Origin of the sequence: Bacillus sp. PS108, assembly GCF_037963335.1 — a bacterium.
Lineage (GTDB): Bacteria > Bacillota > Bacilli > Bacillales > Bacillaceae > Bacillus > Bacillus subtilis.
Genome location: NZ_CP150155.1, coordinates 2,566,963 through 3,028,335 on the forward strand (window position 1 = coordinate 2,566,963; position 461,373 = coordinate 3,028,335).

At 43.2% G+C, this 461,373-nt stretch carries 468 protein-coding genes, 1 tRNA gene, 1 other RNA gene, 13 pseudogenes, 2 riboswitches and 7 other annotated features (2 of these 492 cut by a window edge); of the genes and pseudogenes, 104 read left to right on the top strand and 379 right to left on the bottom strand.

Going from position 1 to position 461,373, the window contains the following annotated elements; translation table 11 throughout:
- The 11 genes and pseudogenes from NSQ16_RS13325 to bltR all read right to left on the bottom strand — a co-directional run.
- A protein-coding gene (locus NSQ16_RS13325; RefSeq protein WP_015714349.1) for a sulfurtransferase TusA family protein crosses the window boundary here: on the bottom strand, positions 1-9 show its beginning. Its footprint begins 219 nt before the window's first position; 9 of the gene's 228 nt are visible here — the first part of the coding sequence; it begins with the start codon at positions 7-9; the stop codon falls past the left edge of the window.
- Positions 10-42: 33 nt separating this feature from the next.
- Positions 43-1,177 (bottom strand): annotated as a pseudogene (locus tag NSQ16_RS13330) (MBL fold metallo-hydrolase).
- 29 nt (positions 1,178-1,206) lie between these two features.
- Positions 1,207-1,491 (bottom strand): annotated as a pseudogene (locus NSQ16_RS13335) (DsrE/DsrF/DrsH-like family protein).
- Positions 1,492-1,511: 20 nt separating this feature from the next.
- Positions 1,512-2,069, bottom strand: coding sequence for a sulfurtransferase TusA family protein (locus NSQ16_RS13340; RefSeq protein ID WP_041520477.1), 558 nt, complete (start codon positions 2,067-2,069; stop codon positions 1,512-1,514).
- A gap of 185 nt (positions 2,070-2,254) precedes the next feature.
- Positions 2,255-2,737, bottom strand: a complete 483-nt coding sequence (locus NSQ16_RS13345) for a DsrE/DsrF/DrsH-like family protein (RefSeq protein ID WP_015251635.1) — start codon at positions 2,735-2,737, stop codon at positions 2,255-2,257.
- Positions 2,738-2,881: 144 nt separating this feature from the next.
- Entirely contained in the window at positions 2,882-3,142 is a 261-nt protein-coding gene (locus NSQ16_RS13350) for a metal-sensitive transcriptional regulator (RefSeq protein ID WP_003237170.1), read from the bottom strand.
- Between the two features lie 21 nt (positions 3,143-3,163).
- Complete coding sequence (locus NSQ16_RS13355; RefSeq protein ID WP_080529585.1) at positions 3,164-3,481, bottom strand: sulfurtransferase; 318 nt, start codon at positions 3,479-3,481, stop codon at positions 3,164-3,166.
- A 383-nt stretch (positions 3,482-3,864) separates the two neighbouring features.
- Positions 3,865-4,425, bottom strand: coding sequence for a cupin domain-containing protein (locus NSQ16_RS13360; RefSeq protein ID WP_230488267.1), 561 nt, complete (start codon positions 4,423-4,425; stop codon positions 3,865-3,867).
- Positions 4,426-4,650: 225 nt separating this feature from the next.
- A pseudogene (locus NSQ16_RS13365) lies at positions 4,651-4,793 on the bottom strand (hypothetical protein).
- Positions 4,771-4,902: pseudogene (locus NSQ16_RS13370) on the bottom strand (hypothetical protein); the annotation flags it as partial. The pseudogenes NSQ16_RS13365 and NSQ16_RS13370, both read right to left, overlap by 23 nt.
- Before the next feature lie 63 nt (positions 4,903-4,965).
- Entirely contained in the window at positions 4,966-5,787 is an 822-nt protein-coding gene (gene bltR, locus NSQ16_RS13375) for a multidrug efflux transcriptional regulator BltR (protein WP_014480349.1), read from the bottom strand.
- A 116-nt stretch (positions 5,788-5,903) separates the two neighbouring features.
- Here bltR and blt point away from each other — a divergent pair, with 116 nt between their 5' ends.
- Complete coding sequence (gene blt / locus NSQ16_RS13380) at positions 5,904-7,106, top strand: multidrug efflux MFS transporter Blt (RefSeq protein WP_217024297.1); 1,203 nt, start codon at positions 5,904-5,906, stop codon at positions 7,104-7,106.
- A 168-nt stretch (positions 7,107-7,274) separates the two neighbouring features.
- Positions 7,275-7,733, top strand: coding sequence for a spermine/spermidine acetyltransferase (gene bltD, locus NSQ16_RS13385; protein ID WP_101172363.1), 459 nt, complete (start codon positions 7,275-7,277; stop codon positions 7,731-7,733).
- A gap of 148 nt (positions 7,734-7,881) precedes the next feature.
- Here bltD and NSQ16_RS13390 read toward each other — a convergent pair whose 3' ends face one another.
- The 3 genes from NSQ16_RS13390 to NSQ16_RS13400 form a co-directional block, all read right to left on the bottom strand.
- Positions 7,882-9,186 carry a hemolysin family protein gene (locus NSQ16_RS13390; RefSeq protein WP_230488268.1) on the bottom strand — a complete coding sequence of 435 codons (1,305 nt, stop codon included), beginning with the start codon at positions 9,184-9,186 and terminating at the stop codon, positions 7,882-7,884.
- Positions 9,187-9,467: 281 nt separating this feature from the next.
- Positions 9,468-9,611: a YrzO family protein gene (locus NSQ16_RS13395; protein ID WP_014477437.1), complete on the bottom strand. Its 144-nt coding sequence runs from the start codon at positions 9,609-9,611 to the stop codon at positions 9,468-9,470.
- Between the two features lie 17 nt (positions 9,612-9,628).
- Positions 9,629-10,594, bottom strand: coding sequence for a DMT family transporter (locus tag NSQ16_RS13400; RefSeq protein WP_230488269.1), 966 nt, complete (start codon positions 10,592-10,594; stop codon positions 9,629-9,631).
- A 125-nt stretch (positions 10,595-10,719) separates the two neighbouring features.
- On the opposite strand from NSQ16_RS13400, the gene czcR reads away from it, so the two are divergent.
- Complete coding sequence (gene czcR, locus NSQ16_RS13405) at positions 10,720-11,586, top strand: LysR family transcriptional regulator CzcR (protein ID WP_230488270.1); 867 nt, start codon at positions 10,720-10,722, stop codon at positions 11,584-11,586.
- 110 nt (positions 11,587-11,696) lie between these two features.
- On the opposite strand, the gene NSQ16_RS13410 is transcribed toward czcR, so the two are convergent.
- The 3 genes from NSQ16_RS13410 to NSQ16_RS13420 form a co-directional block, all read right to left on the bottom strand.
- Positions 11,697-12,734, bottom strand: a complete 1,038-nt coding sequence (locus NSQ16_RS13410; protein WP_174223065.1) for an NAD(P)/FAD-dependent oxidoreductase — start codon at positions 12,732-12,734, stop codon at positions 11,697-11,699.
- Positions 12,735-12,821: 87 nt separating this feature from the next.
- The gene (czcD, locus tag NSQ16_RS13415; protein ID WP_187001812.1) at positions 12,822-13,769 is read right to left on the bottom strand and encodes a CDF family zinc transporter CzcD; all 948 of its coding nucleotides are present in this window, start codon (positions 13,767-13,769) and stop codon (positions 12,822-12,824) included.
- A gap of 288 nt (positions 13,770-14,057) precedes the next feature.
- A complete protein-coding gene (locus tag NSQ16_RS13420; protein WP_004398711.1) occupies positions 14,058-14,447 on the bottom strand; it encodes a tautomerase family protein in 390 nt (129 codons plus the stop codon).
- Between the two features lie 332 nt (positions 14,448-14,779).
- Between NSQ16_RS13420 and gltR the strand changes: the two genes are divergently transcribed.
- Complete coding sequence (gene gltR / locus NSQ16_RS13425) at positions 14,780-15,667, top strand: glutamate biosynthesis transcriptional regulator GltR (protein ID WP_230488271.1); 888 nt, start codon at positions 14,780-14,782, stop codon at positions 15,665-15,667.
- A gap of 156 nt (positions 15,668-15,823) precedes the next feature.
- On the opposite strand, the gene NSQ16_RS13430 is transcribed toward gltR, so the two are convergent.
- From NSQ16_RS13430 to NSQ16_RS13480, 11 genes and pseudogenes are all read right to left on the bottom strand, one after another.
- Positions 15,824-16,084: a hypothetical protein gene (locus NSQ16_RS13430; RefSeq protein ID WP_230488345.1), complete on the bottom strand. Its 261-nt coding sequence runs from the start codon at positions 16,082-16,084 to the stop codon at positions 15,824-15,826.
- A 114-nt stretch (positions 16,085-16,198) separates the two neighbouring features.
- Positions 16,199-16,366: pseudogene (locus NSQ16_RS13435) on the bottom strand (molybdopterin-dependent oxidoreductase); the annotation flags it as partial.
- 190 nt (positions 16,367-16,556) lie between these two features.
- Positions 16,557-17,879: a branched-chain amino acid transport system II carrier protein gene (gene brnQ / locus NSQ16_RS13440; RefSeq protein ID WP_339232223.1), complete on the bottom strand. Its 1,323-nt coding sequence runs from the start codon at positions 17,877-17,879 to the stop codon at positions 16,557-16,559.
- Between the two features lie 164 nt (positions 17,880-18,043).
- A complete protein-coding gene (azlD, locus tag NSQ16_RS13445) occupies positions 18,044-18,376 on the bottom strand; it encodes a branched-chain amino acid transporter AzlD (RefSeq protein ID WP_230488272.1) in 333 nt (110 codons plus the stop codon).
- Entirely contained in the window at positions 18,373-19,137 is a 765-nt protein-coding gene (gene azlC, locus NSQ16_RS13450; RefSeq protein WP_230488273.1) for an azaleucine resistance protein AzlC, read from the bottom strand. The genes azlD and azlC overlap by 4 nt, the downstream gene beginning before the upstream one ends.
- Before the next feature lie 12 nt (positions 19,138-19,149).
- Positions 19,150-19,623, bottom strand: coding sequence for an azlBCD operon transcriptional regulator AzlB (gene azlB, locus NSQ16_RS13455; RefSeq protein ID WP_015251617.1), 474 nt, complete (start codon positions 19,621-19,623; stop codon positions 19,150-19,152).
- A 333-nt stretch (positions 19,624-19,956) separates the two neighbouring features.
- Positions 19,957-20,232 (bottom strand): barstar family protein, encoded by a 276-nt coding sequence (locus NSQ16_RS13460; protein WP_046381211.1) that lies wholly within the window; start codon positions 20,230-20,232, stop codon positions 19,957-19,959.
- 269 nt (positions 20,233-20,501) lie between these two features.
- On the bottom strand, positions 20,502-21,734 hold the full coding sequence (locus NSQ16_RS13465; protein ID WP_230488274.1) for a cytochrome P450: 1,233 nt from the start codon (positions 21,732-21,734) through the stop codon (positions 20,502-20,504).
- A 432-nt stretch (positions 21,735-22,166) separates the two neighbouring features.
- On the bottom strand, positions 22,167-22,316 hold the full coding sequence (locus NSQ16_RS13470; protein WP_003229864.1) for a hypothetical protein: 150 nt from the start codon (positions 22,314-22,316) through the stop codon (positions 22,167-22,169).
- Positions 22,317-22,414: 98 nt separating this feature from the next.
- Positions 22,415-22,978, bottom strand: a complete 564-nt coding sequence (locus NSQ16_RS13475; protein ID WP_015251614.1) for a cysteine hydrolase family protein — start codon at positions 22,976-22,978, stop codon at positions 22,415-22,417.
- A gap of 228 nt (positions 22,979-23,206) precedes the next feature.
- On the bottom strand, positions 23,207-23,578 hold the full coding sequence (locus NSQ16_RS13480) for a YrdB family protein (RefSeq protein ID WP_010886579.1): 372 nt from the start codon (positions 23,576-23,578) through the stop codon (positions 23,207-23,209).
- A 465-nt stretch (positions 23,579-24,043) separates the two neighbouring features.
- On the opposite strand from NSQ16_RS13480, the pseudogene NSQ16_RS13485 reads away from it, so the two are divergent.
- Positions 24,044-24,160: pseudogene (locus tag NSQ16_RS13485) on the top strand (TetR-like C-terminal domain-containing protein); the annotation flags it as partial.
- A 231-nt stretch (positions 24,161-24,391) separates the two neighbouring features.
- Here the strand turns inward: NSQ16_RS13485 and NSQ16_RS13490 are convergent.
- Both NSQ16_RS13490 and aadK read right to left on the bottom strand, forming a co-directional pair.
- Positions 24,392-24,895, bottom strand: coding sequence for a DinB family protein (locus NSQ16_RS13490; RefSeq protein WP_015251612.1), 504 nt, complete (start codon positions 24,893-24,895; stop codon positions 24,392-24,394).
- A gap of 226 nt (positions 24,896-25,121) precedes the next feature.
- A complete protein-coding gene (gene aadK / locus NSQ16_RS13495; RefSeq protein WP_015714371.1) occupies positions 25,122-25,976 on the bottom strand; it encodes an aminoglycoside 6-adenylyltransferase AadK in 855 nt (284 codons plus the stop codon).
- Positions 25,977-26,371: 395 nt separating this feature from the next.
- Between aadK and NSQ16_RS13500 the strand changes: the two genes are divergently transcribed.
- The 4 genes from NSQ16_RS13500 to NSQ16_RS13515 all read left to right on the top strand — a co-directional run bounded on the left by NSQ16_RS13500 (position 26,372) and on the right by NSQ16_RS13515 (position 30,386).
- Positions 26,372-27,415, top strand: a complete 1,044-nt coding sequence (locus NSQ16_RS13500; protein ID WP_230488276.1) for a nitronate monooxygenase — start codon at positions 26,372-26,374, stop codon at positions 27,413-27,415.
- 347 nt (positions 27,416-27,762) lie between these two features.
- Positions 27,763-28,560 carry a glutamate racemase gene (gene murI / locus NSQ16_RS13505; protein WP_230488277.1) on the top strand — a complete coding sequence of 266 codons (798 nt, stop codon included), beginning with the start codon at positions 27,763-27,765 and terminating at the stop codon, positions 28,558-28,560.
- Positions 28,561-29,018: 458 nt separating this feature from the next.
- Positions 29,019-29,726 (top strand): YrpD family protein, encoded by a 708-nt coding sequence (locus NSQ16_RS13510; protein WP_230488278.1) that lies wholly within the window; start codon positions 29,019-29,021, stop codon positions 29,724-29,726.
- 582 nt (positions 29,727-30,308) lie between these two features.
- Positions 30,309-30,386 carry a YjcZ family sporulation protein gene (locus tag NSQ16_RS13515; protein WP_072175780.1) on the top strand — a complete coding sequence of 26 codons (78 nt, stop codon included), beginning with the start codon at positions 30,309-30,311 and terminating at the stop codon, positions 30,384-30,386.
- Positions 30,387-30,673: 287 nt separating this feature from the next.
- Here NSQ16_RS13515 and NSQ16_RS13520 read toward each other — a convergent pair whose 3' ends face one another.
- The 3 genes from NSQ16_RS13520 to sigZ all read right to left on the bottom strand — a co-directional run bounded on the left by NSQ16_RS13520 (position 30,674) and on the right by sigZ (position 32,317).
- Complete coding sequence (locus NSQ16_RS13520; protein ID WP_230488279.1) at positions 30,674-30,835, bottom strand: hypothetical protein; 162 nt, start codon at positions 30,833-30,835, stop codon at positions 30,674-30,676.
- Positions 30,836-30,897: 62 nt separating this feature from the next.
- Entirely contained in the window at positions 30,898-31,653 is a 756-nt protein-coding gene (locus NSQ16_RS13525) for a metal-binding protein ZinT (RefSeq protein WP_230488280.1), read from the bottom strand.
- Positions 31,654-31,786: 133 nt separating this feature from the next.
- Entirely contained in the window at positions 31,787-32,317 is a 531-nt protein-coding gene (sigZ, locus tag NSQ16_RS13530) for an RNA polymerase sigma factor SigZ (protein WP_230488281.1), read from the bottom strand.
- Positions 32,318-32,451: 134 nt separating this feature from the next.
- On the opposite strand from sigZ, the gene NSQ16_RS13535 reads away from it, so the two are divergent.
- Entirely contained in the window at positions 32,452-33,432 is a 981-nt protein-coding gene (locus tag NSQ16_RS13535; protein WP_217018171.1) for an aldo/keto reductase, read from the top strand.
- Positions 33,433-33,707: 275 nt separating this feature from the next.
- On the opposite strand, the gene NSQ16_RS13540 is transcribed toward NSQ16_RS13535, so the two are convergent.
- Positions 33,708-35,024, bottom strand: a complete 1,317-nt coding sequence (locus tag NSQ16_RS13540; RefSeq protein WP_015251605.1) for a citrate:proton symporter — start codon at positions 35,022-35,024, stop codon at positions 33,708-33,710.
- Positions 35,025-35,138: 114 nt separating this feature from the next.
- Positions 35,139-36,008 carry a LysR family transcriptional regulator gene (locus NSQ16_RS13545; protein WP_015251604.1) on the bottom strand — a complete coding sequence of 290 codons (870 nt, stop codon included), beginning with the start codon at positions 36,006-36,008 and terminating at the stop codon, positions 35,139-35,141.
- 144 nt (positions 36,009-36,152) lie between these two features.
- Here NSQ16_RS13545 and NSQ16_RS13550 point away from each other — a divergent pair, with 144 nt between their 5' ends.
- Positions 36,153-37,256 (top strand): 2-methylaconitate cis-trans isomerase PrpF family protein, encoded by a 1,104-nt coding sequence (locus NSQ16_RS13550; protein ID WP_017696050.1) that lies wholly within the window; start codon positions 36,153-36,155, stop codon positions 37,254-37,256.
- 271 nt (positions 37,257-37,527) lie between these two features.
- Here the strand turns inward: NSQ16_RS13550 and csn are convergent, their stop codons facing one another.
- Positions 37,528-38,361, bottom strand: coding sequence for a chitosanase (csn, locus tag NSQ16_RS13555; protein WP_230488282.1), 834 nt, complete (start codon positions 38,359-38,361; stop codon positions 37,528-37,530).
- Positions 38,362-38,798: 437 nt separating this feature from the next.
- On the opposite strand from csn, the gene NSQ16_RS13560 reads away from it, so the two are divergent.
- Both NSQ16_RS13560 and NSQ16_RS13565 read left to right on the top strand, forming a co-directional pair.
- A complete protein-coding gene (locus NSQ16_RS13560) occupies positions 38,799-39,062 on the top strand; it encodes a CD3324 family protein (protein WP_230488283.1) in 264 nt (87 codons plus the stop codon).
- A gap of 136 nt (positions 39,063-39,198) precedes the next feature.
- Positions 39,199-40,014: pseudogene (locus tag NSQ16_RS13565) on the top strand (alpha/beta hydrolase).
- 401 nt (positions 40,015-40,415) lie between these two features.
- Here NSQ16_RS13565 and NSQ16_RS13570 read toward each other — a convergent pair.
- From NSQ16_RS13570 to NSQ16_RS13580, 3 genes are all read right to left on the bottom strand, one after another.
- Positions 40,416-40,772 (bottom strand): SH3 domain-containing protein, encoded by a 357-nt coding sequence (locus NSQ16_RS13570; RefSeq protein WP_004398671.1) that lies wholly within the window; start codon positions 40,770-40,772, stop codon positions 40,416-40,418.
- Between the two features lie 52 nt (positions 40,773-40,824).
- Entirely contained in the window at positions 40,825-41,184 is a 360-nt protein-coding gene (locus NSQ16_RS13575) for an SH3 domain-containing protein (protein WP_004399021.1), read from the bottom strand.
- A 384-nt stretch (positions 41,185-41,568) separates the two neighbouring features.
- The gene (locus NSQ16_RS13580; protein WP_230488284.1) at positions 41,569-41,955 is read right to left on the bottom strand and encodes a VOC family protein; all 387 of its coding nucleotides are present in this window, start codon (positions 41,953-41,955) and stop codon (positions 41,569-41,571) included.
- Positions 41,956-42,229: 274 nt separating this feature from the next.
- Here NSQ16_RS13580 and NSQ16_RS13585 point away from each other — a divergent pair, with 274 nt between their 5' ends.
- Genes NSQ16_RS13585 through NSQ16_RS13605 form a run of 5 tightly spaced genes read left to right on the top strand, consistent with a single transcriptional unit; the run spans position 42,230 to position 44,550 of the window.
- The gene (locus NSQ16_RS13585) at positions 42,230-42,475 is read left to right on the top strand and encodes a hypothetical protein (RefSeq protein WP_038429377.1); all 246 of its coding nucleotides are present in this window, start codon (positions 42,230-42,232) and stop codon (positions 42,473-42,475) included.
- A gap of 20 nt (positions 42,476-42,495) precedes the next feature.
- Positions 42,496-42,864, top strand: coding sequence for a spore coat protein (locus NSQ16_RS13590; RefSeq protein ID WP_009967868.1), 369 nt, complete (start codon positions 42,496-42,498; stop codon positions 42,862-42,864).
- Positions 42,865-42,882: 18 nt separating this feature from the next.
- Positions 42,883-44,019 carry a zinc-dependent alcohol dehydrogenase gene (locus NSQ16_RS13595; protein ID WP_003229843.1) on the top strand — a complete coding sequence of 379 codons (1,137 nt, stop codon included), beginning with the start codon at positions 42,883-42,885 and terminating at the stop codon, positions 44,017-44,019.
- Between the two features lie 18 nt (positions 44,020-44,037).
- A complete protein-coding gene (locus NSQ16_RS13600; RefSeq protein ID WP_014480384.1) occupies positions 44,038-44,235 on the top strand; it encodes a hypothetical protein in 198 nt (65 codons plus the stop codon).
- Positions 44,236-44,250: 15 nt separating this feature from the next.
- Positions 44,251-44,550 carry a spore coat protein gene (locus NSQ16_RS13605; protein ID WP_003246006.1) on the top strand — a complete coding sequence of 100 codons (300 nt, stop codon included), beginning with the start codon at positions 44,251-44,253 and terminating at the stop codon, positions 44,548-44,550.
- 262 nt (positions 44,551-44,812) lie between these two features.
- Here the strand turns inward: NSQ16_RS13605 and adhR are convergent, their stop codons facing one another.
- Positions 44,813-45,235, bottom strand: a complete 423-nt coding sequence (adhR, locus tag NSQ16_RS13610; RefSeq protein WP_230488285.1) for an aldehyde stress transcriptional regulator AdhR — start codon at positions 45,233-45,235, stop codon at positions 44,813-44,815.
- Positions 45,236-45,417: 182 nt separating this feature from the next.
- Between adhR and NSQ16_RS13615 the strand changes: the two are divergent.
- The 3 genes and pseudogenes from NSQ16_RS13615 to yraA all read left to right on the top strand — a co-directional run bounded on the left by NSQ16_RS13615 (position 45,418) and on the right by yraA (position 47,418).
- Positions 45,418-45,598: pseudogene (locus NSQ16_RS13615) on the top strand (carboxymuconolactone decarboxylase family protein).
- 130 nt (positions 45,599-45,728) lie between these two features.
- Positions 45,729-46,778, top strand: coding sequence for a formaldehyde dehydrogenase AdhA (gene adhA, locus NSQ16_RS13620; RefSeq protein ID WP_014480388.1), 1,050 nt, complete (start codon positions 45,729-45,731; stop codon positions 46,776-46,778).
- A 130-nt stretch (positions 46,779-46,908) separates the two neighbouring features.
- A complete protein-coding gene (yraA, locus tag NSQ16_RS13625) occupies positions 46,909-47,418 on the top strand; it encodes a cysteine protease YraA (RefSeq protein WP_003229836.1) in 510 nt (169 codons plus the stop codon).
- 43 nt (positions 47,419-47,461) lie between these two features.
- On the opposite strand, the gene sacC is transcribed toward yraA, so the two are convergent.
- The 7 genes from sacC to levR form a co-directional block, all read right to left on the bottom strand.
- Entirely contained in the window at positions 47,462-49,465 is a 2,004-nt protein-coding gene (sacC, locus tag NSQ16_RS13630; RefSeq protein ID WP_230488346.1) for a levanase, read from the bottom strand.
- Complete coding sequence (locus NSQ16_RS13635) at positions 49,404-49,535, bottom strand: hypothetical protein (RefSeq protein WP_223497671.1); 132 nt, start codon at positions 49,533-49,535, stop codon at positions 49,404-49,406. The genes sacC and NSQ16_RS13635 overlap by 62 nt, the downstream gene beginning before the upstream one ends.
- Before the next feature lie 116 nt (positions 49,536-49,651).
- On the bottom strand, positions 49,652-50,479 hold the full coding sequence (gene levG, locus NSQ16_RS13640; RefSeq protein ID WP_003229834.1) for a PTS fructose transporter subunit IID: 828 nt from the start codon (positions 50,477-50,479) through the stop codon (positions 49,652-49,654).
- 20 nt (positions 50,480-50,499) lie between these two features.
- A complete protein-coding gene (gene levF / locus NSQ16_RS13645) occupies positions 50,500-51,306 on the bottom strand; it encodes a PTS fructose transporter subunit IIC (RefSeq protein ID WP_014477476.1) in 807 nt (268 codons plus the stop codon).
- Between the two features lie 16 nt (positions 51,307-51,322).
- Positions 51,323-51,811 (bottom strand): PTS fructose transporter subunit IIB, encoded by a 489-nt coding sequence (gene levE, locus NSQ16_RS13650; RefSeq protein WP_069837928.1) that lies wholly within the window; start codon positions 51,809-51,811, stop codon positions 51,323-51,325.
- On the bottom strand, positions 51,811-52,251 hold the full coding sequence (levD, locus tag NSQ16_RS13655; protein ID WP_003246144.1) for a PTS fructose transporter subunit IIA: 441 nt from the start codon (positions 52,249-52,251) through the stop codon (positions 51,811-51,813). Before levD ends, levE begins: the two co-directional genes overlap by 1 nt.
- Before the next feature lie 198 nt (positions 52,252-52,449).
- Entirely contained in the window at positions 52,450-55,248 is a 2,799-nt protein-coding gene (levR, locus tag NSQ16_RS13660) for a transcriptional regulator LevR (protein WP_230488286.1), read from the bottom strand.
- 545 nt (positions 55,249-55,793) lie between these two features.
- Here levR and NSQ16_RS13665 point away from each other — a divergent pair.
- Both NSQ16_RS13665 and NSQ16_RS13670 read left to right on the top strand, forming a co-directional pair.
- Positions 55,794-55,933, top strand: a pseudogene (locus NSQ16_RS13665) (hypothetical protein).
- Between the two features lie 38 nt (positions 55,934-55,971).
- Positions 55,972-57,361: pseudogene (locus NSQ16_RS13670) on the top strand (amino acid permease).
- A 95-nt stretch (positions 57,362-57,456) separates the two neighbouring features.
- On the opposite strand, the gene NSQ16_RS13675 reads toward NSQ16_RS13670, so the two are convergent.
- Positions 57,457-58,089, bottom strand: coding sequence for a LysE family transporter (locus NSQ16_RS13675; RefSeq protein WP_003229828.1), 633 nt, complete (start codon positions 58,087-58,089; stop codon positions 57,457-57,459).
- A 154-nt stretch (positions 58,090-58,243) separates the two neighbouring features.
- Between NSQ16_RS13675 and NSQ16_RS13680 the strand changes: the two genes are divergently transcribed.
- The 5 genes from NSQ16_RS13680 to NSQ16_RS13700 all read left to right on the top strand — a co-directional run bounded on the left by NSQ16_RS13680 (position 58,244) and on the right by NSQ16_RS13700 (position 63,063).
- Positions 58,244-59,071, top strand: coding sequence for a TrmB family transcriptional regulator (locus NSQ16_RS13680; protein ID WP_227057789.1), 828 nt, complete (start codon positions 58,244-58,246; stop codon positions 59,069-59,071).
- Positions 59,072-59,266: 195 nt separating this feature from the next.
- Entirely contained in the window at positions 59,267-59,767 is a 501-nt protein-coding gene (gene sigV, locus NSQ16_RS13685; RefSeq protein ID WP_230488287.1) for an RNA polymerase sigma factor SigV, read from the top strand.
- Positions 59,767-60,624, top strand: a complete 858-nt coding sequence (gene rsiV / locus NSQ16_RS13690) for an anti-sigma-V factor RsiV (RefSeq protein WP_230488288.1) — start codon at positions 59,767-59,769, stop codon at positions 60,622-60,624. Before sigV ends, rsiV begins: the two co-directional genes overlap by 1 nt.
- Before the next feature lie 110 nt (positions 60,625-60,734).
- Positions 60,735-62,639 carry a peptidoglycan O-acetyltransferase OatA gene (gene oatA, locus NSQ16_RS13695; RefSeq protein WP_230488289.1) on the top strand — a complete coding sequence of 635 codons (1,905 nt, stop codon included), beginning with the start codon at positions 60,735-60,737 and terminating at the stop codon, positions 62,637-62,639.
- Positions 62,640-62,772: 133 nt separating this feature from the next.
- Positions 62,773-63,063, top strand: a complete 291-nt coding sequence (locus NSQ16_RS13700) for a YrhK family protein (protein WP_069703838.1) — start codon at positions 62,773-62,775, stop codon at positions 63,061-63,063.
- A gap of 243 nt (positions 63,064-63,306) precedes the next feature.
- On the opposite strand, the gene cypB is transcribed toward NSQ16_RS13700, so the two are convergent.
- The 7 genes from cypB to NSQ16_RS13735 all read right to left on the bottom strand — a co-directional run bounded on the left by cypB (position 63,307) and on the right by NSQ16_RS13735 (position 70,308).
- Entirely contained in the window at positions 63,307-66,471 is a 3,165-nt protein-coding gene (gene cypB / locus NSQ16_RS13705) for a bifunctional cytochrome P450/NADPH--P450 reductase CypB (protein ID WP_230488290.1), read from the bottom strand.
- Positions 66,472-66,486: 15 nt separating this feature from the next.
- The gene (gene fatR, locus NSQ16_RS13710; RefSeq protein ID WP_009967878.1) at positions 66,487-67,071 is read right to left on the bottom strand and encodes a transcriptional regulator FatR; all 585 of its coding nucleotides are present in this window, start codon (positions 67,069-67,071) and stop codon (positions 66,487-66,489) included.
- 222 nt (positions 67,072-67,293) lie between these two features.
- Positions 67,294-67,836, bottom strand: a complete 543-nt coding sequence (locus NSQ16_RS13715; RefSeq protein WP_230488291.1) for a class I SAM-dependent methyltransferase — start codon at positions 67,834-67,836, stop codon at positions 67,294-67,296.
- A 187-nt stretch (positions 67,837-68,023) separates the two neighbouring features.
- Complete coding sequence (locus NSQ16_RS13720) at positions 68,024-68,182, bottom strand: hypothetical protein (protein ID WP_014477487.1); 159 nt, start codon at positions 68,180-68,182, stop codon at positions 68,024-68,026.
- 156 nt (positions 68,183-68,338) lie between these two features.
- Complete coding sequence (locus tag NSQ16_RS13725) at positions 68,339-68,488, bottom strand: YrzI family small protein (RefSeq protein WP_004399102.1); 150 nt, start codon at positions 68,486-68,488, stop codon at positions 68,339-68,341.
- A 389-nt stretch (positions 68,489-68,877) separates the two neighbouring features.
- Positions 68,878-69,678 (bottom strand): formate/nitrite transporter family protein, encoded by an 801-nt coding sequence (locus NSQ16_RS13730; protein ID WP_003229815.1) that lies wholly within the window; start codon positions 69,676-69,678, stop codon positions 68,878-68,880.
- A 261-nt stretch (positions 69,679-69,939) separates the two neighbouring features.
- Positions 69,940-70,308, bottom strand: a complete 369-nt coding sequence (locus tag NSQ16_RS13735) for a DUF2294 domain-containing protein (RefSeq protein ID WP_230488292.1) — start codon at positions 70,306-70,308, stop codon at positions 69,940-69,942.
- A 315-nt stretch (positions 70,309-70,623) separates the two neighbouring features.
- Here NSQ16_RS13735 and fdhF point away from each other — a divergent pair, with 315 nt between their 5' ends.
- Both fdhF and NSQ16_RS13745 read left to right on the top strand, forming a co-directional pair.
- Positions 70,624-73,566, top strand: a complete 2,943-nt coding sequence (fdhF, locus tag NSQ16_RS13740; RefSeq protein WP_010886582.1) for a formate dehydrogenase subunit alpha — start codon at positions 70,624-70,626, stop codon at positions 73,564-73,566.
- Positions 73,567-73,584: 18 nt separating this feature from the next.
- A complete protein-coding gene (locus NSQ16_RS13745) occupies positions 73,585-74,067 on the top strand; it encodes a DUF1641 domain-containing protein (protein WP_029727145.1) in 483 nt (160 codons plus the stop codon).
- A 35-nt stretch (positions 74,068-74,102) separates the two neighbouring features.
- On the opposite strand, the gene NSQ16_RS13750 is transcribed toward NSQ16_RS13745, so the two are convergent.
- The 5 genes from NSQ16_RS13750 to NSQ16_RS13770 all read right to left on the bottom strand — a co-directional run bounded on the left by NSQ16_RS13750 (position 74,103) and on the right by NSQ16_RS13770 (position 77,902).
- Positions 74,103-74,333 carry a YrhC family protein gene (locus NSQ16_RS13750; RefSeq protein WP_003237358.1) on the bottom strand — a complete coding sequence of 77 codons (231 nt, stop codon included), beginning with the start codon at positions 74,331-74,333 and terminating at the stop codon, positions 74,103-74,105.
- Positions 74,334-74,415: 82 nt separating this feature from the next.
- Positions 74,416-75,555 carry a bifunctional cystathionine gamma-lyase/homocysteine desulfhydrase gene (locus NSQ16_RS13755; RefSeq protein WP_017696065.1) on the bottom strand — a complete coding sequence of 380 codons (1,140 nt, stop codon included), beginning with the start codon at positions 75,553-75,555 and terminating at the stop codon, positions 74,416-74,418.
- 1 nt (position 75,556) lies between these two features.
- On the bottom strand, positions 75,557-76,480 hold the full coding sequence (locus NSQ16_RS13760; protein ID WP_014477492.1) for an O-acetylserine dependent cystathionine beta-synthase: 924 nt from the start codon (positions 76,478-76,480) through the stop codon (positions 75,557-75,559).
- 64 nt (positions 76,481-76,544) lie between these two features.
- On the bottom strand, positions 76,545-77,240 hold the full coding sequence (gene mtnN, locus NSQ16_RS13765) for a 5'-methylthioadenosine/S-adenosylhomocysteine nucleosidase (protein WP_038429386.1): 696 nt from the start codon (positions 77,238-77,240) through the stop codon (positions 76,545-76,547).
- Between the two features lie 20 nt (positions 77,241-77,260).
- A complete protein-coding gene (locus tag NSQ16_RS13770; protein WP_080529611.1) occupies positions 77,261-77,902 on the bottom strand; it encodes a class I SAM-dependent methyltransferase in 642 nt (213 codons plus the stop codon).
- A 192-nt stretch (positions 77,903-78,094) separates the two neighbouring features.
- Between NSQ16_RS13770 and NSQ16_RS13775 the strand changes: the two genes are divergently transcribed.
- Positions 78,095-78,298 carry a YrzA family protein gene (locus NSQ16_RS13775; RefSeq protein ID WP_014477495.1) on the top strand — a complete coding sequence of 68 codons (204 nt, stop codon included), beginning with the start codon at positions 78,095-78,097 and terminating at the stop codon, positions 78,296-78,298.
- Positions 78,299-78,334: 36 nt separating this feature from the next.
- Here NSQ16_RS13775 and NSQ16_RS13780 read toward each other — a convergent pair whose 3' ends face one another.
- The 13 genes from NSQ16_RS13780 to NSQ16_RS13840 all read right to left on the bottom strand — a co-directional run bounded on the left by NSQ16_RS13780 (position 78,335) and on the right by NSQ16_RS13840 (position 91,617).
- Positions 78,335-79,036, bottom strand: coding sequence for a YrrS family protein (locus NSQ16_RS13780; RefSeq protein WP_038429387.1), 702 nt, complete (start codon positions 79,034-79,036; stop codon positions 78,335-78,337).
- Positions 79,037-79,100: 64 nt separating this feature from the next.
- Entirely contained in the window at positions 79,101-80,855 is a 1,755-nt protein-coding gene (locus NSQ16_RS13785; protein ID WP_230488293.1) for a penicillin-binding protein 2, read from the bottom strand.
- A 53-nt stretch (positions 80,856-80,908) separates the two neighbouring features.
- Positions 80,909-81,382 carry a transcription elongation factor GreA gene (gene greA, locus NSQ16_RS13790; RefSeq protein ID WP_004399078.1) on the bottom strand — a complete coding sequence of 158 codons (474 nt, stop codon included), beginning with the start codon at positions 81,380-81,382 and terminating at the stop codon, positions 80,909-80,911.
- A gap of 250 nt (positions 81,383-81,632) precedes the next feature.
- Complete coding sequence (udk, locus tag NSQ16_RS13795) at positions 81,633-82,268, bottom strand: uridine kinase (protein ID WP_003225916.1); 636 nt, start codon at positions 82,266-82,268, stop codon at positions 81,633-81,635.
- Between the two features lie 6 nt (positions 82,269-82,274).
- Positions 82,275-83,543 (bottom strand): U32 family peptidase, encoded by a 1,269-nt coding sequence (locus NSQ16_RS13800; protein ID WP_003229802.1) that lies wholly within the window; start codon positions 83,541-83,543, stop codon positions 82,275-82,277.
- A gap of 18 nt (positions 83,544-83,561) precedes the next feature.
- The gene (locus NSQ16_RS13805) at positions 83,562-84,491 is read right to left on the bottom strand and encodes a peptidase U32 family protein (protein ID WP_015714428.1); all 930 of its coding nucleotides are present in this window, start codon (positions 84,489-84,491) and stop codon (positions 83,562-83,564) included.
- 5 nt (positions 84,492-84,496) lie between these two features.
- Complete coding sequence (locus tag NSQ16_RS13810; RefSeq protein ID WP_015251578.1) at positions 84,497-85,150, bottom strand: O-methyltransferase; 654 nt, start codon at positions 85,148-85,150, stop codon at positions 84,497-84,499.
- 151 nt (positions 85,151-85,301) lie between these two features.
- Positions 85,302-86,384, bottom strand: a complete 1,083-nt coding sequence (gene mltG, locus NSQ16_RS13815) for an endolytic transglycosylase MltG (RefSeq protein WP_230488294.1) — start codon at positions 86,382-86,384, stop codon at positions 85,302-85,304.
- Positions 86,385-86,514: 130 nt separating this feature from the next.
- Positions 86,515-86,796 carry a DUF1292 domain-containing protein gene (locus NSQ16_RS13820; RefSeq protein ID WP_003246199.1) on the bottom strand — a complete coding sequence of 94 codons (282 nt, stop codon included), beginning with the start codon at positions 86,794-86,796 and terminating at the stop codon, positions 86,515-86,517.
- A 17-nt stretch (positions 86,797-86,813) separates the two neighbouring features.
- Positions 86,814-87,230, bottom strand: a complete 417-nt coding sequence (gene ruvX, locus NSQ16_RS13825; protein WP_003229795.1) for a Holliday junction resolvase RuvX — start codon at positions 87,228-87,230, stop codon at positions 86,814-86,816.
- Positions 87,231-87,237: 7 nt separating this feature from the next.
- Complete coding sequence (locus NSQ16_RS13830; RefSeq protein WP_003225903.1) at positions 87,238-87,504, bottom strand: IreB family regulatory phosphoprotein; 267 nt, start codon at positions 87,502-87,504, stop codon at positions 87,238-87,240.
- An 84-nt stretch (positions 87,505-87,588) separates the two neighbouring features.
- Positions 87,589-90,225, bottom strand: coding sequence for an alanine--tRNA ligase (gene alaS / locus NSQ16_RS13835; RefSeq protein WP_230488295.1), 2,637 nt, complete (start codon positions 90,223-90,225; stop codon positions 87,589-87,591).
- A gap of 330 nt (positions 90,226-90,555) precedes the next feature.
- Positions 90,556-91,617, bottom strand: coding sequence for an AI-2E family transporter (locus NSQ16_RS13840; RefSeq protein WP_009967889.1), 1,062 nt, complete (start codon positions 91,615-91,617; stop codon positions 90,556-90,558).
- 156 nt (positions 91,618-91,773) lie between these two features.
- Between NSQ16_RS13840 and NSQ16_RS13845 the strand changes: the two genes are divergently transcribed.
- From NSQ16_RS13845 to NSQ16_RS13860, 4 genes are read left to right on the top strand one after another with little or no spacing between them, the layout of a single operon-like run.
- Entirely contained in the window at positions 91,774-92,502 is a 729-nt protein-coding gene (locus tag NSQ16_RS13845; RefSeq protein WP_032722248.1) for an amino acid ABC transporter ATP-binding protein, read from the top strand.
- A 21-nt stretch (positions 92,503-92,523) separates the two neighbouring features.
- On the top strand, positions 92,524-93,345 hold the full coding sequence (gene glnH, locus NSQ16_RS13850; RefSeq protein ID WP_003245954.1) for a glutamine ABC transporter substrate-binding protein GlnH: 822 nt from the start codon (positions 92,524-92,526) through the stop codon (positions 93,343-93,345).
- Positions 93,346-93,405: 60 nt separating this feature from the next.
- Positions 93,406-94,056: an amino acid ABC transporter permease gene (locus NSQ16_RS13855; protein ID WP_230488296.1), complete on the top strand. Its 651-nt coding sequence runs from the start codon at positions 93,406-93,408 to the stop codon at positions 94,054-94,056.
- A 16-nt stretch (positions 94,057-94,072) separates the two neighbouring features.
- The gene (locus NSQ16_RS13860) at positions 94,073-94,729 is read left to right on the top strand and encodes an amino acid ABC transporter permease (protein ID WP_003229784.1); all 657 of its coding nucleotides are present in this window, start codon (positions 94,073-94,075) and stop codon (positions 94,727-94,729) included.
- A 34-nt stretch (positions 94,730-94,763) separates the two neighbouring features.
- On the opposite strand, the gene NSQ16_RS13865 is transcribed toward NSQ16_RS13860, so the two are convergent.
- The 8 genes from NSQ16_RS13865 to cymR all read right to left on the bottom strand — a co-directional run bounded on the left by NSQ16_RS13865 (position 94,764) and on the right by cymR (position 101,547).
- A complete protein-coding gene (locus tag NSQ16_RS13865; RefSeq protein ID WP_003229780.1) occupies positions 94,764-94,895 on the bottom strand; it encodes a YrzQ family protein in 132 nt (43 codons plus the stop codon).
- A gap of 21 nt (positions 94,896-94,916) precedes the next feature.
- A complete protein-coding gene (locus tag NSQ16_RS13870) occupies positions 94,917-95,108 on the bottom strand; it encodes a hypothetical protein (RefSeq protein WP_003225893.1) in 192 nt (63 codons plus the stop codon).
- Between the two features lie 11 nt (positions 95,109-95,119).
- Positions 95,120-95,644 carry a PRC-barrel domain-containing protein gene (locus tag NSQ16_RS13875; RefSeq protein ID WP_129138188.1) on the bottom strand — a complete coding sequence of 175 codons (525 nt, stop codon included), beginning with the start codon at positions 95,642-95,644 and terminating at the stop codon, positions 95,120-95,122.
- Between the two features lie 55 nt (positions 95,645-95,699).
- Positions 95,700-98,096, bottom strand: coding sequence for an ATP-dependent RecD-like DNA helicase (locus NSQ16_RS13880; protein WP_230488297.1), 2,397 nt, complete (start codon positions 98,094-98,096; stop codon positions 95,700-95,702).
- 24 nt (positions 98,097-98,120) lie between these two features.
- Positions 98,121-98,741 carry a tetratricopeptide repeat protein gene (locus NSQ16_RS13885; protein ID WP_230488347.1) on the bottom strand — a complete coding sequence of 207 codons (621 nt, stop codon included), beginning with the start codon at positions 98,739-98,741 and terminating at the stop codon, positions 98,121-98,123.
- A gap of 85 nt (positions 98,742-98,826) precedes the next feature.
- On the bottom strand, positions 98,827-99,942 hold the full coding sequence (mnmA, locus tag NSQ16_RS13890) for a tRNA 2-thiouridine(34) synthase MnmA (protein ID WP_004398509.1): 1,116 nt from the start codon (positions 99,940-99,942) through the stop codon (positions 98,827-98,829).
- A 27-nt stretch (positions 99,943-99,969) separates the two neighbouring features.
- Positions 99,970-101,112 (bottom strand): cysteine desulfurase family protein, encoded by a 1,143-nt coding sequence (locus tag NSQ16_RS13895; protein ID WP_014477512.1) that lies wholly within the window; start codon positions 101,110-101,112, stop codon positions 99,970-99,972.
- Between the two features lie 18 nt (positions 101,113-101,130).
- Entirely contained in the window at positions 101,131-101,547 is a 417-nt protein-coding gene (gene cymR, locus NSQ16_RS13900) for a cysteine metabolism transcriptional regulator CymR (RefSeq protein ID WP_003225879.1), read from the bottom strand.
- Positions 101,548-101,750: 203 nt separating this feature from the next.
- Here cymR and NSQ16_RS13905 point away from each other — a divergent pair, with 203 nt between their 5' ends.
- Positions 101,751-103,016, top strand: a complete 1,266-nt coding sequence (locus NSQ16_RS13905) for a replication-associated recombination protein A (protein WP_015714437.1) — start codon at positions 101,751-101,753, stop codon at positions 103,014-103,016.
- 39 nt (positions 103,017-103,055) lie between these two features.
- On the opposite strand, the gene NSQ16_RS13910 is transcribed toward NSQ16_RS13905, so the two are convergent.
- The 5 genes from NSQ16_RS13910 to NSQ16_RS13930 all read right to left on the bottom strand — a co-directional run bounded on the left by NSQ16_RS13910 (position 103,056) and on the right by NSQ16_RS13930 (position 107,774).
- Positions 103,056-103,820 carry a tRNA threonylcarbamoyladenosine dehydratase gene (locus NSQ16_RS13910; protein ID WP_070547595.1) on the bottom strand — a complete coding sequence of 255 codons (765 nt, stop codon included), beginning with the start codon at positions 103,818-103,820 and terminating at the stop codon, positions 103,056-103,058.
- Between the two features lie 82 nt (positions 103,821-103,902).
- A non-coding RNA gene (gene ssrS, locus NSQ16_RS13915) (6S RNA) lies at positions 103,903-104,095 on the bottom strand.
- A gap of 60 nt (positions 104,096-104,155) precedes the next feature.
- Complete coding sequence (gene aspS, locus NSQ16_RS13920; RefSeq protein WP_003229758.1) at positions 104,156-105,934, bottom strand: aspartate--tRNA ligase; 1,779 nt, start codon at positions 105,932-105,934, stop codon at positions 104,156-104,158.
- 13 nt (positions 105,935-105,947) lie between these two features.
- Positions 105,948-107,222: a histidine--tRNA ligase gene (hisS, locus tag NSQ16_RS13925; protein ID WP_003229755.1), complete on the bottom strand. Its 1,275-nt coding sequence runs from the start codon at positions 107,220-107,222 to the stop codon at positions 105,948-105,950.
- Positions 107,223-107,311: 89 nt separating this feature from the next.
- Positions 107,312-107,544: a binding site (T-box leader), on the bottom strand.
- A gap of 59 nt (positions 107,545-107,603) precedes the next feature.
- The gene (locus tag NSQ16_RS13930) at positions 107,604-107,774 is read right to left on the bottom strand and encodes a YrzK family protein (protein WP_004399157.1); all 171 of its coding nucleotides are present in this window, start codon (positions 107,772-107,774) and stop codon (positions 107,604-107,606) included.
- Positions 107,775-107,906: 132 nt separating this feature from the next.
- Here NSQ16_RS13930 and NSQ16_RS13935 point away from each other — a divergent pair, with 132 nt between their 5' ends.
- Positions 107,907-109,463, top strand: coding sequence for an SH3 domain-containing protein (locus NSQ16_RS13935; RefSeq protein WP_004399040.1), 1,557 nt, complete (start codon positions 107,907-107,909; stop codon positions 109,461-109,463).
- 26 nt (positions 109,464-109,489) lie between these two features.
- Here the strand turns inward: NSQ16_RS13935 and dtd are convergent, their stop codons facing one another.
- From dtd to comN, 8 genes are all read right to left on the bottom strand, one after another.
- On the bottom strand, positions 109,490-109,930 hold the full coding sequence (gene dtd, locus NSQ16_RS13940) for a D-aminoacyl-tRNA deacylase (RefSeq protein WP_004398689.1): 441 nt from the start codon (positions 109,928-109,930) through the stop codon (positions 109,490-109,492).
- A gap of 12 nt (positions 109,931-109,942) precedes the next feature.
- On the bottom strand, positions 109,943-112,147 hold the full coding sequence (relA, locus tag NSQ16_RS13945) for a GTP diphosphokinase (protein ID WP_003229747.1): 2,205 nt from the start codon (positions 112,145-112,147) through the stop codon (positions 109,943-109,945).
- A 167-nt stretch (positions 112,148-112,314) separates the two neighbouring features.
- Positions 112,315-112,827, bottom strand: a complete 513-nt coding sequence (locus tag NSQ16_RS13950; RefSeq protein ID WP_003229745.1) for an adenine phosphoribosyltransferase — start codon at positions 112,825-112,827, stop codon at positions 112,315-112,317.
- 5 nt (positions 112,828-112,832) lie between these two features.
- Positions 112,833-115,193, bottom strand: coding sequence for a single-stranded-DNA-specific exonuclease RecJ (gene recJ, locus NSQ16_RS13955; protein WP_230488299.1), 2,361 nt, complete (start codon positions 115,191-115,193; stop codon positions 112,833-112,835).
- Positions 115,194-115,259: 66 nt separating this feature from the next.
- Entirely contained in the window at positions 115,260-115,583 is a 324-nt protein-coding gene (locus tag NSQ16_RS13960) for a lipopolysaccharide assembly LapA domain-containing protein (protein WP_003229740.1), read from the bottom strand.
- A 75-nt stretch (positions 115,584-115,658) separates the two neighbouring features.
- Positions 115,659-116,156, bottom strand: coding sequence for a cation:proton antiporter regulatory subunit (locus tag NSQ16_RS13965; protein ID WP_003229739.1), 498 nt, complete (start codon positions 116,154-116,156; stop codon positions 115,659-115,661).
- 157 nt (positions 116,157-116,313) lie between these two features.
- Positions 116,314-118,527, bottom strand: a complete 2,214-nt coding sequence (gene secDF, locus NSQ16_RS13970) for a protein translocase subunit SecDF (RefSeq protein WP_230488300.1) — start codon at positions 118,525-118,527, stop codon at positions 116,314-116,316.
- 38 nt (positions 118,528-118,565) lie between these two features.
- On the bottom strand, positions 118,566-118,862 hold the full coding sequence (gene comN, locus NSQ16_RS13975) for a post-transcriptional regulator ComN (protein ID WP_003229735.1): 297 nt from the start codon (positions 118,860-118,862) through the stop codon (positions 118,566-118,568).
- A gap of 115 nt (positions 118,863-118,977) precedes the next feature.
- On the opposite strand from comN, the gene spoVB reads away from it, so the two are divergent.
- Positions 118,978-120,534 carry a stage V sporulation protein B gene (gene spoVB, locus NSQ16_RS13980; protein WP_029318178.1) on the top strand — a complete coding sequence of 519 codons (1,557 nt, stop codon included), beginning with the start codon at positions 118,978-118,980 and terminating at the stop codon, positions 120,532-120,534.
- Between the two features lie 3 nt (positions 120,535-120,537).
- On the opposite strand, the gene NSQ16_RS13985 is transcribed toward spoVB, so the two are convergent.
- Positions 120,538-121,194, bottom strand: coding sequence for a DUF421 domain-containing protein (locus tag NSQ16_RS13985; RefSeq protein ID WP_160221714.1), 657 nt, complete (start codon positions 121,192-121,194; stop codon positions 120,538-120,540).
- 197 nt (positions 121,195-121,391) lie between these two features.
- Between NSQ16_RS13985 and NSQ16_RS13990 the strand changes: the two genes are divergently transcribed.
- Positions 121,392-121,781, top strand: coding sequence for a TIGR04086 family membrane protein (locus NSQ16_RS13990; RefSeq protein WP_004398667.1), 390 nt, complete (start codon positions 121,392-121,394; stop codon positions 121,779-121,781).
- 56 nt (positions 121,782-121,837) lie between these two features.
- Here the strand turns inward: NSQ16_RS13990 and yajC are convergent, their stop codons facing one another.
- The 9 genes from yajC to iolG all read right to left on the bottom strand — a co-directional run bounded on the left by yajC (position 121,838) and on the right by iolG (position 129,286).
- A complete protein-coding gene (yajC, locus tag NSQ16_RS13995; RefSeq protein ID WP_004398708.1) occupies positions 121,838-122,104 on the bottom strand; it encodes a preprotein translocase subunit YajC in 267 nt (88 codons plus the stop codon).
- 36 nt (positions 122,105-122,140) lie between these two features.
- Positions 122,141-123,286 (bottom strand): tRNA guanosine(34) transglycosylase Tgt, encoded by a 1,146-nt coding sequence (tgt, locus tag NSQ16_RS14000; RefSeq protein WP_003229725.1) that lies wholly within the window; start codon positions 123,284-123,286, stop codon positions 122,141-122,143.
- Positions 123,287-123,312: 26 nt separating this feature from the next.
- Entirely contained in the window at positions 123,313-124,341 is a 1,029-nt protein-coding gene (gene queA, locus NSQ16_RS14005) for a tRNA preQ1(34) S-adenosylmethionine ribosyltransferase-isomerase QueA (RefSeq protein ID WP_003229723.1), read from the bottom strand.
- Positions 124,342-124,370: 29 nt separating this feature from the next.
- The gene (locus NSQ16_RS14010; RefSeq protein WP_003222669.1) at positions 124,371-124,571 is read right to left on the bottom strand and encodes a DUF2905 domain-containing protein; all 201 of its coding nucleotides are present in this window, start codon (positions 124,569-124,571) and stop codon (positions 124,371-124,373) included.
- Entirely contained in the window at positions 124,564-125,568 is a 1,005-nt protein-coding gene (gene ruvB / locus NSQ16_RS14015) for a Holliday junction branch migration DNA helicase RuvB (RefSeq protein WP_003229718.1), read from the bottom strand. The genes NSQ16_RS14010 and ruvB overlap by 8 nt, the downstream gene beginning before the upstream one ends.
- Positions 125,569-125,578: 10 nt before the next feature.
- Positions 125,579-126,184, bottom strand: a complete 606-nt coding sequence (gene ruvA, locus NSQ16_RS14020; protein ID WP_003229717.1) for a Holliday junction branch migration protein RuvA — start codon at positions 126,182-126,184, stop codon at positions 125,579-125,581.
- A 138-nt stretch (positions 126,185-126,322) separates the two neighbouring features.
- Positions 126,323-126,835, bottom strand: coding sequence for a sporulation cell-cell signaling protein BofC (bofC, locus tag NSQ16_RS14025; RefSeq protein ID WP_003229715.1), 513 nt, complete (start codon positions 126,833-126,835; stop codon positions 126,323-126,325).
- 47 nt (positions 126,836-126,882) lie between these two features.
- Positions 126,883-128,190, bottom strand: coding sequence for an MFS transporter (locus NSQ16_RS14030; protein WP_003246197.1), 1,308 nt, complete (start codon positions 128,188-128,190; stop codon positions 126,883-126,885).
- A 70-nt stretch (positions 128,191-128,260) separates the two neighbouring features.
- The gene (iolG, locus tag NSQ16_RS14035) at positions 128,261-129,286 is read right to left on the bottom strand and encodes an inositol 2-dehydrogenase (protein WP_029318179.1); all 1,026 of its coding nucleotides are present in this window, start codon (positions 129,284-129,286) and stop codon (positions 128,261-128,263) included.
- 237 nt (positions 129,287-129,523) lie between these two features.
- Between iolG and NSQ16_RS14040 the strand changes: the two genes are divergently transcribed.
- On the top strand, positions 129,524-130,171 hold the full coding sequence (locus NSQ16_RS14040; RefSeq protein ID WP_003246159.1) for a phosphotransferase: 648 nt from the start codon (positions 129,524-129,526) through the stop codon (positions 130,169-130,171).
- Positions 130,172-130,216: 45 nt separating this feature from the next.
- On the opposite strand, the gene NSQ16_RS14045 is transcribed toward NSQ16_RS14040, so the two are convergent.
- Positions 130,217-130,339 (bottom strand): hypothetical protein, encoded by a 123-nt coding sequence (locus tag NSQ16_RS14045; RefSeq protein WP_003229707.1) that lies wholly within the window; start codon positions 130,337-130,339, stop codon positions 130,217-130,219.
- Positions 130,340-130,501: 162 nt separating this feature from the next.
- Between NSQ16_RS14045 and NSQ16_RS14050 the strand changes: the two genes are divergently transcribed.
- The 3 genes from NSQ16_RS14050 (at position 130,502) to NSQ16_RS14060 (ending at position 132,635) form a co-directional block, all read left to right on the top strand.
- Positions 130,502-130,870, top strand: coding sequence for a DUF5412 family protein (locus NSQ16_RS14050; RefSeq protein WP_021480229.1), 369 nt, complete (start codon positions 130,502-130,504; stop codon positions 130,868-130,870).
- Between the two features lie 6 nt (positions 130,871-130,876).
- Positions 130,877-131,017, top strand: a complete 141-nt coding sequence (locus NSQ16_RS14055) for a hypothetical protein (RefSeq protein ID WP_029727127.1) — start codon at positions 130,877-130,879, stop codon at positions 131,015-131,017.
- Between the two features lie 163 nt (positions 131,018-131,180).
- Positions 131,181-132,635, top strand: a complete 1,455-nt coding sequence (locus tag NSQ16_RS14060) for an alanine/glycine:cation symporter family protein (protein WP_339232230.1) — start codon at positions 131,181-131,183, stop codon at positions 132,633-132,635.
- Positions 132,636-132,675: 40 nt separating this feature from the next.
- Here NSQ16_RS14060 and NSQ16_RS14065 read toward each other — a convergent pair whose 3' ends face one another.
- The 6 genes from NSQ16_RS14065 to nadB all read right to left on the bottom strand — a co-directional run bounded on the left by NSQ16_RS14065 (position 132,676) and on the right by nadB (position 139,036).
- Positions 132,676-133,398: a YebC/PmpR family DNA-binding transcriptional regulator gene (locus NSQ16_RS14065; RefSeq protein WP_088467675.1), complete on the bottom strand. Its 723-nt coding sequence runs from the start codon at positions 133,396-133,398 to the stop codon at positions 132,676-132,678.
- Between the two features lie 102 nt (positions 133,399-133,500).
- Positions 133,501-134,097, bottom strand: coding sequence for a spore germination protein SgpA (gene sgpA / locus NSQ16_RS14070; protein WP_003245996.1), 597 nt, complete (start codon positions 134,095-134,097; stop codon positions 133,501-133,503).
- Positions 134,098-134,244: 147 nt separating this feature from the next.
- Complete coding sequence (safA, locus tag NSQ16_RS14075; RefSeq protein ID WP_003229695.1) at positions 134,245-135,408, bottom strand: spore coat assembly protein SafA; 1,164 nt, start codon at positions 135,406-135,408, stop codon at positions 134,245-134,247.
- 116 nt (positions 135,409-135,524) lie between these two features.
- Complete coding sequence (gene nadA / locus NSQ16_RS14080; RefSeq protein ID WP_003229691.1) at positions 135,525-136,631, bottom strand: quinolinate synthase NadA; 1,107 nt, start codon at positions 136,629-136,631, stop codon at positions 135,525-135,527.
- Positions 136,618-137,487, bottom strand: a complete 870-nt coding sequence (gene nadC / locus NSQ16_RS14085) for a carboxylating nicotinate-nucleotide diphosphorylase (protein WP_217024308.1) — start codon at positions 137,485-137,487, stop codon at positions 136,618-136,620. Before nadC ends, nadA begins: the two co-directional genes overlap by 14 nt.
- A complete protein-coding gene (nadB, locus tag NSQ16_RS14090) occupies positions 137,441-139,036 on the bottom strand; it encodes an L-aspartate oxidase (RefSeq protein ID WP_116316472.1) in 1,596 nt (531 codons plus the stop codon). Before nadB ends, nadC begins: the two co-directional genes overlap by 47 nt.
- 102 nt (positions 139,037-139,138) lie before the next feature.
- Here nadB and nifS point away from each other — a divergent pair, with 102 nt between their 5' ends.
- Positions 139,139-140,326, top strand: coding sequence for a cysteine desulfurase NifS (gene nifS / locus NSQ16_RS14095; RefSeq protein WP_015714454.1), 1,188 nt, complete (start codon positions 139,139-139,141; stop codon positions 140,324-140,326).
- Positions 140,286-140,828: a transcription repressor NadR gene (locus NSQ16_RS14100; protein WP_004398582.1), complete on the top strand. Its 543-nt coding sequence runs from the start codon at positions 140,286-140,288 to the stop codon at positions 140,826-140,828. Before nifS ends, NSQ16_RS14100 begins: the two co-directional genes overlap by 41 nt.
- 23 nt (positions 140,829-140,851) lie before the next feature.
- Here the strand turns inward: NSQ16_RS14100 and pheA are convergent, their stop codons facing one another.
- From pheA to spo0B, 4 genes are read right to left on the bottom strand one after another with little or no spacing between them, the layout of a single operon-like run.
- Positions 140,852-141,709, bottom strand: coding sequence for a prephenate dehydratase (pheA, locus tag NSQ16_RS14105; RefSeq protein ID WP_003229680.1), 858 nt, complete (start codon positions 141,707-141,709; stop codon positions 140,852-140,854).
- A 16-nt stretch (positions 141,710-141,725) separates the two neighbouring features.
- The gene (gene thrR, locus NSQ16_RS14110) at positions 141,726-142,169 is read right to left on the bottom strand and encodes a transcriptional regulator ThrR (protein WP_003222630.1); all 444 of its coding nucleotides are present in this window, start codon (positions 142,167-142,169) and stop codon (positions 141,726-141,728) included.
- A 60-nt stretch (positions 142,170-142,229) separates the two neighbouring features.
- A complete protein-coding gene (obgE, locus tag NSQ16_RS14115) occupies positions 142,230-143,516 on the bottom strand; it encodes a GTPase ObgE (RefSeq protein WP_003229675.1) in 1,287 nt (428 codons plus the stop codon).
- 33 nt (positions 143,517-143,549) lie between these two features.
- Complete coding sequence (gene spo0B / locus NSQ16_RS14120; RefSeq protein WP_004399131.1) at positions 143,550-144,128, bottom strand: sporulation initiation phosphotransferase Sop0B; 579 nt, start codon at positions 144,126-144,128, stop codon at positions 143,550-143,552.
- A 77-nt stretch (positions 144,129-144,205) separates the two neighbouring features.
- Here spo0B and NSQ16_RS14125 point away from each other — a divergent pair, with 77 nt between their 5' ends.
- Positions 144,206-144,328 (top strand): hypothetical protein, encoded by a 123-nt coding sequence (locus NSQ16_RS14125; protein WP_003229671.1) that lies wholly within the window; start codon positions 144,206-144,208, stop codon positions 144,326-144,328.
- A 120-nt stretch (positions 144,329-144,448) separates the two neighbouring features.
- Here NSQ16_RS14125 and rpmA read toward each other — a convergent pair whose 3' ends face one another.
- The 16 genes from rpmA to valS form a co-directional block, all read right to left on the bottom strand.
- On the bottom strand, positions 144,449-144,733 hold the full coding sequence (rpmA, locus tag NSQ16_RS14130) for a 50S ribosomal protein L27 (protein WP_003222623.1): 285 nt from the start codon (positions 144,731-144,733) through the stop codon (positions 144,449-144,451).
- Positions 144,734-144,745: 12 nt separating this feature from the next.
- A complete protein-coding gene (locus NSQ16_RS14135) occupies positions 144,746-145,084 on the bottom strand; it encodes a ribosomal-processing cysteine protease Prp (protein WP_230488301.1) in 339 nt (112 codons plus the stop codon).
- Positions 145,085-145,086: 2 nt separating this feature from the next.
- Positions 145,087-145,395 carry a 50S ribosomal protein L21 gene (gene rplU / locus NSQ16_RS14140; protein WP_003229668.1) on the bottom strand — a complete coding sequence of 103 codons (309 nt, stop codon included), beginning with the start codon at positions 145,393-145,395 and terminating at the stop codon, positions 145,087-145,089.
- Positions 145,396-145,408: 13 nt separating this feature from the next.
- Positions 145,409-145,484: a sequence feature (ribosomal protein L21 leader region), on the bottom strand.
- Between the two features lie 57 nt (positions 145,485-145,541).
- Positions 145,542-146,408, bottom strand: a complete 867-nt coding sequence (gene spoIVFB, locus NSQ16_RS14145; protein ID WP_024572737.1) for a stage IV sporulation intramembrane metalloprotease SpoIVFB — start codon at positions 146,406-146,408, stop codon at positions 145,542-145,544.
- Complete coding sequence (spoIVFA, locus tag NSQ16_RS14150; protein ID WP_230488302.1) at positions 146,401-147,195, bottom strand: stage IV sporulation protein SpoIVFA; 795 nt, start codon at positions 147,193-147,195, stop codon at positions 146,401-146,403. Before spoIVFA ends, spoIVFB begins: the two co-directional genes overlap by 8 nt.
- A 148-nt stretch (positions 147,196-147,343) precedes the next feature.
- Positions 147,344-148,150 carry a septum site-determining protein MinD gene (gene minD / locus NSQ16_RS14155; RefSeq protein WP_014664846.1) on the bottom strand — a complete coding sequence of 269 codons (807 nt, stop codon included), beginning with the start codon at positions 148,148-148,150 and terminating at the stop codon, positions 147,344-147,346.
- Position 148,151: 1 nt separating this feature from the next.
- Positions 148,152-148,832, bottom strand: coding sequence for a septum site-determining protein MinC (gene minC / locus NSQ16_RS14160; protein ID WP_230488303.1), 681 nt, complete (start codon positions 148,830-148,832; stop codon positions 148,152-148,154).
- A gap of 52 nt (positions 148,833-148,884) precedes the next feature.
- Positions 148,885-149,403, bottom strand: coding sequence for a rod shape-determining protein MreD (mreD, locus tag NSQ16_RS14165; RefSeq protein ID WP_004398811.1), 519 nt, complete (start codon positions 149,401-149,403; stop codon positions 148,885-148,887).
- Positions 149,400-150,272 carry a rod shape-determining protein MreC gene (mreC, locus tag NSQ16_RS14170; RefSeq protein WP_003222609.1) on the bottom strand — a complete coding sequence of 291 codons (873 nt, stop codon included), beginning with the start codon at positions 150,270-150,272 and terminating at the stop codon, positions 149,400-149,402. The genes mreD and mreC overlap by 4 nt, the downstream gene beginning before the upstream one ends.
- Positions 150,273-150,302: 30 nt before the next feature.
- Positions 150,303-151,316: a cell shape-determining protein MreB gene (gene mreB, locus NSQ16_RS14175; RefSeq protein WP_003229650.1), complete on the bottom strand. Its 1,014-nt coding sequence runs from the start codon at positions 151,314-151,316 to the stop codon at positions 150,303-150,305.
- 91 nt (positions 151,317-151,407) lie between these two features.
- Positions 151,408-152,103, bottom strand: a complete 696-nt coding sequence (gene radC / locus NSQ16_RS14180) for a DNA repair protein RadC (RefSeq protein WP_003246034.1) — start codon at positions 152,101-152,103, stop codon at positions 151,408-151,410.
- A gap of 36 nt (positions 152,104-152,139) precedes the next feature.
- Positions 152,140-152,709 carry a Maf family nucleotide pyrophosphatase gene (locus NSQ16_RS14185; protein WP_004398496.1) on the bottom strand — a complete coding sequence of 190 codons (570 nt, stop codon included), beginning with the start codon at positions 152,707-152,709 and terminating at the stop codon, positions 152,140-152,142.
- 152 nt (positions 152,710-152,861) lie between these two features.
- On the bottom strand, positions 152,862-153,860 hold the full coding sequence (gene spoIIB / locus NSQ16_RS14190) for a stage II sporulation protein SpoIIB (protein ID WP_015714459.1): 999 nt from the start codon (positions 153,858-153,860) through the stop codon (positions 152,862-152,864).
- Between the two features lie 133 nt (positions 153,861-153,993).
- Positions 153,994-154,740, bottom strand: a complete 747-nt coding sequence (locus NSQ16_RS14195; protein WP_072592551.1) for an A24 family peptidase — start codon at positions 154,738-154,740, stop codon at positions 153,994-153,996.
- 139 nt (positions 154,741-154,879) lie between these two features.
- A complete protein-coding gene (locus NSQ16_RS14200; protein ID WP_015714460.1) occupies positions 154,880-156,172 on the bottom strand; it encodes a folylpolyglutamate synthase/dihydrofolate synthase family protein in 1,293 nt (430 codons plus the stop codon).
- A 59-nt stretch (positions 156,173-156,231) separates the two neighbouring features.
- Complete coding sequence (valS, locus tag NSQ16_RS14205; protein ID WP_015714461.1) at positions 156,232-158,874, bottom strand: valine--tRNA ligase; 2,643 nt, start codon at positions 158,872-158,874, stop codon at positions 156,232-156,234.
- Positions 158,875-158,933: 59 nt separating this feature from the next.
- Positions 158,934-159,156: a binding site (T-box leader), on the bottom strand.
- A 165-nt stretch (positions 159,157-159,321) separates the two neighbouring features.
- Between valS and NSQ16_RS14210 the strand changes: the two genes are divergently transcribed.
- Positions 159,322-159,513 carry a hypothetical protein gene (locus NSQ16_RS14210; protein ID WP_003222590.1) on the top strand — a complete coding sequence of 64 codons (192 nt, stop codon included), beginning with the start codon at positions 159,322-159,324 and terminating at the stop codon, positions 159,511-159,513.
- Between the two features lie 18 nt (positions 159,514-159,531).
- On the opposite strand, the gene cotN is transcribed toward NSQ16_RS14210, so the two are convergent.
- The 8 genes from cotN to hemA form a co-directional block, all read right to left on the bottom strand.
- Positions 159,532-160,557 carry a spore coat protein CotN gene (cotN, locus tag NSQ16_RS14215; RefSeq protein ID WP_014480462.1) on the bottom strand — a complete coding sequence of 342 codons (1,026 nt, stop codon included), beginning with the start codon at positions 160,555-160,557 and terminating at the stop codon, positions 159,532-159,534.
- 32 nt (positions 160,558-160,589) lie between these two features.
- A complete protein-coding gene (spoVID, locus tag NSQ16_RS14220) occupies positions 160,590-162,314 on the bottom strand; it encodes a spore coat morphogenetic protein SpoVID (RefSeq protein ID WP_015714462.1) in 1,725 nt (574 codons plus the stop codon).
- A 130-nt stretch (positions 162,315-162,444) separates the two neighbouring features.
- Positions 162,445-163,737: a glutamate-1-semialdehyde 2,1-aminomutase gene (gene hemL / locus NSQ16_RS14225; RefSeq protein ID WP_015384279.1), complete on the bottom strand. Its 1,293-nt coding sequence runs from the start codon at positions 163,735-163,737 to the stop codon at positions 162,445-162,447.
- A 29-nt stretch (positions 163,738-163,766) separates the two neighbouring features.
- Positions 163,767-164,741, bottom strand: coding sequence for a porphobilinogen synthase (gene hemB / locus NSQ16_RS14230; protein WP_015251538.1), 975 nt, complete (start codon positions 164,739-164,741; stop codon positions 163,767-163,769).
- Positions 164,738-165,526, bottom strand: coding sequence for a uroporphyrinogen-III synthase (gene hemD, locus NSQ16_RS14235; protein ID WP_123372959.1), 789 nt, complete (start codon positions 165,524-165,526; stop codon positions 164,738-164,740). Before hemD ends, hemB begins: the two co-directional genes overlap by 4 nt.
- The gene (gene hemC, locus NSQ16_RS14240) at positions 165,516-166,460 is read right to left on the bottom strand and encodes a hydroxymethylbilane synthase (protein ID WP_015251536.1); all 945 of its coding nucleotides are present in this window, start codon (positions 166,458-166,460) and stop codon (positions 165,516-165,518) included. Before hemC ends, hemD begins: the two co-directional genes overlap by 11 nt.
- Before the next feature lie 32 nt (positions 166,461-166,492).
- A complete protein-coding gene (locus NSQ16_RS14245; protein ID WP_003222575.1) occupies positions 166,493-167,323 on the bottom strand; it encodes a cytochrome c biogenesis protein in 831 nt (276 codons plus the stop codon).
- A gap of 7 nt (positions 167,324-167,330) precedes the next feature.
- Positions 167,331-168,698 carry a glutamyl-tRNA reductase gene (gene hemA, locus NSQ16_RS14250; RefSeq protein ID WP_004399038.1) on the bottom strand — a complete coding sequence of 456 codons (1,368 nt, stop codon included), beginning with the start codon at positions 168,696-168,698 and terminating at the stop codon, positions 167,331-167,333.
- Positions 168,699-168,926: 228 nt separating this feature from the next.
- Here hemA and NSQ16_RS14255 point away from each other — a divergent pair, with 228 nt between their 5' ends.
- Entirely contained in the window at positions 168,927-169,424 is a 498-nt protein-coding gene (locus tag NSQ16_RS14255; protein WP_230488308.1) for a hypothetical protein, read from the top strand.
- Positions 169,425-169,445: 21 nt separating this feature from the next.
- On the opposite strand, the gene yihA is transcribed toward NSQ16_RS14255, so the two are convergent.
- The 13 genes from yihA to ilvB all read right to left on the bottom strand — a co-directional run bounded on the left by yihA (position 169,446) and on the right by ilvB (position 186,536).
- Entirely contained in the window at positions 169,446-170,033 is a 588-nt protein-coding gene (yihA, locus tag NSQ16_RS14260; protein WP_003229621.1) for a ribosome biogenesis GTP-binding protein YihA/YsxC, read from the bottom strand.
- The gene (gene lon / locus NSQ16_RS14265; RefSeq protein WP_003229618.1) at positions 170,030-172,354 is read right to left on the bottom strand and encodes an endopeptidase La; all 2,325 of its coding nucleotides are present in this window, start codon (positions 172,352-172,354) and stop codon (positions 170,030-170,032) included. The genes yihA and lon overlap by 4 nt, the downstream gene beginning before the upstream one ends.
- A 180-nt stretch (positions 172,355-172,534) precedes the next feature.
- Positions 172,535-174,193: an ATP-dependent protease LonB gene (lonB, locus tag NSQ16_RS14270; protein WP_014477564.1), complete on the bottom strand. Its 1,659-nt coding sequence runs from the start codon at positions 174,191-174,193 to the stop codon at positions 172,535-172,537.
- 151 nt (positions 174,194-174,344) lie between these two features.
- Positions 174,345-175,607, bottom strand: coding sequence for an ATP-dependent protease ATP-binding subunit ClpX (clpX, locus tag NSQ16_RS14275; RefSeq protein WP_003229613.1), 1,263 nt, complete (start codon positions 175,605-175,607; stop codon positions 174,345-174,347).
- Between the two features lie 271 nt (positions 175,608-175,878).
- Complete coding sequence (gene tig, locus NSQ16_RS14280; RefSeq protein WP_003229611.1) at positions 175,879-177,153, bottom strand: trigger factor; 1,275 nt, start codon at positions 177,151-177,153, stop codon at positions 175,879-175,881.
- Positions 177,154-177,380: 227 nt separating this feature from the next.
- Positions 177,381-178,385, bottom strand: a complete 1,005-nt coding sequence (ddcA, locus tag NSQ16_RS14285) for a DNA damage checkpoint antagonist DdcA (protein ID WP_003229609.1) — start codon at positions 178,383-178,385, stop codon at positions 177,381-177,383.
- Between the two features lie 118 nt (positions 178,386-178,503).
- Positions 178,504-179,103 carry a 3-isopropylmalate dehydratase small subunit gene (gene leuD / locus NSQ16_RS14290; protein ID WP_015714467.1) on the bottom strand — a complete coding sequence of 200 codons (600 nt, stop codon included), beginning with the start codon at positions 179,101-179,103 and terminating at the stop codon, positions 178,504-178,506.
- A 12-nt stretch (positions 179,104-179,115) separates the two neighbouring features.
- Positions 179,116-180,534: a 3-isopropylmalate dehydratase large subunit gene (leuC, locus tag NSQ16_RS14295; protein ID WP_003229604.1), complete on the bottom strand. Its 1,419-nt coding sequence runs from the start codon at positions 180,532-180,534 to the stop codon at positions 179,116-179,118.
- A gap of 49 nt (positions 180,535-180,583) precedes the next feature.
- Positions 180,584-181,681: a 3-isopropylmalate dehydrogenase gene (leuB, locus tag NSQ16_RS14300; RefSeq protein ID WP_015714468.1), complete on the bottom strand. Its 1,098-nt coding sequence runs from the start codon at positions 181,679-181,681 to the stop codon at positions 180,584-180,586.
- A 20-nt stretch (positions 181,682-181,701) separates the two neighbouring features.
- Positions 181,702-183,258: a 2-isopropylmalate synthase gene (locus NSQ16_RS14305; protein WP_015714469.1), complete on the bottom strand. Its 1,557-nt coding sequence runs from the start codon at positions 183,256-183,258 to the stop codon at positions 181,702-181,704.
- Positions 183,245-184,273: a ketol-acid reductoisomerase gene (ilvC, locus tag NSQ16_RS14310; RefSeq protein ID WP_003222549.1), complete on the bottom strand. Its 1,029-nt coding sequence runs from the start codon at positions 184,271-184,273 to the stop codon at positions 183,245-183,247. The genes NSQ16_RS14305 and ilvC overlap by 14 nt, the downstream gene beginning before the upstream one ends.
- A gap of 23 nt (positions 184,274-184,296) precedes the next feature.
- Positions 184,297-184,815: an acetolactate synthase small subunit gene (gene ilvN / locus NSQ16_RS14315; protein ID WP_004399096.1), complete on the bottom strand. Its 519-nt coding sequence runs from the start codon at positions 184,813-184,815 to the stop codon at positions 184,297-184,299.
- The gene (gene ilvB / locus NSQ16_RS14320; RefSeq protein WP_004398643.1) at positions 184,812-186,536 is read right to left on the bottom strand and encodes an acetolactate synthase large subunit; all 1,725 of its coding nucleotides are present in this window, start codon (positions 186,534-186,536) and stop codon (positions 184,812-184,814) included. The genes ilvN and ilvB overlap by 4 nt, the downstream gene beginning before the upstream one ends.
- A 121-nt stretch (positions 186,537-186,657) precedes the next feature.
- Positions 186,658-186,904 (bottom strand) — a binding site (T-box leader).
- 436 nt (positions 186,905-187,340) lie between these two features.
- Here ilvB and cotQ point away from each other — a divergent pair.
- The 3 genes from cotQ to NSQ16_RS14335 all read left to right on the top strand — a co-directional run bounded on the left by cotQ (position 187,341) and on the right by NSQ16_RS14335 (position 189,305).
- On the top strand, positions 187,341-187,676 hold the full coding sequence (cotQ, locus tag NSQ16_RS14325) for an inner spore coat protein CotQ (RefSeq protein WP_015714470.1): 336 nt from the start codon (positions 187,341-187,343) through the stop codon (positions 187,674-187,676).
- Positions 187,677-187,844: 168 nt separating this feature from the next.
- Positions 187,845-188,300: a GNAT family N-acetyltransferase gene (locus NSQ16_RS14330; RefSeq protein WP_015714471.1), complete on the top strand. Its 456-nt coding sequence runs from the start codon at positions 187,845-187,847 to the stop codon at positions 188,298-188,300.
- Positions 188,301-188,483: 183 nt separating this feature from the next.
- Complete coding sequence (locus tag NSQ16_RS14335) at positions 188,484-189,305, top strand: YsnF/AvaK domain-containing protein (RefSeq protein WP_003229586.1); 822 nt, start codon at positions 188,484-188,486, stop codon at positions 189,303-189,305.
- A gap of 63 nt (positions 189,306-189,368) precedes the next feature.
- Here NSQ16_RS14335 and NSQ16_RS14340 read toward each other — a convergent pair.
- The 12 genes from NSQ16_RS14340 to sdhC form a co-directional block, all read right to left on the bottom strand.
- Positions 189,369-189,442: transfer RNA gene (locus NSQ16_RS14340), tRNA-Arg, on the bottom strand.
- A 128-nt stretch (positions 189,443-189,570) separates the two neighbouring features.
- Positions 189,571-190,080: a metallophosphoesterase gene (locus NSQ16_RS14345; RefSeq protein WP_015714472.1), complete on the bottom strand. Its 510-nt coding sequence runs from the start codon at positions 190,078-190,080 to the stop codon at positions 189,571-189,573.
- A 15-nt stretch (positions 190,081-190,095) separates the two neighbouring features.
- On the bottom strand, positions 190,096-190,692 hold the full coding sequence (locus NSQ16_RS14350) for an XTP/dITP diphosphatase (protein WP_015251523.1): 597 nt from the start codon (positions 190,690-190,692) through the stop codon (positions 190,096-190,098).
- Positions 190,693-190,704: 12 nt separating this feature from the next.
- Positions 190,705-191,442, bottom strand: coding sequence for a ribonuclease PH (rph, locus tag NSQ16_RS14355; RefSeq protein WP_003246039.1), 738 nt, complete (start codon positions 191,440-191,442; stop codon positions 190,705-190,707).
- A 110-nt stretch (positions 191,443-191,552) separates the two neighbouring features.
- Positions 191,553-192,653 (bottom strand): spore germination protein GerM, encoded by a 1,101-nt coding sequence (gene gerM, locus NSQ16_RS14360; protein WP_015251522.1) that lies wholly within the window; start codon positions 192,651-192,653, stop codon positions 191,553-191,555.
- Between the two features lie 114 nt (positions 192,654-192,767).
- Positions 192,768-193,586 carry a glutamate racemase gene (gene racE / locus NSQ16_RS14365; RefSeq protein ID WP_230488313.1) on the bottom strand — a complete coding sequence of 273 codons (819 nt, stop codon included), beginning with the start codon at positions 193,584-193,586 and terminating at the stop codon, positions 192,768-192,770.
- A gap of 7 nt (positions 193,587-193,593) precedes the next feature.
- Positions 193,594-194,034: a MarR family transcriptional regulator gene (locus tag NSQ16_RS14370; protein WP_003229573.1), complete on the bottom strand. Its 441-nt coding sequence runs from the start codon at positions 194,032-194,034 to the stop codon at positions 193,594-193,596.
- A 243-nt stretch (positions 194,035-194,277) separates the two neighbouring features.
- Positions 194,278-194,502 carry a spore germination transcription factor GerE gene (gerE, locus tag NSQ16_RS14375; RefSeq protein WP_003184172.1) on the bottom strand — a complete coding sequence of 75 codons (225 nt, stop codon included), beginning with the start codon at positions 194,500-194,502 and terminating at the stop codon, positions 194,278-194,280.
- A gap of 115 nt (positions 194,503-194,617) precedes the next feature.
- A complete protein-coding gene (locus NSQ16_RS14380; RefSeq protein WP_077671534.1) occupies positions 194,618-195,061 on the bottom strand; it encodes a thioesterase family protein in 444 nt (147 codons plus the stop codon).
- 60 nt (positions 195,062-195,121) lie between these two features.
- Positions 195,122-195,883, bottom strand: coding sequence for a succinate dehydrogenase iron-sulfur subunit (gene sdhB / locus NSQ16_RS14385; RefSeq protein ID WP_003229569.1), 762 nt, complete (start codon positions 195,881-195,883; stop codon positions 195,122-195,124).
- A 2-nt stretch (positions 195,884-195,885) separates the two neighbouring features.
- Entirely contained in the window at positions 195,886-197,646 is a 1,761-nt protein-coding gene (gene sdhA / locus NSQ16_RS14390) for a succinate dehydrogenase flavoprotein subunit (RefSeq protein ID WP_003229567.1), read from the bottom strand.
- Positions 197,647-197,679: 33 nt separating this feature from the next.
- Positions 197,680-198,288, bottom strand: a complete 609-nt coding sequence (sdhC, locus tag NSQ16_RS14395) for a succinate dehydrogenase cytochrome B558 (protein ID WP_003222512.1) — start codon at positions 198,286-198,288, stop codon at positions 197,680-197,682.
- Between the two features lie 292 nt (positions 198,289-198,580).
- Between sdhC and NSQ16_RS14400 the strand changes: the two genes are divergently transcribed.
- Positions 198,581-199,027, top strand: coding sequence for a YslB family protein (locus NSQ16_RS14400; protein WP_003222508.1), 447 nt, complete (start codon positions 198,581-198,583; stop codon positions 199,025-199,027).
- 43 nt (positions 199,028-199,070) lie between these two features.
- On the opposite strand, the gene NSQ16_RS14405 is transcribed toward NSQ16_RS14400, so the two are convergent.
- From NSQ16_RS14405 to zapA, 14 genes are all read right to left on the bottom strand, one after another.
- Positions 199,071-200,297, bottom strand: a complete 1,227-nt coding sequence (locus NSQ16_RS14405) for an aspartate kinase (RefSeq protein WP_230488314.1) — start codon at positions 200,295-200,297, stop codon at positions 199,071-199,073.
- A 125-nt stretch (positions 200,298-200,422) separates the two neighbouring features.
- Positions 200,423-200,602, bottom strand: a riboswitch (Lysine riboswitch).
- Positions 200,603-200,666: 64 nt separating this feature from the next.
- Positions 200,667-202,439 carry an excinuclease ABC subunit UvrC gene (uvrC, locus tag NSQ16_RS14410; RefSeq protein WP_014480497.1) on the bottom strand — a complete coding sequence of 591 codons (1,773 nt, stop codon included), beginning with the start codon at positions 202,437-202,439 and terminating at the stop codon, positions 200,667-200,669.
- A gap of 135 nt (positions 202,440-202,574) precedes the next feature.
- A complete protein-coding gene (gene trxA, locus NSQ16_RS14415; RefSeq protein WP_003222500.1) occupies positions 202,575-202,889 on the bottom strand; it encodes a thioredoxin in 315 nt (104 codons plus the stop codon).
- Between the two features lie 322 nt (positions 202,890-203,211).
- Positions 203,212-204,699, bottom strand: coding sequence for an alpha-N-arabinofuranosidase (gene abfB, locus NSQ16_RS14420; protein ID WP_230488315.1), 1,488 nt, complete (start codon positions 204,697-204,699; stop codon positions 203,212-203,214).
- Between the two features lie 217 nt (positions 204,700-204,916).
- Entirely contained in the window at positions 204,917-205,894 is a 978-nt protein-coding gene (etfA, locus tag NSQ16_RS14425; RefSeq protein ID WP_230488316.1) for an electron transfer flavoprotein subunit alpha, read from the bottom strand.
- 35 nt (positions 205,895-205,929) lie between these two features.
- The gene (etfB, locus tag NSQ16_RS14430; RefSeq protein WP_004398765.1) at positions 205,930-206,703 is read right to left on the bottom strand and encodes an electron transfer flavoprotein subunit beta; all 774 of its coding nucleotides are present in this window, start codon (positions 206,701-206,703) and stop codon (positions 205,930-205,932) included.
- Positions 206,704-206,717: 14 nt separating this feature from the next.
- Complete coding sequence (locus tag NSQ16_RS14435) at positions 206,718-207,494, bottom strand: enoyl-CoA hydratase (protein WP_003229549.1); 777 nt, start codon at positions 207,492-207,494, stop codon at positions 206,718-206,720.
- 14 nt (positions 207,495-207,508) lie between these two features.
- Entirely contained in the window at positions 207,509-208,093 is a 585-nt protein-coding gene (gene fadR, locus NSQ16_RS14440) for a fatty acid metabolism transcriptional regulator FadR (RefSeq protein WP_003229547.1), read from the bottom strand.
- A gap of 104 nt (positions 208,094-208,197) precedes the next feature.
- Positions 208,198-209,880: a long-chain-fatty-acid--CoA ligase LcfA gene (gene lcfA / locus NSQ16_RS14445; protein WP_069837670.1), complete on the bottom strand. Its 1,683-nt coding sequence runs from the start codon at positions 209,878-209,880 to the stop codon at positions 208,198-208,200.
- A gap of 188 nt (positions 209,881-210,068) precedes the next feature.
- Positions 210,069-210,473, bottom strand: a complete 405-nt coding sequence (locus NSQ16_RS14450; protein ID WP_003237674.1) for a DUF350 domain-containing protein — start codon at positions 210,471-210,473, stop codon at positions 210,069-210,071.
- A 14-nt stretch (positions 210,474-210,487) separates the two neighbouring features.
- A complete protein-coding gene (locus NSQ16_RS14455; RefSeq protein WP_230488317.1) occupies positions 210,488-212,845 on the bottom strand; it encodes an endonuclease MutS2 in 2,358 nt (785 codons plus the stop codon).
- 20 nt (positions 212,846-212,865) lie between these two features.
- Positions 212,866-214,578 carry a DNA polymerase/3'-5' exonuclease PolX gene (gene polX, locus NSQ16_RS14460; RefSeq protein WP_015384310.1) on the bottom strand — a complete coding sequence of 571 codons (1,713 nt, stop codon included), beginning with the start codon at positions 214,576-214,578 and terminating at the stop codon, positions 212,866-212,868.
- Between the two features lie 73 nt (positions 214,579-214,651).
- Positions 214,652-215,185 carry a CvpA family protein gene (locus tag NSQ16_RS14465; protein WP_041351337.1) on the bottom strand — a complete coding sequence of 178 codons (534 nt, stop codon included), beginning with the start codon at positions 215,183-215,185 and terminating at the stop codon, positions 214,652-214,654.
- Between the two features lie 6 nt (positions 215,186-215,191).
- Positions 215,192-215,449, bottom strand: a complete 258-nt coding sequence (gene zapA, locus NSQ16_RS14470) for a cell division protein ZapA (protein ID WP_003229534.1) — start codon at positions 215,447-215,449, stop codon at positions 215,192-215,194.
- 133 nt (positions 215,450-215,582) lie between these two features.
- Between zapA and rnhC the strand changes: the two genes are divergently transcribed.
- The gene (gene rnhC, locus NSQ16_RS14475) at positions 215,583-216,524 is read left to right on the top strand and encodes a ribonuclease HIII (protein ID WP_024571958.1); all 942 of its coding nucleotides are present in this window, start codon (positions 215,583-215,585) and stop codon (positions 216,522-216,524) included.
- Between the two features lie 192 nt (positions 216,525-216,716).
- On the opposite strand, the gene pheT is transcribed toward rnhC, so the two are convergent.
- Both pheT and pheS read right to left on the bottom strand, forming a co-directional pair.
- Positions 216,717-219,131 (bottom strand): phenylalanine--tRNA ligase subunit beta, encoded by a 2,415-nt coding sequence (gene pheT, locus NSQ16_RS14480; RefSeq protein ID WP_230488318.1) that lies wholly within the window; start codon positions 219,129-219,131, stop codon positions 216,717-216,719.
- 15 nt (positions 219,132-219,146) lie between these two features.
- Positions 219,147-220,181: a phenylalanine--tRNA ligase subunit alpha gene (pheS, locus tag NSQ16_RS14485; RefSeq protein WP_003229529.1), complete on the bottom strand. Its 1,035-nt coding sequence runs from the start codon at positions 220,179-220,181 to the stop codon at positions 219,147-219,149.
- 81 nt (positions 220,182-220,262) lie between these two features.
- On the opposite strand from pheS, the gene NSQ16_RS14490 reads away from it, so the two are divergent.
- Positions 220,263-220,469, top strand: coding sequence for a hypothetical protein (locus NSQ16_RS14490; RefSeq protein WP_128993261.1), 207 nt, complete (start codon positions 220,263-220,265; stop codon positions 220,467-220,469).
- A 66-nt stretch (positions 220,470-220,535) separates the two neighbouring features.
- On the opposite strand, the gene NSQ16_RS14495 is transcribed toward NSQ16_RS14490, so the two are convergent.
- Entirely contained in the window at positions 220,536-221,282 is a 747-nt protein-coding gene (locus NSQ16_RS14495; protein WP_015714484.1) for an RNA methyltransferase, read from the bottom strand.
- A 118-nt stretch (positions 221,283-221,400) separates the two neighbouring features.
- Between NSQ16_RS14495 and sspI the strand changes: the two genes are divergently transcribed.
- From sspI to NSQ16_RS14515, 4 genes are all read left to right on the top strand, one after another.
- Positions 221,401-221,616 (top strand): small acid-soluble spore protein SspI, encoded by a 216-nt coding sequence (sspI, locus tag NSQ16_RS14500; protein ID WP_021480275.1) that lies wholly within the window; start codon positions 221,401-221,403, stop codon positions 221,614-221,616.
- A 68-nt stretch (positions 221,617-221,684) separates the two neighbouring features.
- Positions 221,685-222,791, top strand: a complete 1,107-nt coding sequence (locus NSQ16_RS14505; protein WP_230488319.1) for a CdaR family transcriptional regulator — start codon at positions 221,685-221,687, stop codon at positions 222,789-222,791.
- A 102-nt stretch (positions 222,792-222,893) separates the two neighbouring features.
- Complete coding sequence (gene glcD / locus NSQ16_RS14510) at positions 222,894-224,306, top strand: glycolate oxidase subunit GlcD (RefSeq protein ID WP_144531090.1); 1,413 nt, start codon at positions 222,894-222,896, stop codon at positions 224,304-224,306.
- Positions 224,303-225,637 carry a (Fe-S)-binding protein gene (locus tag NSQ16_RS14515; RefSeq protein WP_230488320.1) on the top strand — a complete coding sequence of 445 codons (1,335 nt, stop codon included), beginning with the start codon at positions 224,303-224,305 and terminating at the stop codon, positions 225,635-225,637. Before glcD ends, NSQ16_RS14515 begins: the two co-directional genes overlap by 4 nt.
- 38 nt (positions 225,638-225,675) lie before the next feature.
- On the opposite strand, the gene NSQ16_RS14520 is transcribed toward NSQ16_RS14515, so the two are convergent.
- The 14 genes and pseudogenes from NSQ16_RS14520 to NSQ16_RS14585 all read right to left on the bottom strand — a co-directional run bounded on the left by NSQ16_RS14520 (position 225,676) and on the right by NSQ16_RS14585 (position 241,017).
- On the bottom strand, positions 225,676-226,044 hold the full coding sequence (locus NSQ16_RS14520; RefSeq protein WP_225722185.1) for a VOC family protein: 369 nt from the start codon (positions 226,042-226,044) through the stop codon (positions 225,676-225,678).
- A pseudogene (locus tag NSQ16_RS14525) lies at positions 225,959-226,148 on the bottom strand (hypothetical protein). The gene NSQ16_RS14520 and the pseudogene NSQ16_RS14525 overlap by 86 nt, the downstream one beginning before the upstream one ends.
- On the bottom strand, positions 226,091-227,887 hold the full coding sequence (gene cstA, locus NSQ16_RS14530) for a carbon starvation protein CstA (RefSeq protein ID WP_014477607.1): 1,797 nt from the start codon (positions 227,885-227,887) through the stop codon (positions 226,091-226,093). Before cstA ends, NSQ16_RS14525 begins: the two are co-directional and overlap by 58 nt.
- A 152-nt stretch (positions 227,888-228,039) precedes the next feature.
- A complete protein-coding gene (gene abfA, locus NSQ16_RS14535) occupies positions 228,040-229,542 on the bottom strand; it encodes an alpha-L-arabinofuranosidase AbfA (protein WP_069322806.1) in 1,503 nt (500 codons plus the stop codon).
- 18 nt (positions 229,543-229,560) lie between these two features.
- The gene (araQ, locus tag NSQ16_RS14540; protein WP_043857022.1) at positions 229,561-230,406 is read right to left on the bottom strand and encodes an arabinose ABC transporter permease AraQ; all 846 of its coding nucleotides are present in this window, start codon (positions 230,404-230,406) and stop codon (positions 229,561-229,563) included.
- Complete coding sequence (locus NSQ16_RS14545; RefSeq protein WP_014477609.1) at positions 230,407-231,348, bottom strand: sugar ABC transporter permease; 942 nt, start codon at positions 231,346-231,348, stop codon at positions 230,407-230,409.
- Between the two features lie 35 nt (positions 231,349-231,383).
- Positions 231,384-232,685: an ABC transporter substrate-binding protein gene (locus NSQ16_RS14550; protein ID WP_004399072.1), complete on the bottom strand. Its 1,302-nt coding sequence runs from the start codon at positions 232,683-232,685 to the stop codon at positions 231,384-231,386.
- Between the two features lie 30 nt (positions 232,686-232,715).
- Positions 232,716-233,900, bottom strand: coding sequence for a sn-glycerol-1-phosphate dehydrogenase (egsA, locus tag NSQ16_RS14555; protein ID WP_230488321.1), 1,185 nt, complete (start codon positions 233,898-233,900; stop codon positions 232,716-232,718).
- On the bottom strand, positions 233,897-234,715 hold the full coding sequence (gene araL, locus NSQ16_RS14560) for a sugar-phosphatase AraL (protein WP_161477150.1): 819 nt from the start codon (positions 234,713-234,715) through the stop codon (positions 233,897-233,899). Before araL ends, egsA begins: the two co-directional genes overlap by 4 nt.
- On the bottom strand, positions 234,693-235,382 hold the full coding sequence (araD, locus tag NSQ16_RS14565; RefSeq protein WP_230488322.1) for an L-ribulose-5-phosphate 4-epimerase: 690 nt from the start codon (positions 235,380-235,382) through the stop codon (positions 234,693-234,695). Before araD ends, araL begins: the two co-directional genes overlap by 23 nt.
- 16 nt (positions 235,383-235,398) lie before the next feature.
- On the bottom strand, positions 235,399-237,081 hold the full coding sequence (gene araB, locus NSQ16_RS14570; RefSeq protein ID WP_230488323.1) for a ribulokinase: 1,683 nt from the start codon (positions 237,079-237,081) through the stop codon (positions 235,399-235,401).
- Positions 237,082-237,094: 13 nt separating this feature from the next.
- Positions 237,095-238,585, bottom strand: a complete 1,491-nt coding sequence (gene araA, locus NSQ16_RS14575) for an L-arabinose isomerase (protein WP_230488324.1) — start codon at positions 238,583-238,585, stop codon at positions 237,095-237,097.
- Positions 238,586-238,762: 177 nt separating this feature from the next.
- Positions 238,763-239,734, bottom strand: a complete 972-nt coding sequence (gene abnA, locus NSQ16_RS14580) for an arabinan endo-1,5-alpha-L-arabinosidase AbnA (RefSeq protein ID WP_015251497.1) — start codon at positions 239,732-239,734, stop codon at positions 238,763-238,765.
- Positions 239,735-239,931: 197 nt separating this feature from the next.
- Entirely contained in the window at positions 239,932-241,017 is a 1,086-nt protein-coding gene (locus tag NSQ16_RS14585; RefSeq protein ID WP_048654952.1) for a M42 family metallopeptidase, read from the bottom strand.
- 183 nt (positions 241,018-241,200) lie between these two features.
- On the opposite strand from NSQ16_RS14585, the gene ysdB reads away from it, so the two are divergent.
- Positions 241,201-241,593 (top strand): sigma W pathway protein YsdB, encoded by a 393-nt coding sequence (gene ysdB / locus NSQ16_RS14590; protein ID WP_003229493.1) that lies wholly within the window; start codon positions 241,201-241,203, stop codon positions 241,591-241,593.
- 15 nt (positions 241,594-241,608) lie between these two features.
- On the opposite strand, the gene NSQ16_RS14595 is transcribed toward ysdB, so the two are convergent.
- From NSQ16_RS14595 to infC, 4 genes are read right to left on the bottom strand one after another with little or no spacing between them, the layout of a single operon-like run.
- On the bottom strand, positions 241,609-241,878 hold the full coding sequence (locus tag NSQ16_RS14595) for a DUF1294 domain-containing protein (protein WP_173614233.1): 270 nt from the start codon (positions 241,876-241,878) through the stop codon (positions 241,609-241,611).
- 56 nt (positions 241,879-241,934) lie between these two features.
- The gene (gene rplT / locus NSQ16_RS14600) at positions 241,935-242,294 is read right to left on the bottom strand and encodes a 50S ribosomal protein L20 (protein ID WP_003222420.1); all 360 of its coding nucleotides are present in this window, start codon (positions 242,292-242,294) and stop codon (positions 241,935-241,937) included.
- Between the two features lie 31 nt (positions 242,295-242,325).
- On the bottom strand, positions 242,326-242,526 hold the full coding sequence (gene rpmI / locus NSQ16_RS14605; RefSeq protein WP_003222418.1) for a 50S ribosomal protein L35: 201 nt from the start codon (positions 242,524-242,526) through the stop codon (positions 242,326-242,328).
- A gap of 12 nt (positions 242,527-242,538) precedes the next feature.
- Entirely contained in the window at positions 242,539-243,060 is a 522-nt protein-coding gene (gene infC, locus NSQ16_RS14610; RefSeq protein WP_010886591.1) for a translation initiation factor IF-3, read from the bottom strand.
- A 58-nt stretch (positions 243,061-243,118) separates the two neighbouring features.
- Positions 243,119-243,249: a sequence feature (ribosomal protein L20 leader region), on the bottom strand.
- 256 nt (positions 243,250-243,505) lie between these two features.
- Here infC and NSQ16_RS14615 point away from each other — a divergent pair.
- A complete protein-coding gene (locus NSQ16_RS14615; protein ID WP_198878576.1) occupies positions 243,506-244,168 on the top strand; it encodes a hypothetical protein in 663 nt (220 codons plus the stop codon).
- A 31-nt stretch (positions 244,169-244,199) separates the two neighbouring features.
- On the opposite strand, the gene lrgB is transcribed toward NSQ16_RS14615, so the two are convergent.
- The 4 genes from lrgB to lytS all read right to left on the bottom strand — a co-directional run bounded on the left by lrgB (position 244,200) and on the right by lytS (position 247,975).
- Positions 244,200-244,895 (bottom strand): antiholin-like protein LrgB, encoded by a 696-nt coding sequence (lrgB, locus tag NSQ16_RS14620; protein ID WP_003229482.1) that lies wholly within the window; start codon positions 244,893-244,895, stop codon positions 244,200-244,202.
- A 21-nt stretch (positions 244,896-244,916) separates the two neighbouring features.
- A complete protein-coding gene (gene lrgA / locus NSQ16_RS14625; RefSeq protein WP_014477620.1) occupies positions 244,917-245,357 on the bottom strand; it encodes an antiholin-like murein hydrolase modulator LrgA in 441 nt (146 codons plus the stop codon).
- A 133-nt stretch (positions 245,358-245,490) separates the two neighbouring features.
- Positions 245,491-246,216 carry a two-component system response regulator LytT gene (lytT, locus tag NSQ16_RS14630; protein WP_015251493.1) on the bottom strand — a complete coding sequence of 242 codons (726 nt, stop codon included), beginning with the start codon at positions 246,214-246,216 and terminating at the stop codon, positions 245,491-245,493.
- Positions 246,194-247,975 carry a two-component system sensor histidine kinase LytS gene (lytS, locus tag NSQ16_RS14635; protein WP_230488325.1) on the bottom strand — a complete coding sequence of 594 codons (1,782 nt, stop codon included), beginning with the start codon at positions 247,973-247,975 and terminating at the stop codon, positions 246,194-246,196. The genes lytT and lytS overlap by 23 nt, the downstream gene beginning before the upstream one ends.
- Before the next feature lie 166 nt (positions 247,976-248,141).
- Here lytS and NSQ16_RS14640 point away from each other — a divergent pair, with 166 nt between their 5' ends.
- Positions 248,142-248,924 (top strand): HAD family hydrolase, encoded by a 783-nt coding sequence (locus NSQ16_RS14640; RefSeq protein ID WP_161986258.1) that lies wholly within the window; start codon positions 248,142-248,144, stop codon positions 248,922-248,924.
- A 39-nt stretch (positions 248,925-248,963) separates the two neighbouring features.
- Here the strand turns inward: NSQ16_RS14640 and thrS are convergent, their stop codons facing one another.
- The 9 genes from thrS to NSQ16_RS14685 all read right to left on the bottom strand — a co-directional run bounded on the left by thrS (position 248,964) and on the right by NSQ16_RS14685 (position 258,347).
- The gene (gene thrS, locus NSQ16_RS14645; RefSeq protein WP_087614656.1) at positions 248,964-250,895 is read right to left on the bottom strand and encodes a threonine--tRNA ligase; all 1,932 of its coding nucleotides are present in this window, start codon (positions 250,893-250,895) and stop codon (positions 248,964-248,966) included.
- A 397-nt stretch (positions 250,896-251,292) separates the two neighbouring features.
- A complete protein-coding gene (ytxC, locus tag NSQ16_RS14650; protein WP_003229471.1) occupies positions 251,293-252,138 on the bottom strand; it encodes a putative sporulation protein YtxC in 846 nt (281 codons plus the stop codon).
- A gap of 78 nt (positions 252,139-252,216) precedes the next feature.
- Positions 252,217-252,858 (bottom strand): TVP38/TMEM64 family protein, encoded by a 642-nt coding sequence (locus NSQ16_RS14655; RefSeq protein ID WP_003229468.1) that lies wholly within the window; start codon positions 252,856-252,858, stop codon positions 252,217-252,219.
- A 33-nt stretch (positions 252,859-252,891) separates the two neighbouring features.
- Entirely contained in the window at positions 252,892-253,827 is a 936-nt protein-coding gene (dnaI, locus tag NSQ16_RS14660) for a primosomal protein DnaI (RefSeq protein WP_003229466.1), read from the bottom strand.
- 27 nt (positions 253,828-253,854) lie between these two features.
- The gene (gene dnaB / locus NSQ16_RS14665; RefSeq protein ID WP_003229464.1) at positions 253,855-255,273 is read right to left on the bottom strand and encodes a replication initiation membrane attachment protein DnaB; all 1,419 of its coding nucleotides are present in this window, start codon (positions 255,271-255,273) and stop codon (positions 253,855-253,857) included.
- 114 nt (positions 255,274-255,387) lie between these two features.
- Complete coding sequence (gene nrdR / locus NSQ16_RS14670) at positions 255,388-255,846, bottom strand: transcriptional regulator NrdR (protein ID WP_003223586.1); 459 nt, start codon at positions 255,844-255,846, stop codon at positions 255,388-255,390.
- A 273-nt stretch (positions 255,847-256,119) separates the two neighbouring features.
- Entirely contained in the window at positions 256,120-256,500 is a 381-nt protein-coding gene (gene speD / locus NSQ16_RS14675) for an adenosylmethionine decarboxylase (protein WP_003223584.1), read from the bottom strand.
- Positions 256,501-256,738: 238 nt separating this feature from the next.
- Positions 256,739-257,761, bottom strand: a complete 1,023-nt coding sequence (locus tag NSQ16_RS14680) for a glyceraldehyde-3-phosphate dehydrogenase (RefSeq protein WP_003229459.1) — start codon at positions 257,759-257,761, stop codon at positions 256,739-256,741.
- A 205-nt stretch (positions 257,762-257,966) separates the two neighbouring features.
- On the bottom strand, positions 257,967-258,347 hold the full coding sequence (locus NSQ16_RS14685; protein ID WP_003229458.1) for a winged helix-turn-helix transcriptional regulator: 381 nt from the start codon (positions 258,345-258,347) through the stop codon (positions 257,967-257,969).
- A gap of 183 nt (positions 258,348-258,530) precedes the next feature.
- On the opposite strand from NSQ16_RS14685, the gene NSQ16_RS14690 reads away from it, so the two are divergent.
- Together NSQ16_RS14690 and ytbE are read left to right on the top strand one after the other, a co-directional pair.
- Positions 258,531-259,721 (top strand): MFS transporter, encoded by a 1,191-nt coding sequence (locus NSQ16_RS14690; RefSeq protein WP_003229456.1) that lies wholly within the window; start codon positions 258,531-258,533, stop codon positions 259,719-259,721.
- Positions 259,722-259,744: 23 nt separating this feature from the next.
- Positions 259,745-260,587 (top strand): aldo/keto reductase YtbE, encoded by an 843-nt coding sequence (ytbE, locus tag NSQ16_RS14695; RefSeq protein ID WP_003229455.1) that lies wholly within the window; start codon positions 259,745-259,747, stop codon positions 260,585-260,587.
- A 41-nt stretch (positions 260,588-260,628) separates the two neighbouring features.
- On the opposite strand, the gene coaE is transcribed toward ytbE, so the two are convergent.
- The 10 genes and pseudogenes from coaE to NSQ16_RS14745 form a co-directional block, all read right to left on the bottom strand.
- On the bottom strand, positions 260,629-261,222 hold the full coding sequence (gene coaE, locus NSQ16_RS14700; protein WP_230488326.1) for a dephospho-CoA kinase: 594 nt from the start codon (positions 261,220-261,222) through the stop codon (positions 260,629-260,631).
- A 15-nt stretch (positions 261,223-261,237) separates the two neighbouring features.
- Positions 261,238-261,888, bottom strand: a pseudogene (gene ytaF, locus NSQ16_RS14705) (sporulation membrane protein YtaF); the annotation flags it as partial.
- 148 nt (positions 261,889-262,036) lie between these two features.
- Positions 262,037-262,867 (bottom strand): DNA-formamidopyrimidine glycosylase, encoded by an 831-nt coding sequence (gene mutM, locus NSQ16_RS14710; RefSeq protein ID WP_134818964.1) that lies wholly within the window; start codon positions 262,865-262,867, stop codon positions 262,037-262,039.
- A 22-nt stretch (positions 262,868-262,889) separates the two neighbouring features.
- On the bottom strand, positions 262,890-265,532 hold the full coding sequence (gene polA / locus NSQ16_RS14715; protein WP_339232239.1) for a DNA polymerase I: 2,643 nt from the start codon (positions 265,530-265,532) through the stop codon (positions 262,890-262,892).
- 243 nt (positions 265,533-265,775) lie between these two features.
- Positions 265,776-267,515: a sensory box histidine kinase PhoR gene (gene phoR, locus NSQ16_RS14720; RefSeq protein WP_019712901.1), complete on the bottom strand. Its 1,740-nt coding sequence runs from the start codon at positions 267,513-267,515 to the stop codon at positions 265,776-265,778.
- Complete coding sequence (gene phoP, locus NSQ16_RS14725) at positions 267,508-268,230, bottom strand: two-component system response regulator PhoP (RefSeq protein WP_003229442.1); 723 nt, start codon at positions 268,228-268,230, stop codon at positions 267,508-267,510. The genes phoR and phoP overlap by 8 nt, the downstream gene beginning before the upstream one ends.
- A gap of 211 nt (positions 268,231-268,441) precedes the next feature.
- The gene (gene mdh / locus NSQ16_RS14730) at positions 268,442-269,380 is read right to left on the bottom strand and encodes a malate dehydrogenase (protein WP_339232242.1); all 939 of its coding nucleotides are present in this window, start codon (positions 269,378-269,380) and stop codon (positions 268,442-268,444) included.
- A 43-nt stretch (positions 269,381-269,423) separates the two neighbouring features.
- Positions 269,424-270,695, bottom strand: a complete 1,272-nt coding sequence (gene icd / locus NSQ16_RS14735; protein WP_014477637.1) for an NADP-dependent isocitrate dehydrogenase — start codon at positions 270,693-270,695, stop codon at positions 269,424-269,426.
- A 164-nt stretch (positions 270,696-270,859) separates the two neighbouring features.
- On the bottom strand, positions 270,860-271,978 hold the full coding sequence (gene citZ, locus NSQ16_RS14740) for a citrate synthase (RefSeq protein WP_004398810.1): 1,119 nt from the start codon (positions 271,976-271,978) through the stop codon (positions 270,860-270,862).
- Positions 271,979-272,313: 335 nt separating this feature from the next.
- The gene (locus NSQ16_RS14745; RefSeq protein ID WP_015251478.1) at positions 272,314-272,778 is read right to left on the bottom strand and encodes a DUF441 domain-containing protein; all 465 of its coding nucleotides are present in this window, start codon (positions 272,776-272,778) and stop codon (positions 272,314-272,316) included.
- A 96-nt stretch (positions 272,779-272,874) separates the two neighbouring features.
- On the opposite strand from NSQ16_RS14745, the gene ytvI reads away from it, so the two are divergent.
- The gene (ytvI, locus tag NSQ16_RS14750; protein WP_004399115.1) at positions 272,875-273,990 is read left to right on the top strand and encodes a sporulation integral membrane protein YtvI; all 1,116 of its coding nucleotides are present in this window, start codon (positions 272,875-272,877) and stop codon (positions 273,988-273,990) included.
- 32 nt (positions 273,991-274,022) lie between these two features.
- Here the strand turns inward: ytvI and NSQ16_RS14755 are convergent, their stop codons facing one another.
- From NSQ16_RS14755 to dnaE, 7 genes are all read right to left on the bottom strand, one after another.
- Positions 274,023-274,406 carry an FxsA family protein gene (locus NSQ16_RS14755; RefSeq protein ID WP_015251477.1) on the bottom strand — a complete coding sequence of 128 codons (384 nt, stop codon included), beginning with the start codon at positions 274,404-274,406 and terminating at the stop codon, positions 274,023-274,025.
- A gap of 92 nt (positions 274,407-274,498) precedes the next feature.
- Positions 274,499-276,256, bottom strand: a complete 1,758-nt coding sequence (gene pyk / locus NSQ16_RS14760) for a pyruvate kinase (RefSeq protein WP_004398560.1) — start codon at positions 276,254-276,256, stop codon at positions 274,499-274,501.
- Between the two features lie 42 nt (positions 276,257-276,298).
- Complete coding sequence (gene pfkA, locus NSQ16_RS14765) at positions 276,299-277,258, bottom strand: 6-phosphofructokinase (RefSeq protein WP_003237788.1); 960 nt, start codon at positions 277,256-277,258, stop codon at positions 276,299-276,301.
- 183 nt (positions 277,259-277,441) lie between these two features.
- Positions 277,442-278,419: an acetyl-CoA carboxylase carboxyl transferase subunit alpha gene (accA, locus tag NSQ16_RS14770; protein ID WP_003229417.1), complete on the bottom strand. Its 978-nt coding sequence runs from the start codon at positions 278,417-278,419 to the stop codon at positions 277,442-277,444.
- Positions 278,404-279,276 (bottom strand): acetyl-CoA carboxylase, carboxyltransferase subunit beta, encoded by an 873-nt coding sequence (gene accD / locus NSQ16_RS14775; protein WP_024573337.1) that lies wholly within the window; start codon positions 279,274-279,276, stop codon positions 278,404-278,406. The genes accA and accD overlap by 16 nt, the downstream gene beginning before the upstream one ends.
- 334 nt (positions 279,277-279,610) lie before the next feature.
- A complete protein-coding gene (maeB, locus tag NSQ16_RS14780) occupies positions 279,611-280,843 on the bottom strand; it encodes an NADP-dependent malic enzyme (protein WP_014664951.1) in 1,233 nt (410 codons plus the stop codon).
- Between the two features lie 136 nt (positions 280,844-280,979).
- Positions 280,980-284,327, bottom strand: a complete 3,348-nt coding sequence (dnaE, locus tag NSQ16_RS14785) for a DNA polymerase III subunit alpha (RefSeq protein WP_014480547.1) — start codon at positions 284,325-284,327, stop codon at positions 280,980-280,982.
- Positions 284,328-284,466: 139 nt separating this feature from the next.
- Between dnaE and ytrH the strand changes: the two genes are divergently transcribed.
- The 3 genes from ytrH (at position 284,467) to NSQ16_RS14800 (ending at position 285,601) form a co-directional block, all read left to right on the top strand.
- Positions 284,467-284,808 carry a sporulation membrane protein YtrH gene (ytrH, locus tag NSQ16_RS14790; protein WP_003229410.1) on the top strand — a complete coding sequence of 114 codons (342 nt, stop codon included), beginning with the start codon at positions 284,467-284,469 and terminating at the stop codon, positions 284,806-284,808.
- Entirely contained in the window at positions 284,805-285,308 is a 504-nt protein-coding gene (gene ytrI, locus NSQ16_RS14795; RefSeq protein ID WP_003229408.1) for a sporulation membrane protein YtrI, read from the top strand. Before ytrH ends, ytrI begins: the two co-directional genes overlap by 4 nt.
- Before the next feature lie 101 nt (positions 285,309-285,409).
- Complete coding sequence (locus tag NSQ16_RS14800; RefSeq protein WP_003229407.1) at positions 285,410-285,601, top strand: hypothetical protein; 192 nt, start codon at positions 285,410-285,412, stop codon at positions 285,599-285,601.
- A gap of 17 nt (positions 285,602-285,618) precedes the next feature.
- On the opposite strand, the gene nrnA is transcribed toward NSQ16_RS14800, so the two are convergent.
- Entirely contained in the window at positions 285,619-286,560 is a 942-nt protein-coding gene (gene nrnA / locus NSQ16_RS14805) for a bifunctional oligoribonuclease/PAP phosphatase NrnA (RefSeq protein WP_004398971.1), read from the bottom strand.
- A 130-nt stretch (positions 286,561-286,690) separates the two neighbouring features.
- Here nrnA and NSQ16_RS14810 point away from each other — a divergent pair, with 130 nt between their 5' ends.
- Entirely contained in the window at positions 286,691-286,993 is a 303-nt protein-coding gene (locus tag NSQ16_RS14810) for a YtpI family protein (RefSeq protein ID WP_003229401.1), read from the top strand.
- Between the two features lie 18 nt (positions 286,994-287,011).
- Here NSQ16_RS14810 and NSQ16_RS14815 read toward each other — a convergent pair whose 3' ends face one another.
- The 13 genes from NSQ16_RS14815 to snaA form a co-directional block, all read right to left on the bottom strand.
- A complete protein-coding gene (locus NSQ16_RS14815) occupies positions 287,012-288,331 on the bottom strand; it encodes a CBS domain-containing protein (protein WP_106073659.1) in 1,320 nt (439 codons plus the stop codon).
- A gap of 175 nt (positions 288,332-288,506) precedes the next feature.
- On the bottom strand, positions 288,507-289,409 hold the full coding sequence (locus tag NSQ16_RS14820; protein WP_128474184.1) for a sulfite exporter TauE/SafE family protein: 903 nt from the start codon (positions 289,407-289,409) through the stop codon (positions 288,507-288,509).
- Positions 289,410-289,427: 18 nt separating this feature from the next.
- Entirely contained in the window at positions 289,428-290,678 is a 1,251-nt protein-coding gene (gene sndA, locus NSQ16_RS14825) for an S-alkyl-N-acetyl-metabolite deacetylase SndA (RefSeq protein WP_217024324.1), read from the bottom strand.
- A gap of 17 nt (positions 290,679-290,695) precedes the next feature.
- Positions 290,696-291,388, bottom strand: coding sequence for an RNA-binding riboflavin kinase RibR (ribR, locus tag NSQ16_RS14830; RefSeq protein ID WP_160221739.1), 693 nt, complete (start codon positions 291,386-291,388; stop codon positions 290,696-290,698).
- A 48-nt stretch (positions 291,389-291,436) separates the two neighbouring features.
- The gene (locus NSQ16_RS14835) at positions 291,437-292,765 is read right to left on the bottom strand and encodes an LLM class flavin-dependent oxidoreductase (protein ID WP_128474187.1); all 1,329 of its coding nucleotides are present in this window, start codon (positions 292,763-292,765) and stop codon (positions 291,437-291,439) included.
- Positions 292,762-293,043, bottom strand: coding sequence for a glutaredoxin family protein (locus NSQ16_RS14840; RefSeq protein WP_019712897.1), 282 nt, complete (start codon positions 293,041-293,043; stop codon positions 292,762-292,764). The genes NSQ16_RS14835 and NSQ16_RS14840 overlap by 4 nt, the downstream gene beginning before the upstream one ends.
- A gap of 14 nt (positions 293,044-293,057) precedes the next feature.
- Positions 293,058-294,062 (bottom strand): LLM class flavin-dependent oxidoreductase, encoded by a 1,005-nt coding sequence (locus tag NSQ16_RS14845; protein ID WP_128753642.1) that lies wholly within the window; start codon positions 294,060-294,062, stop codon positions 293,058-293,060.
- Positions 294,059-294,838, bottom strand: a complete 780-nt coding sequence (gene tcyN, locus NSQ16_RS14850; RefSeq protein WP_003229383.1) for a sulfur-containing amino-acid ABC transporter ATP-binding protein TcyN — start codon at positions 294,836-294,838, stop codon at positions 294,059-294,061. The genes NSQ16_RS14845 and tcyN overlap by 4 nt, the downstream gene beginning before the upstream one ends.
- Positions 294,835-295,542: a sulfur-containing amino acid ABC transporter permease TcyM gene (tcyM, locus tag NSQ16_RS14855; RefSeq protein WP_019712895.1), complete on the bottom strand. Its 708-nt coding sequence runs from the start codon at positions 295,540-295,542 to the stop codon at positions 294,835-294,837. Before tcyM ends, tcyN begins: the two co-directional genes overlap by 4 nt.
- Before the next feature lie 29 nt (positions 295,543-295,571).
- On the bottom strand, positions 295,572-296,291 hold the full coding sequence (tcyL, locus tag NSQ16_RS14860) for a sulfur-containing amino acid ABC transporter permease TcyL (RefSeq protein WP_128753643.1): 720 nt from the start codon (positions 296,289-296,291) through the stop codon (positions 295,572-295,574).
- A gap of 21 nt (positions 296,292-296,312) precedes the next feature.
- The gene (gene tcyK / locus NSQ16_RS14865) at positions 296,313-297,125 is read right to left on the bottom strand and encodes a sulfur-containing amino acid ABC transporter substrate-binding protein TcyK (protein WP_160221740.1); all 813 of its coding nucleotides are present in this window, start codon (positions 297,123-297,125) and stop codon (positions 296,313-296,315) included.
- A gap of 13 nt (positions 297,126-297,138) precedes the next feature.
- Positions 297,139-297,948: a sulfur-containing amino acid ABC transporter substrate-binding protein TcyJ gene (gene tcyJ, locus NSQ16_RS14870; RefSeq protein ID WP_015251465.1), complete on the bottom strand. Its 810-nt coding sequence runs from the start codon at positions 297,946-297,948 to the stop codon at positions 297,139-297,141.
- Positions 297,949-297,961: 13 nt separating this feature from the next.
- Positions 297,962-298,498, bottom strand: a complete 537-nt coding sequence (snaA, locus tag NSQ16_RS14875; protein ID WP_015251464.1) for an N-acetyltransferase SnaA — start codon at positions 298,496-298,498, stop codon at positions 297,962-297,964.
- Positions 298,499-298,650: 152 nt separating this feature from the next.
- Between snaA and ytlI the strand changes: the two genes are divergently transcribed.
- Positions 298,651-299,577, top strand: coding sequence for a LysR family transcriptional regulator YtlI (gene ytlI / locus NSQ16_RS14880; RefSeq protein ID WP_160221741.1), 927 nt, complete (start codon positions 298,651-298,653; stop codon positions 299,575-299,577).
- A gap of 50 nt (positions 299,578-299,627) precedes the next feature.
- On the opposite strand, the gene NSQ16_RS14885 is transcribed toward ytlI, so the two are convergent.
- The 14 genes from NSQ16_RS14885 to sppA form a co-directional block, all read right to left on the bottom strand.
- Positions 299,628-300,311, bottom strand: coding sequence for a metal-dependent hydrolase (locus NSQ16_RS14885; RefSeq protein ID WP_003245964.1), 684 nt, complete (start codon positions 300,309-300,311; stop codon positions 299,628-299,630).
- 62 nt (positions 300,312-300,373) lie between these two features.
- A complete protein-coding gene (locus NSQ16_RS14890) occupies positions 300,374-301,141 on the bottom strand; it encodes an SDR family oxidoreductase (RefSeq protein WP_004398521.1) in 768 nt (255 codons plus the stop codon).
- 126 nt (positions 301,142-301,267) lie between these two features.
- The gene (locus NSQ16_RS14895) at positions 301,268-301,399 is read right to left on the bottom strand and encodes a hypothetical protein (RefSeq protein ID WP_327839341.1); all 132 of its coding nucleotides are present in this window, start codon (positions 301,397-301,399) and stop codon (positions 301,268-301,270) included.
- 64 nt (positions 301,400-301,463) lie between these two features.
- Positions 301,464-302,849, bottom strand: a complete 1,386-nt coding sequence (gene argH, locus NSQ16_RS14900) for an argininosuccinate lyase (RefSeq protein ID WP_160221742.1) — start codon at positions 302,847-302,849, stop codon at positions 301,464-301,466.
- Positions 302,846-304,057 (bottom strand): argininosuccinate synthase, encoded by a 1,212-nt coding sequence (locus NSQ16_RS14905; protein WP_003229357.1) that lies wholly within the window; start codon positions 304,055-304,057, stop codon positions 302,846-302,848. The genes argH and NSQ16_RS14905 overlap by 4 nt, the downstream gene beginning before the upstream one ends.
- 169 nt (positions 304,058-304,226) lie before the next feature.
- Positions 304,227-304,739, bottom strand: coding sequence for a molybdenum cofactor biosynthesis protein B (locus NSQ16_RS14910; protein WP_021480306.1), 513 nt, complete (start codon positions 304,737-304,739; stop codon positions 304,227-304,229).
- A gap of 84 nt (positions 304,740-304,823) precedes the next feature.
- Positions 304,824-306,011: an acetate kinase gene (locus NSQ16_RS14915; RefSeq protein WP_003223511.1), complete on the bottom strand. Its 1,188-nt coding sequence runs from the start codon at positions 306,009-306,011 to the stop codon at positions 304,824-304,826.
- A 171-nt stretch (positions 306,012-306,182) separates the two neighbouring features.
- Positions 306,183-306,386 (bottom strand): hypothetical protein, encoded by a 204-nt coding sequence (locus NSQ16_RS14920; protein WP_173614242.1) that lies wholly within the window; start codon positions 306,384-306,386, stop codon positions 306,183-306,185.
- Positions 306,358-307,347: a class I SAM-dependent methyltransferase gene (locus tag NSQ16_RS14925; protein ID WP_042974972.1), complete on the bottom strand. Its 990-nt coding sequence runs from the start codon at positions 307,345-307,347 to the stop codon at positions 306,358-306,360. The genes NSQ16_RS14920 and NSQ16_RS14925 overlap by 29 nt, the downstream gene beginning before the upstream one ends.
- A gap of 60 nt (positions 307,348-307,407) precedes the next feature.
- The gene (gene tpx, locus NSQ16_RS14930; RefSeq protein ID WP_003223506.1) at positions 307,408-307,911 is read right to left on the bottom strand and encodes a thiol peroxidase; all 504 of its coding nucleotides are present in this window, start codon (positions 307,909-307,911) and stop codon (positions 307,408-307,410) included.
- Positions 307,912-308,020: 109 nt separating this feature from the next.
- Positions 308,021-308,476 (bottom strand): GerW family sporulation protein, encoded by a 456-nt coding sequence (gene ytfJ / locus NSQ16_RS14935; protein ID WP_003223504.1) that lies wholly within the window; start codon positions 308,474-308,476, stop codon positions 308,021-308,023.
- Positions 308,477-308,489: 13 nt separating this feature from the next.
- Positions 308,490-309,170 (bottom strand): DUF2953 domain-containing protein, encoded by a 681-nt coding sequence (locus NSQ16_RS14940; RefSeq protein WP_015483561.1) that lies wholly within the window; start codon positions 309,168-309,170, stop codon positions 308,490-308,492.
- Between the two features lie 74 nt (positions 309,171-309,244).
- Positions 309,245-309,739 carry an RDD family protein gene (locus NSQ16_RS14945; RefSeq protein WP_014477652.1) on the bottom strand — a complete coding sequence of 165 codons (495 nt, stop codon included), beginning with the start codon at positions 309,737-309,739 and terminating at the stop codon, positions 309,245-309,247.
- A 12-nt stretch (positions 309,740-309,751) separates the two neighbouring features.
- Entirely contained in the window at positions 309,752-310,759 is a 1,008-nt protein-coding gene (gene sppA, locus NSQ16_RS14950; protein ID WP_069703824.1) for a signal peptide peptidase SppA, read from the bottom strand.
- Between the two features lie 185 nt (positions 310,760-310,944).
- On the opposite strand from sppA, the gene NSQ16_RS14955 reads away from it, so the two are divergent.
- Positions 310,945-311,748 (top strand): NAD kinase, encoded by an 804-nt coding sequence (locus NSQ16_RS14955; RefSeq protein WP_004399091.1) that lies wholly within the window; start codon positions 310,945-310,947, stop codon positions 311,746-311,748.
- A 31-nt stretch (positions 311,749-311,779) separates the two neighbouring features.
- On the opposite strand, the gene NSQ16_RS14960 is transcribed toward NSQ16_RS14955, so the two are convergent.
- From NSQ16_RS14960 to NSQ16_RS14980, 5 genes are all read right to left on the bottom strand, one after another.
- Positions 311,780-313,369, bottom strand: a complete 1,590-nt coding sequence (locus NSQ16_RS14960; RefSeq protein ID WP_087962084.1) for an amidohydrolase — start codon at positions 313,367-313,369, stop codon at positions 311,780-311,782.
- A 19-nt stretch (positions 313,370-313,388) separates the two neighbouring features.
- Positions 313,389-314,978 (bottom strand): acyl--CoA ligase, encoded by a 1,590-nt coding sequence (locus NSQ16_RS14965; RefSeq protein ID WP_119899697.1) that lies wholly within the window; start codon positions 314,976-314,978, stop codon positions 313,389-313,391.
- A 178-nt stretch (positions 314,979-315,156) separates the two neighbouring features.
- Positions 315,157-315,366 (bottom strand): alpha type acid-soluble spore protein SspA, encoded by a 210-nt coding sequence (sspA, locus tag NSQ16_RS14970; RefSeq protein ID WP_003223491.1) that lies wholly within the window; start codon positions 315,364-315,366, stop codon positions 315,157-315,159.
- Positions 315,367-315,459: 93 nt separating this feature from the next.
- Positions 315,460-316,665 (bottom strand): tRNA uracil 4-sulfurtransferase ThiI, encoded by a 1,206-nt coding sequence (gene thiI / locus NSQ16_RS14975; RefSeq protein ID WP_160221745.1) that lies wholly within the window; start codon positions 316,663-316,665, stop codon positions 315,460-315,462.
- 3 nt (positions 316,666-316,668) lie between these two features.
- A complete protein-coding gene (locus NSQ16_RS14980; RefSeq protein WP_339232248.1) occupies positions 316,669-317,814 on the bottom strand; it encodes a cysteine desulfurase family protein in 1,146 nt (381 codons plus the stop codon).
- A 194-nt stretch (positions 317,815-318,008) separates the two neighbouring features.
- Here NSQ16_RS14980 and brnQ (NSQ16_RS14985) point away from each other — a divergent pair, with 194 nt between their 5' ends.
- On the top strand, positions 318,009-319,346 hold the full coding sequence (brnQ, locus tag NSQ16_RS14985) for a branched-chain amino acid transport system II carrier protein (protein ID WP_217024326.1): 1,338 nt from the start codon (positions 318,009-318,011) through the stop codon (positions 319,344-319,346).
- Between the two features lie 95 nt (positions 319,347-319,441).
- Here the strand turns inward: brnQ (NSQ16_RS14985) and ezrA are convergent, their stop codons facing one another.
- Complete coding sequence (gene ezrA, locus NSQ16_RS14990; RefSeq protein ID WP_029318251.1) at positions 319,442-321,130, bottom strand: septation ring formation regulator EzrA; 1,689 nt, start codon at positions 321,128-321,130, stop codon at positions 319,442-319,444.
- A 196-nt stretch (positions 321,131-321,326) separates the two neighbouring features.
- On the opposite strand from ezrA, the gene hisJ reads away from it, so the two are divergent.
- Complete coding sequence (gene hisJ, locus NSQ16_RS14995; protein ID WP_212059331.1) at positions 321,327-322,133, top strand: histidinol-phosphatase HisJ; 807 nt, start codon at positions 321,327-321,329, stop codon at positions 322,131-322,133.
- Here hisJ and refZ read toward each other — a convergent pair.
- On the bottom strand, positions 322,130-322,753 hold the full coding sequence (refZ, locus tag NSQ16_RS15000; RefSeq protein WP_014477663.1) for a transcriptional regulator RefZ: 624 nt from the start codon (positions 322,751-322,753) through the stop codon (positions 322,130-322,132). The two genes, hisJ and refZ, sit on opposite strands and share 4 nt — an antisense overlap.
- A 126-nt stretch (positions 322,754-322,879) precedes the next feature.
- On the opposite strand from refZ, the gene NSQ16_RS15005 reads away from it, so the two are divergent.
- Positions 322,880-323,371, top strand: a complete 492-nt coding sequence (locus NSQ16_RS15005; RefSeq protein WP_003229311.1) for a GAF domain-containing protein — start codon at positions 322,880-322,882, stop codon at positions 323,369-323,371.
- Between the two features lie 37 nt (positions 323,372-323,408).
- Here the strand turns inward: NSQ16_RS15005 and NSQ16_RS15010 are convergent, their stop codons facing one another.
- Positions 323,409-325,148: a diguanylate cyclase gene (locus NSQ16_RS15010; RefSeq protein ID WP_032722348.1), complete on the bottom strand. Its 1,740-nt coding sequence runs from the start codon at positions 325,146-325,148 to the stop codon at positions 323,409-323,411.
- A gap of 294 nt (positions 325,149-325,442) precedes the next feature.
- On the opposite strand from NSQ16_RS15010, the gene rpsD reads away from it, so the two are divergent.
- Together rpsD and NSQ16_RS15020 are read left to right on the top strand one after the other, a co-directional pair.
- Positions 325,443-326,045 (top strand): 30S ribosomal protein S4, encoded by a 603-nt coding sequence (gene rpsD / locus NSQ16_RS15015; protein ID WP_003229304.1) that lies wholly within the window; start codon positions 325,443-325,445, stop codon positions 326,043-326,045.
- Between the two features lie 209 nt (positions 326,046-326,254).
- Positions 326,255-326,407: a hypothetical protein gene (locus tag NSQ16_RS15020; protein ID WP_181280876.1), complete on the top strand. Its 153-nt coding sequence runs from the start codon at positions 326,255-326,257 to the stop codon at positions 326,405-326,407.
- Positions 326,408-326,587: 180 nt separating this feature from the next.
- On the opposite strand, the gene NSQ16_RS15025 is transcribed toward NSQ16_RS15020, so the two are convergent.
- The 3 genes from NSQ16_RS15025 to NSQ16_RS15035 form a co-directional block, all read right to left on the bottom strand.
- Positions 326,588-326,809 carry a hypothetical protein gene (locus NSQ16_RS15025; protein ID WP_106611004.1) on the bottom strand — a complete coding sequence of 74 codons (222 nt, stop codon included), beginning with the start codon at positions 326,807-326,809 and terminating at the stop codon, positions 326,588-326,590.
- A gap of 76 nt (positions 326,810-326,885) precedes the next feature.
- Complete coding sequence (locus NSQ16_RS15030; RefSeq protein ID WP_165882336.1) at positions 326,886-327,038, bottom strand: PhrK family phosphatase-inhibitory pheromone; 153 nt, start codon at positions 327,036-327,038, stop codon at positions 326,886-326,888.
- Entirely contained in the window at positions 327,035-328,150 is a 1,116-nt protein-coding gene (locus NSQ16_RS15035; protein ID WP_106611003.1) for a Rap family tetratricopeptide repeat protein, read from the bottom strand. Before NSQ16_RS15035 ends, NSQ16_RS15030 begins: the two co-directional genes overlap by 4 nt.
- A 338-nt stretch (positions 328,151-328,488) precedes the next feature.
- On the opposite strand from NSQ16_RS15035, the gene NSQ16_RS15040 reads away from it, so the two are divergent.
- Positions 328,489-330,108, top strand: coding sequence for a T7SS effector LXG polymorphic toxin (locus NSQ16_RS15040; RefSeq protein WP_106611002.1), 1,620 nt, complete (start codon positions 328,489-328,491; stop codon positions 330,106-330,108).
- An 11-nt stretch (positions 330,109-330,119) separates the two neighbouring features.
- Positions 330,120-330,536: an immunity 70 family protein gene (locus NSQ16_RS15045; RefSeq protein ID WP_106611001.1), complete on the top strand. Its 417-nt coding sequence runs from the start codon at positions 330,120-330,122 to the stop codon at positions 330,534-330,536.
- A 33-nt stretch (positions 330,537-330,569) separates the two neighbouring features.
- On the opposite strand, the gene NSQ16_RS15050 is transcribed toward NSQ16_RS15045, so the two are convergent.
- The 40 genes from NSQ16_RS15050 to NSQ16_RS15245 all read right to left on the bottom strand — a co-directional run bounded on the left by NSQ16_RS15050 (position 330,570) and on the right by NSQ16_RS15245 (position 362,696).
- On the bottom strand, positions 330,570-331,391 hold the full coding sequence (locus NSQ16_RS15050) for an N-acetylmuramoyl-L-alanine amidase (RefSeq protein ID WP_106611000.1): 822 nt from the start codon (positions 331,389-331,391) through the stop codon (positions 330,570-330,572).
- Between the two features lie 44 nt (positions 331,392-331,435).
- Entirely contained in the window at positions 331,436-331,858 is a 423-nt protein-coding gene (locus NSQ16_RS15055; RefSeq protein ID WP_042975109.1) for a holin family protein, read from the bottom strand.
- 53 nt (positions 331,859-331,911) lie between these two features.
- On the bottom strand, positions 331,912-332,082 hold the full coding sequence (locus tag NSQ16_RS15060; protein ID WP_106611105.1) for an XkdX family protein: 171 nt from the start codon (positions 332,080-332,082) through the stop codon (positions 331,912-331,914).
- Complete coding sequence (locus NSQ16_RS15065) at positions 332,079-332,378, bottom strand: hypothetical protein (RefSeq protein ID WP_186453389.1); 300 nt, start codon at positions 332,376-332,378, stop codon at positions 332,079-332,081. The genes NSQ16_RS15060 and NSQ16_RS15065 overlap by 4 nt, the downstream gene beginning before the upstream one ends.
- A gap of 15 nt (positions 332,379-332,393) precedes the next feature.
- A complete protein-coding gene (locus tag NSQ16_RS15070; RefSeq protein ID WP_186453390.1) occupies positions 332,394-333,515 on the bottom strand; it encodes a BppU family phage baseplate upper protein in 1,122 nt (373 codons plus the stop codon).
- A 35-nt stretch (positions 333,516-333,550) separates the two neighbouring features.
- Entirely contained in the window at positions 333,551-335,107 is a 1,557-nt protein-coding gene (locus NSQ16_RS15075) for a hypothetical protein (RefSeq protein ID WP_122060554.1), read from the bottom strand.
- Positions 335,108-335,158: 51 nt separating this feature from the next.
- A complete protein-coding gene (locus tag NSQ16_RS15080) occupies positions 335,159-336,862 on the bottom strand; it encodes a phage tail protein (RefSeq protein WP_106611082.1) in 1,704 nt (567 codons plus the stop codon).
- A gap of 14 nt (positions 336,863-336,876) precedes the next feature.
- On the bottom strand, positions 336,877-337,716 hold the full coding sequence (locus NSQ16_RS15085; protein ID WP_046160652.1) for a phage tail family protein: 840 nt from the start codon (positions 337,714-337,716) through the stop codon (positions 336,877-336,879).
- On the bottom strand, positions 337,710-342,197 hold the full coding sequence (locus NSQ16_RS15090; RefSeq protein WP_106611081.1) for a phage tail tape measure protein: 4,488 nt from the start codon (positions 342,195-342,197) through the stop codon (positions 337,710-337,712). The genes NSQ16_RS15085 and NSQ16_RS15090 overlap by 7 nt, the downstream gene beginning before the upstream one ends.
- A 199-nt stretch (positions 342,198-342,396) precedes the next feature.
- Positions 342,397-342,774, bottom strand: a complete 378-nt coding sequence (locus NSQ16_RS15095; RefSeq protein ID WP_072693021.1) for a hypothetical protein — start codon at positions 342,772-342,774, stop codon at positions 342,397-342,399.
- Between the two features lie 66 nt (positions 342,775-342,840).
- On the bottom strand, positions 342,841-343,452 hold the full coding sequence (locus NSQ16_RS15100; protein ID WP_106611080.1) for a major tail protein: 612 nt from the start codon (positions 343,450-343,452) through the stop codon (positions 342,841-342,843).
- A gap of 14 nt (positions 343,453-343,466) precedes the next feature.
- On the bottom strand, positions 343,467-343,859 hold the full coding sequence (locus tag NSQ16_RS15105; RefSeq protein WP_106611079.1) for a DUF3168 domain-containing protein: 393 nt from the start codon (positions 343,857-343,859) through the stop codon (positions 343,467-343,469).
- A complete protein-coding gene (locus NSQ16_RS15110; RefSeq protein WP_041057201.1) occupies positions 343,856-344,254 on the bottom strand; it encodes an HK97-gp10 family putative phage morphogenesis protein in 399 nt (132 codons plus the stop codon). Before NSQ16_RS15110 ends, NSQ16_RS15105 begins: the two co-directional genes overlap by 4 nt.
- Positions 344,254-344,568, bottom strand: coding sequence for a phage head closure protein (locus NSQ16_RS15115; protein WP_046160657.1), 315 nt, complete (start codon positions 344,566-344,568; stop codon positions 344,254-344,256). Before NSQ16_RS15115 ends, NSQ16_RS15110 begins: the two co-directional genes overlap by 1 nt.
- On the bottom strand, positions 344,558-344,860 hold the full coding sequence (locus NSQ16_RS15120; RefSeq protein ID WP_046160658.1) for a head-tail connector protein: 303 nt from the start codon (positions 344,858-344,860) through the stop codon (positions 344,558-344,560). Before NSQ16_RS15120 ends, NSQ16_RS15115 begins: the two co-directional genes overlap by 11 nt.
- Positions 344,861-344,877: 17 nt before the next feature.
- Positions 344,878-345,330: a collagen-like protein gene (locus NSQ16_RS15125; RefSeq protein ID WP_069837312.1), complete on the bottom strand. Its 453-nt coding sequence runs from the start codon at positions 345,328-345,330 to the stop codon at positions 344,878-344,880.
- Positions 345,331-345,356: 26 nt separating this feature from the next.
- Entirely contained in the window at positions 345,357-346,643 is a 1,287-nt protein-coding gene (locus tag NSQ16_RS15130) for a phage major capsid protein (RefSeq protein ID WP_069837311.1), read from the bottom strand.
- Positions 346,644-346,682: 39 nt separating this feature from the next.
- On the bottom strand, positions 346,683-347,420 hold the full coding sequence (locus tag NSQ16_RS15135; protein WP_069837310.1) for a head maturation protease, ClpP-related: 738 nt from the start codon (positions 347,418-347,420) through the stop codon (positions 346,683-346,685).
- Complete coding sequence (locus NSQ16_RS15140; protein WP_069837309.1) at positions 347,368-348,675, bottom strand: phage portal protein; 1,308 nt, start codon at positions 348,673-348,675, stop codon at positions 347,368-347,370. The genes NSQ16_RS15135 and NSQ16_RS15140 overlap by 53 nt, the downstream gene beginning before the upstream one ends.
- Entirely contained in the window at positions 348,676-348,867 is a 192-nt protein-coding gene (locus NSQ16_RS15145) for a DUF1056 family protein (RefSeq protein ID WP_041337954.1), read from the bottom strand.
- 12 nt (positions 348,868-348,879) lie between these two features.
- The gene (locus NSQ16_RS15150) at positions 348,880-350,589 is read right to left on the bottom strand and encodes a terminase TerL endonuclease subunit (RefSeq protein ID WP_186453391.1); all 1,710 of its coding nucleotides are present in this window, start codon (positions 350,587-350,589) and stop codon (positions 348,880-348,882) included.
- Positions 350,586-351,101 carry a phage terminase small subunit P27 family gene (locus NSQ16_RS15155; protein WP_029726445.1) on the bottom strand — a complete coding sequence of 172 codons (516 nt, stop codon included), beginning with the start codon at positions 351,099-351,101 and terminating at the stop codon, positions 350,586-350,588. Before NSQ16_RS15155 ends, NSQ16_RS15150 begins: the two co-directional genes overlap by 4 nt.
- Positions 351,102-351,326: 225 nt before the next feature.
- Positions 351,327-351,692: an HNH endonuclease gene (locus tag NSQ16_RS15160; RefSeq protein ID WP_106611077.1), complete on the bottom strand. Its 366-nt coding sequence runs from the start codon at positions 351,690-351,692 to the stop codon at positions 351,327-351,329.
- A complete protein-coding gene (locus tag NSQ16_RS15165) occupies positions 351,682-352,053 on the bottom strand; it encodes a hypothetical protein (protein WP_106611076.1) in 372 nt (123 codons plus the stop codon). The genes NSQ16_RS15160 and NSQ16_RS15165 overlap by 11 nt, the downstream gene beginning before the upstream one ends.
- A 98-nt stretch (positions 352,054-352,151) precedes the next feature.
- A complete protein-coding gene (locus tag NSQ16_RS15170; RefSeq protein ID WP_183128902.1) occupies positions 352,152-352,301 on the bottom strand; it encodes a hypothetical protein in 150 nt (49 codons plus the stop codon).
- Between the two features lie 12 nt (positions 352,302-352,313).
- On the bottom strand, positions 352,314-352,439 hold the full coding sequence (locus NSQ16_RS15175; RefSeq protein WP_282914542.1) for a hypothetical protein: 126 nt from the start codon (positions 352,437-352,439) through the stop codon (positions 352,314-352,316).
- A gap of 218 nt (positions 352,440-352,657) precedes the next feature.
- Positions 352,658-352,996: a hypothetical protein gene (locus NSQ16_RS15180; RefSeq protein ID WP_106611075.1), complete on the bottom strand. Its 339-nt coding sequence runs from the start codon at positions 352,994-352,996 to the stop codon at positions 352,658-352,660.
- Positions 352,997-353,134: 138 nt separating this feature from the next.
- A complete protein-coding gene (locus tag NSQ16_RS15185) occupies positions 353,135-353,692 on the bottom strand; it encodes a hypothetical protein (protein ID WP_106611074.1) in 558 nt (185 codons plus the stop codon).
- Between the two features lie 325 nt (positions 353,693-354,017).
- On the bottom strand, positions 354,018-354,749 hold the full coding sequence (locus NSQ16_RS15190) for a hypothetical protein (protein ID WP_106611073.1): 732 nt from the start codon (positions 354,747-354,749) through the stop codon (positions 354,018-354,020).
- Between the two features lie 69 nt (positions 354,750-354,818).
- Complete coding sequence (locus tag NSQ16_RS15195; RefSeq protein ID WP_181280878.1) at positions 354,819-354,968, bottom strand: hypothetical protein; 150 nt, start codon at positions 354,966-354,968, stop codon at positions 354,819-354,821.
- 182 nt (positions 354,969-355,150) lie between these two features.
- On the bottom strand, positions 355,151-355,978 hold the full coding sequence (locus NSQ16_RS15200; RefSeq protein ID WP_106611072.1) for a hypothetical protein: 828 nt from the start codon (positions 355,976-355,978) through the stop codon (positions 355,151-355,153).
- Positions 355,979-357,238: 1,260 nt separating this feature from the next.
- Positions 357,239-357,685: an ArpU family phage packaging/lysis transcriptional regulator gene (locus tag NSQ16_RS15205; protein ID WP_106611071.1), complete on the bottom strand. Its 447-nt coding sequence runs from the start codon at positions 357,683-357,685 to the stop codon at positions 357,239-357,241.
- Between the two features lie 98 nt (positions 357,686-357,783).
- Complete coding sequence (locus NSQ16_RS15210; RefSeq protein ID WP_014471604.1) at positions 357,784-357,984, bottom strand: XtrA/YqaO family protein; 201 nt, start codon at positions 357,982-357,984, stop codon at positions 357,784-357,786.
- Positions 357,981-358,193 carry a hypothetical protein gene (locus tag NSQ16_RS15215; RefSeq protein ID WP_106611070.1) on the bottom strand — a complete coding sequence of 71 codons (213 nt, stop codon included), beginning with the start codon at positions 358,191-358,193 and terminating at the stop codon, positions 357,981-357,983. The genes NSQ16_RS15210 and NSQ16_RS15215 overlap by 4 nt, the downstream gene beginning before the upstream one ends.
- Entirely contained in the window at positions 358,183-359,511 is a 1,329-nt protein-coding gene (dnaB, locus tag NSQ16_RS15220) for a replicative DNA helicase (RefSeq protein WP_106611069.1), read from the bottom strand. The genes NSQ16_RS15215 and dnaB (NSQ16_RS15220) overlap by 11 nt, the downstream gene beginning before the upstream one ends.
- Positions 359,512-359,868: a replicative helicase loader/inhibitor gene (locus NSQ16_RS15225; RefSeq protein WP_106611068.1), complete on the bottom strand. Its 357-nt coding sequence runs from the start codon at positions 359,866-359,868 to the stop codon at positions 359,512-359,514.
- On the bottom strand, positions 359,861-360,634 hold the full coding sequence (locus NSQ16_RS15230) for a Replication protein O (protein ID WP_106611067.1): 774 nt from the start codon (positions 360,632-360,634) through the stop codon (positions 359,861-359,863). The genes NSQ16_RS15225 and NSQ16_RS15230 overlap by 8 nt, the downstream gene beginning before the upstream one ends.
- 14 nt (positions 360,635-360,648) lie before the next feature.
- Positions 360,649-361,053 (bottom strand): hypothetical protein, encoded by a 405-nt coding sequence (locus NSQ16_RS15235; RefSeq protein ID WP_106611104.1) that lies wholly within the window; start codon positions 361,051-361,053, stop codon positions 360,649-360,651.
- Between the two features lie 128 nt (positions 361,054-361,181).
- Positions 361,182-362,030 (bottom strand): hypothetical protein, encoded by an 849-nt coding sequence (locus NSQ16_RS15240; RefSeq protein ID WP_106611055.1) that lies wholly within the window; start codon positions 362,028-362,030, stop codon positions 361,182-361,184.
- Positions 362,031-362,042: 12 nt separating this feature from the next.
- On the bottom strand, positions 362,043-362,696 hold the full coding sequence (locus tag NSQ16_RS15245) for a Rha family transcriptional regulator (RefSeq protein WP_106611054.1): 654 nt from the start codon (positions 362,694-362,696) through the stop codon (positions 362,043-362,045).
- A 55-nt stretch (positions 362,697-362,751) separates the two neighbouring features.
- On the opposite strand from NSQ16_RS15245, the gene NSQ16_RS15250 reads away from it, so the two are divergent.
- Positions 362,752-363,018 carry a hypothetical protein gene (locus NSQ16_RS15250; RefSeq protein ID WP_106611053.1) on the top strand — a complete coding sequence of 89 codons (267 nt, stop codon included), beginning with the start codon at positions 362,752-362,754 and terminating at the stop codon, positions 363,016-363,018.
- Here NSQ16_RS15250 and NSQ16_RS15255 read toward each other — a convergent pair.
- From NSQ16_RS15255 to NSQ16_RS15270, 4 genes are all read right to left on the bottom strand, one after another.
- Entirely contained in the window at positions 363,002-363,238 is a 237-nt protein-coding gene (locus tag NSQ16_RS15255) for a hypothetical protein (protein ID WP_106611052.1), read from the bottom strand. The two genes, NSQ16_RS15250 and NSQ16_RS15255, sit on opposite strands and share 17 nt — an antisense overlap.
- Positions 363,235-363,534, bottom strand: a complete 300-nt coding sequence (locus tag NSQ16_RS15260; protein ID WP_106611051.1) for a hypothetical protein — start codon at positions 363,532-363,534, stop codon at positions 363,235-363,237. Before NSQ16_RS15260 ends, NSQ16_RS15255 begins: the two co-directional genes overlap by 4 nt.
- Before the next feature lie 68 nt (positions 363,535-363,602).
- Positions 363,603-363,875: a hypothetical protein gene (locus NSQ16_RS15265; RefSeq protein ID WP_106611050.1), complete on the bottom strand. Its 273-nt coding sequence runs from the start codon at positions 363,873-363,875 to the stop codon at positions 363,603-363,605.
- 161 nt (positions 363,876-364,036) lie between these two features.
- Positions 364,037-364,273 carry a helix-turn-helix transcriptional regulator gene (locus tag NSQ16_RS15270; RefSeq protein WP_106611049.1) on the bottom strand — a complete coding sequence of 79 codons (237 nt, stop codon included), beginning with the start codon at positions 364,271-364,273 and terminating at the stop codon, positions 364,037-364,039.
- A gap of 97 nt (positions 364,274-364,370) precedes the next feature.
- Here NSQ16_RS15270 and NSQ16_RS15275 point away from each other — a divergent pair, with 97 nt between their 5' ends.
- The 3 genes from NSQ16_RS15275 to NSQ16_RS15285 all read left to right on the top strand — a co-directional run bounded on the left by NSQ16_RS15275 (position 364,371) and on the right by NSQ16_RS15285 (position 366,763).
- A complete protein-coding gene (locus tag NSQ16_RS15275) occupies positions 364,371-364,781 on the top strand; it encodes a helix-turn-helix transcriptional regulator (RefSeq protein WP_181280877.1) in 411 nt (136 codons plus the stop codon).
- Positions 364,781-365,554, top strand: a complete 774-nt coding sequence (locus tag NSQ16_RS15280; protein WP_106611047.1) for an ImmA/IrrE family metallo-endopeptidase — start codon at positions 364,781-364,783, stop codon at positions 365,552-365,554. The genes NSQ16_RS15275 and NSQ16_RS15280 overlap by 1 nt, the downstream gene beginning before the upstream one ends.
- A 63-nt stretch (positions 365,555-365,617) precedes the next feature.
- Positions 365,618-366,763: a tyrosine-type recombinase/integrase gene (locus NSQ16_RS15285; RefSeq protein WP_106611046.1), complete on the top strand. Its 1,146-nt coding sequence runs from the start codon at positions 365,618-365,620 to the stop codon at positions 366,761-366,763.
- Between the two features lie 117 nt (positions 366,764-366,880).
- Here the strand turns inward: NSQ16_RS15285 and NSQ16_RS15290 are convergent, their stop codons facing one another.
- From NSQ16_RS15290 to acsA, 3 genes are all read right to left on the bottom strand, one after another.
- Entirely contained in the window at positions 366,881-367,009 is a 129-nt protein-coding gene (locus tag NSQ16_RS15290) for a hypothetical protein (protein WP_032722349.1), read from the bottom strand.
- Positions 367,010-367,138: 129 nt separating this feature from the next.
- Positions 367,139-368,407: a tyrosine--tRNA ligase gene (gene tyrS, locus NSQ16_RS15295; RefSeq protein WP_076458264.1), complete on the bottom strand. Its 1,269-nt coding sequence runs from the start codon at positions 368,405-368,407 to the stop codon at positions 367,139-367,141.
- A gap of 50 nt (positions 368,408-368,457) precedes the next feature.
- Positions 368,458-368,694 (bottom strand) — a binding site (T-box leader).
- A gap of 54 nt (positions 368,695-368,748) precedes the next feature.
- Positions 368,749-370,467, bottom strand: coding sequence for an acetate--CoA ligase (acsA, locus tag NSQ16_RS15300; RefSeq protein ID WP_004399030.1), 1,719 nt, complete (start codon positions 370,465-370,467; stop codon positions 368,749-368,751).
- Between the two features lie 159 nt (positions 370,468-370,626).
- Here acsA and acuA point away from each other — a divergent pair, with 159 nt between their 5' ends.
- From acuA to NSQ16_RS15315, 3 genes are read left to right on the top strand one after another with little or no spacing between them, the layout of a single operon-like run.
- Positions 370,627-371,259: an acetoin utilization protein acetyltransferase AcuA gene (gene acuA / locus NSQ16_RS15305; protein ID WP_014477669.1), complete on the top strand. Its 633-nt coding sequence runs from the start codon at positions 370,627-370,629 to the stop codon at positions 371,257-371,259.
- A 26-nt stretch (positions 371,260-371,285) separates the two neighbouring features.
- Complete coding sequence (locus NSQ16_RS15310; RefSeq protein WP_003229294.1) at positions 371,286-371,930, top strand: acetoin utilization AcuB family protein; 645 nt, start codon at positions 371,286-371,288, stop codon at positions 371,928-371,930.
- A complete protein-coding gene (locus NSQ16_RS15315; RefSeq protein WP_230488329.1) occupies positions 371,927-373,090 on the top strand; it encodes an acetoin utilization protein AcuC in 1,164 nt (387 codons plus the stop codon). Before NSQ16_RS15310 ends, NSQ16_RS15315 begins: the two co-directional genes overlap by 4 nt.
- A gap of 10 nt (positions 373,091-373,100) precedes the next feature.
- Here NSQ16_RS15315 and motS read toward each other — a convergent pair whose 3' ends face one another.
- The 13 genes from motS to NSQ16_RS15380 all read right to left on the bottom strand — a co-directional run bounded on the left by motS (position 373,101) and on the right by NSQ16_RS15380 (position 385,189).
- Positions 373,101-373,829 carry a flagellar motor protein MotS gene (motS, locus tag NSQ16_RS15320; protein ID WP_003229290.1) on the bottom strand — a complete coding sequence of 243 codons (729 nt, stop codon included), beginning with the start codon at positions 373,827-373,829 and terminating at the stop codon, positions 373,101-373,103.
- Complete coding sequence (motP, locus tag NSQ16_RS15325) at positions 373,819-374,637, bottom strand: flagellar motor protein MotP (protein WP_014477672.1); 819 nt, start codon at positions 374,635-374,637, stop codon at positions 373,819-373,821. Before motP ends, motS begins: the two co-directional genes overlap by 11 nt.
- Before the next feature lie 62 nt (positions 374,638-374,699).
- Positions 374,700-375,704, bottom strand: coding sequence for a catabolite control protein A (gene ccpA / locus NSQ16_RS15330; RefSeq protein WP_003229285.1), 1,005 nt, complete (start codon positions 375,702-375,704; stop codon positions 374,700-374,702).
- 275 nt (positions 375,705-375,979) lie between these two features.
- On the bottom strand, positions 375,980-377,056 hold the full coding sequence (locus NSQ16_RS15335; RefSeq protein WP_003223454.1) for a bifunctional 3-deoxy-7-phosphoheptulonate synthase/chorismate mutase: 1,077 nt from the start codon (positions 377,054-377,056) through the stop codon (positions 375,980-375,982).
- A 235-nt stretch (positions 377,057-377,291) separates the two neighbouring features.
- On the bottom strand, positions 377,292-377,618 hold the full coding sequence (gene ytxJ, locus NSQ16_RS15340; protein WP_038429472.1) for a bacillithiol system redox-active protein YtxJ: 327 nt from the start codon (positions 377,616-377,618) through the stop codon (positions 377,292-377,294).
- A gap of 23 nt (positions 377,619-377,641) precedes the next feature.
- Positions 377,642-378,097, bottom strand: coding sequence for a YtxH domain-containing protein (locus tag NSQ16_RS15345; protein WP_004398549.1), 456 nt, complete (start codon positions 378,095-378,097; stop codon positions 377,642-377,644).
- A gap of 30 nt (positions 378,098-378,127) precedes the next feature.
- A complete protein-coding gene (locus NSQ16_RS15350; protein ID WP_003229276.1) occupies positions 378,128-378,550 on the bottom strand; it encodes a DUF948 domain-containing protein in 423 nt (140 codons plus the stop codon).
- 161 nt (positions 378,551-378,711) lie between these two features.
- The gene (murC, locus tag NSQ16_RS15355) at positions 378,712-380,010 is read right to left on the bottom strand and encodes a UDP-N-acetylmuramate--L-alanine ligase (RefSeq protein ID WP_003229274.1); all 1,299 of its coding nucleotides are present in this window, start codon (positions 380,008-380,010) and stop codon (positions 378,712-378,714) included.
- Between the two features lie 249 nt (positions 380,011-380,259).
- Entirely contained in the window at positions 380,260-383,106 is a 2,847-nt protein-coding gene (gene sftA, locus NSQ16_RS15360; protein ID WP_160221751.1) for a DNA translocase SftA, read from the bottom strand.
- Between the two features lie 159 nt (positions 383,107-383,265).
- A complete protein-coding gene (gene ytpR / locus NSQ16_RS15365; RefSeq protein WP_076458270.1) occupies positions 383,266-383,871 on the bottom strand; it encodes a YtpR family tRNA-binding protein in 606 nt (201 codons plus the stop codon).
- Positions 383,872-383,886: 15 nt separating this feature from the next.
- On the bottom strand, positions 383,887-384,696 hold the full coding sequence (locus tag NSQ16_RS15370) for a DUF1444 domain-containing protein (protein ID WP_009967991.1): 810 nt from the start codon (positions 384,694-384,696) through the stop codon (positions 383,887-383,889).
- A gap of 14 nt (positions 384,697-384,710) precedes the next feature.
- Positions 384,711-385,034, bottom strand: a complete 324-nt coding sequence (locus tag NSQ16_RS15375; RefSeq protein WP_024572891.1) for a thioredoxin family protein — start codon at positions 385,032-385,034, stop codon at positions 384,711-384,713.
- A gap of 38 nt (positions 385,035-385,072) precedes the next feature.
- Positions 385,073-385,189: a hypothetical protein gene (locus NSQ16_RS15380; RefSeq protein WP_004399150.1), complete on the bottom strand. Its 117-nt coding sequence runs from the start codon at positions 385,187-385,189 to the stop codon at positions 385,073-385,075.
- 79 nt (positions 385,190-385,268) lie between these two features.
- Here NSQ16_RS15380 and NSQ16_RS15385 point away from each other — a divergent pair, with 79 nt between their 5' ends.
- Positions 385,269-385,715 (top strand): YtoQ family protein, encoded by a 447-nt coding sequence (locus NSQ16_RS15385; protein WP_003229263.1) that lies wholly within the window; start codon positions 385,269-385,271, stop codon positions 385,713-385,715.
- A gap of 54 nt (positions 385,716-385,769) precedes the next feature.
- Here the strand turns inward: NSQ16_RS15385 and NSQ16_RS15390 are convergent, their stop codons facing one another.
- The gene (locus tag NSQ16_RS15390; protein WP_014480574.1) at positions 385,770-386,843 is read right to left on the bottom strand and encodes a M42 family metallopeptidase; all 1,074 of its coding nucleotides are present in this window, start codon (positions 386,841-386,843) and stop codon (positions 385,770-385,772) included.
- Between the two features lie 158 nt (positions 386,844-387,001).
- On the opposite strand from NSQ16_RS15390, the gene NSQ16_RS15395 reads away from it, so the two are divergent.
- On the top strand, positions 387,002-387,319 hold the full coding sequence (locus NSQ16_RS15395) for a PepSY domain-containing protein (RefSeq protein WP_160221752.1): 318 nt from the start codon (positions 387,002-387,004) through the stop codon (positions 387,317-387,319).
- A 52-nt stretch (positions 387,320-387,371) separates the two neighbouring features.
- On the opposite strand, the gene NSQ16_RS15400 is transcribed toward NSQ16_RS15395, so the two are convergent.
- From NSQ16_RS15400 to trmB, 3 genes are all read right to left on the bottom strand, one after another.
- Positions 387,372-389,072, bottom strand: a complete 1,701-nt coding sequence (locus NSQ16_RS15400) for an NAD-dependent malic enzyme (protein WP_168768960.1) — start codon at positions 389,070-389,072, stop codon at positions 387,372-387,374.
- 82 nt (positions 389,073-389,154) lie between these two features.
- Positions 389,155-390,000, bottom strand: a complete 846-nt coding sequence (locus NSQ16_RS15405) for an MBL fold metallo-hydrolase (RefSeq protein WP_168768961.1) — start codon at positions 389,998-390,000, stop codon at positions 389,155-389,157.
- A gap of 69 nt (positions 390,001-390,069) precedes the next feature.
- Positions 390,070-390,711, bottom strand: coding sequence for a tRNA (guanosine(46)-N7)-methyltransferase TrmB (gene trmB / locus NSQ16_RS15410; RefSeq protein WP_021480321.1), 642 nt, complete (start codon positions 390,709-390,711; stop codon positions 390,070-390,072).
- 206 nt (positions 390,712-390,917) lie between these two features.
- Between trmB and NSQ16_RS15415 the strand changes: the two genes are divergently transcribed.
- Positions 390,918-391,196, top strand: a complete 279-nt coding sequence (locus NSQ16_RS15415) for a YtzH-like family protein (protein WP_003237926.1) — start codon at positions 390,918-390,920, stop codon at positions 391,194-391,196.
- Here NSQ16_RS15415 and NSQ16_RS15420 read toward each other — a convergent pair whose 3' ends face one another.
- The 5 genes from NSQ16_RS15420 to thpR all read right to left on the bottom strand — a co-directional run bounded on the left by NSQ16_RS15420 (position 391,197) and on the right by thpR (position 396,825).
- Positions 391,197-391,994 (bottom strand): phosphotransferase family protein, encoded by a 798-nt coding sequence (locus tag NSQ16_RS15420; protein WP_009967993.1) that lies wholly within the window; start codon positions 391,992-391,994, stop codon positions 391,197-391,199. It abuts the gene before it with no gap.
- Between the two features lie 179 nt (positions 391,995-392,173).
- A complete protein-coding gene (gene pulA / locus NSQ16_RS15425; protein WP_327837389.1) occupies positions 392,174-394,330 on the bottom strand; it encodes a type I pullulanase in 2,157 nt (718 codons plus the stop codon).
- A gap of 25 nt (positions 394,331-394,355) precedes the next feature.
- Positions 394,356-395,285, bottom strand: coding sequence for a diacylglycerol kinase family lipid kinase (locus tag NSQ16_RS15430; protein WP_003229243.1), 930 nt, complete (start codon positions 395,283-395,285; stop codon positions 394,356-394,358).
- A gap of 48 nt (positions 395,286-395,333) precedes the next feature.
- Positions 395,334-396,248 (bottom strand): hypothetical protein, encoded by a 915-nt coding sequence (locus tag NSQ16_RS15435; RefSeq protein ID WP_029726421.1) that lies wholly within the window; start codon positions 396,246-396,248, stop codon positions 395,334-395,336.
- A 25-nt stretch (positions 396,249-396,273) separates the two neighbouring features.
- On the bottom strand, positions 396,274-396,825 hold the full coding sequence (gene thpR / locus NSQ16_RS15440) for an RNA 2',3'-cyclic phosphodiesterase (RefSeq protein ID WP_160245741.1): 552 nt from the start codon (positions 396,823-396,825) through the stop codon (positions 396,274-396,276).
- A gap of 148 nt (positions 396,826-396,973) precedes the next feature.
- Between thpR and cysK the strand changes: the two genes are divergently transcribed.
- A complete protein-coding gene (cysK, locus tag NSQ16_RS15445; protein ID WP_003229237.1) occupies positions 396,974-397,909 on the top strand; it encodes a cysteine synthase A in 936 nt (311 codons plus the stop codon).
- Between the two features lie 33 nt (positions 397,910-397,942).
- On the opposite strand, the gene pepV is transcribed toward cysK, so the two are convergent.
- On the bottom strand, positions 397,943-399,334 hold the full coding sequence (pepV, locus tag NSQ16_RS15450) for a dipeptidase PepV (RefSeq protein ID WP_004399126.1): 1,392 nt from the start codon (positions 399,332-399,334) through the stop codon (positions 397,943-397,945).
- A 96-nt stretch (positions 399,335-399,430) separates the two neighbouring features.
- On the opposite strand from pepV, the gene pbuO reads away from it, so the two are divergent.
- On the top strand, positions 399,431-400,729 hold the full coding sequence (gene pbuO / locus NSQ16_RS15455) for a hypoxanthine/guanine permease PbuO (protein WP_003229234.1): 1,299 nt from the start codon (positions 399,431-399,433) through the stop codon (positions 400,727-400,729).
- Positions 400,730-400,768: 39 nt separating this feature from the next.
- Here the strand turns inward: pbuO and NSQ16_RS15460 are convergent, their stop codons facing one another.
- The gene (locus NSQ16_RS15460) at positions 400,769-401,926 is read right to left on the bottom strand and encodes an ABC transporter permease (protein ID WP_003229232.1); all 1,158 of its coding nucleotides are present in this window, start codon (positions 401,924-401,926) and stop codon (positions 400,769-400,771) included.
- Positions 401,923-402,633: an ABC transporter ATP-binding protein gene (locus NSQ16_RS15465; RefSeq protein WP_003229230.1), complete on the bottom strand. Its 711-nt coding sequence runs from the start codon at positions 402,631-402,633 to the stop codon at positions 401,923-401,925. Before NSQ16_RS15465 ends, NSQ16_RS15460 begins: the two co-directional genes overlap by 4 nt.
- Before the next feature lie 290 nt (positions 402,634-402,923).
- Between NSQ16_RS15465 and NSQ16_RS15470 the strand changes: the two genes are divergently transcribed.
- On the top strand, positions 402,924-403,145 hold the full coding sequence (locus tag NSQ16_RS15470; protein ID WP_003152337.1) for a DeoR family transcriptional regulator: 222 nt from the start codon (positions 402,924-402,926) through the stop codon (positions 403,143-403,145).
- 120 nt (positions 403,146-403,265) lie between these two features.
- Here the strand turns inward: NSQ16_RS15470 and NSQ16_RS15475 are convergent, their stop codons facing one another.
- Positions 403,266-403,985 carry a pseudouridine synthase gene (locus NSQ16_RS15475; protein WP_003229226.1) on the bottom strand — a complete coding sequence of 240 codons (720 nt, stop codon included), beginning with the start codon at positions 403,983-403,985 and terminating at the stop codon, positions 403,266-403,268.
- Between the two features lie 68 nt (positions 403,986-404,053).
- Positions 404,054-405,688 (bottom strand): lipid II flippase MurJ, encoded by a 1,635-nt coding sequence (murJ, locus tag NSQ16_RS15480; RefSeq protein ID WP_110109462.1) that lies wholly within the window; start codon positions 405,686-405,688, stop codon positions 404,054-404,056.
- Positions 405,689-405,890: 202 nt separating this feature from the next.
- Here murJ and NSQ16_RS15485 point away from each other — a divergent pair, with 202 nt between their 5' ends.
- Together NSQ16_RS15485 and opuD are read left to right on the top strand one after the other, a co-directional pair.
- Entirely contained in the window at positions 405,891-407,153 is a 1,263-nt protein-coding gene (locus NSQ16_RS15485) for an NAD(P)/FAD-dependent oxidoreductase (protein WP_003229222.1), read from the top strand.
- Between the two features lie 188 nt (positions 407,154-407,341).
- Positions 407,342-408,880, top strand: a complete 1,539-nt coding sequence (opuD, locus tag NSQ16_RS15490; protein WP_015384403.1) for a glycine betaine transporter OpuD — start codon at positions 407,342-407,344, stop codon at positions 408,878-408,880.
- A 36-nt stretch (positions 408,881-408,916) separates the two neighbouring features.
- On the opposite strand, the gene NSQ16_RS15495 is transcribed toward opuD, so the two are convergent.
- The 6 genes from NSQ16_RS15495 to rmgP all read right to left on the bottom strand — a co-directional run bounded on the left by NSQ16_RS15495 (position 408,917) and on the right by rmgP (position 413,749).
- Positions 408,917-409,099 (bottom strand): sporulation protein Cse60, encoded by a 183-nt coding sequence (locus NSQ16_RS15495; RefSeq protein WP_003223398.1) that lies wholly within the window; start codon positions 409,097-409,099, stop codon positions 408,917-408,919.
- A gap of 67 nt (positions 409,100-409,166) precedes the next feature.
- Positions 409,167-409,835, bottom strand: a complete 669-nt coding sequence (locus tag NSQ16_RS15500; RefSeq protein WP_015251427.1) for a YesL family protein — start codon at positions 409,833-409,835, stop codon at positions 409,167-409,169.
- 21 nt (positions 409,836-409,856) lie between these two features.
- The gene (locus NSQ16_RS15505) at positions 409,857-411,143 is read right to left on the bottom strand and encodes a Gfo/Idh/MocA family oxidoreductase (RefSeq protein ID WP_015714542.1); all 1,287 of its coding nucleotides are present in this window, start codon (positions 411,141-411,143) and stop codon (positions 409,857-409,859) included.
- Between the two features lie 11 nt (positions 411,144-411,154).
- The gene (gene rmgS, locus NSQ16_RS15510; protein WP_074794659.1) at positions 411,155-411,658 is read right to left on the bottom strand and encodes a rhamnogalaturonan transport/degradation protein RmgS; all 504 of its coding nucleotides are present in this window, start codon (positions 411,656-411,658) and stop codon (positions 411,155-411,157) included.
- Entirely contained in the window at positions 411,655-412,776 is a 1,122-nt protein-coding gene (rmgQ, locus tag NSQ16_RS15515) for an unsaturated rhamnogalacturonyl hydrolase (RefSeq protein WP_133516487.1), read from the bottom strand. Before rmgQ ends, rmgS begins: the two co-directional genes overlap by 4 nt.
- A 7-nt stretch (positions 412,777-412,783) precedes the next feature.
- Positions 412,784-413,749 carry a polygalacturonan/rhamnogalacturonan ABC transporter permease gene (gene rmgP / locus NSQ16_RS15520; protein WP_015251423.1) on the bottom strand — a complete coding sequence of 322 codons (966 nt, stop codon included), beginning with the start codon at positions 413,747-413,749 and terminating at the stop codon, positions 412,784-412,786.
- Between the two features lie 209 nt (positions 413,750-413,958).
- Between rmgP and NSQ16_RS15525 the strand changes: the two genes are divergently transcribed.
- Entirely contained in the window at positions 413,959-416,283 is a 2,325-nt protein-coding gene (locus tag NSQ16_RS15525; RefSeq protein WP_339232272.1) for a helix-turn-helix domain-containing protein, read from the top strand.
- Positions 416,284-416,323: 40 nt separating this feature from the next.
- On the opposite strand, the gene NSQ16_RS15530 is transcribed toward NSQ16_RS15525, so the two are convergent.
- The 10 genes from NSQ16_RS15530 to NSQ16_RS15575 form a co-directional block, all read right to left on the bottom strand.
- A complete protein-coding gene (locus tag NSQ16_RS15530; protein ID WP_339232273.1) occupies positions 416,324-417,820 on the bottom strand; it encodes an extracellular solute-binding protein in 1,497 nt (498 codons plus the stop codon).
- 25 nt (positions 417,821-417,845) lie between these two features.
- Positions 417,846-418,706, bottom strand: a complete 861-nt coding sequence (locus NSQ16_RS15535) for a carbohydrate ABC transporter permease (RefSeq protein WP_010886597.1) — start codon at positions 418,704-418,706, stop codon at positions 417,846-417,848.
- A gap of 206 nt (positions 418,707-418,912) precedes the next feature.
- The gene (locus tag NSQ16_RS15540; protein WP_077671496.1) at positions 418,913-419,674 is read right to left on the bottom strand and encodes an NAD(P)-dependent oxidoreductase; all 762 of its coding nucleotides are present in this window, start codon (positions 419,672-419,674) and stop codon (positions 418,913-418,915) included.
- A gap of 76 nt (positions 419,675-419,750) precedes the next feature.
- Positions 419,751-420,938 (bottom strand): biotin biosynthesis cytochrome P450, encoded by a 1,188-nt coding sequence (gene bioI, locus NSQ16_RS15545; protein ID WP_230488333.1) that lies wholly within the window; start codon positions 420,936-420,938, stop codon positions 419,751-419,753.
- A gap of 68 nt (positions 420,939-421,006) precedes the next feature.
- On the bottom strand, positions 421,007-422,014 hold the full coding sequence (bioB, locus tag NSQ16_RS15550; protein ID WP_230488334.1) for a biotin synthase BioB: 1,008 nt from the start codon (positions 422,012-422,014) through the stop codon (positions 421,007-421,009).
- A 2-nt stretch (positions 422,015-422,016) separates the two neighbouring features.
- Complete coding sequence (bioD, locus tag NSQ16_RS15555) at positions 422,017-422,712, bottom strand: dethiobiotin synthase (RefSeq protein WP_339232274.1); 696 nt, start codon at positions 422,710-422,712, stop codon at positions 422,017-422,019.
- Positions 422,709-423,878, bottom strand: a complete 1,170-nt coding sequence (gene bioF / locus NSQ16_RS15560; RefSeq protein ID WP_339232277.1) for an 8-amino-7-oxononanoate synthase — start codon at positions 423,876-423,878, stop codon at positions 422,709-422,711. Before bioF ends, bioD begins: the two co-directional genes overlap by 4 nt.
- On the bottom strand, positions 423,868-425,214 hold the full coding sequence (gene bioA / locus NSQ16_RS15565; RefSeq protein ID WP_339232279.1) for an adenosylmethionine--8-amino-7-oxononanoate transaminase: 1,347 nt from the start codon (positions 425,212-425,214) through the stop codon (positions 423,868-423,870). The genes bioF and bioA overlap by 11 nt, the downstream gene beginning before the upstream one ends.
- Positions 425,204-425,980 (bottom strand): 6-carboxyhexanoate--CoA ligase, encoded by a 777-nt coding sequence (bioW, locus tag NSQ16_RS15570; RefSeq protein ID WP_273796606.1) that lies wholly within the window; start codon positions 425,978-425,980, stop codon positions 425,204-425,206. Before bioW ends, bioA begins: the two co-directional genes overlap by 11 nt.
- A gap of 209 nt (positions 425,981-426,189) precedes the next feature.
- Entirely contained in the window at positions 426,190-427,089 is a 900-nt protein-coding gene (locus NSQ16_RS15575) for a dienelactone hydrolase family protein (protein ID WP_339232282.1), read from the bottom strand.
- Between the two features lie 217 nt (positions 427,090-427,306).
- Between NSQ16_RS15575 and NSQ16_RS15580 the strand changes: the two genes are divergently transcribed.
- From NSQ16_RS15580 to melA, 5 genes are read left to right on the top strand one after another with little or no spacing between them, the layout of a single operon-like run.
- A complete protein-coding gene (locus tag NSQ16_RS15580) occupies positions 427,307-428,341 on the top strand; it encodes a LacI family DNA-binding transcriptional regulator (protein WP_033884841.1) in 1,035 nt (344 codons plus the stop codon).
- A 33-nt stretch (positions 428,342-428,374) separates the two neighbouring features.
- On the top strand, positions 428,375-429,655 hold the full coding sequence (locus tag NSQ16_RS15585; protein ID WP_339232283.1) for an ABC transporter substrate-binding protein: 1,281 nt from the start codon (positions 428,375-428,377) through the stop codon (positions 429,653-429,655).
- Complete coding sequence (locus NSQ16_RS15590; RefSeq protein WP_017695462.1) at positions 429,648-430,559, top strand: sugar ABC transporter permease; 912 nt, start codon at positions 429,648-429,650, stop codon at positions 430,557-430,559. The genes NSQ16_RS15585 and NSQ16_RS15590 overlap by 8 nt, the downstream gene beginning before the upstream one ends.
- Complete coding sequence (locus NSQ16_RS15595) at positions 430,556-431,386, top strand: carbohydrate ABC transporter permease (protein WP_014480612.1); 831 nt, start codon at positions 430,556-430,558, stop codon at positions 431,384-431,386. Before NSQ16_RS15590 ends, NSQ16_RS15595 begins: the two co-directional genes overlap by 4 nt.
- 19 nt (positions 431,387-431,405) lie before the next feature.
- Complete coding sequence (gene melA, locus NSQ16_RS15600) at positions 431,406-432,704, top strand: alpha-galactosidase MelA (RefSeq protein ID WP_339232285.1); 1,299 nt, start codon at positions 431,406-431,408, stop codon at positions 432,702-432,704.
- Positions 432,705-432,725: 21 nt separating this feature from the next.
- On the opposite strand, the gene NSQ16_RS15605 is transcribed toward melA, so the two are convergent.
- From NSQ16_RS15605 to NSQ16_RS15615, 3 genes are all read right to left on the bottom strand, one after another.
- Positions 432,726-433,037, bottom strand: coding sequence for a rhodanese-like domain-containing protein (locus tag NSQ16_RS15605; protein WP_004398993.1), 312 nt, complete (start codon positions 433,035-433,037; stop codon positions 432,726-432,728).
- 115 nt (positions 433,038-433,152) lie between these two features.
- A complete protein-coding gene (gene leuS, locus NSQ16_RS15610; RefSeq protein ID WP_017695459.1) occupies positions 433,153-435,567 on the bottom strand; it encodes a leucine--tRNA ligase in 2,415 nt (804 codons plus the stop codon).
- A gap of 107 nt (positions 435,568-435,674) precedes the next feature.
- Positions 435,675-435,889, bottom strand: a binding site (T-box leader).
- 102 nt (positions 435,890-435,991) lie between these two features.
- Positions 435,992-436,327 carry a DUF4257 domain-containing protein gene (locus NSQ16_RS15615; RefSeq protein ID WP_003246114.1) on the bottom strand — a complete coding sequence of 112 codons (336 nt, stop codon included), beginning with the start codon at positions 436,325-436,327 and terminating at the stop codon, positions 435,992-435,994.
- A 404-nt stretch (positions 436,328-436,731) separates the two neighbouring features.
- Here NSQ16_RS15615 and NSQ16_RS15620 point away from each other — a divergent pair.
- Positions 436,732-437,516 (top strand): annotated as a pseudogene (locus NSQ16_RS15620) (blue-light photoreceptor).
- Positions 437,517-437,752: 236 nt separating this feature from the next.
- On the opposite strand, the gene NSQ16_RS15625 reads toward NSQ16_RS15620, so the two are convergent.
- Positions 437,753-438,946, bottom strand: coding sequence for an MFS transporter (locus NSQ16_RS15625; protein WP_327837416.1), 1,194 nt, complete (start codon positions 438,944-438,946; stop codon positions 437,753-437,755).
- A 188-nt stretch (positions 438,947-439,134) separates the two neighbouring features.
- Here NSQ16_RS15625 and NSQ16_RS15630 point away from each other — a divergent pair, with 188 nt between their 5' ends.
- The gene (locus NSQ16_RS15630; protein WP_327837418.1) at positions 439,135-439,881 is read left to right on the top strand and encodes an LMBR1 domain-containing protein; all 747 of its coding nucleotides are present in this window, start codon (positions 439,135-439,137) and stop codon (positions 439,879-439,881) included.
- 36 nt (positions 439,882-439,917) lie between these two features.
- Here NSQ16_RS15630 and bceB read toward each other — a convergent pair whose 3' ends face one another.
- The 12 genes from bceB to NSQ16_RS15690 all read right to left on the bottom strand — a co-directional run bounded on the left by bceB (position 439,918) and on the right by NSQ16_RS15690 (position 450,358).
- Positions 439,918-441,858: a bacitracin ABC transporter permease BceB gene (bceB, locus tag NSQ16_RS15635; protein WP_327837420.1), complete on the bottom strand. Its 1,941-nt coding sequence runs from the start codon at positions 441,856-441,858 to the stop codon at positions 439,918-439,920.
- On the bottom strand, positions 441,848-442,609 hold the full coding sequence (gene bceA / locus NSQ16_RS15640) for a bacitracin ABC transporter ATP-binding protein BceA (RefSeq protein WP_327837422.1): 762 nt from the start codon (positions 442,607-442,609) through the stop codon (positions 441,848-441,850). Before bceA ends, bceB begins: the two co-directional genes overlap by 11 nt.
- 101 nt (positions 442,610-442,710) lie before the next feature.
- Positions 442,711-443,715, bottom strand: coding sequence for a two-component sensor histidine kinase BceS (gene bceS, locus NSQ16_RS15645; RefSeq protein WP_327837424.1), 1,005 nt, complete (start codon positions 443,713-443,715; stop codon positions 442,711-442,713).
- The gene (gene bceR / locus NSQ16_RS15650) at positions 443,708-444,403 is read right to left on the bottom strand and encodes a two-component response regulator BceR (RefSeq protein WP_048655237.1); all 696 of its coding nucleotides are present in this window, start codon (positions 444,401-444,403) and stop codon (positions 443,708-443,710) included. Before bceR ends, bceS begins: the two co-directional genes overlap by 8 nt.
- Before the next feature lie 96 nt (positions 444,404-444,499).
- Positions 444,500-445,810 (bottom strand): ABC transporter permease YtrF, encoded by a 1,311-nt coding sequence (ytrF, locus tag NSQ16_RS15655; RefSeq protein ID WP_015251399.1) that lies wholly within the window; start codon positions 445,808-445,810, stop codon positions 444,500-444,502.
- Entirely contained in the window at positions 445,800-446,495 is a 696-nt protein-coding gene (gene ytrE, locus NSQ16_RS15660; RefSeq protein ID WP_014477726.1) for an ABC transporter ATP-binding protein YtrE, read from the bottom strand. The genes ytrF and ytrE overlap by 11 nt, the downstream gene beginning before the upstream one ends.
- 14 nt (positions 446,496-446,509) lie before the next feature.
- The gene (gene ytrD / locus NSQ16_RS15665) at positions 446,510-447,487 is read right to left on the bottom strand and encodes an ABC transporter permease YtrD (protein ID WP_015714562.1); all 978 of its coding nucleotides are present in this window, start codon (positions 447,485-447,487) and stop codon (positions 446,510-446,512) included.
- 29 nt (positions 447,488-447,516) lie between these two features.
- Positions 447,517-448,503: an ABC transporter permease YtrC gene (gene ytrC, locus NSQ16_RS15670; RefSeq protein ID WP_327837429.1), complete on the bottom strand. Its 987-nt coding sequence runs from the start codon at positions 448,501-448,503 to the stop codon at positions 447,517-447,519.
- Positions 448,497-449,375 carry an ABC transporter ATP-binding protein YtrB gene (gene ytrB, locus NSQ16_RS15675; RefSeq protein WP_003229123.1) on the bottom strand — a complete coding sequence of 293 codons (879 nt, stop codon included), beginning with the start codon at positions 449,373-449,375 and terminating at the stop codon, positions 448,497-448,499. Before ytrB ends, ytrC begins: the two co-directional genes overlap by 7 nt.
- Positions 449,368-449,760, bottom strand: coding sequence for a GntR family transcriptional regulator YtrA (gene ytrA, locus NSQ16_RS15680; protein WP_003229121.1), 393 nt, complete (start codon positions 449,758-449,760; stop codon positions 449,368-449,370). Before ytrA ends, ytrB begins: the two co-directional genes overlap by 8 nt.
- A gap of 33 nt (positions 449,761-449,793) precedes the next feature.
- Positions 449,794-449,931 carry a hypothetical protein gene (locus NSQ16_RS15685; RefSeq protein ID WP_003229119.1) on the bottom strand — a complete coding sequence of 46 codons (138 nt, stop codon included), beginning with the start codon at positions 449,929-449,931 and terminating at the stop codon, positions 449,794-449,796.
- 154 nt (positions 449,932-450,085) lie between these two features.
- Entirely contained in the window at positions 450,086-450,358 is a 273-nt protein-coding gene (locus NSQ16_RS15690; protein WP_003229117.1) for a YtzC family protein, read from the bottom strand.
- Between the two features lie 161 nt (positions 450,359-450,519).
- Between NSQ16_RS15690 and NSQ16_RS15695 the strand changes: the two genes are divergently transcribed.
- Together NSQ16_RS15695 and NSQ16_RS15700 are read left to right on the top strand one after the other, a co-directional pair.
- Entirely contained in the window at positions 450,520-451,488 is a 969-nt protein-coding gene (locus NSQ16_RS15695; RefSeq protein WP_080529696.1) for a TIGR01212 family radical SAM protein, read from the top strand.
- The gene (locus NSQ16_RS15700; RefSeq protein ID WP_014480625.1) at positions 451,485-452,069 is read left to right on the top strand and encodes a class I SAM-dependent methyltransferase; all 585 of its coding nucleotides are present in this window, start codon (positions 451,485-451,487) and stop codon (positions 452,067-452,069) included. Before NSQ16_RS15695 ends, NSQ16_RS15700 begins: the two co-directional genes overlap by 4 nt.
- Here NSQ16_RS15700 and tbcS read toward each other — a convergent pair.
- Both tbcS and ytpA read right to left on the bottom strand, forming a co-directional pair.
- Positions 452,059-453,162, bottom strand: coding sequence for a tetraprenyl-beta-curcumene synthase (gene tbcS / locus NSQ16_RS15705; RefSeq protein WP_327837431.1), 1,104 nt, complete (start codon positions 453,160-453,162; stop codon positions 452,059-452,061). The genes NSQ16_RS15700 and tbcS overlap by 11 nt on opposite strands.
- 20 nt (positions 453,163-453,182) lie before the next feature.
- Positions 453,183-453,962 (bottom strand): phospholipase YtpA, encoded by a 780-nt coding sequence (gene ytpA / locus NSQ16_RS15710; RefSeq protein WP_327837433.1) that lies wholly within the window; start codon positions 453,960-453,962, stop codon positions 453,183-453,185.
- 48 nt (positions 453,963-454,010) lie between these two features.
- Here ytpA and NSQ16_RS15715 point away from each other — a divergent pair, with 48 nt between their 5' ends.
- Positions 454,011-454,526, top strand: coding sequence for a gamma carbonic anhydrase family protein (locus tag NSQ16_RS15715; RefSeq protein ID WP_014477735.1), 516 nt, complete (start codon positions 454,011-454,013; stop codon positions 454,524-454,526).
- 245 nt (positions 454,527-454,771) lie between these two features.
- Here NSQ16_RS15715 and alaP read toward each other — a convergent pair whose 3' ends face one another.
- From alaP to metK, 3 genes are all read right to left on the bottom strand, one after another.
- Positions 454,772-456,163 carry an alanine permease AlaP gene (gene alaP, locus NSQ16_RS15720; protein ID WP_003229105.1) on the bottom strand — a complete coding sequence of 464 codons (1,392 nt, stop codon included), beginning with the start codon at positions 456,161-456,163 and terminating at the stop codon, positions 454,772-454,774.
- A gap of 135 nt (positions 456,164-456,298) precedes the next feature.
- Positions 456,299-458,197: an asparagine synthase (glutamine-hydrolyzing) gene (gene asnB, locus NSQ16_RS15725; RefSeq protein WP_004398625.1), complete on the bottom strand. Its 1,899-nt coding sequence runs from the start codon at positions 458,195-458,197 to the stop codon at positions 456,299-456,301.
- Positions 458,198-458,346: 149 nt separating this feature from the next.
- On the bottom strand, positions 458,347-459,549 hold the full coding sequence (gene metK, locus NSQ16_RS15730; RefSeq protein WP_003223309.1) for a methionine adenosyltransferase: 1,203 nt from the start codon (positions 459,547-459,549) through the stop codon (positions 458,347-458,349).
- Between the two features lie 167 nt (positions 459,550-459,716).
- Positions 459,717-459,855, bottom strand: a riboswitch (SAM riboswitch).
- 196 nt (positions 459,856-460,051) lie between these two features.
- Between metK and pckA the strand changes: the two genes are divergently transcribed.
- A protein-coding gene (gene pckA / locus NSQ16_RS15735) for a phosphoenolpyruvate carboxykinase (ATP) (protein WP_014480627.1) crosses the window boundary here: on the top strand, positions 460,052-461,373 show its 5' portion. Its footprint extends 262 nt past the window's final position; the window shows 1,322 of its 1,584 coding nt (coding positions 1-1,322); its start codon is at positions 460,052-460,054; its stop codon lies off the right edge, out of view.

Consider the following 461,373-nt stretch of genomic DNA (forward strand, 5'->3'; position numbering starts at 1 on the left):
TGATTTCATGTTCATCTCTCCTCTTTTTAGCAGAAACTTGTGTTACCGTATTGCACAGCGGTTTGGGCCAATCTCCATTTCACGCTGTTTTTCTTCATCTGGGCTGATTTTCCCCATGTTTGTTTCTCGAATCTCTTGGTATGCATTTGGTTGCGGAGGCAAATGATCTGTTACTAGGTGTCTAAATTCTGTTTCATCCGCAATGTTCAAACCATGGTTCTCGCTAAATAATGTACTTAGTTTTTTACCAACACTTCCATCCTCATTTAGCTCGTCAATGATCATAAAGTGTGCCGGTAATACAATTAAATCCTTTGATAACGCTTTGTAACGGCTATAAAGCGTTTTTCTTAAATCTCCTACCCAATCTTCTGCCATACCGGCTAAGTCTGGTCTGCCGATTGAATCAATAAACAAAATATCACCTGAAAGAAGATACAGATCATCGACAATGAAAGAAGTGGACCCAATCGTGTGCCCCGGAGAATAAATCGGTTGAATTTTAATCGTTGTATTTCCAATGATCATGTCGTTTCCTTCTTCCAACGGCTGATAATCGAATACCACTTCTTCAGCATCTTTAGGCGGTAACCAGTAGGTTGCTTTTGTTTTTTCAGCAATGACTCTGCCGCCTGAAATATGGTCCGCGTGAAGATGTGTATCAAATACGTGAGTAATCGTTGCACCCTTCTCCTTCGCAAAATCCATAAAGAAATCTACCATACGTGTCGCATCAATAATTGCTGCTTCACCATTGGAAATGACCATGTATGACAGGCAGCCTTTACCGATTCGAACAAACTGATACATCTCACCGCCATCTTTTAAATCCCCGACTTTTACCGGCTCTAAATGTTCGCTCCATGCTTTCATTCCACCCTTAAGATAGGATACAGAATGACCTGCTTCAGATAGCATTTCGGATACCATGACGGATGAACCTTCTTTTGCACAAACGACCAGCACTTCTTTATCAGAAGGAATTTTCTCCAATATATCTTCTACGCCATCTAAAAGATCAAAATAAGGAACATTCAAATGGTCAAAGTCATGCCCTTCTATCTTCCAATCACTAAAATCATTTTCATTACGCACATCCAAAATAAATAAAGGTTCTTTGTTAAAGATTTTTTTTGTCACTTCTTTTGGGGTCATTGCCTTTACGGTCATGTTTCAATACCTCCTATATCAAATCTTTTAGCGGGACTAAAATGTTAAGGATACATCAGCATCTTTAGTAAAATCTAAAAAGGTAACAGCCCCGCCTACTTCGATTCCTTCCATAAAATCATCTTTTGTTAAACCCATAACGTCCATCGTTATTTGACAATCAAATCATGCAACTCCCATTTCAATCAGTTAAGAATAGAAGGCACATTTGCGTTCCTACAACCTTCTGCGACATGCTCTTTTCCTTGTCGCAATATTACAGACTTTATAAGCATCAAACAGACCGCCATTTGCCGCAATAATCGCTACTCTTGTACTCATCTGTTCATCATGCTTTTTATTTATTCGGTTTTACCTGTCCACTCCCGCATACCGGGGACAACATTAATAACTTTTTTAAAACCTTGTTTTTTCATGGTGTGGGCCGCCATTTCACTTCTTCTTCCCGAATGGCAGATAATATAAATTTCATCATTTTTGTTTAATTCATTAGAGCGCTTTTCCACTTCACCAAGAGGGATATGCACAACTCCAGGAATATGAGCTTTTTCATACTCCTCTATCTCTCGTACATCTAAAATGTTAAGAGACTCGTCACTATCCACTTTCTGTTTGAAAGCTTCTAATGAAATCTCAGGAATTGAAGATGCATTTTCTGATGAATGCTCTCCTCCTTTTCGAAGAAAATGACGAAGTATTTCTCCCTCTGCTTCAGTACCTAGATATTCATGGCCTGTACTTTTTGCCCATGCTTCCAGATCTGCTGTGGAACCTTTATCTGTTGCTTGAATTTCCAATACTTCACCAGCTTTTAAATCCTTCATTCTCTTCTTCGTTTTTACGATAGGCATTGGACACGCCAAACCTTTAGCGTCTAGTACAATAGTTGCTTTCATCATTTTTTTCCTCCTTTTCTCATATAGGGGTGGGGGTATATAAATATACAAAAAGTTTCTCACTAGAAGTTAATACCATGTATTCATGCCCCTTTTATATTTGTGATCTTTTTAAATACTTGTTTCTTCAATATTTTTACTTGCCTTTAAACTTCTCATTCCGCTTAGCAATGAGTAAATGAGTAGCATTAGATAAATAAGTTGACACTGCCTTCCTCAGCATCTGCCAAATAAGCTGCTACACCAGCATAGTCAATATCATCTAATAGTTCTTTTTCCTGTAAACCAAGAAGATCCATTGTCATCGTACAAGCTACGAGCTTTACCCCCTGTTCTTGAGCCATCTCAATCAACTGAGGCAAAGGAAGTGCATTATGCTTTTTCATCACATTTTTAATCATTTTAGGGCCCATACCTGCAAAGTTCATTTTAGATAAACCCATCTTATCAGCACCACGAGGCATCATCTTTCCAAACATTTTTTCAAGAAATCCTTTTTTCACTGGAATCAGCTCTTCTTTACGTAAAGCGTTTAATCCCCAAAAAGTATGGAAGATCGTCACTTCATGATCGTAGGCAGCTGCACCATTTGCAATAATATAGGCTGCCATTGCCTTATCATAATCCCCGCTAAATAAAACAATTGTTGTGCGTTTTGTTTGTTCTGTCATGTTTATTCTCCTAACCAATTACCCCAGTGGGTATATTAAAGTCAAAATTTTTTCGAAAGATCTGCTTTTATTCAACTCTTTAAATACCATAGGGGGTATAATATAACGCATATAAAAATTCGTCAACCTTAGGTTGATGAATTTTTATCGGCTCTTTACCAATAAGTCGACTGCTTCTTTTACTAAATTTTGTGTGTCTTCGCCTTTTTCTAAACTTTCACGAACACAATGTTCAAGGTTTGTGCTCACAATTAAACCCATCGCTCGATCGATAGCATTACGGGAAGCTGCTAATTGGGTCACAACCTCTCTACAATCTTTTCCTTGTTCCATCATAGTCAATACACCTTTAATTTGTCCTTCTATCCGTCGTAAACGGTTTTTAATCTTTTGATCATACTCCATATATCAATGAAATCCTTTCTTTCATTTATTTTTACATTTACATGCTGCCAGTTCATAACTGTTTACATGGATACCTTTGCGCTTTAGAAAACGCACTCCTAAATTTAATTCCACCCGATCACGAGCTATTATGTGTATTTTATCACGTGGAATCTCTAAATAAAAACGTTTTAGATACGCATATGGGATGTTTAAAATAATATTATCCGAAAAATTGGCTACATCGTTATAATGACGAATATCTAATATTGTGATGTCCATAGCCTCTAATTTATCTTTATGGATACAAGAGATTCCGGTTATAGGATAATACCGTCTATACGATGCAATGATAATCACAAAAATAAGCAGGAATGCAATAACTAAATAATTTATACTACTTACACCACCTTATTAACTCTTTGTTATTCACAAAACTATAATATACCCCCATAGGTATATAGTCAAGTGTGAAAGTTACTTTCTTTGAGCTGATAGATTCATTTCGATATCCGCGGATTGAAAAAATACTTACATTCGATAATGCCAATTCTGCTAAAAGGAACTCGAATAAAGCAATAAGCCGATTTAATTTTAAATCGGCTTTATTTATCAATTACTTAAAATTAGCACAAGACACGCTGCTTGGATATTAAATGGGGTTTCATTAGCATGGTACTGGTTCCCCATGTTTCATGCTGGATGTGACTTTAATTATTATAGAATTCTGCAGAATATCTGTGCTAATCTTCCGCAGCCACTGCATCTGCTTTGGTTTCATGAACTGTACCAAATGGATGGTTAGGAGGAGCATAAATGGAGTAAAGTTTTAATGGCGTATTTCCTGTATTAATTACGTTGTGCCAAGTGCCGGCAGGGACAACAATGGCAGAATCATCATAGACATTTCTTTGAAAGTTCAAATGATCTTTGCTCTTTCCCATTTTGACGATCCCACGCCCCTGCTCAATCCGTAAGAACTGGTCAACGTTAGGATGGATTTCCAAACCAATGTCTTCTCCAATACCAAGACTCATCAAAGTCACTTGAAAATGCTCTCCTGTCCATAAAGCAGTACGGAACGTATGGTTTTGTTTTGTGGCTCTATTGATATTTACAACAAATGGTTTTGGTCCATGATCCTTCAAAAGAAGGTTTCTATCTTCATATGAAGAGCGCAAATCGGCACCTCTGTGTACGTTCTCCATCTCATTTGGAATAGTCCAATAAACAGATCTTCCATCATTATACATCGGCACAGTCACATAATAATAACATTGAGGCGAAAAAGGGTTATAGTACATTTTTTGATCCCCGCAATTATAAATTTTTGTGATAGTATCCTATGCATTTATTAAGGGAGTGTGCTAAATCAAGAAAACTCATATTAAACACAAAAATGAATGTTCGATCACCGTTTGATTCATGGATGAATAATTTATCACCGACCTTGTAATCGTTTTCTAGATGTTGAATTTCACTAGCCTTTGTTAACAAGACATCGAATGACACCTTTATATGATGGATTATCAAAGGTCGACGATCCTAAATGGCTTTTGAACATTTACATAGCACAACAACAGAGTATACGGAATTCTGTTGTTTGTCCCCCTATCCCAGCTCTTTTAGATTTATCTCTTTGGATGCGCCTTGATGGCCAGCTTTTCAGCAGCGTAGAATTTATCGCCTCCTGAATCGTTATAGCATATTTCAACGCCGATAGACTTGCGGTTCCCAGTGCCGTTTGTACCGTCTCCTGTATGTGGGCTCGCTTTTAGTAAACCAGTTTATATTCTTTTTGGGCACACAACAGAAACAATTTTCCATATGAAAATCTCGTAATCTTACACCTCTTTAACTTGAAGGAGGATTTTTGCATATGTATTTTCATACCCGTCAACTACCATCTCATCCAGCATATATTCCTCATATGCATTTTCCCCTATTTGCATTCCATTTCTTTCAATGAACTCAATGATTCTCCGGTACGCCTCTTCAGTATTTCCGCCTATTTCATATCCAACTGCATACAGGCCTTTTGGCCGTACATGATAATTTATGTTCTCTGCCCCATCTTTTACTTTTATATAAAAGTAACTGTAATTGTAGAAGTCTTTTTCTAAGATTTGTTCCCGTGCAAAGATTCCGCCTATCGGATATCCTTCATCTAATTCATATTGCTGAACTTCATGAATGAGTTCTGAAATGGCTGCCACATATTTTCGTTCTGGTAAGTTTAATGTTTTTCGGCTTAACATGAATGTTTCTTCATTTAAATATTCAAAAGAAATTGAAGAAAAATCAGTCTCAAGTGCTTGTTCTGTAAGCGTCACTTTTGTTTGTAAGATCGTTTGCAACTGCTTAAGCTCATTTATTTTTTTATCAATCTCAATAGACTTTTCTTTTAGAACATGCAGGATCTTGTCTGGTGTTTTTCCTTTTATTAGACACTTTATTTCTTTTAATGGAACCCCAAGCTCTTTAAATAGACTGATGACTTGAAAAATCTCAAATTGATGATAGGAATAATATCTATACCCATTTTCTTTTTTTATTTCCGGCGAGAAAAGACCAATCTCATCATAATGAAATAAGGTTTGTTTTTTTACACGGCAGAGCTTCGAAAACTCCCCTGTTGTGAAATACTTCTTAACATCTTCGCTCATAAAAACCTCCTTGACTATACGGTAACCATATACCTTATGATTTGATTGTACTTGAAAAAAGCGTCAAGCGAAAAGGATAGGTAAAAAGGGTTCAATTGAGTAAAAGGGGAATTCAGATGAAAAAATCAATAAATGAGCAAAAAGCGATATTCATTATACTATTAAGCAACATCTTCGTAGCATTTCTTGGTATCGGTTTAATCATTCCAGTTATGCCTTCTTTTATGAAAATCATGCATTTATCCGGCAGCACAATGGGTTATCTTGTTGCGGCTTTTGCCATTTCTCAGTTAATTACTTCACCTTTTGCAGGTAGGTGGGTTGACCGTTTCGGGAGAAAAAAAATGATTATTCTCGGGTTGCTTATATTCAGTTTATCTGAGTTGATTTTCGGATTAGGGACCCATGTTTCAATATTTTATTTCTCGAGGATATTGGGTGGTGTAAGTGCGGCTTTTATCATGCCTGCGGTAACAGCATATGTAGCTGATATTACAACCCTAAAGGAAAGGTCAAAGGCTATGGGGTATGTTTCTGCTGCAATTAGCACCGGCTTTATTATTGGACCTGGTGCGGGAGGATTTATTGCCGGCTTTGGCATCCGCATGCCGTTTTTCTTCGCCTCCGCCATCGCGTTAATAGCAGCTGTCACTTCCGTTTTTATACTAAAAGAGTCATTGTCGATAGAAGAACGCCATCAACTCTCATCTCATACAAAGGAATCAAATTTCATTAAAGACTTGAAGAGATCCATTCATCCTGTTTATTTCATTGCATTTATTATCGTCTTTGTAATGGCTTTTGGTTTATCAGCTTATGAAACGGTATTCAGCTTGTTTTCTGATCATAAATTTGGCTTCACACCAAAAGATATTGCAGCCATTATTACGATTAGTTCCATTGTTGCGGTAGTTATTCAAGTTTTACTATTCGGGAAATTGGTCAACAAACTTGGAGAGAAAAGAATGATTCAGCTGTGCTTAATAACCGGTGCGATCTTGGCTTTCGTGTCTACTGTTATGTCAGGATTTTTAACTGTTTTGCTTGTAACTTGTTTTATTTTTCTGGCGTTCGATTTGCTACGTCCGGCCTTAACCGCTCATTTATCCAATATGGCCGGTAACCAGCAGGGTTTCGTAGCAGGCATGAACTCCACATACACCAGCCTGGGAAATATATTTGGACCTGCTTTAGGCGGTATACTATTTGATCTTAACATTCATTATCCTTTCCTTTTTGCAGGTTTCGTTATGATTGTCGGCCTTGGTCTTACAATGGTTTGGAAAGAAAAAAAGAATGATGCTGCAGCTTTGAATTAATTCAGCCTCTATAAAGTCAAGTCATTTGGATGCAGGGAATGCCTCTGGCTAGGCACAATAAGAAAAGGTACTTAATATGATAGGCTACATGTTGCTTGACGTGAATATAGTTTAAGCTGAGTTTTAGCAATATCAGGATACCGGGATAAGAAAAAAGGAGAATGTAGTATGAGTATAAACATAAAAGGAGTAACTGATGATAATCGTGCTGCAATTCTTGATCTACATGTCAGCCAGAATCAATTATCATATATTGAATCTACAAAAATATGTTTAGAGGATGCAAACGAATGTCACTATTATAAACCTGTCGGGCTTTACTATGAAGGAGATCTAGTCGGTTTTGCAATGTATGGATTGTTTCCCGAGTATGATGAAGATAATAAAAACGGACGAGTCTGGCTTGACCGATTTTTTATTGACGAACGCTATCAGGGAAAAGGATTAGGGAAGAAAATGCTTAAAGCCCTCATTCAGCACCTTGCTGAGCTATATAAATGCAAAAGAATTTATTTAAGTATATTTGAAAATAATATTCATGCTATACGCCTTTATCAAAGGTTTGGTTTTCAATTTAATGGTGAACTCGACTTTAATGGTGAGAAGGTAATGGTAAAAGAGCTATAGATATCCAAGCCTCCTTGTTTGCTGAGAAACGTTTGAACTTCGATAATGATTACCTACTTAAACTGCAAGTTAAAAAAGCCTGGATGAAAATTTCATCTCAGGCTTTAAGCATCTTATTAGTCAAAGTCTCATGTGTTTTATCCAGATGTTATTCTTTTTTCCGGACAATTTCTAAATAATTAATATGCCGGCCAACTGTTTTGTGCACTTTAAAAATATACCCATCGGCTTCTATAACGGACCCAACTGCAGCGTCTATTTGTTGAGTCATAAACCAGCCACCTATTGTATCCACTTCGTCACTTGCTAACGCCGTTCCCAATAAATCATTTACATCTTCAATGAGCACTTTCGAATCTAAGATATAGTGATTATCATTTACTTTTCTAATATTAGGCACTTCATCTTTATCAAATTCATCTCTGATTTCCCCGACAATTTCTTCAAGAATATCTTCAGCAGTGACTAAACCTGAAGTGCCGCCATATTCATCCACAAGAATAGCGATATGTGTTCGCTCTTTTTGCATTTTTACCAATAAATCATGAATTGGAACGGATTCAATAACATGGATAACAGGGTTGATATGATTTTCTAACTTGAAATCCTCTTTTATCTTCTGGTCTGTGTCAATATAAGCTGACAAAAATTCTTTAGCATTGATAAAACCAATGATTGAATCTTTATCTCCATTTAGGACTGGGTACCTTGTATAGCTCTCTGTCTTAATGGCCTTAACAATAGTTTCATAAGAATCCTCACTAGAAATCGCTACGATCTCTCTTCTCGGAATCATAATTTCTTTGGCAATTCTTTCATCAAATTCAAAAATATTATTTACATATTTCAACTCATTTTGATTGATTTCACCGCTCTTATAGCTTTCAGACAGTAAGATGCGCAGTTCTTCTTCAGAATGAGCAAGTTCATGTTCTGATGCAGGTTTCAAACCGAAGAGTCCTACTATAAACCGGGCTGAACCATTTAAAAACCATATAAAAGGGAACAGGATGCGGTAAAACCAAATAATTGGCTTTGCAGTCAAAAGAGTGATGGTTTCCGCTTTTTGGATAGCGAGTGTTTTAGGAGCAAGTTCTCCAACTACAACGTGCAAAAAAGTCGCCATCACAAAAGCAATCACTAAGATCAATACATGTGAGACTGTTTCACTTACATGAAAATGAGCAAATAAGGGGTGCAAAATCACTTCAAAAGTCGATTCTCCAACCCAGCCAATTCCCAACGCTGTAACCGTGATCCCTAATTGACAAGCTGACAAATACTCGTCCAAATGAGTAATGACCTTTTTGGCTGATACGGCACCTTTTTTTCCCTCTAATATGAGTTGGTCAATTTTTGATGACCTGATCTTTACTATCGCAAATTCAGTCGCAACAAAAAATGCTGTTAAGACAATTAAAATAGTAAAGATTATAAGGTTAATGGTTGTCAATGATTTGCCTTACCTAGTAAGGCGTACACCTCCGATGTAAATATTTATTTTTATAACCCATTTTTTCTGAATAAACAAAAAACAGTATATATAACATTATAAGTTCAAAAGAACCTAAAATCAACTCTGAATAATGTAAATAATCATCTTTTTCCGTATGGAGAGTGGTTCCCATAGTATTCAACTAGCGATTGGTGACGTTTTAAGACTTAAAATAGAAAGCAAAATAAAAACACACCTGAATTTTCTGGTGTGTTTCAATAATATCCAACCGTCTTGATTTATTTAATGTCTTTATTAAGGTTTTCTTTTAAAATTTGAATCAATTCCGCCTGTTGCTTTATATTTTTGCGGCCATTTCTATTAATTGCAGCAAGTTCACAGACAATTCCAGCTGAAATGAAAAACAATAAACCTTCAAACATTTTAAATCCCCCACCGTCTAAGTGATAGTCAAATGTGTTTTTTCTTTTTGCAATACCTGCTTATAATCTTCCTTACGCTGATATATGTTATTTAAAATGAGTCCAATAATGACAAACAGTGTTCCTACTATATCAAAAGCAGTTATGTTATATCCTTTGATCACCATGATTAACAATGTAGTAATGGGGACAAAGTTAATAAATAAAATCCCATTAATGGATGATAGGATTTTAATGCCATAGTTCCAACTAAGGAGGGCTATGATACCTGGTAAAGTAATCATAAATAAAAAATCATACTTAATTGCTGCAATCACTTTAATACTCGGTACCGACACGTAACCTTGCGCGGTAAGTATAGCTGTCATGATTCCTGTTATAGCTGTGCCGAATAAACATGTCAAAGTTGAATAACGAAGTGTGGACCACTCTCGGAATATCTGTCCCCCCATTGTGTAGACAACCCACCCTAAAACACCAATGAATATAAAGAGTATCGAGAATAGATGATCCCCTAATGAAAAAAAGAAACTTATATTACCTTTGGTTATGACCATCGAAGCCCCCAAAAAGGCAATCAATATACTGATCATTGTGTATTTTTTAGGTTTCACATGTTTATATCCCCATAGAATAACAATTGAAAGCATCGGCATGAGTGCCTCGGCAATGGACGCTGTCATAATTCCAGACTTCCCCATCAACCTTTGACCTAAAAAAATAAGAACATTGTATACAGTAAACGCCATCACTCCAAATAAAATGATCCATTTTGCTTTACCCTCTAAATGAAATGATTTTTTTCCTTCTCTCACTAATAATAAAATCACTAACATAATTGTTACCACACCGTAGCGAATAAATGAAAAATAAAACGGATCAATAAATTCTAATGCATGATCTGCAACTGGAAACATCGCGCCCCAAGACATACTTGCCACTAAACATGTAAGGGCACCAATGAATAATTGACTTTTTTTCATTGAATTCCCCTCCTTTTCTTAAAAATTACAATGAGAATTATAAAGAGAAGTAAGCATCAAGTAAAATGAACAAAAGTGATGAAAAACATCATTGATAATGATACTTTAATGAAGGGGGGATCTTCATGGAACTGCGAGACTTACAAATTTTCAAATGCGTAGCCCATCACAAGAGTATTACCGGTGCTGCAAAAGAGTTAAATTATGTACAATCTAATGTAACTGCGCGGATTAAGCAATTAGAGAATGAACTCAAAACACCTCTTTTCAATCGCCATAAAAAAGGGGTTTCACTAAGCCCAGAGGGCCGAAAAATGATTGAATACGTTAACAAAATTTTGAAAGATGTTGAAGAACTGGAGCAAGTCTTTCTAGATACTGATATACCGTCTGGAATATTAAGAATCGGTACAGTGGAAACAGTGAGGATACTGCCGACCATCATAGCTTCCTATTATAAAAAGTATCCTAATGTGGATTTATCATTGCAGGCTGGTCTAACAGAGGAACTTATTAAAAAGGTCATGAATCACGAATTAGACGGAGCTTTTATTTCAGGCCCTTTGAAACATTCTATTCTGGAACAGTATGATGTTTATACTGAAAAACTTACTCTAGTAACCAGTAACAAAACGTTTAATATAGAGGATTTTTCAACGACTCCGATTCTTGTTTTTAATCAGGGGTGCGGGTATCGGTCTAGGCTTGAACAATGGCTCAAAGATGAAGGTGTGCTCCCAAACAGAATGATGGAATTTAACATCCTGGAGACAATCTTAAATAGTGTTGCACTTGGACTCGGTATAACAGTGGTACCGGAATCTGCTGTTATGCATCTAGCTGCACAAGGTAAGGTTTATTGTCACCCATTACCCGAGAAAGACAGCTGTATCTCAACAATCTTTATACGCCATAAAGATGCGTACCTGACAAATTCAATGCGCAGCCTCCTTAAGACCATTGTTGAACATAAAAATATGAGTATGTCTTAAAGTGCTTTTTCTCTTTCTATGTTAAAAAAGAGAAAGCGCATCTCCACTTCGCTACCCTTATTCACGCAAAAAATAGAGCAGTAAACATGTGAGTTACTGCTCTGCTTCGTTTATTCACCGTTCATTTGTTTTACAATGTATTCAGCATCATTTCCTACACCTTGAAGCAACGCTGAACCTCGCTTATGCTGCCAAGGCAACCCTATAAAGTACAATCCTTCTACAGGTGAAACACCTCTATGATGTATGATTCGACCTTCTTTATCCAAAACACCTTTTATATTTATCCAACATAAGGGATTCCTGAAACCAGTAGCCCAAATAATATTGTTTACTTCTAATGTAGATGAATCTTTAAAAATGATTTCATTTTGCTTTGCGGCAATGACTCTTTTTTTTAAGATGATCTCCTTCTGTTTTATTGCATGTTTTAATTCATGCCCAAATACTGGATCACCTTTCTTTTGAATGAATTTGCCTACTACTGATGTATGACTTGCATGTAAAACTCCTAATTTATCAAACCACCAAAAGATGCTTCTTTTTCCGATCATTAAAGGGAAATAAACTAGTTTATTACTACAGGCTAAATATGTAACTCTTTCTTTGGATAATTCAACAGCTATTTGAGCACCACTATTCCCACCACCAACTACTAGTACATTTCCATATGCCAATTGTTTTGAATTCTTATATTGTGATGAGTGTAGTTGATTAATATTATCGGATAAATCCTTTGATATTGATGGAATATTAGGAGTATGAAAAGGCCCTGTAGCAATGACAAGATTCTTCGTTTGATATTCTTCCCGATTTGTTTTTATTAAGAAATAATTCTTTATTTTTAGGACACTTATTACTTCTGTCCGTAATTGGATTGGAATTTCAAATTTTTTAACATACTTCTTTAGATAAGCAACAATTTCATTTTTTGAAGGAAATCCATGTTTTTCTCCTTCAAGATGCATTCCAGGCAAAGAGCTATACATTCGAGAAGTAAATAAAACTAATGAGTCATACCGATCTTTCCAGCTCTCCCCCACCTCATGACTTTTATCCAAAATAATAAACTTTTGATCGGACTGCTTAAGATAATATCCTATCGAGATCCCTGCTTGACCAGCCCCGATTACTATAGTGTCGTACACATTATCACCCCGCCAATTTCAAATTGTCAGTAGACAGAATCTGCAAAATGCTAGTTGATCTCCTCACTATAAAGTTAGATAAAAAATTTAATGGTGATGGTGGTCACGTGGCTTCTCAATTTTGGCCTGACAAAGGATCGCATTATCGTGATTATTCGCTTCGGTTTCCATTTGAATGGTTACGTGCGTAATGCCTTTATGCTCAAGTTCATGTTCAATTTTGCGTAAAATATTTTCACTTTCTGAAATGGTCAGTTGATCGTCAACAACTGCGTGGCAAGAAAGAGCATTCAATCCGCTTGTGATAGACCATATGTGTAAATCATGAATGTTTTGAATTCCCTCTGTCCCTTCAATTGTACGAATGATATCAGAGACATCGATATTTTCTGGAGTTCCTTCCATTAAGATGTGAATGGAATCTTTAGTCACATTGTAACCGCTTCTTAGAACAAGAATAGCCACAATGATACTAGCCAATGGATCTGCCCAGCCCCATCCAAAGAAGATGATAAGTATGGCAGCTAAAATGGCACCTACAGAGCCGAGCATATCGCTTATTACATGTAAATAAGCTCCTCTTATATTCAGATTATTCTTTGTATCTCCGCCACTCATCATAATCCAAGCGACCAATAGATTCACAACTAACCCGATGATACTAATTGTAAGCATTCCAGTTGTTGCTACTTTTGGTGGATTAGAGAAGCGTTCGATTGCTTCATAAATGATATAAAGAGAAATAAGAATTAAGGCAGCACCGTTTATCACAGCTGCAAGAATCTCAAATCGTTTATAGCCGAATGTCTTATTGTGATTTGCCTTTTTTTCAGCTAATGTAAAAGCAATCAGGGCAACCATTAATGAAATTGAATCACTCAGCATATGGCCTGCATCAGATAAAAGCGCCAGACTATTTGTTAAAAATCCTCCTATAGCTTCTATTATCATATAACCTGTAATCATGATAAAAGAGATCAATAAAACCTTTTTATTTGCTCCTTCATTATGATTGTGACTATGATTGTGACCCATAAAAAACTCCTCCTTACCTAAAGTTTATTGATACATATGTATTTATTATTTCAAATCTGTTATGAAGCATTCTAACATAATGCAAACAATATTTATATATGAGCATGTGTTCATATATAAATATATCTGCTCTTTACTGAAATGTCAAAATATTTTTTATAGAAATCCACAATACCTCCTTAATTATTCTTTTATAAACATAAAAAAGCGGAGCAAACACATGGTTTGCTCCGCTACCCTAGTTTCTCTATCCTTTTCTTCAATCAAGCATTTGAGGGTAGTATTCAACTACAATTTACCTGTTAAAAATTGGGCCTCACCAAGTCCAAAACTCCAGTCAGCATTATCATTTTCAACAATAGATACAATTAAATCAGTTGATGCGATACCACACTCAGATTCCAGTCTTTCAGCTAACAGCCTGTAAAATTTTTGTTTCTTCTCTTCCGGTCGGGATTTACTTGTAACTGAAAGAACAACAAGATTTTTAGTTCGGTTAAATCCTAACCCAGTATCCTCAATAATCATATGATTTTCTGGATGTTCATGAACAATTTGATAACGGTCTTGTTGAGGCACATCAAAAGCCTCTACTACAACATTGTGAGCGACATCTAAAAGTTTTTTCAAACTTGATTGATCTCGCCCTTCTATTAAGTCAAAACGAAGTAATGGCATAAAATCCCCTCCTTCTACTACAACAGTCTTTTTAATTTCATTCGTTAATGTGTCAGCTATTTCCAAGCAGCTGCTACATTTAGAATAAAGTAATTTCCCAATAACCCCTTCATTCTGGTGTTAGTCAAGCCTATGTTATGATGTGTATTTCCATAGGCAATATACAGAATCAACTTCGAGTAAATTAACCATTTTTTGAAATAGCCTTATCACTTACTTTAGAAATCATTTATTCTTCTAAGCTTTAGTTTACATGAAGCTCTGCTATCATATATAATTCAAAATTAAGATGGAAGACATCTCAAAATCAGATATTAACTATGGAGGACTAGATGAATATTCAGTTGTTACAGGTTTTTCTCACTACTGCTCGTGAAGGCAGTATTTCCAAGGCTGCTCAGACTTTAAATTATGCACAATCGAACGTAACGAATAAGATACAACAACTAGAAAACGATTTACAGACAAAATTATTCTATCGCCATAGTCGAGGAATCACACTTACTCCCCCAGGGCAAATTCTTGTTTCTTACTCAGAGAAAATTCTACATACTATTGAAGAAGCTAGAGCAGCCATGGGCGAATCATCCGCGCCTTCTGGGCCACTGCGTATAGGATCAATGGAAACAACAGCTGCAGTTTGGCTTCCTCAACTCCTTGCACATTATAATAACCTCTATCCAAATGTTGATTTGAACCTAGTAACCGGCCCTACGGAACAACAAATACAAGCAGTTTTACATTATGAGTTAAACGGCGCTTTTATTTCAGGGCCTATTGAACACCCTGATTTAGTTCAAGAAAAGGTATTGGATGAAGAGATGGTTCTTGTTACAAGCGCTTCACACCCTGTGATTTCTTCCATTCAGGATGTTCAAACACAAACAATGCTTGTATTCCGTAAAGGATGCTCTTACAGAGCAAAGCTCAATCATATCCTCCAAGAAGAAGGTTTATTACCTATAAAATTAATGGAATTTGGCATACTTGAAGCGATCATTGGCTGTGTAAGCGCCGGCTTGGGGATTTCACTGCTGCCTCGTTCAATCATTGCTTCGCATGAAAAAGAAGGCCGCATTCGCAGCCACACTATCTCTGACAAATATTCTTTCGTATCAACCATGTTTATAAGGCGGAAAGACACTTTAATTACCCCTGCTTTATCTGCTTTTTTAACGCATATGAGGGATCATTTTCAGGTAAAGAGGCCAGATCAATAATAAATGGATGGAAGGCAGGCTTCGCCTCAAAATACCTCTGATCAGTTGTCTGATATAAAAATATAGGCGCATCTCATTGTTTGTATAGAGCAAAAAAGCAAACTTCGGTATGTAGTTTGCTTTTTCTTCGTGATTTTGCACTCTGAATTGTGAAACCTAGTCGATATTAGAATGTAGATTTTCCTCATTCAAAGAATTTTGAACGAAGATCATTGCCCTAGACACTTGGTTGCGTCTTGAAGTTAAAGGCTGACTATTTCCTAAAGAGTCAATCGCTCTCACAACTATTAAATATTCACCTACAGATTTCGGGTGCCGACGGAAAGAGAATTTCTGCCACTCAACACTCTTACGACCTTTAACTTGAGCTTCTTTCCAACTCTCTCCTCCATCAGTGGATACTTCAACTGTTACAATTGGATGTTCTGCCCATGTCCAACCGAAAATATCAATCTCTTCAAGTTCAACCAATTGTCCATCTACTACTTCTCGGTCAACGTAATATTTGGCAGTGAAAGCACTGTTGCTTCGGGAATCTGAAACAGTCAAATGAGTCAGCCATTTTTTAGAATTAGTTCCATAATAGCCGGAAACAACAAGCCGAACAGGACCACCCCTCTCTACAGTTAACGGCTCATTGTTAATTTCCAAAGCTATTAATACGTTTGGGTTTAACACCTTTGCTAGGGAGAGGTCTTTCTCGTACTCCGAATAGTATTCGTGGGTGAAACTCCTTGATCAATTACCGGATGTTCTTCCTACCTTACGAAGAGGCGAAACAAGAGGAAGGATGATTGTAAATTTGGTTGAACACATTTAATAAGCAATGCAACCGGCGAACAAGCACTTTGTCCTTCCTGCAGATCTGAGTGATATTGCTGTTGATTGATCAACTTGTTTTTGTTCGGAATATACTCAGTATATAGCCGCATATTCCCCCTGCAATAGCTGGAATGAGCCACCCCAGCCCTATGTTATACATAGGAAGAATCTGATTGAAAATATGATTCACAACTTCAATTTTTATTCCCGCCTCCTTCAAACCGTCAAATAAGCTGATGATGAATGCGAATAATAAACTGCCTTGATACACTTCTGTCTTCCCTTTAAATACAGAATGCAAAAACGTTAAAAATATTAAGGAAATCGCGATAGGATACATCGTCAGTAAGACAGGCATTGACACCTTAATGAGCTGGGTTAATCCTATATTTGCGACAAGTGTACTAAACACTGATAAAACGACAGCAATTTTTTTATAAGAAATGTTCGGAAATAATTCATGAAAAAAAGAAGAACACGCTGTGATCAGTCCGACACTTGTCGTCAGACACGCCACTGTAATCATTAAGCCCAATAAGATTGAACCATAAGATCCAAAATAATAGGATGAAACCTTAGCCAAGACCTCTGCTCCATTTTCTAAAATCCCCAGTTCTTCAACGCTGGAAGCCCCCATATAGGAAAGGGCTGTATACATAACTGCTAAGAGTACAGCTGCAATCGCGGCTGCTTTTGCACAAACACCCATCAGCTGTTTTTTGGTAGAAGCTCCTTGTTCTTTCAATGCATTCACGATGATAATTCCAAAAACAAATGCTACAAGGGCATCCAGAGTGAGGTATCCTTCCTGAAATCCTTTAAAAAACGCTTGTGATGTGTACCCTTTTGATGGTGCTTGAATGGTTCCAATTGGGCGAATAAGAGCTACCACTACAAGCAATCCGATAAATGTCAGCTTAATTGGCGTCAAAAATTTCCCAACTATATCAATGATTTTTGAAGGATTGAGTGATAACAAGCATGCCAATGCGAAAAATAATATTGTAAATAAGATTAATGAGACAGGGCGTGCATCATTTGATAAAAAAGGTTTTACCCCAATTTCAAACGATACGTTTCCTGATCTTGGAATAGCGAAAAAAGGCCCGATTGCCAAATAGAGAATCGTCGTAAATACAATGCCAAACACCGGGTGAACACGGCTGGCTAACGACTGTAAGTTTTGTTTACCCGAAAAAACAAATGCTGTTATAGCCAGTAATGGCAATCCAACTCCGGTCACTAAGAAACCTGCATTAGCGATCCATACATTTTTTCCAGCCATTTGACCAAGCATAGGCGGAAAAATGAGATTTCCTGCTCCAAAAAACAATGCAAATAGCATTAATCCTATAATGATGATATAGGAAGCAGACACTTTTTTTGACATTATATATCCTCCGATTAAAGTAGACACTTCTTGAATAGCCAGGAAACATTACAGATGCTATTTGCACTGGCGCAGTGTTTATTCCAAAATAAGTTTGTGTCAGTTTTATATATTTTTATCAAGTTCAACAAAAGCATGATCATTTTGATCGTTTCCGATATCGGTTAAAAAACCAATTGCACCAAAACCATATAAACAACGGTTCCCCCCGCTATGGAAAGAAGCATATTTTTCTTCCACAAGTGAAGCAGTACAACTACAGCTGTCCCAACCAATTCAGGAATGCCATGACTTCCAGAAAGCAGACTCACATCTTTTAAACAATAAATAACCAAAAGCCCGATTACCGCTGATGGCAGCACTTTACCAAGATACTGTACATATTTCGGTGTCGGTTTGCCAGACGGGAAAATCATGAATGGAAGGAACCGTGTCAGCATTGTTCCAAGCACGACCATTGCAATGGTGATCATTTGCTGCGTCATAGTCATCGTCATACGGAAACCTCAGCTTTCTCCAATGGTTTTCTCAGAACAGTCAGTACCCCTAAAATGGCGAGCATAGCAGGAATAATAAATTGGTTTCCGCCAAAAAGGATAAGACTGGCTACTGAAAGTACAAGTCCTGTGAGAGCACTGTAATGCTTTTTCTCTTTCATCCATTGTTCTATGAATATCACAATAAACAGAGCAGTCATCACAAAATCAAGCCCTTCGGTATTAAACTTCACGTACGACCCAAAAATACCTCCTATCGCTGCCCCCGCGACCCAATATAATTGATTAAGCAGTGTCACAAAAAACATAAACCAGCCCTTGTCAACATTCGCTGGAACATTAGCGGTATAATTGATAGAAAATGATTCATCGCACATTCCGAAAATCAGATAAAGCTTTTTCTTTCCAGTCCCCCTGTACTTATCCAACATGGAAATTCCATAAAACAAATGCCGGGCATTGACCATTAACGTCAAAAAAAGAGCATTCATAGGGTTGAACGCACCAAGTAAAAAATTCGCTGCAACAAACTCCATTGAGCCCGCAAATATCATAAAACTCATGATGATTGGATAGATTGCGCTAAATCCCAAAGAATGCATAAAGATTCCATAAGCTATCCCCAAAAACAAAAACCCCGCAAAAATCGGAATTGTATATGGGAATGCAGAACGAAATGCAGCCCATATTTGACTTCTCTTATTCATATGAGTGTTTATAGCAGGAGAGCTTAAATGTAACGATTCTTTATTTTTATTCAAATCAACAACCTCCTACATTTCATCAATTGGCACACTGACAGTTCTTTTTTCTGTACTCATGACTATGCTTGTGTCAACTCCACTAATAGCAGGGTTCTGCATTAATGAATCAATGATAAAATTCCGATAACTCTCCATGTCCTTCGCCACAATCTTAAGCATATAGTCATGGCTTCCTGTAAGTGTGTAGCATTCTTGAACCTGTGGGAATTTGTTTATATCCTCTAAAAATGAATGAATTGTCTCCCTATTTAAGGGTGATAAGTTGATGAGAGCTAGTGCTGTGACTTCGATTCCAAGTTTTTTCTCATCAACAATAGTCGTAAACTTTTTAATTATACCTGCTTCTACTAGGTTCTTTGTTCTTGCAAGGCAAGCTGATGGTGAAAGCCCAATTTTCTTAGATAAATTCAGATTTGATATTGAAGCATCTTCCTGCAATTCTCTTAAGATGGCCTTATCAGTTTCGTCAAGCATAATACCCATTTCACAACCCCCAATACCCTTAACAGAATTATATTTCATCCAATTTAAATAATAACGAATTTTCATTCGATAATCAAATATTTTTTTAAATTTAATTCCTTTTAAAATATTATTAACAGAATAAAATTATCCTCATGATTAACTCATAATGAAATTAACTTACATCAGAAAGAAGTCATGGGAGAGTTATGTACTTGTGTGACTTGATACCAACATCATAAGAAACTTATCAGAAGCCAAAAAGTTATTGCGGTCTCACCGAAATTTTAATTTGTGGTGCCCTATTGCCTTTTTCTACGAACGAAAATTGTTAAAATTCACAAAACAGAAAGTCTACTCTATTATTATTTTAAACTCGTCCTCTAATTCCTCTTGAGCCTCTAGTAAAACTTCTAATACATCATCAGCGTATGAACCTAAAAACTTTTTACTAAACTCAAAATTTATCAAGACTAAAGTGAGCGGCAAATCCACCCACCCTGTTAGGCAATCCCATAAAGCGTCTAAATTTCTCCCATAGTAGTTTGGGAAGTCTAATTTATCTTTTAAAACATCATGTAAAACTTCTATATTTTCAAAGTCTCTTCCATCTATTATTATTTTTCTCATTAGAAACAATGCCCTCCATTATTTTATCTTAACAAACGTTTACTATGTAACAGCTGTTTGTCCAAATGAGGCTGAAAACAAATAAAAAACACCGATAGGGGGAAACTATTGGTGTTTGCAAGACATTTTCATGCCCGGTAGGCATAAATAATGCTAAACTTTGTTTTTGAAAAGCTATCATATCAAATTTTTATGTTACAGCTTTACTATCGTTTAATCTAATTGAGGAGTAAAACGAGTATGTTTGAAAATCACATATCCCCAAAAAATTAAAAACTAAGCGGCAATTCTTCGAGTGCTCTCATCAGAAAATTCCCTTTCCATTTCATTTGTTCCTTTTCGCCTTTTAACTGTATATTTGGACAGCGGCGTAATAAGGTGGACATCGCAATCTTTGCTTCTAAGCGGGCTAGCTGTGCACCAAGGCAAAAATGATTGCCATGGCCAAAAGCAATATGGCGGTTGTTCTTTCTTTCAATATCAAATATGTCGGCATTTGGAAATATCTTCTCATCACGGTTTGCTGATGCTAAAGAAATGATGATCACATCTTTCCTTTTAATCTCCTGCCCATGCAGTATAAACGGTTCAGCCGTCCAGCGAATTGTCGTTAGTTCAACAGGGCTGTGAAACCGCAATGCTTCTTCTATGGCTGAATTCATCAAGTCCGGCTGCTGGCGGAGCTTTTCTAATTGATCTTGGTGACACATCAGAGCATATGTCAAATTGGTGATTAAGTTTACGGTTGTTTCATGACCTGCAACGATAAGCAGCATAATCATCGAGTACAATTCTTCTGTACTTAATTGTGTGCCTTCACTTTCCGCTTGAATTAATGCACTGATTAAATCTCCTGCAGGTTCTCTCCTTTTTTTGCGAACTAAGGATTCCAGATATTCAACAAATTCCCCTAACAAATGGTCATTCTCCTGAAGTCTTTCAGGGGCATCTGAAAAATCAATAATTGCTTGCGACCACACTCTGAATTTTTGACGATCTTCCAAGGGAATGCCGAGCATTTCACTTATCACGATAATCGGCAAAGGAAACGCAAAATCGTCTACTAGGTTCATGAGTTTGTTGGGCTGTACTTTATCCAATAAAGAATCTGCTATATGTTGGATTTTGTTTTCCAACTGCAAAATCATCCGATGCGTAAATGCTTTTTGAACAAGAGTTCGCAAGCGGTTGTGATCCGGGGGATCTGAATTAAGCATATGTTTTGTTAAAGACTCTTCATTCTTCAATAGAGCAGGACGTTTTTCTTTTGCGGTAAATACATTTTCATAGTTTTTCTTTAATTTTTCATTCTTTAATAAATGTATTGCATCATCATATCTCGATATGAGCCAGCCTTTCCCCAGAGATCCTAAAGATAATGGGTAGAGAGGCTGTGATTTTCGCAATTCTTTATAAAATTCATACGCTTCATCTTTAAATGCTCTCGAAGACAATTGACTTTCCGTCAAAATGGTTACACTCTTTTTTTCTTTTGAAGACATTCATTCGACCTCCATCTTTGAAAGGTTATGATAATCTTTAAATATAAAATCAGGACGATTTGTAAAATGATCCATTGAGATCAGTATTCATGATAAGGGCCAAAATGCCGTCCCCGCATTTTGAAATAAAAGATATGAGACAGTCATTAATCATTTTGCTGCCTAAACTCTTTCCCTGATAAAATGGCGAAACTCCTAATACTTCTATGCCGGCTCTTTTAAGGAATTGTAAGATTTTTTAGCCTCATTAGTCACCGTCAACATGTTCAATACTGAAAATCCCCCCATTTTGATTAATGTTATCCCCCCTGCTGCTATATAATCGATCAAGTTTAATGTCGGGTTTATCACGATGTTTTAATAGAGCGGCAACAACCATTTCACCATTCTGAATGCCAACAAAAAAGAAATGCTTTTTAAAATATGCTCTTGTCAGTACTTTATGCATTTCAAAAATAAATGAATGATCTTTTTTTCGCGTTTTACGAGTAAATCCATAAAAGGATATTGATTGAAAGATTGATGGAATAGCTTTGCCACTTTGCTTACTTCATCTGCTCTTGCTTGTCGATAAAGAAACATTGATGCACCTCCTCTGAGCAGTAAAGCAGGAAATCGAATTAAAGCGCCCTTCCTATTGGAAAGGCGCCTGCCGTTTTACTGTGCCAAAATGTTTTTCATCAGTGAGTTTTTATAAAATCATTTATTAATTGATCAGTTGTCAATATTGTGGCAAATTCATCATGCAATGTAGCTAGAGATATATTATGAATAGTCGCCGCATCATAATATGTATCATTTTGGTCTCTCATTCCGAAGGCTGCTGTTGCATCTGAAATCAGGTATGTATCAAACCCTAAATTACCACTCATTCTTGTGGTGGTTGATACACAGTGAGGCGTGGTTAAACCAGTTATGACTACAGTGGTTATTTCATTTAATTTTAAGAATTCTTCTAAATTCGTACCAATAAAGCTGCTATTTACTGTCTTGGTTATAATGACTTCTTCATCCATAGGCTTAACTATTTCCTTTATCGCAAACCCTTCATTCTTTGGATGGAATAAAGAATGAGGTTTATCAGAAGTGTGTTGTATGTATATGACTGTCCATCCTTTTTCTCTCCATAATTTTAGTATTTTACTAATGTTTTCTTCCGCCTTTACGTTATTCCGTTCCCCCCATTTTTTATCATCGAAGGCTTTTTGTACATCCACAATGATTAAAGCTTTCTTTTCTTCCACAAGATACCCTCCTACGTAGAATTTCTATTTATTACTACATTCTAAATACAAATTTTACTTTTGTACAATTGTTTAATGATGAATTTCAAATGAGCGCCTTCTTTATTGGAAAATGCGTTCTATACTGCAACTGTGCCCAAGCCGTTAACCTTCAAATCTAATCTGAGAATCACTGGCTCTACAGAGAATAATAAAAAACACTCTAATAACGAGTGCTGAAATGAAAAACTATTGATTTAGAAGCCATTTGATACGCTCAGCTGAAATGATGTAGTGGAGTATTATAAGACATAAAAAGACAATACTAACTGGTTTTAAATAACTAAAATAAAGCGCTGCAACAGCCATTGCAAAGATCAATAATTCAATAACTAACCTTGTTACTCCGTTTACAGCTATTACAGTTTGTCCGCTTCGACTAGGATCATGAGGTACTGCAAATACAGACCAGACAATCATAACTGCAATAGGTAAAACCAAAGTTAAAACATATTTAAAATAACCATTAAAGCTTATCCAAGCATACACCCCTAAGGAGATTAGTGCAGCAATTTCAAGGGTGAATCTTAAAAGTAAATTAGTCTGATTCAGTTTTTCCAACTCCTCTATAAAAAACACCCCCGCAGGAGATGCTCTTTCTCTGCTTTATTTCAGCGTATAAAAACTTTTCTGTTCTTCCTCTTTAGATTCTATTGTAGTTTTCGGCGAGATTACCTCTACTTTTGAAGAGATGATACCGACTGCTGCTGTTACCAATGCTCCGATAATAGAACGATGATAAGTATAATGAAATATGACAACTTTTCCCCTCCTATTCAGTTAATTATCCAAATAATCAGGAAGTTGTCTACAATTTGCAGAATTTGTCGAACGAAGTAAAGATTATACCTGGGAGGCTTTACTCATTGTATGAATTACAGTAAATAAATTGCCTTCCCTTTTGAGAAGACGTTCCAACTCAGCTAGACTCTTCCAATAGGCTTCCTTTTGGCGCAGCTGCTTTTATTCAAAAATTGAGCAACACCTGAATGTTTCATTGGAATTTCTGAACCATCGATCGCTGCTGAATTTGTTGCAAATGCATACGTAGGAGTAGTCGAATGGTGGTTGAAAAATGAAATGCCTTCCCCACCTCGAGTGATGGCAGAAAAAGCGGGGGTTTTGTTAGAGAGGAATCTATAGACATGTGTATCTAGAAGATTTGACAGCATTAAAAATTATACTTACATTGTTGGGAACAGGCCAACAATAAAGCGGAAGAACGTTGTCATTTGAAGTGGTTTGGAATAAAAATGATTCGAATATGTTCTTATCATTGGTAAACGAACAAAAAAAGAACATGTTTTGAAAAAAGATAGATCAAAACATCTTCTTATATGTTGTCATAGCGTAACTTTTTTATAAAAAGGTTGATTACATTTTCGGGGCTTCCAAACCAAATTTTGCCCATTCTTCTTTTGCTGGACCATAAATACCTGGAACAGTTAACCCTGCTTGTCTCATAAGAACAGTCATTTGTCCCCGATGGTGATTTTGATGTTGAATTAAAAACATCAAAAGTGAACCGTTAGGCAATTGTTGTCCGATAAAGTTGATACGTTCTTGAAGTGTATGGTCAGTCCATTGGGTTTTTAATGCCTGTACAAATGCATTACTGGCTTGATGATAGCTGTCAGCTATAAACTGAGCCGAAGTTGGAACAGGATAATCTTCAGCTGGGGCATGGAACGTTAAGTCTGTGTTTGAGGTAATGATGCGAATGGCAGCAACAGTATGCCAAGCAATACGGCCTAGAGTCCAATTTTGTGAAGTTATTTCTTGTTTAAGTGATTCATCAGTCAGACTATTTAATAGTTTCTGTGTAGCATCTGCTTCGAACTCCCAAGATTTCAAAAAATGGTCTAAGGTTTGGAACACAAAAATCCTCCTTTACATTCTATTATTTTTTTAATGTGCCTATAGGTTAATTATAATGCCTCGTTTCGTTAAAAAGAACAAAAATTTTGGACAAGAATAATCATAGTAAAATGCGTAGACATTCTTAAACATAACGATTTACGCATCTTTTTACAAACATGGTGACTCCTTGGTCTCCATTGTCAGCGAGAATCAAATATCATATGAAAACAATCCTATATTCTTATTACTTTACTGAGCAATAAATACCTTCCGTATACTTAGTGATGCCTTCATCGTAATCAGGATACTTATATGCAAGACTTTCTGATACAGCTTTTGAATACTTTCTAAATAATGCATAGCAAGTAAATAAAGACTTCCACATTTCCTGATACCCATTCACAGAATATGTAGACATGAGTTCCTCCCATTCTTTATTTGAAAGGTACCGTTTCATAAATTTATAGTTCTTCCCCATACTAAATGAATACCCTTTCTGAGATGCGATATGCCAGGCCATCATTCTCAATAAATTAGGACGTACAATTTCATTTAAATGGTCAATGGCAAAAAGGATTTCATTTCTTGCTAATCCTTTTACTACGTAAGTCGAAACCATCCAGAACTCATTACAGCAATCATCAAATTCCCTTGCAGTAGGCTTTTTCATCCAGTATTGGTGATCATTTGGGGTCACTTTATAGTTGATGAACGAATCCTTATCAAGCAATACCTTAACCAAACCATCGTTATTAGCAAAATAGTCTTCTGCTTCACGAATTGGAATAAGGGTTAGATCTAATTTGTTGCCATCCTCAAAAAGAATAATGTATGAAAACCAATTACCTAATTCGGGAGGAAAAAGCTCCATATCTTCTGGTTTTTGCATCATAATGCGCTTCCCAAAGATTTCGAGCCACTGATCATTTTCTTTAAAAGAATCTACATCAGTTACAAAATACGAGATGTCATAATCTTGGAAGTTGTCAGGAGGGATATTTCTGTTTGTACGCGACCCTTCCAAAGTGACCAATCGGATTCTCTCATCGTTCAAAGCAAAGTCCAAGAAAATGTCCATCATTTCCTGCTCACTTCGCATTACATGTTCCTCCGTTTCAACCTTAATATCTAACTGTAAAACCGAATATTGATCTGTACGTCTTATAGATTTTTTTACTCTTGAATGTGATGTATTCTTCTAAGCTTTATTTTACATGATGTTCTCCTATATATCATTCAATATTAAGATGCAAGACATCTCAAAATCAGATATCAACTATGAAGGACTACATGAATATTCAGTTTTTTGTAGAGCCGCCATGAGACGACACTATCTTTGACACACTTTAATCCTCCCTGTTTTATCGTCATGTTAACTGGTATGAGAGATTGACAAAAAGAAGGAAAACGATATATTTAAGCGAATACGAGTTTTTGAGTAAATTTTAAAATGACACTTTTTTCAAAAATCATGTCTTAACGGGGGGATTCGGTATGAATGAATTTATGAAAAAGTTTTCTTTAACAAAACCGATTATTCAAGCTCCAATGGCTGGCGGTATTACAAAGCCCCGACTTGCATCTGCAGTTTCGAATCAAGGTGCTCTTGGCAGCTTAGCATCGGGGTATCTTACGCCAGACCTCCTAGAACAACAAATAAAAGAAATGTTTGAGCTGACAGACGCTCCTTTTCAAATTAATGTGTTTGTTCCGCTAGGTCTAGAGATGCCACCAAAAGATCAGATTAAAAAGTGGAAAGAAAACATACCGTTAGCTAATCAAGTAAATCAATTCACATCTGTACAAGAAGAGTGGGATGACTTCTATCAAAAAATTGATCTAATTTTAAAATACAAGGTTAAGGCTTGCTCATTCACTTTTGATCTGCCGCCGAAAGACGCAGTCAAGGAGCTAAAAACCGCTGGATGCTGTTTAATAGGAACCGCTTCAACAGTAGAAGAAGCATTGTTAATGGAAGAACGGGGAATGGATATAGTAGTCCTTCAAGGAAGTGAAGCCGGTGGACATCGCGGAGCATTCTTACCTTCCAAAGGTGAATCTGCCGTAGGTTTAATGGCTCTGATTCCACAAGCAGCAGATGCACTGAGCGTACCTGTCATAGCTGCTGGGGGAATGATAGACCACAGAGGAGTAAAAGCAGCTTTAACCCTTGGAGCCCAAGGCGTTCAAATCGGTTCTGCCTTTTTAATTTGTCACGAGAGTAACGCACATCCAGTACATAAACAGAAAATACTAGAAGCAAACGAAGCAGATACAAAGCTTACGACATTATTTTCAGGTAAAGAGGCCAGAGGAATCGTAAATAAATGGATGGAAGAAAATGAACAGTTTGAGACACAAACCCTTCCGTACCCTTATCAAAATACACTAACGAAGGCAATGAGACAGAAGGCTTCACTTCAAAATAACCATGATCAGATGTCTTTATGGGCAGGTCAAGGGATACGGTCATTGACAAAGGAAATTTCGGTTAAGCAGCTTTTAAATCAGCTTTGCCAAGAGGATATAAAAATATAGGCGCACCTCATTGATAGAGCAAAAAGCAAACTTCGACAGGCAGTTTGCTTTTTTTTCGTAATTTCATCCCCTGACTCTGGAAATCTCAATACTCCTACATTTTCAAAGCTAATTGATTCGGGTTATCAATCATCCCATTGATACGATGCGATCTTAATGATTTCACCACAACCACAATACATCACCAACATTTCGATCTTATCTCCTCTTCTCAAGTTTTACTACCTATTCGAAAAATCGATAACTCCCATATTAAATTCGAATAGTAAAATGGTTCTTTTTCGTTTGATTCAGATGATTTAAAGTCATATGATAAAAAAAGAATGAGACAGAAAGCGTGAGAAGTGATGAAAATAGGATTTTTTGATTCTGGAATTGGTGGCATGACTGTATTGTATGAGGCCATAAAAGTTCTTCCTTATGAAGATTACATTTTTTATGCAGATACGTTAAACGTTCCATACGGTGAAAAATCAAAGGGTAAAGTTAAAGAATATATTTTCAATGCAGCTGAATTTCTGGCCAGTCAAAATATCAAAGCTCTGGTTATTGCGTGTAATACAGCTACTAGCATTGCGATAGAGGATCTTCGGAGAAACTTCGACTTTCCGATAATCGGAATCGAACCCGCTGTAAAGCCTGCTATAAATAAATGTACAGAGGAAAGAAAAAGAGTTCTGGTAGTTGCTACTAATTTGACGCTTAAAGAAGAGAAATTTCATAATCTAGTTAAAGAAATTGATCACCATGACCTTGTTGATTGCTTAGCTCTTCCAGGACTAGTTGAATTTGCTGAGAACTTTGATTTTAGTGAAGACAAAATCATTAAATATCTAAAGAACGAACTATCTTCTTTTGATCTGAAACAATATGGAACGATTGTGTTAGGATGCACTCATTTTCCGTTTTTCAAAAACAGTTTTGAAAAACTGTTTGGGATAAAAGTTGATATGATTTCAGGCAGTGTCGGTACTGCAAAACAGTTGAAAAAAGTTCTTGCAGATCGTAATCAGCTTGGTAAAGGATCGGGCTCAATCACCTTTTTCGATTCTGGCCACAAAATTGTGGACCAAGAAATCATATCAAAGTACAAAAGATTGTTTGAAATATTAGATGAAACTCAAAGGAGTCATGTTGGACGTTGAATGTAAGGGGCTCTGGTGATAAACAATTTTTCAGTAAATTTACAAAAGGGAGAAGTATGAATTCGGGTTTGTTATCCAATGTAAATGAAAAAGACAGTCTCCTGAAGGGAAACATGAACTAAGAAGCGGGCTGAAAAAGCCCACTTCTTTTCTAATAAACAATTGAGTTATGCACACATATCTGATTACAGTGTTTTCGCTCTTTCCCCTCTTATTTCTACCCCATCTCTATAGCTTTTCTATTACAATAAAGCACAAGTATCGATTGAAAAGTTATCGTAACATGTACACTTCACAGGACATTTTTCGAGATTGCGAATCGACCGTTTGCCAGATACACAAAGTCATAATGTGTAAATTCTGTGTCTATTTTCATGTTTATTATGGAATTATTTTCATAATGTTTTATAATACAAGATGATAACGCTTTCTAATTATAATGATAGGGGGAAATAATGATGATGAAAAAAGGACTGCTTGCGGGTGCGCTTACGGCAACTGTGCTTTTTGGCACATGTGCAGTAGATGTGCCGGGTATTATTAGCCCAAAAACCGCAGAAGCTGCATCACAGCTAACTGATGGAATCGGCGGGAGGGCTTACTTGAACAGCACTGGTGCCATTTTTGTTACGAAAATCCAGCTTCCTAGCTCCATTCAGGTTTCAAATGGGACAGCCTATATCTACTCTGGCTTTAGCGGAGGCACAGAATCCGATATCGGGTTTCAGTACAGTGATAAATATAACGTATGGAAACCATATATGAAAGTCGGTTCAAAAGGACAGGATCTGGTTCAGTACCTCGAAGGAGGAAGCCAATTCACGAATACGAAAGGCTTCCGTCCGGGCAGCACCGTACAACTTACCATCTACAAAAACCTTAACGGCAATACCCGCGCTACATACTGGGGCACGAACAATGCCGGATACAACGGCCGTCTCATTTCAGAAATCAGCAAAACAAATGTCGGCTCCATCTCCAAATGGAAAGCGCTTGCTACAGTTGCTACAACAGGTTCACGCCAATCTATCAAATCAAATTTTTCAACATCTTTTACAAACATCACCATCGACAACAAAGCAATAACACCTGTAATTGATACACAAGACTTCGCTAAAGTAACAGTCTCAGGCAACAGTGTCAGTTTATCCGTTGTGAAAAATTAAAACATGTTAAACATACAATGCGTTAGGCTATTGAGAAGCTCTCGATAGTCTTAAAGGGGGCTTAACATGCCCCTTTTTTCATTTCAATTTAACTTTCAGTTAGCTTCGGTGCATGCCGTCTATCCCCGTCTTTTATCTGGGTGAAGTAAGGAGCAGCTCGCCCCTTCTGAGCCTGTTCCATTTGCTCAACGCAAAAGGTGTGCATCACTGTCTTAAAGATGTTAAAACAAATAGCAGATGGTGCACTTTATTTTTAGATGAGGCATGCTTACGCTCGATATGCAAATCAAATGATTAAGGGTCTGCAAGAGAGAGAAGTTTTGGGTGTACTTTCATAAAAGAGGGATGGCTTCATATAGCTCGATTGCATCAGGAAGATTAGCCAGCGATTGGCCGAGAACAACACATCACTTTGAAACGGATTCATTCCAAAATCATAAGTATGATCTAATAACTAATAAAGATGAGTTAGCAGTCCAGCCTTAGGCTAAAAAATATTTTTACATCAATTAAACTAGCATCACTATCGAATAAGCTCGATCTGCATATCATGTACTATCCTCTTTTAAGGAAGGTGATGTTATGAGGTCATTTCCATTAATTGTAGTTCTATTCATCCTATTAATCATCGTTGGGACATCTTTCTTTGGTGGCTATTAAGAACACACCTTACCTCATATCCATCAGACGCCATAAGAAATCTTTATGGCGTCTGTTTTTTATTAGATTTAAACAAAACCATTAAAGTGGGGCCATGCAAACACACCTATGGAGATTACTGCCACGACTTCTTTGTGAGGGAAATATTCTTCCCTTTATGGACTATTGTGGATCAAAAGAGAAAGTTGAAATGCATTTTTATGGTGAGATGAATCGAGGCTTAGACATATAAAAAACCGCAAAGCTTTCTTGAAGAAGCTTTGCGGTTTTTGGGTCTCTTCTTTGCTTCATATTAGCCAATAGATTTCAAGCGTAATCCACTGCCATACATCCAATGATTTTTTATTTTGAAATAGGTTTCTTCTACTCTTCATGTGAGATGACTCAAGGTATGCCACGTCACAATAATGTGGCGGATCCTGAATGGTCTCAATCAGTTTTTTCCCCATTCTATCAATTCTCCACAGAAAAAATGGCTATGGCAGAACAACTTTCATAGAGTAATCATCATTTAATGAGCCATCATCTCATGGGCAATATCGTGTCCATCCATTTTTGACGGGTAGTAAGTAGGCCAGTTTTTGACTTCATCAAGTAAAGCTTCACGGTCGTCCCCCCAATAGAGATGGTAATGACTAGCTTTAGTCGGGTAAATACTATGATCACTAAACTGAATATACTGAGGCAGCCCTTCTGCTTTTTTAGCTAGTTTGAATATGTATCTTACCCCTCTATTGCCCGCATCATAGGTTAGAATTTCGTATCCGTCATACGTATACTTACCAGAATATTCTTTTCCATTTTTGAAGAACGTTACAGTATCTTTCTGGATTACAATACGGTCAACATCTGTTTGATAGCCTTTTTTATAATACTCTTTATATTCTTCAGCTGTCTTGCCGCCTTCGTGTTCTGATTTATATGAAAACACTTCGTCAAGAGTACCATCTTGCAGGTATGGATATACAGATTGCCAATCTCCTTCCCAATCAGAAAGTAAGCGATCCTTTACTTGGCTGTTTTTAAAATAGCCTTCATATATTTTTTCTGTTTCTTCATCATGCGCATGACTATGATCGTGAGAATGTTCGTGTGTATGACTGTCAGATGTTTGCTCTTGCGTTTTGGAAGAGTCTTCTTCAACTGCTGAGGATGATGTTGTTTGATTAGACTCACCTGCAGAAGAACCGGAAGTCTGACATCCTGCCAAAACTAGTAATGAACCAATCGTTAATATGCCTAGCGGCTTTGAAAATAAAATGTTCATTCCAACACTCCTTTTTTATTAAATCGAAAACGTTACGATTTATATTATACATACATCTTTTGCAAACATCAAAGGGAAAATGCTCTTCATGCGGATGGCCTATTTTAAAGGAATAACTGACTATGTTCATCAGTTATTCCTTTAAAATACGAAAGTCTACGATATTTCCATATCGATCCGCTTCAATATGACAGCACCCCTCAAGCAGCTGTTTTAATTTTCCCCGTCCGCGTTGTACCCTTGATTTTGCTCCGGAGTAAGAAATGCCGAGCTTTTCACTCAACTCTTTTTGTGATAACCCCTGGAATTCAGTTAACTCGAGCGCCTCTCGATACTTTTCAGGCAACCGTTTGATGGTCGATCGAATACACACAGTTGCTTCCTTGGTGAAATTTTCTTCCTCTGCACTGTCATTAAAATGTAGAACATCAGGCAATATTTCGCTTGTTTTTTTTGTACGGTAAAAATCAATAATCGTATTTCTAGTGATCCGAAAAATCCAGCTGTCGATCTTTTGTTCATCGATCAGATTTGGGAGATGCACTTGTATTTTCATAAATACGATTTGCAAGAGGTCATCAACGATAGATTGATCGTTTACCCTATGTGAAATATATGTTTTTAACGGCTGATGAAATTGATCCCATAGATCCTCTATATTCATTTGAAAAAACCTCCTATAATTTGCGTCTGCTTTACATTTGCTTCGTCTTTTTAATCGTATCAAAGAGCGAAACAATTGTTGAATCAATTGTATTGCAGCTGTTGCAAAAAATAATGATAAAGGAGAGGTTTGTTGTGGAGTATACCTATTTAGGGAGAACAGGATTGCGGGTGAGCCGTTTATGTTTAGGCACGATGAATTTTGGAGTTGATACAGACGAAAAGACTGCGTTCCGTATCATGGATGAAGCGCTTGATAACGGCATCCAATTTTTTGATACTGCCAATATTTACGGCTGGGGCAAAAACGCAGGATTGACAGAGAGCATCATTGGAAAATGGTTTGCACAAGGAGGACAGCGCCGCGAGAAAGTTGTTCTGGCGACAAAAGTATATGAACCGATTTCTGATCCGAATGACGGACCAAATGATATGAGGGGCTTGTCTCTATACAAAATCAGACGTCACCTGGAAGGATCACTGAAGCGGCTTCAGACAGATCATATCGAATTGTACCAAATGCATCATATCGATAGGCGGACACCGTGGGATGAGATATGGGAAGCTTTTGAGACTCAGGTTCGCTCCGGCAAAGTAGACTATATTGGATCCAGTAATTTTGCAGGCTGGCATTTAGTTAAAGCGCAAGCTGAAGCTGAAAAACGGCGATTCATGGGACTCGTCACTGAACAGCATAAGTATAGTTTATTAGAACGAACAGCTGAGATGGAAGTGCTGCCGGCTGCACGGGATCTTGGTTTAGGAGTAGTGGCGTGGAGTCCCCTTGCAGGAGGGCTTCTTGGCGGGAAGGCATTGAAAAGCAATGCCGGAACTCGTACAGCAAAAAGAGCAGATTTAATTGAAAAACATCGTTTGCAACTCGAGAAATTTTCAGATTTATGCAAAGAACTAGGAGAAAAAGAAGCAAATGTGGCTTTGGCATGGGTGCTGGCAAATCCAGTTTTAACTGCGCCGATCATCGGACCACGAACGGTTGAGCAGCTGCGTGATACAATAAAAGCCGTTGAAATCAGTCTGGATGAGGAGATTCTCTGCATGTTAAATGATATCTTTCCCGGACCTGGAGGAGAGACACCTGAGGCATACGCCTGGTGATACATTCATTACTCAATACTGACATTTTTCTTAAATATTTATACTGAACTATCATATTAAGAAAGACAAGAGTTTGTTTGTCTCTTGTCTTTTCCACATCATGCTGAAAATGCTGGCTAAACATCGACAAAAATGCTGCCGCTTCTAAAAAAGAACCCTAAACAATAGAGTAACTGGAGAGACAACTGGCTTGATCAGCTTGGGACCCCTTTCAGCTGTATTTAAATCAATCAAACTAATGATTCATTGGCAGTCTAAATATTATTATTGTTTCTTTACAAAATAGTAATAGCCCCTGTAATGATTGCTAACAACGTAATAACTAACGATGTAATTACAGCCCACTTAACGGCAAACCTTTGAAATGACCCCAAGTCCATTTTAAGCATGCTTACTAGCAATACTGTTGACGCAACCAATGGACTCATCAGATGAACCGGCTGCCCCATTATAGAAGCCCTTGCAATTTCTACTGGTTCTATACCATATGCTGAGGCAGCTTCTGCAAAGATAGGTACCATACCAAAGTAATATGCATCATTTGATAAAACAAAAGTAAACGGAATACTAGTGAGTGCTACAATAACGGGGAAAAACCCTCCCATTGATGAGGGAATAACGGATATTAATGATCCTGCTATGGCATCCACCATCTTTGTCCCGGATAATATACCAGCAAATACTCCTGCTGAAAATACCAATAATACTACAGTTATGGCATTACCAGAATGCTCGGCGATTCGCTCCTTCTGCATTTTTACATTCGGATAATTTATAGTAAGGGCAAGAACAAAACCAATTAAAAATAAAACTGACGGATGCTTAGTTCCAAGCACAATAAACACCATGATACTTATAACGAGGAATAAATTAAGATATATTAAGCGTGGCCTTTTCAATTGCTCGCTCTCCAAACTAGCAGCCATATAAGATTGAGAGCTGTCCTTTGTTATATGTCTAGGCTCTAATTGAACGATGCCTATTCGATTCCTCTCTTTCCTTCCCATTAGAAAAGCCAGAAATATCACACAAGCAATACCTCCAAGCATGGTCGGAAGTAATGGCACAAAAAAATCTGAAGGATCCAAACCCAGCACTGAAATCGCTCTTGTAGCTGGTCCGCCCCATGGAGTCATTCCGCTAACGATACTCAACGACAGCATTGCTAATGTCGCCATAACCATGGGATTCATACCAATTCTTTTATACAAAGGTAACATTGCTGAGACTGTTATCATATAGGTTGTTGTACCGTCCCCATCTAAAGCGATAAGCATTGCCAAGACGGCAGACCCTATCGCTATTTTCACAGGGTCTCCCTTTACTATAGATAAAATTTTTTCTATTAGCGGATCAAATAAACCTGCATCAATTAAAATTCCGAAAAAAAGAATAGCAAACAATAGCAATGCCGCTGAACTTGCAACTGTTTGAATTCCTTCTAAAATCATGTCGCCAATACCCTTACCAAAACCTCCAATAAGAGCAAAAACAATGGGAGTGATGGTCAAGGCAACAATAGGCGAGACTTTCTTTGTCATTATTAATATTGTAAAAACAGTTACCATCGAAAAACCTAAAATAGTAAGCATATTACACCTCCAAGAATGCGCTTTCAAATGACTTTTGATTAACATATCTTATACGGTGTAATAAGTTAAATAAATATTTTTTTACTGTGTTTCAAAAAAAATTCTATCATAACTTTAAATGGTTACCATTTGTTCACCCTTTAAAAAATCAATGAATGCTTTAACGAGTTTGATTCCTAATGATTTTTGATCGTACATTAGCCAAGTATCTCTCATTAGAGGCTTACCCTTAGCATTATACAGTTCCATTGTGTACAAATGATCAGATTCCTGCAGGCAAATTTCTGGTGCTATGGAGTAACCAAGACCATGCTTTACCATCTCTTTGCAAGTCTCTTGTCGATCCACTTCCATTGCAATAATGGGGGCTTGTTTTAGATTCGTATGCATCCAATCTTCTATAATCGTTTTTAAAGAAGCATCCGTTTTATATTTGATAAAAGGTAAAAAAGGAAGTTGCTCTATCGTTATTGGTTTTTTTGAGATGATATGTAATTTTTCCCGTGTCAGCCGTTCCTCCACCCCTTTCCAGCGATGGCTTCCTCTCAGTATACCGACTTGTACAATACCAGCATCTAATAATTTCATGACATCTGTGCTCCAGCCTGTTTGTACACTATATTGGACATTAGGATACATAGTGGAAAATTCCCTTAATAACTTAGGGAGCTTATATTGAGCGAAATTGCTTGATACCCCCAGCCTTAGATGTCCTTGCACCTCTTTGCTTAGATTAGAGATATGATCTTTGGTATCTTGAAGTTCCTGTAGCATTCTTCTTGCATAAGCAACCAAGTGTTCTCCTTCCGCAGTAAAGGTAATTCCTTTATGCCTTTTGGTGAATAATTCAATTCCGAAAATCTCCTCAATCTTATTCAACCGATAAGTGATGGAAGGCTGTGATGTAAATAATCGTTCTGCTGTTTTTGTTACACTTTGTTCTTCGTGAAGAATTTTCAATAAAATCCAATCTTTCTCATCCATTTTCATCTTCCTTTCTAGTCCTTCTTTCACAATTATAAAAGTTTTTTTATCGAATATTAAGAAAACTTATATTTTATTTTTATTTTTTTACCTTCTACACTAAAAAACATAAAAAATACTACCTTTAAGATGAGGATGATGACGATGGTCAAGACGAATGTAACAATCATGAGAGGCGGAACAAGCAAAGGCGTTTTTTTCCACGAATCAGCCATGCCTAACAATAAAAACGAATGGGAGCCCTTTTTGCTTGATGTCATGGGAAGTCCTGATAAAAGACAAATAGATGGTTTGGGTGGCGGTAATTCCCTTACTAGTAAAGTGGCAATAATAAAGAAAGCATATACTTCGGATATTGATGTTCACTATACTTTCGGTCAAGTCAGCATTTCAGAAGAAAAAGTGGACTTTAAAGGGAACTGCGGAAATATCTCCGCTGCTGTTGGTCCATTTGCTATCGAAGAAGGACTTGTAAAAGCGACAGAACCAATGACTGCGGTAAGGATCCTGAATACCAATACGAATAAAATGATCATTGCGGAAGTAGAAGTGGAAGACGGTCAGGTCAAATATGACGGAGATGTTACGATATCTGGAGTGCCTGGATCTGGATCTCCAATCTATTTAAACTTTCATGATGCCGCTGGTTCAGTTACCGGTCATTTATTGCCTACTGGAAATAGTTCGGAGTTTTTAGATACAAGTCAAGGCCAAATAGAGGTGTCTATTATCGACTATGCAAATCCATTAGTTTTTGTGGAAGCCAGCAGTATCGGCCTGGAGGGAACGGAACTTGCAGAAGAATTTACTGATTTACAGTTGGCTCAATTTGAAGAATTAAGATCCATTGCGGCAGAGAAATGCGGCTTTGCCAGTCGATTTTCAGCTACAAAGTTATCGCCGGCTGTCCCCAAACTGGCTATAGTAGCAAAACCAGAGAAATATAAAGATAGTACAGGTGCTTGGCATTCAAGCGTTGAGATGGACTTACACATCAGGATGATGTCCATGCAAAAGCCACATCAAGCACTGGCTGTCACTGGAGCGATATGTACAACAAGAGCCCTTTCAGTGGAAGGTGCAATCCCTGCAAGAATAGCAAAAAACCACTCTACAAAGGTTCGGCTAGCTCATTCTTCTGGTATTATTGAAACAATGGTGGAGCCCACTGGTATAAAGATCGTCCGTACCGCACGACGTATTATGGACGGAACAGTTTATACGCATGGAGACTATCAAATGATGTAGATGGACTGTGCAAAAAGCCTCCCCCTTTCCATCGTTAATAGATGGATTGAATGCGCCTTCTTGCACAGATCCATTGTAATCTTGCATGGCTTTAAAAAAGCCTCTATATTGTTTTTTATGAAATCGCCAAGGTCCTTTCATGTATCTGCCTCAAGCATGACATAATCATTATAGAGAAAATTGAATACTTTTTACTGCAAATAAAAAGATACCAACATCATTGGTATCTTTTAGATTGAGTTCATCTGCAGCGGTTTCTTTTCCTCACTGCTTATTTGATTACAAAATTACCGTACTCGTTTGAACGAACATGAATCGGTCCGTTTAGATTATAGTTGTTCTCCTTGGCGATAGAGCGAAGCACGTCCACACGGGCAACTGATTCTCTCCATTCGTCACGGGTGTCATGATTGGCCGGATTCATCAGATCGTCATAGCGTACGTCCAAGAATTTATTCAACCACTTCTTCTCGTCTATTCCGTCTTTAGGTGATCCGCCCGCTTTTTTGTTCGTACGTTTAATCAAGGCATAAAAAGAGTCAGGGTCATCACCATCGCCATGCTGAATAACCGTATCGTACATCACAGCTCTAGCCAATGCTGTTTTTAGTCCGGCATTATCCGATCGTTTCATGGCAGGCTGATAATACAAATGGTCATTTACTTTGTCTTGAGCGGCGCGAAATTCCTTATCATTTGCAAGCGACTTCCAGGCAGAAGCGAATCCCTTGAGATTGCTTGTATCATCGCTTTCTTTCTTGGCCAGACGGCGCAATTCAGGCAGATACTTTTTCAGTTTGTTATTCGGAACTGCCTTTGTGTATACTTCCACTACTTCCAATGCATCCCCGGTAGCCGTTGTAAAGCCTGCCCGTCCGCATGTATAGCCTCGCCCGTCATCCAATCGCTCTACATATCCATATTGGATCTCCGTTGTGCCGTTTTCAAAGATACTTGTCAGCTGTTCCGCCCGGCGCTTTTGATCTTTATTCAGTCCCGCCGCAAAAACCGTTTCGCTCATCATCAGGGTAAAAAACATGGTGAAAACAAGTAATGAGATCGCTGCTTTTTTCCAAAAATCTGCTTTTTGCATACTGATTTTCATTTTACTTCCCCTTTCTAAATATTGTAAATACAGACTCAGTATACATGAAGAAACTGCCCTATTGTTGAAAATACATCAATTTGTCAATATTTTGAATCTAAAGTAATATAGCTTGAATCTTACTCTTTTGATTGCCAATCAGCCTTAGACCCTCTCACTGGGAAGGTCCCTTTCTTACTGCCAACTTTAATTAACAAGATGCCATAAGGCTTTACTCTATTTTATAATGGAGATGATCATCGAAAATCGTTAGGGAGGTGATGTAAATGGCAAGCAAGATGAGAATGCCAGATTCCGCAACGTCCCATGCAAAGCCTATTATTGGGAAGGCGATACTTTGCATGGGGTAGACTTTCTAAAAGATCGCCCCAGTAAGCTTTTCTGATATAGTTGCTTTGCACCTTATTTGACATAAAAAAAATAAGGAGCTGGCAGAAATGGCATATGTAAAAGCTACCGCTATTTTACCTGAAAAGCTGATATCGGAAATTCAAAAGTATGTTCAAGAAAAAACAATATATATCCCTAAACCTGAATCCTCTCATCAAAAATGGGGTGCGTGTTCAGGAACAAGAAAGCTGATCGATGACAGAAACGCTTCTATTAAAAAAGCATTTAAAAACGGCAAAACCATTCATCAATTATCTGATGAATATCACCTCTCTATTGAAACAATAAAAAAAATTGTCTACTCTAAATAAACAAAACGGAAGCACTGATAAAAAATAATCAGTGCTTTTTATATGGCGAGTTTGTTTCTTAGTTATTTCCTGCATATGATACCATTGGCCAATTGTGTAAAGTTAAGGGAGATGAGAAGAAAGGAAGGTCCTACAAATGACGATAAACAATGGAACGTTGCAAGTACCCGGCGCGAACATCCACTATCAGGTGCGTGGCTCTGGTCCCATCATTCTTTTGGTCCACGGCGGAGGCGGTGATGCCGACAAGTTCCATCATGTTGCCAATCATCTGGCTAACTGGTACACGGTTGTTACTTACGATCGCCGCGGCCATTCCCGCAGCAACCTCGCCAATCAGATTGAGGATTACCGTGTGGAAACACACAGTGACGATGCTCACCGTCTTCTAGCCAAAATCACCAATAAACCGGCATACGTATTTGGAAGCAGCTCCGGGGCTGTTATCGGGCTTGATCTGTGCATACGCCATCCCGAACAAGTACATGTCATGATCTCACACGAACCAATCTTATTGCAGCTTCTGCATGGAAATGAGCTGAAACAAGCCGAGCAATTCATGGAAGACCTTAAGGAAAATCATCGAAGTGAAGTCATTAAGTTAATGTCAAGATTAGAGACAGGCGAACAATCAAAGGCTGTGCTGACAAAGCGGCTTCTCGGCAATTCAACGTATTTCACTGAGTATGAAATTCAAGGAATTCTCAGCTATACATTAGATTTCGAAGCATTAAAAACTGTGTTTACATCTTCACCGATGAAGATACTCCCAGCTGGCGGTAGTGCTTCTCGGGAGCTTTTTCCTTATCGTTGCGCGAACGCCCTAGCGGAACAATTGGAAACAGAATTGGTTGAATTCCCCGGAAATCATACGGGGTAGACAATGTACCATAAAGAATTTTCTGAGAGGTTACACGACATGTTAGAAAAAGAAAAGAAACATACGTGTTAAGGATTGATTAAAATTTTCAAAATAGGACAGGTAAAACTAACTATGGAATTGGAGAAGATTTCACGAAGCGTAAAAAGAACTTTTTACTAACGAGAACGCAATGTGAGATGTTTAACCAAAGTGATATTAGGGATTTCATCGAAAAATAGGTTTGTACATTACGTTCTCCTATTGATTATTTCCTATCTTAATTCCGTATTTTATACCATTAGATACAACTCTAAAGCGGCTCGTTATTTTGTCCTCAACAACAACCAGTGTCTAACATCATGAATCTCTTTTGAAAATCACCACAAATGCAGGTATGGAAGACTTCATCGCAACAAAAACCATACCAACTATTGTTGTTGGTATGGTTCGTCCTAGATAGGCCCAGAGATTCTATTGTACGGAGTATTTAGCTAATTGCATTTGTAACCGACAGGGCCGTCTGATCCTGTGTACACATATGTGTCAGACACATATCCAATATTCACGACACCCCGGGAATCTTTCCACTGGATTTGGTCCCAGATATTACTCGTTCCATACTTCCCTGTAACAGTCGTTCCATAAGCGTAACAATAATAAGGAACACGGGAGCCGCTCGGAATGGAAAGCATAATAGGATAATTTGTACCAGGACCGCTGCGCATATTGACAGGCGCACCGCTGCTTGTTGAGACAGTAAAGTACTGAACGGCAAGTGCCTGACTGGAAAAAATGAATAATGATGCAATCATAACGGTTAACATACTCAGCATTTTCAGTTTAGTCAATGTCATCCCTCTTTCTTCAATTCCTTCATTTTAAGAAAACGATAGAACAATGCTACCAGCTGCATTTAGGAACAACCGGACCGTCTGAGCCTGTATACATATATGTATCAGAGACAAATCCAGGAACGATCTCCCCGCTGGCAAGCGTTCGCTCTGTGTAATTCCAAATGTTACTCGTTCCATACTTTCCAGTTACAGTTGTACCGGTTTTGTAGCAATAGATCGGGATGCGGGTTCCGCTCGGAATGGTCGTTACAATTCCCCAACTTGTACCTGGGCCGCTGCGCATATTGACAGGCGCACCGCTGCTTGTTGAAACCGTATAATACTGAGCTGCAAGTGCATGACTAGAAAAAATGAACACAGATGCAATCATCACCGTTAGCATACTTAGCCTCTTTAGCTTATTCACCTTATACCCTCCCCTTATAAATGCCGTACGTTTGACTTTCTTACATCCAGTTAAGGATTTACTTTCAGATACCATGCCCCCTCCCCTCCCATATATTTATCAATGTACCATAAACTAGATCTTTCAAAAGTGGAATTATTCCTATGTTTTCGACAATTAAGGATACAAAATAAATGGTAGTCAGGCTTGATATTGATGGTGCGTTACATTTGGCCCTTAATCATTTGTCTAGTCATCAAAAAACGGACACCAAACAAATCAGCGTAAATGCTGCAAGTTCAGTGTCCGCAAGCTATTATGACTTTGCTTTCTTTTACCAGGGCGTATAAAAATGATTAGGTACGTTATCAAACGTTATATTCTATGATTTTGCGAGTCGAAAAATCATAACATTTTATATATTTCAATCAGATTATGATCTGGATCTCTGAAGTGAGCAACTCGGGCACTCCATTCCTTGCGATCATGCGGTTTATTCACACATTTAACTCCTTTTTCGTGTAAATCGTCATATGTTTTATCAACATCTTCTACCTTAAACTGAAGCAAAAATTTTAATTGAGCTTCTCCTTCCAACGATTTTTTTTCCTCTCCAACGATTTCAGCCATCGTTTCTCGAGATAAAAGCTCTATTTTCGTTTCCCCATTATCAAAGAGTGCATATTCCATTTCATTCTCTAACCAACTTATTGGAAGTCCTAATGAATCTTTGTAAAACTCGACGTTTTTCTTAAAATCATTCACCAACAGTCTAATTTGTAACAGCTTCATATCGAGTGCCTCCTATAAAACCATACTTTTTACTGGTCATCCAATTTAATGATACAAAAGGAAACCTGACAGCACTATGTCAAGTTTCCATAAATAAATTTCCATACTTCACCTTTATTTCAGATTTAAGTGCAGTTTATTCCATGTCATAAGAAATGTACGCTAACGAGCAAAAACAGCGATTCTTAAAACAAAAAATGATACCGAGTGTATTTTCTGTATGCTTCAACTTCATTTCGGGAAATGTAACGTTGATAAAGGAGGTTACATCAATATGGATCATCAAACATTGGCAGCTCACGAGGCTGTTGACTTACATGAAATCGTGAACTTTAAAACACTTTGTATAGCGAAATCAAAGTTAATGCAAGGACTTGTGTTTGACCAAGAACTGAAGGACTTGATGCAAAAAGATGTGCAGCAATCCATTCAAGACCTTACTAAATTACAAACGGTTTATGAGCGTGCCTCATTTCAGGCCCCTGTCCCTCAAAGCCGCCCAACGCCAATCATCAATTGAAGAAAGGAAGGTAAGCCTCTTTGAATAATGATCATTTAGACCCCATTAATTCGCTGAATGTACCTGAACTTGCAGACACTACATTCGCGATGGACTTTCTTATACGAGCTAAGGAAGGCGTAAGGAATACTGCTGTAGCTTTGACAGAAACCGCTTCACCAGATGTAAGAGCACTGCTGAGGAAACAGCTGATGCAAGGAATAGCGATGCACCAAGAGATTACGGAACTGATGATCAGCAAAAAATGGTTCCATCCATATGAGCTTAGTGAACAGTATAAGCTGGATCAGCTCTCTGCAAAAAACACGATCATGGTCGGCAATATGAACCTCTTTCCTGATGAAACAAATCGAAAAGGGATGTTTGACCGGACACCTGATGAACACTAACACTGGAGGTTGTACAGCATGAAGGCAGTAACGTATCAAGGCATTAAAAATGTTGTTGTCAAAGATGTCCCCGATCCAAAGATTGAAAAGTCCGATGACATGATTATCAAAGTCACCAGTACAGCCATTTGCGGATCAGATTTACATTTAATCCATGGATTCATTCCTAATATGCAAGAAGACTATGTCATCGGCCATGAACCGATGGGAATCGTCGAAGAAGTTGGTTCTGGTGTGACTAAACTAAAAAAGGGAGATCGGGTAATTATTCCCTTTAATATAGCATGCGGTGAATGCTTTTTTTGTAAAAACCAACTGGAAAGCCAATGTGATCAGTCTAATGACAATGGGGAAATGGGTGCTTATTTCGGCTATTCAGGGCAAACTGGCGGTTATCCAGGCGGGCAAGCTGAATATTTAAGAGTGCCATTTGCGAATTTTACCCATTTTAAAATCCCTGAATCTTGTGAGGAACCCGATGAGAAATTAAGCGTGATTGCCGATGCCATGACCACCGGCTTTTGGAGTGTGGATAATGCCGGCGTAAAAAAAGGCGATACAGTTATCGTTCTCGGCTGCGGACCAGTCGGCCTGTTTGCTCAAAAGTTTTGTTGGCTAAAAGGTGCAAAACGCGTCATAGCAGTTGACTATGTAAACTATCGCTTACAGCATGCGAAACGTACAAACAAAGTAGAAATCGTTAATTTTGAAGACCATGAGAATACAGGGAATTATTTAAAGGAAATCACGAAAGGCGGAGCGGATGTAGTCATTGACGCTGTTGGGATGGATGGTAAAATGAGCGATCTCGAGTTCCTTGCCAGCGGCTTAAAGCTTCATGGCGGAACGATGAGTGCATTGGTCATTGCTTCCCAAGCTGTTCGCAAAGGAGGAACCATACAAATTACAGGTGTGTATGGAGGCAGATATAACGGTTTTCCGTTAGGAGATATTATGCAGCGAAACGTCAATATACGCTCTGGACAGGCTCCAGTGATCCACTATATGCCGTACATGTTTGAACTAGTATCGACAGGCAAAATTGATCCGGGAGATGTTGTCAGCCATGTCTTGCCGCTTAGTGAAGCCAAGCATGGCTATGACATTTTTGATTCAAAAATGGATGATTGTATCAAAGTTGTGTTAAAGCCTTAAAAAACGGAGGTTACAGAAATGGAATACGCCTTACACGAAGTGCTTGAGGTTCAGGAAATGACTGCATTTAAGACACTTTGTTTGACGAAATCTAAAACAATGAAAGCACTGGTATCTGATCCGAAGCTGAAAGAAATCATGCAGCAAGATGTTGATATCACCACACGCCAGTTGCAGGAATTTGCCTCTATTTTATCTAATGCAAAGCACGAATGAGGAGATGAATAAATCATGAATCCTATCATAGAATATCTGACTGGCATGAATGTTCTAACAGACCAAATCATTGCTATGGACTTATTAATTTCAGCAAAGAACGGAGTCAGAAATTATGCGATGGCAGCCACTGAAGCCGGAACACCTGAAGTAAAAGAGGTCCTTATCCGCCATTTGGAAGAAGCACTCGATATGCACGAACAACTCTCAAGCTATATGATGGAAAAAGGCTGGTACCATCCTTGGAACCCTGACGAACAAGTCAAGCTGAATTTAAAAAATATTGATACAGCCATTCAATTGCCAACCCTTTAACATACAATGACTGATTTGCTGAGGAACAGTATTGATTGGCCACAACTGTTCCTCAGCTTCAAAATGAGCACTGTTTGTTCGGGTCCTATGACCGTAAATAGATTAACCGCTTTTCTCCATCTGATCTCCGATAATGTTTGCAAATTCTCCAATCCAAATAAGGAATCGTAACCACCTCTTTTTATGCGATCTCTTGATGGAGAAAACAGGCCAGAAACAAAATCCTTCGTTTTTGACCTGCCCTCTTCACACGCAAAGAATGCTACCTTCTTTGCTCCACTGATCCGTGAAGACTTTCCGTTTTAGGCCTGCTTTTGAATTTTGCCTCGTTTTCGCGCAATTTCCCATCATAATCTTTAATTTTTGTGTCTAATCTTTTAATTGTTTCATCAATTTCTTTCCGCTTCTCTATCAGCCGCTGTCGTTCGTCAGCCAGGATATTTTTTCGAGCTTCTACCGTACGGTCACCTTCGGTAAATAATGTTGTATATTCAATTAGCGCTTCTATCGATAGTCCCGCATTTCGCATGCATTTAATGAATTCAATCCATTTGATATCTTCTTCATCATAGTCGCGAATGCCGCTGTCTTTTCGTTTTACAGGCGGGATTAATCCTACACGTTCGTAATATCTGAGTGTTGCGGCTGTCAGGCCAAACTGCTTTGCCACCTGAGCAATATTCATGATCTTCACCTCTCTATCCTGCATGTTGTGAAGGTAACACTTAAAGTTAACTTTAAGTCAAGCTCAAGACAAGTGGTTAGCTGCTGAATCTGGGTTTATATATTCGGGACTTGCCTTAAAGCACACTTTAAGCTTTATACTTCACCATGCAATAAAAACAGTGTAGATGGAGGGATTGCTGAATGGCAAATAAACAAACTGCCGGAAGAGAACAAGCCAAAGTTTGCTGAACTTCATGATGATGTCCTATTCGGTGACATTTGGGCAAGAGAGGAAGAATTTTCCACCCGAGATCGCAGCATGATTACAGTTTCTGCGTTAATTACTGACTGTTTCTCAGCTTATAAATCAGGTTCATTTTAAATGGTTTTTTTAAAAAACCCTTGCCTTAAAGCAGACTTTAAGGTTTATCGTTATGTTGAAGACACCATAAAACATAAATAAGTGCATGTTTTTATTTACAACACTTATGATGAAGAAAGGATAGGTTCGTATGTGTAATCAACATCAAACCCGTGTATTAAGCGTGTCACATGCAAAAGCCAAATTTGAACAAACGACGATTGAGCGAAGAGGATTACGGCCGCACGATGTCTTAATCGATATTAAATTCAGCGGTATTTGCCATTCAGACATTCATAGTGCTTTTGATGAATGGGGCGGTGGCATCTTCCCAATGGTGCCTGGACATGAAATAGCCGGTGTCGTAACAGCCGTTGGAGCAGAAGTCACCAAGTTTGCTGTCGGAGACCGCGTTGGTGTCGGCTGTTTTGTTGACTCTTGCGGAGAATGCGAATACTGTCTCAACGGAGAGGAACAATTCTGCACGAAGGGTGTTGTTCAAACGTATAACTCAGTAGACTACGACGGAAACCCCACTTATGGCGGGTACAGCCAAAAAATCGTTGTCACTGACAGATTTGTTGTTCGCATACCAGATCGTTTGGAAATGGATGTTGCCAGTCCGCTGTTGTGTGCAGGTATCACCACGTATTCCCCGCTGAAACACTGGAATGTTGGCCCTGGTAAAAAAGTTGCGATTGTAGGCGTGGGTGGCCTTGGACATTTGGCGATTCAATTTGCACATGCGATGGGTGCAGAGGTAACCGTTCTGAGCCGTTCCATGAATAAGAAAGAGGAAGCTCTGGAACTCGGTGCAAATCATTACTTTGCAACAAGTGACCCAGCTACATTCACTGCATTGGCCGGGCGTTTTGACGTGATCTTAAATACGGTATCGGCAAATCTCGATGTAGATGCCTATTTATCAATGCTTCGTATAGACGGGACACTTGTAAACGTTGGAGCTCCTGCCAAGCCGGACACATACAGTGTGTTTTCCCTAATCATGGGGCGCCGCAGCATTGCAGGTTCTCTAGTCGGCGGAATTCAAGAAACTCAAGAGATGCTGGATTTCGCAGCTGAGCATGGCATCGAACCTAAAATCGAAGTCATCGGAGCTGACCAAGTGGACGAAGCATACGAACGTATCCTTCGAAGCGATGTCCGTTATCGATTTGTGATTGATATTTCCACATTGTAATAGGTTAGTCCTTATATGGCTGACCCGCTTTTATTGAAACACACGAAAAACGATCTCGTTAAGCAAATATTTTGAAGGCCGGTCAATCTTCCTGTTATTCTATGAATAGAGAGTTATTAGGAGGGTTTTTATGAGCAAAAAAATTGCAGTTCTTGTTACAGACCAATTCGAAGACATCGAATATACAAGTCCGGTAAAAGCATACGAAGAAGCTGGCTACAGTGTTGTGGCTATCGATTTGGAAGCCGGCAAAGAAGTTACCGGTAAGCATGGCGAGAAAGTAAAGATTGACAAAGCCATCTCTGATGTCGATGCAAGTGACTTTGATGCACTTTTAATTCCTGGGGGATTCTCTCCGGATTTGCTTCGTGCAGATGACCGTCCGGGTGAATTCGCAAAAGCATTTGTCGAAAACAAAAAACCTGTTTTCGCAATTTGCCACGGCCCGCAAGTACTGATTGATACGGATCTTCTAAAAGGCAAAGATATCACAGGCTACCGCAGCATCCGCAAAGATTTAATCAATGCCGGTGCAAACTACAAAGATGCAGAAGTAGTCGTCAGCCACAACATTGTCACAAGCAGAACACCTGATGATTTGGAAGCATTTAACCGCGAATCTTTAAACTTGTTAAAATAAAACGAGAAGGCACAGACTGTTCGGGTCTGTGCCTTTTTTAAAATTAAGACTCCTTCTTTACATTCTGAAAGACAGCAGTCGCGTCCCACACATTCAAGCCAAATTGGCCTTCTGAAAATGCGGAATCATTTGCATCAATCACAAGACGATCATTTAAATAGATTTTAAAGCGATCGCCCTCGGCCTCTGTTTTCAGATGATACTTTTTATTAACGTCTATCGGTGTTTTGTATTCAGCAATGACAGAAGCAGCACCGTTCTCAAATTTAAAGAATTTCACTAGATCATGCTTCGCATCCACATTGGCAAGGTAACCGTTTTTGGCATCTTTGTCAGAGCGAAACATAAGTGCTCCTGCCCCTCTTCCGTTTCCATCCTTAATGGTGATATCAGATTCATAAGTGAAGTCTGACCCGGATGCTGAAGACAAGATAAAGGAATCGCCGTCCGACCTCCCTTGTTTCCCCTCAATTGTGTCTGCCCATGTGCCATTTACAGTCGTCCAGCCAGTCAAATTGGACATAAAAGGTGACGTTCCCCATACCTTTTTCAAAGGGTGTATCGTTAAAGATTTTACCTTTACACCGCCCTTTGCAGCATATAATTCAAGCCCTTTGCTTGATCGGTCTGGGAGAATAATATCCGTTATGACCTGCTTTCCGTCATTCCCAAATACTTCAACCGAGGAGCGGTCAACAAAAATGCGCATCTTAACCTTCCCATTTACCGGCTTCAATGGGGCTGTTTCTTTTCCGGTGTTAAAGGCCGGATTAAAGGTATTGTTGCCCGACTCGCTCCGGTCAACGAACAATTTGGCGTTCCTTCGGTCATAACCGACCTTCGTAAATTGATTTTCACCTGTTCGGACCTTAAAACCAAATTCAGCAGCTGAACCAGAGCTTACTTTAAATTCTGCATTTATTTCATAGGCATCTCCAGATTGCCCCGCTAACACATTATGACTTGCAGGCGATATGGTCAGATTCTTCCACTTCTTAGAGGTTCCGCGAATGGTTTCCAGCTCTTTCACCGGTGTTTGGACCACTCTAACCCCTTCGGTAAACGCTTTCAATTTTAACTCTCTTGGAATGGACGTTGCACTTCTCCATGGGGATGTCGGAACATCATTCGCATATTGCCAATTGCTCATCCACCCTAACCATAGCCGGCGGCTGTCTGTGGATGGAATATCAGACCAGGATACAGCCGCATAAAAGTCTCTGCCGTAATCCGTCCAGAGAACTTTGTTTGGCGGGTTTTCATTTTTAAAATGAGTTCCATCAAAGTCCCCTACAAAATATTGCATGCCTGATCCTCCCGAGACCGCTCCGTTTCCGACACTGACCTGCATGACCCATTTCTTTTGATTCGGATTGCCGTCTACCGGAAGCTCAAATAAATCCGGGCATTCCCATACTCCCCCGTGGCTTCCTTGATCCTGTCCAAATTCACTTGCATACGTCCACTGCTTCAGATTTTTTGATGTATAAATGAGGATACGGTCACCGGCCGCAAGCACCATTACCCACTTTTTTTCTTTTTCATACCAAAAGACTTTTGGATCGCGAAAATCTTTTTTACCCGGGTTTGGAATGACAGGGTTGCCAGCGTATTTCGTCCATGTTCTTCCTTTGTCGTTGCTATAGGCAATACTTTGCACTTGATGGCCTTCCCGATCCTGTGTATAAATGGCCACAAGCGGCTTCTCTTTGCCTGTTTGAAAACCGCTTGTGTTATTTTTATCTACAACTGCGCTTCCAGAAAAGATCGTGCCTTTTTCATCCGGATACAGCGCAACAGGAAGGTGTTCCCATGTAACCAAATCTTTGCTGACGGCATGCCCCCAATGCATGGGCCCCCACTGAAGCCCGTATGGATGGTATTGATAGAACAAGTGATATTCCCCGGCATAATATACCATTCCGTTTGGGTCATTCATCCAGTTTGCCTCTGGTGTGAAGTGGTATTGAGGACGGTAATCCTCATCATAGTAGCTTGAATCGGCTGCATCTGCCGAAAATGCCATAGTCAACAGCAGGGTGAACATGATCATGACTTGAATAAGTCTCTTTTTCATTTGTTCCTTCGCTCCTCTCTTCATGTTTGAACACTTTCAAGAGAGACTGCTAAGCAAGCTGGTCCGTTTCTGGCAATTCTCCTCTGTTTCGCTGTTATCCGAATGATTTATATATGAAAAGACTGCTGCAGTTTCTCTCTTTTTCCTTCACACACCTTATGCTAAGAATCCAGCCCAATACCCGAGAATCCCGATGACAAAGATGCCGCAAATAATGAGAAGAGGATTCACCCCTTTGCGAAGCATCCATGCCACCAATAACGTTAATCCGAGAGGCAGCGCACCCGGCATAATGCTGTCTAACACGTTTTGTACCGTTTGAACATCTACTTTTCCGCTTTCATCCTTAATCCTGGATACAACGATTGGAATGTTGATGGTGGTCCATTTGGACACGAGAGCCCCCATAACAAATAATCCGAGAATCGAAGCGCCCTCTGTAAGCTTTTGAATGCGATTCCCCGCTAAATCCTGAAGAATCTCCATTCCTTTCACATAGCCATACTTTAATCCATAATATTTTGTGCTTAATCTTATGGCATTCAGCAAGAAAAAGAATAGCAAAGGGCCGGCAATGTTTCCTCCTAAAGCAAGGGAGGCTCCTAGCGCAGCTAAGACAGGACGAATCGTTCCCCAGAAAATTGGGTCGCCTACGCCCGCTATTGGTCCCATCAAACCAATTTTCATTCCGCTTATCGCTTTTCCGTCAATTCCTTTATTGTTCGCCATTTCTTCTTCCATGGCTGCCGTCACGCCAAATATAGGCGCTGTCAGCCACGGATGTGTATTAAACCATTCCAAATGCCGCTGTAAGGCTTCGTTTCTTTTCGCTCCGGGACCGTACAATTTTTTGATCGCCGGTATCATGACATAACAATATCCCATTGCCTGCACACGTTCGAAGTTAAAGGAACCGAGTAAAAAATTTGAACGAATAAACATGCTGAAAATTTCTTTCTTCGTTAATCGTTTTTCTTTCTCCATTTTTTCTTCCCCCTCATCGTTTAGGCATCAAGATCATCATCGTCATCATAAACAGCAACACTGCCACTGTCTGATGCGGCCGCGACTGCTCCGTGAGCGCTTTGTTTTTGCATCACCTGCTGGTATAAAAGCGCCAGACAGAGACCCAGGGCTCCAAATCCCACTAAGTTAAAATCGGTAAACGCCGCTAATAAGAAACCAATATAGAAAAATGGCTTTAAATAAGGAATATTCATCATATTGATCACCATGGCATACCCGACTACCACAATAATGCCTCCGCCTATTTGCAGTCCTTTTGTAATGACATCAGGAATATTTCCCAGGAACGCCTGAACAGCGCTGACACTAATTAAAGCAACAATCAATGTAGGAATCATGACGCGCAAAGCTTGAAACACCATCGCGGTAATATGCATAATTTCAATTCCTTTTATATTTCCCGCTTTTGCATATTGATCAGCGCGGTGGATGAAAAAGACAGTGATCGTCCGAACAAAAATCGTCAGCGCCTGACCCGCAGCTGCTAAAGCAACAGCGACAGCAATCCCTTCGCCAATTCCTTGATCAGCGGTAATAACTAAAATGGTTGAGATGACAGAGGCGATCGCTGTATCAGGTGCCATGGCAAGCCCGACGTTCATCCAGCCGAGCGCCATCAGCTCCAGTGTGCCTCCAAGAATAATTCCCGTTTTTAAGTCCCCGAGCACCAAGCCAACCAACGTACAGGCCACAAGCGGCCGGTGTGTCTGCCCTTCATCCAATACACTTGCGATTCCGGTGATTGCTGCAATGATTAACAACAAAATAATTTGTAATGAAGACATATTCTCATCCCCTTGATTATTTTGCTACGTTCCGTAAAATCTGTACAAAATCCTCACTGGCATCTGAAGGCAGCTGCCTCAATTCCAGTTTCACGCCCTTGTCACTTAATGTTTCAAATGCCTTTATATCTTGTTCTGTGACACTGACTGATTTTGTGATTTGCCTGCGATGATTTTCAAAACGCATTCCCCCGACGTTTACGGTTTTGATCGGTACACCTGCTTCTATAAGAGATACAATATCAGACGGATTTTCAAACAAGAGCATTGCCGTTACCCCTTCGTAGCGCGGACTATGAAATGCTTTTGCCATTTTAGAAACCGAGACGGCACTCGCCTTTACATTTGAAGGCGCAACAGAAAGGATCAGCGTTTTTCTCATTTCGTCCTGAGCAATATCGTCGGAGACAACGATGATTCGGTCGGCTGCATGGACTTTTATCCACCTTGTCAGGATTTGGCCGTGAATAAAGCGGTCATCAATTCTTGCTAACACAATGTTCATCATAATTCATCCTCTCTTGTATCTTGATTTGCTGTTTTTACTTTTTCTAAATGTTCACTGCACACTTGAAAGCTTTGCTGACTCATTGCTTTTAAGTTGTTCAGCAAATCTTTGAGAGCCAGATGTTCTCTCAGGCTTAATACCTCCAGCAGAATCGGCAGGTTTACGCCGGCTGCCATATCCATTCTTTGATCCTCAGCAATAAAGGAAGCTGCCGCGTTATATGGCGTCCCTCCAAAAATATCGACTAAAAAAAGCACTTCATGTTCTTCCGGGATATCCTTAAGCGCCTGATGATATTTTTCTTGCAGCGTTTGTATTCCTTCCCCTTTAAAAAACGGCACTGCAATCAGGTTATTTTCTTCACCGAATATCATCCCTGAAGACTCTTTTAATGCTATGGGAAAATCTCCATGACCGCTGATAATAACTGAAATCATATCTATTGCTCCTTTCCTGTTTTGTACATCCATATATAATGCAAGGATCGTGCCAACACAGTTGTGTTAAGCGTTTTCATTGTTATTTCAGCCAATAGCAATTTGTTGTTGAAACACTTAAAACGAAAAAAATAAACCTGTATTAAAATGATGTTCCATTTAATACAGGTTCATATGAAAAAACTGTTTTTAAAACAGCTAGCCATGCACTTCTTCAGCAAATATGGCGGCTATAAATAATTTTTCATCATCACTTATGCGAAGTCCGAGCTTTTCTTCATAAGGGGCTAATGTTCGCTCTGTCACGTACACCATTTCCTTCAGCTGATCATTGATCTCTTCTTCCTCTGAGAAAGCGATCGGATTCTGCTTAATTACCCTTTCAAAGGCGAAAGCCGTGTGCATAATGACTTTGATCAAAACAGCATTATTGAAAATGACCCCCAGCTCATCTTGAACGGTTTGCAGCCACTCCAATAACATTTCGATCACATGGTGGGGATTCAAGAAGACAAGGTATTTTTTCAGGCTATCCTCGCAAAGCTCCCTGACAATAATATTTGCTTCGTTCAATCCATTGCTCAAGGAGATGCTTCCTTTTGTAATCGCCTGTTGAATCAGCTTCTCTCCCTCCCCTTCAATTAACACTTCTAAAGATACATGCGGAGCATTGATTTTAGGGTCTTTCGTTCCGACTGTCGCAAGGATTTCATACTCTTTTTCGATTTCTTTTATGCTGTTTGCCAGCTTAATCGATGATACGGTCAATATGTGAATCGGGGTATCGGAGGCCTTGTTTACGATCGTGGTTAGAATGTCTTCCAGCTTTTTCGCCGTCCCGCTGCCCGTGGTGCAGATGGATACCAATGCCTTCTTTTTGCCGGGTGCCGCTGGCTGACGCTCCCACAACTCGATAAAATCCTTCGTGACCGATTGATAGATCGCATGCAAATTTAAATTCAAATAGTTGACCTTTCTGACAGCATCCAGCACCATTGAAGTCGTAACATTGCTGATCGTTTTAATGGAAATTCCTGTCTTTTCCTCCAGCCTGCTTTCCAGCATTGCAAGCGACCCCATGTCTACCAGCATTAAAACACCTTCACCTTCATCAACCTGTTTCATTTTTTCTGCTACGCATTCAAGAATGTCCGAAGGTGAAACAGAAAGCGGCATATCGACTGCTGCAATCGGCGTGCTCCCTAGCAGTTCTGTCGCGACTTCAACCATCGAACTCGCCGTGCTGTTTCCATGCGCAGCCACGATGATACCGACTCTTTTGTTCTCCTTTAACGATTTGATGGAATGGATTAACATCGTTAAGTAGATGACTTCTATTTCAGGAATAGCCACTTTAAAATATTCCTGAATTTTATCTTTAAAAATCATCGCCACCCGATATTCTTTCACATGGGTATCACGAATTTCATCCGTCTCCTGTGTATTCAAAACATCAATTTGCTTTCCTCGCTTTAAAAATGCGTCAATATGCATACTCAAGAAATAAATAAACTTACGGTCAAATGTGCAATCCAGCTCATGTTCAGCTATTTCTTTTAACTGTTTTGTCATTTGAATCACGTCATCTTCAACGAATGTCAGCAGGCTGTCTTTTTGAAAAGCTTGATGATGAAAAAAACTTCTGACATGCAAATGGACATCAGTCAAGATGTATTGGTTAATATCCTTTTTGGATAAACCTTCTTTCATAAGCGTTTTCACTTTTTCCTCAATCAAATGATATAAGTTAAATGAGAGGTCTTCGTCAATTTTTGTTGTTTCATCTTCTACAATCGGAGAGATAATCGTTGTAATATTGACATATTCAGAAATGGCTTTGCTTCTTTGCATGTTTTTGCTGCTGGACATCCATTCTTGCTTGATTTCATCAGGCAGATCGCGAACAGTCAGTTCAATAACTTCATTTCTGTCAAGGTTATGCAAAAATCCGTGTGCGCAAACTAACTGGACATTTGATTTCAGCTGTCCGACATTTCCAAATTTCGCAGAGTGAATAAGCGCATTATAGACATCGATATGCACACTCAGATTCTTCTTAATTCGCTCTGCTTCTTTCCCTAATAAAAACGTCGTCAGATCCACTCTTTCTTTAAGCGATCGTTCTTCAAGCGAAGGAATATGAATGGTCATTGGGATTCTTCGCAAAAACGTTTTCAATAGTGCAGAACTCGGATTTTCTGTAGTCGCACAAATAAACAATACGTTCGATGTTCGTTTATGTTCAGATTCTCCAAGCCTGTTATAAGAACCGCTGTCAATAAAATAAAACAGCATTTCTTGTCCCTCGGGAGGGAGACGGTGGATTTCATCCATAAAAAGAATGCCCCCATTGGCCTGTTCGACTAAACCCGCCTTATCCTCGGCAGCACCTGTAAATGAACCTTTTTTGTGTCCGAATAATTGAGAAAGCAATAATTGAGGGTTGTTGTAGTAGTCTGCACAGTTAAATGTAATAAATGGTGCGCCGGCCTTCAATATGTCAGAGTAAATGGCAAACTGGTAAATTCGGTTCGCAAAAAGGGATTTACCGGAACCAGTCGGCCCTAGGAGGAGCATATGCAGACCGTTCGGCGGATAAAAGACAGCTGCTTTTGCCTGGGAGATCGCTTTCTTCAAACTCCCTTTTGCCCCTATCATAAGCTCTAGGGGATTCGTGGAAATGTGTTGATGATTTTGCTTTGAATTTCCGGAAAACGCCTGAAGGTCTTTCACTTCCATCATCTCTGTATCCCATTTCTTGTTGAATAATTTTTCTGCTATCTCGACTGGGATGTATCTTACAGGAAATGTTTTAATTTTGATGACCTTTTTGGACCGGACGAGATTGTTCAATTCAAAGCTGACATTGGACCGCTCCATTTTCAGCTGCTCGGCAATCTCCTTTGCTGAATTCCCCTGTATTTTTAAAAGATGATCTAAGGTTGAATCATGAAAATTATGCATGAGCTGATGGTATATTTTATCTATTCTTCTCACGTATATCATCCTTTGTCCTTATTAGATAAGCCATTAACAAGAATATTTCGAAACTTTATAGTCCGCGTTGAGATTATCTGCTGATACACGTTTAAAAAGGTCTCTATAGCAGATTGACAAAGCTGGCTTTTATGCGTATATGTTTACATGTTGAATCATTTGCATCTCATATTAGTATGATAGATGCTCAGTTCTAGAGGGCCAGTCCCCTTCAAAAGTAATAATCAGTAAACAGTTTATCATTCTCGGGGAATGTAATGATGTCAAAATCATCAATGACAAAAAATGAATCTTATAGATCATGACAAATTACCCAAATATAACCCCTTAAGTTCGTTCACAACTAAAAAGACGAACACTCTATGTGACCGCCACAGTATTACAATTTGCAAAACTTCGTCATTTTTGCAAAGTTAAGGAATCTGTAAGCTTAAAAACTTTATCTCCGATTCTCTCGATTTGATCCCCCCTGTAGGCCTCAAACATAGTGGGTATGCAATTATACAAATCGTTACCGATTAAAACTAGCCTGTCAGATTGTCCAAATGACTTTCCTGTTTTACTCTGCTATTCAGGTAGAATCACGAGTGAAAATAGAGCCACAAGACATGTAACAGCACTTAAAATAGTTTTAAAATTTAAAAATAAAAGTATCTATTCTTTTAAATGTTATAATATCCGATAAAACTTTACTCATCTTTTTATTACTGGAGGAAAATAAAATTGATAGGCAATTCTAGCAAAGACAATTTTGGCCAGCAACAGAAATTGTCTAGAGGCCTTAAAAACAGGCATATACAATTAATGGCGATTGGAGGTGCAATCGGTACAGGTTTATTTTTAGGTTCAGGTAAATCCATCCATTTTGCAGGACCATCCATTTTATTTGCTTACTTGATCACCGGCGTATTTTGCTTTTTCATTATGCGTTCGCTCGGAGAACTGCTCTTATCAAATGCGGGATACCACTCTTTTGTTGATTTTGTAAGGGACTATTTAGGAAACATGGCAGCATTTATCACTGGGTGGACCTACTGGTTCTGTTGGATTTCCCTCGCGATGGCTGATTTAACGGCGGTCGGCATTTATACGCAATATTGGCTTCCCGATGTGCCTCAATGGCTGCCGGGTCTTCTTGCGCTTATTATCCTGCTGATCATGAACCTTGCCACCGTTAAACTTTTCGGAGAATTAGAATTTTGGTTTGCATTGATCAAAGTTATTGCCATACTGGCTCTGATCGTAACTGGTATTTTCCTGATTGCGAAAGGTTTTTCCGCAGCTTCCGGCCCTGCCAGCCTCACCAACCTTTGGAGCCACGGCGGCATGTTCCCAAATGGATGGCATGGGTTTATCCTATCGTTCCAAATGGTCGTCTTCGCTTTCGTGGGTATTGAACTTGTTGGACTGACAGCAGGTGAAACAGAAAATCCCCAAAAAGTGATCCCTAAAGCCATCAATCAAATCCCTGTCCGGATTTTACTTTTTTATGTTGGCGCACTTTTCGTGATTATGTGTATCTATCCTTGGAATGTGTTGAACCCAAACGAAAGCCCATTTGTTCAGGTCTTCTCTGCAGTAGGCATCGTTGTGGCTGCCAGTTTGATCAATTTTGTTGTATTAACATCAGCCGCCTCAGCTGCAAATAGCGCTTTATTCAGCACAAGCCGAATGGTCTATTCACTTGCAAAGGATCATCACGCACCTGGACTATTAAAGAAATTAACTTATTCTAACGTGCCAAGCAATGCGCTGTTCTTTTCATCCATCGCCATTCTGATTGGCGTTAGTCTGAATTATTTAATGCCCGAGCAAGTCTTCACACTGATTACAAGTGTTTCTACAATATGCTTCATTTTTATTTGGGGCATCACGGTGATTTGCCATTTGAAATATCGAAAAACAAGGCAGCATGAAGCGAAAGCAAACAAATTTAAAATGCCTTTTTACCCATTATCCAACTATTTAACACTTGCATTTCTCGCGTTCATTCTTGTCATATTGGCACTGGCGAATGATACACGTATTGCTTTGTTTGTCACCCCGGTCTGGTTTGTTTTATTGATTATTTTGTATAAGGTGCAAAACCCGCAGAGGACATAAGGTGAAATAAAAAAAAGACAAGGGATACTCACTCCCTTGTCTTTTTATATGTGTCAAACACTAAATTAAACTTTGGTTTCAAATTTCATTCACTTCATTTAAGTGTTAACTCAAACCAGTTTTGATGCCGAAACCTACTAATATTATTCCGGTAATTTTTTGAAACACTTTTTGGAACTTCGAGTTTTTCATCCATTTTTTTGCGTAATCAATAATATAAACAAGAAACAGGAACCACAACACCGCTAATAAGGTTAGGATTGAAGCTAAAATGATGAGCTGCTGGTTTATATTTCCGTTCAAATTGATAAATTGGGGCATGATTGTAACATACACCAAAACAGTTTTAGGATTGAGAATGTTACTGAGTGATCCTTGCATAAAGGAAGTTTTATAATAACGTTTCGGAGAACTTGCCATATTTTTTGCTTGGGATTGCATGTCATCTAACGAAAACATACTTTTAGCAAAAAAGCTTTTTACACCTAAATAAATTAAGTATGCCGCTCCCAAATATTTGATCGTTGTGAAAAGAATCACTGACTTTGCGATCACCACTGATAATCCTAAAATGGCAATCACCGTCCAAAAGGAAAGTCCTGTTGCCAATCCGAGAATGTTATAACGGCCGGCTTTCGGGCCATACCTAAGCGTATTTTTCATCACAAGCATCGTATCTGCCCCCGGTATGATAACCATCATGGCAGCGATCGGTATGTATGCGAGTAAGCTGTGCATTGTTCTCTCCCCCTTTAAAAAATCCCCTTAATCATATAGTGACTACAAAAGTAACTACTTATAAAAAGTGTATCAATGTGTTTGGAATAAATCAATATGGTTTGTTAAAATAGCGATTACTAAGGCAGCGATTGCTCTTTATATTGGAGGATATATGAAAGAAAATATGTTAGACATTTTAAAAAACCTCAATTTTACAGAATATGAATCGAAAGCGTATTTGGCATTATTGCAAGAATCACCTTTAACAGGCTATGCCGTTGCCAAAAAATCCGGAGTTCCCCGTTCTAAAATTTATGAAGTATTGGAAAGCCTTGTCATAAGGGGAGATGTTTTTGTCAGTCATGGAAATACGCCTCAGTATGTTCCAGTCCCCGCAAAAGAACTGATTAAAAACCGCCGGCTCAAAGCGGAAGAGCATTTTGATCAGGCTGAGAAATATTTTGAAAAGTTCGAGCAGACTGCTAATGACCGGGAAAACATCTGGAATATCACCGGCCGCAGTGAAATTCTTGAAAAGGTGAAGGCTTGTATTTTATCTGCCAAAAAAAGAATCCTCTTAGAAATATGGAAAGAGGATTTTGAGGAGATAGAATCAGAGCTCAAACAGGCGGCAGAACAAGGCGTTATTGTCACCATAATTGCGTACGGAGACATCGTATCTGATTTTGCCAATGTTTATCTTCATGATATGAGCAGTGAAATTACAGAAGAGTATGACGGACGGTGGCTTGTCTATAGCGGAGATGATTCAGAAGTCGTAGCGGGCATTGTCTCACTTGGCAACGACAGCCGTGCTGCATGGACGATGCATGTAGGGTTAGTCATGCCTATTACTGAAGTGATCATTCATGATCTGTACCTCATGGAAATTCTGAAAAAGCATAGAGAGCTTTTAGAAGAGAGCTTCGGGAAAAATCTCATCCAGTTGCGCCGTAAATTTTCTATCCATTCAGATTTCAAAAAACATTATTTGGAATAATGTTTGGATCTCTTACCCCAAAAACAAGGCTTGTACAAAACAAGCCTTGTTTTTTTATGCATAAACCCCCTATGCTGATTTACTTCTCTCTTTTAAAAAAATGTGATTCTGCGCAAACTATTTTTCAGCCTGCCGCGTCTATCCTAGGTAACAGCCTACGATATACGTATATTCAAAAAGGAGCCCTTTATTGCAATGAAGAAAAAACAAACAACAAAAGCGTTGCTTGTCACATGCATAACTGACCATAAGCAAGATTTCTACAGGTTGGCTTTCAGTTATGTGAAAAATCAAGATGACGCATTAGATATTGTTCAGGAATCTATAAAAAAAGCGCTGAGCTCAGTTGAAACGGTCAGGAACCTTGAGACGATAAAAAGCTGGTTTTATAAAATTTTAGTACGGACAGCCATTGACTTTTTGCGCAAACAAAAAAAGATAAGAGTGATGGACGACGAAACGATAGAATTTTTAAGCAAAGGAAAGGAAGACCATTACAAGGATACTGATCTCCATGAAGCGCTTGACGAATTGCCGTACCGCTATAAAACCATTATTATTTTACGTTTTTTTGAAGACCTCAAATTAGAAGAAATTGCGGAAATTACAGGAGAAAACACGAATACCGTCAAAACGCGCCTATACAGAGCATTGAAGCTGATGCGCATTCAGTTGACGAAGGAGGATCTTTCTTAATGGATAAGAGATTACAGCAATTAAGAGAAGAATATAAAAATGTTCAGATTCCTAAAGAATTGGATATCATTGTTGAAAAAGCCCTTCAGCAAGAACCAAAAAAGAAAAGAATCGTCATGTGGCCGACATCAGCAGCAATCGCTGCAGCTATTTTATTCACTGCGCTTGTTAATATCAACCCGGACGCCGCTCAGGCTATGTCCAAGGTCCCTGTCATCGGCAAAATCGTCAAAGCGATCACCTTTATTGAAATCAAAGAGGAAAAAGACCAATCAAGCATTGATGTCAAAACACCTGCTTTGTCCGGGCTTTCTAATAAAGAGCTGGAAAACAGCATTAACCAAAAATACTTGAAAGAAAGCCAGCAGCTGTATAAAGAGTTTATACAGTCCACATCCAAAAACAAAAAAGGGCATCTCAGCATCTACAGTGATTACGAGACGGTCACAGACACGCCAGATTTACTCTCTATCCGGCGCAATATTGAAACAACACAAGCATCTTCCTACACACAAAGCCGTTATATTACAATTGACAAAAAGAATGATATTTTACTTACATTAAAAAGCTTATTCAAAGATGAGCGGTATATTAAAGTCATCAGTCAAAATATTAGAGAGCAAATGAAACAGAAAATGAAGGAAGATCCAAATAAAATATATTGGCTCACTGACGAAGATGCAGAACCGTTCAAAACGATTCTTCCTGATCAGACGTTTTACATTACTGAAGACCATAAACTTGTGATCTCATTTGACGAATATGAAGTCGCCCCCGGCTATATGGGCGTTACAGAGTTTACAATTCCAACCGGCGTCATTTCAAACTTGCTCGTGGGAGAACGTTATATTCGATAAAATAAAAACATCCATCTAAGATTATGGATGTTTTCTCTCTTCTCTATTCGAGGTCGTAATCCCGCTATCAAAAACAACGAGAATATTTGCATACTATTGGAGGAATACCCATGTATCACAAGACACAGCATCATCGATACATTCCTGGACTTGATGGCCTTCGGGCTTTCGCCGTCCTGTCAGTTATCGCTTATCACCTGAGTTTCAATTGGGCTAACGGTGGTTTTATCGGAGTTGATATCTTTTTTGTTTTATCCGGATATTTGATTACATCTATTCTATTACCGGCATATGGAAATGATATCAATCTTGATTTTCGGGATTTTTGGGTGCGCCGCATTCGGCGGCTTATGCCAGCGGCTTACCTTATGATCTTTTCCACTGTTGTGTGGGTCGTATTGTTTGATCGAGAACTATTACACACTGTACGTGGAGGTGCGATCTCTTCTCTCTTTTATATGAGCAATTGGTGGTTTATTTTTCACAAGCTATCATATTTTGATAGTTTCGGTTCCCCATCTCCTCTAAAAAACCTTTGGTCGCTGGCGATTGAAGAACAATTTTATATCATATGGCCGATGTTCTTAGTTGTTGGAATGTACATAATGAAAAGCCGCGCCAGATTGGCTGCGGTGATATCATTGCTTGCGCTTTGTTCAGCCGTGATGATGAGCGTACTGTATGAACCTGGCGGAGATCCGAGCCGCGTTTACTATGGCACAGACACTCGTTCGTTTGAACTTCTCATCGGATGTGCCTTGGCTTTGGTATGGCCGATGAAAAGGCTGTCTTCCAACAGGCTGCCAAGCAAACTGAAGCACACTTTGCACGCCACTGAATTTTCGGCATTTTGTATATTAGTGTTGTGTGTCTATTTCACAGATGAATACGAGCCTTTTCTTTACAGAGGCGGAATGCTATTCATTAGCGTGACTGCCGCAATCCTTATTGCATGTGTTTGCCATCCGAGCAGCTTTTTAGGCAATCTGCTTTCATGGAGGCCGCTTCGGTGGCTTGGAACGAGGTCTTACGGAATTTATCTTTGGCACTACCCTGTTATTGTGTTAAGCACGCCAGTTCAAGAAATCGGAAACCCTGTTTTTTGGCATATCGTGCTAAAGGTCATTGTGACATGTATACTTGCCGAGCTCTCCTACCATTTTATTGAGAAGCCGATACGGACACAGGGATTTAGGTCATTTTCCCGCCGTGTTTTTATACATAGAATCAAGGAATGGAAAACGACATCTGTCATCAGCAAAATGTCAATTGGTTTCATTATTTTCGCTATACTTATTTTTGCAGGCGGGCTGTCAAGGCTAGCCGGCGAGCAAAAGCACCCTACCAAATGGACCTATAGCTCACAAGAAACAAATGCTGACACCAGCCAGGCTTCTGGGGATAAAAAGAACGCTGCAGCAGATAAAAAACACAATCCTGAACAAAAGACAACAGATTCCAATCAGGGTCAAAAGGAAAACAAAGATAGTGGGCAAGAGACTCATAAAAAGAAAGACACGCAATCCCAACAGCAGAAAAAACCAGCAGACACTGCGAAAGAAGTTTTAGCTATAGGAGATTCCGTCATGCTTGATATTTCTTCACACCTGCGTCAGTCATTTTCAAATGTGACGATTGATGGAAAGGTGGGGAGACAAATGTCTCAAGCTTTGGAACTCACAAGGGAATACAAGTCTTTTAATCAGCCGAACAAGGCTGTTATCATTGAGCTTGGAACCAATGGCTACTTTACAAACAGCCAAATCGAACAACTGCTTCAATCTTTCTCAAAAGCTCATATCTATCTTGTCAATACACGGGTTCCCCGCCAATGGGAAAGCAAGGTTAATGAGTCTTTACAGCGCCAGGCAAGCGCACATCAACATGTTACGTTAGTTGACTGGCATACAGAAGCTCTTCAGCATCCGGAATATTTTACCCCTGATGGTGTTCACTTGGTTCCTAAAGGGGCAAAAGCTTTGACTGCTCTTATTGTTCAGGCGATGAAATCGTAAAAAAGAGATCCTATGCGGATTACTTTTTCACTTTAGTTTCTGATCGTTGATTATGTCTCCTTTCAGCAAGGCAGCCCTTATGTTTACATGCCGTTTACGTAAGGGTAAGCCAAAATTGAATGGAGGGATGATAATGAAAGGAAATGAAGAACATGACATCCAAAAAGAGTTGAAACGATATGAGCTTTTTTTCAAAAAACGATATAAGGTTCTTTATACAGTAAACGATTTTATCATCGGTGCTATGTTTCTCGTTGGAAGTTTTTTCTTTTTCTATGACCGGTTAATGTCGGCAGGGATATGGTTGTTTGCGGTCGGAAGCTTGCTGCTGTTAATCAGGCCGACCATTCGGCTGATTCATGACCTTCATTACCGTAAACATGTGGAACGGCAATTCAAGCATCAATCTTCAACAGATGACTGATCTTAAGGAATAAGAAAGAACTAAATGCCAAAAGCCTGAGTTGAAAATCAAAAACAAGACTTTTAGACTATTTATTTTTAAAAATAAGGTAAAAAGAACTAAACTTTTGCCTCTGCATGCCGATATGAATAATAAGGCCGGCGCGATACTCCCTATAACATCCTTTTCAGTAGATTTCATTATCGTGCCGGTTTTCTCATATGCAAAGCAATCCCGCCAATCAGATTGGCGGGATTTTATATTTTACATTCCTGTCCAAACGTCTTTTACATAACGTTTTTGGTCTTGCAGCTTTTGCAGCCATTCAGCTGATTCTTCCTGGCTTGCTCCTTTTTCAGCTTCATACGCCAATCGCAAAGTTTTCTCTACATCAGGAGCCATTTGCGATCCATCACCGCATACGTAAATATAAGCCCCTTTTTCAATGAGTGTCATCAATTTCTGCGTATCTTGCTTGAGCAAGTGCTGGACATATTCTTTTGATTCGTTTTCGACGCGCGAGTAGCATCGGCGGATTGTGACCAAACCGTCCTGTTCCGCTTGATCCAGCTCTTCTCTGTAAAGGTCGTCATGGTCCGGGCGGCGGCAGCCGAAGTATAAAAGTGCTTCACCAAGGGTGCTTCCTTCCTTCTTCAAAACCGATCTTGCCTGAATAAAGCCCCTGAATGGCGCAATTCCTGTGCCCGGCCCGACCATAATCATAGGCGTTTCAGGCTCATCCGGCATCTGGAATCCGGACTGCGGCGTACGAATGAAGCAAGCTGCTGCATCACCTGTATTCAACTCTGCTAAATAATTAGAGGCGACACCCCGGTATTCACCTCGGCCGCTCCATGCTGAGGCTTTCACAACTCCTACCGTCATGCTCACGATATTTGCATGAACTTTCGGTGAGCTTGAAATGGAATAGTATCTCGGTTTTAGTGATGGCAAAAGTGCTAAAAACCGTTCAAACGGCATTTCGCAGGCAGGATAATCCTCTAAAAAATCAAGCATGGTAAGACGTTTTGCAAGTACCTGCTCTTTGTAAATGCCATCATCTGAAACGAGCTGTTCCAGCTCTTTTTGATGCGGCGGACAAACTGTATAAGAGGCCAGCTCCCGAAGCTGAAGCCTTGATGCCGGTTCCTGCAGCTCTACATAGGACGACAATAAATCCACTACTTTGATTGGCCGATCCATCGGCAGATGAGCCATATGAGCGCTTCCGCTTACTTTTATCACATGATTGGACTGCAAACCGAATCGGCTGAGAACCCGCTGAACAAGCTCCCTGCTGTTCTTTGGCAGGATTCCGATATGATCGCCTTCTTTATATGTTTTACCAGCCGGAATTTCCAATTCAATATGGCGGGTTGAACGCGTGCTGGCAGCTGTCTGGAGTTCTCGATTCTCTAACACAATCCCTTCAAACGCGCCATATGCTTTAGCAACCGGCGTTTCCGTCGCTTCACTGAGAAAAGTAATCGATAATGAAGGCCTGTCTTCTTTCTGGGCTATTTCGTTAATATCAAATGCGTCCATCGTTTCCTTCCAGAAGCGGTTTTCCCAAGACTCGCGGTGGCTTTCAAAATCATCGGCGGCGTCACCTTCCCCAATCGCTGTTAAACGCGATGCCCCCTTTGCTTTCATCATGTCATCAATCAGGCGGGGAATCCGCTGATACGTGCTGGCCCAGCTCCGGTTTCCGCAGCCGAATACCGCATAGGAAACACCTTTCAATTGGCCTTCCTCAAGCTCTTTCAGCCACTCTACAAATCCGGCAGCATTATCAGGCGGCGCCCCATTATAAGAAGCCGTTACAATGACGACTGCCCCTTCTTCAGGGAGCTTGCCGATATAATCATCAAGCGGAGCCGTTTCAGCTGTAAAGCCCATCTGGCGGCCTTGAGCAGCCAGTTCACCGGCTATTCCCTCAGCTGTCCCAAGATTTGAACCAAAAAGAACAAGTAAAGGTGTGCCGTGTTTAGGTTTGGTTTCTTTTGGCTTTGTTTCTGCTTTGATGTCTGCCTGTTCTTTTCTCTGTACATTGATTGCCGCTGTTTTTCGCGGTTTCACAGTAATTTTAAAATCATCCGGCTTGATCGTTAATGCTTCTTTGATTTTTAGTTCGTAGCCAGTATGGTTTATCAATTCAAAATGCTTTAATACAAGACCGAGAACCATTGTCGCTTCTTGAAGAGCAAACTGCATGCCAATACAAGCGCGCTGTCCGTTTCCAAACGGCTTATACGCATGGTGAGGGATACTTGAAGGATCCTCAAACCGTTCCGGACGGAAATCTTCCGCATCCGGTCCCCAAGCGTTTTGATCCCGGTGCAGTTTTGGAATTAAAACAGTGACTGGCTGCCCTTTGCTGATCGGATATTCCCCGCCTAGAACAGTATCCTCCTTCGCATATAGAGAAAAAGCCGGAGCTGTTGGATACAGTCTGAGGGTTTCATTTAAAACCATCCGAATGTATTTGAGCTGCTGGATTTGTTTATATTCAGGCGTGTCATCCGTTAACACGCGATCCGCTTCCTCCTGAGCTTTTTTCAGTTTTTCCGGATGTGTAAGCAGACAATAAATCGCAAAGGATAGCAACCCGCTTGTTGTCTCATGTCCAGCAATTAAAAATGTGATGATTTGGTATCGAATGTTTTCGTCATCCAGCGTTTCACCAGTTACTGGATCTTTGGCATAAAGCATGAGAGACAAGAGATCCTTAATGTTTTCATCCGGATTCGCCTTTCGCTCCGCTATCATTCTATCAACCAGGGAGTTCATGACTTCTATATCCTTTTGGAACTGCAGCTTCGTTTTCACCATCATTTTATCTTGCAGGCCCAGTCTTTTCGATTGATTCATCGCCTCTTTTAAGGCACGGAGCATACTGGTGATAAACGGATGCTGTGAATCACGGTAAAAGCTGTTGAATCGATAGTTAAACCCGCATAACCCAATCGTATCAAGCGTCAGACGTGTCATATCGTCCGCTACATCAATTTCTTCATTAGGGTTTAACCGGCTCCACTTTTGAATCAGCTGGGTTGCGATATCCAGCATCATAGAATGATAGCCTTTCATCGCTTTTTGACTAAAACTCGGCAGCAAAATGCGGTGGGCTTTTTGCCAGTTCGGTTCGTGCGTCCAGCTTGTAAATAAGCCATCTCCCCCGAACTCACGCACCTTTTGCAAGCCTTTGCCAAGGTTCTTGTCAAAGCGTTTTTCATCACACACTTCAGCCACAAGATTGTGGCCCGAGACAAAAACACTGGATACTCCCGGAAAATCAAAACGGAAAATCGGTCCCAATTCATCAGATATCCGCCATAAGGATTGAGAAAGCTGTTCTTTTTCCAGATGCGGAAGATTTTTTAAAGGTCCGTATGTTTTGGGCTGAGGTATTGCGCTTGCCTGTTTCATTAACATCTCCCTTTCCTATTTTTGTGATGAATGAAGCTTAATGGCGTCCCAGCAGCATTGTTCCAATTCAGTAATTAAATCAGTGTCCATCTCTATATCACCTGTTTGAACGAGCTGATATATCTTGAGAAACGCCCCTAATACAATCGCAATTAACACATTAGAGGGCAGGCTGCGAATCACGCCTTCCGCTTTTCCCTTATTAAAATAGTCATCAAGCATTTGAGTCAGATTTTCTATCATTTTTTTGCTTGTATGATTTAAGTAATGAGCGTCTTTTTTGGTTTCAAGAAAAAAAAGCGCATAGTCGCTCTCTTTCGTAAACTGAACGAGACAGCAAAATACGTGGTGAAAGCCTTCTCTGACAGGCAATTCTGAAACGTCTTGCTTCAGTTTTTCCGTAAATCGCTGGATGCTTTCTTGAAACAGTACGTTAACGAGTGTTTCTTTGCTGTCAAAATAACGATAGATCGTTCCTGTCCCTACATGAGCACGTTCAGCTATCATAGGAATAGTGGTAGCGTCAAAACCCCTTTCCGTAAAAAGTGAGACTGACGCTTTCATAATCATGTCGTATTTACTGCTGGATGCGGATATCATGTAATCTGACAACCTCCGATTCGTTTACGGAATGAATATTCATTCCTTTTGTTCACAAAGAATGTCTGCCCTGTCTGATATCACCTCTTTGTTCTTTCTTCTGTTATAAGTTTATATGAAAAAAACTTTTTTTAATATAAAGTATATGCAAAAAATAAAAAATTAAGAAAATATACCCAAATCCTAATGCGAGGATCTTGGATATATTTCCCGAGAAATTTTTTATTTAACAGCCACAATACATAGACAGGAATCACGCCTGATAACAGAAATATCCCTAAAATGCTGATCTTGCAGCAGTTGAATATACGTTTTCTCTTTTTCACCGGTATTTGTGTCAATACTGATATAAAACCGGCCGTCAATTTGAAGCACCCTGTAAATTTCTCTTAATGCAAGCCTAATATTGGTGCAGCTTTGAACCGTATGTAAAGAAAAGACTTTATTAAAAGTACGGTCATCAAAGGGAATGTCCTCTGGATAGCCATGAAAAACCTCCCCGTTCCCCATGTTCTTTCGATTCGCACGTGATATCTGTCTTACCTTTCGTTTTGAAGGATCAATGCTTTTTAGGCTACCCTTTTTTAGTTTCTTGGTTATGCTTTTAAAGACAGTGCCGTTTCCGATTCCAATTTCTAAAATTCTGTCATTTTCTTGTATATCTATAGAGTCAATCATCATATGCTCAATTGTTTTGGTTAGCTTATATTTCCGAGAAAATAATTTCCAAAAATCCGATCGTTTATAGAGTCTATTTTCTAGCATTTTAAACACCTGCTTTTGGTTTCCTATGTTTATTTATTATATTCAAAAAATAAACATCATCTTCATTCTAAAAGTGAAGGAAGGTACCAACTAGACGGCAATGTATTGAAAAATGTTTCAATAGAACTAAACTTTTTCATTTTTTTCCGCAAAAAAAGCAGAAAACAAAATGTTTTCTGCCCTCTTTCTAATGCCAATGATAAGGGAATGCAAACAGCCTTTGCTGCTGCATTGCCATCAGCCTCTGCTGTCGGAATGGATTTCCATAACCATGTTTGAAGGAATGCGGCATGGACGCATAACCATGGCCAATCGACGGCAGCCTTTTTTGATAGTCGTTCATCATGCCATCACCTGCCTCACAGTAACGTTGATTTATTGTATGCAGGCAGGCATTTTCTTGACAGTCGTATCGCTAAACTTGGTCCTTCTCCATTGTATAATGCATCAATAATTCCATTCTAAGCATATGCCATTCCCCCTTCAGTTTTTTTCGTTGCTTTTAGCGCCAGTTTGTTAAATAAAGATGCTTTAACTGAGACTCTTTCATTTCATCATAAATCTGCTCAATCTGCTGTTCTCGTTCGAATTCTTCCAGGCTTTTAAACCTTTTTTTTATCGTTAACGTTAAAAAGAATAGGTTAATCGTCATATCGCTCACCCCCTTTCAAAGTCCGCATCAAGCGAAATAACCCGCGGCACACCCCTTCTGCCGCGGGCAAATAAAAACCGCAGACAAAAGAAGACACCAATGCCTCTACTGCCTGCGGGGAGTTGCGTATGTCCGACTATTCCGAATTTAATGCGTGCGATAAGCATCGGTTAAGGAAGGACACGAACTCTTCCACAGGCTGAATAAACTATGAACTTTTACATGTGTATCACGTACAGGTTGACGTCGTTGTCTCATTGTCATTTTGGTTCAGCCTCCTTTGCTTTTTTCTTACTTTGTAAGTATATCCACCAAATTCCATTTTGTAAACGTCTTTTTCTAAAAATGGACGGAAATTGTGCAAATCATCGAATGGATTTGCCCGTTGGTCATGACACCTGCTTCATTTCTTTTCTGGAGCGGTCTTTCTTATGATATGCAATAAAATAAATGAGACCGACAAATACAGCTCCGCCGATGACATTGCCGATAAAAGCCGGAATGATGTTTCCGATGAACTGCCCCCACGTGAATGAGCCTGCAAAAATGGCAGCAGGAATCACAAACATGTTGGCGACAACGTGCTGAAATCCGATAGCCACAAAAGCCATGATTGGGAACCAGATGCCAAGGATTTTTCCTGCTGCGTCTTGGGCGCCGAAAGAAAGCCACACCGCAAGACATACAAGCCAGTTACAGCCGATGGCGGAAATGAGAACCTTGCCAAAGCTCATATCAAGCTTTCCTTGGGCAACGGCAATCGTTTTTTCTAAATAAGGACCTGTTTCAGTCAATCCAACCAAATGCCCGAAAAAGTACGCAACAAACAATGCGCCGATTAAGTTCATAATTGTGACGATTCCCCAGTTAATCGCTAACTCTTTTACTGATATTTTTCTCGAAAATAACGCCATCGCAACTGACATCATATTGCCTGTGATCAGTTCAGCGCCAGCGAGAACGACAAGGATCAGGCCGACTGGAAATACTGCTGCACCAATCAAACTGGACAGGCTCCCCCATTCTTTCGGAAGATCGCCGATTACCCTGATATCAAGCAAATACCCAAGCGCAATAAATGCACCGCCTAAAAACCCCAGCACAAGCAGTGACGGCAGCGGGAGCTTTATTTTTTTCATCCCTGCTTCAATTGCTGCTTCCGCTATTTCATCCGGTTTTCGAAAAGCCATAATTAAACGCCTCCATTACTTCTTCTTTTCTCACAGTTATGCAAGAAAGGCAATAAAAAAGGCAGCACTCAAATAACCTGTGTCAAACCAGGCGTTTGAATGCTGCCTAACTTGTATGCATACCCATACAACAATATCAAGCAGTATGAAGATATTGAAAGAGAATATATACAGTTCGTGCATACATTCCATTGCTTTAGCCTTCTATAACTGTAGCAACATCATATCAAATGTGACAAATTTGTGTCAACGACAAATATACTAGTTTTGCAGAACTTCTTTTTGCTCATCTATTTTTCGGTCAAAAACAAATACAGATACAGCGATGTTTTCCTCAATTTTAATATCAGAAAACAAATGGACTAGCTTAGCTCCCATGAGTTCCTCCATTCCTTCCGGTGTTTGTTTGGAATAAAGGTCTTGAATTAGGCTTGTCCGGGCCGCATGTACCATCTCTCTTCCTTCAGGCGTGCGGGCGATAAACTGCTCGCTTGCACTCAGATTTCCGTATAGTGTTGAAACTGCCATGTTTTCTACAAATACAGTATGAATTCTCTCAGGCCCTTTTCCGAACAATTCTTTGCGAAGTTTTCGAATGATATCATTGAATTCATGAATTTTTTTAGACATGCTGATTACCCCTTCCGATATTGCCTTATAAAGGCTTTTCCCGGTTCCCCTCAGGACATTTCACTTGGTTAAAATTTTCCTGCCATATTGTATTATAATAAATATCACATTATAATAAAAGCAGTGTTGATGGATTTGTAATAGGATCTTGTTATGAGTCTATCGTTTTATAAAAATCAAGGATTGGTCTGTTAGTAAGACTTGCTAGTGAACTATTCCGCCATGTGTGTTTACACCTTCTTAGAATTAAGGGCAGGTGTATCTATACATGGCTTTTTTTGACTTCTTGAAAGACAGATGGAGGGGAATATGAATATGATGGACGTTAAGTCGATCAGTGTCCGTGTAGACGGAACAGAAATTCAAGCACGAGCAGGGGCCACAATTTTAGATATTTTAAATGAAAACGGAATTGAGTACCCGCAGATTTGCCACGTACCAGAGGTTGACCCGATTCAAACTTGTGATACTTGCATAGTAGAGGCAAACGGCAAGCTGGTTCGTTCATGCGCGACGGTTGCAGAAAACGGGATGTCTATTGATCTATCAGGAAATCGAGTGAAAGAAGCGCAAACCGAAGCGATGGACCGCCTTCTTGAAAATCATTTGCTGTATTGTACAGTTTGCGATAACAACAATGGAAACTGTACGCTGCATAATACAGCGGAAATGATGGGGATCGAGCATCAAAAATACCCATACACGCCAAAAGAAGATCCTTCTTGCGCGGTTGATATGTCTCATCCTTTTTACCGCTATGATCCAAACCAATGTATTGCCTGCGGCCAGTGTGTTGAGGTCTGTCAAAACCTTCAGGTAAATGAAACACTCTCAATCGACTGGGAACGCGAACGCCCTCGCGTCATTTGGGATGAGGGAGTTCCGATCAATGAATCTTCCTGTGTCAGCTGCGGTCAGTGTGTAACAGTATGTCCATGTAATGCACTGATGGAAAAATCAATGCTCGGGCAGGCTGGCTTTATGACAGGCATTAAAGAGGACGTCATGGAACCGATGATTGATCTCGTGAAAAATGTTGAACCGGGGTATGGCAGCATTTTTGCCATTTCTGAAGTCGAAGCGGCAATGCGTGAAACGAGAACGAAAAAAACGAAAACTGTATGTACGTTCTGCGGTGTCGGGTGTTCATTTGAAGTATGGACAAAAGGACGGGATATTTTAAAGATCCAGCCTGTTTCTGATGCTCCGGTTAACGCAATTTCCACATGTGTCAAAGGGAAATTCGGCTGGGATTTTGTCAATTCAAAAGAACGGATCACAAAGCCTTTAATCCGTAAAAACGGAGCCTTTGTGGAATCTTCTTGGGAAGAAGCCCTCGATCTTGTCGCAAGCAGATTAGGATCAATCAAAGAGCAGTACGGTAAAGGCTCTGTCGGGTTTATTTCTTCTTCTAAAATTACGAATGAAGAAAACTATGTCATTCAAAAACTAGCGCGTCAGGTATTTGAAACAAACAACGTCGATAACTGCTCACGCTACTGCCAGTCTCCTGCTACAGACGGATTGTTCCGCACTGTCGGCATGGGCGGTGACGCCGGCACGATTAAAGATATTGCCAAAGCAGGCCTCGTCATCATTGTCGGTGCCAATCCGGCGGAAGGACACCCAGTGCTCGCAACACGCGTCAAACGGGCACACAAGCTCCACGGTCAAAAACTGATTGTTGCCGACCTGCGTAAAAATGAGATGGCTGAGCGATCTGATCTGTTCATCAGCCCTAAACAAGGCACAGACCAAGTTTGGCTGATGGCTGTTACAAAATATATGATCGACCAAGGCTGGCACGATCAGGCGTTTATTGATGAGAACGTCAATTACTTTGAAGATTATAAAGAAACCCTTAAAACGTATACGCTTGATTATGCAGAACGCATCACAGGCCTTTCAAAAGAAAACATCATTCAAATTGCTGAAATGATTCGTGATGCTGACGGCACTTGTGTCCTTTGGGGAATGGGTGTCACACAAAATACAGGCGGTTCTGATACATCAGCAGCCATTTCAAACCTGCTTCTCGCTACGGGCAACTATCGCCGTCCAGGTGCCGGCGCTTATCCTCTGCGCGGACACAATAACGTGCAAGGCGCATGTGATATGGGAACATTGCCTGGCTGGCTGCCGGGATATCAGCATATTACAGATGACAAAGCACGCGCTAAATTTGAAGAGGCATATGGTGTCGAGATTGATGGAAAGCCTGGTTTAGATAATATTCAAATGCTTCATGCCATTGAAGAAGGAAAAATGAAAGCTATGTATCTTGTCGGTGAGGATATGGCACTGGTCGATTCAAACGCGAACCATGTGCATGATATTTTATCAAGCCTTGATTTCTTCGTGGTACAGGACATCTTTCTGTCAAGAACAGCTCAATATGCTGATGTCGTCTTGCCGGCCACTCCTTCACTTGAAAAAGACGGAACATTTACCAACACAGAACGCCGTGTCCAGCGATTGTATCAGGCGCTTCCGACGCTTGGTGACGCAAAACCGGACTGGTGGATTATTCAAGAGGTGGCAAACCGTTTAGGAGCGAATTGGAATTACAGCCATCCAAGTGACATTTTCTCTGAAATGGCGAGTCTTTCTCCTCTGTTTGCCAAAGCAAGCTATGAGGTGCTTGAAGGCTGGAACAGCTTCCTATGGGGCAGCTTCACAGGTGAAAGCACACCGCTTCTGTATGAAGACGGATTTAATTTCCCTGACAAAAAAGCCCGCTTTGCCCTTTCTGATTGGACCGAGCCAGCGGCATTTCCGGAGGAATATGACCTTCATATCAATAACGGCCGGATGCTGGAGCATTTCCACGAAGGAAACATGACAAATAAATCGAAAGGCATCCAAGCGAAAGTGCCGAATGTATTCGTTGAGATCTCACCTGAGCTTGCACAAGAGCGAGGTGTTTGTGACGGTTCGCTTGTACGGCTCGTTTCTCCGTTCGGAGCAGTCAAATTGAACGCGCTGATCACAGACCGGGTACGGAAAAATGAACTCTATCTGCCAATGAACTCGACAGACAAGGAGTCAGCGATTAACTTCTTGACGGGCCCTGCAGCTGATAAACGGACGAACACGCCTGCTTATAAACAGACAAAGGTCCGCATGGAAGTGCTTGGCGGCTGTGAAACAGCGCCGCTTCCAAAAACAAATCCGCGCAACAAAAAACGGCATCCGCAAAACGGAGTCGAAGCAGAAAGAAAATGGAACCGCCCTGGCTATGTACATCTGACTGATTAAACGATAGGAGGAAAACGAATGGCCACTCCGATTACGACGATCAAAAAAGAAACAAAAACAGCTGAGCAAATGAAGCTTGAAAAAATAGAAGAACTGAAAGAGCTGCTGGCGGAAAATGAGGACGCCGTCTCTAAAACGATGACGTTAATGAATGAACTCAATGATCTTGGAATTTTTGATGCGGCAACAAGCATGCTCAGAGCGAAGGAAGACATTGCCAAGATTGCGCTTGGCCAAGTTTCCCGCGAGCCTGTCACCAACCTCATCAACACGATGATGGCCGCCGGAGGCGCATTGACAAAAGCCGATCCTGAGTTTACAGCAAAGCTTTTAGAAAGCGTAATGGCTGGGACTGAACAGGCACAAAGCTTTTTAAAAGAAGACAAGAAAGTCGGGATTCTCGACCTGTTAAAAGCAATGAACGATCCTGATATCAACAGAGCCGTCGGCTTCGGCCTTCAGTTTTTAAAAGGCATGGGAAAAGAACTTCGAGAACAATAACAGAAAAACAGCCATCGCTGATGATGGCTGTTTTTTTATTCGTCGGCTTCTTCCAAACGCTTCTTGTAAATAAGTGAACGGTCAGCGCAAAAGAAGGCACCGGCTAAAAATACGCAATCCGCTAAAAACATCGTCGATTTCTGGCCTAATGTTAAACCTTGATCAGGGAGAACTGCGCCTATATATAAAAAAGTGCTGACTGCAAGCAATGTAAAAGCAAAATGCTTGTAGTCTTCTTTTAAAGATTTCATTCTATTTTTGTTCAAAAGAATCACCTGCCAGATTCATAGTATACGACTATTATAATATAATCCGGCGGCTTACAGAGAAAGTAATTCTATCCATTTGTTATATATTTTCAAGCGCTTGGCCGATATCTTCCAACAAGTCTTCCGCATCTTCAATTCCTACAGAAATTCTGATCAAGCCGTCCGTAATGCCGAGCTCAAGCCGGCGTTCTCTCGGAATAGAGGCATGTGTCATTCTTGCAGGAACAGAAATTAAGCTTTCAACCGCCCCTAGGCTTTCAGCAATGGTAAACAGTTTCAGATTTCCTAAAAACGCATCAACCCGTTCTTCACTGCCAATATCAAAGGAGATCATGCCGCCGAAGCCCGATCCTTGCGTTTTTGCAAGCTCATGTCCGGGATGATTTGAAGAACCAGGGTAATATAACGTTTGGACAGCAGGGTGATTCTCAAGAAAGCTTGCGATTTTCCGCGCATTTTGATCGATCGCTTCCATTCTGAGTCCCAACGTTTTGATTCCTCTCATTAACAGCCAGGAATCTTGAGGGCCGAGCACGCCGCCTGTGGAGTTTTGCACAAAATGCAGCTCTTCTCCAAGCTCTTTCGAAGCTGTCACAACTAAACCTCCGACGACATCACTGTGTCCGCCAAGATATTTTGTCGCACTGTGCAGTACGATATCAGCGCCTAAAGTAAGCGGCTGTTGAAAATAAGGAGTATTAAAGGTATTGTCTACGATAAGCAGAACACCCGCTTTTTTTGCGATATCAGCCATGAGCGTCAGGTCGGTGATTTTGAGCAACGGGTTTGTCGGAGTTTCAATATAAATGGCTTTTGTATTAGGGCGAATCGCTTTTTCAACTTCTTCCCTGCTGCTCGTATCAACAAATGTTGATTCAATGCCAAGACGGTTAAGCACCTTTGTCATCACGCGATATGTTCCGCCGTACACATCATCAGTCAACACGACATGATCTCCGCTGTTAAACAGCATCATAACTGCTGTAATGGCAGCCATTCCTGAGCTGAACGCATAGCCTGCTTCCCCGCTTTCCAGTTCTGTCACAAGTGCTTCGAGAGCGGTTCGAGTCGGATTGGCCGTTCTTGAATACTCGTAGCCTGTATGCTGCCCTGCTTTCGGCTGCTTGTACGTGCTTACTTGATAAATCGGCACGGAAACTGCGCCTGTTTTCTCATCACCTGTGATTCCGCCATGTATCATCAATGTTTTTTTCTTCATATCAGATGCCTCCTTCGTATATTTGTTTGCTGATATATCGATCGCTGCTGTCAGGAAATACTGTGACAATATTAGTTCCAGCGGATGCTTTTTTCGCTTCCTCCAATGCCGCATAAAGCGCTGCACCTGAAGAGCTTCCGATCAGCAGGCCTTCTTTTTCTGCCGCTTCTTTCACAAGTCTAAACGCATTCTCATCTGTTACGGTGTAGATCTCGTCAAAATGGCTCTTATCCATATAATCGGGGATAAACTCCATGCCGATGCCCTCTGTTTTATGAGCGTGGGGCTCTCCTCCGTTTAAAATCGAGCCCTCCGGTTCAACAATCACCGTTTTGACTGCTGGATTTTTTTCTTTTAAGAAGGAAGCTGTCCCTGCGAATGTGCCCCCTGATCCTGCCCCTGCGACAAATGTATGAATATTCCCGTCAAGCGCTTCCCACATTTCAGGTCCAAGCGTCTTATAGTAAGTCGATGGATTTACTCGGTTTTTAAATTGCAAAACGCAATAAGAATTTTCAATTTCAGTCTCCAGCTGAATGGCTTTTTGAATGGCTCCCTGCATTCCGTCTTGACGCGGTGTATGAATGATTGATGCGCCAAGCGCTTGCATAATTTGCTGTTTCTCTCTGCTGAAATGTTCAGGGACACAGAAAATCGCTTTCAGCCCATATTTTCTGGCACTTAACGCAAGGCCGATCCCTGTATTGCCTGCCGTAGCTTCTATAATCACTCCGCCGGGTTTCACTTTGCCTGAATCGAGCGCGTCACGAATCAGCATATCTCCCAGTCTGTCTTTGATGCTTCCCCCTGGATTCATCATTTCAAGCTTGGCATACACCGCGACTCCTTCTGGAACATCAAAGTTCTTCAAGCGGAGAAGCGGTGTATTCCCAATCAGCTCGGTAATGTCCGTAATCACTGTCATATATGTCCTCCTCCTTAATAGAGGTTGTTTTTAGAGAAAAACGGAGGAGAACGTTCTCCCCGTTTTAATGAATTCGTTTGATCACCTTTAACACAAGCTCTGTTGAATGAACAGCCGCCTGCTCTAAAAATTGGTCAAATGAAACATGTGATTCTTTTCCTGCGATATCTGATAACGCTCTGATGACGACAAACGGCGTTTTAAATTGATGGCATACTTGAGCCACTGCCGCAGCCTCCATTTCAACCGCGTACAGATCAGAAAATCTCGCACGCACCTCTTCAACCCGCTTCGGATCGTTCATGAAAGAATCGCCTGTTGCAATCGTTCCTTTTGCAACCTGAATGCCGTCGAGTTCAGATACCGCTTCTTCAGTGATGCTGATCAGCTTTTCATCCGCCGCATAAGCAGCCGGAAGACCCGGCACTTGGCCGTATTCATAGTCAAAAGCCGTTACGTCTACATCATGGTGGCGAACGTCAGTGGAAATAACGACATCCCCTACATTCAATGTATGATGAAATCCGCCGGCTGAGCCTGTGTTAATGACATAATCAGGCTTGTAACGGTCAAGCAGAAGCGTCGTGCTGATCGCAGCATTTACTTTTCCAATTCCTGATTTTAAAAGAATCACTTCAGTTCCTTCATATTTGCCTGTTGTAAATTCACAGTGTGCGATCGTTTCTGTTTTTGCATTTTCAAGTTTGTTTCTTAAGATGGTAACTTCCTCTTCCATTGCTCCGATGACTGCTAGTCTCATCTATTCACATTCCCTTCACTTTACCGTTTGATCGCCTCCATTATCCACACGAAGTCGTTTTGCTGAGTGAATCGGACTGCAAAACCTTCAGCTGTAAACATTTCTTTCAACGCATCCAATGTAGGATAATGCTCTGTCTCTAAATCATTTGCAAGCTGATAAAAGCCTTGAGAACGGGCTTTATCGATAGCCTGTTGATACGCTTGCGCATCTTCAAAGACGGTATCGGCAAACACTATTTTATCATGCAAGTGAAGGTATTTGCCATATTGCTTTATGGCAGCCCGCTTTTCTTCGTCAGTCAAATGATGAAAAGCATATGAACTGACAATCGTATCAGCCTGAAATGGCGGCTCAGGGAATGTCAGGAAGTCTCCATCAACGATTTCCGTCCTGCCTGAGAGCTTGTCAGAAGCCAGTTTACGCATTGCTGGAGAAGGTTCGATTCCAAATACAGTTTTGCCTGCATCGAGCAGCTTAGCCGTCAAATTCCCTGTCCCCGGGCCAAATTCTAACACATGCGTTCCAGATTTGCTGACGATGGCATCAAGGATATGATCGTAGCCTCTGAACGCTTCTTTATACTGAATATCTAAACCTTTTACTGTTTGATCATAAGTTGCTGCCCAATCTTCAAAGAGAGGGATAAATTCACGTCCCATATTTGTCACACTCCATATTTAATAATTCCTATAAGCATACTATGAATTAATGATGGAACAGTTCCTATAATACCACATCTTCTGAAAAGCAGGTACTAAAACACTTTGTGTATTTTATGCCATCTCATATTGCGCATTGACCGCAAAAAAGCTTATACTTCATATGACTTGTGAAAGCTGGAGGGTCAAGACATGAATTTTCAATTAGATCTGATTAAAGACAAAGTGGAATTTTTTGAAGCGGCTTCATTGCAGGAGCTTGAAAAGAAAATCAATACACAAATTGAAAACAATAAAGCCATCATGCTCCGGGTGAAATCTGTTTCACACCAAACTGCTGTGGCAGAAGGAAGAATATTGTACAGCGCGGTGGTTCATTTCGCAGCTGAAGCCTAAAACAAAAGCAGCCGGTTGTAACCCGGCTGCTTTTGTTTATTTTAGCTTTTCTACTTTTGTCGGCTTCCAGCCTTTTTCATCGACCCATGTAATCGTGACTTGATATTTATTCCCAGTCGCCTTGTCCAAAATTTTGCCTTTGGCATCCTGAGGGCTGCCGTTATTTCCGAGCCAGAGCACCGTCATGTTATCTGTTGAGACACCAGTTGCGTACGAAATGGCTTTCAGCATCTCAGCCCAGTCTTGTGAGCTTGAATCATAAGTAGCGGCATGCTCGCCAGTCTGCTCAGTTCCGACTGCTTTCCAGTCAGGATTTTCATACGTTTTTTCCACATCGCTCGATGAGCCGCCTTCTGTTACTTTTGCATCTTTAAGCCCGTCACCGGCTGAATCTGAGCTTGAATCTGAATCAGAGTCATCTTTTTTAGAAGGAGAATCATCTTTTTTGGAATCAGAGTCAGAAGACTTCTCAGAATCCTTTTCACTGTCAGATGTATCTTTCTTGCTGTCTTTTATATCCTCATCCGATTTCTTTTCCGTCTTTCCTGAAGCCGGAGATTCCTGTTTTTGCGTCGTTTCAGAATCCTTGCTGACATCTTTGCTAGAAGGACTGTTAATGAAGAGATTCGCTGCTACTACGACAATTAGTATGGATACGATTGCGATTAAAATGTTAAGCACTAAATTGGCTTTTCTGCGTTTATCACGATTTTCATAACGAGATTGATTATTGCTCAATAATTCTGCACTCCTTTATCCCTCTTGGCTCAGCATATATTTTAACATGTGCTGAGAAGTTGTTCTATTTCTGATTGATTTCAATTTCGTGTACTTTTTTAACAATATCATAAAACACCGAATTTGTCAGAGCCTTATCTCCCGGTATATCCATGTGTAAAACAACCAGAGCGTATTTCGGCTTATCCGCGGGAAAATATCCGGCAAACCATTTTTCATAGAGCGTTTCCTTCTCTTTTGAAAGCTTGCCTGTCTGGGCTGTGCCCGACTTCCCTGCTACAGTATACGGAAGATCTTGAAACCTTCTGCCCGTTCCGGAAGGAGATTCTACTACCCGCCGCAGTATTTTTTGAAGCTGCTGTGACGTATATTTGTCTATCGTTTCCCCTTTGAGCTTCTGATCTTTAAACGTAACGAGCGTTGTGCCGTTCTTATACTCAATTTGTTCGGCAATTTTCACCTGCCGTTTTTCTCCGCCGCGGGCGATTGTCGCCATCATATTGGCTACCTCCAGCGGCGTTACCTTTACATTTTTCTGCCCGATTGCTGTTTGCGCAATGGCTTTTTTGACTGATTTGTCTTTTTCATCCCCCCAAATCACGCCGCTTTTTTCGTTATACAGCTGGCGGAAATCGGTTTCGTGGTACAGTTTTCCCTCCCAGCCTGCCCGATCAGTGAGAGCCAGCTTCTCGGACATATCTTCAATAACCGAGCTGTCTTTTTTCATTAATTGTTCTGCAAGACTCGTAAATGTGTAATTACAGCTTTGTGCAAAACTTTCATCAAAAGACAAGGTTCCTTTGTCGTCCCCTGGTTCCCCGTACAGGTTTAAATTGCAATTAAAGGTTTGACTAGGCTTCACCATATTATTTTCGATTGCAGCTGCGGCAATGACTGTTTTAAAAACTGATCCGGGATAGATTGGCGTCAGCATATAATTTTGAAGTGTGTTTTGTCGGGACACATCCGCATCTGGTTTGCTTACAATTCCCAGAACACTGCTATTTTCGATGTCCAGCAGCACAGCTCCTCCCTTTTTCAGCCCCTGTTCATCCAATACCTCCTCCATCGCTTTTTGAATGCTTTGATCGATCGTTGTTTTGATCTGGAGCGGATAAAATGTATTGGCTTCAGCTGTATATTTGACGTCCATGCCAAACAAAGGGTTTCCTTTTCCGTCCACATGATATAAAAGCTTTGTGTCTTGTTCCGGAAGCAAAAACTCGTCAAATGTCCGTTCTAAACCGGTTGTTCCGATTTCTGTTGTAATCGGAAGGCTCTCCTTGTCAGGATATTTCTTGCGAAGCAGCGCCGGATCTTGGTTCGTGCTCCCTATCGTATGTGAAGCAAGGCTGGGCTTGTCTTCATTCTCCATATATACGCCGTAAATGCCGGGATATTTCAAAGAATTAATTTTTGTGATAGATTGTTTTGAAAGTGTTTTGATTTTCTTTTGCTGCAAAATGACCGGTTTTTTTGCCTTACCTAGTGTCTGGCGCAAATCATCTTCAGACATGCCGAGGATGTCCGCAACTTTTTTGATCGGCCAATCCTGCGTCAGCAGAAAAGGGAACAAAACAACCGCAGGCTCGCTTTGTCCTGTCAGCGCCCGCCCGTTTCGATCTAAAAAAGAGCCTCTTCCATCTGAAATGAGCACTTCCTCCGTCCGCTGTTTCACACTTTCTTGAATCAAATTAATTTTCTTTTTAGAAAATGATTCTGTGAAAAACAGCTGGATTTCTGCAAGCCTCAGCAGAAGCAGAAAAAATACAATCAAAAAAACGATGACTGCCAGCTTCATTCGTTTCGATATCTTCATAAAAAAACACCTCACCCACATTGTGGACGAGGTGTTTCGCTGCTAAACAGATATTATGAAATTTTCACAATTTTCACGAGCATTTCTCCGCCCGGTGTTTGTACTGTGACTTCTTCATCTACTTTTTTGCCCAAGAGGCTTTTTGCGATCGGTGAATCGTTTGAGATTTTCCCTTCAAACGGGTCAGCTTCCGCGCTTCCGACGATCGTATATGATTCTTCATCACCGTCAGGCAGTTCGACGAAAGTGACGGTTTTACCCAAACCGACAACGTTAGAGCCGCCGTCATCTTCAATGATTTTCGCATTGCGAATCATATTTTCAAGAGTCGTCACGCGGCCCTCTACAAATGCCTGCTCTTCTTTCGCTGAATCGTATTCAGAGTTCTCGGAAAGGTCTCCGAAGCTTCTCGCAATTTTGATTCGCTCTACTACTTCTTTTCGTTTAACCGTTTTCAAATATTCTAATTCTTGTTCAAGTTTTTGTTTTCCTTCTGCAGTCATAGGAAAAACTTTCTCTTGTGCCATGTCCCTTCACTCCTTCTGGTTGTCCCTCAACATCTTCGATTATGTATGAGAGCATAAACTAAAAAATACAAGAATGAGAACACAGGGCAGTCCTCGTTCTTCTCTCCCATATAGGTACTGTTTATCTTAAACTGAATCGTGTCGTTCTGCAAATATTTCGCGTTTATAAACAGGGAAAGAAGGGAATTCGCACATTCCCTTCCTGCCTATACATAATATGGTCAGAGTTATTTATGTCTATGCTATGGTATTACAAAATCGCGTTTTGTTCAAGAATGGTTTGAATTTTTGTGACCATCAGATCAATTGCGACGTGATTCTGACCGCCTTCCGGGATAATAATATCAGCGTATCGTTTCGTCGGCTCGACGAATTGGTTATGCATCGGACGGACCACTGACACATATTGTTCAATGACAGAATCAATAGAGCGTCCGCGCTCATTAATATCTCTCATAATCCGTCTGATGATACGCAAGTCAGCGTCCGTATCAACATAAAGCTTGATATCCATCAGATCACGAAGCCTTTTGTCTTCAAGAACAAGAATGCCTTCAAGGATAATAACATCCTTTGGCTCTACGTGAACCGTTTCTTCTGAACGTGTGTGAAGCTTATAGTCATAAATCGGCTTTTCAATCGGGCGGTAATTCAATAGATCCTGAATATGCTCGATTAAATAGTCATTATCAAACGCAAGCGGATGATCATAGTTTGTGTTCAGCCTTTCTTCAAACGGAAGATGGCTTTGGTCTTTATAATAAAGGTCCTGCTGGATCATTAAAATTGAGTGTCCTTTAAATTGTTCATAAATGGACCGTGTGACACTCGTTTTTCCTGAACCGGAACCTCCTGCGATTCCAATGACTACTGGATTCTTACCCATGGGCTGTTACTTCCCCTTTCTCATCATGTTGCTCGGATAAATCTTTTTGTCTAGTTTGAATTTGACAATTTGCAGGGGATGGCGGGCAGCATCTAGCTCATTTCCGTCTTCGTCCCAAATGGTTTCAATCGTATGTGTAAAGTTTTCGATTTCTGGTCCGAAAAATTCCACTTCGTCGCCTTTTTTGAAGAAATTGCGCTGCTGAAGCGTGACCATTTGTGTATCTTCATCATAATTCAGCACTAAGCCGACAAAATCATATGTCGTTTTCTTGGCGTGTTCGCCGAACATTTGCTCTTCATAGCCTGGCGTTCCTTCAAAGAAAGCTGTCGCAGTGTCCCTGTTGGCGCACTTATCAAGCTCTTCAAGCCATTCTTTTTGAATCACAAAGTTCTCTGGATCAGCGCAATAAGCATCGATTACTTTGCGGTATACGCTGACAACAGTTGCTACATAGTGAATGGATTTCATGCGGCCTTCAATCTTTAAGCTGTCGATTCCCATTTCAATCATTTTCGGAATGGATTCAATCAGCTTCAAATCTTTCGGGCTCATCGCAAATGGTGCATCTTCTTCACCATACAAAGCAACGGCGTTGGCACCGTCTGTTTGATAGAGATCATAATCCCAGCGGCATGACTGGCAGCAGCCTCCGCGGTTGGAATCCCGCGCTGTCATGTGATTGCTCAGCACGCAGCGGCCGGAATATGCAATACACATTGCGCCATGAATGAAGGATTCGATTTCGATATCTACCTTTTCTTTCATTTCTCTGATTTCAAGAGCGCTAGTTTCACGTGCCAGCACGACGCGGTCGAGACCTTCTTCCTTCCAGAACTGGACAGCCTTCCAGTTTGAAAGAGACTGCTGTGTGCTCAAGTGAACCTCAACATTCGGCGCCACTCTGCGGCATGTTTCAATAATAAGCGGATCTGCAACAATAATACCGGCAACGTTGGCGTCTCCAAGCGCTTTTAAATAGTCTTCAAGCCCGTCCATGTTTTCATTATGAGCGAAAATATTCGTTGTTACGTAGATCTTCGCGCCATATTTCTTTGCGAATTCTACGCCTTCTGCAATTTCTTCGATCGTAAAGTTATCGGCATTCGAGCGAAGCCCGTATTCCTGTCCCCCGATAAAGACCGCGTCCGCTCCGTAATGAACAGCGATTTTCAGCTTTTCAAGATTACCCGCAGGTGCGAGAAGCTCCGGCTTTTTCGTAATCACACGCTTTCCATTAACGATTGTGGATATTTTATCATTTACGGCAGTCATAGCTTAACCTCCTTTTGATTAATAAACCGTTTCCTTGAAGAAGAATCCGGTATCAATTTTTCTGTTTACTGGCTGGATGCTTTCAATGCGTTCGATCCAGTCTTCTTTTTTCGCTTCGTATTCGTCACGGTTTTCCACGCACAAATCAATTGCTTCTCTGTACATTTTGGTGACTTCTATTAGGTATTCAGGCGTTTTCAAAACACCATCGATTTTGAAAGAATCAATTCCGGCATCTATCAATTCCTCGAGCTCATCAATGATGCACACATCGTTCGGGCTCATGATGTGAGTGCCGTTTTCATCTTCGAAAATCGGATATTTATTATCACGTTCTTTATCGTGTAAAAACATGCCTGATTCTTTTTTCTTTCTTTCAATGTCCATGACTTTGCCCTGATATTCAAAATAGTTTCCAATCAAAGAACGCTTCGATTGGAACATGCACGTCATTCCATGCACCTGGATTTCAATTTCGACTTCCGCATTTTCTTTAATCTCAACAATGCTGTCCATGTTTAATTCTCTGGCAAGCACAGAGCGCGCCGCACCCTTGCGTCCCCAGTAGTTGCATGTATAATAGTTGGTACCTGTCGTTTCTGTGCTCCAATGAAGCTTCAGATCAGGCGCAGATTCACGGGCAGCCATCAGCACGGCAGGATCGCCGAATACCGCTGCATCGACACCGGCTTCTGCTAAGAAAGCCAGATATTCGCCAAGCTCACCCACTTTATCATTATGGAAAATTGCATTTACAGCAACGTATACTTTTGCCCCTTCTTTGTGAGCAATCTCTACGGCTTTTGTTACATCTTCACGAGAAAATTCTCCGGCTAATCTCAAGCCGTATCTCTGTTCCCCAACTAAAAACGCAGTTGCCCCAGCCTGTATGAGCGGCAAAATGTCCGCTGTACTCGTCGGCGTCACTAAGAGCTCTGGTTTTTTCATGACGTTCACCTCTTCTTTTTACTAATCGCAAGTCCGTCCCCGACAGGAATAATCGCAGTTTGATAATCCGGATGATTCATCAGCCAATGATTATATTCATCAATTTTTGCTACAAGCCTGCGCCTTCTCTTCGGTTCTATTTTGCTGTAATCCTCTGCCACCAGACCTTTAAACAGCACGTTGTCTGTTATAACCACCCCGTCCGGTGAAAGCATCGGTTCATATAAATGAAAAAAGTTTTGATACTGACCTTTTGCAGCGTCAATAAAAATGACATCGTAAGGCGCGGTTACATGAACGGCGTCGGCTAATTCAAGCGCATCTCCGTAAAAAACATGAATCCGGTCATCAAGCTGAAATTCCTTGATATTGTTTACCGCTTCTTCATGCCGTTTCTCATTGCGTTCAATTGTATATATTTCAGCAGACGGCAGCTCCAGCGCCATTCGAATGGCTGAATAACCAATGGCCGTTCCGATTTCTAGTATTTTTTTCGGCTGTTTCACAGACAAAATTTGAAGCAGCACCTCCATGCCCGCTTTTTCCATAATCGGGACATGATGTTCTTCTGCATATGCTTCAAGCTTCTTCACGTTATCCGGCCGAGGCTTTAATAATGCTTCTATATAGTCATTTATTTGTTCATACCGGTCAGTCACTACAAACAGCCTCCCGTTCTAAAAAGGAGTGCCCCAGTCTTATGCGCAGGACACTCTCTGAATACATCATGATACATCGGTAAACAACCCGATATATTTTATCATAAAACCTTGCGGAAAGCGAACAAAAGGAGAGCTTTTTGCTCTCCTTTTATTTCTCATTTTTTGAGGAAATGTATTTTTCTTTTGCTTTATTATGCTCTTTTAGCGTTTTTGTAAATACGACCTCACCATTTGATTTGGCCAAGAAATACAGATAGTCCGTTTTATCCGGATGCAGCGCCGCTTCCCATGACGACATGCCGGCATTGGCAATCGGCCCTGGCGTCAGCCCTGTGTTTTTATACGTATTGTATGGTGAATCGATTTCCAGATCCTTATAAAGAACCCGATCTTTATGCTTGCCTGCCGCGTACAGGACGGTCGGATCTGTTTGGAGCGGCATTTTCTTTTTCAGGCGGTTATAAAAGACGCTCGCAATTTTATGGCGGTCGGATTTTTCAGTCGCTTCTTCTTCTATCAAAGAAGCCATTGTCAGCAGCTTATGCACAGAAACTTTGTTTTTCTTCATTTCTGATTTATATGTTTCCACATAAGAATTTGTCTGCTTAATCATTGCCTTGATAATGTCTTCAAGTGATGTGTCCGGATCGTTAAAAGGGTATGTAGCCGGGAATAGGTACCCTTCAAGCGGGTGCTTAATGTTTTTATTGAAAACATCATTTGTCACAGTGTCCGGGAATTCTTTCTTCAGCTGATTGATAAATGTTTCATCGTCCAGCTTCGCTATGACTTGTTTTTTAGAGTATTTTGTTTCATCAGCAATAGCAGCCGCGATTTGGGTCAGCTGTGCTCCCTCAGTCACTGTGATTTGAAAAGCGTAACCTGTAGCCCCGCTTGTCAGCTTCTGAATAATGGCATCTAAATCCATACCTTTATTCAGATGGTAGAATCCGGCCTGAAACCCGGAAGCACCTTTATATTTCACATAGTACTGAAACGCCTTCTCGCTTTTTATGACATCATTTTTCTTTAATATCGATGCGATGGCTGAAACAGACGAACCGCTCGGAATGTTAATATTAACTGTCGTTTTACTGTCTTTTTCAACAGGTTCAAGCAATGATTTCCCATATAAAAATGCCCCGCCAATGATGAGAAACAGCACAACAATGGAAGACAGTATAATTCTTTTTTTATTAAAAAACGATTTTTTTTGCTGATTGATATACATTAGGTCTCCTCCCATCAGCTCTTATACTACATGATTCATTGTATTTCGGCAATTTATTACAAAAAGAGGCCTGCATAAAGCAGAAAAAAGCCGGAGCAGTATAGCTCCGGCTTTGATTTGGCGCGATGTTTTACTCTTCGTCTTCGTCCGCTAAGAATGTGTTTAGTGTTTCTTCGATCATATCCCATTCTTCGTCAGTTTCAATCGGGAATAGCTCACCGTTTTCACCGTCTTCGTTTGGCGTGAAGCTGGAAGCAAGAATTTCTACTTCTTCGTCATCTTTTGATTCGATTGGATAGTACAAGACATAAGATTTGCCAAACTCTTCATTTTCAAATGTAAACAGCACTTCACAAAGCTGTTCATTTCCTTGATCGTCAACAATTGTAATATTTTTTTCGCCGTGTTCCATTTTCTTCACCTCTGGCTTTAATTTAAGCTGTCAAGATATCCTTGTAAAATCATAACAGCCGCCATTTTATCAATGACTTTTTTTCGTTTTTGCCTGCTGACGTCAGCTGCAATCAGCATTTTTTCAGCCGCCATTGTGGTAAGACGCTCGTCCCACAGCACAACAGGAACATTGTACGTTGTTTCAAGCACTTTCGCAAATGTTTGGCTGGCTTCGCCTCTCGGGCCGACTGTTCCGTTCATGTTCTTAGGAAAGCCGAGCACGATTTTATCTATAGTATAGTCCTTTATCAGTTCAGATAAACGGGATAAACCATAATCGCCTTCTGCTTCATTTATCTTTATGGTCTCAATGCCTTGAGCAGTCCAGCCCATTTCATCGCTCAGAGCTACACCGAGTGTTTTGGTTCCTAAATCGAGTCCTAATATTCTCATTCTTTATTTACGCCTCTTTATGCTGTTCTAAATAAGACTTTACCAATTCCTCGATTAATTCGTCTCTTTCAAGTTTGCGAATTAAATTGCGAGCGTCACGATGCCTAGGAATATAAGCGGGATCACCTGACAGCAAGTATCCGACAATCTGGTTGATTGGATTGTAGCCCTTTTCCTGAAGCGCGTCATACACTGTAATCAGCACCTCATTTACGTTAGTCTCAGCAGAATCATCGGAGAAATTAAATTTCATCGTTTTATCAAACGAGCTCACCGTTTTGCACCTCTTTCCCAAATTCGCAGGCAAAGTTCAGCCTGGGGTCCTAATCTTACCATCATTCTACACTACATGGGCGAATTATAAAACGGATTTCACCCAATCTTCTACAGAAGCCAAAGCTTCTTCTAATTTTTCCGGCTGTTTACCGCCTGCCTGCGCCATGTCCGGACGGCCTCCGCCGCCTCCGCCGCAAACTTCCGCAGCTTGTTTAACCAGCTTGCCGGCGTGAAGTCCTTTCTCAATGAGGTCCTTTGTGACTCCGGCAGAGATATTAACTTTATCGTTTTGTACCGCACCAAGCACGATCACCGCAGAGCCAAGCTTTGCTTTGAGTTCATCGACCATAGTGCGGAGATGATTCATGTCTTTTGCATTTACTTTTGCCGCAAGCACGTTTACGCCGTCAACTTCTTTTACTTTCGACAGGATTGCTCCTGCTTCCACGTTGCCTAGTTTTGCAAGAAGAGATTCATTTTCTCTTTGTGCATCCTTCAGTTCAGCCTGCAGAGCCGCGACCCGTTTCGGCACTTCTTTGATATTTGTTTTCAGCTCGTCAGCGGTCTGCTTCAATACAGAAATCTGGCTGTTCATTTCGACGTAAGCGCCTTGTCCCGTTACAGCTTCAATCCGTCTTGTGCCTGCTCCGATTCCGGATTCAGAAACGATTTTAAACAAGCCGATTTCTGCTGTATTTCTGACATGGCAGCCGCCGCACAGCTCTAAGCTGTAATTTCCAACTTGAACGACACGGACAATATCGCCATATTTTTCGCCGAACAGTGCCATCGCACCCATTTCTTTTGCTTCAGCGATCGGTTTCAAATCAATGCTGACCGGGATGCTCGCCCAGATCTTTTCGTTTACGATTCTTTCAATTTGTTCGAGCTCTTCTTTTGTCACTTGGCCAAAGTGCGAGAAGTCAAAACGAAGACGGTTTTCCGTTACAAGAGAGCCCGCCTGATTGACATGAGTTCCAAGAACATCTTTTAGAGCCTGATGCAATAAATGCGTTGCCGTGTGGTTTTTAATGACGCCGCTTCTCATATGGTCTTCAACTTCAGCCGTAACATGCAGGCCTTTTTGAACAGTACCGCTCTCCACAACACCTTCATGCACATGCTGGCCGTTCGGCGCTTTTTGAACATCTTTAATTCTTACAACTGCCTGCTCGTTTCGGAGATAGCCTTTATCGCCGATTTGGCCGCCGCTTTCTGCATAGAACGGTGTTTCATCAAGAATGATTTGAACGCTTTCTCCTTCATGAGCCTCTTCGATTAATTGGCCGTCCCGAAGAAGCACAATGATATTGGCATCAGCTTTGGTTTGAGAATAGCCGACAAATGTGCTTTCATCTGTCACGTCGCGCAGTGCGCCGCCCTGCACCTGCATGCTGCCTACATCCTGGCGGGCGTTTCTTGCCCGTTCACGCTGCTGGTTCATTTCCTCCTCAAAGCCCTCATGGTCAACCGTCATGTTCTCGTCTTCTGCGTATTCTTCAGTCAATTCAACCGGGAATCCATACGTATCATACAGTTTAAACACATCAGCACCTGAGATAACGCTGCTGCCCTTGTCTTTTTCTTTTTTGATCATTTCTGACAGGATCGCAAGCCCTTCATTAAGGGTCTCATGGAAGCGTTCTTCCTCGGTTTTAATGACTTTTGCGATGAAATCCGCTTTCTCTTTCACTTCAGGATAGAAATCAGCCATGATTTCTGCGACAACCGGCACTAAATCAAACATGAACGGACGATGGATGTTGATCGTTTTGGCATAACGCACGGCACGGCGTAATAAGCGTCTTAATACATAGCCGCGGCCTTCATTTGACGGCAGCGCACCGTCACTGACAGCAAAGGCAACCGTTCTGATATGGTCAGCAATCACTTTAAACGCAGTGTCTTTCACATTGTCTTTGCCATATGTTTCACCAGAAATCGATTCTGTTGCTTTAATGATCGGAACAAACAAATCGGTGTCAAAGTTTGTTGGAACATTCTGGATGACAGATACCATTCTTTCAAGACCCATGCCTGTATCAATGTTTTTCTTTGGAAGCGGTGTGTACGTGCCGTCAGGGTTATGGTTGAACTCTGAGAACACAAGGTTCCATACTTCCAGGTAACGGTCGTTTTCCCCGCCTGGGTAAAGCTCCGGATCTTCTGGATCATTACCGTATGCTTCACCGCGGTCGTAAAAGATTTCCGTATTCGGTCCGCTCGGCCCTTCACCGATATCCCAGAAGTTCCCTTCCAGACGGATAATTCTTTCTTCAGGAATACCGATTTTTTTCGCCCAAAACTCATATGCCTCTTCATCTTCAGGATGAACCGTAACAGAGAGAAGCTCTTTGTCGAAGCCAATCCACTTGTCGCTCGTTAAAAACTCCCAAGCCCATGTAATGGCTTCTTCTTTGAAATAATCGCCGATGGAAAAGTTTCCGAGCATTTCAAAGAAAGTGTGATGGCGCGCAGTTTTACCTACATTTTCTATATCGTTTGTTCTGATCGCTTTTTGAGCGTTTACGATTCTTGGATTTTCCGGCACGACACGGCCGTCAAAATATTTTTTCAGCGTCGCAACACCGCTGTTGATCCAAAGCAGTGAAGGATCCTCATGAGGCACTAATGACGCGCTTGGCTCTACCGCATGTCCTTTTTCTTTAAAGAAATCCAAAAACATTTGACGCACTTCCGCAGAAGTTAAGTGTTTCATTGTATTTCCTCCTCTATAAAAATCGAAATTCTCTTCAGTGACAGCAAAAAAGCCCTCCCCCTATGCAAACCAACGTTTACACAGGGACGAGAGCTGTCTCGCGGTACCACCCTGATTACGGGCATTCATGCGCCCGTCACCTTTAACCCTGTAACGCAGGATAAGCGGCAGTGATTAACTGCACTCAGGATTAGCTTCCTCCGATCTTCTGATAAAGCTCCTTTCAGCTTATGGAGCTTCTCTCTTTAACAGGGCTTCGGCGTACTCAGATCCGTCACTCGAGATTCGTATGTATTCTACGAGAAATTATAGACAAGCGGCACGCCGATGTCAATGCTCCGTCCTCATCCGCAAAAAATGGATCATCATTACTTTTAAAACAGCCGTCGCAGGAACAGCCAGAATCATCCCGACGATTCCCGCAAGCTCCCCTCCGGCAAGGAGTGCAAGCATGATAACGACCGGATGCATTTTAAGGCTTCTGCCGACAATGAACGGACTGAGGATATTTCCTTCCATAAACTGCAGAATAAACACCGTAATCACCACAACAAGAACCGCCTTGACTGAGATCGTCATCGCAATTAACAACGCAGGAACAGCTCCGATGAAAGGGCCAAAATACGGGATGACATTCGTTACTCCAGAGATAAGGCCAAGTATCAGCGGATATGGAAGCCCAAATACCCAGAACGAAATGCCTGCAATCACGCCAAGAATCAAGCAGACCAAAAGCTGGCCGCGGATATAATCGCCAAGCGAATCATCCACATCCCGCAAAAAGGCGCTGCCCCGCTTTCTCCACGACTTCGGAGTCAAGTACCATACTGTCTTTTTCATTAACTCAATGTCCTTCACCATATAAAACACGAGAAAAGGGATTGTTGCAGCAATTAAGAAGTAATCAAGCACATTGCGGATCCCGCTGATCGCACCCTCGATCGTTCCCGCAAAAAACGCCTCCGTCTGGCGGATCATTTTATCTATACGGTGATGCATACCATCAGGCCAGTCATCCGTATGGTTATGCACATGAAGAAGAAGCCCGTTATACGTTTCGGCAAACATGGGTATATTTTCTGACAAATCCGTCAGCTGCACGATTAAAACAGGCACCCCTTTATACAACGCCCAGCCAATCCCGCCAAAAAAAAGAACATAAATGACCAAGATGCTCAAAGTCCTAGGCAATCCTTTGCCATGCAGCCATTCTGTGACCGGAAGCAATAAATAAGATATAAAAATAGAAATGATCAAGGGAATAAAGATCGTTTTTATGACGAGCCAAAAGGGTGACCATAACATATCAAGCATAAAAAAGACATAGACTGTTAACAGAACCAGCAAACAAATAGCCACCCACAACAAAAGCTGCACCGGTTTTTGGAGCATCTGCTTTCACCTCACCTATATCTTTTGAGGTTTACACGGAATTATTCTTTATGTTTCTTTAGTCAGTCAGAAGTCATGGACATTTTTTCACTTTTAATTTTCAGAAAAGTTTGATCATTTACTTTTTTGGTCAAATTTTCTGATAGGAGGATTGCGATGATCACATTTCAAAATGTAAACAAGCATTACGGAGATTTTCACGTGTTAAAACAAATTAATCTTCAAATCGAAAAAGGTGAAGTCGTTGTTATCATCGGCCCATCCGGTTCCGGTAAAAGCACATTGCTCAGATGCATCAACAGACTTGAGTCGATCAATGAGGGAGTGCTTACAGTAAACGGCACCGCCATTAACGACAGAAAAACTGATATCAATCAAGTGCGGCAAAATATCGGGATGGTGTTTCAGCACTTTCATTTATATCCGCATAAAACAGTGCTGCAGAACATCATGCTGGCTCCGGTAAAAGTGCTTAGACAATCATCTGAACAAGCAAAGGAAACGGCGCGGTACTATCTTGAAAAAGTCGGCATCCCAGACAAGGCTGACGCCTATCCTTCCCAGCTTTCCGGCGGGCAGCAGCAGCGTGTTGCCATCGCAAGAGGACTGGCGATGAAGCCGGAGGTCATGCTGTTTGACGAGCCGACATCAGCACTTGATCCTGAAATGATCGGTGAGGTGCTAGATGTCATGAAAACACTCGCCAAAGAAGGCATGACAATGGTTGTCGTGACACACGAAATGGGGTTTGCCAAAGAAGTTGCCGACCGGATTGTCTTCATTGACGAAGGAAAGATTTTAGAAGAAGCAGTGCCGGCTGAGTTTTACGCGAACCCAAAGGAAGAACGGGCCCGTTTATTCTTAAGCCGTATTTTAAATCATTAAACCAGAAATGGGGGAGCTTGTATGAAAAAGATTTTTTCTTTAGCATTGATTTCTTTATTCGCTGTCATCTTGCTTGCCGCTTGCGGCAGCAAGGGATCAAACGGAGAAGCCTCAAAGGAGAGCAAAAAAGATACGCTAGCCGCCATTAAAGACAATGACAAAATTGTCTTCGGCGTAAAAACGGACACTCGACTGTTCGGTCTTAAAAATCCAAGCTCAGGTGAGATTGAGGGTTTTGATATTGATATTGCTAAACAAATCGCTAAAGACATTTTAGGTGATGAGAAAAAAGCTCAATTTAAAGAGGTCACCTCAAAAACAAGGATTCCTATGCTGCAAAACGGGGATATCGACGCCATTGTCGCCACAATGACGATCACTGAAGAACGAAAAAAGGAAGTTGACTTTTCTGATGTCTATTTCGAGGCCGGGCAATCGCTTCTCGTGAAAAAAGGCAGCAAAATCAAGAGTGTCGAGAATCTTGGCAAAGGCTCAAAAGTTCTTGCAGTAAAAGGCTCCACCTCCTCTCAAAACATTCGTGAAAAGGCGCCTGAAGCATCTGTTTTAGAATTTGAAAACTACGCAGAAGCCTTTACAGCCCTTAAATCGGGGCAAGGCGATGCCCTCACCACAGATAATGCGATTTTATATGGAATGGCTGATGAAAATAAAAATTATCAATTAACAGGAAAGCCTTTTACAGATGAGCCTTACGGGATCGCCGTGAAAAAAGGGCAATCTGCTCTCGCGAAAGAAATCAACGCTTCACTTAAAAAGATGAAGTCGGATGGCAGATACGATGAAATTTATAAAAAATGGATCAAAGAAGACCCAGCTGAATAACAACCATCCCGGGATGAGCAGGCGATGCTCATCCCAATTTGATAAGGAGTGAATAGGCAGATGAATGTGTCAATTCTTTTCGATAACTTCGGCATGTATATGGACGGTTTTTACCATACCTTGCTCGCAAGTGTTATCGCGCTGGCCGGCAGTTTTGTCCTCGGCGTTGCTGTAGCGGTTATGAGAATAACAGTCTTTAAGCCGCTGCAATGGTTCGGGACCGCATATGTAGAATTCATCCGCAACATCCCTCTTCTTTTAATTACCTTTGTTTTCTATTTCGGACTTCCAAACGCAGGCCTGAGGCTTGACGGTTTTCAAGCGGGAACGGTTGCTCTCACCATTTATACCTCTGGGTTTATCGCTGAAGCCATCAGAGCAGGCATCCAGTCTGTTTCAAAAGGGCAGATGGAAGCGGCACGCTCGTCAGGCTTTACCTACAGCCAGGCCATGCTCCATATCATTTTGCCGCAGGCAATCAAAATCGTCATTCCGCCTTTAGGCAATCAATTTTTAAACTTAGTCAAAAACTCTTCGATTCTTGGGGTTGTGGCCGGATTGGATCTTATGTACCAAGCCGATTTAGTTTCGTCGAGCACACTCGTTGTATTTGATGTTTATATTTTTGTGGCGCTTTTTTACTTAGTGCTGACGATTCCGCTTAGCATCGGTGTTAACTATCTGGAAAAACGGCTGGAAAAAAGCTATTGATAAGGAGTGAGTTACATTGGATTTCATCGGTGCTTATTCACAGGAGCATTTAGCGTTTTTATGGGATGGCTTTCTCGTCACCTTGTACGTTGCTTTCATCTCCATCATTCTGAGCTTTTTCTTCGGTTTAATCGCAGGCACCCTGCGTTATGCGAAAGTTCCCGTTCTTTCTCAATTGATTGCGGTTCTCGTTGAAACGATCAGAAACCTCCCCTTGCTGTTAATTATTTTCTTTACGTTTTTTGCCCTTCCGGAAATTGGGATTAAGCTTGAAATTACAGCTGCTGCAATTACAGCACTAACGATTTTTGAATCCGCTATGCTATCTGAAATTATCCGAAGCGGACTGAAATCAATTGACAAAGGACAAATTGAAGCGGCGCGCTCCTCCGGGCTGAGCTATACACAGACCCTGTTCTTTATCGTCATGCCGCAAGCGCTTCGCCGCATGGTTCCGCCCATCGTAAGCCAGTTTATTTCTTTATTAAAAGATACATCGCTCGCTGTTGTGATCGCCCTGCCTGAACTGATTCACAACGCGCAAATTATTAACGGCCAAAGCGCAGACGGCAGTTATTTTTTCCCGATCTTTTTACTTGCGGCCCTTATGTATTTCGCAGTCAACTACAGCCTTTCACTCGCAGCAAGACGCCTCGAGGTCCGGCAAACATAGAAAAGGATACTCTTTGGAGAGTATCCTTTTTACATTAAAACATTTTCGTAATTCTTCTTCTCATCCGCTTCATGCTTCGATTATTCAGCATGTCAGATTGAGTCGCCATTCGGTACACGAGAGCTCCGGCTCCCATTGCCAAAAGAGAAGTCATCGTCCGATTCATCCTGCGCATCTCCTTTCATGATTAAAAATTGATGCTGCGTTCATCCTCAGAAAACAAATCATCCAAGCTGCTTAACGTTCCGTCTTCTTCCACCTGATGAGTTGCAATCTTCCCTTTCGCCACTGTCAGTTCAATAAAACAGCCCCAGCAATAATATTGGTTCACGCCGATTTTGCCGATATCCTTACTTTTGCAATTCGGGCATATAAGCATACCTCACACCTCTATCCGTTCAGAACGATCTCGTCTTTCCGCACCTCGACAAGCGAATCCGCTCTTTGGATCTGGCGCTTGCTTCCCGCCAGGTCAGAAAAGAAACCGTCCGAAAGTTCATATGCTACGATTATGCCCCTGTCCAAACAAAAGTATACATCTTCCAGCATTCCCAATATATCGCCCTCTTGCGATTTCACAAGCTTCATCTTCATCTGCTCGTATGTGAAGCATAATTTCGGAAGAGGCAAAAGCTGTTCTGAACTGACCGAAGCCAATATGCGGTCATCAAGAATGGAAGAGATATCACACGCCCGTAATAGCGCATGATGATGATGCAAAAAGCGTTTTTGTGCAAGAATAAACCCAAGACAATCTCCTTTCAGAGAAAAACAAATATCGGAAATTGTCCCAAGATAACTAGAAGTTCGTTCTGAGTATACTGGGAATCCTTCTACTTCATGGCATGTTCTCAAAGTGTGATCAACCACCTTTTGTTGAACAGGCTTAGGTTTTGCTTTGCGCCTTAGACTCATACGATGAAATCAATTCCACTGCAAATGAAAAAACTCCCGCTTACACGGGAGCATTTTATTGCTGTTCTTCTTTCATAAAATCGAATGGTGTAATGCCTTCCATGCCAATGTTGGCGTCGTGTACGCTGAACGGGAGCTCTTTTTGCAAAGCCTCAAGCTCGGCATCCATTTCCTCAACCTGTACGGACAGCCTGTTTTTCAAGGAGGTCTGCCTGACAGTTGCATCATTATTTTTCACGCCCCACTCCAGCGCCTCCTCCTCACCGCATAAAATGAGAAATTTCTTCGCTCTTGTAATCGCGGTATAAAGAAGGTTTCTTCTGAGCATTCTATAATAGCCTTTCACAACAGGCAAAACCACAATCGGAAATTCACTTCCCTGCGATTTATGAATAGAACAGCAATACGCATGGGTAAATTGATTAAAATCTTTTTTCGTAAATGTCATTTCATTGCCGTCAAAAGAAACGACGGCCATGTCTTCTTTTTCTGTATTTTCCTTTGCATAAAATATCGACGTGATTTCGCCAATATCTCCGTTGAACACATTGTTTTCCGGCTGATTGACAAGCTGCAAAATTTTATCTCCGGTTCTGTAGACAACATCCCCGAACTTCAATTCTCTCCGTTTTTCTTTAGGAGGATTTAAAATGTCCTGCAGCATCACATTCAATTCATTAATGCCGGCTTTTCCTCTGTACATCGGAGCGAGGACCTGAATGTCCTTTGCTGTATAGCCTTTTTTCAATGCATTGGCGACAACCTTCTCAACTACTTCTTTGATTTGCGACCCGCCGCAGCGAATAAAGGAACGGTCCTTTGTCGGGGCAGTCAAATTGTTCGGCAGCAATCCATTTTTCATCTGGTGGGCAAGCTCGACGATTGATGACCCTTCTGCCTGGCGATAGATGTCTGTCAGTCTCACAGTCGGAATCACCTGGGATGCCAGCAGGTCTCTGAGCACTTGTCCCGGACCGACGGAAGGCAGCTGGTCTTCGTCTCCGACAATGATGATTTGTATATGATCAGGGATCGCCTTGAACAAATGATTCGCCAGCCATATATCAAGCATACTGGCTTCATCGATAATTAACAGCTTCCCTTCGATCGGCTGATCCTCTGTATGAGTAAAGCCTTCAGCACCGTTCCAGCCAAGCAGCCTGTGTATCGTAACTGCAGGAAGTCCCGTTGATTCACTCATCCGTTTTGCTGCTCTCCCTGTCGGAGCGGCCAAAACAATCGGAAAAGCTTCATCCTTTTTATAAGCTGACGGATCTAGTGACACACCGTGAAGCTCTCCGTAGAGCTCGACAATCCCTCTGATTACCGTCGTTTTCCCTGTTCCCGGACCGCCTGTTAAAAGAAGCATCGGCGAGGAAAGGGCTTTTTGAATCGCTTCCTTCTGGCTGGGGGCATACTGAACGTTCATCCGTTCTTCCAGTTCTCCCAACGCGAGCAAAAACTCTGATTCGGGAAACTGGTTCTCATATTCGGTTTGGCTAGCGATATGTTTCACACGCTTTGCAACGTTTTGTTCTGCGTAAAACAGCGATGGAAAATAACAGCGGCCATCTTCTATGACAATGTCTTTATTTTCTCCAAGGGCAATAATCGCGTTAGCGGCATCCATTTCTGTGATGCGCTGCCCTTCCCTTGCTGACTGGTTTAACAGAGATTGGGTGTCAATGATCAGCTGTTCTGTTTCTATGTACGTGTGCCCCTCTGACAGACAAGTCGCTTCAAGCGTGTACAAAATAGCAGCTTTTACCCGCTCAGGATGGTTACCCGAAAGACCCATTCTGCTGCCCAGCTCATCCGCTTTCCCAAACCCGATGCCTTCTACATCCTTCACAAGCTGATAAGGATTTTCCTGAATCTTTTCAAGCGTCTCGGATTCATAGGCTTGATAGATTTTCATAGACAGCTGCGGGCCAAAGCCAAACTGATTCAAGGAAATCATGATTTGCTCCAGTCCCTGATGCCGCTGCAATGCGCCAGCCAGCGTGTCTGCTTTCTTTTTTGAGAGTCTTGGAACATCATAAAGCACTGAAGCGTCAGCCAATATTTTATTAATGGCGCTGTCGCCCAGCTTTTTCACAATTTCTTCAGCAGTTTTTTTGCCGATTCCCTCGAATAAATCACTCGATAAATATTGAATGATGCCTTCCTTAGTCGTTGGAATCTCCTTTTTGAAATGCTCCGCCTGAAATTGGAGCCCGAATTTTGGATGGGTTACGATCTTTCCGTAAAACGTGTAGGTCTCTTCTTCTTGAAGCGCAGGGAAGTAGCCCGTCACGGATACGGCTTTATCTTCAATGGCTTCGGAGGTCTCTGTGACTTTCACTTTCAGAACCGTATATAAATTGGTGTCATTATGATAGATGACTGTGTTGACTGTCCCTTTTAAATAGGGCTCTTCCTCCAGTTTAAGCTGATCCGGATGCTGCTGCACGAGCTGTCCCTCCTCCTGTGCCTGTTATGATGGATCAATCAGTTTTTTAGCATGAAGCGCAAGCATATGATATGGCTGGATATCGATTGCCTTGTCCAGCATTTCCAGCGCTTTTTCTCGGTTTTCTTTATAAGCATAAGCGACACCGGCATTATAAAATGCATCAGCATGCCCCGGGTCTTGCTCTGTCACAACTGAGAATTGGCTGAGCGCTTCGTCCAGTATGCCCTCGTTGGCTAAGCACATCCCGAATTGAAAGCGCGCTTCCGTATCGTTTTCATTCAGTTCGACAGCTCTTTGTAAATATGGCAGTGCAAGCTTAGGCTGTTCGAGCTTGACAAGTACCGTTCCGAGCATGTAAAACAGGTCGCCGTTTTCCATCCCCGCACGTAGCGCTTTTTCAAACATGTCTTTCGCTTCTTTGTACATTTCTTTTACAACATAGACATTTCCTGCTCCATAATAAGCAGTGGCTGCGCTACTGTCTAATTCAAGCGCTTTATCATAAAACGCAAGCGCACGTTCCAGCTCGTTTACAGATGAAAGAAGGTTGGCAAAATTGATATACGGAATCGCGTCTTCTTTATTTTCTTCAATCGCTTTTGTAAATGCCTCTGCCGCTTTCTCGTAATCGCCTTCCTGCATCGCCTCTATACCGAGTTGATTATAATCCACCGATCATCTTCCTTTCATTAAAAAACCCCAACTCAGTGTTGAGGTTTTTCATCTTTTATACGTACCACAATTTTGTTCCGTCTTTGTACACATCATCAATTGTCCCGCCGCCAAGGCATTCTTCGCCGTCATAGAAGACAACGGCTTGTCCCGGCGTTACAGCGCGGACTTGTTCATCAAAGATGACTTCCGCTTCACCCTCGCCAGTCATGCGCACCGTTACTTTATGATCTTCTTGGCGGTAACGGAATTTAGCCGTGCAGGAAATCTCTTCGCCCTTCATGATATCCGATCGTACCCAGCTAATATTTGTTGCTGTGATTTTGTCAGAATATAAAAGCGGGTTATGGAACCCTTGATCCACGTAGAGGATGTTCTTTTCAAGATCTTTGCCAACCGCAAACCACGGCTCGCCGCTTCCGCCGATGCCAAGGCCGTGACGCTGTCCGATCGTATAGTACATCAACCCGTCGTGGCGGCCTTTTACTTCGCCGTCCATCGTCATCATATCGCCCGGCTGTGCAGGGAGATATTGGCTGAGAAACGTTTTGAAGTTGCGTTCGCCGATAAAGCAGATGCCTGTACTGTCTTTTTTCGTCGCTGTTGCAAGTTCTGCTTCTTTGGCAATTTCACGCACACGGCTTTTTTGAAGTTCGCCGATCGGGAACATGACTTTGCTCAGCGTATCTTCTGTCAGCTGATTCAGGAAGTACGTTTGATCCTTGTTTTCATCAATGCCGCGCAGCATTCTGACTTTTCCGCCGCTTCTGTCTACTCTTGCATAGTGGCCAGTCGCTAAATAGTCGGCGCCAAGTGACAATGCATGCTCCAAAAAGGCCTTGAATTTAATTTCTTTGTTGCACAGTACATCCGGGTTTGGTGTTCTGCCTGCTTTATATTCATCAAGGAAGTATTGAAATACCTTCTCATAATATTGCTTTTCAAAGTTTACGGCATAATACGGAATTCCGATTTGGTTGCAGACGCGGATCACATCTTCATAATCCTCTGTCGCCGTGCAAAAACCGTTTTCGTCCGTATCGTCCCAATTTTTCATAAAGATTCCGATTACATCATAGCCCTGTTCTTTTAACAGCAGGGCCGCCACAGATGAGTCTACTCCGCCGGACATGCCGACGACGACTCTTGTATCCTCCGGCCGTTTTTCCATTTCATTCACTCCAATTACTAAGCCGCCTTATTGTGTCAGCCGTTTGACAACGTCGGCCACATGTTTGGCAGCAGTTTTCACTTGCTCAGCCGTATTGCCGAGGCCGAAGCTGATTCGAATAGAGGACGTCAGCCGGTCACTCTCTTCTCCGAACATAGCAGTCAGAACATGTGACGGCAGGACTGAACCGGCCGTGCACGCTGAACCGCTGGAGACAGCGACACCCGCCATATCAAGATTAACCAGCAGCGCTTCCACTGACACACCGGGGAAATAAAGATTCAGAACATGCGGCAGACTATGCTCTTTGTCCCCGTTGATCTCGAATGCCACACCTGCATCTCTAAGCGTGTCGGCAAAGATTGCTTTAAACGATTGATACTTCTCGTTTTTTTCGTCCCGTTCTTCACTTGACAGCTTGATCGCTTCTTTCAGCCCGACAATGCCTGGAACATTTTCGGTTCCGGCACGGCGTTTTCTTTCTTGCTCTCCTCCGAATAAAAGCGGTGAAAGCTTCACATCTTTACTAGCATATAAAAAGCCTGTCCCTTTTGGCCCGTTGAGCTTGTGCCCGGAAACAGACAGAAGGTCAATATGGCTGTTTTTCACATCAATTGGCAGCAACCCGAATGCCTGAACAGCATCGGTATGAAAATAAGCTTTGTGTTCCTTTAACAGCTCACCGATTTCTTCGATCGGCTGCACTGTTCCAACTTCATTATTTCCATACATCACTGTCACAAGGATTGTATCATCACGCAGTGCTTCTTTCACCTGTTTTGCACTGACTCTTCCATTTTGGTCAACGTCCAGATACGTTATGTCAAATCCGTCTTCCTCAAGTTTTTCACATGTGTGAAGCACGGCGTGATGCTCAATTTTTGTTGTGATGATATGTCTGCCAAGATCTTTTCTTGCAAGTGCGGTTCCCATGATCGCCAAGTTATCAGCTTCCGTTCCCCCACTTGTAAAAATGATCTCCTGCTCTGCCGCTCCGATTTCTGCTGCGATCTGCGCTCTTGCTTCATCCACCCATTTTCGAGATTCTCTGCCAAATGAATGTATACTGGAGGGATTACCGAAACTGCCGGAGAAGTGCGGTATCATTTTTTCCAGCACGCGCTCATCCATCGGAGACGTTGCGGCATGATCTAAATAAATCCGTTCCATTATGTTTACACCCCTGATCTAAATATAGAACATATAAGCTTCTTGCTCTCCGTCTGTATAGCTGGCAAGATCCTCTAATGTTGTACTGTCTAAAACCTCTTTTACAGCATCCCGGATGCGAATCCAGAGCTCACGCTTGGCAGGCTCCTCATCTTCCAGCACTTCAACAGGGCTGATCGGCCCCTCAAGCACACGGATAATATCTCCCGCGGTAATGGCATCCGGCTCACTGCCTAATACATATCCGCCATATGCGCCTCTGATGCTTTTCACTAAACCGGCATTTCTGAGCGGCGATACCAGCTGCTCCAAATAATGCTCGGACAAATTATTCGTCTGTGCGATGCTTTTTAATGAAGTCGGGCCTTCACCGTGCTTTTTTGCAAGCTCGATCATAATGGTGAGCCCGTATCTTCCCTTAGTTGATATTTTCAACATGAACACCTCTGTTATTTCATGATTTTCCACATTTATAATGGTAATTTCTATATGTTTCGTCCGTTTATTATCTTATAGACCAACTGTTATTATAACATACCTTCAGCGAATTTTCATTGAGGCAGAAGGAAAGGGGGCCTTTCCCCTTTTCTAATGTACGGTTTTCCGTTACCCTGTAATTAAGTAAGGAGAGATGATAGATGAAGCCATTGGCATATCGGATGCGTCCGACAAAAATAGAGGATATTATCGGCCAGCAGCATCTGGTGGCTGAAGATAAAATTATTGGCAGAATGGTCCAGGCAAAACATTTGTCATCCATGATTTTGTACGGGCCGCCCGGAATTGGAAAAACATCAATCGCAACAGCAATCGCCGGTTCAACAAGTATTGCTTTTCGAAAGCTGAATGCTGTCATTAACAATAAAAAAGATATGGAAATCGTAGCTCAGGAAGCCAAGATGTCCGGCCAAGTGATTTTGATTCTGGATGAAGTCCACAGGCTGGATAAAGGAAAACAGGATTTTCTATTACCCTATTTAGAAAACGGGATGATCATTTTGATCGGAGCAACGACGGCTAACCCGTATCATGCCATTAATCCGGCGATCAGAAGCCGGACCCAGATTTTTGAGCTTGAACCGTTAACACCTGATCTGATTAAACAGGCACTGGAACGTGCGCTCCATGATGAACATCGGGGCCTTGGCACCTATTCAGTATCCATTGATGATCAGGCGATGGAGCATTTTGCCCACGGATGCGGAGGAGATGTCCGCTCCGCTTTAAATGCGCTTGAGCTTGCCGTGTTGTCAACGAAGGAGTCAGCAGACGGTGAAATTCACATTACATTAGAAACCGCTGAAGAATGCTTGCAGAAAAAAAGCTTTTCTCACGATAAAGATGGTGACGCGCATTATGATGTACTGTCCGCTTTTCAAAAATCGATCCGCGGCTCTGATGCCAACGCTGCTCTTCACTATTTGGCTAGATTAATTGAAGCCGGTGATCTGGAGAGCATCGCAAGACGATTGCTTGTTATCGCCTATGAAGATATCGGTTTAGCAAGCCCGCAAGCCGGCCCTAGAGTGCTGAACGCTATTCAGACCGCTGAGCGAGTCGGGTTTCCTGAAGCGCGAATCCCTCTGGCCAACGCAGTTATTGAGCTTTGCCTCTCACCGAAATCAAACTCTGCCATTCTGGCAATCGATGAGGCCTTGGCAGATATCAGAGCCGGAAAAATTGGGGATGTCCCAAAGCATTTAAAAGACGCGCATTATAAAGGAGCTCAGGAATTAGGAAGAGGAATCGACTATAAATACCCGCACAATTACGACAACGGTTGGGTCGAACAACAATACCTCCCTGATCCTCTGAAAAATAAGCAATACTATAAGCCGAAACAGACTGGAAAGTTCGAATCTGCCTTAAAGCAGGTGTACGATAAATTAATGAAAAGAAAATAAAACAAAAACAGCCTTGATCATCAAGGCTGTTTTTATGCATTATTTATCCTTCACACGTTTGATCTCAATGTCTTTCAAAAGATCCATGACAACATGGCCGCCCATAATCAAACCTGCAACTGACGGCACAAAAGCATTAGAGGAAGGCGGCATTTTTGCTTTACGGATTTTCGCTTCGTCATTTCCCACTTCTTTTCTGACATCTTCCCGAATGACAATCGGGCTTTCATCAGAGAAAATCACTTGGACGCCTTTTTTGATACCCTCTTTGCGTAATTTCGTACGGACGACCTTCGCAATTGGATCAGTGTGCGTTTTTGAGATATCAGCGATTTGGAAGCGTGTCGGATCCGTTTTATTTGCAGCACCCATGCTGGAGATGAGCGGAATATCCCGTTTTAGACATTCTTTCATTAAATGTATTTTATAACAAATGGTGTCTGACGCATCAATGACATAGTCAAGATCATAGTCAAAAAATTGCTCATACGTTTCTTCCGTATAGAACATTTTTAACGCGATCACTTCGCACTTCGGGTTAATGTCTGCGATCCGCGCCTTCATTAAATCAACTTTCGGCTGTCCGACAGTTGAAAGCAGCGCGTGAAGCTGACGGTTTACATTTGTAATGTCGACATCATCTTTGTCGACAAGCAGAATGCGGCCGACGCCTGACCGCGCGAGAGCTTCCGCCGCGAACGATCCGACTCCCCCGACTCCAAGCACAGCAACTGTGCTGTTTTTCAGCGTTTCAAGGCCTTCTTTTCCGATAGCTAATTCATTGCGTGAAAACTGGTGTAACAAGAACCTCACTCCACATTCGTATTCTGGTTTCATCTATAAAATGGCTGATCCATGAGCAGCCGTTTTTTCTGCGCACAAAAAATAAAGTCCCAATAGTGCCGTTGCAGCTTTCCTTTGTTTTGAACCCGCTCTCAGCAGGTGGGTGCCCTCTTTTAAATCTTGTAAGTCCTCTTTACCGAATGAAAAGAGGCATGTACGCCATTTAAAAATGCGGGCTCCCAAATCAAAAAAATGTTCGGTCAAAACTAGGTGTACAACTAACACATCAGGACTTTATTTAACTTGTCAAAATCATATCACAGACGATTTTGATTTTCAAGAATCGAACTGCAAATTCAGTTCTTAACTTTTTTCTTGATAGAAAGATGAAGCTCGTCAAGCTGGGCGTCGCTTACTTCGCCTGGCGCTTCTGTCATCAGGCAGCTTGCACTTGCCGTTTTCGGGAATGCAATCGTATCTCTCAGGTTCGTACGTCCAGCGAGAAGCATAACGAGACGGTCTAAGCCGAGTGCGATTCCGCCGTGCGGAGGAGCGCCGTATTCAAATGCTTCCAGCAGGAATCCGAACTGTTCAGCCGCTTCTTCTGGTGAGAAGCCGAGAAGCGCAAACATTTTTTCCTGAATATCCTTTTCGAAAATACGGATTGAACCGCCGCCAAGCTCATAGCCGTTTAAGACGAGGTCATAAGCTTGCGCTTTCATGTCTTCAGGCGCTGTTTCAATCAGCTCAAGGTCTTCTCGGACAGGCATTGTGAACGGATGGTGCGCTGCGTAAAAACGGCCTTCTTCCGGATCATGCTCTAATAGCGGCCAGTCGATGACCCATAAGAAATTGAACAATTTTTCGTCAATCAGTCCGCGTTCTTTCCCAAGCTTTAAGCGCAGGGCGCCGAGTGATGCGGCCACAACTTCGAATTGATCCGCTCCGAACAGCAGCAAATCACCTTCAGCAGCATCAAGTGCTTCAATCAGCTTAGACTGCTTTTCTTCATCAAAGAATTTAGCGATCGGGCCTTTCACTCCGTCTGCCTCAACCTTCACCCAGGCAAGCCCTTTTGCCCCGTAGTTTGCAGCAAAAGCGCCAAGAGCGTCGATGTCTTTTCTGGAGTAATCGCCGGCACCGCCTTTTACATTGATGGCTTTGACCACGCCGCCGTTTGCTACAGCTGATGAGAACACTTTAAATTCCGTATCCTTTACAATGTCAGACACATCCGTCAAAAGCATGTCAAAACGCGTATCCGGTTTATCAGACCCGTACTTGTTCATTGCTTCGTCATACGTCATTCGAGGAAGAGGAAGCTGAAGTTCCTCACCTTTTGTTTCACGCATAACCTTTGCCATCATCTCCTCAGCCAATGACATAATGTCTTCCTGGCTCATAAAGGACATTTCAATATCAATTTGCGTAAACTCAGGCTGACGGTCCGCACGCAAGTCTTCATCGCGGAAACAGCGGGCAATTTGATAATATCGTTCAATGCCTGATACCATCAGAAGCTGTTTAAATAGCTGCGGAGACTGCGGCAGCGCGTAGAACTCACCTTCGTGCACACGGCTCGGCACCAAGTAGTCACGTGCGCCTTCAGGCGTGCTTCCTGTTAAAATCGGCGTTTCAATATCAAGAAACCCATTTTCATCTAAAAAGCTGCGAACAGCTTTCGTCACGTTATGGCGCAGCTGCATCGTCTGGAACATAGCCGGTCTGCGCAAATCTAAGTAACGGTGTTTTAAACGAACGTCCTCTGACACTTCTTCAGCTTGATCAGAAATCGCAAATGGAGGTGTCTTTGCAGCATTTAATACGTTCACTCCATCAGCATGTATTTCGATCGCGCCTGTTTTCAAATTCGGATTAACTGTTCCCTCTTCACGCGCCACCACTTTTCCTTGAATATCAAGCACGTATTCATTTCTGATGCCTTCCGCAATAGCAAGCGCTTCTTTTGACACATCAGGGTTAAAAACGACTTGAACAATGCCCGTACGGTCACGCAAGTCAATAAAAATCAATCCGCCGAGGTCTCGTCTTTTTTGGACCCAGCCTTTCAGCGTTACAGATTCGCCAATTGCTTTTTCAGTTATATCACCGCAATAATATGTTCTTCCAAACAATGCGTTTCACTCCTTATCCCTTTTGGTTTGCCTTCATCACATGTATAAATTCATCAAGTGCCACTTCAATCTGTTCGCCCGTCTGTGCATCCTTTACATTGATTTTGTTTTGGGCAAGCTCATCTTCACCCAAAATCGCAATAAATCTGGCCTTTAAGCGATCAGCTGTTTTAAACTGGCCTTTCATTTTCTTATTTTCATAATCGATTTCACTGGAAATGCCTGCTTCTCTCAGTTTGTACACCAATGAAACAGAATAATCCTTTGCTTTTTCGCCGAGTGTGACGATATAGCAGTCGATTCCCTTATCAACAGGCAGCTCTCTTTTTTCAGCATCAATTGCGGCAAGCAAGCGTTCGATGCTCATCGCAAATCCGATGCCCGGTGCTTCAGGTCCGCCGATCTGTTCGACAAGCCCGTCGTAGCGTCCGCCGCCGGCAAGTGTCGTAATCGCTCCAAAGCCCTCCGCATTGCTCATAATTTCAAATGCGGTGTGGTTGTAATAATCCAGCCCTCTCACAAGGTTCGGATCGATTTCATACGAAATGCCAAGATCATTTAAGTATTGTTTCACTTTTTCAAAATAAGCGGCTGATTCTTCATTTAAATATGTCAAAATCGAAGGTGCCGATTTCATCAGCTCATGATCACGGTCTTTTTTGCAGTCCAAAATTCTAAGCGGGTTCGTGTGCAGCCGGGACTGGCAGTCTGAACAAAATTCTTCGATGCGAGGCTCGAAGTGTTTCACGAGCGCTTCTCTGTAGCTTTTGCGGCTATCTTGATCGCCGAGACTGTTTATGACAAGCTTAACGTTTTCTAAACCTGCTTTTTCATAAATACTCATCGCAAGCGCCATTACTTCAGCGTCGATTGCAGGGTCTTTCGAACCAATCGCTTCAATTCCAAACTGATAAAACTGGCGGTAACGGCCCGTCTGAGGACGTTCATAACGGAACATCGGCCCGACATAATAAAGCTTTGTCGGCTGTACAGGATTTGCGAACAGCTTGTTTTCATTAAAAGCGCGAACCGCAGCAGCTGTTCCCTCCGGACGAAGCGTCAGGCTTCTGCCTTTGCGGTCCTCGAAGGTATACATTTCTTTTTGTACGATATCCGTTGATTCTCCGACGCCTCTGGCAAACAGTTCTGTATGCTCAAAAATCGGTGTGCGGATTTCTTTATATTGATAAGTGCGGCAAGTGTCTCTCATAATTTGTTCAACAAACTGCCAGCGATCTGATTCTCCAGGCAGAATATCCTGTGTTCCTCTCGGAATGTTATATCCCATAGGTAGACCTCCTTATGTATTCCTTATAAAATATCCAATGATCGTTAATGATGAAAATGAAAAAAACTCCCGCCCCTACTATACATGATAGTAGGGACGAGAGTTATACCCGTGGTGCCACCCTAGTTGGAATACGTTCATATTCCCGCTCGATCCTTTAACGCAGGTTCACGTTCACTGCCTAATGGCGTTATTCACGCGTTCAGCAGGAAACCTCCGGAGTGTTGTTTCGAGAAAGACGCAATGGGATCCGCTTTCAGCCTGGGGCGGGTTCCTCTCTAATCATGCAATCTGACCTACTCTTCTCCATTATTGGTTCAAATCTTTCATCATTTGCTATGTACTCAATTTCTATTATAATAATGGGATTGGGGTTCTCTGTCAAGCTTTATTCCGGTTGTTTTTCCTCAGCGCTGCTTCTTTGGACATAAGACCAAATTCAGATGCTGTTTCCGTAAGATAACCAGTCGTATCGGGATCTGCGTGATCGCTGTAATGCAGATTCGCTTCACCGTCGTGAAATGCACGTCCCATTTTTGGATGATATTTCATGATTTGCACACCTTTTTGATTGTATTTACGCTTAGTATAAACAAATCATTTTATTTTTATTTAAAAATCAGAAAGGACTTTACGATATTAAACAAGAATGCTTTTTTAATGATCATCAGAAAGGAGGACACAATGAACAAGAAATACTTTGTCCTTATTGTATGTATTATTTTCACCTCAGCGCTATTCCCGACCTTTTCATCCGTTACAGCTGCTCAAGGAGAAGCGGTCATCGCAACAGATGAAATGAACGTCAGAAGCGGCCCAGGGCTTAGCTACGGCATTACAGCGGAAGTAAAAAAGGGAGAACGCTATCCAATTTTAAAGGAAGATGGAGACTGGGTGCAGATACAGCTTGGTTCTGGAGAAAAGGGCTGGGTAGTCTCCTGGCTTATTACAAAGGAAGACCAGGCCAGCACAAGCTCCTCAGGAAGCAGTGACACTGTGACATCAACAGACCCCGATCTGCGGATGAGAAGCGGCCCGGGCACTTCCTACGAAGTCATCGGCAAATTCCCGCAAGGCAGCCAAGCATCTGTCATTGATAAAGATTCGGGCTGGATCAAGATATCCTATCACAGTGCCACCGGATGGGTATCATCTGAATATGTCACATCAGGAGGCAGCAGTTCAGCGTCTGATGAGAGTGACCAAACCGAGGATTCCGGTGCGTCAACGACGGGCACAGTCGGTGTTTCTTCGCTAAATGTAAGAGCCTCCGCCTCACATGACGCGGCAATTATAACAAAACTTGATCGCGGAACGAAACTGACGGTTCTCAACGAGAAAAATGGCTGGGCTCACATTGAGGTGAACGGGCTAAAAGGCTGGGTTGCAAGCCATTACCTTTTGACTAGTTCTGTTCCAGCTGATGATTCAGCAAATGCCGGCAGTTCATCCTCCGCTAAAAAAGCCTATATCATGTACGGAGGAACGAATCTAAGAAGTGATGCGTCAACATCAGCTTCGATCGTTGAGCGCGCTGCCAAAGGAGATTCATACACCATTACCGGTTCAAAGGGAAGCTGGTATGAAATAAAGCTTGATAACGGGCAGACTGCTTATGTAGCCAATTGGGTGGTCCAAACGTCTAAAAGCGCAGAAGAAGCAGGTGAACCGCCAGTCTCTGATTCCCCGTCTGGAAACGGCTCTCTAAACAATAAAACGATTATTGTTGACCCGGGACATGGAGGAAAAGACAGCGGAACGATCGGGTATTCGGGGAAATTCGAGAAAAACCTGACGATCAAAACGGCAAAACTGCTCGCCAGCAAACTTAGATCGGCTGGAGCGGATGTATATGTGACACGCCAGGATGATACCTTTGTCAGCCTGCAGTCACGGGTCTCTACCTCTCACTACCGTAACGCTGACGCCTTTATCAGCATTCATTATGACAGCTATGCGGATACCTCTACAAGAGGCAGTACAGCATATTACTACAGTCCTGCCAAAGATCAGGAACTCGCATCAGATGTCCACTCAGAAGTGGTGAAGCGTTCTTCCATTCCAGACCGCGGCGTATTATTCGGAGATTATTATGTGCTCCGGGAAAACAGACAGCCCGCTATGCTGTACGAGCTGGGATATGTAAGCCATCCGCAGGAAGAAGCCATTGTACATAGCAATTCATACCAAGAAAAAGTAACAGATGGGATCGAAAGCGGATTAGAGAAATACTTCCAATAAAAAAAGCTGCCTTTTGGCAGCTTTTTTTATTTTGAATCCATAATGAGCGTGACCGGTCCGGAGTTTGTAAGCTGAACATCCATCATTGCTCCAAACGTTCCGGTCTCCACTTTGATTCCTTTTTCACGAAGCAGGTCATTCCATTTTTCATAAAGACCTAAAGCTTTATCAGGTTTGGCCGCGTTCATGTAGTTCGGCCGGCGCCCTTTTTTCGTATCTCCATAAAGCGTAAACTGTGAGACGGATAAAATCTCTCCTCCTATATCTACAAGAGACAGATTCATTTTCCCTTCACTGTCATCGAAAATACGGAGATTGACAACTTTATCGGCTAAATAAGCTGCATCATCTTCTGTATCATCGTGAGTGATGCCGACCAGCACCATAAGGCCTTGTCCAATTTGGCCGACGACCTCTTCGTCCACTGTAACGCTTGCTTCTGTTACTCGCTGAACAACTAATCTCATTTTCTAACCCCTTTAGTTCATGACGCGGCGCACAGAGTAGATATCTCTAATCTGTTTAATACGCTCGACGACTTTGTGCAAGTGATTGATATTCTGAATAAAAATCGCCATATGAATGGTTGCCACTTTATTGCGATCCGATTTGCCAGAGACAGATGAAATATTTGTTTTCGTTTCATTCACTGCCTGGAGCACCTCGTTCAGCAATCCGCGGCGGTCATACCCAAGAATCTCTATCTCAACATTGTATTCCTTGCGCTTTTGAACTTGTGACTCATGCTCCCACTCTACCGGGATCAGCCGCTCTTGGGCTTCATTCGTTTTGACATTCGGACAGTCTTCGCGATGGACCGAAACCCCTCTGCCTTTTGTGATAAAGCCGACAATATCATCACCTGGCACAGGATTGCAGCATTTTGATAAACGGACAAGGAGGTTGTCGATGCCCTTGACACGAACGCCAGCTTCCCGTTTTCTTCCTTGCGGGTACGGCTTAGGTTCCCCAGTAACTTCCTGAACGATCTTTTCCTGTTCTTCCTGGTCGCGCTGCTTTCTCTCTTTTTCTGTTAGGCGGTTCGCCACCTGCAGAGCCGTAATGCCGTTGTAACCGACCGCCGCGTACATATCCTCTTCATTTGAGAAATTAAATTTGTCAGCAACCTTTTGAATATTCTCCGGCGTTAAAACATCCTTCAATTCAAAATCCAGGTTTTTAATTTCTTTTTCGACCAACTCACGGCCTTTTTCGACATTTTCTTCACGCCGCTGTTTCTTAAAGAATTGACGGATTTTATGCTTCGCTTGGGATGTTTGGGCAAGCTTCACCCAATCCTGGCTCGGGCCGTAGGAATGCTTAGAAGTGAGAATTTCAACGATATCACCTGTCCGAAGCTTATGGTCAAGCGTAACCATTTTTCCGTTTACTTTGGCACCGATTGTTTTATTGCCGATTTCAGAGTGAATCCGGTAAGAAAAGTCAATCGGAACAGAACCGGACGGAAGCTCGATTACATCTCCTTTTGGCGTAAAGACATACACCATGTCAGAGAACAAATCAATTTTGAGCGATTCCATAAATTCTTCTGCATCTGTCGATTCATTTTGAAATTCTAAAATTTCACGGAACCAAGAAAGCTTTTTCTCAAAGGTTGCACCTTCATTGGCTGCTTTCCCTTCTTTATAAGCCCAGTGAGCCGCAACCCCGTATTCAGCTATTTCATGCATTTCAAAGGTGCGGATCTGCACTTCAAGCGGATCGCCTTTAGGCCCAATAACCGTTGTATGAAGCGATTGATACATATTCGGCTTCGGCATTGCGATATAATCTTTGAATCTGCCGGGCATCGGTTTCCAGCATGTATGAATGATGCCAAGCACCGCGTAGCAGTCCTTTATGCTATTCACAAGAATACGGACAGCCAACAAATCGTAAATTTCATTGAATTGCTTATTTTGCAGCACCATTTTTCGATAAATGCTGTAAATATGTTTCGGGCGTCCCGAGAAGTCAGCCTTGATATTTACTTCTTCGACACGTTTCTTCACTTCATTGACAACCTCATCAACATAAAGCTCACGTTCTGCGCGTTTCTTCTTCATGAGGTTGACAATTCTGTAATATTGCTGAGGGTTCAAATAACGGAGCGCCGTATCTTCCAATTCCCACTTAATTTTTGAAATCCCGAGACGATGCGCCAAAGGAGCAAAAATTTCCAGCGTTTCATTGGAGATTCTCCGCTGTTTTTCCTGAGGCAGATGTTTCAGTGTCCGCATATTGTGAAGACGATCCGCCAGCTTGATCAATATGACCCTGATATCTTGAGCCATAGCGACAAACATTTTGCGATGATTTTCCGCCTGCTGTTCCTCTTGAGATTTATATTTAATTTTGCCGAGTTTCGTTACGCCGTCTACAAGCATTGCCACTTCTTCGGAAAATGCTTCTTTCAGGTCATCGAGCGTCACATCTGTATCTTCCACGACATCGTGCAAAAATCCGCCCGCGATTGTGGAAGGGTCCATTTCAAGATCAACGAGTATCCCCGCAACCTGAATCGGATGAATAATATATGGCTCGCCCGATTTGCGGTATTGCTCGCGATGAGCATCTTCAGCGTACAGATATGCTTTTTCGACAAATGCGATATGCTCATCAGATAGATAGCTGCGCGCTTTATCTATAACTTGCTCGGCAGTCAATACTTGTTCGTTCGCCATGGAATCACCTTTTTTAAAATGTAAACTGTATTGTAGTTTATTATCAAGAAAAAAACGAAAGATGTAAAGAGCAGAAGTTCAAATAGCCAAATATTATATAAAATAAATGCAAAACAATAGGAAAAAAGCACCCTGACATGGAGTGCTTTTTCGTTATGCGGTTATCCTTAGTATTTCATCAATGTTAAGATGTCGTAATCTTCGAGCTTATTTCTGCCGTCAAGGTAAGAAAGCTCGATTAAGAAAGCGATACCAGCAACAACGCCGCCAAGTTCTTCAACAAGTTTGATTGTCGCTTCAATTGTGCCGCCTGTCGCAAGCAGGTCATCTGTAATAAGCACACGCTGACCAGGCTTAATCGCATCTTTGTGGATCGTTAATACGTCTTTTCCGTATTCCAAGCCATAATCCACTTTGATTACTTCACGAGGCAACTTGCCTTCTTTGCGGACCGGCGCAAAACCTACGCCAAGCGCGTAAGCAACGGGACAGCCGATAATAAAGCCGCGTGCTTCAGGGCCAACGACCAAATCAATTTGCTTTTCTTTCGCATATTCAACAATTTGATCTGTGGCATAGCGGTATACATCGCCTTTATCCATCAGTGTCGTAATATCTTTAAATTGCACGCCCTCTTTCGGGTAATCCGGTACAATTGTTACGTATTGTTTTAAATCCATCTGTTTTATGTCCTCCTCGTACTTTCATAAGCCTCTGAATCTTGTTTCATCAGCTTATTCAGCCATTCCTTCAGCTCTTCAGCAGAAGAATAATTCAGCTTTTGATCCAGTTCCATCAGCTGCTGTTTCGCCTGATATGTTTGTGAGTCTGTTAAGTCGCGTTTCTTTGCTCCGCTCACAACAGACAGCACACCATTCTCTATTTTAACAAAACCGAGATCAAAAAACACCTTTGTCATGAAATTGATTGTTTCAACGGACCAGCCTTTATGTTTTGCAAGCTCTGAACCGTGTTTTTTCACGTCAAAAGCGCCTCTTTTCAGCAAGAACGCATAATACCATTTAAAGTGGTCTCTTGCGGGAAAAGTTGATAAAAAGTGGTCCTCATGATTGAGAAAAATAAAATATATCCGCTCGGGCGCCTTTCCTTCCAGCAAACGTGCGAGCATGTCCAGCGAAGGCGGCGGATCCAGTAATACAATATATGCACCATCGAGGTCAAACGCCTTTGCTTGATCTTTAGAACTGATGACGTGCACTTCTCGGCGAAGGTCTTCAGTTTGAAGTAATGTTGTTGAGTCTTCTTTGAAAGAGACAATGGCCCGTTTAGCAGATGGAAGGGCGGAAACTGTGTCTTCCCACGTCCGTTTTCCCCTTAAATCAAACAGCTGCCATTCAGAAACAGCGGCATCCTTTATCATAAGCTGCGGCTTTTTTCGATTGTTCCATTCGTTGATTGACATTTCACCGACAATGGAAATTCTTGAACCCGGTACGATGCCTTCTTCAAGCTCGCCTTTATTAAAACCGACGCAATCAAGCTGGGACGACTCGTTTCTGATCGTCATTTTGACATGAGTTTTATTTGCCCCTATCTTGCGGACATCTTCCAGTACTGCGTTTTCTACGAGAACGTGCGGTTTCGGGTTCAGCATGCCAAAAGGAGACAGCATGTTCATTTCTGCGATGCTTTCAACTGTAATGTCTTCGACGCCGCAGACAAGGTCGACTTCCTGTACGGGAATAAAATCCTCTTCCGTAAGCGTATTGTCCGCTATTTCATTCAGCCTGCTTCGCAAATCCGGCACATCTTCGGCTTTCAGCGTCATCCCCGCAGCCATTGGATGGCCGCCGAAATGAGGAAGAATATCTCTGCATTCAGAAAGGCTCTCAAATAAATTAAATCCTCTGATGCTTCGGGCCGAACCTTTAGCGATTCCCTTTTCTTCATCAATGCCAAGAACAATGGCCGGTCGGTAGAAAAGGTCCACAAGCTTTGAAGCCACAATCCCGACGACTCCCGGGTTCCATCCGGCTTTGGCCACGACAATTGCAGTTTGATCGAGCCCTTGCTGTTCAACCATTTCAATCGCTTCATCCGTCATTTTGCTGACCATTTTTTGGCGCTCTTTGTTCAGCTGGTCAATTTCTGCGGCAAGCTCTTCCGCTTCAAACGAATCCTCTGACATAAGCAAATGAACAGCGGGATCCGCCTGTTCGATTCTTCCGACGGCATTCAGCCTTGGTGCGAGCTGAAATCCGACTGTTTCTTCGTTCGCTTCTCCGATGTCTCCGCCTGACAGCTTAATCAGCTCTTTTAAGCCGAGCCGATTTGTCCGTCGAAGCCTTTCAAGTCCTAGTGTTGCTATTAATCTGTTTTCGTCATGCAGCGGGACTAGATCGGCAATGGTGCCGATAGCCGCCAGGTCAAGCAGTTCATCAGGAAGTTCACCCAATAGAGCGTGGGCAAGCTTAAACGCGACTCCAACCCCGGCAAGCTCTTTAAACGGGTAAGTGCAGCCAGGCTGCTTCGGGTGGACGATCGCACGGACATCCGGAAGCTCCGGTCCCGGTTCATGATGATCGGTAATGATGACATCCAGTCCGAGTTCCTTTGCCACCTTCGCTTCATGCACAGCGGCAATTCCTGTATCAACCGTAATGATCAAAGAGAAGCCCCGTTCTTTAATCGAACGAAACGCCTGTTCATTAGGTCCATATCCTTCTTTAAAACGGTCAGGTATATAAAAATCAACTTGAGCCGACAGTTTTTGCAGCGTGTGAAGCATCACTGACGTACTTGTAACCCCATCGGCGTCATAATCGCCATATATCATAATCTTTTCTTGTTGTGAAATCGCCTGTTTTATTCGATATGCCGCTTCTTTCATGCCTTTCATTTCAAAAGGATCATAAAAATCGGCATCCTTTGTATGTAAAAACAGCCTAGCGCTTTCTGCCGTATCAAAGCCTCTTTTTACAAGCAGGGACGCAACAAGAGGTGTTATATGCAATTGTTCTGTGAGTGATTTGACCTTATCCTGATCTGGTCGCTGGATTTCCCATCGCATTTTTGACGCTAACATAAATTCACCCCTCAACCACCCTATTATACTAGAGCAGGCTGAGGGGTTTCAAATAATATTCGAAAACTAGTCTTTTTTCTCAATCATGGCTGATGCATCCTGTGTGTCAGTCTGATCAGCAAGATGAGTATCCTCTTGTTTATGTATTGCTGTTCTATTTTCTTTCCGCAAGGTTTTTATTTCCCGCTTCAATTTCATTACCTGAAAAATGCCGACAGAAAATACGATCAGCGCTCCCATTAAAACTGAGCCCAAAATAACAAGAATGAGCGGCCATTCTGATCTTCCAAACAGGTAATCAACTTCTACGGATCGAACATTAATGACTGCGAAAATGGCGACAATTAAGGTGAAAATAAGTGCGAAAATAATGGTCCATTGTTTATTCATTCTCTTTTCCCCCAAACTTCTTATTGAGGTAACTTTCCCCATCAAGACTGGTTTTAAACATGGCTTAACACTAGGTCAAGCTCCCTTTGCTGTTAATTTTTCCCGGATCAGCCTCTTCAGTCCGGTTCCCTCACCGGAAATCACAAGTGTATCGCCTTCGTCAATGACTGTTTCAGAGCTCGGATTCAGTTGTTTATCCTGATTCTTTTTAACAATTGCAATGACCGTCACATGATATTCCTGACCCACATTCAAATCACCAATCGTCTGATGAATGGCAGGCGCTCCCGCCTCTGCTTTACACCACTCTATAATCAAATCATCAAGGGCTGACTCGACCTGTTCTAATGCTTTCGGTTTATATGCCATTCCGCCAAGAATTGCAGACATTTGCCTTGCTTCAGCGTCATCAAACTGCACGGAGGCAACACATTCCTCATGGTCGTTTTCGTCAAAATAGTAAAGCTCTCTCCGTCCGTCATGATGAATGATAATTGAAATTTTATCACGGTTTCTAGTAATCATTTCAACTTTTTGTCCTATGCCCGGCAGCTCTGATTCGCGAACCCTCATATATAAACCCTCCTACATATCTGAAAACCAGCCATAAACACTTTTAACACCATATATATGTTTAAATGTAAGCGTATGTCATTATAGCAAATGTCTATTTTAAGTTCAATGAAACTTCAAAAAACAGGCTGCCCTGCAGAGGACAGCCTGATATTTTTTATTGTGCCGAATCTTTTTTCAGTTCTCTTCCTTTCCATGCAAGCCAAATTTGTGCGGCAATGTATAGAGAAGAATAAACGCCTGTTAACAGCCCGACCAATAAAGCAATTGAGAAGTTAGTAATAGAAGATGCTCCAAAGATCAGCAATGTCACAACAACAATCACAACAGTTAATACAGTGTTAATTGAACGTGTAAAGGTTTGCTGCAGGCTCAGGTTTACTATATGGTTCAGATCGGCAAATGTTTTCGGCTTACGCTTTTTCATATGCTCGCGGACCCTGTCAAATGTAACGATTGTATCGTTAATGGAATACCCGATTATCGTCAAGATGGCCGCGATGAACGTAACATCTACCTCAAGCCTTGTAATACTGAAGAACGTGACGATAAAGAATGCGTCATATAGCAATGAAGCGATGGCAGCAATCGCCATTTTGTATTCGAATCGGATTGAAACGTAAATAATGATGCCAATAGAAGCTATAGCAACTGCGTACAGCGCATTTCTTGCCAGCTCCTTACCGACTGTCGGTGAAACTGTGCTGACATTTGGCTCTGATCCGTATTTGTCTTTAAAATACGTTTTTACTTTTGCTATGGTTTCTTTATCTGGCACCCCGACAAAACGGGCAACACCGATATTGCTCTTTTCGCCTGACAGAACTACAGTATCAGGGTCCATACCCAGAGATTCAAAGTCCTTCTCAACTTGCTCTGTCATCAGCCTATGGTCGCTTTGCACTTCAATCCGTGCACCGCTTGCAAAGTCAATGCCAAGATTCAGCCTGAACACAAGCAGGATAATAATCCCGGCAACCGTGACCGCACTGGAGAAAATAAAGAAGTATTTGCGTTTGCTCGTGAAATCCCATTTTTGGAATGGCGTATGCGGCTCTGTATTTTCATCCGTATCCTGAATATCCATGATATGTTTCTTATTGACACCAAACCAGCCTTTTTTCCGATCAAGCCATCTGCTTTCCACAAGGAGAGCGAGGAGAAATCTCGATAAGAAAACGGCAGTGATAAAGCTTGTCAAAATCGATAGGATCAGCATTGTCGCAAACCCTTTAACAGAGCTTGTCCCAAAGATAAAGAGCACAACCGCTGCAATAATGGTTGTAATATTCGCGTCAAAAATCGTCGCAAATGACCGTCTGTTTCCTGAACGGAAGGCAGAGCGGACTGACTTTCCTAACTTGAGCTCTTCTTTAATCCGCTCATAGGTAATAATGTTGGCGTCAACAGCCATCCCGACACCTAAAATGAGAGCGGCAATTCCCGGAAGCGTGAGTACGGCATTCATCCAGTCAAAGATCTGGAGTGTAATGTAGATATAAACAGATAGCGTAATCACCGCGATTAATCCCGGCAGACGGTAATAGAAAAGCATAAATAAGAAAATAATTGCAATACCGACAATACCGGCAAACACCGTATCATGGAGAGCCTGCTGGCCGAATTGTGCGCCTACTGATGTCGAATACTTTTCAGTCAGTTTTACAGGAAGCGCACCGGCGTTTAAAATGCTGGCTAAATCTTTCGCTTCTTGAGCTGTGAAATGACCTTCAATTTTTACATCAGTTGTATTTAGTTCCTGACTTACATTTGGAGCGGATACAAATTTAGGATGCTCTTTTTGAACTTCTTTCTTAAAGGAATCACCTTTATCATAATCCAGCCAAATGACAAGCTGGTTGTTTGGCGCCATTTTCATGACCTTCTTGGTCACTTCACCAAATTTATCAGCGTCTTTCAGCTTAATCGTGACAATTGGCTCATTTGTTGTGCTATCATAAGTTTGTTTAGCGCCGTTTTCGACTAAATCAGCACCGTTTAACAGTTCCTTATCATTTGTATCTCTGAAAGAAAGCTGCGCTTCAGTCGCCAAAATTTCACGCGCTCTGTTTTGGTTTGTCACACCAGCGAGCTGAACGCGAATCCGGTTATTCCCTTCAATTTGGATGTTCGGTTCGCTGACACCGAGAACATTGGCCCGGCGGTTCAATGCCTCTACTGTGCTGACCAGAACATCTTTTGTGATTTTGTCACCTTTTTTTACAGGCTGTACATCATACAGCACCTCAAATCCGCCTTGCAAATCCAATCCTAACGTAATATTGTTAGCGGCAGGCTTCGTAAAGTAGCCCAAGCCCGTGCCAATCAATAGAACGAAAAGGAAAAACGCAATCAAGCGTCCTTTTTTCATTATGTATATCCTCCCTTAAACCTGTGCGAATCAACCTGCTATCTCAGCAGTTCTTCCAATGCTTCCTGGCCCTCTTCACTGCCCAGCCAATTAGACGTTTTAAATGACTCAACGGTTGCATAGTTCATAAATTCGCCAATTTTCACTGATAAAATATCACTCGCCAGTTCATAAATGTTCAGTTCCGTTTTCTTTTTCCACTTCTTATCTGTTAAGTATGACCACAAACTTTCGAGTTCAACATCATCATACCCGAGAATCTTAAACTCTTCCAGTTTGCTGTAAAGAAACGGCCTGACGTGGTCTTTATATAGATCGGCTGGATGCTTCTCCACGAATTCCACGCTCCTTTTTTATTGTTTTTCAAGAAGACTTGTCATGCTTGGACGATATATACGCATATCTTTATTGTATATGATTCCAGGTAGTTTGAGAAGGCAGGGGGTAAAAATGGCGAAACAGACGTTTTTAAAGGGCACTCTTATCCTTATCGCAGCAGGAATGGTTACAAGAATGCTCGGGTTTGTCAACCGGGTGGTTATCGCCCGTTTTATCGGTGAAGAAGGAGTCGGGCTTTACATGATGGCGGCGCCTACCTTCTTCTTGGCCACTACATTAACTCAATTCGGTCTGCCGGTCGCGATCAGCAAGCTAGTCGCTGAAGCCAGTGCGCGCGGAGATCATCAAAAAACGAAAAATATTTTAGTCATGTCTCTGACCATCACGGGAGTGCTCAGCCTCATCTTTACACCGCTGTTTCTGTTTTTCGCCCCGGTTATGGCTGAAACGATGCTGACAGATAAGCGAACACTGTATCCGCTCTTGGCCATTACGCCGGTTGTGCCGATTATTGCTATATCGAGTGTGCTGAGGGGATACTTTCAAGGAAAACAGAATATGAACCCGCTTGCTATGTCACAAGTCCTTGAACAGGTTGTCCGCATTTCACTCGTGGCTGTCTGCACAACGATTTTTCTCCCTTACGGAATTGAATATGCTGCAGCGGGGGCAATGCTATCCTCAGTGGCAGGGGAGCTGGCATCACTTCTTTATTTATTCGTTTGCTTTAAGTATAAAAAGACAATTAAAATCAGAAAGCATTTTTTCCAGTCAATTAAAAACGGAAAACAAACCTTTACCCAATTAATGAGCGTGTCCCTTCCAACAACCGGGAGCCGCTTTATCGGAAACCTCTCTTGGTTTTTCGAGCCAATCGTCGTCGCTCAAAGCCTTGCCATCGCCGGTGTGGCAACAGTTGCCGCAACAAAGCAATACGGGGAACTGACCGGCTTTGCCATGACGTTGCTGACTCTGCCTAGCTTTATTACATATTCTTTGTCGACCGCGCTTGTTCCTGCGATCAGTGAAGGAATGGAGCAGAAAAAATTGCAGGTGGTGGAATACCGCTTGGAACAGGCGATGCGTCTCTGTCTGCTCAGCGGAGGCATTTCAGTTGTTATTTTATTTGTTTTTGCGGATGAGCTGATGAGAGTGATGTACGGTTCCTCAGGCGCAGCTGTATTTATAAAAGTGATGGCCCCGTTTTTTCTGCTTTATTATTTCCAAGGCCCGCTTCAAGCTGTGCTGCAGGCGCTTAATTTGGCAGGAGCTGCGATGATGAACAGCTTAATCGGAGCGCTTGTCAAAACAGGCCTTATTTTTGTCCTTGCCACAAGGCCTTCTCTTGGCATTATGGGCGCGGCATTAGCCATTGTGACAGGCATGGTGCTCGTCACGCTATTGCACGCAGCAACCGTAAGCAAAGTGCTGCCGATCAGCATCAAAATCAAGGAGTACGCGCTCAGCTTCGCTGTTATTGTAATTTGCGGATTCATCAGCTCCGCCATCAAACAATATATAAGCTTTGGAGCATCTGAGGCTGTCAATCTAGCCGGATGGATTGCGGCGAGCGCCGCCATTTATATGATCCTCCTGCTCGTTTTCCGTTTAATTAAAAAAGATGAGCTTCGCCGCATTCCCATTATCGGACGTCTGATCATCCGATAATAGTCACGTGCGGTACCCATCTTTTTCGTCAATAAATAATTCTCCGTCTGTAAACGAGCAAAATGAAATATCTGAAGGGTTTGTGTATCCGTGTTTTTGCAAACTTTCAAGCAGCCATTTTCTATCTTTACTGATTCTGGACAGGTTTTCTGTTTGAATGAAGCCGTCTATAATGAGCGGCATTTCGAGCTGCCGATGCTCTCCGCTGTTTTCTTTCTTAACAATAGTCAGTTTGCCCGACGGCTCTAAAATAGCAAATGATACGTCAGCTACTCTGTCGATGCTATTTTCTCTGAGCTGAACCATTAAATCATCAAAATTATAACGCTGTGATTTCATGGCTTCTTCGTCAATTTTTCCATATTTGATAATTATGGTCGGCTTACCGTCAAGAAGCTGGCGGACTTTTCGGTTTTTTAAAGAAAAGTATGCCAAAGTCACTTGAATGATCATTAATACAAGCATTGGCAAAATGGTATGAAATAGATGATCGTCTACGTTTTCTATGGCTAAAACGGCAATTTCAGCCATCATGATAAAGACAACGAGATCTAAAATACTAAGCTCTCCGATCTCCCGTTTGCCCATGAAACGAAAAATGACCAATATCACAAAATACAATACGACTGTGCGAAACGCAATAGTGAGAAGCTCTTCCATTATGCACCTCCAACTCATTATAGGTTGCAACAAAATGATCAATTTATGTAAGAAAAACCGATTGCATTTCACAAAGCTTTTACGTCTAATTCATGGGATAAGGGAATACATTTTTACAAAGACGAGCCATCAGCATGTCTGACGGTTTTGAACAAAAAGAACAGAAGCCTTTTAATACAGGCAGAGAGGAGACAATCATGGAGGAAACGAAACAAGTTGGAAAAGGCATTCTTTACGGCTTAATCGCCATATTTTCAGCCATGCTCCTGACAAGTTTAGCGGTTTCACTTTTATTGACCGCAACCTCGCTGGAAGAATCATCATTTAACTGGCTGATCACCGCTATCTCATTTCTCTCTTTATTTATCGGCGGGTTCATTTCAGGCGGGAAAGGCAAGGAAAGAGGCTGGATGATTGGCGCATTGACCGCCTTAAGTTTTTCTCTGATTATCTTATTGTTTCAGTATTTAGGATTCGGAAAGACATTTACAGCAGAACAGCTGATCTTCCATCTGGGATTTTTAGGGGTGTGCATGCTGGGCGGGATTTTCGGCGTGAACATGAGGGGAAACAGGTCTTCCACATAAAAAAGAGCGGGCTCACTTGCCCGCTCTTTTTTGTTTGCTATGTATAGCTCCTGCTGTTATTCAGCAGCAGAAACTTCTCTGATCGCGCGGCGGTCGAACGTAAGACGTGTGTTATCACCAGTCTTAATTACGACTTTGCTTTCGTCGATAGAGTCAACAGTACCGTGCAATCCCCCGATTGTCACTACTGAATCGCCTTTTTTCAGTTCCTCTTGCATTTGGCGTACAGCCTTTTGCTGCTTTTGCTGAGGACGAATCAGCAAGAAGTAAAGGACCGCAAACATTAAAATAATAGGAACCAATGTACCTAAAGTGCCAGTCATCATTTTCACCCCTTTCTGTAAGCCTGTTATGTTTATTTAGAAGCTTTTCGCATTTGGCTTGTTATAGCCGTAACGCTCAAAGAACTCTTCTCTGAAATCACCCAGACGATCCTCGCGAATAGCCTGTCTTACCTGCTCCATTAAGTGTAACAGAAAATGAAGGTTATGGTAAGTTGTTAATCGAAGGCCGAATGTTTCATTGCAGCGAATCAAGTGCCTAATGTACGCGCGAGTGTAGTTTTTACATGTATAGCAATCACACTCTTCATCAATCGGACGGAAGTCTCTTTCAAATTTCGCATTTTTCATATTGAGTCGTCCTTCAGCAGTAAACACTGTGCCGTTTCTTGCAATCCGTGTAGGCAGCACACAGTCAAACATATCGACCCCGCGGATCGCTCCGTCGATCAGTGCGTCCGGAGAACCTACTCCCATCAGATATCTCGGTTTATCCTTCGGCAAGAGCGGTGTTGTGAATTCGAGTACACGGTTCATGACATCCTTCGGTTCACCTACAGACAATCCGCCTATAGCATATCCCGGAAAATCAAGCGAAATCAAGTCCTTCGCACTTTGTGTCCGCAGATCTTCATATTCTCCGCCTTGTACAATACCAAACAGCCCTTGTTCATCCTGACGATTGTGGGCATTCAGGCAGCGTTCCGCCCAGCGGCTTGTCCGTTCAACTGACCTCTTCATGTAGTCGTACTCCGCCGGGTATGGCGGGCATTCGTCAAACGCCATCATAATATCAGAGCCGAGTGCGTTTTGGATCTCCATCGCTTTTTCCGGAGATAAAAACAGCTTGTCTCCATTTAGATGATTGCGGAAATGGACACCCTCTTCCTCTATATTACGAAACTTGCTTAAAGAAAAGACCTGAAAACCGCCTGAATCTGTTAAAATTGCGCGGTCCCAGTTCATAAATTTATGGAGCCCGCCCGCTTCTTTGACAATGTCTTGGCCCGGACGAAGCCATAGATGATAAGTGTTGCTCAAAATGATGCCTGCATCCATTGCTTTCAGCTCTTCAGGCGACATTGTTTTGACTGTCGCCAGTGTGCCGACCGGCATAAAAACCGGCGTTTCGAAGGAGCCGTGAGGCGTATGCACTTTGCCCAGCCGCGCTCCTGTTTGTTTGCATTCTTTTATAAATTCATAGCGTATTGGTTGTTCAGCCACTTTTGATGAGGCCTCCTGTTCTCAAATTATATAATCAGCATCGCGTCTCCGAAGCTGAAGAAACGGTATTCCTCTTCCACTGCATGGTTATAGGCACGCAGAATGTTTTCTCTTCCAGCAAGCGCGCTGACCAGCATAATCAATGACGATTTCGGCAAATGGAAGTTTGTAATCATTCCGTCAATGGCTTTAAATTCATAGCCCGGATAAATAAAAATAGATGTCCAGCCGCTTGATGCTTTAAATTGCCCGTCATGTTCCCCGGCAATCGTCTCAAGCGTGCGTGTCGAGGTCGTGCCGACAGAAATGATCCGACCGCCATTTTCTCTTACTTTGTTTAAGGCTGCAGCCGTTTCTTCTGACATTTGATAAAACTCTGCATGCATATTATGCTCTTCCACTTCATCGGCACTCACAGGGCGAAACGTTCCAAGGCCTACGTGCAGTGTGATGAACTCAATTTGCACGCCTTTGTCTTTCAGCTGCTGTAAGATTTCTTCCGTGAAGTGAAGGCCAGCTGTAGGCGCAGCAGCAGAGCCGATTTCTTTTGAATACACTGTCTGGTAGCGCTCTTTGTCATCAAGCTGTTCTTTGATATATGGAGGGAGCGGCATCTCTCCAAGGGATTCAAGCACCTCGTAGAAAATACCGTCATATTGAAATTCCATCTTTCTGCCGCCGTGCTCAAGCTCTTCCGTGCAGATTGCCTTCAATCTTCCGTCTCCAAATGTGACAACAGTTCCTTTTTTCACCCGTTTCGCCGGTTTGGCAAGTGTTTCCCATTTATCACCGGTTTCCTGTTTCAACAAAAGAAGTTCCACTTTCGCGCCGGTATCCTCTTTTGTGCCGAATAACCGCGCAGGCAGTACCCGGGTATTGTTCAGGACTAGACAATCGCCTTCGTTAAAGAAGCTGATAATGTGTTTAAACGAGCTGTCAGTAAGCTCTCCTGTATGTTTATCGAGCACCATCAGCCTTGAAGCATCACGCTGCTCCAACGGTACTTGTGCAATTAAACGTTCTGGTAGTTCAAAATCAAATAAATCGACTTTCATGATGATTTCACCTTTATTCTAGTCTTTTGTTATTTCATTCTGCCAAAAAGATTAAGCAAAATTGATAATACCACACTTATAATAATACAAGTGACAACCGGGAAGAAAAACGTGACATTTCCTTTTTTTACAAAAATATCTCCCGGCATCTTGCCGACAAAATGCAAAACAGCTCCGATAATAAGCAAAACAGCACCAAGAATCATGATGATCTTAGGAAATTCAGTCATATCGGGGAGCCTCCATTTGGAAATGATGATAAACGGCCGGTGTCACGATCCTTCCACGCGGCGTTCTTTGTATAAATCCAATTTGCAGCAGATATGGTTCATATACGTCTTCAATCGTATGCGATTCCTCGCCGATGGTAGCTGAAATCGTATCAAGGCCTACTGGGCCGCCGTTGAATTTTTCGATCATGCCCATCAGCAGCTTATGATCAATATGATCCAAACCGAGGCGGTCAACCTGAAGCCGCTCCAGCGCATTCTGAGAAATGTCTTCCGTAATCCTGCTGTCACCCAGCACTTGGGCGAAATCGCGCACCCTTCTCAGCAGGCGGTTCGCCACGCGGGGCGTCCCTCTCGATCTTCTTGCAATTTCAAGAGCCGACGGTTTATCAATCTCAACCTCGAATACATCAGCGGTTCTTGTGACAATATCCGCCAGTTCTTCTTGTGTATAGTACTCAAGGCGAGACATTACGCCGAATCTGTCTCTTAAAGGAGCCGTCAAAAGCCCCACCCTCGTCGTGGCTCCCACCAGCGTAAAAGGCGGAAGGTCGAGGCGAACCGAGCGGGCAGATGGGCCTTTGCCAATCACAATGTCCAGGCAAAAGTCTTCCATTGCAGGATAAAGCACCTCTTCGATCGATCTGTGCAGCCTATGTATTTCATCAATAAATAATACATCTCCCGGTTCCAGCGCCGTTAATATAGCAGCCAAATCACCAGGCCTTTCAATCGCAGGCCCTGATGTCGTCCGCAATTCCACTCCCATTTCATTAGCAACAATCGAAGCAAGCGTTGTTTTTCCGAGTCCGGGCGGCCCGTACAGAAGAACATGATCCAGCGTCTCCTGTCTCATTTTCGCCGCATCTATAAACACGCGCAAATTTTCTTTTACCTTATGCTGCCCGATATACTGTGCCAGATTTTGCGGCCTCAGGCTTTGCTCTATCACTGATTCATGGTTGTCTGCTTCACTTGAGACGAGCCGTTCATCCATGAACATCACCTTACTTTAATAGTTTTTGTAATGCTTTTTTCACATATTGGTCTGTTGTCAGCCCAATTTCTTCTTTAAGGTGAGGAAGCACCTTTTTGATTTCTTTTTCAGCATATCCGAGAACCCTGAGGGCTTCAAGTGCTTCTTCAAGAGCCGTTTCCGCTGTTTGCTTTTCAAGCCTTTCTTCATGATTAAACAGATTTTCAATCATTTCAGGCACAACATCTGCCAGCTTTCCTTTTAAATCTAGAATAATCTGGCGTGCGGTTTTCTTTCCTACTCCAGGAAACTTGACCAAAAAAGCTTCATCTTCATTTTCAATTGCTTGGATGACCGCTCCGGGATCACCCGAGCCCAAGATGGCAAGTGCTCCTTTCGGGCCAATTCCGGTCACGTTTAACAGCTTTGTAAAGAGCGCCTTCTCCTCTCTTGTTGAAAAACCGTAAAGCGAAAAAGCATCCTCTCTGATATGATGGTATGTAAAAATCGTTTCCTGGCTTCTCTCCTTATATATAAACGGATTCGGCGTGAAAATCTGATAGCCGATGCCGCCGTTCTCTATGACAATATATTGGGGAGATACATAATCAATCGTCCCTTTAACAAATTCAATCACGCAAATTCACCTCTTTGACTGTTCTTCATTGTACCATAAAAACAGCCAAAGTCTTATAGAAAAGTTAACATATGTTCGCTTCTCTCTCATTCTTTCACGAAAAAAAAGACATGAATACATGTCTTCAATCAGCGGACGTTACCCGCTGTATGTCTTCATATGTTCGATGACATCCTCAAACTCCGCTTTTGTCCGAAATGGAATGCCTTTCAGCAGATTTTTTTGCATATGGCTTTCCAGCCTTTCTAAATCAATTTGAAAAAAAGACTGAATTGGTTCGGAAGCTGGCTCAGGCCGCCCATGAAAAGTAGAAATCACTCCATTATCCGATACACCGATATACCCGTTGACCTTGCTGAGCGGAGAAATATCGTCCATTTGCTTCCGGAAGAGCACATATCCCTTTTTTTGTTCCACAAGCGTCCATCCGGCATAAGCTGCCCAAAAATCATCCATAGAAAACACTTTTTCATGCTTATGCTCAATGCTGACATCGCCGTCCAAATACACCTTTTCAAGCTGCACATGCACCTGCAGCGGCTCATAGTGCTCCACTTCCGCGCCAAGTGCGCGGGAAGGAGCTCCTATTAAAAATACTGCCGCTGAGCAAAGAATGCCCAGCAAAAGATACGCCGTGCTGAATCGTTTCACCCTCTACACCTCTTTGCACACGTTTATGATTAGTTTGACCAAAGAGGCTACTGCTTAACCGTTTTATCAAAATTTGTCTGCACATTTTCCCTGACAAACCGTTCCTCCGTATACACATCTGTGCTTTGCTCAGAAATTGTCAAGAATCGCGTCAGAAAGGCACTGAAAAAATACAATGCCGCAAAGATCCAAATCACGCCGCCTGCACCGAGCGGCCCAATGAAAAGACTCACGATGCCCGGCGCGATAAACGCACATAAACCAGATCCCAAATTCAACACTGACATGGCAGCACCTTTATTATCAGGTGCAAGCGTCGGCAAAAGCGCGCTTAATGGAACGTACCCTGCTAAAGCCGCGCCGTAGCAGCAGGCGATAATCATGAGCACCCAATACTGATGCCCGATCAGCTGAGGCGTGTAATACAGCGCCAGCGTAAAAATACCGCATCCGACACCGCCAAACCACATGACCGTATTGCGCCAGCCAAGTTTATCTCCGACTGCACCGAAAATGATATTAAACACAATATTCACAAAAAACAGCGTCCCCCATATTTGCAGCCATTCCGAAACCGAATACCCGTATCGTGCTAAATAAGTAGGAAGAAAGATGGCAAATCCAAATTGTCCTATCGCATTAATCGTCTTGACCACTCCGCCGATGCCTACCTTAGGGTTTTCAAACATAATCGTAAATGCCTTCGACAGTTCTTTCCATTTCGGCTGATCTTGTTTTTGTATCGGAGTAAATTTATCTTTGTTAAAAAATAAGGCAAGAATTCCGCCTGCCGCCACAAACAGTAAAGCGCTCCAAAGCGTATTGATTTCTCCAAAGGCCGGAACTGCATAGCTGGAATAGAACGGGCCCAGCACGTTAAGGCCGCACGTAAACATAAACCAAAACCAGCCGACGGCTTTGCCGAGAATATTTTGAGAGGTGCTGTATGACACCCATACGAGAAAAGAGTATGCAAACAGCGGATATCCCAAGCCTCTAAGAGCATAGCTGCCCAAGAGAGCCGGATAATACATATGAGGAATCGCCCAGCCGATAAAAGCGGCCGAACCGAGGATAAATGCAAGCAATCCGACAGTCATCGTTTTTCTCGGCCCCCAAGTTTGGACAAACGTTCCTGAAAGCCAAGCTGAGATGGTGACAGCAATGCCGTACATGGTAAATAACGATGCGGATTGCTGCATACTGAGACCATGATCAACGAGAAAAGGAGACAGCCAGCCTTGTTCGAGGCCGTCTCCAACCATAAAGATGACAACGCCAATATAACCCCAAACCATGTGAGAAGGAATTCCGATTTTGTTCAAAACATTTCCTTTAGCATGTACTGTATTCATTTTCTCCACCGCCTACTTAAAGTATCAATGGAGTATATACCCAAGCTTGCTGAATTGTAATCCTGTTAGATTAAAAAGCGATTTTTTCAGTGTGCTCAATGCTGACAGGCATGCCAAAAGCAAGCGATTGCTGTGCTGCTCTGGCGATCCTTCCGGCCTGTAAACCGTCATTGCCGGTGCAGGGAGTCTCCTGGTTTGTGCCGATCGCTTCTGCAAAACGGAGAATCTCCTCCTCATATGAATCCTTATAGCGTTCAAGGAAAAAGAAATGCGGTTTATCCTTCATCACAAAATCAGCTGTTGACACCTCAACCGTTGTCGGCCTGCTATTGTCAGCCGCTGCAGAGCCTTTCGTCCCGAAAACCTCAACCCGCTGGTCATATCCGTACACAGCTTGGCGGCTGTTATCAATCACAGCCATGGCACCGTTTTCAAAAGTCAGTGTAATAACAGCTGTATCAATATCACCCAGTTCCGCAAAAGAAGGATTCACCAAAGCCGCCCCTTTGGCATACACTTCCGTCACTTCGCTCCCCAAAATATATCTGGCCATATCAAAATCATGGATCGACATATCCATAAACAACCCGCCTGACGTACGGACATAATCTATATTCGGGGGTTCTGGGTCCCGAGAAGTGATTTTTAATAAATGAGGCGTACCGATTTCACCATTTTCAACAATCGTTTTGATTTTCTTAAAATGAGGATCAAAGCGGCGGTTAAATCCGACTTGAAGTGTTACCCCGTGTTTCCGGACAGCCGCAAGCGCTTCACTCGTTTCGTCCAGAGAGAAACTAACGGGCTTCTCACAAAATATATGCTTTTTCGCCTCGGCTGCTTCTTTGATCATCTGTGCATGTACGGCTGTAGGAGAGCAAATAAAAATAGCATCAATATCAGGATCATGTAATAAATCACGATAATCAGAGGTTATGTATTCAATCTGATGACTGTCGGCCCAGCTTTTTATACGGCTTGCCTGAATGTCAGAGACTGCTTTTATTTTCATGTGAGGAATCCGGCTTATATTTTGAACATGAAGTTTGCCGATGCGGCCTGCACCGATAATCCCTGTCACAATCTGTTTTGTCATGGCTTCTTCCCCCTTGATCATTCACGAAAGCGCTTTATTTAAAATTAATACTATCCCATTTGTAAGCGCTTTTCAAGAATGGAAATTAAACGTTCTATGTCTCTTTTATCACAATTCATGCTTATAAGTAGCCTTCTTCTTCAAGACCAGATACACTAGAATTAGGCTCTTTTTCCTGAACAGTTTATGATTTTCCTATAAACAGCTGCATAAAATAGAGCAAAGAAGGTGAATGAAATGCTGACAAAAGCAGAGGCACTGGCCCATACCGTCATATACCGCAAGAACAGCAGATTTGATAAAGTCAAAGAGAAATCCGAGGAATTAACACTAATCGGCAAGGGAAGAAGCGCCTATGTGTTTGCCTTAACAGAAGGCGGTCGAAAAATGGCGCTGAAAGTATTTTTTCCGGAATATCAAGCGACAGCAGTCAAAGAAGCAGCGATCTATGAAAAATTAGCCGGGTCCGCATTCTATCCTGACATTTACGAAACTGGCGATTCATTTATTCTCATGGAATATATTAAAGGTGAAACCTTTTATAACTGTCTGAAGAAAGGCATTGCAATCAGTGATGACATGATTCAGCAGGTTGAAGAAGCGCTTTCTGACGCCCGGGCAGCCGGACTGAACCCGTCAGATATTCATTTGCGGAATCTGATATTGACAGAAACCGGGGCGGTGCGGGTGATTGATGTTGCGAGATTTGAGCAGACAAAAACATGCACGCAGTGGGACGACTTAAAATCCGCATATCATGCACTCTACAAAAAACCGATATTCCCCAAAAAGATTCCGGGTTTTTGGCTGGAGATCATCGCATTTTTATATAAGAAAGATTGGTTTCAAAAGCATTTCGCACAGCGGAAAAGAAAATATTCTTAAATCAAAAAGGCAGCCGCACAAGCGGCTGCCTTTATCATGTATTTTTTACTTTCTGACGGCAGAAATCAGTTTCATTTGTTCAGGCGACAGCTTAATTCGATAGCCTCTCACAGTTAAGTAGACCGCTTCTGGGTCCTTCTCGCCGGAATGACAATACGTTTTTTCCATTTCTGTCTCCCCTCACCCTTTATTGGCTTTATTTCATCTTATCATTGCTTTATTAAGGTAATTTTAAAGAAATGTAAAGATCATATGAATCCGATATATAGTAATATGAGAGAAAAAAAGGGAGAGAGTCACATTAAGACACGCAGCAACATCCCGCTTATTATGTTTGCCCTGCTGGTCTTCTTCGGCGGCGCCATCTATTGGATGTTATTTTCACTAAAAAACGTTCCGAAAGGCAATCTCGTCCAATCGGTTGAATCGCCGGACGGCAGCTATACGTTAAACACTTATGTATCCGAAAACACCCTGAGCTTAGATGCAGCCAGAGGTGAACTTGTAAATGAAAAAACACTTGTCAAGAGAACAATCTACTGGAATTACCCGGACAGCCGCCCAGCAGTGACGTGGGTCAATCACAATACAGTGAAAATCGGCAATCAGACTTTACATCTTGATACTGATGAAACATATGATTGGCGAAAAGATGATCATTGGATCCGTGAAGAACCGCCGCAGGCGTCAGTGAGGTGATGAAACATGAATAAGATGAACGGAACAAATGATGACAAGCATTTCAATCATTTTGTGATTGCTTTATCCTTTATATACGGTTTGACTGAACTAGGCTATTTGTTGCTGAAGGATTTTATAACAATTGCCATAAGTTTGCCTCTGTAGAAAAACGCAGCGTAGTCGATACGCCGCGTTTTTTCTTTTTCCCTTCCTCTTCTTATTGATAATTACAGGTCATATAATGTGACAAATCGATTGTAGAAATAGTTCGATTAGACCAAAATCCTTTTTATACATGTATTCGAATTTGAAGTGAGGGGGAAGCTTGATGGCAGATTTTGTTGCTAGTTTGAATGCGGTCTTATGGAGTACGCCCGTCATTTATATTTTATTGGGAATTGGATTCGCCTTTTCAATTATGACCCGTTTTTTACAAGTCCGACATTTAAAAGAAATGATTGTTCAGATGTTCAAAGGCAAGAGCTCTGAAGCCGGCGTTTCATCTTTCCAAGCGTTATCGATTGCGCTGTCCGGCCGTGTGGGCACTGGAAACATCGCGGGAGTGGCGACAGCAATTGCATTCGGCGGACCCGGTGCAGTGTTCTGGATGTGGGCAATTGCCTTTATCGGGGCGGCGAGTGCCTTTGTAGAATCAACGCTTGCTCAAATTTACAAAGTAAAACAAGACGGTCAATATCGGGGCGGCCCTGCTTATTATATAGAAAAAGGCTTAGGCATTAAGTGGTTTGCCGTCTTATTTGCCGCTGCTGCCCTTATTGCAATGGCCTTTCTAATGCCGGGCGTACAGTCCAACTCCATTGCGGCTGGGATCCAAAATGCATTCGGCATCTCTCCTTTCGTCACAGGGTGTGGTCTGGTTTTATTATTAGGGTTCATTATTTTTGGCGGCGTCAAACGAATTGCCAATGCGGCGCAAATGATTGTTCCATTTATGGCCATTGGATATATCCTGCTGTCTTTGATTATTATTGTCATGAATGTGTCTGAATTGCCTGCTGTGCTCTCATTAATATTCAAAAGCGCCTTTGCATTGGATTCCGCTTTTGGCGGCTTGATCGGCATGGCGATTTCCTGGGGCGTTAAACGTGGCATTTATTCAAACGAAGCCGGCCAGGGAACAGGCCCGCATCCGGCAGCTGCTGCAGAGGTTTCTCATCCGGTCAAGCAGGGACTGGTTCAGGCATTTTCTGTTTATATTGACACCTTGTTTGTATGTTCCGCTACAGCTTTCATGATCTTGTTTACCGGCATGTACAATACCACGGCTGCAGATGGTTCCTTTATCGTTCACCAGCTTAAAGGCGTAGAAGCAGGACCTGGTTTCACACAAGCGGCAATTGACAGTGTTCTGCCCGGATTCGGTGCAGGCTTTGTTGCCATCGCTTTATTCTTCTTCGCTTTTACAACAATTATGGCGTATTACTACATCGCAGAAACAAATATCGCCTATTTAGCACGAGGCAGAGAAAGCAAATGGGCGATGCTTGGCTTAAAACTGATTATTTTAGCCGCCACGTTCTATGGTACTGTGAAAACAGCTTCACTTGCTTGGGCATTAGGGGATGCAGGGCTTGGCATTATGGTATGGCTGAACGTCATTGCCATTGTGCTGCTTGCCAAGCCGGCGCTCCTTGCTTTAAAGGATTATGAGCGCCAAAAGAAGCAGGGCTTAGACCCGATCTTTGATCCAAAAGCGCTGGGTATCAAAAACGCTGATTTCTGGGAGAAAGAATACACTCATGAAAGTGAACGTGTCTCCTGAACATACTAAAACCGGCCCGATATGACCTCGTGCCGGTTTTTTATGAACGATAGTTTGTATACACTTCTTGAACATCATCGTCATCTTCAAGGACGTCTATTAATGTTTCCAGCTTCTCAACAGCCTGATCATCGGCTTCTGCATAGGTATTGGGAAGCATGGTCACCTCCGCCGAAGAAATTGGATATTTCGATTCGAGGGCTGTTTTCACCTCTTCAAAATGCTCAGGCTCTGTGAAAACCTCATATAGGTCTTCTTCAATTCGCAGCTCTTCTCCTCCTGCTTCAAGCACATCAAGCATGAGCTCATCTTCTTCTATTTGCCGTTCAGTACGGTCTATCGTAATGAACCCCTTTCGTTCAAATAAAAAGGCTACACATCCGCTTTCTCCCAGACTTCCGCCATTTTTATTAAAGGCTGTCCGCACATTTGACGCCGTTCGGTTTTTATTATCTGTTACGCATTCAACCATGACGGCAATCCCTGAAGGGCCGTAGCCTTCATAGGTGATTTCTTCATAGCTGCTTCCGTCTTGGCCTCCCGCAGCTTTTTTAATGGCCCGATCTATATTTTCATTCGGCATATTGGCGCCTTTTGCTTTTTCGATGACAAGACGCAATGCTGAATTTGCTTCTGGATCCGCTCCGCCTTCTTTCGCTGCCACATAGATTTCTTTTGCCAGCTTCATAAATATTTTCCCGCGCTTTGCATCCTGTGCATTTTTTCTTTTTTGAATGTTTTTCCACTTGGAATGGCCTGCCATGTTTTCACCTTCTTTTACATTTTCTATGTACACTTTAATGGGAAATGTTCGCTGATGCAAAGAAAAAGGCTGCCGAATATCACTTCCGGCAGCCCTTCCTTCCTAGCGGTTGTTCATTTTATGAAGTTTTCTGAACAGCCCTTTATCTGTTGATACTTGGACGTCACGGCCATTTGCATAGTTGCGCGCTGCTTTTACAACATTATCTCTGTCAGACTTTGTGAACTCTCTGTGGCTTTTGACTGCGATAACTACTCGGTCATCCGATACCATAACTTGTGTGTCATTGACGTTTTTCACTTGTTTCACACGGTTGGCAATTTTTGCAGCCAGTCTTCTGTTTTCTTGGTTGTCATACCCGTTGTTCGCTGCATTCCGATTCATGTTTCGGTTATTCGTGTTGTTATATGTTCCGTCAGTTGCCAAAGGAACACGATCGTCAGCAGTAACACGGTCACGGTTATTTACATTCGTGGTGTTTCGGTTACCGTCGTTCTGATCCTCCATTAATTCAGAAACAGGACCATCGTGGTCGATTCCGTCTCCCTGTCTATCGGCGTCATTTTCATTTGTATAATATCCGATTGGACGGGTATTGCCGTTATTGCGCGTATCATTCATAGCATTATCGTTTGCTCCGCATGCTGTTAAGCCGGCTGTCATTAGAATCAGGCTAGCGATCGTCATTTTTTTACCCAATGGAAAAACCCCCCGTGGACGAATTGAGCATGTTTGCTCGCTTTTATCATGTGCGTATGGGGGGCATGTTAAGCGTGTCAGTTCTCTCCATTTGGCAGTGATCTGCTTGAAAACAAAAAAAGGAACGATTTACATCGTTCCGAACGATCACTCATTTTCTTCTTCCGGACGGCCAAACATTTGGTTTACAGAAGGCTGGTTCGTCATTGGCATAGAAACTCCTGCCGAATATGGGTTTGGATTTGGGTTAGCTGTGCCATATGGCATATTAGGGCTTCCATAAGCTCCCATTCCCGAATGGCCAGGTGCAGAGAAATATGGCTGATGATCACCGTCACAGCCGCAGTCGTCATGATCTTTGTATGGCATGTAACCATGAGCCGCAGCAGGCTGGTATGCTCCCATTACTTGGGGAGTGCCGTAATAAGGGCCATACGGCATATGTCCATACGGAGATCCATAAGCCGGAGATGCGTATTGCGGCGCACCGTATGAACCGTAATGTCCGTGATGGCTGTTTTCATGATGCTGGTTTTCATAACCCGGGTCATACTGAGGCGATACAAAGCCTGGCTGGTATCCATGCATCGGATGCATTGGATAAGCTTGTGCCGGATAGTACGGATAGCATAATCCTGATCCTGGAAGAATTGGCGAAACAGGCACCGGACACGGTACGAAATGAGCCGGATAATGATAATAAGGCTGAACAGCCGGCATCGGCATATTCGGAACTGTGTGATGAACGTTTTCCTCTTCTATACCGCCTACCTCTGGCGCCTTTGGCATATTAGGCATATTCGGATAATTTGCATTTTCCATATTACTCATAGCCTCCTGTTGTGGAAATTGGTCTTGCATATGATACATATGATCCATATTTCCGTCATGATGTTTTTTCGGCTCCTCCGGTTTAGGAGGCGACCAAGGCTGGAAAAGCTGTTTCATATCATAATAATCGTTCACATCAGCTTCAGGGTACACATTTTCCTGCAAATTAGGCATCGGCGGGACATACGGCATGGACTTCTTTTCTTTCGGCTTTGTGTCTTCTACATCGACAACGGATTTAGGCTTCTCTTTCGCATATGGATGTTCTTGCTTCACACTCCCGGCCGCAGGACTTTTGCCCGCTTTTGGCTCTTTTCTGACCGGGACTCCTTCTGACGGCACTTTTATTTTCATTCCAGGCATGATTAAGTCTGGATTGCTAAGCTGTGTATTGAGTTTTTTCACTTCCTCAACATCGACTCCGTACTTTTCAGCTATTTTCCAGAGCGAATCGCCTTTTTGAACGATATGGATTTTCAACGTTTTCCCCTCCTATGCAAAACGTGAACAGTTCAGCTGTGATTACAATATGTTTCTTCACAACATATGCCTGAACAAAAGAAGTTATGAGTAAAGGAAGGGAAAATATTTCTGATCTACGTGATCGAAAGCATTCGATTCAGGGCAAGGAGTGCATCTTCCTGAATGGCTTTTGGCACCTTGATGACGCCTGAAGGTTCTCCTTTTTCAATTTGTTCCAGCGACCACAACAAATGCGGCAAATCAATTCGGTTCATTGTCAGGCAAGGGCACATGTCAGGGTTGAGTGATTCGATTTGTTTATCTGGATGCTCGTGAATGATCCGCTGAACAAGATTCATTTCTGTCCCGATTGCCCACTTGCTTCCCGCCGGAGCCTGGTTGATTGTGTCGATAATATATTTCGTTGATCCGTTATCATCGCTTAGTGTCACGACTTCGTGTGAACATTCCGGGTGCACAATGATCTGAATGTCGGGGTCTCGCTCTCTCATATCATGGATATTTTTAGTGGTGAATTTCTCGTGAACAGAGCAATGCCCTTTCCACAAAATCACTTTCACATTCGTATGCCCGGATTCAGCTACTAATTCATCTTTCATCGGATCCCACACAGCCATATCTTCAAGCGCAATGCCCAGATCATAAGCCGTATTTCTCCCTAAATGCTGATCAGGCAAAAATAAAATTCTTTTTTTCTGTGTAAACGCCCATTCAAGCACTTTTTTCGCATTCGAAGAAGTTACAGTTGCTCCGCCATGCTTTCCGACGAATGCCTTGATCTCCGCAGTGGAGTTCACATAAGTTAAAGGTATGATCGTATCTCCAAATATATGCTGAAGCTTCTTCCATGCCCTATTGGTCTGCTGCATGTCAGCCATGTCAGCCATAGAACATCCAGCTCTCATATCTGGCAGGACGACCGTTTGCTGCTCGCTTGTCAGCATATCGGCGGTTTCTGCCATAAAGTGAACGCCGCAAAATACGATATAATCCGCTTCTTTGTTTTTTTCCGCTACTTGGGCCAATTGCAGGGAGTCGCCTGTTTGGTCAGCAAATTGTATCACTTCATCCTTTTGATAATGATGGCCTGGTATAAAGAGCCTGCTGCCGAACTTTTTCTTAATGGCGGCAACGCGCGTTTCCATATCCTTTCTCGATAGTTCTTTATAACTTTCGGGCATCATATCATTCGATTGTTTGATCACATCAAGAATTGACATAACAGCATTCCTCCACAGATTCATTTGATAACGTAACATCCATGCTGATATCTAAACTTTTGACGGAATGAGTCAGAAATCCTAATGAAATATAATTCACACCCGTCCCTTTAAAAGCAGGCAAAAATTCTAACGTAATCCCGCCAGAGGCTTCAGTTTTTATATTAGCCGGTGTGAGCTTTGCAAAATGACGGACCGTATCAGGCGGACAGTTGTCAAACATAATAACATCCGCTCCAGCTGCAATTGCTTCCCGCAGCTGTTCCTCCGTTTCAATTTCCACCTCGATATTTACCATGTGCCCTGCGGCCTGACGGGCTTTTTTGCACGCCTCTAAAATAGAGCCGCATGCTGCGATATGATTATCTTTAATCATGATGCCGTCATACAAACCGAATCGATGATTATACCCGCCGCCGGCTCTGACAGCATATTTCTCCAGCATTCTGAGCCCCGGTGTTGTTTTTCTCGTGTCACAAATTTTAATCTGTTCATCATCCAGACACCGAACAGCCTCTCTTGTCATTGTCGCAATTCCTGACAGCCTCTGAATAAGATTTAATACGACCCGCTCTCCTGAAAGGAGCGCAGCTGCGGGACCGTGTAACTCGGCAATCACTTCACCTTTATGCAACATGTCCCCATCTTTTTTGTGTAAAATGCTTTGAACATTTTCGTCCAATAACGAAAAGCCTTCTTTTATGATCGCTGCTCCTGCAAAAATACCCTCTGACTTTGCAACAATCTCCGCTTCACAGCTCTGTTCTCCAAAAATAGACTGCGATGTAAGATCCCCTGTCCCAATATCCTCAAGAAAAAAGTGATTCAGTAATTTTTTCAGCTGTAAATGATTCATTGTTCCAAATCCCCTCGTTTTTTCTGATCTTCGTTCCTTTTTTTGTATGGACAATTTGTCTTCCTTGCCAGCTCACCTCAGCATGAGGAAAATCGGTGCGGAAGTGAGCCCCTCTGCTTTCCTCCCGCAAAAGCGCAGAAAACGTCATCAGCTTTGCAGTTTGCCATAGATGAGAAAGTTCCATCTGCCGAATTGTGATATCCTTCACATTTACTTCCTGAAAAGGCAGCGTATGAAGCCAGATGCTAAGCTCAATCAAACTGCTTTGTTCCCGCAGAATAGACATGTGGCTTGTCATTTTGCTTTGCAGTTCATGCCCCTCTATATCCGGCACCTCGTAGAAGACACTGGTTTCTAGCCCTGATTGATATTGCCTGTTATAAACCGGTTTTTGGATAATATGCTCTGCTGCCCTTTTTCCAAATACCAGCGCTTCCAATAAAGAATTGCTTGCAAGCCGGTTTGCTCCATGTAAACCGGAGCATGCTGTCTCGCCAATCGCATAAAGCCCCGGCACTGTCGTTTCTCCCCAGCGATTAACTGAAACACCTCCCATTAAGAAATGCATTCCCGGAGCAACAGGAATTTTTCCGCTGTGGATATCAATCCCTGCTTTTTCACAAATAGCGGTGATGGTAGGGAAACGCGTTTCAAAATCAGAAATCGCACTGAAGTCTATATAAACGCGATTTCCTTTTGCCATTTCTTCGTGAATAACCCGTGAGACAATATCTCTTGGAGCCAGGTCACCTAAAGGATGCCGTTCAGCCATAATCCTGCGGCCGTTTTCGTCTACTAAACATCCGCCTTCCCCTCTGACAGCTTCTGAAACAAGCCCGTAGGAAACACCATTTTTCACAAGCAGTGTCGGGTGAAACTGAGTAAACTCCAAATCCGTTAATTCCGCCCCGGCCCGGTAAGCCAGAGAAAGACCGTCACCTGTGACAGTGAGATCATTCGTATGGTGAAGAAACAGGTTTCCACAGCCGCCGGCAGCCAGCACAACTTCGTCTGCGTGCCTTACCTTGAGCCGCCCTTTGCTGTCTTTTGTCATGACGCCGATACATCGTCCGTCCTCTATAAGCAAATCTGCTGCCGTTTCATTCTCGATTAACTTGATTTTGCTGTTGATCCGTTTGAGCAAATAATCGATAAGCAACCTGCCTGTTGCGTCTCCGCCTGCATGAAATATGCGGTTGTATGAGTGGGCCCCTTCTCTTCCAAGACAAACACCGCCTCGTTCATTGCGGTCGAATGGAAATCCACGCTCCAATAGGCTTTGAACCATCATTTTTCCATCATGTAATACGTCTGCTGCAATAGCTAGATTATTATGGCCGCACCCTGCGTATAACGTATCCTCCAGATGGGCTTCAATCGAGTCATCTTTTGCATAGGCCGCAGCAATCCCGCCTTGTGCATAGACAGAATTGCTGTTTTTGACGCTTTTTTTTGTGATAACAGTCACTTCGTATGAGGGTGGGAAAGCTGCAGCTAAGGAAAGTGCCGCCGCCCCTGAACCGATGACTGCAATCGTCTTTTTAGACATATGCCACCCTCCTGTTGTTTACACCTGTCTTGACACCTATATTTACACAAGGATAAAATAAACTCAAGAGTTTTTTATGGAGAACGGATGGAGGAAGACCGGATGATTTATTTAGATTATGCAGCGACAACGCCTATTTGTGAGGAAGCCCTTACTGTATATCAGAAGCTTAGTATGGATATGTACGGAAATGCCAGCAGCCTGCATGATGCAGGAGGAAAAGCAAAGCACATACTGGAGTACTGCCGTGAAAAAATCGCCAACATCATTGGCGGAGAAGCAAGCGGCATCTATTTTACAAGCGGCGGCACTGAATCCAATTTTCTGGCCATTCAATCATTGCTAAACGGCCTGCCAAAAACGAAAAGACATTTTATTACGACTGCCATGGAGCATCAGTCCATTCATAATTGCGCTGCTTTTTTGGAACAGCAGGGATATGATGTAACAGTCATTGAACCGAATGAATACGGGCTTATTACCGAGGAAATATTACTAGCCCATATCCGGTCGGAAACAGGCCTTGTATCTATTCAGCATGCAAATTCTGAAACCGGGATCATTCAGCCCATTCACCGCCTGTCTTCATACCTGCACAATAAGGGCATTCTTCTTCATTGCGACGCTGTTCAAACGTTTGGAAAGATCCCGATCAATACAAAAAATCTGGGAGTAGATGCACTCTCAATGTCCAGCCATAAAATCCACGGTCCAAAAGGAGTAGGGGCGGTCTATATCCGTCCGGATGTCCCTTGGAAACCCGTTTATCCTCTGACTACTCACGAATACGGATTCAGAGCCGGCACCGTAAATGTTCCCGGGATCGGTGCCTTCACTGCCGCTGCAGAATTGATCGTAAGCGAAATGGAAAAACAGATATCCCGCAATGAGGCATTAAGAACTTACTTTCTAGACCAAATCCGTATTCGGTCTCTCCCTGTAACCCTTGCGGCAGACACTTCGCAAGCAGAATGTCTTCCGCATATTATAGGGTGTTTTTTTCACTCATTTGAAGGACAATATGTTATGTTAGAATGTAATCGGAGTAATATTTGCATTTCAACCGGCAGCGCTTGTTCTGCAGGTTACCACGGTCCGTCTGAAACAATGAAAGCATTAAGAAAAACCGAACAAGAAGCTCTGCAATTTATCCGCATCTCTTTTGGCAGGCATACAACAGCTGAACAGCTGGAACAGTTATTACATACGTTTACAGTGCTTTGGGAACAAAAGAAAGGAGAATTTGATATTGACCGAAGAATTAAAGCTAATGGGCGCCAACAGGCGTGACCAGCTTCTTCTGTGGCTGAAGGAATCTAAATCACCGCTGACAGGAGGAGAACTCGCAAAAAAAGCGAACGTTTCAAGACAGGTTATTGTACAGGATATATCGCTCTTGAAAGCGAAAAATGTACCGATTATCGCCACAAGCCAAGGATATGTATACATGGATGCAGCCGCTCAGCAGCACCAGCAGGCAGAAAGAATCATAGCATGTCTGCACGGTCCTGAACGGACAGAAGAGGAACTGCAGCTCATCGTCGACGAAGGCGTTACAGTAAAAGACGTAAAAATCGAGCATCCCGTATATGGAGATTTAACTGCAGCCATCCAAGTAGGCACCCGGAAGGAAGTTAGCCATTTCATTAAAAAAATCAATTCTACGAATGCTGCCTACTTATCACAGCTGACCGACGGCGTGCACCTGCATACACTGACAGCACCTGATGAACATCGCATCGATCAAGCTTGTCAAGCCCTCGAAGAAGCCGGCATTTTAATTAAAGACTAAAAAAAGCCCTCTAGAGGGCTTTTTTATAATTGGTAAGACTGGTATGCACCCAGGAGCTTCACTTTGCAGCCGAGTGCTTCAAGCTCCTGCATGGCCCCTGGAATCAATACATCATCAAACGCTTTTTCAATATCAATAATAAAGAAATAATGGCCTAACCCGGTTTTAGTCGGACGTGACTCAATTTTTGACAAGTTTAAATTCCTCCAAGAAAATGCAGACAGCACTCTATGCAGCGCCCCGGACTGATCATCCTGCGGCAGCATGACCATTAAGGTCGTTTTGGGCCTAGAACTCAATTTTGAATTCACTTCAAAAGATATGTTTTCATCAGGAGACAGGATAACAAATCTTGTATGATTGTCCCTATAATCCTGTATATCCCGTTTCACGATTTTTAATTCGTATGTAGAAGCTGCCATATCATTGGCAATGACCCCGATATTCAGCTCGGGATGGTCACTGACAAACTTTGCTGCCGCCCCGGTAGAATTGGCGTATTCATATGGAACGGAAGGAAAATGTCGATGAAGAAATTTATGGCATTGCGCAATCGCGTGTGAATGTGAGTAAATTTTGTCGAGCTCTTTCCATGCATTCTCTCTAGAGGGATGGACGAGCAAGTGCTGATGAATCGGCAACGTCATTTCACCCACGATTGGCAAGGGCTGTTCATGTATTAAATAGTCTATTGTTAGATTAACAGATCCTTCTAATGCATTTTCCAAAGGAACAAAAGCAAAATCAACTTTGCCTGCAACGGCTGCATCTATACACTCCGGAATGGTGCGGTAAGCAACATGTTCGGCGCCGTTTTGAAAACAAGAACTGACTGCTAGATGTGTAAATGTAGCTGCTGGACCTAAATAACCGACTTTCATGACGATTTTCTCTCCCTTATGCACCTGAACCTAATATTTCAACCTTTTCTACAAAATCAAACTTCCTGAGCTTATTCATTAATGTATGAATGTCTTCTTCCATTGCCGACGTACTGATAGACAGTGTCACATTTGCTCTGCCTTGAAGCGGAATGGTCTGGTGAATGGAAAGAACGTTGCTTCCAGAATCAGCTACCGCCTGAAGAAGCTGAGATAACGCACCTGACCTATCCTCCAAATGAAAGAAAAGTGTGATAATTTGTTCTTTTACCATGGTGTAGAATGGAAAAACAGCATCCCTGTATTTATAAAACGCACTTCTGCTTAAATCGACCTTTTGAACGGCATCTGCTACTGAATCTGCTTTTTTTCGATCAAGCAGCTTTTTGACTTCTAATGTTTTTCTCATTGCATCGGGCAATACATCTTCACGGACAAGATAAAATGTCTCCTCTTTCATTTGCATCCCCCCTTTAAAATAGAGAGCCTGGCACCAGGCTCTCTTTTCAGCCAACATTCATTAATCAATAAATTCAAATTCAAATTCCAGAAGCCTGATTATATCTCCATCCTTGGCTCCGCGTTCTCTGAGTGCTTCATCAACACCCATTCCGCGCATCTGTCTTGCAAACCGTTTAACCGATTCATCACGTGAGAAATCAGTCATCTTGAATAACCGCTCAAGGCTGTCTCCTGAAAGCACAAATACACCGTCTGGATCGCGTGTAATGTTAAATGGCACTTCTTCATTTTCCATCGTGTACATGACACGGTTTTGTGTAAGCTCTTCCTCGTCATACAGCGGGAATTCCGGTGTGTTCTCAAGCTGATTGGCAACCTCAAACAGAAGCTCACGCAGACCTTCTCTTGTCACCGCACTGATCGGGAATACCGGATAATCATCCGTCAGCTTTTCTTTAAAGGCTTCGAGATTTTCCGCAGCCTCCGGCATGTCCATTTTATTTGCAACGATAATTTGCGGACGCTCGGTGAGACGCAGATTGTACTCGCTCAGCTCCTGGTTAATCGTAAGATAATCCTCATACGGATCGCGGCCTTCTAAGCCTGACATGTCAATGACGTGAACAATAACCCTCGTCCGTTCAATATGGCGCAAAAACTGGTGGCCCAGTCCGACGCCTTGGTGTGCGCCTTCAATCAGCCCCGGCAAATCGGCCATGACAAAGCTGCGTCCGTCATCCGTTTCAACCATGCCGAGATTCGGGACAAGCGTTGTAAAGTGATAGTCCGCAATTTTCGGTTTTGCAGATGAGACAACAGACAGCAAAGTAGATTTTCCCACACTCGGGAACCCGACAAGTCCGACATCTGCAAGCACTTTTAATTCAAGAACAATGTAGCGTTCTTTTCCCGGCTCGCCGTTTTCTGAAAGCTGAGGCGCGGGATTAGCCGGTGTAGCAAAGCGGCTATTTCCTCTTCCGCCTCTTCCGCCTCTTGCAATGACAGCCCGCTGTCCGTGCTCTGTTAAATCAGCGATGACCTGTTTTGTATCATCGTCTGTCACAACGGTGCCCGGCGGAACTTTAATGACCATATCATCAGCATTTCGCCCGTGCTGGTTTTTGGACATGCCATGCTCGCCGCGAATCGCTTTAAAGTGTTTTTTGTATCTAAAATCCATCAGGGTGCGGAGACCTTCATCTACTTCAAAAACGACGTCTCCTCCCTTTCCTCCGTCACCGCCGGCAGGGCCGCCTTTCGGCACATATTTTTCACGGCGAAACGCAACCATACCGTTGCCGCCGTCGCCGCCTTTTACATATACTTTGACCTGATCTACAAACATAATGTCCTCCGTTCTAAACCGTTAAAAACTCCGCTAGTCCAACCCAATTTCAATCAGACATTCGTGGCTCGTGATTTCAAAACGCATGATATCAACGTCCTCATATCCATTCTGCCGAATATCATCAAAAGCAGATGGATCGGCAAAGGCGCCGTGAAAATCAAGGTACAGAATCAGCTGTCTGTCAGGATGATCCGTTTGAAGCGAAACCGTTAAATGATTTTCACTCTCTCTGCTGACTGCTTGATCAAACAGATGAAACAGCTTTCTCATCAGTTTCGCCAGCTTTTGATCATAAGCCGACAAATCCTTAATTTCTCCGAGAACTTCATATTCAAGCGTCATATAATGGGTTTTCCAATTAAACGTAAGAAAATCAAACGCCAAATGCGGTGTTTTCAGGTTTGAGAGCTTTGATTCGTGCTTTGCGTCTATAACCATTTCTTCAATCATTTCAAAGACACGGTCATACTTCTGTAAGCTTAAGTTTCCTTTAATCAGCTGCAGCTTATTCATCCAATCATGCCGGGAATGGCCAAGCAGATGAATCAGTTCGTTTGTTAATGCCGTGTCGCTTATATTTTCTTCTTGATTTTTTGAAACATCCTTCATTTTCGCACTCCCAATCATTTAATTTCTTATTTAGGAGTCTGTATAAGTGTGTATTATGAATTATAACAGAGAAGGCTTTGTTAGAAAAACAATTGTTTTTCCCAGAAATATCATGTTCCTTTTTTCTGGCTTTGGTTGATTTGCAGCCAGGCAGAACATTTTATGTATTACTGCTTGGGGAACATATCCAGTGGGTTTGAGATGTTTATTCTCATTCTTGGCGGGGTCTGCTCGCACATACTCTGCATTTCATTCTAGGTGTTTACTCCGCATATTGCAAAAAAAACTCCAGTCATCATCGACCGGAGTTTTTTGAATCATTATTGAGCTACAGGATATACGCTCACTTTTTTGCGGTCACGGCCGAAACGTTCGAATTTAACAGTTCCGTCGATTTTCGCAAATAGAGTGTCATCTCCGCCGCGGCCCACGTTTTCACCTGGGTAAATTTTTGTTCCGCGTTGACGGTAAAGGATAGAACCGCCTGTTACGAATTGACCGTCAGCACGTTTAGCACCTAAACGTTTAGCCTCAGAGTCACGTCCGTTCTTTGTAGAACCTACTCCTTTTTTAGAAGCGAAAAACTGAAGATCTAATCTAAGCATGTAGCTCACCTCCTATATTATGTTTGTGGTCACACGCAAGTTGTCTTTGTAATCCCGTTCGATTGTCTCCAGCGAAACAATCATGCCTTCAATCAGCAGCTGAGCTTTTCGGCGTGCCTCTGGATCAAGAGATTCAGGGAATTCAAAATAAAAATAACCCCCGTCCTCCCCTATATCAAGAAGCGGCTCGAAGCCCGCGAGCACAATGACCGCGTTAACGGCTCCAAACACAACGGCTGTCACTCCGGCACAAACAAGATCTTGTCCATGTTCAGCAAAATTCGCATGGCCCGTCATTTCAAAAGACAATATGCCTTTATCATGAGACCTCCTGATTGTTGCCTGAATCATGCTTACGCGTTGATTTTTTCGATCGTCACTTTAGTGTAAGGCTGACGATGACCTTGTTTTTTATGAACGTTTTTCTTTGGTTTGTATCTGAAAACAGTGATTTTTTTCGCGCGGCCTTGTTTTTCAACTTTAGCCGTTACTGTTGCGCCTTCAACTGTAGGGTTGCCGACTTTCACATTGTCTCCGCCAACAAACAAAACGTCTTCAAAAGTAACTGTTTCACCTGCTTCAGCAGCAAGTTTTTCGATGTAAACAGTTTGGCCTTCTTCAACTTTGATTTGTTTACCGCCTGTTTTAATGATTGCGTACATTCTCTGCACCTCCTATTAGACTAAGACTCGCCAGATACCAGGGGGCTGTAAAAGCTCTTAACACCTGTACTGAGCGGTTGTAGCAATGGTGCTACATCCATAACATTAAAAAATATACCAAAATACAAGGCGTTTGTCAATCAGTTTTAGTAGGGCAGAAGCAGTTCCTCCATGGAAGAATTCGTCCGCTTATCGGCAAAGTAAGCGTGCAGCACTTCATTCTCGTCAAGCTGGCTGAGCTTTTGGCCTGATTTTTCTATAATAATCGGATGCTTACAGCCACGTTTGAACTCGGCCATCACATGATAGACTTTATCCTCCGCCTTTACTGTCAGCGGCAGAAGTTTCTCAAGCTCCCTGTTTTTTCCGTAATACCTTTCGAGGAGAAATCTCACATGGGTATAGTGCCTTTGCCGATATTCCTCAAATAAGGAAACAGCCAGAAAGACAAACAAAACCCATGCGCTGATTTGCAGAGGAATCACGAATAAAACCCAGCACCCGAGCAACAGGCAGAAGCAGAGCGACGTTTTTAGATTAAGCCGGTGAGCCTTTTGGAAAGGCAGCTGTTTGGAAAACAACAAAAATAACAGTTTTCCTCCATCCAGCGGCCAGATCGGCAGTAAATTGACAAATAAGATAGAAAGATTATAAAAGGTGAAGAGTTCAAAGGTATGCTGATGAATCACTGAGACTTCTGCAAGCATCCAGGCGGCAAACTGAAGCCAGATGTGCTGAAGAGGGCCGGCAATAATGACCGCAAACTCTTCCTTTAACGGCCGATTCCCGTGCTCTTCCACTTCGACCGTTCCACCAAACGGCAGCAAAAAAACACGCTTGATTCTCCAAGAAAAAAACACAGCCAGAGCAGCATGCCCCAGCTCATGAATCAATACAATCAGGAGCAGACAAAATAATGCTTTCATATGGCCTGTGAGCAAGCCCAGCGCCGCGATAATCCAAAGAAAAGGATGCACATGGATCTTTAAGATAAGGTCGAGCCATTTATTCAAATGAAATCACCTGAATCGGATCAATAAATTTATCGCCGTCTTTCATGGCAAAATAATAGACCCCTTTATTATGATCATCAAGCTTAATCGAACCGAGCTTTTTGCCTTTATCCACAAAATCATATAAAGCAACATCCACATCTTTGAGCTCGCCATAGATACTATAGGTGTTGTCAGCATGCTGCACCTTAACCGTCAGTCCCGTCTGGCTGTCTTTGCTGACTTCAACCACATAGCCTTCTTTTACGCTATCAATCTTATCACTGCTTGTTTCGACTTTAATTCCTTCCCCATTGTCCTGAAAATCCTGCTGTACTTTCCCGGATGCAGGCGCGATCAGATCTTTGCCTACTTCAATCTGCTGTTCCTTATTTTTGTGTTCAGGAGCCAGGAAAGCAAGCGGATTTCCGAATTTGGTTTCGAACCAATGGCTTGCTGAAGCAAATTGAAATTCAGTTTCAAAGGTTTTGGCTACAGCGGGTTTAATCTGACTGACGGGTCCAATGTTTGTTTTATAGGCTATAGCTGAAACGAGAACAAGGCAGGCCGACAGAAGACATTTCAGGATAATTGAATCTGTTTTCACCAATGGGTGTTTTCCGTTGAATGTTGGCATGTTATCTTCATATACCGGGAGTGTTCCATGTTTTTCCTGATCCGTTACCATCACCCAGGACGGGGGTTTCTGCTTTTCAGAAACTGCCTGAGTAGAGAAACGCTTTGAGCTGGAAAGCTGCTTTCTTCTTTTCTCTAATCGTTTTCTGATTTCATCTGCTCTGTGACTCATTGCCATCATCCTTTGCATTCGTTGGGTTTGTACATCATATGTCTTGTCCATGGCAAATATTCGGTTTAGTCAAGAACAAAGCAGGCAAAAACAAAAAAACCTGACACAGCATATGCTTTGTCAGATTCTTCTCTTTGATTCTATCACATTAAGATCTTACTCCGAAAAATGACTTAATCTTAGCCATCATTCCTTTGTTTTGCTCTTCAAGCACCTGTAAAGGAACAGATTCACCTAAGATGCGGCGGGCGATATTGCGATATGCAATAGAAGCGCGGTTTTTCGGGTCCATTGCAATCGGTTCACCATGGTTGGAAGCTTTGATGACTTCATCATCATCAGCCACGATTCCGAGCAAATCGATCGACAGATGCTGTACGATTTCGTCGATATCCATCGTGTCACCGTTTTTCATCAGGTGATTTCTGATTCTGTTTACAACGAGCCGCGGCGATTCAACATTTTCCTCTTGCTCCAGCAGCCCTATAATACGGTCAGCATCACGAACAGCTGAGATTTCAGGCGTAGTGACCACAATCGCTTTATCAGCTCCGGAAACGGCATTTTTGTACCCTTGCTCGATTCCGGCAGGACAGTCTATGATGACATAGTCAAATTCCTGTTTGAGCTCTTGGACCATGTTTTTAATTTGTTCAGGAGCAACAGCTGTCTTATCGCTCGTTTGAGCAGCGGGCATTAAATAGAGCAGATCATCGAAACGTTTGTCTTTTACGAGCGCCTGATGCATTTTGCATCTGCCCTCTACAACGTCTACCAGATCGTAAATAATTCTATTTTCAAGACCCATTACAACATCAAGGTTGCGCAGTCCTATATCAGTATCTACTAAGCATACGCGCTTCCCTAAAATGGCTAAGGCGGTACCGAGGTTCGCAGATGTTGTTGTCTTACCTACTCCGCCTTTTCCCGAAGTTATTACGATAGCCTCACCCAATTCACATTCCTCCCTCAAGCCTTGTTAGATCAGGTCTTAAATGAGCCAAATGTTGAAGGCGTTCAATGACCATATTTCCGTCTGTATCTAAATAAGCACATTCCATTTCGTTCCCTTTTTGAATGTGGTCTGGGGAGCGATTTAACACATGATTGATTCTTAATTGTGTCGGAAGCAGTTCAGAGGCGGCGATGACCGCTTGATTATTTCCATTAAACCCGGCATGCGCGATTCCTTTCAGTGAGCCCAGAACAAAAATGTTCCCTCCGGCCTTGACTGTTCCGCCGGGATTCACGTCACCGATCAGGAGCAAGTCGCCTTTTACCTGCAGCACTTGGCCTGAACGGACAATTTTTGAAACAGAAATAATTTCGGCTTCCTCTCTTATCTGCTGTGCTTCTTTTTTAGTAATGACTTCACTGTCAATAGAATGAACAAACAAATCTTTCTTTGACGCAATCAATTCGGTTAGCTGTTCCTCTTGCTCCTTATATAAAAAGCGATTACCCAGCTTAACATGAACGCTGATTTTCTGGCCTTTTCCATCGGTATATTGTTCAATTGACAGCATATTCTGAAGACCATCGAGAAGCTCATCAAAAGAACACGCATCATCCAGATGCAATGTTAGTCCATTCTTTGTTCCTTTTATTGTTACATATTGCTGCTTTTTGGTCTTCACAATATTCACCTCAACAACATACTCATTTCGTCAAAAAAAGATAAAATCCTTTTTACTCATCTCTCAATTCTTTCTTTAGACTCATAAAAAACAATCTAAATGGCAGAACAAGAATAAGAGCTGCTGCAATATTTAATAAAATTGTCGGTATAAACCGGTCAAGCACAAATCCGTTAAACGTCATAATGTCTTTATGAATCAAAGACTGAATGCCGAATACGTAAAATTCGAGCAGACAGACAGCCAGAACTGCTATCAATATCACTACAAATGCGTTTGTATGCAACACTTTAAACGCTTTTGAAGCCAAATAGCATAGCCCTGCAAAACCAAACATGTAAACGCCTAATAGACTTGTATAGTTCATGTCATATAGAAAGCCAAAAATAAATCCGTAAATCATCGCGTGTTTTTGGTTGATAAAAGCCGACATGAATATCAATACAAGCATCAAAAAACGCGGGGCGAGCACTTGGTCATCTGTAACGAAAGGAAAATGCACCAAATCTGTAAAAATGCTTTCCGCAGAAAAAACAAGCATCATAACGAAAGGGAGAAGGAAACGTTTCACGATCCTTCCTCCTCTGTATCGACAGTCGGCACGTCACGGTTAACAACGATCACATTATTTAAATCTGTAAGGTCAGCCGCAGGTTTTACATAAGCAACCTTCGTTAATCCATAGGAATCTGACTCGATATCAGTCACTTCACCGATTGTCAGCCCTTCTGGGAAAACACCGCCTGTCCCTGATGTTTCAATAAGATCGCCTTTTTTCACGTCTTGTTTATCTTTACGCTCAATAATTGTCATCTTAAGACGTTTTTTCTCTTTGTCATATCCTTCGATCAAGCCGTAGCCTTTGCTGCCTTTTTTTCCGGAAATTTTTGTCGCGACTCTGTTATTGCGGTCAGTATCGCTTAAAAGCTGAACAGTAGACGTAAAATTGTTAAGTCCGGAGCTTTTGATCTTGCCGATTAATGCGCCTTTTTCGTTTGTAACGGCCATATCTTTCGCTACGTTTTGCTGAGTCCCCTTGTTAATGGTGACCTGTTTCGCCCAATTATCAGGGCTTCTGGCGATGACCGTTGCTAAAATCGGCTTGTAATCTTTAATCGATTTGACATGGCCAAGCTCGTCACGCAAGGATTTGTTTTCTTCTTCAAGCTCTTGAAGCTTGGCTTCATATTGTGTCTGTCCGTCAAGTTTTTCTCTTAGACGCTCGTTTTCTTTGTATGTGTTTTTTAAATCATTGATGTTCTCAAATATTCCTGCAAAAAATTCGGCAGGCGTATGAAAAATATTTTGAAATACTCCCGTCGTATCGCCGATCACTTTCTCAGGCCAGGTGGTATTGCGGCCGCCCTTCAGCGAAAATCCAATCATAGCCACCAATATGATAATACACAGAAGTAATAGCATTAACCGCTTATTCGGCATCGTGTTACACCTCTTCTATTGAACTCCCGATTATCTAGTTTTCCCTTTGAAAAGATGGATGTGCTCCAGTGCTTTCCCTGTTCCGATCGCTACACAATCAAGCGGGTCTTCGGCGATAAGGACCGGCATTTTTGTTTCTTCGCTGATGACTTTGTCCAAATTGCGCAAAAGCGCTCCGCCGCCGGTTAACACTATACCTCTGTCCATGATATCTGCTGCAAGCTCAGGCGGTGTTTTTTCGAGTGTGCTCTTCACTGCTTCGACAATTGTAGATACAGTGTCGCGTAGAGCGTTAGAAATCTCTTTTCCTGTAATTTCAATTGTTTTCGGCAGACCTGTGAGCAAATCGCGGCCGCGGATTTCCATGTTGTCGGATTCTTCAGGAGCTTCTGCAGATCCGATTTCCATTTTAATCGCTTCAGCAGTACGGTCACCGATCATCAGATTGTACGTTTTTCTGATGTAGTTGATAATCGCGTCATCCATCTCATCACCGGCTACACGGATTGACTGAGACGTTACGATGCCTCCGAGGGAAATTATCGCAACTTCTGTCGTACCGCCCCCGATATCAACAACCATGCTTCCAGTCGGTTCCCAAACTGGCAGATTGGCCCCGATTGCTGCGGCAAAAGGCTCTTCAATCGGATACGCGTCACGCGCTCCTGCCTGTCTTGTCGCATCGATAACAGCGCGTTCTTCAACAGCTGTAATTCCTGATGGGACACATACCATTACATATGGTTTTCTGGCAAACATGCCTTTATTTTTTATGGCCTGATTGATGTAATATTTCATCATCGTCGCCGTTGTTTCATAATCAGCGATAACGCCGTCTTTCATCGGGCGAAGAGCCACCACGTTGCCCGGTGTCCGTCCAATCATATTTTTCGCATCATTTCCGACAGCGACAATCGATTTCGTATCCGTCTGCAAAGCGACAACTGACGGCTCTCTCACAACAATTCCTTTTCCTTTTACAAAAACAAGCGTATTCGCAGTTCCAAGATCTATACCAAGGTCTCTAGCACCAATTCCAAACATATGTATGTATCTTCCTTTCTTAAAGCAAAAATACCCTAAAGGGAAAAACTCATAAACTCTATTATAGCTTAATTCGACGAAAAAAAAAGTGTTACAAATATCCTTTTTCCTTTAAACTCACAAATTTTTTATCCCCGATCACCAAATGGTCAAGCAGCTCGATGCCAATCAGGTTTCCGCATTCAAACAGCCGTCTTGTCACTTCAATATCTTCCCTGCTCGGCGTCGGATCTCCAGAAGGATGATTATGAACACAGATAAAGGAAGCGGCAGATCGTTTAAACGCTTCTTTAAACACCTCTCGCGGGTGGACAATAGATGAATTCAGGCTTCCGATAAATACGGTGCGTTTATGGATGACTTGATTTTTTGTATTTAAGTATAAACAGACAAAATGCTCCTGGGTTAAAAAGCGCATATCCTCCATGACAAGATTAGCGCCGTCTTCCGGGGAGCGAATAACGAAATGTTCTTCGTTGGCTAATTTATGAATCCGGCTTCCAAGCTCCACTGCTGCCAGTATTTGAATCGCTTTTACCATACCGATTCCCGGGATGCTTGACAGCTCTTCAACCGATGCTTCCTTGAGCAGGCGCAGCCCGTCAAATGAGCGCAGCAGCCGGTTTGACAGGTCCAAAACAGATTCGTGTTTAGTCCCTGTCCGCAATAATATAGCCAAAAGTTCATGATTCGCTAAGTTCTCGGCTCCGACTTTCAGGAGCCGTTCTCTTGGCTTTTCTTTCATTGGGAAATCTTTGAGTTTTAATGGCAGATCGTGTATGACCAAGCACTCCTTTTCTTTCCCTTCCCGTTTATAGAACCGTCATGCCCTTATATCAAAATGGCGAAGAGCTCTCATTGTTTTTGATATAGGAAGGCCCATGACTGAATAGTAATCTCCGTCTATTTTCTTTACAAAAAGCGCGCCTCTTCCTTGGATGCCGTATGCACCTGCTTTATCCATCGGCTCTTTTGTTTCAATATACGTCCAAATCTCTTCTTCACTGAGGGACCAAAACGCAACTTCTGTCTTATCATAAAAAGTCTCGCTGTGATTTTCAGCTTGAATGCTGACCGCGGTTATTACTGAGTGGCTTCGGCCTGAAAGCCTCCGCAGCATAGATGCAGCTTCTTCTTGATCCTGCGGTTTGCCAAGGCATTCGCCGTCAAGGCATACCATTGTATCAGCACCGATAACGATTGCATGCGGGTGGAGATCAGCTACAGCCTTAGCTTTTTGTTTTGCCAACCATTGGACGTTTTCTTCTGGTGAAAAGTTTCGATTTAATTTTTCTTCTACTTCACTGACAATAATGGAGTAGGGCAGCTGGAGAAGATCGAGGAGTTCTTTCCTGCGCGGAGATTGTGATGCAAGTATTAGCGGTTTTGTCATGTTCGTCATCCTTTCAGGGTTTGCTTAAGAAAAAAAGATACTCGTTTATCCTACCAAATCACGAGGCTTGTCACAATTTCAGAAAAATAACTTTTTCATGACAAAATAAAAAAAGCCTGTCACTAAAGGACGAAGGCTCAGGGCACTATCTCTTATTTTACGACGGCTAACAGCTCCTGCTGAGCCTTCCACCCGGCTTCAGCACTTGGATCTTCTAATTCCTTTAAAGCCTGCAAAATCGCTTTTTTCTCTCCTGTTTCTGACGCTTTTGTTTCACCAAGCGACTTTTCTATTTTCTCTACACTCGCTTTTGTAATGTCTTCGCCGAGAATCGCCTTTGCTGCAAGCTCCGCTGTTTCCTTAAAAGAATCTGTCATATCTGACTCTATTGATAAGGAAAGCTCCTTGCCTCCCCAGGCTTCAAAATCACTGTCGATTAAAACCTGTCCTAACTGCTGTGAGACATCCTTTTCACTTGCTAAGCCTGCAATAACATACGTATACCCGTCATCCTTTGACAGTGACACGGCGGAATATCCTTTTTCGGTCAATTGTTCTGTTAACGTTTCGGCACCCTTTTCATTTGAAAATTTTCCGGCTTGTACAGCGTATGTTTTATATGTACCTTCAGTTTGCGCCGCTTGTTTTTCTGTGCCTGAAGTTTGTTTATCAGTTGAAGTATCCCCTGCTTTTGCCGTTTGGCTGCCTAGAGAATCCTCTAAAGAGGCCGGTGCTGACGCTTCTTTATTCCCCGATATGCTTAACGCGAATAGCCCTAATCCAGTGCCAATGACAGCCGCGAAGGCAATCGTCGCAGCCACTCTTTTTACTGGTTTGGCAGTCCCGGTCTTTCCTTTTGCATAAGACTTTGTTTTTTTCTTTTGATAAGGAGGAACAACTTTAGGGTCCTCTTTAAACACCTTGTCTTCCTCTGAATCCCAATTGAATTCATCTTCATCAGGATGTTCCTGGGATGCCGCAACCTCTTGTTCTGCCTGTCTTTTTTCCTCCCAATTTGAAAATGTCATGCTTTTATCCGCCTCTGTCTCAGGCGTCTCTTGTTCGTAAACCGTCTCTTCTTTTCCATTAATCGTCACCTTGAGGGCTTTTTCTGCGGCTTTACTGTTTTTTTTATTCTTTCTTTTTTTCAATTCCGCTTCCTCCCTTCATTTGCTTGACCGTTCTTGTCGGCTTTTCATGCTACACACTTTAGCACAGGCAAAGAAAAAAAGAACAAGACTTTTGTCGCCTTGTCCAAAAAACGTTCGTCAAATTTTTCAGCAGTCAGCCCAATGCCATTTTGATATAAAAAGAAATGATAGAGTCACCGTATAAATAGGCTAAAATGCTCCCTGCGGCTATAGCGGGGGCAAAGGGAAGCGGCTGCCTTTTAGCGAGTCTACCAGTCAGAACGGCTGCCGCTCCATATAATGCACCTATCAAAACAGAAAAGAAAAAGGCAGCTGCCAGCATTTTCACACCAAGCACAAAGCCAATCACCGCAAATAATTTAATATCTCCTCCCCCTACTCCCCCATGGGTGATTGCGGCAATTACAGCCAGAAATAGAAATCCGGCTGCCGCACCTAACAGGCCTGCATACCAGGAATCAAGCGGAGAAATCAATCTCGCGGCCGCCAAAAAGGGAAGAAAGAAAATCAATATACGATTTGGAATCAGCATAAAATGAATATCTGTCACTGCAACAATAATGAGAAGAGAGATAAACACCACAGCGGGAAACAGTTCCAGCGACGTGCCAAAGCGTATTCCTGCGGCGGCAAATAAACACGCTGTCACAAGCTCTGCTGCGGGATACATAAAAGAAATCCTATGCCCGCAGCTTTTACATTTACCTTTTTGAAATAGGAATGACAGGATGGGAATTAATTCTGCAGGAGTTAATGTCCGCCGGCAAAACGGGCATGATGAACGGGGCGCAATAATAGATAGATGTAAGGGGATACGGCACCCGGCCGTATAGTAAAAAGAACCAAGGATAAGTCCGAAGATAAAAAGAATGGATAGCATAGACAACACACCTTTACTCATTGAGTTCTGGTATGGATTGTAGCAAAAGGGACATCCTGAGCTCCAATTGGGAATATTCAATTTTACACATGAAAAAAACGGCAGAATCTTTTTTTGATTCTGCCGGAGCCGGATGCTTTTATTTCAACCTTTTTCGAATGTCAGAAATAAAGTAAAGAGATCCGGTAATCAGCATAATTTCATTTGAGCCCTTTTTGCTTTCTATGAATTTGATCACATCGTCTGGATCTTCACTCCAGCTTTTATTGCTGATTTCACTTGCATCATAGAGATCTTTTGCAAGAGAAGCACGCGGGAAATCAAAAGAAGCAAAATGAATCGCATGAGCAATGGTTTCCAGTCTTTTAATCATGTTCTGATACGGTTTGTCCTTTAACGCGCTAAACACCACAGAAATGCGTGAATTGGCGAAACGCTGCTTCATCGTTTCCACCAGCTTTTCAACACCTTCTTCGTTATGCGCACCGTCTAAATATACCGGAGGATGTTCCTGAACAAGCTCTAACCGTCCCGGCCAAGCAGCCTTCACAAGCCCGCTCCTTAACGCTTCGTCACTGATATGGGCGATATTCTCCTTATTGAGCCACTCCGCAGCCAAAATGGACAAAGCAGCATTTTGTCTTTGATGGGTGCCAATCAGAGATGTCCGAATATCTTCATAGCATTTCTCTTCCGTTTTGAATGAAAACTGTTCTCCTGCAGGCAGAGCCTCTTCATTGAAAATAACACATGCATCATGCAATGACTGGAACGGCGCAGCATGCCGTTCGGCTTCATGGCGGATGACCTGTAAAGCTTCCGGCTGGGTAACTGCTGTAACGATTGGAATACCTTCTTTAATAATACCGGCCTTTTCTCCTGCAATTTCTTCAATGGTGTTTCCCAAAATGTTCATATGATCGTGTCCGATGCTTGTAATCACAGTTAAGAGCGGTTCAACCACATTAGTAGAATCGAATCTACCGCCCAGACCTGTTTCAAAAATAACAAAATCGACCTTATGAAACCCTGCAAAATATAAAAATGCACAAGCTGTCATAATTTCAAATTCTGTCGGCTGTCCGTATTCCGTTTGATCAAGGGCTTCAACGTGCGGTTTCATTTGATTGACGAGTGCTGTCCATTCCTCATCTGAAATCGGTATCCCGTTTACGCTGATCCGTTCATTAAACGTAATAATATAAGGCGATGTAAATGTTCCAACCGTATATCCGGCTTCCTGCAGCATAGAACGGATAAAAGCGACAGTTGATCCTTTACCGTTTGTTCCTGCAACGTGGAACGCTCGGATTTTTTTTTCAGGATGTCCTAACCGCGCCATCAGCTGTTTCATTCGGCCAAGTCCGGGCTTCACCCCGAATTTCAGCCTCCCGTGAATCCAGCTGCGCGCATCTTGATATGCAGTAAACAATGATAATCCCCTCTTTTATAAGACAAGGCGGTTTCTCTAGAAACCGCCCCGGCTTTTCATTAACCCTTCAGCTCAGCCATTCGTTTTTGAACAGCGTCACGCTTCGCCACATAATCTTTTTCTTTTTCACGTTCTTCATCAATTACGTGTGCAGGCGCTTTTTTCATAAATCCTTCATTTCCAAGTTTCTTTTGGACACGCTCAACTTCTTTTGTCAGTTTATCAAATTCTTTTTGCAGACGGGCAATTTCTTCATGGATATTGATTAAGCCTTCAAGCGGAAGAATAACCTCTGCTCCTGAGACAACGGCCGTCATCGCCTTATCAACAGCCTCAATATCGGTGCCGATTTTAAGCACGCTCGGATTCGTAAAGCGTTCAACATATGAACGGTTCGCTTCGAGGCGGGCTGCTATTTCGTCTGTGCTTGTTTTAATGTACAGTTCAACCTGCTTGCTCATTGGCGTATTGACTTCACTGCGGATATTGCGCACAGAACGGATCAGCTCAACAAGAAGCTTCATGTCAGCTGCCGCTTCAGTATCGGTATGCTCCGGCACTACTACAGGCCATTGACTTACTGTAATCGATTCCCCTTGGTGAGGAAGGTGCTGCCAAATTTCCTCCGTTAAGAATGGCATAAACGGATGGAGCAGACGCATCGTTTGATCAAGTACGTAAGCAAGGATGGAACGGGTAGTTTTCTTAGCCGCTTCGTCTTCCCCATAAAGCGGAAGCTTCGCCATTTCAATATACCAATCACAGAAATCGTCCCAAATAAAGTTATATAAATGGCGTCCTACTTCACCAAATTCATATCGGTCAGCAAGCTGGGTCACGTGCTCGATCGTTTCATTTAATCGCGTTAAAATCCACTTGTCAGCGACTGATTTTTCGCCTGACAGATCAAGCTCATCGTACGTCATGCCATCCATATTCATTAATGCAAAACGGGAGGCGTTCCAAATTTTATTGGCAAAATTCCAGGTCGATTCCACTTTTTCATAGCTGAAGCGCAGATCCTGGCCAGGAGAGCTTCCAGTCGCAAGGAAATAACGCAGAGAATCGGCTCCGTACTTGTCAATCACATCCATCGGGTCGACACCGTTGCCAAGAGATTTACTCATTTTCCGGCCTTGCTCGTCACGGATTAAGCCGTGGATTAAAACATCTTTGAACGGGCGCTCGCCTGTAAATTCAATGCCTTGGAAAATCATGCGTGATACCCAGAAGAAAATGATATCGTACCCTGTCACGAGAACATCTGTCGGATAGTAGCGTTTAAAGTCTTCAGCCGTTACATCAGGCCAGCCCATTGTGGAGAAAGGCCATAGCGCAGAACTGAACCATGTATCCAGTACGTCTGTATCCTGTTCCCAATTTTCGCTGTCTTCCGGCGCTTCAAGCCCGACATATAGCTCGCCTGTTTCTTTATGATACCAGGCAGGAATACGATGGCCCCACCACAATTGACGGGAGATACACCAGTCGCGGATGTTTTCCATCCAGTGTAAATACGTTTTTTCGAAACGGTCAGGCACAAAGTTGACCTTTTCTTCTTTCTTTTGCAGCTCAATCGCTGCATCAGCAAGCGGCTGCATGCGCACAAACCATTGTGTAGAAAGATAAGGCTCCACAACAGCCCCGCTTCGTTCACTATGGCCGACAGAGTGCATATGATCCTCGATCTTGAAGAGAACTCCCGCCTCCTGTAAATCTTTCACGAGCTTTTTGCGGCATTCAAAACGATCCATACCTTGATATTGGAGCGCATTTTCATTCATCGTGCCATCTTCATTCATGACAAGGATGCGTTCTAAATTGTGGCGGTTGCCAAGCTCGAAGTCGTTCGGATCATGAGCAGGCGTAATTTTCACGGCACCTGAACCAAATTCCATATCAACATAGTCATCACCGACAATCGGAATTTCACGATTTACAATCGGCAGGATCACCGTTTTTCCGATAAGGTGTTTATAGCGCTCGTCTTCAGGGTGAACGGCAACAGCTGTATCACCGAGCATTGTTTCAGGACGTGTCGTCGCAATTTCAATTGAGCCTGAACCGTCAGCAAGCGGATAGCTCATATGATAGAATGCGCCTTGAACATCCTTGTAAATCACCTCAATGTCGGATAGGGCTGTTTTTGTCGCTGGGTCCCAGTTAATAATATATTCGCCTCTGTAGATCAGGCCTTTTTCATAAAGCTTAACGAATACTTCCCTTACCGCTTTGCTCAAGCCTTCATCCAGCGTAAAACGTTCACGGGAATAATCTAGGCCAAGACCTAATTTCGCCCACTGGCTGCGAATAAAGTCAGCATATTCTTCCTTCCACTTCCACGTTTCTTCGAGGAATTTTTCACGGCCTAAATCGTAGCGGGGTTTGCCTTCTTCACGAAGTTTTGCCTCTACTTTAGCCTGTGTCGCGATGCCGGCGTGGTCCATGCCAGGAAGCCACAGCACATCATAGCCCTGCATGCGTTTCATTCTCGTTACAATGTCTTGCAGCGTTGTGTCCCATGCGTGGCCAAGGTGAAGTCTTCCTGTTACGTTTGGCGGCGGGATGACAACAGAGTATGGCTCTTTTGTCTGGTCACTGCCCGCTTCAAAAAATTTGCCTTTTAGCCAAAAATCATATCGGTCTTTTTCAACCGCTGCCGGATCATATTTCGTCGGCATTGTTTGTTCATTCGTTTCCATCATAACCCTCCAGCATGTTTAAAAATGGCTGAGAACGAAAAAAGAGCTCTTCATCCCTGTAAAAGGACGAAAAGCTCTTTCGCGGTACCACCTTTTTTCATGAACTCTATCAGTTCATGCACTTATAACGGATAACGGGTGTTTCCCGAATTTCTCTACTCTTCTTTCAAGAAATTATGCTCCCGGGCGACCTTCCAATCAGACAACATAAGAAGCCTTTCAGCAAACGGCTTCTCTCTCTGCATGCGCCTTTTTTGTACTCTTCCCGTTCTAAGCAGGTGTATTTATCAGCTCATTGTATACATTATTTATGTTCTTTATTATAGTAAAAGTGTTTTTGATTCGTCAATCATCTTTTCCAAAAACACCGCTTTCTATACAGATGGGCAGGCACCTATTGCCCAAGTTTACATATGATGCTTGTAAATGCGTAGAGGAGGATGCACCGTGAAGAAACGTTTCAGCTCTTATTCACTGCCGCCATGGGTAAGGCAAATTCGGCTTGTATCCGCACAAGTGATTATTCCCATTACGATTTTTCAAGGAATCAGAACCATTTTCTTTCCGACAACCTTTGATGTTTTGCTGCTCGCAATCCTAATCTTTTTAGCTTGCGCCCTTCATTTAGAATGGATATAAACAAACAAGTCCGCGCCATTAAGACGTGGACTCGTTTTCAGCCTGAAATTTTTTCTCTTGTTCAATCTGATGAATTTTCATCACAAACGGCTCTATGTTTTTCATTTGCCAATAAGCCTTTAATAATTGTGTACATTCCTCTTTTTCATGCTGTCTTTTCCCAGTTTGATAACCGTTCAGCACCTTGTACATGGCTGCCGGATATGCCATATAGCTGAGAAAAAGACTGACTTCCGCTTCACGCAAAGGGAATGATTTCGTATATCCATAAAACCATTCGACGCATTCCGGACAAGCTTTCGGAAAGCCTCTGAACATTTTTGTATAAAAGCCGAGCAGGTCGTTTTGCGGCGGACCGACAGATGCTCTTTCGAAGTTTGTAAAATATCCGGTCCCGGCATCATTATACAGAAAATGGTGTATAGACAGGCTGCCGTGGTTCATTACAACCCTTGAAACGTCCTTTTCCTTTGCGGACTCATACCAGTCCTCCAGCCGTTCCAGCGCAAAGTTCACCGCGGAAATGGTTTCAGAAAAATAGGTTATGGCCTGGAGTTCAAAGGGAGAAAGGTACCATTCCTTCTCCGCTCTATCCACAAACTGCTCATAGAAAATTTTATCTTGTTCCCACTTTTTTTTCGTTTGCCCGTAATAACGTTCAATCTCATCACGTCTAACCTTTAGTTCCTGTGCAGTTCTCTCGTGAAGACGGGCTGTTTCTCTAAATAAATAAGCATGTTTCTGATCCCGTTCTTCCTCTTGGTCAAATTGGAGCCAAGGCATTAAATAGTAGGTATCTCCGTATTGTATGCCTGCTGAGAAAAACTCACCGCTATTTGTTCTGTAAACGGGAACGAATGAACGAAAGCCTTTTTCCTCAATCGCCACCATATGATCTGTAAAATGCTTGCCGCGACCCTCTTTCAATTTTTTCAGGGCAAATATGCCGTAGTCTGTATACACTTTCCAAACAAGAGGACTGACAGGCTCAATAAATTGAGCAGTCAGTCCGTATTCCTGAAGAACCGATTGGGTATCTTCCATTTCATTCACCACATTTTCCGATCACTTACGGTTTACGCATGGCTATTTTTATATTGAGGAATATAGAGAATCTGTCCTGCTTTTAATTCATCATCCAAGGCTAAAGAATTCATCCTGATCAGCTGCTGGGATGTAATTTCATACCGTTCGCATAAACGCTCGATCGTATCTTCCTGCTGCACAATACAAATTTTCATTCTCGAAAACTCATCCGCTTCTTTTGTAAAGAGTTTTGTTAAATAAAGAGAATTATCACTTTCCTTTGTTTGAGGTTCCTTCGTTTCAGCAGCAGGAGCAACCCTAGGAACAGCATCCGTTTCCTTCCTTTCAGTCTCAGAAGATTCAGGCAGCTGGAAGGATTGAAAAGGTGTTTCTTCCTTAGGCTCTTCAGGTGATGGTGTTTTTCTCACTTCAATTTCGAAGCTCTCTTCCTCTTGTTCTTCCTCCTCCAGCAGCTTAGGCGCTGAATAAAAAGAATCCTCCTCTTCTTGTTCAGGCAGGAAGGTACGGTATGCCGGTTCAGGCAATTCTTCTTGAGATGCCTCCTCCGAGCTTGTTTTTTGATTGAAATGGAAATGTAAATCGGCTTTGTCATTCTCCACATATGCAGCTGAAGCTGTTTCTCTGCTATCTTCTATGGAGAGAGCAGCCTCTGATACACTCTCCAAAGCTTCATCCACTTCCGCCTCTTCTTGGCAAAGCGCAGGATCAGCCTGATCCGATTGAGCTGCTTCTTCATTTTGAGCCTCTTGGCGCAGCGCATATTCATGATTAGGAGACACTGTTGTTTCCTCTTTTTCCTTTGCAATCACAGTCTCTGAATGAAGCTCAGCTTCCAAAGCAGGCGATTCTTCTGCTCCAGCGTGTTCACGAGGCTCAGTCTCTGCTGAAGAGTCTGCTTCTTCACGAACATCCGCTATTGCAGCTGCCGGCTCAGCCGTTTCTTTTTTTGCTTTAACGATCTCTTGAATCTCTATTTCTGAAGGATCAGGTTCTGGCTCAGATTCTTCTGTTTCCGATTCAGCACGAACCTCCTTTTCCGCAGCAAGCTCTTCTGACTCTTCTTCCTCTTTCACATCTTCTCTGGCCTCTGGATCTGAAGCAACCGATTCAGGCGGCTCAGATTCTGCTTTTTCTGTCTCCAGTTCTTCACGGAGCCCCGCTTTCGAGATAAAAAGTTCTGGCGGTTCGGCTGGCGGTTCATGCTGAAGAACTGCTTCCTCTGCCGATGATGCACCCGGTTCTTCTACTACACTATGTGCCGGCGGCTCTGAAAGCTCTTCCTCCCTGAATGCCGCAGGAGCTTCATATAAAGGTATCTCCGGCTCTTTGTCTTGCGTATCGTCCAAAAGCCCTTCGATCGCTAAATCAGCTTGAATTGTTAAAATGCGCGAATCCGTCAATTGATAGTCAAATGCGTCAATAAAGACGAAGACATCCTGTAAATGGCTCACTTTATTTTTCGGAATGGTAATATCCACAGGAAAACAGTGAGTCAGTTCCGCACTTCCATCCTCTCTCTTTCTGACTTGTTCAACAAACCGCTTATCTGTATAAATCTCTTCGGTATGTTTGTTTTGATCTATGTTGTACTCACCTGTAAGTTCAAGCGATCCTATGATTGATACATAATCATTTACTTCCTGAACCCTAATATCAGGATCTAATGAAATAGAAAGCAGTTCAGAAACTTCCTGTCCTTTTTGGAAACAGATCGATTCTTCTACAGAAAATTGCAATCGATGATTTTGCGGCAAGTTCATATCCTCCTTTCATCTAATCCTTAAAATTAGATGTCACTAAAGGTGTATGTATGAACTGGAGAAAATATGAGTGGGAGAGCACGAAAAAACCGGCACAAGGAGTCCTTGATACCGGTTTTCACTCTTATCTGCGGCTGATCTCGGCAAATACTTTCTCAGCTGCCTGGATTGTGTTTTCAATATCTTCATCAGTATGGGCCGTTGAGAGGAAAAGACCTTCGAATTGTGATGGCGGAAGGAATACCCCTTCATTTGCCATCCCTTTATAATAGCTTGCGAACAGCTTCAAATCAGATGATTTCGCTGTTTCATAATTAATGACTGGTTCGTTTGTAAAGAAGAAACCGATCATCGAACCTGCACGGTTAAAGGTATGCGGAATGCCATGAGCCTCGGCGGCTTTTGAAATTCCTTCTTCCAGTCTGTCGCCTTTTTTGATGAAATTCTTGTAGGAATCAGGTGTCAGCTGTTTCAATGTCTCTAAGCCAGCCGTCATCGCAAGCGGGTTGCCTGACAATGTACCAGCTTGATAGATCGGGCCGCTTGGAGCGATCTGCTCCATGATTTCTGCCTTTCCGCCATAAGCGCCGACAGGAAGTCCGCCCCCGATTACTTTTCCTAAACAAGTCAGATCAGGCGTTACGCCGAAGTAGCCTTGAGCGCAGTTATAATCGACCCGGAAGCCAGTCATCACTTCATCAAAAATCAGCAGGGAGCCGTACTGCTCAGTGATATCACGCAGACCCTGCAGGAAACCTTCTTGCGGCGGAACAACACCCATATTTCCGGCAACTGGCTCTACAATGACTCCAGCAATGTCTTCACCGAATTGCTGGAAAGCAAGCTTTACACTTTCTAAATCATTGTACGGAACGGTGATGGTGTTTTTCGCAATGCCTTCAGGCACCCCCGGGCTGTCAGGCAGACCGAGAGTGGCAACACCTGAACCAGCTTTAATCAAGAGAGAATCGCCGTGTCCGTGGTAGCAGCCCTCAAATTTTAAAATCTTGTTGCGGCCCGTATAGCCCCTTGCCAAACGGAGGGCACTCATTGTAGCCTCTGTTCCGGAGCTTACCATTCGTACAATTTCTACAGATGGCACACGATCAATGACGAGCTTAGCCAGTTCATTTTCTACTTCAGTCGGAGCACCGAAGCTTGTCCCGTATTCAGCCACTTTTTTGAGGCTTTCTACGACGCGGTCATTTGTATGCCCTAAAATTAAAGGCCCCCATGACAAGACGTAGTCAATATATTCATTCCCGTCAATATCAAAGATTTTCGAGCCTTTTCCGCGCTCCATAAAAATCGGGTCCATGTCTACCGATTTAAATGCGCGAACGGGACTGTTCACACCGCCCGGCATGAGTTTTTGCGCTTCTTTAAAAGCCGTTTTTGATTTTTCATAGCTTCTCATCTGCCTCAACTCCTGTCAACTGAATAAAATTACTCCGCAAGCCATTTCGCTGCGTCTTTCGCATGATACGTAATAATCAGGTCGGCACCCGCGCGCTTCATGCTTGTCAAAATTTCCAACACAATTTCTTTTTCTTTGATCCAGCCGTTCTGCGCTGCAGCCTTCACCATTGAATACTCTCCGCTTACATTATAAGCGACGAGCGGCAAAGTAAACTCATTTTTTACGTCACGCATGATATCCATATAAGAAAGCGAAGGTTTGACAATCAAAAAGTCCGCGCCTTCCTCGACATCTGATTGTGCTTCGCGGAGTGCCTCCATACGGTTGGCAGGGTCCATCTGATATGTTTTGCGGTCTCCGAATTGCGGTGTGCTGTTTGCTGCATCACGGAACGGACCGTAAAACTCACTAGAATATTTCACAGCGTAAGACATGATGGGAATATTGACGAATCCTTCTTTATCAAGCGCTTCTCTGATCACTGTAACAAATCCGTCCATCATGTTTGATGGCGCAATGATATCCGCACCTGCTTTTGCTTGGCTGACAGCTGTCTGCGCCAAAAGCTCCAGCGATTCATCATTGAGGATGACCCCGTCTTTGACAAGTCCGCAATGGCCGTGGTCTGTATATTCGCACAGGCACGTGTCAGCGACAACAACCATTTCAGGGAAGTGTTTTTTAATTTCTGTGATGGCTTTTTGGACAATTCCGTGATCATGGTACGCTTGTGTTCCGCAATCATCTTTTTCTTCTGGGATGCCGAAGACGATAACAGATTGAATGCCCAGTTTGACCAGCTCCGCTACTTCATCCTTCAATAAATCTAATGATACATGGTAAACATCAGGCATTGACGGAACAGCTTTTTTGCCTTCCAGCCCTTCAACGACAAAAATCGGATAAATAAAATCTGATGGATGCAAACGTGTTTCCTTTACCATTTCTCTCATTGCTTTTGATGTCCGCAGGCGGCGGTGTCTATTAAATGATTGACTCATATTCTCTCTTCCTCTCTTGACATGCTGCACATTAACTCAAGCATGCCATCTATTGTAAATGTATCAGGCGTATGCGATGTGATGCCGTACGTCAGAAGGGCATCATTTGTTAAAGGTCCAATGCTGATACAGGCCGTCCCATTCGCCTTCCACTTTTTTAATTCTTCTCCCAAGACATGCATAAACGTATGTACGGTTGATGAACTCGTAAATGTTACATAGTCAAAGGAATATTGACCCGCAGCGTCTTTCAGTGCCTCAATGCCTTCTTCATCCGGAATCGTTTCGTAGAGAACCCATTCCTTTACTTCAAAACCGAGCGGGACAAGCTCTTGTTTTATCACATCACGTGACAAATTCCCTTTCATCACGGTAATGGGCTCCCCCGGTTCAGCATGCTGCTTAAGAGCGGCAGCCAATTGTTCAGCAATATACTCCTGTGGCATCACATCAACCGATACGTTATGCGTTTTTAAACGGCGGGCGGTTTTTTCACCGACGGCTGCAATTTTTTTATGCGCAGGGAGAATAAGCTGATTTTCCTTCAGATAAGAAAAAAAGAAGTCTGCCCCATTCACACTTGTAAAAACAAGCCAGCCTGGCGCGGCAAGATCCTCTCTTACCTGTTCCGCAACATCATTCGGCAAAGCGCGGCGAAACGTAATCAAAGAGGTTAAAACCGCTTTACCGCCAAGCGCCTCCACTTTTTGCTGAAATGATGTTGCCTGTGCCTTATTCCGGGTGACAAGCACTGTTTTTCCTTTCAACGGAAAATCATTTTCCATCCTCATCAAGCTCCCGTTTTACACGATCAATTAAATCTTTTGCTCCTTTGTCAGCCATAAGAGCGGCACAGCGCTTTCCTACTTCCTCAGGATCGTTTCCGGTGACGGTTTCTTTAAAAATGATTTTGCCGTCAGGTGAAGCGACAAGACCTGTCATTTCAATTTCATCCTGTCCATTTAACACGGAGTAGCCCGCGATCGGAACCTGGCAGCCGCCCTCCATCGCGTTTAAAAAAGCACGTTCCGCTAAGACAGTCCGTTTTGTATATTCATCTGTAAACTGAGAAAACAACGCCAACAGCTCTTCATCCGATTCTCGGCACTCAATCGCCAGTGCTCCCTGCCCCACAGCAGGCAAACAGCGCTCAGGCTCAAGGAATTCGGTTACGACATCTTGCTTCCACCCCATTCTAGAAAGTCCGGCAGCCGCTAAAATAATCGCGTCATAATCCTCTGTTTCCAGCTTTTGAAGTCTTGTATCTATATTACCTCTAATCCATTTAATTGTAAGGTCAGGGCGCTCAATCAAAAGCTGTGCGCTTCTTCTTAAACTGCTTGTGCCAATGACAGCACCTTCCTTCATTTCTGAAAGCTTTACGCGATTCTTTGAAATAAGGGCATCACGCGGGTCCTCCCGTTCAGGAATACAGCCGATCACAAGGCCTTCAGGCAAAACAGCAGGCATGTCCTTCATGCTGTGCACCGCCATATCAATCTCTTCGTTTAAAAGCGCCTGTTCAATTTCTTTGACAAAAAGCCCTTTTCCACCCACTTTTGAGAGTGTAACATCGACAATCCGGTCGCCCTTTGTCACGATCTCTTTAATTTCAAAAGCAAACGAAGGATTGATTTCCTTCAGTTTTTGAATAACCCATTTTGTTTGAGTCATAGCGAGTTTGCTTCGTCTGGAACCTACTTTAATCGTTCTCATCATTTCTTTCCTCCCGAATCTGCTTGGGACATCGTTTAACTGAACCAATGGAATTGCGACAGGCTTCCAAGCAGGAAATAATTGATCATCAGCACCAGAAAACAAGCCGTATTCCACAGTGCAGCGACCTTTCCTTGCAGCTCTTTAATCAGCCTGATATAAAGATAATAGCTGTACAGCAGCAGGACGACAAACGAACCAAGCACTTTGGCGTCAAACCAATACAGCGTTTCTAGTGAGACATATGCCCATATGACGCCGAGAATCAAACTCAGCAGCAGCATCGGAACCCCGATGACATTTAAAACATACGCCATATAATCAAGCTTAGATAAATCTTCTATTCTCAACAGCCATTTTCCCCACTTTTTCTTTTTCAGCAGATGATATTGAAACATATATAGCACAGAAAAAACGAAAGAAAGGGAAAAAGCGCCGTATGAAAGAATCGCCATTGTAATATGAATCACCAAAAGCTCGGATACAAGCTGCCCGGAAAAAGCAGCTGACTGCTGCTCTGTCGGTGAAAATGTGTGAATGGCGATCATAGAAAATCCTATAACATTTGTAAAAAACACGATAAAGTCAACACGTAAAAGCTTTGTCAGTACAAGTGACAGCGTGACAAGCACCCAGGCATAAAAATAAAGCGCCTCTGTCACATTTAATACCGGAAACCGCCCCGTCACCCACATAAAATAGGCCAAATACACGGTTTGCAGAGTCCAGACAATAGAAAGCAACCAGAAGGCCATTTTTCCAGCCTTCCGGTTGTGTTGAAGAAAATCTATAAAATAAAAGAGTACACTTAACGCGTAAATGACGATTGTCCCCTCATTAAGTCTTGCCATTGCAGTATCAATCATTCAGCTTTCACTCACTTACAAGTGGGCTAAAGCCCGCTTTTGATTCAGCCTTCTTAAAAGAGTGGACCTTTTGGCTGCTTTCAACGGTTTTCATCATTTGACGGCCCGCAGCTTCTTCAATATCAAAAATCTGCATAAACAACGCGAGCTTTTCTTCCGAATCAGCATCTGCCGCAAGCTCTTTCACCTTTAAAATCGGATCACGAAGCATTTGGTTAATAATACTTTTGGTGTGTTTGTTCAACAGTTTTTTCTCTCTTGTGCTTAAGTGAGGCAGCTTACGCTCAATGCTGTCCATCGTTTCTGACTGGATGGCAAGCGCCTTTTCGCGCAATGCAGAAATAACCGGCACAACACCAAGTGTATTCATCCATTGTTTAAATTCCACAATGGTTTCTTCAATTAACAGTTCAACTTTTTCAGCTGTTTCTCTCCGCTCTTTCATGTTCGCTTCTACAATGCCTTCCAGATCGTCGATATCATAAAGAAAAACACCTTCAAGATCATTCAGCGCCGGATCAAGATCTCTAGGCACGGCAATGTCGACCATAAACAGCGGACGTCCCTTGCGAAGCTTATTCGCGTTTTCCATCATCTCTTTGGACACGACAAATTCACTTGCACCGGTTGAACTGATTAAAATATCAGCCTCCGCAAGCGCACTTTCAAGCTGATTCAAGCTTCTCGCTTCACCTGAGAAACGGTCTGCAAGCTCCTTCGCTTTCAAGTATGTTCGGTTAATGACAGTGACCTTGCCGATTCCCTGTCCGTGCAGGTTTTCCGCAGCAAGCTCGCCCATTTTTCCCGCACCGAGAATCAATATGTGCTTGCTTGAAAGATTTCCGAAGATTTTTTTGGCAAGTTCAACTGCAGCATAGCTTACTGACACCGCATTTGAGCCAATGTCTGTTTCGGCGTGAGTCCGTTTGCCCACTGTAACCGCCTGCTTAAACAGCTCATTAAAAATAGTCCCGATCGTTTTTTCTTGCTGAGCTGTTTTAAAGCTGTCGCGTACCTGTCCGAGAATCTGCGTTTCGCCAATCACCATAGAGTCAAGTCCGCAGGCTACACGGAATAAATGCTCAACAGCGGCATCGCTCTCATAAAACGTTAAGAACGGTGACAGCTCTTCTTTGCTTAATTGAAACCAATCAGCTAAAAACTTTTTTATATAATAACGGCCGGTATGGAGCTGGTCGACTACCGCATAAATTTCAGTGCGGTTGCAGGTTGAGACAATGATGTTTTCAAGAATGCTTTTCTCTTCTTTCAGCTGCACCATTGCTTCTGCCAGCTCATTCGGCTGAAAACTTACTTTTTCACGTATCTCAATAGGGGCGGATTTATAATCTACTCCCACAACAAGTATATGCATCGCTCTAATTACACCCCCAACACCCAATCTTAATTTATAATCATTCTAACATAGAACTCATTATTTATAATAATTATAACATAGTTTCTTTCACAAAATGTGAACAGATTTTAAAATTCTTATGCTATATTAGAAAAAGCTTCAGGGAAAAGAAGCATTCCTATTGACAATACCAAAAACAGCAGAAATTTACTACACATCAGCTCTAAAAAACAAGAAGGTGATATCATGAAACAAAAATCAATTTTATTCCCTTGTCTGCTGCTTGCCGCTTCTGTATATGCATGGCTAGAAAGCGGCCAAGCCGAACTGTTTTCAGGGCAGGATCAATGGCCTGTTCTCCTCATGCTGTTAGGCGCAGCTTTTGTTTATCAAGGAAAAAAAGAAGCCGTCACACCCCATTTTTTTATTGGTTTGCTTCTCTTCGGGATCGGTTTACACTTTTTTGCCAAGCCGAAGTGGGTATGGTGGCCGGATGATTTTGAAATGCTCCTCTTTATGATCGGCTTCTCACTTCTCGTTTCAACCGTTCAAAAAAAAGAATATGTATATGAAGCTGTGTCGATGATTTGTTTTTCCCTGTTTTTGTACTTTTTCAAACAAATTATGGCATGGCTTGAGTCTGCGCATATTCCAACAGCGCTTCTGAAGGAGTATTGGCCGTTTGTCTTTATGGGAATCAGTTTATTGTTATTATTGATAAAACGAAAAAAATCTATACGATAAATAAAACCGGTAGAGAATCCTCTACCGGTTTATCATTTTTTTGATCGCTCCCCAAGCTTCGTCTTTTCCCTTTTTCGTTTCTGAGGAAAAGAGAATGAGCTCGTCTTCCGGATCAATATTTAATGTTTGTCGGACAACCTTTGCGTGTTTGTCCCATTTGCCTTTCGGGATCTTATCCGCCTTTGTAGCGATAACAATAACAGGAATGCCGTAATACTTTAAGAATTCATACATCTGTACATCATCATTAGATGGCGCATGCCGCAAATCAACGATCTGCACCACAGCTTTTAATTCTTCGCGTGTCGTGATATAGGTTTCAATCATTCTGCCCCATGCTTCACGCTCAGACTTTGACACTTTGGCAAAACCGTAGCCCGGCACATCCACAAAATGCAACTCATCATTGATAATGTAGAAATTAAGCGTTTGTGTTTTTCCCGGCTTTGATGACGTTCTCGCAAGATTTTTGCGATTGATTAATGAATTGATAAAAGACGATTTTCCTACGTTCGATCTTCCGGCCAATGCGATTTCCGGAAGCCCCCCTTCAGGGTACTGTTCCGGTTTTACTGCACTGATCACGATTTCTGACTTTGTGACTTTCATTTCTTCTCTCCTACTAAGGCATGTTCCAAAACCTCGTCTAAGTGGGACGCCAATATAAATGTCAGCCCCTCTCTGACGCTTTCCGGAATATCCTCTATATCTTTTTCATTATCTTTAGGCGCAATAATGGTCGTTAATCCCGCTCTATGTGCGCCAAGCGCTTTTTCCTTTAAGCCGCCGATCGGCAGCACGCGCCCGCGAAGCGTGATTTCCCCAGTCATGCCGACTTCACGCGAAACCGCCCGTCCCGTTAAAGCAGAAACAAGCGCTGTTGCCATCGTAATACCGGCTGACGGACCATCTTTTGGCACCGCACCCTCTGGTACATGTATATGAATATCATACTTCTCATGAAAGTCAGGTTCAATGCCAAGTTCTTCTGTTTTGGATCGCACATAGCTGAATGCAGCCTGAGCAGACTCTCTCATAACATCTCCGAGCTTTCCTGTCAGGATTAATTTCCCTTTCCCCGGAGAAAGCGATACTTCAATCGACAGCGTATCTCCGCCAACGGTTGTATAAGCAAGCCCTGTCACTACACCAACCTGATCCTCTGTCTCAGCTTGTCCATATCTGAAAATACGTTTTCCGATAAAGTCTTGAAGGTTCTTCTCAGTAACCGTAATCCGTTTTCGCTCTTCAGCAACAATGGCTTTTGCAGCTTTACGGCAAATCGCGGCAAGCTGGCGTTCAAGGCTTCTCACACCAGCTTCTCTCGTATAGTAGCGGATAATATCAAGAATCGCCTGATCACGCAGCTGCAGGTTGCTTTTCTTCAGCCCGTGTTCTTTGATTTGCTTTGGAAGCAAGTGATCCTTTACGATTTCAAGTTTTTCTATTTCTGTGTAGCCTGCGATATTAATAATTTCCATTCTGTCTCTGAGCGGACCCGGAATTGTGGCCAAATTGTTCGCCGTTGCGATAAACAGCACTTTGGATAAATCAAAGGTTTCTTCAATATAGTGATCACTGAAGCTGCTGTTTTGCTCTGGATCAAGCACTTCAAGCATAGCGGATGATGGGTCTCCTCTAAAATCAGATGACATTTTGTCAATTTCGTCTAATAAGAAGACCGGATTCAGCTTGCCCGCTTTTTTCATCCCTTGAATAATACGTCCAGGCATTGCTCCGACATAGGTCCGTCTGTGTCCGCGTATCTCTGATTCGTCCCGTACTCCTCCGAGTGAGATTCTGACGAATTTGCGTCCCAAGCTTTTTGCAATTGATTTGGCTAAAGACGTTTTTCCGACACCTGGAGGTCCTGCCAAACAGAGAATCGGGCCTTTCAAGGATTTGGTCAGCTTCTGGACAGCCAAATATTCTAAAATACGTTCTTTTACTTTTTCAAGCCCGTGGTGCTCTTCGTCCAAGAGACGTCCTGCTTCTTTCAAATCAAGCTTATCATCTGTTTCATCCGTCCACGGAAGAGCAACCAGCCAGTCGATATAGTTCCGGATCACGGAGCTTTCCGCAGAACTTGACGGAATTTTTTCATATCTGTTCAATTCTTTAAGCGCTGTTTCCTTCACATGATCAGGCATGCCTGCTTCTTCGATTTTTTCCGTCAGCGTCTGAACTTCGCCAGTTTTGCCTTCTTTATCGCCAAGCTCTTTTTGGATCGCCTTCATTTGTTCACGCAAGTAGTATTCCTTCTGCGTACGCTCCATCGAACGTTTGACGCGCTGGCCGATTTTTTTCTCAATCTCCAGCACCTCTTTTTCATTATTAATAAAATCAATGACCTTGTTTAGCCTGTCTTTGACATCAGCCGTTTCTAAAATATCCTGCTTATCCTTTAGTTTAAGGGGCAGATGAGAAGCAACGATGTCTGCCATTCTCCCCGGCTCTTCGATATCAGTAACCGCGGCGTACGTTTCGGCCGAGATTTTTTTAGAAATTTTTATGTACTGATCAAAGTGGTCTAGCAAAGTCCGCATCAATGCTTCGTCTTCTGTATCTTTTGAATCATCTTCATGAATAAGTTGAATGTCGACCGACGTGTAATCCTCGTGTTCATTGTATTTGACGATATGGGCGCGCTTGAGGCCCTCCACCAACACACGAATCGTACCGTTCGGAAGCTTCAGCATTTGCTTAATTTTTGTATAGGTGCCGACAGTGAAAATCTCGTCTTCACCAGGTTCGTCTATCGAAATATCCTGCTGAGTGGCTAAAAATATCATATGATCATGCATCATTGCCTGTTCAAGAGCCTGAACCGACTTGTCACGTCCTACATCTAAATGCAAAACCATCGTCGGGTACACTAATAAACCTCTTAAAGGGAGGAGCGGGATGCTGCGTTTTAATTCTTCTGCCATGTGACTGACACCTCCGTGACTTTAGTATGAACCATTATAATACAACTTTTTCATCCTTGTACAATAAACGGCATGGTTCCATTTTCTATAAAACAGTCTCCTCGTAGTATACCCTTTCTTTCTGATATGAAAAAGGAAAAGATGTCCTTCATGAAAAAAACCCTATTATCAAAATAGGGTTTAAACAGATTCTTTATTGATTTCAATATGAAACGGTTTTTGTTCCGTTGGCGGATTCACTAAAATTTCATCAAGCACTTCTTGGAACGTCTTCACTGCAATAATCTCGATCCCGTCAATCTGCTTTAAGATGGCCTGCTGATTTTCATATGGGATAATCACCTTTTTCGCACCGGACTGCTTGGCCGCTTTTATTTTCGGAATGACGCCTCCGATGGGTTTCACAAGACCGTTCAGGCTGATTTCGCCCGTCATCGCAACGGTATTGTCAATAGGAATTTTGTGTATCGCCGAGAAAATCCCCGCCGCCATCGCAATGCCTGCTGACGGCCCATCAATCGGAATCCCTCCTGGGAAATTGATGTGAATATCATAATCAGAAGGCTTCATTCCCATTGTCCGGAGCACGGTTAATACATTTTCAACCGAACCCTTCGCCATGCTTTTTCGCCTGATCGATTTTGATTGGCTGCCGATGCTTTCTTCTTCAGCTATTCCTGTGATGTTAATTGATCCTTTATCTTGAGCCGCGGTTACACTTACTTCGATTTCCAGAAGCGATCCGCTGTTAGGCCCATAGACTGCAAGCCCATTTACAATGCCAACCTGTGGTTCAACACCGATTTTTTGCTCGTGCTTCGGAGTAAGCTGACTGGAGTGAATGACCCATTCAATATCCTCAATCGTAATGTCTTTCCGATTCTCCGTTACAGCCATCCCCGCTGCGATTTGAATCATATTGACGGCTTCCCGCCCGTTCCGCGTGTAGCTGGTCAAAAGATCCAGTCCTTCTTCGGAGATATTTTTTTCAATTTTATCCGCTGCTGTTTTGGCAACCGTTTTCAGCTCGTCCTTTTCAAGCTCGCGGAAAAAAACCTCCAAACAGCGGGACCTGATAGCTGGCGGAATTTCGTTTGGCATTCTCGTGGTCGCGCCAATCAAGCGAAAATCAGCCGGCAGCCCATTTTGAAAAATATCATGAATATGATTCGGAATTTGTGTATTTTCCTCACTGTAATACGCACTGTCTAAAAAGACTTTTCTGTCCTCAAGCACCTTCAGCATTTTATTCATTTGAATAGGATGCAGCTCCCCTATTTCATCAATAAACAGCACACCGCCATGGGCATGGGTGACAGCTCCCTGCTTCGGCTGCGGAATCCCAGCCTGTCCCATCGCTCCGGCCCCTTGGTATATCGGGTCATGAACAGAGCCGATGAGCGGATCGGCAATTCCTCTTTCATCAAAACGGGCTGTTGTCGCATCGAGTTCCACAAAAACAGCCTGCTCTTTAAACGGTGATTGTTTATGTTTTTTTGCTTCTTCCAACACAAGCCGCGCAGCAGCCGTTTTCCCAACTCCCGGTGGCCCATAGACAATCACATGCTGAGGATTTGGCCCGCATAAAGCAGCCTTTAATGCTTTAATGCCGTCTTCCTGTCCGACGATATCTTGAAAGCTTTTGGGGCGGACCTTCTCAGATAATGGCTCGGACAAGCTAATAGCGCGCATTTTCCGAAGCTGCTCCATTTCCTTCTTTGATTCTTTATCTATCGTGACCTTTTGTGTCCTTTGATTTTTAAGCAAATTCCAAAAATACAAACCGATGATGATCCCAAAAAACAGCTGAATAAATAACGCGATCCCTGTCCAACTCATGGTGGTCCCTCCTGAAAAACAATTTATGTATCCAATTCATTCCTCTGATTGCTAGTATCTCCCATAGAAGACGGGAATAAACGTTTTTCCGGAAGAGTTGCATGCAAAAAAACCTCCTGAGTGTTACCACTCAGGAGGTTCGTGCTTATCTTTATGCAGATGTTTTATCTTGGCTTACCTCAGTGCCGTCTTTTAATAAGAGGCGAGGAGGCTCTCCGTGTGTCACAGTTGCCCCGGTAATTACACATTTTTCAATGTCATCACGAGAAGGCAGCTCAAACATCACATCAAGCATGATGCCTTCAATGATAGAACGGAGTCCGCGTGCTCCAGTCTTGCGTTCAATTGCTTTTTTAGCAATTTCAGAAAGCGCTTCTTCTTCAAACTCAAGCTCAACGTTATCAAGCTCAAGCATTTTCTTGAATTGCTTAACAAGAGCGTTTTTCGGTTTTGTTAAGATCGCAACCAATGCTTCTTCGTCAAGCTTTTCAAGGCTTGCAATAACCGGAAGACGTCCGATAAATTCAGGAATTAACCCGAAACGGAGCAAATCTTCAGGAAGCACTTTTGAAAGAAGATCTTCTTTCTCAAGATCAGCAGCTTTATTGTCGGCACCGAATCCAATCACTTTTTGGCCTAAACGGCGTTTGATGATTTGTTCGATACCATCGAAAGCTCCGCCGCAAATGAACAAAATATTTGTTGTGTCAATTTGAATGAATTCTTGATGAGGATGCTTACGTCCACCTTGAGGCGGCACGCTTGCCACTGTACCCTCAAGAATTTTAAGCAATGCCTGCTGTACACCCTCACCTGACACATCACGTGTGATAGACGGGTTTTCAGATTTTCTAGCCACTTTATCGATTTCATCAATATAGATAATGCCTTTTTCGGCTTTTTCCACATCATAATCAGCAGCTTGGATGAGCTTCAAGAGAATATTCTCTACATCTTCACCCACGTATCCAGCTTCAGTCAAAGATGTAGCGTCTGCAATCGCAAACGGCACATTTAAAATGCGAGCCAATGTTTGCGCCAGAAGGGTTTTACCGCTTCCCGTAGGGCCGATTAATGAAATATTACTTTTTGAAAGCTCAACATCATCAACTTTGCTGTTAGAGTTAATGCGCTTATAGTGGTTATACACAGCAACAGCAAGTGATTTCTTCGCTTGATCTTGGCCGATGACATATTCATTCAAAATTTCGCGAATTTCCTGAGGCTTTGGTACGTCTTTAAATTCTACTTCTTCTTCTGTTCCGAGTTCTTCCTCTACAATTTCAGTGCAGAGTTCGATACATTCGTCACATATATATACACCAGGTCCAGCTACAAGCTTACGAACCTGATCTTGTGTTTTTCCACAGAACGAGCATTTTAATTGTCCTTTTTCCTCGTTAAATTTAAACATTCTTTCACCCCTTAATCTTGTCTCACTTTTTCTTTTACCGGCAGAGCAAAAGAAAATGATTCTTGAAACGAACGAGTATGTATTGCATTTTACCATACTTTCCAAAAAGACGGTAACAATGTGTTTCTGACTTGCACATTCTATATGTATGACAAAAAACTGCCCTGCATTAACTATATTGCCCCAAGAAAAAGAGATAACTCATAATTGTACAAAACAAGGCACGAATGATTCGCGCCCTGTTTTATTAGTACTATTATTATGCACCATATTAACGGTTTTCTACAAGAAAATCAATTGCTTTGCGAACTTTTAAATCTTCTTTCATCGCGTCAGTAGAACCGATGGCTTGTTTAATATTTTCAACAGGCATGTTGTATGCTTCAGCCATTTTAGTAAGCTCAGCATCAACTTCCTCATCTGATACTTCAAGGTTTTCCGCTTTCGCAATCGCCTCAAGAGTCAGGTTAGATTTTACGCGTTTTTCAGCATCTTCTTTCATTTGCTCTTTAAGCGCAGCTTCATCTTGGCCTGAGAATTGAGTGTAAAGCTCAAGGTTCATGCCTTGCATTTGCAGACGCTGTTCGAATTCTTTCAGCATGCGGTCAAGCTCAGTGTCGACCATTGCTTGCGGAACATCGATTTCAGCATTTTCAGAAGCTTTCAGAACAAGCTCTTCACGCAATTTAGCGTCAGCTTCGTTTTCTTTCGCTTCTTCTAAACGTTTCTTAGTTTTTTCAGTTAATTCAGCGAGTGTTTCCACTTCTTCATCGATATCTTTTGCGAATTCATCGTCAAGCTCAGGAAGCTCTTTCGCTTTGATTTCGTGAATTTTCACTTTGAACACAGCTGGTTTGCCTGCAAGATCTTCAGCGTGGTACTCCTCAGGGAATGTCACTTCAACATCCTTCTCAGCACCTGCTTCAAGGCCAACTAATTGATCTTCGAAGCCAGGGATGAATGAGCCAGATCCTACTTCAAGAGAGTAGTTTTCAGCCTTTCCGCCTTCGAATGCTTCGCCGTCAACGAATCCTTCGAAATCCAGAACAACTGTGTTTCCTTCTTCAACGGCGCCTTCTTCTTTTACAACAAGCTCAGCTTGACGCTCTTGAAGGGCTTTTAGTTCGTTTTGAACATCTTCGTCAGTTACAGTTGTGTCGTCTTTTTCAATGCCCAGGCCTTTGTATTCGCCAAGCTTCACTTCAGGTTTTACTGTTACTTTCGCAGTGAAGATTAAGCTTTCGCCTTTTTCGATTTTTTCAACGTCGATTTCAGGACGGTCTACAGGCTCGATTCCAGCTTCTTCAACCGCTTTAGGGTATTCTACAGGAAGAAGAATATCCAAAGCATCTTGGTAAAGAGCTTCTACGCCAAAGCGCTGTTCGAATAATCCGCGAGGAATTTTACCTTTACGGAATCCAGGAATTGAAACTTGTTTTACTACTTTTTTAAATGCATCATCAAGTGCTGTTTTAAACGTTTCAGCATCAACTTCAACCGTTAAAACGCCTTCGTTGCCTTCTTGTTTTTCCCATTTTACAGACATGTGTTTCCCTCCAAAAATCTATTCAGGTTGTGTCGGTCTTCCATTCTAAAGCAATCATTCGGCTTCGTCCAACAAAAACAAAGCTGCCAAAGATCAGAATCATTATGTATAGATGTTAATAATGAACTGCAAAGCCTGTCCAACCGTATTTCTTATAACCCGTTATACACAAATACAACCACTATATTATAACATAACACATAGCGCTTTCAACTATATGGCGCGATTTACAAATAAGAAATTTCTTCAATATCTTTTAACATTGTGCAAGCTTCATCGAGTTCTCTGTCGGTAAATTCATACATCATATGAAGTTCTTCGCTTTCAATTTCAATCCCGTGCATCTCGTAACCGACTTTATGAAGGGCAGCCGCCCAAAGGTCAGCCGACAGCAATTTCGGCTGGAACGGATATAAAACGTACAAATGTCTTCTCCACAATTCTTCTACTGCTGCATATAAGGTTGGATTTTCATTTCCAAGTGTCTCATCCAGCACCCTGAGAACACGGTGCAGAATCGGGGCGGCATCAGGCGGAACAATCTCAGACGGTTCAATTGTCAACGACTCGCCAAATTTGCTAATGTGTACAGGTTTACTGTACTCATGCTCAGCCAACAGCATGACAATCATCGTTTTGATAATCGGATGGGCTGAGGGGTCTTGGAGGATTGTTTTGAGCAATCCTGTATACTTTGCTACGTTACGGTCTTTTAAGGAATGAATGAGATTCATTTGCTCCTCAGGGCTTGCCAGCACTTTCTCGGTGTCAATTGTATCCTCATATTCTTCGGCCCAAGCCTCGTCCTCACGATCCGGATCGGTCATTTTCCGGCTGAAATCCAGCAGCTTATAAAATTGCTCGGCGCTTTCTGCCGGCAGCTGATTTTCTTCCAAAACGGCTTCAATGGTGCTTTTGACTTCTTCGTACTTTTTGAGCTGAATTAAGATGGTCATGTACACCTGCAAAACCGTAAAATAATGGCCATAACCTTCTTTGAGCATCTTCTCGCACACGCTTTCTGCCTCTTCCAGCTCGCCCAGCTCTAAAAAGCAGATGGCCATCCCTAAGTGAAGATCGGATTCAGTATCATCATATTTCATCGCTTCTGAAAACAGTTCAAGCGCTTCTTGATACTTTTTTTCCTTGAGTGATGACATCCCTTTTTCCACAAGGCGGTCTTTCAGATGAGGAAAAGGAATAATTTTTGCGTTTTTCTTGTCATGCGTCATACCTATATTCCTTTCAGGCATTTATTTTGTTCAAGTGTATCAACACCTGTGAACAAACACAAGAAATGAAAGGTTTCACCAGGCAAAAAAAGCCGCCGGACAAATACCGGCCGCTTTTTCAGGCTTGAAGCCAAGAGCTTCTTTGTGATTCAAATTGCTTGATGTCATCCTCCAGCAGCAGCGTTAAGGAAATTTCATCATATCCGTTAATCAGCATCTCTTTCCAATGCGGATCAACTTCAAATGAAATTTGATTGCCTTCACTGTCATGAATCAGCTGCTTTTCAAGGTCAACAGTCATTTGCAATGACTTGTTTTCATACTGGCCGACAAGCTGTTTCCAATTGTCATATGGCATGCGGATCGGAAGCATGCCGTTTTTAAAGCAGTTCTGATGAAAAATATCAGCAAATGACGGCGCAATGATAATTTTAAACCCATAATCATCAAGTGCCCACGGAGCATGTTCACGCGATGACCCGCAGCCGAAGTTTTCTCCTGCTATTAAAATGGAAGCTCCTTGATAAACAGGCTGGTTTAATTCAAATTCAGGGTTCGGTTCACCATTCGCATCATATCTCCAGTCAAAGAATGCAAAACGCCCGTAGCCTGTTCTTTCAATCCTCTTCAAAAATTGCTTAGGAATAATCTGGTCTGTATCCACATTGATCCGATTTAATACGGCTGCTTTCCCCGTATGTGATTTCAAAGGTTCCATCTCGCGCACTCCTTACACAACTGTTTTTTCCTGATAAAACTTTCTGACATCAACGAAGTGTCCGTGAATGGCAGCCATCGCAGCCATTGCCGGGCTGACGAGATGTGTTCTTGCACCTTTTCCTTGTCTGCCCTCGAAGTTGCGGTTAGAGGTTGATGCACAGCGCTCTCCCTCAGGAACAACATCATTATTCATACTCAAACACATGCTGCAGCCTGACTCTCTCCATTCAAATCCAGCTTCCAAGAAAATTTGGTCAAGCCCTTCTTTTTCAGCCTGAAGCTTCACGCTTTGGGATCCGGGCACGACGATGGCCCTTACGCTGTCAGCTACCTTCTTCCCTTTGATCATGTCAGCAGCCTGTCGAAGGTCAGTCATGCGGGAATTTGTGCAGGAACCGATAAATACGTGCTCCACTTTAATGTCTTCAATTTTCTGATGAGGAGTCAGTCCCATATATTCATAAGCGCGAATCGCTTCTTTTTTATCATCTTCTGCAGAAAAGCTTTCCGGCGCAGGAACTTCAGAATCGACAGGAAGAACCATTCCCGGGTTAATGCCCCATGTCACCATAGGGGAAATTTTGTTGCCGTCAAGGACGATAGATTTATCATAAACAGCGCCCGGGTCTGTGCGCAGCGCCTTCCATTCCTCTACGGCCTTGTCAAATTCTTCGCCTTTTGGCGTGTACTTGCGATTTTTGCAATATTCAAACGTCACCTCGTCAGGTGCAATCAAACCTGCTCTTGCTCCTGCTTCAATTGACATGTTACAAACAGTCATTCGTTCATCCATCGTCATATTTCTGAATACTTCCCCAGTGTATTCAATGACGTAGCCTGTGCCGAATTTCACACCGTATTTGCCGATGACAGCAAGGATGACATCCTTTGCCGTTACCCCTTTTTGCAGCGTTCCATCTACGCGCACTTCAAGTGTTTTTGGACGCTGCTGCCAAAGTGTCTGTGTGGAAAGGACATGTTCAACTTCACTCGTCCCGATTCCAAATGCAAGAGCGCCGAAAGCGCCATGTGTTGATGTATGACTGTCACCGCACACAATCGTTTTCCCTGGAAGCGTTAAGCCCAGTTCAGGGCCGACGACATGGACAATCCCTTGATCCACACTGTGAAGATCGGCAAGGCGCACGCCAAATTCCTCACAGTTTCTTTCAAGCGCCGTTACCTGGCGTTTCGCAACTTCATCCTTTATCTCAAAACGATTGACAGTCGGGATGTTGTGGTCCATTGTCGCAAATGTATTTTGGGGTCTTCTGACCTTTCTTCCCTTTTGTCTCAAGCCTTCAAATGCCTGAGGAGACGTCACCTCATGAATGAGGTGCAAATCAATATATAGAAGATCCGGCTTTCCCTCACCATGTTTTACAATATGCTGATCCCAAATCTTTTCGATGATTGTTCGAGGCATCATCTTTTATTTCCTCCCTCTACCTAGAGCTAAGACCGCTTAACGTAAGCTGTCACACATTAGACATTGTATTTTCACTCATGATTGCTGCCTTAACTTCCTCTGTAATGGCCTGAGTGCTGCTGAACTCTTCACCCCGTGCCAAGTCTCTTGTTCTTTTTCCGGAAGCCAAGACTTTGTTTACCGCATCTTCTACAGCTTTCGCTTCCTCTTCAAGCCCGAAAGATGTCCTCAAAAGCATTGCCGCTGACAATATGGCTGCGAACGGATTTGCCATCCCTTTACCAGCAATATCAGGCGCGGAGCCATGAACAGGTTCAAACAGATGAAGACCAGAGCTTGATAGGCTGGCTGACGGGAGCATTCCGAGCGAGCCTGTAAGCATGGACGCTTCATCGCTTAAAATATCACCGAACATATTTTCAGTCACAACGACATCAAATTGATTCGGTGCATAGATTAGCTGCATGGCCGCGTTATCCACAAGCATGTGCTCAAGCTTCACATCAGGAAATTCTTTCGCAACGTCCTCAGCCACTTCACGCCACAGCCGGCTTGATTCAAGAACATTCGCTTTATCTACAGAGGTCACTTTGCCTTTTCTGGCTGCCGCCATTTTGAAGCCCTCTCTGATCACTCGTTCAATTTCCGTTCGCTTATAAAACAGTGTATCTACTGCTTCCTGCTCACCTTCAGTGTTTACATAGCGTTTGCTCGGCTGGCCGAAATACAAGCCGCCTGTGAGTTCACGAACGATAACGAAATCAACATTATCTATATATTCTTTTTTCAAAGGCGAAGCGTCAGAAAGGCTTTCAAATACCTTCACAGGCCGTAAATTCGCAAACAAATCAAGCTGTTTTCTGATGCTGAGCAGCCCTTTTTCCGGTCTCAGTTCCGAAGGATTTTGATCCCATTTCGGTCCGCCGACAGCGCCAAGCAATATCGCGTCTGCATTTTTACAAGCAGCAACGGTTTCCTCCGGGAGGGGGTTATGATGTTCATCAATAGCCGCCCCTCCAATCAGGCCATATTCAAATTCAAATTCATGGTTAAAGCGTTCGGCAACACTTTTCAGTACGTCTGTCGCTGATTCTAATACTTCAGGGCCGATCCCGTCTCCGGGCAATAGAGCAATACGTTTCTTCAAGTTAACCGTTCTCCTTTCTTTTATGATCCGACAGCTGTGTGGTTTTTCAATCCGCTCATATTCGACTGGAAAACCAATTGACGGTTGACTGCGTTCAAATAGGCTTTCGCTGATGCTTCTAATACGTCTTGCGCTATGCCCCGACCTGCTGATTCTTTTCCGTTCACCAAAACTCTTACATACACCTGGGCAAATGCATCTTCGCCTTTTCTGTTAGACTGAATGCGGTAGTCTAAGAGCTCCACGTCCTTATCGATGCAGCGCTCAAGCGTATTGTAGATTGCTTCCACACTTCCAGCTCCAGTTGCAGCTTCCTGAATAAGCTCTGCGTTTTCTTGATTTTTCAACGAAAGAGTAGCCGTAGGGACCTGACTTGTTCCGTAATGTACTTGCAGAGAAAGAAATTCATACCCAATCTTGCGATCTGTTACTTTTTCTTCTAAAATAAGAGAAACAAGATCCTCATCAGTGATTTCTTTTTTCTTCTCAGTCAACTCTTTGAACATCGTAAAGAATTTATTAATCTCTTCACTGTCAAATTGGAATCCTAAAGCAGTCAGCCGGTCTTTAAATGCGTGGCGTCCGGAATGTTTACCTAGGACAAGCGCATCTGCGGTTACGCCGACAAGCTCCGGTGAAATAATTTCATAAGTCGATTTTTCCTTTAAAAAGCCGTCCTGATGGATGCCTGATTCATGAGCAAATGCATTATCTCCAACAACCGCTTTGTTGCGCGGGACAGCCATGCCTGTCAGTTTGCTTACTAAATCACTTGTTCTCTTAATCTCGTTCAGTGTAATACCTGTTTCGACTTGGTAGAAATCTTTTCTGGTATGAAGGGCTACAGCAATTTCCTCTAATGCCGCGTTTCCGGCTCTTTCACCGATCCCGTTCACAGCGCATTCGATTTGATCAGCGCCATTTTCAATCGCAGCAAGAGAGTTTGCGACTGCCATTCCCAAATCATCATGACAGTGGGCTGAAAGCTTTGCTTTGTGAATGTTCGGAACGTTTTCTTTCATATATTTAAAGATATTTCCGTATTCCGCCGGGGCCAGGTAGCCGACAGTGTCCGGAAGATTGATAACACTGGCGCCTGCGTCAATCACTTTCTCGACGATTTCTGCTAGAAACGGCAGTTCAGTGCGGCAGGCATCTTCAGCTGACCATTGCACAATCGGAAAACGTTCTTTTGCGTATTTCACCATTCCAACTGCTCTTTCTATCACTTGCTCACGTGTCATTTTCAGCTTGTGCTTCAAATGAATGTCCGATGTGGCGATAAAAACATGAATTCTCGGGTGAGAACCTTCTTTTAACGCTTCCCAAGCAGCATCAATATCACCTTTTACACAACGGGCCAGACCAGTTACTGAACAATTTTTAATGGTTCTTGCGATTTCCTGAACAGCTAAAAAGTCACCTCGGGACGAAGCGGGAAATCCCGCTTCAATGATATCTGCCCCGAGTCTTTCGAGCTGCTTAGCTATGGCAAGTTTCTCCTGTGTATTCAAGTTCACTCCAGGGGACTGTTCACCATCACGAAGCGTCGTATCGAAAAAATTAATTTTGCGCAACGGAGACCACCGCTTCCTTCTTCTTGCCTTGTTTCACAAACGGCATCATTTCACGAAGCTTTCTTCCCACTACTTCGATTTGATGTTCGTTCTCGCTTGCATTGATAGCGTTGAAACGAGGACGGTTTACTTGGTTTTCGACGATCCACTCTTTTGCGAATGTACCGTTTTGGATATCTTTTAATACTTCTTTCATAGATTCTTTTACTTTAGCGTCCACAACGCGAGGACCTGATACGAAATCTCCCCACTGTGCTGTGTCAGAGATTGAATATCTCATTCCTGCAAGTCCTTCTTCGTACATAAGGTCTACGATTAATTTCAGCTCATGAAGGCACTCGAAGTATGCAAGTTCAGGCTGATAACCTGCTTCAGTTAATGTTTCAAATCCGGCTTTGACAAGCGCGCTTAATCCGCCGCAAAGAACTGCTTGCTCACCGAACAAATCTGTTTCTGTTTCTTCTTTAAATGTCGTTTCTAATACGCCAGCTCTTGCGCCGCCAATTCCTTTAGCATAAGCGAGGGCTTTGTCTCTTGCTTCTCCAGTCACATCTTGATAGATTGCGAACAATGCAGGTACGCCAGCTCCTTGCTCATATGTTCTTCTTACCAAGTGTCCCGGGCCTTTAGGGGCCACTAAGAATACATCTACATCCGCCGGAGGAACAATTTGATGGAAATGCACGTTAAATCCATGAGCAAATACTAATGATTTTCCTGCTGTCAATTCATCTTTGATTTCAGCTTCGTATACTTTTTGCTGCTGCTCATCCGGAAGCAGAACCATGATGATTTCGGCTTGGGCTGCCGCTTCTTTTACTGAAAATACTTTATGTCCGTCTTCTTGGGCTTGAGTGAAAGATTTTCCTTGTCTAACACCGACGATCACGTCTACTCCGCTTTCTTTAAGGTTCAGGGCATGTGCGTGGCCTTGCGAACCGTACCCGATAACCGCTACTGTTTTTCCAGCCAATACGTTCTCTTTGATATCACCGTTATAATATACTTTTACCATTTTAATCTCTCCCTTGTTATGTTTTATACAATAGATATTGTTTTATTGGATGACGCCTTTTGCTGGGTTCCCCTCGCAAAAGCCGTTGTACCTGTTCTCGCGATTTCTTTAATGCCATAAGGTTTTAATAATTCAATAAGCGCTTCAATTTTGTTAGATTCACCTGTCACCTGAACAACGATGCTGTCTCTGCTAACATCAACGACAGAGGCTCTAAACGGTTCTATGATTCCATTAATCTCTGTTCTTGTTGAAGGTGCGGAGACAACCTTGATTAAAGCCAGCTCCCTCTGGACAATCGATTGATTTGTGATGTCTGTGACTTTCAGCACATCAATCTGTTTGTTGAGCTGTTTCGTTAACTGTTCAACATCATTTTCTCCTTCAACGTGAACGACGAAGGTGATTCTGGAAACGCCGGCTGTTTCTGTGTGTCCAACTGTAATGCTTTCAATGTTGTAATGCCTTTTTGTGAATAGACCGGTGATCCGGTTTAACACCCCGGAGCGGTTCACCACAGTCAATGTGATAATTCTTTTCAAGGTTTCACCCCCACCATTTCATGCAGCCCTTTCCCCGGAGCCACCATCGGGAATACTTTTTCTTCGCTGGCAACCCGCACGTCAATGACAACAGGTTCTCTTGATGTTAATGCCTCTTCCAGCTTTTCCTTTGCTTCCGCTTCTGATGAAATTCTGATGCCTTTAATGCCGTATGCTTCGGACAATTTGACGAAGTCAGGCTGAGAAGCGAATTTAGATTCTGAATAACGTTCTTCATAGAAAATTTCCTGCCACTGTCTGACCATTCCGAGACAAGCGTTATTTAAAATCACTACCTTGACCGGAAGATTTAATTCGCGAATAACATCGAGTTCTTGAAGCGTCATTTGGAATCCGCCGTCTCCGACAACCGCGACAACAGTAGCATCTTTTTCGGCCAGCTGTGCGCCGATCGCCGCCGGAAGACCGAATCCCATCGTTCCAAGTCCGCCTGACGTGACCCATTTATCTGCTTTTTGGAACGGATAAAATTGCGCTGACCACATTTGATGCTGGCCTACATCCGTTGCGACAATGGCCTCTCCTTTTGTAAATTGATGAATATATTCAATCAATTTCTGAGGTTTAAAACCTTCTTCTTCATTATCTACATACCAGAGCGGATACTCTTCTTTCCATTCGGCGAGCTGTTTTTTCCATTCGCTTGAATCGCTTTGTTTGCCGTCTTGTTTGATCAGCTCCTGCAGGACAATTTTGCTGTCTCCGACTACAGGAATCTGTGTTTTCATGATTTTTCCGATTTCAGCTGGATCAATATCGATGTGGGCAATCTTTGCGTTTCTGGCAAAGTGTTTCAGGTTTCCTGTGACACGGTCATCAAAACGGGCGCCGATACTGATTAATAGATCACATTCATGAAGGGCCATATTGGCTGTATAAGTACCGTGCATTCCCGCCATCCCCAGGAAAAGCGGATGGTCAGCCGGGAAGCCTCCGAGCCCCAAAAGGGTGTGTGCCACAGGGATTTGCTGCTGTTCAGCATAATTTTTTAATTCTTCTGACGCTTTTCCGTGCAGTACGCCCGCACCCGCCAGGATCACCGGTTTTTTCGCACTGCTCACGGCTTCCACAAGCTTGCGGATCTGCAAATAATTCGGCTCTGTTGTCGGCTGGTATCCCGGGAGATTCATCTCATGATCGTAGCTGAATTCTCCTTCAATCGTTGCTACATCTTTCGGAATATCAATCAATACAGGTCCGGGTCTTCCAGTTGTTGCAATATGGAACGCTTCTTTAATGATGCGCGGCAGATCTTCCGGCTGGCGAACCTGGTAGCTGTGTTTTGTTACTGGCATCGTAATCCCTAAAATGTCTGCTTCCTGAAATGCATCGCTCCCGATTACAGAGGTTGCTACCTGCCCTGTAAAGACAACTAACGGCAATGAATCAATCATGGCATCAGCAAGACCTGTAACAAGGTTTGTCGCTCCCGGCCCTGACGTGGCAATGACGACACCCGGTTTTCCGGAGACCCTTGCGTATCCCTCCGCTGCATGAATTGCTCCTTGTTCGTGACGGGGAAGGATATGTACCAACCCTGAATTGTATAGCTTATCGTAAATCGGAAGCACAGCCCCGCCCGGATAACCGAAGATCATTTCTACTTTCTCTTTTTTTAATGATTCAATCAGCATTAATGCTCCGCTCATCGTCTGTGTACATTCGGCAGATGCTGAATCCACCTGTACATTAGTCCCCATTTTAGTTCCTCCTTTTGGATTTTCATCCTTTAAAGATCAATCTTTTATTAGCTTTATAGCTGATTATTCAATAAAAAAAGCCCTTCCGCCCACAATCAGCCGCGCAGTAACTGCGATAGCTAAAAGGGGCGAAAAGGCTTTTCTTTCCGCGGTACCACCCTTGTTTACGGCCTGTTAATCGGCCGTCTCATGGATATTTCTATCCGCTTTAGTAACGAGTGAATCAAGTTCACCCGGCCAAGTCCTACTGTCATTTCAGACTGGCACTCTGAGGCGAGTTCACCTTGTAAAGCTTCGCCGGTTCTCAGCTAACCCGGTTCTCTGTGGAAAACTTTATCAAGGCTACTTATCCTCATCTGCGCTTTTCATATTCAGCCTTCGGAACGGCTTTCCAGCTGTTCAAGAAGGTCGTTTGTTTTTCATTTTTTTAGAATCATACTGCGATGATTTTCGCTTGTGAAGCTTGCGTTTATCTTTTGTTGAACTCATATTACGCCGCTTTGGACGCAGTGTCAACAGCATTTTTTAAAATTATTAGACAATTTCGATTAATCAAACTATATTGTATACGCTTTCATTATTGGTACAAAAGGAATTGCAAATGTTAAAAGTTTTTATAATTTTTTTATTAATCTATCAAGAATAAACCAGAATTATTTAATTTTATATAAACATGTAAGATTTTATAACACACTATGGTTCGTATATGGATTGAGTCTGACAGATCATCTTGCAATTTCGGATAGGCACCCCTATTATTCCCCGGCATACATTAATGGTATCTTGCAAAGAAAAGGTGATACGATGAATAAATCATTTGCAGACATGCAAGGATTTCCTGCGGGCTTTCCAAGCTTCCCCAACTTTCCGCAGCAGTATTATCCTGCTACCCCTGCCTTCTACCAGCAAAGCCAGCAGCCATTTGGAGGCTACGGATACGGACAGCCGTTCAGTCAGGCATACAGCCCGTTAACCACTCCCTCTGGAATGTACTCCTCATTCCCATACGCTTCAGGATTTTACGGACAGCAATTTTCAGGTGCAGGCTTTAGCGGCCATGGCGGCAGCTTAAGTGCTCCAGCGATACATGCCGGCGGATTCAGCGGGGCGCCAGGCGTACACGGAGGCTTTAGATATTAAAGAATACCACAAGGGCCGAACATCTATTGCGGTCCTTTTATTGTTTTAAAACGACTTCACAAATACAGTCACATTTTCTGTCTTTATATTTGGAAACAGGATGGAATATGATTAAGATGAATTGAACGATATTCTGCACAACCCGTAAGTTTTCGAGGAGGAATAAAATTGCATATAAAAATAGACGATTTAACTGGACATCAGGTGGTTTCACTGGTGAATGAGCATTTACATAGCATGACGCTTATGTCCCCGCCGGAAAGCATCCATGCCTTAGGTTTAGAGAAACTAAGAGGGCCTGGAATAACATTTTGGAGTGCATGGGAAGGTGATGAACTAGCCGGTTGCGGAGCGCTAAAAGAACTGGACACCCGGCATGGAGAAATCAAATCAATGCGAACATCTGTATCACATTTAAGAAAAGGCGTTGCCAAACAAGTTCTCCAGCACATCATTGAAGAAGCTGAGAAGCGAGGCTATGAGCGGTTAAGCTTAGAAACAGGTTCAAAGGCTTCATTTGAGCCGGCAAGAAAATTGTATGAAAGCTTCGATTTTCAGTACTGTAAACCGTTTGCAGACTATGTTGAAGATCCAAACAGTGTGTTTATGACGAAGGAATTGTGAGACGGCTTTATAAGGATAGATAAGTGCAGGGGAAGGTCTGTCTTATCTATCTTTTTTTATATTCACACATTTTTCACCTTTATGATACACGCCAATGTTTTCAATTTTGTTTAATTCAAAGAACAGCGGGAATTACAAACGACATGAACGACATCATGCAAATTCATAAAGGAGGAGATTGATATGAAAAGTATAGTTGGTGTATATGAAACTCCGCAGGAAACCATTGCAGCGATTGAAGGCTTACTCACAAAAGGCTATGATTCTGATGACATTTCTGTTGTGACAAGCCGGCGAGATACAGATTATTTGGAGTCACGTACAGGAACAGAAGTCAATCAAGCTATCGATGCACATCAGGACGAATCTGAATCTTTTTTCGATAAACTGAAAGATTATTTCACAATGGATGATACTGCTACACACAGCAAAGCATTATCCGACTTGGATATTAAAACTGATGAAATAGACAAATATCAAGAAGATTTGGATGACGGAAAACTTCTGGTAGCTGTCGATACAGATGCAGATGTAATTGCTCCTATTGATAATGGCAATGCCCTTTCAGGCGGCTTTTCAAGCACAAATGAATTGGATTATACAACGAAAGAAGAAAAAACGATGCCGCTCCGGGAAGAACAGCTGAAGGTCGATAAGGAAGACGTTCAAACCGGCGAAGTAGAAATAGGAAAAGAAGTGAAAACAGAAAAAAGAGATATGGACATTCCTGTGAGACATGATGAAATTTATGTCGAACGCCGTCCAGTGGATGAAAATAAAACGGACGCTGCTCCCGTCAACGATTCGGAAGAGATTAGAGTTCCAATCGTTGAGGAAAAGCTTGAAGTGACTAAAAAACCGGTTGTAACTGATGAAGTGGTTGTCGGCAAACGCACTGTTGAAGAAAATGAACATATTTCTGAAACTGTGAAAAAAGAAGAACCTCGTCTGAATAAAGAAGGAAAAGTTGACGGCTTGGATGATGATCCGTTAAATAACAAATGAAAATCATAAGACGACAACAAAAAACCTCAAATCCTAAATGGATTTGAGGTTTTTCTTTTGGTACGTCCCAGGAGAGATTCGAACTCCCGACCGACGGCTTAGAAGGCCGTTGCTCTATCCAGCTGAGCTACTGGGACACGTTTTGTTTTTTGTTTTCGCTTTAACTATCAGCGACAAGATTTATTATATATGGGATGCAACAATAAGTCAACGGTTTTTTAGAATTTTTTTCATGAGGAAGAAAATTTTCTTCCTCATGACATTTTCATAGTGTGACTCGGTTTTGCAGATCCTCAATTTCATTGCCTGCTTGGTCGTAAAAACGGACTGTCGCAGCATCATTTTCTAATGTCAGTATAGCATAGCTTTCTGTCCTGCGCACCCTCGGAAGCCGGATGCTGCCTGGGTTAATCATCAGTTTTCCGCGCAGCACTTCGCTTCCCGCGATGTGCGAATGCCCGAAGCAGATAACATCCGCTCCGAGCTCCTCTGCACGATAGTATACGTTTAACAAGGTCTGTTTTATACCGTGAAGGTGGCCGTGTGTGACCAGTATTTTTCTTGAACCGGCAGTCAGTAGAAGCTCGTCCTTAAAATCGCCGGCAAAATCGCAATTGCCTTTTACAACCGCATAAGGCTCCAATGCAGGATGCTTCGTTTCAAGCTCAGAGTCCCCGCAATGAATCATGAGATCAACTTCTGCCTCATGCCGTTTCGCAATGGTTTGGAGTTCTTCTTCAAGCCCATGGCTGTCACTGATAATCAGCACGTTCATGTACAAGCTTCCTCCTTATGCCTCCAAAAGCTTAGACAGCTTTTTAAGCGCGTCAGCCCTATGGCTGATTTTATTTTTTTCATCACTTGTCAGTTCAGCCATTGTCTTATCTTTATCTTTCACGATAAAGATTGGGTCATAGCCAAAGCCATATTCTCCTCTCGGTTCTTCGGCAATATACCCTTCAACATGGCCTTCGACTGTTTTTGTTTCCTCTCCGGGAATACTCACGGCCAGTGCGCATCGGAAACGGGCGGTGCGCTGTTCTTTTTCGATACCTTTCAGCTCGCTGAGCACTTTTTCGATATTTGCCTGGTCGTCTTTCTGTTCCCCTGCATAGCGGGCTGAATAAACCCCGGGTCTGCCGCCAAGATTATCGATGGATAGACCGGAGTCGTCCGCAATCACCATTTTGTTCACTGCTTTGGCAACAGCTTCCGCTTTCAGAATGGCATTTTCTTCAAATGTATGGCCTGTTTCTTCAATTTCTTCTGTGAATCCAATTTCAGCTAAAGATTTGACATCATAGCCTCTTGGCTCAAGAATTTCTTTGAATTCCTTCACTTTTCCCGGATTATGTGTCGCAATAATTGCTTCTTTCATGATGATCAAGCCTTTCTGTCTTTATTTCAGTTCTGGCAGAGAATCACCCAGCACTTCTTTTTGCTTGTCAATCAGCTCTTGAATTCCTTTTTCCGCAAGACCCAGAAGACCGTTCAGATCCTCTCTTGAAAAAGTCGCCTCTTCCCCGGTTCCCTGCAGTTCCACAAAACGGCCGCTGCCTGTCATGATGACATTCATGTCAACTTCAGCCGAGGAATCTTCTTCATAATTTAAATCTAACAAAATTCCCTGTTCCTTATCAATTCCAACAGAGATTGCAGCAAGAAAATCAGTGATCGGATTTGTCTTGATTGTTCCTGCTTTGATCAGCTTGCCAATCGCAATCGCCATAGCAAGAAATGCGCCTGTAATGGAAGCTGTTCTAGTTCCTCCATCAGCTTGAATAACATCACAGTCAATCCAAATCGTCCGTTCACCGAGCTTTTCCAGATCTACAACAGCTCGAAGCGCGCGGCCGATCAGGCGTTGGATCTCCATTGTTCTGCCGGAAATTTTCCCCTTAGAAGATTCTCTGATTGTTCTTTGGTTTGTTGCCCGCGGCAGCATGCTGTACTCTGCTGTAATCCAGCCTTTCCCTCCGCCCCGCAAAAACGGCGGTACGCGGTCCTCAACAGACGCGTTGCAGATTACCTTTGTATTCCCTGCTGTTATTAGAACAGAACCTTCCGGATGGCTGATAAAATCCAAATCGAATGTGATTGGACGCAGCTCATCGTGTTGTCTTCCGTCATGTCTCATGTTTTACCTCCGATTGTATGTACATAAACCATTTTTGTCCCGGAATTGAATAAAGAAAGAGGCAGCCGGAACGCTAACCTCTTTCTTTCTAGTATATCAAAAATCCCAATTTAAAAACTACCCGTATTCACTTGAGATGGTCTGGAGACCGGTTCTGTGAGCTTTTCGCCTTTTTCATTTACCAGCTCTGATTTTCCGTTCACTTTAACAGACACGCCTTTTATATCCGGCTGCTCCGTTAACGTGAGCACAATGCTGTTCAGCACTTCTGAAGAAATCATTTTCGTCTTCTCATCGGCGCTGCCGAATATAGATTGATTGAAATCCAACGTCACGCGCCCGTCTTTGATTTTTGGTTTGCTGACCAGCTTTACATCTTCACTGAAGTCTGTTAACAGCCCGCTCACCTTGCTTGGACCTTTAGCCAATTCATTGATGGCTGCCGTAACGTCGTCTTTTTCCGAATTGTCGATTCGTTTGGTCACCGGCACGTAGTATTCACTGTCTTCATTTTCCGCCAAATAGTAGACTGTCAGCGGATGGGTAGCAGTGAGATCATTTACACCGGCTGTTTCCAAATTAATGCCGTCTTTGCGGCTTAAATCATCTGAGATCGGCGTCCCTCCTACAGGCATCTCCTTCAGTTCATGCCCGTTTATTCTCAGCTTCACTTTATCTATCGAACTAAATTGCGTCAGCGTCCACGTTACAGACTGAACGATTTTCTGTTCGTCTTCTTTCTTATAATTTTTGAACTCATTAGAGAAATCAGCTATCGCGGTTCCATCTTTTTTGATGTCAACGTTAACGGTGGTGTCAGCCGGCAATACAGCTCTGAAGCCATTCGGAAGAATTTCAGACACAGGCCCGCCCTGTACGAGGTATTCAAGCGCCTGCTTAGCTGTGCTCTCACTTTTAGGGAGAGGCAGCGTTTGCGCAACAACATACCCGTTTTTATCAATGAGATAAAGCTCCCTCATAACAGTAGATGAGGCTTGATCCGCTTTTGCGGTATCGCTTTTTTCACTTTCTGTTTTTTTGGCTGCTGTTGTATTTGAATTGGCACCCGCTTCATCGTTCACGAATGTAACGTCTTGAGGCGGATCAATTTCCTCGGCTGCCTTATCAGATTGAAACAAACCGCATCCGGATAAAAGCAAGGCAGAGGTGAGACAAGTGGCACCAATGACTGCAGGTCCTTTTTTCAGCATACTTTTCCCTCCTAAGGATGTTTGTACTATTATGTATACGAGCCTCTTTAGGAAATAGACCGAAGAATTCCGGCAAAACAGAAAAAAACCCGCAACATACCGTTGCGGGGAAAACTATCTTCTAATCGGTTCTTGCAGTGAGATGCATTCCACTTGGCCTACCTCATGCCCAAACCAATCGTCTGCGATTTTCGCAAACTGATCACGCGCTCCTGTTGTCAAGAACTGATGATCAGGGGCATTCGCAGACTGGTTCAGCAGCCCTTTATACGAGAGAATCGTGCTGACTTCCCGGGCTGTTTCATCGCCGGACGAAATAATGTTAACGTGTTCTCCCATATATCTTTGAATGGCTTCTTTCAAAATGGGATAGTGGGTGCAGCCTAAAATCAGCGAATCAATCGATGTATCTTTCAACGGATACAGCGAGGTTTTGACAATCTCGTCTGCTGTTTTGTCAAGAAACTTCCCGCTTTCCACAAAAGGCACAAGCAGCGGGCAGGCAAGGTTTTCAACCTTCAGATCAGGATTTAATGCCAAAAGCGCCTCTTCGTACGCATTGCTCTTAATCGTATTCTCTGTGCCGATGACACCGATATGCTGATTATCCGTCACTTTTATCGCTGCTCTCGCACCAGGCTGGATCACTCCGACCACCGGTATACCGACGCTTCGCTGGATGTCATCCAATGCGATCGCTGTTGCTGTATTACAGGCGATCACGAGCATTTTGATGTGGTGGTTTTCGAGTAAATAATTCGTCAGCTCCCACGTATATTGAAGCACCTCTTCTTCAGGGCGCGGCCCATAAGGACACCGTTTCGTATCCCCGACGTAGATAATATTTTCTTTAGGTAGCTGTCTCATGATTTCCTTCGCAACGGTTAAACCGCCAACCCCGGAATCAATGACTCCTATTGGTTGTTCCAACAAAATCGCCTCATTTTCTCTTCATTTCATGCTGCAGTTTCATCAAAGATTTTTCGAAGATGGCTATTTCTTCATCTGTAAACGATTCGAACATATCACGCAGATATTCCTGTCTTTTTGTAATGACCTCTTGGATAATCCGTTCTCCTTCAGGCAGCAGATGTATCCGGACAACACGTCTGTCCGCCGGGTCCTTGACCCGCTCAACAAGCTCATTTTTTTGCATGCGGTCGATTAAGTCCGTTGTCGTGCTGCATGCCAGATACATTTTGCCCGATAATTCACCGATTGTCATATCTCCTAATTCATAAAGCCATTGCAAGCCGACAAATTGCGGCGGCGTAATCGCATATTGATTAAGGATTTCTCGTCCTTTTTGCTTAATGATCGCGGCAATGTGGCGGAGTGACTTTTCAATATCCGCAACATGCTCCAAAGGTTTTGATGTCATTTGTCCATCCCTCACTCAAGGATCTCTTACGCACAAAAGCGTTCCGTGTCTATTTTCCTTCTTTTTTGAAGAAAATGCAAGACTCGCAGGAGAGAAATAGAGGACTTTAGTCAAACAACATCAAGAAATAAAATTTAATTTATGACTTGCCTACGTTTTGCACAGCATTCCAAATATGGTTTCGAATGTTCCAAACAAACAGCAATAACCGGCTCCTTCCAAAAGAAGGAATACCGGCAAGGATTAAAGCTCTAGCTCACCCATTCTAAGAAGCTCAACAACGGCTTGCGAACGCCCTTTCACACCCAATTTCTGCATGGCATTTGAAATATGGTTTCGAACGGTTTTCTCACTGATAAATAGCTCGCTTGCAATCTCCTTTGTTGTCTTATCTTGAACGAGCAATTCGAACACTTCTCTTTCTCTTTTCGTTAGCAGCGGCTTCGATTGAAATTCTTTCTCCTTCAAGTATTGTAACCCTCCTTGCTAAGGTGAGAGCGAATCAGAAACGAATGGGTTTTGATATAGTCGAGATATCATATGTAAGAAGGGCGCAGGAGGTGACGTTTACAAGATAATTAGTTTATCGTGTATGAAGAAGCGTTTCTTTCTCCTCATCCGTCCAGCTGACAGCCTTGCCGCTTTCCTTTGAAACTTGAACCATCACGACCGCCCCGGTGAAGCAGGGTTCGCCTTCGAGGTTCTCTCCGAGATAGTGCAAGGTAAGAGATGAACTGCCGACTGCGCTTGTTTTCACATAGATGCGCAACTCTTCATAAGGCATGACTTGGCGCAAATAATCGCATTGCTGGCTTGCCACGACTGTCATGGTCTGTTTGTTTTCACTCATCATATTCAGCTGTTTAAAATAAGAAATCCGCGCCTCCTCAAAATATATAAAAGGGGTTACATTATTCATATGCCCAAACATGTCTGTCTCGGAAAATCTTACGGATACCTCATTAAAAAAAGAAAAGGATGTTTTCCACTCTTGAAACGGCATATCAATATAAGCGGGAAGCTTCATCTTTTTTCATCTCCTTATTGTTTAAAAAAACCTCTCCCATGCGGAAGAGGTTTTTTCTTCTTATACTCTGTCGCTTCCGAAGAAATTGCGGAACGCTTGTAAGTTTGTATCTCTATTCAAAGCTGCAATCGAAGTGGTAAGCGGAATCCCCTTCGGACAGGATTGAACACAGTTTTGCGAGTTGCCGCAATCTGCAAGGCCGCCTTCATCCATTAATGCTTCTAATCGTTCAGATTTATTCATAGCGCCTGTCGGATGCGCGTTAAACAGGCGGACCTGCGACATCGGTGCAGGCCCCATGAACTTCGATTTGCTGTTCACATTCGGGCAAGCTTCGAGACAGACGCCGCATGTCATGCATTTTGATAATTCATATGCCCATTGACGGCGTTTTTCCGGCATTCTCGGCCCCGGTCCTAAATCGTACGTACCATCAATCGGTATCCATGCTTTAACTTTTTTCAATGAATCAAACATTCTGCTGCGATCAACCTGCAAATCACGAACAACTGGGAATGTTTTCATTGGTTTTAAACGGATCGGCTGTTCAAGCTGGTCGATAAGCGCCGTGCAAGACTGGCGGGGTTTTCCGTTTATGACCATTGAACATGCGCCGCATACTTCCTCAAGACAGTTCATATCCCATGTGACAGGGGTTGTCTTCTCACCTTTGACATTAACCGGATTCCGGCGGATTTCCATCAGAGCGGAAATGACGTTCAGATTCGGGCGGTATGGAATCTCAAATTCTTCATCGTAAGGCGTGCTGTCGGCTGTATCTTGACGTGTGATAATAAATCGTATGGTTTTTTGTTCACTCATGATTATTTCGCCACCTTCTTCTTCGAGTAATCCCGTTTCCGAGGCGTTATCAGTGATACATCGACATCCTGATACTCAAATTCCGGCGCTTCATACGGGCTTACATGTTTAGCCATTGTTGTTTTGAGCCATTCATCATCATTACGTTCAGGATAATCCGGTTTATAATGGGCGCCCCGGCTTTCATTACGGTTGTATGCGCCAAGGGTAATCACCCTCGCAAGCTGAAGCATGTTTGAGAACTGGCGTGTGAACATCGCTCCCTGGTTGCTCCATTTTGTCGTATCATTGATGTTGATCTTTTTGAAGCGCTCCATTAACTCCTGAATTTTGTCATCCGTTTTCAAAAGCTTGTCATTATGGCGGACAACCGTTACGTTCGCCGTCATCCACTCACCGAGCTCTTTGTGAAGAACATAGGCATTTTCGGTTCCGTCCATACTCATAATATCAGCCCATTTTTCTTCTTCTTTCTTAACGTGAGCGTCGAATAAAGATGAAGACATGTCTTCCGCTGAAGATTCTAAGCCGTTTACATATTTCACCGCATTAGGACCGGCCACCATGCCTCCGTAAATCGCAGACAGCAGGGAGTTCGCTCCCAAGCGGTTGCCGCCGTGCATAGAATAATCACATTCCCCAGCCGCAAACAGTCCAGGGATATTTGTCATTTGATCGTAATCCACCCATAAACCGCCCATAGAATAATGGACCGCCGGGAAGATTTTCATTGGGAGCTTACGCGGGTCGTCTCCCATGAATTTCTCATAAATCTCAATGATGCCGCCAAGCTTAATATCAAGCTCTTTCGGATCTTTATGAGACAGATCGAGATAGACCATGTTTTCACCGTTAATGCCGAGCTTCTGGTTCACACACACATCAAATATTTCGCGTGTCGCAATATCACGCGGCACCAGGTTTCCGTATGCCGGATATTTTTCCTCCAGGAAATACCACGGTTTGCCGTCTTTATAAGTCCACACGCGACCGCCTTCACCACGCGCTGATTCACTCATCAGTCTTAGTTTGTCATCGCCCGGTATGGCTGTCGGGTGGATTTGAATGAATTCTCCGTTTGCATAATACGCTCCCTGCTGATAAACGATTGATGCAGCAGATCCTGTATTAATCATGGAGTTCGTTGATTTTCCAAAGATGATTCCCGGTCCGCCCGTCGCCATAATGACAGCGTCTGAACGGAAGGATTCAATTTGCATGTTTGTCAGGTTTTGTGCAACAATTCCACGGCAGGTTCTGTCATCATCTAAAACAGCGCCAAGGAATTCCCAGCCTTCGTATTTTGTGACCAGACCCGCAACTTCGTATCTGCGCACTTGCTCGTCCAGTGCGTAAAGCAGCTGCTGTCCCGTCGTCGCACCAGCATAAGCAGTTCTGTGGTGCTGTGTACCCCCGAATCGGCGGAAATCAAGCAGGCCTTCAGGCGTCCGGTTAAACATGACGCCCATCCGGTCTAATAAGTGGATGATCGAAGGCGCCGCTTCACACATCGCCTTGACCGGCGGCTGGTTGGCAAGAAAGTCTCCCCCGTATACCGTGTCATCAAAATGTTCCCACGGAGAGTCACCTTCCCCTTTTGTATTGACCGCTCCGTTTATGCCGCCTTGCGCACAAACCGAATGAGAACGTTTGACAGGAACGATGGAAAACAACTTAACCGCCATTCCTGATTCCGCTGCTTTAATTGTCGCCATGAGGCCGGCAAGACCCCCGCCGACTACGATAATGCTTGATTGACTCATGATAGCCCCTCTCCCTCTAGTAATCTAGTACTCTTAAACAAATGCGAAAATCGCTTTTAAGCCTACGTATGACAGTGCAACAAAAATAATCAGCGTAACGTATGTCGAAATTCTTTGAGAACGAGGCGTTACCGTGATGCCCCATGTAACAGCGAAAGACCATAAACCGTTCGAGAAGTGGAAAATTGTTGATAAAACACCGACAATGTAAAAACCAAGCATAGCCGGAGAGCTCAAAATATTCGCCATCATGTCGAAATTGACCTCAGCACCCATTTGTGCGGCAATGCGGGTTTCCCACACGTGCCAGCTGACGAAAATGAGGGTGATGATACCGGTTACACGCTGCAGGACGAATAGCCAGTTTCTCATGTAGCTGTATTGGCCTGCGTTATTTTTCGCAGTAAACGCTATGTACACACCATAAACTGCATGATAAATTAATGGTAAGAAGATAATGAAAATTTCCAAGGCATACCTGAAAGGCAGGCTATCCATAAAATGAGCAGCGCTATTGAATGCTTCAGCGCCCCTTGCGGCAAACTGGTTGACGACTAAATGCTGAATAAGAAAGATGCCGACCGGTATGACGCCAAGCAAGGAATGCAATCTTCGAAAATAAAACTCTCTGTTCCCAGACATTACTTTACCCCCTGTTTGATAAGTGCGAAATGTGCTAAATCTCTTCCCCCACTTCTTTCAATTGTAAGCACTTTATTAAGATTTATTGACAATTTCATTTTACTCCTCCCTCAAAAGGGCGTCAAGAAAACGCGTACATAAATTATAATTTTCCGAATTGATTAGTTGATTGAAAAATTTTATTTTATCAATATATATTTCTTGCTTAATTTTTCATAAGAATTACAGGATCATTCTGTAATCCTCCCCCCTGTTTGAGCTATAATATACGCAGGAGAGAGGGGAGACAGATATGAAGTCTAAATTTGAAGCATCTATTGACAACCTAAAAGAAATTGAAATGAACGCCTATGCCTACGAACTAATACGAGAGATCGTTCTCCCAGATATGCTTGGCCAAGATTACTCTTCCATGATGTATTGGGCAGGAAAACATCTCGCCCGTAAGTTTCCTCTTGAATCATGGGAGGAATTTCCGGCCTTCTTTGAAGAAGCGGGCTGGGGAACCCTCACCAACGTAAGCGCTAAAAAACAGGAGCTTGAATTTGAACTTGAAGGGCCGATCATTTCCAACCGGCTTAAACATCAGAAAGAACCTTGCTTTCAGCTGGAGGCTGGTTTTATCGCTGAACAAATTCAATTGATGAATGATCAGATTGCCGAATCATATGAACAAGTGAAAAAGAGAGCCGATAAAGTGGTTCTGACTGTGAAATGGGATATGAAAGACCCAGTGTAATCAAAAAGGCGGTGACTGCATAGTCCCGCCTTTTTGATTGTCATTACACAGCTGAAGGGTGTTTTGAAAGCTCAAATGCATCGTGAAGCGACTCGACTGCTTTCACCATGTCATTTTCGCTTACGACTGTTGACACTTTGATTTCAGATGTGCTGACCATTTTGATTAAAATGTTTTTTTGCGCCAGTACAGCAAACATTTCAGCCGCTACACCGGGATTTGAGACCATGCCGGATCCAACAATAGATACTTTAGCCAATTTGCTTTCTGTCTCGATTTTCTCAAATTCCAGCGCGTCTTTGTACTCTTCAAGCACCGCAACGGTTTGGTCTGCATCTTCTGTTTTGACAGAGAAGGAAATTCCAGTCTTGTCCTCGGCCTGCGTTTGGATAATGATATCCACGTTTATGTTTCTTTTGGCAAGTGTCGTAAAAATAGTAGACAAAGTTGTCAGGCCGCTAGTCAGCCCGTAAATGGTTACTCTTGTGATTTGATCTTCAAATGCAATGCCTCTGACAATTAAATTCTGTTCCATGGATGATTCCTCCTCAATTAATGTTCCCGCTTCGGTTTCTGTACTTGAACGCACTTCTAACGGCACTTGGTAATTTTTCGCGAACTCAACTGCTCTCGGATGAAGAACACCGGCGCCTAAATTGGCAAGCTCAAGCATTTCATCGTATGAGATGCCCTCAAGTTTTCTCGCTGATTTCACATAGCGCGGATCGGTTGTAAACACGCCTGGCACGTCTGTGTATATGTCACATTTATCAGCTTTTAAAGCGGCAGCCAAAGCAACTGCTGTTGTATCTGAACCGCCCCGGCCCAATGTCGTAATTTCACAATCCTCTGTCATGCCTTGGAATCCTGCAACAATGACAATTTTTCCTTTTTCAAGCTGGTCTGCTAAAACCGAAGTGTCGATATCTGTAATTCTGGCGTTTCCGTGAATGGCCTCCGTACGGATTCTCGCCTGCCAGCCAGTATAAGACACAGCGTCATAGCCTTTTTCCTGCAATGCCATTGAAAGGAGTGAAATCGTGACCTGCTCGCCTGTCGCCAGCAGCATATCCATTTCGCGTTTGCTCGGCTGGTCAGAAATAGCTTTTGCAAGGCTGACCAATTCGTCAGTGGATTTTCCCATTGCTGAAACGACGACAACGACTTGATGGCCTTTCTGTTTTTCTGCAATTGCGCGGTTTGCCGCATTTTGAATTTTTTCGACTGAGCCGACGGAAGTGCCTCCGAATTTTTGTACAATAAGACCCATGTATTACCACCCTTTACATTTTGGTTCGTGCGGGTGAGGAGAAAGAGCGCTTTGTCCACAATAAAAAAAGCAATGAGAGGAATACTCTCATTGCTTATCAATTAATCATCATAAATGATTATGAACAACGAGATAGCCCTCCAAGAAAATGATTTCTTGACAGCCTTACATTTATTCAATGCACGGCCAGCAAATAATACCGATGGGGTTTTATTTGCTTCGGCGACGCTCCCCTTTCAGCCTTTTTCACAGAATCCATCTTTCTCCAAAGGCATACTCTTGAAGTTCGCACCTCTATCTTCACCATATAACACGATCTAACTATGAAATTAGTTCACATTTTATCAGATCTTATTTAAAAGGACAACATTATTTTTGCAATTTGTCGTAAAGGAGCTGAGCCGCCGCTGCGGGAACACCGGCTTTTTTGATGTCCTCAAGGCTTGCTTCCTTCATTTTTTTAACGGAACCGAAATGCTTTAACAGCATTTTCTTTCTTTTCTCTCCGATACCCGGGATGTCGTCCAAAACGGATTGAAACGCGCTTTTTCCGCGGATTTGCCTGTGAAAACTGATTGCAAAACGGTGCACCTCGTCCTGAATGCGCTGCAGGAGGTAAAATTCCTGGCTGTTTCGTTCCAGATACACCACCTCCAGCGGATCACCGATCAGTAAATTTGAGGTTCTGTGTTTTTCATCTTTCGCTAAACCGGCGATCGGGATATCCAAGCCGAGTTCATTTTCAATGACATCCCTTGCTGCGTTGATCTGCCCTTTTCCTCCGTCAATGATAATCAGATCAGGCAGCGGCAGATTCTCACGAAGCACTCTCGTATAGCGTCTTCTGACAACCTCTCTCATAGAACCGTAATCATCCGGCCCTGTAACGGTTTTGATTTTATATTTGCGGTATTCCTTTTTGTATGGTTTGCCATCGATAAACACAATCATCGCGGAAACCGGGTTTGTCCCCTGTATGTTTGAGTTATCAAACGCTTCAATTCTGTGCGGCGTATAAATATTTAATGCCTCACCTAGTTTCTGCACAGCCCCGATTGAACGCTCCTCGTCCCGTTCGATTAAAGAGAATTTTTCTTTCAATGCGATTTTCGCATTTTTATGGGCCAGCATGAGCAGTTCTTTTTTCGGGCCTTTCTTCGGCTGGTGAACGTTTGTTTCCAGCAGCTGCTCGATCATGGATTGATCTACGCTGTCCGGAACTAAAATCTCCTTCGGAAGGAAGTGGTTGTTTTTTGAATAGAACTGCCCGATGAACGTGAGGAACTCTTCATCTGCTTCCTGATAAAGCGGGAACATGCTGACATCGCGTTCAATGAGCTTCCCTTGGCGGATGAAAAAGACCTGCACGCACATCCAGCCCTTATCGTACGCATACGCGAATACATCACGGTCGACTAGATCGTTCATCGTCATTTTTTGTTTTTCCATCGTTGATTCAATATGGGCAATTTGGTCACGAAGCTCTTTTGCTCGTTCAAACTCAAGATTCTCAGCAGCTTCATGCATTTTCTCTTCAAGCTCTTTTTTGACCTCATTATAGCCGCCCCTTAAGAAACGTGTAATGCTTTCAACCAGCTCTCTGTTCGTCTCTTCGGAAATATCCTTTACGCACGGAGCGAGGCATTGGCCCAGATGATAGTAAAGGCACACTCTGTCCGGGAGCTTGGAGCATTTTCTGAGAGGATACAGACGGTCGAGCAGTTTTTTTGTTTCCCTTGCTGCCTGTACATTCGGATACGGCCCGAAATAGCGCCCTTTGTCTTTTTTGACATTGCGGGTGACAATCAGCCTTGGGTGGCGTTCATGGGTGAGTTTTATGAAAGGATAGGTTTTGTCGTCTTTGAGCATGACGTTGTATTTCGGATCATGCTTTTTGATCAGATTCATTTCTAAAATAAGCGCTTCAAGATTGGAGGACGTCACGATATATTCAAAATCCTCGATTTCCGTCACAAGCCTTTGGGTTTTCGCGTCGTGAGAACCGGTGAAGTAGGAGCGCACTCTGTTTTTCAGCACTTTTGCTTTCCCTACGTAGATCACAGTCTGCTGCCGGTCCTTCATGAGATAACAACCCGGTTGATCAGGAAGGAGGGCGAGTTTTTCTTTCAGTTGTTTGTTCATATGTTACCCTTCCTTATGTTTAATCCTTTATTTCCATTTTAACACGAACGTTTGTTTTTCTCTATGGTTCACAATTGGCGAATAAAAAAAGCGATCCCTCAATCGGAATCGCTCTGGCATGTAAGCAGCGGAAAATTAAAGATGTTTGTTTACAAGCTCTTGAAGCGCTTCTTTTGGTTTGAAGCCGACTGAAGTTTCAACTACTTCGCCGTCTTTTAACACAAGAAGAGTCGGGATGCTCATAACGCCGTATTTTCCGGCAGTTTCTTGGTTTTCGTCTACATCGATTTTTACGATTTTCAGTTTGTCTCCCATTTCTTGATCCAATTCTTCAAGAACAGGTGCAATCATTTTACAAGGTCCGCACCAAGGAGCCCAGAAGTCTGCCAGTACGACGCCTTCGCTTGTTTCAGCTGAGAAAGATTGATCAGTTGCTTTTACGATAGCCATTATTGAATTCCTCCAATGTGAAATGATGATTTTTAGTATAGCATCTCCCATTCGTTCACGCTATTTTAATGCTTACAAATTATTTTTTCCTGATCACAGCCGGTTTACTCATTTTTATATGGTTGAATGGGATATGCTCTTTTTTTAAAACACAAATCTGATAATGGCCCCGATCACTACAATTGCCCCAATAATCATTAAAATGGTACGAAGCATAAGATCACATCTCCTCTTCACTGTCATGTACTTTACCATGCCCTGCCGGAGCTGTTTTAAAACCTGAAAAAGAGCGCCGGCATGAAGCTCCGGCGCTCTTGCGCGATTAAGAATCAGCACGCAGCGTAAGTAAGACGACTGACATTGGCGGGAGTTTTACTTTCAGTTTGTTTTTGCTGAGCGTGTATTGCCTGAAGGATTCCGGTTTGACATGATGAGGATCGTCAAACGTGTTATGCGCATTCATTTTTTCTGCCGTAAGAATGACTCCGGAATGGTCCGCTGCCTTGTGTAGGCCCCTCAGCTCGATTTCCGCCTCCGCTTTGTTTTGGTGATCGATGTTGCAAATTGTGATATTGATATCGCCTTCAGCTTGTTTCGACGCTGAAATGCTGATTTGCGGAAGCGTTTCACCGTTCCATTCATAGTCGGCAGACATTGTCTCTGTGGCTAAAAGAGAAGCGTCCTGATGCACCTTAAACATATTGAATACATGGTACGTCGGTGTCAAAAGCATCCGCTCTCCCTCAGTCAAAATCATCGCTTGCAGAACGTTTACTGTTTGGGCGATGTTGGCCATTTGCACCCGGCAGCAATGCTGATGGAAAATGTGGAAATGAGAAGCCGCCACCAGTGCATCACGAATGGTGTTTTGCTGATATAAGAAACCGGGATTCGTGCCTGGCTCGGGATCAAACCACGTGCCCCATTCATCAATAATCAGCCCGACCCGCTGCTCCGGATCGTACCGGTCCATAATCGTGCCGTGTTTTTGAATCAATTCATCGATGTATTTGGCTTTTTTCATCGTAATAAACCATTCATCTTCCGTGAATTCTGTGGCTGATCCTTTGCCCTTCCAGAAATCCCCCGGAATCGTGTAATAATGAAGACTCAACCCGTCCATCAGGCCAGCGGCTTTTTTCATAAGCACGTCCGTCCAATTAAAATCATCCACATTTGCGCCGCCTGCAATTTTATAAATGTCATTCCCGCTGTAATTGCGGACATAAGTCTGAAAACGCCGGTACAGATCTGCGTAGTATTCGGGATGCATGTTGCCGCCGCAGCCCCAGTTTTCATTACCCACGCCGAAATATTTCAGATTCCAAGGCTCTTCTCTTCCATTTTGTTTTCTCCAGTCTGACATCGGCGTGCCTTCTTCAAATGTCATATACTCAATCCACTCCGCCATTTCCTGAACGGTTCCGCTTCCGACATTGCCGCAAATATATGGCTCACATTCAAGCAGCTCGCAAAGCATCATAAATTCATGCGTTCCGAATTCATTTGATTCAATTGTACCGCCCCAGTGAGTGTTCAGCATTGTCTTACGGTCACCGACACCGTTTGCCCAATGGTATTCGTCCGCAAAACACCCGCCCGGCCACCTGAGGACAGGAATGTGCAGCTGTTTGAGCGCCTCCAGCACGTCCTTTCGTATCCCGTTGATATTGGGGATGTCTGAGTCCGTTCCGACCCAGATCCCCTCATAAATCCCTCTTCCTAAATGCTCAGCAAAATGACCGTATATATTTTTGTTAATGGTTCCTTTTACGATATCTGTTTGAATCACTGCTTGATGTTCAGACATGCCTCTGATCATTCCTTTCATACGGATATGAAAAGCACCACAGTCAAATATGTGATCTGTCTTTTGCCTGAGGAGTCAGCATGAATGTAAGCGCTTTTAAAGTAACCATATTATATATGTTCGTACATGTCAACGGCATTTTCTATCGTTTTTATATTTGTACGTATGTATTTATAAATATGAAAAAATCCCGAACTTCTAAAGTCCGGGATTTCCTTTATGAGTGTATATTCAATTGTTTGAATTCCTCAGTTAATAACGGAACAACTTCAAATAAATCACCGACGATGCCGTAATCCGCTATTTTAAAGATATCGGCTTCGGGGTCTTTATTGATGGCGACGATCACTTTGCTGTTTGACATGCCGGCCAAATGCTGGATGGCGCCGGAAATGCCGCATGCAATGTACAAATCCGGAGTGACGACTTTCCCGGTCTGCCCGATTTGGAGAGCATAATCGCAATAATCAGCGTCACATGCCCCGCGAGAAGCCCCGACTGCGGCCCCTAGCACCTCTGCAAGCTCCTGCAGAGGCTGAAATCCCTCCTTGCTTTTGACTCCTCGGCCGCCCGCAACGATAATTTTTGCTTCGGAGAGATCAACGCCGTCAGCTGTTTTTTTCACGACCTCTTGGATAACAGTGCGGAGGTCAGTAAGAGAAACATCAATGCTTTCGATGCTCCCCGATCTGCTGGTGTCTTTTTCTGAAGCTTGAATGTTATTGGGGCGAATTGTTGCAAAGATCATCGGATCGGTTGAAATGACGCGTTCAAAAGCTTTCCCCGAGTAAATCGGCCGTGTGAACACAACATTCCCTCCGGTAACGCTTACATCTATAGCATCAGAAATTAAGCCTGTTTGCAGCCGGGCAGCAAGCTTCGGTGAAAGATCCTTGCCCATTGCCGTATGCCCGAAGATGACTGAATCAGGATTTTCTTGCTCGATAACACCTCTCATGACTTGGCTGTACCCGTCTGCCGTGTATGTTTTCAGCTTCGGGTCCTCAGCGGTAAGAACTTTATCTGCTCCGTTATGAATAAGCTCTTGTGCAATGCTTTGTACATTTTCACCGATGAGAACACCGATGACTTCCCCATCTCCTGAAATGGTTCTTCCTGCAGCTATTGCTTCAAAGGTGACATTCCGCAATTCCCCATCGCGTATTTCTCCAAGCACGATCACTTTTTTTCCCATTCTAACATCCCCCTGTTTCTTTGAATGTCCAAGCTTTAAATGACTTTAGCTTCGCTGCGGAGCAATGAAACAAGCTCTTTTGCCTGTTCAGCAGGCTCACCTTGGAGAAGCTTCCCGGCTTCTTTTTTCGGCGGCAGAAAACGTTCAATGGTTTTCAGCTTTGGTTCGGCATCCTCTTCGTCCAAGTCAAGATCATCAAGTTCAAGCTCTTCAAGCGGCTTTTTCTTAGCCTTCATAATTCCCGGAAGCGATGGATAGCGCGGCTCGTTTAAGCCCTGCTGAGCTGTGACAAGCAATGGGAGCGTCGTTTTGATTTTTTCAACATCCCCTTCGACGTCTCTTTCTGCTTCTGCATCAGTGCCGTTGATTTCGAGTTTGGTGATCGTAGTGATACACGGAATGTCCAGTAGCTCGGCAAGCCGAGGCGCCACTTGTCCTGATCCTCCGTCAATGGCAACATTTCCGCCGAGAATCAAATCAAACTCCTGATCCTTCATATAGTGGTATAAAACTTGAGAAATGGAATATTGGTCGGGTTCATCAAGATCATCTTCTATGTTGATTAAAACAGCTTGGTCACAACCCATGGCAAGCGCCGTACGCAATTCTTTCTCCGCTTCTTCACCGCCGACCGTGACAGCGGTGATCGTGCCGCCATGCTTTTCCTTCAGCTGGATGGCTTCTTCTATCGCGTACTCATCATATGGATTAATGATCCATTCCGCTCCGTCATCCTGAATCTTTCCTGTTTCAATGACGATTTTTTCTTCTGTGTCAAACGTCCGTTTCATCAGTACAAATAGATTCATGATCATATCCCCTTTTATTCGCCTTTGAACTGAGGCTTTCTTTTTTCGAGAAATGCCTGGATGCCTTCCTTGGCGTCCTCTGACTCAAATGCTTCCCCAAATCGCTTTGCTTCAAGCTTTAAGCTGCCTTCATAGGAATACACCTTGTTGGAATAAAGAAGTTCAAGCAAAGATGCCAGCGTTTGCGGGCTTTTCTCTGCAAACTTAGCGGCAAGTGCTTTTGCTTTTTCAATCACTTCTGCCTCATCTTTCGCTCCAATTGAGACAAGTCCGAGATCAAGCGCTTCTTTTCCGGATATCGGTTCTCCTGATCCGATGAGCTCCAGTGCTTTGGCTGTACCGACATATCTCGGAAGGCGCTGTGTCCCCGCAAAACCTGGAATGATACCGAGATTAAGCTCCGGGAGCCCCAGCTTAGCATCTTCTGCCGCGATTCTGATGTGACAGGCCATTGCAAGCTCCAGCCCGCCTCCGAGAGCAGCGCCGTGAATAGCTGCGATAATCGGTTTTGGAAAACTTTCGATTCTCTCCATTAACTGCTGGCCGCGCTCAGCGAGCAATGAGGAATCCTCATTGCCTTTAAGCGATGTAAATTCTTTAATATCAGCGCCGGCTGAGAAAAATCTTCCCTCGCCGTGAATGATAATGCTTCGTACGCCTGCATCTGTCTCACATTGATCAAGACAGGAAGACAGCTCTTCTAATATCCGGCTTGAAAGCGCGTTTGCCGGCGGATTGTGAATCGTCAAGACTGCCACAAATTGATCAACCGCAAGTGAAATTGCATTCATAGGACAGAACTCCTTTACTTATTGTGAATTCCGGATACCAATAATTCTAAAACGCTGTTTGAAAGCGCAACGAGATCGTACTTTTGGTCATTCATCACCCAAGTTGTCACAGTTTCGTCAATCGTTCCAAAAATCATCTGCCGGGCGAGGCGGACATCGAGGCCTTCTTTTATTTCGCCTGATTGTATACCTTCCGTCAAAATGCCATCCAAAATATTTAAGTAGCCTTTTAATATTTCGTTGATTTTTTGGCGCAGCTCCAAGTTGGATTGGCGGAGCTCAAGCTGCGTGACAATCGCGAGATTATGGTCACCCGCTAAAAGGGAAAAATGCTTTGAAATCACAAGCGCCAATTTCTCTTTCGCTGTTGCTTTTTCTTTAATGTCCTCTTCCATCCGCTCAATAAATTGACCCATTTTTTCTTTGAAAAGAGAAATTAAAATATCTTCTTTGTTTTTAAAATAGAGATAGATGGTGCCGTCCGCTACCCCGGCTTGTTTGGCAATTTTGGATACCTGTGACTGGTGGTAGCCGTTTTCTGCAATGACTTCTACTGCTGCATCAATAATCTGCATATACTTTGGCCGTTTTTGCTTCAATGTTCATCGTTCCTTCCTATAGAAATGAATGACTATTCATTCATAATTTCATGATAAGAAGGATTTTCAGGTTTGTCAAGTTTATTCATAGGCGTTCTCTTTTTTTATTTGATATGATGATTTTCGGTTTCTTCTTCAAGTAAACGCCTTCTTAAAATTTTTCCCACCGCCGTTTTCGGCAACTCCTTTCTGAAGTCATAGGCTTTGGGCACCTTATAGGGAGCTAGACGTGATCTCGCAAAAGCGTCCAGTTCTTCTGCATCGGCTTTTGCGCCTTTCTTTAATACGACAAATGCTTTTACTGTTTCTCCCCTGTAGGAATCGGGAACGCCTGCAACAACAATTTCCTGGATGGCTTCATGTTCATAAAGCGCTTCTTCTACCTCACGCGGGTAAATATTGTAACCGCCGGCAATGATGATATCCTTCTTCCTGTCAGCAATATAGAAAAAGCCTTCTTCATCCATATAGCCCATGTCCCCGGTGAACAGCCAGCCATCTCTCAGCACTGCGGCGGTTTCCTCTGGTTTATTCCAGTATCCTTTCATGACTTGCGGACCTTTTACAATGATTTCTCCATGCTCATACGGAGCGGCAAGCTCACCCGTCTCTTCAGAATAGATCGCAGCGTCCGTACTCGGCCAAGGACAGCCGATACTGCCCGGCTTGTTTTTTCCCCAGATAAAGTTGGCGTGCGTCACTGGGGATGCCTCAGACAAACCATAGCCTTCCACAAGCTTTCCGCCAGTCACCTTTTCAAATTTCTGCTTTACCTCCACGGGGAGCGCGGCTGATCCGCTAAGACAGCTTTTAATGGATGACAGATCATAATGCTGCAATTCGGGGTGATGCAAAAGGCCAATGTAAATTGTCGGTGCGCCAGGAAAGAGCGTCGGTTTGTGTTTGTCGATGATTTTCAGTGTTTCGAGCGGATCAAACTTAGGAAGAAGAATCATTTCGAAGCCTAGTTTAATCGAATAGTTCATGACTGCCGTCAGTCCGTAGACATGAAAAAATGGAACGATGCCCAGCACTTTTTCAGCGCCTTCTTTCACGTCATACATCCAAGCGGCGCACATTTCAGTATTTGCCAAAATATTTTGGTGCGTGAGCATGACCCCTTTTGGAGCTCCGGTTGTTCCTCCGGTATACTGGAGGACAGCGATATCATGCTCAGGATCGATCTTCGGGATTGTCAGGAGTTCAGTTTTTTCCTGCTTCATACTGGAAGCGAACGTGTGAATGTCAGCTGTTTTGTCAAAGTCGATATGCACTTTTTGTTTTTGCGTCAGCGGGTAAAGAATATTCTTCGGAAAAGGCAAATAGTCTTTTACGCTGGTTATCAAAATCTGGTCGACTATTGATAACGTTTTCATTTTTATTGCCTTCGGGAAAAGTAAATCTAAGGTGATGATCACACTTACCTGAGCATCTCTAAGCTGGTATTCAAGCTCATGCTCGGTATAAAGCGGATTCGTCTGCACCACGATGCCACCGGCAAACAAGACGCCATAATAAGAAATCACTGTTTGCGGGCAATTGGGCAGCATAACAGCCACTCTGTCTCCTTTTTGCAGGCCATTGCACTGCAAAAAAGCTGCAAGTTTAAGAGCATCCGTCAGAATGTCATGAAAGGTGAGTTTTTTTCCATAAAACGATATTGCGGTTTTATCAGGGAATCGTGCGGCGGAGTCTGTCAGGATGGATTGCAGGGTTTTATTCGGCAACGGAAGCTCATGCGGGATATCGTTGGGATACTCGGCAAGCCACGGCTTTTGAGACTGCATAAAACCTCCCCTTTCGATTTTAGAGATCCACCTTATCATTATAGCAGATGGACGGCAAAAAAAAGAAAAAGAAAGGTAAATCTTTCTTTTTCTCATAATATGAACAGATATATAAGACCAATTAACAAAAAGATTCCCGCTGCGGCGAGCAGTATTTTAGCAAGCTTTTCCATCTATTCTCCGTCCCCTTATATTCCGGCTGCCACCACAAAAGAAAGCCCGACAGAAATGACAAATGAAATAAAGCCGACAGCCCGGTTATCATTTTCGATTTCCTGATCAATTTTAAACCGCGGAGTCAAAAACTCAAAAATAAAGTAGCTGATCAGAAGCATAACAAACCCGTAAACGCCCCAGCCGATCATTTGCAGCAGCGAATTATGCTGGGAGATGGAATGCTGAAATACGTTTGCGATTCCCAAAATTTTTCCGCCGGTCGCCATTGCCACCGCAAGATTTCCTTTTTGAATCTCTTCCCAGTTTTTATAAGCCGTCACCAGCTCAAACACAGTCAAAAAGAGGACGAGGCAGAGAACCGCGACACTGTAATATGCCGCGATTTCCACAAGCTCGTTTTCCCAAAAATCACTCATGGCCATACTCCCTTTTATTTTAGTTCAACAACCGTAACGCCTGATCCTCCCTCACCTGCTTCACCGAAACGGGAACTTTTGACGCTGCGATGGTTTTTCAGAAGATCCTGTACGCCTTTTCTTAAAGCGCCGGTTCCTTTTCCGTGGATGATTGACACTCTTGGATATCCGGCTAACACCGCATCATCCAAGTATTTTTCAACCCGGCTTAGGGCATTTTCATAGCGTTCGCCGCGGAGATCAAGTTCAAGCGATACGTGATAGTCCTTTCCCTTGACCGCTGTAATGATTTTTTCTTTTTTTGGCTCCGGAGCTGATTTGATAAACTCCAGATCTTTTTCTTTTACTTTCATCTTTAAAATACCGATTTGAACATTCCATTCATTGCCGCCTGTTTTTTCGAGCAATGTTCCTTTTTGCCCGAAAGCGAGGACTTTCACCTCGTCGCCAGGCTTAAAGTCGCGTTTTTGCGTTTTCGGCTTTTCCGGTTTCTTGGACTTTTCAAAAGCAGGCATAGCGCCTTCTAACCGTTTCTTCGCGTTAATCAGCTCGTGATCCTTGAAGGATTTGTGTTCTTCTTTTATGGAGCGCAATTCATGAATAATGTCCTCGGCTTCTTTCATTGCCGCTTTTACTTTTTCAGCAGCCTGCTGTTCTGCCTCTTCAAGCATTTTGTCTTTTTTGCTGTTAAGCTCGATGATTTGCTGCTGCAGCTCTTTATGCAGTTTTTCCGCTTCTTTTCTGATTGATTCTGTCTCAGAAAGCTCTTCTTCCGCACGTTTTTTGCTTTGTTCCAGCGACGCAATCATCGTATCGACTTCGTTATGCTCGGCCGTCATTTCTGACTTCGCCTGCCCGATGATATGGTCCGGAAGCCCGAGGCGTTTTGAAATTTCGAAAGCATTGCTTCGACCCGGCACACCAATTAAAAGTTTATAGGTCGGTGACAGCGTTTCGATGTCAAATTCAACGCTGGCATTCATGACGCCTTCTCTGTTATAGCCGTACGCCTTCAATTCCGGATAATGCGTCGTAGCTAACACTCGTGCATTGGTGCGATGCACGTCATCCAAGATGCTCATGGCGAGGGCCGCCCCCTCCTGCGGATCTGTCCCTGCACCAAGTTCATCGAAAAGCACAAGGCTGTTTTCATTGACCTGTTCTAAAATGCCGACAATATTCACCATATGGGATGAGAACGTACTTAAACTTTGCTCAATCGACTGTTCATCACCGATATCAGCGAATACGTGCTCAAATACTGCCGCTTCTGACCCTTCATCTGCCGGGATATGAAGACCTGACTGCGCCATTAAGGTTAGCAGGCCTAACGTTTTAAGGGTGACTGTTTTCCCCCCGGTGTTTGGCCCTGTGATGACAATGGTTGAAAAATCGCGGCCAAGCTCGATATCATTGGCAACAACCTGATCAGGCGGAAGCAATGGATGGCGGGCTTTTTTCAAACGGATAAAGCCGGTGTCGTTCATAATCGGTTTTGTCGCTTTAACCGCTTTTGCATATCTAGCTTTTGCAAAAATAAAGTCAAGCGTCTGCAGCACTTGCAAATCTAGAAATAGCTCCTCTGTATGCTCTGCCGTTTTCTCTGTCAACACACGCAAAATCCGTTCAATTTCTTGCTTTTCTTTCACTTTCGCCTGCTGAAGGGAATTGTTCATATCTACAATCGCCTGCGGTTCAATGAATAGTGTCGCACCAGAGGATGAGGTGTCATGCACAATTCCTCCATAGCTGGATCTGTACTCCTGTTTGACCGGGATCACAAAGCGGTCATTCCGAATCGTAACAATCGTATCAGACAGCATTTTCGATGCGGAAGAGGAACGCAGCAACGACTCTAACCGGTCTCTGACTCTTGATTCGAGTGTTCTGAGCTGTGTGCGGATTCCTCTTAATGTTTCCGATGCATGATCAAGCACTTCTCCGTGATCATCGATGCAGGAATTAATGTCCCGCTCTAAATCGGACAGTGTGATAAGCTGTTCAGCATGCTGATGGATCAGCGGAATGTCGACACCGTCTTCAGCCATTTGGGTGATAAAATGTTTCATTTGTTTAACTGCATAAAGCAGGCCTGAGATTTCAGTGAATTCAGAAGGACTGAGAACACTGCCGATTTCCGCCCGTCTTAACGCTCCTCTGATATCTACAAGGCCGCCAAATGGCGCTTGGCCTCTCAGCCGGATAATGTCAGAAGCTTCGTCTACTTCATCCAGCTGTTTTTTGATTTCGTCTATAGAAGCAGAAGGCTTAAGCTCGAGAAGCATTTCTTTTCCGAGCGATGAAGCGGCATGCCCAATAACCTGTTCTTTCACTTTATGAAATTCAAGAGCTGATAATACTTTTTGCTGCACGATTGTGTGAGCCTCCTTACTTAATCGTTGCGCTTCAGAAATGCCTCTACGTCTTTAAGCGACCGGGCATTCAGAACGTTTTTCGTTTCCGTCCATCCTTTGCGCGCGGCAGTAACGCCAGTTTTCATATCGTCTAACATCTCAATATTATGGGCATCAGTATTAATCACCAATGTAACCCCTTGTTCGTTTGCTTTCATTAAATGCTCTGTGCGCAGATCAAGGCGCGCAGGGTTGGCGTTGAGTTCAAGCGCCGTATTTGTTTTCCTCGCAAGCTCAATCAGCTGATCAATATCGATTTCATAACCGGCCCGTCTGCCGATAAGGCGCCCGGTCGGGTGTGCGATAATGTCAACATGCTTGTTTGTCAGTGCCGTCTCAAGCCGTTTCATAATCACGTGTTCCGGCTGATTAAAACTGGAATGAATCGATGCAATAACGATATCCATTTCCGCAAGCACATCGTCATCATAATCGAGTGTACCGTCAGGCAGGATATCCATCTCAACGCCTTTCAAAATACGGAAGTTTTCAAACTCTGCATTCAGCGCATCAATTTCTTTTGCCTGCTGCTTAAGTCTTTCTGCAGTAAGCCCGTTGGCGACCTTTAAATATTGTGAGTGATCGGTGATCGCCATGTATTGATAGCCTTTTTTGATGCAGGCTTCAGCCATCTCTCTGATCGAAAATGCGCCATCGCTCCACGTTGAGTGCATGTGGAGATCACCTTTGATTTGCCCGGGTTCTATCAGTTCAATGCTGTCGCTGTAGGTTTCCACTTCCTGGCCGCTTTCACGAATTTCCGGCGGAATCAGCGGCAGGCCGAAGTGCGCATAAAATTCACGTTCACTCGGAAATGTTTTGATCTCTCCGGTTTCAACTGTCTCAACGCCGTATTCACTGATCCGCTCGCCGCGCTCTTTGGCGATTTGGCGCATCTTAATATTGTGATCCTTTGATCCCGTAAAATGATGGAGTGTTGTCGGAAACTGCTCTTCCGTCACAAGGCGGAAATCGACGCTTGTTTCATATTCAAAGGAAAGGATGACGGACACCTTCGTATCTCCGCTTGCGATCACGCTTTTGATGTTTGGCAGCTCAAGAAGCTGCTCTCTTACTTCAGCGGGATGATCTGTAGCAATGATATAATCCAGATCCTTCACCGTTTCCCGCGCTCTGCGGAGACTTCCGGCACGAGAAAATTTGATGATATGCGTAAATTGAGAAAGATGCTCCTCAATTTCCCGCGCGATCCGGAGGGCGTATCCGATCGGGAACCGTTCAGGCTGTTTTCCGGCTTCCCCGAGCGCCTGTAATATTTTCTCTTCTGATTTTTTGCCGAAGCCCGCAAGACCCTGGACCTTTTGCTGCTCACAGGCTTCCTTCAGAGATTCTGCATCGTGTACGCCGAGCTCTTTATACAGCTTTGCGATTTTTTTGCCGCCGAGCCCTGGCAGCTTCAATAAAGGCACGAGTCCTTCCGGCACTTCTTTCTGCAGCGATTCGAGCGTGCTTGACTTTCCTTCATCTATATACTCTTTAATGACGCTGTACGTTCCTTTTCCAATTCCGGACAGCGACATCATATCGTCCATTTCTGATAAGCTTCGGTCGTCCTGTTCCAAGGCTGCCGCCGCTTTTCGGAAGGCAGATACTTTAAACGGGTTGTCCCCTTTTAGTTCCATATAGACTGCAATGGTTTCAAGCAGCCGGATAATATCTTTTTTATGCATATCATAACCCCCAGACGTTCACATATGTTTCCATCATACTTGAAAAAAACTTCTCCGGACAAGAGAAGTTTTTTTATGACCCGTACTGTGTCCACAGCTCTTGTAGGAGCCCTGACAAGTATGGTGTATGGTTAATGATCACATTTGCGAGAGACGATTGCCCCATCATTTGCTGCAGTGCATCTATCGGAAGAACGGATGCGACATACAGCAGCACAAATGTAAATAAATAGACTTCTAGAAAACCGAGAACGGCGCCCAGCATCTGGTTGATTTGTTTAATCACCGGAATGCCGGCGACAATACTCAGGAACGAGCCGATGATTCTCAGTAAGATTTTAGCAATGATAAATAAAACGATAAACGCAATCGCATTATAGTACGCTGCTTCCAAATTCCCCGTAAAAAAAGAAAGAGCCGGCTGTCCCGCTGAAAAATCGGGTGCGGGAATCCAATGTAAATGCGGTGCCACGTTTTTATAGAATAAAGCCGCAAAGGCAATTGATAAAATAAAGCTCGTCAAGCGGATAAACTGCAGGATAAAACCGCGTTTTAACCCCAGTAAAGTCCCCATCAGGAGCAAGATTAAGATGATGATATCTAGCATAGTTGTTCAATCCTTTTCTTTAAGCTGACGCTCCAGTTTTTCACATTTCTCTTGTAATTTGACATAATCGTGCACCACATTTACCGCTGTCAGCACTGCAAGTTTATTTATATCAAGGTATGGATTTTTTTCATTGATTTCTCTCATTTTATCATCAACAATTCCGGCGACATACCTCATATGGGCTCTGCTTTCTTCACCGACAATCGTGAAGTGCTGGCCGTAAATGTCAACGGTTGTTTTTGTTTTTTTGCCGTCAGACAACGTTTCTCCTCCATTCCGCGAGAATCCTAGTTCTTATCATAACACGTTTATTAAATGAATGGAAAGACGAGCCTCCCGCTGTTATGATACACTGGTATATACAGTGAAAAGTGTAAAAAAAGGAGATTATTACGTGTCCCATTCAGTGATAAAAGTATCGTTGTCTGCTATTGACCAAATGAAAATGACGTACAGCGGTTCGCTTACAGCCTCTGTTCCGCAGGGAGCCGTTTTTCAGGCGAAACCGCCCGGCTGTACCATTACAGCATATAAATCAGGCAAGGTCTTGTTTCAAGGCAAAAACGCTGCGGCAGAATCCGCGCGCTGGGGAACAGCAGAGCCTCAGGAAAAGAAGAAAACGGCCAAAAAGCCGGCTGATCCCCGCTATGCCCCTCCGGCAGATATCGCCGGAATGTCTGTTATCGGTTCTGACGAAGTCGGAACCGGAGATTACTTTGGCCCAATGACGGTTGTATGTGCGTACGTCGACAAAACCATGCTTCCTTTAATGAAGGAACTCGGTGTTAAGGATTCTAAAGATTTAAAAGATCCGCAAATCATCGAGATTGCCCGAAACCTGATCAAAACCATTCCATATAGCCTGCTGGTTTTAAAAAATGAAAAGTATAACAGCATGCAGGAAAAAGGCATGAGCCAAGGGAAAATGAAAGCTTTGCTGCACAATCAGGCGATCACCCATTTATTAAGAAAATTGGATGGAGTAAAGCCTGAAGCCATTTTGATTGACCAATTCGCTGAGCCAGGCGTCTACTTCAATCATTTAAAGGGCAGAGACATTGTGAAGGAGCGGACCTATTTTAGCACAAAAGCTGAAGGCATTCACCTGGCTGTCGCCGCTGCTTCAATCATTGCAAGATATTCGTTTTTAATGGAAATGGATAAACTATCACGCGCGGCAGGAATGACGCTTCCAAAAGGCGCCGGTCCGCACGTCGATGAAGCGGCCGCCAAGCTAATCCTCAAAAAAGGGGCATCTGCACTCAGAACCTTTACAAAACTCCATTTCGCCAATACGCAAAAAGCGCAGCGCCTTGCTGATAAAAAACGTTCATAGAAAAAAGCTTGCAGATTTCTCTGCAAGCTTTTTTCATCTTTTCAGCGTGATTGAAAACCCTTGAAGTCGTAGGAAAGGCGAGCATTGGAGCACAGCGAATGTTCTAATGCGTGAGCACCAACGCGCAGACCTGACAACGAATGCGGGGGTTTGCCGACACGCTGAGCTTGCATTTCTCTGCAAGCTTTTTTATCAGCCTCTTAAAACAGCTTGATATGTGTCTTCCAACGCTTTCAGCACTTTGCTGTGCGCCTTTGTCACTTCTTCTTCAGTCAGTGTTTGTTCAGGATTGACATACTGGAGTGAGAAAGCGACTGACTTCTTGCCTTCCTCCATATGTTCGCCTTCGTATACGTCAAAGACGGTTACCTCTTTCAGAAGCTTGCCGCCAGCTTCTTTGATGACGCTCTCGAGCTGGCCGCTCGTGACGGTTTTATCTGTTACAAGAGCGATATCACGTGTCACAGACGGATATTTTGGAATCGCCGTGTAAACAAGCGGTGCTGTTTCTGCTGCGAGCAACGCATGAAGATCGAGCTCAAATACGTATGTTTCCTTTATATCCAGTTCTTTTTCCAATGAAGGGTGGACTTGGCCGATGAAGCCGATCAGAGAACCATTCAATAAAATGTTCGCTGTTCTGCCCGGATGCAGCTGTTTGAGTTCAGACTGTACAAATTCAATGCTGTCTAGGACGTTGAGTTTGTCTAACAGCCCTTCCACAATTCCTTTGACAACAAAGAAATCAACTGGTTTCTTTTCACCCTGCCATAGCTGCTTGCGCCATAATCCGGTAACAGCTCCTGCTACGCGCTCTGTTTCAACAGGTTTTGTGTCCTCTTCCTTCGTCAGGAAAACGGAGCCAACTTCGTACAGTGCAACTGAGTCAGTCTGCCTCGCAAGGTTGTAAGAAACAGAATCAAGCAGATTCGGAACAAGACTGTGTCTGAGAATGCTTCTTTCTTCACTCATTGGAAGCGCAAGCACAGTATTCAGTGATTTTTCAATCGCAAACGCTGCCGCTTTCTTCTCGTTTGTCAGTGAGTAAGTGATGGCTTGTGATAAGCCTGCGCCTTCAAGGAAGCGTCTGACTTTACGGCGTTTTGCCTGATATGGCGTTAATCCGCCTGTAGTCCCCGCTGTCTCAGGAAGTGTAGACGGAATGTTATCGTAGCCGTACAGTCTTGCCGCTTCTTCGATTAAATCCTCTTCTATTGTAATGTCGCCGCGGCGTGATGGGACAGTCACAACGAGAAGTTCATCCGCTTCACCGACCGTAAAACCGAGACGTTTATAAATGCTGATCAGCTCTTCTTTACTGATCGTCAGGCCTAGAACGCTGCTCACTTTGTCAGCAGATACGTGAATGTTATTTGCTTCGATTGTCAGGTGATCTTCCTCAACTGTTCCTGCAAGCACCTCACCGCCGGCATACAGATGGATCAGCTGCGCAGCCCGTTCTGCTGCAAGACGTACGCGCGCCGGATCAATTCCTTTTTCAAATCTTACGCTTGATTCACTTCTCAAACCAAGGTCTTTGGAAGCCTTGCGAACCGTCTGCCCGTTGAAATACGCAGCCTCAAGCAAAATCGTTTTCGTATCTTCCTGAACCTCTGACTCTGCTCCTCCCATGACACCCGCAACGGCCTGCGCTTTCATTCCGTTTGTAATGACAAGGTGATCGGCGGACAGCTTACGTTCTTGATCATCAAGAGTGACGATCATTTCATTCTCAGTTGCTTTTCTTACTACGACTTCCTTAGAGCCAAATCTGTCATAATCAAACGCATGAAGCGGCTGTCCGTATTCCAACAGGACAAAATTTGTGATGTCAACGACGTTGTTGTGCGGACGAATGCCTGCATTCATCAGCTTTGTCTGCATCCAAAGCGGTGACGGAGCAATCGTGACATTTTTAATGATTTTTGCAGTGTACAGCGGGTTCGCTTCTTGATCTTCAATTTTGACTGAAATGTAATCAGACGCTTGTTCTGAAGCAGCCGGGTAATCCGTTTGCGGAAGCTTTACTTCAGTATCTAAAATCGCGGCAACCTCGTAAGCAACACCAAGCATGTTCATGGCATCCGCGCGGTTTGGCGTTAAACCCAGCTCAAGAATCGCATCGTCAAGCTGTAAAGCCGCTAAGGCATCGCTTCCTGTTTCAACGTCATTCGGGAATACGAAAATGCCTTCTGCATACTCCTTCGCCACAAGTTTGCTTTCAATACCAAGCTCCTGTAAGGAACAGATCATGCCGTTTGATTCTTCACCGCGAAGCTTAGCTTTTTTGATTTTGAAATTGCCCGGCAGCACCGCTCCGACTGTTGCAACTGCGACTTTTTGTCCCTTATCCACATTCGGCGCACCGCAAATGATTTGTACAGGGGCTTCAGCTCCGATATCCACAAGGCACTTATTCAGTTTATCAGCATTCGGGTGCTGCTCGCGCTCCAGCACATGGCCGATGACAACGCCTTTGATGCCTTCTCCTTTGTATTCAATTCCTTCAACCTCAATACCGGCTCTTGTAATTTTTTCAGCAAGAACAGCCGGGTCCATGCCTTTTAAATCAACATAATCCTCTAACCATTTATAAGAAACAAACATCCTTGCATCCTCCTCTTACGCCTGTTTAAACTGCGAAATAAATCTGACATCGTTTGTATAGAAGTGGCGGATATCATCAATGCCGTATTTCAGCATCGCGATGCGCTCAACACCCATTCCGAATGCGAAGCCCTGATATTCCTTCGGATCAAAGCCAGCCATTTTAAGCACGTTCGGGTGAACCATTCCGGCACCGAGGATTTCAATCCAGCCTGTTCCTTTACATACTGAGCAGCCGTTCCCACCACATTTAAAGCATGTCACATCCACTTCTACTGAAGGCTCAGTAAACGGGAAGAAGCTTGGGCGGAGTCTGATTTCACGGTCTTGCCCGAACATTTTTTTCGCAACGAGTTCAAGCGTTCCTTTTAAATCACTCATGCTGATGTTTTTGTCAACGACAAGCCCTTCAATTTGCATAAATTGGTGAGAGTGCGTCGCATCATCGTTATCACGGCGATATACTTTACCCGGGCAAATGATTTTAACTGGACCTTTGCCTTTATGCTTTTCCATCGTCCGTGTTTGGACAGGAGAAGTTTGCGTTCTCATCAAAGTTTCCTCTGTGATGTAAAAGCTGTCCTGCATATCGCGCGCAGGGTGTTCTTTCGGAAGATTGAGCGATTCGAAGTTGTAGTAATCCGTTTCAACCTCTGGCCCTTCCTCGACTGTGTAGCCCATCCCGATAAATAAATCTTCAATTTCTTCAATGACAACAGTGAGCGGATGGCGGCCGCCGACTGCAACAGGGTTCCCCGGCAGCGTGACGTCAATTGTCTGTCCTGCAAGCTTCTGCTTCATTTCCTCTTCTTCAAGCTTCTCGTTTTTGTCAGCAATCGCATTGGCAATACGCTCCCTTACTTCGTTCGCGAGCGCCCCCATTTTTGGACGTTCCTCAGCAGAAAGCTTGCCCATTCCGCGCAGCACTTCTGTAATCGGCCCTTTTTTTCCGAGATATTGCACCCGAATATCATTGACAACCTTCAATGAGCTTGCCGCTTCTACTTGTTCTAAAGCTTCTTGTTCCAGCTGTTTTAGCTTTTCTTCCATTTTGCATCCTCCTTTTATGTAAACAAACCGTCATATGTCTTTGGAAAATAAAAAAAACCCGTCCCTTGTACAAGGGACGAGTTGTGGCCGCGGTACCACCCTTATTTCAGACAGACTGATGCTGTCGTCAGCTTCATTGACATAACGGAATCAGATTCCGGTTCACCTTTACGCGCAATGTACGCGGTCCCGGCGACAACTCAAGAGGTGAAGCCAATTTCCGGCTGCGTTAAAAATGCTCTCAGTCAGCGGCATTTTCTCCCTGGAAAGCAGTTGATCAGAAATTGAGGTCCTCTGTCACGGTTTTTGAAATATTATGTTCTATTATAGAGAAATCCAACGCTTGGCGCAACACTATCCTCGCAAGTGATACACGAGGATGGCAGCCGCAACCGCAACGTTTAGTGATTCAGCCTGTCCGTAAAGCGGCACGTACAGGTTCAAATCCGTTTTTTCCAGCAATGCAGCATCCACCCCTGCACCTTCATTTCCTACAATGAGCGCAAAGGATTCAGACTGAGGAATCTCCTGGTAAGGCGCTCCGTTTTGCAGCGCCGTGCCGTATACTTTTACGCCCTCTGCCTTCAATTCGTCCACATATGAAGGCAGGTTTCTTCTCACAACAGGAATATGGAAGTGAGATCCTTGAGCAGATCGCAGTGTTTTTCCGTTAAAGGCGTCCGCCGTGCCGTCACCGAGTACAACCGCATCCAAACCGGCCGCATCAGCCGTTCGAATCATTGTGCCAAGGTTTCCCGGATCTTGAACAGCGTCAATCAGCAGCACCTTGCGTGCCGTTGCCAGCTTTTCTTCAGGCATATGGCACACAGCGGCAATCTGCTGCGGCGTTTCGGTTTCAGTCACAGCTGAAAACGCATCTTCACTCAGCATATAGCACTGGATACCAGTCTCAAGATCTGAAGGAATCTTGGTTTCATCCTTTACAAGGATTTCTTTCACAATGCCCGGGCTTTTCAACGCCTCTTCAACGAGGTGTTCTCCCTCTATCAGAAATGTATTTGTTTTTGTTCGTTCTTTTTTTGTGTGAAGCTTTTTCCAATCCTTCACTTTTTGGTTTTTTGCCGATTCTATTTGTTTCACTGTCTATGTGGCGCTCCTTTTTTTAACATGATGTTATTATATCGCAAGAACAGCACATAATAAACCAGGTGCAGGGTTAGAATATACGTATTACATTTTAGAAAAAGGAGCGTTTTACATGGATCTTAATTTACGTCATGCCGTCATCTCCAATGTCACCGGCAATAATCAGGAGCAGCTTGAGCATACAATCGTAGATGCGATTCAAAGCGGTGAAGAAAAAATGCTTCCAGGGCTCGGCGTTTTATTCGAAGTCATTTGGCAGCACGCATCCGAAAGTGAGAAAAACGAAATGCTGAAAACGCTTGAAGGCGGATTAAAACCCGCCGAATAAGACATGAAACCGGGTGACAGCGCCCGGTTTTTTTCTTATATAATAAAAACATGATGAGGGGGAACGCCATGTTTTTACAGCCGTTATTAGCGAAAAAAATTATTGCTGAAGTTAAAAAAATGTACGAACGTGAAGTCATTATTGTAAACACGGACGGTCTTATTATGGCAGGCACAAACGATGAGCGTGTCGGACAATTTCATGAGGGAGCGCTTATCTGCGCAAAAGAAAGACGCAGCGTGATTATTACAAAAGAAGATGAAACAAGGTTAAAAGGAGTGAAAGCAGGCATAAACCTCCCTGTATTTTTTGACCATGATGTGATCGCCGTCTTCGGGCTGACAGGTGAGCCTGCAGAGATTCAGCCATTCGGAGAACTGCTTCGAAAAATGACAGAGCTGTTCATTAAGGAATCGCGGCACTTAGAGCAATCCCAGTGGCGTGAGAGAATGCTGGAGTCCTTTATGATCGATTGGCTGCAACTAAAGGAGTGGTCTCCCAGTTTTCTTGAGAAAGCTCAGCTTCTTGGTGTTGACCTTTCCTCCCGGCGCCAAATGATTCTTATTCAGGGGTATGAGTGGTCACGTCATGATATTGAACAAATGGCACGCAGCTGGAAATCCTTGTACCCTGCGGATTTGTTCATCAGGTGGGGAAATGAACGGATTTTGATTAATCATGAAGTGCCGCAGCATGAACAAAGGAATCGGCTTTTACGGAAAATCCTTCACATTTGTTCGTTTGCCAATATCGCAAGCAGCCAATATACAGCAGCTGGCGCCGGAAGGGCTGTCGCAAGCTCCAGCCTGACAGATTCATACGAGCAAGCAGAAAAAGCGCTGGCTGTCAGCCTTAAGCGAAAAACGCCCATATTTGAAGAGGATCTGAAGCTTGATATGTGTCTGACGGAGATCAGCCCGGGAACACGAAACGAATTTCCGCAAAGAGTATTAGGAAAGGCGCTAGAGCATCAGGAACTTATGAATACGATACGGACTTTCTTTCATCACGATTTGTCTTTGAAACAAACCGCTGAAGACATGCATATACACATCAATACATTGCGTTATCGTCTGGCTAAGGCTGAACAGCTGACGGGATTACGTTTTGACCGTACCGAGGACGTCGTCACGATGTACGTCGCACTCTATTTTTTAGATCAAGATACAAAATAGAGAGAGTTTCAGTTTCATTTTTTGTATGTTTCTCCATGGAAGGCTTTGCTTTTTTTCTTTTAAAATAGATTGAAAGCGTTTTTTGACAGGGGGATGGGTGAAATGATCACCAAGGATGTAAAGGAGCAGCTGATTCAGGTCTCCGGACCAGAAAACTTTGATGACTCGAATGCCGGCCGTCTCGTCTATTCATATGATGCGACGCCTCAGTATCAGTCTATGCCTGATGCCGTGATTGCTCCGAGGAATACTGATGAAATATCACGCATTTTAACAATTTGCAGCGAACATCGAGTGCCGATCGTTCCAAGAGGATCAGGGACAAACCTGTGCGGCGGCACGTGCCCGACTGAAGGCGGACTTGTGCTTCTCTTTAAGCACATGAACCAGATTCTTGAAATTGATGAAGAAAATTTAACTGCCACAGTTCAGCCGGGCGTCATTACGCTGGATATGATCCGCGCGGTTGAAAGCAAAGGCTTGTTTTATCCGCCTGACCCGAGTTCTATGAAAATATCAACCATGGGCGGAAACATCAATGAAAATTCCGGCGGGCTCCGCGGATTAAAATACGGCGTCACCCGCGACTATGTTATTGGACTGGAGGTTGTGCTCGCAAATGGTGACATCATCCGCACCGGCGGAAAACTCGCAAAGGATGTGGCCGGATACGATCTCACACGTCTTTTTGTCGGCTCAGAAGGAACACTCGGCATTGTGACAGAGGCAATCGTCAAGCTCGTTCCAAAGCCGGAAACAAAGAAGACGCTGCTTGCCCTTTATGAAAACATCGATGCCGCTGCTCAAACGGTATCGGACATTATTGCCGCAAAAATTATACCCGCTACGCTTGAATTTCTCGATCAGCCTACACTATTGGTGATTGAGGATTATGCCAAAATCGGACTTCCGACAAGCGCAAAAGCAGTTCTGTTAATTGAACAAGACGGGCCATTTGAAACTGTTGAACGGGATATGGAAAAGATTGAGGCGATCTGCAAAAAAGGCGACGCCGTTTCCGTTCAGACCGCACAAACAGAGGAGGAAGCGTTTGCCCTGACTGAAGCCCGGCGTTCTGCACTTTCTGCCCTAGCCCGCCTCAAACCGACGACGATTTTAGAGGATGCGACCGTTCCTCGCTCAGAAATCGCCAATATGGTTAAAGCGATTAATGATATTGCTGCTAAATATGATATTTCCATCTGCACCTTTGGTCATGCGGGAGACGGGAACCTTCACCCGACATGCACGACAGACATAAGAAATAAGGATGAAATGGAACGTGTCGAACAGGCTTTTGCCGAGATTTTTGAGAAAGCGATTGAACTTGGCGGGACGATAACCGGAGAGCACGGAGTCGGGGAAATGAAAGCGCCTTACTTGGAAATGAAGCTGAAAAAAGAAGGCATTGATGCGATGAAAGCGTTGAAAGCGGCATTTGACCCCCGGAACATATTAAATCCCGGCAAAATGTTTGCGAAAGATGCCAGAAAACGTGTGGTGGCGGAAAGATGACAACAGAAAAAGAAATGAAACAGATCCAAAATGAATTTAAAGAGCGTATGGATGAAGGAGAGTTATTAAATTGTATGCGCTGCGGCTTCTGTCTTCCTTCCTGTCCGACCTATATCGAATCGGGATTTCAGGAAACACACTCTCCGCGTGGGCGCATCGCCTTAATGAAAGCCGTAGCCGACGGTATGATTGAACCGGATGAAGATGTCGAACGGTCGCTGTCACTTTGCCTCGGCTGCCGCGCCTGTGAGCCTGTATGCCCGTCTGGCGTGAAATACGGGCAGCTGCTTGAGGAAGCCAGAGATATTATCCACCAAAATAAAAAACACTCTCTTGGTGAACGTGTCATGCGAAAGACGGCTTTTCACGAGCTGTTTCCGCATCAAAACCGCATGCGCTCAGCTGTAAGCCTTATCGGTTTGTATCAGCGTTCAGGACTGCAAACCGCTGTGCGAAAATCAGGCATGCTTCGGGTCCTGCCTGAGCATTTGCGGACGATGGAAGCTGTTCTTCCTGATGTTCCAAAAAGCAAAGACATGAAACATCGGCCGCGTTTCCTGCCTTCCATTGGCCCCATGAAAAAACGGGTCGCCTTTTTTTCGGGCTGCTTAATGGATACAATGTTTTTACCGACCAATAACGCTACATTGAAGCTTTTACAGCTGGCAGGCTGCGACATTGTCATTCCGCCTGAACAGGCTTGCTGCGGGGCGCTTCATGGACACAGCGGTGAAAAAAACACAGGGAAAGAGCTCGCGAAACAAAATATCACTGCTTTCGAAGCATTAGACGTGGATGCTGTCATTACAAACGCAGGAGGATGCGGAGCCTTTCTTACCGAATATGATCATTTGCTGAAGGATGACCCGGAATGGTCGGAGCGGGCCGCCGCTTTTGTTCAAAAGCTGAAGGATTTTTCTTCCGTTTTGGTTGAACTCGATTTCCATCAAATGGACTTAGCGCTCGAGACGCCTCAGGTCGTTACCTACCAAGATTCATGCCACCTAAGAAATGTAATGCATACGTCGCTTGAGCCCCGCCAGCTTCTTAAAAGCATCAAAGGGGCTGAATTCAAAGAAATGGAGAAAGCAGACAGCTGCTGCGGATCAGCGGGAATTTACAACATCGTCGAAGCTGAAATGTCTATGAGAATACTGGACAGTAAAATGGCTGCCGTCAAAGCAACCGAAGCAATCCTCATTGTAACAGCAAATCCTGGCTGCCTGCTGCAGATGAAGCTCGGCATTGAACGCGAAGGACTAAGCGGTAAAGTCAGAGCCGTTCACCTGGCTGATCTGCTATTGGAAGCAGCCGGGCACAAAACATCATGAGAAAGCCCAAAACAGACATTGTTTTGGGCTTTTGTGCGTTATTCCATCGGACTGCAAATTTCGATATAATGTCCATCCGGATCAGCGATATAGGCGACCGTCTGCCCCCATGGTTTCACTTTCGGCTCCCCGATAATCGATACGCCTTGTTCTCTCATCCTTTTGATGACCGCTTCTACATTTTCAGTAACAAACCCGATTTCAAATGTGTTTGAAGCAGATGTATCCGGAATGTCCAGCGCCGTGATGTCTCTGGCGCTTTCCCGGGTATTAAGCGCCAATATCGTAGACCCTGTTTCAAATTCGACATACGTGCCGTGTTCAGCACGAATCGGCAGTCCTAAAATATCCCGGTAAAAATGAATAGCCCGCTGGCTGTCCGATACGTATAGAATAAGATATTTCATTGATAGATTCATTGCCAACCCCCCTCAGCATTTTTCAATAGTCCTTCTAGCCCGGTATAGATGCTTCCATCCTTAAGCTCGGATCTTTCCACATCTGCGCCCATTTTTTCACAGCCGCCACGATAATGATGAAGCCTAACACCAGCATGATGATAGATAATACGCCATTCAATACACTATATCCTGCTGCTTCAGGATTGAGATACACATTGCGCACCATCCAATAGCCCGCATAATTGACAGTGACATATAAATAGGCAAGCGGGATAAGACAGGTCAGAATGTACCGGCGTTTATCGGCTATTTTCAGCACGATCGTCGCTCCGATAATCAGCCCCACTGAAGCCATCAGCTGATTAGAAACGCCGAACAGCGCCCAAATGGAACCGATATCTCCTGAATACAGCAAGTACCCCCACATCAAACAGGCAAGCGCGCTGGCAAATACAGAGCCCGGAATCCAGTCTGTTTTCTTCAGCGGCTTATACACCTCCCCGAAGAAGTCCTGGATCAAATAACGGGCGACGCGTGTGCCGGCGTCAATCGCTGTTAAAATAAAGACCGCTTCAAACATAATGACAAATTGGAAAAAGTATGAGGCCAAATGGCTGAAAAACGGCATTCCGGTAAAAATATAAGTCATCCCCACCGCAAGCGTGACGGCTCCCCCTGTTCTTCCTTCTAAGTCCAAACCGATTTCCCTGCTCAATTCAGGCAAATGTACGACATTCATGCCAAGCGTACGGAAAACCTCAGGCGTGCTGTTAATCGCAAAGTAATCAGCAGGCTGTAAAGCGGTCGCTGCAATCAGCGCCATGATGCCGACAAGACACTCAACAAGCATTGCGCCAAACGCAACCGGCTTCATATCACTCCATTTATTCAGCATTTTCGGTGTCGTTCCTGAGCCGACAAAGGCATGGAACCCAGAGATCGCCCCGCAGGCGATGGTTATTGAGATGAACGGCCAGACAGGCCCTGCCAGCACCGGCCCGCCGCCTTTTACGAATTCTGTAAACGCAGGGAACGGAATGGACGGATTGACGACAAACACACCAACAATCAAAGCGATAAAAACACCGATTTTCATAAAGCTGCTTAAATAATCACGCGGAGCAAGAAGCAGCCAAACGGGAAGCGCAGCAGCAAAAAACGCGTAAACAGGAAGCGCGATTGCAAGCGTTTTCGTATCTAGCGTTAAAAAGTCACCGAGCGCGGTAGTCTGTACCCATGGACCAATAAAGACTCCTGCCATTAAAAAGAGAAAGCCGACCGTTGAAGCGAGCTTTAAATTTCCCGTTTTCTTATAAAATAAGCCCACACCCATCGCAATCGGAATCGTAATCCCTACCGCAAATGTTCCCCATGGATTACGTTCAAGCGCATGCAAGACAACCATCGACAGGCCCGCCATTGTGATCGTGATGATAAACAGCATGGACAGTCCTGTACAAAATCCTGCAACAGGGCCAAGCTCATCCTTCGCCACTTCCGACAGCGATTTTCCGTTTTTGCGCATCGATGCAAACAACACCACAATATCATGGACGGCTCCCCCAATTACCGCCCCGATTAACAGCCACAATAATCCCGGCAAATAGCCAAACTGCGCCGCCAGAATTGGTCCGACCAGCGGCCCGGCCGCTGCGATCGCGGCAAAGTGGTGGCCGAACGAAACCCATTTATTTGTAGGCACATAGTCTTTCCCATCCTCAAGCGCATGAGCAGGTGTTGGCTTGTCATCATTCACTTTGAGCACCTTCACCATCATAAATGTTCCGTATAAACGATAGGCAATAGCCAAAATACACATTGATGCTATCACAATTGTAACCGCATTCATTTTCTCCCATCCCCTTTGCTGTTTTTCATAAATATATCATAATTTTATGGTGAAAAGCGGTCATTTTTTCCTATACAAAAAGCCGGCTTGAACGGGCCGGCTCGTGGCAGTTGAAAGACAAGCCGGAGATTTCTCTCCGGCTTTGCTTATTCTTATGACTGTTTTTTCAGGCGGATCACATTCCAGGAAAGCGGCGTGAAATGAGCAGTTAAGCCGTTTTCGCTGACAGACGATGATCCGTTGGAATGCGGAACGACATTTTTTCTGTTATACTGGTTTGTTGCTTTGATATCCTGATGCTCAAGTACGATGTGCTCTGCGATTTGGTAGGATTCAAAGCCTCTGAGCGAAATCTCCGTCTCCATCTGATCCTCAGCCTTGTTTACCGCAAAAATAGTGAGTGTTTCTTCCTCTTCAGAGTACACAACAGCAGCATCAACATATGGCACATCAGTGAAATCAGAACAATCGTACTTAGGAGAAGAAATAAGCGGTTTCAGTGACTCGCCCCTTCCGTAAACAGAAGCATGCATGTATGGATAGAAAATCGGCTGTCTCCATGCTTCTCCGCCTTTTTCCGTCATGATCGGCGCGATGACATTGACAAGCTGTGCAAGACACGCAATTTTCACACGGTCTGCGTGCTGCAGCATCGTAATGAGCAGAGAGCCGACTAATAAGGCATCTTCAAAATTGTAAATATCCTCTAAAATCGGACGCGCAGTGATCCACGGCTCGACTTTTTTATCAGCCTCATTTGAGTGGTACCAGACGTTCCATTCATCCAGAGAGAGATTGATAGTTTTCTTGCTGCGTGTTTTTGCTTTTACATAGTCACAGGTCGCAGCGACTGATTTGATAAAATGATCCAAATCCATAGAACGTGCCAAGTAGTTTGGCAGATTGTTATCCCGGTTTCCGTAGTAAGTGTGAAGAGAGATATAGTCGACATGCTCATACGTATGCTCAAGCACCTTCGCTTCCCAATCGATAAAGGTCGGCATGCCGCTGTTTGAGCTGCCGCAGGCAACGAGTTCAATTGATGGGTCAACCCACTTCATGACCTTTGCTGTCTCTGCAGCAAGCCGTCCGTATTCATCAGCTGTTTTGTGGCCGATCTGCCACGGTCCATCCATTTCGTTTCCTAAGCACCATGTTTTGATGCCATACGGCTGTTCATAGCCATGCGATCTTCTTAAATCACTCCAGTAAGAGCCTTTCGGATGGTTGCAATATTCAACGAGATTACGGGCGGCATCTATGCCTCTTGTGCCAAGGTTGACGGCCATATTGACCTCAGTGTTCACCTTTTTTGCCCAAGATAAAAATTCATTTGTTCCCACTTCATTGGTTTCTGTCGTTTGCCATGCCAAGTCAAGCCGTCTCGGGCGGTTTTCGACTGGTCCGACACCATCCTCCCAGTTGTATCCGGATAAAAAGTTTCCGCCCGGATAGCGGATGATGGGAACCTGTAATTCTTTGATCAGCGACTGGACATCTTTTCTAAATCCATCTTCATCCGCTTCAGGGTGATCAGGCTCGTATATGCCTTCATATACCGCACGACCCATATGTTCGATAAACGAGCCATAAATCCGTTTATCTACTTCACCGATTTTATATTCTTTGTCTACAATCATTCGCGCTTTTTTCATCACACGTTTCCTCCTTCATTAACCTTTGACTCCCCCTACCGTCAGGCCGGAGATAAAGTACTTTTGGAAAAACAAGAAAATGATAATCACCGGCAAAATCGCAAATACTGAGCCGGATATAAGCATGTCATAGTTGTTGCCATAAGGGCTCAGCAAGCTGGACAGCCCTATTGGAAGCGTAAACATTTCTTTCGACCGAAGCACAATCAGCGGCCATAAGAAGTTGTTCCAGCTGTTTAAGGACTGAAGGATAATCATCGCACCAAAAGCCGGTTTCATCAGCGGTGCCATAATCCTGAAAAAGATGCCGAATTCCGTACAGCCGTCCATCCTTGCAGAGTCCAGCAGATCTCTTGGAAGGCCAAGAGCATATTGCCTGAAAAAGAAAACGGCAACAGGTGAAACGATAAACGGCAATATGACACCTGTATATGAATCGATCAAGTGCAGTCCGACAGTAAGCTTAAACAAAGGAAGCATCATCACTTCCAGCGGAACCATCATGATAATCAGCACAAGAACAAAGATGATATTTCTGCCCTTAAAATCATAAACCGCAAGCCCGTACCCGATCATCGAAGAAAAAAACAGAGTGAGCACGGTCGTAAAAAGTCCGAGTACAAGACTGTTAAAAAACCATTTGAAATAAATGCTGCCGCCATTAAACAGAAATGTGTAGTTATCAAAACTCATCACTTTTGGATCAATTTCAAGATTCAGCCCCACACGCAAAAGCTCAGATGACGGCTTTAATGATCCTAAAAGCAAACAGAAAATCGGAAAAAGATACAATAGGCTCAGCATCATAAAAAACAGGGTTAGCGCAATTCTATAAACGCTAAACTGAGGACTGTGCCGCAACATTTATCCCTCCCCCTTAAACGAGCCTGACAGCTTTAATGAGATCAGGCTGACAACAAGGATCACAATCAAAAGCACAATGCCGATAGCCGCTCCATACCCCATTTCGTTGTAGGCAAGCCCCTGCTGATACAAATATCCGACAAGCGTCAGACCAATATTACCCGGGGAATTATTCTGCCAAAGGACGTAGCTTTCCTCAAACATCCTGAAGCCGCCGATGATGCTGATGGTCAGCACATATACGGTTACAGGCTTGAGAAACGGCAGCGTGATGTGCATAAATTTTTTCATTGTATTCGCGCCGTCTATATCAGCGGCTTCGTACAGCTCTTTCGGCACATTTTGCAAACCGGCTAAAAAGTAAAGGATGTTGATTCCCATCCATCTCCATGAAGCAAGCAGCACCATCAAAAACATGCCGGTATGTTCATTGTTCATCCAGTTCTGAGGTGAAAAGCCGAGTTTGAGTAGGATGGAATTGGCCAGAGACGTTTCCATTTCTCCGAAGATCAGCCGAAAAATGATCCCCGCGACAATGGTTGAGGTCAATGCCGGGATGAATAGTGCTGATTTAAATATATTTCTAAATTTGACCAGCTTTGAATTCAGGAATATGGCCAGAAGCAATGGGACAGGAATCAGCACGATCAGCGTCCAAAAGGTGTATTCCAGCGTATTCCAAAGGGCGGTATAGAACGTCGGGTTGTTTAGCGCTGTATAATTAGACAAACCGACAAAGGACACCTCTCCCGGCAATATTCTTTGAAAGCTCATGATGAAGACACTAATGATGGGGTATAGAAAAAATACGAGAAAGGATAAAACGAATGGCGCTGTAAACAGATAGGGCGCCGCTTTTTTCGAATAAAATAGATCTCGCCAGCCTGATTGTTTCGCAGCTGAAGGAACGGGATGAACCGTTCCTGTTTTCACAGGTTTCATGAGAACCTCCCCGCTTTCACTTTTTGAATGGGATTCTATTTCTGTTTCAGTTCACCTGCCGCTCTGTCCAAGGCTTGTTTAGGCGTTTTTTGCTGAGATTTAAGCGCGTCGAACAATACGCTTCTGTTGACAAGGTCTGAAGCCTTGGCAAAATCCTCATGTAAATAAATTGGATTGATTTCATCCTTGATATCGAGCAGCACAGAAAAAATGCCTGTTCCGTTTTGGAAGTAATCCGTGTATTTGTTTTTCTCTTTCAATTCCTTGGAGCTCCAAACATCCCAGCGAAGCGGGTCAAAGCCGAGTACGCTCCAGAGTTTTTTATTTCCTTCTTCAGAGCCCTTCGCAAAGGCCAAAAACTCTTTTGCTAACTCAACATGCTTGGATTGCTTCGGCACAACGGTTGCCGTACCGCCCAAGCCTGCCGAGCGGTCGCCCCCCTCTTTCCATGCCGGGAGCGGCCTGATGGCAATCTTCCCTTTCAGATCAGGCATATAATCGATAAATCTTCCCATATACCAAATCGGCATGAGGACTGAAGCAGCTCCTCCTTGGTTCATAAAGCCGTAGTATTCTTCACTGTGATGCCCGCCGCCCGGCGCAGGAATCATCGTTTTATCATTGATCATGTCTTTTAAATATTGAAGTGTTTTTACGTTGGTGTCATTATTGAGGATCAGCTTGCCGTTTTTATCAAAATAGCCTGAGTTTTGCTGTGAAATCATAGATAAGAACGTTGCGGAATCATTTGTTTCCACCGTTCCCATCGGCTTCCCGGTCACTTTGCGCACTTTCTGTCCGGCTTTATGGTAATCATCCCATGTTTTAATATCGTCAGGATTGACGCCGGCTTTTTTCATCACATCCATGTTATAAAACATGACCGTTGTCCCTACATGTGTATCGAGTCCGTAAAGCTTTCCGTTTTTGCTGTACAATGTCAGCCGCGCCTCAACGAATTTATCGCGATCCTTTTCAATCAGCGGAGTCAAGTCGGCAAGCGGTATGTCAGAGCCCTTCAAAAAGTTTGAAAAACGGGCCAATTCGACATCTGCAATATCAGGAACGCCTTCTCCCGCTATTAGGGAGATAGATAAGTTATCGTGCATTTGTCCATATGGATAAACGACCGTATTCAGCTTAATTTTGCGGTCAGGATATTTTTTGTTCCATTCCTTCACCATTTCCACATAGAACTGCTCATGAAGCCCGTTAAATGTCCAAAAGGTCAGCTCGGTTTCACCCGATTTGCCGGATGATTTTTCTGCTGAACACCCGGCAATGACTAATGTCAGCAGCATCATGAGCACAAGAAAACAGACAGTCATTTTTTTCATCTGCGTTACCCCTTCCATTCGAGGTGCGGGCTATTCATATAGACCATGGTTGATCAGCGTTTTGTTTTCATTAATGATTCTTAATCCGGTGCAGCGGTCTCTTAAGGTGTGCGCATGTCTGAAGGCATTCTTGACGGAATCCTGCCCGACACCGATTTCGTCAAAATACGCAGGGCCTCCGGCTGATCTCAGCCAATCAGCCAGCACTTCTCCTTCCGGGAGAGTTTGATAAGCCGATTGGATGGCTTGCCGCCGGCTCGGTGAAAATTCGTTCAGCCCGTCATCCTGAGCGAGCTTTCTGTATGTGTCAGTTAATAAAACAGCTGCACAGCCCACCTTTGCCCCATGAAGAATCTGTGGCCGTTTTTTCTCCATTAATTCCATCTCAATCCAATGTGAAATATGATGCTCTCCGCCTGATGCCGGGCGGGAATGATCTAATGCCAGCATGACAAGCCCCGATACAAGTAAAGACTCCATCAAAACCCGTATGCCTGTTTCCGTTTTCATCGCAATGTCTTCTGTGTGTTCAATGCAGGCAGCAAGCGCCTCCTGAACGATCTTAGCTCCTGCTGGCGAATAAGGCTCGCCGGCAAGATGCCGGGATATTTCCCAATCTGCTAAAGACGTTATTTTACCGAGCATGTCACCAAAGCCAGCTGCCACCATTGACTGCGGTGCCGCTTTTAATAGATCCAGATCAGCGAACAGCGCAGACGGGGCCTTCGTTTGAATGGTTGTTTTCGTGCCGTATAAAATAATCGGCGCCCCTGCTGATGTAAAACCGTCTACAGATGGAGCAGTCGGATAAGAAATAAACGGCAAATCTCTTTGAAACGCCGCAAAGCGGACGATATCATGAATCGTGCCCGAACCGACTGCGATCATGACATCCGTTGGTTGTTTCGTATGGATCAGCACATGAATGAGCGATCGTTCATCAGCTGTCACATCTCCGGCTTCATTTTCTGGGATGATCAGGCACTCGGCCTGAAATCCTGCTTGATTCAGCTGATTTTCCAGATCAATTCCTGCAATGCGGTGTGTATTCGCGTCGCAGACAAGGACAATATGTTTGTTGTTTTTTCTTTTTACATAATCCAAAAACGAATCAGCTGCTTGTTTACCGAGAACAATTTCTTCAACTTTTATAGGCGACGTCTTTTCTCCGGCGTGTTCAAAAGCACGCTGAACGTCAGCTGCGATACGATTCATATCAGAATCCCCTCCTCAGCCAATTTGGTTACATCCTTAATAGAATCCAGCACATAATCCGGCGTGTACAAACGCTGTTCACCCTGTTTCGCAGAACCAGTTAGCACTAAGGCGCTTTTCATGCCATAAAGCTTCCCCATCGCAATGTCAGATTCAATGCTGTCTCCTATAATCATGCATTCATGTGCGGACAGCCCCATTGCTGTACAGGCAGCCTCCGCCATCAGCCATGACGGCTTTCCGACAACAAGTTCAGTCTTCGCTTGTGCAGAAGTCTCAATTGCCCCAATCATTCCAGCCACATCAATGGCATTTCCGTCTTCGTTCGGAAAAGAGCGGTCTTTGTTTGTAGCGATAATACGAGCGCCGCCGGCAGCCGCTTGAAAGGCTTGATTTAAATCGTCGTACGTGAGCGTTTCATGAAGGGAGATCACGAGCCAATCCGCTTCCTTCGGTTCGTTCGCGTTCTGCACACCGGCCAGCCTCAGCTCGTCAACCAAGCCTTGTTCCCCAAGCACCCATACCTTTGAAAAACGATAATGTTTTTTCAGAAAAGCCGCTGTCACGCTTGATGACAGAACAATGTCGTTTACGTCCGTTTCTATCCCCGCGCCAAGAAGTTTTTTTCTGCACATGGCACGGGAGATATTCCCCCGGTTGCTTAAAAAGACGATTTTCTTTCCCATTCTCCTAAGCGTTTTGATCGCTTCTCTTGCTCCTTCGATCAACTCATTTCCTCTGAATACAGTACCGTCCAAGTCAATCAGAATGCCAGCCGGTGACACAGGCGTATCATGACTGGCCATAATACGCATTTGCTCCGTGTTTTCGATAAAAATGCTTTTCATGCAGGACTGTATTGATTGGGGTTACATCCTTGTTTAGCACAATGGAGTGATAGGCCATTTCGGCAACCGTTTCTAATACAACTGCGTTATGAATGGCATTTAAGGCGTCAGTGCCCCAGCAGAACGGTCCGTGATTATTCACGAGCACACCCGGCACCTGTTCGTAATTATGATGCTGAAAGGTTTCCGCTATGACTTTTCCTGTATTCAGTTCGTAGTCATGAATGATTTCTTCATCGTACATTTCACGAGTACATGGAATCGCACTGTCAAAATAATCAGCATGGGTCGTGCCTAACGGAGGGATGTCTCTCCCCGATTGTGCCCAGCTTGTCGCCCATTGAGAATGGGTATGGACAATTCCCCCGATATTCGGAAAGGCTTTATATAAATAAACATGGGTAGGTGTATCTGAAGAAGGCTTAAGCGAGCCTTCGACGACCTCTCCATCAAGGTTCAAAACAACCAAGTCATCTGCTGTAAGGTCGCTGTATTCGACTCCGCTAGGTTTGATGACAATTCTTCCTTTTTCACGGTCAATGCCGCTGACATTTCCCCACGTAAAGGTTACCAGCTGATGCTCTTGCAGCTTCAGGTTGGCAGCCAGCACTTCTTTTTTTAATGTTTCAAGCATGCTCCATCACCCTTTTTCAATTCTTTTTGGCGGCAGATGAAAATTGAAGATTTTTGATCGTTTTCAGACGCTTCATGACATGGTTTTCTTTTCCGAAATAATGAACCAGCTCTTTATATTCAGCGTACAATTTTTCATAAACCGCGGCGTTTTCGGCATTTGGCGTATAAGTTATATCTTTCAGTTTTCCCATGTTCGCCGCTGCCTCTTTGATGTCATCGTAGCCGCCTTTTTCTTTGCCTGCTGCAAGCGCGCCGAAAATGGCAGATCCTAAGGCTGGTGCTTGCGGTGAACCAGAGATTTTAATGTCCATGTTTGTCACATCCGCATAAATCTGCATGACAAACGGGTTTTTCTCAGCTATTCCGCCGGCTGCGAACAGTTCCTCAATCGGAACACCGCTTTCTTTGAATGTTTCGATAATCATCCGGGTTCCGTAAGCTGTCGCTTCAACTAACGCTCTATAAATCTCTTCAGGCTTCGTCAGCAGTGTCATGCCAAGCAGCATCCCTGTTAAATCTGCATCAACAAGAGTTGAACGGTTTCCATTCCACCAATCTAAAGCAAGCAAGCCGCTTTCACCAGGCGCTTGATGGTTTGCTTTCTCACTCAGCAGCTCATGAACGCCAATGTTTTTTTCCTTTGCTTCCTCTTGATAAGCTGGCGGGACACATGTTTTCACAAACCAGTCAAAATGATCGCCGACACAGGACTGCCCGGCTTCATATCCCGCATAGCCCGGGAGAATTCCGTTGTCCACAACGCCGCACATTCCTGGAACGATATGCACCTCTTCACCAAGTAGAACATGGCACGTCGAGGTTCCCATAATCATCAGCATTTTCCCTGGCTCTGTAATGCCGACCGCCGGTACGGAAACATGAGCGTCCACATTGGCAACCGCAACAGCCGTTCCCGGGAGAAGCCCTGTCAGCTTTGCCATTTTTTCAGTCAGACTGCCGGCTTTTTCTCCTACTGAATGAATAGAACCTGACAATTTGTCCTTTGTAATCGTTTTCATTGAAGGATTTAATTTCTCAAAGAAATCATCTGACGGATACCCCGCTTTTTCACTCCACATCGCTTTATACCCTGCGGTACAATTGCTTCGCTTGAGCGAGCCGCACAGCTGGTACACGATCCAGTCTGCAGCCTCGATGATCCGGTCAGCCGCTTCATAAATGTGAGGCGCTTCCTCGGCAATTTGCATGACCTTTGGAATCATCCATTCTGATGAAATTTTTCCTCCGTACCGCTGTAAAAAAGCCTCTCCTTCTTCTTCCGCGATTTGATTGAGCCGATCAGCATGTTTTTGGGCCGCATGATGCTTCCAGAGCTTCACATAGCTGTGCGGCTCCTCTTCATATTCAGGCAGCATGCATAACGGCTGCCCGCTGCTGTCAATAGGAAGGATCGTACATGCCGTGAAATCAATTCCAATCCCGATAATGTCTTTCGGTTCAACGCCCGTCTGTTCGAGTAAAGACGGAATGGTTGTTTCCAAGACTTCGAGGTAATCAGCAGGGTGCTGCAGCGCCCAGTCACGCGGCAGCTTTTGACCCGTTTTTGGAAGGACGGTATCAATGACAGCATGCCTGTATTCTTTTACAGCAGCCGCAAGTTCCTCCCCTGTTTGGACATGAACGAGCACCGCTCTTCCTGATAAAGTTCCAAAATCAACCCCTATTGTGTAAGCCATGTGACATCCCCCTCTACTTTTGAAGCCGGTAAAGCGCCTCGTTCCATTTTAACTCGTGTTTCAGTTTATGAATTGTCGTATCACGGGAAATGAGAACACTTTCGATCCCCGCCATTTCCGCCCAATCAAGCATTTGCTCCGCTGTCAGTTCATAAGACAGGCAGGTATGGTGTGCACCGCCGGCTAAAATCCATGCCTCCGCTGCTGTTTTCAATGACGGCTCCGGCTTCCAGAGAACACGGGCAACCGGTAAATTCGGCATGTCTTTTTCAATTTCCTGGCCGTTGACTTCATTCAGCACAAGGCGGAAACGCCCGCCAATATCAACAATGCTAGCTTGAATGGCAGAACCGCTGATGCCGTTAAATACAAAACGCGCAGGGTCCTCTTTGCCGCCAATCGAAAGCGGATGAACCTCGATTTTCGGCTGATCCAAAGCGACAGTCGGACACACTTCAAGCATGTGAGAGCCCAGAATCATTTCATTTCCCGGTTCAAAATGGTACGTGTAATCTTCCATGAAGGAAGTTCTTTTTCCTTTAGCCATGATTTTCATCATCCGTACAAGGGCCGCTGTCTTCCAATCTCCTTCACCGGCAAACCCATAGCCTTTCTCCATCAGGCGCTGAACGGCAAGTCCCGGCAGCTGTTTCATTCCGTGCAGCACTTCAAACGATGTCGTAAACGCTGTGTATCCGCCTTGCTCAAGAAAAGCGGTTAAGCCAAGTTCAATTTTCGCCTGTTCTTTAATGGACGCTACCTTTGCTTCGTCACGTTTTGTTTCCTCACTGATCACATATAGTCTGTCATACTCGGCATAAAGCGTGTCAACCTCGTCGTCCGTAATGCGATCCATCACTTCAACGAGATCCCCGATGCCATATCCGTCAACCTGCCAGCCAAATTGAATATGCGCTCCCACCTTGTCTCCGTCCGTTACCGCGACATGACGCATGTTATCTCCAAATCTGGCAACCTTAATATGTCTGCTTTCATTTAATGCAGCCGCCGTATCCATCCACTGGGACATTTCTTTTTTCACTTCTTCATCATCCCAATAGCCGGCAATGACTTTTCGGCTAAGCCCCATTCTCGAGTTGATGTAACCGTACTCTCGATCGCCATGCGCGGATTGGTTGCTGTTCATAAAATCCATGTCAATCGTACCCCACGGGATATCGCGATTATATTGGGTATGCAAATGCATAAGCGGTTTTTGATAAGAGGAAAGGCCTTCTATCCACATTTTTGCAGGGGAAAATGTGTGCATCCATGTAATGATGCCAGCACATGTCTCACTGTACTCCGCTTCTCTTAACAGCTCTCTAATGGTTTCCGGTGAAGTGACGACGGGCTTATGAGTGATTTTATATCTGGAAGAAACCCCGCCGAGCCCCTCACAAATGCTTTTAGCATGCTGATCTACGAGTTCCAGCGTCTCTTCCCCGTATAGGTGCTGGCTTCCTGTCACAAACCAGAATTCATAATCCTTTGTCTGAAGCATGTAAACTGCCCCTTTCTCATAAAATAAAACGCTTTCAAATACAAAAGATACGTACTAATGATAAAAAATAAACCTGTAAATAAATATTTGTACGAACAATTTTATTATAGTAATTGACTATTATACTGTCAATCTTTTCTTTTAAAAAAAGCCGGGGGCAGAGCCCGGCTTTTTGATTCAATAGGACGGCCAGCCCGAGCTCCAATTCAAATCATTGATGAGAAGCTTTGGAATGCCGTTGTCATTGGCATCATAGGCATGACGAACAAGAATGTTTCCGTTCACAATATCCTGGCCTCCAGGTCCTTTCCATTGGTCATTGCCCGAATCCAAAATGGTGCCTCCGCCTTCAAGCATGCTTTTTCCGCTTTTATCAAGATAAGGGCCTGTAATGTTTTTGGATCTTCCGTAAGCAATTTTGTACGTACTGTTTACCCCGTCACAGCATTTATCAAATGAAACCATTAAATAGTAATAGCCATTTTGATACGTAAGAGTAGGAGCTTCTAAGGCACCCCCATTATTCGGTCTAGCTGCAATCGAATAGAGCGAGCCTGTAGGCTTCATCGTACTCTTATCGAGCTTAGTCAGCTTAATGCCGCTCCAAAACGAGCCGAATGCAAGCCACGGATTGCCATCCTTGTCGAATGTCAGCTCCGGATCAATGGCGTTATAATTATTGGAGCTTGTCGAACGGATCACCAAGCCCTCGTCCTTCCAGCTCCCCGAACTGATGCTTGTTGAAGATGCCAGGCCAATGGCAGATGTATTGCTTCCAAAAGAAGAAACGGAATAATACAGCCAGTACTTGCCGTTATAGTATTGGATGTCCGGCGCCCACTGGTTTTGGCCATAATTCGGCACATAATTGGACCACCACGATAGCGGTGTAGTGAAAATGGATTTTTGTACGGTCCAATTTTTAGCGTCTGAAGACTTCAAAACCCGCAGTCCCCGTTCTTCAGTAAGCCCTGTTCCAAGCGCATACCATGAGCTCCCCTCTTTAATCATAGTCGGGTCATGAAGCAGCTCATTGGATGCACCCCAAAACGCTGCCTCTGCGGGAGCAGCAGAAGTGAATATCAAACCTGCAGCCAGAGCTGCACTCGAAAAGTGTAAGAAGCGTTTCCATGTTTTTTTCTTTTTCAATTTTGTTTAACCTCCTTTATATTAGAAAGCGCTTACAAATTAGATTGTTTATCCTCCCTTCCTGTCAAATCGAGCTGCGTATCGTATATCGTCATGTTCAGGAAATTTTCGGTATCCCCTTTATTGTAGTCACTATGCTGTAATTTGTACAGACAAAAAAATAGAATCCGCCTAAATAGGCGGATTCTTCCGTATCTTTATTGGTACGTAATTTCGTCAACCGTTTTTCGGTCTAACTTCTTAATGACTTCTGTAATTAACTTTACCGCATTTTCATAATCATCACGATGCAGCATGGCCGCGTGCGTATGAATGTAGCGGGTTGCAATGGTAATGGACAGCGCAGGAACGCCATTTGCCGTCAAATGGATGGCACCCGAATCAGTTCCGCCGCCGGCAATGGCATCAAATTGGTACGGAATGCCGGCTTCCTCCGCAGTGGCTACAACTGCATCGCGCAAACCTTTGTGAGAGACCATGGATGCATCGTAAACGATAATCTGCGGGCCTTTGCCCATTTTGCTCTGCGCTTCCTTCTCAGAAATGCCAGGCGTGTCTCCTGCTATTCCTACATCAACTCCAAACGCAATATCAGGCTGAATGGTGTGTGCAGCCGTTTTCGCTCCTCTCAGCCCGACTTCCTCCTGCACGGTTCCGACGCCATACACTATATTTGGATGGTCTGTGTTTTGTAAGTTTCTTAACACATCAATTGCAATCGCACAGCCGATGCGGTTGTCCCACGCCTTTGCGAGTAGGAATTTTTCATTGTTCATGACCGTAAATTCAAAATGCGGAACGATCATATCTCCCGGAAGTACACCCCACTCCAAGGCTTCTTCCCGGCTTGAAGCTCCAATATCAATAAACATATCTTTTATTTCCACAGATTTTTTTCTTGCTTCAGGAGACAAAATATGAGGCGGCTTAGAGCCGATAACCCCTGTGATTTCTCCTTTTTTTGTGACAACGGTGACGCGCTGGGCAAGCATAACCTGAGCCCACCAGCCGCCAACGGTTTGAAAACGGATAAAGCCTTTATCTGTGATTTGTGTCACCATAAAGCCGACTTCATCCAAATGTCCGGCGATCATAATTTTCGGGCCGTTTTCTGCACCAGTTTTTTTGGCAATTAAACTGCCCAGGCGATCTGTTGTCACCTCATCAGCAAATGGTTCTATGTATGATTTCATCACTTGCCTTACTTCTCTTTCATTGCCCGGTATGCCTTTTGCATCAGTTAAATCTTTCAGCATGGTCAATGTTTCATCTAATTTTGCCATGTTCCAAACCCTCCTTCATCAGTCCTGCATTCTTATTATACAAAACATGGCGCTAACCATACGACTATTTCACTTGAAAATCGGGTATATGTTTTTACAGCTTTCTTTTAGAAAAAGTGAAACCTTTTTCTATGCTTTTCGTATTACATCAGATCATCATCATAAGGGAGGTGCCTTCACACAATGTTTGTCATGGTTCTAAGGATTATTTTGCTTGCACTTTTTGCTTATTGTATTTATGCCGTGGTCAAATATGTCGCGAATCCTAAGAGAAGGCTTAAGCTGGCCCAATCAAAAGAACATTTTTATATTATTGATGAACAAAACAATACCCGGAAGAATTTTCAGCTGACGTATAAAGGCGTGCTTTTTGAGGGAGAAAAGCATATTCCTTCCAAGGATCATCCGCTGTTTATTCACACGATCTTTGTCTGGACAGAATCTCCTGAGAAGCTGAAACATTTCTCTGCAAAAGATTTTGAGAACATTGAAGAAAAAGTGCTGGAACGATATCCAAATTGTAAGATTGACTGGGACCAGCCCATTAAACTCGCAAAAAAAGCAGAAGAGCGTTAAACGCTTTTCTGCTTTTTATAAATCAAACGGGCTGTAGTAAATAGCGATGAGAATCGCTTCAATTACCAGAAGAAGCGGTACTCCATACTTAAAAGAAGTGTGTTTCGTTTTATGTCTGAAGGTTTGCATGCCAAGCCAGACACCGAGCGCTCCAAATACGATGGCTATCAGCCACAGCCGGTCTTCAGAAATTCTCCACTTGTGCTGCTGCGCTTTGCGTTTGTCAATGCCCATCACCCAAAAACCGCACAGATTAATCAACACCAAATAAGCTGCAATAATCATGTTGCCTCATCCTTTATATAGAAAAAGCCGCTCTGCTGGAGAGCGGCTCTATATGATTACTTGTTTAATTGAGCTTTAGCAGCATCAGCAAGCTGATTGAATGCAGTAAGATCGTTTACAGCAAGATCAGCAAGCATTTTACGGTTTACTTCGATACCAGAAAGCTTAAGACCGTGCATTAAACGGCTGTAAGAAAGGCCGTTCATGCGAGCAGCTGCGTTGATACGAGTGATCCAAAGTTTACGGAAATCACGTTTTTTCTGACGACGGTCACGGAAAGCATAGTTTCCAGATTTCATGACCTGCTGGTTAGCTACTTTGTATAATGTATGTTTTGAACCGAAATAACCTTTTGCTAATTTAAGAACCTTTTTACGACGCTTACGTGTAACAGTTCCGCCTTTTACTCTTGGCATTGAATTTCCCTCCTAATTGTTCCTTATCCGATTACTTGATGTTAGCAAGCATTTGTTTGATACGTTTGAAGTCTCCTGCGCTTACAACAGCACTCTTGCGAAGCTTACGCTTTTGCTTTTGAGATTTGTTGGCGAATAAGTGACTTGTGTACGCGTGAGAACGTTTTAACTTCCCAGAACCTGTCTTTTTAAAACGTTTAGCAGATCCGCGGTGAGTTTTCATTTTTGGCATGGGATTTCCTCCTTATTGCTTTTCGTTTTTCGGTGCGAGCATTAAGAACATGCTGCGGCCGTCCATTTTTGGTTTTGTTTCGACTGTCGCAACCTCAGCACATGCTTCGGAGAAACGGTCTAATACACGCTGACCGATTTCTTTATGAGTGATTGCGCGTCCTTTAAAGCGGATAGAAGCTTTCACTTTATCGCCTTTTTCAAGGAATTTAATCGCATTGCGCAATTTCGTGTTAAAGTCATGCTCATCGATTGTCGGACTTAACCGAACTTCTTTTAAGTTAATGATTTTTTGATTCTTGCGTGCTTCTTTTTCCTTTTTCTGCTGCTCAAATCGGAACTTACCGTAGTCCATGATTCGGCAGACAGGCGGTTTTGCATTCGCTGCAACTAACACAAGGTCAAGATTTGCGCGGCCGGCGATTTCAAGTGCTTCCTGACGGGACTTGATTCCAAGCTGGTCGCCATTTTGTCCGATTAAACGGACCTCACGTGCACGGATACCCTCATTAACCAATTGATCTTTGCTAATAATGAGCCACCTCCATAGTTTCTTCGAATTGATTCACAACTCATTTTGTATGCATTTTGCAGGCAAACAAAAAGTGTGGGCATTATAAAACACCCACACTACGAACATCTGTATCAATAAAAATGTACGGTCAACCTGCCAACTACATGCATGTGTCAATCAGGTGAGAAGCGGGTGCTTCTGCTTGTGATTTATATTCAATTCAATAACTATTCTACACAATACCGGATCTTTAGTCAAGGACGACTTATCCGGAACAACTTTTACATTGTAACATGGGTTTTCTATGAGCGCAAGAGAGAAAAAGAAAATCTTTCAGCCTCACCAAGATGTAAAGAACCAACAATTCCCCCCTTATTTCGCAATTTACAACAAAACCACTGACAGGAAGAAATGTAAAACAAAGTTAATCTCTGACCGATATAAGAAGCAGAAGGGAGCCTGACACATGAACAAACTGATACAGCTTGCTTTATTTTTCACATTGATATTAACCGGATGCTCAAATAGCAGCACATCTTCCGAATCAAAAGTCGAAACTGTTAAGACAACTGCAGCATTTCCTCAAAAGGGGCTGGAGAAAGAGCTAAAAAAACTAAAACCCGTTTCATTGGACATGAAGTTCGAGAGTCCACTTGCTACTGAGTTAGGAAAGCGGAAGGCAAAAGAAGAAGCTGAAAAGCAAAGACAAATCGCCGCAGAGAAAAAGCTTGAAAAAGAACGGGAGGCGAAACGAAAGAAACAGCAGGAGGAAAAAGCGGAGAGACAGCGATTAGCAGAGCAGCAGGCGGCGGAGAATCAGCGATTAGCGGAAGCAAAAAGACAAGCTGAACTTGAAAGACAGCGGCAGGCAGCAATCCAAAAAGAGCAGAAAGCGAACGCTGAGAAAAAGCGGCAATCACAGACACAACGGCAGCAGACCGAGGCACCCTCATCTAATAGTAAAAATCCACCATCTCCCTCGAGTCAGACAGATAAAACCATTCAACAGCCAGCTTCAGAGCTTCCTGATGACGATGGTTATGGTTATGAAGAACGAAAAAAGTGGCATGACGATCAAGTAGAATGGGGCATTAAACAAGGGTATATCGATCCCGAAGACGCACCATAAAATAAAAAAAGCCAAGGCATTCAGCCTTGGCTTATCCTCCGATCAGCTGCACGAACACAGGGATGACCAGAACCGTTACCACTCCTACTACGACAACAGCAATACTTGCCATCGCAGCTTCAACTTCTCCCATCTCAATCCCGACCGCTACACCAAGTGCATGTCCGGATGTTCCAAGAGCCAATCCTTTAGAAATCGGATTTTTCACTTTAAACACCTTCAAGAACAATGCTCCGAGCGCATATACGATGACAGCGTTAAAGATGACCGCAAAGGCTGTGATGTCGCTGATGCCCCCGATGCCTTTTGATAAAGGAAGCGCAATTGCCGTTGTAGCCGCCTGCGGAAGCATGCTTTTCATTACGGCCGAATCGAGATGAATGCCTTTAGCGAGCAGATAAACAATCGTGACAGAGCAGATAGAGCCGGCAATAATGGAGGCCATGATTTGCCACCAGTATTTTTTAAGCTTATCTCTTTGTTTGTACAAAGGAATTGCAAATGCGATCGTTGCCGGTTCAAGGAAAAACTTAATGATCTCTCCCCCGTTATTATAATCCGCGTAGGAAAAACCGCCGATTTTTAAAAATGCGATCCCCAGCACCATGGCAACAAACAAAGGAGTGAAAAGGAAGAAGCCTTTCGTTTTCTTAAATAAAAAGGTGCCGATGCCGAATGCAGCAAGTGATACGACAATCCCAAAATAAGGACTCATTGTGCTTTCCATGTGAAGAACCTCCTGTTTCCCTTAATGGTGAACGAGTTCGTTATTGTTCTGCGGGCTTTGCACTGTTTTTGTTTTCATGTCCGCTGCGGTTTTGCGTTTTCCGCTCAGCGACAGAATCAGCTGAGAAAACAATCCCGTAGCCCCCAGCAAAATAATCGTTGCGAGCAGAATGACAAGAACAATTTGCAGGCCGTATTGCTGCATCACACCAAGCGAATTCATAACAGATATACCTGACGGAACAAATAAAAATCCGATCAGAGAGGTTAAAGACGTTCCGAGCGTTTCCACTTGTTCCAGTTTAATGACTTTCAAACATAATAGGAGAAATAATAAGACCAACCCTACAACCGATGCCGGGATAGGTATTGGGACAATAGCGGCAATCATATTTGAAACCAGCATAATGACGGCAAAAATAAATGCTTGTGTTAAAAACCCGTACACTTTTTTAGCACTCATTTTCTTCACCTCTTTCTCTTTGGTACCCTCATTATAAATAAGAATCCCCTGTTATAAAGCGCTTACAAGATAACATGCCGTATAGCGGGTCTGAGTTGCAGAATCAAATGGCTGAAATGCAAAAAGCCGCCCATCAAATATGGAGCAGCTTTTTCAATTCCTTCGCATATGTCCGGCTGACCGGTATTTTCGATCCGTCTTTCATGATCAGATTATACGTTGAATTAAACCATGGCTGAATTTCTTTAATATATTCGGTATTCACGACAAAGCTCCGATGGACGCGGATAAAATCAGAATCCGGCAGCTTTTTCTCAATCACAACGAGTGTATCGCTGACCGTATAAGAATGATCGAAGGTTTTTACATTGACATGACCATCTTCTGTTCCGGCATAGATAATGTCCTTCGTATCCACAATCACAATCGATTCCCCCACAGATAGCGCGAGCTTGTGCTGGCCGGCATGGCTGTTTTGCTCTGTTTCTACAATATCCCGATTGACTTTTTTATATTTTTTCAGCGTTTGCTGAATTCTTTCTTCATCGAAAGGCTTGGTTAAATAATCAAGAGCGTCCACCTCAAACGCTTTGAGCGCATACTGGTCATACGCTGTCGCAAACACAACAGCAGGAGGATGCTTCATTTTCTTCAATCGCTTTGCGATATCAAAACCGTTTTCTCCGGATAAATCAACGTCTAAAAACAGCAAATCAGGTTTTTGATCCATCATTTGGTCAAAAGCGGATTCGATATTTTCCGCTTCATTGATTTCCATTTCCTCATTGGTCCGCTTAAGCAAGTAAGCCAGTTCATCCCTTGCCAGCATCTCATCATCAACTATTAACACCCTGAGCATGTTCTTCTCCCTCTTTCATCTGTTGCATTGGCACTTGAAAGGAAACCTCTGTCCCTTTATGAACCTCACTGCTGATATGCAGTGCAGCCTGCTGTCCGAATAAACCGATCAGCCGCTGATTTAGGTTATAAAGCGCTGTACCGGTTCCCTCCTTAGACGGAAACGGTTTCTTTCCCAGTTCCGGCAAGACGTCCGGCGGAATTCCGCGTCCGTTATCCGCCACCTTCATATAGACGGATGCATCATCAGATAAGACACAGACTGTAACCTTGCATATGTCTTGTTTTTTCGGAAACGCGTGCCGAAGCGCGTTCTCGACAAGCACCTGCAAAACAAACGGAGGGATTTCAATCTGCTCCAGTCTGCTGTCGATATTAAGCTCAATTTTATATTTCCCGGGAAAACGCGCCTGTTCTAATGACAAATAGGCGTTAAGATGGTTCAGCTCCTTTGAGAGCGGAATCAGCAGCTGTCTCGCTCCTTGAAGGTTTGAACGAAAATAAACACTGAGCTGCAATAGGAGCTTACGGGTTTTTTCAACATCTGTACGGCATAGCGCAGAAATCGTGTTGATCGCATTAAATAAAAAATGCGGATTCACCTGTGCTTGAAGCGCTTTAATTTCAGCATCCTTGAGAAGTTTGCTTTGCAGCTCTGCTTCCCCAAGCTCAAGCTGTGTCGAAAACAGCATGGCCAGCCCCTCGGCAAGTTCCTCCTCTACCTGACTCAGGCCTGCCGGGCTTTTAAAGTACATTTTTAAGGTGCCGATTGTATTGCCGTTCGATGTCAGCGGCAGGACAATTGCAGCGTGCAAAGGGCATTCAGCATGCGTGCATTCAATCTCTTCCTGCGAAATCGCCTTCATAATATGCCCTGTTTTAATCACCTTTTTGGACAGGCCGGTGATCAAACTTTTCGATGGGATGTGGTGATCCATTCCCGCACCGACATGCGCAAGGATCTTTTCTTTGTCAGTGAGAGACACCGCATCTGTTCCTGTCAGCTTATGGATAATAGCCGCTACACTTTTACAGGAGTTTTCATTTAATCCTTGGCGAAAAAATGGAAGTGTCTGATCAGCAATCGTCAGCACTCGATGCGTTTCGAGAGCCCTTGCCTGTTCTTCCTTGCGAATGATCGCTTGAATAATAGACAGAAAAATAAAACTGCCTGTTCCATTGATGAGTATCATCGGAATTCCGATCATGCTGACAAGCTCCCAAGCGTCACTGAACGGCTTTGCCATCAGCAAAATAATGATCATTTGCAGTGACTCCATGCCGATTCCCACAAGAGCGGCGATGCGCGGTGTCGGCATTCGATATCGCTTCGTAAAATACCTGCCGATCAAGCCTGCAAGAACACCCGCTAAAATAGATGATACGGCACAGCTTAAAGCCGTGCTGCCACCGAGTGAAAAACGATGCAGGCCCGCCAGTATGCCGATCCCGGCCCCTACAAACGGACCTCCGAGAAGGCCCCCGATTTCCACGCCCAAAATACGGGTATTCGCGATAGAGCCTGATGGATCTATCGTAAACACCCAGTCATTGTTTACAATCATATTTCTTTGAATTTCGATGCCTGTATAATTGCTGATGATGCTGAAAAGAAAAAAAATTGAAATTAAAATCGCTTTTCCTTTATAGCCGTCCTGATTCTGAAGAGCTTGTCTGAAAATTTTCGTATGGGCGAGAATGAACCCTAATATAACAATAATCCCCACTCTCTCCAGCATCATAATCATTAAATGAATCATTCATGTCACCTATTCTTTCCGTTTTCATTCTAGCATGTTTTCGTTTTACGGCTGACTGTTTTTTTAAAATCGTCTGAAAACATATTTCACAAGGCTTTTATCTATTGTAAAATAAAACATGAGCCTTTTGGCAGAAAGATTTGAATCTGAAGCAGAGGAGAAGATCATGAAAGCCGTATTTTTTGATTTAGATGATACACTACTTTGGGACGAAAAAAGCGTCAGAACAACATTTGCAGAAACTTGCTTACAAGCGGAGAAAAAATATGGCCTTGCCCCTGAGGAATTCGAAGCAGCTGTTCGCGAAGCAGCGAGAGAATTGTACATGTCATATGAGACGTATCCATATACAGTGATGATCGGCATTAACCCGTTTGAAGGACTGTGGTCCAATTTCTCAGAGCCAATCAGTGAAGGCTTTCAAAAGCTGAACAAGATTGTGCCGGAGTACAGAAGAAATGCATGGACAAACGGACTGAAAGCGCTTGGGATCGATGATCCTGCATATGGCGAATACTTGGGAGAGTTTTTTGCGGCAGAGCGCAGAAAACGCCCGTTTGTATATGATGAAACATTTGCTGTACTCGATCAATTAAAAGGCAAGTATGAATTATTGCTTTTGACAAATGGCGATCCGAGTCTGCAAAAGGAGAAGCTTGCCGGCGTACCTGAGCTCGCTCCTTACTTCAATGAAATCGTCATCTCGGGCGCATTCGGCAAGGGCAAACCGGATGTTACAATTTTTGAACACTGCCTTAAGCTGATGAATATTGAAAAAGACGATGCCATCATGGTCGGCGATAATTTGAATACTGATATTTTAGGCGCTTCAAGAGCCGGAATCAAAACCGTTTGGATCAACCGGACGGATAAGAAAAACGAAACTGACGTAACGCCTGATTACATCATCAGCAGCCTTCATGATTTGTTTCCTATATTAGAGAAATAAAAAAGCATGATCTCTTCAATGAGATCATGCTTTTTTATTTTATTTTTTCGCTTCAGCTACTGCCTTTTTCACAAACTCATCAAGAGAAATCGTTTCAGAGTTCTGTTCTCCGTATTTACGCACGTTTACCGCTCCGTTTTCTGCTTCTTGGTCACCGACCACCAGCATGTACGGGATTTTTTGCATTTGCGCTTCACGGATTTTGTAGCCGATTTTTTCATCGCGGCTGTCGACTTCAACACGCAGGCCTTCACGCTGCAGGCGTTCCTGCACTTTTTTCGCGTAGTCTAAATGCACAGCCGGAGAAACCGGGATGACTTGGAACTGAACCGGTGCAAGCCATGTCGGCAGGGCGCCTTTGTGTTCTTCGATTAAGAAGGCAACAAAGCGTTCCATTGTTGAAACGACACCTCTGTGAATGACAACCGGACGGTGCTGCTTGCCGTCCTCACCGATGTATGTCAGGTCGAAACGTTCCGGCAATAAGAAATCAAGCTGTACCGTAGACAGTGTTTCTTCTTTTCCGATCGCAGTTTTCACCTGAACATCAAGTTTAGGGCCGTAGAATGCCGCTTCACCTTCTGCTTCGTAATAGTCGTGGCCGATTTCGTCCATTGCCTCTTTCAGCATGGATTGCGCTTTGTTCCACATTTCATCGTCATCAAAATATTTCTCTGTATCTTCCGGATCGCGGTAAGACAGACGGAATGTGTAATCACTTAAACCGAAGTCTTCATAAACATCCTGGATTAAACGGACTGTACGGATAAACTCATCCTTAATTTGATCCGGGCGCACAAAGATGTGTGCATCATTTAACGTCATTCCGCGTACCCGTTGAAGTCCTGACAGCGCACCTGACATTTCATAGCGGTGCATCGTTCCAAGCTCTGCAATACGAATCGGAAGCTCGCGGTAACTGTGAATGTCTTGTTTGTAAATCATCATATGGTGCGGACAGTTCATCGGACGCAATACAAGTGTTTCATTGTCCATTTCCATCGGAGGGAACATGCCTTCCTGATAATGATCCCAGTGTCCTGATGTTTCATACAGCTCTTTGCTGCCTAGCACAGGTGTGTATACGTGCTCATAGCCGAGGCTGATTTCTTTATCGACAATGTAGCGCTCGATGACGCGGCGGATTGTTGCGCCTTTTGGCAGCCAAAGCGGCAGGCCTTGTCCGACTTTTTGAGAGTTCGCGAACAGCTTTAATTCTTTGCCAAGCTTTCTGTGGTCGCGTTCTTTCGCTTCTTCTAGCATACGAAGATGCTCTTCAAGATCAGCTTTTTTGAAGAAAGCTGTACCATATACGCGCTGAAGCATTTGGTTTTTGCTGTCACCGCGCCAGTATGCGCCTGCAAGGCTTAACAGCTTAAATTCTTTGATTTTTCCGGTTGAAGGAACATGGACGCCGCGGCACAGGTCAAAGAATTCGCCTTGCTCATAGATCGAAACGGTTTCTCCTTCAGGAATCGCATCCAATAGTTCAAGCTTCAGGTCGTCGCCGATTTCCGCAAAACGGGCTTTCGCTTCTTCACGGCTGACTTCTTTTCGAACGATCGGAAGGTTCGCATTAACGATTTTTTTCATTTCTTTCTCGATTTTCGGCAGATCCTCCGGTGTAATCGCTTCGTCCATTTCTACATCGTAGTAAAAACCGTTTTCGATAACCGGACCGACGCCGAATTTAACATCCTTGTAGATGCGTTTAATCGCTTGAGCCAGCAAGTGAGCCGCACTGTGGCGCATAATTTGAAGACCTTCTTCTGAGCCTTCTGTAATGATTTCCACTGTACCGTCTTCATTGATCGGCGTTCTCAAATCGATTTCTTTTCCGTTCAGTTTTCCGGCTAATGACTTTTTCTTTAATCCCGGACTGATGGATGCCGCGATATCTTCTGTTGTTGTTCCTTTCGCAAACTCCTTGACTGCTCCATCAGGAAATGTGATTTTTACCATATCTGACATCTTTGTCACTCCTTTTTTTGCATATAAAAACCCCGCCCCCTATGAAAGGGACGAGGTTGAATAAACGGAATCGTGGTTCCACCCTTTTTTCCGCAAAGCCAATACACGGCACCTGCGGCTCTAAGCTCTGTAACGGGAGTTCCCGTCAGCCATTACTGTTCCTTTTCAAGAGGTTCACAGCTGAAGTTCAAAGGCGGTAAAGCGAATGGTCCTTAGCTGGGAAGCTTGCAGCCAGGGCTTCCCTCTCTTTGAGCCGGTATCATTCCTTCGTGTCCTTATCAATACGTGTGTCTTTCTTAATCTCCTATGTATTATAAATTGTTCAATCCAAAAAATCAACACGATCGCGTTTCCTTTTTTTTAAACCGACAGCCTTAAATAGACAGGCTGCCGGCCCTCATCCTTCCGAGTGCTTCACCGGTATTTCTGCATCTGTAAAAGCATGCAGCGGGAGCATTTCCACTCTCTCTTGAAATACGTTTTGAATGGTCCTTGCCATCATGTGCTCGGGCTGGTCGGTATAAAGCACGACTTCATCAGGCGCAATGGAAATCAGCGGCGCGAGCAAATGAGAATCAATATACATAGGATGATCCCGGACAAATCTTCTGTCTATGTATTTCATTTTTTCCCGTTCCGGCACATAGCGCAGCTCCCATAATGTAAAGGAACCATCATGGACAATATGCACTTTTTTGATTCGCGGCTGTTTGGCGTCCACATAGTCTCTGAGTGTTTGAATAAAGTTTTGATATTCCTGTTCCATCTTATATTCATCAATCGCTGCTTCTGTAATATCTCTCAGCTGCTTATAGTATGATCCAAGTCGGAAGGTCTGAAAGGAGCGAATGTAAAATACTCCTTCCTCTAAACAGATCGTTTGGAGTTCATCCAAAATTGATTGTTTCCGTGAAAGCTTCAGCGGCTCAAACGGAAGATCGTCTGCTTCACCTTCAATAATACTGTGTGCGAGCTGAAGGATTTGCTGCTGTTCATCCTGGTCCGTGAAACAATACGTTTCCTCAATCAATGACAGCATATGCTCGTCTTCTTTGCATTCCAAAAAAAATTTGACCAGAATCGGCTCCATAAAACGCTGAATAGGAAAAGCCGGATTCGCTTTTTCAATCCCGATTTTTCGTATGCCTTCACGGACAATGATATTGTTCCGATCGTCCGAATGCTGAATGAGATGTAAAAAAGCGGCTGCATCATGGTCATCTTCAAAGATTATTTCAAGCATGTTTGTCCCCCCTTACGGCATCTGTTACAAGTATATGGGGGATGTTTTTAAAATAGACGTAAAGGTCATTGGCAAATCTTAATTTGATTCTTGAAACAAGTTTTGCATTTTCTTTCTGAAGATGAACGGCAATGAGATAAACACGATATACAAAGCGAGCACCATAAAGAAAGCGGGCAGATTGCCAGCCAAAAAGCTCGCACCCAGCACATTAAGCGCAATCGTCCCAGGGATGATTCCCACAGCCGTTGCGGCAAAATACGGCAGCGCTTTGACATTGGAAAGGCCTGCCGCATAGCTGACGAAATCAAAATTGATCGGCAGGATTCTCAAAAGAAAGATATAGAAAAATCCGTTATCCTCCATTTGCTTCTGTATGGCTTCAAGCCTTTCGTAATGCCCGTTCTTTTTCGCCGAAAACAAACCAGCCGCAAAAAACGAAACAGCTGAAGCGCACATCGAACCGAATAACGTATAAAGCGTGCCGAGAAGCGGGCCAAACGCAAGTCCGCCAGCTATTGAAATAACAGACACCGGAAATAAAACAAGTGGCCTGACGATGGATATCCCGATAAACATCAGAGGTGCAAAGACTCCGAACGACAATACCCATACCCTGATTTCTTTCGGCGATACATTCAAATACGTTTTATTTCCCCAATAGAGTAAACCAGCACCTGCAAGCACTGCCAGCCATTTGACAGCCGTTTTTCGTTTCATACCCTCAGTTCCTTCCCCTTTGAACCACAGCAATTATGGATGTCGGCGGTTTTCTCCGTCAAGGCGGATCGGAGCAGCCAAATATAATATCCGCTCCATTAATCTTGCAGCTTTTACTTCTTCTTTTTCTCCCCTCTGCGAATACGTAAAATGATGCTTCAGCTCGTCAGGTGAGAAATTAGAAGAAAAGAACGTTGGCAGCTGCTGGGACATTCTGTGCTGAAGCACCGTTCCGATGACCTCATCCCTTACCCAGCTTGTCATTGATTCTGCTCCGATGTCATCAAGCATTAATACGGGTGTGGTCTTTACCATATTGAGCTTCTCTTCCAATGTCTGGTCTTGCAGCGAATTCTTAAGCTCTCTCACAAATTCAGGCACATAAACAATCATGGAGGAATACTCTTTTTCCGCCAGCTCATTGGCAATTGCAGCGAGCATAAACGTTTTTCCTACCCCAAATTTCCCGTATAAATATAATCCTTTCCCTTTTCCCGTCTCATTATAGCTTTTCAGGAAGTCTGTAACATGCTGAAACATCGCGAGTCTGCTTGGGTCACTGATATCAACTTGCTGGAACGTCGCTCCAAGAAGATCCTGCTGGATATACATGCTTTTCATAAGAGACTGTTGTTTCTTCTGCTGGTCGAGCTTCCGTTTGACTGGACATTCGTAATACTCGATATCAATAGACCTCCCATTGACAACAAGCTTCGGATGGTAGCCCTCCAACAAATTGTTGCAGTTTTCATCTTCCGAACAATAGGAGCAATTCTTGCTTTGTTCGATATATTCATAAAGCTTATTTAAGCTCTTTTCGATCATTTTTTGGTCAATCACTTCTTCGTTTTCCTTCAAAAATGCTTGAACATCTTGATCTTTCATGACTTTTTCCTTCATTTGTTCAAGACGTTTTTGGAAATCCGGCCTGCCGGTTACGCCCTGCAGGGAACGGCCGATTGGTTCCATCTATTCCTTCACCCCGCATCTCTGTCTTTAATAGGCAGAGTATTTTTTCAGTTTTTGCATTTCTTCCATCATCTTTTTCTTCTGTTCTTCCAAATCCTGCGGATGCAGCTTCTGCTGTCCGGATTCTGAATCGGACGCTGTTTCCTTTTCTGTCATCCAATCAGGAAGCTTTTCTTCACGAATCACTTTTTGGTTTCGTTTCGAAGACTTTGTTTTTCCCTCAGCCCATTCAAGATACTGGCGGTTTTCTTCTATTGCGAGCTTCATCGCTTCCCTGACCGTTTTCACCTTTTTGCGTGCCCAATGCGAAGCGATTTTTTGGATATAGTTTTTCGACAGCTTCATGTCGGTTTTCAGCATGACATAATAAATTAACACATTTGTGACGCCTGGCTCGAGCTTCTGTTCGAACATAATTTCTTCTATGATCTTCAGATCAGCTTTTGACGGCTCTGTTCCGTCAGCAATGTCCTGCAGAAGCTTCTTCGGGGAAATCGCCTCCAGCAATGCAATCAGCTTCCCATCCAGAGAATCCTCTTCTGCCGGTTGTTCGCCTTCACGCAGATGCACCGGCTGTGTTTTTTCCACCAAATCGGGCAGCTGTCCGTTTCTTTCAATTTGATACCAGTCGCTCGCCGCTTTTCTTAATGCCTCCGTCGTAATGACGTCACGCTCATCAATTGCGCTCATCACAACATTTTGCATTTGCAAAGGGTCAATTCCGTACAGATAAGAAAGCTTTTTGATTGTGTCCCGCACCTGCTGGGTCATCGCTTTTCTCGGTATCATCGTCTCAGAAAGTCCCGCTAAAAACAAATCAAAATCAAACACATCCTCCGTTATGGTGTAGGACGGAGACTGTCCGACAGAAGTATACTCGGACCCCTCGGCAAGCCTTACCGTTTCCTCCATATCGGATGTGAGCTTCCATTCACTCGGCTGCAGCGATTCAAACGCATGATTAAACGGACGCGTAATGTCCTTCGCATCTTCTGAAATGGCCGGGTGCGTAAAAAATTGTTTTAATTGCTGATATTTCGTTTTTCCGACCCTATTATACAGAAAAACATTCAGCATTCCGTCTTCAAAAAATTCATTTGGTCTGAGCGGCGGAAGGAGTTCATATATAAAGAGGCGCTCCTGCCGCTCGGATTCTTTCATATATACTTTCAGCAATCCGATGCCCTCGAGCTTCCCCTGTTCCTGATGGATCGTTTTTAAGTTGGACTGTGTCATCCCCATCAGCTGTCTATGTGTGGACTCTCCGCCCCACAGACGGTTTTGTTCAAGCTCTCCCCACAATGTCATATAAAGAGAGAATGCAACAGGGCCGATTAAGGGCTGGTACAGTTGTGTAATAATTTGTCTGTCAATATCCTGCAGCATCGATCTGCTTTTAACCACATACGGGTCTACAGGCAGTACATCTTTCCAATAGTCAGCCATACATTCTCAAACCTTCCGAATTTGTTTCTACCTTTCATTTTACACCGTTTCTTATATCTATCAAATGCCAATTTTGCACATGAGAAAAGAGCTAGAAGAATCCTCTTAGCTCTTTTAACGCTCTTTCTTTATTAAGTCTTTTAATTCATCGATAAAGACGTTTATATCTTTAAACTGCCGATAGACGGACGCGAACCGCACATATGCGACTTCGTCAATCTTAGCCAGCCGGTCCATGACCATTTCTCCGACGAGCTCACTCTTCACCTCGGAGCAGCCTTGATTGCGAAGTTCTTTTTCAATATCAAAGCACATGTCTTCAAGCGTTTTGAGTGAAACAGGCCTTTTTTCACATGCTTTTATGAGGCCGCGCAGCATTTTTTCTCTGCTGAATTCCTCACGCACACCTTCTTTTTTCACAACGATGAGCGGGGTTTCCTCCACTTTCTCAAAGGTCGTAAACCGGTAGTGGCAGGATTCGCACTCGCGTCTTCGGCGAATCGACTTTCCGTCATCCACAGGCCGTGAATCAAGGACTCGTGTTCCGTTATGCTGGCATGAAGGACATTTCAATAAAATCAGCTCCCAACTATATCGTTCCCTGCAATGTATTTTCGGCAGCCTCCGCCTTTTAAAAATAGATGTGACAGCATCTGTCGGGAGAGCCGTTGTTAAATTTGTTTCTATAGCATTAGGTGGTTTGTGAAAATCTCCTTCTTATTTTACAAAAAAAATGAAAAAAGAAAAAGCTGACACTCTCGTTTCTTTATAAAAATAAAAGGAGCATAAGCTAAAAAGCGCATAATGGCTTTCTAGCTTCAGCTCCCTTTGTGTTCGCAATTTACTTTATAGTACTTTCGCTTGCGCCTGTTTAATTTGCACAGGCCCCATTCCTCTTGGTATTTCAATGTTTTCTCTTGTATCAGCATGTAATGCCTCTGCAATGTAATCAGCAGCGACATTAGGATCTAAGTCTCCACAAGTATAAACATCAATGCTCGCATATCCGTGCTCAGGAAAACTGTGAATCGTTAAGTGTGATTCAGAAATAATCACAACTCCGCTTACGCCTTGCGGTGCAAATTTGTGAAATGCAACCTCGCGCACCTCAGCACCTGATTTTAGAGCAGCATTTACAAACGTTTTTTCAATAAAATCCATGTCATTCAGCTTATCAAAATCGCATCCCCATAGCTCGGAGATAACGTGACGCCCCATTGTTTCCATAGTCATGGACCCCCCTTAACAAGAATTAAAAAGTGAAATTCCAACAACTGGGTCGGCCATTTACCACGGGGGAAAGTTAGTCCGGAGAGGTCCTAACCCTTTAAGTAATTCCGAAACAGTCTCAAGCAAGAAGTTCACGAAAAATAGTATACTGTGTTTAAGTCTAATTTGCAAGGTGCGTTTTTTCAGAAATATGCTGTTAAGGGTTTTTTCTTTAAAATGTGTCCATGACCTTATTTTATACAGCAGACGGATGTTTCATTCGTGCCGCTACATGGCGGATTAGATCAACAACTCTGCAGGAGTAGCCCCATTCGTTGTCATACCACGCCAGCACCTTTACTTTCCTGTCTTCCATTACCATTGTTGTAAGCCCGTCAATGACCGCTGAATGCGGATTCGTATTATAATCAGTCGAAACGAGCGGTTCATCTGAGTAATCAAGTACACCGTACATCGACGTTTTGGCAGCGCGTTTAAATGCCTCGTTTACTTCTTCAGCCGTAACATCCGTTTTCAGATCAACAACGAGATCAACCAATGAGACGTTCGGAACAGGGACACGCAAGGCGAGGCCGTGAAGTTTTCCTTTCAGATGCGGCAGCACAAGCGAAAGCGCCTTTGCCGCTCCTGTTGTTGTTGGAATGATGGATTCACCGCAAGCCCGCGCCCGGCGCAAATCTTTGTGCGGGTTATCAATATTTTTTTGGTCATTCGTATACGCATGAACTGTAGTCATCAGACCGCTCTCAATGCCAAACTCTTCATCCAGCACTTTTACAACAGGCGCAAGGCAATTTGTCGTGCATGACGCATTTGAAATAATGACATGGCGCTCAGCGTCGAATTGGTCCTCATTTACGCCCATCACAATGGTAACGTCTTCATTTTTTCCCGGAGCGGTCAAAATCACTTTTTTTGCACCTGCTTCTATATGGCCCATCGCTTTATCTTTAGCATTAAACTTCCCTGTTGCTTCGACGACTATGTCAATATCATATTCCCGCCAAGGCAGCTGTTTTGGATCACGGCTGTTTAACAAAAGCACTTTCTTTCCATTTACGATCAGGCTATCTTCACCAGCCACAACCTCTTTGTCGTATCTGCCGTGAATTGTGTCATACTTTATTAAATGAGCCAGCGTTTCTGCGGAATAGCTGGCGTTAATGGCCACTACTTGAATTTGATCGTCTAACATCGCTTTTCTAAAAACCATTCTTCCGATTCTTCCAAACCCGTTGATCGCTACTTTTACCTTCATGTTGGACACCCCTTATCAATTATGCCATCCTAATTTGTTACTATCTAAAATTAGTATAACACATTAAAACAAATTCGCCAGTACATATTGATAAAAATCAACGATTATAACGCTAATTTATGATGCATCTTATGTTTTCTTGCACAGAATATCAGGCGTAAGAACCAAAAAGCAGCCAGCGCTCCGCACTGACTGCCCTCATGCTTTATGATTCCTGTTTTAACTTATCATTGAGCACACTTTCTTCTAGCACAGAAAATGTATCCCCGTACACTCTGTTAATATGATTCGCTCCCCAAGCACACAGCATATCTAAAATCCCTTCTAAGCTGCGGCCGTATTCGCTGAGCTCGTATTCCACTTTGGGAGGAACTTGATTATATACGATTCGGTTAATGACACCGTCCGCTTCCAGCTCGCGCAGCTGCTGAGTCAGCATTTTTTGCGTGATATTGGGCATTAGGCGTTTTAATTCACTTGTGCGTTTTTTTCCGTGCGTCAGATGGCATAAAATGACGCATTTCCATTTCCCACCGATCACTTCAAGAGTCGCTTCAACAGAAATGTTATATTTTTTCTTCTCCATACAATCCATTCTCCTCACAGGCACCAAAAAGTGACTATAGCACTTCAAAGTACGTACTTTTATTTCTTAACGATATGTTTCATAATCACATTTGCCGGCTGATTTGAATCTGCTCTTTTTTATTTATATAGCTTACTCGGCAGAATTTCAATCATACAACACATCTTACAAAGGAGGAACATCATGACTTCAGCCAATAAAAGCAATATTCCTGCACTACTGGCTTTGGCCGTAAGTGCATTCGCAATAGGGACAACTGAATTTATCAGTGTCGGCCTTTTGCCGCTCATTGCTGATGACCTGGATATTCCCGTCACGACAGCAGGATTGACCGTTTCCCTTTATGCGCTCGGCGTTACATTTGGGGCACCTATATTAACTTCATTGACCTCAAGCATGTCACGTAAGACACTATTGCTTTGGATCATGTTTATTTTTATTGCCGGTAATACGATGGCAGCAACCGCTTCAAGCATCGGGATTTTACTAGCAGCACGTGTGATATCGGCATTTTCGCACGGTGTGTTTATGTCGATCGGTTCGACAATCGCAGCGGATATTGTCCCGGAGGATAAAAGGGCTAGCGCGATTTCAATTATGTTTACTGGCCTCACTGTGGCAACTGTAACCGGAGTTCCTTTTGGGACATTTATCGGCCAGCAGTTCGGCTGGCGTTTCGCCTTTATGGTCATTATCGCCGTCGGAATCATTGCTTTCATTACAAATGGCATTCTTGTACCGTCCAAATTACGAAAAGGGACGAAAACAACGATGCGGGATCAATTGAAGCTTGTGACAAACAGCCGGTTATTGCTTTTATTTGTCATTACAGCGCTTGGATACGGAGGAACATTCGTTGTGTTCACGTATCTGTCTCCCCTGCTTCAGGAAGTAACAGGCTTCAAAGCCGGGACTGTTGCAGTGATTCTGCTCGGATACGGAATAGCTATTGCTATCGGCAATATGATTGGCGGAAAGCTGTCAAACCGAAATCCGATTGCCGCTTTATTCTATATGTTTATCGTACAGGCAATCGTTCTATTCGTACTGACATTTACAGCCCCGTATCAAGCAGCAGGGCTCATTACCATTCTCTGTATGGGATTGCTGGCCTTTATGAACGTGCCCGGCCTTCAGGTGTATGTCGTCATGCTGGCTGAGCGTTTTGTCCCGAGTGCAGTTGACGTCGCATCCGCGATGAATATCGCTGCCTTTAATGCAGGGATCGCGCTTGGGTCATACCTTGGCGGTGTGATCACCGATTCAATCGGATTGATTCATACCGCTTGGATAGGCGGATTAATGGTGGTCGGTGCAGTCATTTTAACAGGCTGGAGCCGCTTGATGGAAAAACGAGATCGGCAGGAAGCCTGACAATTTTAAAGGAGGAAATAAACATGACAACACATTTACAAGCAAAAGCAACACTTCATAATGGGGTAGAAATGCCTTGGTTCGGCCTCGGCGTGTTCCAAGTGGAAGAAGGATCTGAACTGGTAAACGCAGTTAAAACTGCCATTGTTCACGGGTACCGCAGTATTGATACTGCAGCAATCTATGGAAATGAAGCTGGAGTCGGAGAAGGGATTCGGGAAGGCATTGAAGAAGCAGGCATTTCAAGAGAGGATCTGTTTATCACATCGAAAGTATGGAATGCGGATTTAGGCTACGAAGAAACACTCGCCGCGTTTGAAACAAGTCTGTCCAAACTCGGTCTGGATTATTTGGATCTATACCTCATCCACTGGCCTGTAGAAGGAAAGTATAAAGAAGCTTGGAGAGCGCTTGAAACGCTGTATAAAGAAGGCCGTATCAAAGCGATTGGCGTAAGCAACTTCCAAATTCACCATCTTGAAGATCTGATGACGGCAGCTGAAATTAAGCCTATGATTAACCAAGTGGAATTTCACCCGCGCCTCACACAAAAAGAGTTGATAAGATACTGCCAAAATCAGGGCATCCAGATGGAGGCTTGGTCACCTTTAATGCAGGGACAGCTGCTGGATCACCCTGTATTGGCTGACATCGCTCAAACATATAATAAATCTGTCGCACAAATTATTTTGCGCTGGGATCTGCAGCATGGCATCATTACGATTCCTAAATCAACGAAGGAACACCGCATTAAAGAAAATGCAAGCGTATTTGACTTTGAATTAACGCAGGATGACATGAACCGAATCGATGCACTGAATGAAAACTTGCGCGTCGGTCCTGATCCGGACAACTTTGATTTTTAATGGCAAAAAAACACCGTTCAATATGAACGGTGTTTTTTGTATTATGCCCAGCTGTTCATGATTTCATCAAGCTGCCTTTTGGTCTCTTCAAGCGTGCCGCTGTTATCGATGACTTGATCTGCTCTTGCTGTTTTTTCCTCTAAGGGCATTTGAGAGCGGATACGGCTGACTGCTTCTTCTTCCGTCAGCTGATTGCGCTTCATCAGACGTTCCAGTTGAAGCTCTTTTGTCACACTGACCACGATAATTTTATCAACCAATGATTCCAATTTGCTTTCGAACAATAGCGGGATATCCAATACAACAAATGCCTCCCGATTTGCAACGGCTTCATCACGGCGATTGAGCATTTCCTGCCTGACTGCGGGATGAACAATTGCATTTAAAGCGAGACGCTTTTGTTTATTTGTAAATACCAGCGCTCCAAGCTTTTTTCGATCTATATCGCCATTTGAGAGCAGTATGTCTTCACCGAATTCGTCAATGATTTGCCGGTAGGCCGGCATCCCTTTTTCTACCGCTTGTTTTGCAATGATATCTGCATCTATAACTGTTATTCCTTTTTCAATCAGCATATTGGCTACCGTGCTTTTGCCGCTAGCTATTCCTCCCGTTAAACCAATGACTAAGGTCAAGAGATCCACTCCTTTTTACAATTTCCAGAGCCCAATCGTGATTAATAGAAGCCCCGGCAAAAACGCCATTTTATCGATCCATTTCCACTTAGACAGAAAATGGCCGGCATTGATTCCAATTGATACAAACAGCGAGCTCATGATTGCCACGGCGATGCTCATCACAATCGGTGAAAAACCGAGAATGGCTGCGCCTATACCTGCTCCAAAGGCATCAATCGATAAGGCAAATCCCAATAAGACCGCCTCAATTCCATTGATCACACCCGATTTGTCGATATCCGCACTCATGGGTTTTCTCAAAATATGAATCACAATCCCTAATGACCGAACCTCTAAATTAAGCAGTGTTTTTTCATGCAAGAGGTATTCTTTATCTTTTGCCGGTTTGAAGAATTGGTACAGAACCCACGCACCGATTCCAACCAATATCAAACCGCCAAGCTTCTCCGTCACATATACAGGAAAAAACTTCGTGAGAAAGCTTCCGATCAGCATGGATATAAACATGACAGCACCGGAACAGCAGGCGATAACCAAAATCGCTTTAAACGGTATTTTCATTTTTCTCAATCCGTACGTAAATCCGACTGAAAAACTGTCCAAGCTGACAGCCAACGCCAGCAGCAGTATAGAAACCATTTGCATATCCGTTTCTTCCTTTCTGTTGGTGCTCTTGTATCAGATGTGAAATGCCCGGGATTCATCACAATCATATATATGGGAAAGTGAAAAATCCGTGTTTCGAAAATGGCATCCTCCATTACAGAGTTACTGATATATGCACCGACAGCTTGGACGATGAAGCATTATGCTACTTTTTTTTCTGGCACTTTGCGCAAAAATGCGTGCCTCTTCCTCCAACGACAATTTTCGAAATCATCGTTCCGCAATTTTTGCATGGCTCGTCTTTTTTTCCGTAGACAAAATGCTGCAGCTGGAACATTCCGATTTCCCCTTGGGAGTTGATATATGAACGGACTGTGCTTCCGCCCGCATCAATCGCCTCCTGCAGAGTGTTTTTGATTTCAGCGTGAAGGATTTTGATTGTTTTATCTGATAATTGATTTGCTTTTATCTCGGGATGAACACCCGCTCTGAAAAGAGCCTCATCCACATAAATGTTCCCTAGTCCAACTACCGTTTTTTGATCCAGTAGGGCTGTTTTGACAGCGCGGTTTGTTTTCGCAAGCCGGTCTTTTAAATACGCACTCGTAAATTCTTCTGCATCCGGCTCCGGACCTAACTGAGAAAGCGGGAGCTCGCCCGCTTCTTCTCCCGGTTTAAATAAGTGCATGGTTCCAAATTTCCGCACATCCCTGTACCGGAGCTGGGTTCCATCCGTCATCGTGAATATGACATGCACGTGTTTATCGTCAGGCTCCTCGGCTTGATGAAGACCGTATTTTCCTTCCATTCGAAGGTGAGAAACCATAACATAATGATCTAAATGAAACAGTAAAAACTTTCCCCGTCTTCCGATGGACTGTATCGTTTCTCCTGCTAGTTTTCGCGCAAATTCCTCCGGTTCGGCAGGCCGTTTGATGATATTCGGCCATCTGATCTCTACCGATTTGATTGTTTTTCCCTTTACAAGCCCGGTCAGAGTGCGCCGGACCGTCTCAACTTCTGGTAATTCCGGCACATCCATCACTTCCTATCTCTGTTTATTTCGCATCGTACCAAGATGGGCCTGATGCAAAGTCCACCTTTAACGGCACATCTAATGCAAGCGCATGCTCCATCACTTCAGGAACAAGCTTTTCAAGAATTTCAATTTCTTCCTTTGGCGCCTCAAAAATCAATTCATCGTGTACTTGAAGCAGAAGCCTTGCTTTCAACTTTTTTTCTTTCAGCTTGGCAGCCATGTCAATCATGGCTTTTTTGATAATATCAGCGGCGCTTCCTTGAATCGGCGTATTCATGGCCGTCCGCTCTGCAAAACTTCGGATATTAAAGTTCCGGCTCGTCAGCTCAGGGATGTAGCGGCGGCGATGCATAAGCGTTGTTACGTATCCTTTTTGCTTCGCTTCCTGTACTGAATCTTCCATGTACGCTTTTACGCCTTGGAAGCTTTCCAGATAGCGGTCGATAAATGCTCCCGCTTCCTTCCGGGTAATGCCGAGGTTCTGTGACAGACCGTAATCGCTGATTCCGTAAACAATGCCAAAGTTGACCGCTTTCGCCTGGCGTCTCATCGCAGATGTCACTTCATCCTTAGCGACATGGAACACATCCATTGCCGTTTTCGTGTGAATATCCATATCATTTGTAAAAGCTTCGATCAGATTTTCATCCTTTGAAATATGGGCAAGCACCCGCAGCTCGATTTGTGAATAATCGGCTGCAAAAATGAGCCAGTCTTTTTCAGACGGCACAAAAGCTTGGCGAATTTTCCGCCCTTCCTCAAGCCTGATCGGAATGTTTTGCAGGTTCGGATCAGTCGAGCTGAGACGGCCAGTTTGCGTTAAGGCCTGGTTAAATCGCGTGTGCACTTTATGCGAATCCGGTCTCGTCACCTTTAAAAGCCCTTCGATATATGTTGATTGAAGCTTGCCAATTTGTCTGTACTGTAAAATATAGTCGACAATATCATGCTTGTCAGCCAGCTTTTCAAGCACATCGGCAGACGTAGAATAGCCTGTTTTCGTTTTCTTTACGACAGGAAGGCCGATCTTTTCAAATAAGATGACGCCTAGCTGTTTCGGAGAATTGATGTTAAACGGCTCTCCCGCAATCTCATGGATTTTTTCTTCATATTCCTTCAGCTTCGCACCCAGTTCTTCACCCATCCGTTTTAAACGGTCAACATCGACCTTGACGCCAGTTGATTCCATTTCGCCAAGAATAAGCGCAAGAGGCATTTCCAGCTCTTCAAACAGTTCAAGCTGGTCGTTGTTTTCCAGCTCCTGAACGAGCTTTTCCCGAAGGCTTTGAATTGCTAACGCTTTTCGGCCAAGGTGCTCAGACAGTACGTCTTCTGACGGCACTGCCCGTTTTGCTCCTTTTCCATAAACTGATTCATCACTTGAAACGATATGCAGGCCGTAATCCTTAGCCACACTCGCAACGTCGTCATATGAATTGCCCGGGTTGATGATATAAGCCGCAAGGAGCGTATCAAACTCGGCTCCTTTCAGCTCAATGCCCTGCCAGCGCAAAGCGACAACAGCCCGCTTGCTGTCGAAGACCCATTTCTTCTGCTCGTCATTTTCCACCCATTCTTTAAACACCTCAGACTCAACGGCAATGTCTTTCGGAATGAAATAAGCTCCCGTTTCATTTACGATCGAAAATCCGAGGATCGGCTCTTCATGATAATTATCGCCAATCTGTTCAACGACAAATGCGGATGGAGAAACCAATATATCGCTTGTCACGTCTGTGACTGTTTTGACATTAATGTCTTCCAACGATTGATCCTGTTCTGCTTCTGCACTGTCTTCTCCAAGCCGTTCAAGAAGCGTGTTGAAGCCAAGATCTTTAAAGATGGCAATGACCTGTTCACGATTAAAGCCTTGATATTCCAGGCCGGAAACAGATACCTCAATCGGAGCATCCGTCATAATTGTCGCAAGCTCCTTGCTCATCAATGCCTGATCCTTAAACTCCTCAAGCTTTTCCTTCAATTTCTTTCCGCTCACCTCGTCAATGGACTCCAGCAGCTTTTCAACGGAATCAAATTGTTTTAAAAGCTTAATCGCAGTCTTTTCTCCGACGCCGGGCACACCCGGGATATTATCTGAGGAATCGCCCATCAGACCCTTCATGTCAATGATTTGTTCAGGCGTAAGCCCGTATTTCTCTTTGACATGCTCCGGTGTGTAAAATTCAACATCGGTAATTCCCTTTCTCGTAATGGCAACTGTCGTTTTGTCCGTTGCCAGCTGGGTTAAATCCTTATCCCCTGAGAAAACCTTTACTTCAAATCCGTCTTTTTCAGCCGATTTGGCCAGTGTGCCGATAATATCATCCGCTTCATATTGTTCCAGTTCATAGCGGCTGATCTGGTAGGCATCCAGCAGCTCGCGGATAAACGGCATTTGTTCGGAAAGCTCAGGCGGGGTTTTCTGTCTGCCGCCTTTATATTCTTTAAATGTGCCGTGACGAAATGTTGTTTTCCCGGCATCAAACGCAACCAGCATGTGCGTCGGTTTTTCATCCTCAAGCATTTTCATCAAAATCATCGCAAAGCCGTATACAGCATTTGTATGAACACCTTTATCATTGCTTAACAGCGGCAATGCAAAAAACGCCCGGTAAGCCAGACTGTTTCCGTCTACAAGCACTAATTTTTTTCGTTCCGTCATTCAATTTCCTCCTAAGAAGCCTCAGGCTTCCATTCATCTCTTACATAGTCATTAGCTCCTCTTATTTTAACAAAGTTCAATTTGAAAGGAAAATACGTGAACTATAAGAGAAGACACAAAAAAGGACGGGAACACAAATAGGTTCCCGCCGTCAAAATTGGCTCCTTGGATGAAGGGGTTCTACTACATCCTACCAGCATAGGTTTAACAGTGCATGAAGATATTGTTAAACCTTTGTAAACATTAGGCGGACTTTTCAGCGGCCCGTTTCAGCGTCACGGTAAAGACAGTTCCCCGTCCAGGCTCGCTTGTGACATCAATTTTCCCTTCATGAGCCTCTATTAAATGCTTGACAATCGCTAGGCCCAGCCCGGTTCCGCCCGAATTTCTGCTTCTGTCTTTATCTACGCGGTAAAAGCGTTCAAAGATGCGCGGAATTTCTTCTTTCTGAATTCCGATTCCAGAATCGGCAACCTCAATCTGAATGTCTTTTTCTCTGGGCTTTACATTGATAGCCACGGAGCCCCCCTCAGGCGTGTAGGTTAATGCATTGTTTACGAGATTAAGAAATACCTGTTTCAGCCTGTACGGGTCACCAGATACATATTGAGGGTCTTTCGGGACATTCAGTTGCAAGGAGATGCCTTTCTCATCCGCCTTATGCTTCAGAAGCGTTTCAATCTCACCAAGCATTTTGGCCGGCTCAAACGTTTCGATACTGAGCGTGAAATTTTGCTGCTCGATTTTTGAGAGATCGAGCAAATCCTGAACCAAAGACTGAAGCCTTTCGCTTTCCTTAAGAATAATAGAGAGAAATTCAGAAAGCGCCTCTTTGTCCTCCATCGCCCCATCCAATAACGTCTCCGTAAACCCTTTTATGGATGTAATCGGTGTTTTCAGCTCATGAGAAACATTGGCCACAAAATCCTTCCTCATCTGCTCTAATTTCTTTGTTTCCGTCATGTCATGGAAAACAAGCACAATTCCTTTCCATTCATCGTCCGGCCCCATAATCGGAACACCGTCCACTTCAAAATAACGCCGTTCTATTTTGATCGGCAGTCTTAACAGCTTGCATTTCTTTGTCTCCGTCATAAAAATGTCTTCGACAAGCTGGATCACTTCTTCATGTTCAAATGCATCGTGATAAAGACGGCGCAGCATATGATTCGGATTGATATGAAACTGCTTGGCGTAAGACCTGTTTACGAGATTAATAAAGCCTCTTCCGTCGATCATAATCAGCCCGGAGCCAATGTTTTCAATGACTGTCAGCAGCCGATCCCGCTGCATTTCCTGCGTTCGCGTCATTTCCATCAGATCAATGGCAAGGCTGTTCATCGCATGTCCTAGCTTATCAGAACGCCTAATATAGCCGCCGTACGTCCGTGCATCGTAGTTGCCCTTAGAGAGTTCTGTGGCTACATTTGTCGCTGACTCAATTGACCTTTTATAACGTGAGGTCATGCTGGAATAAAAATAAACAATGACGATAAATGCGGTACAAAGACTGGCCGTCAGCATCCCCCACAATTCGCCTTTTAAGCCGTCGCTTTTTTCAGAGGCGGAAAGCAGCACATATCCTGTTTTTTCACCTTCGCTTCTAAGTGAAAGTCCGTAATAAAGCTTGTTATCTGTTGTTGACAGAATACCCTCATGGCCAGAAACAAGCGCCTGCACCTTTTGGGAATCAGCCGATCTCCCGTTTGACCCATACAGCACCTTACCGTCTGTATCGATAACGGATGCGCTCACATCAAGCGCGCCGCCTGCATCTTTAATGATTTTCTCATTTGCTTGATTATTCAGATTGCCGGCATCAAGAAGCGAAGCCAAGTATTTTGCTTCTTTTTCAATGTGTTCCTCTGCTTTCCTTTGATCAGATGTTTCAAAAAGCTGCTGTAAAAACAGCCCGAGAACACAAAACACCAGAATCATACAGACAACGAATACAGAAAAAAGGCGCACACGGTATTTATTCATTCATTTTTGGCTCCTCCAGTTTATACCCCAATCCCCTAATCGTTTTAATGTAGATCGGTTTTTTGGTATTGTTTTCAATTTTGTCGCGAAGATGGCTGATGTGCACATCAACAATTCTCGTATCTCCGGCAAAATCATAATTCCAGACTGCGCTCAGCAGCAGGTCTCTTGTCAGAACTCTGCCTTTATGTCTGCCTAAATAGAGCAACAGTTCGAATTCTTTCGGTGTCAATTCAAGCTGACTTTCTTTAAAGTACGCTTCATAATGATCAGGCAGGATTTTCAGATCGCCGATTACGATCTGGCCTTCCATTTCATCGTTCTTCATCTCACTAGAGGGCGCAGCTATTTCCGAACGCCTTAAAATCGCTTTGACTCTCGCATTTACTTCCCTTGGACTGAACGGCTTGGTCATATAATCATCAGCACCGAGCTCCAGCCCTAATACTTTGTCGAATTCCTCATCCTTCGCTGTCAGCATTAAAATGGGAAACATCAGTTTTTGCTGTCTCAGCTGCTTGCATACTTCGATTCCGTCCAATTTTGGAAGCATCACATCAAGCACAATCAAATCAGGCTTCTCTGTTTCCGCTTTTTTGAGTGCTTCTTCCCCATCCGAGGCGGTAATGACATCATAGCCTGACCGTTCCAAATTGTACTGTAAAAGAGTAACAATAGATTCTTCATCATCCACAACTAAAATTTTCTTGTTCATGCTGTGCCTCCAGTATTATAATTCCCCGACATCCTATTTCTCTATTTTATGTCATCTTAACATGTTTCATGATTTTATTTTAGCGAAAGCAGGACATTCCGACAATTCGCCTTTTACATCATTTTTAAAAGAAATAAAGACGCTTATGATAACGCTTTCATTTATAGTAAAAAGAGAAAGGCTGTATTAAGCAAGCCTTTCTCTCTTTTTATTAAGATAATACTTTCATGACATTTTTGACAGATTCAACTGATTTATTCAGCTGCGCTCTTTCATAGTCTGTCAGTTCAAGTTCAATGATTTGCTCAAGACCGTTGCCGCCTACAATTGTAGGAACACCAAGGTAGATGCCTTCATAGCCGTATTCCCCTTCAAGATAAGCAATTGTAGGAAGGACGCGGCGCTGATCTTTCAAGATCGCTTCGACCATTTCTGTCAGAGAAGCCGCAGGCGCATAATACGCGCTTCCGTTTCCAAGAAGATTCACGATTTCGCCTCCGCCTTTTCTAGTGCGCTCCACAATTGCGTCAATCCGTTCTTTCGGAATAAGAGTTTCAAGCGGGATACCGCCAGCATAAGAATAACGCACAAGCGGAACCATATCGTCACCGTGTCCGCCGAGTACGAAACCAGTCACATCTTTCACTGACAGGTTTAATTCCTCTGCCACAAATGTTCTGAATCTTGCCGTATCAAGCACACCGGACTGGCCGATTACACGCTCTTTAGGGAAGCCTGATTCTTTGTACACCGCGTATGTCATTGCATCAACAGGATTTGTCAGCACCACAATAATAGATTCAGGAGAATATTTCACGATTTCTCGCGTAACGCTTCTCATAATCTTTTCGTTTGTAGAGACCAGATCATCTCTGCTCATACCAGGTTTTCTTGCGATACCGGCTGTAATGACAACAATGTCAGAGCCAGCTGTATCCTCGTAATTAGATGTTCCCGTAATTTTTGCGTCAAAGCCTTGAACTGGGCTTGCTTCAAGCATATCAAGCGCTTTTCCCTTTGTCGGGTTCTCCAATTGCGGAATGTCAACAAGAACAACGTCTGCCAGCTCTTTTTGAGCGATTAAAAATGCAGTTGTAGCTCCGGTAAAACCTGCTCCGATAACAGAAACTTTTTTACGAGTATTTCCCATGTCTCTCTTCTCCTTTATGGCTAGTTTTAGGCTTTTTCCTTGCTTAGTCCATGTTTTTGATCAGTTCTTCTCCAAACTCTGAACATTTCACTTCAGTCGCCCCGTCCATTAATCTGGCAAAATCGTAAGTTACGACTTTGGAAGCGATTGTTTTTTCCATAGATTTGATAACCAAATCAGCCGCTTCGTTCCATCCTAAATGCTCAAGAAGCAGAACGCCTGAAAGAATAACTGAAGATGGGTTTACTTTATCAAGGCCTGCATATTTAGGAGCCGTTCCGTGCGTCGCCTCGAAAATCGCATGTCCTGTTTCGTAGTTGATGTTCGCTCCAGGAGCAATGCCGATTCCGCCGACTTGCGCAGCAAGAGCATCAGAAATGTAATCTCCGTTCAAGTTCATTGTCGCAACGACATCAAACTCGTTTGGACGCGTTAAGATCTGCTGAAGGAAAATGTCAGCAATGCTGTCTTTGATAATGATTTTTCCTGCTGCTTCCGCTTCGCTTTGCGCTTTGTTGGCAGCGTCTTTTCCTTCTTCTTCAGCAATGCGGTCATATTGAGCCCATGTGAAGACTTTATCTCCGTATTCTTTTTCAGCAAGTTCATAGCCCCAGTTTTTGAAGGCGCCTTCTGTGAACTTCATGATGTTTCCTTTGTGAACAAGCGTTACAGATTTGCGGCCATGCTCGATCGCATAATCAATGGCAGCTCTGACCAAGCGGCTTGTTCCTTCTTCTGAAACAGGCTTAATGCCGATACCTGATGTCTCAGGGAAACGGATTTTGTTGACGTTTAACTCATTTTGAAGGAAGCTGATAAGCTTTTGCACTTCTTCAGAGCCTTTTGCATACTCGATGCCTGCGTAAATATCTTCTGTATTTTCACGGAAGATGACCATATCAGTATCTTCAGGGCGTTTTACCGGTGACGGCACTCCAGTAAAGTATCTTACAGGTCTTAAGCAGACGAATAGGTCAAGCTCTTGTCTGAGCGCTACGTTCAAAGAACGGATACCGCCGCCGACAGGTGTCGTTAACGGGCCTTTAATCGCGATGAAATATTCGCGGATCACATCTAATGTTTCAGCAGGGAGCCACTCACCTGTTTTATTATAAGCCTTTTCTCCGGCGTAAACTTCTTTCCATGTAATTTTCTTTTCGCCTTTGTATGCTTTTTCTACTGCTGCTTCCAAAACCTTCGAAGCCGCGTTCCAAATATCAGGACCGGTTCCGTCTCCTTCGATAAATGGGATAATCGGGTTGTTTGGTACGTTTAATACTCCGTTAGAGACTGTAATTTTTTCACCTTGTGCCACAATAAAAACCTCCCAGTATGTAATTCATATTTAGAAAACATTTTATTTTTCTTATATAGAAAATAAAATGATTTTTCCTAACATTCAATTTAAAGTGTAACCCAATTTTGATGTTCTGAACAAGAGGCTAACCTCATTGACGCAAGCCAGCCTCCAATGGTTCTTTAGGCTCTTTCTTCAATCGGAACGAATTTTTGTTTGTCAGGTCCTGTGTAATCTGCCCGCGGGCGGATCAGACGGTTGTTGTCATACTGCTCAAGAATATGAGCGAGCCAGCCGGACATTCTGCTTACAGCAAAAATCGGTGTAAACAAATCATGGTCAATACCGAGGCTGTGATATACAGAAGCCGAATAGAAATCAACGTTAGGCGGAAGCTTTTTCTCTGATGTGACGATGTCTTCTATACGAATCGACATCTCATACCATTTGCTTTCGCCTGTCAGGTTGGTCAGGCGCTTGCTCATTTCTTTCAGATGCTTCGCGCGCGGATCACCATGCTTATACACACGGTGGCCGAATCCCATGATTTTTTCTTTCTTTTCAAGTTTAGCGCGGATGTACGGCTCAGCGTTTTCCACTTCACCGATTTCTGTCAGCATTTTCATAACGCCTTCATTCGCTCCGCCGTGAAGAGGCCCTTTCAGCGCGCCGATTGCTGCAGTAATGCCTGAATAGATGTCAGAAAGTGTTGCGACGCAGACCCTCGCTGTGAACGTTGACGCGTTCAGCTCATGGTCAGCATGTAAAATCAATGCTTTGTTGAAGGCTTCAACTTCAATTGGTGAAGGCTCTTCACCGTTTAATGTGTAAAGAAAATTCTCCGCAATACCGTAATCTTCTCTCGGTTCAACAGGCTCAAGACCCTTGCGAATTCTGGAAAACGCTGCAACCAGGCCAGGCACCTTTGCCTGAAGGCGGATCGCCTTTCTGTAGTTGGCTTCCGGGTTCATGGTATCAGCCTCGCTGTCTAGCAGGCCTAGTAATGAAATTGCTGTCCGAAGAGCAGCCATGGGATGAACATTTTCGAGGGAATAAGATTTGAAGTGCTCAATAATTTCTTGCGGAACGGCAGCTTCCTTTGCAAGCTGCTGCTTTAACTCTTCAAGCTCTTTTTTGTTTGGCAGCCTTAGATGCCAAAGCAAGTAGATGATTTCTTCAAAACTTGCATTCTCTGTCAAATCATCGATATCATACCCCACATATGTAAGGGTATCATCAATAATAGAACTAACAGATGATGTTGTTGCTACAACCCCTTCAAGACCGCGTGTCGCTGTCATATATAACATCTCCTTTTCAATAAATTTCCCCTTTAAGAGTGTTGTAAAAACATGAGGCTTACTTAAAAAGCACGATGCAAGTATTTCTCTCCCCCAAAAAGAAAATGCTTACATTTTACTGGCTGCTGGAACTAAAACCCTTTGCTTATGAAAGAACATAACAAATTCTTATAAGCTTATTTAAGTTTAAGCCTATTCTCATTATAAACAATAATCAGACATTTGTTAAATGTTTACCTATAATTTTTTTTTTTCATTCTGTGATTTCCCCGAAAAAACGCCTTTATTTGCGGGTTTTTGCATACAAAAAAAAGCGGCTTTAAGGCCGCTTTTTGTTATGAAGTGAACAGTTTTACGATCTGCATGGCTAAATAAGCAATCCCCGCTCCGATCAGCGGCCCCACCGCAACTCCTCCAAAAAGCGCGACTGCAAGAATGGTCCCGATCACGAGAGCAGTTGTAATATGCGGATCATTTTCAAGCAGGGCCAGGCCGTTTTTTGCAATCAGCGCCACTGCGATCCCCGCTCCAAGGGCGATCCATGCGTAGGAAGACCGCATTGCTTCTCCAAGCTGCTTAAATCCGATTTCTCCCGTGGCAATCGGGACAAGAACGGCGATGGTAATAATGGTCACACCCCAGTTAATGCCTTTTGACTGGATGGTCGGAAATAATTTCTGATCAAGCCCAACGATTTTGATGATCAAAAGGACGGATACAGCAAAGAGCAATGATTGGTTTTTTGCGATAAGTGCGATAGCCAAGAGTAAAATTAAAAATAAATTCGCTTGTGTAAACACATGCCATCCCTCCTTTAAGATGAATGTATTCATATTCAGCCGCAGCGTGAATACATATAAAAAATAGGACATGCTGACGAGAGGAGGACCGTTTTCGTGAATCAATCTTATATCACTATTTTTTTCAGAACCCTCTTTGTCATATCAATGACCGCAGGGTCGATAGCTGCGGCCTATTATTCGTTTCCGTTAACTTATCCGTTCCTGATCGCCCTTATTCTTTCTTCAGTGATTCATCCTGTTGTCGATTATTTGGACAAAGTGACAGGATTCCCCCGAACGATAAATGTTCTGGGCGTTCTTGCTTTTTTTCTGCTCGCAGCCTTCGGCGTCCTCACCATTCTGGTAGCCGAAATCGTAACGGGAACAGCCTATCTAGCAAAAACGCTGCCTCCTCATATCAGCACGTTTATTTCATATTGCGAAAAATTGTTTACAACTCATATTCAGCCGCTCTATAACGAGTTAACTCTTTTGTTTCAAGAATTGGAAACGAACCAGCAGGCTTCCATCGTCACTCATATCCAGACACTCGGTGATTCTGCCGCTAAAAATGCCGGGCTCCTGCTGTCCCACATTCTAGAGATGATCCCGAGATTTTTCGCTCTTCTTCCCAATACGGCGGCGGTTCTGATTTTTTCTCTTCTGGCAACCTTTTTTATGACAAAGGATTGGCATAAGCTGAAAGCCATGCTTGTTTTAATTCTGCCGGATCGTGTGACAGCTAACAGCAAAGCAATCAGCAGCGAATTAAAAAAAGCAATGACTGGTTTTATCAAAGCACAAGCCGTCCTCGTTTTCATCACAATGGTGATTGTATTTATCGGCCTTTCTCTCTTAAAGGTTGAACACGCCGCAACAATTGCTTTTTTAATCGGGCTTGTAGATCTTCTCCCTTACTTAGGTGCCGGCTCCGTATTTGTGCCCTGGATTTTGTATTTATCGATTACGGGCCAGCTGCCCCAAGCAATCGGAATTGGTATCCTGTACCTCGTCGTTCTTATTCAGCGGCAGCTGACAGAGCCCAAGATACTAAGTAAATCTATCGGGATCGATCCGCTGGCAACACTCATCGCCCTGTTTGCCGGCTTTAAATTATTCGGGTTTTTAGGACTGATTGCGGGACCGGCTGTACTCGTCATCATCCAAGCTTTCATCACAACAGGCGCATTAAAAGAAATATGGTCCTATATCACCGTTCAGCAAAAATAAAACGGCAGCCGTTTTTTCATGGCTGCCGTTTTTTATTTGATGATGATCCGCTTATTCTTCGACATACCTCTCAGCCATTTGAACAGAATCGGCTTACACCAGCCGCGGGTAAACGGGATAAGAAGACAGGCGCCGGCCAAATCTGATAAAAAGCCCGGAAGCATCAGCAATAGACCGCCAATGAAAATGCACAGACCGTCAGCAATCGCTTCTCCCGGCATTTTGCCATATTGAAGATCACGCTGAACCTTATAATACACTTCGGTTCCTTGTTTTTTTGCAGCTGCTGCGCCGATAATGCCAGTCAGAATCATGAATAGAACTGTCGGTAAAATGCCAATCAGCTTGCCTAAAAATAGGAATATACCGATTTCTATTGCCGGAAACACAATAAAAAGCAAAAACAAAAATCTCATATCCAAGCCCCCCACACGTGTAACACGTTCTGTTCAACAAAAGGCATGATAAAGAGAAAAGGAAGGGATTCCCCTTCCATTTTCACCTGTAATTAAAGAACGCTCGCACGGCCTTGATAGACTGCACCTCTGGAAGCGTCAACTGTAATATCCTGGCCATCTGTCAAAATAGATGTCGCATTTTCCAGACCCACGATAACCGGGATGCCAAGGCTTAATCCGACTACCGCAGCATGGCTAGTCAAACCGCCTTCTTCTGTAATAAGAGCAGACGCTTTTTCAAGGGATGCAATCATATCACGGTCAGTGCTTTTGGTAACAAGTACCGCACCGTCAGTCATTTTTTGCTCAGCTTCTTTTGCATTTTGTGCAACGACAACCGGACCGTAAGCTGATTTGCGTCCAATGCCTTGGCCTTTAGCGATGATATCGCCGACAGTATGAACCTTCATTAAGTTCGTAGTGCCGGACTCACCGACAGTGCCTGCTGTAATAACGATAAGATCGCCGTGTTTTACAATTCCGCTGTTCAATGATTTTTGGACAGCATCCTCAAGCATCTCATCTGTTGAGCTCGCATTTTGGCCGCTTTCCGCGAATACGCCAGATACGAGGGCAAGCTTTCTGGAAATAGAGTCATTTACAGTAACCGCAACAATCGGAGCCTGCGGACGGTATTTTGCAATCATACGTGCTGTATGGCCGCTTTCTGTCGGCGTTACGATCGCAGCAGCATTCAGGTTAATCGCCGTATGTGCGACAGATTGTCCAATTGCGTCTGTAATTGTCATACCCACTTGATCTCTGCGTTTTGAGAGAATTTCTTTATAATTTAAAGCTTCTTCAGAACGGGACGCGATGTTATGCATTGTTTGAACTGCTTCAACCGGGTAACTTCCGGCAGCAGTTTCACCTGAAAGCATGATCGCATCTGTTCCGTCGAAGATCGCGTTTGCAACGTCACTTGCTTCCGCACGAGTCGGACGCGGGTTGCGCTGCATGCTGTCAAGCATTTGTGTTGCTGTAATAACAGGTTTGCCCAGCGCGTTGCATTTTTTGATCAGTTCTTTTTGCACAAGCGGCACTTCTTCAGCTGGAATTTCCACACCTAAGTCTCCGCGCGCAACCATTAAGCCGTCAGACACTTCGAGAATCGCATCGATGTTGTCAACGCCCTCTTGGTTTTCGATTTTAGGGATGATTTGAATATCCTGAGCGTTGTGCTCTTCAAGAAGCTCACGGATTTCGAGCACGTCCGTAGAACGTCGAATGAAAGATGGTGCTATGAAGTCTACTCCTTGCTCAATACCGAAAACGATGTCTCGCGCATCCTTTTCAGTAATCCCCGGAAGATTGACACTTACGCCCGGTACGTTAACACCTTTTTTATTTTTGAGTGTTCCGTTGTTTAATACTTTTGTTTTAATTTCGCGTTTAGCGGCATCTACATCAAGTACCTCAAGACCGATAAGGCCGTCATCTAACAGAATCGTTGAACCTTGTTCAACGTCATGGACTAAACCTTCATATGTCACTGAAATTTTATCTGTTGTTCCTACAACCTCGTCCATTGAAATAATGAGCTCTTTACCTGTTTCGAGCTCAATACCGCCGTTTTCCATTGTATGTGTGCGGATTTCAGGACCTTTTGTATCAAGCAGAATTCCAACGTTCTTGCCAAGTTTTTTGCTTGCTTCGCGGATATTTTTAATTCTTGCACCGTGCTCCTCAAAATCTCCGTGAGAAAAGTTTAATCGAGCCACGTTCATTCCTGACTCCATTAATTTCGTAAGCATTTCAATACTTTCACTTGCCGGACCGATGGTACAAACAATTTTAGTTTTTCTCATTTGGTTCACTTCCTTCTGAAATCTTCAGCCTTCAGCTGTACATTAGATAGACAGTTCTTTTGAAAGCTGATACATGTTTTGCTCAACTGTGTGTTTTGTCTCAAGTATTTCTATAATATCATGGTCTACAAGCTTATTGTTTTGTATACCTACACAGCGTCCGCCTTTTCCTTCAAGCAGCAGTTCAACTGCATATGCGCCGAGACGGCTTGCTAACACACGGTCAGCAGCACTCGGAGAACCTCCGCGCTGGATATGGCCCAATACAGATACCCTAGTTTCAAGATTTGTTTCTTCTTCAATGCGTTTCCCGAATTCAACACCGCTGCCTACACCTTCGGCAACAATAATAATACTGTGCTTCTTGCCGCGTTCGTGGCCGCGTTTTAAGCGGGCAATGATTTCGTGCATGTCATAGTCTGCCTCAGGGATTAAGATCGATTCCGCTCCCCCTGCAAGACCGGCCCACAATGCGATATCGCCGGCATGACGGCCCATTACTTCGATTACATATGTACGTTCATGAGAAGTCGCTGTATCGCGAATCTTATCAATTGCGTCAATTACTGTATTTAAAGCTGTATCGAAACCGATTGTAAAATCAGTGCCCGGAATGTCATTATCAATTGTACCCGGTACACCTACACATGGAAACCCGTGTTCCGTTAATTTTTTCGCACCCATATATGAACCGTCTCCGCCGATAACAACAAGGCCTTCAATACCAAGCTTCTTCAAGTTTTCTATCCCTTTTTCACGGCCTTCAACTGTTTTGAATTCAGGACATCTTGCCGTATAAAGCTTAGTCCCTCCACGATGTATAATATCGCCTACTGATCCGAGTTCAAGCTTTTCAATCTTTCCGCTGATCAATCCCGCGTATCCGTTGTAAATACCGTAAACTTCAACGTCATGATAGATTGCTTTTCTGACTACTGCGCGAACTGCTGCGTTCATTCCCGGGGAATCCCCGCCGCTCGTTAATACCCCTATACGTTTCATTCTCCATTCACCTCAGCAACATATATGATTAAACATAACATGATCATTGCCCTAAAAACAATGAAAAGGGATCTCCATCCTCCCTATGAAACCTTACCTATTATACAATTAAATAAATTGTTTTTAAATAAAATTTAAGGAATGTCACAAAAAATAAACGTGAGCCAAAGGCTTCACGTTTATTTAGTTTACCCCGATATATTGATCTTCAACCGAGACTTTGCCAATTGCTTTATATTTTTCATAGCGCTGCTGAACTAATTCTTCTTCGCTCAGCTTCAGCAAAGTTTTTAACGATTGTTTAAGGGTTTCGTCCATATAGCTTGCCTGCAGCTTCACATCATGGTGCGCTCCGCCTTTTACTTCTTTAATCATATGATCTATAATACCTAATTCTTTTAAATCCGGCGCAGTGATTTTCATTGTTTCTGCTGCTTTTTTAGCAAGACTGGAGTCCTTCCATAAAAGTGCCGCGGCACCTTCCGGAGAAATAACTGAATAAGTAGAGTTTTCCAGCATATGCAAGTGATTCCCTACACCCAGACCAAGGGCTCCGCCGCTTCCGCCTTCACCGATGACGATGCAGATAACAGGCACTCGAAGGCCGGCCATCTCAAACAGGTTTTTGGCAATAGCTTCACTTTGTCCTCTTTCTTCAGCTGCTCGTCCAGGGTATGCCCCCTTCGTATCAATAAAACAGATAATTGGTCTGTTAAATTTGTCAGCCTGTTTCATCAGACGAAGCGCTTTTCTGTAGCCTTCTGGATGCGGCATCCCAAAATTGCGGACTAGGTTTTCCTTCGTGTCTTTGCCGCGCTGATGCCCGATTACCGTTACAGGGAGGCCGTGGAACTTCGCAATCCCGCCGACAATGGCTTCATCGTCCCCGTACGCTCTGTCTCCGTGACATTCAAAAAAGTCGGTAAACAGGTGTTCGATATAATCAAGAGTTGTCGGACGGTCCGCCAGACGCGCGATTTGAACCCGGTCCCATGGCTTCAAATTTTTATAAATATCATCCTGAAGCTTAGCGAGACGGTCTTCGAGCCGTTCGATTTCCGCACTTAGATCCATATCGGAATCTTGGGTGAATTTTTTTAGTTCGGCAATTTTGGTTTGCAGTTCAATCACCGGTTTTTCAAATTCTAATCTTGGAGCCACTCAATGTCACCTCCTGTTTGATGCATATCCAGCAGATTTTCTAACGTTTTTTTCATATCGTCGCGATGAATAACCGCATCAAGCTGTCCATGTTTTAATAAAAATTCAGCCGTTTGGAAGTCCTCAGGCAGTTTTTCTCCTATTGTCTGTTCAATAATCCGTCTTCCGGCAAAACCGATCAGCGCGCCAGGCTCAGCGAAATTGTAATCGCCAAGGGATGCAAAGCTTGCTGATACGCCCCCGGTAGTCGGATGCGTCATTACTGAAATAATAAGACCCTGTTCTTCACTGAACAGTTTTAACGCAGAGCTTGTCTTAGCCATCTGCATCAAACTTAATACGCCTTCCTGCATTCTAGCGCCGCCTGAAGCCGTAAAAATAATAAACGGAACTTTATCAGCTTTTGCTTTTTCAATCGCAAGCGTGATTTTTTCACCGACGACTGAACCCATGCTGCCCATTCTGAATGAAGAGTCCATGACGGCGACTACAGCCGGGTGTCCGCCGATGGTGCCCTTGCCTGTCACAACAGCCTCGTTTAAGGATGTTTTCTCGCGATCTTTTTCAAGCTTTTCCAGATATCCCGGGAAACCAAGCGGATTTTCCGAGAGCATTCCCTGATTGAATTCCTCAAAAGATTTTTCATCCATCAAGCTTTCGATACGCTGTTTTGCGTTCATTGGGAAATGATAATCGCAGTTCATGCATACCCGCATATTTTTATCCAACTCTTTAGTGAGCATGATTTTTTTACACTTAGGACATTTTGTCATAATGCCTTCCGGAACATCGTGCTTCGCTTGATCAGATGGTACGGAAGCATACTTTTTCTTTTTCGTGAATATATCCTTTAACAAATGATTACCTCCCTTTTGTGAAGGGTCCTCTTCACCGCATGTCATCAAACAGATAGACTTGCTAATAACTTTACCGAAACTATTGTACTTTTTTTGTCAAACGCTGTCATCCTCAATTCGACAACTTTTTATTCGATGACGTGCTCGGAGCGGCTTGTATGAAATCAGATAAGGTGTTGAAACGACAAGGTTGACAGCGCATTCAAAAATAATGTTAAACCCGGCTGAAATTTTTTTAAGGCTAACCCCCTAAAAAAATTTCAGCCGTCAGTTTAACTTGAGAACAGCGCGCCGGTCTCCGCCAACGCGCTGCCATTTTTTGAATGAATTAAAATTATTCACCAATAATCGTAAGTTTTCTTGTTTTTTCTGCGACTTCCTCAGGGTCAACAGTGATTCTTGCAACACCTGTTTCCATCGCAGCTTTTGCCACAGCCTTCGCAACAGCAGGCGCAACACGTTTATCAAACGGTGCAGGGATGACATAGTCTGCGCTAAGCTCATCTTCTGAAACCAGTGAAGCAATGGCTTCAACCGCTGCGATTTTCATTTCCTCGTTAATATGAGTGGCACGCACATCAAGTGCTCCGCGGAAAATACCAGGGAATGCAAGAACATTGTTTACTTGGTTCGGGAAGTCAGAACGGCCAGTTCCGATAACGCTTGCTCCGGCTTCACGCGCATCTTCCGGCATGATTTCCGGATTTGGATTTGCCATTGCAAAGATAATCGGATCTTTTGCCATGCTTTGAACCATTTCTTTTGTTAACGCGCCTGCTACAGAGACACCGATAAATACGTCAGCATCAACGATGACATCTTTCAGAGAACCGTCTTTGCGATCTTGGTTCGTGAACTTCGCCACTTCATTTTTGACATCGTTCATGCCGTTCGGGCGCCCTTCATAAATGGCCCCTTTGGAATCGCACATCACAATGTCGCGAACGCCATAATGATGAAGAAGCTTGATAATCGCAATGCCAGCCGCACCCGCGCCGTTTGCGACAACTTTAATGGATGACATGGATTTTCCAGACAGTTTCAGCGCGTTCACAAGACCTGCTACGGTTACAATGGCAGTACCGTGCTGATCATCATGGAAAACCGGGATGTTTGTTTCTTTTTTGAGGCGCTCTTCAATGATAAAGCAGTTTGGCGCTGCAATATCTTCAAGGTTGACGCCGCCAAATGTTGGTTCCAGCAATTTTACAGTTTCAACGATTTTATCAACATCGTTTGTGTTTAAAGCAATCGGGAACGCATCTACGCCCGCAAAGCTTTTGAAAAGAACTGCTTTCCCTTCCATAACAGGAAGCGCCGCTTCAGGGCCGATGTTTCCAAGGCCAAGTACAGCTGTACCGTCAGTTACAACTGCTACCATGTTCCCCTTCATTGTATAATCATATACTTTGTTAATGTCTTCATGAATATCCTTACACGGTTCTGCAACACCCGGAGAATACGCGAGGCTTAGATCTTTCGCATTTCTGACCTCTACTTTTGATTTAGACTCCAGTTTCCCCTGGTTGACTTTATGCAGGTGTAATGCTTCTTCTCTTAATGACATTCTCCTAAACACTCCTTATGGATATTTTTTGATTCGTATACTGCTGCGTTGATTGCTGCATTCTGCGGAGTAAATCTATCTGAATATTTAAACAGGATCACATAATTGCTCCAATTGTATAACAAAAAGCGAATCGTTACCACTGTTTTAAAACGACGTTTTTTTGACCCAACAGCTCTTTTAAGCGATATAACACCTGGTGATCTGCATTGATATGGAACGACTCAGGTAGCTTAATCGTCTGTTTTTGCCTTTCATAATAGAGATAAACGCCTGTTTCCCCTTTATGCTCCAGCAAAATGCGCTTAATCTTTGCCAGGATCTCCTGGCTGTGCTGACTGCTTTCTATTTTTATATAAACCGATGGCGCTTTTTCTGCATCCATATTTTCTAATAATTCTGCCCGGGACATGATGAATTGGATCTTATCTTGTCTAACTTCACATTTCCCCGCTGTGAACAAAAGAGCGCCTTCTCTTAAAACGGGAGAAAGCTGTCTGAATTGTTCAGGGAAGACTACGGCTTCCATCTCGCCGGTTTCATCACTGAGCGTTAAAAACGCCATGTTTTGACCTGTTTTCGTCCGAATCGTTTTGATCTTCGACAGCAGAACGCCTAGTGAAAGCTGCCTTTTGACTGCCCGCTGAGCCTGCAGAATGGAGACTGCTCCTTGCGCAGTGAGCTGTTTTCGGAAGGCGGAGAGGGGATGATTTGAAAAATAAATGCCAAGCGTTTCCTTTTCAAACGCAAGTAAATCCACCAGAGGAAGCTCCTCCGTCTCCACATACTTCGGCTTAATTGAAAACGATTCATCTAAAAACAATCCCATTTGGTCATCGTCCGCGGCGAATAGCTCAGCATGTTCCAAAGCAACATCAATGGATGCGAGCAGCGTGGCCCGGTTTTGGCCGAATTCGTCCATCGCACCAGAAAAGATAAGTGCTTCAAGCATTTTGCGATTTACGCTTTTTGACGGCACGCGAAAGCAGAAATCGAAAAGATCTTCAAATGGTTTCTCTTTTCTTGCTTTATATATATCTTTGACTGCTGAGACGCCTACACTTTTTATCGCGCGGAGGCTGTATCTGACAGATCCGTTTTCAACTGTAAACGGAAAACTGCTTTTATTCACTGACGGAGGAAGGATACGAATCCCGCTCCCCTTTGCTTCGTAAAGATATTGAGAGATTTTATCCTCATTGCCAATGACGCTTGTCAGCAATCCGCACATAAAATATAACGGATAATGAGCTTTCAAATACGCAAGCTGGCACCCGATCATGCTGTATGCCACCGCATGGCTTCTGTTAAAGCCATAGTTTGCGAATTTGACGATTAAATCGTAGACCTCATTTGCAGTGTCTACAGAATACTCCTTTTTTAAGCACCCTTCAACAAAATGGCTTCGCTCTCTGTCCAGGATTTCTTTTTTCTTTTTGCTGACCGCCCTTCTCAATAGGTCCGCTTCGCCTAAAGAAAACCCCGCCATACGGGAAGCAATCATCATAATTTGTTCCTGATACACAATGACGCCATATGTATCTTCCAAAATGCTCCTTAAATCTTCATGAGGATAGTGAACAGGCGCCCGGCCGTGTTTACGGTCGATAAATAACGGAATATTTTCCATCGGACCCGGCCGGTACAGTGCATTGACCGCCACAATATCTTCTAGGCCCGAAGGTTTCAGCCGTTTCAAGACGCTTCTCATCCCTGCAGATTCAAGCTGGAAAATGCCTGTCGTATCCCCTTTTGACAGCAAGGAGAACGTTTTGTCATCGCTGTAGGAAATACTTGAAAGGTCTATTTTAATATTTTCTTCTTTTTCAATCATTGAAGTGATAGATTCAATAAGTGTCAGATTCCTCAAACCTAAGAAATCCATTTTTAAAAGGCCCAAGTCTTCAAGATGGTCCATCGCGTATTGCGTTAAATAGATCCCTTCATGCCCTTCTTGAAGCGGAACAACATCTGTTAACGGTTCTTCACTCAGGACAACGCCCGCTGCGTGGGTTGATGCATGCCTTGGCAGCCCTTCTATTTTCCGGGCAATTGAATAGACTTGCTGAAGCAGGCTTGACTCCCGAAGCCGCTTATCCAGCTGCGGTGACTGCTGTCTCGCTTCATCCAGCGTCATTCCCGGTCTTGAAGGAATGAGTTTTGCAAGCTGATCTGCCTCCTTCGGGCTGACGCCGAATACTCTGCCGACGTCCCGGAGCGCCGCCTTTGCCGCAAGTGTTCCAAAGGTGATAATCTGTGCGACGTGCATTGCACCGTATTTCTGCTGAACATATTGAATGACTTCATCCCTTCTAGTATCGGGAAAGTCAATATCAATATCCGGCATGCTGACGCGCTCGGGATTTAAAAATCTTTCAAACAGAAGGTGATGCTTAATCGGGTCAACATCTGTGATATACAGCACATATGCCACAAGAGAACCTGCCGCAGAACCCCTTCCCGGTCCTGTAACAATCCCTTTTTCATGGGCGTGCTTCATAAAATCCCACACGATCAGAAAGTAATCGCTGAACTTCATCCGCTTGATGACATCAAGCTCATATTGAAGACGGCGAAGGTATCGTTCATCAGGCTTGCCGAAACGGCTGCGGAGTCCCTCCATACAGATATCCGTTAAATAATCATCAGCGGACGTTCCGTCTGGGGTCGGAAAAGACGGTAGACGGGTCTGCCCGAGACTGACGTCAACCCGGCATTGTTCCGCGATCTCTACAGAAGCTTGCAGTGCCTCGGGATGCTCTCGATAAATGTTTTGCATTTCTTCGAGTGGTTTCAAATCGAGATCAGGCAAATCTTCAGCGGGTGCATCCGTCAGTTTTTCCCCCGCTTTAATCGCTTTCAGACAACGGTAGGCAGCCTTATCTTCCTTCCTTATGTAATGCACATCGCCTGTGGCCGTAACAGGGATACCCGTTTCTTCTGACAGCTTTAGAATCTGCTCAGACAAGACTTGATTCCCTTTAAAAGGCTGATAGGAGAAATAAAAAGCTCCCTTTCCGAATATAGACTGAAATTCCAGCGAGGCTTGAGCAGCCTGTTCGAACAGCCCTCCTTCAAGAAGCGTTTCAATATATCCTTTTTCGCCGGGCGTTATTGCGATAATCCCTTCTCGATAACTGTGAAGCCATTTCGGCTTCAGTCCGCCTTTTGATTTAGATTGCAGAACGCTGCTGATTTTCAGCAGGTTTTGATAGCCTGTATTTGATTTTGCCAGCAGGACGAGCGGGTATGCTTCAAGCTCGCTGTCATCCGTAAAAACAGAAGCCGTCAAACCGATTATTGGGTTGATCCCTCTCGCCTTGCAAGCTTTATAAAATTGAATAGCTCCGTACATGACATGATCATCTGTCAGCGCCAAAGACGCATATCCGAGCCTGTCAGCTTCACTGACGAGCTCTTCCACAGCCGCGGCGCTGTTTAGCAGGCTGTACCCGCTATGCACTTGCAGGTGAACAAAAGACATGCTATCACCTCTTTCTCATTACGATTCATTTCTTCCCTCATTATAAGGCCGGTTTCCAAAAGAAACAAATGTTCTTTTTTGACTCATCATCATACTTGTCCTGAAAGCTCAATATGATATAAAAGGTGAGGTGATAAAGATGGATCAGGAAGCAGGATTTATGGTGAATTTTATCAATAGCTACTTCATTGCGTTAGGGGTGCTGATCGGGGGCGCACTCATTGGAGGGCTCGGAGCATATTTGGCAGGCGAACCCCCGCTTACAGCCATTACAAAGCTTGCCAACCGGTTAAAAATATGGGCGCTTGTCGCAGCTATCGGAGGCACCTTTGATGCGGTATACAGCTTTGAACGCGGCATACTCGAAGGCAATACGAGAGATATCTTTAAACAGCTTCTTTTAATTATTTCGGCCATGGGAGGCGCGCAAAGCGGCTGGCTTATTATATCATGGCTGACCCAGGAGCATCTTTCTTCATGAGGGTCCCCCAGCATTACAAAAAACCGGGATGGCAGCGTTTTTTCGCGGGAATGATGTGCGGAGCCGTAATTAGCTGGTTCTTTTTCCTGTTTACTTACGGAACATTCCAAGAGGAGCAGGTCAGCCTCATCGAAAAGCAAAAAGAGCATGTAAAAGACTTGAACAATCAAATTTCGATCTATCAGGAAGATCTCCATAAACTGAATGAAGATAATAAAAGAAAACTGCTGATTCAAAGCGTCAGCGTCAAATTGCTGAATGGGGATAAATATAAAATATCACAGCCGGATAAAACGAAATTCGAGGAGCATGTAAAGGATGATATTTCAGAGGTGATTACAAAAGACATAGAGAGCGTCTATCAAACAAAGGATCTCTTGAAGCGGACAATTGAAAATAAAGTCTATATGATCAATGAAAAAAAATACGAGGCAACCGTCAGAGAATTGATTATTTATACGAGGCTGACAGTGGAACTTGAAATATCTTTCGCCACATAATTATGGATTTTTTTTAAATTCTCCAAACTTCTGTCGCTTTTTCCCATTCTTTTTTATAAACTATATGTGAGGCTTAATGGCGAAAGGAAGGAGGAAGGGAAATGGAGGTTTACAGTGACCGTCAGTTAGCAAAAGATCAAGCAGCCCGTCTCAGACAAGGTTTTTCTGCATATGCCGAAACAAACTCACTCGCTTCCCTCATCAAAAAAGAACTTCAATCACACAATCTCCAAGTCTACGAGGACCTTACTGATTTCGGCTGCTGGTTCATCCCCGTCACAGATGAACACTAAGAGAGAGGGTCTCCCCTCTACTCGTGTTCTTTACATAATGTTTCCAGATCAGCTAAAATCCGATCAGCTTCATCCCAGCTGTAAATAGAGGCGCCTGAAGCTAACGGATGCCCTCCGCCGTTATATTTCCGGGCAAGTCCGTTAATGACAGGCCCCTTCGAACGGAATCTGACTCTGATTTGATCGTCTTCTTCTACGAAAAACACCCAGGCGCGAATACCTGAGATATTGCCGAGCGTCCCGACAAGCTGCGACGCTTCAGAAGCCGTTGTGCCGAATTTTTCAAGCGTATCCTTTTTGATGAAAACAGAAGCCGCCCCGTTTTCGGACAAAGACACATTTTGAAAGATAAAGCCGTTAAGCTTCACCACATTCAGTTTTGTTTCATACAATTGATTAAATAACTCTGAGGAAGAGAATGGATACTGAATGAGCTCGCCTGCATATTTTAATGTTTTTTCCGTGGTATTCGGAAATAAAAAGCGTCCGGTATCTCCAACAATGCCGGCGTAGATCAGCTCTGCCGCTTTCGTATTCAGCTTCCAGCCGTGCTCTTTTCCTTCTAAATACAGCTCGTAAATCATTTCACTTACTGAGCTGGCGCTTGTATCGACCCAGAGAAGGTCACCGTATGGATCTTCGTTCGGATGGTGGTCGATTTTCATTAGTTTGGCGCCTGAAGGATAACGCTGATCGTCGATTCTTTCCTGATTTGCCGTATCGCAGACAATGACAAGTGCGCCTTCATATGTTTCATTGTCCACCTCATCAAGGGAATATAAGAAAGAGAGGGACGGTTCAGGCGTGCCGACCGCAAAAATATTTTTTTCAGGATATGTTTCACGCAGGATTTCCGTAAGCCCGCACTGTGATCCGTAGGCATCCGGATCAGGACGCACATGTCTATGTAAGATAATCGTGTCATATAATGATATGGTTCTGATCAATTCTGTTTTCATTTGATACTCCTTTATTGTTTTTATTCATTAAATCACATTCTCTGCCGACGGAAAAGAAAAATAACGTCAAAACCAAGCCCGTTTTTGTATAAAATGGGTTTGTAAACTTTTACGATGGAGGATTTCATTTATGCTGGTTCTTGTTTTTTTGATTGGGCTTTCAGCCTGCTTTTATGTGTACTATAAAGTAAAAGGCGTACGGGCAAAGCCATCTTTGGCAAAAGAAATATGTTCAGCAAAATCAAGCATGGCCTTAGGGTCACTAGTCCTGTTCTACGGGCTCAACCAAATGATATTATTCCATTCAGTATTAACGTTAGTAATCGGCGGTATCTTTATCGTCATAGGAGCAGGAAGCGCTTGGGCAGGTTATAAAGCCTTCAGGCATTACAATCCCCTTCACGCCAAAGAAGCTGAAAGAGATCACGCGTAAGGGGCGCCTGAACGTCCCTTAGCTTCTTTCCATCAGCTGAACCATCAGCATCGCTTTAGACACGATATGACCTTGGCTGTGCACTTCCACTTCCATTTTCCCGAACTTTCTGCCAGCCTCCAAGATGCGAGGTTTGACTTCGATGACTGATTCCATCTGCACAGGCTTCAAAAAGAAGATGGTGATGCTCTCTATGACGAGTTCGCCGCGCTTTTTCGAGCGCAAAAATCGGTTTGCCGCTTGCGTCAAAATGGTCGTAAATACGCCATAAGAAATGGTTCCAAGCTGATTTGTCATTTGCGGCGTGACTTCATACTCGTAAACCGTTTGATCTTCTTTATCATCACCCTCATCTTTAAACCCCCTTGAAACGATATCATCAAGCTTCTCCCCGACCTGCGGCTGCTTTTGAATCATTTGAAGAGCTTTCAATACGTCTTGGCGGCTGATCATGCCGATGAGTTTTTGGTGGCCATCAGTGACGGGAAGCACTTCGATCCCTTCCCATACCATCATTTGCGCAGCTGAAGCGACAGATGTTTTCCCAATAACCGTGACGGGATTTTTGGTCATGACTTTTTCTATAGATGCATTTCGGTCATGGCCAGCAATATCTTTTGATGTCAGAATGCCATGGATTTTCATTTGATCGTCGACAACCGGGAAGCGGCCGTGCCCCGTTTCAAAATTTTTCTCATACCATTTTTCAAGTTTATCCTTAGGCGAAAGATATACCGTGCGGTCAGCAGGTGTTAGGATGTCCTCCACCAAAACAATTTCTTTTTTGATCAGCTGGTCATATATTGCCCGGTTAATCATCGCGGCAACTGTAAAGGTGTCATAGCTCGTGGATAAAATCGGCAGTTCAAGCTCATCTGCCAGCTGCACAATGCTGTCATCCGTGTTAAAGCCCCCGGTCACCAATACGGCCGCACCCGCTTCAAGCGCCTGCCTGTGTGCATTGATTCTGTTTCCGACAATCAAAAGATTCCCCGCTGCGGTGTAACGCATCATCGCGTCAAGCTCCATCGCGCCGATGACGAATTTATTCAATGTCTTATGGAGCCCTGCCCTGCCTCCGAGCACTTGTCCGTCTATAACATTTACAACCTCTGCATAGGTAAGCTTTTCAATGTTCTCTTTTTTCTTTTGTTCAATTCTGATTGTGCCCACACGTTCAATCGTGCTGACAAACCCTTTATTCTCTGCTTCCTTGATCGCTCTGTACGCGGTTCCTTCGCTTACTTTCATTTCCTTTGCAATTCTTCGGACAGAAATTTTTTCACCGACAGGCAGTGAATCGATATACATTAAAATTTGTTCATGCTTCGTTGCCAAGCCTTTCACCTCTAAGGACAGTCTTCTTGTTTTTATTATAAGGTTTCAAAGGATTTATACGCAATGAGGCTGGAAAATAAAAAAGAAGCCCGACCGGCTTCTTACAGCGTTGATTTCGTTTCAGTCAAACGCAAGGACCTCGTGATTCCTTTTACATCGTAAAGCGGAAAAACCTTTATTTTTCTTTTAAATGGACATCAACCGCTGTCTTAACAATATTTCGATTCCCTATTTTAGATAAAACAAATAAAACTGCGGATAGCCATATCACCCCTATGGCCGTATAGATCAATGGATGAACAGCTGTGTTTGTGATCCATTCACTTATTAATGTTCTGGCATTTACCAGAATAATAAATCCTCCTACAAGCACACCCATCAATTGCGGATGAAACTTCTGCACCAGCCATGCTGCGATAGGGGCAGCGATAATTCCACCGGCCATTAGTGAAAACACCCATAACCAATTGACGTCCTCCCATCCTAATGAAATAAGAAAACCGGCAGTTGCAGATACGGCGATGGCAAATTCACTTGTGTCTACAGTCCCGACAACTTTCCTCGGGCTCAAGCCTTTGCGGGATAATAAAATCGGAGTGGTCACCGGTCCCCAGCCGCCTCCGCCTGTGGCATCTGCAAAACCAGCGATCACTCCCAATGGGATGGATTGTTTTCGGTTTAACGGCACATGCTTCTTCTCAAGAGCCGGCTTATATTGAAATAAAAACCTGATCAATACATATCCGCCCAGAAGGAGCAAAAACAAAGAAATATAGGGTTTCGCCACATCTCCAGGTAATTGGCTGAGGAATGCCGCGCCTAAAAAAGCGCCTATAGAGCCGGGAATGACAAGCTGATAAACGGTTTGTTTGTCAACATTGCCAAATTTAATATGCGACACTCCCGATGCGGCAGTCGTTACGACTTCCGCTAAATGGACAGAAGCTGAAGCCACAGCAGGTGTGATGCCAAACGCCAATAACAAAGAAGTTGAGGTAACTCCATAAGCCATACCTAACGAACCGTCTATTAACTGCGACAATAAACCAATAAATGCAAAAACGATTAATTTCTTCATCAGAACACCCCATCTATATCAATCAGATATTTTTGACTCTTCATTCGAATCTAACAATCTCTTGGCGCTTTCATATAAAAAATAAGAGGCTTTGATAATGGCAGTTTCATCAATTGTAAATGCAGGGTGGTGCCAATCATGATCACCGTCTGTTCCAAAAAACGCAAAGGATCCCGGAATATGCTCAAGATAATAAGCAAAATCTTCCCCCGCGGTTGATGGGGCGGGATCAATGACTTGAAGTTTCGCTTTATGCGCAGCGTCTCGCACCAGCCCCGTAATTGCCTCATCATTACAAAGCGGCGGCGGTCCGGAATGCCACTTCACATTTGCCTTTAACGAGAAAGCGGCAGAAATCTGCTCTGTGACTGCCAAAAAACGCTGTTTCACTTGATTACGAACCTCTGAATCAAATGTACGAACAGTGCCCTCAATGACAACTGTATCCGGAATGACATTCCAAGTGCTGCCGCCGTTGATTTTCCCTACGGTTAAAATCGCGCTTTGCAGCGGGTTTACATTTCTGCTCACAATCGTTTGCAGGGCGACAATAAGCTGAGAAGCGCCGACAATTGGATCAAAACCATTATGCGGCAATGCTGCATGAGCGCCTTTCCCTTCTATCTTTACTTTAAATCGGTCAACAGCAGCCATAAGCGGGCCTGTTTTTAACCCTACAGTCCCAACCGCGATATCCGGTTTATTGTGAAGGCCAATAACCGCATCAATGCCATCCAGTTGGCCGTCCTCTATCATTTTTGCAGCGCCTGCACCCGCTTCCTCTGCCGGCTGAAATAATAAACGAACCTTTCCTTTCAGACTGTCTTGATTTTCCTTCAATAAAAAGGCCGCACCAAGAAGCGCTGCCGTATGAAAATCATGACCGCACGCATGCATGATCCCTTTATGTTTAGACGCATAAGGCAATCCTGTTTTTTCTTCAATTGGCAAGGCGTCAATATCAGCCCTCAAAGCAATCGCCGGACCTTCTGACTCCCCTGCTATGTCTGCGAACACACCCGTTTTTAGAGCAGTAGGGCGAATCTGTATCCCCTTTTCTTTAAGGCATTTTTTTATAAAAGCAGTTGTTTCAAATTCTTCTTTTGACAGTTCAGGATATTGGTGCAGGTGCCGGCGAATGCCGATGAGCTGCTTTTCTAGCGTTGAGAGATTTACGGGATTAGACTCCTCTTTCAACGTCAGGATGTCATTTCCTGTAGTCTGATATGGATAGGAGCCTTCTATATTTCTCCAATAATCCAAAGACATATGTACCGCTCCTTTCCCTATCCCAATATATTTTCTTCAGACTCTTCAACATAAGATGAAATAAATCGGTTCAATTTATCAGCAAGACCGCCCGCCCCAAATCTTATATACTTGCTGGAAACTTTCGGATTATCTTCTTTCAAAAAGCTTAAAAAAGATAAAATATAAATGCGCCTGTAAGCTACTTGTGTAATTCCGTACTCAAAAAACCAGTTATCAATGACATTGTATACGCCTCGGTTGACGCCATATAGGTTGTTACATTTCTTGTAAAAGCAGAGATCCGGAAGATTTAACTCCTGATGGGAAAGCAGGCTTTCTTTTTTGTTCGGTGCCATAATCCCAATCAGCTCAAAGCGTTTTGCAACGCACGAAATATCCTTTTTAATTTGCTTTGTTAAAGACTCCAAAGAATCAAACCTTCTTTCTTCTCTAATTTTAAAGAGAATGCTGCATTCGATTTTTTCTCCATAGATGTCTCTATGAAAGTCAAACAAAAAAATCTCCAATGTCCTTTTAAGGTTAGAGCCCACCGTCGGTTTCACACCGATATTCATAACCCCTAAATGAAATTGGTGATTGACTGTCGCCAGAACTCCATAAACTCCATTACGCAGCCCATGCATTTTTGCATCTACATTTGCCGTGGGGAATCCAAGCTTTCTGCCTAATTGTTTTCCTTTCACAACCGTACCGGCAATGACCGTCAAAAAAGTCAGCCTCCCCTCTCTCAGCTTCCGCATTCGATCAGACGAAACCTAATGATGTGATGAATGTAAAACGGATTGATGCTGCGGAATGCCAAGACCGAGATTTTCCCGCAAGGTCCCGCCGCGATAATCTTGACGATAAAGCCCTCTTTCTTGAAGAATCGGAATCACCTTTTCTACAAAAGCATCAAGTGTACCCGGTATATCCGACCCAATGATAAACCCATCCGCCGCCTCAGCGTTGAACCAAGTTTCAATTAAGGATGCGACACGCTCTGGTGTTCCGATGAATAGAGTCCGTGGAAAAGCAATTTCCTGTGCTACCTCCCGCAATGTCAGATTTCTGGCTTTTGCTTCTCTCTTAATCCGGTCTGTTGTGCTTTGAAACGCATTCTTTCCCACATCGCCAATATCGGGAAATGGCTCATCCAACGGGTAAACACTCAGATCATAATCATCAAAAAAACGGGCCAAATAAGTAACAGCATTTTCAATCGGTATCAATTCTGCAAATTCACGATACTTCTTTTCCGCCTCTTCTTCCGTATCTGCCACAATCGGGCTGATTCCTGGAAAAATCCGCACACTTGAAGGATCACGCCCTTCATCAGCAGCTCGCCTTTTCACATCCGCATAAAACGCTTTTGTCTCTTCTAATGAATTGGAATGGGTAAAAATCGCATCCGCATTTTTAGCAGCAAACTGCCGGCCTGTTTCTGATGAACCCGCTTGAAACACTACAGGCTCTCCCTGCTTAGAGCGCCCGATATTCAAGGGTCCCTCTACTTGAAAATACTTTCCTTTATGATTCAGGCGATGAAGCTTCGCCGGATCGAAAAACTGCCCTGTTTTCTTATTGTGTATAAATGCGTCATGCTCCCAGGAATTCCACAGCCCGCGCACAACATCCAAATGCTCTTGTGCGATCTCGTAACGTTCAGTGTGTTCTGGCAAATTAGACTTACTATGGTTGCGTGCCGCTCCTTCCTGTGGAGAAGTAACAAGATTCCAGCCAGCCCTGCCCCCGCTGATATGGTCCAGCGACATCAATTGTCTGGAGATAGTGAATGGCTCAGTAAAAGATGTAGAGAACGTCCCTACTAAACCAATATTTTTGGTAACCGATGCCAGCGCAGATAAAATGGTAATCGGTTCAAAACGGTTTAAAAAATGAGGAATCGATTTTTCAGAAATAAATAAGCCGTCTGCAATGAAAATAAAACTAAACAAACCTTTTTCAGCTGTTTGCGCCTTTTTCATGTAAAATTCAATATTCGTGCTGGCCGAGGGATCAACATCGGGATGACGCCAGCCGTCAGTTGTTCCCCCGACACCGTGAATCATGGCTCCAAACTGAATAAAATCTGAACGTGTCATCTTTTTGCCTCCTTTATCTGTGCATGATTAGCAAGTGCAAGATCAAGGTGTTCAATGCCGATTTCAGTTATCCCTTGATAGTGATTGCCGCGCCCGATTTCGACCACAGGCACATGGCGTACCCCATATTTCGCCTGTAAAATATCTCGAAGTTCCTCTTTCTCTGAAACATCGATATTTTGGAACGGGAACCCTTTTTCATTCAAATAATTCTTGACTTCCTCACAATACGAACAGCCTTTTTTACTCCAAACCACAATGTTCAAAACATCACTCATTCTTCTGTCCCTCCTTAACGTTTTGCAGCTAAAACTGCATCGCTCAGCAGCTGATAAGACAGCTGTTTTTCTACAGCATTTTTGATAGGTGTAAAAATAACAAAATCATTGATTTTGTATGTGCCTGATAAACGTGTTAATTCTTCTGCCACTTCTTCCTTTGTTCCGGCAATAATCCCGGTTTTTTGCACGATGATGTCATAGGGCTCTGTGACGTTTTCCAGATAGGCCTCAGCCTGTTCGCGGGAACCGACGTTGACCTTACGCCCGTCTTTCAAAACCACTTTTATCGATTCACGCGACACAATATGTTTTTCCGCTTCTTCTTTTGTATGTGCCGCAAAAACAGCGGGGGCAAGATGAAATTCAGCCTCAGATCCTGGCGGGAGATGCGCGTCAAATGCTCGGCGGGCTTCCTTCAGCACTTCCTCTTCACCATTAATAAAGTAAGCAAAGACAAAAGAGATTCCCAGTTTTGCAGCCGAAATGGCACTCTCTGCGCTTCCTCCCAATAGAAAAATACCCGGCTTCCGATCAACCTGCGGCCTAGGACGCAATGCGGCATAGCGGTGGGTATCAGGAAAATCATCCCGAACGAAATGAGTAAGCTCCTCCAGTTTTTCATCAAACTGACGCACCGGTTTTTTATATTCGGCCTGCAGCGCGTCTGTGGACAGCTGAAACCCGCCGGGCGCTTTGCCCACTCCAAGATCTATACGGCCGGGAGCTAACGCTGATAGAAGATGGAATTGCTCCGCTACTTTATAAGAGCTGTAATGCTGCAGCATCACTCCGCCTGATGCTAAACGAATTTTTCTTGTGCTTGCAGCAAGATAGCCTAAAAGAACCTCGGGTGCAGACCCTGCAATCTCATCATTGTTGTGATGTTCGGCCACCCAAAATCGGTGATATCCACATTCTTCAGCCATTTGTGCCAATTTCACTGTATGCTGTAATGTATCAGCTGCTGTCTCCCCTTCACCAATCAAACTTTGGTCTAAAATACTTAAGCGGATCATATCACCGGCTCCTTTATGTGTTCTTTTGGTTCAAATAAATATTCCGGCGAAACACGGCGGAGAAACTGCCTCGTTCTGTCTTTTTTGGTATGGCGGAAGACTTCCTCCGGGGTTCCTTGTTCAACAATGACTCCTTCATCCATAAAAACAACTTGATCAGAGACCCTTCTTGCAAACTCCATTTCATGTGTAACAACAATCATGGTGGCTCCGGTTTTCACGATTTCCAGCATTACCTCAAGCACTTCACCGACCAGCTCCGGATCAAGCGCTGCCGTCGGCTCATCGAACAGCAGCACATCAGGATGAATGGCAAGCGCCCTTGCTATCCCTACCCTCTGCTTTTGTCCTCCCGATAACTGACTCGGATAAGCGTTCAATTTATCTTGAAGCCCGACCTTTCTCAGTTCATTTTCTGCTACGGCATACGCGTCTTGTTTTCTCATTTTCCGGGCAATCGTCAAGCCCTCCATGACATTTTCAATCACCGTTTTGTGAGCAAACAGGTGGTATTGCTGAAATACCATTGCCGTCTGTTTTCTGAGCCAGTGAACCTCTTTTTTGGACGGAAAGCTGCAATTAATCACTTTGTCATGTATAGAAATGATCCCTTCGTCTGGACGTTCTAATAAATTCAGGCACCGTAAAAAGGTGGTTTTCCCTGATCCGCTCGGCCCGATAATCGTCACAACTTCTCCCTTGCGTACCGTGAGATTTATCCCTTTTAATACATGGTGGATGCCAAACTGTTTATGGATATTTTTAATCTCAATCATAAAGTGCCTCCTTGAAATCTGGCTGCCTTTCTCTCTAATACTCCATTTACGGATTCTAGGATTAGAGTCAGCACCCAATAGATAATCGCTGCTCCGATAAACGCTTCTAAAAATGCATAATTATCAGAAGCAACGATAGTCGCCGTCCCTGTAATCTCTGGGACAGCCACTATAGCCGCGATAGAGGTGGTATGCAAAAAGCCGATACCCAAATTTGTGAAGTTTGGGATGGAAACCATCAGCGCCTGCGGCAATATTACACGCCGAAAGGTTTGGCTGTATGTCAAGCCGATTGAATAAGCCGCTTCGACCTGTCCGGTATCCATCGCCAGAATGCCCGACCGGATGATTTCTGTGAGATAAGCTCCGGCAGTTAAAGACAAGGCCATGATGACAAACATGGAGACCGGTATCTCATTGGCGGACCAGCCGAGATGAAAAAAACTGCTGACTTGATCTGCAACAGGCGGTATCCCTAAATAAATCAACATAATGTGAAGAATTGCAGGTGTACTTCGAAAGAAAGACACATAAAACCTTGAGCAAGCCACCAAGCCTTTAATTCTAAAAATTCTAACAATTATATTTCCAAGAGCCACGAGAAATCCAAACACAATCGGCAAAACAGCCATCATCAATGTCAGAGGAATGGTCTTTACCATTTCTTTCATGGCGGAAACGATAAATGGAAAGTCAAATTGCAATCTTCTCCCCCCTCATCCGAAGAAATATATCAATGTATGTTCATGTCAAAAACAGTAACAATCCTTGTTTGATTCTTCTTGATTCGTTTTTCTGCCACTCGAAAGAACCATTCACATAAAATCGCTACAGCATAATAAACAATCGATAGCGCAATGTAAACTTCAAGAGAATGGTTGCTTGAGGTGATCAATGTTTGGCCCCTTCCGGACATATCCATAACACCAATTGAAAAGGCTAGAGATGTATCTTTTAAAGAACTGATCACCATGTTTCCCATATTCGGAAACGCCTGGACAAGTGCCTGGGGCAGAACGATTCGCCTGAAGGCCTGACTACTGCTTAAGCCAATACTGTACGCCGCTTCCGTTTGGCCTTTATCTACACTGCCCACCCCCGCTCGAATGATTTCTGCGGCTGCCGCTGCATTGCTTAACGCGTAGGTTGCGACAGCAGCATAAAACGGGTCCATTTTTGATGTATCAATCCCGATAAGCCCCGTAAGCGCCGGGATTCCGTAAAACACGATGAAAAGCTGCACCATGATAGGCGTTCCCCTGAAAAATGAGATATACACTTTTGCCAATTGATTTACAATTGGAATATTGTAGATGCGGGGCAGTGCCAGAAAGAGCCCTAATACAAAACCGAAAAGCAAGGACAGTGTTAAAATGTATAATGTAACCGGTAAATAAGCGGTTAACGTCGGCACAAAATCTCCAATCATGTTCATATCAAACGCTTTTTCCATCACTGCTCCCTCTCTTTTTACCTAATACTGCTCTTTGGAATAGTCGTCACCAAGCCATTTCAAACTGAGCCTTTTCAACGTTCCATCATCAATGATTTCCTGTAAGGCTTTATCAATATCGTCACTTAACGTTTGTTCATTTTTGTTAAACATAAAATACACTTTGGCATTTGAAAGCACATTACCGACGGTTTTTTCTTTAATAGCGCTCGTCTTGTTTTGAAAGTCTACTGCAAAAGGCGTTGAGATCGTTGCGTCCGCACGCCCCGATTTCAGCTGATTCGCAGTCTCATTTGCGCCTTGGCCCTCATAGGCAATCTCAAACGGCCGTCCATTATCCTCATTCCATTTTTTCAGTACAAGCGCTCCGTTGGAGGTTGCACTCGTAATCACCCGTTTTCCTTTTAAGTCTTCAATTCCACGGATCGTATCGTTATTTTGAAGCACAGTAATTTTTAAAGGAAAATGGTTGTAAGCAACCTTGTTAAACAGAAATTTTTTCTCACGCTCTTTGTTTTTCTCCATTTGATGTGCCACGATATCGACTTTATGCTGTCCGAGGCTGACAAGCAGGTTGGAAAATTCCATCGTTTTAAATGTGAATTTATAATGTGGCAGGCGCTTATCAAGCTCTTTGATCAGTTCGACATCATAACCGGTTAAATCGCCTTTTTCATCGATAAAGCAAATATTCGGAAATTGGGTTCCAGTTCCGACCGTGATCGTCTGTACCTTCTTTTGCCCGGCTCCCGTCGTTTGACTGCCTGCACCGCAAGCTGACAGAACTGTTATAAGCGAAAATAATATTGCCATGAATGCTGCTTTCGTTTTCATCTCATCGCCCCATTTATTTTTCAAAACTTGATTTTGAATAATCTGCCCCGAGCCATTTTCGGCTTAGTTTTTTTAGCGTTCCGTTTTTCTCCAGCTTTTTAATCGCTTGATCTGTGTCATCCGCCAAGGTTTGGCTGCCTTTATTAAACATAAAGTACACCTCGGTATCTAATAACACGTCACCGACTGTCTTTTGGCGGAAGGCGTGCGTTTTATTCTGAAAATCGACGGCAAACGGTGTAGCTATCGTTGCATCTGCGCGACCGGTTTCAATTTGATTGGCGGTGTCATTGCTTCCCTGTCCCGCATATTTCAAATGAATCGGGCTGCCGTGCGTTTTGTTGTACTTTGTAATATAATCTGCCGCATTTGACGTGGCGCCAACTATGACTGTTTTTCCGTGTAAGTCTTTTAATGTATGAATCTTGTGATTATCCTCTTTCACCGTGATGTACATCGGCGAGTAGTTATATGGGACTTTATGATACAAAAAACGCTTTTCTCGTTCTTTATTTTTGGCCATATTGTGAGCAATCACATCAATTTTTTTATTTCCGAGACTCGTCAGCAAATTTGAGAAATCCATCGTTTTAAATTCAAATGTATATTGAGGCAACTCCTTATCGATGGCTTTCATCACTTCAATGTCATACCCGGTCAAATCGCCTTTTTCATTTAAAAACGCAATATTCGGAAAATCTGTTCCAGTGCCGACTATGACCGTTTGAGCCTGACGATCTGTTTTGTTATTTGTTTGCGAACATCCCCCGCCAAGTAATGCAAACACTGACAGCAGCAAAACCAATCCTTTACGCTTATTCATAGGCTGCCTCACATCATGCCCAGCTGGGCGCACCTAAAAGCGTTGGGTTAAATCGTTCCGGAATCAGAACCTTGTGCATCATCACACCTATGTCCCCGTCTTTTTCCTGCTCAAAATACACTTCATACCCTCTCCTTCTGTACATGTCAGCAAGCCAAGGATGCTTGCGCGCCGATGTGCCGAGTGTCAGCGCAGGAGCCTTCAGCATATCTCGAAGCACTTTTTCTTCAACATACGTAAGCAGCTTACTTCCGGCGCCTTGCCCTTTATATTCCGGCAGTGTCGCAAACCACCATACAAACGGATATTTTGAAGGAGGCGTCTCACTCTCCCACGGGAACCTGATTGTAATCGTTGAAATCAGCTTCCCATCCCGCTCCAGCACAATCGCTGAATGATGTTCAATATTTTCTGATACCATTTGGATATCAGCTCTCGTGGATGGCCAATCAATATCCAGCTGCCGAATGGGCTGAAATGCGCTGTTAACCAGTTTCAACAGCTCCGATGCATCTTCAACAGTTGCCAGTCGAAAAATATCCTCACTCATTTTTGTCACTCCTCTTCACAAAATATATAATTCCTATTTGTTTACTAAGCTTTTATTGTTTATACTATAAAGCATACTCTGATCTTTGACTAATCAAAAAAAGTAAACCTTCACTTCAGTAATTTTAATGATGAAAAACAGGAGGGAGCACATTGGAGTTACGCTCAATCAAAACGTTTCATACGATTGTAAAATTTGGAAGCTTCTATAAAGCTGCAGAAATACTCAACTACTCGCAGCCGACGATATCGATGCGTATGAAGCAATTGGAGCAGGATTTAGGCGTACTGCTGTTTGAAAGAGGAAAAAGCCTGCAGTTGACAAAAGCAGGGAAACTTTTTTATGAACGAACAGGAGATCTTTTGATACAATACGAGGCGCTTAAACACAACCTCTCCGACTTAAAAGAAGAAGAGGCAGGCATTATCAACATAGGGGTTTCAGAGCCAACCGCCAGTCTGATATTCCCCGAGATTTTAAAGAATTTCTTAAAGGATTACCCAAAGATAACAGTTAATATCAAGGTTGATGACGCCAATACCTGCAGTCAAAAGCTCTTAGACGGGACGATTGATTTTGCAGTCTGCGGCGAGCCGGAGCTGATTCTTGAAAATTACTACCATCCATTTTTTTATGACACATTAAATGTGATTGTATCTGATCAACATCCGCTCGCTGAGAAGAAGGCTGTCCATTTGTCTGATTTAGCAGAAGAGCGCTTCATATTTACGCCCTCCAATTGCCCCATTCGCTTACAAATTGAACAGCATTTACATAGAGAACTCGGGAATCGTTACAAAAAAATGGAGCTCACAAGCAGCATGTCACATGAATATTACGTACGTGAAAACATCGGAATTTCAATCTTTACCAGCACCGCACATTCTAAACCGTTCAACGGCACTAAAGTCATTCCAATTCTGAACCTGGATATCACCCCGCCCATAGGGCTGTTGACAAATCAAAAAGAAGTTCATTTTGACCGCGCCACGAAGGACTTGATCGCCCGGATAACCAAACGTTTTCAGCAGCGCAGCAAAGAATTGGAAGGAACCTCTGATAAGACCATTACAGGATAACTGAAAAAATAAAAACCACCTCCTGATTCATCAGGAGATGGTTTCACGGTTTAAAGCTCGATCGTCTCACCGACCGACATGACTTTGCCGACTCCGCCCGGCAGGCTGTCAGCGAATGCTTCTGGGTCTTGTTCGATGACCGGGAATGTATTGTAATGCACCGGCACGACCTGTTTTGCGCGCAGCCATTCAGCAGCAAGCTTGGCGTCTTCAGGCCCCATCGTAAAGTTATCGCCAATCGGAAGGAAAGCAAGGTCGATATGATTCAATTCGCCAATGAGTTTCATATCAGAGAAAAGAGCCGTATCGCCCGCGTGGAAAATCGTTTTATCTTCTACAGTCAGCAAAATACCGGCAGGCATGCCTGTGTAAGTGATCGTTTTGTTTTCTTCATCTGTGATGGCTGATCCATGAAAGGCCTGTGTGAGCTTCACTTTTCCAAAATCGAACTGGCGGGAGCCGCCAATATGCATTGGATGAACATTCAAGCCTTTCCAGCCTAAGTACACAGCGAGCTCGTTCGGGGCTATAACTAACGCGTTATTTTGCTTGGCGATTTGTTCAGTATCACCGACATGGTCATTGTGGCCGTGCGTTAGTAAGATGACATCCGCTTTTACATCCTCCGGCTTTATATCCGTTAATGAATTCCCTGTTAAAAACGGATCAAAAATAATATGATGGTCCTTCGTTTCCACTGTGATTACAGAATGTCCGTGATATGTCACTTTCATTTCTTTCACCTCGTCACATGATTTTGATTTTTTTATTTTCCCTTTTTAAAAAGCTGAAAAACTTATGTTGTTTGATTCTTGTTAATGACATTGAGGCCTCCGGTGGCTTCAATGACAGTCCCTGTCACAAGGTCTGAGTTCTCCTCACACAAGAAAGCGATAATCCGGGCGATATCCTCGCCTGTACCGGATCTTCCTATCGGCGTTTTTTCTTTGCCAATTCGCATTCTGGCTTCCTCTATCGATGCTTCTTTCATGTCGCCGACAATGTCTCCTGGGCAAACCATGTTGGCGGTTATGCCGAATTCGGCTTCTTCAATGGCAATTGTCTTCGTCAAAGAAGCCAAGCCCACTTTCGCAGCGCCAAATGCCGATCGGTGAAGCCAGCCGGGCGCGTGAGCCGCACCTTGGAATCCGTACGTAATGATGCGTCCAAATTGCTGTTTTCTCATAATAGGAATAACCGCTTTGAATAAATGAAAGACGGCGCTTAAATTTCCTTCCAGCATGCCATACCATTCATCATCAGTATAATCGGCTAACTTTTTACGTTCAAATATGTATGGTCCCGCGTTGTTAATCAAAAAGTCGATCCTTCCGAAGCGGTTTAAGGCAGCCTCTGCAATACGCAGCAGATCTTCTTTTTTGGTGACATCACCTTTTACAAATTGCAGCCGGTCAAGACAATCGGGACAGGCTTCCTTCAGGCGGCTGACTGCCTCCTCATCCTGTCTGTAATTGACTGTTACTGAATACCCCTTTGCAAGCAACGTTTCAGTCACTTTGCGGCCTAAACCCTTCGAACCGGCAGTAATTAAAGCATGTCGCACATGAATACCTCCCAAAGCAACGTCGCCGCTTTCAATAAAGTGTTTCTTCTTCTACTTTACTATAAAAGGCTTGCAATATCACTTTTTACACTTTGGCATACAAAAAAAGCTGTCTGTACAGACAGCTTATTCTGCAGGAGATGAAGACTCCTGATCAGGCATATCGACATAACCGCTTTGATACGCTTCTGAAATGAGCCTTGTTGTATCCTGGCTTTCTTGTTCATCATAAATATAGCGTTCCGGTTCTTTTTTCATCATTCTGCCTCCCATCATTATAGAGGTAGGTTGGCTATAATGACGGGATTTTATGAAGGAAATTTTAACAAACTCCTGCTGCCACGCAAGCTTTCGCTTTTTCAAGCGCCTGCTTTACCTGTTTGAATCCGGTGCCGCCGGCGCTCATTCTTTTTTCAACTGCGTAGTAAGGGTCTAACACAGTGTAAATATCTTCTTCAAATAGTGTGCTCGCCTGCTGAAACTCGCCAAACGGCATATCGCTTAAATAGATCCCTCTTTCGATGCATGTGTACACAAGTTTCCCGACCACTTCATGCGCTTCTCTGAACGGCATTCCTTTTTTAGCTAAATAATCGGCCAGTTCCGTCGCATTTGAAAAGTCTTGTTTTGTCGCTTGCTTCATGACGTCTTTGTTTACAGTCATAGTTTGGATCATGCCTGTGAAGATTTGCAGGCTGCCCTCCACCGTTTTCACCGTGTCAAACATGCCCTCTTTGTCTTCCTGCAGATCTTTGTTGTAAGCGAGCGGAAGTCCTTTCATGATCGTAAACAGCCCCATCATATCGCCGTATACGCGTCCTGTTTTGCCGCGGATCAGCTCCGCCATATCAGGATTTTTCTTTTGCGGCATCATGCTGCTTCCTGTTGCGTACGTATCGTCAAGCTCGATGAATTTAAACTCCTGCGAGCACCATAAAATGATTTCTTCAGAGAAACGGGATAGGTGCATCATCAGCATACTGCTGTTGCTTAAAAACTCCAAAATGAAGTCTCTGTCGCTGACGCCGTCCAAGCTGTTTTCATAAATGGCATCAAAGCCGAGCAGTTCCGCTGAATAATCACGGTCAATTGGGAAGGTTGTTCCCGCGAGCGCCCCGCAGCCGAGCGGAGATTTGTTAATCCGCTTCATTGAATCCTGAAAACGCTCCTTGTCGCGCTCAAGCATCCAGAAATACGCAAGCAGATGGTGAGCGAATGAAATCGGCTGGGCGCGCTGCAGATGTGTGTAGCCCGGCAGAATCGTTTCAACGTTCGCTTCCGCCTTTTCAATCAGCGCACTTTGGAATGCCTCAATCAGATCGATGATGTGGCCGACATGATTCTTCAAGTATAAATGCATGTCAGTCGCCACCTGGTCATTCCGGCTTCTGCCGGTATGCAGCTTGCCGCCAAGAGGACCGATTTCGTCAATGAGCATTTTCTCAATGTTCAAATGAATATCCTCATAATCGACTGAGAATTCCAATGCTCCCTCCTCTGCTTTTTGCAAAAGGGTATTCAGGCCCTCTCGGATTTTCAGCTCTTCTTCAGCTGTCAGAATACCGCATTTTTTCAGCATGGCAGCATGTGCGAGAGACCCTGTAATGTCTTCAGCAACTAAATTTTGGTCAAATGATATGGACGCGCCGAACTCGTCGACCCATTTTTCCGGTGTTTTTTGAAATCGGCCTCCCCAAAGCTTCTTCATGCTTTAATCTGCTCCTTCTTTTTCACGATGCTGTTCACTTTTGTCGGAAGTCCCCAAAGCTCGATAAATCCGATTGCTGCATGGTGATCAAATGCATCGTCTTTTGTATATGTTGCAAGTTTTTCATCATATAGAGAGTATTCCGATTTACGTCCTTCTACAATTGCATGGCCTTTAAACAGCTTCACGCGGACAATGCCTGTGACATGCTTTTGCGTTTCTTTTAAGAAAGCGTGCAGCGCATCTTTTAACGGTGAGAACCATAAGCCGTTGTAAATGATTTCTGACATTTTTTGCTCGATGATCGGTTTAAAGTGGGCTACCTCTTTCACCAGTGTCAAATCTTCTAATTCTTTATGTGCTTTGATCAGTGTCATCGCACCAGGGCATTCGTATACTTCCCGGGATTTAATGCCAACGAGGCGGTTTTCCACGTGGTCGATACGTCCGACACCGTGCGCGCCCGCCATTTCATTCAGCTTCAAGATCAGCTCAGAAAGCGAGTAGGAAACACCGTCAATGGAGACAGGCACGCCTTGTTCAAATGCAATTTCAATCACTTCCGGCGTGTCCGGCGTTTTTTCCAGCGGAGCTGTTAAATCGTATGCACCTTCTGGCGGCGCCGCCCATGGATCTTCTAAAATACCGCACTCATTGGCGCGTCCCCAGAGGTTTTGGTCGATAGAATACGGGCTGTCAAGATTGATCGGAATCGGAATGCCGCGGCTAGCCGCATATTCAATTTCTTCTTCACGTGACCACTGCCATTCGCGAACCGGCGCGATGACTTCTAGGTCAGGGTTTAATGATTTAATGGAGACTTCGAAACGAACCTGGTCATTTCCTTTCCCTGTGCATCCGTGGGCAATCGCCTGTGCATCTTCTTTTTCCGCAATTTCAACCAGTTTTTTCGCGATCAGTGGTCGAGATAATGCCGAAACAAGCGGATATTTTCCTTCATACATCGTGTGGGCCTGCAAAGAGATAAGCGCGTAATCCTGTGCAAATTCTTCTTTTGCATCGATCACGTAGGAGTTTGTCGCGCCGACTTCAAGCGCTTTCTGCTGAACAAATGCCAAATCTTTGCCCTCACCGACATCCAGACAGCAGGCGATGACATTATATCCTTGCTCCTGAAGCCATTTTATTGCGACGGAAGTATCAAGACCCCCTGAGTATGCTAATACGACTTTTTTCTGTTCTGACATGATAAAATTCCCCTCTCAACCGTGTTTCTATTTTGTATAAAAATAAATTATATTTAATAAAAATACATTTTGTATGTATACACTTTAACAAGTACGTTTCGTTTTTTCAAGCCTTTTATAAAAAAAACTTCACCTAAATTTCAGGTGAAGTTTCGTAGTATTTATTCATTTACTTGTCTTTTCTGATTTCTCTGACCACATGCGCAAGTTCGGGAATAATCAGCTTATTCATTGCCAGCTTTACCGCGCCGCTTGAGCCTGGCGTTGAGAAAACAGCGGTATGCTGAATGACGCCGGCAGTTGCTCTCGACATGATTGCGGCAGGGCCGATATCCTCTGTATAACTCAGCATCCTGAATATTTCTCCAAAGCCGGGCAGCTCTTTCGAAAACAACGGCGTTATGGCTTCAATAGTGACATCCCGATCTGCTATGCCTGTCCCTCCGTTTAAGAGTACCGCGTCTGTCTGTTCATCCATGCAGCCTGCAAGCACTGACCGCTGCAAAGCATCCTTTTCGTCTTTTACAATTTCATATGCAGCAATATGATGACCGGCTTCTTCTAAAAATGAGATCATCAGCTTGCCGCTTTTATCGGTTTCCTCTGTCCTCGTGTCACTGACAGTAATCACTTTGCACCGAACGATATCGGGAGCTTCTTGTTTATGCTCTTGAACGCTCATTGGCCCACCTCTTTTATGTTTTCTGTCTGTCACTATCATGCATCAACAAAAAAGCACATTCAAGAGAATGTGCTTTCATGCGATTTATTTTGCTAAACGAACAACGTCGCGCGCAATCATGACTTCTTCATCAGTCGGAATGATCATGACTTTTACTGGAGAATGCGGATAGCTGATGAAAGCTTCCTCGCCGCGCACGTTATTAAGCGCAGGATCCCAGTATACGCCCATGAATTCTAAACCGCGAAGAACGCGTTCTCTGACTTCCACACTGTTTTCACCGATACCGGCAGTAAAGATGATCGCATCTACACCGCTCATTCTTGCAGCGTAAGAACCGATGTATTTGTGGATTCTGCTTGCGAATACTTCAAGAGCCGTTTCCGCGCGCTCATTTCCTTCTTTCGTTGCTTCAACGATGTCACGAAGATCGCTTGAGAAACCGGAAATGCCGAGCAGTCCGCTTTTTTTGTTTAATGTATTCAATACTTCGTCAGCCGTTTGGCCTGTTTTCTCCATGATGTATGGAATCAGGGCAGGGTCGATGTTTCCAGAGCGTGTACCCATTGCTACACCGGCAAGCGGCGTAAAGCCCATGGATGTGTCAATTGATTTTCCGCCTTCAACAGCCGCAATACTTGCTCCGTTTCCAAGGTGGCAGGAAATCAGGCGCAAGTCTTTTAACGGACGGCCGAGAAGCTCTGCCGCACGCTCAGTTACATATTTATGTGAAGTGCCGTGGAAGCCGTATTTACGTATGCCGAATTTTTCATAGTATTCATACGGCAAGCTGTAAAGGTAAGACTGCTCAGGCATTGTTTGGTGGAATGCCGTATCAAATACAGCTACCGCAGGAACATTTGGAAGCACTTCTTTGAACGCTTTAATTCCAACGATATTTGCCGGATTGTGAAGCGGTGCCAATTCAGAAATATCTTCGATTTCCTTAATGGTTTCATCCGTTAATAAAACAGAATCGCTGAATTTTTCTCCGCCGTGAACGACACGATGGCCAATTCCGTCAATTTCATTCAAGTCTTTAATAATGCCGAATTCCGTTAACTTATTCAGCAGCATTTTAACAGCTACCGCATGATCCGGAATATCAGTTACTTCTGTATTTTTTTCGCCGTTCACAGAAATTGTGAATACACTGTCGGCGATACCGATTCGTTCAACTAAACCCTTCGTTAAAACGGTTTCTGAAGGCATTTCGAAAAGCTGAAATTTCAAAGACGAGCTTCCTGCGTTAATTGCAATAATTTTGGACATGATTGACGCTCCTTTATACTCTGTATCAACAACTTCGTTTTCGTACTTTTTTCCCGGTGAATATCAACATCTTCTCCGAAAAATATCTGACTTTTCCATTTAAACATTGTCATGTCGGCTTTTCAAGTCAACTTGCGTATTGATAACGCTTACAATAAGAAGTCGTTATTTTCAGACACATTCCCTATAGGTTTTGTATTGATGAACGCTTACAATTTGCGGTTTTTCCCTCTGTATTTTGTGTTTCAAAGCTGGATTCAATTCGTCAAGTCCGGTCTTCAAAAGCATAAATAAAAGCAGCTTAGGCATCGACCTCATACGGCTGCCTACGCTGCTTTTAAAACACTTACTTTTCTTTTTTAAACCATTCATCAAATTGAGCCATCATATCAAGCATCGCCTTTTGATTGGAGAAAGACGGAAGATTCGCAAGCAGAATTTGCCCCGGCGCTTTCGTATTCTCTCCTTGTTTCTGAAGCACAAGGATGCTTTTGGCATGAGCTTCGTCTTTAAAAATAGATTTTGGCAGCTGCAACAGTGCGTTGATATGAACCTTATCTTTGAAAAACTGTTTCAGCTTGCCGCTTTGGGAGCTCTCAAACAAATGATTCGGAATCATAAAAAATAAGTAGCCGCCCGGTTTGGTATGCTTGACGCTCTGTTCAATAAACAGATGATGAGCGAAGGAATGGCCTTCGTCAGCTTTGAGCTCAAACGCTTCTGCTCCTTCGTCATTCGGATAATAGCCGACTGGCAGATCACAAATGACCGTGTCAACTGGATCGATAAACAACGGCTCAAGGCTGTCTTGGTGGAAAAGCTCAAGCTCTTTTTTCAGAAGGTTCGCTTGGGCATAGGCGATCTTCAAGAGCACATCATCAATTTCAATGCCAAAGCTGTTTGCCGTTTTTTCAGACAGCTGGTTCAGCACGGTAAACAGAAGGTTCCCAGTTCCCAAGGCTGGATCAAGAATGGTCAGTTCCTTTTTGTCCGCCATAAACTTATTCACCAAATAGCTGATGAAAAGCCCGATCGTATCCGGCGTCATTTGTCTGTTTGGATGGGAGATATCTTTCATTCCTTTAAGGACGGCAAGCTGAAAAGCCTTGCGTACCCACTCATGCTCATACGTGCCGAATTCCGCTTTTTCAAGCAGAGCCTGAAGATGTTTGGTTTTCTGATCAGCAGGCAGTTTCAGCTGATCCGTTTTTTCAAGAAAATACATTTCTCCTGCTTCGGCCAGCGCCTCTATATATGAAATCTGCAATTCATTCTTTATCATAATCGCGGCTTCGTTTAACAGCTCATACACCGCACCTACATGGTCTTTTTGCATATTGTGTTCCTCCTTGCCATGAAAAAAGCTCCGGCGGCAGCCTGGAGCTTTTTTCCCTGCTTACTTCACTAATGCCTTAGCAGCCTCAATTGGCTTTTCATAGTTCGGGTGGTTTGTTGCTTCGCTTACATATTCAGCGTAAACGACTTTTCCGTTCTCATCAAGGACAAATACGGAACGAGCAAGCAGACGAAGTTCTTTAATATACACACCGAACGCTTCGCCAAATGACATATCTCTGTGGTCAGACAGTGTTTCCACTTTGTCAATTCCGTTAGCGCCGCACCAGCGCGCTTGCGCGAATGGAAGGTCTGCACTGATTGTGTAGACGTTAACATCTCCAAGCTTTGCAGCTTCTTCGTTAAAACGGCGTGTTTGTGCATCACAAACACCTGTATCAATTGAAGGGATAACAGAAATAATCGTTACCTTTCCTTTCATGTCAGCTAACGATTTTTCTTCAAGGCTGTTAGTCAGCACTGTGAAATCAGGAGCTTGATCTCCTACCTTCACTTCTTGTCCGACAAGTGTAACCGGACCGCCTTTGAATGTAATTTCAGCCATTATAATTCCTCCCTTTTGTATGTATGTCTCTATCATAGTAAAGTTTCCTGCAAACTGCAAAGTTTATGCCAAAAAAAAGTTAACTGCGGCCAGCGCAGTTAACCTTTTTTTAATAATTCATATTGTTCATTTGGTTTTGATTTTGGCCCTGGCCTTGGTTCTTGTTATTTTTCTTGAACATTTGCTGGATGCGTTCGAGTGTTTGAGGGGCTGCGTCTAAAATTTTCTCTATTAAATGGGTATTTTCATCTAAATGAAGCATTCTGATGCCTGTCGATCCGACAATTAAAAACGCGATCGGCGTAATGGACACACCGCCCCCGCTTCCGCCTCCGAAAGGAAGTTTCTGTTCTCTTGTCTCATCGTCTTCCGATTTCTTTTCGGCCGGCTTTCCGCCAAACTCGCTTCCGCCTGCGGCGAATCCGAATCCAACTTTAGAAACAGTTAAAATCACACTTCCATCAGGCGTTTCTACTGGATCTCCGATGATGGTGTTAACATCAATCATTTCCTTCAAGTTTTCCATTGCGGTTTTCATTAAACCTTGGATGGGATGGTCTGCCATATACGCTTCCTCCTTAAACTGATGAATCATTCTTTGAAGTCATTCTAGCCGACGGATTCTTCTTTAATACGGATAGCTCCCGTCCGTATTTGACGAATTTGAAAGCTGCAAGCATAGCATGTCCAAAGCGAAAAAAGAATATACACTGAAAATGGGTCTTGGAAACAGGGACTTGAAACGACGGGATCACCTCATAGACAGGTTTATTCACAAAGTCCAGGTGGTCGTAGAGCATTGCTGCGATACCGCCCTTCACGCCCCATACAGCACCTGTTAACACACCTGTCACTGCCGCGTCCTGAATTCCGATTACTGTAACCCATTCTAGTTTTGTGATATGTAAATGCGCGAGAAAAGACGCGCTGATTTTCCGTAGTCTGGTGACCTGATGCAAAAGCATTTCGATTTTATTAATGCTTTGCTGCACATCGTTTTGTGTAATTTTTTTCTTTCCGCTGCTTTTTTTCATTTTAGATTCAGTTTTTTGTTTGATATCCACTGTTCCGTCTTCTTTGTTCACCTTAATCGCCGGGATTGTTTTTTTGATCCTTATAAGGCCAAACAGCGCCGTAATCTTCAAGGTCAATTTGTCATTATCAGCGGCATGAAGATACTCCAGCGCGACATGGATTTTCATTCTGAGAAGCAGTACGATCCCTATGAGAATAAGAATGGCTGTCAGTACATACACCATATTCTTCACTTCCTCTAGGAGCATTATCGCCAATTCCTAAAAAAATAAACCCGGACGGAGGTCCGGGTTATCGGTTATTTGCGGTATAATTTTTCATGCACCACGGTGGTATCCGCGATGTAATCATGAATCCCTTGTTTTGTAGGTGAAAAAGCAACAACGATATATAAAATCCAAATCTTATCAATATACCGTCCAACCACTTCACGAAAAATCACTGTACTCCATGTCAGCTTGCTATCTTGCTTCACAGAAACCACTTTGAGGCCGAACACCATTTTACCAAGCGTCTGCCTGAAGTATTTAGTCATTAGTGCGAAGTAGGCAAGATACACAATAAGCGTTGTCACACTGTAGGCCGAGAAGGTAAACATGCCGGATGTTTTCGGCAGATCCAATACGGTAAAGAGGGGAGAAACGAGCAAATGGTTTAATCCCCATATCACGAGCCAATCAAGCAGGAAAGCCCAGAAACGAACCCAAAAGCCAGCATAGGCATGTGTCAGCTGCTCCGCTTCTTGCGGGCCTTTGATGTCATTGCGCTCTAACTCTTCATATGTCGCGTCCATTATTGTTCCCTCCTACTTCGCATAGAGATACATCATTCTCGGCGAACCGGATTGCGATAGAATTTCTCTCATATTCAAAAAATCAATTTCACTTTTAAACATTTTGTTCGCGCCCATGGAAAACAGTGAGCCTAATCCGAAGCTTTCCTCATAAGAAATGACAGAGGCGTTTTTCAAATCCTTGTGATCCTTTTTCATGGCCGTAATGGTATCGTCATAAAAACCAAGCTCATCAACGAGGTTCAGTTTTTTCGCCTGCCGTCCGTCATACACGCGGCCGTCCGCAATTTTCTTTACCTCTGCTTTCGACATGCCGCGCCCTTTTGAAATGACATCAACAAAGCCTTCATACGAATTATCAACCATCGATTGCATGATGTTTTTTTCTTCTTTCGTCATCTCACGGGAAGGAGACATAATGTCCTTATGGGCCCCGCTCTTAATCGTTTCATAAGAAATGCCAAGCTTATCGGCAAGCTTTGAATAATTGACGCTTTCCATAATGACGCCGAGTGACCCGGTCAGGGTTTCCGGTGTCGCAAAAATCTTATCAGCCGCTGTTGAGATGTAATAGCCTCCTGATGCTGCCATCGAACCCATTGACACGTAAATCGGTTTTTTCGTTTCTTTCTTGATTTCTTCCAGTTTCTTATGTATTTCAGCACTTTCATACACTCCGCCACCTGGAGAATTCACCTTCAGAACGATACCTTTGACCGTCTTGTCATCTTTTGCGCGCTCAAGGTTTTTTAAGAACGTTCTGTGGTTATATCCGTCTGCACCAAGCAGACTGCTTGAGTCCCCATTATCCTGAATGGTGCCGCTGACCTCTAATACGGCAATTTTACTTGAGAGACTGCCGTTTTCCAGCGTCTTTTCCTGCGATTCATCCGTCAGTGATGTGAGATCCGTTTGAGCGCCTTTGACGCTTTCAAAGAAACTCATAGAGATGCTGACGATAATAGACACGCCGAAAATCCCCAGAGCAATCACTAATGCAATCCATCTTTTTGCATTCATTTTTTCTCCTCCTTTTTCCTAAACTCTCTCATTATACGATTCAATATGAAAAATGTTTCACTTCATGAGAAAGCTCCGGCTTAACGGGCTGCCGGCAAACGTGGTACACTTATGGCCAAAGGTATTTTATCACAAATACTGGATGGCAGAAAAACTTAAATATGACAGCAAAGGGGAAATGGGATATGACCGATCAACGCCGTAATGTTTATTTTTTTCACAAACAGGATCAGGAAACGAACGAACAAGCCCGCTCGTTAACACAATTAGCGGAAGAGCATGGATTTACCGTTGTGAACCAGCACTCAGACGCCAATATTATCGCTAGCATTGGCGGGGACGGCACATTTTTGCAGGCAGTCAGAAAGACGAATTTTCGTGACGACTGCTTGTACGTCGGCATTACCAAAAAGGGGAAAGCTCATTTATATTGCGACTTTCATAGTGATGAGCGAGAAAAAATGGTCGATGCAATGACGTTTGAACAAATTGAAGTGAGAAAATACCCGCTGATTGAAGTGACAGTGGATCAAGCCAGTCCTTTTCACTGCTTAAACGAGGTATCCATCCGCTCAAGCATCATCAAAACCTTTGTGATGGACGTGCTGATTGACGATCTGCACTTTGAAACGTTTAGAGGTGACGGAATGATTATCTCAACGCCTACAGGGAGCACCGCCTATAACAAGTCTGTTGCAGGAGCTGTTGTTGATCCATTGCTTCCATGCATGCAGGTATCAGAGCTTGCATCCCTTAACAATAATACCTACCGGACACTCGGCTCGCCATTTGTCCTCAGCTCTGACCGAAAGCTGACCCTTCGTGTGGTGCAGGACGGCAACGAACACCCAATCATCGGCTTGGACAATGAAGCACTCAGCACGAGAAATGTGAAAACGATCGAAATCAAACTGTCTAATAAGAAAATCAAAACAGTCAAACTAAAGGACAATTCATTTTGGGAAAAAGTGAAGCGTACTTTTTTATAGAAAATAAAAGGACAGGCTGCTGCCTGTCCTTTTATGATTTCTCATATACAATCTGGCCGTTAATCACGGTTTTTTTAATCTCTAAAAGATGAAGCTGTGCGGGGTCAATGGCAAACGGATCACCACTGAGAACTGTAAAATCCGCGTCATAGCCTTCCGCAATTTTTCCGCGTGACTTCTCTTTATAAATGATACCGGCGCTACCTTCTGTATAAAGCTTTATCGCTTCATATACAGGTAAACATTCACTTTCATTATAGCTTGGCCCGTTTTGCTCATGACTGCTTTTCCGGAGGACCGCGGACTGGATCCCTAGAAGCGGGTCAACAGGCTCAATCGGGGCGTCTGAACCGCCCGCGCATAAAATGCCTTTAGATATGAGGGTTTTCCAGGCAAATGCAGTCTTCATCCGGTCTTTTCCGAGACGGTCAATGACCCACGGAAAGTCGCTTGCAACGAAATGCGGCTGAAGATCAAGTGCGATCGGCATGCGTGCTGCTCTCTCGATTAATTCGTTATCAAGCACTTGAGCATGAATAAGCCGATCATGCCGGCCGTTTTTGGGCGGATGCTTTTCTATTGCGTTCAGCACTTTTTCAAAAGCAAGATCGCCGATTGCATGAACAGCAACCTCCATCCCTTTTTCTCTCGCTTTGCGAATGAGCCGGCCAAGGGTTTCGTCATCGTGAACCTGAACACCATTTGTTGATGGATCATCCTGATATGGTTCTTTCAATAAAGCCGTTCTCCCGCCAAGCGCCCCGTCCGCAAAGATTTTCATCGCACCGAACTCCACATACGGGCCGGACGGTTTCTCCAGCTGCTCCCATCGATCGACCGCTTCATGATGAACGAGCAAATGGCAGCGGAACGGATACTTTCCGCCAGCGGCAGCTTTCTCATAAGCTTTCAACGGCACCGAAACATCACCATAATAGGACAAGTCTTCCGAATGACCGCCCGTCAGGCCTTTTGTCCAGCAATCCTTTATTGCAGCCGTTAATGCCTCATCAACATAGTGCTGGGAGACTGGCGGGACAGCCTTCAGAATCAAATCCTGCGCCTTATCAAACAGGAGTCCGGTCGGCTCGCCATTTGCATCTTTTACGATGACTCCGCCGTCAGGATCAGGAGTATTTCTTGAAATTCCCGCTGCTTGAAGAGCCGCAGAATTGACAGCTATTGCATGCCGGCATATACGCTTGAGCAAGACGGGCCTGTCAGGAAACAGGCGATCAAGATCATGCTTAGTCAAGTAGTCAGGTGTCTCAAACTGATTTTCATTCCAGCCTTCTCCAATGAGCCAATCGTTTTTAGGAAGCTGCCGCTCTCTTTCCTTCGCAGCCTGTAAAATTGAATCTTTCGACGTCAGTGCGGACAGATCGAGCTGAAGCTGTTTCTCACCGTGGCCGATCAAATGTAGATGGCTGTCAACAAAACCGGGGAACATCACTGCTCCGTTCAGGCTGATTTCTTCTGTTTCCGGCGACCCGTACTTTTCCTTCAAACGTTCATAGCTGCCGGTGCCTTTTATAACACCATCCTCAACATAAACTGCCTCAGTCCGATCGCCTTCTTCGAGCATCGTATAAATGAAACCGCCGTGCCATATCGCCTTCATTCACGTTCACTCTCTTTCTTTACGCCTTTTTATTAGCTTTGAGCTGTTCTTCACGTTTTCTTAATTCCACTCGTCTGATTTTTGCAGAAGCCGTTTTCGGCAGGTTTTCCACAAATTCAATTTCTCTAGGATATTTGTATGGAGCGGTAATCGTCTTCACATGGTTTTGCAGCATTTTGACAAGCTCATCACTGCGTTTTTCATGATTTTGCAGGACAACATATGCCTTTACGATGGAGCCTCTGATTTCATCAGGACTTGCGACAACAGCACATTCTTTTACTTCTGGGTGCTTAACAAGCGCGTCTTCCACCTCGAAAGGCCCGATCGTATAGCCGGAGCTGATAATAATATCGTCATTTCGGCTTTCAAACCAGAAGTAACCTTCCTCATCTTTTCTTGCTCTGTCTCCCGTTAGGAAATAATCGCCGCGAATTTGTGTTTTCATTCTTTCCGGATCTTTAAAATACTCTTTAAAGAGCGCAGGCGTACTGAGGTGAACAGCGATATCGCCAACCTCACCAGGTTTGCAGATTTCACCGTCTTCATTTATGATCTCCACCTGATTTCCCGGTGTCGGTTTTCCCATGCTTCCCGGTTTAATAGGCGTATCTTTCAAAACACCAACCAAAAGCGTGCTTTCTGTTTGGCCATATCCGTCCCGTACCTTAATGCCAAAGTGCTTTTGGAAAACATCAATGACTTCACGGTTGAGCGGCTCACCTGCGGAAACAGCGCTGTGCAGGGCAGAAAGATCAAAACGGTCCAAGCCTTCAACCTTCGCCATTAAGCGGTATTCTGTCGGCGTGCAGCAGAAAACATTGATTTTGTAGCGATTTAAAAGCTCTAGATATTTTTCTGCTTTGAATCTGCCGTGGTACACAAAACCGGTTGCTCCGCTGCCAAGCACCGCTAAAAACGGACTCCATACCCACTTTTGCCAGCCAGGGGCAGCAGTTGCCCAGACGATATCCTTTTCAGAAATGTCAAGCCAAGCGCCGGCAGAAGTTTTTAAATGAGCAAATGCCCATCCATGTGTATGTACAACACCTTTCGGCTGACCTGTTGTCCCGGATGTATAAGATAAGAAAGCCATATCATCTCTTGTTGTGTCAGCTGTTTTAAATTGGCTTCCGTCCGCTTCAATTGATAAGAGGTTTTTCCAGCCGGCATCATTTTCACCAATAGACAGTGTAATCAGTTTGTCAGCCGTACTGACATCCCGGAAAGCGCCAATAAATTCGGAGTAGACGATAGCGCCTTTTACCTCTGCATGTTCAATCCGGTATTCAAGATCTTTTGCGCGAAGCATTTCGGAGCACGGAATAACGACCATTCCTGATTTCAGGATAGCCAAATAAACGGCATAGGCTTCAAGCACCCGCGGAACCATTACAATCAGCTTGTCTCCCTTTTTAAATCCAAGATCAGCTAAGGCCGCTCCGATTTTATTTGTTTCTTCCATCAGCTTTTCATACGACCAAGATTCTTGCTTACCCGACTCGTCCTCCCACAGAAGAGCGGTTTTTTGTCCAGCGGCACTGAACTTTTCCATTTCATTCACTAAATTATATTGCATAGGGGCAATTAAATCTTCACGTTTTAACACGAACAACTCCTCACTTTCTCCACCCATTATACATAAATACAGGCTCTTTCCGTAAGGATATGCCTAAAAGCAACCTCTGTAAACATAGATTTTATAGGCCGCTGGTCCTTTTTTATATGTAAAAAATGAAAAGGAGTGGGGATACCCCCACTCCTAAGCCATTATGTGAAATTGTGAATTAGAATTGTCCTCCGCCCATGTTTTGTTGAGCAAAAGATACAAGACGTTTTGTGATCTCTCCTCCAACAGAACCGTTAGCGCGAGAAGTTGTGTCTGCTCCAAGGTTTACACCGAATTCAGAAGCGATTTCTAATTTCATTTGGTCGATCGCTTGAGCAGCTCCTGGTACTAAAAGGTTGTTGCTGTTACCTGAGTTATTGTTAGCCATGTGTCTCACCTCCTTGTGAGTATAGAATGTGTCAAAACACATGGCTTCATTCAGAAAAACTTTGGTAATTGTATACAGGAGCTGAAAATTGATTTAAAAGAGTTCAGCGAATTTATCGTTAGCCTCTTGTTCGCTATACAGGGTCATTGTCTCAATGTTATCTATCGCTTCTTGAATATACGGCTCGAAATCAACAAAGCTTTCAAAGTGTTCAATTTTCTCTTTTTTAGGGCGTGTTTTCGGGCTTGGCGGTGTAAAGATCGTGCAGCAGTCTTCAAACGGCTGAATGCTTGTCTCATATGTGCCAATTTCCCGTGATTTTTCGATGATTTCTGTTTTGTCCATGGCGATTAACGGCCGCAAAATCGGTGTTGACGTCACCGCATTAATTGCATACATGCTTTCAAGCGTTTGGCTCGCTACCTGACCGAGGCTTTCTCCCGTAATAATGGCAAGCCCGTTTCTCTTTTCTCTGATTCTGTCGGCGATCTGAAGCATGAGGCGGCGGGTTGCCGTCATTGTGTAATTTTCAGGAATTTGTTTTTGGATGAGCTCTTGCGTTTTTGTAAATGGAACAATATGAAGTGTCATGCTTCCCCCAAAACGGGACAGACATTTCGCCAGATCCATTACCTTTTGCTTTGCGCGCTCGCTTGTGTATGGCGGGCTGAAGAAATGAACAGCTTCTACCGACAATCCCCGTTTCATCGCATAAAAACCGGCCACAGGGCTGTCAAAACCGCCAGAAAGCATCAGCATCGCTTTTCCTGCTGAACCAACTGGCAGCCCGCCTGCACCTTTTTCATCACGAATTGTCAAAAATGTTGCTTCTTCCCTGATTTCGATTCTGAGCGGGATGTCTGGGTTGCGAACATCGACCGTCAATCCTTCTGTATTTCGCAAAATATGGCCGCCGATTTCGGCGTTCATCTGGTTTGTATCTAATTCAAATTGCTTATACGCTCTCTTTGTCGCGACTTTAAACGTATCACCTGGTTTATACTGATCTTTGATAGCCTTTAGTGCGGTTGCCTTAATATCATCAAGGCGGCTGTCACATTTAATTGCCAGGCTGAAGCTTTGAATCCCAAACACTTGCTTTAAATGAGGAAAAAGAGCCTCAGGATCCTCTCCATTTAATGTAATCGTCATACGATCCCTGTTGGAAAAGTATTTTAAATTCGGATAGTCTTTCAAAACGAGTCTGATGTTTTGTTTTAAGCGCTCAATAAAGCTTTTTCTGTTTTTGCCTTTGGTCGAAATTTCCCCAAAACGTATTAATATATGATCGTAATTCATGTTCTACCTCATCATTTTCCTTAATTTTTTGATGCCAGGACGAAGCGCATTCATAAACGGTTCTGCCACATCGCTTGTCTGGCTGTAATTTAAACTGATTCTGATGCTGCTTCCGGCAATCTGCTCTCCTTTGCCCATCTCTAAGAGAACCTTGCTGGGCTTGTGTTCTTTTGCCGAGCAAGCCGATGTTGTGGAGACGAAAATATCCTGTTCCTCAAGCATGTGTAAAAGCACTTCCGCTTTAATCCCCGGTACAGAGAAATTAATAATGTGCGGCGCGCTATTCATTTGAGGCGTGTTGATAACGACGCCCTCAATTTCACTCAGCCTTTTCATAAACAATTCCTTTGCGGCAGTCATCGTGTCAAGCCGTGTGTCAAAATCAGCAGAGGCAAGATTAATGGCCTTGGCAAGCGAAACCGCTCCAGCAGTATGTTCTGTTCCGGCCCGTATGCCTTTTTGCTGAGAGCCTCCCGTTATGAGCGGAATAAGGCGTGTTCCTTCTTTTACAATAAGTGCGCCTGTCCCCTTCAGCCCGTGAAATTTATGCCCGGAAATTGAACACAGATCAATGCCGGCCTTTTCAATTGCCAAGGGCACTTTATAGATGCCCTGCACATAATCGACGTGGAACAAAATGTTCGGGTGCTTCTTCAGCACTTCCCCTGCCGCTTCAATCGGCTGCACGGAACCGACTTCATTGTTCACATGCATCATGCTGACAAGCACGGTATCGGGACGGATGGCTGCTTTTAGTTCTTCAATAGAAACAAATCCGTCTTCATTCACAGAAAGATAAGTGATATCAAACCCGAACAACTCTTTCAGCTGTTCTAACGATTCCGTAACAGATGGATGTTCAATAGAAGTGGCAATGATATGTTTGCCTGTTTTTATCTTTGACAAAGCCGCTCCTTTTAAAGCCGCATTATTGGCTTCTGTGGCGCCTGACGTAAATACAATATCATATTTTTTTAGGCCTAAGGACCTTTTGATTTGATTTTTGGCTGCTTGAAGCAGCTGTTCCGTTTCGGCTCCATATCGGTGCAAAGATGAAGGATTGCCAAAGTATCGGCTGCTTGTCTGTTCATACACGTTCAAGACTTCATCGTAAGGCTTCGTCGTTGAACTATTATCTAAATATATCATCTTTTTTACTCCTTTATGAAAGCGGTACAAGGTATGATATTTATGTTACCATAACAAAATTTAATAGAAAATTACGAAAAACTAGTATTGACTTCTAATTTTTTTACCATATAATAAGATTTGTTCGTTTCGTCATATTATCTGACAATTAATTGACAGAATATTTTAACATAATTATTAGGAGGATTTTTTTCATGAAACACTCACTGCCTGTCAAAGATACCATTATTATTGGTTTCATGCTATTTGCGTTATTCTTTGGAGCAGGAAATATGATTTATCCGCCGGAACTTGGACAAGCAGCCGGACACAACGTCTGGAAGGCCATCGGCGGATTTTTACTGACAGGGGTAGGCCTGCCGCTTCTCGGCATTATCGCCATCGCATTAACTGGTAAGGACGCTAAAGGCCTTGCTGACAAAGCGCACCCTGTTTTCGGCACAATCTTTACTGTCGTGCTTTATTTATCAATCGGACCATTATTCGCCATCCCGAGAACAGGAACTGTTTCATATGAAATTGGCGCTGTTCCGTTTTTGACTGGCGTACCAGAAAGACTTTCTTTATTAATATTTACACTTATCTTTTTCGGCGTTACGTACTATTTAGCGTTAAACCCATCCAAGGTTGTCGATCGAGTCGGAAAAATTCTGACTCCCATCAAATTCACAATTATTTTAATCATTGTTCTCAAAGCCATCTTCACGCCGATGGGCGGATTGGGCGCCGTGACAGAAGCATATAAAGGAACACCGGTTTTTAAAGGATTTTTAGAAGGCTATAAAACAATGGACGCACTTGCTTCAATTGTATTTGGCGTTGTCGTTGTAAATGCTGTAAAAAGCAAAGGCGTTACACAGTCTAAAGCTCTTGCTGCAGCCTGCATTAAAGCAGGTGTGATTGCCGCTTTAGGGCTGACTTTCATTTATGTATCCCTTGCTTATTTAGGTGCAACAAGCACAAATGCCATCGGTCCTGTTGGTGAAGGAGCTAAAATTTTATCTGCGTCTTCCCATTATTTATTCGGTTCATTAGGCAACATCGTACTCGGAGCAGCGATTACAGTCGCATGTTTAACAACAAGCATCGGCCTTGTCACATCTTGCGGCCAATATTTTTCAAAACTTATTCCGGCATTATCATATAAAATTGTCGTTACGATTGTCACGTTATTCAGCTTGATCATTGCGAATTTCGGACTCGCGCAAATTATCGCGTTTTCTGTTCCTATTTTATCAGCTATCTATCCGCTTGCCATTGTCATTATCGTTCTTTCCTTCATCGATAAGATCTTTAAAGAAAGACGCGAAGTGTACATCGCATGCTTGATCGGTACAGGACTTTTCAGTATTTTAGACGGTATCAAAGCAACCGGTTTCTCACTTGGATCTTTAGATGTGTTTCTAAATGCGAATCTTCCTCTTTACAGCCTCGGCATCGGCTGGGTGCTTCCAGGAATCGTCGGAGCGGTTATCGGCTATGTGCTGACCTTATTCATCGGACCATCCAAACAGCTTAATGAAATAAGTTAATGTCACAGAACGCCTGCGTTATTGCGCAGGCGTTTTGCAATGAAAAAAAGAGCCTGCTCATTACACTGCGGGCTCTTTTTCATGGTCGTGATTATCTAAGCGGATATGTCTGCTTTGATTTTTTCAACTGCACCTGGCGCAGCCTTTTCTACAGCGGCAGCTGCAATTTCATAAGAGTCGTCATAATCAAAAGCATAAAAACGTCTTTCCGCTTCTTTCAGCTGTTCAGATAAAATATGATTCTGGCTTCTGAACCGGTTTCCGAACTGAATGATTTTTTCAATGAGGATGACCTGCTCGACAAGTTCCTCTGATTCCCGGCTTGCCCTGTTGACGATTTCTTCTGCTTGCTTCAAATGGGCTCCGGCTTCTTCCATATTTAATGGAAGTTCGTTTAGTTGATTGACTGTTTCTTGAATATGATGATGCGCGTTCTCCAGCATTTCTTGAATATAGCTCGGAATCCCTGGAATGTTGCTAGTCTTCAGCAGTCTAGCTGTCTCAGAAATTGTTTTTTTCAAATTGCTGAGCGTCTCCCTCGCCTGAAGCTCTTCTTTTCTCAGCGCTTGCAGATTTTCACGATACTCGGCATGCTCTTTTTTCACTTCTTCAATTTGCTTCTCTATTGAAGCAACTTCTTCTACTAAAAGTGAGTAGGCGACATGCTCTGCATCAAGCTTATCTTTAACGGATGATAGCAGCTTTCCAATTTCATCAAGGCGCTTTTCAAAAGCCTGCTGTTTGCCGAGCTCACCGGCTGTCAGCCTGTAGCTTTCCTTCACCAGCTCAGTTTCCGCTTTCGTATGCTCTTTCTCTTCTTTAAGCTTGTCGTAAGCAATAATCAATTCAGGCATTTTGCTTAGTACGGATTGACCGGCTTCAACTTCGCCCTCCAGCTGCTGATAAACAGATTGAATATTTTCGTCAATGAGCTGCAGGATTGCGGACGCTTCATCAATATCCAGCTCAGTCATCAGGACATGTTCCGCTCGTTTCAGCTGGTTTGACAGATTTTCTAATTCCTTATCAAGCTGGATATGCTCAAGCTTGTACCCTTTTTCTTTCATTTCGCCATAGCCATCCTTGAGCTTTGCAATCTGTCCGGGCACCGTCTGTTTACAGTCAGCTAACAGCTTCGGCACATCATCTATGTATGACTGAAGCCGTTCAAGATTGCGGTCCTGCTCAAGCAGTACTTTTCGTGCAGTAATATAGTTTCCGCCTTCTGTTTCTTCTTCAAATTGTTTGATGCCGCTCCAAATTTCGTCCAGATCCTTTTCAAGGCTGTCATAAAGCTCCCCGTAAAGGTGGCTGTAAGCCAGCAGGTTTTTTCGAGATTTCGAATAGCGCTCCCTCACCTGTTCAATCTCTTCACGGCTCTTTTCCTCACTTGTGACAAGATCGCTGATTTCCCGAAGAATCTTTTCAATGCTTGATTCAGCCGCTGTCAGCAGGTCGTCGATATGAACGAGCACTTGATTGGCCTTTTTAAACCGGTATTTGTCTGCATTTTCCTCGGCATCATAAAGGAGCTCTTCAACTTTCGGCATGTGGGCTGTGACAATCTCGTCCCATTCTTCACGCCACTTCTCAAAGAACTCTTCTGTCTGACCCGTCATTTTTAAATGTTTTATTTTAGACATTTCTTCCACGATCGACCGATTCAGAATTTCAATCTTCCACGATTCCAGCCGGTCGATTTCGGCGTAGATTTTTTTCCTGAAAAAGTAGCCTGCCGCAAACAGCGCAAGCAGTACAATTAATAATCCAATGACAAACTCCATAATGAGCCCCCTTGCTGTTTACCTTAATCTGTCAGGGTGTTTTATTTATTCAGAAAGATTTCAGGATATGTATTGAGAAAAACTGTCGTTTTCATTGTTATTATGATACCATGTAACAAACATTTTTTGACCAGAAATCAAAAACTTTTTGTGCAAAATCGGCAGGATTTGACTATTTTTTCATGGGGTGACATCAATGCAAAAGCGAGACGGACATATTCACACACCATTTTGCCCTCACGGCTCCAATGACACACTCAGACAATATGCAGAAGAAGCCTTAAAAAAAGGGTTCGAATCGATTACTTTTACCGAACACGCCCCATTGCCGCCCTCTTTTACCGATCCCACGCCGCTGAAAGACAGCGCGATGGCGCAAGCTTCTTTGGAACGCTATATTCATGAAATTTCCGGATTAAAAAAAGAATATCGCGGACAGCTTAGCATACGGATAGGGCTTGAAGTCGATTATATCGCTGAATTTGAAGACGAAATTACATTATTCCTGGACACATACGGGCCATATTTAGATGACAGCATCTTATCCGTTCATTTTTTGCGCACAGACTCTTCCTATCTATGCCTTGATTATGACGAGCATACCTTCAAAGAGCTGATTTCAGCCTGCGGAAGCATTGAAGCGGTATATGAACAATATTACCGGAGTATCTATTCTTCCATTGTAGCATCTCTCGGCGTTTATAAGCCAAAAAGAGTCGGTCACATCACACTCGTCCAAAAATTCATCAAGCTGTTTCCATACAGCATGTCAGAACATATTCGCGGCCTCGTTTCCCTGTGCCTGAATGCCATTGAAGAAAACGGAATGGAGCTCGACTTCAATACTTCCGGCTTAAGAAAAACTTACGCTGGCGGTATTTATATCGAGGATTGGATGCTGAATGAAGCGAAGCAAAAGAAGATCCCGCTTGTGTTTGGGTCAGATGCCCATCAAGCGGGAGATGTCGGATATGCGTATGAGGCGTTTTTGGAACGGTGCTAGTTGGTGAGCGCCACGTCTCCTGTCCGGAAGACGCTTCTGATCCAAATCTTGATTTCTTCAAAATACATTTTATAAAAATACGGCTCGTGCGGCTGCATGTAGAGTACTTCTGAAATATATTGAGGCTGGAGATAGGGCATCATCAAGAGAGATTTTAATTGGAGAATAAAATGAGGCAGCGGCAGCGTTAAATATTCACGCTGTTTTTCTCCTTCCTCAATGATCAGCTGGAAGATATACTTTTCCTTCATTAGATATGTCGACATAATTTCCCTGATTAATGTGGAGTCAATTGTGACTTCCCGGTAGACAAAACGAGTTAATTGACGATGATTATGCTGATAGGATAAAATATCGAAAACCAATTGAAGAAGCTGTTCCTGAGTGCTTTGAGAAGAGATATTGCTTGCCGCTGTTTCAAGCGTTTTGCTGTAGCCTTCGTAAAACTCTGAAACTAAGTGTTCCATCAAGCCTCCTTTGCCTTTAAAATAGTAGGAGATGTGCGCAACATTTACATCAGCTGACTTTGCGATTTCACGGACAGACGTGCCAGAAAATCCTTTTTGGTTAAAAAGCATGACAGCAGATTCAATAATTTTGTCTTTGGTGCTTACTTTCATACAGCTCACTCCTTCCTCTTGATACTATTCAAGCAGAAAGCCGCTGTTCCTGTAAGAACTTATCGACAAATGCCGGCAGAAAAGCCGGAACTTTGTTTTATATTATAGAAAAAGTGAGGGTTTTCCATGTTCCATGTCGAAAAACAATCTGGAGATAAAGAAAAAGACTATCAGCTTCTGCTAAAACAGCTCGAAGCCATGACCGAAGACGAAACAGACCAAATAGCTAACTATGCAAATGCCTCAGCACTGCTGTATCATTCGCTGCCTGAAGTCAACTGGGCGGGTTTCTATTTTGCCAAAGAAGAGGATGGACAGCTTGTGTTAGGTCCGTTCCAAGGCCTGCCGGCATGTGTTCGGATTCCTTTCGGCAGAGGGGTTTGCGGCACAGCGTACGCAAACGGAAAAGTGGAACGTATTGAGGATGTAAACGCGTTTCCGGGACATATCGCCTGCGATGCAGCGTCTCAATCAGAAATTGTGCTTCCGATTCGTGTAGACGGAAAAATTGTCGGCGTCTTGGACATCGACAGCCCAGTGAAAAACCGTTTCGACGAAATTGATGAAAAATACTTAACTCAATTTGCCGAAACGCTAGAAAAAGCGTTAGCGCAGTAATATAAAAGCCCAAAACTGATATCGTTTTGGGCTTTTTTTATTTTATTGAGTCATGAATCATCAAGCGGTTTTTCCCGCTCCGTTTCGCGCTGTAGAGCGCTTCATCTGCCTCATGCACAAGCTCTTTCAGCGACTTTTTTGTTTCTGTCGTCCAGCAGGAGATACCGCAGGAAATGGTTACCTCGGGTTTCGTATTTTTTCTGACCGCGTAAACCAGTCGCTCGGTAATCCGTTTCCCCACTGCAACCGGCACATTTGGCAAATAAATCGCCAGCTCCTCTCCTCCCCAGCGGGCACCGACATCATGCTTTCGGATGTTGCTTTTAATCACTGAAGCGACTTGAATTAAAATCTCGTCCCCAGTCTGATGGCCGTACGTATCATTTACATTTTTAAAATTATCAATATCAACAAGAATAAAAACACCCTTTTGATGGATTTTCATGCTGTATTGAATTTTTTCATCTAAATACGCTCGTGAATACAGTTCAGTCAGCTGATCTGTTTTCACGAGATGCTCAAGGCGGTCGCGAAGCATTGAATTGGTTACAGCCAGTGTCGCGTGATGAATCAGCGCCTGAAACAGCTTGTACATTTCAAATGTAAAAGCGTACAGCTCCTGTTTCAATAAAACCGCAAAGCCTAAAAGCCGGTCGTTTTGAATCATCGGAGCAGCCATCAGCGAGCCGTACCCCGCCTTCCCAAAAACAGACTGGCCATTCCCGATGAAAACCCCTTTTTCACCTTCATACAGCTTTTCTTTCAGCTCATTATAAAAATCTGACGGCTTCGCTTCTTTAAAAAATGCTGTGCTGCCTGGGAGCAATGTTAGGTTTTCAAAATGGTCTATATGAAAAAATCCCACTTCTTCTGCCTGAAACGATTCTGCCATTCTCACAGCCAGATCATTCATTGTATCAGTCAATGTCAGCCGCTGATTCAGGCGTCGTGATGTTTCATTAATCAATTCCAAATTTGCGATGCTTGCTTTGGATTGTTCGTAGAGCTGGGCATTTTCAAACGCTTTTCCCGCGGCGTTTGCTAACAGCGACATTTCATCAAGGCAGGCATCAGTAAGAAAGCTGTCACCCGTTCCTTCAGCCTTCAACACCCCGTATGTGCCCTGCTGTCCTTTGATCGGAATATAGGCGACAGATTCATTTTTCCGCAAAATGTCTCCGGACAAATACACTTTGAGCGCAAAGGAATCGGATTTTTCCCCTTCCATATACAGCTCTTTTGCAGGAATCCCTAAACATTGGTCTTGATCGTGCGATATAAATAAAGAAAACTCAAAAAGAGAAAATGTGCTTGTCAAGCTTTCTAAAAGCTGCTTCAGCACATCTGTCTGATCAAGCAGTGAATGGAACAGCTCTGTCATTTTGTATATCTTTTTTTGGTAGATCGTTTTGTTATAGAGTCTTTCCTGTTTCATCGACTGGTTTAAAAATGAAGCAACCACGTCCGGAAGCCCTTCAGGAATCTCTTCATCCTGCCTGCATGCAAGATGGAAACGCCTGCCGGAGCCGTCCTCAATCAGGTAACATGAAGCGTTTATTTTCGAAGCGGAAAAACGCGCTTCACCATCTGCCAGTTTTGTCACAAAGTCTGATGATGACGGTGTAAGCGAAACACAAAGGGTTGAAAAATAGGTTTGAATAGCCGAAGTCAGCCATATGAAAGAGTCGGTGAATGTGACTTTTTCAGATTTGGTTAATAAAAAATCGAGCATATGATAATGAAAGGCGGATAATTGATCTTTAGTTTGTTCTACCATGTTTTTATCACCTAAAAGTTTACCACTAATTTTTGTTTATTATATCATAAACGGTGAAGCAATAATGGAGGAATGGTTGACTTCAAAACAAATAAATTATATAATGACCTTTGTGTGAAATATTGCAGCCTTTTTGTTCAGCTTCTATGTTTTCATTTTGTTCCTTATCGATAAGGTGTATCGTGTAACTCTCTGCTGCTGGAGCGAGGATACATGAAAACAAAATGTGCATGGTCGAATAGAGCAGACGGTTTTTATTTTCCACAAAAATAAAACCAAAGGAGGAGTCACATTATGGCTCGCTATACAGGTCCATCTTGGAAACTGTCCCGCCGTCTAGGAATCTCTCTTAGCGGTACAGGAAAAGAATTAGAAAAACGCCCTTACGCTCCAGGTCCACACGGCCCAGGACAACGTAAAAAATTATCAGAATACGGTTTGCAATTGCAAGAAAAGCAAAAGCTTCGTCACATGTACGGTGTAAACGAACGTCAATTCCGCACTTTGTTTGACAAAGCTGGCAAACTAGCTGGTAAACACGGTGAAAACTTCATGATTCTTTTAGATTCTCGTCTTGATAACGTTGTGTACAAGCTAGGTTTAGCACGTACTCGCCGTCAAGCTCGCCAATTGGTTAACCACGGTCACATTCTTGTAGACGGAAGCCGCGTTGACATCCCGTCTTACCTAGTGAAACCTGGTCAAACAATCGGTGTTCGCGAAAAATCAAGAAACCTTTCTATCATCAAAGAATCTGTTGAAGTGAACAACTTCGTTCCTGAATACCTTACTTTCGACGCTGAAAAGCTTGAAGGTACTTTCACTCGTCTTCCTGAGCGTTCTGAACTTGCTCCGGAAATTAACGAAGCGCTTATCGTTGAGTTCTACTCTCGTTAATTAAAATGCTCTTTAAAGAGCATTGGATTAAACCCTAGAAACGTTGTTATATCAACATTTCTAGGGTTTTTCTTTTGGATTCTGCTATGCAGAATACTGTATTTCCCCTTATTTATTTGGGGGAGATTGGGGGAGGTTTTGGGGGGATTAAAAATGATGGACAGACGCTCCCTCTCTTTGAAAGATACACTCTGAAAAAGGAGCTACATATGAACATAAACAAAACAAGGGGTTTACTGTATAAGATAGCGCGTATCCTTGGTGATGTTCAGGCAGCCAAAAACGGAACACTTGGAAAAAGAGTGGCCCGCCGTGCAGCCGGCAAAGCGACAAATAAATTATTAAAAAACTTGTTCAAATAAAAGGGATTTGGAAAAATATGAAGTAATGTATCTATAGAGAGGAGTTGATAAATGATGATCGCACGCGAGCTACCAGTAGGAACCCATCAAATCGACCCACCTGTAGGAACGGGCTTAGGTCGTGAAGTAAGAGTAGGTGGATAAATAAAAAGGCTCTCTCATATGAGAAGGGCCTTTTTATTATTGGTCGACTCGACAACCGCACTTACAAATGAAATGAACATGTTTATTTCCATACCAATTACACACATAATCAGATGATTTATTAAGACACGAAGGACAACTAACGCCCGGTTTGTTCTCCGGTTCTCCTTGATGCTGTTCATAAATTTGCAAAACCTCTTCAATCAATTTTGGTACTCTTTCTAATCCCTCTTCCAGCTCTTTTGATAACTTTTTCATATATCTCACCTCTACATGCACCATATCAGAACAAACGTTCTCGCGCAATAAAAAAACCCTTTTCAGGGTTCTTGTATTAAGTGCCAACAGGTCTTTCTGCAATTTGTATTTCTGTTCCAACTGGTTTTTCACTAAAATGAAAGTCAGATTGAGTAATCAAACTAGTGCCAACAGCTAATCCACTTAAGATAATAGCTGTAACAGACACACGAAGTATTAATCTTTTCATCCTATTCCCTCCAACTGCCTCATTTTCTTTTCGGCTAAAATAGCTCGTTTAGAAAATTCAAGAGCATCCTTATAACATTCTTTCTCCTCGCAGTACCGAGAGATAATCAAGGATAGATCAAGAACACTGTCTAAGTCATTCTTTTCTTGAAGGAAATGAATATAACTCAAACAATGCTCAATGGTTTCGTTTTGATTATCTTGAAGAAGTTTATAAATGATGTTTATTTTAGCCTCATACACTTTATTCTCTTTTTGGTTTAAATTTTCCTGTCCTTTTTTGTAATAATATACAGCCTTATCCTTTTGGCCCATGAGGAATAACTCTTTGGTAGCCATGTAAAGAGAGTTAATGTAATAAACTGATTGTCGCCACTCTTTATTTCTTATGGCTTTTCTCAGTGCGTTGAGACAGTCTTGGGATCTGTTTGCTGCTGAGTACGTAATGCTTAAATTGTGATGGATTTGCGCTTCGAAAAATTTATCATCAAGCTCTTTTGAAATTCTAATCGCTTGGAAATAGGCTTCTTCAGCTTTATCAAATTGTCCTAGATCAGTATAGTTAGTTCCAACAACCATCAGTGCAGTTGCAAACTTTCTTTTGTAATTTTCATTCCCTTTATAAATATTGAGTGCGTTGTTTATATAATTTAATGAAACAATACTTTGCCGTAGCATCATATACATAGACGCCACTTTGGAATAAAATTCAGCAGCTTCTATTTCATCAGGTATATTCGATAACTTCTTTTCAGCTATTTTGAATAGACTTATAGCATTCTCAAAGTTTCGATTATATGATTCGTATAACGCTTCGAATAAAAAGAAGTAATACTCTATCATGTGATCTGTTTTTTGTATTTCTTTTGCGTGTCTTTTATTGAAATATGAATGTTTGGGAAAGTCTGATCCTTTAACTTGGTACATCATCATTTTATGTCTCTCTTCAAGCAAAGAGTAATACATCAATACCTCTTGATCTTCCACCATTTCATCAAACAGAACTTTTACCTCTTTAAAGTATTTCTCGGCAGCCTCAACATTTTGCTGTTTTATAGCGATATACCACTCATTTAAGATATTAGCAACATACTCAGAAGCAAGTTTACTCATAATAAACCCCTCTTTCTGTCAAAATTCTAAATACTCAAACAAATATTAACACACGTTTAACATTTTATGTCATATATAGAAATAATTTTCGACATAGCGCAATTTATTTTTCGTTATGGCGCAAATTTTCTTAAGGGTAATTTTTACTATTTTTTAAGAATGAAGAACTCATTAAAAAATGAGTCTGTCGAACTTAATACTATGCGGCCAGAATTCAACCAAGTTAATAGTACCTATGTAATTCGAATCATTCTTGTAACGACATATTTATTATCAGCTTCTCTCTCCTAAACTATGGTAAAATCCCTGTGTTAAATTCCATATGAAAGGATATGATCATGAAGGTATTTGAAGCCAAAACACTGCTTTCCGAAGCTGAAAACCGTGCAAAAGAATACAAAGATTTAAAAAGTAAAATGATCAAGTTAAAGAAAGCATTCAAAGCTGTTGCTGATTTAGATGATAGTGAGTTTTCAGGTAAAGGGGCAAATAACATCAAATCATTTTATGAAGATCAGGCCGGCATTGCTGACCAGTGGATTGATCTAATTGAGATGAAAATATCTTTTTTAACAAGTATTCCTGGTATCTTGGAAGACGCCAGCTTATCAGATGCCTACATAGAAGAATCCTTCCTAGAGCATGAGTTGGTCAATGCTAATTCTAAATCAAAATCCATCATGTCAGAACAGAAAAAGGCCATCAAAGACATCTTAAATGAAATACACGATGTCCTTCCCTTAGATGTTTTTTCAACGGAAGATTTTAAAGATGAGTTATCCTCTGCTGAGAAAAAACGAAAAAATACAGTCGAGAAAATAAGTGAAGTCGATGAGAACCTAACGTCAGAATACGCCTTGTCAGAAGCAAATGAACAAATGATTCAGGCTGATTACCAAGCACTCATAAATGCAACAGCAAGAGGCAAGAGTGCCTCTCCTATCCACTATAACGCAAAGGCTTATAGAGACAGTGAAATTCACAAAATGACTGAGGATGTAAAAAAACAATCGACTGAGTATATCGCCTTTAAAGATCAGCAGGCCGAACAAAGAAGAGTAGCAAAAGAACAGGAAGAGCTAGCGAACAGGCCATGGTACGAAAAGACGTGGGATGTTGTTTGTAATTTTACAGGAGAAGTCTCTGGATATTATGATTATAAAAGAGCCGCTGATGGAGTTGATCCTGTTACCGGCGAAAAGTTGACAGAGGGCCAACGTGTAGCAGCTGGAGCGATGGCTGCGGCAGGTTATGTCCCGATTGTTGGATGGGCTGGAAAATTAGCAAAAGGCGGAAAAGCTGTTTATTCAACCAGTAAAGCACTCTACACAGCAGACAAAGCACTTGATGTCTACAAAACGCCAAAGACATTCCATGCTCTTCAAAATTCGAGTAAAGGTCTATATGGGCTTGCTTCTGCGAACGGTTTTAGCGAAGCTATAACAGGCCGCGACATGTTTGGAAATAAGATTTCTGATGAGCAACGTCAAAACAGTCTTAATCATGCGTTATCGGTGCTTGGTGGATTCGGCTTACGTGGAGTTAATACTAAACTAAATGCCAAAAAACCAACTGGCTCTAAAAGACCATCTTGGCGCCAGTCAGAAGTTGACGTTGGAAAGGATTATCCCGGATACAAAGACCAAGTGTCCTTTAAGGAGAGAATCGAGGTAAAACACGGAACTAAGGACAGCTCCCGCCCTGATTTTTATAATACAGGGCACAGCATTGAGGTAAAAAATTATAAGTTGACCACATCATCAGGAAGAAGTAATCTTGTTAGAATTGTATCCAATCAATTTAACAAAAGGATAAAAGACTTACCAGAAGGAACAAAACAAACTGTTATAATAGACGTACGTGGTCAGACAGTTTCGAGAGATATTTTAAGAGATGTCAAAAGAAAAATAGATGAAAGAACCGATAATAAAGCAGAAGTAATATTTAAAATGGATTAGAGGTGTCTAATATGGCAGTAGGTTTTATGGTTGACTGCTTTTTCTATGAGGCGGGACACGGTGACTTTGTTCATTCATTTTTTTCTACAATCTCATATCATCTAGAAAAAGATGGATGGGGAACAAAATACCCTTTATTAATGAATAACTTATACCATGATAAATTAGAGTGGAGTGACGTTCCAACTGCTAGAGAGAATTTAAAAGAAATTGAAACAGAGCTTTCAAAACTTCCTCCTGAAAAGGTTATTTGGGATATTGAAGACTTATCAAAAAATCCTCCTTGGGGTAATAACATAAGTCAAAAAGTAACTAATCTATCAAACTATTTTGCGACAAACGACGGACAAACTTTCTTTGAGGTGCTATATAAGGCTATGGATGCTTCAGAGGAAGATAAATGTGATATGACTATTCGAAATGTATAAAAGAGAAGCCCTTTTAATAGAGGGCTTCTTTTGTTAATTTAACAGAGCTGCCAATTTTGCTTTTGTTTTCGGTCCGTAGATACCATCTGCTGAAAGCCCGTGCATCAGCTGGAACCGTTTCACTGCGTTTGCTGTTTTTGGACCATACACGCCGTCAATGCCGTTATTCTTCGCCCCTTTGTTCGGATAGAAATAAAGAGCAGACAACGCTTTCTGAATCTGTCTTACATCGTCTCCTTTACGCATCGGGCTTGTCACTTTATAGATGCCAGAAGGCAGCGCATATGACGTTTTCTTGCTACTTGATCTTGTTGTTTTCTTTTTGGCTGGACTTGTTTTGCTTGAGCTTGTTTTCCCGCCGCCCAACGCCTTCAATTCTTTTTCAATGGCAGCCTTAACCTCATCCCATCTTCCCTCTGACAAAATACGGTGCGGGCAATACTTGCCGTTCCAGTCTTGGTGTTTGCGAACACGATCAATACCCCAACCGCGCTCTTTAAGGAGCTGCGCCACAAACTTGATTGCCAATTTTTCAGCAGCGTAGTATTTAGCGCCTCCTGACTTGCTATAACAAATTTCGACACCAATCGACTTACGGTTCCCGGTGCCATTTGTGCCGTCTCCTGTATGCCATGCGTTACGATTTAACGGCAACCCCTGAATAACCTCTTTGTCATCAACGGCAAAGTGGAAACTTGTTGAACTGGTGTTTCCAATCATGTAACTGATCTCATTGGCAGCTGACGCATCGTTTGCCGTATTGTGGATGGTAATGTATTCAGCGTCCATGTAGTTCGGGCATTTCAAAGCGTATTTCGCTTCTGATACAATATTCTTTTTCACTGTGATTGTCATATTCATTCTCTCCATTCATTTTTAATATAGAAAAAGCCGCCGGTTTATCCAGCAGCCTGTTCATCCTTTTCTTTTGTTTGTTCGTTGTCATTTTCGATTACGTGAAGTCGATCAGTAATGGCAGCCGGAATCTTAACACCAATCTGTGCAAGGTTCTCCGTAATGGAAAGCCCCTCATTGGCGATATAAAAAAGAACGGTTCCAAATGTCAGGACACCGTTCAAATTGAGGATTGTATCTACGATATTTGCCACAATGACCACCAAAAAACTGAGCATCTTACGCACATAACCGAACCATGCGCTACGGCTGCGGAGCTCCTTAAACTTCCACGCTTTCACCACACCGGTAAGGATATCAATGATGTTTAGCACCAGCATTAAATCAAGATATTTTACACCCCCAAACAGATAAACTCTCGCTAAATCCAATGTTTCAAAATTAATAAACACCGTTGTCTCCTCCATTTCTTGTTATCACCTCCTTAGAGGCAAAATAAAAACACCTCTCTGGGTGTTGGTTAACTTCCTAAATCTATGACAACCGGCTCCGTGGCTGGATAAATAAAACCTGTTATTTCTTGATATTCTTCTGGCGTTAAAATCAATATCGGTATCATATCCCTGACCATTTCAGGAGTCCAGAGTTTGTCATCATAATAATCTTTTATTGTTTCGTACCAATCACTCATTTAATCACACCACCTGTTAACAGCTTGAATGTGAGGTCAGATACTTGCTTTTTAAGCTTGTCTAGCTCTGATGGTTCGGGAGGCGGAGGCTGTAAGCTGTCGATGTATTCTTGTGTAGCTGTTTCGCGCCATTCCGATTTGCCTTTATCGAACACCGGTTTATACATGCCGGCGCCGTCGGGATTAACAGGAGGGATATCTGTGTACCCTTCCGGAATATCCTCGCCGTTATTGATAATCATATTTTCTGACGGCACATAATTCATTTTGTTGTCGTATTTGTATATTTGTTTCATTCGATAACGCCTCCTCTACAGCGCTTTAAACGCGAAATCAAATTTAATATAGTTCGTGTTACTGGATACGCTTTCTACGATGACTTCACCAGTAGATTTGTATGCAATCCGAGCACTCTGTGCCGACCCTGACGCTATTTGTATACAACCCATAGATCGTGGCGGCCGCATGTTTTCAGGGAGTGTAAAAACAGTCGTTCCAACAACGCCTCCTTTTGCTTCCCCTCGTACCCATACTGTTTTCGACGCATCAATTCCAAAAACTACATCTTCGCCGCCGTTGTAGTGAGACCAGCCGTTCTGCAAAGTCGCAACAACCCACGAAAAGTTAGATACGTAAGTTTTGGCGTCAGCAAGCGCCTTATCAGCTTTTTCTTGCGCGCCCTTCGTTGTTTCTTTAGCGTTCCAAGCTGTGCGCTCATCAGCCGTAATATGCCGCGTAGTATCGTCGTCATGCGTATCAAATTCTTTCTTACTCGCCTGCTGCACGTCATCTACATTCGATAAGCCAATCTGCGCTTTTGTTACCTTGTGAGGATTATCCGTCTTAGCTGCGTGTTCGGACGTATAAGCCTTCGCATTAGCTTCCGCTGCATCTGCCTTTTCTTGCGCTCCCTCTTTCGTTTCAATTCGGTCGAGATCAGAGAACTTCGCTTTTAATTCGTCGAGCATCGCTGTTTCTTCGTCATACATCGCTATGATTAACGCCTTTAATGATTCGAAGTCATCGACGTAATATTCCGCGAGAGGTGCGATGTTCTGGTCTGCAAGACTTTGCGATACTTCAAACCCGAATTTGTGTGCTGAGAGTGATTGTCCGTTCGTATATTTCAGAATGAGTTGACAGTTGAATTTGCCGTACATTTTGATTTCATCCTCATCTAAAACATACTCTGCGATACCTTTCAACGGATCAACTATCGTGACATCTCGTATTCTCTGCTTACCGCTGGACGGAACGAGGATTACTTTTCCGGTCACGGCTGATAGTGGCAATGGGATGCCGTCCTTGCGTAAATAAAATATCAACTTTGCCGTATTAATATCTTGCGTTGAAAATATAAAAGATGCTTGGTAATTCCCTTCTGTTATTGCGTTTATATCGAACGCGTAAGAGCCGTTTTTATAAATAGCCAATATCGTTACCTCCCTTTAAATAGTCGCCGCGTACATTAATTCAAATACCACTCAAAAACAATTGGGTACCAAGAATTCACATCAGGAGTAGGGTGCCTTGTGGATAATATTTTCACTTTTCCATTAGGTTGGATTTGACAAACGGCATTGTACCCTCCTGATGTTGGAATCGTAAAGGGCAGCACTCTATCGGGCGACCAATCAGGATAATAGCTTATATACTCTGTGTCCATAGTTGTTACGCCTTTTAGTTCAGCTTCTAGTCGTATTTTATTCCCTATTCTTCGTATTCTTGGTTTGCGTTCTGGAACGTAGGCAGTCGCACCATTTAATAATTCTATGTCCATCCATCCCGTATCTTTGCGAGATTGGTTTACATTTACATCCAAGGAATACCCCAGCATTCGATTATGCCTTACAAGAACAACGTCAGCGTTATTCACGACCTGAACTGCAACTAAATCTCCTTTGTACACACAGCACGATTCATTTTCAAAGTTATAGTTGTAAATATTCGGAATGAAGTCGGAGAACTTTTTATTGATCGCACTTGCGAGTGAGTCTTTTGTGTAAATATAGTAATTTAAAAGTTCCCCACCTAGGTTGTACACAGATATAGCCGGCCTCCCATTACTTTTACCGTGTGACATGAATAGGAATCCATCGTTTAGGGTTATACCTTGTACCTTCTCCAAGTTAGGTATATAGTCTACAGTAAAATCGGTGTATAGAACGGGATTCCCCATCTTTATCGATTCCCAAGTGTACACATAAGCATGAATACTGGCTTGATTTACGGTTATCGAAGCAAAATAGTATTTGTTAGCCGCATATTTACTACTTACATTAGCTATAATTAAATCCGAGAGTTCTCCTGTATCATAATTAAAAATATTATATCCAGCCCTTTTTGAAGCTTTAACGATAAAGCATAAATTATCTTGGTCATTATAAAAAAATGACAGCCCCTCAGTGTATGCGCCAGATTCTATAGGGATTGATTTTCTTTCTTTGAAACTACCTGTATCAAGATCGCGAATTTCAATTCTCAGTTCTGTTCCTTCATTTTCTTGTGAAGCAACATAGATTTCATTTGTCAGCTCGTTTATATTTGCAGATTGCGGCCAAAATAAAGCTTCTTCCCGCGCCTTAAATGTAGTCATCGCTTCAACATTATTCAAATAGCTTAAAGCATCCTGTGAATTGGTTATTAATTCAACCGTCCTGTACATTTCTGCTAGTTGATTCTTAATTTCTCCCTTATCTGCATCTAATCTTTCTTTCAATACAGGATACACAAAACCATCATCGTCTACGCGCGCATCCACAACCTCTTTTATGTTGGTTCCGTCTGCGTTTAAAATTAGGTTTCGTATACGCGCTTTTGCAATTTCGATTTCTTCATAAACAGTTAGTCCGCCCCCATGAGCGATCTGTGAAGATGTATGAGCAGTCACAGCTGATTTATGTTTTGAAATGGAATTGGACAGTCCATTTAATTCATTTTCAATGCTTTCCAAGTCATCCCGCTGCTGTGCAAGATACAGTGAGTCTTTTGTAGAATCATAATCTTTTATTAATCTGATCACCATGAGATCACTCTCCTTTCAAGAACAAAACCAAAAGCACCCTGGTAAGGATGCTCATATCATCATTCTAAGTTTTTGCATATATCGCTTTTGATCTTTCAATCTCTTCTCTTGCTCCATCCGAATGTCTTGAATATCTTTTCGGAAATTGGCAAATGTCAGTGTCGGTTTTGCGTAAGGATTTAATGGTTTATATTGAATAGCCAAAAGACGGACATCATCTTCGTACGTGACACCGTAAGACGTGTCAGCCAATATATGCAACGTGTCACCTTTCCAGAAATCCTCTTGGATCTTTAAAAGCTTCGGCTCGTAGATGTATTCATAATCTACTTCTATTTCCGTCTGTGGATATGGATTGACGTACTTTTTCAAAGCCGCCAACATACTGGATGCTTTTTTATATTTTTCATCCCTCAATGGTTCTGCCCATCTCGGCATGCCATCAATGAGAAATTTATCTTCGTCAGGATGCTTGTACAAAACTGGCTCAAAAACATACTCTGTTTTTTTGCTGTCCGTGCTGCTGTTTTCTTTAATAGCGCCATAACCCCTCGCTCTTGTGGAGCACCCTTGAGTAGAGGTTTTGATTGTGATACCTGGCATGTTGTAACGGGTATCAAGTGTGTGATTTATTCGTTTACCCATTTTCTTATAGACATAGACTTTATAATTATCAACGTCTAACTCTAATCCATAATCCTCCACAATATCATCCATTAAATCATTTCCGAATCTGTCACCAAAATTCTCTTGTTCAACGCTAGAGAACTCACTTTCTTTGTCCATAAAGATGTACCTTAATTTTGTGCCTTTAAAAACAAAATCAAGCATCTTCCTGACGGTAAACGTCCCACTGATCGTATCTTCCACATAGTGATTGTTTAGTGTTACAACGTAGACGTGGCTTGCTGTTACTTTTTTCGAAAGTGTTCCTTCCTGGTTAATATCTATATCTGTGATGAAATACTTTTGATGATTGAATTTTTTCTCATCAAGATAAAGAATATTGTCATTCACAAGCAAGTCGTATTCTGTGCCATTATCTGCTGTCCTTGTGATCGTAAATTCAATGTCCTTTTTCCCTGTCGTATCGTCTAATAAGTCCGGGTCAGCTCCGATGACTTCAATAGCTTGTGAATCGTCCTGACTCGCCACATGTAGCTTAGGAAAATATACATCTTTAGGGAGGCTCTGATTTAGCGTAATATCTTTTCCGTCATACTCTTTACTCGGCAGGTCTACGATCGGATCAGGATTACTAGGTTCATCCGGATTGTCGGGCAGCCCCTCAGTGGTATCATATTGGGTTAATTTATACGTGAAAATAAGACTGTTGAGTTTTGTTGCGTAATTTGGATCGGTTGCATATCCGGCTTTTACGAGGGCAGCTGTGGCTTTTTGATAATCCGTCTCTCCGACAACGGCCCTGTAATGATTTTTATCCCAGCTTACACCATTGAGATACAGGTTAGCTAAGTCGTCAATAGACTCTTTCCAAGAGGGATATTTTCGAAACTTTGCCGGAACCTGAACATTTTCACCGTTAATGACTTCCCATGTCATCATTGTGACATATTGTCCCTTGTATTCGCCTTTCATGCCGAAAAGGTTGTGCGCTTTTGTCGCAAGTTCACTTGTTCCCCATGCACTCTCCAGACATCCCTGGGCAATGATTAACGAAGCAAGAATTTGATGGTTTTTATAAACTCTTTGAGCGTCGGCGGCTATTTGTTTAATAAAATCTTCTTTAGCCAAAAAACCACCACCTCTTACAAATAATAAAGTCGAGTATCGAATTGGATGGTGAAGTCACTTGTGTTCTGAACTTCAAACTCATTCCATCCTATTTCAAGACTCGGCAGCCGGCCAGATGTTTTAATTGGCGTGTTATTAATGATTGTATATTGTTTGAGAAAAGAAACCTGCTGACTTTTCTTTAGTTCCTGTTCAATCGTAAGCTTTTCGTCATTTGTATGATTGATCAACGTTACATTTTTACCTGCAGCATTTAACAGGACATTGTAATCATGATCCAGCGGATTTATCTGTACGTCACCAGGATTAAATACAGAGAAACGTTTCTGATTCTTAAAAGAATAGTTCAACTGGTCATTAGGCGGGATGTTCATACCAAAAGTCCGCTTTGCTCTAGTGAAATACTGCTTATCTTTTGTTGTAAAAGTTGATTCCGCCATCCCTGTAATATTAGTGAACTCAACAGAGAAATCGTTATAGGTTTTCTCCTTTTCTTTTTGGATGCTGAAATTCCCATCACATGTAACGAGAAAACGGCGATTCGGCCAGAGATCAGAAGAAATGTAATAAGGAAACGGCTTAACCAATAGTGCATATAGCTGATGCCGATACATATAAAAATTCTCATGCTTGAGCGCATTTAAATAAATCTCAACATCTATTTTTCTTTCACCGTAAGTCACATCACGTGGATGCTGCGGCAAAATAAGCCCGTGCCGCCGAGGGATCGTTATTGTTTCCCGATTAATATTTGGAGCTTCTGGTAAAAAGCTTAATACTTCAAATTGAGGGAGTAAGCTGTCAAGGCTCTGCTCCCCTAGTCCATTATTAAAGTCAATAAACAGTTTTACCATGCAGGCTTACCCCCGTTTCTATAACGTTTTTTGTTATATCGGTCTGCGCTGGTTTGATCCAGTCTTGTCCCGTCTATATATGTGTGATTGTCTTTCAAAACAAGCTGTTGCAAAAGTTGAATGTTTTGCTGTAGAACATCTATTTGCTGGCTCATCATGCTGATTTGCTTCTCTTGATTCTCCACCACACGGCTCATGTCCACATTCACATTGGTTTGCGGCTCTGCCTCAGTTTTAGCCATTGAAGCTTTTTGAAGCAGTACAAGGGCCTTTGAAATCATCCCTTGTTGAAGTGACGGAAGAACGCCAAGCTCGCGTCCTACACGCGCCCATAAACCGATGTTGCGTTCCCGATACGTCGGGTCTGTTGTAATCGTGGTTTCATCAAAGCCTCGTTCGTTTAGAATTGCCCATTTAGAGCCGCCGCGCCCTGGTGAAGTCCCTCCTTTTGCATATCCCACATACGGGCCGCCGCGAGCCATTGACTTCAATCCAGGGTGATTGGATATATCCCCGTAGCGACCTTTAATGTAATTGATTGCAGCCAGTATATTATCAACCGGATTAAGAATGTTATTGTGTCCAGGAAACGCATTAGATGAAAATGTACTCGGGATAGTCTGCATCAGCCCACGAGAAGGATGACCGGCTCTTGCATTTGAGTCAGTAAGGTTTATTGCATTGGGATTTCCGCCAGACTCTTTCATTGCAATGGTGATCAGTCCAGGAACCCATGAAAATGGTACACCAGCAATGCCAACAGCTTCCGCTACCCATTTTTGAACCTGGGCAGAACCTGTCGCTCCCTTATATGCATCTGCTGTGAAAAGCCCGGCATCCGGAAGAATGCTTTTTAAAAACTGACCAGCTCCATTTTTTAATGTTTGGAGGATACCAGTTCCTAGTGAGTCCACACCTTTGCCTGACTTAAAAGGGATAAAGCCTTTAAACAAGTTCTTAATCATTTTTTCAGGACCGTTCAGGATCATTTCCATAGCACCCGAGGCAACATCTTTCGCTTTATTGACAACGCCTTTCCCTGCTGAAATGGCTCCTTTCACAAGCTTCTTGGAGCCATTAAGGGCGTCTTTGAAGAAGCTGCCGACACCGCCTGCATAACCAGGAAGACCGGTTGCCATAACTTCTTTTGACTGACTATGTGGGAGAACCGATGTACCACGCGGTAAATCCCAAACCTGCGGGCCGCCCATTCCAACCACATACGTTCCGATGCCTGGTGTATGAGCAAGTTCAAAACCTTCTTCACCGACTAACGCCCTTCCGCCTGGATGAAAGTCTGTCCCTTTTGCATATGCCCTGCCTGGCGCTACTTGCATTTCGGAGTTTCCGCTGTATCCTTTAGGCTTCCATTCAGGAATAGTAGGAATGTGCATAAACTCAAGAACAGTGTTGATCCCACCGGTAATTTTATTAACAACTCCTGCTAGATCAACGAGAAAAGTATCCCATTTCCCGAGCACTTCCCCTGTCTCCCAATCTACTTCTTCTAAATGCCCAGCAGCCTGCAGTTTCGCTTCACTGACCACGCCTTTATGAGTTTTTTCAGCCTGTTTCACAACCTGATCTTTTTGGCTCTTCGCAGAGCTAACTGTATCATCATGCTGTTTTTTAGTGATAGAACCCTTGACGTAATACTCTAGATCAGCGTTTTTCACCACTTCTTTATATTGCTTTTCAGCATTCTTGACCACATTGTCTTTTGCTTTTTTGCTGTTTTTAACTGTGGCCGCTGCTTCTTTTGCAGAAAGTTGAGTTTTGTTGTCTTTTAGTTTTCCAGCGATAATTGTCTGCTCCTCTTTACTTTTAGTAAGAGCAGATTCAACATGGCTATTCATTTTCTTTATAATCTGTTCTATTTCCTTACGTTCGCCATCTGTAATATCTCGGTGATCTTTAGCAGCATTTTCCCAAATCTTTTTGATGCGCTTGGTATACCCGGATATTTCTTTATGCTTGTCCTTATTGTTGTCTTTGATATTCTGTAATGTTTCTGTCTTCTCTTTCTCTGACATTTCTTTATTAGAAGCATAAAAATCACTTAACACTTTCAAAGATTTATCAGTGCTCTTTTGATAGCCATCAAGGATGGTTTGGCCCATCTTTTCATACTCACTGGACATGTTATCAGCGATTTTTTTCGTAATCTTTTTGTTGGTTAAATAGTAATAATTCAGCTTGGCACCGACTTTGGTGTTCATATCTTCATAAGCATTAATCGCTTTTGAAGTAGATTCAGACACCTTATCGCCAAAGTCGATAGTCGCCGGCAGCACCCTTTTTTTCAAGTTATCATAATACTTAAATCCCGCATCAGCTAGAAGGGTGACACCAGTAACAGCTATTCCGATCGGTCCCCCAAGTAAACTAAGTCCACCGCGCAAAAGACCAACAATCCCGGCACCTTTTTTTAGAATGTTAAATAGACCAAACCCACTTTTCGCAAGCTGCATAAAACCGCCAGCGCCTTTTACTGCATTCACTCCAGCTTTGATGATCCCTGAACCGAACTTGAGCAGTTCAGGAGCAAAAGAAAGGATTAATCCGGCGATCGTTCCAACTGGTCCGCCAAACAAGCTCAGGCCAAGACCAGCCACACGTGAAGCGCCGCTAAGACCACTCATCGCTCTTGCGCTTCTGGTTGTCGTTTGTTCAAGCCGGCCTACCCTGGTTGTGGCAAGTGCAGAGGTTTGATGGAATCGATCCATCCTTGTGGATGCTGCTGCCGCTGCTGTTGAAGTGACAGTCATCCCCGCTGCCGCTGTTCTTGAAGCTGTGCCGGCCGCAATCGCCTCAGCAGAATAAACGGTTAAACTCGTAGAAGCACGGTTCACATTTCCAGTTAAATACGCACCAGCTGTGCGAAGCATATTCCACCCTGCAGCCATTTTAGGAATAGAACCTAATGTGAGCAGGAACGCACCGCCCAAGAGCGAGAATACAGTGACCGCTGCACCTGTAATGGCAATTGTGCTCGCCACTGAAGAAGGCAAGGAATCAAACCATGTGACAGCACTTGTAATAACGTCTGTTGTAGCACGTATCACCGGGATAAATTGATTTCCGAGTGTAATTACAGCATTATTTGTGGCCGACTTTAGGTATTCAAATGAACCGGCTAAGTTATCCATTTGCTTATCAGCGATTTTCTCAGCTGTGCCGCCGCTGTTTTCCAACTCTTTTGTGAAGTCTTGGAGTTTATCCTTTCCAGCGTGCATTAAGGTAATAAATCCTGATAGAGCATGCTGTCCGGCAAGCTGTTTGGCAATCCTGATTTGTTCTGTCTCCGTATAGTCTTTGGTTTTCTCGTTGATTTGCCCTATGATGTCCGCTAGCGGACGCATTTTCCCAGTTGAATCCGTTACTTTAAGCCCCAGCTCTTCGATTGCCGATGCTGCTGGCTTTGGAGGCGCAGCTAAACGAGTTAATGTTGATCTCAAAGCTGTTCCGGCCATATCAGCTTTAATCCCGCTGTTCGCCATGATCCCGGTTGCCGCGGCCAATTCTTCCATGCTCACACCCGCGGTTTTTGCTGCCGGAGCCGCATATTTCATCGTTTGCCCAATTTCTTCAAGCCGAGCGTTCGAGTTGGTAAACGTATAAGCCATCACGTCAGCAACTCGGTTTGTGTCTTCCGCTTTGATATGGAACTCAGTTAGTATGTCTGAAACAATATCAGCTGTAACACCTAAATCGGTTTGTCCAGCTGCAGCAGTTGCCAATAACCCAGGCATTGCGCCGATGATTTGATTGGTCTTATAGCCGGCCATGGCTAAATACTGCATTCCTTCGGCTACTTGACCATCTGTGTATTGTGTTACGGCCCCAAGATGGCGGGCAGTTTCAGTAAGCGCGGCCATTTGGTCATCTGTTGCATTTGCTAACGCTGCAACCCGGCTCATTTCCTTTTCAAAGCTGGCTGCAGCCTTAACAGTTGCCCCTATGCCAAGGGCTCCAACCGCCCCGATAGCTGTCAGCGCCTTCCCTGTTTCAGTGGCTGAATTATAGACAGCCTTTAATTCTTTTGATACTTCTTGTGAATCCTTTTTAAAGACAGAGAAAACACTTGCAGCTCGGCTAGTGTTTCCTGACAAGGTATCATATTCTTTGCTGACTTGCTGCAGTTCTCTTCCTAAATTCTGATGAACAGCTATTGCATCATTTAAGCGCCGAGCTTGGATTTGTGTCTCGCGGTTGTCCTTTCCTTTTTGACGGGCCAATTCATCATATCTCTGACGGTGTTCTTGAACTAAACGGCCTTGAATCTTATATTTATTATTTAGCCCTTCCATTTGCGACTGAAGGAGTTTCGTTTGGTTACCGGTATTTTTATAAATACTGCCGGCCGCCTTCATTTCTGAGTTTGCCAGGCGCATTTGCCTTTTTAGGCCTTCAATACCTCGATTAAATCCTGTATCATCAAGACCTACTTTAACAACCATATTTCCTATTGGTTGAGCCATATGTAAACACCCCGCTTTCCTGGCATAAACTCAACAAAAAAAGACAGGTGAGCACCTGTCTAAAAGATTTGATCAATTGTTACCGTCTTAATTTTCGGCTTATTCTTTTCAGCCAAAACCTCTAAGTAATGGTAAATGTCCATGTTATCTATTTCAGTCATTTTCCACCCTTGTTCAAGCAGTGTTGAATAAATTTCATTTATTTGCTGGATTCCTCGTTCGTAGGTGTATTCTTCTCCGTCTTCTCCTGCAAAAAATCTTGATCCACTTCCTCAATTTCTTTGTATCCAGCTACCTCTGAAAGAATTCGGCTGACTTCTTTTGTCACTTCAAATGATTGTAGCCCTTCGGTGAACTCGTCATAAGTGAACTGGTCACGGAATATTTTCACAATAAACTGGATTTGTTTCTCTAATGTTTTGATGCTCTTTTCAAGATTATCTGATGTTTTTTCCGCTTCAGCATTTAATCTCAGCGCTTCAAGAAGTGTCTTTGTATTTGTTCGCGGTGCAATAAAAGTTTTAAACTTTTTTTCGTCTTCAAACCACAATTTGATAGAAATATGTTTCTGAGCCATAATGACTCCTCCTTTTGGTTAAATAGATTTTAACTAAATAAAGAGAAGCTTTTCAGCTTCCCCCTTTTATTTCCCAAGATCAGCACTTACATTTTCTTCTGGATCTTGTTTATTTTGATAGGCGTCCCCAAAAACTGCCTTATAAAAGTGATCTATATCGAATTTTTCTCCATCTTCATCCGCAACGATTTTGAACACATCGTCCTGCTCTCTATCTACGAATTCGGCTGAAAGTTTGATCGTTTGGAAATCCGTTTTATCTTGTTTTGTTTTCCATTCATCCCCCGGCAAAGAGAATCTCCCTTTTACCAAGCCCACATGACGAGACTTGCCGTTTGCTTTAGGTCCTTGAAACGTCATCGCAACCCAAGGAGGAATGATATTTTTCTTAAACAAGTACAATCCGTTTTCATCTTGTTCAATTCCAAGTAATTTAGAGAGAATCTCCATTGGCAGATCCCGCATTTCAATGTCTAATTTAGTTGAACCAGTTGAAACTGCAAGATCGACAAGTTTGTCATCCGCATATTGTTTTTCTGTGGATGTTTCTGTTTCAACTTTCATATTGATTGCAAATTCATAGTCAAGAATTTCCGTGGTAACAAAAAATTTACCCACCTTTTTTAAAGGCGCAAATTTCACATTCTTCAAACCTGTCACTGAACTGTATTCAGGCATCTTAAAACCTCCAATTATAGTAAAATGTTCGCTTCGAACCGATATCCTTTTCGGATAAGACGTTCTTTTTGTAAAAATTCATTGATGGGGAACGTTGTCTGAAAGTCCATCCTGCCCATTACGTCCACAATAGGGACAAAAATAGGATCACATGAACCATTGTGATACACATCAATCTGATAAACAGCACTGTCTTGTATCGGCTTCCCATCAGCCCATTTAGTTGTTCTGTAGTCTATCTCCTGAACCACAATATAAGGCGGATTACTTTCTACTCCTTCTGGCACAGCCAGCTCATAAATATTTGCAGGCTCTACCAACGATAAAAGCGCCGGATTAGTTTCCAGCGCTTCAAATACCTTGTCCTTTAATTGCATTGATCTTTCGATGAGGTTTAAAAGACTCATAGCTTATACCCCGACTTTATGACCTTTTCCATAGCATCAAGCATCTTATCATTCGCCTGAATCATACTGTTTCGAATAAAAGGATTTGCTGCCTGATGAATGGTCCCAAACTCCGGCAAGTGAACACGGAATTTAGTGTCCTTTGTTGGGCCGACAACCGCGTATATCTCTCCGTCTTCATCTCGCTTTATCCTGTTTCCAACAATAATGTCCTCGTCTATGTGAGGGTGCCTCCCCCCAATAGCTGACCGCGGAGCATTATCATTGATTACTTCTGCCAATACAGCTCCGCCGGCTTTTACAGTTGCTTTATGGATTTTTTCGTCCTTGCGAGCTAAGTCTGCGAAGGTAGATTCGAGTTCTTTAAAACCTTTCAATTCCAACTCAAAATTCATCAGCTCACCACATTTGCTTTTATTGTAATGAAGTGCCGGCGCGAATAGTTAGGCAAGATCGACTCGATTTCATAAGCTTTTTCACGAAAGATGATTCGCATATGCTCGTCTATGTCTTCGCGATGTCGAATTGTAAATTCCACTGTCTTTTCCTTCTGGATCGCAGCCGCAGCATAATATTCTCGGCCTTTTAAACCCTCAGCTTTAGCCCAGCATTCAATAACCGTTTCCCAGCTGTCCTTTCCATCCACAGGGAGACGACCAGCAAGCTTCTTTTTCTGAAATTGAATCCGGTATCTCATATCATTCAACATTAGGAGCAGCCTCCGGTAATGTATATTTGAGCTGATTGACCATGGTAGTCAGCACGCCATCCAGATTAGAAGTTGTACCGGCAATTTCTCTATTTTCATACCAGTGAGCAACGAATGCATTCACACACATTGCCGCCCTAGCTGATTTATTCGGGAATGTAAGACCGGTAGCCGAAGCAATGTATTCCTTTGCTGATGCAATAAAGTCTAAAATCAAATCATCCTCCAGATCACCATCAACCCGGAGGAACTTTTTTGCCTTTTCTAATTCAACTTTCTCTTCTTCTGTCACTCGGCATCACCTGTCTTTCATTCAGCAGAAGTTGAAGGTTTCAGCTCATCAATTTGTTTTTGAAGCCCATCTAATACGTTTTTCACTTCACTATTTAAGTGATCCATCATAACGCTGCCCGTTCCAATGTTAATGCTGCGGACTGATTTTTCTCCCAGCATTTCATGTACAATAGATTTTTCGCCGATAACAGCTGGATCACCCTTTGGACCTTGGGGACCTGGCTCACCTTGTGGGCCAGCATCTCCTTTTGGACCTTGAGGACCAGTATCTCCTTTGTCTCCCTTCGGTCCCTGCGGACCGGTATCCCCTTTAGGGCCTTGAGGCCCGGGTTCGCCTTGAAGGCCTTTTACATAGAGAGGATTTTGTTCGCTGTTGTCCGCGATAGAGACATCCGTAATCGGTTCCCCTGATCCGTTGTCTCTTGCTGATGTTTTTGCTCCGTTACTTTCATTTAAAAAATCTGCCATGTTAAATCATCCTTTCACTATTGTTTTTATTTCCCTACATCTACTGATTGATCTTCTGTGCTATCGTTAATCTGTGTCCCGTTGTCAGGAACCGCATCTTTAATAGATGAAAATTCTGCGTAAACAACTGCATCTGTATCCCAAAGAACCACATCCTCGCGTTCTATAATTCTCAAATCTGTAGAATTACGGTAGAATGCTTTTCCCCCAACGCTGGTGGCTAAAATAGAATATTGTTGACGGTCAAAGAGTTTAACAGCTTCTTTCAGGTCTCCGATAATTAACGGATATTTGGGATTAGTTTTTGTACCACCGTTTGGCAAATACTTATCAGAAATAACGGATACCGGCTTACCGAACAGTAATTTTTTAGTTGGATCTGTAGGATTCGGTTGCAACAAGTAACGACCGAAAGCATCTTTCAGTTTATCCAACACATTAAAACCAGATTGATTCGTTACAGCTTTGGTTGTAGCATTAATTGCCGGATCAAGCTTGACATTGAGAATGTCTTTAATGTCGTCCTGTTTCGATATTGTCGTTTTCGCAAGTGAACCCAATTGTTCAAGAATCAATGTATTGCGAGTTACAGCCGATTTTTTAGCGAGCCAATTGGAGAGATACTGCAAAAGCGCCTCTTGAGTATCCGCAAGCAAATCATTTGAGAGAACCAAAATCCCTGCATAGTCTTTAATGTTGTATTTAATGTTTTCAAATTTAGGGTTCTCTAAATCTTCAATATCCGCTAATTCCTCAAGATTTACTAAAGGTGTGATATCTGCTAATTTTTCAAGTACCCTTGATCCTTTGTTTGTAGATACTGGAATGACATCAACAAGATTAGCCAGAGTATCAAATTGCCGACGCTTTTCATTGATTTTTGTGGAAATATCTTGTGGAACAATAAGTCCACCATCCTCATCTACGCCTTCCTTCATAGCTGCAAGTGGTTGCGGGACTTTACCCGTTTTGAGAGCAGATGCGAAAAGCTGAACATGATTTTTCACTTCTTTACCTGCGATATCATCTGTTGGTTGCTGTATCTTTGCCTCAGGACCTTTCTGTTCTTGCTGCTCTTCCTGTTCATACGAAACCTGCATATTTCGTACATCTTCATATGTTTGAATTTGCTCTTTAATTAATTGGGCTTCAGCAAGTAACTTTTTAGCATCCTCCATTTTCCCTTCATCGGTCAACGCTTCAATTTCCGTGCGTTTTTCTGCCAAAGCCTGTCGTAATTCGCGTTCCTTTTTAGACATTCCACCTCCAGCAAAAAATTGAATATCAAGGTTCAATAACTTTTTCTGTTTCAATTGCTTGTCCTCCTTAAAATTGGGCATAAAAAAGAACCCTTAGAGATTTAAGAGTTCCAGTTTCATATTGATCTTTTGTTTTAATAATTCATCTTGGCCTGTATCTTTAGCTGGACTTTCAGTAGCTTCAGCAGCAGATTGAGCAACAATTTTTCCTGGTACATGTTTGAAATGTGCCATAACCCGGTGATCAATGCAGGCTGCTACATCCTTTGATTCTGAAACCACATCGATCAATCCATAATTTAATGCTTCGTCGGCAGTGAGCCACGATTCATCATCCAGTAGCTGGCGTAAAGTACCGTCGTCCAATTTGTCACCTGCTTTTGCAAGATATGTGGAAACAATACTTTCAGTAATCTTGTCCAGATCATCGGCTGCTTTACGGAATTCCGCAGCATTCCCGACCATTCCCATGTATGGATTGTGAATCATCATCATGGCGTTACTCGGCATCGTAATTTTATCTCCGGCCATCGCAATGACGGAAGCGATACTCCCGGCCAACGCATCCACATAGACATTGATTTTTGCTTTATGACGCTGGAGCATAGAATGAATAGCCTGTCCCTCGAAGACATCCCCACCGGGGGAATTGATATACAAATCAATAGAATTCACTTCACCTAGACTCTTTAATTCAGACTGAAAAGCTTTAGATGAACTTTCACTGAACCATCCTTCACCGGTAATTGAACCATAAAGCGTAATTTCAGCAGCTGACTCATTCAGAATCTTCATGTTCCAATACTTGTTTTTCTTCTGTTCCGTTGCCATCACCCCCTTTCAGTCGATCTGAGGATTGTTTCGTCTTGCTGAGTTGGTATTCTTTCATAATTGAAAGAGGCACAAGATTTAAGTTCCCGTAATGCTCATCACCTATCTCACCGATACCCGTCATGTCTTCTTTTTGAAGAATTGTATTCACGCTAAAGGCGCCGACACTTTGCATTGTTTTATAAAATTCAGCACGGGATTTACTATCTCCGCGGAGCTCTGATTCCAAGTTGAATTTAAAGTAATATCCATCATTCCGCTGTTTTTCTGTTAAAATCTTATCATTTAACTCTTGCTCAATATTTGTAACAAATGGCTGCAATGTAGTTTTCACATAATCTAGTGATTGTTGTTCAATATTCGAGAAAGTAGCCCGATCAAGTTCACCAATTTTATGCGGCGGCACTTTGTAAATAGATGCAATCTGCTGCCGATTCCATTTCATCGATTCAATAAATTGAGCATCCCTCATGGGCATAGTCACTTGTGAATAATCCAGCCCGGCGTCTAAAACTGCAATAGACTGTCCCGCATTCACCCGTTCCCAGTCTTCCCTAAGTATTTGTTTACTTTTTCGGTCCAAAAGAGTTGGAGCTTTGACAACACCGAACGGCGCTCCTCCGTTTTTATAAAATTTCGCGTTAAATTTTGTGGCGGCTCTATTTGATCCAATATTGTCACGAATAACTGAAATAGGAGTTTGTCCAACAACTCCATCAAGAGACAGATTTTTGAAATGAAGCACTTCTTCATAAAAAAACTCACGGTATCTGCCATCAAGAGTTGTGGAATACCAGACGCGTCCGTTGTTAGGATCGATATTTGTATTTGTCGCTTCTGGATCTAAGGGTCTGATTCCCGTCACATTTCCGTCTTTATCAAAAAGTAAAAGGTTGTAGCTGTTCCCCCAGGTACAAAGCCGCGTAACCAAAAGCCGCTTCCATACAAAGCTTGTCATATAGTTATTGACTTTGTTCAGAATCATTTCACTTACATTGTTTTGAACCTGTTGTATATTGCCGTTTTGATTCTGAAAAAGCTTAATCGGCAATTTTGCGATATCGTCCGCCAAAACAATAACACAGGCATAAACATCTGGATGTAGAACTGCCGTCTTACTTGAAACCCTTTCACCAGATGAGCTTTCAGTACCAGCAAAGATATTTCTAAACCAAGTAGCTGGATGGAGAAGAGAACCGCTATCCTCTTCGGCAATTTCATTTTTTATTCCGCTTTTCAGACGGCTTAATAGCATTTACTCCCCTCCCTCATCACTATTTTTTTGCTGAATTAGACCTGACAGCCCCGCAAGAGAAAATAAAAAAACACCGGTCGTAATTAAACCCGCGTTAATATTTATCCTATACAAAGCAACTGCAATGAAGACCATGCCAGCAATGAGTAAAAGATCTTCTACAATTGGTTTTATCATTTTCACTAATTTCATACTGTATTCCCCCTACAGACTAAAAGCACCTGACTGAATATAAGCGTTTAAGTCAACTGCTCTCTCAACTTGAGAAGCACGTACATACGCATTAATCAATGCTGCTGCCGGGTCAATCCGCTGAGTGGATTTGGATTTATCAAGCATGATATTCTCCTGAGCGTCCACTTTTGTTACCGCATTACCCATCGCCCAGGTCAGTAAGTCATTTTTCGAATGTATGATTTTTTTCGATTTGACTTTTGCTCTAAAATCTTTTGTTGGTTCAGACAACGTGGCTACTCCCTGCCGTATCTCAATCATTGTGTATCCATCCGCTTCCATTTGCTGAGCAAACTGTGTGGCGTTATATGGATCATAGCCTATTTCCTTGATACGCCAGCCGTTTTCTTTCTCCATTTTCTTAATGTATGCCCTGATATAGTCATAATCAACAACGGCACCATCTGTTGTCGTTAACCATCCCCTTTTTTTCCACAAGTCATATGGAACGTTATCAGTCTTCATCCGTTCATGGAATGTATCCTCCGGCATAAATCCGTGACTTTCTACAGCAAAACTACCATTATCTAACGGAAAAATAAAAGATGCTGCCGTTAAATCAATCGTTTTTGATAAGTCAATGCCGACATAGCACTCTCGGTTTTTCAAATCCGGGAGTTTATCAGAACCGCAATCTGTCCAGGCTTGCATATCCATATAGCCGTTCTCCCGCATGTTAACCCAGATATTCATGTTCTTTGTCATGAAATTCCGCATTTTCTCCGGGACGGCAAGCGCGACCTCCAACTCTCCGCGCAAATAATTCAATCCATGCTCATTGGCAGCGACAATCGGGTTAGCTTTAATCCAGTTCTTTTCGTCTTTGACGTCATCACCTTTATCAAGCTCATTGATCATCACAAAATACTGTTCATTTTGTTCCACCTTATTCGGATCCAATATGCGAGACACGTAATCATATTCAACACGATAAGCAGGATTATTCAATTCAAATCCGGCCGTAGTAATAATCAACATCAATGGTTGAGCCCGGGCAGCCATACCGGAAGCCAGGACATCATAAATTTCTGAGGTTTTATGCGCATGGTATTCGTCGATAATGCCGCATTGCGGGTTAAAACCATCGCCAGTTTTTCCGGCATCTTTAGAAAGCGCCTCAATTTTAGACTGTGTTTTAGGGTGCTCTATCTTTCCATATGCAATCCGATATTTTTTCTCCGGCTTGTTCAAAAGATCAGCTTGCATAATTTGTGCCTTAATTTCGTTCCAGCATATTTTTGCTTGTTCTGTTTTTGTGGCGCCAATGTAAACCTCGGACATATATTCATCGTTAGCCATTGCCTCATAGGAGCCGACACAAGCCAGGCTCTGCGTTTTGGTGTTTTTACGACCTACCTGCCAATAGACTTTTTTAAATCGGCGATAGCCGGTATCCTTATGCACCCAGCCGTACACATTGCCAAAGATGAATATTTGAATAGGCTCAGGTACAATATTCTCCCCCTGCAAAGGTCCTTTCGTGTGTTTAAACTGGGTCATCCAATAAAGAAACCGGCGGGCTTTTTCATCATCAAACACATAAGGAAACTCCCTTGTGCCTTCCCGACTCACATCATTTAAAAAACGCTCGCAGGCCCAAATGTGTTTTTCACACGCCACAATCTCACCCGATATCACATCGCGCGAGTAATCAATGAGAAATTGTTTGATTGTCTTCATACGTTTCTAAACTCCTTCTCCGCAGCCGTCTTTTCCCGCTCTTCCTGGGTACGGGTGATAGCAAGTTTTGCCCGGGCAGACGGTGTAAGGCCAAAGTCATTCGCTGCTGATTTCATTTGATCAAAATAATTCTTTTGCCGCTTTAATAACGGATGCTCTTCACCAACAAGCTTTATAGGTTTGCCGTCTTCGTCTTTTCCTTCCGTATGGACCATGATCCCGTCTTCTTCGATAATTTTAGAAATTGATACATACTGCGAATAGGCATTACAATAGGCAGCCAACATGCTGATGTCCGCTTCCGTGATGATTTCAACTTCTGTTAATAGAGCAGCAACCCGTTTGAACTCTTTTTTCCCGACCTTATCCAACCACGTTGGCGGTTTTATATTATCGGATCGCATTTTCATTTTCTTCTCGTGCTCAGCCCGGGCGGCCAGCTCTTCCGTATTCTTTTTATTTGGGTTGCCCTGTATCAATTGAAGCGTCGCGGATTTTGCAGGCCTCGGCATGTTCTCACCTCATTTCACATCAAAAAATGCATTTTTTGCTTGTTTTTTTCACCAATCGTGATACGATGGAATTAACAACAAAACCAGTCGTACCAAGCCCTCTCGGCAATTTCGCCGGGAGGGTATTTTGTTTTTCCGGAACTTTGAAAAGCGGTGTTTGTTTGCAGAAGAGGGGGCGCCGTTCTCCAAACGTTTCCTTTCCAGAGATTTGGATAGGGGGGAGGATCACTTGCCCTTTCCGCCATGAACCTTGTTGTGACAGGCGTTACACAGGCTTACAAGGTTGTCCAAGTCTAATCTTTTCGCCCAATCTTCCTTTACTTCCACAATATGATGCACCATGTCAGCCGGTGTGAAGCAATGATCTTTCAAACAATGCTGACAAAGATAATTGTCTCTTAACAAAGCAAGTTGTCTTGTTCGTTTCCAATCTGTTGATTTATAAAAACTTGTTATTGTTTTGTTTCTTGAATGTTTGTTGTAATGTTTTGTTTCTTCTTGTTGCTGTGTCTGGTGTGCATCACAGTACCGGCCACGGGTGAGGCTGGGGCACCCAGGGGCAGCGCATATTCTCAGGGGCTTACCGGGCATCCCCTTCACCTCTCTCATTCTTATTGTCAAAGTTTTCTTTCCATAACAACTTTGGTGCTATAAGTTCTCCGTTATCATCTCTCTTATTAATCCCTAAACTTCCATAGGAGTGATTAGTTGATCCTTTAACTCTGCTGTATGGATGGATCTCACTTATACGTGCAATACGTTCAACTGCTAATAGGTTATGCAATCCATAGTCACCAAGGTACCCTAAAGCCTCTACGATATCAGTATCCTGCCAAGGACAACAACCCGAGACACTCAATTGGTATAAACCCTCATGTACCATTGCTGTAGTTATATTGTGCTTTGTGGCAGTGTTATAAGCTTGTAAGCGTAAATCTTCATCAGGTATCATGGTATGGATCTCCTTTTTAAAATAAAAACGCCTTTCCGTATAGAAAGACGTTTTGAGAGTATGTCCTAATAAACATTTGAAATAAATGTGTTTTTTCTTTACTTACTTTGTTTATTGATTGGCTGTTTAGTTTGTCCTGCATCAGATCTTTTCTGTCTCCATTGTCCGTTTTGATTCCTTGATCTTACATTACCAGCAGTTGGTCCAGTTTTTACAATAGGTCCCTTAGTTTCTTTTGGTGAAGGCATAAAAAAACTCCTTTACTTTTTCTTTAAAAATAGGTCTTTAAGCATGTTTACAGCAGTTAGAACTGTAATTACACCGCTTGCACCGTTGACCAATATTCTACCTGTTTGTGCAATAGTAGTAGGATTTATTTTTGACATATTATACCCCTCCTCCTTAAATATCGGTAAGAGAACATAAAATATAACAATTTGCGAAATTTGTCGAACGATTCTCTATAATTCATATAGCTTATTCTTTCTAAACTGCCACCGTACTCAAGCCGTTAACCGCCAATAGTCTATCCTGAGATTTACCGGACGCAGTTTACAGAAAATATAAAAAGCACTTTCACAAAAGGAAAGTGCTTTGCTTTAGTTTAAGAATGAAATTGCTCAGGAATAAGTTCTCTTTTAAGTAACTCCCAATCTTTAATTAGCTTACGATTCTCCACATCATCAGAAGTAATAATGATCTTTTCAAACTTCTTCACTTTATCAAGGTGTTGTTTACCTATTTCAAACAACCATTCTTGAATATCTTTAACTTTCATAGGATCTAATAAAGCGCTATAACCGCCTAACTTAGTTTTACCATCAGCTGAGATTGCAGTAACTGTAACACTAAGCTGTAATATATATTCTCCATCCTTTTTAATATATATCCCTAAAACTGGTCCATCGCTTGGGCTTTCTTTATATTCTAAATTTGAACTCATTTTGTCACCTCCCCCCCCTTTATTATCAGCGAAAGAACATAACAAAGGAATCATTTACGAAATTTGTCGAACGATTTACCAGAGGCAGTTTGCAGAGAATATAAAAAAGCACCCTTTTAGGATGCCAAATATCTATGCCTATATAGTATCTTTTGATTCTTCTTCCTCAATTTCTTTAATAACTTCATCTAATAACAATTTAAAACCACGCTGTCTTTGATAATATTTCTTATTTACAGTTATCAAAAAGATCCACAATCCAATCATAAGTATAAGCATTAAAAAACAGAAATATGTTAGTAACCTTACTATGTCCTTCCCACCCGCAATAATGGTATTAAGCAATTCTAGAGGATCTATCTTATTTTCTTTGTCTTTTTGTATAAATGTCGTAGAAAAACTATTAAAAGTATTAAAATAGAAAGTAAAAAAAACAACATAGATACTGATCATTCCCGCAGTAACTGATGTAAATATTGTAAAGGGGACAGTTTTAAGAGAGCTTAAATCATCTGAAACTTGTAGGCCCATATTCAATCTATCCGACATTTGTTTTAATTGTTCTTTTTCGTGATCTCTTTTTACTGCTTCTTTAAAAATCTGCTGAATAGTCATGTTTTCATTGTAGGGTCGTCCGTATCTTTTTAATAAATATTTCCCTATTGCTTTTGCTTCCGTTAAAGAATTGTTTTGCATATAATCACCCCACCTTTTTATCGGTAAAAAGTAATCAATTGCAAGGCAGAGCGAAATTTGTCGAACGATTTACCCGAAGCAGCTTATAAAATCAAAGGGGATTAAGACTGATTAAAGGTTTCCCTTCCCCCTGAAACATTCCTTTCCTTCAATGTTCATTTGCACTCGAACACCTTCGGCAGTCTGCACTACTCAAATAAAAAAGCTCATCCCTAAAATAAAACGCCCTTCCGCTAAGCGGAAAGACGTTAATGATTCGATTCAATTCAATCTACAACTGAGACCTCAACAGTCCCTGTACTCTTTTGCAAATCCTTTTAGCCAATCATTTTAAATCATCAGCTAATAATTTTTCATAGAATTCCAGCATTTGTTTTTTTGCTACTTCTTTAGTTATTTTATTGGTTTCTTCATCAGTTAATTCACGTCCAACCTGTACTTCTTGTTTAAGTCTTTTCCACTCCGACTTCAAAATTACATTCTGTAAATATATAAGTTGCGGATGGTAATCTAGCATTATTTTAATATCAAAATCAGGAATAAGACTCGGTTCAATGAATAGCTGATCACAAATAGCACTTTTTATCTCGGCCATTTTCAAAGGCACTATTTCTGTTGGATTTATATAAAGATAGGTTTTAGCCCAATTGTGTTCTAGCTCTACATTCAACTCATCTAAATAGTTTAACTTCTGATCTATTTCTTCTGGGTTCTTTTTCAGATACTTCAACTCAGTAGCAAGCATATATGCAGCAGTATTGAATTCATTAAATATACCCCTAACAGTTTCGATCCATTGTGCTCTTTCTTTACTGATAATTTCAATATACCTATTCTTATCTAATGCTTGCACATTTTGTTTTCCAATTTCATGTGAAGTTTTTTCCGCAGATCTTGATGCTCTATAAGAGATAACACCTACAATTACAGAAGCTATTAACGAAGCACAAGCAACCACATAAGGTGCTACAATCCCTAACGTTGACTCTTGATGATTTAGAATTTGAGCCACTTTGTCAGATACATCGATTATAATATCAGTTTGTTTTTCTTTCATTGTTATCACTCCTCACCTTATTATCGGCGCAAGAGAATAAATAAGGAATCATTTGCAGAATTTGTCGAATTATTTACGAACAAGCTTACATCTTGTTTCAACGAGCAATTTAGTTAATTCAGGAACAGACATATCATACAAATCCGCTCCCTTTGCTCCTTCATAACATCCAAGAGACACAAGGGCTTCTATAAACGGCAGCTTACTTTCCTTAATCACGGTACTACCTCCATAATAGAATATTTAGTACATAGTTTTTTTAGTGATAAATTCCAATGAAAAAGCGCCATCCCAATTGAGAAAGCGCCTGTCGATTTATTACCTATTACCATAATACCTCACTTAAAACAGAATGGTGTGCCGTTATCCTGCCAAGTTTGTGCCAATATTAATTTGAGTTGCTACTGTCTTTCAAAATGATCGGCGCAAAAATCGCACCAGTAACCTTCAAACATCCATCGACCTTCATGGTTTAGGTTTATACGTTGACCACATTTAAAGCACTCCGTGATATCGTGCTCTGCAAAACAAATCGCACAGACTCCGGGATCTACTCCTAACCTATTGTCTGCAGCTACAGTCTGTTCTGAACATTCGTCGCATACCCAATCTAAAACTATTGGTGGAGCCCCATTCTTAACTGTATCGTACTCATACCAGTAAATGTCGTCTCTGACCATTTCCTTTCTTGCTTCTTCAGCTCTTTCTTGAACTACTTCATAATAATCCGTTCCTTCAATATAACTGAAATAAAACTCATGATAATCGGCTAAGACGTCTTCCAACTCCACACTAAGTTCTAAATCAATAAAACGTCCGATGTAATGCAACAGAAACAGCATATTTTCTTCTTTTTCTTGTCCAAATGCAAACTCATAATGAACTGCTGAATCTCTAAGTAACTTTAAAATGTCGTAAGCACTCTGCTCATCATCAGTTATTGGGTTTTGTAATACTGCTTTTATTCTTCTGTATGCGTTCCCCACGTGAACTGTAGCTCTATAACCCGTACCGTAATTCTCCTTTTTATTATTATTTGATGCAAAAATTGCTTCTTCTCCTTCGACTTGTCGAAGTTTTTCTAATACAAATAAATCTAATGCATTTATGAGATTGATAACAGATTGCTTTATATCTGAAATTGAAAGATTTTCCTCATATTCTTGTAAATGATGTAATCCGTGCTGTAAATAATCTATTGCATTATCTAGTAGGTCTAGGTTTTCCATTTAAAGAAGCCCCCTAATAAATTATGTTTTAAATTATAGCACGAGACGTCCGTCGCCAATTACCTATATGTTTTAAACTGGAAACTCGTCGAACTGAGCCAACCCCTTGTCCTCTCTGTTATTAACCCAAATCTCTAAATCACACCTGTTTTTTTATAAGAATGTATGAAAAACAAAAAAACATCCAGCAATTGGATGGTTCATTAAAATACTCAGCATAAGGACTAAAAAGCCCGTAAACCACCACAACACCCTGTTGCGGTGAGGACTTTTCATAACCTCTAAAGTACGTTATTGCTTTCTTTTCATAGCCAATTACAAAGATTTTTGAAAATTTGTCGAATTTTATTGACTATAAATCTATCAGAATGCTAACATGGAAAATAATATGTTAATATCCTTAGCATTTCTTAAACATTAAAAAAAGCCCTAAAAAGGGCATTTTCGTGTTACTTTTTTGAAATCACCAGAGGCTGCAACCTCTGTTTACATACAATAGGTTCAGCACGCCGTGGAACGTGCTAAAACATGAGAAAGGGTGACTGTTATAGTTAAGGCGGTTAAAGTGCTAGAATCGTTTAGCCTTCCAAGTGAAAACCTCTTAAAATTGGAGGTGAATGATAAATGAATATGGAAGGATTGTTTCTATTCTTACTCGAAAAATTATTCGACACAAAGTTAATAATTTTCGGGAAAGAAATGAGTATTGGTTATTTAGCAATTGGTATCTGGTTAATTAGATATCATTACATTAAATTAGAAAACAGAATTACACAAAACATCCTAGATAGACTACAGTAACTATTACTTAAAGCCATCTATTTACCTTAGGTGGCTTTTTTTATTTAATACTTAGGGGAGCAATTCTTGATTGCAAAACTTTTGCTTTAAATAAGCTTACCCAAAAGGTTTTTTAAAAACTGTTATTTTTTCAAATTTCTTTGTATATTTTTCATCATTTTTAATTTTCATCAAAAAACATTACCGATAAACTTATAATAACAAATACGTCTTATGTTTTACAAGTTTTTTTTTGACTTTTTCATAAGGAAAGTGTATAAAAAAATTAATAAAATATTGTATGGAAAATTGTTTTTCTGTCAATTTTTAAAATGCATTATTTTTTTAAAAAAAACAATTAAAATATTACCGATAAACTTAAAATAACAAGCACGCCCTTTGTTTAGTTTTTGATTTTTTATAAGAAAAGAATATAAAAAATTAAATAAAATAATTTTAAACAAATTATATAAAAACTTGTTATTTTACACATTTATTATAAACCTCTTCCCTCAAAGCAAATGCCAATCGGTAGAGAGCTTTTGCTTTTACACGATAATAGCTACGCGCGCTCAGATCCATTTCTCCATATACTTCGTAGTCATACATTTCTTCCGGTTGCATATAGAGCATGACAATGATCTGCCGTTCTCTTTGTGTAAGTCGGTTAACAGCCCTTTGAATCCTTTTTAGAAATTTATCACGCTGAATCTCCCAATCAAGACGTTTTAACGCTGCATCTTCTGTCGATGAGTGGAACTCATTCGTAATGCTCGGCGGAACAATGCTGTAAGTAGGTGTAACCTTTGGCAAAAAATCATCTGGCACCTGTAAGAGATATAACCGATATTGATCTAGCAGCTGCTCTGCTTTTGCTTTAGTGGCTTCTTCGTCAATCTGAGGCAGGTTTAATGTCATTTGATTCATATTTACCTCCTGATTATTCAAAATAAAAAAGGACACCGAACAAACAGCGCTATTGCTGTAGGTTCAGTGTCCGCAGGCTTTCCGTCTTGGACATTTATTCAATTAAACAATTCACCTTCGTCCCATTTAACTCGAGTGACCTTGCCTTGATTTGTAATGATTTTTGTTTCCCCATATGTGGGGAGCGGAACCATCCTTGCAGCTCCATTGGATAGAATAACCGCAAAACAATCGTGCTGCTTTGTGTCTATGACAAGTTTATCTCTTTCAATTATATGATCTAAATTGATTAATCTCAAACTGTTTCACTCCTTTTAACCCGCTGCTCGTATGCCAACAAATAAGCGTTCATTTTATCCTTGAATCTTTCCTGCAAATAAAAATTAAGCGCCTGTTCCGGATCCTGCAGGCTAATGGTTTTCTTCTCATAAACCAAAAACTCTATTAGCAGAATGAGAGAATAATAATTATGCCGCAGCGCTTCTCGATACCAATCTCTAACTGTCAAACCTGCGCTCCAAATTCAGGAACAAACCGTATTCTTTAATGAACGCCAATGAGACAGTACCAACAGGACCGTTTCTCTGTTTAGCAATTATGATTTCGATGATATTTTTATTTTCACTTTCCTTGTCATAATAATCGTCCCGATAAAGAAACCCAATGACATCCGCATCCTGTTCGATTTGCCCTGATTCCCTAATATCAGACATCATTGGGCGCTTATCCTGCCGCTGTTCAACGCCTCTTGAAAGCTGACTAAGAGCAATCACACAAATGTCTAACTCTCGGGCCATATGCTTGAGCATACGGCTTATTTCGCCTATTTCCTGTGTTCTGTTCCCCCTATGTTTTGCTGATCCTGTAATCAGCTGCAAATAATCAATAATAATCAAGATATCCTTGCCGGCATACTCCCGTTTCATTTTCCTTGCTTTTGACCATATTTCGTTAACTGTGACGCCTGGTCGGTCAAATATTCTTAGATCAGCAGACCCGAGAATACCATTTGCTTGTGAAAGCTTGTTCCAATCATTAGCTGTCAAATTCCCCGTTCGCATTGCATCTGCATTGATATTCCCGAGAATGGAAGCCATTCTTTTTAAGAGCTGCTTACGTGACATTTCAAGAGAGAAAATACCTACTGTACCGCCGCTATATTGATTTAAAGAACTACCCATAAAATTAGCTGCAACATTTAAGCAAAAAGCAGTTTTCCCGACAGATGGCCGAGCGGCTATGATCACCAACTCTTGTTTTTGAAAACCTGACGTCATTCGGTCAAGCTCCGCAAAACCGCTTCGCATACCTGTAATTTCCCCTTTTGGAGTCGCTAGCTCTTCGTAAATGTCTAACAGGTCATTTTGTATTGCCCCGTCCTCTTCATCGCCTGCAGCGTCTTCTAAACGCATTAAATTGGATATGCTCGTTTGAATAGTTGCGGATACATCTTCATGAGCGGCATTTTGCTTGATTTCCTCCGCGACCTTGCTCATTTCTCTTTTTTGCCAATACTCAAATATAAGCTTTTCGTAAAAAGAAATATTGACGGTAGTCGGCACAGACTCGGTTAAGTCGGATAAATATTTGTGCCCGCCAACGCTGCCGATGTTGTCACGTCCTACTTGCTCCACGATTGCAACCAAATCTATCGGGACGCCTTTGGAATCTAGTTCAATCATCGCAGCTAATAGATTTCTATGTTTGGCCTGTGATAAATGGAGCGGCTTAATGCGGCTGTCTTTTATTAGTTCGGGTTCTAAAAGGAGCGCCCCTAAAAAGGACTGCTCCGCATCTATGTTGTATAAAAATTGGTTCGTGTCCATTTAATCACCAATCCCAAGCATTCGTCTGATTTCTGCTTTTGATTTCTCTATGGATGCCCGCTCTTGTTCTGTTAACTCAGCAGGAGCAGCCATTTTCGCAAGATACTCTTTTGTTTCCTCTACAGAGGGAATTGCATTGATCCGGTCAACTGTTGCAGGCTTTGCATTCAACAAATCTGCAACCTTCGGCGGAAACTTACTTCTTCTGCAAAAACTAATGAGATTGTTACGTACGTCCTCGTAATCATCCTCCTTTAGCAATTCATGCCAAGAATCAACTTTATTTTGCGTTACCTCGAAATACTCAAAGTATTGATTTGTGAGCTCTAGGATTTCAAACGTCTCTGCTTTAGTCATCTAAATTAAAATCCTCCCTCCGAAGCTGTGAGCGTTTCTTTGTTTGTTCCTTGCCTTTAACACTTTTGATTTTAACGACCAGTTTGTCATAGTGTTTTCTAAGGCTTGATGGACTGAGTATATTGGCTTTCCAAAAATCATCCTGCTGTGTCCACTTGATTAAGTATTTGATTTGTTCGTCTGTACGCTTGTCTCTTTCTCGTATTAACCTAAATTCATTAGCCCACTTTTCCAGATTGGGCTTTTTAGCATCAGGGTTATTATTTTTGATTTCTTTAAAAAGATATTCCGCATTCTCCATGTCGCAAATTTCATATTTGAGACGAGAAGTATTTATATTCTTTTCATTCTTTACATTCTTTTCATTCTTGATTGTGTGTTTTTGTGTCGCTTTCGTGTCGTTTTCGTGTTCGATCACTGTCTTTTTTTCTTCATCGGAATCATGGTAAACCCCATAATTGACAATGGTTATAAGCGTTTTTTTTGTGTCTTTTTTGAAATCAATCATTTCATCTTTCCGTAACAGGTCAAGAAATTGCGTTACCTTGGTATTAGACCATGACCAACGCTCACCAAGTTTACGAATTGAGGAAATGAATTGACCTCTCTTAACCTCGTAAAGCTCGTTTCCTAGAACGAATTTATTATCTTTATGACTGGCCATCATGAGTAAATCGAGCCAAGCTTCATATTTAGAAAACTTCCTTTTCTCTTGATAAATCCAGTGATCTTGAACACTCCTATGAAGCTTTATCCAACCAATCATTAGAATCACCTTGCTTACTTGTAAAAATTCAATTCATCGCTATACGCCACTTCTCCCATGAGATAACGGAAACCGGCAATAAATCCCGATATAAAAGCGTCCTCGCTCTCATATGCCGCTTTTGTTGAACAAATCTCATCAAAATCCTGCAGAAGTGGCTTTAATTCCGCCGGCAGCTTCTCGCTTATCAGTGCATAAAGATCGTTCATTCGATCATTTGCTTTACATGTTTTTTGGGACAATTCGATTTTTTCGTAATCACTGTCTAACCTCTCATGCAGAGACTTGGTTGCTATCAATTTGAGCATAGTAACCATGCCAGCGTCGTAATACTTACCGCATACAGTCGTTTTATTTATATCCGCCCCGATCTGTTCACCGATAGCAGCTATTTTAGTAGGCGTACCCATTAATTTCATAATTGAACTCTCCTCGCATTTGATTTATTAGATTGATATTTTCGTTAAGTCATGGTATTGTCTATCTGAATAAATCAAGAAAAAGTGCGGCAACACTCTTTCTTGACCGTATGTTTGACTCTTACATCTTAGAGTAATGTGAGATTTGGCCGATCCTTCTCTATTGAGGTGATGCGGCCATATTCGTCTTTTTCGGCTTTATACACTGGAATCGGTTCTTTAATAACGTCATGTAATATTTTTGAAGTATCAATCTCCCCGCTTATGATTCGATCCATTACACCTCTATAGAAAATATCAAAGAAAACATCATCATCTGGCGACTCAATATTTTTCACAAATACCTCAAGCATGAACCTATTAAAATCTATTTCATCCGGCATATTATCAATTGTGCTTCTCATTTCAGCCGCTCTTTCTTTGCTATGATCTATAGACAGAAGAGATAAAAAATCATTCTTTTTTATTTTCAAGAAATCCATTGACAAGATTAAATGTTTCTCAAGGTTTTCCGGATAAGAGGGACTTAAATTAACTGCTTTTTCAATTTCTTGCTTAATATCAGTAATGGAATTTCCGCCCATTTTCCCTGTAGATTCAATCGCTTCCTCTAAATCCTCAATCTCGACTAAAATGAACCACAAACGCTGGCGATATTTAGAAACGGTGATATCTCTGCGATTAATTTCCCGCTGTAATCGTTTGATCCACACCAAGCTGTTATACGGACTATATTTTGAAACGGACATAATTTTATCTACGTTGAAAAATTTGCGTAGGTCTTGAATCACTTTTTCAGGAATATCCGCCTCAGTCATGTGAATAAACAAATACATCAAGTTAGATTCCGCGATACGATCGACACCACGCCAAAAGGCTTTGTATGTGTCATTGATAAAAGCATGAAATTCCTTCGTTACATGATTCACTTCTACTTTTAAAGCTTTGACACGACTATAAAACTCAAATTTATTCATATTCAGATCCTCCTAAATTAACGGCCGCCATGTTTTAATCCATGCCTTTGCATCCTCAAAATCTAACTTTCTTAAATCCCTGTATGAAGGCACTGCGAAAGCGTCTCTAAAATTGCGATAAATACTTGAAAATAGGCGACGTGTACCCTCTGGGCTGTCATCGTATCTATCACGTATTTCATACACACGCTTTTTAATTTGCTTTTGGATAACATTTTGTTGAAAGGAGTCGATACTCAAATTGTCTTCAAGTTTGCCTAAACGTTTGTCTTGCTCATTCTGTTTTTGCTCAAGACGGATCATGTGTTGTAACTGTGGGCTTAACTGTGAATAACCAGTTTGTAAGTGGTGCTCCATCTGATTAAATTGGTTTACATAAGCAGCGGTAAACAGGATGCCTTTTTCGCCTGTCATTTTGTTGGCGACCATTTCACAGCCTTGTTTAGTTAGCAAATAATGTTTGTAGAGTTTACCCGTACCCGCTTGGTATGTGCTTTCTACAAAGAAATCATCAGAACGCAATTTTGCGTTTTGACCTATAACTACTAAGTAACCCTCAATGCTCCTTACCAAGTCCGCATGTCTTTTCTCAACCATTTCGGCCACGTCTCGACTATCTACAAAATGTTGTCCGTTTGATTCGATTAAACTTAAAGTGTTATTCAATTTATTTCCTCCTATTGGTATAATGTCCCTATCTATCTAGAAAGGGGGTGAAACTATGGCAGTGTATCTTGTAACCTATGATCTTAATACAAGCGGTCAAAATTACGATGGTCTATATAAAAAATTAAAACAGTTCAAAGACTATAACCACATAATGGAATCATGCTGGTTAATCCAAACTAACAATAATGCAGATGGTGTTTTTGAACATTTAAAGAGTGAAATTGATTCTAATGATCGCTTACTAGTCACCCTCATTACAGCCGATAGACAAGGTTGGTTAACTAAGAATCAATGGCAATGGATTAGAGATCGGATATGAATTTATCTGAATTCTCTAACCGACTAGTCCAAAATTCATGATCATATGGCTTTCCTTCTAAAATAGAAATTCCAATTTTGAAATAAAGCCATTGAGGAAATTTACGTGTTGATTTTAATTGAACAACTCGTTTTCCTAAATTAATAATTTCCAATTCAATTTTTTTTATTTTCTTTTCAACCTCTGTTGCCGCAGGGGTTGAATTATTTTTATTATTCATGTTGTAGCCTCCATTCTTTCCATTTCCCTGTGTCGAACTTCAATTATTTCTCGTTCCTCCGCCTTACACATATGTACGCAGTATTCTGTTCCTGCGCTGGTAAACTCAAGCATCACACGGCCTATTACAGGCTGTGTCTTTTTTGCTATTTCAAACTTCAAGCCTGAATTATCACTTGGGTTTTTTGAAAACGCGAAAAGCGGTCCACTATTGAACAAAAAATCAATGAAATTGTAAGATGCTTCAATATCTAAGTCCGGTTCCGGATTTATTATTTTAATCTTATTGAGATTCATCGTTTGACCCCTTTCAATTTATAGTCATACAAACTGCAATGTATTGTGTGCGTCTGTCCACGCTTTTTTTACCATTCATCCATAATTTCTTTCATAACTTGTTTAGATTCCTCGTAGAACCAAAAACGTTTGCCTTTTTCCTTTCGGCGCTCAAGTAGTTTCATTCTCGGGTCACGCAAGAATTCATTTTCTAAGAACGACTTACTCATACACGTTCTTTTAGACATTGTTTCAATATCCCAAACGAAAAGTGACTCCCTTATGACCTGGTCTAATTGTTGGTTAATGTAGTCACGAATTTCCGTCTGATTTACATCTACATCGAGATTAACAATGGGCAAATCACCCCCCCCTTCCTCACGATGTTCAGTTCAGACTCTGACGATTGCCAAATAAAAATCTTTTGTCTCACAAACAGATAATTTAATTATCCAATATGACAAAAAAAAGAAAACACATTGACTTCAAAGATAAAATTATCTATAATCCAATTATGGATAATTTAATTATCACTTTGGGTATGTTTAAAAGACTGATTACTAAAGTAATCAGGGAATAACTTCTCTGCTGGTTGATCAAAATAACAACATAGTTGAAACATTAAATCTCTGCCAGGAGTATATGTTCCATTTTCGATCATCCGTAGATAAACAGTAGATATCCCATTTTCTTTCGCCACATACTTCTGTGTTCCCTTTGCTTTACGACAGTTAGCAAAGTATAGGCGTTTTTTTGACATTTATTCTAGCCCCCTTTCGGTAGTTTTGATTATAATGGATAATATTATTATCCGTCAAGCCCGAAATGGAGAATTATTTTTTCGGGAGGTATCGATGATGAGTTTAGGAGCTAACCTTAAAAAACTTAGAAATAAAAAAGGATTAAGTCAGTATCAAGTTGCAGAGAAGTTGGGGATCGGGAGATCCAGATATAATTCATGGGAAAATGATATAGCTAAACCTAGATATGAAATGCTTAATAAACTTTGTGAATTTTACAAAGTAGAAATGAACGATCTTATGAAAAGTGCTGACTCACAAGAAGAAGCTAAAAACAACTTAACGGATTCTCAACTTGAAGAAGAAAAGAATAATACACCTTCTTCCATAAAAACTTGGTTGAGGATGGAGAATGATGATTTAACCGAAAATGAAAAAGAAACTTTAGCAGAGGAACTAGAAGACTATTTCTTATCTAGGAAAAAACGGATACTCAGTAAGAGAAAAGAGCAGAAGGGGAATGAATAGTGACTTTATATCATCGTGAAATAAAAGAAGCTATATCAACTGCGTATGCTGTTTATAAACAATATAAGAATATCATTAGAAACCCACTCACTTTTAGAGCAGACGGTTTCGTTATGCAGATTCTTTATAGTGAGGGAATCTATGTAGATTCTTATGCTTTTTCCTCTGATTTATGCGGGCTTTTTCATGTTGATGAATATGAAAAAACTATTGTTTTTAATTCCAATCAGCCTGTTGAGCGAAGGAATTTTACCCTCGGGCATGAATTAGGTCATTACTTTATCCATAGGGAGATGCAGTCGCAGTTTACTGACCGAACAAAAGATCTAGTAGATAATTCTATTAAGCCTTTCGAAATACAAGCTAATGTTTTTGCATCATATACCTTACTGCCTAAAGACGTTTTAGAAGAGATGCTATATGCAAAATATAGCTTCCACAGAATTAAAAAAGTTGTGAAAATTTCAAAAGAAGCACTTTTTTGGAGACTGGTTAATCATTTAATAGAGGTGTATGATTTTTCTTCAGGAGAAGCTATTTTAATTACTAATGATTATCTTTATTATTCAATAAAAAAGCTGAATAATGAAGCGCATCACTTAAACGCACAGATTTTCAAATTAACATTATCAAATAAAGAAAGCATTGTTGAATACTTAAGAAACTCTGATATTAGTAATCTAACTGGTATTTATAATCAAGGCAATATAAAGCCTAAAAACAACTCACCAAAGCGTGCTATAGATATTATTAAAGATTCACTTTTTAATTAGAGGAGGTGAGGTAAATCGTAAATCCCCGATGTTGCGTCTGTCCACGTATGAAAGGGATGCTATATGAAACTTTATAAATCGAAAAAAGACAAGGAATTGTATTATTATTTCAACTCAAAAAAAGAAAAACGATGGTGTTATAGGCATCGTTTTTATGATGAATTAGGTAATCGCAAAGAAAAATCTAAACAGGGATTCAAAACTGAAAGTGAAGCATATAGGGATTTGCTCGAAATAAAATCCGGTGTTTTAAATGGAGAAATAAAACGAGTAGACAACAATAATTTAACCGTCGGTGAATGGCTCGATATCTGGTTTGAAACCCATAAAAACGAGTGGAAAGTCACAACTCAGCTACAAAGAGAAAACGCGATAAAATACCAGATGAAGCCGCTATTAGGCAAATATAAATTAACTGATCTAGATAAAACCACTTACAAAAGGGTCTATATTAATACGCTATTAAAAGAATATAAGCCTAGCACAGTTCAGCTATTTCACCGTCTATTTAAAGTAGCAATAAATGCAGCAGTGGATGATGAAATATTAACGCGGAATCGTTTTAATAAAATAACAATCGAAAGTGATGAAGTTAGTGATAACTTTTACACAGCCGCGGAATTGAAACAGTTTCTATCTGCTGCAAAGCAATATGAAAATATAACTAATTATACACTCATTTTCTTGCTGTCATATACCGGCATGAGAAAAGGTGAAGCATTAGGCTTAAAGTGGGAGGATTTAGATTTTGATAATAAGACTCTCACCATTAACAAGACCAGAGATAATAAAGGGGTTCGTTCCCCAAAAACTAAACGTAGCTACCGCACTATTTTAATTGCTGAGGAACTGATTGAACAGCTAAAATTATACCGCAAATGGTGTAAAGAAATAAAGTTCACTTACGGGTTATATTTATCAGATGAGGATTTTATTTTCATCTCTTTTCAAAGCGGGCTACCTGTAACTGATAACACAATCATGTATTCTATGCGACGTCTCTCAAAGAAAACTGGTTTAAAAAAGATAACTCCGCATGGATTAAGACATTCTCACGCGACAATATTAATTAGTAAACGAACGCCTGTAAAAGTCATAGCGGATCGGCTTGGAAATACTCCGCAAATGATTTTAGATATATACGGACATTCTTTCAAAGACTTGGAAGAACAATCTGTACTGGCTTTCGACCAGGCACTCAATTTTTAAAGATTGGGGGAGGTTTTGGGGGAGGTTTTTAAAAAGAGCCCTCTAAAACCTATTAATACTAGGGTTTATAACGTTATTGAGTTCTACTCTCGTTAATCGTTTTAAAAACCCCTGCCGCTATGCGGTCGGGGTTTTTTTATCGTCTGTTTCGTCATTCGCCTCTTGCTGGCCAACACTATCTTGCGCCTGCTGCTCCCAATGATCCCGCTGCAGCCGTTCTTTTGCAATCGTACACATGAGATTCACGCTTTAGCGCTCCTTTCATTTAAAAGGTGGTGATTGGTCGTGTTTGCCCTATCTAATATACTCTTTTCCTTTCATTCCTATGCGGTAAACAAAAAGATCCTTTGCCTTCAGTGGCAAAGGATCTTTTTCTTATTTATACGTCACAAGGAAGTATTTTTTCTTCCCGCGGCGCAAAACAGTAAATTGGTTTTCGATACGGTCTTCACCTGATAGGGTATAATTTATTTCCGTCTGGCGTTCGCCGTTAATGTAAACAGCTCCGTTTTGGATGTCTTCACGCGCTTGGCGTTTAGAAGGAGATAATTTAGATTGCACCAACACATCTACAAGTGAAAGCTCTTGGGTGCTGTCAGCTTCCATAGAAGGAACATCTTTAAAGCCTACTTTTACGTCTTGAGCGGAAAGCTCTTTAATATTGCCGCTGAACAGCGCTTGGGAGATGTTGATGGCTTGCTCTAGCGCCTCGCGTCCGTGAACAAGTGATGTCACTTCTTCTGCCAGGCGTTTTTGCGCTTCACGTTTTTCTGGCGCCGTTTCTGTTTTTTCAGCGTATGCTTCAATCTCCTCTTTTGAAAGGAACGTAAAGTATTTCAAGTATTTGACAACGTCACGGTCGTCTGTGTTGATCCAGAATTGATAGAATTCATATGGCGATGTTTTTTCTTTATCAAGCCAGATCGCGCCGCCTTCCGTTTTTCCGAACTTCGTGCCGTCTGCTTTTGTGACAAGCGGAATCGTTAGGCCGAACGCTTTTGCTCCTTCTTCTTCTGATTTTCTGATCAGTTCAAGACCCGCTGTGATATTGCCCCACTGATCGCTTCCGCCGATTTGCAGTTTACAGTTTTTGTCTCTGTAAAGATTTAAGAAATCATAAGATTGAAGAATCATGTAGCTAAATTCCGTGTACGAGATGCCGGATTCAATTCTTGAGCTGACCGTATCTTTTGCCAGCATGTAATTGATGCCGAAATTTTTACCAACGTCACGAAGGAAATCGATCACATTCATTTTGCCGATCCAGTCAAAGTTGTTCGCGATGACAGCTGGGTTTTCTGTTGCTTCAAAATCTAGAAATCTGGACAGCTGGTTTTTGATTTTTTGGGACCATTCGGATACGATATCAGCAGTGTTTAATGTACGCTCTGCTTTTTTTCCGCTTGGATCACCAATGAGGCCCGTCGCGCCCCCCACAAGCGCAATCGGATGATGCCCTGCAAGCTGAAAACGGCGAAGTGTTAAAATAGGCAGCAGGTGTCCGATATGCAAGCTGTCTGCTGTCGGATCAAAGCCTGAGTACAAGCGGATTTTTTCTTCATTCAGCTGTTTATTTAACCCTTCTTCATCTGTCATTTGCTGAATCAATCCGCGGAAGGATAAGTCTTCAAGTAAGTTAGTCATAAGATAAAGCTCCTTTTTTAATTAAAATAAAAAACGCCCCTTCGTTTACACGAAGGGACGATTGATTATCGCGGTACCACCCTACTAATAAGAGAATGCAAACATTCGTCTTATCACTTTGCCTGATAACGGATCAGGTCCGTTCTTTCACTACTGAAAGCCTGGCCGGCTTTGTTTGCAAAAGCGGTTCATGAGTGTATTCGATATATCCGTCTGTGCTGATTTTCACCGGCCATCAGCTCTCTGGAACGTAAGGATATTCTACTTGTCTCAATCTTTACCTTTTCATATGAAGCTATATCATTTTTAACATAAATAAAATCCTGTGTCAACGCCGCCTTTTAATCCTCCATTGTTGACAGATCTCCAGCCGGCAGATTAAGCTCCCATGCCTTCAGCACGCGCCTCATGATCTTTCCGCTTCGGGTTTTCGGAAGCTTATCTTTAAATTCGATCTCACGCGGAGCCGCATGGGCTGCAAGACCCTGCTTTACAAATAGGCGGATCTCTTCTTTCAGTTTATCAGACGGCTCAAATCCTTCCCTGAGTGCAATAAAGGCTTTAATGATTTCTCCACGCACCGGGTCAGGCTTTCCGATTACGCCTGCTTCTGCAATAGCCGGATGTTCGACAAGCTTGCTTTCCACTTCAAATGGGCCGACGCGCTCACCGGAGGTCATGATGACGTCATCAACTCTGCCTTGGAACCAAAAGTATCCCTCTTCATCCATGTAAGCAGAATCCCCAGACACATACCAGCCGCCCGGCATGAAATACGATTCATACTTTTCAGGGTTATTCCAAATGGTATGCATCATGGAAGGCCAACCCTTTTTGATGGCGAGATTGCCCATTCGGTACGGCGGAAGCTCGTTGCCTTGATTGTCAACGATCGCTGCCTCCACTCCTGGAATCGGCTTACCCATTGAACCCGGTTTAATATCCATGCAAGGATAGTTGCAGATAAGCTGACTGCCCGTTTCTGTCATCCACCATGTATCATGAATTCGTTTGTTAAAAACTTTATGTCCCCATCTGATGACTTCCGGATTTAGCGGCTCACCGACACTGAGCACATGCCGGAGTGAAGTTAGATCATATTTCGCAGCCATTTCATCTCCCGCTCCCATCAGCATCCGAAAAGCTGTCGGCGCGCTGTACCAGACATTGACGCCAAGCTGTTCAATCGTTCCATACCAGCTTTCCGGGCTGAAACGTCCGCCGACGATGACATTTGTCGCTCCGTTCAGCCACGGTGCAAAAATGCCGTATACCGTACCTGTCACCCAGCCTGGATCAGCCGTGCACCAATAAATGTCTTCTTCCTTTAAATCAAGGACCCACTTTCCTGTTTGATATTGCTGAATCATCGCTTCATGGACATGCAGCACGCCCTTTGGCGTACCAGTGGAACCTGATGTATAGTGAAGCAGAAAGCCGTCTTTTTTATCCATCCATTCGATATCCAGTCTTGTGCTTTCCTGTTTCGCTGCTTCATCATAATTGATGATATTCGTGCCGCTCTCAGCCTCTCCCCCGACTACGAAGACATGCTGCAAGTGAGGCAGTTTGTCTACCGGTATTCTCTCCAGCAGCTCAGGTGTTGTGACAACAACCTTTGCCTCACTGTTTTCAAGCCGGTCTTTCACCGCTCCCTCCATAAATGCTTCGAACAGCGGCCCGGCGATGGCGCCAATTTTGATTGCGCCAAGCATAATAAAATAAAGCTCGGGTGATCTCGGCATAAAAATAAAAACGCGGTCCCCTTTTTCCACATTTCCATACCGTCTCAGCACATTCCCGGCTCTGTTTGATTCTTCCTTCATTTCTTTAAACGTGTATTTTTCATCCCTTTTTGCGTCTTTATAATAAAGCGCTACTTTGTTTTTTCGAAACGATTCGGCATGGCGGTCAATCGCTTCATACGCCGCATTCAGTTTCCCTGTCTCATGCCAAGAGAAATGTTTCTCCGCCTCGGCCCAATCAAAATGCCGGTACGTTTCTTCATAGTTTTTTAAGTTATGATCCCCCTCTATTGCTGGTAACGCTTTCAAATTCATGCCCAAACATCCCCCTTTGCTGAAGTTGTCACAATTATTATAGTATATATTCATATTCTTCTCAATTTTTAAAATATAAACCATGTTGAAAACGCTTTATAATTTGGTATTCTTAAAGAAGGCATGTATTTTTATAAGAATTGATGGGACGGTGAATTAGTGGAACATCATAAAACATACCATTCAGCAAACATCAAAACAGCAACCGGCTCTATACTGATAGAAGGGCCTGTCTCTCCAGAGGATTTGGCAGGTTATGAGTTTCATAAAGATTTAACCGCATTTCGCCCGCCTCGCGAGCAGCATGAAGCGCTAGTCGACATTGCAGGCCTTCCCGAAGGGCGCATTATTATTGCCAGAGACGGCCGAACCATTGTCGGCTATGTCACGTATTTATATCCTGACCCGCTCGAAAGATGGTCTGAAGGAAATATGGAGGATTTGATTGAGCTCGGAGCCATCGAAGTAGCGCCGGACTATCGGGGATGCGCTGTCGGAAAGACGCTCCTGACCGTCAGCATGATGGATGAACAAATGGAAAACTACATTGTGATGACGACAGAATATTACTGGCATTGGGATTTAAAAGGGATGAAAAAAGATGTGTGGGAATACAGAAAGATCATGGAAAAGATGATGAATGCAGGCGGATTGGTCTGGTTTGCAACGGATGAGCCGGAGATCAGCTCCCACCCTGCAAACTGTCTGATGGCCCGCATTGGAAAAAACGTCAGCCAAGAATCAATTGAGCAATTTGACAGGCTCCGTTTTTATCATCGTTATATGTATTAACTGACACTGGCAAAGGGGAAAAAATAATGATTGTTGAGCAAATCATGAAAAGAGATGTCATTACATTAACGAAGACAGATACGCTTGAAACAGCAATATGCAAACTGAAGGAATTCCATATCAGGCATCTGCCTGTTGTAGATGAAGAACGACACGTGATCGGCATGATTACAGACAGGGACATGAAACAGGCCAGCCCGAGTATTTTTGAAGAAAACAAACGAAGCCTATTTCTCACACGAAGCGTAGATTCAATTATGAAAAAGGATGTTGTCTGCGCCCATCCGTTAGATTTTGTCGAAGAAATATCAGCCGTGTTCTACGAGCATGGCATCGGCTGCCTTCCAGTGGTACACCATCAAAAATTAATAGGCATTTTAACAAAAACCGATTTGCTGCGAACGTTTGTCAAATTGACAGGCGCTGACCAGCCGGGCTCGCAAATTGAGATAAAAGTAAACGACATCACCAAAAGCCTCGCTGAGATCAGCAGTCTTTGCCAAGACCTTCAAGTGAAAATATTAAGCGTGCTTGTTTATCCGCATGACGATCCCGGTGTAAAAGTGCTTGTCTTCCGTGTAAAAACGATGAATCCGCTGCCGTTTTTGCAGGCATTACAAAGAAATGGACACCACGTCGTATGGCCGTCAGAGCAAAGGGATCTGCTATGAGAGACAGTGTATTTATTTATTCTCCATCCTACCAAACCTATATGTTTCATCAGGAGCATCCCTTTAATCAGCAGCGGGTTCTGTTAACATATGATTTGCTTAAGACGATCAATGCCTTTGATGATGGAGACATTGTCACCCCCAGACTCGCTTCAGAAGAGGAGCTTTCCCTTGTCCACACGGACGATTACATTCAGGCCGTAAAGCTTGCGGGCGCCGGAAAGCTTCCCGCTGAAGAAGGAGAAAGCTACGGGCTCGGCACTGAAGACACACCCGTCTTTGCCGGCATGCACGAAGCGGCATCACTCTTGGTCGGCGGCACTTTAACGGCCGCAGACTGGGTCATGTCAGGACAAGCCCTGCATGCGGCAAACCTTGGTGGAGGGCTTCATCATGGCTTTCGCGGGAGAGCATCAGGATTCTGCATATACAACGACAGCGCTGTGGCGATTCAATATATCCAGAAAAAATATAGGTCCAGAGTGCTTTATATTGATACGGACGCCCACCACGGGGACGGTGTGCAATTTACATTTTACGATAATCCTGACGTATGCACGCTGTCCATTCATGAAACAGGAAGGTATTTATTCCCTGGAACCGGCCAGATCCAAGAAAAAGGCAGCGGAAAAGGATATGGCTATTCCTTTAATATTCCGCTTGACGCTTTTACAGAGGATGATTCTTTTCTTGAGGCTTACCGGACAGCAGCTTCAGAAGTCGCCGCGTATTTCGAGCCTGATGTCATTATCAGCCAAAACGGCGCCGATGCCCATTACTACGACCCGCTGACGCATTTATCAGCAACAATCAATATATACGAAGAAATCCCCCGTCTTGCACACACTTTGGCTCATCAATATTGCGGAGGGAAATGGATTGCAGTCGGAGGGGGCGGATATGATATTTGGCGTGTCGTGCCCCGCGCCTGGGCCAGAATATGGCTTGAAATGAAGGGAATTGATCCGGGATACGAGATCCCGCCGGAATGGATTGCTAAATGGCAAAAACAATGCCCCGTGGCCCTTCCGTCGAGCTGGAGCGATCCGGCTGATTTATATCCTCCGATTCCCCGCAAGCCTGAAATCACAGAAAAAAATGCCCAAACTGTCAGCAAAGCATTATATGCGATACGTTCTGAACAGCAAAGAACAAAGTAAAAAACGACCTTTACGAAGAGGTCGTTTTTGATTTTTTAATCACTATTTCCACACGCCGATTTTCCTTCATGTGTTCATTTGTCTTGTTATCCTTTACCGGCTTTGTATCCGCATAACCGACAGCAATAAAGCGCTTGGAGGGAAGCTTCTCTTTTGACGTGAAGTATTGAATCACTCCACTTGCCCGTGCTGCTGATAGCTCCCAATTCGACGGGTATCGGTATGTCGAAATGTTTCGGCTGTCTGTATGCCCCTCCACCTGAATGTCATTTGGAATGGTTTGAAGAAGAACGGCAATTTGGTGAAGAAGTGTTTCGGCATTTTTCAGCACCTTTGCCTCACCTGTATCAAACAGCACAGCCTCCTGAAGAACGAGCACGACACCGCGTTCATCCCGTTTGGCTGTCATTTGGGCCTTCAAATGATTGTCTTTTATATATGTATTTACTTTCTTGAGAAGCTGATCCTGCTGATCCTCTTGCTTCTTCGTATCAGATGGGGATGTATTCTTTTTTTCTATGGATGTTTGGTCCGGCTGAAGCCCGTTGCCTTCCTTCTGGATCGAGTCCACTGCCGCTTTGAATTTTTGCAGATCGATTTGGGACATCGAAAAGAGTAAAATAAAGAACACAAGGATCAAGGTGATCAGATCTGTAAAGGTTACCATCCAGCTGGATGAAGATTGACTGTTTTTTCCGCTTCCATTCCTTCTTTCAAAACGTTCTCTTCTAAGCTTCATGTACAGATCCCTTTTTTGTTTTTACTTGTTTTGGCTGCTTCTGCCATTCTTCCCGTGAGCTGAAAACGACCAGCTGGCTTTCAAGGTTGCGCGGGTTTTTTCCGGATTGAACACCGATAATCCCTTCCACCATTACCTGCTTGATGAAAATTTCACTTTCTGTTTTCTCTTCAAGCTTAGCCGCGATCGGGTTGAAGACCATATTTGCCAGTAATGAACCATATAAAGTCGTCAGAAGCGCAATGGCCATGTTTGGTCCGAGCATATGCGGGTCATTTAAGTTTTTAAGCATCAGCACAAGCCCGACGAGTGTTCCGATCATTCCCCACGCCGGAGCGAATTCTCCCGCTTTTTCAAAAACTCGCCGCCCTTTGCGGTGCCGTTCCTCCATTGCTGCGATTTCTGAATCCATGACGAGCCGAATCGTTTCTTCATCCCAGCCGTCAATCGCTAAAAGCAGCCCTTTTTTCAAGAATGGATCTTTGATTTCCCGAGCCTGATCATCCAATGATAAAAGCCCGTGTTTTCGCGCGTGATCGGAAAGGGAAACAAAGGTTTTCACAAGATCTTTCACATTGTCTTCCTGGCGGATGAATGCCTGCTTTAATACAGAGGGCGCTTTTTTCAGCTCTCTTGGCGGAAAACTGATAAAAACAGCGGCGCAAAGTCCCCCTGTTACGATGAAGAAAGAGGTCAGATCAAGAAAAGAGCGGAAACCGCTTACTCCCGATCCCGAAATAATCCCGATAACAATAATAATCGTTCCTAACACAAATCCAACAGGTGTAAGATAATCAAAACGTTTCATCATTTCTCCCCATGAAAAAAGCAAGAATTCACCATAAAGGTGAAGCTTGCTCTTTGTTTTTCTTATGACTTGGTTGACTTTCTTAGCTCTATACGGTGCGGCAGTTCGACGATATGCTCTTCAACCGGCTCTTTATTCATGAGCTTCGTCAGCAGTCTCATCGCAACGGCGCCAATATCATATGTCGGCTGAACAACTGTTGAAAGCTGCGGACGAACCATGAGGCTTAATCTTGTATTATCAAAGCCGATAATGTCGAGATCCTCCGGAATGGATAAGCCCTGATCCTGAGCAGCATGGATAATGCCGAGTGCCATTTCATCAGTTGCAGAAAGAATGGCTGTCGGTTTTTTATCCAGGCTCATCAGATGCTGCAGTGCTTCGAGTCCGGAATCATATGTGTAATCCCCTTCAGCTACAAATTGTTCATTAAACGGAAGGTTCGCTTCTTCAAGCGCACGTTTGTAGCCTTGGAGTTTTTTCGAACGGTTGATCGGTTCTGCCATTGGTCCGGAAACGAACGCGATGTCTGTATGTCCTTTATCAACCAAAAGCTTCACGGCATCATAAATCGCCTGTTCGTAATCGATAGCGACTGACGGTGTTTCCTCCTGCTCTTCTACAGAAGCGGCAAGTACAATCGGCACTGGAGAACGCTTAAATTCCGCCACATGCTCGTCCGTAATGTTTCCGCCCATAAACACGATGCCGTCCACTTGTTTGCCGAGCATTGTGTTTAACAAGTGCAGCTCTTTCTCCATGTTTTGGTCAGAGTTGCTCAAAATAATATTGTATTTATACATTGTCGCGATATCTTCAATTCCGCGCGCAAGCTCTGAATAGAAAATGCTTGAGATATCGGGAATGATGACACCTACAGTTGTTGTTTTTTTACTTGCCAGTCCTCTTGCCACCGCGTTTGGACGGTAACCGAGACGTTCAATGGCTTCCAAGACTTTTTTTCTCGTTGTCGGTTTTACATTCGGGTTGCCGTTCACGACACGGGAAACGGTTGCCATGCTTACATTAGCTTCTCTCGCTACATCGTAGATCGTAATATTGCTCATCCTAAAACCACTCCTTTTACTGGATACACTTATCCTTATCTATAGCATAAACACTTTATGTAGAGAAATGTCATAATGTCCGAATTTATGTCGTTTATGATTTGTAAGCGTAAGTCAGTAGTGTACATTATTTTTCATTATTCATCAAATTTAATTACTTCTCATGAAATTATACACGTTTTTATAGATGATGAAAACGTATACTTGGTTTTTATAACTAAATAAACGAGAAAGCATAAAAAAAGGCCGCAGGCGCGGCCTTTTGGATTGTTCAATTAAGCGTTGACTTTCACCATTGGCTTCAGTTCATTCAGCCATTTTTCGAATTCAGGAATCGCCATTTGCTGAGCAGAGTCAGAAAGTGCGACTGACGGATCAGGGTGAACCTCAGCCATTACGCCGTCAGCACCGATCGCTAAAGCGGCTTTAGCTGTCGGAAGCAAGAGGTCACGGCGGCCTGTTGAATGCGTAACATCAACAAAGACTGGCAAATGCGTTTCTTGTTTCAAAATCGGCACAGCTGAAATATCCAGCGTGTTTCTCGTTGCTGTTTCATATGTTCTGATTCCGCGCTCACAAAGGATAATTTGGTCATTTCCTTGTGACATGATGTATTCAGCAGCATTGATGAATTCAGAGATCGTTGCAGCAAGACCGCGCTTCAGAAGCACTGGCTTTTTCACGGCGCCGGCCGCTTTCAGCAATTCGAAGTTTTGCATGTTGCGCGCTCCGATTTGAATGACATCAATGTAGTCCAGCGCTTCTTCGATATGAGCCGGAGTTACGATTTCACTGATAACCGCCAGATCAAATTCATCCGCTACACGTTTTAAAATTTGAAGGCCTTCAACACCAAGCCCTTGGAAATCGTATGGGCTCGTACGAGGCTTAAAGGCTCCACCGCGCAAAATCTTAATCCCTTGTTTTTTCGCAGCTGCAGCGACTTCAGCTACCTGCTCATAGCTCTCTACCGCACATGGGCCGACAATGAATCTTTGCTGGCCGTCTCCGATTTTTTCGCCTTTGATATCAACAATTGTATCTTCAGGTTTTTTCTTGCGGGAGACAAGCAGCGCTTTGCTGTGATCTTCTTCCTGAAGCTCTAAACCGGCTTTGAATATCTCTTTAAAAATGTGCTGGATGGTTGAATTTTCGAACGGCCCGTCATTGTTTTCAATGATATTGTTTAACATTGTGCGTTCTCTGACAGGGTCAAATCGGTTGACACCCTGTGCTTCCTTCGCTTTACCGATCTCTTTTACAACATTGCCGCGTTCGTTGATTAATTTTAAAATTTGTAGGTTTAATTCGTCTGCTTTCTGCCTTAAAAGCTCTAACTCTGTGTTGCTCATTTTTTTCATCCTTTCCCTGCACATTCATTTTTTATTTTGTAGTTATCATGCATCTTACTATAAGTAATTCCAAATGGAAATACTGAAATACAAAAAATTTTATAAAAACTCTACTTTATCACCCAAACGCTTTTAAGTGATAAAGTAATCTATGAAGCTATCCTACATGATGTGAGGGCAATGTTCAAGGGTTTTTTACAAAAAAAAGCGCCAGATGATATCTGGACGCTTTTTTCTATGACAAATGCTGCTCAATAGCAGCTTCTGTAATTTGTGAATGTGAGGTATGCCATTTCACTTCACCGTTCTGGATGATGAATATCTGAGGGCTTTCATGCTTGACCTCATATGTTTCTGCAATGAAATTTGACAGCGGCCGGGCTTCTTGTACTTGAAGATAGTAAGCCGGCACATCCTCATGCTGATTTGCAAAGGCATCAAACTCATGAAATGCTGCCTGGCTGATCGGGCATGTGGTGCTGTGTTTAAAGAAGACGAAAACGCCTTCCTGTTCTGCAATCCGTTTAAATTCTTCCTCAGATTGAATAAGCTGTTTAGCCATGACTCAAGCTCTTCCTTCCCTGCTCAGCGATTCAACTGCTCAGCCTGTTTTTGTGCATCTTTCAGTTCGTCTTTTACATCTTCTTTCGTCTGGAGGACTTGATCTTTTGTTTCATCAGCTGCCTGCATCGCTTCTTCCCTCATATCTTGCATTGCAGTCGATGAATCCGTTTTGTCAGATTTGGAACGGTCTCTTAAATCCTTTACCTTGTTCATGATCTGCCCAGACTGATCCGCTACAAGCTGTGTGATGTTGGAAGTTTTGTCTTTTGCGATGCTGACATATTGCGTGCCTTTTTCCTTCGCATCTGCCGTCATTTTATCAGTTTTGTCCCGTAAAGCAACAGCTTGGCTGCCAAGATCGTCGCGAAGTTCTTTGCCTGATTTAGGCGCTAGAAAAAGAGCTGTAGTGGCACCGATGATTCCCCCGATTAAAGTTCCGATTAAAAAATCTTTACTATTAATTCCATCTTTGCTCATCATTATTCCTCCTCTTAGTATTTTTTTCTCTTACAGGGCTGATTTTTTCTTTTGCTTCCATTTCTCCCAAATTTCCATTGCTGCTTGACTCCATGTGACAACTTGATTGATCTTATCTTGATTTTCTCTAACTGATGCCGATACAGACCCTGCCGCTTGTTTCATGGATGTATTGAACTGCTGTACAGAAGCTCCCACTCCTTGAACAGCATGAACGACCGTGTTCAGCTTTTCTGATTTTTCCTGAATATCTTCAGCCAGGCGGTTGGTCTTATGTAAAAGCTCGGCTGTTTCAGTTGTGATGCCCTTCATTTGTCCCTCCAGCCCTTCAAGAGTGGATGCGACGTTTTTTAGTGTCAGCTGCAATGACTTCAATGTTTTAGACAAGTAGATCACTAATACGAGAAATGCAACTGCGATGAGTGCAACGCTCAAATAAAGAATAATAATCATCTCAAACCTCCTTGCTGCAGGATATACTGCTGTTTACCCGTTTTCTTCAATCATAAACATGTGTACTGGGCTGTATACATACTATTCTCCGTTATGTAAGAAAATCCTTTAATAAGCTTTCCCATCAGATAAATAAAAAGCAGTGAGATCACTGCTTTTTATTATGCCATGACGTTTTCGTAGGCTCTCATATATTTTTGGATATCTCCTGCTCCCATGAAGATGAGAACGGCTTTATCATGAGCTTTTAAAACAGATGTGTCATCTTCTTCAATCAGCTTGGCATTATGAATTTTTCCCTGGAGATCACCGATCGTCAGCTTTCCGGCATTCTCACGGGCTGAGCCGAAAATATCGCATAAATACACACAGTCGGCGCCGCTCAGGCTTTCTGCAAATTCGTCAAGGAACTGCTGCGTCCGTGTAAATGTATGAGGCTGGAATACCGCGACAATTTCCCGATCAGGATACTTCTGTCTTGCCGCCTCGATTGTCACTTTTATTTCTGTCGGATGATGAGCATAGTCATCGATCAGCACTTGATCCCCAAGCTGCTTCTCATTGAATCTGCGTTTGACGCCCCCAAAGGATTTGAGAGCATGCTTAATGATGCTGGAATCAATTTCTTCATAATGGCATAACGCAATGACCGCCAATGAGTTTAATACATTGTGGTGGCCGTACGCAGGAATATAAAACGTATCATAGAACGTATTGCGGACAAAGACATCAAAAGTTGTCCCTTCCGTGCTTTTTACGATGTTTCTGGCTTGAAAATCATTTTCTTCCCCCGTGCCATAATACACAACCGGGACGTTCGCATGGATTTTCGGCAGATGCTCATCGTCTCCGCAGGCAATAATGCCTTTGTTGACTTGAAGAGCCATCTCTTGGAAAGCGTCAAATACATCGTCAATGCTTGAGAAGTAATCAGGGTGATCAAAATCAATATTCGTCATAATCGCATAATCTGGCTGATAGCTTAAGAAATGGCGGCGGTATTCGCACGCTTCAAACACAAAGTATTCGCTGTTTTCATTTCCCTGGCCTGTTCCGTCTCCGATTAAGAAAGACGTCGGTTTTGCGTTTTGGATCACGTGAGCCAGCAGACCCGTAGTCGACGTTTTGCCGTGTGCGCCCGTAACGGCAACACTCGTGAATTTTTTCATGTAGTCGCCTAAAAACTTATGATAACGTATCACCGGAATTCCCTCAGACATCGCTTTTTCTATTTCAGGATGCGTGTCTGGGAATGCGTTTCCGGCGATGACTGTCATGCCGGGTTTAATATTTTCCGCGCTAAAAGGAAGAATCGTAATATTTCTTTTTTCAAGCGCTGTTTGCGTAAAAATAAATTTTTCGATATCCGATCCTTGGACAGTATATCCATTATCATGAAGTATTTGGGCAAGCGGACTCATACCGGTCCCTTTTATTCCAACAAAATGATAAACAGTCATAATTGTACCTCCAACAAACGTCTATCTGTTCCCCAGTATATGACGCTCATTTCAATTTGCGACCGCGGCGGCTGAAAAGCCTCCCTTAGCGGCGTATTTTATATGTTTTGTTATGTTTAGTATCAGGTTATTTCTTTCCGATTAAACCCAGATATCAAGATTTGTCTATGCACAGCTGCTGTAAAGCGGCATAGCTGTTAAATGCTCTAAACACTATCATACCATGTTTGGTGTGAAAATGAACCCATATTATTCGTTTATTAAATCACTTGCTGTGATCAGCACCTCTCGAGGCTTGCTTCCTTTTGCCTCAGAGATCATGCCTTCCGCTTCCATCATGTCGATCAGCCTTGCCGCACGATTGTAACCGATTCTGAATCTTCTTTGCAGGCTTGAAGTGCTCGCACTGTTTTGCTCTACAACAAACTCACACGCTTCGTAAAACAGTTCGTCCTCTTCTTTCAGGGCTGATCCTTGTCTTACGAGCTCTTCTTGTTCAAATAAATAGGTCGGCGGCATTTGGCTTCTGACGTGGGAAACGACGCGGTCGATTTCCCGGTCTGACACAAAGTTACCTTGCAGACGTACCGGTTTTCCCGATCCGTTTTCCAAAAAGAGCATATCCCCTTTTCCGAGAAGCTTTTCTGCACCGGCTATGTCAATAATTGTTCGGGAATCAACCTGGCTTGAGACAGAAAAGGCGATTCTCGTCGGGATATTCGCCTTAATCAGACCTGTTATGACATCGACTGACGGACGCTGAGTTGCGACGAGAAGATGGATACCGCACGCTCTGGCTTTTTGGGCGATCCGCGCAATGCTTTCTTCCACATCGTTTGGAGCCACCATCATCAAATCTGCAAGCTCATCAATAATGACAACTAAATATGGCAGCTTTTCACCCATTTGGTGTTCAGCGGTTAATTGATTAAAGCGGTCAATATCGCGGACACCTGAATGGGCAAAAAGCTCATAGCGGCGCTCCATTTCCTCAACGACCCATTTCAAAGCAGCTGTAGCCGCTTTAGCATCAGTAATGACCGGGCTGACGAGGTGAGGAATTTTATTGTAAGGGGCCAGCTCTACCATTTTCGGATCAATCAGCAGCACCTTTACCTCACTCGGGTCAGCTTTATAAAGCAGGCTGACTAATATTGTATTGATGCATACGCTTTTTCCGGAGCCTGTAGCGCCGGCAATCAAGCCATGCGGCATTTTCTTCAAGTCGATAACAACAGGATTTCCTGAAATATCTAATCCCAGCGCAGCTGTGAGCGGTGACTTGCTTGTCCTGAAAGCTGAGCTGCGAATCATTTGGCGCAAATCAACCACCTTGCTCGTGCGGTTCGGCACTTCAATTCCGATCGTGTTTTTCCCCGGAATCGGCGCTTCAATCCGAATATCTCTCGCTGAGAGACTGAGTTTAATATCATCGGACAAGTTGGTGATTTTATTCACCTTTACACCCGGTTCAGGATGCACTTCAAATCTCGTGACAGACGGACCCTGGGTTACATGGACCACATTGGCGCGGACATTGAAGTTTTTCAAGGTCAAATCAAGAAGCTGACGCTGTTCTTCGATCCACGCAGTATCATCTTGAACCTGCGCTGGCGGGACATCAAGCAGTGCAACATTCGGAAATACATAGCTGCCGCGGCGCTCCTCTGCTTTTTGCTGTTTATGCGTATCTCTTTTCAGCATCATCACATTAAAAGGAACGGATGGCCCTTTTTGAGAAGATGCGCTTTGTTCAGTCCTTTTCTCCTGTACAACAGGCCTTTTTTTCGGCTCTTCTGAAGCTTCGCGAGGTTTGTCTGCGCGAATTCCCTGCCGATTTTCAAGAGTTGCAGTAAACGATTTGGAACCCTGCTCCATGTGTTCAGTTTTCTCAAGCTCTGTATGGCTGTCTGGCTGAACATCTATCTTCGTTTCCTGAGCCTCTCCCAGGATGTCATAATGATTATTTATTATGCTGTCTGATGGCTCTTCTGATTCTTTTGCCACAGTTTCTGCTTGAGCCAGAGCCTCTGATGAATACTCATGATCAGTAAATAAAGGGTCTGCCTGACGAATGTCCATTTGTTCTTCTTGAACGAACGGGGACTCAGCACCTTCTGCCGCGTTTTCATGATGATTGTATACTGGGCTGTCTGACGGCTCTTTTGCTTTTTCATCCTCAGATACTGCCTCTGTCTGAGATTCAGGAGCTATTTGCTCTTCATCAAGTTCAGCGGAGAAAACAGGCTCTTCAAGTTTCTCTGGCTGCTGCTCCCTTTGTTCTTCCTCCTCTTCGCGGCCTACTTCACTGTCTGAAAGCCCTTCAGCCGCCGTATCTGTGAGCATCTCAGGCGGTGTTTGCTCTTCGGCATGTTCAGCTGGGAAGGAAGGCTCCTCTTTTTCCGGCTGTTGAACGCCTGACTCAAATGGCACTTTGTTACCTGACGGCTCGGCTGGCCGTTTCGCCAGCGCCTCATCATGCTCCGTATCCTTTCTGTTTAAAACGCCAGAAGGCTGTTTTTCAAATTGGGTATCCGGGAAGAAAGGACTTTCTTTTTTGGAATGCGCCTGTGTGTCTGAAGCAGGATAGCCGCGTTCACGTTCAATCTCTTCTGACAGCAGTGTTACCTTCTCTTTTACCGATTTATCCGGTTCGTTCAATGTTTCAGAAGGCTTTTTCGGCACATCCTTTTTAACAGTTGGTTTTTGATTGAATCCATAGACAGGCGAAGGGATATTTGTCGGTTTAAACGGTTTCTTCGCCGGCTCTGCTGCTTGATATGTATGCTGCTCTTCTTCATTTCTGGGACGCTCTCTGTAAGGTGCAACACTTGGACGAGGCGCGGATTTCGGTTCGTCCGATGGTGTGCGGCGCCTTCTCAGGTCATGATTTTTGTATCCGTCAGGCACGACTGGAAAACGGAATTTGCCTTTTGGATATTCATAATATATTTTAGGATCTTCCAATCTTTTTAATTGTCCTTCAGGATGATGTACTTCTTGTTGCTGCGGAATTTGAGCGGGTTTTGTCTCCCGTTCAGCATCCTCTTCGCTTTCGCCTAAAAACAAATCAAAAAATTTATGAAGCCAACTCATAATTTATCTCTAACTCCCTTATAGTTTTCTGGGACGGTTTTTAGTATACCACTGCTGGTCGGCCCAGAAAAGATTAAGCTATCAGCAGAAACAAAGCCGCTAAACAAGGGCTTAGCGGCTTTTCACATGATTCGTTTTTTTTGGCGGATTTATGGGAGTCTAAAACTGAAATGCGTCTCCCGCCTCATAGTCTCCTTCTAACACAAGGATTCCTTTTTCAGCAGGGGCATCCGGCAAATCAAGCTCTTTCGCTGAGCAGATCATCCCGCTTGACGGAACGCCGCGAAGCTCTGCATCCTTAATGACAAGTCCGCTAGGCATCACAGCACCGACTTTGGCAACGACAACTTTTTGGCCTTTGTCAACGTTAGGCGCGCCGCAGACGATCTGAAGCGTTTCTTCTCCTACGTTGACTTTACATACGCTTAATTTATCCGCATTCGGATGTTTTTCTTTTGATTCTACATAACCCACAACAAACTTCGGAGATAAATCAACAACTAATGTTTCTTCAACGCCGTTTCTGTTTAAAATCTCATTCACATCTTGCACGAATGTTTCTGAGAGCGCAACAGGGCCGTTTTCATCAATGGTCAAGTAAGAAGACGCATTGAAAATGTTGAAGCCCGTTGTTTCTTTTGTTTCGTTATTGAAAATTTTGACGACATCGCCGTGTTTTTCATAGCCTAATTGTTCGCGTGTCACATCTTGAAGAGAGATCAGGAGCGTGTCTCCCACACCTTCTTTATTATAAAAAGCGTTCATAAGTAAAAATCCTTTCTAATCCTTTTTCGGACGGCTTTTCGCCAGGATAAACACCGGTTCCAGCTTTCCTTCATTGTACAAAAATGATAGGGCGGTAATCGGGACGGTGCCGCCTGCAAAGAAGCTCATCGACATTTGTCCTAGAATATCATACCCCGATTCATTCCGGATGTCAGCAAGAATCAAAACGTCCTGATGAGGAACAGAGATCGCCAGCTCCCCTTCTGCATGCTGCTTATACTCATTTAAGATCGCTTCGTTCAAAATCCGGCTTGCGTCGTATCCGTCGTTTGCCCTGAAGAAATAAAAGTAATTGCCGGCAACCGTATCCTCTTTGACAACCGTCGGCAGGGAACGGAGATTAAATGCGGCCGTCTCTCTGATCCGCTCTTTTGTCCAGTTTTCTTTCTCAAGCATGCGCTGGTCAATTAAACGGTAGGTTTTCCCGAGATCAAGCGCGTAATAAATTCTTGTCTCTGCGGTATGATCGTCATAAATGAGCGGGATATCTTCACTGGACTTGTCCGGGAAGGAAGTCGAGCGGATGACCGGATAAATGCGAGTTTCTTTCCCGGTCATTTCCTGAGCCTTCCCTTCCATTGCCGTCATCGCTTCGGAGACATAGTACACGATCTCATCAATGGCTTCGTCTTTTTTCAGTTCCCATTTTGCAATAATCGGCGGCAAATCGAGCGTAATCCCTTTTTTAGTCGTTTGATCCTCAACACGGAGGGTGTCTTTTTCTCTGTCAAACAGAAAGGAGCGATTCTCGTGCTGAAGGCGCTGTTTCAGTATATCTGACAGCTTCCTTGAGGTCATTTTCAAACCGATGTCCTCCTTTACGCTTTAGCGAGAGAGTCTGTTAAAAACTGTTCAATTTCTTCTTTTGTTTTGCGGTCTTTGCTCACAAAACGATTTACTTCTTTTCCTTCATTAAACACCACAAAGCTTGGGATTCCGTAAATTTCCCACTCTGCACATGTATCAATGAATTTGTCACGGTCTACGTAGTAGTAGGTGAATTCAGGAAAATTCGCTTCCAGTTCAGGCAGGAAAGGCTCTACAAAACGGCAATCCGGGCACCAATCGGCAGAAAACATAAATACAGCCCAATCATCCTGTACCGCTTTTTCCAACTCTTGAGTTGATTCAATTTTTTTCATTTCATATCCCTCCAATTGTTTAAGTTCTTACATGTTTTTTATCGATACTCGTCCATTTGGATCATACCAAACTGCTTGAGGCAAAACCACTTATATGCAACGAATGAATATGTAAGATTGGCTTTCCCATTATCATTATCATATTTTATTTGCATTATCAAGCTCGTTTCGTTTAACATCGTGTACATGAGGGTGAAATTTACAGATGGATATACATAAGGAGGGATTTTTATTATGGAGTTTATCGTCTATTTAGCAGGAGAAATCCACAGCAATTGGCGCGAGGAAATTAAAGAAAAAACAAAATCACTGAAGCTCCCGATTACGTTTGTTGGCCCGATGGAGAATCATGACCGCTCAGACAATATTGGTGAAGAAATTATGGGCGTACAGCCAAATGCCGTTTTAAAGGATGACAAAGCCTCTGACATCAACAACTTCAGAACCGCCGTCCTGATGAATAAAGCAGACTTTGTGATCGCCCTGTTTGGCGAAAAGTACAAACAGTGGAACACGGCAATGGATGCATCATATGCGATCGCAAAAGGAAAACCCCTGATTATCATCCGGCCAGAATCGCTCCACCATCCTTTAAAAGAGCTTTCCAATAAAGCGAATATAACGGTCGAAACCGTTAACCAAGCCATTAAGGCCCTTTCCTATCTATTTGAAACAGAATAAGAAAAAAGCTTGTCGATCCGGGCTTACTGCTCGTTCAACAAGCTTTTATGAAACCTACATATTTTCTTTAATCGCATCCACTGTCTGCTTATCGCAGGCTGTTACAAGTTTGATGAGCATTTCTTTAGCAGCAGCATAATCATCAATATGAATGATAGAAGCGTTTGTATGAATATAGCGGGAACATATTCCGATAACCGCTGACGGCACACCGCTGTTCGAAATATGAACCTTGCCTGCGTCTGTTCCCCCGCCGGATACAAAATATTGATATGGAATATCATGCGTTTCAGCCATATCAAGAACGAATTCCCTCATTCCGCGATGCATGACTGTCGTTCTGTCAAGAATGCGCAGCAAAAAGCCTTTTCCAAGCTGGCCGAATTCATTTTTGTCTCCGCTCATATCGTTTGCCGGGCTGGCGTCAAGGGCGAAAAACAAGTCCGGTTTAATCATATGAGAAGCCGTCTGCGCGCCCCTTAGCCCTACTTCTTCCTGAACCGTTGCACCCGCATAGAGTGTATTCGGAAGCTCTTTACCGTGTAATTCCTTCAGAAGTTCAATGCTTAAGCCGCATCCATATCTGTTATCCCATGCTTTTGATAAAATTTTCTTTTCATTCGCCATCGTCGTAAACGGACAAACAGGCACGATCTGCTGTCCCGGTTTAATGCCGATTTTGATGGCGTCTTCCTTATCATCCGCTCCAATGTCGATCATCATGTTCTTGATATCCATCGGACGGTTTCGCTGCGCATCTGTCAATAAATGCGGCGGTATGCTTGAAATCACACCCGGAACCGGCCCGTTATCTGTTTGAATTTCAACCCGCTGCGCAAGCAAAACCTGGCTCCACCAGCCTCCGAGCGTCTGGAATCTGAGCAGCCCGTTGTCTGTAATGGATGTCACCATGAAGCCGACTTCGTCCATGTGCCCGGCTACCATAATTCTCGGTGCGTCCTCTGCGCCTCGTCTGACTCCGAAAACACTTCCCAGTCTGTCCTGAACGATGTCATCGGCATATTTGGCTAGCTCCTGCTTCATAAAAGCACGAACCTGATGCTCATTGCCCGGCGCGCCGGGAAGCTGCGTCAGTGTTTGGAAAAGCGCTTTCGTTTCTTGATTCATGTTTTCCCCTCATTTCTATGTAGTCCTTTTATTTTATTAGAAACAATGAAGTTTTCCAAGCACCCTGACCCAATCTGCTCGATCAGCCGCGTATTGCTTAACAGGATTTGGCTGTTTCTGTATAATGAAAAGTACGATCAACCAGGAGGTGCTTTATTTTGAAATTGCGTCATCTTCTTTTAGGAGCAGGACTTGGAATTTGTACGGCTGTCGTTGTGAAACAATATGTGATGAAGCCTTATATTTCTTCAGAAAAAGCGCTTCGAATTGTAAAGTCTGCTTTTAAGCAGCGGGGCCCGATTGACGGATCATGGATTTACACCCAGCCGGAGCCCTACAATATTAACGGAGAAACGGTACATGTATACAAAACCGGCATTACACGATCAGCTTTCGGAGAATTAGAACAGTATGAAGTCATGGTGGATGCGAAAACGGGAGAAATTGTTGATGTCATTGATACAATCGCCTCTTAACACCGGACAAGCAAAAAATAGAAGCCGCTGCCTACGCAGCGGCTCTTTTTTATTATATCGCGCGAATCGGTTTGTATACCGGATACCACATCGCATCCTGCACTGCCTGTATAATGTCTTCAGGTTCTTCCGTAGCGACGCCTTCCTTCATTGCGGTTTTTGCAACTTCAACAGCAACGGTTGCCGAAACAGTGCGCAAATCTTCAACTTTTGGAAGCATCGGCGCGCCAGGCACCCCGACATTGACCATACCTGCGATTGCCCGGGCACATGCTTCAAACATGCCGTCGGTAATTAATTTTGATTTGGTAACAATCGTTCCAAGACCGAGACCAGGGAAGACAAGCGCGTTGTTTGCCTGCCCGATATGATACGTAACTCCGTTATATTCAACTGGCGGGAACGGGCTTCCTGTCGTGATCAGCGCACGGCCTTCTGTCCATTCGATTAAATCCTCCGGCTTTGCTTCAGAAAGAGTTGTCGGATTTGACATTGGCAAAATCGCCGGCCGTTTCACATGTGACGCCATTTCTTTTACAATTTCTTCAGTGAAAGCGCCGGAAACCGTAGATGTGCCGATCAGGATCGTGGGTTTTGCCTGCCGGACCACTTCAAGAAGATCAATGCCTCCGCCGTCTCCGTTCCGCTGATAATCCTTCACTTCTTCAGCCGAACGGGCATACAGCTTTTGGAAATCAAGAAGCTGATCCATATCATCTGTTAACAGCCCGTTTCTGTCTATGCACCAGAAGCGCTTGTATGATTCTTCTTCACTCAGTCCCTCGCGCACCAATGCTTCCCGCAGCTGTTCGGCAATTCCGATTCCTGCCGTTCCCGCTCCGAATATAACAACTCTGTGATCTCTCAGCGGAACTTTAGACGCTTTTGCACAGGATAAGACTGCGGCCAAAGAAACAGCGCCAGTTCCTTGGATATCATCATTGAAGGTACACACTTTATCTTTATAGCGTTTCAAAATGCTTCGCGCGTTTTTCGCCCCGAAATCCTCCCAATGCAGCAATGCATTCGGAAATGTTTCTCTCGCCAGCGCAACGTAGTCGTCAATAAATTGGTCATAGCGTTCCCCGCGCACTCTGGAATGCTGGTTGCCGACATAAAGCGGGTCGTTCAAGAGGCTCTCCTGATTTGTCCCCGCATCTAAAACAACAGCCAGCACTCTGCTCGGATCAATGCCTGCAGCCGCTGTATAAACCGCCAGCTTGCCAATAGAAATCGCGATTCCTCCGACGCCCCAGTCACCGATTCCTAAAATTCCTTCCGCATCAGTTGCAACAATTAAATCAATCGTATCACTTTGATCTTTATACTGTTTAAATGCTTCTTTCATACCGTCCGGGTCATCGATTGACAGATAGAGCCCTCGTGGTTTTCTGTATTCATGGCTGTATCTCTGGATTGCCGTTCCGACTGTCGGTGTGTAGACAATCGGGAGCATTTCCCCTAAATGGTCATTTATCAGGCGGTAAAACAGCGTTTCATTCCGATCGTGCAGCGCCGTTAAATAGACATTTTTGCTCAAATCGTCAGGCTGTGCGGAATATTGTTCATACGCTCTTTTCGCCTGATCATCAATTGTTAATACCTTGGGCGGCAGAAAGCCTTTTAAACCAAGTTCTTTTCTTTCTTCCTCAGTAAAAGCAACACCTTTGTTCAAAAAAGGAACAGAGAGCACTTCAAGGCCTCTTAATGTTGTTTGAATGTCTCCTTCGTTTGTTACTCTGAATTGTTTCACCCTGCCTCTTCCTTTCTGAGCATAATTAGTACTAGGTTTGCATTATTAGCCGGAAAACATGCAGGGTAAACATAAAAATATGCTATTGCTTCATTCGCTTAACTGACTTTTTGATGCTTCCGTCCTCCTCCCATTGAAGGGCGCGATACTCGGCATCATGGTAAAAAATAAACCAAGCGTCTTTTTCTGCTGCGAACGCCTGCCATTTCTGCTTTTGCGGGATAGAGGTCATCGGATAATCATCGTAAGCCAGCACCCATAGCGGATTGCGGTGGGCATGTGTCGGCATCAGATCTGCCATATGTACGGCAGTTTCACCCGCATCCTCGCATATCAGGACGCTGTGTCCGTCGCTATGGCCTCCGGTGTGATGCATTTTAATACCCTCTGTGATCGTTAAGGTGTCTTCAAAGGTTTTGACTTGGCCAGCTACAGCCTCCCAATTTTCTTTCCAATACGTATTTTTCGACCTGATATTCGGATGGCGCATTTCGTCCCATTCAACAGCTGATGTATAAATCACTGCATTCGGAAAGACAGAGACAAGCCGTTCACCTTCATACTCCGTTAAACCGCATGCATGATCAAAATGAAGGTGTGTCATTGCGATCACATCTATATCGGCAACCGTTAATCCGAGTGCAGCTAATGATGGTTTCACATTCGACTCTTGTGTCACGCCATAGTTTCGTTTTTGTTTATCAGTCAGCTTGCCGTACCCAATTCCGGCGTCAACGATGATATTGAGCCCATCCTTTTGAATCAAAATAGGGTCTGTCCTTAGTTCAATCTGGTTTTTTTCATTGACTGGATATTTTTTAGACCAAAGCGGCTTTGGAACGACGCCGAACATGGCACCTCCGTCCATATGCGTCACGCCCCCGTCAAGCCAGGTCAACGTGATATTACCAATTTTCATTGTTTCCATTTTCATCCCCCCTGTCATCATGGTAGCAAACGGCCCATAAAAAAAACAGACTCCTGTCAGAGTCTGTCTTTACGTTCTCCATTCAACCTCAGCCCGATAGATCGGCTGGCCGAGTGCAGAGAATTTTTCTTCATATTCTGTCATAATATTGCCTTCCAGATTGCTGTTATGCAAATCGAGACTGACGTATGTCAGCAGCAGGCCGTACTCAGAGAAGCTCTTCAAAGAGTACTCAAACAAACCTCGGTTGTCCGTTTTAAAATGAATCGCTCCGCCTTTGCCCATTACTTCTTCATATTTTTTGAGGAAGTGGGAATATGTCAGGCGGCGTTTTTCATGCCGTTTCTTCGGCCAAGGATCAGAAAAGTTCAAGTAGACCCGTTTCACTTCCCCCGGCTCAAACACATCCGTCAGCGTGTCCGCATCTATATTCAGAAGCTTTACATTCTGCGCTTCGCTGTCTTTTACTTTTTGGACGGCTGTCACGATGACGCTTTTAAATAACTCAATACCAATATAATTGATGTCGGGATTTTGTTTGGCCATACCAGAAATAAATTGGCCTTTTCCTGTACCAACCTCGATATGGATCGGATTGTCGTTGCCAAACACTGTGTTCCATTTCCCTTTATAATCAGCAGGATTGCTGATGGCAATATCTGCGTTTTCAGCCAAAAAGTCATCAGCCCAAGGCTTGTGGCGCATTCTCATATGATTGACACCTCTATCTATTATTTCGACTAACAACATACCATGAATTAAAAAGACCCGCAAGCTCGTTTTTCCAGTGTATCTCTCTTAAGGCCGAGCGCATAAAAAAAGAGGGTCCCGTCTGCTGGAACACTCCTTTCACATGTATAAAAACGCTCTGTTTTGAACAATTTAACCCGTATGATACTGAAGGGATGTGTACCGTTATGGGTTTACATTATGAGCATCAAGTTCATTTATTGAAGGATATATTGACTGACCATCAATTGGACTGCTGCGGAACAGTCGCAGAGTACGAGCAGCTTGAGCGTGTGATTAAATCACTGATGGCAAACACCGAGCTTGATTCAAATTTCAAAAACGTGCTTGAAGATGTTTACCGCTACAGCCAATCAGGAATATCGTCCAAATCCATCGACTCACACATACAAGAGCATCAGAACAGCCTGTCTCAATGGGTAGAGCAAATGGATTCGTATTCCTGATTAATCAACAATTCGTTTCATGAGGATATGCAGCTCTTCCATTGCATCATGAAATTCCTTATCATTGCCTTTTGCTTTATGCCAGGCAATGAAAGTAATTGTTTCAGATAACACATACCAAGCCATTCGCAACCGAAGGCTTTCTGTCAGCTCTATGCCGTACATGCTCAGCCAGCTCTCCCAAGCTGGCTTTTCGACGTAGTGGTACAGCAAAGGCCCGAGGTCCATCGCCGGATCAGCGATCATGGCGCCGTCCCAGTCAATTAAATACAGCTGGTTGTCTTCAGACAATAGCCAGTTATTATGATTGACATCACAATGGCAAACGACTTTCTCACCGAAATGCACTTCATGCAGGTGTTCTTCCAAATACTTGATCCCTTCTTGAATCAGCGGCGAAGATTGCTGCACAGCAAATACAGCCTGCTTCAGCTGAGACAAAAGAGCCCCCGGGTTCAGCGGTTCTTTTCCAAGTCTCTTCAGCATGTCCAGCAAGGCTTTTGATGTGTGTATTTTACGAAGCAATTCAGCAACGGGCCGTCCGCTCATGTCTTTAGGCTTCAGCTCTCTGCCGGTCATCCAGTGCTGGGCCGTAATGACGTCCCCATTTTCCATCCGTTTTGTCCAAACCAGCTTCGGAACAATGCCTTCGGCGGATAAAACAGCTAAAAAAGGTGAGCTATTACGTTTTAAAAAAAGCTGCTGCCCGTTATGTTTCGCATAATATGCATCTCCTGTAGCTCCTCCGGCGGGGAAGATCTCCCAATCGCTACCTAGTAATTGTCCCAACCAGTTCATATCAATGTTCAACCCATCATTTCTTAAAATATTTTAGAATTAAGGCTAATCGTTTCTAGTCTATCCAGCGAATGCCTTTTTCGTACGAATCGTATAAAAATAAAAAAGACAGCTATTGAGAGTCTCATATGCTAATCAATAGCCGTCCTTTAAATTTTAGCGCTATAGCACAAACTTCGTCAAGCAAAACTCTTAAGATCTGATGCTAAATATAAGATAACCGTTCCGATGCCGTTTACTGCAACCGTTTTCTTGATTTCTGTTGGGTCTTCCTGAAATCCTGATGGATCACATAAAAGCCGATAAGGTATGTCGTTTGGCAGCCTCCACTCGACGGAGTCTGGACTCGCGTGATGGATAACAATGATATCTTTCCATTCGTCAACCTCGTCAAGATCATAAAGCCTGTATGCGATAAGGTGTTCTTTTAGCGTCAAGCATTCAAGATGGCGCTGGATGTCTGCAGCGGACCTAAGACGGAATGCAGGATGCGCTTTTCTCAGCGAGATCAGCCTGCGGATATAGTGAACATCTTCTTTGAATGTTTCACGGCGATCCCAGTCGAGCTGGTTGATGCTGTCACTGGATTGATAGCTGTTTTCCACTCCCTGCTTCGTCCGGAAAAATTCCTGGCCGCTGTGAATAAACGGCACCCCTTGGGCAAGCAAAATAATCGCGGCTGCAAGCCTTTGCCTGCTTCGCTTTCGGCTGTCATTTTCTTGAGGAAGCGCAAAGCTCATTTTATCCCAAAAGGTGTGATTGTCGTGTGATTCGACATAATTGATGGACTGGCTTGGTTCCGGAACAATCGGTGCTAATGCCTTCCATCCGGAAGACCCGGCAATTCCATGCATCACAGCTTGTGCTGATTCACCGCTGCCGAGCGCAAACCCTGCTGCCTTAAGGTGAAAGGTGTTCCCTTTTACAGCGTCACGAAACATATCATTAAAAAAGCCGATGCCCGGCATTCTTGGCGCGTTCGCCAAAGCAGCTTTCTGTTCATGCGGCAGCGGTGTAGCCAGATCCCACCCTTCTCCAAAAAGCAGGATTCCGGGCTTTGCCTTAGTTGCTTTCTCTTTCATATAAAGCACGGTGTCAATATCTAAAATCCCGAGGAGATCAAAGCGGAAGCCGTCAACATTGTATTCTTCAAGCCAATAGACCACGCAATCCGCAATGAATTTTCTTGCCATCCTTCTTTCTGATGCGATATCATTACCAACGCCGGTGCCGTTTGATGGCATCCCACATTCGTCGTGCCGGAAAAAATAACCTGGCACTGTCTTTTCAAAGGGGGAATTCTCCCTCTTATACACATGGTTAAAAACAACATCCAGAATGACTCGCAGACCGTGCTGATGCAGGGTATTGATCATTTGTTTCAGCTCTGTTTTTCTCGTTTGAGGATCATGAGGGTTTGAGGCATAGCTTCCCTCCGGGGCAAAGAAATGAAGCGGGTTATATCCCCAATTGTATGCATCAAGCGGCTTCTCTTCATCAACTCCGACAAAATCATTCACCGGCAGAAGCTCCACATGTGTAACACCGAGCTCTTTTATATACGCCAGTCCAGAAGAACTGCCATTTGCGGTTTGTGTATCAGTTTCCGTTAATGCTAAGTATTTTCCCTTGTTTATCATGCCGCTGTTTTCATGGATGGAGAAGTCGCGAAGGTGCGTCTCATAGATGACGGCATCCACAGGGTGTGAGAATGGTTTAAGAGGAGCAGTCCATTTCATTTGATCCGGGCGCAAGACGACGCCCTTCTCTCCATTTACAGTCACAGCCTTGGCATACGGGTCAACTGTTTCCATCCATTCTGAATTGTTGCAGATGCAAAACAAATACTCATATCCGTGAAGGTCACCTGTGACCGTAACGGCATAGACGCCTTTTTCCAACCGAGTCATTTGGAATGTGCGCCCGCTTTTATTGGGGTGTGAAAGCTTGACAGCAGCTGAGGTTGCAGCAGGCGCCCATACTTTAAATACGGTATGATCCGCGGTATAAACGGCGCCCAGCTCTCCGTCATAATAAAATTCGTCATCAAACGCTGCCGTCCGGATGACCGCGCCAATTTGGAGATCCGTTTTGTGGCCGCTGGATGCTCTGACGCAATGGATTTTTCCAAATGTCACAGGATGGTCGGATACGCAGACGTACTTGTATTTTGCTTCAAGGGAGTATTCCTCCCTGACAGCCAGAGGAAAATCTGTTATTTCTGTCTCAAGCCGAAACGGCGGTGTCATGATTTCCTTTTGTTCAGCAGGAATCAGAACAGTAATGATATTCATGTCATCGACATACGCTTCGAAGCTGCGGCGGATGCTGACCATCGGAAGCTCTCTCCTCCAAACACGTTTATGTTTTGATTCTTAGGGGGGAAGGACTAGATGCCAGACGAAACGGGGTAGTGCCCATGATTTCACCGTCAGCATGGAACGGGATTTTGTCCTTCGTGTAAAATGTAATGTCCTTCGCTTTAAACATCGTAACGCCATCCATCTTTGTATGTTTTCCAAATGCCATGAGACATAAAAGCCAATATTTTTTCAAAAACGGCTGGTTTTCAACGATTACGATATCAAATGTCTTCTCGCGCGGATTTGCTAAGGGCGCCGCCTTCATGCCTCCCCCGTAAAACGGATGGTTGGATACAACGGCAAACCAGACATCATGAAATTCGCGCGTCTCGTCTTCCGTCGTACAAGCTAACGTAAACGGCTTAAAGGTTGCCGAAGCGTGCAAATGAGAAAGCGGATACACAAGAAATCGAAGGCGGAGAAAAAGAAAAACCCGTCTCAACGGAAATTCCATCGCCTTTTTATTGACATATGCGTCAAACCCGATCCCGATATGATTCATAAAATAAAGAATCTGTGATTTATCCTGAAGGAAATTGACGCTCCCTAAATGAAAGGTTCTTGTTAACGGGCGCTTTACCTTCTTGATTTCCTGTATCAGATCGATTTTTTTAATAGAGAACCCTCGCGAAAAATCATTATACGCGCCCGCCGGCACAAAGCTCAGCTCAATATCGTCAACATCTTTCAGCCCGTTGACAACTTCATGCATGGTTCCGTCTCCGCCAATGACGATCAGGCGCTTCAGCTTATATTCCTGTATCGTTGAAATCTGTCTGGCGAGCACCTCTGCGTGTCCCGGATGTTCAGTTAAAAATGAACGGTGCTCAACCTTTCGTTTGATCAATTCTTTTTGAATGGACTTCCAAACACGCAGGCCGTTTCGATGTCCTGCTGTCGGATTAATAATAAAAAACCAATGGCTCATCTTTCTCACCTGCTTATGTTATGAGAAAACCGCTCAAATCGTTCTCTTTTACTCCAGCCACTCCTGTCTGCGATAGGAGTCAGACATGCAGTAAGACAATAGAGCCTTTGCAGCCTTTACCTGATGATGTTTGATCGGAGCAGTGTTTTTCTTCTGCCGCTCAATCCATTCTTCCGCGCTCCGCTTATCCGCTATTTCTAAGCCGTATGGCGGCTCCGGGTAATCGATGTACGACGTTCTGCTCAGAAGCAATTTTCGAACCGGGATCTCAGCCTGTTTTTCCTTTACGATCTTTGACACAACCGAGTCCGTACGAAACAGGCTAAGCCCTGGATTTAACACTGATGCAGTCTGAGAGGCTGTTTTCTTGTCCCAAAAACGATTTTTAGACCCTATGTAGACACTGTCTTCCTCAGCCTCTAAAAAAGAAACGCAATAAATTTCCAGAGGAGAAATAATCACAATGCTTAATTCAACCGCCGCCTGCTGAATTTTCAGCACAGGCTTATACATAATAAAATAAGAATCAGGCAGCTGCTGGGTCAGATAACGCAAAATGCGGTCCTGCTTCACCTGGTTTGAGAGTTGAGATATTTCTGAAAGAGTAGAGCTTGCCCATTTGAGCTGAAAATCATATAAATGCCTTTTATAAAAAGAAGCAAGCGCCACCCTGCTCTTCGGGAGCCTTACATGAATATCTTCTTCGTCCTCAAACCATTGGTGTCTCTCTTCTTGTATATCGGCTTTTATCTCTTCTTTTCTTCTTTTCAATGAAAATTTTTTTCGTTTCTGCACCGGTTCCGGTTCTTCAGCTCTGGCTTGCCTTTCTTCATGCTGGCGTTCCGCTGCTTCTACTAGTGAAAGCCAGCGCTCTTTTTTCAGACGTACAAACTGGTTGATATAATGGTACGGATCAAGCTCATATCTTGATATATAATCATGAATTTTGATGATTTGTGCCATGTTTGTTTCTCCACTCCGCAATGAATTAAGATAATTGAAATTTGAATATTTCCTCGTATTTTGGTGATTGGTTCAAGTGTATTTGAAAGAGCGAAAACCGCTCAGCCATCATCGAAACCTCGCCGCTTTCAAACGGAACATGAGCTGGAAATCCTTCTTCGCCTGTCCATTTTCTTGCCAGCGTCATATGAGGATGATACGGTCTTTTTTCCACTTGAAAGCCGGCCTGAAGGACAGCCTGCTTCGTATGTTCCCGCAGTCTATCAAGCGTTTTGTTTTTCTTTGGCTCCAGATGTAAAACGCGCGGCCTTCTGCGGTCGCCGAATACATCTATCTTGCCAAACTCAATTGAAAATGGGTCAATTTCTGAAGCAATCTCTGCTAGCGAACCTTCAAGCTTCTTTATTTGTGTCTCATCCGCCGCTCCGAGAAAAATTAACGTGATATGATAGTCAAGCGGGTGCACCCATTTTTGAAACGCCAATACCGGTTCGTTTTTCGCAGCCTGGTAGATCGGATTTGCAATTCCCTCAGGTATGGGAACGCCGATGAAATAATGAGGCCGTATATCTGGCATCCGTCTGACACTCCCTTCTTTGACAGCTATTATTTTATCAATAAAGAGGCTGTGCGGATAGAGGAATAGTGTATGAAAACACTCTCGCACAAACGTTTATTATGTTAGGATATTATATGACACTTGTTTTATTCAGAAAGGAATGACAATGTTGAAAATCGTTGCAAACACAGCTGATCTGATAGGAGATACACCGCTAGTGAGATTGAATCGGCTTCAGCCGGAAAATGCGGCACAAGTCTATTTAAAGCTTGAATTTTTCAATCCGAGCGGCAGTGTGAAAGACAGAGCCGCTTATCAAATGATCATAGAAGCTGAACAAAACGGTTTACTCAAGCCGGGATCAGTTATTATAGAGCCGACAAGCGGAAATACCGGCATCGGGCTCGCCATGAATGCGGCAGCACGCGGATATAAAGCAATTTTAGTTATGCCTGATACAATGACGAAGGAACGGATCAACCTGCTTAAAGCTTACGGCGCAGAGGTTGTATTAACTCCCGGAGAGGAAAGAATGCCGGGCAGCATCAAAAAAGCGAAGGAGCTTGCCGAACAAATTCCGAACAGCTATATTCCAATGCAGTTCGATAACACTGCCAATCCTGATGCGCACCGGAAAACAACAGCGCCTGAAATCGCCCGGGCAATAGAGGAAATCGGAAAACCGCTCGGCGCTTTTGTAGCCTCCTCTGGAACGGGCGGAACCATTACCGGAACAGGTGAGGCGCTCAAAGAGCTTTTTCCGGATATCACGGTCCATGTTGTTGAGCCAGCGGGTTCGCCTGTATTATCCGGCGGAAAACCTGGCGCTCATAAACTTGTAGGAACGAGCCCAGGCTTTATACCGCCGATTTTAAATGAAGACGTTTATGATGAAATTATCAAAATCTCTGATGAAGACGCGTATACGACGACAAGACGGCTTGCTGCTGAAGAAGGAATTCTTGTCGGTCCTTCATCAGGCGCTGCCTGCTTCGCGGCAATCGAAACAGCGAAACGCCTCTCTCCTGACAAAGTTGTGGTCTGCATGACAGCTGATACAGGAGAACGGTACTTATCAACTGATTTATGGTCATTTATTTAAAAAAAGGACTGGCTTCAGCAGAAGCCGGTCCTTTTATTTTGCAAGCTCGTAAATGGCCTGAGCATATAACGCTGTCGATCTCAGCAGGTCATCAATTTCGATATATTCATCCTTTTGGTGTGCGCTGTCAGGGCGTCCGGGGAACAGCGGGCCGAACGCGACACCGGCTTTTAAGGATCTCGCATAAGTCCCCCCGCCGATTGAGATTAAGTCAGCTTTTTTACCCAGCTGGCCTTCATAAACCTTTTGCAGGGTTTTGACTAACGGATGATCTGCGGACACGTGATGCGGCTTGCTGTCTTTGAATTCTCCCAGCTCAAATTCAGATGCGCTTTCGAATGTATCGCGGATCACTTTGCTTTCTGCTGTCACAGGATAGCGGATATTGATCCCGAGCTCGCCTCCTTGCCCTTCTTTATAGCGCAGTGTTCCGACATTTAATGTCAGCTCTCCGCTGATTTCATCCTCACAGTCGATGTCCAGTTTTTTTCCTCTTGTATCACCTGAGAACTTATCTGTCACAACTTGCACAAACCGCTTTCCTGCATCGTCAAGCTCAGTCTGCTGGAGAAATTCGCACAATAAAATGCCGGCATTGATCCCATTGTTCGGTTCCATCGCATGGCAGGAAAGACCGTACATACGCAAAATGAGCTGTCCGTTCTCTATTGCAGCTTCCCCTTTTTGGTCCGTCGTGCGGAGCATGTCTTTAAATGAAGACAGAATCTCTTCATTTTTCGGCCCTTCAATGACAGCTTCCGCAGCGTCGGGCACCATGTTTAAGCGAAGGCCTGATTGAAACGAGACAAGCACTGCCTTTGGTTCAGCTTGATTTGGGCGGTGCGGAATAAGTAAAGAAGCATCGATGATCCCTTTTTCCGCATTAATGATCGGAAAATCGGCGTCAGGCGCAAAGCCCATTGTTGGCATTTCTTCATGCTTGAAATAATGCTCTACGCATCTCCAATCACTTTCTTCATCTGTTCCGATAATCATTCTGACTCGCTTGGACAGGGGCAAATTCATGTCTTTCACGATTTTCAGCGCGTAGAATGCCGCCATTGTCGGGCCTTTGTCATCAATGGCGCCCCTTGCATAAATCCGTCCGTTGCGGATTTCAGCTGAAAATGGATCACTCGTCCACCCATCTCCCGGCGGCACGACGTCAACATGGCAAAGTACGCCGATAATGTCATCGCCCTCCCCCCATTCAATATGACCTGCGAAGCCGTCAAGATTTTTTGTTGTAAAGCCTTCTTTTTCTCCAAGCTCCAGCAATGAAGTCAGGCTGGCATTTACCCCTTCTCCAAACGGTTTACCGGGTCCGGCGGTTGTTTCGTCCATGACACTGTTGATTCTCAAAAATTCCTGTGTATCACGAATTAAATCCTCTTTTTTTCTGATCACTTCAACTTCCCAGTTCATAATGATCCCCTTTCCGCAAGAAATGACTTGCAAAAACCAAATAAAACGAATAATATTAATGGTGTTTTGTTAAAACGTTCGTAATTGGAGGATACTATGTTTCATCTAAAAGAGCAGCAAACATCCATAAAGCAAGAAATCATAGCAGGGCTGACGACCTTTTTCACAATGGTCTATATCGTCGTGGTCAATCCGGTCATTCTGGCTAACGCCGGGGTTCCTTTCGACCAGGTGTTCACCGCAACGATTATTGCCTCCATTGTCGGAACGCTGTGGATGGCCCTGGCAGCAAATTATCCGATTGCTATTGCGCCCGGCATGGGCTTGAACGCTTATTTAGCCTTTCATGTCGTAAGCGCAAGCGATGGCGGCATCACGTACGCAACAGCTTTCAGCGCAGTATTTACAGCAGGGGTTCTCTTCATTATTCTATCGTTAACGCCTTTAAGAAAACAACTTATAGAAGCGATTCCAAACAATTTAAAATACGGGATCACAACAGGGATCGGGCTGTTTATTGCTTTTATCGGTTTGCGTCAAGCGGGAATTGTGGCAGCTGATGAGTCAAACCTGGTCACTCTCGGCAATCTGCATTCACCTGGTGTTATTTTAACGCTGGTCGGCCTTTTGATCAGCGTGGTCCTGATGGTGCTGAATGTAAGCGGCGCTTTATTTATCGGAATGGCAGCTACCGCTTTGATCGCCTTTTTCACCGGTCAGCTCCATTTTTCAAAGGGATTTATGTCGCTTCCTCATTTGCCGGAAGGATTGATGATCTCAAATCCATTTACCGCTTTTGGCGATGTCATTCATCACGGCCTGTACGCTGTCGTCTTTTCTTTTCTATTAGTCACCATTTTTGATACGACAGGCACGATGATCGGAGTTGCCGAGCAAGCCGGGCTGATGAAAAACAACAAGCTGCCGAACGTGCGAAAAGCGCTGCTTGCTGATTCAACCGCGACGACAGTAGGAGCTGTTTTCGGCACAAGTCCGACGACTGCATTTATCGAGTCTTCCGCCGGTGTCGCAGCCGGGGGAAGAACGGGGCTTACGGCTTTGACTGTCGCGGTGATGTTTGCGGCTTCAATGTTTTTCAGTCCGCTTGTCAGCGCCTTGTCAGGTATAGCCGCCATCACCTCGCCTGCTTTGATTATCGTCGGCAGCCTGATGATGGGCTCAGTTTCCAATATGAACTGGAAAGAGATGGACGAGGCATTTCCTGCGTTTCTCGTCATTCTAGCCATGCCTTTGACCTCGAGCATTTCTACAGGAATCGCGCTTGGCTTTATTTCGTACCCAATTGTAAAAGCGGCGCGGGGAAAATGGAGAGAGATTCATCCGCTCGTCATCGTTTTCGCCATTCTGTTTTTCATCCAGCTGTTTATTTTATAAGGATAGACCAAAAAACCCAAACGTCGCCGTTTGGGTTTTTTATGTAAACAATAAAGAGACAGCGGCCGCTAAAAAACAACAGGCGGCAAACGCATAGTGCAGGATGTTGATACAGCTTTTTCTGGCCCGATAATATTCATCACTTTCCTTATCGGTGCCAATTAAAAAAGGGGCATCCATGACCTTGTCAAAAATAAGCGTCAGGATATAACGGCAAACCCCTGTGTATACCAGCAGCGCAATCACCTTCAGCCAAATTGGGGAAACAAATATGAGAACAGTGAAAGCTGACAGTAGCATGTACATCTGCCTTGCATACTCGCCATTCCTCAGCATAACTTTAAAAAACAACTCCTTATAGCCTGTGCAGATCGTTCGTCTTTTAAATATCCTTTTTGAATTTCGGTATAATAATGGTTTTCTTCTCATCCTGTCTTTTACTTTTGGCATTCCCGCCTCCTGACTCATCATCATCACAAGTCCTGCAAGGGCAAGCCTGCTTTTTTTCTCTTCAGTCACCTCAGCTTCAAAAGCCGTGAACGAGGCTGTCTTTTTCAAACTGCGGATAACTGAGAAAAACAAAAATAAAATGCCAAAAAGCGCAAGCAAGTGCCGCTCAGTAAAAACAATCAGGATAGCAGAACCAGCAAAAAGAATAGCTCTGACAAGGGTATCGCCAATCCATCTCGAAATGGAGCGCGGCTTTCTGATCCTGTCTTGCTTTAAGGATAAAAAGAATATATGAAGGCCAAACAAATAACACAATAGAGCAGTGCTTTCTGCGAATGTGATGAGAACAGAATGACTGATCAAGGGAAGGACAATGAAAAAGAGAAGCAGCCATTTAGCCAGCGTGGCCAGAAAAGAATACAAAAGCGCATACCGTTTGAGCTGATAGATGATTTCCTTCTTTTGCAGCAAAAACACTTTGTCCGCTTCCATTAAAAATGTACGAATCGAACCTGTAAACATGATCAGCACACACACAGCATACAGCCATCTCCATTCCGCCACTTCAGACCACTCATAAAGAAGGCCTCTTCCGTTCATCAAATCAATATACTGATAGATGACAAAAGCAATCGCCGGCAAAACGATATAGAGAGCGACTGTCCAGTCAATGACCGCATGCAACACTTTAAACTGATACTTATAATAGTCAAACAGCCTTCGAAAAAAGAGCGTACGCCCGTTCATAGCCGATCACCTTGAACTGCCTTATAAAAACAGTCAAGCAATGACTGCCCCTCTAATCCGGTCTTGTCCTGAACATCTTTTAACGTGCCTTGGAGAAATAATGAACCTTTCTCAATCATATAAAACCGGTCACAGATTTTTTCCGCGGTATCGAGTACATGCGTGCACATAAGAATTCCGGCTCCACGTTCTTTTTCAGCCTTAAGCATGTCCACAAAGCGTTTCGTCGATATCGGATCAAGGCCGATAAACGGTTCATCAATCACATACATATCCGGCTTAGAGAGAAAGGCCTGGATAAGCATTAGTTTTTGCTGCATGCCCTTCGAAAAGGTGACAGGCAGCTCATGTTTGACATGATCTAGCGAAAACGTCTGCAGCAGGCTTTGGGCCCGATGCGCAAATTCACTCTCTTCAATGCCGTGAAGTGTGCTGATCAGATCCAAATGCTCCCACAGCGTCAGTTCTTCGTAGAAGGACGGATGCTCCGGAATATATGCAAATGAACAGTCGTTCCAGGCAATATGCCCTTTAAAATCTTCTGAAAGGCCGAGTATCGCCTTGATTGCGGTGCTTTTTCCTGCGCCGTTAGCTCCGATCAGTCCAACCAGTTCCCCTTTTCTGACTTCCAGAAAAACATCGGTGAGCACTTTTTTTCGGCTTGTATACCCGGCCTGTTCTATTGAAGCTTCAAGCAAATTTGTCAAAACTCTCCCACCTCCAAAATTTACTACGAAATAGAATAAAAAAAGTTTCTTTAACCATAATAATATTGAGCCGAAATACATAGTAATCCAACAAGGATGGCTGCCCAACGCGAAATTGGAAAAAATTAATAGGAGTTATCCCTAGATTCATCACTGCAATATCGTGTATAATGAGGGCGAATTATTTTAACAATTACAGATGTCTGCCTTTGTTGCTATTTCGTACGCAGTTGATAGTCGTGAGTTGTGGTTAGTCAAGTCCATCCGATCTTATGATAGGGAGTGGTTTTTTGAAACCTTCAACAAACCGTATGCTAACTCGAATCAAATCAGTTTACATGTTTATTCAAGAAAAAGGTCTTGTGACAACACAGGAACTGGTTGACGAATTCGGCATTACACCTAGAACGATTCAAAGAGACTTAAATGTGTTGGCATATAATGATCTTGTTCATAGTCCAAGCCGTGGCAAGTGGGAGACAACGAGAAAGAAAGTAAAGATTACCTCATAAATTGAAAATTACATAGGGCCGCCTGAGAGCGGTCCGATAGATAACAGGGCGAAGAAACTACTGAGCCTTGTTTTTGTGTGCTTATAAATAAAACCCCGCATTCGGTATGCGGGGTTTTTGTCATGCTTGCGGCTCATTTAGCAAATGAAGCTCTTCCTCTGTCAGCTCACGGTATTCTCCGGGTGCCAGAGCGGGATCTAGGGAAACGCGTCCCATCGAAAGCCGCTTCAGATAAACCACTTCATTGCCGACTGCCTTTGCCATTTGCTTGACCTGATGGTATTTTCCTTCTGTAATTGTCAGATATATAACGGTATTGCCACTGTCGTTTGTTTTGATTTCCGCTTTTGCCGGCTTTGTTTTATAGCCGCCCTCTATGTAGACACCCGTTTCCAAATCGGAAATGTCTTCCCGAGAAATCTGTGATTTTAAATGGACTTCATACGTTTTTGGAACATGCTTTTTAGGAGAAAGGAGCCGATGTGCGAGCTGGCCGTCATTTGTGAGCAGCAAAAAGCCCTCTGTATCTTTATCAAGCCTGCCGGCTGGAAATGGCTCAAATCTCATCTCCTCCGGCGTCAGCAGATCGACCACTGTTTGCTGCCGGCTGTCCTCAGTCGCCGACAGCACGCCCTGCGGTTTATTCATCATAAGATAAATGAACTCTCGATAATCAACCGGTTCCCCGTATACGGTCACCTCCTGCGTATCAGGATCAACGTGCTCCTTTACATCTTTGGCAGGTTTGCCGTCGATCATCACGGCTCCAGCCTTCACAACGGCTTTGACTTCTTTTCTGGAACCATACCCGCTGTTGGCAAGCAGCTTATCAAGTCTCATTCCCAATCTCTCCTTTATAAAAGAAAGCCCGCAGCATGCGAGCCCTCAGTTTCATCATATCTAGTTCATCAGCCTGCATGTCTGCCTTTCCTTAAGAAACCTGGCAAACGGCGGCCTAAAATTTTCTGCAAAAATCCTAATCGGTAGCCGCAATACAGGTAGACAGCTCCGCCAACAGCGGCCGCGATCACCACAACAATCGCAGCTTGCATCTGGCCATCCTGATAGGAAATAAAGAAGCCTAATACCCACTGCACGATTTTCACGGCAATACCCATAATGGCTGATAAGACCAGCATCAAAACAGTTCGTTTAACAAGTATCTTATACGAATAGCCTGCATGGCGCTTAATCATGATAAACCCATATAAAAGGGAAGCGATATATCCAAGCGCCGTCGCTAAAATCGCTCCGTCAGCCTGCATCAGCTTGATCAGCGGAACATTCAGCACAAGCTTGATCACGACACCGATCACAAGGCTGACAACCGCAAATTTTTGCTTATTGATGCCCTGCAGAATAGCTGCGTTGACTGTAAACAAAGAGAACAGAATTGCGACTGGCGAATACCAAAGCAAAATGTTTGCCCCCAGTTCAGGATGAAGGCTCTCTGACCCGTAAAAGAACGTATACGTCGGTCCTGACAATAGAGAGATCCCGACAACAGCCGGAATAATTAAAAACAGGATCGTCTGCATCGTTTGATTAATCTGCTGATTTAACAGCTTATAGTTTCCGCTTGTAAACGATTCAGTAATCGTTGGAATTAATGTCAGTCCAAAAGCAGTTGCTAGGGAAACCGGGATCATCACGAGCTTCTGAACATACAGGGTTAGAATCGCAAGCATGTCCTGGCTGATGGCTTGATGACCGGCTTCAATCATCGCTTTGTTAAACGTATTTGTATCAATATAGTTATACAAAGGGATGGCTAGTCCGACAAAAACGTACGGAGCAGCATAGCTGAACAGCTCGAAAAACATTTTCTTGTAGCTTAGGTTTGCTGTCGGACCCGTATTCGGCATCATCGCCAGCAGGCTGCCCTTCCGTTTGTTCCAATAAATATAAAGCACGACCAGCCCTCCGAAGGCACCGATCAGCGCTGCGAAGGTTGCATAGCCCACAGCGATGACAAGGCCGCCGTTGAAAACCTTCAAAATCAAGAATGTCGCACTCAATAGAAAGATGATGCGGACAATCTGTTCAACGACTTGGGAAACAGCTGTCGGACCCATCATTTGGTGCCCTTGAAAGAATCCGCGGACAAGGCTCATAATCGGTACGACCAAAAGCGCTAAGCTGACCATGCGGATGACATAAACAACATGATCAATTGTCAGGCCGTTATTATCCTTGCCTCCCAGCGATATTTCCGCAAACATCGGAGCCGATAGATACAGAATGAAAAAGGCTATCATTCCTGTGACGAGCATAACCGACATGCCCGCCTTGAGCATTTTCCTGCTTGTCTCATAATCCCCTTTTGAATTATATTTGGAAACAAATTTAGAAACAGCGGCCGGAAAGCCCATCGTAGCAATATTCAAAAATAAAGTGTATTGGTTGTATCCGTATTGAAATAATGCACCGCCTGTCGCCCCGACCATAATGCTGAAGGGAATTAAATAGACCATCCCCAGAATCCGCGATATATATGTACCGAGCGTTAATACAAACGTGCCTCTTAACAGTTTGCTTGACATGTTTCTTCATCACCATTTTCTACGAAGATTCAACTTTTCTATTTTACCACAACTGGGCATTTAGACGGTAATAAATACAAAAGCAATCCTGTGAACATTCATGTCCGCGGCAAAAGACGTTTAAGGAGCGGCTTTCTTTCGCTATAATAGTACTGCGGACGGGGTGTCCGCACACGAAATGAAAAGAAAGTTGATGATAAAGATGAAACAATATGACGTAATCGTAATCGGCGGAGGCCCTTCAGGCTTGATGGCTGCGATTGCAGCAGGAGAACAGGGCGCTGGCGTGTTGCTGATAGATAAAGGAAATAAATTAGGACGGAAACTCGCGATTTCCGGGGGCGGCCGCTGTAATGTGACGAACCGCCTTCCTGTGGAAGAAATTATCAAGCACATTCCCGGCAACGGGCGTTTTTTATACAGCGCGTTTTCTGAATTTAATAATGAGGACATTATCAAGTTTTTTGAAAACCTCGGCATTCAATTGAAGGAAGAGGATCACGGCCGGATGTTTCCTGTGACCGACAAAGCCCAAAGTGTCGTTGACGCGCTGTTAAACAGGCTGAAGCAGCTCCGCGTAACAATCAGAACGAACGAGAAAATTAAATCTGTTTTATATGAAGATGGACAGGCAGCAGGGATTGTGACGAATAATGGCGAAATGATCCATAGCCAGGCAGTCATTATTGCTGTAGGCGGTAAAAGCGTGCCTCATACCGGAAGCACGGGAGACGGCTATGAATGGGCTGAAGCCGCGGGCCATACCATAACAGAGCTGTTTCCGACAGAGGTTCCCGTCACTTCTGGCGAACCGTTCATTAAGCAAAAAACACTTCAGGGCTTATCACTAAGAGATGTAGCCGTCAGTGTGTTAAATAAAAAAGGCAAACCGATTATCACACATAAAATGGACATGCTGTTTACCCATTTCGGCCTCTCAGGACCTGCCATTCTCAGATGCAGCCAATTTGTCGTAAAAGAGCTGAAAAAACAGCCTCAAGTGCCGATCAGAATCGACTTGTATCCGGATATCAATGAAGAAACGCTTTTCCAAAAGATGTATAAAGAACTGAAGGAAGCACCGAAAAAAACCATTAAAAACGTGCTGAAGCCTTGGATGCAGGAGCGCTATCTCCTATTCCTGCTCGAAAAAAACGGCATCTCTCCGAACGTATCGTTTTCTGAGCTGCCGAAGGATCCTTTCAGACAATTTGTAAGGGACTGCAAGCAGTTTACTGTCCTCGCAAATGGCACACTGTCGCTTGATAAGGCATTTGTCACGGGAGGCGGGGTATCTGTAAAAGAAATTGACCCGAAAAAAATGGCTTCTAAAAAAATGGAGGGGCTTTATTTTTGCGGTGAAATTCTGGATATCCATGGCTACACAGGCGGATACAATATTACCTCCGCCCTTGTCACAGGCAGGCTTGCAGGGCTAAATGCCGGGCAATACGCCCGTTCTTAATCATTACTCTTTAAATCTCTTGCCGCCAAACTCACATTTGAACATTCCCCGCATTCATGTTAGGGTGAGACTTGTTTTGTTTCACCTGATTGCGGGGTAATTTTAAGAGAGGAATGAGCTGCCATCGTACGACCATACTAAGCCTGCGAGCAAGATATAGGCGTACACAAAAAATTAGAGGGTGAGAAATGTTGAAACATATATCTAGTGTATTTTGGATTGTGATTGCAATCACAGCTGCAGCTGTATTATGGGGTGTTATTTCTCCTGACAGCCTGCAAAATGTGTCTCAATCGGCACAAGCATTTATTACCGATTCATTTGGTTGGTATTATCTTTTAGTTGTCTCTTTGTTTGTCGGGTTTTGTCTCTTTTTGATTTTCAGCCCGATCGGAAAAATCAAACTCGGAAAGCCTGATGAAAAACCGGAATTCGGGTTATTATCATGGTTTGCCATGCTGTTCAGCGCAGGCATGGGAATCGGCTTAGTATTCTACGGTGCGGCTGAACCGATCAGCCATTACGCAATTAGCTCTCCATCAGGTGAAACAGAAACCCCCCAAGCCTTCAGAGATGCACTCCGCTATACGTTTTTCCACTGGGGTTTGCACGCTTGGGCCATTTATGCCATTGTGGCATTATGCATTGCCTATTTCCAATTCCGCAAAGGCGCACCCGGGTTAATCAGCAGCACACTGTCACCGATTCTCGGGGATAAAGTAAACGGACCGATCGGAAAGGCCATTGACTGTATTGCAGTTTTCGCCACTGTTGTCGGGGTGTCAACAAGTCTTGGTCTTGGCGCAACCCAAATTAACGGCGGTTTGAATTACCTGTTCGGCATTCCGAATGCGTTTATCGTCCAATTGGTTTTAATCATTATTGTGACAGTGCTCTTTTTACTTTCTGCGTGGAGCGGACTCGGAAAAGGAATTAAGTATTTAAGCAACACAAACATGGTATTGGCCGGATTGTTAATGTTGTTTATGCTCGTTGTCGGTCCTACAGTGCTGATCATGAACTCATTTACAGATTCTATCGGACAATACATTCAAAATATCGTTCAAATGAGCTTCAGACTGACACCGAATGATCCTGAAAAACGCGAATGGATTAATAGCTGGACGATTTTCTATTGGGCATGGTGGATTTCCTGGTCTCCATTTGTCGGCATTTTCATCGCCCGTGTATCCAGAGGCCGGACGATCCGCGAATTTTTAATCGGCGTCTTGGTGACACCTTGTATTTTGACATTTCTATGGTTCTCCATTTTCGGCGTATCAGCCATGGATCTCCAGCAAAAAGGCACGTTCAATGTAGCAAAGCTGTCCACTGAAACGATGCTGTTCGGAACACTTGATCACTATCCGCTGACAATGGTGACATCGATCCTTGCATTGATTCTGATCGCAGTATTCTTTATCACGTCAGCTGATTCAGCTACATTCGTGCTGGGCATGCAGACGTCGTACGGTTCTTTAAATCCGGCGAATTCTGTGAAACTCAGCTGGGGTATCATTCAGTCCGCCATGGCGGCTGTGCTCCTATATTCCGGAGGGCTTGCCGCTTTGCAGAACACAGCGATTCTGGCAGCGCTGCCGTTTTCTATCGTTATCCTGCTGATGATTGCCTCTCTCTATCAATCGCTCTCAAAAGAAAGAAGAGAGATCAAAAAAGCGGAGAAACTCGATAAACCGAGAAGTCCAAGAGTGAAAAAAGCATATTAACAAAAAAGATCTTTCCGCAGGCGCGGGAAGATCTTTTTATTTGCGATATAAAATAAGGGCGGAAAAACAGTAAAGCTGCTCGCCGTCTGGGTCGCACGCCGCCGAAACCGTATATTTGATATCAATCAGCTGCTCCTCCGATATCCCTTTTAAAAATGAATTGATTTCCGTTTGTAAGTCTTTTTCATGCTCTTCATCAAATACCGCTACCTTCAGCATTTTATCCGCTCTCCTTTCTCTATCAATCTATTCCGTTTGGAACAGCGTTATGATAGAGAAATGATGATTATCTCGTTTCCGGATAAAAAGCTTTCCGTATATGGGATTTCCTCTGTGGCTCGCCGCCGTGCTGCTCCACTTTCAGCAGCACGGCATAAACAATGCGCATATGACAGTAGCTGATCAGGCTGACGCTGAAAAAAGGGACAATGCCCGGCAGGTACGCAAGCAAGAAAAAGAGAGCAACAGTCAGCGCAAGCATAGCAAGCGTATATTGCAAATACGCCACACTGAGCAAGAGCGAAAATTTCACATACAGACGTTTTTTCCAGTCAAAATGGACAAGCAGCGGAAACACATAAAAAAGCATGGATACGAACAAAAAGCCAAATATCATAATGGCGAAGCGCAGGATGTGCAGAAGAAAATGACTTGGATAGATGAAGGCCAAATCAATATAAATGATCACTCCGATGAGCGCCAGTACAGCGCCGAGCAGATTTGAACGAAAAAATTCACCCTTGTATTCCTGCCAAAACGTTTTGAGCACCGGAACGTTGTCCTGCCCCTGGATCCACTTCCGCATGACAGCGAATAAAGCCGCGGTCGCGGGCATGATGCCAAACACACCGAGACCGAGCAACGTAAAAAACAGCCACAGCAAGTTTGTATACGCAAATCTCATAATCCATTCGCAAAAACGCAGCATCCGTCCCAGTGAGCCATCATGTTCCATGGCGCCCCCTCCTTTTTTGCATTATACATTCTGCATCTGAAAAAGCTCTTTCATGCCGATCGGCTTCTTTTCGGCAACCGAGCGCCACATTCCCTCACCAACCGCGATGGAGTAGGCTCCAGCTTCAGCCCCGGCTAAAATATCATAGCGGCGCAGCGGGTCTTTTCCTAAAAAAAGATCCTCAAGCAAAAGCGGATCACCTCCGCCATGCCCCCCTTCATTTTTGACCACTTGTATCGTCTGCTTTGATTCAAAAAGCGGATAGTAATCGATTGTCTGCTCAGGAAAAGCAAACGGAATTCTGGAAGGTTCGTGAAATTCATTTGATTCAATACGCCCTTTTGTGCCGTTGATCGTCAGCCGGTAGCCTTCATATGGGGCCGAAAAAATAATCGAGTAGCTTAACAGTGCGCCGCCATCATATTTGACTGCCGCCACGTACGTATCCTCGATGTCAATTTCCTCGTCAAAAATACACGCGTCAGGCCTGTATGCAGTATATAAGCTAGACTGGTCTCCTGCTTCGAGATGATCATCTTTTATAGAAGCTTTAGAGGAACGGGGATGCCACCTTGAATAGTAGTGGCATTTTTCTTTGACCCGGCACGTCCCGCAAAAACGCCCGTCTTCTTCCGGCAAGGGGTTCCACTCACTGTCCGGCCCATAGTAATTCAAGGCGCCATAAGCAAATACCTCTTCCGGATTTTGCCCAAGCCACCAATTGACGAGATCAAAGTGATGTGTTGATTTATGGACAGAAAGACCGCCGGAAAACTGTCTCGACCTGTTCCAGCGTTTAAAATAGCTGGCGCCATGATACGTATCAATATACCAATTTAAATCAACGGAGGTGACCCTGCCTATTTTTCCGTCCAGAATCATTTCTTTTATTTTCCGATGAAACGGGCTGTAGCGATAGTTAAACGCGACGGTGACTTTTCCTTCGCTTTTGGCCTCTGCTTCAAGCACCCGATTCGCATCCTGCACTGTTGTCACCATTGGTTTTTCAGTAATTACATCTGTATCCCACTGAAGGCTTTTTACAATATATGTGACATGCGTATCGTCCCTGCCTGCCACAATGACGATATCAGGCTTTGAGACGCGCATCATCTCGTCAAAAGCATCTTCGCTAAACTCAGGCACGTGGGCCAGCTCGGGAAATTTCTTCTTGCAAACGGCAAAACGTTTCGGATCGGCATCCAGCAATCCCGTAATCTCATAATGAGTTGAAAACCGCTCCAACAGCGGTTTGATAAACATACTGAATGCTCTGCTGCTCAATCCGCAAAAGACGATGTTCTTCAATATCCTCACCTCTATCGGGCTTCAGTTAGTTGAGAAATCAGCTGCAGCGCTTCCTCTGTTTTTTCAGCATACACAGGGATAAACGCCGCCATATCGCGATTCAATCGAAAAGAATAGCCGTTCAGCTGTTTTTTCCCTTTTTCGATCTGAACGGCATAGATCGTTTTTTCTCCTGTTTTTTTATTAACAGTTGTATAAGGAGATGTTTTTTCAGGAGGCAATCCGTTTAACGGCTGAAAATTTTCCGGATCATCGTAAGCTTGAAACATGTCTTCAGGCACGATGAAAACATCTCCCTCATGGGCGGTAATTTCAGTCAGCAGTTTTTCCTGAAAAGCTGGAAAGATATCGACCTTCCCGGCATTCTGCTCGGCGGCCTTTTTTATTTTTTCCTGTACGCCAGCCTGCATATCAGAAAAGAGAATGACATGCATTCCGTCCGGCCTGCTTGAGCATGATGCCAAAAAGAGGACTGAGACGATCACACACAAAGCCGTACGTATACCTGTCATCATTTCTCTACTGACCTAAAAAGAGTCTCCAGCTCTGTCATAGCCAAAATAAACGCACCAGCCCCGTGCAGATCGTTTGTGCTTCTTTCGCGGCTGACATAATAGTCATAAAAACCGGCTGACGTTCCGACACATATGTCTTTGACGAGAAACGCGCCGTCTTCTGATGTTTCGGTTTTATGCTGAATCAAGCCTTGATACGCTTTAAGTAGTGTTGTTTCGTAAGCTCTGTCTAGATAGCCTTCATTGATTCCTTTTGCGATTGCGTACATGTACAGACAGGATCCAGAGCTTTCCAGCCAGTTATCAGATCTGTCTCCCTTATCAACGATCTGATACCATAGCCCCGTCTCTTTGTCTTGATAGCGGCAGATGCTTTCCATCATGTCCTGCAGCGTGTTTTTCCACACATGACGGTTTGGATGCTTCTTCGGCAGCTCTTCAATCATGTCAGCAAGAGACATGACGTACCAGCCGATGGAACGTGCCCAAAATTCCGGTGAACAGCCTGTCTCTTCATTGGCCCAAGGCATTTTTTTCGCTTCATCCCAGGCGTGATAAAAAAGTCCGGTTTTTGCATCCTTCGTATGCTTTCTCATCAATGACTCCTGCAGCACGACCTGATCAAACAGCTCCGGCTCCTGCTTCAGATTGGCATATTTCAGTGCGAACGGCCCCCCCATGTATAAGCCGTCAAGCCACATTTGGTAAGGATAACCGTCTTTGTGCCAAAAACCGCCCTCAGACGTCCGGTTCAGTGTTCCATATAAGCCGCGCAGCCTTTTTGCCGCTTTGACATACCGTTCATCCTTCGTCTGCTCGTATAATGGAAAAAGAATGAGACCCGCTTGAATGGCGTCCAGTTCGTCTCTTCTAAATAATAGATTGCCATAATCATCGATTAAGAGATCTGCATAAGCCTTCGCATACTCAAAATACCGCTTTTCCCCGGTTGCTTCCCACAGCCGCAATACACCGCATAAGAAAACACCCTGGTGGTAGTGCCAGCGGTTTGCAGGAGGCAGCTCCTCGACTGTGTACGTATTCATAATGGTTTTTGCCAATGCCTCCGCGTACGTAAGAGGCGATTTTACAGCGATTGATTGATCCATTGATCCCATCCCTTTCTTAATAAATTCCTTCCTCGCCAAATTTCTTCGCCAAACGATTCGCAAGCATGACCAAAATCAGCCCGACCGCTGCTTTAAATACGCCGACTGCTGTACTGTAGCTGAATTGGCCCTGTTTCAGCCCTGCAGTATAAACATACGTATCAAAAATTTCCGCCACTTCCCTGTTTGTCGCATTTAACAGCAAATACACATGCTCGAAGCCAAGCTCCAGCGTGTCTCCGATTTTCAAAATCAGCAAAACGACGATAACGCTTTTAATGGCGGGCAGCGTAATATGCCACATTTGCCGCAGCCGTCCCGCTCCGTCCATTTTCGCCGCTTCATACAGCTGGGGGTCAACCGCTGTAATGGCCGCCAGATAAATGATCGTCGACCAGCCTGCTTCCCTCCAGATAACCTGCAGAATATACAGGGGCCGGAACCATTCTTCGTTCAGCAGAAAATTGATTTTTTCACCGCCAAAAAACACAATCAGTTCATTAATCAAGCCTCCGTCTACCGTTAACAGCACAAACGAAAGCGATACAACAATGACCCAAGACATAAAATGCGGGATATAAATCAGCGTCTGAACAAATTTTTTAAAGAGAGCAATCCGCACTTCGTTCAATAAAAGCGCCAGCAGTATCGGCACCGGGAAAAATATGGCCAGGTTCAAAGCAAATAACACGAGCGTGTTTTTTAACAAGAGAAAAAATGTAGGCTCAGTAAACAGCCTGATAAAATGCTTCAGCCCCACCCACTCACTGCCCAAAATGCCGAGGAACGGCTGATAATCCTGAAATGCAATCACAATTCCCCACATCGGGACATACTTAAAAAGCAAAAAATAAATACACCCCGGCAAAATCATCAAGTACAAATATTTTTGCTGAATCAGCTTACTTAGTAAGCGCTTTCTTTTTTCTTTTTTAAAAATGACTGTATCAACAGCCGGCGCTTGCGCTTCTGCTGTTTTCATTTTTTCCCAGCCTCCTTTCACGAGTTCTTGCATTCACTGTAGCGCAGAGGCAAAAGTCCGTCTACAATCATATGATCACATCCTGTTTTATCCCTTTATAATCAAGGGTTCAGCCGGTCCACCTGAAAAAAAGACACCGATATTAGAAAATGATTATTGACAATATCTATCAATCTTTGGATTAATTGTATTAAGGTGAAGTGGATGTTATGAAATGGGGGGGTTTTATGAAAAGAAGCCAATACAAGTTTTACTACAAACTGATCACGTTTTTCTGCCTGCTCAGCACCATTCCGGTTATTTTGGTCGGATTGTTTTCGTACGAGCACTCTCAGAAAACGGCTATTTCCAACGTTTCGGAGGAAAAATTCGACACACTCCAGCAGACCCAGCAAAGCATCGAGCATATATTGAAAACCGTCGATCACTCTTTAACCCACTATGTGAGTTCGCCGCCTCTCCTTCGCACATTGTCCGAGCCTTTGCACTCAGACCAATTCCAAATCTATAACCAAGTGAACCAAGAGCTCAATTATCTGCAAAGCTTTGATACCGATCTGTCCAACATGACGTTAGTCAGTTATACGAAAAAATGGTACATGAACAATTCTGGTTTGTACCGTTTGAATACAGATACTCTTCATGAAGCAGCCTCAGCATACACGAAACACAAAGCGAGCCGTTCCTATTGGACGCTTGAGGAAAACAATCATTTGATTTCAACCAAAGAAGGCACATCAGAAAACTGCCGCTACAATATCAATTTAATTAAGCAGCTTCCTTTGAACAGCACAAATACAAAGGGATTGGCCGCCGCAAGCATCCCGAGCTGCTCGCTTGTCAAAAATATGCCTGGCTATTCAAACGCCAACAACCTGTTTATCATCGATGAAAAAGGCCGCATCATCCTTCATAACAATATGTCTGACGTTGGTGAAACTCTTCATAACGACGGCTTTGTCCAAAAAGTGCTGGCGCAAACCGCCAATAGCGGACAGTTTGAAACAGTTATTGACCGGATTCATTATAAAGTCACCTATCAAAAATCTGACTATAATACATGGACTTATTTTTCTCTCGTTTCCCTGCCTGAGCTAAAAAAAGAAGCCAAATCAATCGGCTGGATCACTTTTGCAGTATGCCTTATTTTGTTAACGCTTTCATTATTGTTCTCCTGGCTGGGCTCCCGCCATTTTTACAAGCCGATCAGGGTGCTTTACGAATCATTCGCAAGACATGGAGCCATACAAGAGAAACAACAGCCTCCTCAAAATGAATTTGAGTTAATTGAACAGAGCTTTAAACAGCTGAAGGACCGAAATGACGACCTTGAGGAAACGATGAAGCAGCAGGCCACTCATCTGCAGCAATATTTTATGGTCAGGCTTATGCTTGGAAAACTGACGGATGAGGAGGTTGATAACCGTTTTGAAAGCCTCGGCTTAAAGCAAAATTGGCGGCACCTTGCCCTGCTTGTACTCCAAATTGACACACTGAATCATACGCCTTATGAGAAAAAAGATATGGATCTGCTTTTGTTTGCCGTCAACAGCCTGATTGAGCGATGCATCCCGACGGACAAACATCTTGCCCCCGCCGTAGTTGACAAACAGCAGGCGACGATTTTGATCAACCAAAGCGGGACAAAAGAAGAATTCATGGCTGAGCTGAATGAGACTGCAAGGATGATTCAGGAAAAAGCGGAAGCTGAGCTGCATCTGTCTGTCAGCATCGGCATCAGCCAGCCGTTTGATGTGCTGACAAAAGCGAAAACAGCCTATGCGGAAGGCTCAGAAGCGTTGAAATACCGGCTTAAAGCGGAAAACAAGTCGATCATTTTTTACGAAGACCTTGACCAGAAAAAAACCTTCAAAACCCATTTTCCAAAGCAGCTTCAGCATGAGCTGTTTGATGCCGTTAAAGCAGGAGACAAGGAGAAAGCGGATAAATGCCTGCACGCGATTTTGCAAGCCATTTTCACCCAGAACACCAACCCGTATCAATTTCAAATCGCCATCGCCCGTTTTTTGAACCATGTGATTGAGCTGATGCATGTGCTCGGGATCGAATTGTTTGAGCTTGAAGAAAACAAAATGCTGTATGATCAAATTTTTGAGCTGAAAACGTTCGAGGATACCGAAAACTGGCTAAAGAATGAGTTTATTGATCCGATGACAGACAAAGTGAACGCCCGCGCGGATGCCCAGTACAAAAATATTTCCGACAACATCATTCATATCATCCATCATGAATTTGAATCCGAATTGACACTGGACGAAATCGCGCGCAGGCTGCATTACAACCCAAATTATTTAAGCAGCATTTTCAAAAAAGAAATGGGAATTTCATTCAGCGAGTATGTCTCAAGCTACCGACACCATATGGCGAAAAGCTGGCTTGCCGAAACAGACATGGCGGTCAAGGACATTGCCGAAAAGCTGAAATATAAAAACTCGCAAAATTTTATCAGATCATTTAAGAAGCTGGAGGGGATTACACCGGGAAACTACCGCCAGCAAAAAAGAAGCATGTAAAAAACCCAAAACCGCTTGCGCGTTTTGGGTTTTTCCAATGTTATTTTGCTTGTTTAAACGCTTCTTCGTATTCCTGAATAATTTGTTTTCCTCCGCTTGACTCCCATTTTTCCACTTCTTTATCGAACTGGCTTTCTGTGATGTCTCCAATCATATATTTATAAGTCGCGTCATCAATGATTTTCTTCAGTTCATCACCCCGTTCCGACTCCGATGCGGAATACAGGCTTTCAGCCGGGTTTGAGACGATAATCTTTTCATTGTCCTCGGTCAGCTCCTCGTACGCCGTCCGAAGCGGATCTCCAGTGTTTTTTAAGTAGGCTTTATCAATGGCAATTAAGGCGGACAGCGGCTGAATATCAGTCTGCCAGTCTTTTACCTGGCTTTCTTTGCGTGTGAACGTTTTGTCCTCACCTTTGTTGTAATGAACGCCGTCAATGCCATAAGTCATCAGGCTATAGACATCTTCTTCGGCAATTCGGTCAAAAAAAGCCAAGATCCGTTTAAGCTCAGCTTCCGTTTTCACACTCGTTTTCGGGAAAGCAAACACGCCGTTATGGCCTCCTGATGCCCATATCCGCTCTTTCCCATCTGGGCCTTTTATGCGGTTGATGATCTCGAGCTTCATCGATTTATCAGAGGCATGGTCGCGCAGATTGACCGCATCTACCATATTGCCAATATAAATTCCGGCTTTTCCTTGAGAAAACAGCTCCTGCTGCTGGGTTTTGCTTGTGACGGGAAAATCCTTATTCATATACCCGTTATCACGCAGCTTTTTCATATAGTTCATCGTGTCTTTGTATTCCTGTGTCATGAAATCAGGCGTGAATTTGCCGCCCGATTCCTTCCAATCTGTCGGCATGCCTTCATACGAGCCAATCGTTTTAAACGCACCGTAAATCAAGTCATTACGGTCTGTCAGCCCGATCGTATTATCTTCCCCATCCTTGTCCGGGTCGTCCTCCGTAAATGCTTTGGCCACTTCATAAAGTTCATCCAACGTTTTCGGGGTTTTCAAATTTAAATTGTCCAGCCAGTCCTTCCGAATGACGATCCCCTGTCTGGAAAGCGGGCGCTCTCTGTATATCCCGTAGAGCTTGCCGTCAATTGTCACATTTTTATTAATGAGTTTGTTCATTTTGTTTAAGTTGGGATAATCCTTGATATAATCGCCGATTTCCCAAAACATTCCTGACCGAAAGGCATTCATGACTGACGAATTTTTAATATCCTGGATGGTCACGATTTGCGGAAGATTGCCGGCTGCAAGCGCTGCATTCAGCCTGTCTTCTTTCACCGCGTCTGGAACCCAGGTGATGTCGAGTTCTGTATTTGTCAGCTTTTCAATTTCTTTAATCGCCCTGTCTTTCGGCGGCTGCTGGTGATACAAAATCGCCATCCAAGACAGCTTTACCTTTGAATCTGGGCCAGCTTTGCCTTCAGCCGAAGACTGATCAGCTCCTTTACAGCCCGCCAGCACTCCGCCGAGTGCCAGTACAAGCACAATCAAAAGCACCCTCCATTTGTTTCCCATCGTACCCCTCCGTTTCATATTTCTTTTATCCTTTGACAGATCCCAGCAAAGCTCCTTTTGCGAAATGCTTTTGTATAAACGGATAGACAAGCAGAACCGGGATGGTCGCCACCACTATGACCGCCATTTTAATGGTTTGCTCAGGCGGCGGGCTGCCCGACCCCATTTCAGACATATCCCCCTGCATACCGCTTGATACAATGACGATTTGGCGCAGAAGCACCTGAATCGGCCATTTTGCTGAATCATTTAAGTACAAGATCGCTGTCATATACGTGTTCCAATACGTGACCGCATAAAATAGTGAAATCGTTGCGATCGCAGGAAGAGACAGCGGCAGCACAATTTTAAAGAATATGCCCAGATCATTGCACCCGTCAATTTTCGCGGACTCTTCCAAGCTTGACGGGATATTTTGAAAGAAGTTTTTCAGAATGATCAGGTTAAAGGCATTAATGGCTGTCGGCAAAATAAGCGCCCAGTAAGAATCGAGCAATCCAAGCGATTTGACCACAAGGAAAGTCGGAATCATGCCGCCGCTAAACAGCATCGTAAATACGACGAGAAACATGAGCGGCTGCCGGCCGATTAAATCACGGCGGGATAACCCGTAAGCCATCAGTGAAGAAAGAAACATGCTGACCGCAGTGCCTATCACTGTCACAAACACAGAAACAAGCAAACTCTTATAAATAATATCTGTTGAAAAAATGTAGCGATAAGCATCTAGCGAAAAAGTGGTCGGAATTAAAATAAATTTTTTCGACACGACTTCTTCTACTGTGGCAAAGGATGCTGCGATGACATGAATGAACGGAAGTACGCATATTAAAGCGAACATCAGCAAGAAACCATAAATCAACATATCAAACAGACGGTTTTTCAGTGAATGTGCGATAGCTCCCACCTCTCTTTGTAAGCGTTATCATATTTTTGAAAACCGAGCTCAGCATGTGACGATATCGTGTCTAAAATGTAGCAAATCTGTGATTGCCATGTCTATAATCATTTGAACAGAGTCCCCGGCCGGGCGGGGGCTTCCGCGAATTGAGACCGATAACAAAAGAAAAAGAGCATAATCTTAGAAAATGATTATGCTCCGTTCTCCTCCCCGTTCAGAAGTTCGGCCGTATTGATTTGTGGCGAAAACCCAAGTTCATTCACGGCAGATTCAATGGACCATGGCCGGCCCGGATTATCAGAGACGGCGTAATAAGTGCCGTACCGGATATTGGTCTCAATAGCGGCTTTGAAAATCGACAGCAGATCGGGGTGAGAAAGCAGTGTCTTTTTCGTCCGTTCTTTTTCATGCAGCGTATCCATTTCATCAGTCACGACTGTTCCGATTCGAAGGTTGATTACTGATAGCTTATTTTCCAAATAAAACAAATGGCCGATCTGTTCAGAGGTCAGCTTTAATACACCGTACAAGTTTTTTGACAGCGGATAATCGCTTGTTGTGATTTCCCGTCCTAAGAGCGAGCGCCCGTCTTTTTCGTATACATCTGTGACATGATTGCTGCTGGCGAACACGAGCTTTTGAATGCCGATCTCCGCTGCCGCACGGCACAGATAATAGCTTGCCCTATAGAAAACATCCGTCATTTTTTCAAACTCAGCGATGTCCATAATATCGTATTTGATTTTAACAGCGAGTAAATTCAAGATGGCATCCGTATCTTTTGGAATCTTCTTCAACAGCTCCTCATAATTTGCCGCGTCAGCCTGAATGGAAGAGGCTTTACCATCGAAATGATCTTTATCAAGCACAGTCACTTCATAGTCTGAAATCAGCCCTTCAGCAAGCAGTCTCCCAATCACACCATTTCCGCCGGCGATCAGCACTTTTTTCACTATGTTCACTCCCCTTTTTTATAGATTGCCCATTTTCGGCGGGGCTGACACTTTTTTGGCACTCACATTCTTAGGCTTATTCAAAAGTCACCGGCAGCTCCTCAAGCGCCCGAAATCCAAAAAGCGGCCGATACCGCCATTCAAAATCCGCAAGATTAAGGCTGGGCATTCGCTGCAGAAGGGTGTTAATCGCAATTTGCGCTTCTAATCGTGCCAGCGAGGACCCTAAGCAAACATGATGGCCATGCCCGAATGAAAGGTGCGGATTAGGACTTCTCGTAATATCGAAGACATCGGGGTTCGTGAATATGCTAGGGTCTCGATTAGCCGCTCCTAACAAAAGATAGACTTGCTCTCCTTGACGGATCGTCACCCCGCAGATGTCAATATCCTCTGACGCAACTCTGGCTGTCATTTGCGTGGGGCTTTCATAGCGTAAACATTCCTCGACTGCGGTACCAATAAGATCTGGATTTTCTCTCAGTTTCAAAATCTGTTCTGGATGCTGCAGCAGACAAAGGACTGAATTGCTGATGAGATTGACCGTTGTCTCATGTCCGGCGATCGCCAGCAATATGCACGTAGATGCCGCCTCCTCTTCCGTCAGCTTATCCTTTTCTCTCCCCTTCAAGAGCATGCTGATCATATCCTGTTGAGGGTGGCGTTTTCTCTTTTGAATCAGCTCTTTGAAATATGCCATAGCCTGCACAGCCATAATATTGCCCTCTGTTAATGCCTTTCTTGACCGGGTAAAATCAATCGTTTGAATGAGACTCCCAGCCCACTCCTTTAATTGCTCCCTATCTTCCTCCGGTACACCTATAATGTTAGCTATGACAAAGCTTGCTAAAGGAAAAGCAAAGTCCGAAATGACCTCCATCTTTTTTTTACCTTGCACTTGATCAAGCAAATGATGGACAGTTTCAATGATATACGGCTGATAACTCTCTGTCGCTCTCGGCGTAAACGCTCCGCTGGCAAGCGTCCGCAATCGTCTATGATCAGGCTGGTTCTGAAACAGCATCATTTGATTTTGCACATGTGAAAGGTCCTGATATTTGGTTGAGCTCTCAGGCAGCGGGGTGCGGACTTTGAATCTCGCATCTTTCAAAATAGAAGCCGTTTCTTCATATCCTGTGACATACCAGCCCGGGTATTTTAAGAAACTCCCTTTATAGATAGGATGAACAGCTCGCAATGTCTCGTAAAAAGAATATGGGTTTTTCAAAAACTCAGAAGATGCAGTTGATGATGCAATTGTCACGTGATTTTCTCCTTTCTGTTCAAAAGTAAAAGCAATCGACATCACACCGATTGCTTTTATTGATTCTTTCAGCTTTTCGCACTTAAACTGGCCTTCATTTCTTCGACTGATTCAACTTCAAAGCCTAGATCACTCAGCATTTTATGATCCTCCGTCTCCTCTTGCCCGGCAGTTGTTAAGTAGTCTCCGACAAAAATGGAGTTTGCGGCGTAAAGCCCTAATGGCTGCAATGAGCGGAGATTGACCTCTCTTCCTCCGGAAATGCGAATTTCTTTTGATGGATTGATAAAACGGAACAGCGCCAGCACTTTTAAACAATACAGCGGGTTTAATTCGTTGACGCCTTCTAACGGCGTGCCATCAATTGCATGCAAAAAATTCACCGGAATGGAATCCGCGTCAAGAGCCTTCAAGCTTTTGGCGATGTCAATGACATCCTGTTTCGTCTCCTTCATCCCGATAATGACGCCTGAACACGGAGACAGCCCCGATTCTTTTGCGATTTCAACCGTATTGACTCTGTCATCGTATGTATGTGAGGTCGTGATGTTTGAATGGTTTCTCTGTGACGTATTCAAATTATGATTATAGCGGTCTACTCCGGCATCTTTGAGACGCTTCGCCTGCTCTGGCTTCAACAGTCCGAGACACGCACAAACCTTCAGTCCATACGTCTCTTTAATTTCCTGAACCGCATCTACGACCTGATCCACTTCTCTGTTAGACGGCCCTCTGCCGCTTGCCACGATACAATATGTGCCGATATTCAGATCGTGCGCCCGCTTCGCGCCTTCAAGCAGTGTTTCCTTATTCACCATCCGATAAGACTCAATCGGCGCTTTCGAAATCGCAGACTGTGAACAATAGCCGCAGTTTTCCGGGCAGAGCCCGGATTTCGCATTCATAATCATATTGAGCTTTACTTTTTTTCCATAAAAGTGTTTTCTGATATGAAAAGCTCCATGCATTAATAGCAAAATATCTTCATCAGGACAATGTAATATTGAAAGCGCCTCTTCGTCAGTCACTTCTGCTCCAGCCAGCACCCGGTCTGCGAGTTCCATCCATTGATTCATTCTCATACCCCCACTTGATTCATCAGTAATGATAGATTGATATGGTCTTTTACCATATGTAGAACCGTTTCTTTCGTAACGTTGGCAAGCTTTGGCGTAACCCCTAAAACCGGCACACCGCATAAGCGCTCAATCATCTCAGGATTGGTTTTTTCATCTTCATCAGGAGAGTCACTGATTCCATTGATGATAATTCCGGCAATTGGAAGCCCCATGCTTTCTGCATATTTGACAGTTAAAAAGGTATGATTAATGGTTCCAAGGTGAGGACGTGCCACAATAATCAGGGGAAGCTGCAACGCTTTTATGACATGACTGACCAAATAGTCCTCTCCCAATGGCACAGAAATACCGCCTGCACCTTCTACGATGAAGCATTCATGTTTTTCTCTAATCCGCCCCCAATGGCTTAAAACCTCTTCCATGGTGACAGTCTTTCCTTCAAGTTTCCCTGCAACGTATGGTGCAAGCGGCGCTTTGAAGGCAAAAGGCGTAATGTCTTCATGAGAAAGACTGGTCTGCGACATGTCTTTCAGCAAACTTGTATCACTATCTGGATGATGGCGCGATATCCCGCTTAAAAATGGTTTATACACCCCGACATCTCTATTATGTTCTCGTAATAAAGCGGCGATTCCGCTGGATATAACCGTTTTCCCCACTTCTGTATCTGTTCCTGTCACAAAAAAACCCCTCAAATGATGTGCAGCTCCTTTCCGATTGAATGAAATGTTTGCAGCAAATGATCAATATCACCCATACTGTGGTCAGACGTGATTGTAATTCGAATACGGCTTTCACCCGGCGCAACGGTCGGCGGCCGAATGGCAGGAGCATAAATTCCCTTGCCCTGCAGTTTTTCAGCAAATAGGACCGTTTTATGGGCATCGCCAATGACTACAGGAATAATCGGTGTGTGATCTCCTTTCATCACATAACCCATATTCTTCAGACTGGTTCTGATCATGCTGATATAAGAAAATAAAAGCTGTCGTTTTTCCCTGCTGGCTTCAATGATGTTGAAAGCCTCGTGAGCAGCCGCACAGCTGGCTGGCGGAATAGCGGTTTGAAAGATAAATGTTCTGGCATGGTTCAGCAAAAAGTCGATGAAGACCGCTGATCCAGCCGCAAAACCTCCTTCCGTACCAACAGCTTTGCTTAAGGTGCCGATCACAATGTCAGGATAAACACCAAAGTATTCACTCGTTCCTCGTCCCGAATCACCCAAAACTCCTGTTGCGTGGGCATCATCAACGACCACGAAGGCATGATAGCGTTTCGCAAGTGAGATGATCTGATCAAGAGGGGCGATTGTGCCATCCATGCTGAATACCCCGTCTGTTACGATAAAACGGCGCTGATAACGCTGTGTTTCATTCAGCTTGTTTTCAAGATCATTCATATCAATATGCCGATAAACAACTGTATCAGCCTTAGAAAGTCGGCAGCCGTCGATCATACTTGCATGATTGAGCTGGTCACTTAAAATGACATCTTCCTTTTCTGGCAAGGATGAAAGGACACCGACATTGGCCAAGTAACCGCTCGAAAACAGCAGGGCCGCTTCTGTCCGTTTAAAGCTGGCAATCTTCTTTTCTAGCTCTTCATGCCAGACCGAATTGCCTGTCGTTAAACGTGAACCGCTGCTTCCTGTCCCGAATTGCTGCAATGCTGTTTGGGCTGCATCGATCAAGCGTCTATCGCTTGCGAGCCCTAAATAATTGTTTGAGGACCAGACCGTTTGATTTTCGCCATCAATGTTCCTCTCTGGAACCGGCGCTCCATCCATTGACCGCAGGTTACGATGTACGCCGGCTTCTTTCATTCTGTCTAACCGCTCGTTTAACCAGGAATCAATCTTCAAGGCTCGTAACCTCGTGGATCGCTTGTTTCATAATGGCAACCATTTCCCCGAGCTCTTCAGCTGTGCTGGCAAGAGGAGGCAGAAATGCAATCACGTCCCCAAGCGGCCTTGTCAGCATTCCTAACTCTCTCATTTTTAAGGAAACTTTATATCCAATCCGCCGATCAGCCGGGTAAGGTTCTTTGGTTTCCGTTGACCGGACAAGCTCTGCACCGCACATAAAGCCAAGCTGCCGAATATCCCCAACATGAGGAAGAGCGTGCAGATCTTGAAGAAGAAAATGGAGCTTTTTACTTTTTTCCGCTACTTGTTCCACAATGTTTTCAGATTCAAATAATGCCAGATTTTCAAGCGCAACCGCACAGCCAAGCTGATTGCCTGTATAGGAATGGCCATGGAAAAAGGTTTTTAGGTTTTCATAATCATCATAGAATGCCTTATAGATGTCTTCAGTGGCAAACGTAACGGCAATTGGCAAATAGCCTCCTGTAATGCCTTTACCGGCAGCCATCAGATCAGGCTGGACATTCTCGTGCTCGCACGCAAACATTTTTCCTGTACGGCCAAAGCCTGTAGCGACTTCATCAACGATCATTAAGACATCGTATGTTGTACATAGCTCGCGCACGCCTGCCAAATATCCTTCCGGCATCACGATCATACCGGACGCGCCTTGTACCATTGATTCAATGGAAAGCGCGGCAATTTCCTCATGATGTTCCTCAAGCAGCTGTTCAAGCTCTCGGAGGCACTGATCACGGCACTCATCAGGATCACCGCTTTCAGAGCGATAAACATAAGGAATCGGTGCCTTGTAACTCTCGAACATCAACGGGCCGTATACGTGGTGAAAAAGCTCAATTGAACCGACACTGACGGCGCCAATCGTATCACCGTGATACCCGTTTTTCATTGCGATAAATTTTTGTTTCTCGGGCTTCCCGATGTTCTTCCAATACTGAAACGCCATTTTTAGGGCTATTTCCATCGCCTCTGCGCCGCTGTCTGAATAAAAGACCCGCGTGAGCTTTTTTGGGCTGATGTCGATTAATGTTTCGGCAAGCTGGGTTGCTGGAACATTGGTCATGCCCAATAACGTGGAGTGCGCAATTTTTCCGAGCTGTTTTTTTATGGCATTATCTAGTTCTTTTTTGCGGTGTCCGTGGACATTAAGCCAAACTGATGAAAAACCGTCATAGTATTCCTTGCCATTTATGTCTTTGACTTTGATTCCAGTCCCGCTTTCGATGATTAAGGGGTTTTCATCATAATCTTTCATTTGGGTAAATGGCAGCCAGAGGTGCTTTTTACTTTTTTCTATCAAATCATGAGTCATGATCTTCCTCCCACTCTATTAAAATAGGCTGCCTCTCCAGGTCATGTATGTACGTGTTTACATCATTGGATCCATCAATAAAAAAGACTCGGCAGCCCTCTTCAGTCCCGTATTCTTTCATTGCTGTAATACGCTGATAGCCCATTTTCTTACCCGCAACATAGCCTGTTATGTAATCCGGATCGTCCGACCAGCATAATTCTGCAACGACTGCCGGGTGCCGGCTTACCTTTGAAGCGAGCGCAAGGGCCTCTTTTATTCTTGAATGAGCTGGCACGTGACTGTGAAGCGCCCATTTTTCAAAATTAGCGTCCGGCCAATCCATTCTGGAGACCCGCACCCCTTTTTCTTTTGTTTGATCCATTCGCTTGCCTGTATGAATATCAAACAACACCGCACCCCTGACATCTGACCATTCAGGGATTTGTTCATATGCTTTTTCAATCACGTCTCGTGAAACGCCTTCTTTTTCCAATAACAATCGGGCCAGCTTTTGCCCTTCTTCCGGGCAGCTCACTTCATTCGTATGCACAGGCAATGGCTGAATGGTTTTTATCGATTCATATACCTCTTCAAATTGAATTTGCATAAAATCAGGTTTTCCTCTTGAATGGGATAACCCTTTTTCTAATAAAGCATTGACTGTATGCTTCATCTCATGGAAAGGAATAAGCCGTTCTCCGCCGGATATATGCTTTCCGCCGTCTTCATGAGATCCATTCATAGAAGCTCTCATTCTGACACTATAAAAAGTTTCTTCTTGCATCATTCCTCGCCCTTTCACTGATAACTGAAGAACGTGCAGTGCTTCTCATTTTAATTGTTAACCAATTATATTTTAAGGTTAACAATTAGAATATATTATTCTCTCCTGTTTCTGTCAATAGAAGAAAGCATCGATTTATGGCAGTTGGTTAAAAGGAAACAAAAAGACCGTTTTCACATAAAACGGTCTTTTTCGATTTCTTTTAACAGTCACAGCCACTTTTGCAAAAACCGCACAGCTTCATGCCTCATAACTGCTGTTTCGAAATGTCCCGAAGCAGAACGGACCACTCGGTAGCAATCAGAAGCTCCCTGTCCAGCATAGACAGCTGTCAATTCTTTTTCGATTTTGTCCACGCCCTCGGCCGGCGTTAACCGATCGTGTACACCAACAAGACTAAGGTGCGGGCGCGGCGCGATCAGGCTTTGGATCTCCGATGCGGAAAAATGCTTTGCAAGCGATGGGACGTAATAATAAAAGCCGTGCCTGTCAAGATTCTGTGTTTTGATCAGCACGTGGTGATCCACCTGGCTGCACAAATCCACACACACCTTAATCCGGTCATCGAGCGCCGCTGTCCACCACGCCAGCAAACCTCCCATAGACATGCCGATGGTTCCGATCCTGTCAGGCTGAACATCAGAGCGTGACTGCATATAGTCCAACGCACTTAAACTGTCATAAATCATCATCCCCCACATCACTTTTCCGGTGAGAAGCATTTCTTTAAATATCTCACTTTCCGCTTTCCCCCGCCGATCTCCAAATCCCCAATGATCAATCGCAAGAACGCCGTATCCGAGAGAAGTAAGCTCATCAGCAAAAGAAGGCGCTTTCAAATAATCCGCTCCCTCAATCAGCTCACTTTTTCCCCTATCATACTGGCCCCCATGCGAATGCTGAAACAATACGGCTGGGCACGGTCCTTCTGTTTTCTTCGGCTTCACAAAATAAGCGGGCACCTTTTCATGTCCATTTAAATCGAGCAGGAGCGTTTCAACGATATTTTCTTCTCTTTCTTCAATACGTAATGTCTCAACACTGATTGGCCTCCGATCAGGCAAATCACCAAGCAAACGAAACAGTTGCTTTCTTCTTTCGACTCTCATCCCATCACCCTTCCTTATTCGCTTACTTCACATTTACGAGACAGATCTGGGTTCCCCTTTATTTTTCCAACATAAATCACATCATTTACTAAATATTTAGTAAATATTATGGAATATTTCGAAAACAATTATTGTAACCGCTTACTTTTATATGATAGTATCAATTTATCAAAAACAGATGAGTTAATATTTTACTAAATAGATGAGAGGGATACCCATGGTTCGTATTAAAGATATCGCCTTGAAAGCTAAAGTTTCCAGCGCAACTGTGTCCAGAATTTTAAATGAAGATGAGTCGCTTTCTGTTGCGGGCGAAACGAGACAAAGAGTCATCAACATCGCTGAAGAGCTTGGTTATCAAACCGTTGCCAAACGCCGAAAAGCCCGCGGGCAAAAACAGCGGGCCCAGCCGCTGATCGGTGTGCTGAGCTGTCTGTCCCCTGATCAGGAAAGGCAGGACCCTTATTTTTCTTCCATTCGGAAAGGGATTGAAAAGGAATGCTTTGAACAGGAAATTTTCATTACAAATTCAATTCATCTCGGCTCCTTTCAGGAACATATCTTTCGGGAATTGGATGGTGTCATTGTCATCGGCCGTGTTCATGATGAAGCGGTTAAGCATATCAGCGGGAGGCTGGAGCATGCCGTATTTATCAATCATTCACCAGATCCGCAAGCATACGATTCGATTGGAATCGATTTTGAATCGGCTTCACGCCAGGCGATTGATCACCTTTTCGACTTAGGCTACAAACGGTTAGGCTACATTGGCGGACAAGAAAAAGAGCATACGCTGAAGGACGGCCAAAGCATTCGCAGAACGATTGAAGATAAACGCCTGACCGCTTTTTTGGAGTCAGCCGCCCCCCAGCCTGAGCATGTGCTGATCGGAGAATACAGCATGCGTGAGGGCTATCGCCTGATGAAGAAAGCAATCGATCAAGGCCATCTGCCGGAAGCATTCTTTATTGCCAGCGATTCTATGGCGATCGGCGCATTAAAAGCGCTGCAGGAAGCCGGACTGCAAGTGCCGCGGGATACCGCAATCGTCAGCTTTAACGGCATTGAGGAAGCTGAATTTGCCAGCACGCCTTTAACGACGGTGAAGGTATACACAGAGGAAATGGGCCGGACAGGCGTAAAACTGCTGCTTGACCGTCTCAATGGCCGAACGCTTCCTCACCATGTCACCCTGCCTACAACATTAATCGTAAGACAAAGCTGCGGATGTACAGCAAAGGAGGTGACATAAGCAAAGATTCATCACGATGATAAGGAGGAAAAGATGAAACACACTTTTGTTTTATTTCTCTCTCTTATTCTGCTTGTTCTGCCCGGGTGTTCAGCAGAGAAAAGCTCAGCAGATACCGCAAAAAAGACGTTAACCATTTATTCTACAATGTCAACCGACAGTGAAAGAGATACGTTCAGAAAACTAGCGGCAGCATTCGAAAAGGAACACAGTGACATTCATGTCAGCCTTCATTTCCCAGGCAATGACTATGAAAATATGATGCGTGTCAGAATGGCGGCCAATGATTTGCCAGATCTATTCGATACACATGGCTGGGGGAAAATCAGGTACGGAGAATATACAGCAGATCTCCGGGATATGGAATGGACTCAAGATCTTGATCCCAATTTAAACAGCATCCTCAAAAATAAAAGCGGAAAGGTGTATGCCTATCCGATCAATCAGGCAAAAGACGGGCTGGCGTATAATCGCAATATTTTAGACCGTTACGGCATTGCTCCGCCGGAAACCATGGATGACTTTATCAAAGCACTGAGAACGATTAAAGAAAAGAGCAAGGGAAGCATTGTTCCCTTCTGGTTTGCCGGATATGACAAAAGCTCATTCGCTCAATATTACGACCAATTCGCTACACCTCTTCTCATCACAGACCCTGCCCATAATGAAAAAAAACAGCTCATCAACGGCACTTTTCAATGGAGTAAATTCACTTATTTATCAGAAATCCTCAAACAAATGCAGAAAGAAAAATTGATCAATATCGACGCCGTCACGGCAAAAAAATCACAGCTCATTGAATTAATGGCCCAAAACAAAATCGCCTTTACAATGCAAGGCGGCACACTCGGCCAAGACGTTGCCCAGATCAACCCGAACGTCAAGGTCGGCATTATCCCGACACCTGCCATCCATCCCGGTGATGACCCGATATGGATCGGCGGTGAACGCTACACCCTTGCAGCATGGAAAGATTCGCCTCAATTAAAAGAGGCAAAAGAATTTATCTCATTTATGGCCCGCCCGGCCAATGCCAAACAAATGGCTGAAGCCACATCGCTTCCTTCAGGGCTGACCAATGTGAAAGCTGATATTTTCTACGCAAACGATTATGAGCATTATCAAGATGTCAAAGTCGAGCCTTACTTCGACCGTTTATACTTGCCAAACGGAATGTGGGATGTCCTGGGCACGGTTGGGCAGGAGCTCGCGGCTGACATTTTGGCGCCTCAAGACATTTCGCAGAAGCTGGGAAGAGAATATAAACGACTCCGGGAGCAATCGGAAATACAGGGAGCTGAAAATAATGAGTGAGATCGCAAGGGACGTTCATGTGAAACAGGTTAAGCCAAAAAAGCAGTCCTCACTTTGGTGGATGTACATTCCTGCTTTGCTCTCCGTTCTGGTCTTTATGATTTATCCGTTTGTGAAAGGCACATTGATTACCTTTACAAACTGGAACGGCTTTTCACAAGTTTACCAATGGGTTGGATTCGCGCAATATGAAAGGCTGTTTTCTGATCCTGACACTTGGCATATCTTAAAAAACACGCTGCTTTACGGGCTTGGCAGCACTTTTTTTCAAAATGTGGTCGGGCTTCTATACGCTCTGCTCTTAAATCAAAGCATTAAAACGAAAGCAGTAACAAGAACAATTGTGTATTTGCCGGTGATGATCAGCCCGCTCATTATGGGCTACATTTGGTACTTTTTCTTCTCCTATGACGGAGGCGCGCTCAATGATTTGCTCGGGGTCTTCGGCATCAGCCCTATTAATGCGCTCGCCAGTCCATCACTCAATCCATGGATCATTGTCATGATTAACACCTATCAATATGTCGGGATCGCTATGGTTGTCTACTTAGCCGGTCTGCAAAGCATTCCGAAAGACTACTATGAAGCGGCGCAAATGGATGGCGCGAAACAAGGCCAGCAGTTTTTTACCATCACGCTGCCTCTGTTAATGCCCTCCATTACCATTAATATGGTCATCAACATTATCGGAGGCTTAAAGCTGTTTGACGTGATCATTGCACTCACCGCAGGCGGCCCCGGAAATGCGTCACAATCCATGTCCACGTTTATGTATGATTTGTATTTCAAACGGCAGGATGCCGGCTATGCCGCAACGCAAGGCATATTTATGGCATTTGTCATTTTGATCATCAGCTTTTGCGCGCTTGCGTACTTTAAAAGAAAGGAGTCGGAAATGTCATGAGAGCCGCCCGTACAAAAAGCATGCGGATCATTACACTTCTTGCAGCCATTGTGGCCTGTGCGCATTTTATTCCTTTTTATATCCTGCTGACCACTTCATTGAAAGCAAAAGGAGACTACAGTTCGAAATGGATATTTCCAGCCGACATCTCCTTTCATAATTTTTCAGAGGCGTGGGAGCGCGCTTCGCTAGGAAACTCTTTTATAAACACCATGATCATCACAGGTTTTTCTGCCTTGTTATTAATTATATTCGGCTCACTTGCCGCCTACCCGCTTGCCCGGCGGGAAACGAAACTGAATAAAGCCGTTTTTGCCTTGCTGATTTCCATTATGATCATTCCTCCGTTAACGTCCATGGTTCCTTTGTACCGAATGGTCGTGGACGCCGGGATGGTCAATACACACGCAATTGCCATTTTCATCAATACAGCGGCTTACATGCCGTTAACCGTATTCTTATATTCAGGCTTTATCCGATCGACCATTCCAAAAGAGCTTGAAGAAGCCGCAAGAATTGACGGCGCAGGCATGCTGAAAATCTTTTTTACGATTGTGTTTCCTCTGCTGAAGCCGATCACTGCGACCATCTGTATTATTTCTTGTGTCTTTATTTGGAACGACTATCAATTTGCCATTTTCTTTTTACAAGATCAAAAGGTTCAGACATTAACAGTAGCCATGGCAGGTTTTTTCGGAGAAAACGCAAACAACCTTCATTTAGTTGCCGCAGCGGCACTTATGGCAATGCTGCCGATGGTTGTTCTGTTTTTGGCGCTGCAAAAATACTTTATTGCCGGCCTGTCTTCCGGAGCGGTAAAGGGTTAACATTAAAGGGGGAAGCAATATGAAAAAGATTACATTTATCGGTGCAGGGAGCACGATTTTCGCCAAAAATGTTTTGGGAGACTGCCTGTTAACAGAGGCACTGAATGGATTTGAGTTCGCTCTTTACGACATTGATCCCAAACGCCTGCAAGAATCCCAGCTCATGCTCGAAAATCTAAGAGACCGTTATAACCCAAGTGTGGCCATCAACAGCTATGATGACAGAAAACTCGCCTTGCAAAACGCAGGCTATGTCATCAATGCGATTCAGGTTGGAGGATACAAACCGAGCACAGTCATCGATTTCGAGATTCCTAAACGGTATGGGCTGCGCCAGACGATCGCCGATACAGTCGGCATCGGCGGGATATTCAGATCTCTCAGAACAATCCCGGTCTTATTTGATATCGCAAAAGATATGGAGGAAATGTGCCCTGACGCATGGTTCTTAAACTATACAAATCCAATGGCCACTCTTACAGGCGCCATGCTCCGCTATACCAATATCAAAACAATCGGGCTCTGCCACAGTGTTCAAGTGTGCACGAAGGATTTATTTAAAGCTCTCGGAATGGAGCATGACGGAATTGAGGAACGCATTGCGGGCATTAATCATATGGCTTGGCTTTTGGAAGTCAAAAAAGACGGCACAGATTTATATCCAGAAATCAAAAGGAGAGCGAAAGAAAAACAAAAAACAAAGCATCATGATATGGTGCGGTTTGAATTAATGGATAAGTTCGGCTATTATGTCACGGAATCGTCCGAACATAACGCAGAGTATCACCCATACTTTATTAAACGGAATTACCCTGAACTGATCAGCGAGCTGCAAATCCCGCTCGACGAATATCCGAGAAGGTGCGTCAAGCAAATTGAAAATTGGGAGAAAATGCGGGATGATATCGTCAATAATAAAAACCTTACGCACGAACGCTCAAAGGAATATGGTTCAAGAATTATAGAAGCAATGGAAACAAACGAACCATTCACCTTCGGAGGAAACGTCTTGAATACAGGGCTGATTCCCAACCTTCCTCCAAAAGCGGTTGTGGAAGTGACATGCGTCGCCGACAGAAAAAAAATTACACCGTGCTTCGCCGGAGAACTGCCTGAGCAGCTTGCAGCCTTAAACCGGACGAATATTAATACACAGCTGATGACAATCGAAGCGGCTGTCACACGAAAAAAAGAAGCGGTTTACCAAGCTGCAATGCTTGATCCGCATACAAGCGCGGAGCTTTCCTTGAAGGACATCATCTCCATGTGTGACGATTTATTTGCAGCACACGGCGATTGGCTTCCGGAATACAAATAAAAACTAGGGGACCGCTCTCCCCTAGTTTTTTGGTTTTGTTTCGCCTTCCCAGGCCATCATGCCGCCTTCAACATTGACTGTTTTAAAGCCTTGCTCATCCAGGTACTTGCAGACGTTCATGCTGCGCATTCCTGAGCGGCAGATAAATACGTACTCTTTGTCTTTATCAAGGGTTTCCATTTTTTCAGGAATATCCCCCATGCGAATATGAACGGCTTGCGGGATCATGCCTTCCGCTACCTCTTCATCTTCTCTGACATCAATTAAATATAATTCTTCGTCCGCCTCAATTTTTTCTTTCAAAGCGGCTGTGCTGATTTCTTTTATTTCCAAAGAAAACACTCCTATTCACAGTGATCATGTTCAGTATATCAAAGTCAGCTGAACGATTGCTATTCTGAGACTGATGAAAAAAATCCCCTTTTGGCAAAGGGGATTTTTTCTAGGCTTAGTTTGCCACAATATTGACAAGCTTGCCAGGCACCGCGATGATTTTCCGAATCGTTTTGCCTTCAAGCTGCTCTTTTACCTTTTCATCTGCTTGAGCAAGCTGTTCCAGCTGTTCTTTCGTTGCATCGGCAGGAACCTGTAATTTCGCTTTTACTTTTCCGTTCAGCTGAACAACGATTTCAACTTCATCATCCACAAGTTTTGTTTCATCATATACAGGCCAAGCTTCGTAGGCAATTGTGCCGGAATGGCCAAGCTTCTCCCATAGCTCTTCCGCTAAGTGTGGCGCGACAGGAGAAAGAAGCTTCACGAAGCCTTCCATATATTCTTTCGGCAGTTCTGTTGCTTTATACGCTTCATTAATAAAGACCATCAGCTGGGAAATACCCGTGTTGAAACGAAGGCCTTCATAATGGTCTGTGACTTTCATGACCGTTTCATGATAGACGCGCTCCAATGTTTCACCCGCGCCTTCAACGATTTTGCCATTAAGCTCACCGCTGTCTTCAATAAACAGGCGCCATACACGGTCAAGGAAACGGCGCGCACCGTCTAATCCTGATTCAGACCAGGCGATTGAAGCATCAAGAGGTCCCATGAACATTTCGTACAATCTCAGCGTATCAGCACCGTGAGAGGACACGATTTCGTCAGGGTTGACAACGTTTCCTTTAGATTTACTCATTTTTTCGTTATTTTCACCGAGAATCATTCCTTGGTTGTACAGCTTTTGGAACGGTTCTTTCGTCGGCACTACGCCGATATCATAAAGGAACTTATGCCAGAAGCGGGCATACAGAAGGTGAAGCACGGCATGCTCTGCACCGCCGATATACATATCGACCGGAAGCCATTTTTCCAATTTTTCTGGTGATGCCAGCTGATCCGGATTGTGCGGATCAATATAGCGCAAGAAATACCAGCAGCTTCCCGCCCATTGCGGCATTGTATTCGTTTCTCTTCTTCCTTTTTTCCCTGTCTCAGGGTCTGTGACTTCCACCCACTCTTTAATGTTCGCAAGCGGTGATTCGCCCGTTCCGCTCGGTTTGATTTCATCCGTTTTCGGCAAAATCAGCGGCAGCTCCTCTTCAGGGACAGCTGTTGACGTTCCGTCTTCCCAATGAATGACCGGAATCGGCTCGCCCCAATAACGCTGGCGGCTGAAGAGCCAGTCACGAAGACGGTACGTCACTTTCTTCTCACCGTTTTTCGTTTCTTCCAGCCAAGCGATCACTTTCTCAATCGCTTCCTGTTTGTGAAGGCCGTTCAGGAAATCAGAGTTCACGTGCTCGCCGTCGCCAGTATAAGCTGCTTCCTCGACGTTCCCGCCTTTTACGACTTCCTTCACCGGAAGGCCAAATGTTTTGGCGAATTCAAAATCCCGCTCATCGTGGCCAGGAACTGCCATGACAGCACCTGTTCCGTATGATGCAAGAACATAATCCGCAATCCAAATCGGCAGTTTTTCTCCGTTTACAGGATTGATCGCATACGCTCCTGTGAATACGCCTGTCTTTGTTTTCGCAAGATCTGTGCGTTCAAGGTCACTCTTTGATTGAATTTCTTTGATATAAGCTTCAACAGCTTCTTTTTGCTCAGCCGTTGTGATGTTTTCCACCAATGCGTGTTCCGGGGCAAGGACAGTGTATGTAGCGCCAAACAGCGTATCTGGTCTTGTTGTAAACACCGTAAAGGAATCATCATGTCCATCTATAGCAAAATGAACGTGAGCGCCTTCCGAACGGCCGATCCAGTTGCGCTGCATATCTTTAATGCTTTCCGGCCAATCAAGCTCTTCCAAGTCCTCAAGGAGCCTGTCCGCATAAGCGGTGATTTTCAGCATCCACTGCTTCATTGGGCGTCTCTCTACCGGATGGCCGCCGCGTTCGCTCTTGCCGTCAATGACTTCTTCGTTGGCAAGAACCGTACCGAGCGCAGGGCACCAGTTTACAGGCACTTCGTCAACGTAAGCAAGGCCTTTTTCGTATAGCTTTAAGAAAATCCATTGCGTCCATTTATAGTATTCAGGATCAGTCGTATTGATTTCGCGATCCCAGTCATATGAAAAGCCAAGCGCTTGAATTTGGCGACGGAAGTTATCAATATTCTGCTTCGTAAACACAGCGGGGTCGTTCCCTGTGTCAAGCGCGTATTGTTCAGCTGGCAGGCCGAATGCGTCCCAGCCCATTGGATGAAGGACATCATAGCCCTGCATGCGCTTCATGCGGGACAGAATATCCGTAGCTGTGTACCCTTCAGGATGGCCGACGTGCAACCCAGCTCCAGACGGATAAGGAAACATGTCCAGCGCGTAAAATTTTTGTTTTTCATTATTGTCAAGAGTGGCAAATGTTTTGTTTTCAAGCCAATATGTTTGCCATTTCTTTTCTATCTCTTTGTGCTGAAAACTCAAAGTAAAAACCTCCTTCTGATTGAATACGGCGTGTATGGTTCAAGTATTGACGGGAAGGAGAGGATTATTCAGAATATTCCCAAACTAAAAAAAACTCCCTCATCCCTAAAAGGGACGAGAGACTTTCGTTTTCCCGCGGTACCACCCTCGTTAGCGCGGCATACGCCGCACTCACTTGATACTTTTAACGCAGTTATGCGTCAGCGGCTTTTCACCGCTGCAACTCTGAGGTGAGTTCGGAAACAAATTTGATTGACTTTCACCAGCCGTCAACTCTCTGCAACAATATCTGTTTCTTACTGCTCCTCTTCATTGTTCTTATCGCAACCGTAATCTAACTGTATTTTATAGAATTCTGTTCATAAGTGCAAGCAGGTTTGTATACAATGGGAATGTACCCTGAACGGGCGGAGATTGAGGACAATTATTCGGGTGGAGTTTTGGTTTGACGTTTGGACTCGGCCGGCTCGCCGCCGCTGTTCAGTTCTCTCACAAAGTCAAAACTTCTGAGAACAGCTTCACCGCCGTAGCCTGAGATAATGGATAAGATGACAAGTTGAATTCCTGAATCGGGGTCAGCGGATAATACAAGTAAAATGGAAGCCGTCATGCCGATAAACCAATCTTCCAAAAATCCAAGGTAGATAAACCGCTTCGTCATTCTGGGCTTCTCCAGCCTGCCTCTCTTTTTCACATGACCGAGAATCCCCATGATTCCTCCAATTACACAAGCAATGAGTACCTGATGCAGCATCTTCATCATCACCTTCCTAAAGCCCTTATTTCGTAAAGCGACTTCAGGCCATCCAGCCCCCTTAAACGATTCCGATGATTTTCGATATCTACATACCGGCAAATCTGTAAAAAGCTTGTTTCTTCCATTATATGTGAACACATGATCGGTAAGCTTGATGCATTGGATTCATTTTTCACCCAGTGACATTGACCTAGTCACCTATTTAGCATGTAGAAAACCTTTCCGTTCATATGTTCAAATTCTGTTCTTATTTTTAGTGTATACGAGGACAAGCCCTAATGACAAACAACAAACTGCACTTGCTTGAATCAGAACATGTGTTGTGCTACGGTTACTGTAGAATTCATTTTAAAAAAGGGGAATATCAGGCTTTCGCATAGCAAGCTGACGGCCTAAGGGGGATTTATATGGCTAGTTTTCAATCATTTGGGATACCAGGACAGCTGGAAGTCATCAAAAAAGCGCTTGATCACGTGCGAGTCGGTGTGGTAATTACAGATCCCGCACTTGAAGATAATCCTATTATCTACGTAAATCAAGGCTTTGTTCAAATGACCGGCTACGAGACCGAGGAAATTTTAGGAAAGAACTGCCGCTTCTTACAGGGGAAACACACAGATCCTGCAGAAGTGGACAACATCAGAACCGCTTTACAAAATAAAGAACCGGTCACCGTTCAGATTCAAAACTACAAAAAAGACGGAACGATGTTCTGGAATGAATTAAATATTGATCCAATGGAAATAGAGGATAAAACGTATTTTGTCGGAATTCAGAAAGACATCACCAAGCAAAAAGAGTATGAAAAGCTTCTCGAGGATTCCCTCACGGAAATTACTGCACTTTCAACTCCTATTGTCCCGATTCGCAATGGCATTTCGGCTCTTCCGCTAGTCGGAAACCTGACAGAGGAGCGATTTAATTCCATTGTTTGCACATTGACGAATATCTTATCAACATCCAAAGATGATTATTTGATCATTGATTTATCCGGATTGGCCCAAGTGAACGAACAAACGGCCGACCAAATTTTCAAGCTGAGCCATTTGCTGAAATTACCGGAACTGAGTTAATCATTACCGGCATTAAGCCTGAATTGGCCATGAAAATGAATAAACTGGATGCCAATTTTTCGTCGCTGAAAACATATTCAAATGTAAAGGATGCCGTTAACGTGCTTCCGATTATGTAAAAAGATCCCGCTCATCCGGCGGGATCTTTCAGATTGTTGACAAAATCCTAAAATGGTTTTCATTTTAGGATTTTGTCATCTTTTCAGCGTGATTGAAAACCCTTGAAGTCTAGGAAGGACGAGCATAGGAGCGGAGCGAATGTTCTAATTCGTGAGCACCGAAGCGCAGGCCTGACAACGAATGCGAGGGTTTGTCGACACGCTGAAAGATCCCGCTCATCCAGCGGGATCTTTTATTATGAAGAGATTGATGCCTGCTTATTTGTTTCTTTAGCTGATTTTAGCCGTTTGTCATATAGAAGCGTTGTGGCAATACTGATCAGCAGCAATACCAACAGAGATAAAACAAGAGCCTTAATGCCGTAATGGTCGACAAGCACTCCTCCGAACAGAGGGCCAATCATTCTGCCGCCTGTAGCCGCGCTGTTGACAAAGCCTTGATAAAAGCCTTCTTTCCCTTTAGGGGCAAGCTGATTGGCAATTGTCGGCACAGCAGGCCAAACAAGCATTTCTCCGATCGTCAGGATCACCATCGCAGCGAGAAACATCGGAAATTGCTTTGCAGTCAGCAGCATGCTGAAAGACACAATAAAAATGATAAAGCCGATGACCATTTGCGCTTTTAGAGACTCGGCCCATTTTTTCACCACAAAACCGACAAGCGGCTGGCCAAGCACAATGAGAATTCCGTTAACCGTCCAGAGCACACTGTATAAGGAAAGAGATATTCCAATGCTTTGTGTGTACGAAGCAATTGTGGTGGACCATTGAGAATAAGCCAGCCATCCGAGTACATAGCCTCCGCTTAAAATGATGAGCGCGGCAAATTTTGCTTTGCTGTTCACAGCATCATAATCAAGCACGGATGTTTGGGATGCATCTCCCGTCTGAATATTTCGAAATCCGAAATATACAATAAAGAAAAAGACCAGATACAATACGGCATTTGCCAAAAATACATATGAAAACGAGAAAGATGCCACGACACCGCCAAGCGCTGAACCGACGGCCACACCCGCGTTTTGCGCGACATATATCGCATTAAATGCCTTCCTTCCCCCTTCAGGCCATACCGATCCCGCCATTGCGTAGCTGGCCGGAAAAACAACACCGGAGCCAAAGCCCACAATCGTCAGCAGCACAATATAGGTCGGCCAATCATGAAAAAAGACAAGGCCCATCAGGCTTGCTAACGTAATGGCTATCCCAAGCATAATCGATTTAAAACCGCCGATTTTATCAAACAAAAAACCTCCGCATAAATTGCCAGCCACACTGGCGCCGGAGTTCAGCATCAGGACAAGTCCGGCTACCGTTAACGACTTTCCTAAATGATTATGGATATAAATCGTATTCAGCGGCCACAAAAAAGAAGCACCCGTCACATTGATAAACATTCCAATGACTAAAATTTTAAGAGCACGCGGCATACTCATCCCCCTTTCTTACCTAAAAAAGCTCATGAAAAAAACGAAACCTAAAACGGCTCCGTACGAATCCAGTTATCATAGCACATTCATTCTATCTGTCTCTCTCACATTTTTCAACTGATGAGCGTGAAAAAATCTAACAAATATTGTTTGAAAAATGTAAAATAAATAGAAAAAGGGGTCATATTATGGAAATGGTATTAGCATTCTTAGGTTTTCTGGCATGTCTCATTGCACTGGGCTATGGATTATATCACCTTGTCAGATATGTACTGAACAAGGAAAAACGTTTCTCCAAGAGACTTTTTTGGCCGCTTTTCATTGGAGGCCTTGTGCTGCTCTTTACCGGAGCAGCATTGGCAGAACCTGACACTGCCGCAGCAAATGCCGAGAAAAAATATTCAGCGCTAAACGCCGAATATAAAAACCTCACAAAAGAACACGAAGAACTTGAGAAAGAATATAAATCTGTCAGCTCTGAAGCAAAGAAATTAAAAGACAACAAAGAAGATCAAGACAAGCTTGAGAAGCTTAAAAACGAAAATAGCGATCTAAAAAAGACTCAGAAATCATTAAAAGCTGAGATTAAAGAGCTTCAAGAAAATCAAAAGCAGCTCAAAGAAGATGCAAAAACGGCAAAGGCTGAAAATGAAACACTCCGACAAGATAAAACAAAGCTTGAAAATCAATTAAAAGAGACGGAAAGCCAAACCGCCAGTTCTCATGAAGACACTGGAAGTTCTTCAAACAATACGAGTAAAAGTGATGAAACCAAAACAGCTGACAAAGCAGAAGGCTGTAATATCAAAGGAAGCAAAAACGGCATCTACCACACGCCAGGCAGTACATACTACGACCGGACAACCGATCCGGCTGAAATGTTTTGCTCAGTTGAAGAAGCTGAAGCCGCCGGTTATAGGGCGCCAAAACGATAAACAAAAAGCTCCAGAATGTCTGGAGCTTTTTCTGTTTCACAACGACGATTTAATGACCTTCTTATAATAAAGAACTGACAGAAAACCAAAAATGGAGTAGAGCGCAGTATATAACACCATCACCATAATCATAGGCGCCCATACCTCTGATCCGAATAAGAACCAGCCGGATTGGACGGCAAAGTAACTGTGGAAGAGGCCGACAACGAGCGGAATGCCGAAGTTGTACATTTGTTTGATGCGTATCCCCTTTATCAGGTCGCCCTGCGTAAAGCCGAGTTTTCTTAAAATTGTATAGCTCGGTTTTTCATCTTCACTTTCTCCCATTTGTTTAAAATAAAGGATACAACCTGATGTAATCAGGAACGTTAACCCTAAGAAGCCGACGATGAACATCACCATACCAAACAGTGATTTTTGCGCAGCGCTTGTATCCAGTCTTGATAAATGCTCGTTTTTCTTGTTCACCTGTTGAAAAAGCTCATTTGCTTTTTCCATTTGATCGTCATGTTTCACATTGACGCCGATAAAGGTAGATTGCGCCAGCTGAATGCGGGGGTCTTTATCCTTGTTCACCTGTTTAAACAGGCTGTCATCCACAATGACAGCGGGCATGCCCCCGCTTGTAAACGTGTAGGACACAAGAAACTCTTCTCTTAATCCTTTATATTTTAATGGCTGCGTCTCATGTTTGCTTTTTACTTTAATAACACCAGAGTCCTTGAAAACCATTATTTTTTGCAGCAAGTCGGTGTATCCTGAGAAAACGGCTTCTCCAGCCGCCACATCGACTCCTTTTACATCTTTGTCGCTAACAACAGCAAGCTGCATATTGCTGGGGTCGCCCTGCATCTCTTTCGGAGTTCCATCCATAATATTTGCGATGTCAACATTTGCTTGCAGGACAGGTGTTGCCTTTTTTACAAACGAGATGTTGCTTTCCCTCAATCTGTTTTCAAATAACTTGGCATCTTTCTCATTCATGAATGAAAAATCAGCCGCTACATTTTGTTCAGCGGTCTTTTCTGACGAGTAATACGAGATATATGCAAGAGATAACAGCCCGATCGCAAGTGCTGAAACGGTTGTAATAATCGTCAGCAGCAGAGCATTCGATTTCATTCTGAACATGATTGATGACAGTGACAGGACCTCAGAAATATTTAAGTAGCCGCCCTTGCTTTTTCGAATGATATTCGAGATAAACGTAACTGATCCTTTATAAAACAAAAACGTCCCGATAATGACGCTCCCCAGAATGAAGCTCATCGCAACAAACAGTTCATTAATGGTCTTAAATTTTCCGCCAAACAGCTCAGAAGACACATAGTATCCTGTCAAAATCAACACGATGCCTAAAGCGCCGATTATCATTTGGAAAAATGATATTTTCTTTACTTTGTCTTCAGTGGAGGACGTTACTTTAAACAAAGATAAAATACTCTGTTTTTTGATAAACGTATAATTCATGATCATGATCAAAAGGTAAATGCCGCAGAACACAATGACCGTTTGGACCAAGGCCTGCTCAGAAAAATGCAGTTTCGCATCCGCTTTGACATCGACAATTTTGAACAGAATCATCAAGACAAGCTTCGATATCGAAAACCCGGCCGCGACCCCGATCGCTAATGAACCGAAATACAGCATGACATTTTCTGCGCTTAAGATGCGAAAAATTTTATGCTTCGTCATTCCAATTAATTGAAACAGCCCGATTTCTTTGCTCCGTCTCTTAATAAAAATCGTATTGGCATATAAAATGAAGATCGCCACTACAGCCACAAGCAAAATCGAAGCGGTTTTAATAGCCGCGGCTCCCTTGATTGAACCCTTCACTTCGTTAATTGCTGGATCATACTGCAGCGTGACAAAGGCGAAATAAAGCGCCACACTAAAGATGAGCGCAAACACATACAGATAGTAATTCCGAAGATTCTTTTTCAAATTTCGCAGGATGAGCTGATTAATGTTCATGTTGCACCCCGCCTAACACGCCTTGCGTTTTCATAATATCCTGGAAAAACGTTTGCCTGTCCTGGCCCCCTTTATTCAGCTGTGTATACATTTGCCCGTCCTTAATAAAAATGACTCTGCCGCAGTAGCTGGCCGCGACAGGATCATGGGTGACCATAATAATCGTGGCGTTGCGTTTTTGGTTGAGCTGACTCAGCTTGTTTAATAAATCGGAGGCCGATTTCGAATCGAGCGCGCCGGTCGGCTCATCAGCGAAAATAATGCTCGGGTCATGAATAAACGCTCTTCCGGCGGATGTTCTCTGCTTCTGGCCGCCGGAAATTTCATTCGGGTACTTATCCCGCAATTCATATATTCCCAGTTCCTTTGCAACTTCCTCAAACTTACGATTGGCTTCCTTTTTTGACAGTTTCGTGATTGATAATGGCAGAAGGATATTTTCTTTCACTGTCAATGTGTCTAACAAATTGTAATCCTGAAAGATAAAGCCTAAATGCTGTTTTCTGAATTCAGCCAGCTGCTTTTCCTTCATAGCCGTCATGTCATTTCCATTAATATGAATGGTTCCGTGACTGACCTGATCGATTGAGGACAGTACATTAAGCAAAGTGGTTTTTCCTGACCCGGAAGCACCCATAATACTGACGAATTCGCCCTTTTCAATGTGAAGATCAATGCCCTTCAGCACTTCATGTTTATTCAGCTTGTTTCCATAACTTTTTCGAATTTTATTCGCTTCTAAAATCATCATTTACGCAGTCTCCTTTATATTGGATAATCTCATTATAAAAAGGAATGCCGGGCTTTTCCTTCGATACGGCGAACAAAAAAGAAAAGCATGTGACATTTTCGTCACACGCTTATGACCCGTTCAAATTGATTCCGTTTCGGAAAGGTTAATGTAAAAACTGTCCCCGCACCGAACTCCGACTCAACATCAACATGAATCAATAACGGCGCCGCTGCTTTTTTCACCAAGTACAGCCCCATGCCAGTGGACGCTTGATTATGGTGATCTGTTGTGGATGTGAACCCTTTATCAAAAATACGCGGTACATCTTTTGGATCAATGCCCCTGCCACAGTCTTTCACTTGGAGCTTCGTCTGTTCCCCTTTTTGAAAGCTTTTGATCTCAATTTCAGAGGCTTCGCTGTATTTCACCGCATTTGTCAGCAGCTGCCTGATGATAAACGCCAGCCATTTTGCATCGCTCAGCACTTCTTTGGCATCGAGCTGTATGTCAAAACCGATCCCTTTTTGGATACACCACGATTGTAAATCTTTGATTTCTTTAAAGATCAAAGGCTGAAGCTGAATGAATTCTACTGACAGGTCGTTTTCAATAAATGAAATGCGTTTTTGATGAAGCTGCTGATCAAGAAGCAGGTGAATACGCAGCCATTCATATGACAGCTGAGATTTCAGTGCTTTTTCTTCCATTCTATCAATGATTAAATGCATCGCTGTTAATGGGGTTTTGACCTCATGTATCCATGCCATCAGCTCATCTTTTTCATTTTCCAATGCTAAGCGATGCCGTGCTGCGGTCTGCTTCAAGTGTTCTGTTTGCCCGGCAATGCTTCTTTCAACCATTGCTTCAAACGGCGTTTCCGGTTCATTTATGGCTGTCACATCGAGATTGTTCTCCCATGTTTTCAAGCTTTTATAAAACGCTGTTTCTTTCCGATAGCGGAACCAAAGGAATATGATAAAAAACAAGATGCACAAATACACCATATAAAGTACATTCCCGAATGATATGGAAGGATCGACAAAAGCAATGAACAGCATCAAAGCCTGCTGAAACAAAAACGCGGCAAACCAGCTCCGCCTTTCGATAAGGAATGCTTTAATCATAGAACTTGTCCTCTTCCTTCGCGATGTAGCCCTGGCCCACCTTTGTCTCGATATATGCACCAAGCTGCAGGACGTCCAGTTTTTTTCGCAGGCGATTGACATTGACGGTCAGCGTATTATCACTAACAAAACGCTCATCGTTCCACAAGCTTCTGATCAGCTCTTCCCGGCTGACGATCTTGTTTTTTTGCTCTATTAATTGTTTAAGAATGAACATCTCATTTTTGGTCAGTTCAACAGATCCTTTGTCATTGCTGACGAGGTTCTGCTCCGCGTCTACAGCAGCGCCGCACCATGTTTTAATCGTACTCGGCTCCGTATTATAATGGTGCACACGCCGGAACATTGCTTGGATTTTCGCAATCAGCACATCAAAATGAAATGGCTTTTGAATAAAGTCATCTGCCCCGAGCTGCATGGACATCACCATATCAGCAGGATGATCCCGGGAGGATAAAAAGAGAATCGGAACATTTGACCGGGAGCGGATCAGCCGGCACCAATGAAAGCCGTCAAATTTAGGCAGCTGTACATCAATAATGACACAATCAGGATTAACCGCCGCAAATTCCTGCAGCACCTGACTGAAATCCTGAATGCCGTATACATCATAGGACCATCCCGTTAAACGATCCTTGATTTCATGAAACAGCGATTCATCATCTTCAATCAGCAAAAGTTTAAACAATCGACTCACCGCACTTTTTCCTTTTTTATCAAGTGTATAGCAAAACGCTATCATGCGCTATAGAAAAAGCCGGCTGTCTCAGCCGGCTCGTTCGCATTATAGTTCTCTTCTCAACGCTGTCAGCACGTTGGTTTTTGTTGCTTTTCTCGCCGGGTTCATTCCGGAAATGACTGCGACCCCTCCGCAAATCACAACGGCAATGATCACAAGACTCGCCGGGATGTAGGAGAATGTGTAATTCAAGTCGCCCGCATCGCTTCCGCTTGTGGCCGCAAGAATCATCGGAACGGCCAGGTTGACAAGGTAGCTCACGCCGTAAGAAATGATAATCCCAATCACACAGCCTAAAATTCCGATATACGCGCTTTCCATCAAGAACATTCGGCGAATGATTGACGGGCTCGCCCCAATCGCTTTCATAATGCCGATCTCTTGCGTTCTCTCTGTCACCGCCATCGTCATCGTGTTAAAAATGCCGATCGCTGAAATGATAACTGCGATACATCCGACAAAGATCAGTCCGATTTTGAAGACCATGAAGAAGGTATTGGCTCCCTCAAGTTCAGTAGTCACTGATGTGACATAGTACCCGTCATCTGTTAGATCATTTGTCAGCTGTTCCACATTCTCAAACTTATCAGCAAAAACACCAATGTTCGTTTCAACATTTCCGCCTTTGAAATCTAAGAATTCCGAAAAATCTTTTTTGAATTGATCACTGATAAAAATGTTTGAGTCCTCCATCCAGTCTTGAGATGGTTTTTTTGTAATACCGACAATTTTAAAGTCATATGTTTTTGTTTTTGTAACATCCCCTGTTTTAGGATCTGTCTTCGATACACTTAGTTCTATTGTTTTGTTCAGAATATCTTTCGTATAGCCCTTTGGTTCTTTTATATCTTCTGGATTTCCTTTTGCTTCTTCGATTTTTTTGTTATATTCTTCCGATTCTTTTTTCGTCAATAATCTCTTTGCGAAGTCGTATCCTACTACGATTTCATTTTCCGACTTTGCGACTCTTCCCTTTTCCAATTCCATATTGGCCTTTAATTCATCATTCATATTAGTAAAAATGAGATTTGAGCTTTCATTTGTACGATTGCCTAAAGTAGCTTTGTTTGGTTCATACACTTGCGTTCTTTCTACAACTGACCTTACGTGATCATACTTCTCTAAATCAGCTTTTTTAATAGGCTTGTCTCCTTCCTTGCCCATTACACTGACTTTCGTTACAATCTGCTGGCTCATTGTCATATCTGTAATTGTCTTTTGAATCCCAAATCCAACGGACGACAGCACAACCAAAAACGCACACGCCATTGTTGTCGCAAGAATCGTCATAAAGACGCGAAGTCTGTTTTTCTTCATATTTCTTCTGATAAAATGAACCTGATCCTTAAACCTCAACGGTAATTCCTCCTTTTAGCACACCATCATGAAGCTGAAATTTTGAATGTCCGATAGAAGCGACTTCATCATCGTGAGTAATGATCACAAATGTAATGCCACGCTCACGATTCAGCTGCTGGATCAATTCCAGCACTTCATGTTCCGTTTCTGAATCAAGGCTTCCCGTCGGCTCATCCGCTAAGATAATCGAAGGATTTAAAATCAATGCTCGAGCAATACTGACACGCTGCTGCTGGCCGCCTGACAGTTCATTCGGATAATGAGCGGCGTGGTTTTCCAGACCGACGCGTTTCAGCATGTCCTGCACCTTTTGCTTCCGCTCAGAGGGCTTGATCCCTTTTAACGCCAGCGGCATTTCAACATTCTCATACGTCGTTAAACCCGGGATGAGCTGAAAACTTTGGAAAATAAAACCAAAATGGTCAAGCCGAAATTGCGCCCATTCCTTTTCATTAAACCCCGTAACATCAGTGCCATTAATGACAATCCGCCCTTTTGTCGGCGATATGTAGCCGGAAATCAAATTCAAAAGCGTTGATTTCCCTGAGCCGCTTCGCCCGACAATACAGGCGATCTCACCTTTCGCCACACGTAATGAAACATCCTTCAATACTGGAACTTCATTCTCACGGCCCTTTTTTCCGATCGTGAAAGAATGGTCGATATGCTGAACATCAATCATATGTTCTCTCTCCCTTACAAAAGTTTCATTTTTTTATAAATCGCAAAATAACTAATCAAGAAACCGATTACCGCACCTGTACCCATGCCAATGAGATAACCGGCAAAGCTCTCGCTTGCAGTAAATCCAAAATAGCCGAAGCCCATGATTCCTATGATAATAACGATGATCTGCACCGGGCGGTTAAGCGGCTTCCATAAGAAGAAATATCCGTTTCTTTCATTAGACATTTTAACAAAGCTAATATAGCCGATGATGAAAAAAATGATAGTCATGATAGCCGGAATGACTAAATAATATGGTGAATTCTCAGCCCATTTCGAGTCTACATAAATTATCGGAATGAAATACTGCACCCATTTAGGTACTGGACCATGGATAAAATCGATTGATCCGCCAATAAGGATCTCGAGGTTGATCACAGGCAGGCTGATGAGTAAAAACGGCGAAATGGCCACGGTAAATGAGACTAGAAGCTGTGCGAAACTATTGCCTGTCAAAGCTCCTCCAGCCATAACCAAAGAATAAGCCAGCATGCTAACAATAATCATTCCCAAGCTGTAATTGTGAAAATAAACGGCCTGATCAGGCTTCAAAAGTATGATCAGCAAAACAGATAAAACATAACCTATGAGTTGCGGTATCACAATCACCATTCCGCCAGTAAGGAACTTCGCATGAAATATCTGCCCTCTTGTATACGGAAGGCTTAATGTAAAATCAAAAAAGCCCTTGCTTCGTTCAATCCCTAGCTGGCTGACCGCCAAAACGACTCCCCAAATCCAAAACAATGAGATAAATGAGCTGTTTAAATAATCAACGCTGAATACGCAGGGGCCGACCCAATTTTCTTTTCCAGTGACACAGCCTTGATAGATGAGATACATATTTAAAATTGATAATGGATTACCCAATATAAAAACCAAAATGGTGATAACTAAGGCGACTTTATTCTGCCGCCACTCTTTGTAAAGCAGTCCGGAATCCGGCAACTCACTTCCCTCCAAACCTATGGCATTTCTTACACTTTTGTTTTCTTATAAATAGAGAAGTAGCTCACAAAGAATCCAGCCACTGCCCCAATGATCATACCCAAAATATAACCAATAATGGAATGTCCGGTATAGTATCCAAATAAACCAAATCCAAGGATGCCGAAAGCCATAACCAGAATTTGCACCGGACGGTCTAATCTGTTCCATAAGAAAAAGTGTCCGTTTCGTTCACTGGGATGCTTTTTGAAGCTTATCAAACCAATCAAGTAAAACAGAATGCTCATGGCAGCTGGAATCATTAAAATATATTTACTATCGATAAGCCAGTCACTTGCAACATAACCAATGGGCACAAGATATAATAAATTGCTCGTCAGAGAGAAATACACCTCCGGGGAAGGGAACATTTCCCATATATTCACACCAAAAACAACTTCAAAGTTTCCAACCGGCAATGCAACAATTAAATACGGCAATACCGCAGCAGCAAATGCCGTTAATAACTGGGCAAAAACATTCCCCGTTAATGCACCAGCAGCCATCAACAAACAATAAGCCATAAAACTAATCACAATTACTCCAACGCTGCTGTGCTCAAAAAAGTAGACGTGTTCAGGGTTATAGACAAGAATCAGCAGCCACGCAAATAAAAAGCCAATTAATTGCGACAGCACAATCACAAAACCGCCTAACCAAAATTTCGTCTGAAAAATTTGGCTTCTGTTATATGGGAGGCTTAATATAAAATCCATCGTGCCTTTCGAACGTTCCATTCCGAGGAAGCAGACCGCCAAAATGACCCCCGGCACCCAGTTGATATCTATTAGATTGCTCCTATGATAATTCACAATAAATTCACAATATTGCGGGTCTTGATGAGCCAGACACCCTTGATAAGACAAATACGTATTAATGATAGAAAGCGGATTTGCCAGCACTAAAAACGCAATACTTAGCAAAATCACCACTTTATTCTGCTTCCACTCTCGATAGAGAAGGCCTCGGTCTACCATCTCCGCTTCCCTCCAAACTTCGCAATGAACACTTCTTCCAGGTTGACAGGAAGCTCATTCCATACTTTTGGCTTCAGCTCTCTCAAAAAGCTCTTTTTCTCCTCATCGCTTTTCGGAATCAGCACTGTGTAAAACACGCCGGCCTGATCGAGCATCGGAATGTTTTGCTCTCTGATCGCCAGATTGACATCTGTGTCAAACGCCATTTGTATTTTGATGTATTCTTCTTTTAATTCATCAAGATCCATGACGTTGGTCAGCCTGTTATCTTCAAGAAAGCCAATTCGGTTGCACATCCGCTCTATGTCTTCAAGCCGGTGGGACGTAATCAGGATACTCGTATCACGCTCTGCCACTTCATCGACCATCAGCTGCAGCACATCATGTCTAGTTACCGCATCAATACCATCCGTCGGCTCATCAAGGAGGATCAGCGCCGGTCTCGCCGCAAACGACAGAACGAGCGACAGCTGTTTTTTCAAGCCTGTCGACAGCTCACGGTATTTTTTCGTTTCTGGAATTTCGTATCTGTTCATCAGTTCATTCGCGTACGTGACATCAAATTTCGGATATATTCTTCTCAGGATATCAACAAGCTGCTTGTATGTATACTTGTCGTAAAAAGGATTTTGAACAGGCATGTAGATGATATTTTGTTTGACCTTCGGGTGCTTTTTGATTTCTACGCCGTCAAATAAAATCGTTCCGCTGTCAGCGAAAATGATTTGCTGGATTAAGCGAAGCATCGTCGTTTTCCCTGATCCGTTGCGTCCAAGCAATCCAAAGATTTCTCCTTTTTCGATTGTTAATGAAACATCTTTTAATACTTGATTGCCGTCAATCGCTTTTGACAGCTGCCGCAGTTCAATCATTTTTTTTGCCTCCCTTCACATCAGCGCTGATTTCCTTTATCCATTCGTGCAGTTTTTCCAGCTCAACCCCTGCATAGTGTGCATCGATGATGAGCTGTTTGAGTTGCTCTTTAATCATCGTCATCTTCCCTTCAACCAGTGTCGTTTTTGCATTCTCCGATATATAGGTCCCTCTGCCCCGCAGCGTCTCAATAATCCCCTCTCGCTCAAGTTCTTTATACGCTTTGCTGACAGTATTCGGATTCGCAATAATGATCGTTGCCAATTCTCTGACAGAAGGAAGCTTATCACCAGGCTTCATGATCCCTTTCAAACAAAGCTCTTTCATTTGCTGAATAATTTGTTCGTAAATGGGTGTTGAGCTTCTTGGATCGATTTGAATCATTTACTTCCCTACTTTCTATACGATCTGAACCTTTTATAGATAAAAATGATCAATTATACTTTTTTGCCATTCAAAACCGATCATCACAAGAACAAGAAAAAAAGAACAAGCGATCACAGATGCCGCAATCAGCATTGGCACGTTACGTTTGTTTCGTTTTTTATGTTTCATAACTGCCTCCCTTAATGTCAATATATAAATGATTTTATATTAGTGTCTATAGTGTATTACTTCAATTAGTACACTTAATACAATAAATACTTTGACTCACAAAGTCAATCCTTTTTTTACAAAAAAACGGACCCTTTTAAAAGGGTCCGTTTTCCTACACATCAAGAGGGTGCTGCAGGATCATATTATTTTGCAAAGATTGAAGCTGAAGTCTCATTCTGTACAGCTGTTCTCTCTGCTGATCATTTGACGACAGCCATAGCTTATTCAAGGCATTTACCGCATCTTCAAGCTGCATTTGTGCATCACTATATTCTTGATCGTTATAATGCTCTTGTTTAGAAGCGATTTTCAGCTGTTCTTCAGCATAATCATAGGCCTGCATACATTGCTGGAGATGTTCATCTACTGATTGTCTTGTTGCCACAGTAACCCCTCCTCTTGGTAATGGAAATCATCCATCATTCATATTGTAGCCTCATCTGACTTTGTTCAATAAAGTAATTTATGGTCGATATTCATTTGTTCTCTTGTGAAATGCGTGCTACAATTTTAGGATGCAATCGTACGCAAGGAGGCACATGAATTGTGATGCAGAACAATCCTTTTCCTTATTCAAATACGGAAAAACGCTATCATACATTGAATTATCATCTCAGAGATCATTTCGGCCATAAGGTGTTTAAAGTGGCGCTTGACGGCGGCTTTGACTGCCCAAATCGGGATGGCACCGTTGCCCACGGAGGCTGTACGTTTTGCAGCGCAGCAGGCTCCGGCGATTTTGCCGGGAACAGGGCCGATGATTTAATTACGCAATTCCACGACATCAAAAACCGCATGCACGAAAAATGGAAGGACGGCAAATACATCGCTTATTTTCAGGCTTTCACAAACACTCACGCCCCGGTTGAGGTGCTTCGCGAAAAATTCGAATCAGTGCTAGCGCTTGATGATGTGGTTGGCATTTCGATCGCCACTCGCCCTGACTGTCTGCCTGATGATGTCGTTGATTACCTGGCAGAGCTGAATGAACGCACCTATTTGTGGGTGGAGCTTGGGCTTCAAACAGTTCATGAACGGACTGCACTTCTGATCAACCGCGCACATGATTTTAACTGCTATGTGGAAGGCGTCAATAAATTAAGAAAACACGGCATACGTGTCTGCTCGCATATTATCAATGGGCTGCCTTTGGAAGACCGGGACATGATGATGGAAACGGCAAAGGCCGTCGCAGATTTGGATGTCCAGGGCATTAAAATCCATCTGCTTCACCTACTGAAAGGCACGCCAATGGTCAAGCAATATGAAAAGGGGAAGCTGGAATTTCTTTCTCAAGATGATTATGTGCAGCTCGTCTGCGATCAGCTTGAGATCATTCCGCCTGAAATGATCGTCCACCGCATTACAGGTGACGGACCGATTGAGTTGATGATCGGGCCAATGTGGAGCGTCAACAAATGGGAAGTGCTTGGCGCCATTAATAAAGAGCTAGAAAATCGAGGCAGCTATCAAGGAAAGTTCTTTCAGCGGCTTGAGGAGGAATCAGCGCTATGATTTTGAAGAAAATTCTCCCTTATAGCAAAGAACTGCTGAAAATGGCCGCGGGAGAAGGAGATATTGTCGTAGATGCGACAATGGGCAACGGACATGATACACAGTTTTTAGCGGAGCTTGTTGGTGAAAACGGCCATGTGTACGCATTCGACATCCAAGAATCAGCCGTGGCCAATACAAAGGAACGGCTCGGTGACATGTATCAAGCGCGAACAACGTTATTTCACAAAAGCCATGATAAAATCGCTGAATCCCTCCCGCCTGAAACACATGGCAAAGTGGCGGCCGCGGTATTTAACCTCGGCTATTTGCCGGGCGGGGACAAATCAATTACGACAAACGGCAGTTCTACGATCAAAGCAATTGAACAGCTTCTCAGCATCATGAAAGACGAAGGTCTGATTGTTCTCGTCGTCTATCATGGCCACCCGGAAGGCAAAGCTGAAAAAAACGACGTGCTCGAGTTTTGCCGGGACTTGGACCAGCAATCAGCCCGTGTATTAACATACGGATTTATCAATCAGCAAAATGACCCGCCATTTATTGTCGCCATCGAAAAAAAAGCTCAGATCAGCAAATGATTTGAGCTTTTTTCTTTGAGTTTTTCATCCAGGACATTTTTTGAAATTTCCGGTAGGCTCTGCCGTTGATATAAAAGAAAAGGGAGGTTTTTCCGCTGGCTTTGATCAGCTTCTTTGCGAGCCGGCCCATTTCCTTTTGGCCTGCCACTTTATCATCTGACAAATAAACACCAAGCAAGCCGCGATTGATTAAACGATGGAAGTTTTCATGCGGAATGCCTTGTAAATGCTCGTCGGCTTTATGGATAAAGTGTTCAAGCCGATCCATCATCTCTTCATGAGACTGATAATACGAGCAGAAATTCAAGTCTCCTTCCAGCAAGTCCTCCTCTTGATCAATCAAATAATCAAGCAGGATATGAAGGCCCTGTATGTAAGGAAAATAACTGTCGCGGATTTTTTTAGCGGTGCTTTTTGTGAAATCAGGCTGGAACGAATACGCAACCAGACAGAAAATGCCTAACGTTGAGCCTGCACAGGCTGAAAATTCATACCATTCCATCTCAGGCAGCTCTGATTCATATTGAGTAAACCACTTTTCAAGCCGCGGAACACGCTCATCCTCAATAACGTGCTTATGCACCTGCAAATCGCAATAATAGCCGCACAGTTCAAGCAGATAAGGTTTAATCATGTCATAGTGCTCAATGGAGCCGAGGACACGCTGGCACGTTTTGACCAGTTCGTGCAGATATCCGCTGTCATCCTGTTCTTCCCTGAATTGATAATAGTTTTGCAGTTCCGCCCCAACTGTCAGTGCGTCCTGCATTGAGGCATGGAGCATCCGAAAATCCTGCGGGTCCAGCGAGGTGCTGCGGTCACACAGATTGTCCAAATAATCACTTATCGTTTGATACGCGATGATAAACTCGACACATTTCTGTTTTTGGCTGCCTGACAATAAGGCCAGTATGCCGCCGCCTTCACAGTGAAACGTTTTGTCCCGAATACTTGCGGTTGCCTGTGCTTTCAATTCACTGTTATGAATCGATTCTGATTTTTGCTTCCATATGTCCAGCTCTTGATGAACGAGCGGAAAAATATCTCGATATACCTTTGCCATCAATCCAAAAGGATGTTCCGGTACTGTCAACACATGCACCCCCTACTAGTTCAAATATATTGATCAGTAAACGCTCTTGCTGCTTTAAAAACATCTTCTCTCTCGGGTTCATTGAAGATCTCATGGTAAAGCCCTTCCCACTCTCTGTATACTTTATTATGAGAAGCAACACCATTAAACCACTTGATGACCATCGTTTTGTCAACAAGCTTGTCATCACCGGCTTGCATCACAAGAAGCGGAACTTTCAAAAATGCCTCTGTCGGCACCATTGCCGATTCAATTGTCTTTAAAAGCTCTCTGTACCATCTGACAGAAACTTTCCTGACGTATAACGAATCATTTTGGTCAGCTTCGATGACGTCCTCATTGCGCGTCGCCATATCAATTGATAATCCCGAATCAACCTTAAGTGACGGAGCGATGACATTCAGGCCTTTTGATGCAAGATCAAGCGCTTTATTCACTTTAATTTGCAGTCCGAGACACGGTGATGATAAAATAATTCCCGTAATCCGGGGATTTCTTTGCTGTTTAACCCATTCAATCGCGACCAGACCGCCCATGCTGTGACCTAGAAGAAAAACCGGAAGATCAAAGGTTCGCGCTTTATCTATCCAAGCATCTACTTCATCAATGTATTCTTGAAACGAGCGAATATGCCCTCTCGCTCTTGTCGTTGTTCCCTGTCCAGGCAAATCGCCCATGACAACGTGATAACCCGAAGACCGCCACATTTCAATCAGCCATTTATATCGTCCGTGATATTCACTTGCCCCGTGAATGATTACAATCACTGCAACAGGTCTGTCTGCTTTCCAGGTCCACATGCTCTTCACCTCATACGAAATTTAAATAGAGAAAGAAGGATGAATCTTATGATCTACCCTTATAAGGAACACAAGCCAGATATCCACCCAACAGCCTTTATAGCTGATAATGCAACAATTACCGGTGATGTCGTGATCGGAGAACAGTCCAGCATTTGGTTTTCTGTTGTCATAAGGGGAGATGTTGCGCCGACCAGAATCGGAAACAGAGTCAATATCCAAGATTTAAGCTGCCTCCATCAAAGCCCGAACAAGACGCTACTCATTGAAGATGACGCCACGATAGGCCATCAGGTTACACTTCATAGCGCTGTTATCCGCAAGAACGCCTTAATCGGCATGGGCTCAATCATTTTAGACGGAGCCGAAATTGGCGAAGGCGCTTTTATTGGTGCCGGCAGTCTTGTCCCGCCTGGAAAAACCATTCCGCCTGGCCATCTCGCCTTTGGCCGCCCTGCAAAAGTCATCCGCCCTTTGACGGAAGAAGACCGAAAAGATATGCAAAGAATACGGTCAGAATATGTAGAAAAGGGCCAATATTATAAATTTCTTCAACAAACATAAGACCTGCTTCGTCTTACTTTACCATTTTTCAAATTATATTTGAAAGCAATAACCATCGTTAACCCGGACGTCATAACAGTTCGGGTTTCGATTTTTCCATAAAACGTTCACATATAGCATGAAACGTATGACTTTTATCTTATCACAAAACTGTAAACAGCCTCTGCAAAAACACATACCTATTCTTTCCTGTTCTCTATTTTCTATGAGCACACACAAAAAGAGCCCACTGGGAGCTCTTTTTGTCAGCTGATATTTCGTTCGCTGGCAGCAGCCGCATTTTTTTTATGAAACCCTTTTCCATAGTACACAGCCAGCAAGATGAGAAACCATATCGGCCCGATAATCACGGCTACTCTTGTATCAGGGCTGTAAGCCATAAGAATGACGACGAATGCTAGAAATGCCAATGACACATAAGACGTAAACGGAAATAAAGGCATTTTGTACTTTAATTGTTTCTTTTCTTCCGGCTTCAAACTTTTCCTGTATTTTATTTGAGAAAGCAAAATGATTGCCCACGTCCAAATCGCTCCGAACGTCGCAATACTTGTAACCCAAGTAAATACCTTCGCAGGGACAACATAGTTTAAGAGCACTCCGACTAATAAAGCCCCCGCTGAAGCCAGAACAGCTTTACCCGGGATGCCGCCTTTCGTCAGCTGACCGTATGCTTGTGGCGCCTCTTTCTGTTCCGCCAAGTTAAACAGCATCCGTCCTGTGCTGAAAATACCGCTGTTGCATGAAGACAGCGCGGCAGTCAACACGACAAAGTTAATGATACCTGCGGCCGATGGAATGCCCACTTTTTGAAATGTGAGAACAAATGGGCTTCCCTGAGAGCCAATTTCCTGCCACGGATAAATAGACATAATGACGAATAAAGCGCCTACATAAAAAATCAAAATCCGCCAAAATACTGTATCAATTGCTTTGGCTAACGATTTTTGCGGGTTTTTCACCTCGCCAGCCGTCACCCCGATCATTTCAATCCCTAAATAGGCGAACATGACCATTTGAAGAGACAATAGAACCCCTTTTAAACCATGAGGGAAAAATCCTCCGTTATTCCACAAATTGCTGATTCCGGTGGCAATGCCCCCATTGCCGACTCCTGCAATAATCATCAATAAACCGACAGCAATCATGGATAAGATCGCAACAATTTTAATCAATGCGAACCAAAATTCCAGCTCACCGTAAGCTTTGACAGCCAGGAAATTAACACCCGTCATAATGACCAGCGCCGATAATGCCCAAATCCAGTTTGGCACGTCAGGAAACCAGAACCCCATATAGATACCGACAGCAGTAATTTCGGCCATACAGGTGACAACCCATAAAAACCAGTAGTTCCACCCTGTTAAATAGCCTGCAAGCGGTCCCAAATAATCACGCGCATACCTGCTGAAGGAGCCTGCGACCGGTTTTTGAATGGCCATTTCCCCAAGCGCTCTCATAATAAAAAACATGACCAGGCCGCTTGCGGCATACGCTACCAAAATACCAGGCCCTGCTAATTGAATAGCTGATGCGGAGCCGAGGAACAACCCTACTCCTATAGCAGCTCCTAAAGACATTAAAGAAATATGCCTTTCTTCGAGTCCGCGGTGCAGCTCTTGTTTTTGTTTTTGCATGCTTCTTCTCCCCTAGAAAAAAATATCATTATATCATTTTTCTGAATATTCCGTACGGATTGGGTAAATCAATGATGATGGAGAAATAAAAGGATAACAACAAGGCTTTCGACTACTCGAAAGCCTTGTTGTCTGTTACACAAAGATGACTTCTTTAGGCTGATGGCTCAGCTCTTCAGGCATATACCGTTTTTCAATATTGATGCTGTGCCAGATCATAAAGATTAGCACAGTCCAAATTTTACGGCTGTTATCAGCCTTGTCCGCACAATGGTCTTCAAGAAGCTGAAGGACATAATCCTTATGGATATAAGCATCCGTTTGGCTTTCTTGAATAATATTCCGCACCCATTCGTTCATTTCGTTTTTCAGCCAATGACGGATCGGTACAGGGAAACCAAGCTTTTTGCGGTTTAATACGTGCTCAGGCACAATTCCTTCAGCGGCTTTGCGAAGAAGATACTTCGTCGTGCCGTTCTTCGTTTTCAGCTCATCAGGAATTTTTGAAGCGACGTCGAATACGACTTTATCCAAGAACGGCACACGCAGTTCCAAAGAATTCGCCATCGTCATTTTATCCGCCTTTAACAAAATGTCGCCGCGCATCCAAGTGTGGATATCGACATACTGCATTTTGTTGATATCGCTGTACGAGCTGCTTTCTGTAAAGTAAGTCTTCGTCACATCGCGATATGAAAGGTTCGGATTATAATGCTTCAACAGCTGCTTTTTGACAGACTCTTCAAAGATTTTCGCGTTACCGATATAACGATCCTGAAGCGGAGTACAGCCGCGCTCAAGCAGGCTCTTTCCTCTCATACCTTCAGGCATAACGGCAGCAACGTGCAGAAGCATCTTTTTCAGGCCGGACGGAATGCGTTCAAACGGTTTAAGCGAAAGCGGCTCACGGTAAATGTTATATCCGCCGAAGAGCTCATCCGCTCCTTCACCTGATAAAGCAACCGTTACATGTTTTTTCGCTTCTTTTGCAACAAAGTACAACGGAATCGCTGCCGGATCAGCAAGCGGGTCATCAAAATGCCATACGATCTTCGGAAGCTCATTCATGTATTCCTCAGGCGAAATGACTTTGCTGATATTTTCGATGCCCAGCGCCGCTGCAGTTTCTTTCGCTACATCAACCTCACTGAAGCCCTGCTGTTCAAAGCCGACAGAGAATGTTTTTAAGCTTGGATGAAATTCCTTCGCAACAGACACAATAAAGGAAGAATCAATCCCGCCAGACAGAAACGAACCGACAGGAACGTCACTTCTCATATGAACGTTTACAGAGTCATAGATCGCGTCTCGGACTTCTTTCACAAGCTTGTCTTCTTCAGTCTGAACCGGCTTGAAGTTCGCTTTGAAATACGTTTTGAATGTGATATCGCCGTCCGGGCGGATTGTGAATTGTGAACCCGGCTCTACTTTTTTCACATGGGCATCAAGCGTGCTTGGTTCAGGAACAAATTGGAAAGACATGTACTGCTGCAATGCCTCTTTATCTATTTCAATATCATTCTGAGCAACCATTAAACTTTTTCTCTCTGAGGCAAAATAAACCTGATCATTGATTGTTGTATAGTACAACGGTTTAATGCCGAATGGATCTCTTGCTCCATAAAGCACATGATCGTTTTTATTCCAAATCAGAAAGGCAAACATACCGCGCAGTTTGGACGCCGCTTCTTCTTTATAGTGACGGTAAGTCGCAAGAAGAACCTCTGTGTCCGAATCCGTGTTGAATGTGTACCCCTTTGCTTCAAGTTCTTCTCTCAGTTCAATATAGTTATAGATTTCTCCGTTAAAGATAATCCAATATGTTTCATCTTCATATGATAAAGGCTGTCCGCCATTTTCTACATCAATAATGCTGAGCCGTCTGAATCCGAAGCCGACGTGCTCATCATGGAAATATCCATCACTGTCAGGACCGCGGTGAACGATCATTTGGTTCATTTGTTTGATTAGTTCTTCTTGATCAGCGGTTTGAGCTAACGGATGCTTGTTAAAAACCCCGACAAATCCACACATAGTATTGCCTCCATAATTAAAATTGTCATCATTGAACCCCTATTTATAGACGCTGTGAATAGTATTTGGTTTCACAGTTATGTAAAAAAATAAACATGAATACAACGATAAAAAAGGGAAAGCCGCTTAACCAGTAAGCGGCTATAAAATTATTCTCCTAACGCTTCTTTACGCAGCTGCTCCGCTTTGTCTGTGCGCTCCCAAGGAAGGTCAACATCGTGACGTCCAAAGTGGCCGTACGCAGCAGTTTGTTTGTAGATCGGACGGCGCAAATCAAGCATTTTGATAATGCCGGCAGGTCGTAAATCAAAGTTATTGCGAACAACTTCAATCAGTTTTTCCTCAGAAGCTTTTCCGGAACCGAATGTGTTGATTGAGATTGACACAGGCTGTGCAACACCGATCGCGTAAGCAAGCTGTACTTCGCAAGAATCAGCAAGCTCAGCCGCAACGATGTTTTTCGCAACGTATCTTGCCGCATAAGCTGCAGAACGGTCTACCTTCGTCGCGTCCTTACCTGAGAACGCGCCTCCGCCGTGGCGTGCATAGCCACCGTACGTATCAACGATGATTTTGCGTCCTGTAAGTCCCGCATCCCCTTGAGGGCCTCCGATTACGAAACGTCCTGTAGGGTTGATGAAATATTTTGTTTCTTCATCAATCAGCTCTTTAGGAACAACCGGATTGATTACATGTTCTTTAATGTTGCGCTGAATTTGCTCAAGTGTAATTTCAGGATGATGCTGAGTTGAAATCACAATCGCGTCAATGCGGACTGGTTTGTTATTTTCATCGTACTCAACCGTTACCTGTGTTTTGCCGTCAGGGCGAAGGTACGGAAGAATATCTTCTTTACGGACTTCACTTAGGCGGCGGGCTAATTTATGGGCAAGTGAAATTGGAAGAGGCATAAGCTCTTTCGTTTCGTTGCACGCATAACCGAACATTAATCCTTGGTCACCCGCACCAATCGCTTCAATTTCTTCGTCGCTCATTGTGCCTTCACGGGCTTCAAGCGCTTGGTCTACGCCCATCGCGATATCAGCAGACTGCTCATCAATTGATGTTAAAACCGCACAAGTTTCCGCATCAAATCCGTATTTTGCACGTGTGTATCCGATTTCTTTAATGGTTTGGCGAACCGTTTTCGGAATGTCAACATACGTAGAAGTTGTGATCTCTCCGCTTACAAGAACCAAACCTGTTGTCACAGATGTTTCACAAGCAACACGCGCGTTAGGGTCTTTCTTTAAAATTTCATCTAAAATGCTGTCAGAAATCTGGTCACAGATTTTATCCGGATGCCCCTCCGTAACAGATTCTGATGTAAATAAACGACGATTTTTACTCATGATTTGCTTCCTCCTGCACAAGGCCTCCCGAAAGACCTTGTATATATGATACGGAACTCGCTCCCTCTTATACAATGTACAGTTATATTAGAGAATGTTAATTGGCATATTTATGAAATAAAAAAACCTTTTCCATCGAGGAAAGGGTTTGGTCTTTGTGCCTTTCACTCTTATCGCTCAAGGAATCATACAACCTTGCAACAGGTTAGCACCTTGGTTGTCTCACTCAGTTGAACATAATAAATAACAGAGAAACCGGTTGCTGGGCTTCATAGGGCCTGTCCCTCCGCCAGCTCGGGATAAGAGTATCCGCTCAATGAAATATCTTATCGTAAAAGGGTTTGCAATGTCAATATGATTCAGAAGAAATAGGCACCTATATTGAGGGAAAACAATGGAAATGCACACACAAAAAATAATAAATAGTATAGACTATTTGAAAATATATGTTATACTAATTCACAATTAGCAAAACACAAAAAACGATAAAGGAAGGTTTCATATGAACTCAGTTGATTTGACCGCTGATTTACAAGCCTTATTAACATGTCCAAATGTGCGTCATAATTTATCAGCAGCACAGCTAACAGAAAAAGTCCTCTCCCGAAACGAAGGCATTTTAACATCCACAGGTGCTGTTCGCGCGACAACAGGCGCTTACACAGGACGCTCACCTAAAGATAAATTCATCGTGGAGGAAGAAAGCACGAAAAATAAGATCGATTGGGGCCCGGTGAATCAGCCGATTTCAGAAGAAGCGTTTGAGCGGCTGTATACGAAAGTTGTCAGCTATTTAAAGGAGCGAGATGAACTGTTTGTTTTCGAAGGATTTGCCGGAGCAGACGAGAAATACAGGCTGCCGATCACTGTCGTAAATGAGTTCGCATGGCACAATTTATTTGCGCGGCAGCTGTTTATCCGTCCGGAAGGAAATGATAAGAAAACAGTTGAGCAGCCGTTCACCATTCTTTCTGCTCCGCACTTCAAAGCGGATCCAAAAACAGACGGCACTCATTCCGAAACGTTTATTATTGTCTCTTTCGAAAAGCGGACAATTTTAATCGGCGGAACTGAGTATGCCGGTGAAATGAAGAAGTCCATTTTCTCCATTATGAATTTCCTGCTGCCTGAAAGAGATATTTTATCTATGCACTGCTCCGCCAATGTCGGTGAAAAAGGCGATGTCGCCCTTTTCTTCGGACTGTCAGGAACAGGCAAGACCACCCTGTCGGCAGATGCTGACCGCAAGCTGATCGGTGACGATGAACATGGCTGGTCTGATACAGGCGTCTTTAATATTGAAGGCGGGTGCTACGCTAAGTGCATTCATTTAAGCGAGGAAAAGGAGCCGCAAATCTTTAACGCGATCCGCTTCGGGTCTGTTCTCGAAAATGTCGTTGTGGATGAAGATACACGCGAAGCCAATTATGATGATTCCTTCTATACTGAAAACACGCGGGCAGCTTACCCGATTCATATGATTGACAACATCGTGACTCCAAGCATGGCCGGCCATCCGTCAGCAATTGTATTTTTGACGGCTGATGCCTTCGGAGTCCTGCCGCCGATCAGCAAACTGACGAAGGAGCAGGCGATGTACCATTTCTTGAGCGGTTACACGAGTAAGCTTGCCGGAACCGAACGTGGTGTAACGTCTCCTGAAACGACGTTCTCTACATGCTTCGGCTCACCGTTCCTGCCGCTTCCTGCTCACGTCTATGCTGAAATGCTCGGCAAAAAGATCGATGAACACGGCGCAGACGTTTTCTTAGTCAATACCGGCTGGACCGGGGGCGGCTACGGCACAGGCGAACGAATGAAGCT

Bases quoted from the DNA above. Each gene is read 5' to 3' on its own strand.
- NSQ16_RS13340 (WP_041520477.1), bottom strand. From the start codon at position 2,069: ATGATGAAAGCAACTATTGTACTAGACGCTAAAGGTTTGGCGTGTCCA.
- NSQ16_RS13345 (WP_015251635.1), bottom strand. From the start codon at position 2,737: ATGACAGAACAAACAAAACGCACAACAATTGTTTTATTTAGCGGGGAT.
- NSQ16_RS13350 (WP_003237170.1), bottom strand. From the start codon at position 3,142: ATGGAGTATGATCAAAAGATTAAAAACCGTTTACGACGGATAGAAGGA.
- NSQ16_RS13360 (WP_230488267.1), bottom strand. From the start codon at position 4,425: ATGTACTATAACCCTTTTTCGCCTCAATGTTATTATTATGTGACTGTG.
- bltR (WP_014480349.1), bottom strand. From the start codon at position 5,787: ATGAGCGAAGATGTTAAGAAGTATTTCACAACAGGGGAGTTTTCGAAG.
- blt (WP_217024297.1), top strand. From the start codon at position 5,904: ATGAAAAAATCAATAAATGAGCAAAAAGCGATATTCATTATACTATTA.
- bltD (WP_101172363.1), top strand. From the start codon at position 7,275: ATGAGTATAAACATAAAAGGAGTAACTGATGATAATCGTGCTGCAATT.
- NSQ16_RS13395 (WP_014477437.1), bottom strand. From the start codon at position 9,611: ATGTTTGAAGGTTTATTGTTTTTCATTTCAGCTGGAATTGTCTGTGAA.
- NSQ16_RS13400 (WP_230488269.1), bottom strand. From the start codon at position 10,594: ATGAAAAAAAGTCAATTATTCATTGGTGCCCTTACATGTTTAGTGGCA.
- czcR (WP_230488270.1), top strand. From the start codon at position 10,720: ATGGAACTGCGAGACTTACAAATTTTCAAATGCGTAGCCCATCACAAG.
- czcD (WP_187001812.1), bottom strand. From the start codon at position 13,769: ATGGGTCACAATCATAGTCACAATCATAATGAAGGAGCAAATAAAAAG.
- NSQ16_RS13420 (WP_004398711.1), bottom strand. From the start codon at position 14,447: ATGCCATTACTTCGTTTTGACTTAATAGAAGGGCGAGATCAATCAAGT.
- gltR (WP_230488271.1), top strand. From the start codon at position 14,780: ATGAATATTCAGTTGTTACAGGTTTTTCTCACTACTGCTCGTGAAGGC.
- brnQ (WP_339232223.1), bottom strand. From the start codon at position 17,879: ATGTCAAAAAAAGTGTCTGCTTCCTATATCATCATTATAGGATTAATG.
- azlD (WP_230488272.1), bottom strand. From the start codon at position 18,376: ATGACGATGACTATGACGCAGCAAATGATCACCATTGCAATGGTCGTG.
- azlB (WP_015251617.1), bottom strand. From the start codon at position 19,623: ATGGGTATTATGCTTGACGAAACTGATAAGGCCATCTTAAGAGAATTG.
- NSQ16_RS13460 (WP_046381211.1), bottom strand. From the start codon at position 20,232: ATGAGAAAAATAATAATAGATGGAAGAGACTTTGAAAATATAGAAGTT.
- NSQ16_RS13465 (WP_230488274.1), bottom strand. From the start codon at position 21,734: ATGTCTTCAAAAGAAAAAAAGAGTGTAACCATTTTGACGGAAAGTCAA.
- NSQ16_RS13470 (WP_003229864.1), bottom strand. From the start codon at position 22,316: ATGTTTCTTTATCGACAAGCAAGAGCAGATGAAGTAAGCAAAGTGGCA.
- aadK (WP_015714371.1), bottom strand. From the start codon at position 25,976: ATGCGAAGTGAGCAGGAAATGATGGACATTTTCTTGGACTTTGCTTTG.
- NSQ16_RS13500 (WP_230488276.1), top strand. From the start codon at position 26,372: ATGAATGAATTTATGAAAAAGTTTTCTTTAACAAAACCGATTATTCAA.
- murI (WP_230488277.1), top strand. From the start codon at position 27,763: ATGAAAATAGGATTTTTTGATTCTGGAATTGGTGGCATGACTGTATTG.
- NSQ16_RS13510 (WP_230488278.1), top strand. From the start codon at position 29,019: ATGATGAAAAAAGGACTGCTTGCGGGTGCGCTTACGGCAACTGTGCTT.
- NSQ16_RS13515 (WP_072175780.1), top strand. From the start codon at position 30,309: ATGAGGTCATTTCCATTAATTGTAGTTCTATTCATCCTATTAATCATC.
- NSQ16_RS13520 (WP_230488279.1), bottom strand. From the start codon at position 30,835: ATGGGGAAAAAACTGATTGAGACCATTCAGGATCCGCCACATTATTGT.
- NSQ16_RS13525 (WP_230488280.1), bottom strand. From the start codon at position 31,653: ATGAACATTTTATTTTCAAAGCCGCTAGGCATATTAACGATTGGTTCA.
- sigZ (WP_230488281.1), bottom strand. From the start codon at position 32,317: ATGAATATAGAGGATCTATGGGATCAATTTCATCAGCCGTTAAAAACA.
- NSQ16_RS13540 (WP_015251605.1), bottom strand. From the start codon at position 35,024: ATGCTTACTATTTTAGGTTTTTCGATGGTAACTGTTTTTACAATATTA.
- NSQ16_RS13545 (WP_015251604.1), bottom strand. From the start codon at position 36,008: ATGGATGAGAAAGATTGGATTTTATTGAAAATTCTTCACGAAGAACAA.
- NSQ16_RS13550 (WP_017696050.1), top strand. From the start codon at position 36,153: ATGGTCAAGACGAATGTAACAATCATGAGAGGCGGAACAAGCAAAGGC.
- csn (WP_230488282.1), bottom strand. From the start codon at position 38,361: ATGAAAATCAGTATGCAAAAAGCAGATTTTTGGAAAAAAGCAGCGATC.
- NSQ16_RS13560 (WP_230488283.1), top strand. From the start codon at position 38,799: ATGGCATATGTAAAAGCTACCGCTATTTTACCTGAAAAGCTGATATCG.
- NSQ16_RS13580 (WP_230488284.1), bottom strand. From the start codon at position 41,955: ATGAAGCTGTTACAAATTAGACTGTTGGTGAATGATTTTAAGAAAAAC.
- NSQ16_RS13585 (WP_038429377.1), top strand. From the start codon at position 42,230: ATGGATCATCAAACATTGGCAGCTCACGAGGCTGTTGACTTACATGAA.
- NSQ16_RS13595 (WP_003229843.1), top strand. From the start codon at position 42,883: ATGAAGGCAGTAACGTATCAAGGCATTAAAAATGTTGTTGTCAAAGAT.
- NSQ16_RS13600 (WP_014480384.1), top strand. From the start codon at position 44,038: ATGGAATACGCCTTACACGAAGTGCTTGAGGTTCAGGAAATGACTGCA.
- NSQ16_RS13605 (WP_003246006.1), top strand. From the start codon at position 44,251: ATGAATCCTATCATAGAATATCTGACTGGCATGAATGTTCTAACAGAC.
- adhR (WP_230488285.1), bottom strand. From the start codon at position 45,235: ATGAATATTGCTCAGGTGGCAAAGCAGTTTGGCCTGACAGCCGCAACA.
- adhA (WP_014480388.1), top strand. From the start codon at position 45,729: ATGTGTAATCAACATCAAACCCGTGTATTAAGCGTGTCACATGCAAAA.
- yraA (WP_003229836.1), top strand. From the start codon at position 46,909: ATGAGCAAAAAAATTGCAGTTCTTGTTACAGACCAATTCGAAGACATC.
- sacC (WP_230488346.1), bottom strand. From the start codon at position 49,465: ATGTTCACCCTGCTGTTGACTATGGCATTTTCGGCAGATGCAGCCGAT.
- levG (WP_003229834.1), bottom strand. From the start codon at position 50,479: ATGGAGAAAGAAAAACGATTAACGAAGAAAGAAATTTTCAGCATGTTT.
- levF (WP_014477476.1), bottom strand. From the start codon at position 51,306: ATGTCTTCATTACAAATTATTTTGTTGTTAATCATTGCAGCAATCACC.
- levE (WP_069837928.1), bottom strand. From the start codon at position 51,811: ATGAACATTGTGTTAGCAAGAATTGATGACCGCTTTATTCACGGCCAA.
- levD (WP_003246144.1), bottom strand. From the start codon at position 52,251: ATGATTTCAGTTATTATCAGCGGTCATGGAGATTTTCCCATAGCATTA.
- NSQ16_RS13675 (WP_003229828.1), bottom strand. From the start codon at position 58,089: ATGCACAGCTTACTCGCATACATACCGATCGCTGCCATGATGGTTATC.
- NSQ16_RS13680 (WP_227057789.1), top strand. From the start codon at position 58,244: ATGAAAGAAAATATGTTAGACATTTTAAAAAACCTCAATTTTACAGAA.
- sigV (WP_230488287.1), top strand. From the start codon at position 59,267: ATGAAGAAAAAACAAACAACAAAAGCGTTGCTTGTCACATGCATAACT.
- rsiV (WP_230488288.1), top strand. From the start codon at position 59,767: ATGGATAAGAGATTACAGCAATTAAGAGAAGAATATAAAAATGTTCAG.
- oatA (WP_230488289.1), top strand. From the start codon at position 60,735: ATGTATCACAAGACACAGCATCATCGATACATTCCTGGACTTGATGGC.
- NSQ16_RS13700 (WP_069703838.1), top strand. From the start codon at position 62,773: ATGAAAGGAAATGAAGAACATGACATCCAAAAAGAGTTGAAACGATAT.
- cypB (WP_230488290.1), bottom strand. From the start codon at position 66,471: ATGAAACAGGCAAGCGCAATACCTCAGCCCAAAACATACGGACCTTTA.
- fatR (WP_009967878.1), bottom strand. From the start codon at position 67,071: ATGATATCCGCATCCAGCAGTAAATACGACATGATTATGAAAGCGTCA.
- NSQ16_RS13715 (WP_230488291.1), bottom strand. From the start codon at position 67,836: ATGCTAGAAAATAGACTCTATAAACGATCGGATTTTTGGAAATTATTT.
- NSQ16_RS13720 (WP_014477487.1), bottom strand. From the start codon at position 68,182: ATGATGAACGACTATCAAAAAAGGCTGCCGTCGATTGGCCATGGTTAT.
- NSQ16_RS13725 (WP_004399102.1), bottom strand. From the start codon at position 68,488: ATGACGATTAACCTATTCTTTTTAACGTTAACGATAAAAAAAAGGTTT.
- NSQ16_RS13730 (WP_003229815.1), bottom strand. From the start codon at position 69,678: ATGGCTTTTCGAAAACCGGATGAAATAGCGGAAGCAGCAATTGAAGCA.
- NSQ16_RS13735 (WP_230488292.1), bottom strand. From the start codon at position 70,308: ATGTCTAAAAAAATTCATGAATTCAATGATATCATTCGAAAACTTCGC.
- fdhF (WP_010886582.1), top strand. From the start codon at position 70,624: ATGATGGACGTTAAGTCGATCAGTGTCCGTGTAGACGGAACAGAAATT.
- NSQ16_RS13745 (WP_029727145.1), top strand. From the start codon at position 73,585: ATGGCCACTCCGATTACGACGATCAAAAAAGAAACAAAAACAGCTGAG.
- NSQ16_RS13755 (WP_017696065.1), bottom strand. From the start codon at position 75,555: ATGAAGAAAAAAACATTGATGATACATGGCGGAATCACAGGTGATGAG.
- NSQ16_RS13760 (WP_014477492.1), bottom strand. From the start codon at position 76,480: ATGACAGTGATTACGGACATTACCGAGCTGATTGGGAATACACCGCTT.
- mtnN (WP_038429386.1), bottom strand. From the start codon at position 77,240: ATGAGACTAGCAGTCATCGGAGCAATGGAAGAGGAAGTTACCATCTTA.
- NSQ16_RS13770 (WP_080529611.1), bottom strand. From the start codon at position 77,902: ATGGGACGTGAATTTATCCCTCTCTTTGAAGATTGGGCAGCAACTTAT.
- NSQ16_RS13775 (WP_014477495.1), top strand. From the start codon at position 78,095: ATGAATTTTCAATTAGATCTGATTAAAGACAAAGTGGAATTTTTTGAA.
- NSQ16_RS13785 (WP_230488293.1), bottom strand. From the start codon at position 80,855: ATGAAGATATCGAAACGAATGAAGCTGGCAGTCATCGTTTTTTTGATT.
- greA (WP_004399078.1), bottom strand. From the start codon at position 81,382: ATGGCACAAGAGAAAGTTTTTCCTATGACTGCAGAAGGAAAACAAAAA.
- udk (WP_003225916.1), bottom strand. From the start codon at position 82,268: ATGGGTAAGAATCCAGTAGTCATTGGAATCGCAGGAGGTTCCGGTTCA.
- NSQ16_RS13800 (WP_003229802.1), bottom strand. From the start codon at position 83,543: ATGACTGCCGTAAATGATAAAATATCCACAATCGTTAATGGAAAGCGT.
- NSQ16_RS13805 (WP_015714428.1), bottom strand. From the start codon at position 84,491: ATGAAAAAACCAGAGCTCTTAGTGACGCCGACGAGTACAGCGGACATT.
- mltG (WP_230488294.1), bottom strand. From the start codon at position 86,384: ATGTATATCAATCAGCAAAAAAAATCGTTTTTTAATAAAAAAAGAATT.
- NSQ16_RS13820 (WP_003246199.1), bottom strand. From the start codon at position 86,796: ATGGAACACGGCGAAAAAAATATTACAATTGTTGACGATCAAGGAAAT.
- ruvX (WP_003229795.1), bottom strand. From the start codon at position 87,230: ATGAGAATATTAGGACTCGATTTAGGAACCAAAACACTCGGTGTAGCT.
- alaS (WP_230488295.1), bottom strand. From the start codon at position 90,225: ATGAAACACTTAACTTCTGCGGAAGTGCGTCAAATGTTTTTGGATTTC.
- NSQ16_RS13840 (WP_009967889.1), bottom strand. From the start codon at position 91,617: ATGCTCCAAAAACCGGTGCAGCTTTTGTTGTGGGTGGCTATTTGTTTG.
- NSQ16_RS13845 (WP_032722248.1), top strand. From the start codon at position 91,774: ATGATCACATTTCAAAATGTAAACAAGCATTACGGAGATTTTCACGTG.
- glnH (WP_003245954.1), top strand. From the start codon at position 92,524: ATGAAAAAGATTTTTTCTTTAGCATTGATTTCTTTATTCGCTGTCATC.
- NSQ16_RS13855 (WP_230488296.1), top strand. From the start codon at position 93,406: ATGAATGTGTCAATTCTTTTCGATAACTTCGGCATGTATATGGACGGT.
- NSQ16_RS13865 (WP_003229780.1), bottom strand. From the start codon at position 94,895: ATGAATCGGACGATGACTTCTCTTTTGGCAATGGGAGCCGGAGCTCTC.
- NSQ16_RS13870 (WP_003225893.1), bottom strand. From the start codon at position 95,108: ATGCTTATATGCCCGAATTGCAAAAGTAAGGATATCGGCAAAATCGGC.
- NSQ16_RS13875 (WP_129138188.1), bottom strand. From the start codon at position 95,644: ATGAGTCTAAGGCGCAAAGCAAAACCTAAGCCTGTTCAACAAAAGGTG.
- NSQ16_RS13885 (WP_230488347.1), bottom strand. From the start codon at position 98,741: ATGCAGGAAGGCGATTACGAGAAAGCGGCAGAGGCATTTACAAAAGCG.
- mnmA (WP_004398509.1), bottom strand. From the start codon at position 99,942: ATGGAAAAACGGCCGGAGGATACAAGAGTCGTCGTCGGCATGTCCGGC.
- NSQ16_RS13895 (WP_014477512.1), bottom strand. From the start codon at position 101,112: ATGGAACGGATTTATTTAGATCATGCCGCAACGTCTCCGATGGATGAG.
- NSQ16_RS13905 (WP_015714437.1), top strand. From the start codon at position 101,751: ATGAAGCCATTGGCATATCGGATGCGTCCGACAAAAATAGAGGATATT.
- hisS (WP_003229755.1), bottom strand. From the start codon at position 107,222: ATGGGATATAACATTCCGAGAGGAACACAGGATATTCTGCCTGGAGAA.
- NSQ16_RS13930 (WP_004399157.1), bottom strand. From the start codon at position 107,774: ATGAAATATCATCCAAAAATGGGACGTGCATTTCACGACGGTGAAGCG.
- NSQ16_RS13935 (WP_004399040.1), top strand. From the start codon at position 107,907: ATGAACAAGAAATACTTTGTCCTTATTGTATGTATTATTTTCACCTCA.
- dtd (WP_004398689.1), bottom strand. From the start codon at position 109,930: ATGAGATTAGTTGTTCAGCGAGTAACAGAAGCAAGCGTTACAGTGGAC.
- relA (WP_003229747.1), bottom strand. From the start codon at position 112,147: ATGGCGAACGAACAAGTATTGACTGCCGAGCAAGTTATAGATAAAGCG.
- NSQ16_RS13950 (WP_003229745.1), bottom strand. From the start codon at position 112,827: ATGGATTTAAAACAATACGTAACAATTGTACCGGATTACCCGAAAGAG.
- recJ (WP_230488299.1), bottom strand. From the start codon at position 115,193: ATGTTAGCGTCAAAAATGCGATGGGAAATCCAGCGACCAGATCAGGAT.
- NSQ16_RS13960 (WP_003229740.1), bottom strand. From the start codon at position 115,583: ATGAATAAACAATGGACCATTATTTTCGCACTTATTTTCACCTTAATT.
- NSQ16_RS13965 (WP_003229739.1), bottom strand. From the start codon at position 116,156: ATGAGGGTTCGCGAATCAGAGCTGCCGGGCATAGGACAAAAAGTTGAA.
- secDF (WP_230488300.1), bottom strand. From the start codon at position 118,527: ATGAAAAAAGGACGCTTGATTGCGTTTTTCCTTTTCGTTCTATTGATT.
- spoVB (WP_029318178.1), top strand. From the start codon at position 118,978: ATGGCGAAACAGACGTTTTTAAAGGGCACTCTTATCCTTATCGCAGCA.
- NSQ16_RS13985 (WP_160221714.1), bottom strand. From the start codon at position 121,194: ATGGAAGAGCTTCTCACTATTGCGTTTCGCACAGTCGTATTGTATTTT.
- NSQ16_RS13990 (WP_004398667.1), top strand. From the start codon at position 121,392: ATGGAGGAAACGAAACAAGTTGGAAAAGGCATTCTTTACGGCTTAATC.
- yajC (WP_004398708.1), bottom strand. From the start codon at position 122,104: ATGACTGGCACTTTAGGTACATTGGTTCCTATTATTTTAATGTTTGCG.
- queA (WP_003229723.1), bottom strand. From the start codon at position 124,341: ATGAAAGTCGATTTATTTGATTTTGAACTACCAGAACGTTTAATTGCA.
- NSQ16_RS14010 (WP_003222669.1), bottom strand. From the start codon at position 124,571: ATGACTGAATTTCCTAAGATCATCATGATTCTTGGTGCTGTTTTGCTT.
- ruvB (WP_003229718.1), bottom strand. From the start codon at position 125,568: ATGGATGAACGGCTCGTCTCAAGTGAAGCAGACAACCATGAATCAGTG.
- NSQ16_RS14030 (WP_003246197.1), bottom strand. From the start codon at position 128,190: ATGAATACAGTACATGCTAAAGGAAATGTTTTGAACAAAATCGGAATT.
- iolG (WP_029318179.1), bottom strand. From the start codon at position 129,286: ATGACAAAACAGATTGTGACAGGGATTATCGGTGCAGGCCGCATCGGC.
- NSQ16_RS14040 (WP_003246159.1), top strand. From the start codon at position 129,524: ATGCTGACAAAAGCAGAGGCACTGGCCCATACCGTCATATACCGCAAG.
- NSQ16_RS14045 (WP_003229707.1), bottom strand. From the start codon at position 130,339: ATGGAAAAAACGTATTGTCATTCCGGCGAGAAGGACCCAGAAGCGGTC.
- NSQ16_RS14050 (WP_021480229.1), top strand. From the start codon at position 130,502: ATGTTTGCCCTGCTGGTCTTCTTCGGCGGCGCCATCTATTGGATGTTA.
- NSQ16_RS14055 (WP_029727127.1), top strand. From the start codon at position 130,877: ATGAATAAGATGAACGGAACAAATGATGACAAGCATTTCAATCATTTT.
- NSQ16_RS14060 (WP_339232230.1), top strand. From the start codon at position 131,181: ATGGCAGATTTTGTTGCTAGTTTGAATGCGGTCTTATGGAGTACGCCC.
- NSQ16_RS14065 (WP_088467675.1), bottom strand. From the start codon at position 133,398: ATGGCAGGCCATTCCAAGTGGAAAAACATTCAAAAAAGAAAAAATGCA.
- nadA (WP_003229691.1), bottom strand. From the start codon at position 136,631: ATGTCAATTCTTGATGTGATCAAACAATCGAATGATATGATGCCCGAA.
- nadC (WP_217024308.1), bottom strand. From the start codon at position 137,487: ATGAATCATTTACAGCTGAAAAAATTACTGAATCACTTTTTTCTTGAG.
- nadB (WP_116316472.1), bottom strand. From the start codon at position 139,036: ATGTCTAAAAAGACGATTGCAGTCATCGGTTCAGGGGCGGCGGCACTT.
- nifS (WP_015714454.1), top strand. From the start codon at position 139,139: ATGATTTATTTAGATTATGCAGCGACAACGCCTATTTGTGAGGAAGCC.
- pheA (WP_003229680.1), bottom strand. From the start codon at position 141,709: ATGAAAGTCGGTTATTTAGGTCCAGCAGCTACATTTACACATCTAGCA.
- thrR (WP_003222630.1), bottom strand. From the start codon at position 142,169: ATGAAAGAGGAGACATTTTATCTTGTCCGTGAAGATGTATTGCCCGAT.
- obgE (WP_003229675.1), bottom strand. From the start codon at position 143,516: ATGTTTGTAGATCAGGTCAAAGTATATGTAAAAGGCGGCGACGGCGGC.
- spo0B (WP_004399131.1), bottom strand. From the start codon at position 144,128: ATGAAGGATGTTTCAAAAAATCAAGAAGAAAATATAAGCGACACGGCA.
- rpmA (WP_003222623.1), bottom strand. From the start codon at position 144,733: ATGCTTAGATTAGATCTTCAGTTTTTCGCTTCTAAAAAAGGAGTAGGT.
- NSQ16_RS14135 (WP_230488301.1), bottom strand. From the start codon at position 145,084: ATGATTCAGGCAACAATCAGGAGGTCTCATGATAAAGGCATATTGTCT.
- rplU (WP_003229668.1), bottom strand. From the start codon at position 145,395: ATGTACGCAATCATTAAAACAGGCGGTAAACAAATCAAAGTTGAAGAA.
- spoIVFA (WP_230488302.1), bottom strand. From the start codon at position 147,195: ATGAGTCACAGAGCAGATGAAATCAGAAAACGATTAGAGAAAAGAAGA.
- mreC (WP_003222609.1), bottom strand. From the start codon at position 150,272: ATGCCGAATAAGCGGTTAATGCTATTACTTCTGTGTATTATCATATTG.
- mreB (WP_003229650.1), bottom strand. From the start codon at position 151,316: ATGTTTGGAATTGGTGCTAGAGACCTTGGTATAGATCTTGGAACTGCG.
- NSQ16_RS14185 (WP_004398496.1), bottom strand. From the start codon at position 152,709: ATGACAAAACCGCTAATACTTGCATCACAATCTCCGCGCAGGAAAGAA.
- NSQ16_RS14195 (WP_072592551.1), bottom strand. From the start codon at position 154,740: ATGCTATCCATTCTTTTTATCTTCGGACTTATCCTTGGTTCTTTTTAC.
- valS (WP_015714461.1), bottom strand. From the start codon at position 158,874: ATGGAAACGAATGAACAAACAATGCCGACGAAATATGATCCGGCAGCG.
- cotN (WP_014480462.1), bottom strand. From the start codon at position 160,557: ATGGAAGATACCCAATCGGTTCTTCAGGAATACGGACTGACTGCTCAA.
- hemL (WP_015384279.1), bottom strand. From the start codon at position 163,737: ATGAGAAGCTATGAAAAATCAAAAACGGCTTTTAAAGAAGCGCAAAAA.
- hemB (WP_015251538.1), bottom strand. From the start codon at position 164,741: ATGAGTCAATCATTTAATAGACACCGCCGCCTGCGGACATCAAAAGCA.
- hemD (WP_123372959.1), bottom strand. From the start codon at position 165,526: ATGGAAAATGATTTTCCGTTGAAAGGAAAAACAGTGCTTGTCACCCGG.
- hemC (WP_015251536.1), bottom strand. From the start codon at position 166,460: ATGATGAGAACGATTAAAGTAGGTTCCAGACGAAGCAAACTCGCTATG.
- NSQ16_RS14245 (WP_003222575.1), bottom strand. From the start codon at position 167,323: ATGATTGATACTGCAATGGCAAGACTTAATGAGGGGACAATCGTCATT.
- hemA (WP_004399038.1), bottom strand. From the start codon at position 168,698: ATGCATATACTTGTTGTGGGAGTAGATTATAAATCCGCCCCTATTGAG.
- NSQ16_RS14255 (WP_230488308.1), top strand. From the start codon at position 168,927: ATGAAACAAAAATCAATTTTATTCCCTTGTCTGCTGCTTGCCGCTTCT.
- yihA (WP_003229621.1), bottom strand. From the start codon at position 170,033: ATGAAAGTCACAAAGTCAGAAATCGTGATCAGTGCAGTAAAACCGGAA.
- lon (WP_003229618.1), bottom strand. From the start codon at position 172,354: ATGGCAGAAGAATTAAAACGCAGCATCCCGCTCCTCCCTTTAAGAGGT.
- lonB (WP_014477564.1), bottom strand. From the start codon at position 174,193: ATGAGTTGGACAGGGATCGCGTTATTTATTCAGCTGTTTTTTGGGATC.
- clpX (WP_003229613.1), bottom strand. From the start codon at position 175,607: ATGTTTAAATTTAACGAGGAAAAAGGACAATTAAAATGCTCGTTCTGT.
- tig (WP_003229611.1), bottom strand. From the start codon at position 177,153: ATGTCTGTAAAATGGGAAAAACAAGAAGGCAACGAAGGCGTTTTAACG.
- ddcA (WP_003229609.1), bottom strand. From the start codon at position 178,385: ATGACGCATGACAAGAAAAACGCAAAAATTATTCCTTTTCCTCATCTG.
- leuD (WP_015714467.1), bottom strand. From the start codon at position 179,103: ATGGAACCTTTGAAATCACATACGGGGAAAGCAGCCGTATTAAATCGG.
- leuC (WP_003229604.1), bottom strand. From the start codon at position 180,534: ATGATGCCTCGAACAATCATCGAAAAGATTTGGGATCAGCATATTGTA.
- ilvC (WP_003222549.1), bottom strand. From the start codon at position 184,273: ATGGTAAAAGTATATTATAACGGTGATATCAAAGAGAACGTATTGGCT.
- ilvB (WP_004398643.1), bottom strand. From the start codon at position 186,536: ATGGGGACTAATGTACAGGTGGATTCAGCATCTGCCGAATGTACACAG.
- cotQ (WP_015714470.1), top strand. From the start codon at position 187,341: ATGAATAAATCATTTGCAGACATGCAAGGATTTCCTGCGGGCTTTCCA.
- NSQ16_RS14335 (WP_003229586.1), top strand. From the start codon at position 188,484: ATGAAAAGTATAGTTGGTGTATATGAAACTCCGCAGGAAACCATTGCA.
- NSQ16_RS14345 (WP_015714472.1), bottom strand. From the start codon at position 190,080: ATGAACGTGCTGATTATCAGTGACAGCCATGGGCTTGAAGAAGAACTC.
- rph (WP_003246039.1), bottom strand. From the start codon at position 191,442: ATGAGACATGACGGAAGACAACACGATGAGCTGCGTCCAATCACATTC.
- gerM (WP_015251522.1), bottom strand. From the start codon at position 192,653: ATGCTGAAAAAAGGACCTGCAGTCATTGGTGCCACTTGTCTCACCTCT.
- NSQ16_RS14370 (WP_003229573.1), bottom strand. From the start codon at position 194,034: ATGACATCAAAACCTTTGGAGCATGTTGCGGATATTGAAAAGTCACTC.
- NSQ16_RS14380 (WP_077671534.1), bottom strand. From the start codon at position 195,061: ATGAAGCTTCCCGCTTATATTGATATGCCGTTTCAAGAGTGGAAAACA.
- sdhB (WP_003229569.1), bottom strand. From the start codon at position 195,883: ATGAGTGAACAAAAAACCATACGATTTATTATCACACGTCAAGATACA.
- sdhA (WP_003229567.1), bottom strand. From the start codon at position 197,646: ATGAGTCAATCAAGCATTATCGTAGTCGGCGGGGGTCTTGCCGGCCTC.
- sdhC (WP_003222512.1), bottom strand. From the start codon at position 198,288: ATGTCTGGGAACAGAGAGTTTTATTTTCGAAGATTGCATTCCTTGCTT.
- NSQ16_RS14400 (WP_003222508.1), top strand. From the start codon at position 198,581: ATGAAGTCTAAATTTGAAGCATCTATTGACAACCTAAAAGAAATTGAA.
- NSQ16_RS14405 (WP_230488314.1), bottom strand. From the start codon at position 200,297: ATGGGTCTTATTGTACAAAAATTCGGAGGCACTTCCGTCGGCTCAGTC.
- uvrC (WP_014480497.1), bottom strand. From the start codon at position 202,439: ATGAACAAACAACTGAAAGAAAAACTCGCCCTCCTTCCTGATCAACCG.
- trxA (WP_003222500.1), bottom strand. From the start codon at position 202,889: ATGGCTATCGTAAAAGCAACTGATCAATCTTTCTCAGCTGAAACAAGC.
- abfB (WP_230488315.1), bottom strand. From the start codon at position 204,699: ATGTCTGAACATCAAGCAGTGATTCAAACAGATATCGTAAAAGGAACC.
- etfA (WP_230488316.1), bottom strand. From the start codon at position 205,894: ATGGGAAAAAAAGTGATCGTGCTTGGAGAAATACGCGATGGGGAATTG.
- etfB (WP_004398765.1), bottom strand. From the start codon at position 206,703: ATGAATCTATTTGTACTGATGAAACGGACGTTTGACACAGAAGAAAAA.
- NSQ16_RS14435 (WP_003229549.1), bottom strand. From the start codon at position 207,494: ATGAATGCAATTTCACTTGCGGTTGATCAATTTGTGGCAGTCTTGACG.
- lcfA (WP_069837670.1), bottom strand. From the start codon at position 209,880: ATGCAGTCTCAAAAGCCGTGGCTTGCCGAGTATCCCAACGATATCCCG.
- NSQ16_RS14450 (WP_003237674.1), bottom strand. From the start codon at position 210,473: ATGAGTGATTTTTGGGAAAACGAGCTTGTGGAAATCGCGGCATATTAC.
- polX (WP_015384310.1), bottom strand. From the start codon at position 214,578: ATGCATAAAAAAGATATTATCCGGCTGCTTGAAACCATTGCAGTCTAT.
- NSQ16_RS14465 (WP_041351337.1), bottom strand. From the start codon at position 215,185: ATGCTAGATATCATCATCTTAATCTTGCTCCTGATGGGGACTTTACTG.
- pheT (WP_230488318.1), bottom strand. From the start codon at position 219,131: ATGTTTGTTTCTTATAAATGGTTAGAGGATTATGTTGATTTAAAAGGC.
- pheS (WP_003229529.1), bottom strand. From the start codon at position 220,181: ATGGAAGAAAAGCTAAAACAGCTGGAACAAGAAGCTTTAGAACAAGTA.
- sspI (WP_021480275.1), top strand. From the start codon at position 221,401: ATGGATCTTAATTTACGTCATGCCGTCATCTCCAATGTCACCGGCAAT.
- NSQ16_RS14505 (WP_230488319.1), top strand. From the start codon at position 221,685: ATGTTTTTACAGCCGTTATTAGCGAAAAAAATTATTGCTGAAGTTAAA.
- glcD (WP_144531090.1), top strand. From the start codon at position 222,894: ATGATCACCAAGGATGTAAAGGAGCAGCTGATTCAGGTCTCCGGACCA.
- NSQ16_RS14515 (WP_230488320.1), top strand. From the start codon at position 224,303: ATGACAACAGAAAAAGAAATGAAACAGATCCAAAATGAATTTAAAGAG.
- NSQ16_RS14520 (WP_225722185.1), bottom strand. From the start codon at position 226,044: ATGAAATATCTTATTCTATACGTATCGGACAGCCAGCGGGCTATTCAT.
- cstA (WP_014477607.1), bottom strand. From the start codon at position 227,887: ATGAATGCGGTTACAATTGTGATAGCATCAATGTGTATTTTGGCTATT.
- abfA (WP_069322806.1), bottom strand. From the start codon at position 229,542: ATGAAAAAAGCGCGAATGATTGTAGACAAAGAATATAAAATCGGTGAA.
- araQ (WP_043857022.1), bottom strand. From the start codon at position 230,406: ATGTTGCGGCACAGTCCTCAGTTTAGCGTTTATAGAATTGCGCTAACC.
- NSQ16_RS14545 (WP_014477609.1), bottom strand. From the start codon at position 231,348: ATGAAACCTGTGAAAACAGGAACGGTTCATCCCGTTCCTTCAGCTGCG.
- NSQ16_RS14550 (WP_004399072.1), bottom strand. From the start codon at position 232,685: ATGAAAAAAATGACTGTCTGTTTTCTTGTGCTCATGATGCTGCTGACA.
- egsA (WP_230488321.1), bottom strand. From the start codon at position 233,900: ATGAATCGTATCGCAGCTGACGTTCAGCGTGCTTTTGAACACGCCGGA.
- araL (WP_161477150.1), bottom strand. From the start codon at position 234,715: ATGCGTATTATGGCCAGTCATGATACGCCTGTGTCACCGGCTGGCATT.
- araD (WP_230488322.1), bottom strand. From the start codon at position 235,382: ATGCTTGAAACATTAAAAAAAGAAGTGCTGGCTGCCAACCTGAAGCTG.
- araB (WP_230488323.1), bottom strand. From the start codon at position 237,081: ATGGCTTACACAATAGGGGTTGATTTTGGAACTTTATCAGGAAGAGCG.
- araA (WP_230488324.1), bottom strand. From the start codon at position 238,585: ATGCTTCAGACAAAGGATTATGAATTCTGGTTTGTGACAGGAAGCCAG.
- NSQ16_RS14585 (WP_048654952.1), bottom strand. From the start codon at position 241,017: ATGGCAAAATTAGATGAAACATTGACCATGCTGAAAGATTTAACTGAT.
- ysdB (WP_003229493.1), top strand. From the start codon at position 241,201: ATGTTTGTCATGGTTCTAAGGATTATTTTGCTTGCACTTTTTGCTTAT.
- NSQ16_RS14595 (WP_173614233.1), bottom strand. From the start codon at position 241,878: ATGATTATTGCAGCTTATTTGGTGTTGATTAATCTGTGCGGTTTTTGG.
- rplT (WP_003222420.1), bottom strand. From the start codon at position 242,294: ATGCCAAGAGTAAAAGGCGGAACTGTTACACGTAAGCGTCGTAAAAAG.
- rpmI (WP_003222418.1), bottom strand. From the start codon at position 242,526: ATGCCAAAAATGAAAACTCACCGCGGATCTGCTAAACGTTTTAAAAAG.
- NSQ16_RS14615 (WP_198878576.1), top strand. From the start codon at position 243,506: ATGAACAAACTGATACAGCTTGCTTTATTTTTCACATTGATATTAACC.
- lrgB (WP_003229482.1), bottom strand. From the start codon at position 244,895: ATGGAAAGCACAATGAGTCCTTATTTTGGGATTGTCGTATCACTTGCT.
- lrgA (WP_014477620.1), bottom strand. From the start codon at position 245,357: ATGAGTGCTAAAAAAGTGTACGGGTTTTTAACACAAGCATTTATTTTT.
- lytT (WP_015251493.1), bottom strand. From the start codon at position 246,216: ATGCTCAGGGTGTTAATAGTTGATGATGAGATGCTGGCAAGGGATGAA.
- lytS (WP_230488325.1), bottom strand. From the start codon at position 247,975: ATGATTCATTTAATGATTATGATGCTGGAGAGAGTGGGGATTATTGTT.
- NSQ16_RS14640 (WP_161986258.1), top strand. From the start codon at position 248,142: ATGAAAGCCGTATTTTTTGATTTAGATGATACACTACTTTGGGACGAA.
- thrS (WP_087614656.1), bottom strand. From the start codon at position 250,895: ATGTCAGATATGGTAAAAATCACATTTCCTGATGGAGCAGTCAAGGAG.
- ytxC (WP_003229471.1), bottom strand. From the start codon at position 252,138: ATGCTTGAAATAATCTTTGAAGATGACCATGATGCAGCCGCTTTTTTA.
- NSQ16_RS14655 (WP_003229468.1), bottom strand. From the start codon at position 252,858: ATGAAACGAAAAACGGCTGTCAAATGGCTGGCAGTGCTTGCAGGTGCT.
- dnaI (WP_003229466.1), bottom strand. From the start codon at position 253,827: ATGGAACCAATCGGCCGTTCCCTGCAGGGCGTAACCGGCAGGCCGGAT.
- dnaB (WP_003229464.1), bottom strand. From the start codon at position 255,273: ATGGCTGACTATTGGAAAGATGTACTGCCTGTAGACCCGTATGTGGTT.
- speD (WP_003223584.1), bottom strand. From the start codon at position 256,500: ATGGAAACAATGGGGCGTCACGTTATCTCCGAGCTATGGGGATGCGAT.
- NSQ16_RS14680 (WP_003229459.1), bottom strand. From the start codon at position 257,761: ATGAAGGTAAAAGTAGCGATCAACGGGTTTGGAAGAATCGGAAGAATG.
- NSQ16_RS14685 (WP_003229458.1), bottom strand. From the start codon at position 258,347: ATGGAGAAGAAAAAATATAACATTTCTGTTGAAGCGACTCTTGAAGTG.
- NSQ16_RS14690 (WP_003229456.1), top strand. From the start codon at position 258,531: ATGACTTCAGCCAATAAAAGCAATATTCCTGCACTACTGGCTTTGGCC.
- ytbE (WP_003229455.1), top strand. From the start codon at position 259,745: ATGACAACACATTTACAAGCAAAAGCAACACTTCATAATGGGGTAGAA.
- polA (WP_339232239.1), bottom strand. From the start codon at position 265,532: ATGACGGAACGAAAAAAATTAGTGCTTGTAGACGGAAACAGTCTGGCT.
- phoR (WP_019712901.1), bottom strand. From the start codon at position 267,515: ATGAATAAATACCGTGTGCGCCTTTTTTCTGTATTCGTTGTCTGTATG.
- phoP (WP_003229442.1), bottom strand. From the start codon at position 268,230: ATGAACAAGAAAATTTTAGTTGTGGATGATGAAGAATCTATTGTTACT.
- mdh (WP_339232242.1), bottom strand. From the start codon at position 269,380: ATGGGAAATACTCGTAAAAAAGTTTCTGTTATCGGAGCAGGTTTTACC.
- citZ (WP_004398810.1), bottom strand. From the start codon at position 271,978: ATGACAGCGACACGCGGTCTTGAAGGGGTTGTAGCAACAACATCATCT.
- NSQ16_RS14755 (WP_015251477.1), bottom strand. From the start codon at position 274,406: ATGAGATTTTTGTTTTTGCTTTTTATTGTGTTTCCGGCAATAGAAATC.
- pyk (WP_004398560.1), bottom strand. From the start codon at position 276,256: ATGAGAAAAACTAAAATTGTTTGTACCATCGGTCCGGCAAGTGAAAGT.
- pfkA (WP_003237788.1), bottom strand. From the start codon at position 277,258: ATGAAACGTATAGGGGTATTAACGAGCGGCGGGGATTCCCCGGGAATG.
- maeB (WP_014664951.1), bottom strand. From the start codon at position 280,843: ATGTCATTAAGAGAAGAAGCATTACACCTGCATAAAGTCAACCAGGGG.
- dnaE (WP_014480547.1), bottom strand. From the start codon at position 284,327: ATGTCTTTTGTTCACCTGCAAGTGCATAGCGGGTACAGCCTGCTAAAC.
- ytrH (WP_003229410.1), top strand. From the start codon at position 284,467: ATGGATCAGGAAGCAGGATTTATGGTGAATTTTATCAATAGCTACTTC.
- ytrI (WP_003229408.1), top strand. From the start codon at position 284,805: ATGAGGGTCCCCCAGCATTACAAAAAACCGGGATGGCAGCGTTTTTTC.
- NSQ16_RS14800 (WP_003229407.1), top strand. From the start codon at position 285,410: ATGGAGGTTTACAGTGACCGTCAGTTAGCAAAAGATCAAGCAGCCCGT.
- nrnA (WP_004398971.1), bottom strand. From the start codon at position 286,560: ATGAAAACAGAATTGATCAGAACCATATCATTATATGACACGATTATC.
- NSQ16_RS14810 (WP_003229401.1), top strand. From the start codon at position 286,691: ATGCTGGTTCTTGTTTTTTTGATTGGGCTTTCAGCCTGCTTTTATGTG.
- NSQ16_RS14820 (WP_128474184.1), bottom strand. From the start codon at position 289,409: ATGAAGAAATTAATCGTTTTTGCATTTATTGGTTTATTGTCGCAGTTA.
- sndA (WP_217024324.1), bottom strand. From the start codon at position 290,678: ATGTCTTTGGATTATTGGAGAAATATAGAAGGCTCCTATCCATATCAG.
- NSQ16_RS14835 (WP_128474187.1), bottom strand. From the start codon at position 292,765: ATGACACGTTCAGATTTTATTCAGTTTGGAGCCATGATTCACGGTGTC.
- NSQ16_RS14840 (WP_019712897.1), bottom strand. From the start codon at position 293,043: ATGAGTGATGTTTTGAACATTGTGGTTTGGAGTAAAAAAGGCTGTTCG.
- NSQ16_RS14845 (WP_128753642.1), bottom strand. From the start codon at position 294,062: ATGATCCGCTTAAGTATTTTAGACCAAAGTTTGATTGGTGAAGGGGAG.
- tcyN (WP_003229383.1), bottom strand. From the start codon at position 294,838: ATGATTGAGATTAAAAATATCCATAAACAGTTTGGCATCCACCATGTA.
- tcyL (WP_128753643.1), bottom strand. From the start codon at position 296,291: ATGGAAAAAGCGTTTGATATGAACATGATTGGAGATTTTGTGCCGACG.
- tcyK (WP_160221740.1), bottom strand. From the start codon at position 297,125: ATGAAAACGAAAGCAGCATTCATGGCAATATTATTTTCGCTTATAACA.
- tcyJ (WP_015251465.1), bottom strand. From the start codon at position 297,948: ATGAATAAGCGTAAAGGATTGGTTTTGCTGCTGTCAGTGTTTGCATTA.
- snaA (WP_015251464.1), bottom strand. From the start codon at position 298,498: ATGAGTGAGGATATTTTTCGACTGGCAACTGTTGAAGATGCATCGGAG.
- NSQ16_RS14885 (WP_003245964.1), bottom strand. From the start codon at position 300,311: ATGAAAGTGACATATCACGGACATTCTGTAATCACAGTGGAAACGAAG.
- NSQ16_RS14895 (WP_327839341.1), bottom strand. From the start codon at position 301,399: ATGAAAAAAGAACCGGAACGCTATATTTATGATGAACAAGAAAGCCAG.
- argH (WP_160221742.1), bottom strand. From the start codon at position 302,849: ATGAAGAAGCTTTGGGGAGGCCGATTTCAAAAAACACCGGAAAAATGG.
- NSQ16_RS14905 (WP_003229357.1), bottom strand. From the start codon at position 304,057: ATGTCAGAACAGAAAAAAGTCGTATTAGCATACTCAGGGGGTCTTGAT.
- NSQ16_RS14910 (WP_021480306.1), bottom strand. From the start codon at position 304,739: ATGAGCGTTCAAGAGCATAAACAAGAAGCTCCCGATATCGTTCGGTGC.
- NSQ16_RS14915 (WP_003223511.1), bottom strand. From the start codon at position 306,011: ATGTCCAAAATTATTGCAATTAACGCAGGAAGCTCGTCTTTGAAATTT.
- NSQ16_RS14925 (WP_042974972.1), bottom strand. From the start codon at position 307,347: ATGCAAAAAGACCATGTAGGTGCGGTGTATGAGCTGTTAAACGAAGCC.
- tpx (WP_003223506.1), bottom strand. From the start codon at position 307,911: ATGGCTGAAATTACATTCAAAGGCGGTCCGGTTACACTTGTCGGACAA.
- ytfJ (WP_003223504.1), bottom strand. From the start codon at position 308,476: ATGGCAGACCATCCCATCCAAGGTTTAATGAAAACCGCAATGGAAAAC.
- NSQ16_RS14940 (WP_015483561.1), bottom strand. From the start codon at position 309,170: ATGGTGTATGTACTGACAGCCATTCTTATTCTCATAGGGATCGTACTG.
- NSQ16_RS14945 (WP_014477652.1), bottom strand. From the start codon at position 309,739: ATGGACGCGACATATGAAGAGTTAGAGCGCAATGACATCAAAGGCCCG.
- sppA (WP_069703824.1), bottom strand. From the start codon at position 310,759: ATGAATGCAAAAAGATGGATTGCATTAGTGATTGCTCTGGGGATTTTC.
- NSQ16_RS14955 (WP_004399091.1), top strand. From the start codon at position 310,945: ATGACCGATCAACGCCGTAATGTTTATTTTTTTCACAAACAGGATCAG.
- NSQ16_RS14960 (WP_087962084.1), bottom strand. From the start codon at position 313,369: ATGAAGGCGATATGGCACGGCGGTTTCATTTATACGATGCTCGAAGAA.
- sspA (WP_003223491.1), bottom strand. From the start codon at position 315,366: ATGGCTAACAATAACTCAGGTAACAGCAACAACCTTTTAGTACCAGGA.
- thiI (WP_160221745.1), bottom strand. From the start codon at position 316,665: ATGAATTACGATCATATATTAATACGTTTTGGGGAAATTTCGACCAAA.
- NSQ16_RS14980 (WP_339232248.1), bottom strand. From the start codon at position 317,814: ATGATATATTTAGATAATAGTTCAACGACGAAGCCTTACGATGAAGTC.
- brnQ (WP_217024326.1), top strand. From the start codon at position 318,009: ATGAAACACTCACTGCCTGTCAAAGATACCATTATTATTGGTTTCATG.
- ezrA (WP_029318251.1), bottom strand. From the start codon at position 321,130: ATGGAGTTTGTCATTGGATTATTAATTGTACTGCTTGCGCTGTTTGCG.
- hisJ (WP_212059331.1), top strand. From the start codon at position 321,327: ATGCAAAAGCGAGACGGACATATTCACACACCATTTTGCCCTCACGGC.
- refZ (WP_014477663.1), bottom strand. From the start codon at position 322,753: ATGAAAGTAAGCACCAAAGACAAAATTATTGAATCTGCTGTCATGCTT.
- NSQ16_RS15005 (WP_003229311.1), top strand. From the start codon at position 322,880: ATGTTCCATGTCGAAAAACAATCTGGAGATAAAGAAAAAGACTATCAG.
- NSQ16_RS15010 (WP_032722348.1), bottom strand. From the start codon at position 325,148: ATGGTAGAACAAACTAAAGATCAATTATCCGCCTTTCATTATCATATG.
- rpsD (WP_003229304.1), top strand. From the start codon at position 325,443: ATGGCTCGCTATACAGGTCCATCTTGGAAACTGTCCCGCCGTCTAGGA.
- NSQ16_RS15020 (WP_181280876.1), top strand. From the start codon at position 326,255: ATGAACATAAACAAAACAAGGGGTTTACTGTATAAGATAGCGCGTATC.
- NSQ16_RS15025 (WP_106611004.1), bottom strand. From the start codon at position 326,809: ATGAAAAAGTTATCAAAAGAGCTGGAAGAGGGATTAGAAAGAGTACCA.
- NSQ16_RS15030 (WP_165882336.1), bottom strand. From the start codon at position 327,038: ATGAAAAGATTAATACTTCGTGTGTCTGTTACAGCTATTATCTTAAGT.
- NSQ16_RS15035 (WP_106611003.1), bottom strand. From the start codon at position 328,150: ATGAGTAAACTTGCTTCTGAGTATGTTGCTAATATCTTAAATGAGTGG.
- NSQ16_RS15040 (WP_106611002.1), top strand. From the start codon at position 328,489: ATGAAGGTATTTGAAGCCAAAACACTGCTTTCCGAAGCTGAAAACCGT.
- NSQ16_RS15045 (WP_106611001.1), top strand. From the start codon at position 330,120: ATGGCAGTAGGTTTTATGGTTGACTGCTTTTTCTATGAGGCGGGACAC.
- NSQ16_RS15050 (WP_106611000.1), bottom strand. From the start codon at position 331,391: ATGACAATCACAGTGAAAAAGAATATTGTATCAGAAGCGAAATACGCT.
- NSQ16_RS15055 (WP_042975109.1), bottom strand. From the start codon at position 331,858: ATGGAGGAGACAACGGTGTTTATTAATTTTGAAACATTGGATTTAGCG.
- NSQ16_RS15060 (WP_106611105.1), bottom strand. From the start codon at position 332,082: ATGAGTGATTGGTACGAAACAATAAAAGATTATTATGATGACAAACTC.
- NSQ16_RS15065 (WP_186453389.1), bottom strand. From the start codon at position 332,378: ATGAAACAAATATACAAATACGACAACAAAATGAATTATGTGCCGTCA.
- NSQ16_RS15075 (WP_122060554.1), bottom strand. From the start codon at position 335,107: ATGGTGATCAGATTAATAAAAGATTATGATTCTACAAAAGACTCACTG.
- NSQ16_RS15085 (WP_046160652.1), bottom strand. From the start codon at position 337,716: ATGGTAAAACTGTTTATTGACTTTAATAATGGACTAGGGGAGCAGAGC.
- NSQ16_RS15090 (WP_106611081.1), bottom strand. From the start codon at position 342,197: ATGGCTCAACCAATAGGAAATATGGTTGTTAAAGTAGGTCTTGATGAT.
- NSQ16_RS15095 (WP_072693021.1), bottom strand. From the start codon at position 342,774: ATGGCTCAGAAACATATTTCTATCAAATTGTGGTTTGAAGACGAAAAA.
- NSQ16_RS15100 (WP_106611080.1), bottom strand. From the start codon at position 343,452: ATGCCTGAATACAGTTCAGTGACAGGTTTGAAGAATGTGAAATTTGCG.
- NSQ16_RS15105 (WP_106611079.1), bottom strand. From the start codon at position 343,859: ATGAGTCTTTTAAACCTCATCGAAAGATCAATGCAATTAAAGGACAAG.
- NSQ16_RS15110 (WP_041057201.1), bottom strand. From the start codon at position 344,254: ATGAATTTTGAGTTGGAATTGAAAGGTTTTAAAGAACTCGAATCTACC.
- NSQ16_RS15115 (WP_046160657.1), bottom strand. From the start codon at position 344,568: ATGTTGAATGATATGAGATACCGGATTCAATTTCAGAAAAAGAAGCTT.
- NSQ16_RS15125 (WP_069837312.1), bottom strand. From the start codon at position 345,330: ATGGCAGATTTTTTAAATGAAAGTAACGGAGCAAAAACATCAGCAAGA.
- NSQ16_RS15135 (WP_069837310.1), bottom strand. From the start codon at position 347,420: ATGGCAACGGAACAGAAGAAAAACAAGTATTGGAACATGAAGATTCTG.
- NSQ16_RS15140 (WP_069837309.1), bottom strand. From the start codon at position 348,675: ATGCTATTAAGCCGTCTGAAAAGCGGAATAAAAAATGAAATTGCCGAA.
- NSQ16_RS15145 (WP_041337954.1), bottom strand. From the start codon at position 348,867: ATGAAATTAGTGAAAATGATAAAACCAATTGTAGAAGATCTTTTACTC.
- NSQ16_RS15150 (WP_186453391.1), bottom strand. From the start codon at position 350,589: ATGAAGACAATCAAACAATTTCTCATTGATTACTCGCGCGATGTGATA.
- NSQ16_RS15155 (WP_029726445.1), bottom strand. From the start codon at position 351,101: ATGCCGAGGCCTGCAAAATCCGCGACGCTTCAATTGATACAGGGCAAC.
- NSQ16_RS15160 (WP_106611077.1), bottom strand. From the start codon at position 351,692: ATGCCCGGTAAGCCCCTGAGAATATGCGCTGCCCCTGGGTGCCCCAGC.
- NSQ16_RS15165 (WP_106611076.1), bottom strand. From the start codon at position 352,053: ATGATACCTGATGAAGATTTACGCTTACAAGCTTATAACACTGCCACA.
- NSQ16_RS15170 (WP_183128902.1), bottom strand. From the start codon at position 352,301: ATGCCTTCACCAAAAGAAACTAAGGGACCTATTGTAAAAACTGGACCA.
- NSQ16_RS15175 (WP_282914542.1), bottom strand. From the start codon at position 352,439: ATGTCAAAAATAAATCCTACTACTATTGCACAAACAGGTAGAATATTG.
- NSQ16_RS15180 (WP_106611075.1), bottom strand. From the start codon at position 352,996: ATGAGTTCAAATTTAGAATATAAAGAAAGCCCAAGCGATGGACCAGTT.
- NSQ16_RS15185 (WP_106611074.1), bottom strand. From the start codon at position 353,692: ATGCAAAACAATTCTTTAACGGAAGCAAAAGCAATAGGGAAATATTTA.
- NSQ16_RS15190 (WP_106611073.1), bottom strand. From the start codon at position 354,749: ATGAAAGAAAAACAAACTGATATTATAATCGATGTATCTGACAAAGTG.
- NSQ16_RS15200 (WP_106611072.1), bottom strand. From the start codon at position 355,978: ATGGAAAACCTAGACCTACTAGATAATGCAATAGATTATTTACAGCAC.
- NSQ16_RS15205 (WP_106611071.1), bottom strand. From the start codon at position 357,685: ATGAATCAAATGACATTAAACCTGCCTCAGATTGACGAAGAAGCCACT.
- dnaB (WP_106611069.1), bottom strand. From the start codon at position 359,511: ATGGACACGAACCAATTTTTATACAACATAGATGCGGAGCAGTCCTTT.
- NSQ16_RS15225 (WP_106611068.1), bottom strand. From the start codon at position 359,868: ATGACTAAAGCAGAGACGTTTGAAATCCTAGAGCTCACAAATCAATAC.
- NSQ16_RS15230 (WP_106611067.1), bottom strand. From the start codon at position 360,634: ATGATTGGTTGGATAAAGCTTCATAGGAGTGTTCAAGATCACTGGATT.
- NSQ16_RS15235 (WP_106611104.1), bottom strand. From the start codon at position 361,053: ATGAAATTAATGGGTACGCCTACTAAAATAGCTGCTATCGGTGAACAG.
- NSQ16_RS15240 (WP_106611055.1), bottom strand. From the start codon at position 362,030: ATGAATAAATTTGAGTTTTATAGTCGTGTCAAAGCTTTAAAAGTAGAA.
- NSQ16_RS15250 (WP_106611053.1), top strand. From the start codon at position 362,752: ATGGCAGTGTATCTTGTAACCTATGATCTTAATACAAGCGGTCAAAAT.
- NSQ16_RS15255 (WP_106611052.1), bottom strand. From the start codon at position 363,238: ATGAATAATAAAAATAATTCAACCCCTGCGGCAACAGAGGTTGAAAAG.
- NSQ16_RS15260 (WP_106611051.1), bottom strand. From the start codon at position 363,534: ATGAATCTCAATAAGATTAAAATAATAAATCCGGAACCGGACTTAGAT.
- NSQ16_RS15270 (WP_106611049.1), bottom strand. From the start codon at position 364,273: ATGTCAAAAAAACGCCTATACTTTGCTAACTGTCGTAAAGCAAAGGGA.
- NSQ16_RS15275 (WP_181280877.1), top strand. From the start codon at position 364,371: ATGAGTTTAGGAGCTAACCTTAAAAAACTTAGAAATAAAAAAGGATTA.
- NSQ16_RS15285 (WP_106611046.1), top strand. From the start codon at position 365,618: ATGAAACTTTATAAATCGAAAAAAGACAAGGAATTGTATTATTATTTC.
- tyrS (WP_076458264.1), bottom strand. From the start codon at position 368,407: ATGACTAACTTACTTGAAGACTTATCCTTCCGCGGATTGATTCAGCAA.
- acsA (WP_004399030.1), bottom strand. From the start codon at position 370,467: ATGAATTTGAAAGCGTTACCAGCAATAGAGGGGGATCATAACTTAAAA.
- NSQ16_RS15310 (WP_003229294.1), top strand. From the start codon at position 371,286: ATGATTGTTGAGCAAATCATGAAAAGAGATGTCATTACATTAACGAAG.
- NSQ16_RS15315 (WP_230488329.1), top strand. From the start codon at position 371,927: ATGAGAGACAGTGTATTTATTTATTCTCCATCCTACCAAACCTATATG.
- motS (WP_003229290.1), bottom strand. From the start codon at position 373,829: ATGAAGCTTAGAAGAGAACGTTTTGAAAGAAGGAATGGAAGCGGAAAA.
- motP (WP_014477672.1), bottom strand. From the start codon at position 374,637: ATGAAACGTTTTGATTATCTTACACCTGTTGGATTTGTGTTAGGAACG.
- ccpA (WP_003229285.1), bottom strand. From the start codon at position 375,704: ATGAGCAATATTACGATCTACGATGTAGCGAGAGAAGCTAATGTAAGC.
- NSQ16_RS15335 (WP_003223454.1), bottom strand. From the start codon at position 377,056: ATGAGCAACACAGAGTTAGAGCTTTTAAGGCAGAAAGCAGACGAATTA.
- ytxJ (WP_038429472.1), bottom strand. From the start codon at position 377,618: ATGGCTAAACAGCTTATTCAATCTGAGGAAGAATTTAAACGGATTGCA.
- NSQ16_RS15345 (WP_004398549.1), bottom strand. From the start codon at position 378,097: ATGAGCAAAGATGGAATTAATAGTAAAGATTTTTTAATCGGAACTTTA.
- NSQ16_RS15350 (WP_003229276.1), bottom strand. From the start codon at position 378,550: ATGATTATTATTCTTTATTTGAGCGTTGCACTCATCGCAGTTGCATTT.
- murC (WP_003229274.1), bottom strand. From the start codon at position 380,010: ATGACTGTTTATCATTTTGTTGGAATAAAAGGGACCGGTATGAGTCCG.
- sftA (WP_160221751.1), bottom strand. From the start codon at position 383,106: ATGAGTTGGCTTCATAAATTTTTTGATTTGTTTTTAGGCGAAAGCGAA.
- ytpR (WP_076458270.1), bottom strand. From the start codon at position 383,871: ATGAACGCTTTTTATAATAAAGAAGGTGTGGGAGACACGCTCCTGATC.
- NSQ16_RS15375 (WP_024572891.1), bottom strand. From the start codon at position 385,034: ATGAAAAAAATTGAATCAACTCAAGAGTTGGAAAAAGCGGTACAGGAT.
- NSQ16_RS15380 (WP_004399150.1), bottom strand. From the start codon at position 385,189: ATGCAAATAAAATATGATAATGATAATGGGAAAGCCAATCTTACATAT.
- NSQ16_RS15385 (WP_003229263.1), top strand. From the start codon at position 385,269: ATGGAGTTTATCGTCTATTTAGCAGGAGAAATCCACAGCAATTGGCGC.
- NSQ16_RS15390 (WP_014480574.1), bottom strand. From the start codon at position 386,843: ATGAATCAAGAAACGAAAGCGCTTTTCCAAACACTGACGCAGCTTCCC.
- NSQ16_RS15405 (WP_168768961.1), bottom strand. From the start codon at position 390,000: ATGGAAACAATGAAAATTGGTAATATCACGTTGACCTGGCTTGACGGG.
- trmB (WP_021480321.1), bottom strand. From the start codon at position 390,711: ATGAGAATGCGCCACAAGCCTTGGGCTGATGACTTTTTGGCTGAAAAC.
- NSQ16_RS15415 (WP_003237926.1), top strand. From the start codon at position 390,918: ATGGGTTTACATTATGAGCATCAAGTTCATTTATTGAAGGATATATTG.
- NSQ16_RS15420 (WP_009967993.1), bottom strand. From the start codon at position 391,994: ATGAACTGGTTGGGACAATTACTAGGTAGCGATTGGGAGATCTTCCCC.
- pulA (WP_327837389.1), bottom strand. From the start codon at position 394,330: ATGGTCAGCATCCGCCGCAGCTTCGAAGCGTATGTCGATGACATGAAT.
- NSQ16_RS15430 (WP_003229243.1), bottom strand. From the start codon at position 395,285: ATGAGCCATTGGTTTTTTATTATTAATCCGACAGCAGGACATCGAAAC.
- NSQ16_RS15435 (WP_029726421.1), bottom strand. From the start codon at position 396,248: ATGGCACAAATCATCAAAATTCATGATTATATATCAAGATATGAGCTT.
- thpR (WP_160245741.1), bottom strand. From the start codon at position 396,825: ATGCCAGATATACGGCCTCATTATTTCATCGGCGTTCCCATACCTGAG.
- cysK (WP_003229237.1), top strand. From the start codon at position 396,974: ATGTTGAAAATCGTTGCAAACACAGCTGATCTGATAGGAGATACACCG.
- pepV (WP_004399126.1), bottom strand. From the start codon at position 399,334: ATGAACTGGGAAGTTGAAGTGATCAGAAAAAAAGAGGATTTAATTCGT.
- pbuO (WP_003229234.1), top strand. From the start codon at position 399,431: ATGTTTCATCTAAAAGAGCAGCAAACATCCATAAAGCAAGAAATCATA.
- NSQ16_RS15460 (WP_003229232.1), bottom strand. From the start codon at position 401,926: ATGAACGGGCGTACGCTCTTTTTTCGAAGGCTGTTTGACTATTATAAG.
- NSQ16_RS15475 (WP_003229226.1), bottom strand. From the start codon at position 403,985: ATGAGACTTGATAAGCTGCTTGCCAACAGCGGGTATGGTTCCAGAAAA.
- murJ (WP_110109462.1), bottom strand. From the start codon at position 405,688: ATGTCAAGCAAACTGTTAAGAGGCACGTTTGTATTAACGCTCGGTACA.
- NSQ16_RS15485 (WP_003229222.1), top strand. From the start codon at position 405,891: ATGAAACAATATGACGTAATCGTAATCGGCGGAGGCCCTTCAGGCTTG.
- opuD (WP_015384403.1), top strand. From the start codon at position 407,342: ATGTTGAAACATATATCTAGTGTATTTTGGATTGTGATTGCAATCACA.
- NSQ16_RS15495 (WP_003223398.1), bottom strand. From the start codon at position 409,099: ATGCTGAAGGTAGCGGTATTTGATGAAGAGCATGAAAAAGACTTACAA.
- NSQ16_RS15500 (WP_015251427.1), bottom strand. From the start codon at position 409,835: ATGGAACATGATGGCTCACTGGGACGGATGCTGCGTTTTTGCGAATGG.
- rmgS (WP_074794659.1), bottom strand. From the start codon at position 411,658: ATGATGACAGGTATACGTACGGCTTTGTGTGTGATCGTCTCAGTCCTC.
- rmgQ (WP_133516487.1), bottom strand. From the start codon at position 412,776: ATGGGATCAATGGATCAATCAATCGCTGTAAAATCGCCTCTTACGTAC.
- rmgP (WP_015251423.1), bottom strand. From the start codon at position 413,749: ATGAAAACAGCAGAAGCGCAAGCGCCGGCTGTTGATACAGTCATTTTT.
- NSQ16_RS15525 (WP_339232272.1), top strand. From the start codon at position 413,959: ATGAAATGGGGGGGTTTTATGAAAAGAAGCCAATACAAGTTTTACTAC.
- NSQ16_RS15530 (WP_339232273.1), bottom strand. From the start codon at position 417,820: ATGGGAAACAAATGGAGGGTGCTTTTGATTGTGCTTGTACTGGCACTC.
- bioB (WP_230488334.1), bottom strand. From the start codon at position 422,014: ATGAATCAATGGATGGAACTCGCAGACCGGGTGCTGGCTGGAGCAGAA.
- bioA (WP_339232279.1), bottom strand. From the start codon at position 425,214: ATGACTCATGATTTGATAGAAAAAAGTAAAAAGCACCTCTGGCTGCCA.
- bioW (WP_273796606.1), bottom strand. From the start codon at position 425,980: ATGCAAGAAGAAACTTTTTATAGTGTCAGAATGAGAGCTTCTATGAAT.
- NSQ16_RS15575 (WP_339232282.1), bottom strand. From the start codon at position 427,089: ATGAGAGTCGAAAGAAGAAAGCAACTGTTTCGTTTGCTTGGTGATTTG.
- NSQ16_RS15580 (WP_033884841.1), top strand. From the start codon at position 427,307: ATGGTTCGTATTAAAGATATCGCCTTGAAAGCTAAAGTTTCCAGCGCA.
- NSQ16_RS15585 (WP_339232283.1), top strand. From the start codon at position 428,375: ATGAAACACACTTTTGTTTTATTTCTCTCTCTTATTCTGCTTGTTCTG.
- NSQ16_RS15590 (WP_017695462.1), top strand. From the start codon at position 429,648: ATGAGTGAGATCGCAAGGGACGTTCATGTGAAACAGGTTAAGCCAAAA.
- NSQ16_RS15595 (WP_014480612.1), top strand. From the start codon at position 430,556: ATGAGAGCCGCCCGTACAAAAAGCATGCGGATCATTACACTTCTTGCA.
- melA (WP_339232285.1), top strand. From the start codon at position 431,406: ATGAAAAAGATTACATTTATCGGTGCAGGGAGCACGATTTTCGCCAAA.
- NSQ16_RS15615 (WP_003246114.1), bottom strand. From the start codon at position 436,327: ATGAAGATGCTGCATCAGGTACTCATTGCTTGTGTAATTGGAGGAATC.
- NSQ16_RS15625 (WP_327837416.1), bottom strand. From the start codon at position 438,946: ATGCCGCGTGCTCTTAAAATTTTAGTCATTGGAATGTTTATCAATGTG.
- NSQ16_RS15630 (WP_327837418.1), top strand. From the start codon at position 439,135: ATGGAAATGGTATTAGCATTCTTAGGTTTTCTGGCATGTCTCATTGCA.
- bceB (WP_327837420.1), bottom strand. From the start codon at position 441,858: ATGAACATTAATCAGCTCATCCTGCGAAATTTGAAAAAGAATCTTCGG.
- bceA (WP_327837422.1), bottom strand. From the start codon at position 442,609: ATGATGATTTTAGAAGCGAATAAAATTCGAAAAAGTTATGGAAACAAG.
- bceS (WP_327837424.1), bottom strand. From the start codon at position 443,715: ATGATTAAAGCATTCCTTATCGAAAGGCGGAGCTGGTTTGCCGCGTTT.
- ytrE (WP_014477726.1), bottom strand. From the start codon at position 446,495: ATGATTGATGTTCAGCATATCGACCATTCTTTCACGATCGGAAAAAAG.
- ytrC (WP_327837429.1), bottom strand. From the start codon at position 448,503: ATGGTAGACCGAGGCCTTCTCTATCGAGAGTGGAAGCAGAATAAAGTG.
- ytrB (WP_003229123.1), bottom strand. From the start codon at position 449,375: ATGATTGAACTGCGGCAGCTGTCAAAAGCGATTGACGGCAATCAAGTA.
- ytrA (WP_003229121.1), bottom strand. From the start codon at position 449,760: ATGATTCAAATCGATCCAAGAAGCTCAACACCCATTTACGAACAAATT.
- NSQ16_RS15685 (WP_003229119.1), bottom strand. From the start codon at position 449,931: ATGAAACATAAAAAACGAAACAAACGTAACGTGCCAATGCTGATTGCG.
- NSQ16_RS15700 (WP_014480625.1), top strand. From the start codon at position 451,485: ATGATTTTGAAGAAAATTCTCCCTTATAGCAAAGAACTGCTGAAAATG.
- ytpA (WP_327837433.1), bottom strand. From the start codon at position 453,962: ATGTGGACCTGGAAAGCAGACAGACCTGTTGCAGTGATTGTAATCATT.
- NSQ16_RS15715 (WP_014477735.1), top strand. From the start codon at position 454,011: ATGATCTACCCTTATAAGGAACACAAGCCAGATATCCACCCAACAGCC.
- alaP (WP_003229105.1), bottom strand. From the start codon at position 456,163: ATGCAAAAACAAAAACAAGAGCTGCACCGCGGACTCGAAGAAAGGCAT.
- asnB (WP_004398625.1), bottom strand. From the start codon at position 458,197: ATGTGTGGATTTGTCGGGGTTTTTAACAAGCATCCGTTAGCTCAAACC.
- metK (WP_003223309.1), bottom strand. From the start codon at position 459,549: ATGAGTAAAAATCGTCGTTTATTTACATCAGAATCTGTTACGGAGGGG.